Origin of the sequence: Streptomyces sp. SS1-1 (genome assembly GCF_008973465.1) — a bacterium.
In the GTDB taxonomy this organism is placed as follows: domain Bacteria; phylum Actinomycetota; class Actinomycetes; order Streptomycetales; family Streptomycetaceae; genus Streptomyces.
The window spans coordinates 5375146-5836518 of record NZ_WBXN01000004.1 but is presented as its reverse complement, the minus strand read 5'-3'; the positions used below and the strand labels follow the sequence as shown (position 1 = coordinate 5836518).

Annotated in this window: 394 protein-coding genes, 4 pseudogenes and 1 riboswitch (2 of these 399 cut by a window edge); of the genes and pseudogenes, 179 read left to right on the top strand and 219 right to left on the bottom strand. The window is 72.9% G+C overall.

Features of this window, described 5'->3' with window-relative positions; translation table 11 throughout:
- From uraH to F8R89_RS28070, 4 genes are all read right to left on the bottom strand, one after another.
- Window positions 1–21, bottom strand: partial view of a hydroxyisourate hydrolase gene (gene uraH / locus F8R89_RS28085; protein ID WP_151786565.1) — the beginning only. 372 nt of this gene lie to the left of the window's left edge; 21 of the gene's 393 nt are visible here — the first part of the coding sequence; its start codon is at window positions 19–21; its stop codon lies off the left edge, out of view.
- Window positions 18–545: a 2-oxo-4-hydroxy-4-carboxy-5-ureidoimidazoline decarboxylase gene (uraD, locus tag F8R89_RS28080; protein ID WP_151786564.1), complete on the bottom strand. Its 528-nt coding sequence runs from the start codon at window positions 543–545 to the stop codon at window positions 18–20. The genes uraH and uraD overlap by 4 nt, the downstream gene beginning before the upstream one ends.
- Before the next feature lie 123 nt (window positions 546–668).
- Complete coding sequence (locus F8R89_RS28075; RefSeq protein WP_151786563.1) at window positions 669–1037, bottom strand: helix-turn-helix domain-containing protein; 369 nt, start codon at window positions 1035–1037, stop codon at window positions 669–671.
- Window positions 1034–1285, bottom strand: a complete 252-nt coding sequence (locus tag F8R89_RS28070; RefSeq protein WP_151786562.1) for a hypothetical protein — start codon at window positions 1283–1285, stop codon at window positions 1034–1036. The genes F8R89_RS28075 and F8R89_RS28070 overlap by 4 nt, the downstream gene beginning before the upstream one ends.
- A gap of 136 nt (window positions 1286–1421) precedes the next feature.
- On the opposite strand from F8R89_RS28070, the gene F8R89_RS28065 reads away from it, so the two are divergent.
- The 3 genes from F8R89_RS28065 to F8R89_RS28055 all read left to right on the top strand — a co-directional run bounded on the left by F8R89_RS28065 (window position 1422) and on the right by F8R89_RS28055 (window position 3918).
- Complete coding sequence (locus tag F8R89_RS28065) at window positions 1422–2243, top strand: TIM barrel protein (RefSeq protein ID WP_151786561.1); 822 nt, start codon at window positions 1422–1424, stop codon at window positions 2241–2243.
- 25 nt (window positions 2244–2268) lie between these two features.
- Window positions 2269–3159 carry a 2-hydroxy-3-oxopropionate reductase gene (locus tag F8R89_RS28060; RefSeq protein WP_151786560.1) on the top strand — a complete coding sequence of 297 codons (891 nt, stop codon included), beginning with the start codon at window positions 2269–2271 and terminating at the stop codon, window positions 3157–3159.
- A gap of 516 nt (window positions 3160–3675) precedes the next feature.
- On the top strand, window positions 3676–3918 hold the full coding sequence (locus F8R89_RS28055; RefSeq protein ID WP_151786559.1) for a hypothetical protein: 243 nt from the start codon (window positions 3676–3678) through the stop codon (window positions 3916–3918).
- A 255-nt stretch (window positions 3919–4173) separates the two neighbouring features.
- Here the strand turns inward: F8R89_RS28055 and gcl are convergent, their stop codons facing one another.
- Window positions 4174–5958 carry a glyoxylate carboligase gene (gcl, locus tag F8R89_RS28050; protein WP_151786558.1) on the bottom strand — a complete coding sequence of 595 codons (1785 nt, stop codon included), beginning with the start codon at window positions 5956–5958 and terminating at the stop codon, window positions 4174–4176.
- Between the two features lie 225 nt (window positions 5959–6183).
- Between gcl and F8R89_RS28045 the strand changes: the two genes are divergently transcribed.
- Window positions 6184–6864 (top strand): hypothetical protein, encoded by a 681-nt coding sequence (locus tag F8R89_RS28045; RefSeq protein ID WP_151786557.1) that lies wholly within the window; start codon window positions 6184–6186, stop codon window positions 6862–6864.
- A gap of 47 nt (window positions 6865–6911) precedes the next feature.
- Window positions 6912–7415, top strand: a complete 504-nt coding sequence (locus F8R89_RS28040) for a GNAT family N-acetyltransferase (protein ID WP_151786556.1) — start codon at window positions 6912–6914, stop codon at window positions 7413–7415.
- On the opposite strand, the gene F8R89_RS28035 is transcribed toward F8R89_RS28040, so the two are convergent.
- Both F8R89_RS28035 and F8R89_RS28030 read right to left on the bottom strand, forming a co-directional pair.
- Window positions 7412–8995, bottom strand: coding sequence for an AMP-binding protein (locus tag F8R89_RS28035; RefSeq protein ID WP_151786555.1), 1584 nt, complete (start codon window positions 8993–8995; stop codon window positions 7412–7414). The genes F8R89_RS28040 and F8R89_RS28035 overlap by 4 nt on opposite strands.
- Window positions 8992–10662, bottom strand: a complete 1671-nt coding sequence (locus F8R89_RS28030; RefSeq protein ID WP_151786554.1) for an AMP-binding protein — start codon at window positions 10660–10662, stop codon at window positions 8992–8994. The genes F8R89_RS28035 and F8R89_RS28030 overlap by 4 nt, the downstream gene beginning before the upstream one ends.
- Window positions 10663–10809: 147 nt before the next feature.
- Here F8R89_RS28030 and F8R89_RS28025 point away from each other — a divergent pair, with 147 nt between their 5' ends.
- The 11 genes from F8R89_RS28025 to F8R89_RS27975 all read left to right on the top strand — a co-directional run bounded on the left by F8R89_RS28025 (window position 10810) and on the right by F8R89_RS27975 (window position 23563).
- A complete protein-coding gene (locus F8R89_RS28025) occupies window positions 10810–11619 on the top strand; it encodes a LuxR C-terminal-related transcriptional regulator (RefSeq protein WP_413251298.1) in 810 nt (269 codons plus the stop codon).
- Window positions 11620–11855: 236 nt separating this feature from the next.
- Entirely contained in the window at window positions 11856–14672 is a 2817-nt protein-coding gene (locus F8R89_RS28020) for a helix-turn-helix transcriptional regulator (protein ID WP_151786552.1), read from the top strand.
- A gap of 292 nt (window positions 14673–14964) precedes the next feature.
- Window positions 14965–15753, top strand: a complete 789-nt coding sequence (locus F8R89_RS28015) for a S1 family peptidase (protein ID WP_151786551.1) — start codon at window positions 14965–14967, stop codon at window positions 15751–15753.
- Window positions 15754–15908: 155 nt separating this feature from the next.
- Window positions 15909–16556, top strand: coding sequence for a LysE family translocator (locus F8R89_RS28010; RefSeq protein ID WP_151786550.1), 648 nt, complete (start codon window positions 15909–15911; stop codon window positions 16554–16556).
- Window positions 16557–17135: 579 nt separating this feature from the next.
- Entirely contained in the window at window positions 17136–18275 is a 1140-nt protein-coding gene (locus F8R89_RS28005; protein ID WP_192806254.1) for an ATP-binding protein, read from the top strand.
- Window positions 18272–19120, top strand: coding sequence for a roadblock/LC7 domain-containing protein (locus tag F8R89_RS28000; RefSeq protein WP_192806253.1), 849 nt, complete (start codon window positions 18272–18274; stop codon window positions 19118–19120). The genes F8R89_RS28005 and F8R89_RS28000 overlap by 4 nt, the downstream gene beginning before the upstream one ends.
- Window positions 19113–19499: a DUF742 domain-containing protein gene (locus tag F8R89_RS27995; RefSeq protein WP_151786549.1), complete on the top strand. Its 387-nt coding sequence runs from the start codon at window positions 19113–19115 to the stop codon at window positions 19497–19499. Before F8R89_RS28000 ends, F8R89_RS27995 begins: the two co-directional genes overlap by 8 nt.
- A 3-nt stretch (window positions 19500–19502) precedes the next feature.
- Window positions 19503–20063: a GTP-binding protein gene (locus F8R89_RS27990; protein WP_151786548.1), complete on the top strand. Its 561-nt coding sequence runs from the start codon at window positions 19503–19505 to the stop codon at window positions 20061–20063.
- Window positions 20064–20072: 9 nt separating this feature from the next.
- Window positions 20073–21440 (top strand): cytochrome P450, encoded by a 1368-nt coding sequence (locus tag F8R89_RS27985; protein ID WP_151786547.1) that lies wholly within the window; start codon window positions 20073–20075, stop codon window positions 21438–21440.
- A gap of 93 nt (window positions 21441–21533) precedes the next feature.
- A complete protein-coding gene (locus F8R89_RS27980; protein ID WP_225994513.1) occupies window positions 21534–22784 on the top strand; it encodes a cytochrome P450 in 1251 nt (416 codons plus the stop codon).
- Complete coding sequence (locus F8R89_RS27975; RefSeq protein WP_151786545.1) at window positions 22781–23563, top strand: enoyl-CoA hydratase/isomerase family protein; 783 nt, start codon at window positions 22781–22783, stop codon at window positions 23561–23563. Before F8R89_RS27980 ends, F8R89_RS27975 begins: the two co-directional genes overlap by 4 nt.
- 74 nt (window positions 23564–23637) lie before the next feature.
- On the opposite strand, the gene F8R89_RS27970 is transcribed toward F8R89_RS27975, so the two are convergent.
- Window positions 23638–24771: a winged helix DNA-binding domain-containing protein gene (locus F8R89_RS27970; protein ID WP_225994512.1), complete on the bottom strand. Its 1134-nt coding sequence runs from the start codon at window positions 24769–24771 to the stop codon at window positions 23638–23640.
- A gap of 211 nt (window positions 24772–24982) precedes the next feature.
- Here F8R89_RS27970 and F8R89_RS36895 point away from each other — a divergent pair, with 211 nt between their 5' ends.
- From F8R89_RS36895 to F8R89_RS27955, 3 genes are all read left to right on the top strand, one after another.
- The gene (locus F8R89_RS36895; protein WP_225994511.1) at window positions 24983–26071 is read left to right on the top strand and encodes a hypothetical protein; all 1089 of its coding nucleotides are present in this window, start codon (window positions 24983–24985) and stop codon (window positions 26069–26071) included.
- A gap of 186 nt (window positions 26072–26257) precedes the next feature.
- The gene (locus F8R89_RS27960) at window positions 26258–26740 is read left to right on the top strand and encodes a MarR family winged helix-turn-helix transcriptional regulator (RefSeq protein ID WP_151786543.1); all 483 of its coding nucleotides are present in this window, start codon (window positions 26258–26260) and stop codon (window positions 26738–26740) included.
- Window positions 26741–26795: 55 nt separating this feature from the next.
- Window positions 26796–28388 (top strand): MFS transporter, encoded by a 1593-nt coding sequence (locus F8R89_RS27955; RefSeq protein ID WP_151786542.1) that lies wholly within the window; start codon window positions 26796–26798, stop codon window positions 28386–28388.
- A gap of 9 nt (window positions 28389–28397) precedes the next feature.
- Here F8R89_RS27955 and F8R89_RS27950 read toward each other — a convergent pair whose 3' ends face one another.
- Window positions 28398–30845 (bottom strand): SpoIIE family protein phosphatase, encoded by a 2448-nt coding sequence (locus tag F8R89_RS27950; RefSeq protein WP_151786541.1) that lies wholly within the window; start codon window positions 30843–30845, stop codon window positions 28398–28400.
- Between the two features lie 196 nt (window positions 30846–31041).
- Between F8R89_RS27950 and F8R89_RS27945 the strand changes: the two genes are divergently transcribed.
- From F8R89_RS27945 to F8R89_RS27920, 6 genes are all read left to right on the top strand, one after another.
- On the top strand, window positions 31042–33108 hold the full coding sequence (locus F8R89_RS27945; RefSeq protein ID WP_151786540.1) for a SpoIIE family protein phosphatase: 2067 nt from the start codon (window positions 31042–31044) through the stop codon (window positions 33106–33108).
- 63 nt (window positions 33109–33171) lie between these two features.
- Window positions 33172–33936 carry an IclR family transcriptional regulator gene (locus tag F8R89_RS27940; RefSeq protein ID WP_151786539.1) on the top strand — a complete coding sequence of 255 codons (765 nt, stop codon included), beginning with the start codon at window positions 33172–33174 and terminating at the stop codon, window positions 33934–33936.
- Between the two features lie 111 nt (window positions 33937–34047).
- A complete protein-coding gene (locus tag F8R89_RS27935) occupies window positions 34048–35190 on the top strand; it encodes a PP2C family protein-serine/threonine phosphatase (RefSeq protein WP_192806251.1) in 1143 nt (380 codons plus the stop codon).
- 136 nt (window positions 35191–35326) lie between these two features.
- Window positions 35327–36082 carry a polysaccharide deacetylase family protein gene (locus F8R89_RS27930; RefSeq protein ID WP_225994510.1) on the top strand — a complete coding sequence of 252 codons (756 nt, stop codon included), beginning with the start codon at window positions 35327–35329 and terminating at the stop codon, window positions 36080–36082.
- Between the two features lie 51 nt (window positions 36083–36133).
- Window positions 36134–36574: an SRPBCC family protein gene (locus F8R89_RS27925; RefSeq protein ID WP_151786537.1), complete on the top strand. Its 441-nt coding sequence runs from the start codon at window positions 36134–36136 to the stop codon at window positions 36572–36574.
- A 70-nt stretch (window positions 36575–36644) separates the two neighbouring features.
- Window positions 36645–37964: a lanthionine synthetase LanC family protein gene (locus F8R89_RS27920; RefSeq protein ID WP_151786536.1), complete on the top strand. Its 1320-nt coding sequence runs from the start codon at window positions 36645–36647 to the stop codon at window positions 37962–37964.
- Here F8R89_RS27920 and F8R89_RS27915 read toward each other — a convergent pair.
- The 5 genes from F8R89_RS27915 to F8R89_RS27895 form a co-directional block, all read right to left on the bottom strand.
- On the bottom strand, window positions 37904–39067 hold the full coding sequence (locus F8R89_RS27915; protein WP_151786535.1) for an XdhC family protein: 1164 nt from the start codon (window positions 39065–39067) through the stop codon (window positions 37904–37906). The genes F8R89_RS27920 and F8R89_RS27915 overlap by 61 nt on opposite strands.
- Before the next feature lie 47 nt (window positions 39068–39114).
- The gene (locus F8R89_RS27910) at window positions 39115–40572 is read right to left on the bottom strand and encodes an NCS2 family permease (protein WP_151786534.1); all 1458 of its coding nucleotides are present in this window, start codon (window positions 40570–40572) and stop codon (window positions 39115–39117) included.
- A 165-nt stretch (window positions 40573–40737) separates the two neighbouring features.
- Window positions 40738–43122, bottom strand: a complete 2385-nt coding sequence (locus tag F8R89_RS27905) for a xanthine dehydrogenase family protein molybdopterin-binding subunit (protein ID WP_151786533.1) — start codon at window positions 43120–43122, stop codon at window positions 40738–40740.
- Window positions 43123–43124: 2 nt separating this feature from the next.
- Window positions 43125–43694, bottom strand: coding sequence for a (2Fe-2S)-binding protein (locus F8R89_RS27900; protein WP_151786532.1), 570 nt, complete (start codon window positions 43692–43694; stop codon window positions 43125–43127).
- Window positions 43694–44593 (bottom strand): FAD binding domain-containing protein, encoded by a 900-nt coding sequence (locus F8R89_RS27895; RefSeq protein ID WP_151786531.1) that lies wholly within the window; start codon window positions 44591–44593, stop codon window positions 43694–43696. Before F8R89_RS27895 ends, F8R89_RS27900 begins: the two co-directional genes overlap by 1 nt.
- A gap of 375 nt (window positions 44594–44968) precedes the next feature.
- On the opposite strand from F8R89_RS27895, the gene F8R89_RS27885 reads away from it, so the two are divergent.
- Both F8R89_RS27885 and F8R89_RS27880 read left to right on the top strand, forming a co-directional pair.
- Complete coding sequence (locus tag F8R89_RS27885) at window positions 44969–46633, top strand: PucR family transcriptional regulator (protein ID WP_151786529.1); 1665 nt, start codon at window positions 44969–44971, stop codon at window positions 46631–46633.
- 168 nt (window positions 46634–46801) lie between these two features.
- Window positions 46802–47566: a hypothetical protein gene (locus F8R89_RS27880; protein ID WP_413251271.1), complete on the top strand. Its 765-nt coding sequence runs from the start codon at window positions 46802–46804 to the stop codon at window positions 47564–47566.
- A gap of 580 nt (window positions 47567–48146) precedes the next feature.
- On the opposite strand, the gene F8R89_RS27875 is transcribed toward F8R89_RS27880, so the two are convergent.
- Window positions 48147–48947 carry a GntR family transcriptional regulator gene (locus tag F8R89_RS27875; RefSeq protein ID WP_151786527.1) on the bottom strand — a complete coding sequence of 267 codons (801 nt, stop codon included), beginning with the start codon at window positions 48945–48947 and terminating at the stop codon, window positions 48147–48149.
- A gap of 153 nt (window positions 48948–49100) precedes the next feature.
- Between F8R89_RS27875 and F8R89_RS27870 the strand changes: the two genes are divergently transcribed.
- Window positions 49101–49952, top strand: a complete 852-nt coding sequence (locus tag F8R89_RS27870) for a (2Fe-2S)-binding protein (protein ID WP_151786526.1) — start codon at window positions 49101–49103, stop codon at window positions 49950–49952.
- 329 nt (window positions 49953–50281) lie between these two features.
- Window positions 50282–51316, top strand: a complete 1035-nt coding sequence (locus tag F8R89_RS27865) for a DUF2637 domain-containing protein (RefSeq protein ID WP_151786525.1) — start codon at window positions 50282–50284, stop codon at window positions 51314–51316.
- 69 nt (window positions 51317–51385) lie between these two features.
- On the opposite strand, the gene F8R89_RS27860 is transcribed toward F8R89_RS27865, so the two are convergent.
- Together F8R89_RS27860 and F8R89_RS27855 are read right to left on the bottom strand one after the other, a co-directional pair.
- Window positions 51386–51865, bottom strand: a complete 480-nt coding sequence (locus F8R89_RS27860; RefSeq protein ID WP_151786524.1) for an ATP-binding protein — start codon at window positions 51863–51865, stop codon at window positions 51386–51388.
- Between the two features lie 557 nt (window positions 51866–52422).
- Complete coding sequence (locus F8R89_RS27855) at window positions 52423–53037, bottom strand: hypothetical protein (protein ID WP_151786523.1); 615 nt, start codon at window positions 53035–53037, stop codon at window positions 52423–52425.
- Between the two features lie 269 nt (window positions 53038–53306).
- Between F8R89_RS27855 and F8R89_RS27850 the strand changes: the two genes are divergently transcribed.
- Window positions 53307–54614 carry a helix-turn-helix domain-containing protein gene (locus F8R89_RS27850; RefSeq protein ID WP_225994509.1) on the top strand — a complete coding sequence of 436 codons (1308 nt, stop codon included), beginning with the start codon at window positions 53307–53309 and terminating at the stop codon, window positions 54612–54614.
- On the opposite strand, the gene F8R89_RS27845 is transcribed toward F8R89_RS27850, so the two are convergent.
- The gene (locus F8R89_RS27845) at window positions 54615–55958 is read right to left on the bottom strand and encodes a protein phosphatase 2C domain-containing protein (protein WP_151786521.1); all 1344 of its coding nucleotides are present in this window, start codon (window positions 55956–55958) and stop codon (window positions 54615–54617) included. It lies immediately after the preceding gene.
- Window positions 55959–56144: 186 nt separating this feature from the next.
- Here F8R89_RS27845 and F8R89_RS27840 point away from each other — a divergent pair, with 186 nt between their 5' ends.
- Window positions 56145–56627, top strand: a complete 483-nt coding sequence (locus tag F8R89_RS27840) for a DUF456 domain-containing protein (protein WP_151786520.1) — start codon at window positions 56145–56147, stop codon at window positions 56625–56627.
- 35 nt (window positions 56628–56662) lie between these two features.
- On the opposite strand, the gene F8R89_RS27835 is transcribed toward F8R89_RS27840, so the two are convergent.
- The 6 genes and pseudogenes from F8R89_RS27835 to F8R89_RS27810 form a co-directional block, all read right to left on the bottom strand.
- Complete coding sequence (locus tag F8R89_RS27835) at window positions 56663–57181, bottom strand: methylated-DNA--[protein]-cysteine S-methyltransferase (RefSeq protein WP_151786519.1); 519 nt, start codon at window positions 57179–57181, stop codon at window positions 56663–56665.
- Window positions 57178–58584 carry a DNA-3-methyladenine glycosylase 2 family protein gene (locus F8R89_RS27830; RefSeq protein WP_151786518.1) on the bottom strand — a complete coding sequence of 469 codons (1407 nt, stop codon included), beginning with the start codon at window positions 58582–58584 and terminating at the stop codon, window positions 57178–57180. The genes F8R89_RS27835 and F8R89_RS27830 overlap by 4 nt, the downstream gene beginning before the upstream one ends.
- Window positions 58585–58661: 77 nt before the next feature.
- Window positions 58662–59768 carry a ribosome small subunit-dependent GTPase A gene (gene rsgA, locus F8R89_RS27825; RefSeq protein WP_151786517.1) on the bottom strand — a complete coding sequence of 369 codons (1107 nt, stop codon included), beginning with the start codon at window positions 59766–59768 and terminating at the stop codon, window positions 58662–58664.
- Window positions 59769–59994: 226 nt separating this feature from the next.
- Entirely contained in the window at window positions 59995–61476 is a 1482-nt protein-coding gene (locus F8R89_RS27820; RefSeq protein WP_151786516.1) for a cellulose binding domain-containing protein, read from the bottom strand.
- 200 nt (window positions 61477–61676) lie between these two features.
- On the bottom strand, window positions 61677–62996 hold the full coding sequence (locus F8R89_RS27815; protein ID WP_151786515.1) for a radical SAM protein: 1320 nt from the start codon (window positions 62994–62996) through the stop codon (window positions 61677–61679).
- A gap of 108 nt (window positions 62997–63104) precedes the next feature.
- A pseudogene (locus F8R89_RS27810) lies at window positions 63105–64114 on the bottom strand (hydroxyacid dehydrogenase).
- 120 nt (window positions 64115–64234) lie between these two features.
- On the opposite strand from F8R89_RS27810, the gene F8R89_RS27805 reads away from it, so the two are divergent.
- The 4 genes from F8R89_RS27805 (at window position 64235) to F8R89_RS27790 (ending at window position 68608) form a co-directional block, all read left to right on the top strand.
- Window positions 64235–65488, top strand: a complete 1254-nt coding sequence (locus F8R89_RS27805; RefSeq protein WP_151786514.1) for an FAD-binding protein — start codon at window positions 64235–64237, stop codon at window positions 65486–65488.
- Window positions 65489–65772: 284 nt separating this feature from the next.
- Window positions 65773–66375, top strand: a complete 603-nt coding sequence (locus F8R89_RS27800; RefSeq protein WP_151786513.1) for a TetR/AcrR family transcriptional regulator — start codon at window positions 65773–65775, stop codon at window positions 66373–66375.
- A 61-nt stretch (window positions 66376–66436) separates the two neighbouring features.
- A complete protein-coding gene (locus F8R89_RS27795; protein WP_151786512.1) occupies window positions 66437–67852 on the top strand; it encodes a hypothetical protein in 1416 nt (471 codons plus the stop codon).
- Window positions 67853–67879: 27 nt separating this feature from the next.
- The gene (locus F8R89_RS27790) at window positions 67880–68608 is read left to right on the top strand and encodes a hypothetical protein (RefSeq protein WP_151786511.1); all 729 of its coding nucleotides are present in this window, start codon (window positions 67880–67882) and stop codon (window positions 68606–68608) included.
- Here the strand turns inward: F8R89_RS27790 and F8R89_RS27785 are convergent.
- The 3 genes from F8R89_RS27785 to F8R89_RS27775 all read right to left on the bottom strand — a co-directional run bounded on the left by F8R89_RS27785 (window position 68595) and on the right by F8R89_RS27775 (window position 71647).
- Window positions 68595–69020: an NUDIX hydrolase gene (locus tag F8R89_RS27785; protein ID WP_151786510.1), complete on the bottom strand. Its 426-nt coding sequence runs from the start codon at window positions 69018–69020 to the stop codon at window positions 68595–68597. The two genes, F8R89_RS27790 and F8R89_RS27785, sit on opposite strands and share 14 nt — an antisense overlap.
- 62 nt (window positions 69021–69082) lie before the next feature.
- Window positions 69083–69853, bottom strand: a complete 771-nt coding sequence (locus tag F8R89_RS27780) for an isocitrate lyase/PEP mutase family protein (protein ID WP_413251297.1) — start codon at window positions 69851–69853, stop codon at window positions 69083–69085.
- Between the two features lie 111 nt (window positions 69854–69964).
- On the bottom strand, window positions 69965–71647 hold the full coding sequence (locus F8R89_RS27775; RefSeq protein WP_151786508.1) for a DUF2264 domain-containing protein: 1683 nt from the start codon (window positions 71645–71647) through the stop codon (window positions 69965–69967).
- Between the two features lie 123 nt (window positions 71648–71770).
- Between F8R89_RS27775 and mmuM the strand changes: the two genes are divergently transcribed.
- The gene (gene mmuM, locus F8R89_RS27770) at window positions 71771–72694 is read left to right on the top strand and encodes a homocysteine S-methyltransferase (protein ID WP_151786507.1); all 924 of its coding nucleotides are present in this window, start codon (window positions 71771–71773) and stop codon (window positions 72692–72694) included.
- Between the two features lie 531 nt (window positions 72695–73225).
- On the opposite strand, the gene F8R89_RS27765 is transcribed toward mmuM, so the two are convergent.
- A complete protein-coding gene (locus F8R89_RS27765; RefSeq protein ID WP_151786506.1) occupies window positions 73226–74803 on the bottom strand; it encodes a carboxylesterase/lipase family protein in 1578 nt (525 codons plus the stop codon).
- 285 nt (window positions 74804–75088) lie between these two features.
- Here F8R89_RS27765 and F8R89_RS27760 point away from each other — a divergent pair, with 285 nt between their 5' ends.
- Window positions 75089–76240 (top strand): ferritin-like domain-containing protein, encoded by a 1152-nt coding sequence (locus tag F8R89_RS27760; RefSeq protein ID WP_151786505.1) that lies wholly within the window; start codon window positions 75089–75091, stop codon window positions 76238–76240.
- A gap of 7 nt (window positions 76241–76247) precedes the next feature.
- Here the strand turns inward: F8R89_RS27760 and F8R89_RS27755 are convergent, their stop codons facing one another.
- Window positions 76248–76889 (bottom strand): ThuA domain-containing protein, encoded by a 642-nt coding sequence (locus F8R89_RS27755; protein WP_151786504.1) that lies wholly within the window; start codon window positions 76887–76889, stop codon window positions 76248–76250.
- 105 nt (window positions 76890–76994) lie between these two features.
- Here F8R89_RS27755 and F8R89_RS27750 point away from each other — a divergent pair, with 105 nt between their 5' ends.
- Both F8R89_RS27750 and F8R89_RS27745 read left to right on the top strand, forming a co-directional pair.
- Window positions 76995–77627, top strand: a complete 633-nt coding sequence (locus tag F8R89_RS27750; protein ID WP_151786503.1) for a VOC family protein — start codon at window positions 76995–76997, stop codon at window positions 77625–77627.
- A gap of 75 nt (window positions 77628–77702) precedes the next feature.
- Window positions 77703–78101 carry a VOC family protein gene (locus F8R89_RS27745; protein WP_151786502.1) on the top strand — a complete coding sequence of 133 codons (399 nt, stop codon included), beginning with the start codon at window positions 77703–77705 and terminating at the stop codon, window positions 78099–78101.
- On the opposite strand, the gene F8R89_RS27740 is transcribed toward F8R89_RS27745, so the two are convergent.
- Window positions 78087–78770 carry a DUF6597 domain-containing transcriptional factor gene (locus F8R89_RS27740; protein ID WP_151786501.1) on the bottom strand — a complete coding sequence of 228 codons (684 nt, stop codon included), beginning with the start codon at window positions 78768–78770 and terminating at the stop codon, window positions 78087–78089. The genes F8R89_RS27745 and F8R89_RS27740 overlap by 15 nt on opposite strands.
- Window positions 78763–79722, bottom strand: coding sequence for an AraC family transcriptional regulator (locus F8R89_RS27735; protein WP_151786500.1), 960 nt, complete (start codon window positions 79720–79722; stop codon window positions 78763–78765). Before F8R89_RS27735 ends, F8R89_RS27740 begins: the two co-directional genes overlap by 8 nt.
- Before the next feature lie 80 nt (window positions 79723–79802).
- On the opposite strand from F8R89_RS27735, the gene F8R89_RS27730 reads away from it, so the two are divergent.
- Window positions 79803–80654, top strand: a complete 852-nt coding sequence (locus tag F8R89_RS27730; RefSeq protein ID WP_151786499.1) for an NmrA family NAD(P)-binding protein — start codon at window positions 79803–79805, stop codon at window positions 80652–80654.
- Between the two features lie 15 nt (window positions 80655–80669).
- Here the strand turns inward: F8R89_RS27730 and F8R89_RS27725 are convergent, their stop codons facing one another.
- Window positions 80670–81818: a YihY/virulence factor BrkB family protein gene (locus F8R89_RS27725; protein ID WP_151786498.1), complete on the bottom strand. Its 1149-nt coding sequence runs from the start codon at window positions 81816–81818 to the stop codon at window positions 80670–80672.
- Window positions 81819–81931: 113 nt separating this feature from the next.
- On the opposite strand from F8R89_RS27725, the gene F8R89_RS27720 reads away from it, so the two are divergent.
- From F8R89_RS27720 to F8R89_RS27655, 15 genes are all read left to right on the top strand, one after another.
- Window positions 81932–83566 carry an acyl-CoA dehydrogenase family protein gene (locus F8R89_RS27720; protein ID WP_151786497.1) on the top strand — a complete coding sequence of 545 codons (1635 nt, stop codon included), beginning with the start codon at window positions 81932–81934 and terminating at the stop codon, window positions 83564–83566.
- Between the two features lie 263 nt (window positions 83567–83829).
- Complete coding sequence (locus tag F8R89_RS27715; protein WP_151786496.1) at window positions 83830–85122, top strand: GAF domain-containing protein; 1293 nt, start codon at window positions 83830–83832, stop codon at window positions 85120–85122.
- 150 nt (window positions 85123–85272) lie between these two features.
- The gene (locus tag F8R89_RS27710; RefSeq protein WP_151786495.1) at window positions 85273–86553 is read left to right on the top strand and encodes a hypothetical protein; all 1281 of its coding nucleotides are present in this window, start codon (window positions 85273–85275) and stop codon (window positions 86551–86553) included.
- A 67-nt stretch (window positions 86554–86620) separates the two neighbouring features.
- Window positions 86621–87193, top strand: coding sequence for a GNAT family N-acetyltransferase (locus F8R89_RS27705; RefSeq protein WP_151786494.1), 573 nt, complete (start codon window positions 86621–86623; stop codon window positions 87191–87193).
- A gap of 126 nt (window positions 87194–87319) precedes the next feature.
- Window positions 87320–87403 (top strand): putative leader peptide, encoded by an 84-nt coding sequence (locus F8R89_RS37365; protein ID WP_351391960.1) that lies wholly within the window; start codon window positions 87320–87322, stop codon window positions 87401–87403.
- A gap of 129 nt (window positions 87404–87532) precedes the next feature.
- Complete coding sequence (locus tag F8R89_RS27700; protein WP_151786493.1) at window positions 87533–89233, top strand: nitrite/sulfite reductase; 1701 nt, start codon at window positions 87533–87535, stop codon at window positions 89231–89233.
- Entirely contained in the window at window positions 89230–89409 is a 180-nt protein-coding gene (locus F8R89_RS27695; RefSeq protein WP_151786492.1) for a hypothetical protein, read from the top strand. The genes F8R89_RS27700 and F8R89_RS27695 overlap by 4 nt, the downstream gene beginning before the upstream one ends.
- Entirely contained in the window at window positions 89406–90113 is a 708-nt protein-coding gene (locus tag F8R89_RS27690; RefSeq protein WP_151786491.1) for a phosphoadenylyl-sulfate reductase, read from the top strand. Before F8R89_RS27695 ends, F8R89_RS27690 begins: the two co-directional genes overlap by 4 nt.
- A 26-nt stretch (window positions 90114–90139) precedes the next feature.
- Entirely contained in the window at window positions 90140–90676 is a 537-nt protein-coding gene (cysC, locus tag F8R89_RS27685) for an adenylyl-sulfate kinase (protein WP_264158893.1), read from the top strand.
- Window positions 90673–91611 carry a sulfate adenylyltransferase subunit CysD gene (gene cysD / locus F8R89_RS27680; RefSeq protein WP_151786489.1) on the top strand — a complete coding sequence of 313 codons (939 nt, stop codon included), beginning with the start codon at window positions 90673–90675 and terminating at the stop codon, window positions 91609–91611. Before cysC ends, cysD begins: the two co-directional genes overlap by 4 nt.
- A gap of 2 nt (window positions 91612–91613) precedes the next feature.
- Window positions 91614–92948 (top strand): sulfate adenylyltransferase subunit 1, encoded by a 1335-nt coding sequence (locus tag F8R89_RS27675; RefSeq protein WP_151786488.1) that lies wholly within the window; start codon window positions 91614–91616, stop codon window positions 92946–92948.
- 1 nt (window position 92949) lies between these two features.
- Complete coding sequence (locus F8R89_RS27670; RefSeq protein WP_413251270.1) at window positions 92950–94062, top strand: aliphatic sulfonate ABC transporter substrate-binding protein; 1113 nt, start codon at window positions 92950–92952, stop codon at window positions 94060–94062.
- Window positions 94063–94112: 50 nt separating this feature from the next.
- The gene (locus tag F8R89_RS27665; protein ID WP_151786487.1) at window positions 94113–94901 is read left to right on the top strand and encodes an ABC transporter ATP-binding protein; all 789 of its coding nucleotides are present in this window, start codon (window positions 94113–94115) and stop codon (window positions 94899–94901) included.
- Window positions 94888–95787, top strand: coding sequence for an ABC transporter permease (locus tag F8R89_RS27660; RefSeq protein WP_151786486.1), 900 nt, complete (start codon window positions 94888–94890; stop codon window positions 95785–95787). The genes F8R89_RS27665 and F8R89_RS27660 overlap by 14 nt, the downstream gene beginning before the upstream one ends.
- 6 nt (window positions 95788–95793) lie before the next feature.
- A complete protein-coding gene (locus F8R89_RS27655) occupies window positions 95794–96531 on the top strand; it encodes a sirohydrochlorin chelatase (protein WP_151786485.1) in 738 nt (245 codons plus the stop codon).
- 479 nt (window positions 96532–97010) lie between these two features.
- Here F8R89_RS27655 and F8R89_RS27650 read toward each other — a convergent pair whose 3' ends face one another.
- The 3 genes from F8R89_RS27650 to F8R89_RS27640 are packed head-to-tail and all read right to left on the bottom strand — an operon-like array spanning window position 97011 to window position 98945.
- On the bottom strand, window positions 97011–98030 hold the full coding sequence (locus tag F8R89_RS27650; protein ID WP_151788309.1) for a ketopantoate reductase family protein: 1020 nt from the start codon (window positions 98028–98030) through the stop codon (window positions 97011–97013).
- Window positions 98031–98032: 2 nt separating this feature from the next.
- On the bottom strand, window positions 98033–98404 hold the full coding sequence (locus F8R89_RS27645) for a DUF4440 domain-containing protein (RefSeq protein WP_151786484.1): 372 nt from the start codon (window positions 98402–98404) through the stop codon (window positions 98033–98035).
- A complete protein-coding gene (locus tag F8R89_RS27640; RefSeq protein WP_151786483.1) occupies window positions 98397–98945 on the bottom strand; it encodes a DUF1697 domain-containing protein in 549 nt (182 codons plus the stop codon). The genes F8R89_RS27645 and F8R89_RS27640 overlap by 8 nt, the downstream gene beginning before the upstream one ends.
- A gap of 356 nt (window positions 98946–99301) precedes the next feature.
- On the opposite strand from F8R89_RS27640, the gene F8R89_RS27635 reads away from it, so the two are divergent.
- Entirely contained in the window at window positions 99302–101569 is a 2268-nt protein-coding gene (locus tag F8R89_RS27635; RefSeq protein WP_151786482.1) for an MMPL family transporter, read from the top strand.
- Window positions 101570–101633: 64 nt separating this feature from the next.
- Here the strand turns inward: F8R89_RS27635 and mgt are convergent, their stop codons facing one another.
- The 5 genes from mgt to F8R89_RS27610 all read right to left on the bottom strand — a co-directional run bounded on the left by mgt (window position 101634) and on the right by F8R89_RS27610 (window position 107001).
- A complete protein-coding gene (mgt, locus tag F8R89_RS27630; RefSeq protein ID WP_151786481.1) occupies window positions 101634–102842 on the bottom strand; it encodes a macrolide-inactivating glycosyltransferase in 1209 nt (402 codons plus the stop codon).
- A gap of 73 nt (window positions 102843–102915) precedes the next feature.
- Window positions 102916–103695 carry a 23S rRNA (adenine(2058)-N(6))-methyltransferase Erm(V) gene (gene erm(V) / locus F8R89_RS27625; RefSeq protein ID WP_151786480.1) on the bottom strand — a complete coding sequence of 260 codons (780 nt, stop codon included), beginning with the start codon at window positions 103693–103695 and terminating at the stop codon, window positions 102916–102918.
- Window positions 103696–103961: 266 nt separating this feature from the next.
- Window positions 103962–105236 (bottom strand): ABC transporter substrate-binding protein, encoded by a 1275-nt coding sequence (locus tag F8R89_RS27620; protein WP_151786479.1) that lies wholly within the window; start codon window positions 105234–105236, stop codon window positions 103962–103964.
- On the bottom strand, window positions 105236–106069 hold the full coding sequence (locus tag F8R89_RS27615; protein WP_151786478.1) for a carbohydrate ABC transporter permease: 834 nt from the start codon (window positions 106067–106069) through the stop codon (window positions 105236–105238). Before F8R89_RS27615 ends, F8R89_RS27620 begins: the two co-directional genes overlap by 1 nt.
- Complete coding sequence (locus F8R89_RS27610; RefSeq protein WP_151786477.1) at window positions 106066–107001, bottom strand: carbohydrate ABC transporter permease; 936 nt, start codon at window positions 106999–107001, stop codon at window positions 106066–106068. Before F8R89_RS27610 ends, F8R89_RS27615 begins: the two co-directional genes overlap by 4 nt.
- Window positions 107002–107169: 168 nt before the next feature.
- Here F8R89_RS27610 and F8R89_RS27605 point away from each other — a divergent pair, with 168 nt between their 5' ends.
- The gene (locus F8R89_RS27605) at window positions 107170–108033 is read left to right on the top strand and encodes a phosphotransferase enzyme family protein (RefSeq protein WP_151786476.1); all 864 of its coding nucleotides are present in this window, start codon (window positions 107170–107172) and stop codon (window positions 108031–108033) included.
- Window positions 108034–108040: 7 nt separating this feature from the next.
- Here F8R89_RS27605 and F8R89_RS27600 read toward each other — a convergent pair whose 3' ends face one another.
- Window positions 108041–108946 carry a LysR family transcriptional regulator gene (locus tag F8R89_RS27600; protein ID WP_151786475.1) on the bottom strand — a complete coding sequence of 302 codons (906 nt, stop codon included), beginning with the start codon at window positions 108944–108946 and terminating at the stop codon, window positions 108041–108043.
- An 81-nt stretch (window positions 108947–109027) separates the two neighbouring features.
- On the opposite strand from F8R89_RS27600, the gene F8R89_RS27595 reads away from it, so the two are divergent.
- Both F8R89_RS27595 and F8R89_RS27590 read left to right on the top strand, forming a co-directional pair.
- A complete protein-coding gene (locus F8R89_RS27595; protein WP_151786474.1) occupies window positions 109028–110011 on the top strand; it encodes a DMT family transporter in 984 nt (327 codons plus the stop codon).
- Window positions 109957–110478, top strand: a complete 522-nt coding sequence (locus F8R89_RS27590) for a YbaK/EbsC family protein (RefSeq protein WP_151786473.1) — start codon at window positions 109957–109959, stop codon at window positions 110476–110478. Before F8R89_RS27595 ends, F8R89_RS27590 begins: the two co-directional genes overlap by 55 nt.
- Before the next feature lie 15 nt (window positions 110479–110493).
- On the opposite strand, the gene F8R89_RS27585 is transcribed toward F8R89_RS27590, so the two are convergent.
- The 4 genes from F8R89_RS27585 to F8R89_RS27570 all read right to left on the bottom strand — a co-directional run bounded on the left by F8R89_RS27585 (window position 110494) and on the right by F8R89_RS27570 (window position 114972).
- A complete protein-coding gene (locus F8R89_RS27585) occupies window positions 110494–111264 on the bottom strand; it encodes a 3'-5' exonuclease (RefSeq protein ID WP_151786472.1) in 771 nt (256 codons plus the stop codon).
- Between the two features lie 118 nt (window positions 111265–111382).
- Window positions 111383–112621: an SAV2148 family HEPN domain-containing protein gene (locus F8R89_RS27580; protein ID WP_151786471.1), complete on the bottom strand. Its 1239-nt coding sequence runs from the start codon at window positions 112619–112621 to the stop codon at window positions 111383–111385.
- Between the two features lie 102 nt (window positions 112622–112723).
- A complete protein-coding gene (locus F8R89_RS27575) occupies window positions 112724–114070 on the bottom strand; it encodes a copper amine oxidase (RefSeq protein WP_151786470.1) in 1347 nt (448 codons plus the stop codon).
- Between the two features lie 80 nt (window positions 114071–114150).
- On the bottom strand, window positions 114151–114972 hold the full coding sequence (locus F8R89_RS27570) for a Tat pathway signal sequence domain protein (RefSeq protein ID WP_151786469.1): 822 nt from the start codon (window positions 114970–114972) through the stop codon (window positions 114151–114153).
- Window positions 114973–115154: 182 nt separating this feature from the next.
- On the opposite strand from F8R89_RS27570, the gene glgX reads away from it, so the two are divergent.
- From glgX to F8R89_RS27555, 3 genes are all read left to right on the top strand, one after another.
- Window positions 115155–117287 (top strand): glycogen debranching protein GlgX, encoded by a 2133-nt coding sequence (gene glgX, locus F8R89_RS27565; protein ID WP_151786468.1) that lies wholly within the window; start codon window positions 115155–115157, stop codon window positions 117285–117287.
- A gap of 104 nt (window positions 117288–117391) precedes the next feature.
- Window positions 117392–119743 carry a malto-oligosyltrehalose synthase gene (gene treY / locus F8R89_RS27560; RefSeq protein ID WP_151786467.1) on the top strand — a complete coding sequence of 784 codons (2352 nt, stop codon included), beginning with the start codon at window positions 117392–117394 and terminating at the stop codon, window positions 119741–119743.
- A 232-nt stretch (window positions 119744–119975) separates the two neighbouring features.
- Complete coding sequence (locus F8R89_RS27555) at window positions 119976–121226, top strand: M14 family zinc carboxypeptidase (protein ID WP_151786466.1); 1251 nt, start codon at window positions 119976–119978, stop codon at window positions 121224–121226.
- A gap of 36 nt (window positions 121227–121262) precedes the next feature.
- Here the strand turns inward: F8R89_RS27555 and F8R89_RS27550 are convergent, their stop codons facing one another.
- From F8R89_RS27550 to F8R89_RS27540, 3 genes are all read right to left on the bottom strand, one after another.
- Complete coding sequence (locus F8R89_RS27550) at window positions 121263–121676, bottom strand: SSI family serine proteinase inhibitor (protein ID WP_151786465.1); 414 nt, start codon at window positions 121674–121676, stop codon at window positions 121263–121265.
- Window positions 121673–123028, bottom strand: coding sequence for a M14 family zinc carboxypeptidase (locus tag F8R89_RS27545; protein ID WP_225994657.1), 1356 nt, complete (start codon window positions 123026–123028; stop codon window positions 121673–121675). The genes F8R89_RS27550 and F8R89_RS27545 overlap by 4 nt, the downstream gene beginning before the upstream one ends.
- A gap of 165 nt (window positions 123029–123193) precedes the next feature.
- Window positions 123194–123745, bottom strand: a complete 552-nt coding sequence (locus F8R89_RS27540) for a DUF1707 and FHA domain-containing protein (RefSeq protein WP_062668573.1) — start codon at window positions 123743–123745, stop codon at window positions 123194–123196.
- Window positions 123746–123927: 182 nt separating this feature from the next.
- Between F8R89_RS27540 and treZ the strand changes: the two genes are divergently transcribed.
- Window positions 123928–125673, top strand: a complete 1746-nt coding sequence (treZ, locus tag F8R89_RS27535; RefSeq protein WP_151786463.1) for a malto-oligosyltrehalose trehalohydrolase — start codon at window positions 123928–123930, stop codon at window positions 125671–125673.
- 39 nt (window positions 125674–125712) lie between these two features.
- Here the strand turns inward: treZ and F8R89_RS27530 are convergent, their stop codons facing one another.
- The 3 genes from F8R89_RS27530 to F8R89_RS27520 all read right to left on the bottom strand — a co-directional run bounded on the left by F8R89_RS27530 (window position 125713) and on the right by F8R89_RS27520 (window position 129238).
- Window positions 125713–126642, bottom strand: coding sequence for a phosphotransferase family protein (locus F8R89_RS27530; RefSeq protein WP_151786462.1), 930 nt, complete (start codon window positions 126640–126642; stop codon window positions 125713–125715).
- Between the two features lie 58 nt (window positions 126643–126700).
- Window positions 126701–127828 (bottom strand): aminopeptidase P family protein, encoded by a 1128-nt coding sequence (locus F8R89_RS27525; protein ID WP_151786461.1) that lies wholly within the window; start codon window positions 127826–127828, stop codon window positions 126701–126703.
- 849 nt (window positions 127829–128677) lie between these two features.
- Window positions 128678–129238, bottom strand: coding sequence for a PDZ domain-containing protein (locus tag F8R89_RS27520; protein ID WP_151786460.1), 561 nt, complete (start codon window positions 129236–129238; stop codon window positions 128678–128680).
- A 124-nt stretch (window positions 129239–129362) separates the two neighbouring features.
- On the opposite strand from F8R89_RS27520, the gene F8R89_RS27515 reads away from it, so the two are divergent.
- Window positions 129363–129815: a nucleoside deaminase gene (locus F8R89_RS27515; protein WP_151788308.1), complete on the top strand. Its 453-nt coding sequence runs from the start codon at window positions 129363–129365 to the stop codon at window positions 129813–129815.
- Between the two features lie 21 nt (window positions 129816–129836).
- On the opposite strand, the gene cyc2 is transcribed toward F8R89_RS27515, so the two are convergent.
- The 4 genes from cyc2 to F8R89_RS27495 form a co-directional block, all read right to left on the bottom strand.
- Window positions 129837–131999, bottom strand: a complete 2163-nt coding sequence (gene cyc2 / locus F8R89_RS27510; protein ID WP_151786459.1) for a germacradienol/geosmin synthase Cyc2 — start codon at window positions 131997–131999, stop codon at window positions 129837–129839.
- A gap of 163 nt (window positions 132000–132162) precedes the next feature.
- Complete coding sequence (locus F8R89_RS27505) at window positions 132163–133350, bottom strand: damage-control phosphatase ARMT1 family protein (protein WP_151786458.1); 1188 nt, start codon at window positions 133348–133350, stop codon at window positions 132163–132165.
- A 22-nt stretch (window positions 133351–133372) separates the two neighbouring features.
- Window positions 133373–134020 carry a ScbR family autoregulator-binding transcription factor gene (locus F8R89_RS27500; protein ID WP_151786457.1) on the bottom strand — a complete coding sequence of 216 codons (648 nt, stop codon included), beginning with the start codon at window positions 134018–134020 and terminating at the stop codon, window positions 133373–133375.
- 74 nt (window positions 134021–134094) lie between these two features.
- Window positions 134095–135036: a ScbA/BarX family gamma-butyrolactone biosynthesis protein gene (locus F8R89_RS27495; RefSeq protein ID WP_151786456.1), complete on the bottom strand. Its 942-nt coding sequence runs from the start codon at window positions 135034–135036 to the stop codon at window positions 134095–134097.
- A 189-nt stretch (window positions 135037–135225) separates the two neighbouring features.
- Between F8R89_RS27495 and F8R89_RS27490 the strand changes: the two genes are divergently transcribed.
- Together F8R89_RS27490 and F8R89_RS27485 are read left to right on the top strand one after the other, a co-directional pair.
- Window positions 135226–135906: a ScbR family autoregulator-binding transcription factor gene (locus tag F8R89_RS27490; protein ID WP_151786455.1), complete on the top strand. Its 681-nt coding sequence runs from the start codon at window positions 135226–135228 to the stop codon at window positions 135904–135906.
- A gap of 206 nt (window positions 135907–136112) precedes the next feature.
- Entirely contained in the window at window positions 136113–137081 is a 969-nt protein-coding gene (locus tag F8R89_RS27485) for a lytic polysaccharide monooxygenase (protein ID WP_225994508.1), read from the top strand.
- A gap of 18 nt (window positions 137082–137099) precedes the next feature.
- Here the strand turns inward: F8R89_RS27485 and F8R89_RS27480 are convergent, their stop codons facing one another.
- A complete protein-coding gene (locus F8R89_RS27480; RefSeq protein ID WP_151786454.1) occupies window positions 137100–137753 on the bottom strand; it encodes a Tat pathway signal sequence domain protein in 654 nt (217 codons plus the stop codon).
- Window positions 137754–138348: 595 nt separating this feature from the next.
- Between F8R89_RS27480 and F8R89_RS27475 the strand changes: the two genes are divergently transcribed.
- The 6 genes from F8R89_RS27475 to F8R89_RS27450 all read left to right on the top strand — a co-directional run bounded on the left by F8R89_RS27475 (window position 138349) and on the right by F8R89_RS27450 (window position 143982).
- Window positions 138349–139008 carry a DUF6230 family protein gene (locus F8R89_RS27475; RefSeq protein WP_151786453.1) on the top strand — a complete coding sequence of 220 codons (660 nt, stop codon included), beginning with the start codon at window positions 138349–138351 and terminating at the stop codon, window positions 139006–139008.
- Entirely contained in the window at window positions 139008–139418 is a 411-nt protein-coding gene (locus tag F8R89_RS27470) for a DUF6114 domain-containing protein (RefSeq protein ID WP_151786452.1), read from the top strand. Before F8R89_RS27475 ends, F8R89_RS27470 begins: the two co-directional genes overlap by 1 nt.
- Before the next feature lie 236 nt (window positions 139419–139654).
- Complete coding sequence (locus F8R89_RS27465; protein WP_151786451.1) at window positions 139655–140650, top strand: substrate-binding domain-containing protein; 996 nt, start codon at window positions 139655–139657, stop codon at window positions 140648–140650.
- 188 nt (window positions 140651–140838) lie between these two features.
- A complete protein-coding gene (locus F8R89_RS27460) occupies window positions 140839–143190 on the top strand; it encodes a nitrate- and nitrite sensing domain-containing protein (protein ID WP_151786450.1) in 2352 nt (783 codons plus the stop codon).
- Window positions 143191–143201: 11 nt separating this feature from the next.
- On the top strand, window positions 143202–143621 hold the full coding sequence (locus tag F8R89_RS27455) for a roadblock/LC7 domain-containing protein (protein ID WP_151786449.1): 420 nt from the start codon (window positions 143202–143204) through the stop codon (window positions 143619–143621).
- Window positions 143602–143982, top strand: coding sequence for a DUF742 domain-containing protein (locus tag F8R89_RS27450; protein WP_151786448.1), 381 nt, complete (start codon window positions 143602–143604; stop codon window positions 143980–143982). Before F8R89_RS27455 ends, F8R89_RS27450 begins: the two co-directional genes overlap by 20 nt.
- A gap of 73 nt (window positions 143983–144055) precedes the next feature.
- On the opposite strand, the gene F8R89_RS27445 is transcribed toward F8R89_RS27450, so the two are convergent.
- Complete coding sequence (locus F8R89_RS27445) at window positions 144056–145012, bottom strand: ABC transporter substrate-binding protein (RefSeq protein WP_151786447.1); 957 nt, start codon at window positions 145010–145012, stop codon at window positions 144056–144058.
- A 344-nt stretch (window positions 145013–145356) separates the two neighbouring features.
- Between F8R89_RS27445 and F8R89_RS27440 the strand changes: the two genes are divergently transcribed.
- Genes F8R89_RS27440 through F8R89_RS27425 form a run of 4 tightly spaced genes read left to right on the top strand, consistent with a single transcriptional unit; the run spans window position 145357 to window position 149251 of the window.
- Window positions 145357–147732: a sensor histidine kinase gene (locus tag F8R89_RS27440; RefSeq protein ID WP_151788306.1), complete on the top strand. Its 2376-nt coding sequence runs from the start codon at window positions 145357–145359 to the stop codon at window positions 147730–147732.
- Window positions 147729–148211, top strand: coding sequence for a roadblock/LC7 domain-containing protein (locus F8R89_RS27435; protein WP_062668590.1), 483 nt, complete (start codon window positions 147729–147731; stop codon window positions 148209–148211). Before F8R89_RS27440 ends, F8R89_RS27435 begins: the two co-directional genes overlap by 4 nt.
- A 25-nt stretch (window positions 148212–148236) precedes the next feature.
- Window positions 148237–148662 (top strand): DUF742 domain-containing protein, encoded by a 426-nt coding sequence (locus F8R89_RS27430; protein ID WP_151786446.1) that lies wholly within the window; start codon window positions 148237–148239, stop codon window positions 148660–148662.
- Window positions 148649–149251 carry a GTP-binding protein gene (locus tag F8R89_RS27425; RefSeq protein WP_151786445.1) on the top strand — a complete coding sequence of 201 codons (603 nt, stop codon included), beginning with the start codon at window positions 148649–148651 and terminating at the stop codon, window positions 149249–149251. Before F8R89_RS27430 ends, F8R89_RS27425 begins: the two co-directional genes overlap by 14 nt.
- A 34-nt stretch (window positions 149252–149285) precedes the next feature.
- Here F8R89_RS27425 and F8R89_RS27420 read toward each other — a convergent pair whose 3' ends face one another.
- From F8R89_RS27420 to F8R89_RS27390, 7 genes are all read right to left on the bottom strand, one after another.
- Entirely contained in the window at window positions 149286–149954 is a 669-nt protein-coding gene (locus F8R89_RS27420) for an ABC transporter permease (protein WP_151786444.1), read from the bottom strand.
- Entirely contained in the window at window positions 149951–150637 is a 687-nt protein-coding gene (locus F8R89_RS27415) for an ABC transporter permease (RefSeq protein WP_151786443.1), read from the bottom strand. The genes F8R89_RS27420 and F8R89_RS27415 overlap by 4 nt, the downstream gene beginning before the upstream one ends.
- Complete coding sequence (locus F8R89_RS27410) at window positions 150634–151773, bottom strand: ABC transporter ATP-binding protein (protein WP_192806249.1); 1140 nt, start codon at window positions 151771–151773, stop codon at window positions 150634–150636. Before F8R89_RS27410 ends, F8R89_RS27415 begins: the two co-directional genes overlap by 4 nt.
- Window positions 151774–151846: 73 nt before the next feature.
- On the bottom strand, window positions 151847–152566 hold the full coding sequence (locus F8R89_RS27405; protein WP_151786442.1) for a class I SAM-dependent methyltransferase: 720 nt from the start codon (window positions 152564–152566) through the stop codon (window positions 151847–151849).
- Window positions 152563–153174 (bottom strand): DUF2064 domain-containing protein, encoded by a 612-nt coding sequence (locus F8R89_RS27400; protein ID WP_151786441.1) that lies wholly within the window; start codon window positions 153172–153174, stop codon window positions 152563–152565. The genes F8R89_RS27405 and F8R89_RS27400 overlap by 4 nt, the downstream gene beginning before the upstream one ends.
- Window positions 153171–153356 carry a hypothetical protein gene (locus tag F8R89_RS27395; protein WP_151786440.1) on the bottom strand — a complete coding sequence of 62 codons (186 nt, stop codon included), beginning with the start codon at window positions 153354–153356 and terminating at the stop codon, window positions 153171–153173. Before F8R89_RS27395 ends, F8R89_RS27400 begins: the two co-directional genes overlap by 4 nt.
- Complete coding sequence (locus F8R89_RS27390; RefSeq protein ID WP_151786439.1) at window positions 153353–154093, bottom strand: glycosyltransferase family 2 protein; 741 nt, start codon at window positions 154091–154093, stop codon at window positions 153353–153355. The genes F8R89_RS27395 and F8R89_RS27390 overlap by 4 nt, the downstream gene beginning before the upstream one ends.
- A gap of 104 nt (window positions 154094–154197) precedes the next feature.
- On the opposite strand from F8R89_RS27390, the gene F8R89_RS27385 reads away from it, so the two are divergent.
- On the top strand, window positions 154198–154926 hold the full coding sequence (locus F8R89_RS27385; RefSeq protein WP_151786438.1) for a response regulator transcription factor: 729 nt from the start codon (window positions 154198–154200) through the stop codon (window positions 154924–154926).
- Window position 154927: 1 nt separating this feature from the next.
- Entirely contained in the window at window positions 154928–156040 is a 1113-nt protein-coding gene (locus F8R89_RS27380; RefSeq protein ID WP_151786437.1) for a sensor histidine kinase, read from the top strand.
- Between the two features lie 34 nt (window positions 156041–156074).
- On the opposite strand, the gene F8R89_RS27375 is transcribed toward F8R89_RS27380, so the two are convergent.
- From F8R89_RS27375 to F8R89_RS27350, 5 genes are all read right to left on the bottom strand, one after another.
- On the bottom strand, window positions 156075–157085 hold the full coding sequence (locus F8R89_RS27375) for an NAD-dependent epimerase/dehydratase family protein (protein ID WP_151786436.1): 1011 nt from the start codon (window positions 157083–157085) through the stop codon (window positions 156075–156077).
- A gap of 52 nt (window positions 157086–157137) precedes the next feature.
- Complete coding sequence (locus F8R89_RS27370; protein WP_151786435.1) at window positions 157138–158592, bottom strand: sensor histidine kinase; 1455 nt, start codon at window positions 158590–158592, stop codon at window positions 157138–157140.
- Entirely contained in the window at window positions 158589–159278 is a 690-nt protein-coding gene (locus tag F8R89_RS27365; protein WP_151786434.1) for a response regulator transcription factor, read from the bottom strand. Before F8R89_RS27365 ends, F8R89_RS27370 begins: the two co-directional genes overlap by 4 nt.
- Window positions 159279–159359: 81 nt before the next feature.
- The gene (locus F8R89_RS36320) at window positions 159360–159818 is read right to left on the bottom strand and encodes a hypothetical protein (RefSeq protein WP_192806248.1); all 459 of its coding nucleotides are present in this window, start codon (window positions 159816–159818) and stop codon (window positions 159360–159362) included.
- Window positions 159818–161053 carry a molybdopterin-dependent oxidoreductase gene (locus F8R89_RS27350; RefSeq protein WP_151786433.1) on the bottom strand — a complete coding sequence of 412 codons (1236 nt, stop codon included), beginning with the start codon at window positions 161051–161053 and terminating at the stop codon, window positions 159818–159820. The genes F8R89_RS36320 and F8R89_RS27350 overlap by 1 nt, the downstream gene beginning before the upstream one ends.
- 155 nt (window positions 161054–161208) lie before the next feature.
- On the opposite strand from F8R89_RS27350, the gene F8R89_RS27345 reads away from it, so the two are divergent.
- On the top strand, window positions 161209–162570 hold the full coding sequence (locus tag F8R89_RS27345; protein WP_151788304.1) for a hypothetical protein: 1362 nt from the start codon (window positions 161209–161211) through the stop codon (window positions 162568–162570).
- A 137-nt stretch (window positions 162571–162707) separates the two neighbouring features.
- Window positions 162708–163457 (top strand): DUF4142 domain-containing protein, encoded by a 750-nt coding sequence (locus F8R89_RS27340; RefSeq protein ID WP_151786432.1) that lies wholly within the window; start codon window positions 162708–162710, stop codon window positions 163455–163457.
- A 33-nt stretch (window positions 163458–163490) separates the two neighbouring features.
- Here F8R89_RS27340 and F8R89_RS27335 read toward each other — a convergent pair whose 3' ends face one another.
- The 8 genes from F8R89_RS27335 to F8R89_RS27300 form a co-directional block, all read right to left on the bottom strand.
- Complete coding sequence (locus tag F8R89_RS27335; RefSeq protein WP_151786431.1) at window positions 163491–164072, bottom strand: hypothetical protein; 582 nt, start codon at window positions 164070–164072, stop codon at window positions 163491–163493.
- A 113-nt stretch (window positions 164073–164185) separates the two neighbouring features.
- Entirely contained in the window at window positions 164186–164956 is a 771-nt protein-coding gene (locus F8R89_RS27330; protein WP_151786430.1) for a sugar isomerase domain-containing protein, read from the bottom strand.
- 145 nt (window positions 164957–165101) lie between these two features.
- A complete protein-coding gene (locus tag F8R89_RS27325; RefSeq protein WP_151786429.1) occupies window positions 165102–166121 on the bottom strand; it encodes an N-acetylglucosamine kinase in 1020 nt (339 codons plus the stop codon).
- A 50-nt stretch (window positions 166122–166171) separates the two neighbouring features.
- Window positions 166172–166918 carry a PP2C family protein-serine/threonine phosphatase gene (locus F8R89_RS27320; protein WP_151786428.1) on the bottom strand — a complete coding sequence of 249 codons (747 nt, stop codon included), beginning with the start codon at window positions 166916–166918 and terminating at the stop codon, window positions 166172–166174.
- 124 nt (window positions 166919–167042) lie between these two features.
- Window positions 167043–167450, bottom strand: coding sequence for a peptide-methionine (R)-S-oxide reductase MsrB (msrB, locus tag F8R89_RS27315; protein WP_151786427.1), 408 nt, complete (start codon window positions 167448–167450; stop codon window positions 167043–167045).
- A gap of 13 nt (window positions 167451–167463) precedes the next feature.
- Window positions 167464–168855, bottom strand: a complete 1392-nt coding sequence (gene murC, locus F8R89_RS27310; RefSeq protein WP_151786426.1) for a UDP-N-acetylmuramate--L-alanine ligase — start codon at window positions 168853–168855, stop codon at window positions 167464–167466.
- An 89-nt stretch (window positions 168856–168944) separates the two neighbouring features.
- Window positions 168945–169400 carry an indole-3-glycerol phosphate synthase gene (locus F8R89_RS27305; protein ID WP_151786425.1) on the bottom strand — a complete coding sequence of 152 codons (456 nt, stop codon included), beginning with the start codon at window positions 169398–169400 and terminating at the stop codon, window positions 168945–168947.
- A 159-nt stretch (window positions 169401–169559) separates the two neighbouring features.
- The gene (locus F8R89_RS27300; protein WP_151786424.1) at window positions 169560–170360 is read right to left on the bottom strand and encodes a pyrimidine reductase family protein; all 801 of its coding nucleotides are present in this window, start codon (window positions 170358–170360) and stop codon (window positions 169560–169562) included.
- Between the two features lie 128 nt (window positions 170361–170488).
- Here F8R89_RS27300 and zapE point away from each other — a divergent pair, with 128 nt between their 5' ends.
- The 11 genes from zapE to F8R89_RS27245 all read left to right on the top strand — a co-directional run bounded on the left by zapE (window position 170489) and on the right by F8R89_RS27245 (window position 183113).
- Window positions 170489–171598, top strand: coding sequence for a cell division protein ZapE (gene zapE / locus F8R89_RS27295; protein WP_151786423.1), 1110 nt, complete (start codon window positions 170489–170491; stop codon window positions 171596–171598).
- A gap of 453 nt (window positions 171599–172051) precedes the next feature.
- Window positions 172052–173518, top strand: coding sequence for a SulP family inorganic anion transporter (locus F8R89_RS27290; RefSeq protein ID WP_151786422.1), 1467 nt, complete (start codon window positions 172052–172054; stop codon window positions 173516–173518).
- Window positions 173519–173620: 102 nt separating this feature from the next.
- Window positions 173621–174556 carry a slipin family protein gene (locus F8R89_RS27285; RefSeq protein WP_151786421.1) on the top strand — a complete coding sequence of 312 codons (936 nt, stop codon included), beginning with the start codon at window positions 173621–173623 and terminating at the stop codon, window positions 174554–174556.
- 94 nt (window positions 174557–174650) lie between these two features.
- Window positions 174651–176048 carry a PhoX family protein gene (locus F8R89_RS27280; RefSeq protein ID WP_151786420.1) on the top strand — a complete coding sequence of 466 codons (1398 nt, stop codon included), beginning with the start codon at window positions 174651–174653 and terminating at the stop codon, window positions 176046–176048.
- A 130-nt stretch (window positions 176049–176178) separates the two neighbouring features.
- A complete protein-coding gene (locus tag F8R89_RS27275; RefSeq protein WP_151786419.1) occupies window positions 176179–177045 on the top strand; it encodes a polysaccharide deacetylase family protein in 867 nt (288 codons plus the stop codon).
- Between the two features lie 18 nt (window positions 177046–177063).
- Window positions 177064–177243 (top strand): hypothetical protein, encoded by a 180-nt coding sequence (locus tag F8R89_RS27270; protein ID WP_151786418.1) that lies wholly within the window; start codon window positions 177064–177066, stop codon window positions 177241–177243.
- Between the two features lie 42 nt (window positions 177244–177285).
- Window positions 177286–178017: a peptidyl-tRNA hydrolase gene (locus F8R89_RS27265; RefSeq protein WP_151786417.1), complete on the top strand. Its 732-nt coding sequence runs from the start codon at window positions 177286–177288 to the stop codon at window positions 178015–178017.
- Between the two features lie 168 nt (window positions 178018–178185).
- Window positions 178186–179493: a DUF692 domain-containing protein gene (locus F8R89_RS27260; RefSeq protein ID WP_151786416.1), complete on the top strand. Its 1308-nt coding sequence runs from the start codon at window positions 178186–178188 to the stop codon at window positions 179491–179493.
- 144 nt (window positions 179494–179637) lie between these two features.
- Window positions 179638–180447: a DUF4142 domain-containing protein gene (locus F8R89_RS27255; RefSeq protein WP_151786415.1), complete on the top strand. Its 810-nt coding sequence runs from the start codon at window positions 179638–179640 to the stop codon at window positions 180445–180447.
- A 102-nt stretch (window positions 180448–180549) separates the two neighbouring features.
- Window positions 180550–181365, top strand: a complete 816-nt coding sequence (locus F8R89_RS27250; protein WP_151786414.1) for a TIGR04222 domain-containing membrane protein — start codon at window positions 180550–180552, stop codon at window positions 181363–181365.
- 104 nt (window positions 181366–181469) lie between these two features.
- Window positions 181470–183113, top strand: a complete 1644-nt coding sequence (locus tag F8R89_RS27245; RefSeq protein ID WP_151786413.1) for an alpha/beta hydrolase — start codon at window positions 181470–181472, stop codon at window positions 183111–183113.
- A gap of 73 nt (window positions 183114–183186) precedes the next feature.
- Here the strand turns inward: F8R89_RS27245 and hemQ are convergent, their stop codons facing one another.
- Together hemQ and hemG are read right to left on the bottom strand one after the other, a co-directional pair.
- The gene (gene hemQ, locus F8R89_RS27240) at window positions 183187–183918 is read right to left on the bottom strand and encodes a hydrogen peroxide-dependent heme synthase (protein ID WP_151786412.1); all 732 of its coding nucleotides are present in this window, start codon (window positions 183916–183918) and stop codon (window positions 183187–183189) included.
- A gap of 4 nt (window positions 183919–183922) precedes the next feature.
- The gene (gene hemG / locus F8R89_RS27235; protein WP_151786411.1) at window positions 183923–185404 is read right to left on the bottom strand and encodes a protoporphyrinogen oxidase; all 1482 of its coding nucleotides are present in this window, start codon (window positions 185402–185404) and stop codon (window positions 183923–183925) included.
- A gap of 187 nt (window positions 185405–185591) precedes the next feature.
- On the opposite strand from hemG, the gene F8R89_RS27230 reads away from it, so the two are divergent.
- A complete protein-coding gene (locus F8R89_RS27230; RefSeq protein WP_151786410.1) occupies window positions 185592–186608 on the top strand; it encodes a DUF4349 domain-containing protein in 1017 nt (338 codons plus the stop codon).
- A gap of 27 nt (window positions 186609–186635) precedes the next feature.
- Window positions 186636–188033: an FAD-dependent oxidoreductase gene (locus F8R89_RS27225; RefSeq protein ID WP_151786409.1), complete on the top strand. Its 1398-nt coding sequence runs from the start codon at window positions 186636–186638 to the stop codon at window positions 188031–188033.
- A 23-nt stretch (window positions 188034–188056) separates the two neighbouring features.
- Here F8R89_RS27225 and F8R89_RS27220 read toward each other — a convergent pair whose 3' ends face one another.
- Window positions 188057–188380 carry a hypothetical protein gene (locus F8R89_RS27220; RefSeq protein WP_079034189.1) on the bottom strand — a complete coding sequence of 108 codons (324 nt, stop codon included), beginning with the start codon at window positions 188378–188380 and terminating at the stop codon, window positions 188057–188059.
- Window positions 188381–188505: 125 nt separating this feature from the next.
- Between F8R89_RS27220 and F8R89_RS27215 the strand changes: the two genes are divergently transcribed.
- Window positions 188506–189324, top strand: coding sequence for a rhomboid family intramembrane serine protease (locus F8R89_RS27215; protein WP_151786408.1), 819 nt, complete (start codon window positions 188506–188508; stop codon window positions 189322–189324).
- A 12-nt stretch (window positions 189325–189336) separates the two neighbouring features.
- Here the strand turns inward: F8R89_RS27215 and F8R89_RS27210 are convergent, their stop codons facing one another.
- Window positions 189337–190122 carry an MHYT domain-containing protein gene (locus tag F8R89_RS27210; protein WP_151786407.1) on the bottom strand — a complete coding sequence of 262 codons (786 nt, stop codon included), beginning with the start codon at window positions 190120–190122 and terminating at the stop codon, window positions 189337–189339.
- Between the two features lie 271 nt (window positions 190123–190393).
- Window positions 190394–191449, bottom strand: a complete 1056-nt coding sequence (gene hemE / locus F8R89_RS27205; RefSeq protein WP_151786406.1) for a uroporphyrinogen decarboxylase — start codon at window positions 191447–191449, stop codon at window positions 190394–190396.
- Between the two features lie 105 nt (window positions 191450–191554).
- Here hemE and F8R89_RS27200 point away from each other — a divergent pair, with 105 nt between their 5' ends.
- The 5 genes from F8R89_RS27200 (at window position 191555) to F8R89_RS27180 (ending at window position 198182) form a co-directional block, all read left to right on the top strand.
- Complete coding sequence (locus tag F8R89_RS27200; protein WP_151786405.1) at window positions 191555–192232, top strand: DUF3000 domain-containing protein; 678 nt, start codon at window positions 191555–191557, stop codon at window positions 192230–192232.
- A gap of 229 nt (window positions 192233–192461) precedes the next feature.
- A complete protein-coding gene (locus F8R89_RS27195) occupies window positions 192462–193124 on the top strand; it encodes a response regulator transcription factor (protein WP_055621971.1) in 663 nt (220 codons plus the stop codon).
- A 187-nt stretch (window positions 193125–193311) separates the two neighbouring features.
- Window positions 193312–194592 carry a ribonuclease D gene (locus F8R89_RS27190; protein WP_151786404.1) on the top strand — a complete coding sequence of 427 codons (1281 nt, stop codon included), beginning with the start codon at window positions 193312–193314 and terminating at the stop codon, window positions 194590–194592.
- A 222-nt stretch (window positions 194593–194814) separates the two neighbouring features.
- Window positions 194815–196032 carry a thiolase family protein gene (locus tag F8R89_RS27185; RefSeq protein WP_151786403.1) on the top strand — a complete coding sequence of 406 codons (1218 nt, stop codon included), beginning with the start codon at window positions 194815–194817 and terminating at the stop codon, window positions 196030–196032.
- A complete protein-coding gene (locus tag F8R89_RS27180) occupies window positions 196029–198182 on the top strand; it encodes a 3-hydroxyacyl-CoA dehydrogenase NAD-binding domain-containing protein (RefSeq protein ID WP_151786402.1) in 2154 nt (717 codons plus the stop codon). Before F8R89_RS27185 ends, F8R89_RS27180 begins: the two co-directional genes overlap by 4 nt.
- A gap of 180 nt (window positions 198183–198362) precedes the next feature.
- Here F8R89_RS27180 and F8R89_RS27170 read toward each other — a convergent pair whose 3' ends face one another.
- Window positions 198363–199379 (bottom strand): hypothetical protein, encoded by a 1017-nt coding sequence (locus tag F8R89_RS27170; RefSeq protein ID WP_151786400.1) that lies wholly within the window; start codon window positions 199377–199379, stop codon window positions 198363–198365.
- A gap of 94 nt (window positions 199380–199473) precedes the next feature.
- Between F8R89_RS27170 and F8R89_RS27165 the strand changes: the two genes are divergently transcribed.
- Window positions 199474–200364 carry an NAD(P)-dependent oxidoreductase gene (locus F8R89_RS27165; protein WP_151786399.1) on the top strand — a complete coding sequence of 297 codons (891 nt, stop codon included), beginning with the start codon at window positions 199474–199476 and terminating at the stop codon, window positions 200362–200364.
- A 29-nt stretch (window positions 200365–200393) separates the two neighbouring features.
- The gene (locus F8R89_RS27160; protein WP_151786398.1) at window positions 200394–200765 is read left to right on the top strand and encodes an NTP pyrophosphohydrolase; all 372 of its coding nucleotides are present in this window, start codon (window positions 200394–200396) and stop codon (window positions 200763–200765) included.
- Between the two features lie 56 nt (window positions 200766–200821).
- Here the strand turns inward: F8R89_RS27160 and F8R89_RS27155 are convergent, their stop codons facing one another.
- From F8R89_RS27155 to ngcE, 9 genes are all read right to left on the bottom strand, one after another.
- Window positions 200822–202318, bottom strand: a complete 1497-nt coding sequence (locus F8R89_RS27155; protein WP_151786397.1) for an amino acid permease — start codon at window positions 202316–202318, stop codon at window positions 200822–200824.
- Window positions 202319–202465: 147 nt separating this feature from the next.
- Entirely contained in the window at window positions 202466–204394 is a 1929-nt protein-coding gene (gene dxs, locus F8R89_RS27150; protein WP_151786396.1) for a 1-deoxy-D-xylulose-5-phosphate synthase, read from the bottom strand.
- A 220-nt stretch (window positions 204395–204614) separates the two neighbouring features.
- A complete protein-coding gene (locus tag F8R89_RS27145) occupies window positions 204615–205910 on the bottom strand; it encodes a sugar ABC transporter permease (protein WP_151786395.1) in 1296 nt (431 codons plus the stop codon).
- Window positions 205907–206698 carry an ATP-binding cassette domain-containing protein gene (locus tag F8R89_RS27140; RefSeq protein WP_192806246.1) on the bottom strand — a complete coding sequence of 264 codons (792 nt, stop codon included), beginning with the start codon at window positions 206696–206698 and terminating at the stop codon, window positions 205907–205909. The genes F8R89_RS27145 and F8R89_RS27140 overlap by 4 nt, the downstream gene beginning before the upstream one ends.
- A gap of 177 nt (window positions 206699–206875) precedes the next feature.
- A complete protein-coding gene (locus F8R89_RS27135; RefSeq protein ID WP_192806394.1) occupies window positions 206876–207973 on the bottom strand; it encodes a sugar ABC transporter substrate-binding protein in 1098 nt (365 codons plus the stop codon).
- Between the two features lie 133 nt (window positions 207974–208106).
- Entirely contained in the window at window positions 208107–209306 is a 1200-nt protein-coding gene (locus F8R89_RS27130) for an ROK family transcriptional regulator (RefSeq protein ID WP_151788303.1), read from the bottom strand.
- A 194-nt stretch (window positions 209307–209500) separates the two neighbouring features.
- Window positions 209501–210436 (bottom strand): carbohydrate ABC transporter permease, encoded by a 936-nt coding sequence (locus tag F8R89_RS27125; RefSeq protein ID WP_151786392.1) that lies wholly within the window; start codon window positions 210434–210436, stop codon window positions 209501–209503.
- An 18-nt stretch (window positions 210437–210454) separates the two neighbouring features.
- Window positions 210455–211384, bottom strand: a complete 930-nt coding sequence (locus F8R89_RS27120) for a carbohydrate ABC transporter permease (RefSeq protein ID WP_151786391.1) — start codon at window positions 211382–211384, stop codon at window positions 210455–210457.
- 99 nt (window positions 211385–211483) lie between these two features.
- The gene (gene ngcE, locus F8R89_RS27115; protein ID WP_151786390.1) at window positions 211484–212938 is read right to left on the bottom strand and encodes an N-acetylglucosamine/diacetylchitobiose ABC transporter substrate-binding protein; all 1455 of its coding nucleotides are present in this window, start codon (window positions 212936–212938) and stop codon (window positions 211484–211486) included.
- A gap of 423 nt (window positions 212939–213361) precedes the next feature.
- Here ngcE and F8R89_RS27110 point away from each other — a divergent pair, with 423 nt between their 5' ends.
- The 4 genes and pseudogenes from F8R89_RS27110 (at window position 213362) to F8R89_RS27095 (ending at window position 221435) form a co-directional block, all read left to right on the top strand.
- Window positions 213362–217096 (top strand): GH92 family glycosyl hydrolase, encoded by a 3735-nt coding sequence (locus F8R89_RS27110; protein ID WP_225994507.1) that lies wholly within the window; start codon window positions 213362–213364, stop codon window positions 217094–217096.
- Between the two features lie 176 nt (window positions 217097–217272).
- The gene (locus F8R89_RS27105; RefSeq protein ID WP_151786389.1) at window positions 217273–218688 is read left to right on the top strand and encodes a hypothetical protein; all 1416 of its coding nucleotides are present in this window, start codon (window positions 217273–217275) and stop codon (window positions 218686–218688) included.
- A 142-nt stretch (window positions 218689–218830) separates the two neighbouring features.
- Window positions 218831–220048: an AAA family ATPase gene (locus F8R89_RS27100; protein ID WP_413251269.1), complete on the top strand. Its 1218-nt coding sequence runs from the start codon at window positions 218831–218833 to the stop codon at window positions 220046–220048.
- A gap of 239 nt (window positions 220049–220287) precedes the next feature.
- A pseudogene (locus F8R89_RS27095) lies at window positions 220288–221435 on the top strand (DUF2201 family putative metallopeptidase).
- Between the two features lie 109 nt (window positions 221436–221544).
- Here the strand turns inward: F8R89_RS27095 and acnA are convergent.
- On the bottom strand, window positions 221545–224262 hold the full coding sequence (acnA, locus tag F8R89_RS27090; RefSeq protein ID WP_151786387.1) for an aconitate hydratase AcnA: 2718 nt from the start codon (window positions 224260–224262) through the stop codon (window positions 221545–221547).
- A 311-nt stretch (window positions 224263–224573) separates the two neighbouring features.
- Here acnA and argG point away from each other — a divergent pair, with 311 nt between their 5' ends.
- From argG to F8R89_RS36890, 5 genes are all read left to right on the top strand, one after another.
- The gene (gene argG, locus F8R89_RS27085; protein ID WP_151786386.1) at window positions 224574–226028 is read left to right on the top strand and encodes an argininosuccinate synthase; all 1455 of its coding nucleotides are present in this window, start codon (window positions 224574–224576) and stop codon (window positions 226026–226028) included.
- A gap of 170 nt (window positions 226029–226198) precedes the next feature.
- Window positions 226199–226396: a DUF4236 domain-containing protein gene (locus F8R89_RS27080; RefSeq protein WP_151786385.1), complete on the top strand. Its 198-nt coding sequence runs from the start codon at window positions 226199–226201 to the stop codon at window positions 226394–226396.
- 65 nt (window positions 226397–226461) lie between these two features.
- Complete coding sequence (locus F8R89_RS27075; protein ID WP_062670327.1) at window positions 226462–227991, top strand: helix-turn-helix domain-containing protein; 1530 nt, start codon at window positions 226462–226464, stop codon at window positions 227989–227991.
- A gap of 235 nt (window positions 227992–228226) precedes the next feature.
- A complete protein-coding gene (locus F8R89_RS27070; RefSeq protein WP_151786384.1) occupies window positions 228227–229066 on the top strand; it encodes a DUF4397 domain-containing protein in 840 nt (279 codons plus the stop codon).
- Complete coding sequence (locus F8R89_RS36890) at window positions 229059–229700, top strand: class F sortase (protein WP_225994505.1); 642 nt, start codon at window positions 229059–229061, stop codon at window positions 229698–229700. Before F8R89_RS27070 ends, F8R89_RS36890 begins: the two co-directional genes overlap by 8 nt.
- Before the next feature lie 49 nt (window positions 229701–229749).
- Here F8R89_RS36890 and F8R89_RS27060 read toward each other — a convergent pair whose 3' ends face one another.
- On the bottom strand, window positions 229750–231879 hold the full coding sequence (locus F8R89_RS27060) for a SpoIIE family protein phosphatase (RefSeq protein WP_151786383.1): 2130 nt from the start codon (window positions 231877–231879) through the stop codon (window positions 229750–229752).
- 238 nt (window positions 231880–232117) lie between these two features.
- Window positions 232118–232573, bottom strand: a complete 456-nt coding sequence (locus F8R89_RS27055) for a DUF6299 family protein (RefSeq protein WP_151786382.1) — start codon at window positions 232571–232573, stop codon at window positions 232118–232120.
- A gap of 237 nt (window positions 232574–232810) precedes the next feature.
- Between F8R89_RS27055 and F8R89_RS36315 the strand changes: the two genes are divergently transcribed.
- Window positions 232811–233035 carry a DUF5999 family protein gene (locus tag F8R89_RS36315; protein WP_192806245.1) on the top strand — a complete coding sequence of 75 codons (225 nt, stop codon included), beginning with the start codon at window positions 232811–232813 and terminating at the stop codon, window positions 233033–233035.
- Window positions 233036–233105: 70 nt separating this feature from the next.
- Here F8R89_RS36315 and F8R89_RS27050 read toward each other — a convergent pair whose 3' ends face one another.
- Together F8R89_RS27050 and F8R89_RS27045 are read right to left on the bottom strand one after the other, a co-directional pair.
- A complete protein-coding gene (locus tag F8R89_RS27050) occupies window positions 233106–233504 on the bottom strand; it encodes a RidA family protein (RefSeq protein WP_151786381.1) in 399 nt (132 codons plus the stop codon).
- Entirely contained in the window at window positions 233501–234658 is a 1158-nt protein-coding gene (locus tag F8R89_RS27045; RefSeq protein WP_151786380.1) for an acyl-CoA dehydrogenase family protein, read from the bottom strand. The genes F8R89_RS27050 and F8R89_RS27045 overlap by 4 nt, the downstream gene beginning before the upstream one ends.
- 167 nt (window positions 234659–234825) lie before the next feature.
- Here F8R89_RS27045 and F8R89_RS27040 point away from each other — a divergent pair, with 167 nt between their 5' ends.
- Both F8R89_RS27040 and F8R89_RS27035 read left to right on the top strand, forming a co-directional pair.
- Window positions 234826–236439: an AMP-binding protein gene (locus F8R89_RS27040; RefSeq protein WP_192806244.1), complete on the top strand. Its 1614-nt coding sequence runs from the start codon at window positions 234826–234828 to the stop codon at window positions 236437–236439.
- 15 nt (window positions 236440–236454) lie between these two features.
- Window positions 236455–237267, top strand: coding sequence for a PaaX family transcriptional regulator C-terminal domain-containing protein (locus F8R89_RS27035; protein WP_151786379.1), 813 nt, complete (start codon window positions 236455–236457; stop codon window positions 237265–237267).
- Between the two features lie 12 nt (window positions 237268–237279).
- Here the strand turns inward: F8R89_RS27035 and F8R89_RS27030 are convergent, their stop codons facing one another.
- A complete protein-coding gene (locus F8R89_RS27030) occupies window positions 237280–239577 on the bottom strand; it encodes a bifunctional salicylyl-CoA 5-hydroxylase/oxidoreductase (protein ID WP_225994504.1) in 2298 nt (765 codons plus the stop codon).
- A 2-nt stretch (window positions 239578–239579) separates the two neighbouring features.
- On the bottom strand, window positions 239580–240407 hold the full coding sequence (locus F8R89_RS27025; RefSeq protein WP_108709145.1) for an enoyl-CoA hydratase family protein: 828 nt from the start codon (window positions 240405–240407) through the stop codon (window positions 239580–239582).
- Between the two features lie 335 nt (window positions 240408–240742).
- Between F8R89_RS27025 and F8R89_RS27020 the strand changes: the two genes are divergently transcribed.
- Window positions 240743–241195, top strand: coding sequence for an ATP-binding protein (locus F8R89_RS27020; protein WP_151786378.1), 453 nt, complete (start codon window positions 240743–240745; stop codon window positions 241193–241195).
- A gap of 10 nt (window positions 241196–241205) precedes the next feature.
- On the opposite strand, the gene argF is transcribed toward F8R89_RS27020, so the two are convergent.
- Window positions 241206–242213, bottom strand: a complete 1008-nt coding sequence (gene argF / locus F8R89_RS27015; protein ID WP_151786377.1) for an ornithine carbamoyltransferase — start codon at window positions 242211–242213, stop codon at window positions 241206–241208.
- A gap of 110 nt (window positions 242214–242323) precedes the next feature.
- The gene (locus tag F8R89_RS27010; protein WP_151786376.1) at window positions 242324–243547 is read right to left on the bottom strand and encodes an arginine deiminase; all 1224 of its coding nucleotides are present in this window, start codon (window positions 243545–243547) and stop codon (window positions 242324–242326) included.
- Window positions 243548–243683: 136 nt separating this feature from the next.
- Between F8R89_RS27010 and F8R89_RS27005 the strand changes: the two genes are divergently transcribed.
- Window positions 243684–244748 carry an SPFH domain-containing protein gene (locus F8R89_RS27005; protein ID WP_151786375.1) on the top strand — a complete coding sequence of 355 codons (1065 nt, stop codon included), beginning with the start codon at window positions 243684–243686 and terminating at the stop codon, window positions 244746–244748.
- A pseudogene (locus F8R89_RS27000) lies at window positions 244745–245445 on the top strand (hypothetical protein). The gene F8R89_RS27005 and the pseudogene F8R89_RS27000 overlap by 4 nt, the downstream one beginning before the upstream one ends.
- Before the next feature lie 3 nt (window positions 245446–245448).
- Here F8R89_RS27000 and F8R89_RS26995 read toward each other — a convergent pair.
- From F8R89_RS26995 to F8R89_RS26985, 3 genes are all read right to left on the bottom strand, one after another.
- The gene (locus tag F8R89_RS26995) at window positions 245449–248016 is read right to left on the bottom strand and encodes a polynucleotide kinase-phosphatase (protein WP_151786374.1); all 2568 of its coding nucleotides are present in this window, start codon (window positions 248014–248016) and stop codon (window positions 245449–245451) included.
- Window positions 248013–249485, bottom strand: a complete 1473-nt coding sequence (locus F8R89_RS26990) for a 3' terminal RNA ribose 2'-O-methyltransferase Hen1 (protein WP_151786373.1) — start codon at window positions 249483–249485, stop codon at window positions 248013–248015. The genes F8R89_RS26995 and F8R89_RS26990 overlap by 4 nt, the downstream gene beginning before the upstream one ends.
- Window positions 249486–249634: 149 nt before the next feature.
- Window positions 249635–250558, bottom strand: a complete 924-nt coding sequence (locus F8R89_RS26985; RefSeq protein WP_151786372.1) for an LLM class F420-dependent oxidoreductase — start codon at window positions 250556–250558, stop codon at window positions 249635–249637.
- Between the two features lie 243 nt (window positions 250559–250801).
- On the opposite strand from F8R89_RS26985, the gene F8R89_RS36885 reads away from it, so the two are divergent.
- A complete protein-coding gene (locus F8R89_RS36885; protein ID WP_151786371.1) occupies window positions 250802–250990 on the top strand; it encodes a hypothetical protein in 189 nt (62 codons plus the stop codon).
- Between the two features lie 288 nt (window positions 250991–251278).
- On the opposite strand, the gene F8R89_RS26975 is transcribed toward F8R89_RS36885, so the two are convergent.
- The 4 genes from F8R89_RS26975 to F8R89_RS26960 all read right to left on the bottom strand — a co-directional run bounded on the left by F8R89_RS26975 (window position 251279) and on the right by F8R89_RS26960 (window position 253994).
- The gene (locus F8R89_RS26975; protein WP_151786370.1) at window positions 251279–251749 is read right to left on the bottom strand and encodes a DUF6099 family protein; all 471 of its coding nucleotides are present in this window, start codon (window positions 251747–251749) and stop codon (window positions 251279–251281) included.
- A gap of 176 nt (window positions 251750–251925) precedes the next feature.
- Complete coding sequence (locus F8R89_RS26970) at window positions 251926–252276, bottom strand: nucleotide pyrophosphohydrolase (protein ID WP_151786369.1); 351 nt, start codon at window positions 252274–252276, stop codon at window positions 251926–251928.
- Window positions 252273–253520: an ATP-binding protein gene (locus F8R89_RS26965; RefSeq protein WP_151786368.1), complete on the bottom strand. Its 1248-nt coding sequence runs from the start codon at window positions 253518–253520 to the stop codon at window positions 252273–252275. The genes F8R89_RS26970 and F8R89_RS26965 overlap by 4 nt, the downstream gene beginning before the upstream one ends.
- Window positions 253521–253604: 84 nt before the next feature.
- Window positions 253605–253994, bottom strand: coding sequence for a cell division protein SepF (locus F8R89_RS26960; protein WP_192806243.1), 390 nt, complete (start codon window positions 253992–253994; stop codon window positions 253605–253607).
- 359 nt (window positions 253995–254353) lie between these two features.
- On the opposite strand from F8R89_RS26960, the gene F8R89_RS26955 reads away from it, so the two are divergent.
- Together F8R89_RS26955 and F8R89_RS26950 are read left to right on the top strand one after the other, a co-directional pair.
- On the top strand, window positions 254354–255118 hold the full coding sequence (locus F8R89_RS26955; protein WP_151786367.1) for an SDR family oxidoreductase: 765 nt from the start codon (window positions 254354–254356) through the stop codon (window positions 255116–255118).
- An 84-nt stretch (window positions 255119–255202) separates the two neighbouring features.
- A complete protein-coding gene (locus F8R89_RS26950) occupies window positions 255203–255820 on the top strand; it encodes a VOC family protein (RefSeq protein ID WP_151786366.1) in 618 nt (205 codons plus the stop codon).
- A 9-nt stretch (window positions 255821–255829) separates the two neighbouring features.
- On the opposite strand, the gene F8R89_RS26945 is transcribed toward F8R89_RS26950, so the two are convergent.
- The 3 genes from F8R89_RS26945 to F8R89_RS26935 form a co-directional block, all read right to left on the bottom strand.
- Complete coding sequence (locus F8R89_RS26945) at window positions 255830–256840, bottom strand: HEAT repeat domain-containing protein (protein ID WP_151786365.1); 1011 nt, start codon at window positions 256838–256840, stop codon at window positions 255830–255832.
- The gene (locus F8R89_RS26940; RefSeq protein WP_151786364.1) at window positions 256834–257568 is read right to left on the bottom strand and encodes a HEAT repeat domain-containing protein; all 735 of its coding nucleotides are present in this window, start codon (window positions 257566–257568) and stop codon (window positions 256834–256836) included. The genes F8R89_RS26945 and F8R89_RS26940 overlap by 7 nt, the downstream gene beginning before the upstream one ends.
- Before the next feature lie 291 nt (window positions 257569–257859).
- Entirely contained in the window at window positions 257860–258786 is a 927-nt protein-coding gene (locus tag F8R89_RS26935; RefSeq protein WP_151786363.1) for a LysR family transcriptional regulator, read from the bottom strand.
- A 110-nt stretch (window positions 258787–258896) separates the two neighbouring features.
- Between F8R89_RS26935 and F8R89_RS26930 the strand changes: the two genes are divergently transcribed.
- The 6 genes from F8R89_RS26930 to F8R89_RS26905 all read left to right on the top strand — a co-directional run bounded on the left by F8R89_RS26930 (window position 258897) and on the right by F8R89_RS26905 (window position 264665).
- A complete protein-coding gene (locus F8R89_RS26930; protein ID WP_225994503.1) occupies window positions 258897–259562 on the top strand; it encodes an MSMEG_1061 family FMN-dependent PPOX-type flavoprotein in 666 nt (221 codons plus the stop codon).
- Window positions 259563–259574: 12 nt separating this feature from the next.
- Window positions 259575–260483, top strand: a complete 909-nt coding sequence (locus F8R89_RS26925; RefSeq protein ID WP_151786362.1) for a PDR/VanB family oxidoreductase — start codon at window positions 259575–259577, stop codon at window positions 260481–260483.
- 28 nt (window positions 260484–260511) lie between these two features.
- Window positions 260512–260787 (top strand): DUF3253 domain-containing protein, encoded by a 276-nt coding sequence (locus tag F8R89_RS26920; protein WP_151786361.1) that lies wholly within the window; start codon window positions 260512–260514, stop codon window positions 260785–260787.
- Window positions 260788–261025: 238 nt separating this feature from the next.
- A complete protein-coding gene (locus F8R89_RS26915) occupies window positions 261026–262162 on the top strand; it encodes a DUF3103 family protein (protein WP_225994502.1) in 1137 nt (378 codons plus the stop codon).
- A 232-nt stretch (window positions 262163–262394) separates the two neighbouring features.
- Window positions 262395–264092 (top strand): cytochrome c oxidase subunit I, encoded by a 1698-nt coding sequence (gene ctaD / locus F8R89_RS26910; RefSeq protein ID WP_151786359.1) that lies wholly within the window; start codon window positions 262395–262397, stop codon window positions 264090–264092.
- Between the two features lie 3 nt (window positions 264093–264095).
- Window positions 264096–264665: a hypothetical protein gene (locus F8R89_RS26905; RefSeq protein WP_192806242.1), complete on the top strand. Its 570-nt coding sequence runs from the start codon at window positions 264096–264098 to the stop codon at window positions 264663–264665.
- Here the strand turns inward: F8R89_RS26905 and F8R89_RS26900 are convergent.
- Window positions 264651–265793 (bottom strand): Gfo/Idh/MocA family protein, encoded by a 1143-nt coding sequence (locus F8R89_RS26900; protein ID WP_151786358.1) that lies wholly within the window; start codon window positions 265791–265793, stop codon window positions 264651–264653. The two genes, F8R89_RS26905 and F8R89_RS26900, sit on opposite strands and share 15 nt — an antisense overlap.
- Complete coding sequence (locus F8R89_RS26895; RefSeq protein WP_151786357.1) at window positions 265790–266824, bottom strand: aldo/keto reductase; 1035 nt, start codon at window positions 266822–266824, stop codon at window positions 265790–265792. The genes F8R89_RS26900 and F8R89_RS26895 overlap by 4 nt, the downstream gene beginning before the upstream one ends.
- 118 nt (window positions 266825–266942) lie before the next feature.
- On the opposite strand from F8R89_RS26895, the gene F8R89_RS26890 reads away from it, so the two are divergent.
- Window positions 266943–267386: a MarR family winged helix-turn-helix transcriptional regulator gene (locus F8R89_RS26890; protein WP_151786356.1), complete on the top strand. Its 444-nt coding sequence runs from the start codon at window positions 266943–266945 to the stop codon at window positions 267384–267386.
- Between the two features lie 77 nt (window positions 267387–267463).
- Here F8R89_RS26890 and F8R89_RS26885 read toward each other — a convergent pair whose 3' ends face one another.
- The 15 genes from F8R89_RS26885 to F8R89_RS26810 all read right to left on the bottom strand — a co-directional run bounded on the left by F8R89_RS26885 (window position 267464) and on the right by F8R89_RS26810 (window position 285192).
- Complete coding sequence (locus F8R89_RS26885) at window positions 267464–268321, bottom strand: aspartyl/asparaginyl beta-hydroxylase domain-containing protein (RefSeq protein ID WP_151786355.1); 858 nt, start codon at window positions 268319–268321, stop codon at window positions 267464–267466.
- Window positions 268322–268395: 74 nt separating this feature from the next.
- Window positions 268396–269271 carry an LLM class flavin-dependent oxidoreductase gene (locus F8R89_RS26880; protein ID WP_318841308.1) on the bottom strand — a complete coding sequence of 292 codons (876 nt, stop codon included), beginning with the start codon at window positions 269269–269271 and terminating at the stop codon, window positions 268396–268398.
- A gap of 11 nt (window positions 269272–269282) precedes the next feature.
- Entirely contained in the window at window positions 269283–270692 is a 1410-nt protein-coding gene (locus tag F8R89_RS26875) for an FAD-binding oxidoreductase (RefSeq protein ID WP_151786353.1), read from the bottom strand.
- A gap of 19 nt (window positions 270693–270711) precedes the next feature.
- Window positions 270712–272001, bottom strand: a complete 1290-nt coding sequence (locus F8R89_RS26870) for a non-ribosomal peptide synthetase (protein WP_151786352.1) — start codon at window positions 271999–272001, stop codon at window positions 270712–270714.
- A 678-nt stretch (window positions 272002–272679) separates the two neighbouring features.
- Window positions 272680–273612 carry a hypothetical protein gene (locus F8R89_RS26860; protein WP_151786350.1) on the bottom strand — a complete coding sequence of 311 codons (933 nt, stop codon included), beginning with the start codon at window positions 273610–273612 and terminating at the stop codon, window positions 272680–272682.
- 59 nt (window positions 273613–273671) lie between these two features.
- Window positions 273672–273953: a hypothetical protein gene (locus tag F8R89_RS26855; protein ID WP_151786349.1), complete on the bottom strand. Its 282-nt coding sequence runs from the start codon at window positions 273951–273953 to the stop codon at window positions 273672–273674.
- Window positions 273953–274870 carry a chlorinating enzyme gene (locus tag F8R89_RS26850; protein ID WP_192806241.1) on the bottom strand — a complete coding sequence of 306 codons (918 nt, stop codon included), beginning with the start codon at window positions 274868–274870 and terminating at the stop codon, window positions 273953–273955. Before F8R89_RS26850 ends, F8R89_RS26855 begins: the two co-directional genes overlap by 1 nt.
- A gap of 135 nt (window positions 274871–275005) precedes the next feature.
- Window positions 275006–276811 (bottom strand): ABC transporter ATP-binding protein, encoded by a 1806-nt coding sequence (locus F8R89_RS26845; RefSeq protein ID WP_151786347.1) that lies wholly within the window; start codon window positions 276809–276811, stop codon window positions 275006–275008.
- Window positions 276808–278598 (bottom strand): ABC transporter ATP-binding protein, encoded by a 1791-nt coding sequence (locus tag F8R89_RS26840; protein ID WP_151786346.1) that lies wholly within the window; start codon window positions 278596–278598, stop codon window positions 276808–276810. Before F8R89_RS26840 ends, F8R89_RS26845 begins: the two co-directional genes overlap by 4 nt.
- Before the next feature lie 55 nt (window positions 278599–278653).
- Window positions 278654–279736: an amidinotransferase gene (locus F8R89_RS26835; protein WP_151786345.1), complete on the bottom strand. Its 1083-nt coding sequence runs from the start codon at window positions 279734–279736 to the stop codon at window positions 278654–278656.
- Window positions 279729–281405 carry a carbamoyltransferase N-terminal domain-containing protein gene (locus F8R89_RS26830; protein ID WP_151786344.1) on the bottom strand — a complete coding sequence of 559 codons (1677 nt, stop codon included), beginning with the start codon at window positions 281403–281405 and terminating at the stop codon, window positions 279729–279731. The genes F8R89_RS26835 and F8R89_RS26830 overlap by 8 nt, the downstream gene beginning before the upstream one ends.
- Complete coding sequence (locus F8R89_RS26825; RefSeq protein WP_151786343.1) at window positions 281402–281620, bottom strand: MbtH family protein; 219 nt, start codon at window positions 281618–281620, stop codon at window positions 281402–281404. Before F8R89_RS26825 ends, F8R89_RS26830 begins: the two co-directional genes overlap by 4 nt.
- Window positions 281617–283374: a SidA/IucD/PvdA family monooxygenase gene (locus tag F8R89_RS26820; protein ID WP_192806240.1), complete on the bottom strand. Its 1758-nt coding sequence runs from the start codon at window positions 283372–283374 to the stop codon at window positions 281617–281619. The genes F8R89_RS26825 and F8R89_RS26820 overlap by 4 nt, the downstream gene beginning before the upstream one ends.
- Window positions 283371–284348, bottom strand: a complete 978-nt coding sequence (locus F8R89_RS26815; protein ID WP_151786341.1) for a fatty acid desaturase family protein — start codon at window positions 284346–284348, stop codon at window positions 283371–283373. Before F8R89_RS26815 ends, F8R89_RS26820 begins: the two co-directional genes overlap by 4 nt.
- Before the next feature lie 349 nt (window positions 284349–284697).
- Complete coding sequence (locus tag F8R89_RS26810) at window positions 284698–285192, bottom strand: GNAT family N-acetyltransferase (protein ID WP_225994501.1); 495 nt, start codon at window positions 285190–285192, stop codon at window positions 284698–284700.
- 207 nt (window positions 285193–285399) lie between these two features.
- Here F8R89_RS26810 and F8R89_RS26805 point away from each other — a divergent pair, with 207 nt between their 5' ends.
- From F8R89_RS26805 to F8R89_RS36310, 4 genes are all read left to right on the top strand, one after another.
- The gene (locus F8R89_RS26805) at window positions 285400–286434 is read left to right on the top strand and encodes an Inducer of phenazine A (RefSeq protein WP_225994500.1); all 1035 of its coding nucleotides are present in this window, start codon (window positions 285400–285402) and stop codon (window positions 286432–286434) included.
- 97 nt (window positions 286435–286531) lie between these two features.
- Window positions 286532–288679 carry an iron-containing redox enzyme family protein gene (locus F8R89_RS26800; RefSeq protein WP_151786339.1) on the top strand — a complete coding sequence of 716 codons (2148 nt, stop codon included), beginning with the start codon at window positions 286532–286534 and terminating at the stop codon, window positions 288677–288679.
- Window positions 288672–290507 (top strand): carbamoyltransferase, encoded by a 1836-nt coding sequence (locus F8R89_RS26795; protein WP_151786338.1) that lies wholly within the window; start codon window positions 288672–288674, stop codon window positions 290505–290507. The genes F8R89_RS26800 and F8R89_RS26795 overlap by 8 nt, the downstream gene beginning before the upstream one ends.
- Before the next feature lie 40 nt (window positions 290508–290547).
- A complete protein-coding gene (locus F8R89_RS36310) occupies window positions 290548–290691 on the top strand; it encodes a hypothetical protein (RefSeq protein ID WP_192806239.1) in 144 nt (47 codons plus the stop codon).
- Here the strand turns inward: F8R89_RS36310 and F8R89_RS26790 are convergent.
- The 3 genes from F8R89_RS26790 to F8R89_RS26780 are packed head-to-tail and all read right to left on the bottom strand — an operon-like array spanning window position 290678 to window position 293725.
- Window positions 290678–291910, bottom strand: coding sequence for an ATP-grasp domain-containing protein (locus F8R89_RS26790; protein ID WP_151786337.1), 1233 nt, complete (start codon window positions 291908–291910; stop codon window positions 290678–290680). The genes F8R89_RS36310 and F8R89_RS26790 overlap by 14 nt on opposite strands.
- Window positions 291907–292917, bottom strand: a complete 1011-nt coding sequence (locus F8R89_RS26785) for a fatty acid desaturase family protein (RefSeq protein ID WP_225994499.1) — start codon at window positions 292915–292917, stop codon at window positions 291907–291909. Before F8R89_RS26785 ends, F8R89_RS26790 begins: the two co-directional genes overlap by 4 nt.
- Before the next feature lie 16 nt (window positions 292918–292933).
- Complete coding sequence (locus F8R89_RS26780; protein ID WP_151786336.1) at window positions 292934–293725, bottom strand: thioesterase II family protein; 792 nt, start codon at window positions 293723–293725, stop codon at window positions 292934–292936.
- A gap of 83 nt (window positions 293726–293808) precedes the next feature.
- On the opposite strand from F8R89_RS26780, the gene F8R89_RS26775 reads away from it, so the two are divergent.
- Window positions 293809–294579, top strand: a complete 771-nt coding sequence (locus F8R89_RS26775; protein WP_151786335.1) for a leucyl/phenylalanyl-tRNA--protein transferase — start codon at window positions 293809–293811, stop codon at window positions 294577–294579.
- Between the two features lie 256 nt (window positions 294580–294835).
- On the top strand, window positions 294836–295720 hold the full coding sequence (locus F8R89_RS26770; protein WP_225994498.1) for a ParB/RepB/Spo0J family partition protein: 885 nt from the start codon (window positions 294836–294838) through the stop codon (window positions 295718–295720).
- 97 nt (window positions 295721–295817) lie between these two features.
- Here F8R89_RS26770 and F8R89_RS26765 read toward each other — a convergent pair whose 3' ends face one another.
- Genes F8R89_RS26765 through F8R89_RS26755 form a run of 3 tightly spaced genes read right to left on the bottom strand, consistent with a single transcriptional unit; the run spans window position 295818 to window position 300646 of the window.
- Entirely contained in the window at window positions 295818–299138 is a 3321-nt protein-coding gene (locus tag F8R89_RS26765; RefSeq protein ID WP_151786333.1) for a non-ribosomal peptide synthetase, read from the bottom strand.
- Window positions 299139–299162: 24 nt separating this feature from the next.
- Window positions 299163–299354 carry an MbtH family protein gene (locus tag F8R89_RS26760; protein ID WP_108709107.1) on the bottom strand — a complete coding sequence of 64 codons (192 nt, stop codon included), beginning with the start codon at window positions 299352–299354 and terminating at the stop codon, window positions 299163–299165.
- Window positions 299351–300646, bottom strand: coding sequence for a cation:proton antiporter (locus F8R89_RS26755; protein WP_151786332.1), 1296 nt, complete (start codon window positions 300644–300646; stop codon window positions 299351–299353). The genes F8R89_RS26760 and F8R89_RS26755 overlap by 4 nt, the downstream gene beginning before the upstream one ends.
- Before the next feature lie 379 nt (window positions 300647–301025).
- Between F8R89_RS26755 and F8R89_RS26750 the strand changes: the two genes are divergently transcribed.
- The 3 genes from F8R89_RS26750 to F8R89_RS26740 are packed head-to-tail and all read left to right on the top strand — an operon-like array spanning window position 301026 to window position 303922.
- Window positions 301026–301631: a response regulator transcription factor gene (locus F8R89_RS26750; protein WP_225994497.1), complete on the top strand. Its 606-nt coding sequence runs from the start codon at window positions 301026–301028 to the stop codon at window positions 301629–301631.
- A 32-nt stretch (window positions 301632–301663) separates the two neighbouring features.
- Window positions 301664–302071 carry a nuclear transport factor 2 family protein gene (locus F8R89_RS26745; RefSeq protein WP_225994496.1) on the top strand — a complete coding sequence of 136 codons (408 nt, stop codon included), beginning with the start codon at window positions 301664–301666 and terminating at the stop codon, window positions 302069–302071.
- Between the two features lie 48 nt (window positions 302072–302119).
- Entirely contained in the window at window positions 302120–303922 is a 1803-nt protein-coding gene (locus tag F8R89_RS26740) for a hypothetical protein (protein WP_151786330.1), read from the top strand.
- 68 nt (window positions 303923–303990) lie between these two features.
- Here F8R89_RS26740 and F8R89_RS26735 read toward each other — a convergent pair whose 3' ends face one another.
- Window positions 303991–304356 (bottom strand): VOC family protein, encoded by a 366-nt coding sequence (locus tag F8R89_RS26735; protein ID WP_151786329.1) that lies wholly within the window; start codon window positions 304354–304356, stop codon window positions 303991–303993.
- Between the two features lie 168 nt (window positions 304357–304524).
- Here F8R89_RS26735 and F8R89_RS26730 point away from each other — a divergent pair, with 168 nt between their 5' ends.
- The 4 genes from F8R89_RS26730 to F8R89_RS26715 all read left to right on the top strand — a co-directional run bounded on the left by F8R89_RS26730 (window position 304525) and on the right by F8R89_RS26715 (window position 315935).
- Window positions 304525–304935, top strand: a complete 411-nt coding sequence (locus tag F8R89_RS26730) for an MmcQ/YjbR family DNA-binding protein (RefSeq protein WP_151786328.1) — start codon at window positions 304525–304527, stop codon at window positions 304933–304935.
- A gap of 79 nt (window positions 304936–305014) precedes the next feature.
- Window positions 305015–306937 (top strand): Xaa-Pro dipeptidyl-peptidase, encoded by a 1923-nt coding sequence (locus tag F8R89_RS26725; RefSeq protein WP_225994495.1) that lies wholly within the window; start codon window positions 305015–305017, stop codon window positions 306935–306937.
- Between the two features lie 243 nt (window positions 306938–307180).
- Window positions 307181–312124, top strand: coding sequence for a non-ribosomal peptide synthetase (locus F8R89_RS26720; protein WP_151786327.1), 4944 nt, complete (start codon window positions 307181–307183; stop codon window positions 312122–312124).
- Between the two features lie 4 nt (window positions 312125–312128).
- Window positions 312129–315935 carry a non-ribosomal peptide synthetase gene (locus F8R89_RS26715; protein ID WP_151786326.1) on the top strand — a complete coding sequence of 1269 codons (3807 nt, stop codon included), beginning with the start codon at window positions 312129–312131 and terminating at the stop codon, window positions 315933–315935.
- Here F8R89_RS26715 and F8R89_RS26710 read toward each other — a convergent pair.
- The 7 genes from F8R89_RS26710 to F8R89_RS26680 all read right to left on the bottom strand — a co-directional run bounded on the left by F8R89_RS26710 (window position 315920) and on the right by F8R89_RS26680 (window position 324477).
- Window positions 315920–316609, bottom strand: a complete 690-nt coding sequence (locus tag F8R89_RS26710; protein ID WP_151786325.1) for a hypothetical protein — start codon at window positions 316607–316609, stop codon at window positions 315920–315922. The genes F8R89_RS26715 and F8R89_RS26710 overlap by 16 nt on opposite strands.
- A 64-nt stretch (window positions 316610–316673) precedes the next feature.
- Entirely contained in the window at window positions 316674–317375 is a 702-nt protein-coding gene (locus F8R89_RS26705) for an FMN-binding negative transcriptional regulator (protein WP_151786324.1), read from the bottom strand.
- A 24-nt stretch (window positions 317376–317399) separates the two neighbouring features.
- On the bottom strand, window positions 317400–319205 hold the full coding sequence (locus F8R89_RS26700) for a gamma-glutamyltransferase family protein (protein ID WP_151786323.1): 1806 nt from the start codon (window positions 319203–319205) through the stop codon (window positions 317400–317402).
- A gap of 4 nt (window positions 319206–319209) precedes the next feature.
- Window positions 319210–320169, bottom strand: a complete 960-nt coding sequence (locus tag F8R89_RS26695; RefSeq protein WP_151786322.1) for a hypothetical protein — start codon at window positions 320167–320169, stop codon at window positions 319210–319212.
- Entirely contained in the window at window positions 320166–320666 is a 501-nt protein-coding gene (locus tag F8R89_RS26690) for a VOC family protein (RefSeq protein ID WP_151786321.1), read from the bottom strand. The genes F8R89_RS26695 and F8R89_RS26690 overlap by 4 nt, the downstream gene beginning before the upstream one ends.
- Window positions 320667–320986: 320 nt before the next feature.
- Window positions 320987–322315: a class I SAM-dependent RNA methyltransferase gene (locus tag F8R89_RS26685; protein WP_151786320.1), complete on the bottom strand. Its 1329-nt coding sequence runs from the start codon at window positions 322313–322315 to the stop codon at window positions 320987–320989.
- A 113-nt stretch (window positions 322316–322428) separates the two neighbouring features.
- Window positions 322429–324477: an APC family permease gene (locus F8R89_RS26680; protein ID WP_151786319.1), complete on the bottom strand. Its 2049-nt coding sequence runs from the start codon at window positions 324475–324477 to the stop codon at window positions 322429–322431.
- 328 nt (window positions 324478–324805) lie between these two features.
- Between F8R89_RS26680 and F8R89_RS26675 the strand changes: the two genes are divergently transcribed.
- Complete coding sequence (locus F8R89_RS26675) at window positions 324806–325477, top strand: potassium channel family protein (RefSeq protein ID WP_151786318.1); 672 nt, start codon at window positions 324806–324808, stop codon at window positions 325475–325477.
- On the top strand, window positions 325477–326154 hold the full coding sequence (locus F8R89_RS26670; RefSeq protein WP_151786317.1) for a potassium channel family protein: 678 nt from the start codon (window positions 325477–325479) through the stop codon (window positions 326152–326154). The genes F8R89_RS26675 and F8R89_RS26670 overlap by 1 nt, the downstream gene beginning before the upstream one ends.
- Before the next feature lie 83 nt (window positions 326155–326237).
- Here F8R89_RS26670 and F8R89_RS26665 read toward each other — a convergent pair whose 3' ends face one another.
- From F8R89_RS26665 to F8R89_RS26640, 6 genes are all read right to left on the bottom strand, one after another.
- Complete coding sequence (locus F8R89_RS26665; RefSeq protein ID WP_151786316.1) at window positions 326238–327035, bottom strand: DUF3159 domain-containing protein; 798 nt, start codon at window positions 327033–327035, stop codon at window positions 326238–326240.
- Window positions 327036–327038: 3 nt separating this feature from the next.
- Entirely contained in the window at window positions 327039–327437 is a 399-nt protein-coding gene (locus F8R89_RS26660) for an OB-fold nucleic acid binding domain-containing protein (RefSeq protein ID WP_115504840.1), read from the bottom strand.
- A gap of 250 nt (window positions 327438–327687) precedes the next feature.
- A complete protein-coding gene (locus F8R89_RS26655) occupies window positions 327688–328854 on the bottom strand; it encodes an alginate lyase family protein (RefSeq protein ID WP_151786315.1) in 1167 nt (388 codons plus the stop codon).
- A 173-nt stretch (window positions 328855–329027) separates the two neighbouring features.
- Window positions 329028–329786, bottom strand: coding sequence for a DUF3710 domain-containing protein (locus F8R89_RS26650; protein WP_151786314.1), 759 nt, complete (start codon window positions 329784–329786; stop codon window positions 329028–329030).
- A 1-nt stretch (window position 329787) separates the two neighbouring features.
- Window positions 329788–330348 carry a dUTP diphosphatase gene (gene dut / locus F8R89_RS26645; RefSeq protein ID WP_151786313.1) on the bottom strand — a complete coding sequence of 187 codons (561 nt, stop codon included), beginning with the start codon at window positions 330346–330348 and terminating at the stop codon, window positions 329788–329790.
- Window positions 330345–330929, bottom strand: a complete 585-nt coding sequence (locus F8R89_RS26640) for a PaaI family thioesterase (RefSeq protein ID WP_151786312.1) — start codon at window positions 330927–330929, stop codon at window positions 330345–330347. Before F8R89_RS26640 ends, dut begins: the two co-directional genes overlap by 4 nt.
- 58 nt (window positions 330930–330987) lie before the next feature.
- Here F8R89_RS26640 and F8R89_RS26635 point away from each other — a divergent pair, with 58 nt between their 5' ends.
- Complete coding sequence (locus F8R89_RS26635; RefSeq protein WP_151786311.1) at window positions 330988–331449, top strand: DUF3093 domain-containing protein; 462 nt, start codon at window positions 330988–330990, stop codon at window positions 331447–331449.
- Between the two features lie 49 nt (window positions 331450–331498).
- On the opposite strand, the gene F8R89_RS26630 is transcribed toward F8R89_RS26635, so the two are convergent.
- The 4 genes from F8R89_RS26630 to F8R89_RS26615 all read right to left on the bottom strand — a co-directional run bounded on the left by F8R89_RS26630 (window position 331499) and on the right by F8R89_RS26615 (window position 335060).
- Window positions 331499–332416, bottom strand: a complete 918-nt coding sequence (locus F8R89_RS26630; protein ID WP_151786310.1) for a hypothetical protein — start codon at window positions 332414–332416, stop codon at window positions 331499–331501.
- 13 nt (window positions 332417–332429) lie between these two features.
- Complete coding sequence (locus F8R89_RS26625) at window positions 332430–332726, bottom strand: DUF4193 domain-containing protein (RefSeq protein WP_005481602.1); 297 nt, start codon at window positions 332724–332726, stop codon at window positions 332430–332432.
- Window positions 332727–333140: 414 nt separating this feature from the next.
- On the bottom strand, window positions 333141–334400 hold the full coding sequence (locus F8R89_RS26620) for a sensor histidine kinase (protein ID WP_151786309.1): 1260 nt from the start codon (window positions 334398–334400) through the stop codon (window positions 333141–333143).
- 6 nt (window positions 334401–334406) lie between these two features.
- Entirely contained in the window at window positions 334407–335060 is a 654-nt protein-coding gene (locus F8R89_RS26615; protein WP_003993508.1) for a response regulator transcription factor, read from the bottom strand.
- Between the two features lie 435 nt (window positions 335061–335495).
- On the opposite strand from F8R89_RS26615, the gene F8R89_RS36305 reads away from it, so the two are divergent.
- Entirely contained in the window at window positions 335496–335669 is a 174-nt protein-coding gene (locus tag F8R89_RS36305) for a hypothetical protein (protein ID WP_192806237.1), read from the top strand.
- Between the two features lie 69 nt (window positions 335670–335738).
- Here F8R89_RS36305 and F8R89_RS26610 read toward each other — a convergent pair whose 3' ends face one another.
- Both F8R89_RS26610 and F8R89_RS26605 read right to left on the bottom strand, forming a co-directional pair.
- The gene (locus F8R89_RS26610; protein ID WP_151786308.1) at window positions 335739–336554 is read right to left on the bottom strand and encodes an inositol monophosphatase family protein; all 816 of its coding nucleotides are present in this window, start codon (window positions 336552–336554) and stop codon (window positions 335739–335741) included.
- 8 nt (window positions 336555–336562) lie between these two features.
- A complete protein-coding gene (locus F8R89_RS26605) occupies window positions 336563–337690 on the bottom strand; it encodes a ferrochelatase (RefSeq protein ID WP_151786307.1) in 1128 nt (375 codons plus the stop codon).
- A gap of 179 nt (window positions 337691–337869) precedes the next feature.
- On the opposite strand from F8R89_RS26605, the gene F8R89_RS26600 reads away from it, so the two are divergent.
- From F8R89_RS26600 to sepH, 3 genes are all read left to right on the top strand, one after another.
- Window positions 337870–339108 (top strand): MFS transporter, encoded by a 1239-nt coding sequence (locus tag F8R89_RS26600; RefSeq protein ID WP_151786306.1) that lies wholly within the window; start codon window positions 337870–337872, stop codon window positions 339106–339108.
- Window positions 339068–340387 carry a D-arabinono-1,4-lactone oxidase gene (locus F8R89_RS26595; protein WP_151786305.1) on the top strand — a complete coding sequence of 440 codons (1320 nt, stop codon included), beginning with the start codon at window positions 339068–339070 and terminating at the stop codon, window positions 340385–340387. The genes F8R89_RS26600 and F8R89_RS26595 overlap by 41 nt, the downstream gene beginning before the upstream one ends.
- Before the next feature lie 426 nt (window positions 340388–340813).
- A complete protein-coding gene (sepH, locus tag F8R89_RS26590) occupies window positions 340814–341866 on the top strand; it encodes a septation protein SepH (RefSeq protein WP_151786304.1) in 1053 nt (350 codons plus the stop codon).
- 74 nt (window positions 341867–341940) lie between these two features.
- Here the strand turns inward: sepH and F8R89_RS26585 are convergent, their stop codons facing one another.
- Entirely contained in the window at window positions 341941–342792 is an 852-nt protein-coding gene (locus tag F8R89_RS26585; RefSeq protein ID WP_151786303.1) for a sulfurtransferase, read from the bottom strand.
- A 293-nt stretch (window positions 342793–343085) separates the two neighbouring features.
- On the opposite strand from F8R89_RS26585, the gene F8R89_RS26580 reads away from it, so the two are divergent.
- Window positions 343086–343910, top strand: a complete 825-nt coding sequence (locus tag F8R89_RS26580; RefSeq protein ID WP_151786302.1) for a VOC family protein — start codon at window positions 343086–343088, stop codon at window positions 343908–343910.
- Here F8R89_RS26580 and F8R89_RS26575 read toward each other — a convergent pair.
- Window positions 343894–345315: an MFS transporter gene (locus tag F8R89_RS26575; protein ID WP_225994494.1), complete on the bottom strand. Its 1422-nt coding sequence runs from the start codon at window positions 345313–345315 to the stop codon at window positions 343894–343896. The genes F8R89_RS26580 and F8R89_RS26575 overlap by 17 nt on opposite strands.
- Before the next feature lie 55 nt (window positions 345316–345370).
- On the opposite strand from F8R89_RS26575, the gene F8R89_RS26570 reads away from it, so the two are divergent.
- Together F8R89_RS26570 and F8R89_RS26565 are read left to right on the top strand one after the other, a co-directional pair.
- Window positions 345371–346123 (top strand): TetR/AcrR family transcriptional regulator, encoded by a 753-nt coding sequence (locus F8R89_RS26570; RefSeq protein WP_225994493.1) that lies wholly within the window; start codon window positions 345371–345373, stop codon window positions 346121–346123.
- Window positions 346124–346179: 56 nt separating this feature from the next.
- A complete protein-coding gene (locus tag F8R89_RS26565) occupies window positions 346180–348303 on the top strand; it encodes an SDR family NAD(P)-dependent oxidoreductase (RefSeq protein ID WP_151786301.1) in 2124 nt (707 codons plus the stop codon).
- Here the strand turns inward: F8R89_RS26565 and F8R89_RS26560 are convergent.
- Entirely contained in the window at window positions 348300–348698 is a 399-nt protein-coding gene (locus tag F8R89_RS26560; RefSeq protein ID WP_151786300.1) for a winged helix-turn-helix transcriptional regulator, read from the bottom strand. The genes F8R89_RS26565 and F8R89_RS26560 overlap by 4 nt on opposite strands.
- Window positions 348699–348849: 151 nt before the next feature.
- Between F8R89_RS26560 and F8R89_RS26555 the strand changes: the two genes are divergently transcribed.
- The gene (locus tag F8R89_RS26555; protein WP_151786299.1) at window positions 348850–349578 is read left to right on the top strand and encodes an alpha/beta fold hydrolase; all 729 of its coding nucleotides are present in this window, start codon (window positions 348850–348852) and stop codon (window positions 349576–349578) included.
- Here F8R89_RS26555 and F8R89_RS26550 read toward each other — a convergent pair.
- From F8R89_RS26550 to F8R89_RS26530, 5 genes are read right to left on the bottom strand one after another with little or no spacing between them, the layout of a single operon-like run.
- Window positions 349568–350047 carry a hypothetical protein gene (locus tag F8R89_RS26550; protein WP_151786298.1) on the bottom strand — a complete coding sequence of 160 codons (480 nt, stop codon included), beginning with the start codon at window positions 350045–350047 and terminating at the stop codon, window positions 349568–349570. The two genes, F8R89_RS26555 and F8R89_RS26550, sit on opposite strands and share 11 nt — an antisense overlap.
- Window positions 350048–350080: 33 nt before the next feature.
- Window positions 350081–350728, bottom strand: coding sequence for a thymidine kinase (locus F8R89_RS26545; protein ID WP_151786297.1), 648 nt, complete (start codon window positions 350726–350728; stop codon window positions 350081–350083).
- Window positions 350729–350777: 49 nt separating this feature from the next.
- A complete protein-coding gene (locus tag F8R89_RS26540; protein ID WP_151786296.1) occupies window positions 350778–351971 on the bottom strand; it encodes an alkaline phosphatase family protein in 1194 nt (397 codons plus the stop codon).
- Entirely contained in the window at window positions 351971–352558 is a 588-nt protein-coding gene (locus tag F8R89_RS26535) for a DUF5998 family protein (protein WP_055622092.1), read from the bottom strand. The genes F8R89_RS26540 and F8R89_RS26535 overlap by 1 nt, the downstream gene beginning before the upstream one ends.
- A gap of 51 nt (window positions 352559–352609) precedes the next feature.
- The gene (locus F8R89_RS26530; protein WP_151786295.1) at window positions 352610–355456 is read right to left on the bottom strand and encodes a bifunctional GNAT family N-acetyltransferase/acetate--CoA ligase family protein; all 2847 of its coding nucleotides are present in this window, start codon (window positions 355454–355456) and stop codon (window positions 352610–352612) included.
- Window positions 355457–355622: 166 nt separating this feature from the next.
- Between F8R89_RS26530 and F8R89_RS26520 the strand changes: the two genes are divergently transcribed.
- Entirely contained in the window at window positions 355623–355904 is a 282-nt protein-coding gene (locus F8R89_RS26520; RefSeq protein ID WP_029382363.1) for an HPr family phosphocarrier protein, read from the top strand.
- A gap of 201 nt (window positions 355905–356105) precedes the next feature.
- On the opposite strand, the gene F8R89_RS26515 is transcribed toward F8R89_RS26520, so the two are convergent.
- The 4 genes from F8R89_RS26515 to F8R89_RS26500 form a co-directional block, all read right to left on the bottom strand.
- The gene (locus tag F8R89_RS26515) at window positions 356106–356801 is read right to left on the bottom strand and encodes a GntR family transcriptional regulator (protein ID WP_151786294.1); all 696 of its coding nucleotides are present in this window, start codon (window positions 356799–356801) and stop codon (window positions 356106–356108) included.
- A 184-nt stretch (window positions 356802–356985) separates the two neighbouring features.
- The gene (locus tag F8R89_RS26510; RefSeq protein ID WP_151786293.1) at window positions 356986–357771 is read right to left on the bottom strand and encodes a M23 family metallopeptidase; all 786 of its coding nucleotides are present in this window, start codon (window positions 357769–357771) and stop codon (window positions 356986–356988) included.
- Between the two features lie 12 nt (window positions 357772–357783).
- Window positions 357784–357947, bottom strand: a riboswitch (cyclic di-AMP (ydaO/yuaA leader).
- 201 nt (window positions 357948–358148) lie between these two features.
- Window positions 358149–359537 (bottom strand): M16 family metallopeptidase, encoded by a 1389-nt coding sequence (locus F8R89_RS26505; RefSeq protein ID WP_151786292.1) that lies wholly within the window; start codon window positions 359535–359537, stop codon window positions 358149–358151.
- Window positions 359534–360877: a M16 family metallopeptidase gene (locus F8R89_RS26500; protein WP_151786291.1), complete on the bottom strand. Its 1344-nt coding sequence runs from the start codon at window positions 360875–360877 to the stop codon at window positions 359534–359536. The genes F8R89_RS26505 and F8R89_RS26500 overlap by 4 nt, the downstream gene beginning before the upstream one ends.
- A 506-nt stretch (window positions 360878–361383) precedes the next feature.
- On the opposite strand from F8R89_RS26500, the gene F8R89_RS26495 reads away from it, so the two are divergent.
- Entirely contained in the window at window positions 361384–363840 is a 2457-nt protein-coding gene (locus F8R89_RS26495; RefSeq protein ID WP_151786290.1) for a DNA topoisomerase (ATP-hydrolyzing) subunit A, read from the top strand.
- A 30-nt stretch (window positions 363841–363870) separates the two neighbouring features.
- Here the strand turns inward: F8R89_RS26495 and F8R89_RS26490 are convergent, their stop codons facing one another.
- Window positions 363871–364965 carry a CobW family GTP-binding protein gene (locus F8R89_RS26490; RefSeq protein ID WP_151786289.1) on the bottom strand — a complete coding sequence of 365 codons (1095 nt, stop codon included), beginning with the start codon at window positions 364963–364965 and terminating at the stop codon, window positions 363871–363873.
- Between the two features lie 377 nt (window positions 364966–365342).
- Here F8R89_RS26490 and F8R89_RS26485 point away from each other — a divergent pair, with 377 nt between their 5' ends.
- Together F8R89_RS26485 and F8R89_RS26480 are read left to right on the top strand one after the other, a co-directional pair.
- On the top strand, window positions 365343–365858 hold the full coding sequence (locus F8R89_RS26485; protein ID WP_264158892.1) for a DUF6082 family protein: 516 nt from the start codon (window positions 365343–365345) through the stop codon (window positions 365856–365858).
- 154 nt (window positions 365859–366012) lie between these two features.
- On the top strand, window positions 366013–366249 hold the full coding sequence (locus tag F8R89_RS26480; protein WP_128430880.1) for a hypothetical protein: 237 nt from the start codon (window positions 366013–366015) through the stop codon (window positions 366247–366249).
- Between the two features lie 194 nt (window positions 366250–366443).
- On the opposite strand, the gene F8R89_RS26475 is transcribed toward F8R89_RS26480, so the two are convergent.
- Window positions 366444–367610: a citrate synthase/methylcitrate synthase gene (locus F8R89_RS26475; protein ID WP_151786287.1), complete on the bottom strand. Its 1167-nt coding sequence runs from the start codon at window positions 367608–367610 to the stop codon at window positions 366444–366446.
- 119 nt (window positions 367611–367729) lie between these two features.
- Here F8R89_RS26475 and F8R89_RS26470 point away from each other — a divergent pair, with 119 nt between their 5' ends.
- The 4 genes from F8R89_RS26470 (at window position 367730) to F8R89_RS26455 (ending at window position 372473) form a co-directional block, all read left to right on the top strand.
- Window positions 367730–369004, top strand: coding sequence for a citrate synthase (locus F8R89_RS26470; protein ID WP_151786286.1), 1275 nt, complete (start codon window positions 367730–367732; stop codon window positions 369002–369004).
- A gap of 73 nt (window positions 369005–369077) precedes the next feature.
- Window positions 369078–370025, top strand: a complete 948-nt coding sequence (locus F8R89_RS26465; RefSeq protein WP_151786285.1) for a sucrase ferredoxin — start codon at window positions 369078–369080, stop codon at window positions 370023–370025.
- Between the two features lie 100 nt (window positions 370026–370125).
- Entirely contained in the window at window positions 370126–371796 is a 1671-nt protein-coding gene (locus F8R89_RS26460) for a sensor histidine kinase (RefSeq protein WP_151786284.1), read from the top strand.
- The gene (locus F8R89_RS26455) at window positions 371793–372473 is read left to right on the top strand and encodes a response regulator (RefSeq protein WP_151786283.1); all 681 of its coding nucleotides are present in this window, start codon (window positions 371793–371795) and stop codon (window positions 372471–372473) included. Before F8R89_RS26460 ends, F8R89_RS26455 begins: the two co-directional genes overlap by 4 nt.
- Window positions 372474–372600: 127 nt before the next feature.
- Here the strand turns inward: F8R89_RS26455 and F8R89_RS26450 are convergent, their stop codons facing one another.
- The 3 genes from F8R89_RS26450 to F8R89_RS26440 form a co-directional block, all read right to left on the bottom strand.
- A complete protein-coding gene (locus F8R89_RS26450; protein ID WP_151786282.1) occupies window positions 372601–374193 on the bottom strand; it encodes a cation acetate symporter in 1593 nt (530 codons plus the stop codon).
- A complete protein-coding gene (locus F8R89_RS26445; RefSeq protein ID WP_151786281.1) occupies window positions 374190–374651 on the bottom strand; it encodes a DUF485 domain-containing protein in 462 nt (153 codons plus the stop codon). Before F8R89_RS26445 ends, F8R89_RS26450 begins: the two co-directional genes overlap by 4 nt.
- A 195-nt stretch (window positions 374652–374846) precedes the next feature.
- A complete protein-coding gene (locus F8R89_RS26440; RefSeq protein ID WP_151786280.1) occupies window positions 374847–376970 on the bottom strand; it encodes a DNA gyrase/topoisomerase IV subunit B in 2124 nt (707 codons plus the stop codon).
- A gap of 444 nt (window positions 376971–377414) precedes the next feature.
- Here F8R89_RS26440 and F8R89_RS26435 point away from each other — a divergent pair, with 444 nt between their 5' ends.
- Window positions 377415–377645 (top strand): hypothetical protein, encoded by a 231-nt coding sequence (locus F8R89_RS26435; RefSeq protein WP_151786279.1) that lies wholly within the window; start codon window positions 377415–377417, stop codon window positions 377643–377645.
- Between the two features lie 101 nt (window positions 377646–377746).
- Here the strand turns inward: F8R89_RS26435 and F8R89_RS26430 are convergent, their stop codons facing one another.
- The 7 genes from F8R89_RS26430 to F8R89_RS26400 all read right to left on the bottom strand — a co-directional run bounded on the left by F8R89_RS26430 (window position 377747) and on the right by F8R89_RS26400 (window position 388953).
- Window positions 377747–378604: a serine protease gene (locus tag F8R89_RS26430; protein ID WP_151786278.1), complete on the bottom strand. Its 858-nt coding sequence runs from the start codon at window positions 378602–378604 to the stop codon at window positions 377747–377749.
- Between the two features lie 132 nt (window positions 378605–378736).
- Complete coding sequence (locus F8R89_RS26425) at window positions 378737–380272, bottom strand: RNA polymerase sigma factor (protein WP_151786277.1); 1536 nt, start codon at window positions 380270–380272, stop codon at window positions 378737–378739.
- A gap of 428 nt (window positions 380273–380700) precedes the next feature.
- On the bottom strand, window positions 380701–381588 hold the full coding sequence (locus F8R89_RS26420; protein ID WP_151786276.1) for a FadR/GntR family transcriptional regulator: 888 nt from the start codon (window positions 381586–381588) through the stop codon (window positions 380701–380703).
- Window positions 381589–381751: 163 nt separating this feature from the next.
- Window positions 381752–383800, bottom strand: a complete 2049-nt coding sequence (locus tag F8R89_RS26415) for an ABC transporter ATP-binding protein (protein ID WP_151786275.1) — start codon at window positions 383798–383800, stop codon at window positions 381752–381754.
- 140 nt (window positions 383801–383940) lie between these two features.
- Complete coding sequence (locus F8R89_RS26410; protein ID WP_151786274.1) at window positions 383941–384699, bottom strand: NUDIX hydrolase; 759 nt, start codon at window positions 384697–384699, stop codon at window positions 383941–383943.
- 95 nt (window positions 384700–384794) lie between these two features.
- Window positions 384795–386705 (bottom strand): DUF4192 family protein, encoded by a 1911-nt coding sequence (locus F8R89_RS26405; RefSeq protein WP_151786273.1) that lies wholly within the window; start codon window positions 386703–386705, stop codon window positions 384795–384797.
- 94 nt (window positions 386706–386799) lie between these two features.
- A complete protein-coding gene (locus F8R89_RS26400) occupies window positions 386800–388953 on the bottom strand; it encodes a RecQ family ATP-dependent DNA helicase (protein ID WP_151786272.1) in 2154 nt (717 codons plus the stop codon).
- Window positions 388954–389291: 338 nt separating this feature from the next.
- Here F8R89_RS26400 and F8R89_RS26395 point away from each other — a divergent pair, with 338 nt between their 5' ends.
- Window positions 389292–389924 carry a hypothetical protein gene (locus F8R89_RS26395; protein ID WP_151786271.1) on the top strand — a complete coding sequence of 211 codons (633 nt, stop codon included), beginning with the start codon at window positions 389292–389294 and terminating at the stop codon, window positions 389922–389924.
- A gap of 252 nt (window positions 389925–390176) precedes the next feature.
- On the opposite strand, the gene F8R89_RS26390 is transcribed toward F8R89_RS26395, so the two are convergent.
- The 3 genes from F8R89_RS26390 to F8R89_RS26380 form a co-directional block, all read right to left on the bottom strand.
- The gene (locus F8R89_RS26390) at window positions 390177–390818 is read right to left on the bottom strand and encodes a hypothetical protein (RefSeq protein ID WP_151786270.1); all 642 of its coding nucleotides are present in this window, start codon (window positions 390816–390818) and stop codon (window positions 390177–390179) included.
- A 68-nt stretch (window positions 390819–390886) separates the two neighbouring features.
- Window positions 390887–391588 (bottom strand): ribonuclease HII, encoded by a 702-nt coding sequence (locus F8R89_RS26385; protein ID WP_151786269.1) that lies wholly within the window; start codon window positions 391586–391588, stop codon window positions 390887–390889.
- 81 nt (window positions 391589–391669) lie between these two features.
- Window positions 391670–392293, bottom strand: coding sequence for a TetR/AcrR family transcriptional regulator (locus tag F8R89_RS26380; protein WP_151786268.1), 624 nt, complete (start codon window positions 392291–392293; stop codon window positions 391670–391672).
- A gap of 324 nt (window positions 392294–392617) precedes the next feature.
- Here F8R89_RS26380 and F8R89_RS26375 point away from each other — a divergent pair, with 324 nt between their 5' ends.
- On the top strand, window positions 392618–394177 hold the full coding sequence (locus F8R89_RS26375; protein WP_225994492.1) for an MFS transporter: 1560 nt from the start codon (window positions 392618–392620) through the stop codon (window positions 394175–394177).
- Window positions 394178–394292: 115 nt separating this feature from the next.
- On the opposite strand, the gene F8R89_RS26370 is transcribed toward F8R89_RS26375, so the two are convergent.
- From F8R89_RS26370 to F8R89_RS26360, 3 genes are all read right to left on the bottom strand, one after another.
- The gene (locus F8R89_RS26370; protein ID WP_151786267.1) at window positions 394293–395198 is read right to left on the bottom strand and encodes an ADP-ribosylglycohydrolase family protein; all 906 of its coding nucleotides are present in this window, start codon (window positions 395196–395198) and stop codon (window positions 394293–394295) included.
- A gap of 12 nt (window positions 395199–395210) precedes the next feature.
- Window positions 395211–395870: a histidine phosphatase family protein gene (locus tag F8R89_RS26365; protein ID WP_151786266.1), complete on the bottom strand. Its 660-nt coding sequence runs from the start codon at window positions 395868–395870 to the stop codon at window positions 395211–395213.
- A gap of 125 nt (window positions 395871–395995) precedes the next feature.
- Window positions 395996–396601, bottom strand: a complete 606-nt coding sequence (locus tag F8R89_RS26360; RefSeq protein WP_151786265.1) for a YdbC family protein — start codon at window positions 396599–396601, stop codon at window positions 395996–395998.
- Between the two features lie 155 nt (window positions 396602–396756).
- On the opposite strand from F8R89_RS26360, the gene F8R89_RS26355 reads away from it, so the two are divergent.
- A complete protein-coding gene (locus tag F8R89_RS26355; RefSeq protein ID WP_151786264.1) occupies window positions 396757–397287 on the top strand; it encodes a TerD family protein in 531 nt (176 codons plus the stop codon).
- 80 nt (window positions 397288–397367) lie between these two features.
- Here the strand turns inward: F8R89_RS26355 and F8R89_RS26350 are convergent, their stop codons facing one another.
- Together F8R89_RS26350 and nrdR are read right to left on the bottom strand one after the other, a co-directional pair.
- Window positions 397368–400262, bottom strand: a complete 2895-nt coding sequence (locus F8R89_RS26350; protein ID WP_151786263.1) for a vitamin B12-dependent ribonucleotide reductase — start codon at window positions 400260–400262, stop codon at window positions 397368–397370.
- Window positions 400263–400424: 162 nt separating this feature from the next.
- Complete coding sequence (gene nrdR, locus F8R89_RS26345) at window positions 400425–400991, bottom strand: transcriptional regulator NrdR (protein WP_151786262.1); 567 nt, start codon at window positions 400989–400991, stop codon at window positions 400425–400427.
- A gap of 603 nt (window positions 400992–401594) precedes the next feature.
- Between nrdR and lexA the strand changes: the two genes are divergently transcribed.
- Entirely contained in the window at window positions 401595–402374 is a 780-nt protein-coding gene (lexA, locus tag F8R89_RS26340) for a transcriptional repressor LexA (protein WP_151786261.1), read from the top strand.
- 118 nt (window positions 402375–402492) lie between these two features.
- On the opposite strand, the gene F8R89_RS26335 is transcribed toward lexA, so the two are convergent.
- From F8R89_RS26335 to F8R89_RS26320, 4 genes are all read right to left on the bottom strand, one after another.
- Window positions 402493–404544: an ATP-dependent DNA helicase gene (locus tag F8R89_RS26335; RefSeq protein ID WP_151786260.1), complete on the bottom strand. Its 2052-nt coding sequence runs from the start codon at window positions 404542–404544 to the stop codon at window positions 402493–402495.
- Between the two features lie 189 nt (window positions 404545–404733).
- Window positions 404734–405477, bottom strand: a complete 744-nt coding sequence (locus F8R89_RS26330) for a GNAT family N-acetyltransferase (protein WP_151786259.1) — start codon at window positions 405475–405477, stop codon at window positions 404734–404736.
- 38 nt (window positions 405478–405515) lie between these two features.
- A complete protein-coding gene (locus F8R89_RS26325; protein WP_413251268.1) occupies window positions 405516–407336 on the bottom strand; it encodes an IucA/IucC family protein in 1821 nt (606 codons plus the stop codon).
- A 236-nt stretch (window positions 407337–407572) separates the two neighbouring features.
- Window positions 407573–409042: a diaminobutyrate--2-oxoglutarate transaminase family protein gene (locus F8R89_RS26320; protein ID WP_151786258.1), complete on the bottom strand. Its 1470-nt coding sequence runs from the start codon at window positions 409040–409042 to the stop codon at window positions 407573–407575.
- Window positions 409043–409527: 485 nt separating this feature from the next.
- On the opposite strand from F8R89_RS26320, the gene F8R89_RS26315 reads away from it, so the two are divergent.
- Window positions 409528–410751 (top strand): trypsin-like serine peptidase, encoded by a 1224-nt coding sequence (locus F8R89_RS26315; RefSeq protein ID WP_151786257.1) that lies wholly within the window; start codon window positions 409528–409530, stop codon window positions 410749–410751.
- A gap of 80 nt (window positions 410752–410831) precedes the next feature.
- Here F8R89_RS26315 and hflX read toward each other — a convergent pair whose 3' ends face one another.
- From hflX to miaA, 6 genes are all read right to left on the bottom strand, one after another.
- On the bottom strand, window positions 410832–412325 hold the full coding sequence (gene hflX / locus F8R89_RS26310) for a GTPase HflX (protein WP_151786256.1): 1494 nt from the start codon (window positions 412323–412325) through the stop codon (window positions 410832–410834).
- A gap of 187 nt (window positions 412326–412512) precedes the next feature.
- Complete coding sequence (locus F8R89_RS26305; protein WP_151786255.1) at window positions 412513–414099, bottom strand: M1 family metallopeptidase; 1587 nt, start codon at window positions 414097–414099, stop codon at window positions 412513–412515.
- Between the two features lie 128 nt (window positions 414100–414227).
- Window positions 414228–416408, bottom strand: coding sequence for a RelA/SpoT family protein (locus tag F8R89_RS26300; protein WP_151786254.1), 2181 nt, complete (start codon window positions 416406–416408; stop codon window positions 414228–414230).
- 298 nt (window positions 416409–416706) lie between these two features.
- Window positions 416707–417576, bottom strand: coding sequence for a diaminopimelate epimerase (gene dapF, locus F8R89_RS26295; RefSeq protein WP_151786253.1), 870 nt, complete (start codon window positions 417574–417576; stop codon window positions 416707–416709).
- Between the two features lie 58 nt (window positions 417577–417634).
- The gene (locus F8R89_RS26290) at window positions 417635–418144 is read right to left on the bottom strand and encodes a hypothetical protein (RefSeq protein WP_151786252.1); all 510 of its coding nucleotides are present in this window, start codon (window positions 418142–418144) and stop codon (window positions 417635–417637) included.
- A gap of 108 nt (window positions 418145–418252) precedes the next feature.
- The gene (miaA, locus tag F8R89_RS26285) at window positions 418253–419191 is read right to left on the bottom strand and encodes a tRNA (adenosine(37)-N6)-dimethylallyltransferase MiaA (protein WP_151786251.1); all 939 of its coding nucleotides are present in this window, start codon (window positions 419189–419191) and stop codon (window positions 418253–418255) included.
- A 182-nt stretch (window positions 419192–419373) separates the two neighbouring features.
- Here miaA and F8R89_RS26280 point away from each other — a divergent pair, with 182 nt between their 5' ends.
- Entirely contained in the window at window positions 419374–419658 is a 285-nt protein-coding gene (locus tag F8R89_RS26280; protein ID WP_151786250.1) for a hypothetical protein, read from the top strand.
- A gap of 24 nt (window positions 419659–419682) precedes the next feature.
- Window positions 419683–419952 carry an antitoxin gene (locus F8R89_RS26275; protein ID WP_151786249.1) on the top strand — a complete coding sequence of 90 codons (270 nt, stop codon included), beginning with the start codon at window positions 419683–419685 and terminating at the stop codon, window positions 419950–419952.
- Window positions 419953–420022: 70 nt separating this feature from the next.
- Here the strand turns inward: F8R89_RS26275 and F8R89_RS26270 are convergent, their stop codons facing one another.
- From F8R89_RS26270 to F8R89_RS26260, 3 genes are read right to left on the bottom strand one after another with little or no spacing between them, the layout of a single operon-like run.
- Window positions 420023–420733, bottom strand: a complete 711-nt coding sequence (locus F8R89_RS26270; RefSeq protein WP_151786248.1) for a class III extradiol dioxygenase subunit B-like domain-containing protein — start codon at window positions 420731–420733, stop codon at window positions 420023–420025.
- A gap of 56 nt (window positions 420734–420789) precedes the next feature.
- Window positions 420790–422304: a tRNA (N6-isopentenyl adenosine(37)-C2)-methylthiotransferase MiaB gene (gene miaB, locus F8R89_RS26265; RefSeq protein ID WP_151786247.1), complete on the bottom strand. Its 1515-nt coding sequence runs from the start codon at window positions 422302–422304 to the stop codon at window positions 420790–420792.
- Between the two features lie 41 nt (window positions 422305–422345).
- Complete coding sequence (locus F8R89_RS26260; RefSeq protein ID WP_151786246.1) at window positions 422346–422750, bottom strand: MazG nucleotide pyrophosphohydrolase domain-containing protein; 405 nt, start codon at window positions 422748–422750, stop codon at window positions 422346–422348.
- 94 nt (window positions 422751–422844) lie between these two features.
- Here F8R89_RS26260 and F8R89_RS26255 point away from each other — a divergent pair, with 94 nt between their 5' ends.
- On the top strand, window positions 422845–423840 hold the full coding sequence (locus F8R89_RS26255; RefSeq protein ID WP_151786245.1) for a TAXI family TRAP transporter solute-binding subunit: 996 nt from the start codon (window positions 422845–422847) through the stop codon (window positions 423838–423840).
- 26 nt (window positions 423841–423866) lie between these two features.
- On the opposite strand, the gene F8R89_RS26250 is transcribed toward F8R89_RS26255, so the two are convergent.
- Both F8R89_RS26250 and F8R89_RS26245 read right to left on the bottom strand, forming a co-directional pair.
- The gene (locus F8R89_RS26250) at window positions 423867–425258 is read right to left on the bottom strand and encodes a sensor histidine kinase (protein ID WP_151786244.1); all 1392 of its coding nucleotides are present in this window, start codon (window positions 425256–425258) and stop codon (window positions 423867–423869) included.
- A gap of 9 nt (window positions 425259–425267) precedes the next feature.
- On the bottom strand, window positions 425268–425954 hold the full coding sequence (locus tag F8R89_RS26245) for a response regulator transcription factor (protein ID WP_151786243.1): 687 nt from the start codon (window positions 425952–425954) through the stop codon (window positions 425268–425270).
- Window positions 425955–426262: 308 nt separating this feature from the next.
- On the opposite strand from F8R89_RS26245, the gene F8R89_RS26240 reads away from it, so the two are divergent.
- The 8 genes from F8R89_RS26240 (at window position 426263) to F8R89_RS26210 (ending at window position 432832) form a co-directional block, all read left to right on the top strand.
- Window positions 426263–427039, top strand: coding sequence for an amino acid ABC transporter ATP-binding protein (locus tag F8R89_RS26240; RefSeq protein WP_055622141.1), 777 nt, complete (start codon window positions 426263–426265; stop codon window positions 427037–427039).
- 88 nt (window positions 427040–427127) lie between these two features.
- Window positions 427128–427970 (top strand): glutamate ABC transporter substrate-binding protein, encoded by an 843-nt coding sequence (locus tag F8R89_RS26235; protein WP_151786242.1) that lies wholly within the window; start codon window positions 427128–427130, stop codon window positions 427968–427970.
- Between the two features lie 66 nt (window positions 427971–428036).
- Window positions 428037–428702 (top strand): amino acid ABC transporter permease, encoded by a 666-nt coding sequence (locus tag F8R89_RS26230; RefSeq protein WP_151788290.1) that lies wholly within the window; start codon window positions 428037–428039, stop codon window positions 428700–428702.
- Entirely contained in the window at window positions 428699–429604 is a 906-nt protein-coding gene (locus F8R89_RS26225; RefSeq protein ID WP_151786241.1) for an amino acid ABC transporter permease, read from the top strand. The genes F8R89_RS26230 and F8R89_RS26225 overlap by 4 nt, the downstream gene beginning before the upstream one ends.
- 239 nt (window positions 429605–429843) lie before the next feature.
- Window positions 429844–431508: an FAD-dependent monooxygenase gene (locus F8R89_RS26220; protein WP_151786240.1), complete on the top strand. Its 1665-nt coding sequence runs from the start codon at window positions 429844–429846 to the stop codon at window positions 431506–431508.
- A gap of 162 nt (window positions 431509–431670) precedes the next feature.
- Window positions 431671–431718 (top strand): hypothetical protein, encoded by a 48-nt coding sequence (locus F8R89_RS37360; RefSeq protein WP_309506048.1) that lies wholly within the window; start codon window positions 431671–431673, stop codon window positions 431716–431718.
- Window positions 431719–431802: 84 nt separating this feature from the next.
- A complete protein-coding gene (locus F8R89_RS26215) occupies window positions 431803–432366 on the top strand; it encodes a cysteine dioxygenase (RefSeq protein ID WP_151786239.1) in 564 nt (187 codons plus the stop codon).
- A gap of 28 nt (window positions 432367–432394) precedes the next feature.
- Entirely contained in the window at window positions 432395–432832 is a 438-nt protein-coding gene (locus F8R89_RS26210; protein ID WP_151786238.1) for a rhodanese-like domain-containing protein, read from the top strand.
- A 197-nt stretch (window positions 432833–433029) separates the two neighbouring features.
- On the opposite strand, the gene recX is transcribed toward F8R89_RS26210, so the two are convergent.
- From recX to F8R89_RS26170, 8 genes are all read right to left on the bottom strand, one after another.
- On the bottom strand, window positions 433030–433842 hold the full coding sequence (gene recX, locus F8R89_RS26205; protein ID WP_151786237.1) for a recombination regulator RecX: 813 nt from the start codon (window positions 433840–433842) through the stop codon (window positions 433030–433032).
- 3 nt (window positions 433843–433845) lie between these two features.
- Entirely contained in the window at window positions 433846–434967 is a 1122-nt protein-coding gene (gene recA, locus F8R89_RS26200; protein ID WP_151786236.1) for a recombinase RecA, read from the bottom strand.
- Between the two features lie 217 nt (window positions 434968–435184).
- Window positions 435185–436531, bottom strand: coding sequence for an AI-2E family transporter (locus F8R89_RS26195; RefSeq protein WP_151786235.1), 1347 nt, complete (start codon window positions 436529–436531; stop codon window positions 435185–435187).
- Between the two features lie 60 nt (window positions 436532–436591).
- Window positions 436592–436786 (bottom strand): DUF3046 domain-containing protein, encoded by a 195-nt coding sequence (locus tag F8R89_RS26190; protein ID WP_151786234.1) that lies wholly within the window; start codon window positions 436784–436786, stop codon window positions 436592–436594.
- A 169-nt stretch (window positions 436787–436955) separates the two neighbouring features.
- Window positions 436956–438041, bottom strand: a complete 1086-nt coding sequence (locus F8R89_RS26185; RefSeq protein ID WP_151786233.1) for a lytic polysaccharide monooxygenase — start codon at window positions 438039–438041, stop codon at window positions 436956–436958.
- A 106-nt stretch (window positions 438042–438147) separates the two neighbouring features.
- On the bottom strand, window positions 438148–440361 hold the full coding sequence (locus F8R89_RS26180; RefSeq protein WP_151786232.1) for a glycoside hydrolase family 6 protein: 2214 nt from the start codon (window positions 440359–440361) through the stop codon (window positions 438148–438150).
- A gap of 389 nt (window positions 440362–440750) precedes the next feature.
- Window positions 440751–441884, bottom strand: a complete 1134-nt coding sequence (locus tag F8R89_RS26175; RefSeq protein ID WP_151786231.1) for a GH12 family glycosyl hydrolase domain-containing protein — start codon at window positions 441882–441884, stop codon at window positions 440751–440753.
- A gap of 279 nt (window positions 441885–442163) precedes the next feature.
- Window positions 442164–443186 carry a LacI family DNA-binding transcriptional regulator gene (locus F8R89_RS26170; protein ID WP_151786230.1) on the bottom strand — a complete coding sequence of 341 codons (1023 nt, stop codon included), beginning with the start codon at window positions 443184–443186 and terminating at the stop codon, window positions 442164–442166.
- 207 nt (window positions 443187–443393) lie between these two features.
- On the opposite strand from F8R89_RS26170, the gene F8R89_RS26165 reads away from it, so the two are divergent.
- Window positions 443394–444329: a hypothetical protein gene (locus F8R89_RS26165; protein ID WP_151786229.1), complete on the top strand. Its 936-nt coding sequence runs from the start codon at window positions 443394–443396 to the stop codon at window positions 444327–444329.
- 24 nt (window positions 444330–444353) lie between these two features.
- On the opposite strand, the gene F8R89_RS26160 is transcribed toward F8R89_RS26165, so the two are convergent.
- From F8R89_RS26160 to F8R89_RS26150, 3 genes are read right to left on the bottom strand one after another with little or no spacing between them, the layout of a single operon-like run.
- Window positions 444354–444662, bottom strand: coding sequence for an AzlD domain-containing protein (locus F8R89_RS26160; RefSeq protein WP_151786228.1), 309 nt, complete (start codon window positions 444660–444662; stop codon window positions 444354–444356).
- On the bottom strand, window positions 444659–445411 hold the full coding sequence (locus tag F8R89_RS26155; protein WP_151786227.1) for an AzlC family ABC transporter permease: 753 nt from the start codon (window positions 445409–445411) through the stop codon (window positions 444659–444661). Before F8R89_RS26155 ends, F8R89_RS26160 begins: the two co-directional genes overlap by 4 nt.
- A 10-nt stretch (window positions 445412–445421) precedes the next feature.
- Window positions 445422–446273, bottom strand: a complete 852-nt coding sequence (locus F8R89_RS26150; RefSeq protein ID WP_151786226.1) for an AraC family transcriptional regulator — start codon at window positions 446271–446273, stop codon at window positions 445422–445424.
- Window positions 446274–446422: 149 nt separating this feature from the next.
- On the opposite strand from F8R89_RS26150, the gene F8R89_RS26145 reads away from it, so the two are divergent.
- The 3 genes and pseudogenes from F8R89_RS26145 (at window position 446423) to F8R89_RS26135 (ending at window position 453074) form a co-directional block, all read left to right on the top strand.
- On the top strand, window positions 446423–451303 hold the full coding sequence (locus tag F8R89_RS26145) for an ATP-dependent helicase (protein WP_151786225.1): 4881 nt from the start codon (window positions 446423–446425) through the stop codon (window positions 451301–451303).
- 101 nt (window positions 451304–451404) lie between these two features.
- Window positions 451405–452280, top strand: a complete 876-nt coding sequence (locus F8R89_RS26140; protein ID WP_151786224.1) for a DNA-formamidopyrimidine glycosylase family protein — start codon at window positions 451405–451407, stop codon at window positions 452278–452280.
- A pseudogene (locus F8R89_RS26135) lies at window positions 452277–453074 on the top strand (SDR family NAD(P)-dependent oxidoreductase). The gene F8R89_RS26140 and the pseudogene F8R89_RS26135 overlap by 4 nt, the downstream one beginning before the upstream one ends.
- Window positions 453075–453570: 496 nt before the next feature.
- On the opposite strand, the gene F8R89_RS26125 reads toward F8R89_RS26135, so the two are convergent.
- The 7 genes from F8R89_RS26125 to F8R89_RS26095 form a co-directional block, all read right to left on the bottom strand.
- Window positions 453571–453951: a helix-turn-helix domain-containing protein gene (locus F8R89_RS26125; RefSeq protein ID WP_019756312.1), complete on the bottom strand. Its 381-nt coding sequence runs from the start codon at window positions 453949–453951 to the stop codon at window positions 453571–453573.
- Window positions 453952–454060: 109 nt separating this feature from the next.
- Complete coding sequence (locus F8R89_RS26120; protein ID WP_151786222.1) at window positions 454061–454606, bottom strand: CinA family protein; 546 nt, start codon at window positions 454604–454606, stop codon at window positions 454061–454063.
- Window positions 454603–455394 carry a CDP-diacylglycerol--glycerol-3-phosphate 3-phosphatidyltransferase gene (gene pgsA, locus F8R89_RS26115; protein ID WP_151786221.1) on the bottom strand — a complete coding sequence of 264 codons (792 nt, stop codon included), beginning with the start codon at window positions 455392–455394 and terminating at the stop codon, window positions 454603–454605. Before pgsA ends, F8R89_RS26120 begins: the two co-directional genes overlap by 4 nt.
- The gene (rimO, locus tag F8R89_RS26110; RefSeq protein WP_151786220.1) at window positions 455391–456860 is read right to left on the bottom strand and encodes a 30S ribosomal protein S12 methylthiotransferase RimO; all 1470 of its coding nucleotides are present in this window, start codon (window positions 456858–456860) and stop codon (window positions 455391–455393) included. The genes pgsA and rimO overlap by 4 nt, the downstream gene beginning before the upstream one ends.
- A gap of 94 nt (window positions 456861–456954) precedes the next feature.
- Window positions 456955–457794, bottom strand: a complete 840-nt coding sequence (locus F8R89_RS26105) for a helix-turn-helix domain-containing protein (RefSeq protein WP_151786219.1) — start codon at window positions 457792–457794, stop codon at window positions 456955–456957.
- Between the two features lie 276 nt (window positions 457795–458070).
- Complete coding sequence (locus F8R89_RS26100) at window positions 458071–460821, bottom strand: DNA translocase FtsK (protein ID WP_151786218.1); 2751 nt, start codon at window positions 460819–460821, stop codon at window positions 458071–458073.
- Window positions 460822–460968: 147 nt separating this feature from the next.
- Window positions 460969–461373 carry the 3' portion of a two-component system response regulator gene (locus F8R89_RS26095; protein WP_062673055.1) on the bottom strand. Its footprint extends 279 nt past the window's final position, so only the last 405 of its 684 coding nucleotides appear in the window; its start codon lies off the right edge, out of view; it ends in the stop codon at window positions 460969–460971.

Below are 461373 nucleotides of genomic sequence, written 5' to 3'. Positions count from 1 at the left end.
GGCGGTGGTGCTGGTGCTCATGGTCGGGGTCCTTGTCGGTCGTCGTCGACGAGCCGGGCGAGCCGGATACGGTTGATCTTTCCCAGCTCGGCGCGGACGATCTCGCGTTCCTGCTCGGGCGCGTTGCCGATCCGCTCCTTGACCGCGTCCCGCATCTGCTCGCCGGTCCGGCCGGTCGCGCAGATGAGGAAGACATGGCCGAACTTCTCCTGGTAGGCCAGGTTGAGTTCGAGCATCTCCGCCTTGAGGTCGTCGGACGCGCCGGCCATGCCGCGCTGCTCGCGGGCCGAGGCCGGGTCGCCCGGCCGGGGGCGGCCGATCGGCGGGTGCCCGGCCATGGCCTCGGCGAGGTCGCCGGCGGTCAGTCCGGCCATGGCGGAGTCGCCGGCCCGGTAGAGGTCGTCGGGGGTGGCGTAGGGGCGGGCGGCGAGCAGCCGGCGCACCCAGGCGGTGGAGGCGCACACCTCGTGGAGCGCGGCGTGGGCCGCCTGCTCCTCCAGGGCGTTGAACCGGGCCAGGCCCGGGGGCGTGGTATTCGGCGTCACGGGAGCCTCCGTGGCCGCGAACGGCCTTCGTGCTGAACGGGCGTGCCGTTAGCTAACGCCTTGCGGCGACAGCCCGTCAACACTTTGTTGAAAATTCCCGGTAACGAAACCGGGGAGCCGGGATCAGGGGTTCTTGTCCCGGTTCAGGTAGTTGTAGACGGTGAATCGGCTGACCCCGAGCGCGCTCGCGACGGTCTCCACGCCGTGCCGTACGGAGAAGGCGCCGCGCGCCTCCAGGGTGCGGACGACCTCCTGTTTGGCCTTGCGGTCCAGGTCGGCCAGGGGCCTGCCCATCCGGCGCTCCATGGCGGCCAGGATGTGGTCGAGGGAGTCGGCGAGCTGGGGCAGCCGTACGGCGACGACGTCGGCCCCGCGCCAGGAGAGCACGACGTCCTCGGCGCCGGCCTCGTCGGGCGGCAGCAGTTCGCCGCCCATGGCGTCGACCAGCGGCTTGACGGCCGCGATGAAGGTGTCGTCCCCCTCGCCGGTCACGCGCCGTCCTCCTCGATGACGTTGACCTGGAGCGAGATGCGGGTGGCGCCCGCGTCGAGGCTCCTGCGCAGCAGGGCGTCCACGGCGGCGAGCACCGCGTCCGAGCCGCCCTCCGCCGTGTTGCCGAACGGGCCGACGTCCACCGCGTCCAGGTCGGCGGCCTCGATGACCTCGCGGGCGGCCACGGCGTGCGCGGGTGCCTCGTCGAGGTCGAAGGGCTCGGTCGTGAACTCCACTCTCAATCGCACGCGCACAACCTAACGCGCGCCGCCGTCATCCGCCGAGCCCTCTTGACAACCTCCGGCACCCGACGGCAATCTTCCAATAAGCAGAAACAAACTTCCGTCATACGGAATATCGACCACGGAAGGGAGCGCCGGCCCCATGGGATTCGCAGAGCAGCGCTTCAACGTCAACCTGTCGATCCTCTTCACGGAACTCCCGCTCCTGGAGCGCCCCGCGGCCGCCGCCGCGGCCGGCTTCACCGCGGTCGAGCTGTGGTGGCCCTGGATCGACTCCCCCACCCCCGAGCGGTCCGAGCTCGACGCCCTGCGCAAGGCCGTCGAGGACGCGGGCGTACGGCTCACCGGGCTGAACTTCTACGCCGGGCGGCTGCCCGGCCCGGACCGCGGCGCCCTGTCGGTGCCCGGCGAGGAGTCGGAGCGGTTCCGCGCCAACGTGGAGGTCGCGGCGGAGTTCGCCGGCTCCCTCGGCTGCGGGGCCCTCAACGCCCTGTACGGCAACCGCGTCGACGGCGTGGACCCGGCCGAGCAGGACGCGCTCGCGCTGGAGAACCTGGTCCTCGCGGCCCGGGCGGCCGACCGGATCGGCGCGATCCTGCTGATCGAGGCGCTGAACAAACCGGAGTCACCGCTCTACCCGCTGGTCAGCGCGCCCGCCGCGGTGGGCGTCGTGGACAAGGTCAACGCGGCGACCGGACTGGGCAACGCGAAGTTCCTCATGGACCTCTACCACCTGTCCATGAACGGCGAGGACCTGCCGGCGGTGATCGATCGGTACGCGGCGAGGACCGGACACGTCCAGATCGCTGACAACCCGGGCCGCGGCGCCCCGGGCACCGGCTCGCTCCCCCTCGAGGACCTCCTCGACCAGTTGAGGAAGGCGGGCTACGACGGCTGGGTCGGCCTCGAGTACAAGCCGGGCGACCGCCCGAGCGCCGAGGCCTTCGACTGGCTGCCCCGCTGACCCCGTTACCGAAAGGCACCCCATCATGAGCACACTCCCCACGGTCGCCTGGATCGGCCTCGGCATCATGGGCTCCCCCATGTCCGAGAACCTGGTCAAGGCGGGTTACCAGGTCACCGGCTACACGCTGGAGCAGGACAAGCTGGACCGGCTCGCCGCGGCGGGCGGCACCGCGGCCTCCTCGATCGCCGAGGCGGTGAAGGACGCCGACGTGATCGTCACGATGGTCCCGGCCTCCCCGCAGGTCGAGGCGATCGCGTACGGCCCCGACGGCATCCTGGAGAACGCGCGCCCCGGCGCGCTGCTGATCGACATGTCCTCGATCACCCCGCAGACCTCGATCGACCTCGCGAAGGCCGCTGCCCAGAAGGGCATACGCGTGCTGGACGCCCCGGTGTCCGGCGGCGAGGCCGGCGCGATCGAGGCCGTCCTGTCGATCATGGTCGGCGGCGAGCAGGCGGACTTCGACGCCGCCAGGCCGCTTCTGGAGGCGCTGGGCAGGACCATCGTGCTGTGCGGTCCGCACGGCTCGGGCCAGACCGTGAAGGCAGCCAACCAGCTGATCGTCGCCGTGAACATCCAGGCGTGCGCCGAGGCCGTGGTCTTCCTGGAGAAGTCCGGCGTGGACCTGAAGGCGGCCCTGGACGTCCTGAACGGCGGCCTGGCGGGCTCGACCGTGCTGACCCGCAAGAAGGACAACTTCCTGAACCGGGACTTCAAGCCGGGCTTCCGTATCGACCTGCACCACAAGGACATGGGCATCGTCACGGACGCCGCCCGCAGCGTCGGCGCGGCCCTGCCGGTCGGCGCCGTGGTGGCCCAGCTCGTGGCGTCCCTGCGCGCCCAGGGCGACGGCGGCCTGGATCACTCGGCCCTGCTGCGGTCCGTGGAGCGCCTGTCCGGCGCCTCCGCCTGACCCCGCCTGAGACCTCCGGGCGGTGCCGGCGCCGACACATGTCCTGTCGCGCCCAGGCACCGGCACCGCCCGGACACTCGTCGGCCCCTGGCCGGCGTATGCGAAGACGGCGTCCGGCTCCTGACGGGAGGTCATGAGCCGGACGCACCGCCCGCGCCCCGTCGCCGGCCGGCCCGGATGAGGGGTGGCCGCCCGGAGGAGGGCGCGGGCCGCGTGTGGACCGCGGCGGCGAGCGAGCCAGTGCGGTGGTGAAGGTCCCGGCCGCCTCCTTCGACCTGAGGGGAGGCGGGCGCGGGTTCCGTCGCTCCCGCCGCGGTCCCGGCACGCACGGCGGACACGCCCCAGAACGCCGTCCGGCGGCGCGAACGTACTGTCGCGCCCAGCCTCGCGCCGTCGGACGGCCACCACCGGACAGCCTCGCGGCGCCCCGTACGGAGACTCCGTGCCCGGCGCCGCGCGCGTGCGCGGGTGCCCCGCCGGGGTGCGGATCCGGGCCTTTCGCAGCAGTCTGAAGGCATGACGGCACGACCGACCGAGCATCCGCGCGTCGTGGTGCACCCGCCCGGGCTGGACGGCTCCCGGCGGGTCACCGAGGGCGACGAGACGCTGGGCATCGCCACGCACGTGGACGACGTCAGCGAGATCCTGCGGCTCGCCGACCACTACGTCACGGACGTGGCGGAGAGCGACCTCATCGACTGGCAGGGCGGCGGTCCCGACGACTGGCCGGGGCTGTCGGAGCACCACGAGGAGGGCTGACCGGGCGCCTACAGCCGACGGCGTAGGGCGTCTACGTCATGCTCAAATCAAGCTCTGAACTTCGTTCAAGGGGCTTCGAACACCCCCGGGGCAGGGCAGATTGTCGTCACACGGGGCCCGCCGGCACGGGGGCAGCGGGTCCCGTGACACGGGGGTACGGGGGAGCACCACCACGGGGGAACACGAAGAGGGCGGTCCGGCTGTCGGCCGGACCGCCCTTCGCGGTCGCCGGGGGACGCGCCCCCGAGGCCGGGGTCAGACCTTGAGCGGCCTGATCGACGTCGGCGCGTGACCCGGCTCGGTCGCGATCTCCTCGAACTCCACGACGTTGCCGATGTCGTTGCTCGTCGACATGGAGATGTTGGTGACCCGTTCCAGGATGACCTCCACGACGACGGGCACCCGGTGCTCCGCCGCCAGCTTCCCTGCCTGCTCGAAGGCCGCGCCCAGCTCGGCCGGGTCGGTCACCCGGATCGCCTTGCAGCCGAGGCCCTCGGCGACCTTGACGTGGTCCACGCCGTAGACGCCGAGCTCCGGCGCGTTGACGTTCTCGAACTCCAGGTTGACCTGGAAGTCGATGTCGAAGGCCCGCTGCGCCTGGCGGATCAGGCCCAGATAGGCGTTGTTGACGAGCACATGGACGTACGGGATCTTGTGCTGCGCCCCGACGGCCAGCTCCTCGATCATGAACTGGAAGTCGTAGTCGCCGGACAGCGCGACGACCGGGGCGTCCGGGTCGGCCTTGGCGACGCCCAGCGCGGCCGGGACGGTCCAGCCGAGGGGGCCGGCCTGGCCGCAGTTGATCCAGTGCCGGGGGCGCTGGACGTGCAGCATCTGGGCGCCCGCGATCTGCGAGAGGCCGATCGTGGAGACGTACCGGGTCTCCGGGCCGAAGGCCCTGTTCATCTCCTCGTAGACACGCTGCGGCTTGATCGGGATGTCGTCGAAGTGCGTACGCCGCTGAAGGGTGGCCCGGCGCTCCTGGGTGGAGGCGGCCCAGGCGCGGCGGTCGGGCAGCCGGCCCTCGGCCTTCAGCTCCTTCGCCACCTCGACGAACAGCTCCAGGGCGGCCCCGGCGTCGGAGGCGATGCCGTAGTCCGGGGCGAAGATCCGGCCGATCTGGGTGGGCTCGATGTCGACGTGCACGAAGGTGCGGCCGGCCGTGTAGACGTCCAGTTTGCCGGTGTGGCGGTTGGCCCAGCGGTTGCCGATGCCGAGGACGAAGTCGGACTCCAGGAAGGTGGCGTTGCCGTAGCGGTGCGAGGTCTGCAGGCCCACCATGCCGGCGTTCAGCTCGTGGTCGTCGGGGAGCACGCCCCAGCCCATCAGGGTGGGGACGACCGGGGTGCCGGTCAGCTCGGCGAACTCGACGAGGAGATCGGCGGCGTCGGCGTTGACGACTCCGCCGCCCGCGACGATCAGCGGCCGCTCGGCGGCGTTCAGCATGCCGAGCGCCTTCTCGATCTGGGCGCGGGTGGCGGCGGGCTTGTAGACGGGCAGCGGGGCGTACGTCTCCGGGTCGAACTCGATCTCGGTGAGCTGGACGTCGATCGGCAGGTCGATGAGGACGGGGCCGGGGCGGCCGGAGCGCATCAGGTGGAAGGCCTGCTGGAAGACGCCGGGGACCTGCGCGGCCTCCAGGACGGTGACCGCCATCTTGGTGACCGGCCCCGCGATCGCGGCGATGTCGACCGCCTGGAAGTCCTCCTTGTGGATCACGGCGGTCGGCGCCTGGCCGGTGATGCACAGGATCGGGACGGAGTCGCCGGTCGCGGAGTAGAGACCGGTGATCATGTCGGTGCCGGCGGGGCCGGACGTGCCGATGCAGACGCCGATGTTGCCGGGGTACGCGCGGGTGTAGCCCTCGGCCATGTGCGAGGCGCCCTCGACATGGCGGGCGAGGGTGTGGTGGATGCCGCCGGACGCCTTGAGCGCCGCGTAGAAGGGGTTGATCGCCGCGCCGGGCACACCGAACGCGTCCCTGATGCCCTCGCGCTTGAGGATCTCGACTGCCGCGCGGGCAGCGGTCATACGAGCCATTGGGGTCTCCTGCTTCGGCCGTCGGATTCGCACTCCCGTCGCGCCCGCCGGTGAGCAAGTCCGTGTTGAGTCGCATCCGCCACGTTTTCCGCATGACGGAATTTAGTTTCTACTATCTGGAAGCAATGTAGGTGGGGCGCCGGAGACCGTCAAGAGGGGGACAACCGGCCCCCGGCAGGAGGACGATGGGGCCGCCGTCCGATGCGAACCGTCCGGGAGCGGGCCATGTCCGAGAGCGTGCCGGTGCGCTGCCCGGCCTGCCGGAGCGAGCACCACTACGAGGCACCCGTCTATCCGTGCGCGTGCGGGGCGCCTCTCGCGCCGCGGCTCGACCCGGACGGGACGGCCACCCCGGTCACCCACCGGGCCTGGGACGACGAGTGGATCACCGTGAGCTGCTCCGCGTGCGGCCGGGAGAGCGAGTGGCCCCGCCCCGAACTGGGCTGTCCCTGCGGCACGGTCCTGCGGATCCCCCCGTCCGGCCCCTCCACCGCCGACGAGCCCCGCCGGTCCCCCGCACCCCGCCGCGCCTTCCAGCCGGTGACGATCCGCACCGCGCGGGACGCCGTCACCGCGGCGGCCGTCTATCTGCGCTGGCTCGGCTACCGGGACATCCGCCGCGCCGACCAGCGCCCCACCTCCGGCATCGGCCTCGCCGCGCACGGTCTCCTCGCCCAGGTCGACCCGACGGTGAACCCGGCCTCGCGGCGGGACGTGGAGTGCCTGTGGCTGACGGCGATGACGGAGTCGGCGCACTGCGTCTACTTCTCCCTCGCCGGCTACACCCCGGACGCCCGCACCCGCGCCGACTCCCTGCACGTCCCCCTGTTCGTCCTCGACCTGACGGGCACCCCGCAGCCGGTCAACAGCCAGGCCGACGAACTGGACGCGTCGGGGGCGGGCTAGCCCTAAATCCGCTGGCGCCGGTCCCCCGCCGGGACGACACTCGCCCCATGCGCATCCGTCCCGTCCTGCCCGGTGAGCTCGGTGTCCTCCAGGAGATCGAGCGGGCCGCCGGGGAGGTCTTCCGTGACATCGGCATGGCGGAGATCGCCGACGACGAGCCGTTCCCGGTGGACGTGCTGGAGGCGTACCGGCGGGCCGGGCGGGCCTGGGCCGGCTGTGACGAGGCCGATCGGCCGGTGGGGTATCTGGTGGCCGAACCCGTCGACGGGTGGCTGCACGTCGAGCAGGTGTCCGTGCACCCCGACGCGGCGCGCCGGGGCGTGGGCCGCGCCCTCCTCGCCTGCGCCGGGGAACGCGCCCGGGAGGAGGGGCTGAGCGGCCTGACCCTGACCACGTTCACGCACGTGCCGTGGAACGCGCCCTACTACGAGCGGCTCGGGTTCCGGGTCGTACCGGTGGACCGGCTCACCCCCGGGCTGCGGGCGATCCGCGCCCGGGAGGCGGAACTCGGTCTCGACCGGTGGCCGCGCGTCTGCATGCGCCGCCGCTAGTCGGTGGCGTACCGCCGGCGCAGTTCCACCTTGCGGACCTTGCCGGACACCGTCATCGGGAACGCGTCGAGGAGGGTCAGGCGGCTCGGGATCTTGTAGTGGGCGAGCTGTCCGTCGCAGAAGGCGCGCAGTTCCTCCAGGGTCAGCGGATCGGCCGCGTCGCGCGGGATGACGCAGGCCAGCACCTCCTCGCCGTACCGCTCGTGCGGCACGCCGACCACCTGGACGTCGGCGATCTTGGGGTGGGCGTAGAGGAACTCCTCGATCTCACGCGGGTAGATGTTCTCACCGCCCCGGATGATCATGTCCTTGATCCGGCCGACGATCTCGACGTACCCGTCCTCGCGCATCATCGCGAGATCTCCGGTGTGCATCCAGCGGCCCCGGTCGATCGCCTCGGCGGTCTTCTCCGGCTCGTCCCAGTAGCCGAGCATCACGCTGTAGCCCCGGGTGCACAGTTCGCCCGAGGTGCCGCGCTCCACGGTGACGCCGGTCGCCGGATCGACGATCTTCACCTCGATGTGCGGCAGGACACGGCCGACGGTGCCGGTGCGGTGCTCCAGGTCGTCGTCCATACGGGTCTGGAGGGACACCGGGGAGGTCTCCGTCATGCCGTAGCAGATGGAGACCTGCTCCATGTGCATCTCCGCGACCACCCGCTTCATCACCTCCACCGGGCAGGGCGAGCCCGCCATGATGCCGGTGCGCAGGGTGGAGAGGTCGTAGCCGGCGAAGCCGGGGAGGTTCAGCTCGGCGATGAACATCGTCGGCACGCCGTACAGCGAGGTGCAGCGCTCCCGCTGCACGGCCTCCAGGGTGGCCTTCGGGTCGAAGGAGGGGGCGGGGACGACGATGCACGCGCCGTGCGAGGTGGCCGCCAGATTCCCCATCACCATGCCGAAGCAGTGGTAGAAGGGGACCGGGATGCACACCCGGTCCTGCTCGGTGTAGGCGATCAACTCCCCTACGAAGTAGCCGTTGTTCAGGATGTTGTGGTGGGACAGCGTGGCGCCCTTGGGGAAGCCGGTGGTGCCCGAGGTGTACTGGATGTTGATGGGGTCGTCGCAGGACAGCTCCGGGAACGGGGCCGGGGTGCCGCGCGCGATCAGCGCGTCCCAGCTCGGGTCGCCGATGTAGGCGGTCTCCCGCAGCGCCGGGCACCGGCCGCGCACCTCCTCGACCATCGCCCGGTAGTCGCTCGACTTGTGGCTGAGCGAGGCGAACAGGAGTGAGACACCGGCCTGGTTGAGGACGTACTCCAACTCGTGGGTGCGGTAAGCCGGGTTGATGTTCACCATGATGGCGCCGACGCGGGCCGTGGCGTACTGGACCAGCACCCACTCGGGGCAGTTGACGGCCCAGATGCCCACCCGGTCGCCCTTGGCGACACCGCTCGCCAGCAGCGCGTACGCCAGCCGGTCGACGTCGGCGGCGAACTCCGCGTACGTCCAGCGCCGCCCGGACGCCACGTCGACCAGCGCCTCCCGGTCCGGCCAGGCGGCGACGGCCCGGTCCAGGTTCGCCCCGATCGTGTCGCCCAGCAGGGGCGTGTCCCCGGTCCCGTGCGTGTAGGAGTTCACCGGAAGTCCTCCTCGCGGTACTCGGCGTCCGACCCCGCGGCGGTGGCCTCGCGCAGTTCGATACGGCGGATCTTGCCCGACACCGTCTTGGGCAGCGGCCCGAACTCCAGGCGGCGCAGCCGCTTGTAGGGCGCCAGGGTCTGCCGGGAGTGCTCGAAGAGCACCTTGGCCGTGTCGGGTCCGGGCTCCCAGCCCTTGGCGAGCACGATGTACGCCTTGGGCACCGCGAGCCGCAGTTCGTCGGGCGCGGGCACGACGGCCGCCTCGGCGACGGCCTCGTGCTCCAGCAGGGCGCTCTCCAGCTCGAACGGGCTGATCTTGTAGTCGCTGGCCTTGAAGACGTCGTCGGAGCGGCCCACGTAGGTGATGTAGCCGTCGGCGTCGCGGGAGCCGATGTCGCCGGTGCGGTAGTAGCCGCCCGCCATCGCCTCCGCCGTGCGGTCGGGGTCGCCGTGGTAGCCCGTCATCACGCCGACCGGCCGGGCGGAGAGGTCGAGGGCGATCTCCCCCTCGTCGGCGCCGGGGGCGCCGGTGACCGGGTCGAGCAGTTCGACGCGGTAGCCGGGGCTGGGCCGGCCCATGGAGCCCGTCTTCAGCGGCTGGCCGGGGCTGTTGGAGACCTGCACGGCCGTCTCGGTCTGCCCGAAGCCGTCCCGGATGGTCACGCCCCAGGCGCGCCGCACCTGCTCGATGACCTCGGGGTTGAGCGGTTCGCCGGCGGCGACGACCTCGCGGGGCGGGGTGCGCAGCGCGCCCAGGTCGGCCTGGATGAGCATGCGCCACACCGTCGGCGGGGCGCAGAAGGTGGTGACGCCGACCCGGTCCATCTCGGCCATCAGCCGGGCCGCGTCGAAGCGCGTGTAGTTGTGGATGAAGACGGTCGCCTCGGCGTTCCACGGGGCGAACAGGTTGGACCAGGCGTGCTTGGCCCAGCCGGGCGACGAGATGTTCAGGTGCACGTCCCCGGGCTTCAGGCCGATCCAGTACATGGTGGCCAGGTGCCCGACCGGGTACGAGGTGTGGGTGTGCTCGACGAGTTTGGGGCGGGCGGTCGTGCCGGACGTGAAGTAGAGCATCAGCGGGTCGTCGGCGCGGGTCGGCCCGTCGGGGGTGAAGGCGGCGGAGGCGTCGTAGGCGTCCTCGTAGGCCAGCCAGCCCGCGGGCGCGCCGCCGACGGCGATCCGGGTGTAGTCGCCGGGCACGTCGTCGAACTTGCCGGTGTCCTCCGAGCGGACCAGGACGTGCCGGACGTGTCCGCGTTCCACGCGGTCGCGCAGGTCGGCCGGGCCGAGCAGCGGGGTGGCGGGGATGACGACGGCGCGCAGCTTCATGGCGGCGAGGGCGGTCTCCCACAGTTCGGCTTGGTTGCCGAGCATGACGAGCACGCGGTCCCCGGCGCGTACGCCCTGCTCGCGCAGCCAGTTGGCGACGCGGGCGGAGCGTTCGGCCGTCTCGGCGAACGTCAGCCGTACCTCGCTGCCGTCCTCCTCCACGATGTGCAGCGCGATCCGGTCGTTGCCGGCCGCGATGGCGTCGAACCAGTCGAGCGCCCAGTTGAACCGCTCCGGCCGGGGCCAGCTGAAGCCCTCGTACGCCGTGGCGTAGTCCTCGCGGTGTTCGAGCAGGAAGTCCCGCGCCCCGCGGAACAGCTCCGTCCCCGTCTTCATGCGTCCTCCTGGTTACCGGACCTTGCCGGGCGGCCCTCTGCCATCGTGTAATCCGTGACGTGGGTCTCACTACCCCCGAACGGGGGTGTGCGCTCGGGACGCGCGGGTGAAGGGGCGAGCAGGGTGGCAGTGGAAGCGGCCGCGGCGATGGAGATCGGGCGTGGGCTGGCGCGTCTGCGCCGCTCGACCGGACTCCCGGTCGCCTTCGGCGGCCTGCTGGAGCCGGGCCGCCCGCGGGTGCGCATCAGCGAGCTGAACGGCACCGCCACGGACGCCCTGCGCCGGCTCGCGGTCGCCGCGGGCAACGGCCTCGGCGGCAAGGCCGTCGCGCTGGCCCGCCCCTGCGCGGTCACCGACTACTCGGCCTCCCGGCAGATCAGCCACGAGTACGACGCGGCCGTCGCCGCCGAGGGGCTGTGCGCGGTGGTGGCGGTCCCGGTGGTCGTACGGCGCCGGGTGCGCGGTGTCCTGTACGGCGCCCTGCGCACCGCTCAGCCGCTGGGCGACCGTGTCCTGACGGCCGCCGTGGACGCGGCGCGGGACGTGGAGCAGGCCCTGGTGGTGCGGGACGAGGTGCAGGGGCTGCTGGAGGCGGCCCGGCCGGGGACCGCCGCGCCGGCCGAGGGGGGTGCCGCCTGGGAGCAGGTCCGGGAGGCGCACGCGGCGCTGCGGGCGCTGGCGCCGCGCATCGGTGATCCGGCGCTGCGCGCGGAGTTGCTGGACGCGGCCGGTCTGCTGGCGGTCGGGCCGGACCCGCGGGCCGTGGAGCTGGCGCCGCGCGAGGTGGATGTGCTGGCGTGTGTGGCCGCGGGCGCCACGAACGCGGTGGCCGCCGGGCGGCTGGGGCTGCGCGCGGAGACGGTGAAGGGCTATCTGCGGTCGGCCATGCGCAAGCTGGGAGCCCACACGCGCGGGGAGGCCGTGGTGGCCGCGCGCCGGGCGGGGCTGCTGCCGTAGCCGTGAACACCGACCGGTGGGTGCGGCGGGCGGTCCCGGAGGGGGGTGGCCCCGGTCCCGCACGGCGGGGCCGCACGGGGGGTGGACGCGCGGTTCGGGACGGCCCACCATTCATTCACCGATGCTGTGAATTTCTCTATGCGGTCCGGCTGTTATTGGGGTCACCTCCCCGCGGCTCCGAATTTCAAAGAACCGTTGCCTAATATTGGCCCGAACACGACACATGGAGGGGAGCGGTGACCGTGCCACGGGACTTCAAGGAGCCTGCCGGCTGCCGCTCCGACCAGGTCATCGGGCGGGCCGAGCTGGTCACCTCGGCCCGCGAGCAGCTCGCGCGCGGCGGCAGCGTCCTGCTTCACGGTCCGGCCGGAATTGGCAAGTCGACGGTCCTGCGGGCTTTGGCCACGGAATACGGCCACGAGGCACGAACCGTCTTGCGCTGCTCCCCCACCGAGTCCGAATCCCACCTTCCCTTCCTGGCCCTGGCCGACCTCCTCGGCCTCGTCCTCGACGAGGTGTCCGGACGGCTGCCCGCCGCCCAACGCACCGCCCTGGAGGCGGCGCTCACCGGACGCGGCGAGTCCACGCTCCAGCGGGACGGGCTGGCCCTGCGGCTCGCCGTCCTGTCCGCGCTGCGCGCCCTGGCCGACGCCGGGCCCGTGCTGATCGTCGCGGACGACGCCCAGTGGCTGGATCCGGCCAGCGCCGAACTCCTCGGCTTCGCGGCCCGCCGGCTCGGCGAGACCCCGGTGCGGATGCTGTGCGCGGTGCGCACCGAGAGCGAGGAGTACGACCAGATCCTGCGGGCCTCCCCGCCGGACACCCTGGCGATACGCCTGGGCCCGCTGTCCCGGGCCCAGCTCTCCGTCCTCCTCGACCGCCGCGGCTACACCGGTCTGCCGCGCTCCACCGTCCGTGACATCCACCGCACCAGCGGCGGGAACGCCCTCTTCGCGCTCGAACTGAGCCGGGCCCTCGCCGAGAACGCCACCCCGCCGCGCCCCGGCGAGCCCCTTCCGGTGCCCACCTCGCTGCGCGCCCTCGTGCTGAACCGGCTGGAGATGCTGTCCGAGGAGGCCCGCCGCACCCTCCTCGTGGCCAGCGCGGGCGCCCGCCCCACCGTGGCCCTGCTGCACGCGGCCGGGCGGGCCAACGCCGAGGCCGAGACGGCCCAGGCCGCCGCCCTCGGGCTGCTGGCGACCGAGCCGGAGGGACCGGCCGTACGGTTCGCGCACCCCATGATCTCGGCCGCGCTGTACGCGGAGGCACCCGCGCAGGAACGCCGGGCCGTCCACGCCGCCCTGTCCACGGCCGCCTCCGACCCGATCGAACGCGCCCGGCACCTGGCCCTCGCCACGAGCGGCACCGACCCGGAGGTCGCCGCCCGGCTGGCGGAGGCCGCCGCGCTGGCCCGCGACCGGGGCGCCCCGTCGGTCGCCGCCCAGCTGTGCCTGCTCGCCGCCCGGCACACCCCGGCGGACGGCGACCCGAGTCCGGACGCGCTGCGGCTGAAGGCCACCGAGGACGCGATCACGGCGGGCGAGCTGGACCTCGCCCGGGACATCGCACGCGAGGTGCTGTCCCGTACGTCGGTGCCGGCGGAGCGGGTGCGGGCCTGGATCGCGGTGATCGAGACGGCGGGCCACGCCATGTCGGAGGTCGACGCGATCTTCCCGCAGGCCCTGGCCGACGCCGGTGACGACCCGCGGCTGCTCGCCCTGGTCCACTACCAGCTGACCTGGCGGGCCGTGCTGGTCAAGGGCGACTTCGACGAGGCGCGCGAGGAGGTCGCGTACGCCGCCGAGCTCGCGGCGCGGGCCGGCGACCGGTACACCGAGCTGATGGCGCTGGCCTTCCAGGCCCAGATCGAGACGCTGATGGGGCATCCGGACGCGCCCGCGACCATCAAGCGCGCCCTGGAGGAGCCGCAGGACCCGCGCGTCGCCTGCCACCACAACGGCGCCGGATACTCCCGCTTCCGCTGGCTGATCATGAGCGACCAGCTGCCGGAGGCCCGGTCGGCCGTCACCGGGCTGCTGCGCGAGGTGCGCCGGCACGGGTGGGTGGAGAGCGAGGTGCACTTCCTGCGCGGGGTGGCCGAGACGGAACTGCACTCCGGTCAGTGCGGACGCGCCCTGGACCTGGCCCGCGAGAGCCTGCGGCTGGCCCGGGACACCGGGATCGGCGAGGTGGCGTCGGCGGTGCTGACGTCCCTCGCGGAGGCGGCGGGCGGGCAGGTGGACCGGGCGCTGACCCTGGCCCGGGAGGCCGTGGAGCACGCCGAGGAGGACGGCGACCAGATGTACGTCTCCCGTGCGCTGGCCGCGCTGGGGCACGCCGAGCTGGTGGCGGGCGATCTGCCGGCGGCGGTGCGGTCGCTGCGCCGGGTGCGGGAGGTCGAGCAGGGGCTCGGGATCACGGACCCCGCGCGCGGACGGTGGCACGGCGACCTCGCCGAGGCGCTGGTGGGCACCGGCGAACTGGCGGAGGCACGGGACCTCATCGACGTCGCCCGGGGGCAGGCGCTGCGGCTGAACCGGGACAGCGTGCTGGGTGTGCTGGACCGGGCCGAGGCGGTGCTGCGTGCCGCGCGCGGCGACCGGGAGGGGGCGGTGGCGCGGCTGACGGCCGCTCAGGACCGGCTGGGGGCCCTGGGATACGGCCTGGAGGCGGCCCGCGCCGCGTTCGCGCTGGCCCTGCTGCGCCCCGAGGCGGGCCCGGCCGCCTACGAGGAGGCGGCCCGGCTGTTCCGCCGCTGCCGCGCGCTGCCGTGGCTGCGGAAGGTCGAGGCGGCCGCCGCGGAGCGCAGCGCGGCGGCGCTGCCCCCGCCCGAGCCGGCGCCGGGCGGCGCGGCGGGCCTGGACGGGCTGGCCTCGATGGAGCGTCAGGTCGCGGGCCTGGTCATGGAGGGCGCGACGAACCGGGAGATCGCCGCGCGCCTGTTCATCAGCGTCAAGACCGTGGAGGCGACGCTGACCCGGGTGTACCGCAAGCTCGGCATCCGGTCCCGGGTCGACATCGTCCGCCTGGCGGCGGGGCGCCGGGCACCGTGACCCAGGTCGTGACCAACCCGGCGAAGGGCCCCGTGCGTCGTACGGCGCGGGTTCGCCGGTGTGTTCGGGCGGAGTTCACCCCATTGCGTCGGCGCGGCCCGGTTTACCCGGCACGACCGAGGGTTTTCCCTGCCCAACTCCCTTAGGGGGTTCCCTCATTGGGAAGGGGATCAGCCGGGACCTACCTTGTGGGTGTGCCGCTCGCCGGGCACACGGGGTCGGTCCCCCGGCCCCACCGAGACCCGTGCCCGCGCGAACCCCCCACCGGCCATCCCCCCACCGAGGAGTCTCCTTGTCCGGGCTCACCCGTGCCAGAAGGACCGCCGTCGTCACGGCGGTGGCCGCCGCCGCGGCGGCCACTCTGCTCACCGCCCCCACCGCCGAGGCCGCGTCCACCCGCATCGTCGGCGGGACCACGACCACGACGTCCGCGTACCCGTTCATGATGCAGATCACGGACGCCTCACAGAACCAGTTCTGCGGCGGGACGCTGGTCTCCCCCACCAAGGTCGTCACGGCCGCCCACTGCATGGCCGGCGAGAGCCCCGGTGACGTGCGGGTCGTCGGCGGCCGCACCTATCTGAACGGCACCGACGGCACCGTCGCCAAGGTCAGCCGGATCTGGGTGCACCCCGACTACACCACGGCCACCAGGGGCGACGACGTGGCCGTGCTGACCCTGTCGACGTCGATGCCGTACGCCACCGCCGGGTACGTCGGCTCCTCGGACACGGGGGTGTACGCGGCCGGCACCAGCGCCCGCATCCTCGGCTGGGGCACCACGTCGTCGGGCGGCAGTTCCTCCAACCCGTTGCGGACGGCCACCGTGCCCACGGTGTCCGACTCGAGTTGCGCCGGCTCGTACGGCTCGGACTATGTCGCCTCCGACATGGTCTGCGCCGGGAAGACGTCCGGCGGCGTCGACTCCTGCCAGGGCGACAGCGGCGGTCCCCTGCTCATCGGGGGCGTCCTGGCAGGGATAACGTCCTGGGGCGAGGGCTGCGCCCAGGCGGGGTACCCGGGTGTGTACACCCGGCTGACCACGTTCTCGGGCGAGGTGACCGACCAGGTCCGGTCCTAGCCGGGAACCACAGACCAGGGGGCGTTGCGGGCCTCCACGAGCGGCCCGCAACGCCCCCTGTCCATGCCGTTCTCCCGGCCGGCGTTCCGCCCCCCTGTCCGTTGTCGGTGGCTCCTGTTTGAATGAGCCACCGGCAGGGATGTGGGGGTGAGGTCATGGTGTCCACCGACCGGATGCTGGCGTTCGCGGCGATGTCGCTGCTGGTGATCGTGATTCCGGGGCCCAGCGTCCTGTTCGTCATCGGCCGCGCCCTGGCGCACGGGCGCCGCACCGCCGTGGCGACCGCGCTCGGCAACGTCGTCGGCTCCTATCTGCTGGTGATCGCCGTCGCGGTCGGGATCGGCTCCCTCGTGGAGCGGTCCGTGACCGTCTATCTCACCGTGAAGCTGGCCGGTGCCGCCTATCTGGTCTGGCTCGGGGTCCAGGCGTTCCGGCACCGCGGGGAGCTGAAGGCGTCGGCGATCGGCACCGCGGCACGGGAGCCGGCGCGCGGTGATCTGCGCACCCTGCTGGACGGCGTGCTCGTCGGCGTCACCAACCCCAAGGGGGTGGTGTTCTTCGCCGCGGTGCTCCCCCAGTTCGTGGACCACTCGGCGGGTCGGGTGCCGTTGCAGATGCTGGTGCTCGGTCTCGTCCCCATCACCATCGGCCTGGTCACGGACACCCTGTGGGGCCTGACGGCCTCCGCCGCCCGCACCTGGTTCGCCCGCTCCGACCGCCGGCTGTCCCTGATAGGCGGCGCGGGCGGCTGCACGATGATCGGCCTCGGCGTCACGGTCGCGGTGACGGGCCGCGCGGACTGAGCCCGGCGGGGCGAACTCCCGTCCCCCGGTGGGCTTTCATGCACCTGTGCCCGCGTCCGTACACAGGGTGAAACCTGTTACGATCATCTTACTTTCGGCAGACTGACGCGGCGTCATGCCGCGCGCGGGGGGACAGTCGCCTCAGGACCCCATCGCGAAGGAGTCGCTGTGGACCCGTGCACCCGGCCCGACGGGCGGGCGAGCCGACGGCCCCGGAAGGAACCGGGCTGCCGGGCCGTCGCCGCCCCGGGGGCCGGCGCCCTCCACCACCGATGAACCCGCCTCGCTGAACGGCAGGCAACATCCGTCCACAGAAGGCGTGTTGGCCTTGCGGAGGAACGGTGGCGCGCTCTCGGGCGCCGTCACGCCGGTGATAGCATCCCCGCATCTGCGACCTTGATCCACTTACTTCAAGCGTTGACTTGGGGTCCGCACGCTCAGCAGCCACAGAGCTCGGGTAGGCGGCATGGTTTGTCGTGGGTGCGTACTCGCGGGGGAGTTATCCGTCTACGTCCGCATTTTCATGCGCCGGGAAAGGTTTCCATGTCTCGAGACGCGCTTGCGTGGTGCCTGGTTGCGATGACGGCCATAGCCGTCGCAGCGATCGTGGCACTCGTCGTCCGCAACAGAGCCCTGGGGAGGAGAAAGCAGCTGGCCGAGCAGGCGCTGAAGGCGGAGCTCGCTCAGGCACAGGGCCACCTCACCTCGGTGCAGGCCGAATTGGCCCGGTACAAGCACCAGTTCGACACCACCATCCGGCAGGCGGAGGAGGCGGCCGAGGACAGCACCAAGGCGGTCCTCAAGGGTTCCGCCCGCTTCCTGCAGAGCCTGGCCGCCGAGCAGATGACCGTCCTGGAGGGAATCCAGGGCAAGTACGGCAACCACCCGGTCCTCGCCGAACTCCTCGAGGTCACGCACGCCAACGCGCAGATGCAGCGCAAGGCCCAGGGCATCGCCGTGCTCTGCGGCGCGCCGGCCGGCCGCCGCAACCGGCCGGGCAGCGTGTACGACGTGGTGCGCAACGCACAGGGGCAGATCCGCAACTTCCGCCGGGTCGAGATTATGCAGCAGACCGGTTTCGCCCTGAAGGCGTCGGCCGTCTCCCCGGTCGCGCTCGCCGTGGCGGAGCTGCTCGACAACGCTGCCAGCTTCTCCCAGCAGGACGCGCCGATCGAGGTGACGTTCCAGCGGATCCAGAAGAACCTGTGCATCGTCATCGACGACGCCGGTGTCGGCATGAACGACGAGGAGCGCCAGCGGGCCACCGCCCTGCTGTCCGGCGACTTCGTCCCCCGGCTCTCCCAGCTCGGCAACCAGCCGAAGTTCGGCTTCCCGCTGATCGGCCTGCTCGCCCGCCAGTACGGCTTCCGGGTCGACGTCACGGGCATCTCCCGGTACGGCGGCGTCCGTGCCGTGGTGCTGCTGCCCGAGGAACTGTGGACGGAGGAGCAGCCGGCCCCCGTGGAGGAGGCTCCGGCCCCGGTGAGCATCGTGCGTGACGACCAGTCCGCGCCGAGCCGGCCGCGCACCGTGCACGGTCTGCCCAAACGCGTGTCCCGGGCGGCCTCCCCGGACGACCAGCGGCAGCCGTCCCGGACGGCCCAGGACACCGGTCGCGTCTCCGGACGCAGCCGGGGCGCCCTGGGCGCCCTGCAACGAGGCACCATCTCGGGCCGCACGTTCGATTCCGCAGCCACTGAAGGGCCCCAAGACGCATGACCACCGACCTGTCGTGGATGCTCGAAGACATCGTGACCAACGTGCCCAAGGCACGGCACGCCGTCTTGCTCTCCGCTGACGGCATCTCGCGGGGGGCCACCCAGGGTCTCGTCGACGACGACCTGAGGACCATCTCGGCCGCCATGGCCGGCATGCAGGCACTGAGCCGTGCCGCGGCCCGCTTCATCGAACCGGTGCAGGACCCGCAGTGGCACCAGACGATCATCGAGTTCTCGCACGGGTGGATCTTCCTCATCGGGGCCGGCCAGGGGGCCTATCTGGCCGCCGCGGCGGAACTCGACGTCGACATCCAGCAGATCTCCTTCCGGATGCACCGGCTCGTGGCGCGTCTGGGCAACAACCTGACGACCCCGCCCCGGGTCGACGCCGAGGAACCGTCACTGCACGGGGCGGGCGCCTCCAACGGGGCGGAGGCGGGCGGCCGTTCCGGCTCGGTGCTCGCCGACCTCGACGAGGTGATCTCCGGCGTGCACGGTGCCCGGCACGCCGTGCTGCTCGGCGCGGAGGGCCTGCCCCTGGGCGCGACCAGCGGGATCGACCGGGACCTGGTCGACACCATCTCCGCCGCCATGATGGGCATCCACGCCTACAGCCGGGTCACCTCGCAGTTCGCCGGGGTGCAGCCGGGCGCGGAGTGGCGGCAGACCGTCATCGAGTTCCAGCACGGCTGGATCTTCCTGATCGCCGGTGACCACGGCCGCCTGCTCGCCGCGGCGGCCGAACACGACACCGACATCGAGGAGTTCACCACGCGCCTCGGCGAGGTGGTGCCCCGGCTGACCGAGGAGCGCGTACCGCGACAGGAGGCGCCGAGCGATGTCTGACGCACACGACTCCGACCCGGAAGTGGAACTGACGTCCGCGTTAGTCCCGTTCTTCGTGATCACCAACGGCCGCGCCCTGCCGCCCGACCAGCAGTACGAGCGCACCGCCCTGGTGACCGCGCACAAGGACACCGCCGCCACGGCCCGCACCCTCGCCCCGGAGGAGAAGGCGATCATGGATCTGGTCGCCAACCGCATGCTGGCCGTGGCCGAGATCGCCGGCCGTACGCACCTGCCGCTCGGCATCGTGCGCATCCTCCTGTCACAGCTGGAGGAGAGCGGTCTGGTCCTCGTCCGCAAGCCCGCCCCCCGGGCCGACAGCAAAGACCGAGAACTGCTCAGTGCCGTCCTCGAAGGCCTGAAGAACATCGGAGCGTAACCCGTGTACCTGGACGCAGACGACGTGCGCTCGGTGAAAGTCCTCGTCGTAGGGCCCTTCGGAGTCGGCAAGACCACCTACATCGGCAACATCTCAGAGATCGAGCCCCTGCAGACCGAGGAGGAGATCACCGAGGCGAGTGTGGGCTACGACGACCTGTCGCGCACACCCGACAAGACGACCACCACGGTCGCCATGGACTTCGGCCGGATCACGCTCAGCGACGAACTGGTCCTCTACGTCTTCGGAACGCCCGGTCAGGAGCGTTTCAAGGAGATGTGGGAGGAGCTGTCCCGGGGGGCGCTCGGCGCGCTCCTCATCGTCGACCCGCAGCGGCTCGACGAGTCCTTCCCGGTCCTGGACCTGGTCGAGCGCTTCGGCCTGACCTACGCGATCGGCGTGAACCACTTCGAGGGGGCCACCACCTACCCCCTCGACGAAGTCCGCGAGGCGCTGAACCTGCACCCCGACACCCCCGTCGTGGCCTGTGACGTACGCGACCAGAAGTCGGCGCTCCAGGCCCTGATCGCCCTCGTGCAGCACCTCATGTCCCTGCTCGACTAGGAGCTCGCCATGCAAGAACCCCACTCCACGCGGGGCATACCCGCCGGGTGCCCCGCGCACGGCAACGCGCAGCTGTACGGCCCCGGGTTCGCCGCCGACCCCGAGGCCACGTACGGCCATCTGCGCTCCCTCGGCCCGAGCGCGCCGGTCGACATCGCGCCCGGCGTCGAGGTCGAGCTGGTCACCAGCTACGACGCCGCGCTGTTCATCCTGCAGAACCCGGCGTCGTTCGTCCGTGACTCGCGCCGCTGGAACGCGCTCAACGAGGGGCGGGTGCCCGCGGACAGCCCGGCGCTGCCCATGATGGGCTACCGCCCGAACGCCCTGTTCAGCGACGGGGCGGCGCACGCGCGGCTGCGGCAGGCGGTCGTCGACAGCCTCGCCACCGTCAACGAGCTGCATCTGCGCCGCAAGGTGCAGCAGTCGGCGGACTACCTGGTCAGCCAGTTCGGCTCGGACGCGTTCGGGCACGCCGAGCTGATGGCCGCGTACGCCATGCCGCTGCCGCTGCTGGTCTTCAGCGAGCTGTTCGGCTGCCCGCCCGAGCTCGGTGACCGGGTCATCGCCGGCATCAGCGGCATCTTCCAGGGCACTCCGGGTGCCGACGAGGTGCTGGGGACGGCGCTGGCCGAGCTGATCGCCCTCAAGCACCGCCGGCCCGGCGAGGACCTGACGACGAAGCTGATGCAGCACGCGGCGCGGCTCAGCGACGAGGAGGTCCTGCACCAGCTGGTCACCCTGCTGTCCGGCGGCACCGCCCCGCTGGCCGCGGCCATCGGCACCAGCACGGCCCTGTATCTCAGCGAGGACGCGCAGGCCGCGCTGCCCGTCGAGGACGCGGTCGCGCAGACGCTGTGGAACTTCGCGCCGATCGCCAACTACGCCGGCCACTACCCCACGCACGACGTGCAGTTGGGCGGCAGGATCCTGCGGGCGGGCGACCCCGTCCTGATCTCGTTCGCGGCGGCGAACACCGATCCGAAGCTGGCGCAGCACCGTGAACAGCTCAGCGCCAAGGCTCACCTGGCGTTCGGTGCCGGTCCGCACGCGTGCCCCGCCAAGGACCCGGCGTTCATGATCGCGGTGAGTGCCGTCGAGTGCCTGCTCAACGGGCTGCCCGACCTCGAGATGCGCGTCCCCTTCAAGGACCTCAGCTGGGGAGAGGGGCCGTGGAGCCGTTCGCTGGCGTCGCTGCCCGTCCGGTTCACCCCGCGCCCGGCCGGCCCGTCCCCGGCCGAATCCGCTCGCTCGGCGGCGCCGCAGCCGGCCGTTTCGGTGCCGCAGCACACGACGACCGCGCATTCTCAGCCAACCGCCCAACACGCTCACCCGCGTGGCCTGTTCTCCCGCTTCCGGGCCTGGCTCGGCGGCGAGTGACGAAGGTAACCCTCACCTGACCTCCACAAGTGGATGCTTCAATCACCGCATGGGTACGTATGGCGGCTGATCTCCCAGGAAGGAGCCGCCATCGTGGTGGTGGACGCTCGCCCGTCGCACGACCGTCGTTCAGCTGTCAGCCTCTTCGCCCGTCTGCGGACGGCGGAGGGGCAGGCCGATCCTTTTCCCTACTACGCCCGGCTCAGGGCCATGGGCCCTGTCACACCCGCCCCATGGGGCAATGTGCTCGTCACGGGTTTCGACCTGTGCGACCAGATACTGCGCTCCCGTGACTGGCTCGAACCGGACAAGCGCTGGCGTGCCCAGCAGGGCGCGGGCACCCGCTGGAACGCTCCCTCCTCCCAGGAGATGAGCAATACGCTGCCCGCGCTCAACCCACCGGACCACACCCGAATACGCAGGGCGGCAGGAACGTTCGGCCGCAAGACCCTGGAGCGGATCGGACGCACGGTCGGGCGTACCACCGACCGCCTCCTGCTGTCCCTCACCGAGCAACTGCGCCACGGTACCGCCGACTTCGTGCCGCTCGTCAGCGAGGAACTGCCCGTCGCCACGATCGGCGACTGGCTCGGCCTGCCCGCGGCCGACTGGCCCCGGCTGCGCGAACTCACCCACGAGCAGGTGTTCACCCAGGAACTCCTGCCGACGGCCAGCCAGTTGGCCCGCTCGGACGCGGCCACGGCCGAACTGCGCGCGTACTTCATGGACCTGGTCCGCCGGCGCCGCGCACAACCCGGCGACGACCCGGTGTCCCTGTGGATCCACACCTTCGACACCCTGGAACCCGACCGGGACCAGGCCGACGAATCCGTGTACTTCCTCGCCCTCTTCGTGCTGCTGGCGGCGCTGGAGACGACGTCCACCTTACTGTCGACCATGGCCCTGCGGTTGCTGGAGCAACCGCTGCGCTGGGATCTGCTCGCCGCCGACCCGACCCTGGTGCCCGCCTTCGTCGAGGAGACGCTGCGCCACGACCCGCCCACCCATGTGATCAGCCGTGTCGCGGCCGACGACACCGTTGTCGGGGGGATCGAGGTCCCCAAGGACGCCATGGTCCACCTGATGGTGGGCGCCGCGCACCGCGATCCGGCCCGGCACGCCGACCCCGACCGCTTCGACCCCGAGCGGTCCCGCTCCGACCACCTGGCCTTCAGCAACGGCATCCACTACTGCCTCGGCGCACCGCTCGCCCGGCTGGAGGCCCAGACCCTTCTCCACCACATGATCAGCCGTCTGCCCCGCCTCACGCTCGCCCAGCGCCCCACGTGGGAGCCCCGGGTGGCCTTCAGGCGCCTGTCGAACCTGGACGTCGCCCTCGCATGACCGAGACCCCCTCTCCCCTCACCCACCGCGCGCTCAAGGCCGTGGCCGTCGACGAGGACGGCCCGGTCCTGCACGTACGCCTCAACCCCGAGCAGGGTGACGACACGCTCGGTGTCGCCGCCCTGGACGATCTCCTGGCCGTCCTCGACGGCCTGCACGAACGGCCCGACCTGCGCGTCCTCATCCTGTCGTCCGACGGCGAGGACTTCTGCCTGGGCGCCGACCGCACGGAGTACCAGGAGTCCCTCGCCGCCGATCCCTCCGGCGGCGACCTGCGGCGCGTCGCGGACAAGGCGCAGCGGCTCTGCCAGGCGCTGGAGACGACCCACGTCGTCACCGTCGCCCGGCTGCACGGCAAGGTCGTCGGCGCGGGCCTCGCCCTCGCCTCGTACTGCGATCTGCGAGCCGCCGCCGACACCACCCGGTTCCGGATGCCCGAGGTGGGGCTGGGCCTGCCGCCCGCCTGGGGCGGGGCCATGGGCCGCCTCGTCGCCGAGGCCGGCGCGGCCCGGATCCGTGAACTGATGCTCACCTGCGAGGTGTTCGACGCGGCCACCGCCCAGCGGCTCGGCCTCGTGCACCGGACGGCCCCCGCCGAGGGGCTCGACCAGGTCGTCGGCTCCTGGGTGAGACCCCTCCTGCGCAGACATCCGGAGGCGCTCGTCCTGACCAAGCGGATGCTCGCCGGCTACGCCCGCGCCGACCGCACCGCCGATCTGTCCCTGCTCGACTCGCACCTGCTCACGGCGCGGCTGACCGCCCCCGCCGCGCGCCCCTGACCGGAGCCTTCACGCCCTCGGTGTTCCCGCCCCGCCCCGTCGGGTGGGAGGACCGGGGGTGTCCGCGTGCCCGGTCAGGCGATGACGGTGCCGAAGCGGACGTCGTAGGAGTCCCGCGGGTGCAGTACGCCGAGCACGCGCTCCGCCTCCTCGGTCACCTCGGCGCGCTCGGCCCGGCCGAGGTCGGAGAACGGTTCGATGACGAGGGCGTCGCCGATGAGGCGCCACACGCCCGCGAGGAAACCGTCGACGAGCAACGGGCAGTAGAAGGTGTTCGCCTGCCAGGTACGGCCCCGGTTCGCGGGCGGGACGACCCGGGCGCGGTCGGCGTGGGAGAGCAGGAGGTTGTCGAACTCGGGCAGCAGGCGCGGCGGCGCCGGGGTGTCCGGGTCGGGGCGCGGGGCGTCGGGCAGGTCGAACAGCTCGACGCCGTTCTCGTCCCGGAAGGTGACCAGCTCGGGCCGCAGCCGCTCGAAGACGGCGCGCATCCGGGTGAGGCCGGCCCAGGTCTGCAGGTCCTTCACGGACGCCGGACCGAAGGCGGCCAGATAGCGCAGGACCGTGTCGTCGGCGGGCGCCGCCGGCTCGGCCGGGCGTCCCAGCCAGTGTTCGAGGGTCGTCAGGGTCACCTGGGCTCTGCGGCCCCACTGGCCGCGCGGGGTGATCTGCACCAGCGGGAGCCGGCAGCGGGCGGCCACGGCCAGCGACTGCGGGTCGGCGTCCGGCCACTCGGCGCTGAGGGCCTCACGCAGCTCCTTCATCGTGCGGGGCGACTCCTCGACGAGCTCGCGGGCGAGCGCGGCGAGGCGGTCCAGGTCGACGCCCACGAGGCCCTTGCGGAAGTAGGTGATCTCGCGCTCGCGGGCGGGCTGCACGAGCGGACGCAGCGTCAGGGCGTCGTCGGCGGTGTGCAGATGGATGGTGGAGCGCATGGTGACCATGCGGACGAGCGACCGGTCGCCGAGCGGGGCGGACAGCGCCTCGGGCGTGAACCCGTCGAGGCGTGCGGCGAGCGCGTAGTACGGCGGCTTCACCTCCTGCGCCTGGAGGCCGACGAGGTGGGTGACCGCCTCCGGGGCGGTGAGGGGTGAGCGGCGCAGCAGCAACTGCCGTTCCAGCGTGGCGCGGTTGAGGGCGCGGGTGCTCAGGACCGGTTCCGTGCCGCTCATCGCCCTCGCCGCCTTCGTCGTGGTGGAGGTCCGCTTCATGCTCCGCAGGGTACGGAGGATCGAGGACGGATCGTGTCCTATTTCGGCGGCTCGGGGCCGGGCCGACTGGCGGTGCCGGGCTACGTCATTCGGTGGCCTTTGATCGTCCCGGCGTTATTCATATCAGCCGATTTCCTATTCATTCCACTATCCGGCTCTTGGTGCTGACCCGCCGTCACGAGGCCCTGAACCCAGTCGAGGAGAGTGGAAGATGAGGACACCGCCGAGATGGCGATCCGTCCTGGCGCCCGCCGCCATGGCAGCCGCGCTCGCCGCAGCCGCCCTGGCGAGCACGGGCTCCGCCCTTGCCGATGACCACGCCCCGCCGCACGCGCCGTCCCCGGCCCACCCGGCCCCGGCCCACGGACCCCAGCCCGCGCACCCGGCGAAGCCGGATCATCCGGCGAAGCCGGGCCAGCCGGTTCAGCCCGCCAAGCCGGAGTACCCCGGGAAGCCGGACCAGCCGGAGCAGCCGGCGCACCCGGCGAAGCCCGAGCACCCGGTCAAGCCGGAGCAACCGGTCAAGCCCGAGTACCCGGCGAAGCCCGCCCAGCCGGAGAAGCCGGCCTACCCGGCCAAGCCCGAGCAGCCCGCGAAGCCGGCGTACCCGGAGAAGCCTGCGAAGCCCGCGTACCCGGCGAAGCCCGCGTACTCCGCCAAGCCCGCGACGCCAGAGCAGCCCTCCAAGCCCGCGTACCCGGCGAAGCCTGCCAAGCCCGAGTACCCGAGCAAGCCTGCATATCCGGCGAAGCCCGCCAAGCCCGAACAGCCCTCCAAGCCGGCGTACCCGGCAAAGCCCGAGCAGCCCTCCAAGCCTGCATACCCGGCGAAGCCCGCCAAGCCGGAGCAGCCCTCCAAGCCTGCATACCCGGCGAAGCCCGCCAAGCCGGAGCAGCCCTCCAAGCCCGCCTACCCGGCCAAGCCGAGCAAGCCCGAGCAGCCCAGCAAGCCGGCGTACCCGGCGAAGCCCGCCAAGCCAGAGCAGCCCTCCAAGCCGGCCTACCCGGCCAAGCCGAGCAAGCCCGAGCAGCCCAGCAAGCCGGCGTACCCGGCCAAGCCGAGCAAGCCTGAGCAGCCGGCCAAGCCCGCCTACCCCAGCAAGCCCGCCAAGCCCGCCAAGCCGGACCACCCCACCAAGCCCGCCAAGCCCGAGCACCCCACCAAGCCGGTGAAGCCCGAGCACCCCTCCAAGCCCGCCCACCCCTCGAAGCCCGAGCACCCCTCCAAGCCCGCCCACCCCGACAAGCCCAGCAAGGGTGAGCACAAGGGCAAGGGAGGGCACGACGGGCATGACGAGTGACGCAGGGCTGATGTCCTGAGTCGTGCTCGATGAACGGCCGGTCCCGGATCACCGGGGCCGGCCGTTCCGCGTACCCGTCGGCCCGTCGGCCCGTCTCCCCGGCGGCCCCGCGACCCCGCGACCCCGCGGCCGCCCCCGGAAAAACCTCCGTTGACATAGCTATCTCTTCATACATACGCTTCCGGTATGCCCGCCCCCAGCGCGTCCGTCCAGGACATCGACGAGGTGGCCGCCGCACTCGTGGCGTGCCTGCCCGCGCTGCACCGGGCCCTCGACCGGCAGGTCGGTCAGGAGTACCCGCACCCCAAGCCCCCCGAGGCGCAGCTCGCCCTGCTGCGGCATGTCGAGGCCCACGACGGGGTCACCGTGCGGGAGGCGGCCGAGGCGCTGCGCATGAAGCCGAACAACGTCAGCGCGCTGGTGACCCAGATGACCGAGCAGGGGATGCTGGAGCGCCGTCAGGACCCGGCCGACAAGCGGATCGCGCATCTGCACCTGACGCCGACCTCCCGGGAGCGGCTGGCCGAGGTCACGGGCCTGATGGGCCGGCACCTCGCGCGGGCGATGCGTGCGCTGACCGACGGCCAGCGGGACGCCCTCGGTTCGGCGCTCGGCGCCTTCGCGGCACTCACCGAACTCACCGAGCGGGCCCACGGCGCCACGCGCTGACCTCAGCCCCTTCCCGCCCCGTCGTATCCCTCATCTCGCAAGGACCCGTACCCTCATGCCCTCCGTGGCCACCGACGCCTCCGCCCTGCCCGCCCCCGGGCTCCCCGCCGACCCGCCGCGCGGCCGGCGGGCCAACCCCTGGCTGACGCTCCTCGCCGTCGCCTTCGGCCTGTTCATGGTCGCGCTCGACGGCTCGGTCGTCTCCATCGCCAACCCGGAGATCGGCCGGGACCTGAACGCCTCCACGGCCGACCTCCAGTGGGTGACCAACTCGTATCTGCTGGCGCTGGCCGCCGCGCTGATCCTGGGCGGCAAGCTCGGTGACCGGTTCGGGCGCCGCACCTTCTACCTGGCCGGCGTCGCCGGCTTCACCCTCGCGTCCGTCGCCATCGGGCTCGCCGGGTCCATCGAGGGCGTCATCGCCTTCCGTGCGGCGCAGGGCTTCTTCGGCGCCCTGCTGCTGCCCAACACGCTCGGCATGCTGCGGGCGGTCTTCCCGCCCCGGAAGTTCGGCATGGCGGTCGGCATCTGGGCCATGATCTCCTCGGTGTCCACGGCCCTCGGCCCCATCGTCGGCGGGCTGCTGGTGGAGCACGTCGGCTGGGAGTCGGTGTTCTACATCAACGCGCCCATCGGGGTCGCCGCGCTCGTCTTCAGCGCCCTCGTGCTGCCGCAGACCCGCAACGCCGCCGCCGCGCACGACAGGTTCGACATCGGTGGCGTGGTCCTGCTGGCCGCGGGTCTGCTCGCCGTGGTGTTCGGCGTCGTCAAGGGCGACTCGTGGGGCTGGGCCTCGGCCGGCACGCTCGGCTCGATCGGGGCCGGTGTGGTCGTCCTGGTGGTCTTCGGTCTGTACGAGACCCGGAGGGCCGCCCCGCTGCTGCCGATGCGGCTGTTCCGCAGCCCGGCGCTCACCATCGGCACCGTCATCACCGCGCTGAACTTCTTCGTGCTGCTCGGTGTGATCTTCTTCGTCATGCTGTACCTGCAGAACGTGCGCGGCTTCTCCCCCGTTGAGGCCGGTGTGCGGACCCTGCCGCTGAGCCTGGCCTCGGTCGTCGCCTCGCCGCTGGGCGCGGCGCTCACCGGCCGGTTCGGGCCCCGGTTCACGATGCCGCTCGGCATGGCGCTCCAGGGCGCGGCCTGCTTCACGATGCTGAGCTGGAGCGCGGAGTCGTCGTACGCCACGATGTGGCCGCCGTTCGCCGCGCTCGGCCTGGGGGTCGGCATGGTGATGGCCTCCTCGTCGGACGCCATCGTCGGCAACGCGCCCGTCCAGGACGGCGGGGTCGCCGGTGGTCTGCAGGGGACCGCCCTGCAGATCGGCGGCGCGCTCGGCACGTCGGTGCTGGTGTCCCTGATCAGCAGCCGGGTCGGGGCCACCCTGACCGGCGAGCTGACCTCGGCCGGGGTGCCCGCGGCGGCGGCCGAGGGCCTGGGCGGCGCCAAGGACGCGGTGGCCATGGGGGTCGCCCCGGTCACCGCCGGGATGCCGGAGCAGCTCCGGGCGGCCGTCACCGAGGGGAGCCGGGCGGCGTTCATGAACGGTGTGCACACCTCGGTCCTGGTCGCCGGGACGCTGTGTGTGGTCGGCGCGCTGGTCTCGGTGGCCTGGGTGCGCGGCACGCCGGTGGCGGACCGCGCCTGAGCGCGGCGGTCAGGGAAGTTCCAGCTCGGCCCAGATGATCTTCCCGCCGGAGGTGTAGCGGACGCCCCAGCGGTGCGCGAGCTGCGCCACCAGGAACAGGCCCCGGCCGCCCTCGTCCGTGCTGCGGGCGTGGCGCAGCCGGGGCGCGGTGCTGCTGGCGTCGGCGACCTCGCAGGTCAGCCGGGAGTCGCGCAGGAGCCGTAGGCGCACCGGGGGTTCGGCGTAGCGGATCGCGTTGGTGACCAGCTCGCTGACGATCAGTTCGGTGGTCATGGTGAGGTCGTCGAGGTGCCAGGCGGCCATCTGCCGGGTGGCGCGGGCGCGTGCCTCGGCGACGGCGGCCGGGTCGACGGGCACGTCCCAGGAGACGACGTCGCCGGGGTCGAGGGCCCGGGTGCGGGTCAGCAGCAGGGCGACGTCGTCGGGCTGCTGCTCGGGCACGAGGTCGCGCACCGCGGACGCGCAGAGCGTGTCGAGGTCGAGGTCGCGCCGGGAGAGCAGGTCGCCCAGCCGGGCCATGCCGCTGTCGACGTCGGCGGTCTCGCTCTCGACGAGGCCGTTGGTGTAGAGCCCGAGCAGGCTGTGCTCGGCGAGTTCGATCTCGGCGGACTCGAAGGCCAGGCCGCCGAGGCCGAGCGGCGGTCCGGCGGGCGGCTCGGGGTAGGACACCTGGCCGTCGGGGGTGACGACGACGGGCGGCGGGTGTCCGGCGCGGGCCATCGTGCAGAGCCGGGTGACGGGGTCGTAGACGGCGTACAGGCAGGTCGCGCCGAGGAAGCCGGCCCCGCCCGCGTCGGGCTGCTCCTCGCTGAGCCGCAGGACCAGGTCGTCGAGGTGGGCGAGGAGTTCGTCGGGCGGCAGTTCCATGTCGGCGAGGGTCTGCACAGCGGTGCGGAGCCGTCCCATGGCGGCCGCGGCGGCGATGCCGTGCCCGACGACGTCGCCGATGACGAGCCCGACCCGGGCGCCCGACAGCGGGATGACGTCGAACCAGTCGCCGCCGACGCCGTCCGTGGGGTCGGCCGGGCGGTAGGCGGAGGCGACCTCCAGGGCGGTGCCGCCGGTGAGCGCCTGCGGCAGCAGACTGCGCTGGAGGGTGACGGCGGCGGTGTGCTCCCGGGTGTAGCGGCGGGCGTTGTCGACGCAGAGCGCCGCGCGGGCGACCAGCTCCTGGGCGACGAGGACGTCGTCGGGCCGGAAGGAGGCGGGGTTGCGTGAGCGGATGAACGTGGTGAGGCCGAGCGCGGTGTCGCGGGCCCGCATGGGCACGCAGATCATCGAGTGCAGCCCGTAGGCGCGCATGCTGGCCGCCCGGCGGGGCTGTTCGGCGGCCCACCGGGAGTCGAACGGGTCGAGGACCGGGATGAGGACGGGGCCGCCCTCGCCGAGCAGGTGCTCGTCGTGCGGCGGCGGGACGAAGTCGACCGGGTCGCCCACGTGCGCGACGGCCTCCGGGCAGCCGTCGCGGACCGACCGCAGACCGGCCCGGCGCATCACCGCGCCGACGAGGGCCGGGCCTGCGTCGGTGAGCCAGGCGCCGTGCCCCTCGGTACTGAGGACCGGTTCCAGCAGGTCCACGGCGACGAAGTCCGCGAAGGCGGGCACGGCGAAGTCGGCGAGTTCCTGCGCGGTCGACAGCACGTCGAGGGTGGTGCCGATCCGGGTGCCGGCCTCGTTGACGAGGGTCAGCAGCCGGTGGGCGGTCCACCGCTCGGTGATGTCGAGGACCATGTAGCAGACGCCGCTGACCGTGTCGTCGGGGTCGATGAGCGGGAAGAACGACGTCGAGTAGGCGCGCTGGCGGTGCGGGTCGGACCAGCTCCAGCCGACGTACTCGTAGTCGGTGACCGGGACGCGGGTCTCCAGGACCTTGCTCATCAGGCCCTCGATGGTCTCCGCCTCGAGACCGGGCAGCAGATCGCCGAGGCGGCGGCCGAGCCGCTGGCCGCGCGGGACTCCGCCGAGGCGCTCCAGGGTGTCGTTCAGCCAGACGTAGCGCAGCCGCCGGTCCACGACGGCCATGCCGACCGGTGAGCGGGTCAGGAAGCCGTTGAGGACGGACTCGCCGACGATCCACGGCGGGGGGCGATCCCGGGCGGAGACCAGGTAGCACTCCTCGTGGCCGACGCGGAAGCCCGGGGAGACCCGTACGTCGACGTCGACGGTGTGCCCGTCGCGGCGCCGGACCGTGAACCGGCCGCTCCAGCCCGCGCCGGACCGGCAGCGTTCGGCGACGGCGACCGCCCGCGCGCGGTCGCCGGGCGTCTCGAGCAGGTCCAGTCCCCGGGTGCCGACGACGTCGGCCGCCGGCAGCCCGAGGAGGTCCTCGGCGGCCCGGGTCCAGGCGAGCACCCGCCCGCCCGCGGAGACGACGGCCGCGGCGTCGCCGGCGGCGTCGAGGGGCTCCCGCCGGGCCTCGGCTCCGGGGGTGTCCGGGGTGTCTCGCGGGGCGTCCATGGCTCCTCACGCAGCGTCCGTGCTTCCCGTCCTCACAGGACCCATGTTCCTGCTTGCGTCTCCGGCGCGCACGGGACGGCCCGCCCGGTGCGCGCGGGGCGCAGTGGAGAGAGCATGGAGGTGCCGGCCCCGCCGTCGCCGTGTCCGGGAGCGTCCGCGGCCGGTCAGCCCACCCGGGGGTGGAGGAGGCGCCGCGATGACAGCCGGATCCCGGGAGTCCGACGCGGGTGGCCCCGGTGCCGAGCCGCCCCGGCCGACCGGGCTGCTCGACGTGCTGAGCGTGGCCGCGGTGGTGCTGGACGCGGACGGGCGCATCGTCTTCTGGACCCCGCAGGCGGAGGAGCTGTTCGGGTACTCCTCGGAGGAGGCGCTGGGCACGCACGCGGCCCGGCTGTTCATCCACCCCGAGCATCTGCCGTCGGTGACGAAGCTGTTCGCGGAGGTGCTGCGAACCGGCCAGAGCTGGGCCGGCACGTTCCCGGTGCGGCACAAGGACGGCAGTACGCGGATGACGGAGTTCCGCAACATGCGGCTGCTGGACGACCTCGGGGACGTGTACGCCCTCGGCATCGCGGCCGACCACTCGCTGCTCCAGCGGGTCGAGACGGATCTGGCGCTGTGCGAGCGGCTGATCAACCAGTCCCCCATCGGGATCGCGCTGGTCGGCCCGGATCTGCGGTTCCTGCTGGTCAACCCGGCGCTGGAGCGGGTCGACAGCACCCCGGCCGGCGAGCATGTGGGCCGCCCTCTGCGGGAGACGCTGCCGCTGTCCGACCTGGACACCATCGAGGCGTGCGTACGTCAGGTGATCACCACCGGGACGCCGCTGCTGGACCAGTACCACGTGGGCCGTCCGCCGGACGAGCCGGACCGTGAGCGGGCCTGGTCGCTGTCGTTCTACCGGCTGGAGGACTCCGGCGGGCGGGTGCTGGGCGCCGCCATCTCGTTCGTCGACGTCACCGAGCGGCACCGGGCCGCCGCCGCGGCCGACCGGGCCCGGCGGCGGCTCGCGCTGATCGCGGAGGCGTCCACGCGGGTCGGCACCTCGCTGGAGGTGGAGCGGACCGCCGACGAGCTGGCGGATGTGGCCACACCTGAGCTGGCCGACGTAGTCGCCGTGGACGTGCTGGACTCGGCGCTGGCGTGCCGGCGCACCCGCAGGCCGGAGAAGGGCCCCGAGCTGTTCCGCGCCCTCGCGCTGAAGTCGGCGTATCCGAGCACGGCGCTGCGGGCCGCCGACCCGCCCGGTGATCTCGCCGCGTACGAGGGGGACCGGTTGGTCACGCTGTGCGTGCATACGGCGCGGCCGGTGCTGGTGCGGCACGTGGGCGAGGCGGATCTGCCGCGGATCGGCCGGGACGCGCAGGCGACGGAGCTGCTGGCGCGGGCGGGCGTGCACTCGTACCTGGCGGTGCCGCTGATCGCGCACGGCGAGGTGCTGGGGGCGCTCGACCTGAAGCGGACGCGCAACCCGGTGCCGTTCGACGAGGACGACGTGGTGCTCGCCGGGGAGCTGGCGGGGCGGGCCGCCGTGGCCATCGACAACGCGCGCTGGTTCCAGAGCGTGCGCAACACGGCGCTGACCCTGCAGCGCAGCCTGCTGCCCGACCACGCGCCGCACCACACGGGTCTGGAGCTGGCCTCCCGCTACCAGCCGGCGCAGGCGACCAGCGAGGTCGGCGGCGACTGGTACGACGTGCTGCCGCTGGAGGACGACAAGACCGCGCTGGTCGTCGGGGACGTGATGGGCAACGGCATCGACGCGGCCGCCACGATGGGCCGGCTGCGCACGGCGACCTGCGCCTACGCCGACCTCGACCTCGATCCCGGGGCGGTGCTCCAGCATCTGGACAAGATCACCTGCGATCTGGAGCACTACATCGTGACCTGCCTGTACGCGGTCTACGACCCGCGCACCCGGCGGTTCCAGGTCGCGAACGCCGGGCACATGCCGCCCGCGCTGTCGCGTCCGGGCCAGGACCCGCGGCTGCTTCGGCTGCCGTCGGGCGCGCCGCTGGGGGTGGGGGGTGTGCCGTTCGAGACGACCACGCTCGACCTCGTGCCGGGCGATCTGCTGGTCCTCTACACGGACGGGCTGGTGGAGACACGGCACCACTCCATCGACGACCGGCTGGACGTGATGCTCGGCTTCCTGGACGAGCCGCGCCGGCCCCTGGAGGAGACCTGCGACCTGCTCCTGTACGGCCTGCGCCATCCCGACGACCACGACGACGTGGCGCTGCTGGTGGCGCGGATGGTGTGACCGGTGGGCCCCGGACCCGGACCCGCCTTGCCCGGGGCCGTGGCGGGGCGCACCCTGGTTCGTATGGGTGACGCTCCGAACGGTCCCACCCTCATCGGCTCCGTCCAGCGGGCCTTCCGGCTGCTGGAGGCGATGAGCGCGCACGACAACGGCGCGCCCGCCAAGCAGCTGGCGCGGGAGACGGAGCTGCCGCTGGCGACGACCTACCACCTGCTGCGGACGCTGGTGCACGACGGCTATGTGCGCAAGCTCGACGACGGCGCCTTCGTGCTGGGCGACCGGCTGGGGACGCTGCGGACGTCCTCGGGCCGGGCGCAGACGCTGCTCAGCCGGGTGCGTCCGGCGCTCGCCGCGCTGCGGGACGAGCTGTCGAGCGCCGCCTATCTGACGTTCTACGAGGACGGGGAGATCCGGGTCGCGGAGATCGTCGACGGTCCACGGGCGCCGCGCGTCGACCTGTGGGTGGGGTTCGAGGACGCCGGGCACGCGACGGCGCTCGGCAAGGCGGTGCTGCGGGAGCTGGACGAGGAGGCGCGCCGGGAGTACCTGTCGCGGCACCACCTGGCCGATCTGACGCCGAGGACGATCACGGACCCGCCCGAGCTGCTGCGCAGGCTGGACACCTCGCCGCTGGCCCCGGCGGTCACGGACATGGAGGAGTACGCGCTCGGCACGGTGTGTGTCGCGGTGCCCGTGTACAGCGGCGGCACGCTGGGCTCGCTGGGGGTGTCGCTGCGGGCGGACCGGCGCGGGGGGCTGGAGGAGGTCACCGCGCTGCTGCTGCCGACGGCGGACCGGGTGACGCGGAGCCTGTCGCTCACTATCTGAAATCCCGCCGCTTGCCCGGACCCACCCCGCACCGGTTTCCTCATAAGTAGGACATATCCGGTTTCCGGGGTGAGTCTCCCCCGGGCACACAGACGAGGACAGCGGACAAGGATGAGCCGGGCCCCCGAATTCGGACCTGACCACTGGTCGCGGCGATGGGTCGTCGCCGTGGCCGTACTGCTGATACTGATCGTCACCGGGCTCGCGCTCGCCGACCTGCTCGGCGGCTCCAGGGCGGCCTGGGTGCCCCTGCTCGCCACGGTGCCGGCGCTCGCCGCCACCGCCGGTGGTCCCCGCACGGTCCTGTGCGCGGGGCTGTTCGCCGGCGCTCTCGGGGTGGCCCTCGGCCTCCATCACGGCGCCCCGGGCCGCGTCCTGGGCACGACGCTGGTCTCCCTCGCGGTCGTCACCCTGGCCTGCGGGCTGACCACCGTGCTGGGCGGGCGCCGGGAGCGGGTGCTGGAGGCGGTGCGCTCCGTCGCCGAGGCCGCGCAGCACGCCCTGCTCCAGCCGGTCCCGTCGACCGTCGGCCCGTTCCAGGTGGCGGTGCGCTACAGCGCCGCGGCGGCGGAGGCGCGGATCGGCGGCGACCTCTACGCCCTGGTGCCGACACCGCACGGGGTCCGGATGATCGTCGGCGACGTCCGCGGCAAGGGGCTGCCGGCCGTGGGCATGGCGGCCCTGGTCGTCGGGGTGTTCCGGGAGGCCGCGCACGACGAGCCCGACCTGCTCGACGTGGTCGCCCGTATCGAGCGCAGCCTGGCCAGGAACCTGGGACCCGACGACTTCGTCACCGCCGTGGTGGCCGGACATCCCCGGCCCGGCGAGCTGGAAGTGGTCAACTGCGGACACGCCCCGCCGCTGCTGGTGCGGGACTCTGAGGTCATACCGGTCGAGCCGGAGCAGCCGGCCCCGCCCCTCGGACTGCGCGCCCTGTCCGGCGAGACGCCCGGGCTGCACGTCCTGCCCTTCACCGACGGCGACCAGTTGCTGCTCTACACCGACGGGGTCACCGAGGCACGCGACCACGACCGCGCGTTCTATCCGCTGGCCGAGGGCCTCGCCCGGCACGTCTGCGACGACCCGGCGCGGACCGTCACCGCGCTGCACGGCGAGCTGCTGCACCACGTCGGCGGGCATCTCCACGACGACGCGGCCCTGCTGCTCCTGCGCAAGCCGGTCCCGGCCGGGCAGAACGCCCCCGCGCCCGCCGCGCCGCGGGACGCCGGGCGCGTCACCAGCATGTCCGCCTGAGCGGACTCCCGCCCTCTCGCCGCCGCCCCGCTCCGGGACGGCGGCGAAAAGCCTGTTCAGGGACTGGGGACCCCCGCTATACACTCCGCGTATACACGCTATGTATAGTTCGGGCATGCGCCTACTGCCCCGGAAGATGAAAAAAACCTGGATCTGGTTGTCCGCCGCCGTCGTCGTGACGGCGGCGGCCGGTCTCGTGGCCTTCGACCAGTACGTACGCCTGGACACCACGTCGCCCGCCACCGTCCGCGCCCGGAGCGCCGCCCACGCCCCCTCCGGCAGCGTCGACTGCCGGGAGGCCAAATGCGTCGCGCTGACCTTCGACGCCGGACCCAGCGAGCACTCCGCGAAGCTGCTGGACGTCCTCAAGGAGGAGAAGGTCCCGGCGACCTTCTTCCTCCTCGGCAAGCGCCACATCGAGAAGTACCCGGACCTGGTCCGGCGGATGGCGGACGAGGGCCACGAGATCGCCAACCACACCTGGGACCACAAACGGCTCACGGATCTCGGAGCGGACGGGATACGCGAGGAGATAGAGCGGCCCAACAAGGAGATAGCGGCCCTCATCGGGCGGCGCCCCACCCTGATGCGCCCACCGCAGGGACGCACGAACGACACGGTCCACGACATCTGCCGCGAGCTCGGGATGTCGGAGGTCCTGTGGAGCGTGACGGCCAAGGACTACAGCACCGACGACTCCGCCCTGATCCGCGAGCGCGTCCTCGAGCAGACCGAACGCGACGGCATCATCCTGCTGCACGACCTCTACGACGGCACCGTGCCGGCGGTCCCGGGGATCATCGAGGGCCTGAAGAAGCGCGGGTACGTGTTCGTGACGGTCCCCCAACTGCTCGCGCCGGGAAAGGCCGAGCCGGGCGAGGTGTACCGGTGAGCCGGGCGTGACCAGCGCCGATCGGGCGAGCGCGTTCCGTAGGATCGCCCCGTGGCCACCTTTCTTCTCCAGCGCACGGTCCCGCTCCCCCTCGACGAGGCGTGGCGCCGCCTGACGGAGTGGCACCGCCACGGCGACGTCGTCCCCTTCACCCGGATCCGTGTCGTCACCGCGGGGCCCACCCGGGAGGGCACGCGCTTCGTCGCCCGCACCGGGCTCGGCCCGCTCGGCTTCGACGACCCGATGGACGTCACGCGCTGGGAGCCGCCCGGAGCCACCACGCCGGGCCGGTGCCGGCTGGAGAAGCGGGGCCGGGTGATGACCGGCTGGGCGGAGATCGAGGTGGGCCCGGGCCCCGGCGGCCGGACCCGGGCGGTGTGGCACGAGGAGGTGCGTGTCCGGTTCGTGCCGCGCTTCCTGGACGGTCTGGTCGGGCCGGCGGGCCGGTACCTGTTCGGACGGGCGATGAACCGGTTGCTGCGCACCCCCTGACCGCCCCGGCCGAACGTCCGTGCCGTTGCGTAGGGTTGGCGTCCGGCAGAGACGACGGGGGGACGACGGCATGACCATCGCGGACGCGGAGCCGGCGACGGCCGACGAGGCCGAGGCGCTGGCCGTGGACGGGCTGCGCTGGCTGATCGGCACCGGGCGGAAGACCGGCGACGGCGACGGGCTGGGGTGGCCGGTCCGGCCGTCCGACGACGCGATCGACCCGATGCTCTACAACGGCACGGCCGGGGCCGTCCCCACCCTGCTGGAGGCGTGGCGGCACTTCGGTGACGACGTCTACGCGGACACCGCCGTGCGCGCGGCCCGCGCCCTGGAGGAGTTCGCCGGGTCGTGGGAGGACCACTCCCTGTACTTCGGCCGCACCGGCATCGCACTCGCCCTGCGGGCCGTCCACGAGCAGCTGGGCGACGCCCGGGCGGGGGCCGCCGCCGAACGGGCCCTGGAGGGGGTGCGGGCCGCCTTCGTCGGGGAGCGCTGGGGCGAGCTGTACGAACTGATGGGCGGCAACGCGGGCATCGGCCTCGGCGCCCTGCTCGCCGGGCAGGACGACCTCGCCGTGCTCGCGGTGGAGCCGTACGCGCGTACGGCCGAGCCGACGGCGGCCGGTGTGCGGTGGCCGTTCCGTCCCGGCGTCGAGGGCCGGATGCACCACGTCTCGCACGGGACCCTGGGTGTCGTGTACGGACTGGCCGCGGTCGGCGGGGCGACCGGGCGCTCCGACCTGCTCGACCTCGCGCTCGCCGGAGCCGCCGACGTGGTCGCCCGCGACGAGGACGGCCCCGAGGGCTTCCTCGTCCCCCACTCCGACCCGCCCCACTTCCCCGACGTCACCCCGCGGTACAGCTACGGCTGGTGCCATGGGCCGGCGGGCGACGCGCAGGTCTTCCGGCTGCTGCGGGACGTCACCGGCGACCCCGCGTGGACGGCGCTGGCCGACCGCTGCTGGCACACCGTCACCCGCTCCGGACTGCCCCGCCGGCTGCGGCCCGGCTTCTGGGACAACGACGGGCGCTGCTGCGGCACGGCGGGCGTCCTGGCCCTCGCCGGCGACCGGATCGCCGAGCGGGGCGACTCCCCCGCCTTCGCCCGCACGCTCGTGGCCGCGCTCGTCGACCGCGCCGTGCGGGACGCCGACGGGGCCCGCTGGTCCCACGTCGAGCACCGCGCCACGCCCAGCGACCTGGAACCGGAGTGCGGCTGGGCGGGCGGCAACGCCGGCATCGTGCGGGAACTGCTGCGCCACGTGAGGATCGTGCGCGGCGGCGACCCGGCGTACGCCGTCGCCTGGCCCGACCAGCCGGTGCCCCGGACTCAGGCCACGGACCCGATCCGCCCGGCCGGCGCGGCCGTGGACGCGGACGCGGTGTCGTGATGGATCGGCGTGTGCGCGCCGGTCAGTGACACCCCGCTGCCGCCGCGCCGGTTCGCGACGATCTCCGCCGCGATCGACAGGGCCGTCTCCTCGGGGGTGCGCGCGCCGAGGTCCAGGCCGATCGGGGAGCGCAGCCGGGTCAGTTCGAGTTCGGTGACGCCGACCTCGCGCAGGCGTTCGTTGCGGTCCAGGTGGGTGCGGCGCGAGCCCATCGCGCCGACGTAGGCGACCGGCAGGCGCAGGGCGAGCCGCAGCAGGGGCACGTCGAACTTGGCGTCGTGGGTCAGCACGCACAGGACGGTGCGCGCGTCGGTCTCCGTGCGCTCCAGGTACCGGTGCGGCCACTCCACGACGACCTCGTCGGCCTCCGGGAAGCGGGCCTTCGTCGCGAAGACCGGGCGGGCGTCGCACACGGTGACGCGGTAGCCGAGGAACGCGCCGACCCGGACCAGCGCCGAGGCGAAGTCGATCGCGCCGAAGACGATCATCCGGGGCGGTGGCACCGAGGACTCCACGAGCACCGTCAGCGGCTCCCCGCAGCGCGAGCCCCGCTCGCCGATCTCCAGGGTGCCGGTGCGCCCGGCGTCGAGGAACGCGGCCGCCTCGGCCGCCACCGTGCGGTCCAGCTCGGGATGGCCGCCGTAGCCGCCCTCGTGGCCGCCGTCGGGACGGACCAGCAGCGCGCGGCCCACCAGGCCGGCGGGGCCGGACACGATCCGGGCGACGGCGGCGGCCTCGCCGGCCGCGGCGGCGGCCAGCGCCGCCGCCACCACCGGACGGACCGGGTCCTGGGCCCGGACCGGGGTGACCAGGATGTCGATGACGCCGCCGCAGGTCAGGCCGACCGCGAAGGCGTCGTCGTCGCTGTAGCCGAAGCGCTCCAGGACGGTCTCGCCGTCCCGCAGCGCCTGTTCGCACAGCTCGTACACCGCGCCCTCCACGCAGCCGCCGGAGACCGAGCCGATCGCCGTGCCCTCGGCGTCCACCGCGAGCGCGGCGCCGGGCTGACGGGGCGCGCTGCCGCCGACCGCCACCACGGTGGCCACGGCGAAGTCACGTCCCTGCTCGACCCACCGGTGCAGTTCCTCCGCGATGTCCAGCATCTGTCGGTCTCCTTACGGCGGTTGCGGGAGGGCGGTGCGGGCGCCGGCTAGTGGACGCCCATCCAGCTCTCGATGGGGTTGAGGGCGAAATAGACCAGGAAGACGGCGGTCAGGCCCCACATGAAGGCGCCGATCTCACGGGCCTTGCCCTGGGCGACGCGGATGGCGGCGTACGAGATGACGCCGGCGGCGACACCGGCCGTGATCGAGTAGGTGAACGGCATGATCACGACGGTGAGGAAGACCGGGATCGCGGTGGCCCGGTCGGACCAGTCGACGTGCCGGGCGTTCATCATCATCATGGCGCCGATGACGACCAGGGCGGCCGCCGCCACCTCGCCCGGCACGATCGCCGTGAGCGGGGTGAAGAACAGGCAGGCGGCGAAGAACAGCCCGGTGACCACGGAGGACAGGCCCGTGCGGGCGCCCTCCCCGACGCCGGTCGCCGACTCGACGAACACGGTCTGGCCCGAGGCGCCGGCCGCCCCGCCGATCGCGCCGCCCGCGCCGTCGATGAACAGCGCCTTGGACAGCCCCGGCATCCTGCCCTTGTCGTCGGCGAGCTTCGCCTCGGTGCCCACGCCGATGATGGTGGCCATCGCGTCGAAGAACCCGGCGAGCACCAGCGTGAACACGATCATGCCGACGGTCATCGCGCCGACCTCGCCCCAGCCGCCGAACTCGACGTGACCGAAGAGGGAGAAGTCCGGCATGGACACCGCGCCGCCGTGCAGTTCGGGGGCGCCGCCCGCCCACTGCTTCGGGTCGACGACGTCCAGCGCGTTCAGGACGACGGCGAGGACCGTGCCGCCGACGATGCCGATGAGGATGGCGCCCGGGACGCCGCGCGCCTGGAGCATGAAGATGGCGAGGAGGGTGACGGCGAACAGCAGCACCGGCCAGCCGGCCAGCTCACCGGCGGGGCCGAGGGTGACCGGGGTGGCCTCGCCCTGGTGCACGAAGCCGGCCTTGTAGAAGCCGATCAGGGCGACGAACAGGCCGATGCCCATGGTGATGGCGTGTTTCAGGGCGAGTGGGATCGCGTTCATGATCAGCTCGCGCAGGCCGGTGACGACCAGCAGCATGATGACGACGCCGTACATCACGCACATGCCCATGGCCTGCGGCCAGGTCATCCGCGGGACGACCTGCGAGGCGAGCACGCCCGAGACGGAGAGGCCGGCGGCGAGGGCGAGCGGCACCTTGCCGAAGAAGCCCATCAGCAGCGTGGAGAAGGCCGCCGCGAACGCGGTCGCGGTGATGAGGGCCTGCTGCGCGAGGGTGTCCCCCGCCGCGTCCTTGCCGGACAGGATCAGGGGGTTGAGCAGGAGGATGTACGCCATCGCCATGAAGGTCGTGACGCCACCGCGCACCTCGCGCGCGACCGTGGATCCTCGGTGGGATATGTGGAAGTACCGGTCGAGCCACGACCGGCCGGCCGGGACGCGGGTTCCTTCTCCCGCGTCGTCGGCGGTGACCGTGGGCTTGAGGGACTGCTGGGTCATGTGGGCCTGCTCCCAAGGTTCAAAGGGGCACCCGCGTGTGCCGTCGGAGGCTCTGTGCGGGATTTGGGGAGGTGCACGACCCGGGGGACGGCCCGAGACGAACATGTGGGGTGGTCCTGGGGGGACGGGGTCCCCCCAGGAGACAGCCGGTTCGACCCCGGAGGATCAGGTGCCGGTGAGGTGTTCCGGACGGACCGGCGTGCGGTCGAGTTCCAGCCCCGTCGCGTCCCGGATCGCCGCGAGGACGGCCGGGGTGGACGACAGGGTGGGGGCCTCGCCGATGCCGCGCAGCCCGTACGGCGCGTGGTCGTCGGCGAGTTCGAGCACGTCGACGGGGATGGTCGGCGTGTCGAGGATCGTGGGGATCAGGTAGTCCGTGAAGGAGGGGTTCTTCACCTTCGCCGTCTTCGGGTCGACGATGATCTCCTCCATGACGGCCACGCCCAGTCCCTGGGTGGTGCCGCCCTGGATCTGGCCGACGACGGACAGCGGGTTGAGCGCCTTGCCGACGTCCTGGGCGCAGGCGAGTTCGATCACCTTGACCAGGCCGAGCTCGGTGTCGACCTCGACGACGGCGCGGTGCGCGGCGAACGAGTACTGGACGTGGCCGTTGCCCTGCCCGGTGCGCAGGTCGAAGGGCTCGGTGGGGCGGTGCCGCCACTCGGCCTCGACCTCGACGCTCTCGTCCTCCAGGACGTCCACGAGGTCGGCGAGGACCTCGCCGCCGTCGGTGACGACCTTGCCGCCCTCCAGGAGGAGTTCGGCGGTGGCCCAGGCCGGGTGGCAGGAGCCGAACTTGCGCCTGCCGATCTCCAGCACCTTCTCCCGGACCAGTTCGCAGGAGTTCTTCACGGCGCCGCCGGTGACGTACGTCTGCCGGGAGGCCGAGGTGGAGCCGGCCGAGCCGACCTGGGTGTCCGCCGGGTGGATGGTCACCTGGGCGACGCCGAGCTCGGAGCGGGCGATCTGCGCGTGGACGGTGACGCCGCCCTGGCCGACCTCCGCCATCGCGGTGTGCACGGTGGCGACGGGCTCGCCGCCGACGACCTCCATGCGCACCTTGGCCGTCGAGTAGTCGTCGAAGCCCTCGGAGAAGCCGACGTTCTTGATGCCGACGGCGTAGCCGATGCCCCGGACGACGCCCTCGCCGTGCGTGGTGTTGGACAGGCCGCCGGGCAGCTGCCGTACGTCGGCGCCCTCGCTGGACTCCCACTGGCGCTCCGGCGGCAGGGGCATCGCCTTGACCCGGCGCAGGAGTTCGGCGACGGGGGCCGGCGAGTCGACGGGCTGGCCCGTCGGCATGATCGTGCCCTGCTCCATGGCGTTGCGCTGCCGGAACTCGACCGGGTCCAGGCCGAGTTCCTTCGCGAGCTTGTCCATCTGCGCCTCGTAGGCGAAGCACGCCTGGACCGCGCCGAAGCCGCGCATGGCGCCGCAGGGCGGGTTGTTGGTGTAGAGCGCGATGGCCTCGATGTCGACGTCGTCGACCACGTAGGGGCCGATGGACAGCGAGGAGGCGTTGCCGACGACGGCCGGGGAGGCGGAGGCGTACGCGCCGCCGTCGAGCACGATCCGGCACTTGACGTGGGTCAGCCTGCCGTCGCGGGTCGCGCCGTGCTCGTAGTACAGCTTGGCGGGGTGGCGGTGGACGTGACCGAAGAAGGACTCGAACCGGTTGTAGACCATCTTGACGGGCTTGCCGGTGCGCAGCGCGAGCAGGCAGGCGTGGATCTGCATGGACAGGTCCTCGCGTCCCCCGAAGGCCCCGCCGACGCCGGACAGCGTCATGCGGACCTTGCTCTCGGGCAGGCCGAGGACGGGGGCGATCTGGCGCAGGTCGCTGTGCAGCCACTGGGTGGCGATGTAGAGGTGGACGCCGCCGTCCTCGTCGGGCACGGCGAGGCCGGACTCGGGGCCGAGGAACGCCTGGTCCTGCATGCCGAAGGTGTACTCGCCGGTGACGATCACGTCGGCCCGTTCGGCGGCGCGGGCCGCGTCGCCGCGGACGATCGGCTGCCGGTGCACGATGTTCGGGTGCGGGACGTGCCCGGCGTGGTGGTCGTCGCGGTTCTCGTGGACGAGGATCGCGTCGGGGGCGGTCGCGGACGCCTCGTCGGTGATGACGGGCAGCTCCCGGTACTCGACCTTGATCTTGGCGGCGGCGCGGCGCGCGGTCTCCGGGTGGTCGGCGGCGACGAGGGCGACGGGCTCGCCATGGTGGCGGACCTTGCCGTGCGCGAGGACCGGGGTGTCCTGGATCTCCAGGCCGTAGTTGCGCACCTCGGTCGGCAGGTCGTCGTAGGTCAGGACGGCGTACACGCCCGGGGTGGCCAGGGCCTCGGCGGTGTCGAGGGACACGATCTCGGCGTGGGCGACGGTGGAGCGCAGGATCTGGCCCCAGAGCATGTCCTCGTGCCACATGTCGGACGAGTAGGCGAACTCGCCGGTGACCTTGAGGGTGCCGTCGGGGCGGAGCGTGGACTCGCCGATGCCGCCCCGGGTCTGCGCGCCCTGGGTGATCTTCGTGGGGGTTCCGCTGGGGGACGCCATCGTCAGACCGCCTCTCCCTGCCGGGCGGCCGCCAGGCGGACCGCGTCCATGATCTTCTCGTAGCCGGTGCAGCGGCACAGGTTGCCCGACAGGGCCTCGCGGATGTCCGCGTCGCTCGGGTTGGGGTTGCGTTCCAGCATCTCGTCGGCGGCGACCAGCAGGCCAGGGGTGCAGAAGCCGCACTGGACGGCGCCTGCGTCGATGAACGCCTGCTGGATCGGGGCGAGTTCGGTGCCCTCGCCGGTCTGGGAGTCGGTGCCCTTGGCCTGCCAGCCCTTGGCCTCGTCCAGCGAGACGCCGGAGGAGCCGCCGCAGGAGCGCTGCCGGGCGTGGTCGGCGAGGCCCTCGACGGTCACGACGTCCCGGCCCTCGGCCTGCCCGGCCGCGACCAGGCACGAGCACACCGGGACGCCGTCCAGGCGGACCGTGCAGGAGCCGCACTCGCCCTGCTCGCAGGCGTTCTTGGAGCCGGGCAGGCCGAGCCGCTCACGCAGGACGTACAGCAGGGACTCGCCCTCCCACACGTCGTCGGCTTCCTGCGGGCGTCCGTTGACGGTGAAGTTGACGCGCATCAGGCGACACTCCCTTCCTGCTCGGTCGTGCCGTCGGTGCGGCGGTAGGACTCCCAGGTCCAGGTCAGGGTGCGGCGGGCCATGACGCCGACCGCGTGCCGGCGGTAGCTCGCGGTGCCGCGGACGTCGTCGATCGGGTTGCACGCGGCGGCGCACAGATCCGCGAACCGCTTCGCGACGGACGGGGTGATGATCTTGCCGTTGTCCCAGAAGCCGCCCTCCTCGAGCGCGGCGTTCAGGAACTCCTCGGCGGCCTTCGCCCGGATGGGGGTCGGGGCGGCGGAGCCGATGCCGGTGCGCACGGTCCGGGTGGCGGGGTGCAGGGCGAGGCCGAAGGCGCACACGGCGATGACCATGGCGTTGCGGGTGCCGACCTTGGAGTACTGCTGGGGTCCGTCGGCCTTCTTGATGTGGACGGCGCGGATCAGCTCGTCGGGCGCGAGCGCGTTGCGCTTCACGCCGGTGTAGAAGTCGTCGATCGGGATACGGCGGCTGCCGCGCACCGACTCGGCCTCGACCTCGGCGCCGGCGGCGAGGAGGGCGGGGTGGGCGTCACCGGCCGGGGAGGCGGTGCCGAGGTTGCCGCCGACGCCGCCGCGGTTGCGGATCTGCGGGGAGGCCACGGTGTGCGAGGCCAGGGCGAGGCCGGGCAGCTCGGCCCGCAGGTCCTCCATGATCCTGGTGTACGGCACCGAGGCGCCGAGCCGCACGCTGTCCTCGCCGACCTCCCATGCGGAGAGGTCCTCGATCCGGTTCAGGTCGAGGAGGTACTCGGGCCGGCGGTGGTCGAAGTTGATCTCGACCATCACATCGGTGCCGCCCGCAATCGGCACAGCGGTGGGGTGCTCGGCCTTAGCGGCGAGCGCCTCCTCCCAGCTGGCGGGGCGAAGGAAGTCCATGACCGGCTCTCTTCTTCGTCTCGTGGGTCGTCCGGATCGAGCCAGATCGGGTGCGGCGGGCCCGGCTCGTTCATGTGCTGTTCACGCGGAATGACGTCAGTACACAGGCCCGTGCTCCACCGGGGTCAGTCACGGAAACCATGAAGGAGTTGGCTGGCCACGACGGGCATCTTGTAGATTCGTATGAACGGAGGACACCCGTAACCTCCCTGCTTCCCCGGGGAAACATCCGGCACGGCTCTGTGACCTGGGACACCGTCCGAAAGACGACGAGCGTGCCGCCCGTGGGGGCCGCTCGCCGGCCCGTGACCGGGCCTGCCACGGACCCCTCAAGATCCATCGTAGTTATCGAGACAAGGAACGGCGGCGACGAGAATGCGGCTGCGCGCACTGCTGGACACCGACGCGCTGGGCCTCAAGCTGCTCGGCGGCGAGGACGAGCTCGACCGCACGGTGCGCGGTGTGATGACGACGGATCTGAGGGACCCCAGCCGCTATCTCTCGGGCGGGGAGCTGGTGCTCACCGGGCTGGCGTGGCGCCGGGACGCCGCGGACTCGGACCCTTTCGTGCGCATCCTCGTGCAGGCCGGTGTGGCGGCCCTGGCGGCCGGTGAGGCGGAGCTCGGGGAGGTCCCGGAGGATCTGGTGGTGGCCTGCGCCCGGCACCGGCTGCCGCTGTTCGCGGTGCACGAGTCGGTGGCGTTCGCGACGGTCACCGAGCATGTCGTCCGGCAGGTCAGCGGCGAGCGGGCCGGGGACCTGGCGGCTGTCGTGGACCGGCACCGGCGGCTGATGACGTCGGGTCCGGCGGGCGGCGGCCCGGACGTGGTCCTGGACCTGCTCGGCTCCGACCTGGACCTGCGGGCGTGGGTGCTGTCGCCGGCGGGACGGCTGATCGCCGGCTCGAAGGCGTCGGGCCCGGCCCTGCCCCCCGACCTGTGCGCGCGGCTGGCGGCCGGTCATCTGGCGGCCGCCCGCTCGGGGCGGCGAGGACCGCACCGGGTGACGCTGGGCACCACGGTGTACTCGCTCTTCCCGATCCGCAGCGGCGGGCGGCCCGCCGGGGACGCCCGGGAGACGGTGCTGTCCGAGTGGCTGCTGGCCGTGGAGGCGGACGCCGGTGACTGGCCCGCGGAGCGGCTGGACCTGCTGCAGGGCGTCACCCAGCTGATCGCGGTGGAGCGCGACCGCCGGGACGCCGCCCGCACCGTGCGGCGCCGGCTCGCACAGGAGGTCCTGGAGCTGGTCCAGACGGGCGCGGCGCCCGCCGAGATCGCCGCCCGGCTGCGGGTGGCGGCCCCGGTGCTGCTGCCCGGCCTCGGGGCGGCCCCGCACTGGCAGGTGGTGGTCGCCCGGGTCGAGTGGGCGGACGGCGGCATCGAGCCGGGTCCGGCCGCGCAGGCCCTGCTGGAGGAGATCCTGGTCGATCCGCGGGCGACCGGCCCGGAGCCCTCGGACCGCATAGCGGTGGCGCACACCGGCGAGGAGGCGATCGCGCTGGTGCCGCTGCCCGCGGTCTCCGCCGAGCACGACGGCTCCGAGGCCGGCGTCCTCGCCGACGCGCTGCTGGACGCCGTGGGGGAGCCGCTGTCGGCGGGGCTGGACGACGACGGCCGGATCACGCTCGGGGTGAGCGCGGCGGTGCACTCCGCGGAGGGGCTGCGCGGCGCCCTGGAGGAGGCCCGGCACGCGCGCCGGGTCGCCGCGGCCCGGGCGGGGCGGGTCTGCGCGGCGGGCCATCAGGAGCTGGCCTCGCACGTCCTGCTGCTGCCGTTCGTGCCGGACGACGTCCGGCGGGCGTTCACGGCCCGGCTGCTGGACCCGCTGCGGGACTACGACCGCCGGCACCGCGCGGAGCTGATCCCCACGCTGGAGGCGTTCCTCGACTGCGACGGGTCCTGGACGCGGTGCGCGACCCGGCTGCACCTGCACGTCAACACGCTGCGCTATCGCGTGGGCAGAATCGAGCAGTTGACGGGCCGGGACCTGTCCCGGCTGGAGGACAAGCTCGATTTCTTCCTGGCGTTGCGGATGAGCTGAACCCGGCGCGGGGGCGCACGGGGTGGCACCAAGTGCCGTCCGTGTCCCACGACTTTGTGAAATCCTTCACCCACCCTCTTGGCCGGGCGCGATGATTCGTGCTGAGATGCCGCCACCACTCAACAGCTCGATGGCGTGCTCGGGGAGGGCGAGGTGGCGTATACCGCCATGTCTGGTAACGGAACGACCGCAGGCGACGATCCACTCCAGACCGCGGTATGGCGGCTGCGCTCCCGCGCGTGCTGGGCGGACGCGGCGGCCCTGCTCCAGCCGGTCACCGCACCGGCCGCGCTGCAGCGCGCGGCCCTGCTGGTGGAACGGTGTCTGTACACCGAGCGGGGCTGGGAGGAGGCCGAGGACGCGCTCCGTACGGCCGAGGCGCTGGCCCACACCGACGACGAGCGCGGCGCGGCCGCTTGTGAAAGAGGGCAACTTGCGTACGCGGCGACGCTGCACTCCGTGCGCGACCGGGCCGACGAGGCGCGGGCGGCGCTGGGCCGGGCGGCGGCGCTGATCGCGCCGGGGGCGCCGGCGCGGGCCCTGCTGGACTTCCGGCGCGGCCTCCTCGCGGAGAACCTGGCGCGCTCGCCCCAGGCGGCCCGCGCGGCCTACCGCCGGGCGCACGCGGGCGCCACGGCACAAGCGGACCCGCTGCTGCTGTCGTTCACCTGGCGGCACCTGGCCGGCCTCGCGCTGCGCGACGGTGAACTGGCCGAGGCCCGGCACGGCTTCGCCGAGTCCCTGCGCATCCGCGAGGAACTGGGCTACCTGGTCGGCACCGCCCCGGCCCTGGTCTCCCTGGCCGACACGGAGACCGAACCGGAGGCCTCCCGCCTCCGGGAGGAGGCCCGCCGCCTCTTCCGCCTCCTCGGCGGGGTCCCCACCTGGCTGGAGGACCAACTGACCCCGGCACCACCGGCGGCTACGGCCTGAGAGGGCGGGGCGGCCGCGATGGCGGGGCGGGTGAGCCGAGCCGGCCATCCCACCGATGCCCCAGTCGACGCGGACTGCCAGGCGTGCGGCGGCCGTCCGGTTGCTCGCCGGCCCCCATGGGCGGAGCATCCGGCCCGGTACCGTCGGCTGCGAAGGGCTCGGGCGGCTGCGGCGGGGCGGGGCGGGCGTAGGTGAGCCGAGGCGCCCCGATCGACGCGGGGTGCCGGCCGTCTGGCGGCTGTTCCCGTGCACGGCGGGGCAGCGGGCCTCGGCGTGCCGGGGACGACGGCATCCGGGGCGGAAGCGGGCGCGGCAGGGCGCAGGGAGGCGGCGCCGGCCCCCAGCGCCGCGGACTGGCCGGCGTACGGCGGCCGTTCGGTGGCGCGACGGGTCTCTCCCCGGCGAAGCTCCGGCACCGGTACAGCCGGCGGCGACGGCTCCGGCGTCGAAGCGGACGCGGCCGGGCGGAGCACAGGTGAGCCGGGACGGCCCGCGCGGCGGCCGTTCCAGGGTGCGCGGCCCCTCCCGGGCGAAGCTCCGGTCCCGGTACCGCCGGCGGTGACGGCCGTGAAGAACAGCCCTAGTGGGCGCTCGCGAAGTGTTCGTCGACCAGGGCACGGACGACCTCCAGGTCGCGGGCGACCAGGGCGTCGAGGAGCGCCGTGTGTTCGGCCGCGTCGGCCAGGAGGTCGGCGTGGCCGCGGCCCGGGGGGCGGGACGGGCCGGTCAGGGGCCACTGGGCGCGGCGGTGCAGGTCGTCGGCGATGCGGACGAGCTGGGCGTTGCCGGCGAGGGAGAGCACCGCGCGGTGGAAGGTGCGGTCGGACTCCGCGTAGGTGGCCCGGCATCCGGTGGCCGCCGCGCGGACGGTCGCCTCAGCCAGCGGGCGCATCTCGGCCCAGCGTTCGGCGGGCACGGCGCGGGCGAGCCGGAGCATGACGGGGACCTCGACGAGGGCCCGGACCTCGGCGAGTTCGGCCAGGTCGCGGGCGCCGCGTTCGACGACCCGGAACCCCCGGTTGGGGACCACCTCGACGGCGCCCTCCTGGGCCAGCTGCTGCATGGCCTCCCGGACGGGGGTCGCCGAGACGCCGAAGCGCTCGCCGAGGGCGGGGGCCGAGTAGACGGCGCCGGGCGCCAGCTCGCCGGTGACGAGCGCGGTGCGCAGCGCGTCGAGGATCTGCCCGCGCACCGAGGCGCGCTGCACGACCGGGCGCGGCGCGGGGATGGGCGGCTCGCTGTGGGTGTGCTCGCCGCGCGCGGCGGCGGACGGGGTGCCCTGCGCCGGGACCCTGGGTTCCGGCGCGGCCGCCGCGGCCTCCCGGACCTGTGGCGTCCCCGGCGTCCCCGTCGTCGCGGAGCTTCGCGCGCCCTGCTTCACGGGTCCTCCTCCGGGACGGTCGGTACGTGGGGTATTACGGCGGCTTGTTACTCACCCGTCAAGCACCTTAGGCGCAGAACGCGACAGTTCAAACCTCACCCAGCTCGGGGTAAGGTAAGGCTTACCTTCAGCGCCTCGCGGATTGGCGGTCCGATGCCCGTGCCCTCCTCAGCCCTCGCGCACGCCTACGCCCGTCTCGCCGAGGTCCTCCCGGGGCTCGACATCACCCAGCCCGTCACCGACGCGGCGCTGCCCCGGCACGGCGGCTGGGTCACCGCGAGCGCGCTGGCGGAGGGCGGCACCGGGCTGGACGCGTTCCTCGCCTGGGACGACGCCCAGGTGCTGCGCGACTACGGGCGGTCCGCCCGCCCTGACGTCGTCGCCAGTTTCGGGCTGCACCGCTACGCCTGGCCGGCGTGCCTGCTGATCACCGTGCCGTGGTTCCTGCTCCGCCGCGTCCCCCGCTTCCCCGTGACGCATGTCTCGTACGACCGCACCGACCCCGGCGCTCCCCTGGGCCGCCTGGCCGCACGTCCCGCCTCCTTCGCCTGCCTGCCCGGCGACCCGGCGGCCGGTCTGCCCGGCGCGCGCCTGGTCGCCGACGAGGAGGCCCTGCGGGCCGAGGTGCGCGAGGCCGTCGCCGAGCACCTGGAGCCGGTCCTCGGCGGCTTCGGCCCCCGGATGCGGCGCCGCGGACGCGCCCTGTGGGGCATGGCGACCGACGAGGTCGTCGAGGGCCTGTGGTACGTGGCGCACCTGTTCGGGGACGGCGAGCAGGAGCGGGCCCGCCACGAGCTGGAGCTGCTGCTGCCGGGCGCGACACGGCCGTACGTGGGTTCGGCCGCGTTCCGTGAGCTGACCGGTCCGGACGGCGAGTCCCTGCCCACCCGCGACCGGGCGAGCTGCTGCATGTTCTACACCGTGCGCCCCGAGGACACGTGTGCGACCTGCCCGCGCACCTGCGACGCCGACCGCCTCGCCAAGCTCCTGGGCGCGGCGGCCTGAACAGGTCCCCGGGGCAGGCGAACTGACGCCCCCTCGGGAGCGGTCCCACCCCCGCGTGCCTTAAGATCACCGACGAACGGCACCCCGTCTCGGTTACACCCGTTTCACAACTTCCTCACTTCGCGCGGGAACTTTCCGTGGAACCACCCGCACGGGTAGTGTTGTTCGAACTCAACTCCCGCCCCTCAAGCGGCAGTTCGAGCAGAACGCCGCCCTGGGCATCCCCTTGCACCTCCTTGGCGGCCTCTTGCCCCGAAACCCCCTGAGGGCCAGCGGGATTGGGCCACTATGGCGGGCGTTACGCCCTATCCCAATGCAAGGGACCCCAGATGAGATTGACCGACATATCGCTGAACTGGCTGCTTCCGGGCGCCGTGCTGCTCCTGGGCATGCTGGCGGCGGTGGCGGTGCTCGCGCGCGGGAAGCGGTCCGGGGAGCACGCGGCCGAGGACTCCTGGGAGCGCAGCGAGGAGCGCCGCAGGCGCAAGGAGGCCATCTACGGCACGGCCTCCTACGTGCTGCTCTTCTGCTGTGCCGCCGTGGCCGCCGCGCTCTCCTTCAAGGGCCTGGTCGGCTTCGGTGAGCAGAACCTGGGCCTCAGCGACGGCTGGCAGTACCTCGTGCCGTTCGGTCTCGACGGCGCGGCGATGTTCTGTTCCGTGCTCGCCGTGCGCGAGGCCAGCCACGGCGACGCGGCGCTCGGCTCGCGCATACTCGTGTGGACGTTCGCTGGTGCCGCGGCCTGGTTCAACTGGGTCCACGCGCCCCGCGGCCTGAGCCACGCCGGCGCCCCGCACTTCTTCGCCGGCATGTCCCTGTCGGCGGCCGTGCTGTTCGACCGCGCCCTGAAGCAGACCCGCCGGGCGGCGCTGCGCGAGCAGGGCCTGGTGCCGCGTCCGCTGCCCCAGATCCGCATCGTGCGCTGGCTCCGCGCCCCCCGCGAGACCTACAAGGCGTGGTCGCTCATGCTGCTGGAGAACGTCCGCAGCCTGGACGAGGCGGTCGACGAGGTCCGCGAGGACAAGCGGCAGAAGGAGGCGGCCCGCCTGCGCCGCCGGGACAAGGAGCGCATGGAGCGCGCCCAGCTCAAGGCCATCAGCCGCGGCCACCGCGGCTTCATCGGCCGCGGCACCGGCCGGCAGGGCGAGCCGCAGGCCCTGGAGCCGGCCCCGTCCCAGGTCACCGCGGAGCCTGCCATATCGGCGCCGGAGCTGCCCGTGCGCAAGCGCCCTTCCCTTGAGCCCGTACGCACCGGTTCGGACCCGGTGACCGTGGACCTCACCGCGGAGGACGACACAATGGCGCTCCCGCGGCTCGACTCGCTGGAGCGCAAGCTCAAGGACCTGGAGCAGCAGTTCGGCTGAGCCGGTCCTGACCACGGGAAGGGGCGCGACCCACGGCACGGGTCGCGCCCCTTCCCGTCGCCCCGGGCGTCACACGTCCGCCCCGAGCTCGAACCACACCACCTTGCCCACGCCGTGCACGCACACCCCCCAGGCGTCCGCCAGGGACTGGACGAGCAGCAGGCCCCGGCCGTTCGTACCGGTGTCGGCGTCCGGTACGCGCATCCTGGGCCGCCGGGACGTGAAGTCCCGTACCTCCACGCGCAGTCCGGCCGGTCCCACGGTCGCGGTCAGGACCGCGTCCCGGTCGGTGTGCACGAGTGCGTTGGTGACGAGTTCGCTGGTGAGCAGTTCGGCGGTGTCGGAGCCGCCGGCCCTGCCGCACTGCCGCAGCAGTTCGCGCAGCGCCCTGCGCGCCTCCGGTACCGCCCGCAGATCGGCCCGGCCGAGTCTGCGCCTGAGCTGGGAGGTCCGCGTGTGTTCCCCGGCGCCCGCGGTCCCGTCCTCCACCGTCTTCGCCGAGGAGGCCCCGTACGCCGTGGGACCGCCTCCCCGTGCCTGCCTCTTCATGACCCCCGCCTGCGTGCCGATGTCGGTTCCCCTCCTGGCTCGAACACGTTCACGGGAACCATTCCCCGGTCACGGCGGCGAACAGTCATGTCCCGCCACCGACGACCAGGTGTTCGGCCATCGGCGGCCGGTCCTCACCGGTGGGTGAACGGCGGAACACCGCCCGGCGCCCGCCCGGCGCGACGGGCGGGACACGGCCGTCACCCGCCGCACGCCCAGGACGGGACGTGACGGGGTTTGCGACGGCATGAGGCGGTACCGTCCGCCGGTGCGGGCAGGAGAGGGCCGTACGGCGCCCGGCACACGGCCGCCGCGCCGACCCGCGCGAGGGTGCCGGAACCGGACGGGATCACGCGGAACGCCGACCCCGCCCTGCCGAAGACGGCGTACCCGGTGCGGACACACGAGTGGACGGGGGTGTCGGCGGCCGAGCCCCCTCGGCGCCGACGCCCCCGTCCCGGGAAAGTGGCTGAAACCGGACGTCGTCCCGCGCCCGCCGGGGCCGCCCGCCCGACCCCCGTACGGGAGGGCGGCCCCGTGCCGGGCCGGCCGTGCGGTCAGTACAGCTTGTCGACCGCGGTGGTGGTCGTCTTCTTGAACGCCGTCACCGGCGCGTCCGCGAAGCCCCCCATCTGCCCCCACCGGACGAGCGTGACCGTGCCGCCGTCCCGGCCGACCGACGTCAGGTCGATGTCCGTCGCACCCCACGCCGTGCTGGTGTGCACCCCGTGCACCCGCGCCCCCTCCTCCACCGGCAGCGTGCCGTACGCCCGGTACTCGGCCTTGATCTCCGGATCGGCGTCGGCCCGCAGCGCGCAGCGCCGGACCTCCTGGTCGAGCCGCTGGGCGAGGGCCTTCGCCTTGGCGCCGTCGCCGACCACGACGACGATCTGCTGGGCGTTGGTCTCCAGGTCGGTGCGGAAGTCGCGGTGGCGGATGTCGTAGGCGAGAAGGGCCTCACCGAAGCAGAACTCCAGCTCCTCCGGCACCCCGTCGGAGACCGGGCCCGCGGTCCAGCCGGTGGGGTGCGGCGGAAGCTGGGACGCGGACAGGAACTTCGGCGCGGGCTTCTTCGGCGCGGCGCCGGCCGGTGCGGCCGTGACCGCGAAGCCGGCGGTGAGTGCCGCGACGGCGAGCGCGGCGAGCACGCCGGTGCGCATGGTCCTGGACATGGGTGTCCCCCCGTGGGATGAGTCGGTGCGTGACGACCGCGGAAAAAGGCCGGAGAAGGCCGAAGAAGGCCGGGTCGCCCCGACGCCTTGCGGTCGTCGCGGCCCGGTCGGTGCGGCACCAGAAGCATCAGCCGTCACAACGGGCCGCGGCAAGCGCCGGGCGCCGATCCGCGACGGTGGAACCATCCCAGCCCCTGTGACGTGCACCTATGGGGAGTGCCTGGGATGCCGTCCCGGGACGGACAGGACACGGGGGAACGGTGTCGGAAGTGCGGGACGACGTCCAGGAGTTCGCGGCGCTGCTCAGACGGCTCAAGGAGCGCACCGACCGCAGCTACGGGCAGCTGGCCCGCCGGCTCGCGATGAACACCTCCACGCTGCACCGCTACTGCGCCGGTGAGGCCGTCCCGCTCGACTTCGCCCCCGTGGAGCGCTTCGCGGCGCTGTGCGCGGCGACCCCCGAGGAACGGCTGGAGCTGCACCGGCTGTGGATCCTCGCGGTGGCGGCCCGTCAGCGGGCCCGCACGCAGGGCGCGAAGCCGGCCACCGAGGCACCGGAACCGGCTCGGGACGGGAGCGCCGAGGCACCGGACGAGCCCGCAGCGACACCGGCCGAGCCCACCCCCGACGTCACTGCGTCCTCCCCCGCGTCCGCCCGCCCCCGCTCCCGCCGTCGCAGGCTCCTCGCGCTGACGGCGGCGGCCACCGCGCTCCTCGCCGGTCTCGGCACGCTCGCCGCCCTCCCGGACGACCGGCCCGGCCGCGGCGCGGACCGCGTCGAGGCCGCCGATCCGACCCGTACGGCACAGGCGCCCACGTCCCGCCCGTCCCCGCCCCGCTCCCCCACACCCACCACGGCGAAGGCGTCCCCCTCCGCCGCCCGCCCGACGAAGCCGGCGTCGCGCGAGGCGGGCGGCAAGGAGGCGCCGAAGGGGACCGGGCGGCCCGAGCCCGGCGCGGGCACGCCCCTGACCTGGAGCGTCGACTCGCATGTCTGGCAGGCCGGATGCGGCCACGACTACGTCCTCACCCGGCCGCCGCAGCAGGTGCCGCCGCCGCCCCCGCCGCAGGACGCCCGCACCTGGGCGACCTCGCTGGGCGCCGTGCACGGGCGGCAGACCATGGTCCGGGTGTCGGTGCAGGGCCGCAGTGCCACAGCCGTCGTGCTGGAGGCGCTGCGGGTCCGCGTCGTGAGCCGCGCGACGCCACTGAAGGGCACGGTGTACGCGATGGACCGGGGCTGCGGCGGAGCGCTGACACCGCGCTTCTTCGACGTCGACCTGGACAGGGACCGGCCCGTCGCCCGCCCCCAGGACGGCAACGACACGGGCACCCCGATCCCGGCGATGCGGCTGCCCTACCGGGTGTCCGCCACGGACCCGGAGGTACTGCTGGTCACCGCGGAGACCCGCGCCTGCGACTGCTCCTGGTACCTGGAGCTCGACTGGTCCTCGCAGGGCCGCACCGGCACCGTCCGCGTCGACGACGCGGGCCGCCCGTTCCGTACGACGGGCATCGGGTCGCTGCCGCGCTACGTGTACGAGACGTCCGACCGGGCCTGGGTGCCGTACAGCTGATCACGTCTCCCAGACGGCGGCGGCCGTACGGTCGTCGGCGTATCCCTTGACCCGGACCTGGGTGTCGGCGAGGAAGTCGGCGAGGCCGGGCGGCCCGGAGCCGGACCAGCGCCGCCGGAGGTGGGCCGCGAGTTCGGGTTCGCCGCGCAGGGGGTCGGCGAGGCCGCTCGTGCACAGCAGCAGGGTGTCGCCGGGGCGGGCCACGGAGGCGCGGAAGCGGAAGGGCTCGCGAGGCGGCTCGGGCGCCGGCTCGTAGGGGCTCGGCGGGGTCGGGATGCCGAGGTCCATGGTGAGCCGGTCGCCGTCGGGGGTCTCGGCGGGCGGCGAGCCGAAGCCGACGACGGGTTCGCCGGCGGTGTCGGTCACCCGCGGCTCGATGTCCTGCCACTCCCCGTCCCGCAGCCGGAACAGCCCTCCGGCGCCCGCCCCGAAGAAGACCCGCGTCCGGCACTCGGGGTCGGCGGGCAGCAGCAGGCAGCGCAGGACGGCCGCGTACTCCTCCGGGTCGACGCCCTGTTCGACGGCGCTCGCGCGGAGCCGGCCGAGGCTGCGGCCGGTGAGGCGGTGCAGCCCGGACTTCAGATCGCCGCGCCGGCCGGCCCGCATGTCGGCCGCGAGCTGTTCGTGGCTGCGGCCGACGGCCCGGCCGATCCACCGGCACGCCTCGGCGGCGGCCCGGTGGGCGCCGGGGGTGGCGCGGGCGCCGGTGGCCATGGCGACCAGGAGCAGGGCGTGGTCGCCGGTGCCGAAGCGGGCGGTGAGCAGGGAGTCGCGGCGGGGCTCGCCCCGGTAGCGGGCGGAGTCGCCGCGCAGGGACACGGCCCGCACGGTGGCGGTGCCGTAGCGGGCGCCGTCGAGGACGGTGTCGGCCACCAGGTCGCCGAGGTCGTCCGGGTCGGCCGGGGGCAGTGCGGTCGGCTCGGGGTCGTAGGTGGGCGGTCCGGCGCCCACGTAGTCGAGCGCGCGGGCCGGCCGGTCTCCGGCGGGCGGAGGGGGCGGCTCCTCACCCGCCGGAACGGGAGCCGGGACCGGAGCCGGAGCCGAGCCTGGAGCCGGAGCCGAGCCTGGAGCCGGAGCCTCGACCGGAACCGGCGCCGGTTCCACCGTGAAGCCGGGCGGCCGGGGCAGACCGGCCGGGAACGCCGGCGCCTCCCGCGCGGGAGCGTCCGGGTCGGAGCGCGGTGCCGGGACGGTGTCCGGCCGGTTCACGGCGTCCGCGGCCGAGGCGTACCGGTCGTCGAGCGAGTCGGGTGCCGTGGACGGGCCGGCGTCCTCGGCGTCGCCGTACAGCTGGCCCCACCAGTCGTCCTCGTGACCGGTGGGCTTGCCCCCCTGCTGATTCATGCACCCGATTCTTCCCCGCGGGGCCCGGATGGGAACGGGGCATCGGGAAATCCGGCCGCGTACGGCACCGAGAGGGACACGTCGGGTGACAGGACGAACGGGCGTACGACCGTGTGTTGCGCGCCGTGGCGCCCGGGCGGCAGCTCCTGATCTGCGCGTCCTCGCGGGCTCCTGCACTCTGGTCAGATGGGAGTCTGGGACCTCGTACTGGTGGGCCTGGTCCTCCTGCTCGGCCTGTGCGGGGTGATGGTGCCCGGTGTGCCGGGGTCGTTGCTCGTGTGGGCCGCCGTCCTGTGGTGGGCGCTGGAGGACGTTCAGCCGGTCACGTGGTGGGTGCTCGTCGGGGCCACCCTCGCGCTGTTCGTCTCCCAGGTGGTGCGCTGGGCGCTCCCGCCCCGGCGTCTGCGCCCCGGCTGGGCCGGGCGCCGCATGGCGGCGTACGCGGCGGCGGGCTCGTTCCTGGGGTTCTTCCTGATCCCCGTGATCGGCTCGGTGCCCGGGTTCCTGGCCGGTGCCTACGTGGAGGCCCGGCGCCGCCTCGGCCGGCACGGCGAGGCACGGGCCGCGGTGCGCACGGCGATGCGCTCGGGCGGCTCCAGCGTGCTGGCGGAGCTGTTCACCTGCCAGCTGATCGCCGGGGCCTGGCTGGGCGCGGTGATCTGGGGCTGACCCGCCCCCCCGGACCCGCCCCGCCGAACCGGACCCTACGGCAGCGTGCCCTCCAGGGTGAGCAGCCGGACCTTGCGCTCGAGTCCCCCCGCGTACCCGGTCAGCGAGCCGTCCGCGCCGATCACCCGGTGGCAGGGGCGGACGACGAGCAGCGGGTTGGCGCCGATCGCGCCGCCGACGGCCCGGACGGCGGGCCGGGAGGCGCCGATGCGCGCGGCGATCTCGCCGTAGGTCGTGGTGGCCCCGTACGGGACGTCGTCCAGGGCGGCCCAGACGCGCTCCCGGAACGCGCTGCCGTGCGTGCTCAGCTCCAGGTGGAACTCCTTCAGCTCCCCGGCGAAGTAGGCGGCGAGCTGCTCCCCGGCGGCGCGGAAGGGCCCCGGGTCGTGCCGCCAGTCCGCCAGGACCGTCCGGCCGCCCTTCTGACCCGGCACGGACACGGAGGTCAGCGCGCCGGTGGCGGGGTCGGCGGTGAGCAGGAGGGGGCCGAGGGGGCTGTCGACCTCGGTCCAGGGGATACGGGGGGCCATGGCGGTCCTCTCGGTCGTGGTCATCGGGGGTCGGGCTCGCCGGCGGCGCGCAGGTGGCGCAGTGCGTAGGAGCGCCAGGGGCGCCAGGCGTCGGGCGACTCGGTACCGGGCGGCGGCACGTCCGGGTCGCCGAGGGCGCGGGTGCGGATCACGGCGACGGTACGGGCGTCCAGGCCGGGCAGGTCCCGCAGGGCACGGTACGCCTCGTCCCGGTCGGCGCCCGCGTCCAGCCGTACGGCTCCGTCGGCGAGGGCGGCGGTCAGCGCGCCCAGCGGCCCGGCGGGTTCGGCGCCGGCGAGCACGGCGGGCTCCGGGAACAGATGGGTGAGGCCGCCGCTGGGCGCGTCGAGCGCCTTGCCGTACCGGCGGACCAGTTCGGCGCTCCTTCGGGCCCCGGCGACGGCGCGTACGGCCAGTTCGTCGGGGTCGGCGGCGCCGGGTGAGCGCAGTCCCGGCCGGGCGGCGACGAGCGGGGCGAGCCGGGCGTCGGCGCCGAGCCGCGCGTCGACGGCGTACGGGTCGGCGTCCAGGTCGAACAGGCGCCTCAGCCGCTGCACGGCGGTGGTCAGGTCGCGGAGGTCGGTGAGATGGAGCCGGGCGTCGAGCCAGCCGCCGGGGTGGGTGGCCCCGCCCCTTCCGGGCGCCGGTGTGCTCTCCGCGACGGCGGCGACGGCGCTGCCGTGCGGGAGGCGCAGGGTGCGGCGGTAGAGGCGGGCGCCGGGCGGGCCGGTGACCTCCTCGACGCCGGGCACGGCCTCCTCGGCGAGCAGGTCGAAGACGGTTCCGGCGTGGTAGGGGCCCCGGTGGGCGAGGCGCAGCGGGATGCCGCCGGACGGGACGGCCGTACGCCCGTCGGGGCGGCCGCCGCGGGGTGCGGCGGCGCGCAGCTCGGTCGGGGTGCGGGCGTGGACGGCCCGGATGGTGTCGTTGAACTGCCGGACGCTGGCGAATCCGGCGGCGAAGGCGATCCGGGTGATCGGCAGGCCGGTGGTCTGCAGCAGTATCCGTGCGGTGTGGGCCCGCTGGGCGCGGGCCAGCGCGACGGGTCCCGCGCCGAGTTCGGCGGTGAGCTGCCGCTGCACCTGCCGGGTGCTGTAGCCGAGCCGGGCGGCGAGCCCGGCGACGCCCTCCCGGTCGACGATTCCGTCGCCGATCAGCCGCATCGCCCGGCCCACCACGTCCGCCCGTACGTTCCAGGCGGCGGAGCCGGGCACGGCGTCCGGACGGCACCGCCGGCAGGCCCGGAACCCCGAGCCCTGCGCGGCGGCGGCCGTCGCGAAGAACCGCACGTTCCGCCGCTTCGGCGTGACCGCCGGGCAGCTGGGGCGGCAGTAGACGCCGGTGGTCTCGACGGCGAAGAAGAACTCGCCGTCGAACCGGGCGTCGCGGCTGCGCACCGCCTCGTACCTGCTGTCCTCGTCCTTCACGCTGTCCAGTGTCCGTCGTGCCGGGGTGCGGCGCTGGCGGGAATCGGACACCGAGAACGCGGTCCGGCGGGCCCGCGTCAGCGCAGCCGGCCGCGCTTGGCCTCCATCGCGGCCCGGCCCTGCGCGCCCCTGCGCTTCCACTCCCGGCGCATCTCGGCGCGCAGCCGTGCGTCAGTCTTGGCGACGATGTACTGGTTCTCCCGCTTGAGTTTGCGGTAGCTCTCCAGCCGGCGCACCGGCAGTTCGCCGGAGTCGATCGCGGCCAGCACGGCGCAGCCCGGCTCCGCCTCGTGGGCGCAGTCGTGGAAGCGGCACCGCTCGGCGAGTGCCTCGATCTCGGAGAAGACCTGGCCGACGCCGGTCTCGGCGTCCCAGAGGCCGACGCCGCGCAGGCCCGGTGTGTCGATGAGGACGCCGCCGCCGGGCAGGGCGAGGAGGTTGCGGGTGGTGGTCGTGTGGCGGCCCTTGCCGTCCACGTCACGGGTGGCCCGCACCTCCATGACGTCCTCGCCGAGCAGGGCGTTGGCGAGGGTGGACTTGCCCGCGCCGGACTGCCCGAGAAGCACGCTCGTGCCACCGCCGACCAGGGCGGTGAGCACGTCGAGTCCGTCCCCGTCCACGCTGCTGACGGGGAGCACGGGCACGCCGGGTGCCGTGGTCTCCACGTCCCGCACGAGGTACGAGAGCGTCACCGCGTCCGGCACGAGGTCGGCCTTGGTGAGGACGACGATCGGCTGGGCGCCCGACTCCCAGGCCAGTGCGAGGAACCGCTCGATCCGGCCGAGGTCGAGTTCGGCGGCGAGCGACACGGCGACGATGGCGTGGTCGACGTTGGCGGCGAGGATCTGCCCCTCGGACCGCTTGGAGGAGGTGGACCGCACGAACGCGGTGCGGCGCGGGAGATACGCCTGGACGTAGCGCGGGTGGGCGCCCGCGGGGTCGACGGCGGCCCAGTCGCCCGTGCACACGACCTTCATGGGGTCGTGGGGGGTGACGAAGGCCGTGTCGGCGCGTACGACGCCGTCGGCGGTGACGACGTCGCACTGGCCCCGGTCGACGCGGACGACGCGTCCCGGGAGGAGTCCTTCGGCCGCGTGCGGGGCGAAGGCGTCCGCCCATGCCGCGTCCCAGCCGTAGGGGGCGAGCGCGGTGTGGACGGAGGAGGAAGCGGAGCTGGAAGTCAACGGGTGACCCTTCACAAGGGGGCCCCGGCCGGCGCGCGTGAGAGCGCGGCGAAGTGTGGTGTCAGCCGGTGGCCACGGAGGTGGACGGGATGGATCGCTTGCGGGCAGCGCTCGTCGCAATGACAGCCATCGGTCGGCACCTCCTCGTCACTTCCGTCGTACGGCGGCGGCCATGGGCCTCCGCTGTGGGAACGCCGTCACTCTAACCGGGCCCCGCGCACCGCCGTCAACCGGTTTTCAGGGTGCAGGGCCGCCCGTCGAGAGTGAGGTCGCGGGCCGGGGAGTTGGCGCCCCGCCAGGAGCCCAGGAAACCGAAGGTGATCTTTCCGCCGGCCGCGACGGACTGGTTGTAGTCGGCGGCGGAGGCGGTGACGCTGGGGCCGTTCTGGACGTAGTCGGCGTCCCACATCTGGCCGACCCGCTGGCCGTCCCGGAAGGACCAGGCGACGCTCCAGCCGTCCAGGGGGCGGTCGGTGGTGACGGTGACGATGGCCTGGAAGCCGTCGGTCCACTCGTTGACGAGGTCGTACACGGCCGTGCAGGACGGGGTCGCGGACGCCGGGGGCCGGGGGGTGTCCGGGCGGGCCGTCGGGGAGGTGGTGCCCTGCGGCTCGGGGTCGGGGTCGCGCGGGGCGGGGTCCGTGGAGCGCGAGGCGCCGGCGGACGGTCGCGGGGCCTCGCGGGCCGGCCGGGTGGCGGCCGTGACCGGCAGGGAGACCGTGGGGTCCACGGCCGGGCGGCGCTCGGTGAGGTCGCCGTCGGCCGCGCGGGCGCCGGCGGAGGAGCCTCCCTGGGTCATCGACACCGCGAGGGCGAGCCCGGAGACGAGGACGGCGGTGACGAGCAGGGCACCGCGCACCATCCGCGCCTTCTGCGCGCCGGGGCGGACCGGACCGGTGTCCGTGTCCGCGTCGGGGTGGGCGGCGAGACGGGCCTCGGCGGCACGGCGGCGGCGCTCCAGGTAGGCGAGGCCGCCCCAGCCGAGCACGCCCCCGGCGAGGGCGGCGGGCAGACCGCCGCCGTGCGGCCGCAGACAGGCGGCGGCCTCGGCGCACGGCACACAGGTGGCGAGGTGCCGGGAGAGGTCGCCGGGCATGTCGGCGGCGGGCGAGCGGTGCACCGCGTCGAGGAGGCGGGCGTAGCTGCGGCAGCGCGCGTCCATCGGGGTGTCGAGGTGGTTGCGCCGGCAGCGGTCCCGGAACAGGGCCCGCACCTGGGCGAGTTCGTCGGAGACGGTGGCCGGGTCGAGGCCCAGTTTGCGGGCGACGACGTGCGGCGGCAGCGCCTCGACCTCGGTGAGCCACAGCAGGGCCGCGTCCGGTTCCTGCATGTCCCGCAGTCCGCGCAGCGCGACGGGGCGTCCGAGCGGGGGGCCGGAATAGCGGGCGGCGTGCTCGGAGTTGAGCCACAGCCGCAGGTCGGGGTCGAGGCCGTCGCCCCGGCCGGCCTCCTCCCAGGCGGCCGCCGTGGTACGCACGGCGACCAGCAGCAGGGGGACGCGGGGCAGCCGCGTGGGACGGCGGGCCGCACCCGGTCCCGTCCCGGCATCGCGGGCCTCGCGCAGTCCGGCCGCGAAGGCCTCCGAGGCCAGATGGCCCGCCGACTCCGGGCCCACGGTGCACAGGTCGGCGTACGACAGCACGGCGTCCCAGCACTCGGCGAACAGGGCCGCCTCGGTGGCGTCCTGAGGGGTCGGCAGGTCCGGCATGAGTCTCCTGCATCCACGTCCGAGGACAACTCACCCCGGGAAAAGGGGAGTTGTGGGGTACCTCGCGGCAGGGCAGGAGCTTTTCACGTCCCCGTCACAACTGACAAGCGCTCTGTTCGGACGCCATGACGGACCGTGGCGCCCCCGCCCGTGCCCTGAGGTACGGATGCGGACCCCGTCCGGCTCATCCGTGACACCACCTATACCGTGGTGGACTCCTCGGCCGGAAGGCTGTCCATGAAGGAGCTCACGGAGAACACCGCCCGGCCGGGGCCGGGCTCGCCGTAGCCGGGGGGCGAGGACAGACCGAACTCCTCCATGGTCTGCCGGTACGCCTGGAGCAGCCGGATGTGGTATTCCAGCGGCGCGCCCTGCGGGTTGGCCTTGCCGAGCGGGGTCGTCGGCTCGGGGCACCAGGTGGTGAAGCGGGGCGTGATGCCCTTCGACATGAAGAAGCGCAGGCCCTCCGTGGTGGACGCGATCGCCTCGTCGACGGTCTTGAAGCCGAACGGCTCGGCCATCTCCACGCCCGCCACGAAGTTGGGGATCACGTTGCGGGCGCAGAAGATCTCCGCGGAGTCCAGGATGCGGCGGTGCCACTCGTCGCGGCCGACGTACCGCTCCTTGCCCGGGCAGTACATCTTGAACAGGTACTCGTCCCACACCTCGTAGTTGGGGTGGTAGATCTGCACGCCGTAGTCCTTGAAGCGCTGCACGTCGTCCTTGGGCAGCGCCTGGGCGACGACCTTGCCGATCCAGCGGCCGGGGAAGCGCTCCTCGATGGCCTTGGCGTAGTGGCCGTAGAAGTCGGCCTCGTCCCGGCCGGAGACGGTCTTGGTGATGGCGCCGCCGGTGAGGGTGTAGGCGGTGGACGCCTTCGCCGTGTCGTACCGGTCGATGATCTCCAGCGCCTCGAGGACCTCCTCGACGTCCTTCACACCGGTGTAGGGCCGCCCGGCCGCCTTGTGCTGGCGCCAGTTGTGGTTGATGTCGCAGTACTGGCACTCCTCCTTGGCGCCGAAGTACTGGCAGACCCGGAAGACGGTCAGGTAGATCAGGTAGCCCCACTGGATGGTGGGGGCGACCTCCATCACGGACTTCCCGTTGGACAGCTTGTGCTTGTAGTACTCCGGCATCGGCGGCACGCCGACGTCGGAGATGCGCTTGCCGTCCAGGTAGAGGCCGAGCATGCCGTGCTCGTCGGCGGCGACCCGGTACGGGGACGCCGGGTTCACCCGGACCGACACGACCGTGCGGCGCAGGTCGTAGGGGCCCCCGGTGAGGATGATCTCCTCGGGCGGGCGGCGCAGGGCGGCCTCGCCGAGCTCGGGTAGGGTGCCGTGGTCGAACGAGAAGATGAAGTACGACTTCGGTTTGACCTCACCGCCCTCGTTGTCGCTCAGGGCGGACGGGTCGAAGGCGACCCCGCCCCGGAGCAGATCCTCCTTGAAGACGGCTTCCCGCGGAACGTGCGGGAATCGCTCCATCAGATCCTCGACCAGTGCGGTGCGGCTGCCCATCCGTAATCTCCTCCCGGCTCAGGCGTACGACTCCTCACGGTATGCCCCCGCCCGATCGCGAGCCGCGCCGGGGCCCCTTCCGGCAGGTCGTGGCGTCCCGCGGGGCCTTTATGCCTCGCGTTCCAGCGCCGCCGGGTCGACCGCGTGAGCCAGGGGCAGACCGGCGGCGAGACGGGCCGCCTCCTCGGCGACGACGAGGCCGAGGCGGGCCGTCTCGTTGCCCTGGGAACCCGCCCGGTGCGGGGTGAGGACGGCGTTCGGCAGGTCGTAGAGCGGCGAGGAGGCGGGCAGCGGCTCGGGGTCGGTGACGTCGAGGATCGCGGAGAGCCGGCCGGTGCGCAGCTCGGCGACGAGGGCGTCGTGGTCGAGCAGCGAGCCGCGCGCGGTGTTGATCAGGACGGCGCCGTCGGGCATGAGGGCGAGCTCGCGGGCGCCGATCAGATGCCGGGTCTCGGGGGTGGCGGGGGCGTGGACGGTCACGACGTCCGAGGTGCGCAGCAGCTCGTCCAGCGGCAGCAGCGGTACGCCGAGGGCGGTGGCCGTCTCCTCGTCGACGTACGGGTCGGACAGGGCGGGCACCAGGTCGAAGGGGCGCAGCAGCTCGATGAGGCGGCGGCCGATGCGGGAGGCGCCGATGACACCGACCCGGCGGCCGAGGTTGCCGATGCCGGGCAGCAGGCCCCAGCCCCCGAAGGCGTCCCGCTCGGCGCGCAGCCGGTCGCGGACGGCGAAGAGGTCCTTGCCGGAGAGCAGGATCATGGCGAGCGTGTACTCGGCCACGGGCAGCGCGTTGGCGGCCGCCGCCGAGCCGACGGTGATGCCCCGGCACCACAGCTCGGGTGTGACGACGCCCTTGACCGAACCGGCCGCGTGCAGCACGGCCCGCAGCTCCGGGACGGCATCCAGGGCGGCAGCGTCCAGCCGGGGCGATCCCCATCCGGTGATCAGGATCTCGGCGCGGGCCAGGGCGTCCTTCACGCGCGGGTCCGTGAGGTCCTCGGCGACGAGGCCGGCGTCGATGTCCACCGCCTCGCGCAGCCGCGCCAGCACCGGGGCGGGAAGACCAGCGGGACGTTCTCCGCGGACAGGGCGAATACGGCGTACGGGCGCTGGGTCAACGCGTGGCCTCCGGCTCGGTGGGACGGGCCCGGACGTCGGTCGTGGAAAACGGTCTCTACCGTAGGCATCCGCGGATGAGAGGGTCAACGCGACAGACACGCACCGTGAAGGGCGACAGGATGACCGGGACGATCACCAACTGGGCGGGCAACATCACGTACGGCGCCGGGGAGCTGCACCGCCCCGTGTCGCTCGACGAGGTCGCCGCCCTCGTGGCCGCGAGCCCCCGCGTGCGGGTGCTGGGCAGCGGGCACTCCTTCAACGAGATCGCCGAGCCCGGACCCGAGGGCGTCCTGCTGTCGATCGCCGCCCTGCCCCCGCTGGTCGACGTGGACGGCGCCGCGCGCACGGTCCGCGTCGCGGGCGGCATCCGGTACGCCGAGCTGGCCCGCGAGGTGCACGCGCACGGTCTGGCGCTGCCCAACATGGCGTCGCTGCCGCACATCTCGGTGGCCGGATCCGTCGCCACCGGCACCCATGGCTCCGGGGTCGGCAACGGCTCGCTGGCGTCGGCGGTGCGCGAGGTGGAGCTGGTCACCGCCGACGGATCGGTGGTGCGGATCGGCCGGGACGACCCGCGGTTCGGGGGTGCCGTCACCTCGCTGGGCGCCCTCGGTGTCGTCACCGCGCTCACCCTCGACCTGGAGCCGGCCTTCGAGGTCGAGCAGCACGTGTTCACCGAGCTGCCGCTGGAGGGCCTGGACGCGGCGGCGTTCGAGGCGGTGATGTCGGCGGCGTACAGCGTCAGCCTGTTCACCGACTGGCGTACGCCGGGCTTCCGGCAGGTGTGGCTGAAGCGGCGCACCGACCAGCCGCTCGCCGGGGTGCCGGGGGCGGCGCCCGCCACCGAGAAGATGCACCCGGTGCCGGGGATGCCCGCCGAGAACTGCACCGAGCAGTTCGGGGTGCCGGGGCCCTGGCACGAGCGACTGCCGCACTTCCGGGCCGAGTTCACGCCGAGCAGCGGTGCCGAACTCCAGTCGGAGTACCTGCTGCCGCGCGAGCGTGCCCTGGAGGCGCTGCACGCGGTCGACGCGATCCGGGACACCGTCGCCCCGGTACTGCAGACATGCGAGGTGCGCACGGTCGCCGCCGACGGGCAGTGGCTCAGCCCGTCGTACGGCCGGGACACCGTGGCCCTGCACTTCACCTGGATCGAGGACACGGCGACGGTGCTGCCGGTCGTGCGGCGGCTGGAGGCGGCGCTGGAGGCGTTCGGGCCGCGACCGCACTGGGGGAAGGTGTTCACGACGCCCGCCCGGGAGCTGCGCGACCGCTATCCGCGGCTCGACGACTTCCGGGCGCTCGCCCGTGACCTGGACCCGAAGGGCACGTTCGCCAACGGGTTCGTCCGGGACGTGCTGGGCGACTGAGCCGGCGCCGGGGGCGCCGCCGCCCGCGAGCGGAGGCTCCCCCGGCGGCGGTCCGGGCGACTTCGTACAGCCCGTTCCTGAGCCCTTGCCGGACGACGGCGGCACGCGGCGGCGGGGTGACGCCGGGACCGGCGTACGGCGGGTGGCCGCGGGTGCCGTCCGCGGTCACTCGCCGCGCAGCACCTCGGCGATGGTCAGACGGCCGGCCCGGCGGGCGGCCGGGAGGACGCCCGGCGGGGCATTAGCATCTGGGCCTGTCACCTCCCCTTTCCCGAAGGACCCCCATGGCCCGCGCAGGACTGACCGCCGACCGCCTCGCCGCGGCGGCGGCCGAGCTCGCCGACGAGGTGGGGTTCGAGAACGTCAGCCTGTCCGCGCTGGCCCGGCACTTCGGGGTGAAGGACGCGAGCCTCTACTCGCACGTCAGGAACCTCCAGGACCTGCGGACCCGGGTGGCGCTGCTGGCCGGCGGCGAGCTGATCGACCGGATCGCGGCGGCCGTGGCGGGCCGCGCCGGCAAGGACGCGCTCGTCGCCTTCGCGGCGGCCTACCGGGCGTACGCCCTGGAGCACCCCGGCCGGTACGCGGCGACCCAGATGCCGATCGACCAGGAGCTGATCGCCGACTCCCCCGCGCTGCGCCGCACCGCCGAGATCACCTACGGCGTGCTGCGCGCCTACGGCCTGGACGAGCCCGACCTCACGGACGCGGTCCGGCTGCTGCGCAGCACGTTCCACGGCTACTGCTCGCTGGAGTCCACCGGGGCGTTCGGCGCCCCCCGGGACGTGGAGGAGTCCTGGGGCCGGGCCGTCGACGCCCTGCACGTGGCCCTCACGCACTGGCCGCGCGGCGGGCCCGGACGACCGCAGCCCCAGGCGCCCCGCTGACCACTTAGACTGGAAGCTTCGCGGTGGCCGCACGCTGCCGCCACGGGGGAGGGAGCGCGTCTTGTCCCAACAGCAGTTAGGACGCGGCCCGTCGAGATCCCGCCGCCCCCAGCCCTCGCCTCCCGCTCCGGACGGGGAGCCCGCGGCCGGTTCGCCGCCGGCCCGATTCGTCGGCTGGCTGGGCGGACTCGGCGCGGCGGCCGCCGGATACGCCGTCTTCCAGGCCCTGTTCGGGATCCTGCCCGACTCGCTCGACGGGTCGGCCGCCCGGTATCTGATCTCCGGCGTCAGCGGGCTCGGCACCTTCGTCGCGGTCTGGCTGGCGGCCGCCCTGCTGCGCGCCCGGGCGGCGGCGGGGAACCAGGCCGCCGGGGGCCGCGAGACGCGGGGCACGGGCGCGTCCGGCCCGCTCCCGCTGGTCTTCGCCTCCGCCCACGACGCCCTCGTCGGCCAGGTGTCCGTCGTGGACGACCCGGTGCGCGGGCGCCTCACCGGCTGGCCGCACTCCCTCGGCGAGAGCAACCCGCGACCGACCTCCGTGGGCACCGCGTACGGCCTGCACATGATGCTCGACCTGGGCGTGCCCGACGGCCGGCTCGGCACCGGCGCCCTGGTGGACACGCTGTGGCGGCTGCGGCTCCCCGAGGGCGGCTGGTCGGCGCGGTCCCAGGGGGCCCAGGCGCGTCCCGAGGTGACCGCGCTGGTCCTGGGCGCGCTGGCCCGCGCGGGCGTGCCGGCCGACCGGCTGGGCGACGAGGTGGAGCGCTGCGCGGCCGGGTTCACCCGGGACGGCGACCGCGCGGGCTGGGAGTCGACGCATGTGGTGACGACCGTGCTGCGCGGGCTGCTGCGGGCCGCGCCCGGCTCCCCGCTGCCGTCGCTGCTGCGCGAGGCCCTCGCGGACGGCGCGATCAGCGACGGGCGCCGGGACCATCTGCGCTGCTGGGGCTACCGGCTCCAGCCGCCGTACGGCAGGCCGTCGCCGCTGCACACCGCGCAGGCCGTGGTCGCCCTGGACCGGGCGGCGCGGGTGCTCGGCGAGGACGGCGACGCGCGCGGCGAGCGGGCCCGCACCGCGCGCGAGGACGGCATCCGCTGGCTGCTGGCCTGCCCGGACGCCCCGCACGACACCTGCCCGGACCTGGAGAACCTGCACGAGGAGGTGCGCCGCCCCCGCGGCGACGACCCGTCCCGGCACGAGGTGCTGAGCGTGCGGCACTTCACCGCGTCCTGGCTGGTGCGGGCCCTGCTCACACCGGGCGCGGTGGCCGTCGCCCGCGCCGAGGGCCTGGAGGACGAGTGGCGGGTCCGGCTGGACGGGGCGCTCGCCGCGGTGTGGGCGGGGCAGCGGGACGGCATCTGGGTCTGGGGGCGGGGTAGCGACGGCACCGAGCTGCACCGGCCCATGTGGATGACCTATCAGGGCCTTTCGGCGCTGCGCGCCCATGCCGTATGGATGTATCAGCCACGCGGATGAGCCGCTGCGGTACGGGAGGACGGGTGCATGGGTGACCGGCGGGTTCGTGCGGCACGGCGGCTTCTGGCCGAGGCGCTGGACGGTGAACTGCCCGAGCACGAACGGACGGCGGCCGCCCGCCGGGTCGTCGGCGAACTCGGCGCCGACGGCGCGCTGCCGGCGCTCGTCGCCGAACTGGCCTCCGGCGCGGGCGATCCCGAGGGCACGGCCCGGCTGTCGTACCGGCATGTGCTGGGCTTCGACAAGCTGCTGCTGATCGACGCGGGGCCGCGGCACATGCTGCGCGCGCATGTGTGGCATCCGGACGCGGGCGCGATCGGCGAGGAGGACATCCACAACCACCGTTCCCCGCTGGCCTCCTACGTCGTGCGGGGCCGGCTCGCCATGGAGCTGTACGAGGTGTCCGGCGACGGTGACGGTGTCGCGGCGGCCCGCTACGAGGAGTCGCTGGCGCGGGGGTCGGCGGACTGGACGCTCACGCGGGCCGGCGAGGCCCGGCTGCGGCTGACGCACACCGGCCAGTACGCGGCGGGCAGTTCGTACGCGCTGCCCGCGCACACCCTGCACCGGGCGTGGTGCGACACGGACGAGCCGACGGTGACGCTGTTCCTGGAGACGGGGGCCGGACGGCGGCCGCGCACCGACGTGTTCACGGCGGCGGGCCCGCATCCGGGGGCGGTGGCGAAGGTGCCGCTCGCGGTGCCGGAGTACCTGGCGGCGCTGCGGGACCTCGGGGACCGTCTCAGGTCCGGCTGAAGGCCTGCCGGACGACGTCCAGGTTGTACGCGTCGACGTCGACCGTCGTCAGCTCGGACCGGCTCAGCCAGACGGAGTCCTGGTCGGGCTCGGGCAGGGTGATCGCCGAAGTCAGCGGGCGGACCAGGAAGTTGTCCTGCCAGTTCTTGATCTCGTGGCCCCGGTAGTCGCTGACGAACGACGACTCGCCGACCTTGCGGACGACCTCGCCGAGCAGGCCGGTCTCCTCCTTCAGCTCCCGCAGCGCGCCGTCCTCGGGGCGCTCGCCGGGCTCCAGTTTGCCGCAGGGGACGCCCCACACCCGGGGCAGGAAGCGCTCCTTGACGCTGCGGCGGACCAGGAGGACCCGCCGGTCCTCGTCCATCACGACGGCGGCCGCCAGTCGCCTGTCGCCGGGGATGTCCATGGCCATGGTTCCTCGGTCCCTCGCCGGTGATGAGTCCAAAGGGTCTGATACCCGCGGACGGCTCCAGGCTAACAGTGCCGCAGGGGGTCCCGCCGGGCCAGCGCGTCGACCTCGCCGTACGTCGGGACGGTCCCCGACGGGGCCCTCCCCGCGGCGATCCCGTCGGCCGTGTCGAGGGCGGCTCCCAGGGCCACGCGGTAGAGCAGGGAGCCGAGGCTGACGCGGCGGACGCCGAGTTCGGCGAGCCGGGGGACGCCGGGACCGGCCGGGCTGTGGAGGACGTTGAGGGGGACGTCGAGGTCCTTCACCAGGGCCTCGATCTCCCGGGCGCCGGTGAGGCCGGGCACGAAGACCCCGTCGGCGCCCGCCTCCTGGTAGGCGTCGAGGCGGCGCCTCGGGTCCTCGCCGCCGTCGCCGAGCCAGTGGGTGTCGGTCCGGGCGTTCACGAACAGGCCCGGGACGGCCGCCTTGACCGCCGCGATCTTCGCCGCGTGGCGCACGGGGTCGCCCAGGCGGTCCTCCAGGTTGACGCCGACGGCTCCGACGGCCGCGAGCTGCCGGGCGAACGCGGCCACCTCCTCCGGGTCGTCGCTGTAGCCGTCCTCCGCGTCGACGGAGAGCAGCCCCGGACCGGAGCCCAGCACGAGGGCGAGGCGGAGGGTCTCCTCACGGGTGGCGGAGTCGCCGTCGGGCAGCCCGGCCGCCGCAGCGACGCCCAGACTGGTCGTGCCGACCGCAGGGAAGCCCCGGGCCACGAGCGCGGCCGCGGAGGCGTGGTCCCAGGCGTTGGGGAGGAGCAGGGGCGCGGCGCCGTGGTGGAGCGCGGCGAACGGGGTCATCGGCGTCATACGGGGAACGCTAGGGCCCGGTCCGTTCGGCCCCGGCCGAAGTGTCGGCGTGGGGTGCCGGCGTGAGGTACCGCCGTGAGATGCCGGGGTGAGGTGCCCGGGTCAGGTATCGGAGTCCGTGACCGGGCACTCCCCGGACGGCTGGATCCGTACCCGCCGTCCGCCGCCGAAGCGCACGTCCACCGCGCCGTCGCCGGACGGCCGTACGGTCACGAGGTCCGCGAGCGGTGCCGGGTCGGGGTCGGCGGTGAGGCGGGCGACGACGGCGAACAGGGTGGGTCCGGCGGACGTCGTCCCGGCAGGCTCGCCTTCCCCGGACAGGCCGACGGCGGGCAGCAGTTCGGCCCGCAGCCCCTCGGACGGCGCCCACCCGGTCACCCTCACCTCCGTGCCGGGCGGTGCGCCCGCGACCTCGTGGACCCGCACCTCCACCGCGCCCTCGGCCAGCACCACGCTGGTGACGCGGACGCCGTCCCTGACGGAGTGCCGGGACGCCGCCCAGCCGTCGCCGACACCGAGCGGCACGATGTCCGTACGGCTCGGATCGCCGCCGACGAGCACGGAGTTGTCGTACGGGGGCGAGGCCGAGGGTGCCGTCGCCGTGGAGTAGGCGAGCCGTGTGTAGTACGGGTCGTAACGGACGTCCTCGCTGCCGTGGTTGTGCAGCCGGACGAGTCCGTCCGAACGGGTGGACTGCAGCAGCCAGTTGGGGGCGGCTAGGGCGGTGACGGCGTCCTCGCGCTCGACGGGAGCGGGCTCCTCCGTCGCCGTCCACACCGGGTGCCCGGCCGGGAGCAGCAGCCCCAGGAACCCCTTGCTCGCCCAGTACGGGGACGCGGGCCCCGAGTAGCCCTGGAGCACCGAGGGGTCGGGGCCGTGCCAGTCGAGCGTCAGCAGACCGTTCGCGTCCACGGCCCCGCGGTCCAGGAAGTACGACAGGGCGCCGGACGCCAGCCGCCGGGTGACGCCGGGCGCGAGCGGGGTGTGCCCGGTGAGCGCGCCCAGCCACAGGGGGGCCGCCGTGGCGAACCGGTAGGTCAGGGAGCGGCCCTGGCGCATCGGGGCGCCGTCGCCGCCGAACATCCGGGCGTAGTCCGCCAGATGGCGCGACAGCCGGCCGCCGTACAGCTCCAGGAGCCGTTCGTCGTCGGCGAGCCAGGCGTGCAGCACCGGGTAGAGGTGCATCGCCCAGCCGTTGTAGTGGTCGAACTTGCGGCCGTCGCCGTCGGTGTACCAGCCGTCGCCTGCGTACCAGTCCTCGATGCGCGCGAGGCCACGGTCGATCGCCTCGCGGGACGCCTCGGGCCGGTACCCGATCTCCTGGAGGAAGCCGCCGACCGTCACCGGGAACAACTGCCAGTTGCAGGGCCAGGGTTCGGCGTGCAGCGCGTCGCCGAGCCAGGCCGCCGCGCGCTGCCGCACCGCGTCCGGCAGCCGGTCCCAGAGGAGGGGCCGGGTGAGCCGCAGCGCGAGCGCGATCGACGCCGCCTCGACCAGCGGCTGGGCGCGGTCCTCGATCCGGGGCCACACCCCGGACACCCCGGCCGCCAGTCCGTCGGCGTAGCGCTCCAGCACGGCCTCGTCCCGGCGGAACGCGGCGAGCAGCAGGGTGCGGGCGTAGCCCTCCAGGCCGTCGCAGAGCCGGCCGGACCAGCTCTCATGGTCGCCGGGCAGGTGGTAGAGGGCCCGGTCGCCGGTGGCGTACGGCTCGACGGCGGCGAGCAGGGCGTCGGCCGCCGCCTCCCAGTGCGCGCGGGTGAGGCCGGTGTACGGGCTGAGGGGCATGGCTCTCCCGGGTCGTGACGGCTCCTGGACGGCTCTTCGCGGTGCGCCACCCCCATCCCACCCGCCCCATGCCCCACCGCGCCAGACCGCCTGCGGGCGGCTCACCGGGTTACCGTCGCGGACATGAACGGCACGCCTCCCCTCGCCGACGCCCTCGCCTCGTCCACCGTCGTCCTCGACGGCGGCCTGTCCAACCAGCTGGAGACCATGGGCCACGACCTGAGCGACGACCTGTGGTCGGCCCGACTACTGGCGGAGGAGCCCGAGGCGATCGTGGAGGCGCACCTCGCCTACTTCGAGGCGGGGGCGGACGTGGCGATCACGGCAAGCTACCAGGCCACGTTCGAGGGCTTCGCGCGGCGCGGGCTGGACCGTGCGCGGGCCGCCGAGCTGATCGCGTCGAGCGTGGACCTGGCGCGCGAGGCGGCACGGCGGGCGCGGGCCCGCGGGGCCGGCCGCCCGCTGTGGGTGGCGGCGTCCGCCGGGCCGTACGGGGCGATGCTGGCGGACGGCTCCGAGTACCGGGGGCGGTACGGGCTGAGCGTGGCGGAGCTGGAGCGGTTCCACCGGCCCCGGCTGGAGGTCCTGGCGGCGGCCCGGCCCGACGTCCTCGCCCTGGAGACGGTCCCGGACGCCGACGAGGCCGAGGCGCTGCTGCGGGCGGTCCGCGGGCTGGGCGTCCCCGCCTGGTTGTCGTACTCGATCGACGGCGACCGCACCCGCGCCGGGCAGCCGCTGGAGGAGGCGTTCGGCCTCGCCGCCGACGCCGAGGAGGTGATCGCGGTGGGTGTGAACTGCTGCGCCCCCGAGGACGTCGAGGGCGCCGTCGAGATCGCCGCCCGGGTGACGGGCCGGCCGGTGGTGGCCTACCCCAACAGCGGCGAGTCCTGGAACGCGACGTCCCGCTCCTGGGACGGCCACATCACCCTCGCCCCCGCCCTGGCCCGCACCTGGCAGTCATCGGGCGCCCACCTGATCGGCGGCTGCTGCCGCGTCGGCCCCCCGACGATCACCGCCCTCGCACAGACGCTGACGCCCGGGGGGTGACGCCCGCGCGCGGCTCCGGGTGGGCGGCGGGGAATAGCGCCGAGCGCGGAGGACCGGACGGACGCCGCCGGACCGCCCCCGCCGCATCGGGTCGCACCCGCCGTCCGGGGCACGACGCCTGAGCGACGCGGCGAACGACCACACCGCCCGACGCGTACGGCCACGGGACCCGTCCCACACCATCCGGTGCACGCCCCCGGGCCACCGGCCCCGACCGGTACGGGGCCCTCCCCCGGCGGGTCACCGCCCGAGACGGCGTCGCCGACGGGCCGACATCCGGTGCGTGCACCACTCCGACTGCCGGCCCCGACCCGGAAGCCCTGCGCGACAACCGGTCACACCCGACGGCCGGGCGGTGGCCCCCCACGGCCCCCCACGGCCCCCACGGCCCGGCACGACGCCTCAGCGGCGCGGCAAGCGGGCGCAGCGCCCGCGCATGCCTCATCCGCGTGTCGCGCACGGGCCGTGGCACCGGAACCACCCCGCCGGAGGCGAGGGCGCACCCCGGGGACCGTCCCCGCCGCGCAGCCCTCAGTGGCGGCGGACCGCTCCCGGTAGGCGGAGGCGGCGGACCACCGCGCGCATGTCCGTGGTGCGGGGTGTGGGGTCGGAGGGCAGGGCGGGGACGGGGCGGGGGGCGGTCCACAGGGCCACTTCCGCGTCGCGGGGGCCGAGGTCCGTGCGGGGCTCGCCGTCGCCGAAGATCCGGACCGGGTGGGTGGGGTCCCAGGGGCGCCAGCCGGGGTCGCCGTCCGTCGCGAAGCGCACCCACGCGCCGTGCATCTCGTCCGCCAGTTCCTGCGGGGCGCCCTCGCCGGCCAGCTTGCGGGACTCCGGGGAGTCGCCGGTGTCGAAGACGAAGCCCAGTTCCAGGGCGTGGCAGGAGCCAAGGTCGGGCAGGTTGGACGGCCAGGCGAACTCGTACAGGTAGGACGATCCGGGGCGGGCGTCGGCCAGGCGGTGCAGGGGGACGCGCAGCAGGTGGTCGGTGACCATCTGGCCGACGATCTCGGCGGCGCCGGCCTCCGGGTGCAGCGCGCGGTAGCCGCGGGGGACGTCGGCGCCGGCGTGGCAGCGGGCCATGGCTCCGGCGAGGGCGACGGCGCCGAGCCGGTCGACCCGCTCGAGGAGGCCGCCGGGCACCAGCCACAGCCGGTACTCGTCCCTGGTCCAGCCCATCATCAGCTCGACGCCCGCCGCGGCGCCGTCGGTCAGCGCCTCCAGCGGGTCGCGGGGCACCAGGTCGCCGTCGACGACGATCCCGAACGCGGGTCCGCCCAGCACGGGCGAGCTGAGCCTGCCCACCTCGCCCTGGGTGCGCAGCAGCAGCTCGCGGTCGACCTCGGCGAACGCGGCGGCGGTGGCGGGGATCTTCAGCCGGGCCGCCATGCGGCGCACCATGCGGCGCACCTTGTCCCGTTCGCCGGCCTCGGGCGGCCCGCTCTGCAGGATCGCCCGCCGCACCAGCCCCTGGGCCTGCGGCGCGGCGATCAGCGCGCCGGTGCTGATGGCTCCGGCGGACTGCCCGAACAGGGTGACGCGGCCGGGGTCGCCGCCGAACGCGGCTATGGACGCGTGCACCCACTCCAGTGCGGCGAGCTGGTCGCGCAGGCCCGGGTTGGCGGGGGCGTCCGGGAAGTAGCCGTAGCCCTCGACGCCGAGCCGGTAGTTCACCGAGACGAGGACGACCCCGTCGCGGGCGAAGGCGTGCCCGTCGTACACGGGCACCCCGGAGGAGCCGCGGGTGAGGGCGCCGCCGTGCAGGAAGACCATGACGGGCAGCCGGGCGCCGGGCGCGGGGTCGGGCGTCCATACGTTGAGGTTGAGGCAGTCGTCGCCGGGCACGGACGGGTCGGAGAGGTACTGCGCGAACGCCTCGGAGTACGGCGGCTTCGGCGCGGTCGGCCCGAACGCGAGGGCGTCGCGCACGCCGTCCCAGGGCTCGGGCGGCTCCGGCGGCCGGAACCGGCGCGGGCCGAAGGGGGGCGCCGCGTAGGGGATGCCCTTGAACACGGCGACGCCGTGCTCGTATCTGCCGCGTACCGCACCGTGGGGTGTGCTCACCACGGGATCGGCGGGGTCCACAGGGTCCGTCCGGAGTGCCGTCATACGTCCGTCAGCCTCCTCCACCGCGCTCATGCACCGTGAAGATCACAGCACCTCATTCTGGCCGGATATTCCACCGGACGGGGGGTGGATGCGGCCGTTCGGCGTACGGGACGGAGGTGCGGCGCGGCGTTGGACCGGCCGGGTGGTCGCGGCGCCGCTCGGCACGTGTGCCCTGGTGGCGGCCGTGATCGCTGCTAGCTTCGCGAGCTGTCGAAGGGGCCCCGCGAGTCTGCGCCGAGCAGCGGGCGGGGCCCCGTCCCATGAGCCGAGGCGAGGTAGGCGGGTATGAGCGTAGAGCCGGACGAGCCGGCGGTTGCCCCGTTCAAGCGCAGGAGTTTCCTGGCGTCGGCCGCGTTGGCGGCCGGAGCGCCGGCCGCGGTCGCCGGCACCGCGCAGACCGCGCAGGCCGCTCCCCTGGCGGGCGCGCCGGCCGCCGCGGCCCGGCTCGGGTCGGTGGCCCGCCTGATGGCGGTCCCGGCGGACGCCCGCGGGGTCGCCTGGCTGCGGTCGGCGCTCCAGGTCGCCGTGGGCCTGGAGCTCGCCACGATCCCGCCCTATCTGTGCGGCTGGTGGTCGGTGAAGGACCAGCGCAGCGAGGTCGCGCGGATGATCCGGCGCATCGTCGGCGACGAGATGTACCACCTGGGCATCGTCTGCAACCTGCTGGTCGCCATCGGTGGCCGGCCGCAGGTCAAGGCCGCCGCGCCCGTCTACCCGGGGCCACTGCCCGGCGGGGTGCGGGCGGGCGTGAACGTCTATCTGTCGGGGCTGACCAAGTCCTTCGTCCGGGACGTGATGATGGCGATCGAGGCTCCCGAGGAGTCGCTGGTGCGCAGCGCGCAGGCGTCCCCGACGGTCGGCGAGTTCTACGAGGGCATGCTGAACGCGTTCCGGGCGGTGCGCCCGGAGCTGTCGACGCGGGGGCAGGTGAGCCAGCGCATCGACTCCGACGAGCTGCGCCCGGTGCGGACCCTGGACGACGTCGAGCACGACATCGAGGTCATCCGGGAGCAGGGCGAGGGCACGGCGTCCTCGCCGAACGACTCGTTCTCGCACGACGCGCCCGCGCACTACTACGCGTTCGGGGAGATCTACCACGGCCGGGAGCTGCGGCAGACCGACGAGGGCTGGCGGTACGTCGGCCCGCCCGTGCCGTTCCCGGAGGTGCGGCCCATGGCGCCGGTCCCGGTGGGCGGCTGGCCGCGCGCGTCGGTGCACGTCGGAGGGGTGCTGTACCGCTTCGACGCCATGTACAGCACGGTGCTGGACTCCCTGGACGACGCCTGGGCGGGCGGTGGGCACCGCAGTCTGGGGGCCGGCATCCACACCATGCGCGGTCTGGCGGACCCGGCCGTGGAGCTGATGGAGACCCCGCTGCCGGACCGCCGGGGCACCTACGGCCCCCAGTTCCACGCCCTGCCCCGGCCGAACAAGTAGAGCCGCCTCAGCCCGCCGCCCAGCCGATCCCGCCCCGCAGATGCGCGCGGAAGGCGGGGTCGTCGTACAGCTCGGCGGCGTGGCCGAGGGCCGTGTAGAAGACGCGTCCGGCGCCGTGCTCGTGGCACCACGCCAGCGGGTGGTCGTCGCCCATGCCGCCCCCGTCGTACGACGACTCGTCGGCGGAGACCAGCACCCGGACGGCGCCCCGGGGGCTGCGGCGGAAGTCGTACCACTCGTCGGTGAGTTCCCACACGGGCGGCAGGTGCCGGGTGGCGGGGTGGTCGTGGTCCTCGACGACGGCCTTGCCGGGCTGGAGGTCGGGGTGCCGGTCGAAGCGGGCGCCGAGCAGGTCGCCGTAGGCGGGCCAGCCGTACTCGGTGCAGGCGGCGGCGTGGATCCCGGCGAAGCCGCCGCCGGATCGGACGTGGGCGAGGAGCCGGTCGCGGCCGGCCTGGGTGAGCACGTCGCCGCTGGTGGAGAGGAAGACGACGGCCGCGTAGCCGTCGAGGGGGCGTTCGAGGGCCGCGGGGTCCTCGGTGTGGTCCACCTCGAAGCCGCCGAGCGTGCGCAGCGCCTCCACCCCGGCCGGGATGGACGCGTGCCGGTAGTCGGTGGTGCGGGTGAACACGAGGAGTCGTACGGCCATGCGGTCCAGCGTAGACGACGGGTCCCGCCGGGCCGCCCCGCTGTGAACTGCCGTCCGTCGTCGGGGTGTTCCATCGGAGCGGGGTACTGCGTAGCCTCGGCCGGGATGAATGGCCTTCCCGCGTACCTGGATCATCTCGTGCTGGCGACGCCCGATCTCGCCGCCACCCTCGCCGAGTTCACCCGCCGTACGGGGGTGGAACCGGCCCCGGGCGGCGTGCATGTCGGGCGTGGCACCCGCAACCATCTGGTGGCGCTGGGCGGCGCCGGCTATCTGGAGATCATCGGCCCGGACCCGGACCAGGCCGCTCCGGGGCGGCCGAAGCCCTTCGCGTCCCTCGGGCTCACGACCGCGCGCATCCTGACCTGGGCGATCGCCCCGCCGGACCTGGACGCGGCGATCGCGGCCGCGCGGGCGCAGGGGTACGACCCGGGTCCGGCGAAGCCGATGAGCAGGCGCCGGCCCGACGGCACCCTGCTGCGGTGGCGGCTCACCGACGGCGACGACGCGCATCCGTCCGGTCTGGTGCCCTTCCTGATCGACTGGGGCGGCTCGCCCCATCCCACGGACGCGGGGCTGCCCCTCACTCCCCTGCTGGCGATGTCGGGCAGCGCGCCCGACCCGGACGCCGTCCGGCCCCTGGTGCGGTCGCTCGGCACCCAACTGGCCCTGACGGAGGGCCCGGTCGGTCTGTCGTGCACGCTGGACACGCCCAAGGGCCCGGTGACCCTCCACTGAGGCGGGTGGGCCGGCCCCGCCACGGTGTCCGTTTCCTTCAAGACGGGCCCCTCCCCCGGCTCCTACGGTGACGGCATGACTCCACGATTCGATGCCGTCGGCCTGGTGGTCTCCGACATGGCCGCCTCCGTCGCCTTCTACCGGCGTCTCGGGTTCCCGTTCCCCGAGGGCTCCGAGAGCGAGCCGCACGCCGAGGCCGCGCCGCCCGGCGGGGTACGGCTGCTGCTCGACACCGAGGACACGATCCGGTCGTTCCACCCGGGGTGGCGGCCGCCGGCCGGCGGCGGCCGGGCGGCGCTGGCCCTGCGCTGCGACGGCCCGGACGAGGTCGACGCGGTGTACGAGGACCTGGTGGCCGCCGGACACCACGGCGAACTCAAGCCCTGGGACGCCTTCTGGGGGCAGCGCTACGCCGTCGTCCACGACCCGGACGGCAACGGCGTGGACCTGTTCGCGCCGCTAGCGGCGGAGTAGCACGCCGAGCGGCACGCCCGCCAAGTCCTTGACGTCACGGGCGAGATGGGCCTGGTCGGCGAAGCCGGCGCGGGCGGCCGTCTCCGCGAAGGGCACGCCGGCGCGGGCCAGCCGCAGGGCGCGCTGGAGACGGAGGACGCGGGCCAGCGTCTTGGGGCCGTATCCGAAGGCGGTCAGGGAGCGGCGGTGCAACTGACGTGCGCCGAGCCCCAGTTCACCGGCGACGGCGGCGACGGGGCGGCCGGCGTCGAGGGCGGTGACGAGGTGCCGCAGCAGCGGGTCGGGGGGCTGTGCGCGGGCGGCCAGGGCGAGGGCGGTGTCCTCCAGGGCGGTCCGGGGGTCGGTGGCGGCCCCGACGCGGGCGCCGAGCCGGCGTGCCCGGGGTGCCGGCCACACGTCGGTCAGGTCGACGCGCCGGTCGCGCAGTTCGTGCGCGGGGACGCCCAGGAGGGCGGGCGCGGTGCCGGGGAAGAACCGGACGCCGATCCAGACGCCCGCCGTGCCGTCGGTGACCTGGGCGCGGGTGTCGGGCCCGGCGACCAGCAGCCGTCCCTCGTGCCACAGCAGGTCCATGCAGCCGTCGGGCAGGACCCGGCCGCTGTCGGACGCGTCCGGGGTGTTCGTCCAGACGACGGCGCCCGGCAGCCGGGCCGGCCGCTCCTCATACACGGGCGTCCTCCGGGGCCGTGTCCGGGCGCCGCCGGTGCTCCTGTGGGCTCACCCCGTACACCCGTTTGAAGGCGCTGGACAGCGCGAAGGGGCTGCCGTAGCCGACGCGCCGGGCGATGGCCTCCAGGGTGTCGTCGGTGTCGCGCAGGGCGTCCGCCGCGAGCGCCAGCCGCCATTTTGTGAGGTACGTCATCGGCGCCTCCCCCACCAGGTCGGTGAACCGCCGTGCCAGCGCGGCCCGGGACACCCCGGCCTTCGCGGCCAGCGAGGCGACGGTCCACGGGTGGGCGGGGTCGTCCTGGAGGAGCCGCAGCGCCCGTCCGACGACCGGGTCGGCCAGCGCCCGGTACCAGGCGGGGGGTTCGGCCTCGGGGCGGGCGAACCAGGTGCGGAGCGCGGCGATGACGAGCAGGTCGAGGAGCCGGTCCAGGACGACCTCCTGGCCGGGTGCGTCCCGGACGATCTCCGTCATCAGGTAGGGGGTGAGCGGGTGGTCCCACCCGTCGGCCGGCAGGGACAGCAGCGGGGGCAGGCAGTTCAGCAGCCGCCCGCTGATCTCGCCCTGCCGGAGATAGGTGCCGATCAGCAGGACGGCGGAGCCGTCGGGCCGGTCGCCCCAGGTGCGCACCCCCAGGTCCATCGAGCCGTTGAGGGACCGCCCGTCGGGGTAGCGGCACTCGGCGCCGGGCAGGATCAGCGCCTGCGGTGCGGTGTCCGGGGCGTCGGCGCAGGTGTAGGGGTCCGGGCCGCGGGCGATGGCGAGGTCCCCGGCGCGCAGCCGGACCGGCTCGCCCCGCTCGGGCGTCACCCACGCCTCACCGCGCACCATGACCATGACGGTGAGCGGGGCGCGGTCCTCGACGCGCACGGACCAGGGCGGGTCGAAACACGCGCGGATCAGGAAGGCACCGCGTGCGCGCGGGCCGTCGAGCAGACCGGCGAGGGCGTCCATGCCGTCAGGGTAGACGCCCGCGTATGCGAGGGAGCCGTTCGGCGATGGGCGGCCGGACCGTCCCGCCGTTGACTGGGGGTATGACACGGACTGAGCGCGACACGACCGGTGGGAACGGGACGACGGTGGTGGTGACCGGGGCGTCGGGGCGCACCGGGAGCCGGGTGGCCCGCGCGGCGGGCGCGGCGGGGTTCACCGTGCGGGCGGCGTCCCGCGCGACGGGCTTCGACTGGGCGGACCCCTCGACGTGGGAGGGGACCCTGCGGGGCGCGGACGCGGCGTATCTGGTGTACCCGACCGACATCGGCGACCCGGCGGCGGCCGAGGGGATCGGGGCGCTGGCACGGGAGGCGGTGGGACTCGGCGTGCGGCGGCTGGTGCTGCTGTCGGCCCGCGGTGAGGACCAGGCGCTGCCGGCGGAGGAGGCGCTGAAGGCGTCCGGCGCGGACTGGACGGTGGTCCGGGCCGCGTGGTTCGCGCAGAACTTCAGCGAGGGGCCGCTGGCGGAGGGCATCGCCCACGGGGAGCTGGTGTTCCCCGCCGGTGAGGTGCGGGAGCCGTTCGTCGACGTCCGGGACATCGCGGACGTGGTGACGGCGGTGCTGGCGGACGGTGACCGGTACGCGGGGCGGACGCTGCGGCTGACCGGGCCGCGGCTGCTCGCCTGGCGGGAGGCGGTCGCGGAGATCTCCGCGGCGACGGGCCGCCCGGTCGTGTACACGCCGGTGCCCGCGCCGGCCTACGGGGAGGCGCTGACCGGGTTCGGGGTGCCGGCCGAGGAGGCGGCGCTCCTGGTGGACGTCTTCGAGACGCTGCTGGACGGCCGCAACGCGCGTCTCACGGACGAGGTGCGCGAGGCGCTGGGGCGTGCCCCGCGCGACTTCTCCGCGTTCGTGCGGGAGGCCGCGGCGGCGGGGGCGTGGAGCGTCTGACGCCGCCTTTGGGCGTCAGGAGTCGCCGTTCCTCTTGTGCGGGTGGTGAGGGTGGTGCGGGTTCTTGACGTGGGTCCGCAGGCGTGACGTGACGTCCTCCGGGGGCAGGAAGCGGGACCAGCGTTCGGGGAACTCGGACGGCATGTCCGGGTCGTCGGGGTCCGGCTCCAGACCGGCGGCGGCGCGCGCCACGTACTCGGCGACCTGGGCCTCGCGCACCCGCTCGTTGGCCTCGCGGGCCGCGGCGGTCGCGGCGGCCGGCCAGACCCGGTCGATCGCGGCGTTGACCGCGGCCCCCACGAGCACCGCGAACGCGGACACGCCGATCCACAGCAGGACGGCGACGGCCGCCGCGAGGGAGCCGTAGATCGTGGCGCCCTCGATGGTGCTGGTGAGGTAGATGCGCAGCAGGAAGCTGCCGAGCACCCACATGGCGAGGGCGACCAGGGCGCCGGGCACGTCCTCGATCCAGGGGGAGCGCACCGGCACGGACACGTGGTACAGCGTCGTCAGGAACGCCACCGACAGGACGATGACGACGGGCCAGTACAGCACCTGCACCACGGTCTCCGACCAGGGCAGGATCCGTACGACGGCGTCCGGGCCCGCCACCATCAGCGGCAGCGCCACCGAGCCGATGAGCAGGGCGGCGAGGAACAGCGTGAACGCCACGAGGCGGGTCTTGACGATGCCGCGCACCCCGTCGAGGCCGTACATGACGGTGATCGTGTCTATGAAGACGTTCACCGCGCGCGACCCGGACCACAGGGCGAACAGGAAGCCGACCGAGATCACGTCGGGCCGGCCACCCTTCATCACGTCGTCCAGGATCGGCTGGGCGATCTCGCGCACGCCCTTGTCGGACAGGACGGTGCGGGAGGCCTCCAGGAGGTTGGACTCCAGGCTGGTGATGGTGTCGGTGCCGGTCCAGTCGTCGACGTAGCCGAGGAGGCCGATGAGGCTGAGCAGCAGCGGCGGGACGGACAGCAGCGTGAAGAACGCCGCCTCCGCCGCGAGGCCCAGGATGCGGTACTCGATGCACGAGTTGACCGTGTCCTTCAGCAGCAGCCAGGCGGTCCTGCGCTTCGAGACGTTCCGGTAGAGGGCACGCGCCCGGTGGAGACGGCCGGAGGGCTGCTCGGGGGATTCACTTGCTGGCTGCACGAACCAAAGGTATCCGCCGCGCGCGGGCGCTCTCATCGGGGCGCCCGCCACGGGCCGCGGCCGGCCGTGTCAGGCTGGGGAGCACGGCGCCTGGGAGGGATAGGTTCACCGGCATGGCAGGCAGCACTCACAGCGTGACCAACCAGCCCCCGCCCCTGACCGGGTACGACGCCTACACCACCGACCGGGCCCTGGTGTCGGCCGTCGAACGGCACCTTCCGGCCGCCCTGCGCGAGGAGGTCGCCGGGGAGCTGTCGGCGCTCGGACGGACGTGCGGGTCGGCGCAGGTGCAGGAGTGGGGGGTGCTGGCGAACGAGAACCCCCCGCGGCTGCGGACCCACGACCGCTACGGCCATCGCGTCGACGAGGTCGACTTCCACCCGTCCTGGCACCGGCTGCTCGGCAAGGGCGTCTCCGCCGGTCTGACGGCGGCGTGGACGCGGCCCGGCGGGCATGTGCGGCGGGCGGCGGCGTTCGTGCTGTGGACGCAGGTCGAGGCGGGCAACACCTGTCCGCTGTCCATGACCCACGCGGCGGTCCCCGCCCTGCGCACCGACCCCGGGCTGGCCGCCGAGTGGGAGCCGCGGCTGACGTCCGTGGTGTACGACCGCGGGCTGCGGCCGGCGGCGGACAAGGCGGGCGTGCTGTTCGGGATGGGCATGACGGAGAAGCAGGGCGGCAGCGACGTCCGCGCCAACACGACGCGGGCGGTGCCGCTCGCCGAGTCCGGCACGTACGCGCTGACCGGGCACAAGTGGTTCTGCTCGGCGCCGATGTCCGACGCGTTCCTGGTGCTGGCGCAGGCTCCCGGCGGGCTGACGTGCTTCCTGGTGCCCAGAATGCTGGAGGACGGCGGCCGCAACGTGTTCCTCCTCCAGCGGCTCAAGGACAAGCTGGGCAACCGGTCCAACGCGTCCGCCGAGGTCGAGTTCGACGGGACGTGGGCGCGCCGGGTCGGCGAGGAGGGGCGCGGGGTGCGGACCATCATCGGGATGGTCGCGGCGACCCGCCTGGACTGTGTGCTCGGCTCGGCCGGTCTGATGCGGCAGGCGGTGGCTCAGGCGGTCCACCACTGCGCCCACCGCGAGGCGTTCGGCGCGAAGCTGGCCGACCAGCCGCTCATGCGCAACGTCCTGGCCGACCTGGCCGTCGAGTCGGAGGCGGCGACCACGCTCGCGCTGCGGCTGGCCGCCGCGTACGACGACGGGGACGAGCAGGAGCGGGCGCTGCTGCGGATCGCCGTGCCGGCCGCCAAGTACTGGGTGACCAAGCGGTGCGCGCCGGTGGCCGTGGAGGCGGCGGAGTGCCTGGGCGGCAACGGGTACGTCGAGGAGTCGCAGATGCCGCGGCTGGTGCGCGAGTCGCCGCTGAACTCGATCTGGGAGGGCGCGGGCAACGTCCAGGCGCTGGACGTGCTGCGGGTGCTGCGGCGGGAGCCGGCTGCGCTGGACGCGTATCTGCGGGAGGTCGGCCTGGCCCGGGGCGCCGATCACCGGCTGGACGCGGCGATCAGGGGGCTGTTGACGGAACTGGCCGATCTGGAGGGCGTCGAGGCGCGTGCCCGGCGCGTGACCGAGCGGCTCGCGCTGGTGCTCCAGGGGTCGCTGCTGGTGCGTTTCGCGCCATCGGACGTCGCCGACGCGTTCTGCGCGTCGCGGCTCGGCGGCGACGCGGGCGCCGCGTTCGGGACGCTGCCGCACAGCCTGGCGCGGGCCGCGCTCGTGGAGCGGGCGCGGCCAACCTCCTGACCTGCGGGGACGGGAAGCGGGGGTGGTGCTGCGCCGACACGGCACCACCCCCGCGGCCGACCCGTGCGAGGCGGCGGACGCCGCTCGGGACGGCGTCGCTCAAGTCTCGATCAGGCCAGAGCCGTCCACCAGGGTTGCAAGGGGTTGCAACTTGTTGGCGTCTGTGTGCGGACTGTGTCCCTCCGTGTGTGCCGGAGCGGCACTATGAGACGCACACAATGAGACGCACAGTCAGGTTGAGACCTCTTCTGCCGGGAGGACCCTTGGCGCTCTCGCCGACGGACGTGACGCAGCTGGCAGCCGTGGACTCGGCACGCGCCGCGCGCGTGCTCAGCGACGTCCGCGCCGCCACGCTCTCCGGGCAGCGCGCGCCCGTGGCGCCGCGCCCGGTGATCGAGCAGTCCTGGGAACGCCTGCTGCGCAGCGGTGTGGACCCGGACCACGACGTCCGCGCGGGCCTGCTGTCCCGGGAGGAGGTGCAGCGGCGCCGGGAGGAGACCGCGCTGCGGCATGTGCTGCCGGTGCTGCGCGAGGGCCTGCTGTCGGTCGCGGACGTCGCCCACCACATCATGGTCGTCGCCGACGACGAGGGCCGGGTGCTGTGGCGGGAGGGCAGCCCCTCGGTGCTGCGCAAGGCCGACGGCCTCGGCTTCGAACTCGGCGCGGACTGGCGGGAGAGCGTCGTCGGCACGAACGGCGTGGGCACCCCGGCGGTGGTGCGCCGGCCCGTGCAGGTCTTCGCCGCCGAGCACTTCCAGCGCTCGCAGACCTCGTGGACGTGCACGGGCGCGCCGATCACGGACCCGCGGGACGGCCGGCTGATCGGTGTGGTGGACGTCAGCGGGCCGCTGGAGACGATGCATCCGGCGACGCTCGCCTGGGTCGGCTCGGTGGCCAAGCTGGCCGAGGCCCGGCTGCGGGAGCTGCACACGGCCTCGCTGGAGCGGCTGCGGGCGGTGGCGGCGCCGGCGCTGGCCCGGCTGACCGGGCGGGCCGTCGTCGTGGACCGGGACGGCTGGACGGCGGCGGTGACCGGGATGCCGTACCTGCACCGGGTCGCGCTGCCCAAGTCGCCCGTGCCGGGCCGCAGATGGCTGCCGCCGCTCGGGCTGTGCACGATGGAGCCGCTGGCCGGGGGCTGGCTGCTGCGGGCCTGCGACGAACCCGGGGCGCCCGCCGCCACCCGGATCACGCTGGATCTGGGCGAGCCGCGCCGCTGGTCGGTGACGGTGTCCGGCGGCGCCGGGACCTGGAGTCACGAACTGAGTCCCCGGCACGCCGAGTTGCTGTGCCTGCTGGCGATGGACCGGGGCGGGCGCAGCGCGGCGCGCCTGGCGGAGGACATGTTCGGGGACGCGCGGCGCACGGTGACGGTGCGTGCCGAGATGTCGCGGGTGCGCCGCTATCTCGGGGCGCATCTGGAGCACCGGCCGTACCGCTTCCGGGAGGACGCCGAGGTCGAGGTGGTGCTGCCGCGCGATCCGGGCGCCCTGCTGCCGCACTCGACGGCGCCGGGGATCGCACGGGTGCGCGAGTCCGGATCACGGCCGGGATGACCCGGACGGCAACCTTCTTCCGCATATTTGCAGGGTCTTCGTCCGCGAGGGGGCCTTCCTGCCGTAGCATCCCTGGTACGGGCCGCCCCACCTGCTCCTTTGGTCAACGCTCGGACCGATGGGCGCAGTTGGCTCGCCTCGGGAGGTTTGATGAAGCACCGCGGCAGACACCGTCGACGCAAGCAGGGCCGTGCGCTGCGCGCGTTCCTCGCCGGAACCGCCCTGGCGCTCACCGCCGCCGCCACGATGATCAGCGCCTCGCAGGCCACGGTGGGTGACGATCCGGGGGCGTTGAAGCCGCTCGCGGGAGCCGCCGGGACGGAGGCGCTGCGGCTGCATGAGCGGCTCGTCCCCGAGGAGACGCTGGACAGACTGTCCTCCGCGATGGGCAAGCCGGTCGGGGTGGGCGCCGTCCTGGAGGGCGCCGAGCACACGCTGCGGGACGCGGACGGGTGCACGGAGGCGGAGCGTACGGGGCTGCCGGTCGCCCCGGCGGCCACCCGCGCGTACTGCTGGGACGCCGGGGACACCCGGTCCTGGCGGGCGGGAGCGGTGACCACCTCGGGAGACGCCGACGACGACGGCTGGTGGAACGACCACCGGGTGATCCTGTCCGGCTGGAGCCAGGACGGCGGTTCGCTGGCCAGGGTGTCGTTCGTGGACGCCACCGACATGGACCAGCTGCTGTACACGTCGGCGCTGCTCGTCGTCCCGGTGGACGGCGGACGGGACTACCGCCCGATGACGTCCCGGCTGACGGGCATGGTCTGGTACCAGGACAAGCTGCTGGTCACCGCGGGCGACGGGCTGTACGTGTACGACCTGGACCGCGTCCAGCGCACGACGGTCGACAGTGCCGCCGTGGGCCGGACCGGCTCCGGCTGGTCGGCGCACGGCCTCGACTTCGTGCTGCCGGCCGTCGGCTCGTACCGGCTGACCGGCCGGGACGCGCCCCGGCTGGGGGCGGTGTCACTGGACCGCAGCACGGCGCCGGACAGCCTGGTCGCGAGCGAGTGGACCGCGCCGGACGGCGACGGGCACGCCCGGCTGTGGCGGTACGCGTTCAGCAAGGACCCGGCCCGCACCGGCCTGCTGGCCACGGACGGCGCCGGGGCGGTCCGGGCCGTCGAGGCGTACGAGACGGAGGCGTCCGGCGTCGAGGGTGTGCTGTCGCGCCGGGCACCGGGGTCGGACCGGTCCGGCTGGTACGTGGGGCGCGCCCCGGCCCGTACCGACCGGCACGGCAGCCTGTGGCGCCAGGACACCGACGGCGCGGAGGCGACGCGGTGCGGCACGGAGGGCGCCCCGAGGTGCTGGGGCATGGGTGCCGGTTCCCTGTCGTACTGGGAGGCGACCGGCGAGGTGTGGTCCCAGTCCGGACGGACGCTGTTCGCGGTGCCGCTGCGGTCGATCGACGCCGCCCTGGACTGAGGCGGCGCCGGTCCGGGAGCGGGGGGGCCGATCGACAGATCCGCCGTCGGGATGATTGCCTGACGGCATGCCGAGCATCACCGTGACCACCTGGTCCCTGGAACAGACCGCCCCCACCGACCTCCTCCCGGCCGAAGCGCCGGACGGGGACGTGCGGGTCGTCCGCGCCGAGGTCCCCTCGCCCGAGTTCAGCCGTTTCCTGTACGCGTCCGTCGGCGGGGACATCCGCTGGGTGGACCGGCTCGGCTGGAGCTACGCCCGCTGGCAGGAGCAGCTGGCGCGTCCGGGCGTCGAGACGTGGGTGGCGTACGACCGCGGGACGCCGGCGGGCTATGTGGAGCTCGAGGCGCAGGACGGCGGGGTCGTGGAGATCGTCTACTTCGGCCTGATCCCGGCGTTCCGGGGGCGGCGGATCGGCGGCCATCTGCTGTCGTACGGCACCGCCCGCGCCTGGGACCTGGCGGAGCGGTGGCCGGAGCTGCCGCCGACCAAGCGGGTGTGGCTGCACACCTGCAGCAAGGACGGGGAGCACGCGATGGCCAACTACCAGCGCCGGGGCTTCACGCTGTTCGACACGAAGGTCGAGGAGGAGGCCGAGGTGGCGACGCCCGGCCCGTGGCCCGGGGCGTACGCCGGCTGACCTGGCCGGAAACGGTCCCCACGGGCCTTGTGACCCACGACACCCTTGTCTCATTCTACGGGACAAGGGTGTCCGCATCTCGGACGAAGCTGGACTGGTCTCAGATCGCCGTGACACGCTTCCGTCATGCCTGGAACTGGAATTGCCTTGGTGAGTCGGCGGCACGTCGACCTGGGCCGCATGTCCAGCGCCATCTGTCCGGTGCGCTGACCTCCCTTCAGCGCCCGACACCTCTCTTCTTCACGCTTCCACCCCGCGCGATGCCGCGCACCTCTGCCCGTGCGCCCGTATGCGCAGGTCAAAGCCGCATTCCCGCCTGTCCCGAAGGACGTATCAACCATGGCCGCCACCCCGCAGAAGCCTGCCGCCGCGACTCCGCGCCGCAAGGTGAGCCGTCACCGCGGTGAGGGTCAGTGGGCCGTGGGCCACCACACCCCGCTGAACGGCAACGAGCAGTTCAAGAAGGACGACGACGGTCTCAATGTGCGGACACGCATTGAGACGATCTACTCCAAGCGCGGCTTCGACTCCATCGACCCGAACGATCTGCGCGGCCGGATGCGCTGGTGGGGGCTGTACACCCAGCGCAAGCCCGGGATCGACGGCGGCAAGACGGCCGTCCTGGAGCCGGAGGAGCTGGACGACTCCTACTTCATGCTGCGCGTCCGCATCGACGGCGGCGCGCTGACCACGCGGCAGCTGCGGGTGATCGGCGAGGTCTCGCAGGAGTACGCGCGCGGGACCGCCGACATCACCGACCGGCAGAACGTCCAGTACCACTGGATCCGGATCGAGGACGTGCCCGCGATCTGGGAGCGGCTGGAGGGTGTGGGCCTGTCCACGGTCACGGCCTGCGGCGACACCCCGCGTGTGATGATCGGCTCGCCGGTCGCCGGGATCGCCGAGGACGAGATCATCGACGCCACCCCCGCGCTGGAGGAGATGAAGCGCCGGGTCCTGAACAACCCGGCCTACTCCAACCTCCCCCGCAAGTTCAAGACGGCCATCTCGGGATCGCCGCTCCTCGACGTGGTGCACGAGATCAACGACGTCGCGTTCGTCGGCGTGGTGCACCCCGAGCACGGCCCCGGCTTCGACCTCTGGGTCGGCGGCGGTCTGTCCACCAACCCCAAGCTGGGCGTGCGGCTCGGCGCCTGGGTGCCGATCGACGAGGTGCCGGACGTCTACGAGGGCGTCATCTCGATCTTCCGTGACTACGGCTACCGGCGGCTGCGCAACCGGGCCCGGCTGAAGTTCCTCGTCGCCGACTGGGGCGCGGAGAAGTTCCGCCAGGTCCTCGAGGACGAGTACCTGGGCGGGCGCAAGCTCATCGACGGGCCCGCCCCCGAGCAGCCCGTCCAGCAGTGGCGCGACCACATCGGCGTGCACCGGCAGCAGGACGGCCGCTTCTACGTCGGCTTCGCCCCGCGCGTGGGACGCGTCGACGGCGCCACGCTCACGAAGATCGCCGACCTGGCCGAGGCCCATGGCTCGGGCCGGGTGCGCACCACCGTCGAGCAGAAGATGATCGTGCTGGACGTCGAGCAGGACCAGGTCGACTCGCTGGTCGAGGGCCTGGAGGCGCTCGATCTGACCGCGCGGCCGTCCACCTTCCGGCGCGGCACGATGGCCTGCACCGGCATCGAGTTCTGCAAGCTCGCGATCGTCGAGACCAAGCAGCGCGGCTCCCAGCTGATCGACGAACTGGAGCGCCGCCTGCCGGACTTCGCGGAGCCGCTGACCATCAACCTCAACGGCTGCCCGAACGCCTGCGCCCGTATCCAGGTGGCGGACATCGGTCTCAAGGGGCAGCTGGTCCTCAACGACCGGGGCGAGCAGGTCGAGGGCTACCAGGTGCACCTCGGCGGCGCGCTCGGCCTGGAGGCCGGGTTCGGCCGCAAGGTCCGCGGTCTGAAGGTCACCTCGGAGGAGCTGCCCGACTACATCGAGCGGGTCCTCAAGCGGTTCCAGGCGGAGCGCGAGGACGGCGAGCGGTTCGCGTCCTGGGCCGCGCGGGCCTCGGAGGAGGCCCTGTCATGAGCGAGCGGGCCGCGCCCTTCTACTGCCCCTACTGCGGCGACGAGGACCTGCGCCCGAGCGAGGAGGGCCACGGCGCCTGGGAGTGCGCCGCGTGCAACCGCGCCTTCCGGCTGAAGTTCCTCGGCCTGCTCGCACAGGGCCTTCGGCACAACGACACGGGGGGAGACGAGATATGACGGTGACTCAGGCACGCACGGCGGACGAGCTGCGCGCGCTCGCCGAGCAGGCGGGCCGGGACCTGGAGGACGCCTCCGCGCTGGAGATCCTCCAGTGGGCGGCCGGCACCTTCGGCGCGCGGTTCTGCGTGACCTCCTCGATGGAGGACGCGGTCGTCGCCCACCTCGCCTCCCGTGCGATGCCCGGCGTCGACGTGGTCTTCCTGGACACCGGCTACCACTTCGAGGAGACCATCGGCACCCGGGACGCCGTCGAGGCCGTGATGGACGTCGACGTCATCACGCTCACCCCCCGGCAGACGGTCGCCGAGCAGGACGCCGAGTACGGCCCGAAGCTGCACGACCGCGACCCCGACCTGTGCTGCAGGCTGCGCAAGGTCGAGCCGCTGGAGCGGGGCCTCACGAAGTACGTGGCCTGGGCTACCGGGCTGCGCCGCGACGAGTCCCCGACCCGGGCGAACACCCCGGTGGTCGGCTGGGACGAGAAGCAGCGGAAGGTGAAGGTCTCCCCCATCGCCCGCTGGACCCAGGACGACGTGGACGCCTACGTCGCCGAGCACGGCGTACTGACCAACCCGCTGCTGACGGACGGCTACGCCTCCGTGGGCTGCGCCCCGTGCACCCGCCGGGTCCTCGAGGGCGAGGACGCGCGCGCCGGCCGCTGGGCGGGCCGCGCCAAGACCGAGTGCGGACTGCACGGATGACGACCCCCCAGACTCAGGAGAACCACGTGACGACCGGAGCCACCGTCTGGCTCACGGGTCTGCCGAGCGCCGGCAAGACCACCATCGCCCATGAACTGGCCGGCCGGCTGCGCGCCGAGGGCCACCGGGTCGAGGTCCTCGACGGCGACGAGATCCGCGAGTTCATCTCGGCGGGCCTCGGCTTCAGCCGCGAGGACCGGCACACCAACGTGCAGCGCATCGGCTTCGTCGCCGAACTGCTCGCCCGCAACGGCGTCACGACGCTCGTCCCGGTGATCGCGCCCTACGCCGACAGCCGCGAGGCGGTCCGCAAGCGCCACCAGGAGAGCGGGGCGCCCTATCTGGAGGTGCACGTGGCCACACCGGTCGACGTGTGCTCCGTCCGCGATGTGAAGGGGCTGTACGCCAAGCAGGCCGCCGGTGAGCTGAGCGGGCTCACCGGGGTCGACGACCCTTACGAGGAGCCCGAGTCGCCGGATCTTCGGATCGAGTCGCAGCACCAGACCGTGCAGGAGTCCGCGGCGTCCGTGTACGCCCTGCTCACCGAAAGGGGACTGGCATGACGACGACCGTCGCGACGCAGCGGGAGGGCACGGACAGCCCGTACGCCCTGTCGCACCTGGACGCCCTGGAGTCCGAGGCCGTCCACATCTTCCGTGAGGTGGCGGGCGAGTTCGAGCGGCCGGTGATCCTGTTCTCCGGCGGCAAGGACTCCATCGTCATGCTGCATCTGGCGCTGAAGGCGTTCGCGCCCGCGCCGGTGCCGTTCTCGCTGCTGCACGTGGACACGGGCCACAACTTCCCCGAGGTCATCGAGTACCGGGACCGCACGGTCGAGCGGCACCGGCTGCGGCTGCACGTCGCCTCCGTGCAGGACTACATCGACCGCGGAGTGCTCAAGGAGCGCCCGGACGGCACCCGCAACCCGCTGCAGACGCTGCCGCTGACGGAGAAGATCCAGGCGGAGAAGTTCGACGCGGTCTTCGGCGGCGGACGCCGCGACGAGGAGAAGGCCCGCGCCAAGGAACGGGTGTTCAGCCTGCGCGACGAGTTCTCCCAGTGGGACCCGCGCCGCCAGCGCCCCGAGCTGTGGAACCTGTACAACGGCCGGCACGCGCCCGGTGAGCACGTCCGGGTCTTCCCGCTGTCCAACTGGACCGAGCTGGACGTCTGGCAGTACATCGCCCGCGAGGGCATCGAGCTGCCGCAGATCTACTTCGCGCACGAGCGCGAGGTGTTCAAGCGCTCCGGGATGTGGCTGACGGCCGGTGAGTGGGGCGGCCCGAAGGACGACGAGACCGTCGAGAAGCGCCTCGTGCGCTACCGCACCGTCGGCGACATGTCCTGCACCGGGGCCGTGGAGTCCGACGCGGTGAGCCTGGAGCAGGTCATCACCGAGATCGCCGCGTCCCGGCTCACCGAGCGCGGCGCCACCCGCGCCGACGACAAGCTCTCCGAGGCCGCGATGGAAGACCGTAAGCGCGAGGGGTACTTCTAAGCATGAGCACCACGACGACCGAGGAACTCTCGGCCACCACCCTGCTGCGGTTCGCCACCGCGGGCTCCGTCGACGACGGCAAGTCCACCCTGGTCGGGCGGCTCCTGCACGACTCCAAGTCGGTGCTCGCCGACCAGCTGGAGGCCGTCGAGCGCGCCTCCTTGAGCCGTGGCCAGGACGCGCCCGACCTCGCGCTGCTCACCGACGGCCTGCGCGCCGAGCGTGAGCAGGGCATCACGATCGACGTGGCGTACCGTTACTTCGCCACGCCCCGGCGCCGGTTCATCCTGGCCGACACCCCGGGCCATGTGCAGTACACGCGGAACATGGTGACCGGCGCGTCCACCGCCGAGCTGACGGTGATTCTCGTCGACGCCCGCAACGGCGTGGTCGAGCAGACCCGCCGGCACGCGGCCATCGCCGCCCTGCTGCGCGTCCCGCACGTGGTGCTCGCCGTGAACAAGATGGACCTGGTGGACTACCAGGAGTCCGTGTTCGCCGCGATCGCCGAGGAGTTCACGGCGTACGCGCTGGAGCTGGGCGTCCCGGAGATCACCGCCATCCCGATCTCGGCGCTGGCCGGCGACAACGTGGTGGACCCGTCCGCGCACATGGACTGGTACGGCGGGCCGACGTTCCTGGAGCACCTGGAGACGGTCCCGGTCAGCCACGACCTGAGCCACTGCCACGCCCGGCTGCCCGTGCAGTACGTGATCCGGCCGCAGAGCTCCGAGCACCCCGACTACCGGGGCTACGCCGGGCAGATCGCCGCCGGTTCGTTCCGGGTCGGCGAGTCCGTGACCGTGCTGCCGTCGGGCCGTACCTCGAAGATCTCCGGGATCGACCTGCTGGGCGAGCCCGTCGACGTCGCCTGGACCACGCAGTCGGTGACCGTCCTCCTGGAGGACGACATCGACGTCTCGCGCGGCGACCTGATCGTGCCGTCCGCGGACGCGCCCCCGACCTCGCAGGACATCGAGGCCACGGTCTGCCATGTCGCCGACGCCCCGCTGACCGTCGGGCACCGGGTGCTGCTCAAGCACGGCACCCGGACCGTCAAGGCGATCGTCAAGGACATCCCGTCCCGGCTCACGCTCTCCGACCTGTCCCTGCACCCGCACCCCGGGCAGCTCGTCGCCAACGACATCGGCCGCGTCAAGGTGCGCACCGCCGAGCCGCTGCCGGTCGACTCCTACGCCGACTCCCGCCGCACGGGCTCCTTCATCCTGATCGACCCCAGCGACGGCACCACGCTCACCGCGGGCATGGTCGGCGAGTCCTTCGCCTCCCCGGAGCCCGTCAAGGAGGAGCCCGAGGACGACGGGTGGGACTTCTGACGTGACACGTTCCGTGTCCGCCCGCCGCGCCCCGCGCCGGACGCTCGCCGTCCTGGCCGCGCTGCCGCTGCTCGCCCTCGCGGCGTGCGGCTACGGCTCGCGGGCCGAGGACTCCGGCGAGCACGCCGTCGCCGGGGCGCCCAAGGTGGACGGCCTGGACTCGGTGCGCATCGGGTACTTCGGGAACCTGACCCACGCCACGGCCCTGGTCGGCCGGCACGAGGGCCTGTTCCAGCAGGAGCTGGGCGGCACCCGGGCGGAGTACGCCACGTTCAACGCCGGTCCGTCGGAGATCGAGGCGCTGAACTCCGGCTCGATCGACATCGGCTGGATCGGCCCCTCCCCCGCCGTCAACGGGTACGTCAAGGCGCGGGGCAAGAACCTGCGGATCGTGTCCGGTTCGGCGTCGGGCGGCGTCAAGCTCGTCGTGGACCCGGAGAAGATCACGTCGTTGAAGGACGTCAAGGGCAAGCGGATCGCCACCCCGCAGCTCGGCAACACCCAGGACGTCGCGTTCCTCAACTGGGCCAAGGACCAGGGCTGGAAGGTCGACGCCGAGAGCGGCAAGGGTGACGTGTCCGTCGTCCGCACCGACAACAAGATCACCCCGGACGCCTACAGGTCCGGTTCGATCGACGGGGCGTGGGTGCCCGAGCCGACCGCCTCCAAGCTGGTCGCCGAGGGCGGCAAGGTGCTGCTCGACGAGTCGAGCCTGTGGCCCGGCGAGAAGTTCGTGATCACGAACGTCGTCGTCTCGCAGCGCTTCCTGAAGGAGCACCCGAAGGCCGTCGAGGCGGTCCTGCGCGGCTCCGTGAAGGCGAACCGCTGGATCACCGCCCACGAGGGACGGGCGAAGGCCGCCGCCAACGCCCAGCTGGAGGCCGACACCGGCAAGCCGCTGCCCGCCGCCGTCCTCGACCCGGCGTGGCGGTCCCTCGCGGTCACCGACGACCCGCTGGCGGCCACCCTGCGCACCCAGGCCGGTCACGCGGTCCAGGCGGGCCTGCTCGGGTCGCCCGACCTGACCGGCATCTACGACCTGGGCCCGCTGAACAAGGTCCTCAAGGCCGAGGGCGCACCCGCGGTCGACGACGCCGGTCTCGGCGCCGAGTAGCCCCATCCGCCGAGCAAGCCCATCCATCGACTTCCCAGGAGGTGACGACCATGGCCACCGCCCTCGCCACGGCCGCCGGCACGGACGCGTCCGTCGAGCACGCCGCACGGATCGAGCACGTCTCGAAGTCCTTCGCCGGCCCGGCCGGGCAGCAGCTCGTCCTCGACGACATCACCCTCGACGTCGCCCCCGGCGAGTTCGTCACGCTTCTCGGAGCCTCCGGCTGCGGCAAGTCGACCCTGCTCAACCTGGTCGCCGGCCTCGACCGGCCCAGCGCGGGCACCATCACCACCGACGGCCGCCCCGCCCTCATGTTCCAGGAACACGCCCTGTTCCCCTGGCTGACGGCGGGCAAGAACATCGAACTCGCGCTGAAGCTGCGGGGCGTGGGCAAGGCCCAGCGGCGTGAACGCGCCGAGGAACTGCTCGAACTGGTCCGTCTGAAGGGCGCGTACGGCAAGCGGGTGCACGAGCTGTCCGGCGGTATGCGTCAGCGCGTCGCCATGGCGCGGGCGCTCGCGCAGGACAGCCGGCTGCTGCTGATGGACGAGCCGTTCGCCGCCCTGGACGCCATCACGCGGGACGTGCTGCACGACGAACTGACCCGTATCTGGCGGGAGACCGGCGTGTCCGTGCTCTTCGTGACGCACAACGTCCGGGAGGCCGTGCGGCTGGCCCAGCGGGTCGTGCTGCTGTCCTCGCGTCCGGGCCGGGTGGCCCGGGAGTGGACGGTCGGCATCCCGCAGCCGCGCCGCATCGAGGACACCGAGGTCGCCGAGCTGTCCCGGGAGATCACCGAAGAACTGCGTGGGGAGATCCGCCGCCATGGCCAGCACTGAGACGACCGCCGCCAAGGACGGCACCGATCTCGCCGGACTCGAGGCGGGCCTGGACGCCCTGGAGACGGCGGACGGCGGCGGTGGCCGTACGCCGTTCCGCAGGACGCTGACACAGAAGGTGCTGCCGCCGGCCGTCGCCGTCGTGCTGGTGCTCGCGCTCTGGCAGTTCCTGGTGTCGTCCGGGATCGCCGACGACCCGACCAAGCTGCCGCCGCCGGCCGCCGTGTGGGACGAGCTGCGCGAGTCGTGGCTGGAGGGCACCCTCCACCAGTACATCTGGACGTCGGTCTCGCGCGGTCTGCTCGGCTTCCTGCTGGCGCTCGCCATCGGCACCCCGCTCGGGCTGATCGTCGCCCGGGTGCGGTTCGTGCGCGCGGCGATCGGGCCGATCCTGTCCGGGCTGCAGTCGCTGCCGTCCGTGGCGTGGGTGCCGCCCGCCGTGATCTGGCTCGGCCTGAACGACCGCATGATGTTCGCGGTGATCCTGCTGGGCGCGGTGCCCTCGATCGCCAACGGGCTGGTGTCGGGCGTCGACCAGGTGCCGCCGCTGTTCTTGCGGGCCGGCCGCACGCTGGGTGCGACGGGCCTGAAGGGCACCTGGCACGTGGTGATGCCGGCCGCGCTGCCCGGCTACCTCGCCGGTCTGAAGCAGGGCTGGGCGTTCTCCTGGCGGTCGCTGATGGCCGCGGAGATCATCGCGTCCTCCCCCGACCTGGGCGTGGGCCTCGGCCAGCTCCTGGAGAATGGCCGCAACACCAGTTCCATGCCCATGGTCTTCTTCGCCATCCTGCTCATCCTGGTCGTCGGCATCGCCATCGACCTGCTGATCTTCAGTCCGCTGGAGCGCCGGGTGCTGCGCGGCCGCGGTCTGCTGGCAAGGAGCTGAACTCCCGTGTCCCAGCCGGTCCTCCTCGTCGTCGCGCACGGCAGCCGTGACCCACGGCATGCCGCGACCGTGCACGCCCTCGTCCGGCGGGTGCGCGCGCTGCGTCCCGGTCTGCGCGTGGAGACCGGGTTCCTGGACTTCAACGTGCCGTCCGTGGGGGGCGTGCTGGAGTCGCTGGCCGCCGAGGGCGTCCGGGACGTCGTGGCGCTGCCGCTGCTGCTGACGCGCGCCTTCCACGCGAAGGCCGACATCCCGGCGGTGCTGCGGGAGGCGCCGGCGAGGCTGCGGATCCGGCAGGCGGAGGTCCTCGGCCCGTCGCCGCTGCTCCTCTCCGCCCTGGAACGGCGGCTGTACGAGGCGGGCCTGACGCCCGCCGACAAGTCCTCGACCGGGGTCGTGCTGGCCTCGGCGGGGTCCACCGACCCGGAGGCGATCGCAGTGATCGCAGAAATCGCGCGGGAGTGGCGGCACACCGGTTGGTGCGCCGTGCGGCCTGCGTTCGCCTCCGCCGCCCTTCCCCGCACCGAGGACGCGGTCCGCGAACTGCGCGCCCTCGGCTGCGCACGGGTGGCCGTGGCACCGTACGTCCTGGCACCGGGCCGCCTCCCGGACCGCATCGCGCGGGGCGCGACGGACGCGGACGTCCTCGCGGACGTGCTGGGAGCGGCCCCCGAGGTGGCCCACCTGCTGCTGCACCGCTACGACGCGGCGCGAAGGCCGGTACTGACGGCGCTGGGCGCCTGAGCCCTGCGGGGGCGGCCGGCCTCGTCCGCACGCACCCGTGGCACCGTACGTCCTGGCACCGGGTCGACTGCCGGACCGGATCACGCGGGGCCCGGCCGACGCGGGCGTGCTCGGGGTGGCGCGGCTCCTGCTGGACCGGTACGCCCCGGCCTCAGCCCGGCCAGTCCGCGCCGTGGCGCCGCACGTGCCGACGCCGGGCCAAATCGCGCGGCGCGGCGGGCGCGGTCATGCTCGAGGTGGTGCGCCTGCTTCTGCACCGCTACGACGCGGCCCGCAGACCGGTCTTGACGGCTGCCGCCTCGTTCGCGCCACCCGACGACGCCGGACATCCTGTCACCGGGCCGGCACCTCAGCCCGGCCAGCCCGCGCCTTGGCGCCGTACATGCCGACGCCGGGCAGGGTCGTGCGGCGCGCGGCAGAGGCGGACGCATCTCGGGGTGGCATGCCCTTACGGGCGGCGCTCGGCGCCGGAGGCCGGGTCAGCCGGCCGTGTGGGCGGTCGCCTCGTCCGCGCGCCGTACCAGTTCCGCCACCGGCATCGACCCCGGCTCCCGGTGTTCGCGCGCGAAGGTGGCGGCGAGGTGCTGGAGGAGTTCGTTCAGGGGGGTGGGGACGCCGTGCAGGCGGCCCAGGAGGGTGATCTCGCCGTTGAGGTAGTCGGACTCGATCGTGCCGGTGCCCCGGGCGAGGGACTGCCAGGAGGAGCCGCCGCCGCGTGGGACGCCGTCGAGGGGGACGAGGGTGACCTTGTCGCCGCGGACGGCCCGCTGCTCCTCGGGGGTGGCGTACGCGATCCCGGCGGCCTCCAGGGCGGCCCTGCCCTCCTCCTGCACCCGCCCCAGCAGGGCCATGGCCTCGTCGCCGGCGACGGGCCCGGTCAGTGCCTCCACGGCGTTGCCGAGGTTGGCCAGCAGTTTGGCGTACTGCCAGCGCCCCACGTCGGGCACGACCGGTGCCTCGAAGTGGGACTTCTCCAGGTCGGCGGCGATGCGCCGGGCGGTCTCGTCGGTGCCGTGCGGATGGCGGCCGAGGTGGAGGATGCCGGTCAGGGGCGCGCCGGCGGCGGAGACCACGCCCGGTTCGACGTAGGTGCAGGGCAGCCAGACGCAGACGCCGTACACCCGCCGGAACAGCCGCAGGGCCAGTCGCTGGCTCTCGACGCCGTTCTGCGCGCAGACCAGGGGCAGCCGTTCGGCGGCCGTACCGCCGCCCGCGACCGGTGCCGGGCCCCAGGCGCGCACCGCCGCCTCGGTGTCCTGGGTCTTCACGGCGAGGACGAGGACGTCGTCGGGGCGCAGTTCCCCGAGGGCGTCCGGGCCGTCGACGACGGGTATGCGCAGGATCAGCTCCCCCTCGGGGACCCTGAGCCGCAGACCGTGGTCCCGTAGGGCGTCGTGGTGGGCGCCGCGCGCCACGAGGACGACCTCGTGCCCGGCTTCCGCGAGCCGTCCGCCGACGACGCCTCCGACGGCTCCGGCCCCGATGATGACGTAGCGCACGCTCATGCCTCTTCCCCGCCGTACGGCGTTCCTTGGTGGAAGTACATCTGCCACCCCGCGTCCGTCCGCCGCCACAGCGAGCTGCGGTGGACGCGGAGCCCGTCGCGTTCGGTGTCGAAGACGAGGTGGACGACGTCGGGGGCGAGCCGGGCGCCCCGGAGGGGCGAGGTGACGACGTACCGGTGCGGGTCGGTGTCCAGGGGCAGCCGGGCCATCGTCGACGCCCGGTCCCAGAGCCGGCCGGAGGAGCCCACCTCGTGGAACTCCGGGTGCAGCAGGGCCCCGAGGAGTTCCGGGGAGCGGCGGACCTCGGGGTCCAGCAGTCTCAACTCGCCCTCGACGGCCGCCTGAACGGCGGGGTCACGGTCAGGCACCGGTCATCTCCACGAGTTTCACGACGGTGTTCCAGTTGCGGCTGGTCGCGATCAGGCCCTTGGTGAGCCGGGGGCGCGCCAGGGCCTCGGCGAGCTTGGAGCGGCCGAGGCCGTCCGGGGCGTACAGGTACAGCGCGCGGTCGCCGAGCCGGAACTCCTCCGGCAGATACGCCGCCGGGTCGATCTCGGCGAAGCGCGCGGCGTCCACCGGCGCGGAGAAGTAGGTGACGTGGAGCTGCCTGCCCTCCAGGGTGTCCGCGGGGAACGGGCAGGCGTCGGCGACGGTCTTCAGATAGGCGTGGTCGCGGACGATCACGTCCACGGGGAAGCCGAAGCGCTTCTCGATCGCCGCGGTGATGTCGGCGGCGAGGGAGTCCTCGTCGCCGTGCGCGGCCGTGAACACGGCCTGCCCGCTCTGGAGGTGGGTGCGGACGCCGTCGAGTCCGAGGCCGGTCAGCAGGGCGCGCAGGTCGGCCATGGGGACCTTCCGGCTGCCGCCCACGTTGATGCCGCGCAGCAGCGCCGCGTACGTCGTCGTCATCCGGCCACCTTATGGCGGTGCGCGGGCGTTCGTACGGCCGTCGTGCCCCGTGGGGGTGGGCACGACGGCCGCAACCGTAAGTTACTTACCGGTCAGCACGAAGCACAAGCGCCGGCGTCCCGGTCGTCCCCACTCGTCCCGGAAGTCGATCCCTGATCGATGTCCCCGACCGCCCGGGATAGATGTAAGGGGCCGCCGTCCTCCCCTGAGCGGAGCTCCCGGCGTACGAGGGGATGAGGTCCGCCCGCCGCACTTCACCGGGCAGCACGACGAGACCGTTCCGCCCCGGCCATAGCGTCGAGAGACGAAAGGTGACGGCAGGGGGTCGTCGCCGCGACCACAGGGGGCAGGCCCTCATGGGGAACACGAAGACGCGAGTGCGGGGGCTCGCCGCTCGCGCCGGCGGCTGGAGCGCCCGGCATCGATGGACCGCCGTCGGGATCTGGGTGCTGTTCGTCGCCCTGGCGATGGGCCTCGGTTCCGCGGCGGGCCGGGTCGACGTGACGGACAGCGACCAGCTCAAGGGGGAGACCCACACCGCCGCCCGGATCATCGAGGACGCGGGCATCGAGGAGCCGGCCGGTGAGACCGTCCTGATCCAGGCGAAGGACAAGTCCCTCAAGGCCACCGACCCGGCGTTCCGCGACGCGGTCGACGCGGTCGTGAAGGCGGTGCAGGGCACCGGCGAGGTCCGGGACGTGACGTCCCCGTACGACACGAAGACCATCTCCGAGGACGGCCGCAGCGCCCTGGTGCAGTTCGACATGCGCGGCGACTCCGACACCGCCGGCGAGCGGGTCGAGCCCGTGCTGAAGGCCGTCGAGGAGGTCCAGAAGGACCACGGCTCGCTGCGGATCGAGGAGATCGGCGGCGCCAGCATGATGAAGACGTTCGACGACGCGTTCGGGGACGACTTCCAGAAGGCCGAGTACTCCGCGGTTCCGGTGGCCCTCGGCATTCTGCTCATCGCCTTCGGCGCGCTGGTGGCGGCGCTGCTGCCGGTGCTGCTGGCCATCACCGCGATCATGGCGACGATGGGCCTGATGGGCATCGTCAGCCACGTCATGCCGATGTCCGACACCGCGAACTCCGTGATGCTGCTGGTGGGTCTGGCCGTCGGCGTCGACTACTGCCTGTTCTACCTGCGCCGCGAGCGCGAGGAGCGCGAGGCCGGCCGGGACGCGCAGACGGCCCTGCGGGTCGCCGCCGCCACCAGCGGCCGCGCGATCATCGTCTCGGGTGTCACGGTGTGCGTGGCGATGGCGGGCATGCTGTTCACCGGTCTCGCCGAGTTCGAGGCGATGGGCCTGGCCTCGCTGATGGTCGTCGCGGTCGCCATGGTCGGTTCGGTCACCGTGCTGCCGGCGCTGCTGTCCCTGCTGGGTGAGCGCGTCGAGAAGGGCAGGATCCCGTTCCTGCACCCGCAGAGCCGGTTGCGCCGTGACAAGGGCCGGGCGAACCGGGAGAGCCGTTTCTGGTCGGCCGTGCTCAAGGCGGTGCTGGCCCGTCCCGTCGTCTCGGTCGTGGTGGCCGCCGGCGCGCTGCTCGCCGTCGCCGCGCCCGCGGTCGGCATGAAGACCCAGAACCTCACGCTGGACCAGGAGTTCGGCGACTCGCTGCCGATCGTGCAGACGTACAACCGGGTCAACGAGGCGTTCCCGGGCGGCTCCGAGCCGGCCGAGGTCGTCGTCAAGGCGGACGACATCAACGCGCCCGAGGTGAAGTCGGCGCTCGCCGCCTTCCGTGAGCAGGCGGTCGGTTCGGGTGCCTCGCGCGGCCCGGTCGACATCAGGCTGCACGACGCGCAGAACGTCGCCTTCGTCTACGTCCCGCTGGTGGGCGGCTCCGACCTGGACAAGGCGGGCGCGAGCCTCGACAAGCTCCGTGACGAGGTCCGCCCGGCCACCCTCGGCAAGGTCGACGGCCTGGAGGCGCCGATCACCGGTCAGGTCGCGGGGTCGAAGGACTTCAACGACCAGCTGGCCGGAGCGGTCGTCCCGGTCTTCGCGTTCGTCGTGGTCTTCGCCTTCGGTCTGATGCTGCTGTCCTTCCGGTCCCTGACGATCGCCGCCACGTCGATCGTGCTCAACCTGCTGTCGGTGGGCGCGGCGTACGGCATCCTGGTCGCCGTCTTCCAGCACGGCTGGGGCGCCTCCCTGGTGGGCGCGGAGGGCGTGGGCGCCATCATCACCTGGCTGCCGCTGTTCCTCTTCGTGATCCTGTTCGGCCTGTCGATGGACTACCACGTGTTCGTGGTCTCGCGGATCCGTGAGGCGCGGCTGCGCGGCCGCACGACGAAGGACGCCATCCAGCACGGCGTGGTCACCACGGCCGGCGTCGTCACCAGCGCCGCCGTCATCATGGTCGCCGTCTTCGCGATCTTCGGCACCCTGTCGATGCAGTCCATGAAGCAGATGGGCGTGGGCCTGGCGGCGGCGGTCCTGATCGACGCCACGATCATCCGGGGCGTCCTGCTCCCGGCGGTGATGGCACTGCTGGGCGAGCGCAACTGGTACCTGCCGAAGTGGCTGCACCGCCTCCCGGACCTGACCCACGACGAGTCCCCGGAGGCCGTGGCCCAGCCCCCGGCCCGGGACGACGAGGGCGAGCGCGTGCCGGTCTGACCCGCCCGGCCGTCCGGACACCGGGGCCCGCCGACTCCTCAGGGAGCCGGCGGGTTCCGCCGTGTCATGCCCAGGCGCGGGCGGCGTCCAGCTCCGCCTCGATCAGGTCGGCGGCCCGTCGGGTGCCGCCCTCCTGGGCCATCTCCGTCTGGATGTCCTTCAGGCTGCGGGCGACCTCGGGGTCGGCGGTGAGGGCGAGGGCCGTCTCGCGCAGGACCTCCGCGGTGGCCTCCTCGGTCGGGATGTGCCGGGCGACGCCGAGGGCCTGGAGCATGTCGGCGTTGCCGAACTGGTCGACGGCCTGCGGTACGGCGATCATCGGGGTGGCCGTGGCCAGGCCCTCCTGGCTGCCGCCCGCGCCGGCGTGGGTGACGAACAGGTCGGCCTGCCGGAGGATCGCCAGCTGCGGGACCCAGTCGCGCACCTCGACGTTCGCCGGGATCTCCCCGAGCTCGGCGGGGTCGACGTGCCGGCCGACCTGGAGCACGAGGTGCCAGCCGGGCAGTCCGGCGAAGGCCCGCACGCACTCCCGGTAGAACGCCGGCTGCTTGGTGAACGACGAGCCGAGGGAGACGAGCGCGACCTTCTCGGCGCCGGCCGGCCGCCGCCAGTCGCCCTCGGCGGTGCGGTCGCCCTGGCAGGCGCCGACGAAGGAGTACACGCGCTCGTCGACCCGGTCGGCGTTCGGCTGGAGGGCGCGCGGGATGAGGACGATCGAGCGGTCGGGGCGGCCGGCGAACGGGTCGGGGTGCAGATCGACGCCGTTCTCCTTCAGCCAGTTCTCGAAGCGCCGGTAGTACGCCTGCCCGCGCTCCGTCTTCTTCGGTTCCGCCCACATGGGCTCGGCGATCTCCTCCTCGTAGCCCTCCCAGGCGACGAGGTTCGGGGACAGCGAGACGGCGGGCACGCCCCAGCGGTGGGCGAGGACACGGGCCGGGTAGGAGGTGATGTCGTGCAGGACGAGGTCGGGCTCGTCGCCCTCGTACGCCTCGGTCAGCTGCGGGAGGGCCTGGATCGCGTCGGCCAGGAACGGCTCGACGTTGTCCAGCAGGGTGCTCCCCCACGCCTCCGGGTCGGCGTCGGGGCCGGGCAGCGTGGAGTTCCAGAGCTTCGGCTCGGCGCCGGTCGCGGCGACCTTCTCGGCGAGGGCCGGCGGGATGGCGTAGGTGACGCGGTGCCCGCGCGCCACGAGTTCGCGGATCACCTCGAGGCTGGGGTTCACGTGGCCGTGGGCGGCGATGGAGAACATGGCGATGTGCGCGGGACTGGTCATGGGCAAGACCCTAGCGAGACGATACGTCTCGTGCAATCTGAATTCATGACGTCGGCGGCTCCGTGAACCGCGTTCACGAGCTCAGCACCTCGTGCAGCCTCAGCCAGGTCCACGGCGGCACCTCCCCCACCAGGACGTCCCGGTCGAGCCCCGCCGCGCGGAACGCCGCGTCCACGCGCCGCCTCGGCCGGGCCCGCCGCAGCGAGGCGTGCAGGGAGCCGCCGACCCCGGAGAAGCCGAGCTCGACCAGTTCCCGCCAGCCCGCGTACGCGCCGGGCGCGAGCAGCGGGGTGCGGCGCCGCTCGATACGGACGATCCCGCCGTCCACCCGGGGCACGGGCCGGAAGCTGCGGCGCCCGACCCGTCCGGCCAGCCGCCACTCGTGCCGGGGCCAGGTCAGCACGGTCAGCCGAGTCCAGCCGCCGTAGTCGCCGGTGCGCTTGCGGGCGTACTCCAGCTGGGTGAGCAGGGTGGCGTCGGTGAGGTGCGGGGCCCGCAGACACCACTCGACGACGTCGGCGGTACGCGAGAAGGGCACGTTCCCGGCGACGGAGAACGGTGTGTGCGGCGCCCTCGCCCGCAGGAAGTCCTCACCGAGGACGCGGACGTGCGGGGTGCCCGCGAACCGCGCGCGCAGGCCGGGGACGAGCCGCGGGTCGATCTCGTAGGCGAGGAGGCTGCGGCAGCGCGGTGCGAGCAGCTCGGTCAACGCGCCGTGCCCGGCGCCCACTTCGAGCAGCAGCGGGACGGGGCGGTCGTGGGGCGCGGCGAGCCGGGCGAGCTGTGCGGCGGCGGCGCGGTCGGCGAGGAAGTTCTGCGAGAGCGCGCGGGAAACGCGACGGGGGCGGGCCATGGCCTGCGGTCCTTGTCTTCCGTGGAGAGGGAGAAGGGCAGCCGAACGCCCTGACCGGAAGACAGGAGAGAGAAGGAGGGGACAGCGGGTCCGCGCGCGATCAGCGGGCGGTGCGGCTCCCCGGGCCGGTCAGGGCTCCGGGGCCACGGCGCCTCCGTACGGAGTGCGCACAGCCCCGGCCGTGACCGGTGCGGGTGATCGCGTTGTTCGCTGCCATGGACCGCACGCTAGGCAGGTGCGCGGCCCGTGCGCAAAGGGATTTCCCGTCAGCGCTGGTAGCGGGCGAGGACCAGGTTGCCGTCGCGTTCCAGGCGGGTGCGCAGCTCGGCGAGGCCGATGGCGCCGCTGTAGTACTCCTGGAAGGCCGGGGTGGCGACCTTGTCCTTGAACTCGGGGTAGCCGCGCACGGACTGGGCGGGCGCCGGGCGCAGCCGGCTTGCGAGGGCCGTACCGGTGGCCCAGTCGTGCTCGGTGGTGTGCAGGGCCGGGTCCTTCAGGGCCTCGGTGCCGGTCGGCAGCATCCAGTCGCCGAGCGCAAGCCGCACCATGTTCCGCGGGCGCAGCAGGAAGTCGATGAACGCGGCGGCCTCCTCGCGGTGCGGGCTGTCCTCGGCGATGGACAGGGTCTGCGGGCTGACGCCCTGGGTGAGGCCGTCGGCGCCGGCCGGGGCGGGCAGCACCCGCCAGTGGAAGCCCTCGGGGGCCTGCTGCACGATCTGCTGCCGGTAGGAGAAGCCCAGCGGCACCATCGCGTAGCGGCCGCCGAAGAAGCCGGGCAGGGTGTCGGAGCCGCCGCTGCCGAGGGTGCTCGGGGAGGCGCTGCGGTCGGTGGCGACCTGGTCGTGGACGGTGCGCGGCATCACCGCGTCGCCCTCCTCGAAGCGCACGGTCACCTTGCCGTCCGGGCCCCGGTGGAAGAGCTTTCCGCCCGCGGACAGCGACAGGTTGAGGCTGACGGAGACGGGTTCCTTCAGCGGCCAGGCGACCCCGTACCGGCCGTCGCCGCTCAGCCGGTCGGTGACCTCCCGGAACTCCCGCCACGTCCACGGGTGTTCGGGGGTGGGGATGCGCACACCCGCCTCGTCGAGCCGGTCGGCGTTCGCGATGAGCACGCGCGGTTCCTGGAGGAACGGCACGCCGTAGACGCCGTCGCCGAAGGTCGTCGTCTCCCAGCTGTGTGGGGGGATGTCCTTCGTGAGCCGCTCGGGCAGGAGGCCGGACAGGTCGGCGAGGTAGCCGCCGTAGGCGAAGTCGGCGAGGTCGTCGGAGGCGTCGTGGATGATGTCCGGTGCCTCGCCGCCCTCGAAGGAGGTGAGGAGCTGGTCGTGGACGCTGTCCCAACTTCCCTGTACGTACTCGACCTTGACGTCCGGGTGGGTGGCGTTCCACTCCGCCACCAGCTCCTTGTTGACCTGGACGGACTCCTCCTGCCAGGCCAGTGACTGGAAGCGCAGGGTGATCGGCCCGTCCGGGTCGGCGTCCCCGGCGCAGCCGGCGGCCAGCAGGGCGAGGACGAGCACCCACAGCAGTCGCGCGCGCATCAGCTCTTCACCGCCCCGGTGAGCATGCCGCCGGTGATCCGGCGCTGGATGAGCGCGAACACCACCAGGGACGGCAGCGTCGCGAGGAACGCGGCGGCGGCCAGCGGCCCGAGGTCCGCGACGCCCTCCGCGCCGATGAAGTGGGTGAGGACGACCGGGAGGGTCTGCTTCTCCGGGGTCTTCAGCAGCACCAGCGCGAAGAAGAACTCGTTCCACGCGGTGACGAACGCGAACAGGGCCGTCGCCACCAGGCCGGGCGCGAGCAGGGGCGCGGTCACCGAGACCAGCGTCCGCAGCCGCCCGGCGCCGTCGACCGCCGCCGCCTCCTCCAGTTCGCGCGGCACCGCGCGGACGTAGCCGACGAGCATCCAGAGCGCGAACGGCAGCGCCCACACCACGTAGACCATGACCAGCCCCGTCATGGAGTCGATCAGCCGCAGGTTCTTCAGCACCAGGAACAGCGGGATGATCACCAGGACGAGCGGGAACGCCTGGCTGACGACGACCCAGCCGGTCGCGGCCCGCGCGAGCCGGGTCCGCCGGCGTGCCATGACGTACGCCATCGGGGTCGCGAGGAGCACGGCGATCACGGCGGTGCCGAGGGCGGCGGCCAGGGAGTTCAGGGCGGCGTCCAGGAGGGGCTGTTCGTCGAACGCCTGCCGGAAGTTGGCGAGCGTCGGGTCCTCGGGGATCCAGGTGGGGTGCAGACGGGCCAGTTCCCGTGGGGGTTTGAAGGCGGTGGAGACCAGCCACAGGAAGGGGAACGCCAGGAAGACGAGATAGGCGAGCAGGGCGGCGTACTGTCCGGCGCGGCCGGTCCGGCTGGTCCTCATGCCGCCTCACCGCCCCGGAGCCGGCCCGCCAGGAGGACCGCGAGCAGCACCGAGACCGCCGCGACCATCACGCATCCCATCGCCGCCGCGTAGCCGAACTGCCCGTACCGGAACGCCTCTTCGTAGGCGAAGAGCATCGGCAGCCGGGTGCGGCCGCCCGGGCCTCCGCTGGTGAGGACGTACACCAGGGCGAAGGAGTTGAAGTTCCAGATGAGGTTGAGCGCGGTGATGGACAGGGCCACCGGTCTGAGCGCGGGCCAGGTGACCGTGCGGAAGCGGCGCCAGGCTCCGGCGCCGTCGACGGCGGCCGCCTCGTGCAGTTCGCGCGGGGTGTTCTGCAGGCCGGCGAGCAGGGCGACCGTGGTGGTGGGCATCCCGGCCCAGACGCCGACGACGACCACCGCGGGCAGGGCCGTGCCGAGTCCGCTCAGCCAGTCCCGGCCGTCGCCGAGGCCCAGGTCGCGCAGGGTCTCGTTGAGGATGCCGGCATCGGGGGCGTAGACCAGCCGCCACATGACGCCGACGACGACCTCGGGCATGGCCCACGGGACGATGGCGAGGGCGCGGGCCAGCCAGCGCAGCCGCAGGTCCTGGTTGAGCAGCAGGGCGAGGCCGAGGGCCAGCAGGAACTGCGGCACGGTGACGGCGACGGCCCAGACCAGGCCGATACGGAAGGACTCCCAGAACAGCGTGTCGTGCAGCAGGTCCTGGAAGTTGAGCCCGCCGATCCACCGGGTGGCCTCGGTGCGTCCGGACTGGGCGTCGGTGAAGGACAGCAGGATGCCGTACAGCAGCGGGCCGACGCTGAGGATCAGGATGGGCAGGAGCGCGGGCAGCACCAGGAACCAGGCGCCGCGGTCCGTGACCCGCCGTTCCCCGCCGGGGCGGGGCGCGCGGGCGGCCGGCCTCTCGGCCTCGGTCACCGAGGTCACGGCATCAGCCCCTTCGCACGGCTCGGACGGCCTCGTCATGGTCGTGAACGCGCCGTACCCCGTCAAGACCGCTCGCACGCGGCCGACCTGTGGAAATGCGAGACTGGGCGCGAATGGCGGGAATGCGTCCGCCGTTCACGAAGGCGTACGACCCCACGGAGGCGGGCGATGGACGAGGCACGGGCGCGCGAGGTACTGGCGGCGGCGGGGGTCCTGTCCGTCCCGGCCGGGGACGCGCGGCTGCTGTCCCTCGGGGAGAACGCTGTGTTCGCCGCCGGCGACCTGGTCGTCAAGGTGGGCCGGGACGCCGAGCTGCTGGAGCGGGCGCGGCGGGAGTTGCGGGTCGCGGTGTGGCTGGCGGAGGAAGGGGTTCCCGCCGTCCGGGCCGCCGCCTCCGAGGCGCTGTTGGTGGACGGGCACCCGGTGACGGTGTGGCACCGGCTGCCGGACGCCGTACGGCCCGCCGAACCCCGGGACCTGGCCGCGCTGCTGCGGATCGTGCACGCCCTGCCCGCGCCGCCGTTCGCCCTGCCGCCGCGTGAGCTGCTGGGCGGCGTGGAGCGCTGGCTGCGGCTGGCGGGCGACGCGATCGACCCGGCGGACGCCGCCTATCTGCGGGAGCGCCGGGACGGCTTCGCGGAGGCCGCCGCGCGTCTGACGCCCCGTCTGACGCCGGGCCCGATCCACGGGGACGCGCTGCCCCGCAATGTGCACGTCGGCCCGGACGGGCCGGTGCTGGTCGACCTGGAGACCTTCTCCGCGGATCTGCGCGAGCACGACCTGGTGGTCATGGCGCTCTCCCGCGACCGGTACGGACTGCCCGGGGCGGCCTACGAGGAGTTCACGGACACGTACGGCTGGGACGTGCGCGAGTGGGACGGCTGCGCGGTGCTGCGCGGCGCCCGCGAGACGGCGAGCTGCGCCTGGGTGGCCCAGCACGCCCCGGGCAACCCGAAGGCGCTGGAGGAGTTCCGGCGGCGGGTGGCGTCCCTCCGGGAGGGCGACGAGACGGTGCGCTGGTACCCGTTCTGACGCGGTCTCAGGCGGTCCGCTCCTGGATCGAGCGGGCCGCGCCCACGAGTTCGGCGAGGACGGTGCGGACCGCCTTCCGGGCCAGCCGCTCCGGGCGGTGGAGGGCGTCGATGTGCCGTCGCGCCTGGACCCCGCTCAGGGGGCGCAGGGTCAGGGCGGGGTGGGGGCGCACGGTCCAGCGGGGCATCAGGGCGATGCCGCCTCCGGCGGCGACGGCCTCCGCCACCACCGCGAACTCGTTGATGCGATGGGCCAGGTGGAGCCTGCGTCCGGCGGCCGCCGCGATGGCGTCGATCGTCGCCATCACCGGGAAGCCGTCGTGCACGGTGATCCACGGCTCACCGGCCACGTCGTGCGGGGTGACCCGACGTTTCGCGGCCAGCGGATGCTCCTTGGGCATGGCCACGTCCAGCGGTTCGCGCAGCAGGGTGGTCACCGTGACGGTGTCCGGCCAGGGCGGGGCGTGGTCGAGGCGGTGCCCGAGGACGATGTCGTACTCCCGCGTCAGGCGCGGGAAGTCCTCCTGCGGCACGTCCTGGTCGGCGAGTCTCGGCACCGGCCGCCCGGGGGCGGCGAGGGCCCGCAGCAGGAGCGGGAAGAAGGCTCCGGCCGCGCTGTGGAAGGCGGCGACCGACACCTCCCCGCCGGGGCGTTCCACGAACTCCTCGACGCTGCCCCGGGCACGCGCCAGCGCCGTCTCCACCTCCACGGCCGCGCCCGCCAGCGTCTGCCCGGCGTCGGTCAGCACCAGCCGCCGGCCCTGCCGCTCGGTGAGTGGCACCGGGACCGCACGCTGGAGCAGCCGGAGCTGCTGGGAGATCGCCGACGGGGTCACCAGCAGGGCCTCGGCGACGGCCGTGACGCTGCCCAGCTCTCCGAGCTCGCGAAGGATCCTCAGCTGCCGTTCGTCCATGGCCTCAGTGTAGGAGTGCTAAAAGATCGCTGAAGAAACTGATACTGGGCTTCATGGACGTTCCGGTGCACGGTGGGGTGCATGTCCGACGTCCGCCGCACCGACGCGGTACTCCTTCTCGTCGCGCTGGTCTGGGGCTCCAGTTATCTGTCCGCCCAGACGGCCACCGCCGCGCTGCCCGTCCTGCTCGTGCTGTTCGTCCGCTACGCCCTGTCCGCCGTCACCTGCCTGGGGCTGGCCGCGGGGAGCCGGCGGGGGCCTCGGCTGTGGACCCGCGCCGAACTGCGCGCCGGGCTGCCCCTGGGGCTGACCCAGGCCGCCGTCCTCGTCGTCGAGACGTACGGCGTCGCGCACACGAGCGCCGCCAACGCCGGGCTCATCATCAGCCTGACCATCGTCCTCACCCCGCTCCTCGACCGCGGCGGCCGGCGCGGCCCGCTGCCCGGCGCGTTCTTCGCGGCGACCGGCGTCTGCGTCGTCGCCATCGCCCTGCTGATGTCCGGCAACGGCTTCCACGCGCCGCGCTCCGGCGATCTGCTGATGCTCGGCGCCGCGCTGATCCGGGCCGGACACGTCGTGCTCGTCGGGCGGCTGACCTCGGGACGGGCCATCCGGCCGCTGCATCTGACGACCGTGCAGACCCTCGTCGGCACCGCGCTGTTCCTGCCGGTCGCGGTTCCCGAGTTGCCCGAGCTGGGCGGCGCGGACGCCGCGACCTGGGCGCAGCTCGCGTATCTGGCCCTGTTCTGCTCGGTGTTCGCCTTCCTCACCCAGACCTGGGCCGTGCAGCGCACGTCCGCGAGCCGGGCGAGCCTGCTGCTGGGCACCGAACCGGTGTGGGCGGTCGCCGTGGGCGTGGCGCTCGGCGGCGAGCGGCTCACCGCGCTCACCGGTCTCGGGGCGGCCCTGATGGTCGCCGGCACCTACTGGGGGCAGGCGGTGGAGCGCGAGCACCGCCGCGCCCCGGAACCCCCGCCGTCCCTCCCCCACCCCGTCAGCGAGGACCCCGTATGCCCGAGCACGACCTCGACCTCTCCTCCGTCCACGGCACGTACGAGCGCCTGATCGCGCTGCTCGACTCCGCCGGGGTCCCGTACCGGCTCGTGGACCACGAGCCGGAGGGCGCGACCGAGGCAGTCTGCGCCCTGCGCGGGCACCCGGCGTCCGAGGCCGCGAAGTGCCTCGTGCTGCGGGTCAAGGTGGACCGGCGCACGACCCGGCATGTCCTCGCCGTGGTCCCCGGGGACCGGCGGGTGGACCTGGACGCCGTCCGGACGCTGTACGGGGCCCGCTACGCCGGGTTCTGCGACTCGGCGACCGCGCAGCGGCTGGCCCGCGCCCTTCCCGGCACGGTCCTGCCGTTCAGCTTCGACCCGGATCTGGAGCTCGTCGCGGACCCGGAGGTCGTCGCCCGGCCGAGGCTGTACTTCAACGCGGCCCGGCTGGACCGCTCGCTGTGCCTCTCGGGCGCGGACTACGGGCGGCTGGCCGAGCCCCGCGTCGAGCGGATCGCGACACCGGAGGCGGGCTAGGGGGTGTCTTGCCGATCAGGCCGGGCTCCCGGCGCCGGGCACCGAGCGCCCGACCACGGCCGGTCCCGCCGCCGGGGCTTCCGGCTCGCGGACCGGCCAGGTGCCGTCGACGACCGCCGTCGGGTCGCCCTTGCCGCGCAGGAAGGTCTGGAAGTCCGCCGCCCACTCGGCGTACCACTCGATCTGGCGGCGGTGCAGCTCCGCCGGGCCGAGGGTCGCGACCTTGGGGTGGCGGGCGGCTATCGCGCCGGCCAGACGGGCGGCGGCGAGCGCGTCGGCGAAGGCGTCGTGGGCGGAGGCGAGCTCCACGCCGTACTCCCGGCAGACCGCTTCGAGGTTGCGCTTGCCGCGGCGGTAGCGGTCGACCCGGCGGTCGATGGTGTACGGGTCGACGACCGGCGCCGGGTCGACTCCGCCGAGGCGCTCGCGCAGGGACGGCAGGCCGTACCGGCGCAGCTCGGCGGAGAGCAGGCTCAGGTCGAACGCGGCGTTGTAGGCGACGACCGGGACGCCCGTCTTCCAGTACGCGACGAGGACGTCGGCGACGGCGTCGGCGACCTGGTCGGCGGGGCGGCCCTCGGCGGCCGCGCGCTCGTTGCTGACGCCGTGGACGGCGACCGCCTCCGCCGGGATCGGGACTCCGGGGTCGGCCAGCCACTGCCGGTGTCCCAGGAGCTCGCCGTCCCTGACCTCGACGACGGCGGCCGTGACGATGCGCGCCTCGCGCGGATCGGTCCCGGTCGTCTCCAGGTCGAAGCCGATCAGCAGCTCACGGTGCCAGCCCATGGCGGTCCCCCTTCTTGTGGTGCGTCCCCCAGTGGTCTCCACCTTCCCATGGGCCACTGACAATCCGAGGACCGCGTTCCGCTTGCCCGAAGGGACACTCCTCGCCCCGCGGGACACTTCAGGACACGGGGCGCGAATCCGCCCACATGACCTCGAACTCCTCGCGATACGTGGGGAAGAGCCCGCCCTCGTCGATCTCGTCGGACTTGACGACCCTGCTGCCGTTGCGCAGCACGAGGACCGGCGCCTCCATGCCGCGGGTGCGCCGCAGGTAGTTCTGCACGACCGCCATGCCGTCGGCGCCGTCCCCGTCCACGAGGTAGGCCGTGAAGCGGGGCGTCTCGTCGAAGACCTGGATCTCGAAGGCGCCCGGGTCGCGCAGCCGCGACCGCACCCGGCGCATGTGCAGGATGTTCATCTCCACGGCGCGGCTCAGCTCGCCCCGCTTGATGCCCAGTTCCCGCTCGCGCCGCTTGACCGCGCTGGAGGCCGGGTTGAGGAACAGCAGCCGCACCCGGCAGCCCGCCTCCGCGAGCCGGACCAGCCGCCGCCCGGAGAAGTTCTGCACGAGCAGGTTGAGGCCGATGCCGATGGCGTCGAGGCGGCGGGCTCCGCCGAAGATGTCCTCGGCGGGGAACCGGCGCAGCAGCCGCACCCGGTCGGAGTGCACGGCGACGACGTCGGAGTAGCGGTCTCCGACCAGGTCCTCGACGGCGTCGACGGGCAGCCGGCGGGCCGAGGGCACGTCCCCGCCCGTGCCGAGCGCCTCCAGCAGGCGGGCGGAGGCCCGCTCGGCCTGGTTGAGGACGGCCTCGGACAGGGCGCGGTTGCGCGAGACCACGTTCCGGGTCACCTCGAGCTCGTCCAGGGCGAGTTCGACGTCCCGGCGGTCGTCGAGGTACGGCTCGAAGCACGGCCAGTGCTGCACCATCAGCTCGCGCAGCTGGGGCAGCGTGAGGAAGCTGAGGACGTTGTCGTCGGCCGGGTCGAGCAGATAGCCCTTGCGGCGGCTGACCTCGCGTACGGCGACCGCGCGCTGGACCCACTCCTGACCGGCCGGTCCGGCGGCGGCCACCACCCAGTCGTCCCCGTGGACGGGTTCGTAGACGGGCCGCAGCACGGCGGCCACGACGGCCCGCAGCCGCTGCTCGACGAGGTTCAGCCAGATGTAGGCGCGTCCGGCCCGCTGGGCGCGGGTGCGCACCTCGCGCCAGGCCCCGGGGTCCCAGTCCAGCTCCGGACCGATGGAGCTGGTCTCCATCGGCCGGGCCAGGGACACCGTGCCGGGCGGGACGTCCGGGGAGTTCCCCTCGTGACCCTCGTCACCAGGGGGCAACTCCAGCCCTCCCGAGCCCACCCGCGCACCGCCTTCCGCTCCCCCGAGCACTCCCCGTCCCAACGATCAAGGAAGGGTACTCCGGGAGCGGCGGGCGGTGCAGCCGGATGGACAGGTCGTTTCTCAACTGCGCGGCTGCCAGTGGCCGTTCTGCCACGCCAGCTCGCTCGGCGTGAGCGGGTTCATGGCCGTCACATCGCGCGGCACGATGGAGAATCCCTGCCAGTGGACCGGCATGGGCTGCTGGTCCTCGTCGCGGGCGATGTGGTGGAAGCCGACGTTCATCCAGGTGATCGGGTGCTTGAGTGTCTGCCCGCCCACCCACTTGTCGACCGACTTTGGGGCCCCGTTGCCGCAACCGGGGTTGTGGGTCGCGAACTTCTCGCACGCGGCGTACTCGGTGACGTACAGGTCGTGCTTGGTGTAGGAGCGCCCCGGGTACTTGGTGCTGACGCCGGGGACGATCTCGTACGAACGGGCGTGGCCGTCCTTGTTCTTGCCGGTCGCGCTGACCATCCGCCACCAGCGGTACGCCTTGGCGTCGCCGGCGAGCTCCTTGGTGACCTTGGTGACGCTCGTCTTCGTCTTCGGCGCGCGGTCACCGGAGGCGGGCGCCGTCACCGTCGAGTCGTACTGCTCGACGCGGTTCTTGGTGGAGCCGTCCAGGGCGAAGTCCAGCCGCCAGAACACGTTGTGGCTGTGGCTGGTGGCCTTGGCGCGGTTCCCCTTGCCGATGGGCCAGCCGCGGCCGTCCCCGGCGTCGTAGTCGTCGTACGACAGGCTGCCGGTGGCGCCGACGTTCATGGTGACCGTGCCGTCGTCCTGGAAGCGCCACTCGGTCATGTACTCGTACCAGCCGACCTGGTTGACGGTGTACACGAGGAGGTCCTTGCCCTGCGCCTGGTAGACCTTGTTCGCGGTGTCGCCCTGCATCCGGTAGGCGTGGCCCCGTGAACGGGTCGTGGTGCACAGGCCCTTGACGTTCGGGTTCTGCGGGTCCCACGCCTCGGGGACCTTGACGGACTTGATCGTGCCGCCGGGGCACTCGGTGGCCTTCAGGGGCATCAGGCCCTGGGCGAAGCCGAAGCCCGTCAGGTCGTCGTACTCGACGCTGCCGTCGTCGTACGGGACGTGGATCTGCCCGAGGCGGGCGCTGTTGAGGACCTTGATGGGCTTGGTCTCGCCCTTGGGCTGGTAGGAGATCTTCTCCAGGACCAGCCCGGCCTTGCCGTCGTAGCGCCAGCACATGCGCCAGGTGGTGCCGCTGCCGAGCTTCTGCTCGATGCGGTAGGCGGCGCTGCAGTCGGCGGCGGCCGCGGCGGCGGCCCGCGGCTGGGCGGCGGTGGCGGTGGACGCGCCGGTCGTGGCGCCGGTGGCCAGGGCGGCCAGGGACACGCCGACGGCGGCGCTCCTGCGGGCCCGGATCCTTCTTCTCGGGCGGGAACCGCTGGTGGAACTGTTTGCACGCATGACGAGGTGACTCCTCTTGCGGAAGATGCGAGTACGTGGTGTCCGGGCGGGTCGGGCCCGGTGGAGCGGCGGAGCGGGCCTCAGCGGGTGCCGAGACGGGCGACCTGGCGGGCGCTCAGGTCGATCACGAAGGACCGGGCGTCGATCCAGGGCCCGTTCTTCACCTTCGGGAACAGCCGCACGCAGCGGTGCTCGCCGCACCGGCCGAGCGCGGCGGGCTGACCGCCCGGCGTGGCCCGGTACACGGCGCCGTTGAGCAGCAGCTGGTCCGGTGAGGTGAGCGCCTTGCCGGTGGCGTCCTTGTAGTCCGCCTTGAGGCCCGCGCCCAGCGGGTGGGCGATGAGCAGCTTCGCGGCCTCGGCGTACTCGGCCCGGCTCAGGGGCGGCTGGACGCCCTTCTCGGTGACGGTCCGCTCGACCTTGCCGGTGTCCAGGTCGACGGTCCGGGTGACGAGGGCGTCGGTCTTGTAGTCGTAGAACGTCACCTCGGCCCGGCGTGGCCCGCCCGCGCGGTCCGCCGTGGCGCCGTCCGGCTCGGCCAGCTCGACGCCGAGGCGCTGGGCGCCGCGGTCCCCGGCCACGTTCTCCCCGGCGGTGCGCAGCCGCGCGCTCGCCGCGAGCTGGGCGGCGCGCTCGGTCTCGTCGTCGGTCAGCGGGTCGTCGCCGACGCCCTTGGCGCCCTCTTCCGGAGCCTCCTCCAGGACGCCGGGCGCCACCGCGCCGGCGCCCTGTCCCGCGGCCCCCTGCTGCCCGGCCGCGGCCTGCCCCTTGGTGTTCGTCCCCTGTTCTCCGGCCCCCGCCGTACCCGGCAGGGTGATCCCGACCATCACGGCGGTCCCCGCCACCGCGACGGCCGTACCGGCCACCACCTTCCCCAGATGGCGGCGCACTGTGTCGCGCACGTCTTTCCCCCTACTCCCCCAGGTCATCGGGAGTATGTGTTTGCCCCACACTTTCGGCATACGGGTGTATGCACTGGTCGACCGGTAAGAGGGATGTAAGTCGGGGGTGGTTCCCTCACTTTCGGGGAGACTCGACGTCAAGGCGCCCCCGACGGCGGGGTCGAGCTGAAAGAGTCGTGTCCATGCAGGTCTGGCCTGGAGAGGCATATCCACTCGGCGCCACGTACGACGGCGCCGGGACCAATTTCGCGGTCTTCACGGAGGCCGCGGACCGAGTAGAGCTGTGTCTGCTGCACGACGACGGCTCGGAGACGGCGGTGGAACTGCGGGAGAGCGACGCCTTCGTACGCCACGCGTACGTGCCGGGCGTCATGCCGGGGCAGCGGTACGGGTTCCGGGTGCACGGCCCGTACGCCCCGGAGCGGGGGCTGCGCTGCAACTCCGCCAAGCTGCTCCTCGACCCGTACGCGAAGGCGGTCAGCGGCTCGGTCCAGTGGGGCGAGGAGGTCTACGGCTACCACTTCGGCGAACCCGACCGGCGCAACGACCTCGACTCGGCGCCGCACACGATGTCGTCCGTCGTGGTGAACCCGTACTTCGACTGGGGCGACGACCGGCGCCCGCGCACCGAGTACCACCACACGGTGATCTACGAGGCCCATGTGAAGGGCCTGACGATGCGCCATCCGGGGCTGCCGGAGGAGCTGCGCGGCACCTACGCGGGCCTCGCGCACCCGGCGCTGATCGAGCACCTGACCGAGCTGGGCGTGACGGCGCTGGAGCTGATGCCGGTCCACCAGTTCGTGAACGACCACCGGCTGGTCGACATGGGGCTGAACAACTACTGGGGCTACAACACGATCGGCTTCTTCGCCCCGCACAACGCGTACGCCTCCTGGGGGGACCGCGGCCAGCAGGTCCTGGAGTTCAAGTCGGCGGTGCGGGCGCTGCACGAGGCCGGTATCGAGGTCATCCTCGACGTGGTCTACAACCACACGGCCGAGGGGAACCACCTCGGGCCGACGCTGTCGTTCCGGGGCCTGGACAACCCCCAGTACTACCGGCTGACGGACGACCCCCGGTACTACATGGACACCACCGGCACCGGGAACTCGCTGCTCATGCGGTCCCCGCACGTGCTCCAGCTGATCATGGACTCGCTGCGGTACTGGGTCACCGAGATGCACGTCGACGGATTCCGCTTCGACCTGGCGGCGACGCTCGCACGCCAGTTCCACGAGGTGGACCGGCTGTCGTCGTTCTTCGACCTGGTGCAGCAGGACCCGGTGGTCTCCCAGGTGAAGCTGATCGCGGAGCCCTGGGACGTCGGCGAGGGCGGCTACCAGGTGGGCAACTTCCCGCCGCTGTGGACCGAGTGGAACGGCAAGTACCGCGACACCGTGCGGGACCTGTGGCGGGGCGAGCCGCGCACGCTCGCGGAGTTCGCCTCCCGGCTGACCGGCTCCTCCGACCTGTACCAGGACGACGGGCGCCGCCCGCTGGCCTCCATCAACTTCGTGACCTGCCACGACGGCTTCACGCTGCACGACCTCGTGGCGTACAACGAGAAGCACAACGACGCCAACGGCGAGGACAACCGCGACGGCGAGAGCCACAACCGGTCCTGGAACTGCGGCGCCGAGGGCGACACCGACGATCCGGACGTGCTGGCGCTACGGGCCCGGCAGATGCGCAACTTCATCGCCACGCTCATGCTGTCCCAGGGCGTGCCGATGATCAGCCACGGCGACGAGTTCGCCCGCACCCAGCACGGCAACAACAACGCCTACTGCCAGGACAGCGAGCTGTCGTGGGTGCGGTGGCCGGGGCCCGGGGCGGAAGAGGAGGACGGCCCGGCGCGGGAGCTGCTCGCCTTCACGCGCGCGATGGTGGGCATGCGCCGCGACCACCCGGTGTTCCGCAGGCGCCGCTTCTTCCACGGGCGTCCCGTGGAGGGCACCCACGACGACCTGTCGGACATCGCCTGGTTCACTCCGGAGGGCAAGGAGATGACCCAGCGGGACTGGGACCGGGCGCAGGCGTCGGCGCTGACGGTGTTCCTCAACGGCAACGCGATCTCCGAGCCCGGACCGCGCGGGGAGCGGATCGCGGACGACTCGTTCCTGCTGATGTTCAACGCCTCGCCGAAGACGCTGGACTTCGTCGTGCCGGTCGACCACGGCCGGCAGTGGCAGGTCGTGGTCGACACCGCCCGCCCGGACGGGGTGCCGCCCGGCACGGGCCCGAAGGTGCAGGCCGGCGAGCGGCTGACGCTCGTGGACCGCAGCCTGACGGTGCTGCAGCGGCCCGTGTAGGCGTGGCGCGGGTGCGGTCCGGGCGGCCGGGCCGCACCCGCGCGTGGGCCCACGTGGCGGCGGGTGATGACACGAAGGGCCGCCAGAGGGGTACGTAGCTCTGCATGACACCTGAGCGACCCGACCCGATGGTGCCGACCGCCACCTACCGGCTGCAGCTGCAGCCCTCGTTCCCGTTCCCGGCCGCGGCCGAGGCCGTGCCGTACCTGTCCTCGCTCGGCGTCTCGCATCTGCACCTGTCCCCCGTCCTGGAGGCGGTTCCGGGGTCGGGGCACGGCTACGACGTCGTGGACCACGCGCGCGTGCGCGAGGAGCTGGGCGGCGAGGACGGGCTGCGCGCCCTGTCGCGCACCGCCCGGGACCACGGGCTGGGCCTGGTGGTGGACATCGTGCCGAACCACATGGCGATGGCCCCGCGCCACAATCACGCCCTGTGGGAGGTGCTGCGCGAGGGCTCCACGTCCCGGTACGCGCGCTGGTTCGACATCGACTGGGAGGCGCAGGACGGCCGGGTGCTGCTCCCGGTCCTCGGCGGCCCGCTCGGCGAGGTGCTGGACGATCTGGTGGTGGACGGCGACGTCCTGCGCTACCACGACCATGTGTTCCCGCTCCGCGAGGGCACCGGGGACCTGCCGCTGCCCCGGCTGCTCGACGCGCAGTGGTACCGGCTGGCGTGGTGGCGGCTGGCCCGGACCGAGCTGAACTACCGGCGGTTCTTCTCCATCTCGGAGCTGATCGGGGTGCGGGTCGAGGACCCCGAGGTGTTCGAGGCCACCCACGGCAAGATCCTCCAGCTGCTGCACGAGGGCGTGGTGGACGGGCTGCGCGTCGACCACCCCGACGGCCTCGCCGACCCGGACGGGTATCTGCGGCGGCTGCACGAGGCGACCGGCGGGCGCTGGACCGTCGTGGAGAAGATCCTGTCCGACCGGGAGCATCTGCCGGCCGCCTGGCCTGTCGCCGGCACCACCGGCTACGACGCCCTGCGGCACATCGACGGCCTGTTCACCGACCCCGCCGGGTACGGGGAACTGCTAGGCGCGTACCGGCGGTTCGCGGCCCCGCAGACCGACCGGGGCGGCGACTGGGACGCCACGGTGCGGCGGGCCGGGTACAAGGTGCTCACCCATGAGCTGGCCGCGGAGGTCGACCGGCTGACGCGGGTGGCCCACCGGGTCTGCGACACCTCCCCGGACCCCGCGCTGCGCGACCGGGCGCCCTGGGCGCTGCGCACCGCCCTCCAGGAACTGCTGGTCCGGATGGAGGTCTACCGGCCGTACGCCTCGACGGACGCCTCCCTCGTGGTCACCGAGGAGGCCGCCGCCGAGGCGCGACTGGCTTTCGCGGTGCCCGAGGATGCGGGTGCCGTGGACGTCGTACGCGACCTGGTGCTCGGGCGGGCCGGGGACGGGCCGGCCGCCGAGGAGTTCCGGACGCGGTTCGCGCAGACGTCGTCGGCGCTGCGGGCCAAGGCGGTGGAGGACACGGCGTTCTACCGGCACGTGGCGCTGCTGTCGGCGACGGAGGTGGGCGGCGACCCGGGCAGCCCTTCCGTGTCGCCGGACCGGTTCCACGCGTACTGTGCGCGCGTGCAGCGCGACTGGCCGCTGACCGGGACGGTCGTGTCGACGCACGACACCAAGCGCAGCGCCGACGTACGGGCCGCGCTGGCCGTGCTCACCGAGTGCCCGCGGGACTGGGCGGACCTCGTGGCGGAGGTGACCCTGGAGGGCGAGGGCGTCCCGGACGCGCAGCTGGCGTGGGCCGCCTGGCAGACGGTCTTCGGGCTGGGCGAGGCTGACGCCGACCGCGTCCAGGGGGCCCTGCTGAAGCACGTCCGGGAGGCGGGCCTGTTCACCAGCTGGACGGAGCAGGAGCCGCCGTACGAGGAGGCGGTGGCCGCGTTCGTGGCCGCGGGGCCGTGCGGAGTGCCGGGAGAGCGGGTGACGGCGTTCCGGCGCGGCCTGGAGCCGCACATCCGGGCCAACGTGCTCGGCATGGCCCTGACGCAGCTGACGATGCCGGGCGTGCCGGACGTCTACCAGGGCACCGAGGGCGAGTACCGGGCGCTGGTGGACCCGGACAACCGCCGGGCCGTGACGTTCCCTCCCGCCGACCCGGGCGACAAGGGCACGCTGACGGCGGCGGCGCTGCGGCTGCGCCGGCGGCGCCCCGAGGTGTTCGGCGACGCGGCGTCGTACGAACCGCTCGCCGCGGAGGGCCCGGCGGCCGGGCACTGCGTGGCGTTCGTCCGGTCGGGCGAGGTGCTGACCGTCGTCACCCGGCTGTCGCTGCGCCTGGCCCAGGACGGCGGCTGGCGGGACACCAAGCTCCCCCTGCCACCGGGCCGCTGGGTCGACGTACTGGACCCGGAGCGTGAGTACACCGGCCACGCGCGCGTGGAACAACTCCTGGAGCGAATGCCGGTGGCGCTGCTGGAACGGGCTGGGGACTGACGGGCGGGCCCGAGGCCCCGGCCGATGGTGGTCCTCCGGGCGCCCCCGGCGGGCTCGCGGCCCCGCGCTCGTGGAACGGCACCTCGAACGGCTGGGAAGCGACGCGCGGGCCCCAGGCCCCGGCCCACGGTGGTACCTCCGGGCGCCCCCGTCGGGCTCCCCGTGTGCTTCTTGACAGCTCAACGAGTCCGTGGGGTACTGCGGGTGGCGACGCCGGGCGGACGTGACGGGGGTGAGTTCCCTGACGGAGCTGCGCTACCCCACACCTGCCGAGCTGGCGCGGTCGGCCCGCTCGCTGGCCGCCCACCGCCCCGCGCTGTGCGCGCTGCGGCAGGTGGGGGTCTCCCGGGCGGGCAGGCCCCTGCACCTGCTGTCGATCGGCCACGCGGCCCGGGCCGTCCTGGTGGTCGCGGGCGCCCACGCCAACGAGCCCTCCGGCGGACCCGCGCTGCTCGCCGTGGCCGAACGGGTGTTGCTGGAGCGCGAGTTGCGGACGGACGTCTCCTGGCACTTCATGCTGTGCGCGGACCCCGACGGGGCGAGCCTGCACGTCACCCCGGCGCCGCGCAGCCTGTACGACTACCACCGCGGGTTCTTCCGGCCCGCGGCCCCGGAGCAGCCGGAGTGGGCGCCGGCGACGCTGCCTCCCGGCCTGCTGCCGCCCGAGACCCGCGCGCTGACGGCGGTCATCGACGAGCTGCGGCCCTACCTCCAGGTGACCCTGCACGGCACCGACCTGGGCGGCAGCTGGGTGCAGCTGACCCGGGACGTCCCCGGGCTCGCCGAGCCGTTCGCGAAGTCGGCGGCCCAGCTGCACATCCCGGTGGAGACCGGCGCGTCGGACGCGGTGGGCTGGCCGGCGTCCGGTCCGGGGGTGCATGTGATGCCGGCGCCGGACGTGCGGGCCGCGTACCCGAGCATGCCGGACGACGCGCGCAGCAGCACCTGGTACCACGTGCACCGCTACGGCGGCCTGACCGCGGTGGTGGAGGTGCCGATGTGGGCCAGCGACCTGGTGGACGACCCGGCCCCGCACCCGGCGCCGGACCGGGCGATGCGGCGGCTGGCGGCCCGGCTGCTGCGCGACGCGCTGGAGGTGGAGCGGGTGCTGGCCCAGGCCCGCCCCCGGCTGGCGGGCGTCGACGGGCCGCTGCTGCGGGCGGCGCGGTGGGCGCTGGAGCTGGTGCCGGGGCTGGCCGCGGACTGGACGCGCACCCCGCCCGCCGACGGCACGATGGCGTACATCGGGAGCGTGGACGCGTTCGGGCGCCGGCTGCCGCTGCGGGCGGCGGCGATGCTGCTGCGGGTGCTGCGGGAGGCCGACGACCGGGGGGCGCAGCGTCTGGACCAGCTGGTGGCGGCCTGGAGCGAGGCGTTCGCCGAGCGGTTCCGGGCCCGCTGGGTGCCGTTGGAGCACCAGGTCGAGCACCAGTCCCGCACGGTGCTCGCGGCGGCGCTGCACGCGCGCGACCGGCCGGGCTGAGCCGCCGGTACGCGCGCGTGCAGCCCGGCGGTCCGGTCAGTCCTCGACGGCGAAGACCGCGCCGGTGCGTGCCTTCAGGCCGCAGCCGTTGGCGAAGGTCTCGCGGTAGTCGACCGGGTGGCCGTTCCACTCCCCGCGCGCGTGGGCGGTGACGGGCGCGTAGACCATCGGGCAGTAGGTGTCACGCCGTTCGAGCCGGCGGATGTCGCCGTCCACCGCGTCGAGCTGCGCGCAGGCCTCGGCGGCCTCGGCGTGGCCCTGGGGCGGGTCGCAGAGCAGGAGCCGGCCGGGGCGTTCGCCGTGCCGGCCGTCGCCCTGGGTGACGGTGACGAAGAGCCAGTTGCCGGAGTCCGCCCGCTGGGCCGCCGCGTGGGGTGCGGCGGCGCCGAGGAGCAGGGCGGCGGCGGCCGCGAGGAGGCCGCCTCGTGCGAGTGTGGTGCGTCGGGTCATTCCCGATGCATCGGCACGGCGGCCCCGGTGTTCCAGCCCGACTCACCCGAACGGGATCGTCCGGACGCGTGCCGGTGGGCGAGTTCGAACGCGGAGAGCACCACGCGCGACTGGTACTCGACCTGCCGGGCGACCGGGATCCAGCGGGCCCCGCACCCGTCGCGGTAGTCGTCGCACCAGGTGTCGAGCCACCGTTCCAGCTCGGGCAGGACGCCCGCCGGGTCGTGGCCGGCGCCCGTGACGAGCTGGTGCAGCAGTCCGGCGGTGCGCAGGGCGAGCCGCCGTCCGGCGATGCGCAGGGCGGCCAGATGGGCGGTGCTGAGCAGCGGCAGCGGATGGGTGCCGACGGGGTCCGGGACGTCGGGGTCCCAGGTGTCGGCGAGGCCCGGGCAGACCAGTAAATAGTCGTCGACCGGGGCCAGCAGCCGGGCCGTCTCGGTTCCGGCCGGCAGATGCGGGCGCAGGCGCTCCAGCAGCCGTCGCAGGACGAGGGTGTCGTCGCGCAGGGTGTGGCTCACTCTGCGCAGAACCGTTTCCTCGTCGGTGGGCGGTGCCCCGTCCTCGACCGCCGCCACGCCCCACATGGGGGCCTCGACGACCGCGGTGACGGTGCCGTACCGGTGCGGGTGGAACCAGGTCGACTCCACGGCCGCCTCGGTGATGGCGGCGGCCAGATCGCCGCGCCGGGGCCGCGGGATCCGGTACACGGCGGGGCCCAGCTCCGGCCAGTACAGGGTGTCGTACGGGCCGAGCTCGCGCGGGATGCCGAGCCGGGCGGCGCTGTGCGCGACGCGCTGGGCGAGGCCGGGCAGGTCGTGGGTCAGCTCGACGAAGCCGCCGCCGACGTCGACGCCGTGCAGCGAGCACTGCAGGAAGGGCCGCAGCTCGTCCTGGAGCGCGAGCAGGGTGCGGGTCTCGGGCAGCGTCACGGCGTCCGCGCCGTCGGGCAGCCACTCGGGCTGCTCCAGGAAGCCGGGCCGGAAGAACCGCCGGAAGTAGTCGCCGAGGGCGTACGGGCCGCGCAGCCAGCCCTCGTTGCGGCGCAGGCCGTCGGGGTCGAGGCAGAGCAGCAGGTTCCACGTGGCGTCGGCGTCCTCGTGCAGAGCGGGGTCGGCCAGGACGCGCTCGGCGAGCCGCAGGACGGTGGCGCCGCCCACCGGCTCGTTGGCGTGCGGCCCGGCCACGACGAGGGCCTGGCGGCCGCCGTGGCCGACGGACAGCAGCCACAGGGGCGTGCCGGCCCGTGAGGTCCCGACCCGGCGCAACCGCGCCTGCCGGGGATGGCGGGCGACGAGCGAGGCCGCTCGCGCCCCGAGCTCGTCGACGGTCGGATAACGCAGGAGGGGCGGCAGGGCACACCTCCACGAATGTGGTGCCGTCGGTTCACCTGGTGTGCATGGTGTACGCACAGTCAGTCACGACTTGGGCAGTACGTCAACACCACGGCGGGCAAAGCGACTTGGGTCACCCCGCGGGGTCGCGGCCGGCCCGCCGTCAGTGCCGTGGGCGGTTCGCCGTCAGTGCGCGGCGAGGCGGAACGCCATCCGCCCGAAGCCGATCTGGTCGCCCTCCCGGACGACGACGGCCCCGATGACACGACGGCCGTTGACCGTGGTGCCGTTGGTGGAGCCGAGGTCGCGCAGCACCCACAGACCGGCCTGGTGACTGAGTTCGGCGTGCACGCGGGACACCGTCTCGTGCGTGAGCCGCAGCCCGTTGGCCGGGTCGCGGCCTATCCGCAGCGGATGCCCGGTCGCGGGATGGGGCAGCAGCAGCTTGGGCAGCCGCTCGGCCTGCCAGGCGCGGCGCAGCCGTACGGTGAAGCCGGAGACCGCCTCGACGGTGCCGAACACCATGCGGGACAGCCGTCCCTGCGAGGGCAGATCCGCGGTGAGCGCGAGGAGTTCGTCCGAGCGGCGGGCGGCCAGGGCCAGCTCCATGCGCCGGACGAACGTGTCGTGCGACAGCCGGCCCATCGCGACGCCGTCGCGGAGCACCTTCAGCGCCTTGTCGCGCTCCGCGTCGGACAACCGCGCGGGGTACGTGTGGAACTCGAAGGACGACGTCACGGTGCCGATTGTCGGTCAGCGCGTCCCGGCTGTCCAGAAAACGGGGAAAGGGCGGCCGGGGCGGACGGCGGGCCGCGCGGCACGAGAACCGCCGCGAAAGGGTGGATCCCACAGCGGATCGATCTCCGGTGGAGCACCATGGACGGGCTACGTCACCGTGAGCAGACGAAGGGGAACCGTCCGTGCAGTTCGAGGTGTGGGCACCACAGGCCGACCGGGTCACGCTCCATTGCGACGGCGCCACGCGCGCGTTGGAGCCCGACCCGGAGCGTGCGGGATGGTGGCGGGGGGAGGCGGACGCGCGGGACGGCAGCCGGTACGGCTTCGCGCTGGACGACGGGCCGGTGCTGCCCGATCCGCGGTCGCTCCGGCAGCCGGACGGCCCGGACGGGCTGAGCGCGGTCGTCGACCACGGGCGGTTCGCGTGGGGCGCCGAGTGGGCGGGCCGGCCGCTGCCCGGCGCGGTCCTGTACGAGCTGCACGTCGGCACGTACACGCGCGAGGGCACCCTGGACGCCGCCGCCGACCGGCTCGACCATCTCGCGGAACTGGGCGTCACACACGTCGAGTTGATGCCGCTGACCCCCTTCCCCGGCCGGCACGGCTGGGGGTACGAGGGGGTCTCGCTGTGGGCGGTGCACGAGCCGTACGGCGGACCCGAGGCGCTGAAACGCTTCGTCGACCGGGCGCACGCGCTGGGGCTCGGCGTGGTGCTGGACGTCGTCCACAACCACTTCGGCCCGTCCGGCAACCACCTGCCCGCCTTCGGGCCGTATCTGACCGACCGGCACCAGACGCCCTGGGGCGCCGCGGTGAACCTGGACGCGCCCGGCTCGGACGAGGTGCGCGCCTTCCTCGTCGGCAGCGCCCTGGCCTGGCTGCGGGACTACCGCATCGACGGGCTGCGCCTCGACGCGGTGCACGCGCTGGTGGACACGCGCGCGTGCCACTTCCTGGAGGAGCTGTCCACGGCCGTCGACGGTCTCGCCGCCGAGCTGGGCCGGCCGCTGTCGCTGATCGCGGAGACCGACCTGAACGACCCGCGGCTGATCACCGCGCGCGAGAACGGCGGGCTCGGACTGCACGCCCAGTGGAACGACGACTTCCACCACGCCCTGCACACGGCCCTGACCGGCGAGTCCCAGGGCTACTACGCCGACTTCGCGCGGGCGCCGCTGGCCGCCGTGGCCAAGACCCTGACCTGCGGCTACTTCCACGACGGCACCTACTCCAGCTTCCGGGGGCGCCGTCACGGACGCCCGCTGGACCGTACGCGGGTCGGCGGGCACCGGCTGCTCGGCTACACCCAGACCCACGACCAGGTCGGCAACCGCGCCCAGGGCGACCGGCTCGCCGCCTCCCTCTCCCCCGGGCTGCTGGCCTGCGCGGCCACGCTGACGCTGACGGCGCCGTTCACGCCGATGCTGTTCCAGGGAGAGGAGTGGGCGGCGGGCACGCCCTGGCAGTTCTTCACCGACCACACCGACCCCGAGCTCGCCGAGGCCGTACGGCGGGGCAGGCGGCGGGAGTTCGCCGCGCACGGCTGGGCCGAGGAGGACGTGCCGGACCCGCAGGACCCGGCGACCCGGGAGCGCTCCTGCCTGGACTGGTCCGAGCCCGGCCGCGAGCCGCACGCGCGCGTGCTCGCCTGGTACCGGCGCCTGATCGCGCTGCGCCACGAACAGCCCGACCTCACCGACCCCGACCTCGCCGACACCAAGGTCGCCTACGACGAGCAGGCCCGCTGGCTCGCCTTCCGGCGCGGTGACGTCCGGGTGGCCGTGAACCTCTCCGACCGCCCGGCGGCGATCCCGCTGGGCCCGCGCAAGGCGGAGGTCCTGGCCGCGTGGGAGCCGGTGGAGTCACCGGGGGCGGACGGCGTACTGCACGTGCCGGGCGAGTCGGGAGTGGTCCTGCTCCAGTCCTGACCGGGTCTCAGGGAGCCGAGGCTTGTGGACTCGGGCGTCTCAGGGCTCGGGGTCGCCGTCCGAGACCCGCTCCAGCAGGATCGCCTCCCAGGCGTTGCGCAGCCAGGTGCGCAGGACGGGCAGGGGGGTCGTGCCCTGCCCGTCCAGGCGGGCCGCGAGGCGCGTGATCGCGTCGCAGCGGGCCAGCCAGAGGCCGCGCAGACAGGGGCGGGCGCCGTACCCGGCGAGGGTGGCGGCGCGGACGGCGGCCGGTGAGCCCACGGCGAGCGCGAGGCCCGCGATGTCCTCGGCGGGGTCGCCGACGACGGTGCCGTCCCAGCCGAGGACGCCCCGCACCCGGCCGTCGGCGCTGACGACGAGGTGGTCGCCGGTGAGGGCGTGGTGCACGAGGACGGGAGCACTCGGCTGCGCCCCGAGCTGCACGGCCGCGGGCCGGGTCAGCTGGCGCAGGCGCTCGGCGTCGAACTCGTCGGCGGCGGCCAGCCGGGCCGCGGCGCCCTCGGCGGTGCGGCGCAGGGACTCCAGCGAGCGCGGGGCGGCACGCGGCACGCCGAGCGTCTCGGCCTGCCGTACGGAGATCTGGTGCAGGCCGGTGAGCAGCCCGGACAGGTCGGCCTCGCCGATGGCGGACACCTTGTTCTCGGTGCCCGGGGCGCCGGGCATCCGGGTGTCGAGGGTGTACGTCAGGCCGGGCGCCCACTCGCCGTGGGCGACGCTCGTCGGCACGGCGACGGGCACGTGCGGGCGGACCAGCTCGCGCAGCCGCAGTTCGCGGCGCTGGCGGACGGCGGCCTCCCGGTCGGGGGCGAGGCGCAGCACATGGCGGGTGCCGACCAGCCAGGTGGTGGGGTCGGCGCCCGGGGAGGCGGGGCGGATCTCGGGGCCGGCCGAACCGCCGGCGCCGTCCTCGATCAGGGAACGGACCAGCCGGCGGACGGTGTCCGCGGTGGGTGTCGGTGCCTGGGTCATGGTCGCGCCGTTGTCGCTCGGGGGTGGACGGGGGCTCCTTGCTCCGGGGCGGTGCCGGTCAGTCGACCATCACCATCTCCCGGGTGGTGTCGTTCAGGCGCCGGGCGCCGTCCTCGGTGACGGTGACGATGTCCTCGATGCGCACGCCGAAGCGGCCGGGCAGGTAGACGCCCGGCTCGACGGAGAAGCACATGCCGGGCACCAGGGGCTGTTCCTCGCCCTCGATCATGTACGGCGGCTCGTGCGTGGTGACGCCGATGCCGTGACCGGTGCGGTGGATGAAGTACGGCCCGTAGCCGGCCTCGTCGATGACGGCGCGGGCGGCCCGGTCGACGTCCTGGCAGGCCGCGCCCGGCCGGACGGCCCGGTACCCGGCCTCCTGGGCGGCGCGCACCAGGTCGTGGACGCGGCGCTCCTCGTCGGTGGGCGGTCCGACGTGGACCGTGCGGGAGGTGTCGGAGCCGTAGCCGTCCTTCAGGCCGCCGAAGTCGAGGACGACCATGTCGCCGCGCTCGATCGTCCGGTCGCCGGCCTCGTGGTGCGGGTCGGCGCCGTTCGGTCCTGAGGCGACGATGGTGAAGTCGACCTGGGAGTGCCCGAAGCGTCGCAGCAGTCCGGCGAGGTCGGCGGCCACCTCGGACTCCCGGCGCCCGCCGAAGGGGACCGTGCGGATCTCCTCGAACGCGGCGTCGGCGGCGGCGCCCGCGGCGGCCAGCAGCTCCAGCTCGGCCGCGTCCTTGACCGCCCGCAGCATCGGCAGGGCGTCGGTGAGGGAGGCGTACGAGGTGCCGGGCAGGGTCCGCTGGAGGGCGAGCAGATGCATCGCCCAGGCGTTGTCGCTGATCCCGAACCGGCCGCTCGCGTCCAGGAGGGCGGCGGTGGCGGCGTAGGGGTCCTGGCCGTCGGTCCAGTCGCGCAGGGTCATGACGGGCGCGCCGGCGGCCTTCGCGGCGTCCGGGGCCTCCAGGGCGGGGACGACGAGGACGGGCCCGTGGTCGGCGGTCAGGACCAGCAGGGTGAGCCGTTCGGTGTCGGCGGGCGGGGAGTACCCGGTGAGCCACACCATGTCGGGTCCGGGCGCCACCAGCAGCCCGGCGAGCCCGGCCCCCGCGGCGGCCCCGACGGCACGCTCCATCCGGGCCCGGTAGTCGTCGGCGGTGAAGGGCGCGGGCGCGGTCCCACTCATCCGGGCCTCCCAGGTCACGTGAAAGGAGTACGGGCAGCATCCTGCCCGCCCGGGCCAACCCACGCGAGCCGGTCGGGGGAACCGCGGCCGCGGGTTCCGCCGGGGGCGGGCGTGACAGGGGCCGCGTGCGGGGCCTGGCTCCGACGCGTGGACGGACATGCGTGCGGCGCCACTCCGTCACTCCGCCACGCGGCCGACGCTGCCACGCGGGGCCGGCGCCGGGGCCGGCGGGCTCGGACGGCCGGCCCGCACGGCCGTCGGCAGGGCTGCCCTGCCCCCCGGCAAGGGCGACTCGGGCCGCTCGACGCCCCGTAGCCGGCTGTACCGCGTGGGCGTTGCCGGGGGGCGGACAGCGGGCGCGGGTAGTCGAAGCGTGCGGCCCGTAGGGCAGTCGGCCAGGCGTCTGCCCGACCGGGTGGGTGGCCTCGGTCGCGGACCGCTGCCGCAGGGCGTCCGCCGCCGACCCCGAAGGCGCCCAGCAGAGGCCGTACGGCGGTGGACCCCACCCGCGCGGACGGCCGCGGCGTGATGTCCGGGCAGCGGGGGCCGGGCGACCGCGCGACCGGCGGAGGCGGCGCGGGACGGTGGGTGCTCCCGTGATCCGGGGTACGGCGCCGGGGCCGGGCCGCGTGCCGGGCGGGCCGGGGTGTCGGGCTCGGCCCGCCCCGTCGCAGGGTCGGCGGTGACGGGTGATCGGCCGTGCGGGGAGTGCGGGGCTCGGCCGTGCGGGGAGGTGCGGGGCTCGGCCCGCCATGTGACCGGCGGTGGCGGCGGATCCGCCGTGCGTGGGGTGCGGGGCTGGGCCCGTCACGTCACCGGCCGTGGCGGGGTGATCCGCCGTCCGGGTGGTCATGTCGTGATGCCCGGGACCGCCGTCAGGTGCTGGCGGGTGCCGTTGGTGTGGCGGACCGTCAGGGTGATGCCGTGGCCGGGGCGGGTGCGGGAGACCGCTCGGGCGAGGGACGCCGCGTCGTCGACGCGGGAGCGGCCGAGGGCGAGGACGACGTCCCCGCGGACCAGTCCGGCCGTGTAGCCGGGGCCGGGGACATGGACGGCGACCACCAGGGCACCCGGCCCGCGTGTGTCGACGGCCTCCACCCCGAGCGTCGCGCCGGTCGTGGCCGGTGCGGGCGACGTCGTGACCGGCGCCGGGGCGGTGGGGGCGGGCGCGCTCCGGTGCTGGAGTGCGGCGAGTTCCCTCATGCCGATCACCGTGCTGCCGAGCGTGCCGAGGCCGACGCCGGCCAGGACGAGCACCAGGGCCGCGAGGACCGCGCCGGCCAGGTTCGCCAGGCGCCGCCCGCGCCGGCGGGGCGCGGCGTGCGGGCGGCGGGCGCCCCCGTCCGCCGGGTCCTTGTCGGTGGGCCCCTGACCAGGCATGGGCTTGGGTCGCAACGCGGTCTGTTCCATCGGATCGCCTCCGGCAGGTGACTACCCTGCGCACCGGCGCACGACGAGCCACGATCGAGTGAGACTGACCTGCCGTTCCCCACCCCGAGGAGTGACCGTGCCGACCCGAGCCGAGCGTGCGTGGATGCGGCGGGCCGTCGCGCTGGCCACGGAGAGCGTGGCCGAGGGCGGCGGCCCGTTCGGCGCGCTGGTCGTCCGGGACGGCGAGGTGATCGCCACCGGCACCAACCGTGTCACCGCCGCCCACGACCCCACCGCGCACGCCGAGGTGTGCGCGGTGCGGGCCGCGTGCGCGGAGCTGGGCGGTCCGTCGCTGGAGGGCTGTGCGCTGATCGTGTCGTGCGAGCCCTGCCCGATGTGCCTGACCGCGGCCCTGTGGGCGCGCCTGGACCGGGTCGTGTACGGCGCCGACCGGCACGACGCGGCGGCGGCCGGCTTCGACGACGCGGCCCTGCACGAACTGTTCGCCCGGCGGGACGACGTGTCCTGGCCGCTGTCGCTGGAGCGGCTGGAGGTGCCCGGCCGGACCGAGCCGTTCGACGCGTGGCGGGCCCTTCCCGACCGCGAGGAGTATTGAGAACGGGACGGCCCGCCCGGGTCAGCCCAGGGCGGGGACGGCTGGCGGCCGGTCCGGCAGGAAGCCGTGGGCGCGCCGGGCCAGGTAGTCGGCCTTGTAACGGTCCACGGCGCGATGCCAGTTGAGGATGCCCGCCATCCAGTTCTGCAGGTCGGTCACATACGTCGCCATGGCGTCCCGTGCCTCCTCCGACAGCTGGAAGTCGTCGTAGACGATCGGCAGTTCGTGCGCGATGACATGCTCGAACTGCCGCATCCGCTGGTTCATCAGGTCCTGCACCACGGTCAGCGCGGCCGGGTAGTCGCAGCCGAAGAAGTTCTGCACGACCAGGATGGAGTTGTGGACCTCGCCCTCGTACTCGATCTCCTTCTGGTACGAGAAGACGTCGTTGAGCAGGCAGGCGTAGTCCATGGCGGCGTTCTCCAGGGAGCGCACCGGTCCGCTGCGGTACACCTCCGGGGGGACCGCGGGGCCGTGGCCCATGCGGCACATCGCCATGGTGAGGTCGGAGCCGAAGGTGGACCGGCGCATCTCCAGGTAGTCGACCGGGTCCGGGACGCGGTGCAGGAGCTGGTTGTGCAGCTCCCACAGCCAGCTCTCCGTCATGGAGTTGACGGCGTTCTTGAAGGTGCGCCGCTGCTCGGACGTCATGTCCGCCGTCGTCCGGGTCCACAGGTCGATCAGCGCGCGTTCCATCGCGTTGGACGGGACGAGCGGCACCTCCCCGCCGTCGACGGGCATGCAGGCGGCCAGGCGCTCGGTGGTGAGCCGGGCGGCGGCCAGGTCACGGCGGTTGCCGAAGACGAGGGGGTAGTAGTCGTCGCCGTAGGTGCCCCAGGCCAGCCAGTGGGCGCTGAGGTCGAGGGCCTCCTCGGTGGCGTCGGGGTCCAGGCCCGCCGAGCACAGGGCCAGGTCGGCGGCGGCGAGCCGGTCCTCGTCCCAGACGCCCTCCTGGAGGATGCCCATGCGGTGCGACCACTCCACGAGCCGCTGCCGGGCGCCCGGCAGATGCGGGCACAGCTCCACCTGGTACGGCATGTGGAACTCGGGGATCAGGGACGGTCCCACCCGCTGGTAGGGCACATGGGTGTGGGCGCGCGCCCGCTCCGCCCCGGCCGAGGCGAGCAGGGCGCCGACGTCGGCGGCGGAGGTGCCGGGGCCGGTGAGCCCGTGCCAGGGCCGGGTGGTGCGGGCGCGCCCGTTCATGTACCGGCTGGAGCGCATGTGCCATTCGTGGCCGCCGGACTGCCAGTCCTGAAGGCCCAGGGTGTAGGCGGCGACGGCGGCGATCTCGTCGGGTGTGAGCCCCTTCTCCAGGGCGACCGCGGGCACTTCGGTGAGGGCGGTGTGCTCGAACTGGTGGAGCCGTGAGGTGAGGACGTCGTTCACCATGTCGGCCGCCTCCTGGGTGGTGCAGCCGAAGAAGGTCTCCAGGACCAGGACGCCGTTGCTGAGTTCGCCCTCGTCCTCGACCTCGCGCTGGTAGGAGAACAGGTCGTTGCGCAGGTGCACGGCGTCGGAGAACGTCTCCATCAGCACCCGCATGGGCCGCGAGTCGGCGACGGCGGCGGGCACCTCGGCCCGCGCGTACTCCACCAGGCCGGCGGACCAGGGGGCGCCGCCCACCTTGCGGCGCATCTCGATGTACTCGACGGGGTTGGCGATCCGCCCCTCGTTGATGTTGGACAGCTCCCACATGGACTCGTTGAGCAGGTGCTCGGTGGCGACGGCGAAGCGGCGGCGCCAGTTCGCGGACATGGCCGGGACGGTGCGCGTCCACAGGTCGGCGAGTCCGGCCTCCACCGGGTTCTCCGGCGCCGGCATGGGCGTGGCGGGGTCCATCGGCATGAACAGGGCGAGCCGGTCGAGGTGGGCCTTGCCGGCGGCGCGGTCCTGGGTCCGCTTGTACATGTCCAGGAAGTGGTCGTCGAAGAAGAAGACCCACACGTACCAGTCCGTGATGAGGGACAGCGCGGGTCCGTCGCACTCGGGGTGGGTGTAGGCGCAGAGCAGGCCGTAGTCATGCGCGTCGAGGTCGGACTGCTCCCAGATCCCGGAGCCCTCCAGCATGCCCATCTCGCGTGCCCAGGCCGTCGAGTGGGCGCGGGCCTCGTCGACGTGCGGATTGAGCCGCGCGGGATACGGCATGTAGAAGTGCGGGAGTTCGAAGGGCTGCTGCGTCATGGCCCGGCCCTACCCAGGGCTTTCGGTGGGCATCCTCCGGGCCGCACATGATCACACCATCGCGTGAAACAGGGGCGAAAGCGGGCGTCCCGGGCGGGGGTTGTGGCGCCCGGGGGCGATCACCGGCGCGCGCACGCCCCCGCTGCCGGTGCCGCTGTCCCGGTCAGGCCCGCACCTGGATCAGCGCGTGCGTCCCGGACGTCCGCCACTTCTCTCCCTCGGCGGTCACCAGCGCGGCCTCCGTGCCGGCGTCCAGGCCGGTGACCACGTCCGACTTCAGGGTCCGCAGGGCCGCGACCGGGCTCGGGAAGTGGGCGGTCACCTCGGCGAACGGGGTGGTGGGCGGCCAGCGCCGGTCCCCCACGAGACGGCGGTAGTTGAGGTCGCCCTTGAGGATGGTCAGGGTCACGGACGCCAGCTCCGCGCGGAGGTCGGCGGGCATGTCCGCGTACGGCAGCGGGGCGCACGAGAAGGGGTGGGCGCGCACGGTCAGCCGGCCGTCGGTGAGCGCCTCCCACAGGACGCGCCCGAACCCGGCGGCGGCTCCCGGCGCGGCGACGAGCCGGCGCAGGGCGTCGAGCACGTCGGCGTGCGTGGCGTCGGAGACGTAGTACGGCTGTGGTTTGACGTGCAGCAGGACCCGGGCGGCACGCCGCTCGGTGAGGAGCCGGGCGATGAGCATCAGGTCGGGGACGAGTTCACGGCCGGCGTTGTCGGCGATCAGGCAGACGGTGGCCGTGCCGGACGGCGGGAGCAGCGACCAGAGGGCGTCGCTGTCGTCGGCCACCAGGGGCGGGGTGCCGGAGGCGGAGGGGCCGCCCGAGGCGCCCAGCCGGAAGCTGAGGTCGGCCCGGTTGCCCCACAGGGAGCCGTGCAGCAGGGCGCGGTCCTGTTCGGCCGGGGGCAGATCGGCGAGGGCGTCGAGGGCGGCCAGTTCCTCGTCGGTCTCGGGCGAGTCGAGTTCGGCCGTCTTCGACGGGCGGAACGGGTCGATGCCCTGCCAGGGGCCGGGGGCGAAGTAGCCGACGGCGTCGAGGAGGCGGCGGTGGAAGAAGCTCTCGGACCACAGCCACGGCACGTCGAACCAGGACCGGCCGGTGTGGACGTCGGCGCCCCAGGCGGTCCAGCGGTCCCGGTCGTGGGCGTCGGCGGGCAGCGGTTCGATCACGCCGTGGAGGCAGTTGGCGAGCAGGGCGTCCAGGGCGCGGCGCTGCTCGGGGCCGTAGGGGGACGCGTCCCGGACCTGGCGGATGATCGCCGGGTGCCGTTCGGCGAGGACGCCGTGCGGGAAGGAGCCCGGCTCGTCGGCGAGGAGGACGGGCGGGAGCGGGGCGTCGGACCGTGCGGGCATACGCCTCACCGTACCGCCCGGGTCATACGGCTCTGAGTTCCCGTTCGAGCTGTGTCGCGAGGGTGAGGTAGCGGGCGCGGCGGGGCACCGGGACCAGTCCCCGGATCATCAGGTGCCACATCTCGGCGACCCGGCGGGGCTGGCGGGCGACGCTCTCCGTGGAGCGGCCGACGACCCGGGTGCCGACGAAGAAGCAGACCAGGGCGTGTGCGGCGGCCTCGGCGTCGACATCGGGGTGCAGGTCGGACTCCTGGGCGGCGCACAGGAGCCGGCGGGTGGTGATGTCCAGCAGCTCGGTGAACGGGTGCCGCAGGGGCGGGCGGATCACCACTCCCCCGGTGGCCAGACGCAGCCCCGCGCGCGGGATGGGCCCTTCGACGGACAGGCGGGTGATGCCGAACGTCGTGCGTATCAGGGCTTCGAGGGAGGAGTAGCCGCGGCCCTCCATCTCGGCGGCGACCTGCCGGGACGCCCGCGACTGGAGCTCCATGATGGCCTGCGCGAGATCCTCCTTCGCCGCGAAGTGGAAGTACAGGGCCCCCTTGGTGACCTGGGCCTGTTCGACGATGTCGCTCAGACTGGTGGATTCATAGCCATGACGGTCGAACAGTTCCGCGGCGGCTGTGAGGATCGTCGTGCGGGTCTGTTCGGCGCGTAGCTGCCTCGCCATCGGGGGGACACTCCTGAAGGGGGCGGAAAAGAACGGGACATGCCGTTTGTTTCTTACTCCCTGCACACGATATCTCAGCGCTCCTCGGTGCCCACCCCACACTCGAATACCGCCCCATCTTTCTGACGGGCCGTGACACGGACGCCCTCGCGGCCCCCGACGGTCGCCTCGGTCCGCTCGATCCAGGTGGGCAGGTCGAGTTCGGCGTACCGGTGGAAGACGCAGGAGTAGGAGACCGGGGTCCGTCCGCGGCTCGCGGGGTCCGCGGCGAGCGTCTGGCAGGCGGCCTCCAGCAGGAGCATTCCGGGGATGTGGTCGAGGGGATGATCGAAGAAAACAGCATGACCGGTATCGACGCGCAGCTGCCGGCGACCCGGAGCGGTGGCCGGGGCCAGGACGACGTCGGCGGCCGAGGCGCGGCCCACGGCGGCGGGCGGCAGGCCCGGCGGGAGGGGCAGGACGGGGACGGTGGAGGCGGAACGACCGCCGCGCAGCCGCCGGTAGACGGCCTCGCTGGTCCAGGTCGCCGCCACCCGTGCGGTCGCGACGCTCGTGGAGCCGAGCAGGACATCGGCCTCGTAGCGGAACCCGGCGGGCCGGCCGCCGCGGCGGGTGACGTCGGTGACGGTGATGCGCAGCAGGGGTTCGGCGGGTGAGGGGCCGACGGCGAGGTGCTCGGGGCGGGTGGTGATCGCCAACTCCCGCAGCACGAAGTGGTGTCCGAGCGGGACGTCGTAGGCGGTGTGGGCGAGGAGGGTGCCGGCCTGGCGGACGGTCTCGGCGACGAGCAGCGGCTGGTACGCCGACCGGTCGGGCGTGACCAGCAGCTGATGGGTGCGCGGCCACTCGGCGAAGACGTCGAAGGAGTCGGTGCCGGTGCCGGCCGCCCCGGTGAGAAACGTTTCGGCTACGGAAGCCCGGTGGACGAGCTGGCGGGGTACCGTGGCCGTCAATCCGTCGGGCGCCGCGGGGAGTCCGGCGAGCGGGGTCGTGGCGAGTGGCCGCGAAGGTGGCATGTCCCCTCCTTGGGTCCCCCGTGTGTGCCCGTACGTGCGCTGAACAGGCGGCGAGGTGCCCGTGCCGCGAGCGTTAGAGTACGAGGCGACCGGTTTGTTTTCAATGCGGCCGCGGGTCGCTCGCCCGTGCCCCACCGCTCCGGCGCACGCGGGGCGCACCGGCCGACTCGCGGTGATGAAGGGGCTGTTATGGCGAGGCAGGAGCGCGCCATCAGAACGCGGCAGGTCATTCTGGAGGCGGCCGGGGCGGTCTTCGACGAGCACGGGTACGCCGCCACGACCATCTCGATGGTCCTGGAGCGGGCCTCGGTGACCAAGGGCGCCCTGTACTTCCACTTCCCCTCCAAGGAGTCGCTCGCGCAGGCCGTGCTGGACGAGCAGATCTCGTTCGGGACGGTGCCGCCGCAGCCCTGCAAGTTGCAGGAAGTCGTCGACATGACCTTCGTGTTCGCGCAGCGGCTGCGGCACAACGCGCTGCTCAAGGGGAGCGTGCGGCTCGCCGTGGACCAGAGCGCGCCGTCCTTCGTCGACCACTCCGGGGCGTTCCGGCAGTGGGCGGACCTGCTGGTCGTCGTCCTTGAACAGGCTCTGGCGCGCGGTGAGTTGCTGCCCACCGTGCGGCCGCGGCAGACGGTGGAGCTGCTGGTCGGCTCGTTCGCCGGCATCCAGTTGATGTCCCGGGCGCTGACCGACCGGGAGGATCTGGCGGAGCGTGTCTCGCAGTTGTGGGGGCATCTGCTGCCGGGCATCGCGGTGCCGGGCCTGCTGACCGGCATCGACCGGGAGCCCGACCGTGGACTGCGGGTGCTGTCCGCCCTCGACACGACGGACCCGGCGGACACGACGGCTGCCGGCGTGGGCCACGCCTGACACGGACGGTGACCGCTTCGGACCGGAGTGACGGTTTCCGAGCGGGGGTCCGGCGGCGGTGAGAAGGACGGCGGGCCGTGTCACGGACCCGCAGCCTCCAGGTGCCGTCGGGGACTCGACCGCCGGGCTCGTCGCGCACTGAACGCGCCGGGCCGGATTCCCGTACTCCACGAGGACCGTTGCCGTCGGCCGAGGAGTCGTTCCGGATGTCCCGGATGCCCTGGATCAGTTCGCATCGTGCCGCCCTGGCGGCCGCCGTCGCCGTGCCGTCGCTGCTCACGGTGTGGGCGGCGGGGCCCGCTCACGCGCACGGGGCGCCGACGGATCCGGTGAGCCGGGCCTACGCCTGCTCCCCCGAGGGCGGTGCCGCGTCCCGGTCGGCGGCGTGCCGGGCGGCCGTCGCGGCCAACGGGGCGCCCTTCACGGCCTGGGACAACCTGCGGATCGCGAACGTGAACGGGCGGGACCGGCAGGTCGTGCCCGACGGCGGACTGTGCAGCGGGGGGCTGCCCGCCTACCGGGGCCTCGACCTCGCGCGGTCCGACTGGCCGTCGACCCGGCTCACCCCCGGCGCCACGCTGACGATGCGGTACTCCTCGACGATCCCGCACACCGGCACGTTCGAGCTCTATCTCACCAAGGCAGGCTACGACCCGTCGAAGCCGCTGACCTGGTCGGATCTGACGGACCGGCCGTTCACCTCGGTCAAGGACCCGGCGCTGACGAACGGGGCGTACCGGATCACGGCGAAGCTGCCCTCCGACCGTTCGGGCCGCCATGTGCTGTACACGGTGTGGCGCAACACGAGTACGCCGGACACCTACTACTCGTGCTCCGACGTGGTGTTCCCGGCCGCGACGGGCGGCGGAACGGGCGGCGCGGGCGCGGCGACGGTCAGCGCGGGATCGGGGCAGAGCGCGAAGCCCACCCCGGTCGGCGGCGCGAAGCCCACGAAGAAGGCGCCGTCCTCCGCCTCCCCCACGAAGGCCACCGAGGCCGTCGAGAAGGCCGCCTCCGGTGCCCCGCGCGCCGCCGAGGCCCCCGCCGGCACTCCGGTGGCGTCCACCGGCACGTCCGGTACGGGGGCCTCGGCGCCGCTCGTCGCGGGCGGCGCCGCCACGGTGCTGCTGCTCAGCGGGGGCGCCGCACTGGCCCTGCGTCTGCGCCGGAGGTGATCTCCGGCCCGAAAGGCCCTAGTTGACGTACACCACTTCGCCGTCGGCGTTCACGGGCGCGTACTTGGCGGTGAAGTAGCCGTTGGCGAAGCACAGGGACGAGCCGGAGACCTTGCTGAACTGCTGGCGGTTGAAGGTGATGGTGTGGTCGTCGTTGCTGGCCGTGCCTGTCAGCCCCGGTGCCTGGTAGACGCAGTTGACGCTGCCCAGCAGGGTGCGCAGCACGACGGTGGTGCGCACGGTGGAGCCGGCGGGCGGGGTGACGGTGACCGTGCCGTCCGAGGCGACGGTGGAGTCGTACGGCAGGTTGTTGACGGTGATGCTGGTGACGCCGAGGACGCCCACGACGTTCGTGGAGCAGCTGGCGGCGTCGAAGGTGTGCGCGGTGACCTGCTCGGTGGCGGTGCCGGGCGCGGCCGGGTTGTCGGTCACGGCGGCGGTGAACTGGGACGAGGTGCAGGTCAGACCGCTGGTGCCGGTGGCGCTGGAGTAGAACGTCGCGTTGGTGCCGGTGGCCAGCGGGGCGGTGAGGACGTCACCGGCGGCGACCGCCGCGCCGTCGGGGGATCCGACGGTGAGCACGGCGCCGTCGGCCGCGGAGGCGGGGACGGCGAACGGCAGGGTGAGCGCGGCGACGGCGCCGGCGAGGGTCGTGAGGGTGCGGGTGCGCATGCGGCTGTACCTCGACTTTCGTAGGGGGAGCCCTGGGCGGTTCAGGTCGCCCAGGGAGTCGGGGAGCCCTGTGGGGGGCCGTGGGGGAAGTGCTGCGTGCGCCGCCGCCGGCCCATGGCGCCTTCTCCGTACGTCAGGGACCGGCAGCGGCGGCCCGGCACGGGTCGAGGGGGGAGCGACCGTGACGGTGATCTCGCGAAGGCGGCTCGTGAAGGAGATGCGTTCCGGGAGCGCGGGCAAGGGCCACGCGACGGGGATCCGGCGCCACGGATCCAGGGGGAACCTTGATGAGTTGTAGACCTGAGTGACCGTCAACGTCAAGCGTTCGTACGGGAGTTGTGGTGCTGTCGCGAGCTTCGTGAGGTCGCGGGCGGCCCGCCGGGCACGGGCGGCACGTCATCGGCACCGTTTTTCCACAACTGCCTTGACCCTCAGGTGTAACCACCGGTAACTTCCGGCTTTGGCTACCGCGGAGTACGTGAAAGCCCTTGCACTCGCCGGGAGGTGCGAGGAGACGTACGGCCGCGGGCGCTGTCCGCGCCAGGACAACGTGCCGCTGATGCCCTACCCGTGTCCTTCGCACCTGGGAGCAGTCATGGCCTCGTCCTCCGACGTCACCTCGTCCTCCGGTGACACCCCCGAGCAGCCGGAAAGCGGTTCCGTACGCCGCGGCCGCGTCCGGGCCCGCCGGGCCGCCGTGATGGCGGTGCCGGCCACCCTCGTCGCCGCCGGCCTCGCGGTGCTCACCGCCGAGGGGGCGCTGGGTGTGCAGTTCGCCATCTCCGGCATGCCGTTCACGGTCACCGCGACCGAGCTGAACGGCACCGGCTTCGAGCAGTTCGGCGGTCTCGACGAGATGGCACCGGGCAGCCCCAACGAGGGCGACACCGGCGGCCAGGTCCTGATCGTCACCTCGGCCATCAAGAACGCCACGCTCACCAAGCTGTGCCAGAGCGTCGACCTCGGCGGCACGAACCTGCTCATCACCGCGGGCAGCGGCGCCGAGAAGGTCACCGCCAGCGATCTGACCACCGACTCCACCGAGCTGTCCGGCGACGCGGCGTTCAACAACATCGAGATCGGCAACGACGCCAGCACCCTGACCAAGGCCAATGCGAAGGGTCCGATCGGCGTCTTCAGCCAGCAGGCCGACACCGTGCGGATCGCCAACCTGCGGCAGACCAACTACGCCACCACCGCGGGCGTGTTCAAGCTGCCCGGGCTGAAGCTGCGGTTCAGCGGCTCGGGGTGCTGATGGAAGGGCGAGCGGGCGCGCGGGCCGCCTTCCGCCGGTGGCGGTACCGCCGGCCCTTCTGGGGCGGGCTGCTGCTGGCGCTGGGCGGCGGCTGGATCCTGCTCACCATGAAGGCCTCGCTGAAGGTCGTCCTGCACATCGGCATGCAGGGGCTGGCCGGGTATCTGCTGCCCGTCCTGATGGTGCTGCTGGGCCTGCTGACCCTGTTCAACCCGGCCCAGCGGCTCTTCTACTCGATCACCGGTGTCCTGGTCTCCCTCGGGACCTGGATCACCTCCAACCTCGGCGGCTTCATGGTCGGGCTGCTCCTCGGGGTGGTCGGGAGCTGCCTGGTGTTCGGCTGGCTGCCGGACCAGGAGCCCCGCAGGAGCCGGCGGGAGCGCCGGCGCGCCGCCGCGGAGGCGGCCTGAGCGACGCGGGCACGCCGGGAGGAACCAGGGTCCCGGGCGTGTCCGCGCGGGCGGTTCATCACGATGTGGCAGCGGCGGCTCACCCCTGGTGGTGACGCACTTGACGACTGGTGGCCGCACGCGATTGGCTCCGCCCCAGCGGGAGTTCAGCAGACCGGCGGATCCCAGCCGTGCGACGCCGGCCGTGCTCCCGTCCGTTCCTCCTGCTCGGCCGCACAGCGAGGTGCCGCACCACCATGAACACCCCACGCCCGTCCTCCGCCTCCCTCCGGGTCGCGATATGGACGGCCACCGTCTGTCTGGTGCTGGCCGGGTGCTCCGGCGGCGGGACCGGTGACGAGAAGGGCACGGACGCGGCGGACCGCCCCTCCGGGCCGAGGATCGCCCTCGTCACCCACGGCGGGGAGGGCGACGCCTTCTGGGACCTGGTGCGCAGGGGCGCCGAGGCGGCCGCCGCGAAGGACGGCGTCGCGTTGACGTACGCCAGTGACGACGACCCGGCCGGTCAGGCCGCGCTGATGCGGGACGCGGTCCGGCAGCGGGTCGACGGCATCGCGGTGACCCTGGCGAAGCCGGGGGCGATGGCACGGGCCGTCGCCGAGGCGCGGGCGGCCGGCATCCCGGTCGTCGGACTCAACTCCGGTATCGACTCGTGGCGTTCGGCGGGCCTGCTCGGCTTCTTCGGCCAGGACGAGAGCGTCGCGGGCCGGGCCGTCGGCGACAGGCTGGACGACCTCGGGGCGCGGCACGCCCTGTGTGTCGTCCACGAGCGCGGCAACGTGTCCCTGGAGGCGCGCTGCGCGGGCGTGAAGAAGGCGTTCGGCGGAGAGAGCGAGAACCTGTACGTGGACGGCACCGATCTGGACGCCGTCACCGCGGCCGTCGCGGCCCGGCTCGTCCAGGACCCGACGATCGACGAAGTCGTCACCAACGGCGCCCAGTTCGCGCTGGCCGCGGTGCGCTCGGTACGGGACGCCGGCAGCAGGGCGCGGGTCGCGACCTTCGACCTCAGCAAGGACCTCGTCCCGGCCGTCCAGTCCGGCGACGTGGGGTTCGCCGTGGACCAGCAGCCCTATCTGCAGGGCTATCTCGCCGTCGACGCGCTGTGGCTGTACCGGACCAACGGCAACACGCTCGGGGGCGGGGAGAAACCGGTGCTCACCGGTCCGGCCTTCGTCACCGGCAAGAACGTGGCCGCGGTCGCCCGGTTCGCCGGCGCCGGGACCCGCTGAACCGGACACGTCGCGCGGTGGTGCCACAGTTTCGTCACGTGTGACACGGACGGTCACATGTGCGGATAGCATCCTGCGCACCCCCCGCGCCGTACCGGCCGCGCCGTCACCCCCGGCGCCGGTCCCCCGTACGATCCACACCCCCGCGCTGCCCGCCTCCGCCCTCCGCTGAACGCCCAAGGACGACGATGTCTCCACGGACAGGTCCCCGGCGCCGCCTCGGCTCCATCCGCCTCTCCCTGCTTCTGCTGGCCCTGGTGCCCGGGGTGACGCTCGCCGCCGTGTGGAGCGTCACGACGGTCCAGATGTTCTCCGAGGGGCTGCGGCTGCGGGCGCAGACCCAGCTGAGCGAGTCGACCGGGGCCATGGGCACCGAGGCCACCCTCGCCCTGCAGCGGGAGCGCAGCTACTCGGCGGTGTGGCTGGCCTCGCGGCAGAAGGCGGCCCGTGACGCGCTCGACGACCAGCGCGTCCGTACCGACGAGGCCGTCGCCGAACTCCTCGACCGGTCGGACGACATCAAGCGGGCACCCGAACGGATCAAGGCCCGGCTGTACTCGGTCGTCGGGTCCGCGGGCAGCCTGGAGTACTACCGGGGCCAGGTGGACCACCCCACCGACATCACCGCCGCGCAGGCGCTGGGCCAGTACACGTCGATCATCGACGACCAGATCCATGTCTTCCGGGAGCTGTCGCGGGTCGACGACGGCGAGCTGACCTCGCAGGCCGCGCCGCTCGTCTCGCTGGAGCACGCGGCGGAGCTGATGTCCCAGGAGGACGCGCTGCTGACCCTGGCGGGTCCCTCGGGGCGGATGGGCGCCACGACGTGGACGGAGTTCGGGAAGCTGGTCGGAACCCGGCGCTGGCTCGTCGGCGACCAGATCCTCCCCTCGCTGACCGGTGACGCGAAGGCGCGGACCGAGCGGATCCTGCGCAGCCCGCAGTGGCACACCCTGGAGTCCATCGAGGACCGGGTGCTCGCGGCCCGCCCGACCGGGGACGGCGGCGCGGTCGCGATCCCGGAGGTGCGTAAGGAGTGGCGGGCCGCGCTGCTCCAGGTGTCCGACGCGTACACGGATCTCATCCGCGGGCAGACGTCCGCCCTGCTGGACCGCAGCGCGGACGACGCCCGCGATCTGCTGGTCACGGCCGCGCTGCTGAGCGCGGGCGGTCTGGTGGCGGTGCTGCTGTGCCTCGCGGTGTCGTGGCGGATCACCCGCTCGCTGTCGCGGCGGCTGCGCGGCCTGCGCGAGGCCACCCTGGCGCTCGCCGAGGAGCGGCTGCCCGACGTGGTGGCCCGGCTGGAGCGGGGCGAGAAGGTCGACGTGGAGCTGGCGACGCCGCCGCTGGACTACGGCCGCGACGAACTCGGCGAGGTGGCCCAGGCGTTCAACGCCGCGCAGCGCACCGCCGTGCACACCGCCGTCGAACTGGCCGACACGCGGCGGGGGTTCCAGAAGGTGATCCTGGGCATCGCCCGGCAGAGCCAGAATCTGGTCAATCTGCAGCTGACCGAACTCGACGCGCTGGAGCGGGCGCACGAGGACCCCGACGTGCTGAAGGGGCTGTACGCCCTGGACTCCACGGCCAGCCAGCTGCGCCGCTACCAGGAGAACCTGGTGATCATCAGCGGTGAGCGGCCCGGCCGCAGCTGGAGCGAGCCGGTCGCGCTGATCGACATCCTGCGCAGCGCGGTCGGGGAGGTCGCCGAGTACCGGCGGGTCCAGGTGCACACCGAGGAGGAGGTGCACATCGCGCCGCCCGCGGTCGCCGACCTCATCCACCTGCTGGCCGAGCTGATCGAGAACGCGACGCTGTACTCGCCGGCGCCCGCGCCGGTCGCGGTGCGGGCCGCCATGGTCGTCAAGGGGCTGGCCGTGGAGGTCGAGGACCGGGGTCTCGGGCTGTCCGAGGAGGACTACACGGCGTTCAACGACCAGTTGGCCGAGGCGCCGAAGTTCGACGTGGTGGCGCTCGCCGACGATCTGCGGCTCGGCATGTTCGTGATCGCGCGGCTCGCCCGGCGGCACGGGATCACGGTCACCCTGCGTCCCTCGCCGTACGGCGGCACGACGGCGATCGTGCTCGTCCCGCACGAGGTCGTGGTGACGGACGTGCCGGACGAGGACCCCGAGAAGGACGAGGGCCCCGGCGAGGAGGGCCTCGACGCGCGGACCTCCGACGCGCGGACCTCCGGCGCGGAGGACCCCGCCGGGGACGGGCGACCCGAGGTGCCCGCCGCCCGCCGGCCGGACCCGGAGGAGGAGCTGACGCCGCTGCCGCGCCGGGTGCGGCGGGCCGCTCCCGCTCCGGGGCCGCGCGACGAGGCCCCGCCCGCCGGCGAGGACGGGTGCGCGGACGACGACTTCACCGCCGAGCGGGCCGCCTCCTCCCTCGGCGGCTTCCAGCGCGGCACGCTCCGGGCCCGGGCCGAGGACGGCTCCGATCCCGAGGACCCCTCCGACCCGCCGGAGCGCGACCCCGCCCCGTCCGGCGCCTGCTCCTCCCCCACGCCCGCCCGCCCGTCCGACCGCTCATGAAGGACTCCGCCATGACACGCCCCTCTCCCGCCACCGACACCCAGCTCGACCAGTTGCTCACCGGACTCGTCGAGCGGGTCGCCGGCGTCAACCACGCCGTCGTGCTCTCCGAGGACGGGCTGGTGGTGAGCAAGTCGACGGGCTTCCTGCGCGACGACGCCGAGCGGCTGGCGGCGACCGCGTCCGGCCTGATGAGTCTGAGCAAGGGCGTCAGCATGGACTTCCGGGGCGGTCCGGTGCGCCAGGCGCTGATCGAGATGGCCCAGAGCTATCTCATCCTGACCACGGCGGGTCCGGGCGCCCATCTGGTCGTCCTGACCACCCAGGGCGCCGACGTCGGTGTGGTGGCGTACCAGATGAACATGCTGGTGAAGAAGATCGGCGAGCATCTGTCGGCGGCACCGCGGGCCCATGTCGGCCCGGGTGCGTGAGGTGGGCCCAGAGCATACGGCGGGCCGGCTGGTACGTCCCTTCACCCTCACGGGCGGCCGGACCCGGCCCAGCCGTGGCGACTTCACCCTGATCACGCGGGTGTCGGCGGTCGATCCGCCGCCGGAGCGGGCGCCGCGCCCGCAGCCCGAGCAGCTGCGCATCCTGCGGCGCTGTGTCCGCCCGGTCGCCGTCGCGGAGCTCGCGGCCCGGCTCGACCTGCCGGTGAGCGTCGTCGCGATCATGCTGTGCGATCTGCTGGAGGCCGGTCTGATCACCGTGCACCGTCCGCGGCCGGTGACGCCCGGCACGGCCGAACCGGGACTGCTGGAGAAGCTGCGGGACGGTCTCGACCGGCTCTGAGGGCGCGGGCGGTCCGGACACGCGGACGCGCCGGTGGGGGCTCTCGCCCGTCACCGGCGCGCCGGGAGCGCCGTCAGGCCAGGCCGGCCGACTTCAGCCAGGCCTTGGCGACGTCGAGCGGGTCCTTGTTCTCGAGCTGGACCTGGGAGTCCAGGTCGAGGAGCGTCTTGGTGTCCAGCTTGGCGGAGACGGCGTTGAGCGCCGCGACGCCCTCCTCGGACAGGCCGCTCTTGTACACGAGCGGGGTCACGTTGGCGAAACCGAAGAGGTTCTTCGGGTCCTTGAGGACGACGAAGCCCTCCTTGGTGATGGTGGGGTCCGTGGTGAAGATGTCCGCGGCCTGCACGGTGTTCTTCGTCAGGGCCGCCTGGGTCAGCGGGCCGCCCGCGTCCAGCGCCTTGAAGGACTTGAACTTCAGGCCGTACTCGGCCTCCAGGCCCTTCAGGCCCTGGTGGCGGGTCTGGAACTCGGGCGAGCCGCCGATCAGCAGCTCGGGCGCCGCGTCCTTGAGGTCCGCGAGAGTGGAGTCGGCGGTCAGGTCGTACTTCTTCGCCGTCTCGGCGTTGACGCTGACGGAGTCCTTGTCCTCGGCCGGGGAGGAGTCCAGCAGGGTGAGCTTGGCGTCCAGCTTGCTCTTGACCGCGCTGTTGACGGCCTCGGCGGACTCCTGCGGCGCCTTCGGGTCGAGGTAGGCGAGCAGCGAGCCGTTGTACTCCGGCAGGACCGTGACGGAACCGTTCTTGAGCAGGCCGTACGTGGTCTCGCGGCTGCCGATGTTGGGCTTGTAGCTGACCTTGATGCCCTTGGCCTTGAGGGCCTCGCCGTAGATGTCGGCGATCAGGACGCTCTCGGCGAAGTTGTTCGAGCCGACGACGACGGTGTCGCCGCTCGCCTTGTCCTCGGCGAGCGGGTCGGACTTGTCGTCGGAGGAGGAACATCCCGTCAGCAGCGCCGCGGCGGCCGCGAGCGCGAGGGCGGCCGCGCCGGGATGGTTCCTGAGGGAGCTGCTGCGCAGGGCGGTGAAAGTCACGATTCCCGTTCCGGTCCGTGGGGTTGGGAGAGCTTTTCCACTGATCCAATCCACCGGGTTCTCGGTCAGTCAAGGGCTGCCAGGTCACCGATCGGACTCAAAATCCGCAATGTGTCGGGGAGTTGTCGGCGGTGTGAAGGCGTGACGATCGGGGCGCTCGGGTCGTGTAACGGAATCTTGACGTACAGTTCCGGTCACAGCGCCGAAGGGACGGTACTGTCCCGCACAGAATCGATCGGAAGTCAGCAACAGCGGTCACGTGAGGCGTGCGCACCCGGTGCGGCGCCCACGAAGGAGGAATCCCGGTGTCCACGAGCGAGGCAGGCGGACCCCGCCCCCGCCGGATGCGCGGTCACCCCGACCGCTGGCCCTTCCGGCACAAGCTGAACCTCCTGGTGGGCGTGCCGCTGACGGTCGTCGCGGCCCTGCTGGCCTACCTCATCGCCGAGCAGACCGCGCAGTCGCGCGAGGCGGCGAACGCCGCCCGGCTGGTCCGCGAGAGCGTCGAGGTCGCGAAGCTCGTCGACCGGCTGGCCGCCGAGCACCAGCAGGCCGTACTGCTGTCCGTACGGCACGAGGCCGCGGTCGGCGGCGAGCCCTCGACGTCCGCCTACCGCACCGCCCAGGAGCAGGTGGACACCCAGGTCGGGCGGGTGCGCGAGGCGTTCGGCGAGCGGCTGCCGGAGACCGAGGCCCAGGCCCTGAAGAACGTCGAGGGCCTCGCCGGGCTGCGGGACACCGTCGAGGACGGCTACCTGCCGGCCAACAACATCGACCCGGCGTACACCGACGCCGCGAGCCAGCTGATCGACGGCCTCGCCCTGGACCGCAACCCGGAGCTCGCCACCACCTTCACCGGCAACCTGCTGGACTCCCTGCTGCGGTCGGCCGCCGCGCACAGCGAGTTCGAGACGGCCGTCTTCTCCGCGTCGACCGGTGACTCCAACGCGCTGATCGAGGTCATCGGCGCGATCGGCGCCTACGACGAGTTCACGCACCAGTCCGAGCGGTTCACCCGCTTCGCCACCGAGGCGCAGGCCGACACCTTCGCCGGGATCCGGTACACCCCCGCGCAGTCCGTCATCAGCCGGCAGTTCGCCGAGCTGCAGATCGACCCGGGCGCGGCGCAGGCCGGCTCCCCCGCCGAGGTCGCCGAGTCCCTCGACCGCGCCCTGGACTCGTACGACTCCTACCGCGACCAGGCGAAGACCCGGCTGTCGATCACGACCTCGCTGATCGACCAGATCGCCGACCGGGCGGAGGACGCGTCCGACACGGCCGCGTGGCGGGCGCTGCTGCTCCTCGGCGCCGCGCTGCTGGGCTTCGCGCTGTGGCTGGTCCTGGCCGTGCTCGTCCGGCGTTCCGTGGTGCGGCCGGTGGTCGCGCTCACCGGCGCCGCGCGGCAGGTCGCCGACGTGGCCCGGCGCGAGCTGGCGCGGGTCGCCGACGACGACGCCGAGGACGAGGGGCCGCCCCGGCTGCGCGAGATGCCGGTCACCGCGCGGGACGAGATCGGTGAGCTCGCCGAGTCCTTCAACGAGGTGCAGACGACGGCGGCGGCGCTGCTGGAGCGGCAGGTGCTGAGCCGGCGCAACGTCGCCGAGATGTTCGGCAACGTCGGCCGCCGCGTCAGCAACCTGACGTCCCGTCAGCTCATGTTGATCGACGCGGTGGAGCGCGGCGAGACCGACCCCGCGCTGCTCGAACGCCTCTACTCCATCGACCACATCGCGGTCCGTCTGCGGCGCAACGCCGACAGCCTGATGCTGCTGGCCGGCATCCACGAGGCCGCCCTGGACGCCGGTCCCACCTCGCTCACCAACGTCGTACGGGCGGCGCTCGGCCAGATCGAGGGCTTCCAGCGGGTGGAGCTGCGGGCACGCTCCGAGGCCGTCCTGGAGCCGGAGGTCATCGGCGACCTCACGCTGATGGTGGCCGAACTCCTGGAGAACGCCGTGTCGTTCTCGCCGGCCGACAGCCCCGTCGAGGTGACGGTGGCGGCGGACGGCGACGACGCGGTGGTCGTGGTGAGCGACCACGGCCTGGGCATGAGCGCCGAGCGCCTGGCGGAGGAGAACGCCCGCCTGATCCGCCGCGAACGCCTCGACCTCGTCCCGACGAAGGTGCTCGGCCTGTTCGTGGTCGGCACGCTCGCCCGCCGCTGGAAGATCGCCGTCACCCTGTCCCGCACCCCGGGCGGCGGTGTCACGGCCGAGGTGACGATCCCCTCGGCCCGCCTGGTGACCGGCAGCACGACGGCGACGACGTCCACCCCGGCCCTCACGGCCCTGGCCGGCACCGCGAAGCCCGCCCCGGAGCCGTCGGGCGCCCCGGCCACCGGCCCGGTGCCCGCGGACGCCGTACCGGCGGACCCGGACGCCTCCGGCCCCCTCCCCCGCCGTGCCAGGCGCCCCGCGGCGACCGTGCCCGCGCCCCGCTCCGGAGAGGCCCCCGCCGGTCCCGGCGCCCCGTCCTCCGCCCGTCCGCTGCGGCGCCGGGTCCGGGGCGCGACCCTGCGCAAGGGCGGGGCGGGCGACGACCGGGCGGCCGTGGTGCCGGACCGGCCCCGGGTCGTCGACGCCGACGCCGTACGCGACGAACTCGACGCGTTCGAGGCCGCCGTGGAGCGCGCGCACCGCGAGAGCGGGGCCGTCCCGGTCCCGGCCCAGAACCCCCCAGCGCAGGACCAGAACGACCCCCCGGAAGGAGCGGAGCAGTGAGCACGTCGACAGGTGGCACCCCGGCAGGAGGCACGGATGCCTCGTCAGCCGAACTGGCGGCCGCCGCGGCCGACTTCACCTGGTTGCTGAATCGCTTCGCGACCGAGACGGCGGGTGTCGTGGACGCCATCGCCGTCTCCTCGGACGGGCTGCTGATCGCCGTGTCGGAGCTGCGGCAGCAGGCCGACTCCGAGCGGCTCGCGGCGATCGTCTCGGGGATCACCAGCCTGGCCGCGGGCGCGTCCGGCAACTACGGTCTCGGAGCGCTCAACAAGGTCATCATCGATCTGGACGGCGGCCATGTGCTGGTCTCCGCGATCGGCAGCGGCGCCGTCCTCGGCGTGGTCACCGACAAGGAGGCCAAGCTCGGCAACATCGCCTACGAGATGACGGTGTTCGCCAACCGGGCCGGAGCCGCCCTGAGCCCGCAGCTCGTCCTGGAGCTGAAGAACAGCGTCGGCGCGGCCTCGGCCCGCTGACCGGGCCGGAAGGAGCGGACACCCCATGGCGGACGACATCCCACCGCCGGAGCCGAGCGGCCCGGAACCGGTCGGGCAGGCGTCCGCCGTCCGGCCGTTCCTGCTCACCGCCGGCCGGGTCGCGGACATCACCGGCGAGCGGGCGATGCCCGTCGAGACCCAGGTGGTGGCCACCGCCGAGGGCCTGGACGGGCTGGACCGGCTGGCCTTCGAGCGGCGCGACATCGTCGCCGTGTGCCGGCTGCCGCAGTCCCTCGCGGAGATCGCGGCCCGGCTGCGGCTGCATCTGAACGTGGTGCGGGTCCTCGCCGAGGACCTGCGCGACGAGGGCCGGCTGACGGTGCACGTGCCCGACTCCGGCGTCGTCCACGACGCCTCCGTCCTGCGCAGGGTCATCGAGGGCCTGCGCGCCATCCCCGACGCACGAGGGGTCCTCAGTGACAGCGACTGAAACGGCCGCCGGCGCCACGGCCGGAACGTCGGCGACGGCACGGCCGCCGCTGCCGGTCAAGATGGTGATCGCGGGCGGCTTCGGCGTGGGCAAGACCACCGCCGTGGGGGCGATATCCGAGATCGAGCCGCTCACCACGGAGGCGGCCATCACGGAGGTCGCGGCGGGCGTCGACGACCTCACGCACACCCCGCAGAAGTCCACGACGACGGTCGCCATGGACTTCGGCTGCATCACCATCGACCCGACCCTGAAGCTGTACCTGTTCGGCACGCCCGGGCAGGAGCGGTTCGGATTCATGTGGGACGACCTGATCGAGGGCGCGGTCGGCGCCCTCGTCATCGTCGACACCCGGCGCCTGGACGACTGCTTCGCCGCCGTCGACTACTTCGAGCACAAGGGCATCCCGTTCACCGTCGCCGTCAACGCGTTCGACGGGCGGGTCGAGCACACCCTGGACGAGGTCCGCTGGGCGCTCGACGTCAGCGAGGGCGTCCCCGTCGTCGTGTTCGACGCCCGGGAGACCGGCTCCGTGCGGGACGCCCTGCTCGTCGTCCTGGAACTGGCCCTGGCGCGCACGGAGGGCTGACGGTGGTGCCGGGCGGCCGGCACCACCGTCACGGTCAGGTGGGCCTGCGCACGCCCCGGGAGACCGCGAGCCGGGCCACCGCCCAGAACACCAGCAGGGTGGCCACGGCGAGCCCGGCCACCAGCGTGGCGCCGCCCACGACCTTCTCGTAGTCCCGCTGGTAGAGGCCGTCCACGATGTAGCGGCCGAGGCCGCCGAAGCTGACGTACGCGGCGATCGTGGCCGTCGAGACGATCTGGATGGCGGCGGAGCGCAGCCCGCTGAGGATCAGCGGGAGCGCCGTGGGCAGTTCGACCCGGAACAGCACCTGCGCCTCGCCCATGCCCATGCCGCGCGCCGCGTCCACGGGCGCCGGGTCCAGGGACCGCATCGCCTCGTTGGTGGTGACCAGGATCGGCGGCACGGCGAGCACCACCAGCGGGATCATCACCGGGGCCATGCCGAGACCCAGCAGGATGAACATGAGCACCATCAGGCCGAAGCTGGGCAGCGCCCGGCCGGAGGTGGCGATGAGGGCGAGCACGTTGCCGCCGCGCCCGGTGTGCCCGGTGAGCAGCCCGACGGGCAGTCCGATGGCGGCGGCGATGCCGAGGGCCATCAGCGTGTACTGGACGTGCTCGCCGAGCCGGACCGGGATGCCGTCGTAGCCGTGCCAGTGGGCGCTGTCGCTGAAGAACGCGTCGGCGAAGTTCAGGATGTTCACCGGGCGGCTCCCTTCGCGAGGACGGTCCGGGCGCCCCGGCCGCCGCCGCGCGGCATCCAGGGCGTCACCCACACCCGCAGGACGATCAGCAGGGCGTCGACGAGGATGGCGAGGACGGCGGTGGAGATCACGGACAGCCAGACCAGCCGGGGCTGGTTGTACTTCAGTCCGGCGTCGAGCATGTTGCCGAGGGCGCCCTCGTTGCCGATGAGCATGCCGACGCTGACGAGGGAGATGCTGGAGACGGCCGCGACCCGCAGTCCGGCGAGGATGGCGGGCGCGGCGATGGGCAACTGCACCTGGAGGTAGCGGCGTACGGGTCCGAGGCCCATCGCGGTGGCCGCGGCCAGGGTCTCCTGCGGCACCGAGCGCACGCCGTCCACGATGGCCGGGACGAGCACGACCAGGCTGTAGACGGCCAGCGGGATCATCACCGTCAGCTCGCTCAGCCCGGTGTAGTCGATGAGGACGACGAAGAACGCCAGCGACGGGATGGCGTAGAGGACGGTCGTCACCCACAGCACCGGCGGGTACAGCCAGCGGAAGCGCACGCACAGCTGGGCGAGCGGCAGCGCCAGGACGAGTCCGGCCAGCACCGGCACCAGCGCCTCGCGCAGATGCAGCCCCACGAGGCCGAGGAAGCTGTGCTCCAGATAGCTCGGCATGTCGAAGAGGTCGTTCACGGGGCGACCTTCTGGGCCGTGCCGGCGGCGGCGCGGCCGGCGTGGGCGCCGCGGATGGCCTCGCCGATGGACGTCTGCGAGACGACGCCGGTGGCCCGTCCCTCGCCGTCCACGGCGACGGCCCAGCCGGTCGGCGAGAGCACCGCGCAGTCCAGGGCGGCCCGCAGGGAGTCGCCGCCGGCGGTGAACGGCCGTCCGTGCGACAGGAGTCGGCCGGTGTCGATGGACCCGGCCGTCAGCTCGGCGGGGTCGCCCCAGCCGACGGGCCGGCCGTCGGTGTCGACGACGAGGAGGTGGGGGGCGCCCGCGCGGGAGGCGGCGGCGAGTTGCTCGGCGGAGGCGTCGACGGCGACGATCGGCCCGGTGAGCAGGTCGAGTCCGGCCGAGGAGAAGAAGGACAGCCGGCGGATGCCCCGGTCGGCGCCGAGGAAGTCCTCGACGAACGCGTCGGCGGGGTCGGTGAGCAGGTCGGCGGGTGGGGCGAACTGGGCCAGATGACCGCCGGTGCGCATCACGGCGACCATGGTGCCGAGCTTGACGGCCTCGTCGATGTCGTGGGTGACGAAGACGATGGTCTTGCCCAGCTCCTCCTGGATGCGCAGGAGTTCGTCCTGGAGTCCCTTGCGCACCACGGGGTCGACGGCCGAGAACGGCTCGTCCATCAGCAGCACCGGCGGGTCGGCGGCGAGCGCGCGGGCGACGCCGACGCGCTGCTGCTGGCCGCCGGAGAGCTGGTACGGGTAGCGCTTGGCGAGGGAGCCGTCGAGGCCGACCCGTTCCATCAGTTCCCGGGCGCGGGCGCGGGACTTCTCCTTGCCCCAGCCGAGGAGGCGGGGCACGGTCGCGATGTTGTCGAGGATCGTGCGGTGCTGGAAGAGGCCCGCGTTCTGGATGACGTACCCCATGGACCGGCGCAGGGTGTTGACCGGCTGCTGCTGGATGTCCACGCCGTCGAGGAGGATGGTGCCCTCGCTGGGCTCGACCATCCGGTTGATCATCCGCAGTGTGGTCGTCTTGCCGCAGCCGGACGGTCCCACGAGGACGGTGATCGAGCGGTCGGGTATCTCCAGCGACAGCCGGTCGACCGCCACCGTGCCGTCCGGGTATCGCTTGGTGACTGCATCTATCCGTATCAAAACGCCGAATACCCTTCGGGTCTGGCAGGTTTCGCCCGCGTGCGACCCACGGGCCGGCCGATGGGGCCCGAGTCTAGACGTCTTGTGTTGCGGCACCTTTGCGCTGGTCCGGTATCGGGCGGGCACGCAGCGCGGCGAAGGCCCGTCCGTCCACCGTCCACTGTCCGGCGGGGCTCCATCCGGTCCGTGCCGCGTGCCGGAGCAGGGCGGGGGTGCCGAGGCGGGCCCAGGGGAAGAGGGGGCCCTCGGCGCCCCGCGCGTCGGTGACATGGACCTCGACGCGCTCGTCGAGATCGACGCCGGGCACGGTCTCGGCGAGCAACAGGCCGCCGGGGCGGACGAGTCGGGCGAGGCGCTCCAGCAGGGCCGCCGGGTCGCCGCCGATGCCGATGTTGCCGTCGAGGAGCAGGGCGGTGCCCCAACGGCCCTCGCCGGGCAGCGGATCGAACACGGAGCGGCGCAGCGCGGGGCCGCCGAGCCGCGCGGTGCGGGCGACGGCGGCGTCGCTGACGTCGATGCCGAGGACCGTACGGCCCTGCCGGGCCAGGGCCGCGACCAGGCGTCCGGGGCCGCAGCCGACGTCGAGGACCGCGCCCTCGCAGCGCCGCAGCACCTCTCGGTCCACCGCGTCGGCGTCGGCGCACCAGCGCTCCACGTCCAGCGGCAGCAGCCAGCCGTCGGCGCGCCGCAGGAAGAGGGGGCCGCGGCCGCTGCCGAGGGCACGCGCGTAGGGGTCGGCGGACCAGGAAGCGACCGGGTCCGCGGGGGTGGCGGTCTCCGTCAGCCCGCTCATCGGCGGGCCGCCGGGGCGAGCCGGGCCAGGGCCGTGGCGAACCGTCCGCCGGGGGCCGCGGCGGCGACCAGTCCGGCGTCGTGCGCGGTGTCGACGTCCCGGAGGCTCGGCAGGTCCCGGACCCGCAGTCCGGCGAGCCGGGCGCGCTGGGCGGCGCCGGTGTACGGCTGCGACATGGGCACCCCCCGCAGCCGGTCCGGGTCGGGTTCGGCGAGGCCGAGCGCCCAGAAGCCACCGTCCCGTGCCCGGCCGAAGTACGCGTCGCAGTCCGCCCAGTCGACGGTGAGCAGGTCGGGGGTGACCTGCGGGGTGTCCATCCCGATGAGCAGAGCCGGGCCGTCGCAGGCGGCGAACGCGTCGGCGAGCCGTTCGTCGAGGCCGCCCGTGGTCTGCGGGACGACGTCGAAGCCGGGCGGCAGCCAGGGGCCGGGCGTGCCGTCGAGGACGAGGACGCGACGCCGGGCGGGCGTGCGCGCGACAGCGTCCAGGGTGTCCGCGAGGGCGGCCTCGGCGAGCGCGGCGGCCTCCTCGGGGGTGAAGGGCGGGGTGAGCCGGGTCTTGACGCGGCCCGGGCGAGGCTCCTTGGCGATGACGACGAGGGTGGTCACGGGCGGGCCCCTTCCCGGACGGCGGGCGCGGCTGCGGGTTCCTCGGAGAGCACGCGGCTCATGTCGCGGACATCGGAGGCACCGGTGAACGGAAGGGCCTCCTCGGGGGCGCAAGGCCGGATGAGCCGCGTCTCGATCCGACCCGGGCGCGGCCCGTTGGCGATGACGACGAGGGTGGTCACGGGCGGGCCCCTTCCCGGACGGCGGGCGCGACTGCGGGTTCCTCGGAGAGCACGCGGCTCATGTCGCGGACCGCGTGCCAGGTGCCGCGCCAGGTGCCGGTGACCTTGGAGGCGCCGGTGCGGGGGCGGTAGGGCACGTCGTCCTCGGTGATGCGCCAGCCGGCGTCGGCGGCCCGGACCACCATCTGCAGGGGGTAGCCGCTGCGCCGGTCCGTCAGGTCCAGGGCGAGCAGGTCCTCCCGGCGGGCGGCGCGCAGCGGGCCGAGGTCGCGCAGTCGCAGCCCGGTGCGGCGGCGCAGGAGCCGGGTGAGGGCGAGGTTGGCGGCGCGGGCGTGCGGGGGCCAGGCGCCCCGCCGCTCGGGCCGGCGGCGGCCGAGGACCAGGTCGGCCTCGCCGGCCACGACGCGTTCCACGAACGGCACCAGGTCGCCGGGGTCGAGGGAGGCGTCGCAGTCGCAGAAGCAGACGACGGGGGCGGTGGCGGCGGTCAGGCCCGCGTGGCAGGCGGCGCCGAAGCCGCGCCGCGTCTCGTGGATGACCGTGGCGCCGAGGCGGGCCGCGAGGTCCGCGGAGCCGTCGGTGGAGCCGTTGTCCACGACGAGCGCCCGCCAGCCGGGCGGGACGCGTTCCAGGACCCAGGGCAGCGCCTCGGCCTCGTCGAGGCAGGGCAGTACGACGTCGACGGGTGCCGGGTCCGCGGGGGTGGCTCGGGGTGAGGAGATCGTCACGGCTTTCACCCTACGAGCACGAACCGGGCATACCGGACGACGGCTCCTTACGGAACGCGGACGTCGCCGTCCGGGCGGCGCCTCGCGCGCGCGGAGGGTGCGAGGCTGGCCGTATGAAGCAGCAAGAGCCGAGCGGCGGGGCCGGGGCACGGGTCCTCGTCGTGGACGACGACCCCACCGTGGCCGAGATCGTCTCCGGGTACCTGGACCGCGCCGGGTACGTGGTGGACCGGGCCGGTGACGGGCCCTCCGCCCTCGCCGCGGCGGCGGCGCGCCGCCCCGACCTCGTCGTCCTCGACCTGATGCTGCCCGGCATGGACGGCCTGGAGGTGTGCCGCCGGATGCGCGGTCAGGGCCCGGTGCCGGTCATCATGCTGACCGCGCGCGGCGACGAGGACGACCGCATCCTCGGCCTGGAGGTCGGCGCGGACGACTACGTCACCAAGCCGTTCAGTCCCCGGGAGCTCGTGCTGCGGGTCGGGTCGGTGCTGCGCCGCGCCCGCCCCGCGCAGCCGTCCGGCGTCCTCGGCGGCGGGGGCCTGTCGGTGGACCCGGCGGCCCGCCGCGCGACCAAGAACGGGGCCGAACTCGCCCTCACCATCAGGGAGTTCGACCTGCTGACGTTCTTCCTGCGCCATCGCGGCAAGGTGTTCAGCCGTGAGGACCTGATGCGCGAGGTGTGGGGCTGGGACTTCGGCGACCTGTCGACCGTGACCGTCCATGTGCGCCGGCTGCGCGGCAAGGTCGAGGACGACCCGGCCCGGCCGCGCCTCATCCAGACCGTGTGGGGCGTCGGCTACCGCTTCGACACCGACGGCGCCGCCCCCGCCGAGGAGGGCTGACGTGCGCGACACCCTGCTCATCGCCCTGTTCGCGTTCCTGGGCGCCGCCGCGGCGGGCGTCCTGGGCGCCTGTGTGCTGCTGCTGATCCGGCGGCGCTCGCTGATCACGCACCTCGCCGTCGTCGCGGGCGTCGGCGTCACCGCGATGCTGGCGGGCACGCTCGCCGTGGCGCAGGCGATGTTCCTGTCCGGGCACGACCTGAGCGTCGTCACGACCGTCGTCGCGATGGCCGCGGTGGTCTCCCTTGCGACCGCGCTGCTGCTGGGCCGCTGGGTCGCCGCCCGCAGCCGCGCCCTGGCGCTCGCCGCCCGCTCCTTCGGCGACGGCGGTGCGTTCACCTCCCCCGACGGGCCCGCCACGGCGGAACTCGCCGCGCTGAGCCGGGAACTGGAGGCGACCAGCGCCCGGCTCGCGGAGTCCCGGGAGCGGGAACGCGCCCTGGAGTCCTCGCGCCGCGAACTGGTCGCCTGGATCTCCCACGACCTGCGCACCCCGCTGGCCGGGCTGCGCGCGATGGCGGAGGCCCTGGAGGACGGGGTGGCCGCCGACCCGGACCGCTATCTGAAGCAGATCCGCATGGAGGTCGAGCGGCTGGACGGCATGGTGGGCGACCTGTTCGAGCTGTCCCGGATCCACGCCGGCACGCTGAAGCTGTCGTTCGCCCGGATGTCCCTGTACGACCTGGTGGGCGACGCCCTCGCGGGCGCGGACGCGCTGGCCCGGGAGCACGGCGTACGGCTGGTCGGCGACCGGGTGGAGGCGCTGCCGGTGCAGGTGGACGGCCGGGAGATGAGCCGGGTGCTGGGCAATCTGCTGGTCAACGCGATCCGCCGGACCCCGGCGGACGGCACGGTCGCGGTCGCCGCCGAACGCTCCCCCGACGGTGTGGTGCTGTCGGTGACCGACGGCTGCGGCGGCATCCCGGAGGAGGACCTGCCGCGTGTCTTCGACACGGGCTGGCGCGGCACGCACGCCCGGACGCCCCCGGCCGGCGCCGGACTCGGACTCGCCATCGTGCGGGGCATCGTGGAGGCGCACGAGGGCCGGGCGGCCGTACGCAACGTGCCAGGCGGCTGCCGCTTCGAGGTGGTGCTGCCCGCCGCCGCTTCCTGAACGCGGGCAGCACCACCGGCCGGTGCGGGGGCGGTCACCCGTCGCGCGGGTCCGCCCCGGCGAACTCCGCCATTCCCTCGGCGAAGGACACCTGCGCCTTCCAGCCCAGTTCGGCACGCAGCCGCGCGGAGTCGGCCGTGATGTGCCGGACGTCCCCGAGACGGTACTCCCCCGTCACCACCGGCCGGGGCCCGCCGTGGGCGGTCGCGAGGGCGTGGGCCATCTCGCCGACGGTGTGCGGCTCGCCGCTCCCGGTGTTGTACGCGGTCAGGGCGCCCGGCGTCAGGTCCCCGCCGGTCGCCTCCAGCGCGGCCACGTTCGCGGCGGCCACGTCGCGCACATGGACGAAGTCCCGCCGCTGGCGCCCGTCCTCGAAGACGCGGGGTGCCTCCCCGCGCGCGAGGGAGGAGCGGAAGAAGGACGCGACCCCGGCGTAGGGGGTGTCGCGGGGCATGCCCGGCCCGTAGACGTTGTGGTAGCGCAGCGACACCGCGGTGCCGCCGGTCGCGCGGGCCCAGGACGCCGCCAGGTGTTCCTGGGCGAGCTTGGTCGTCGCGTACACGTTGCGCGGGTCGGCCGGGGCGTCCTCCCCCACCAGCCCCGGCGTCAGATCGGCGCCGCAGACCGGGCAGGGCGGTTCGAAGCGGCCCGCGTCCAGGGCGGCGACGGTGCGCGGGCCGGGCCGGACGACCCCGTGCCGGGGGCAGGTGTAGCGGCCCTCGCCGTACACGACCATCGACCCGGCCAGCACCAGCCGGCGCACCCCGGCCCCGGCCATCTCCGTGAGCAGCACGGCCGTGCCGAGGTCGTTGCGGGAGACGTACTCCGGGGCGTCCGCGAAGCCGGTGCCGAGGCCGACCATGGCCGCCTGGTGGCAGACGGCGTCGACGCCGGCGAGGGCGTGCCGTACGGCGCCGGGGTCGCGCACGTCGGCCGCGGGATCGGTGCGGACGTCGTACACGACGGGTTCGTGCCCGTGGGCGGCGAGCGCCCGGACGAGGGAGGACCCGATGAATCCGGCGCCGCCGGTGACCAGTACACGCATGCGTCCACGCTAGGGCGCCACCGCTCACCGGGGCCGTCACGCGGCCCCCATGTCATGGGTTCGTAAGGGCCGGGGCGGTCAGCGGGAGCGTCACTGTGAACCGGGTCCGCCCCGGCCGCCCGGAGACGCTGATACGGCCGCCGTGGGCCTCCACCAGGGACCGGGCGACGGCGAGCCCGAGGCCGCTGCCGCCCCGGTCGCGGCTGCGGGCCTTGTCGACACGGTAGAAGCGGTCGAAGACGCGTTCGGCGTCGGCGGGCGGTATGCCGGGCCCGGCGTCGGTGACGGCGACCCGCGCGGTGCCGTCACCGACGGACACGGCGAGGGACACCGGGGTACCGGGCGGGGTGTGCACGGCCGCGTTGGTGAGGAGGTTGTCCAGGACCTGGCGGATGCGCTGCGGGTCGAGGCGCAGCGGCACCTCGCCGGGGCCGGGGTGGACCGTCAGCGGGTGGCCGGGGCGGGTGGCGCGGAAGGCGTCCGCCGCCTGTGCCACCAGCTCCACCAGGTCGGCCTCGACCGGGCGCAGCGGCGTCTCCACGTCGGCGGCGTCGAGGCGGGCGAGCAGCAGCAGGTCGTCGAGGAGGACCCCCATCCGGGCGGCCTCGGCGCGCAGCCGCGCGAGATGCCGCTCGCGCTCCTCGGGGGCGTTGGCGGCGGCGTACTGGAACAGGTCGGCGTATCCGCGCACCGACATCAGGGGTGTGCGCAGTTCGTGCGAGGCGTCCGCGACGAACCGGCGCAGCCGCCGCTCCGCCTCCGCCCGTACGGCCAGCGCGTCGTCGATGTGCTCCAGCATCGTGTTGAACGCGGTGCGCAGTTCCTCCACCTCGGGTCCGCCACCGCGCCGGTCGTGCCGCACCGGAAGCCGCGCGGAGTCGGTCAGGTCGTGCGAGGTGATGTCCCGCGCGGTGTGCGCCATGTCGCTCAACGGCTTGAGGCCGCGGCGCAGCATGCCCCGGCCGAGGACCACCAGGGCGACCAGCGCCAGCCCGAAGGTGACGGCCTGGACGGTGATCAGCCGGCCGACGGTGTCCTCGATGCCGTCCAGGGGCGCGGCGCTGACCAGGACCACGCCGGGCTCGACCTCGCAGGCCCGCAGCCGGTACTCGCCCTCGCCCGGCAGCCGCGCGGTGCGCAGCACCTCCCGGTGGGCGCGGGACTGGGCGCGGGCCAGCGCGGTGAAGTCGCCGACGTCGTCGGGGAGATCGGCCGGGTCCTCCGGGGTGCGCAGAACGGCCCTGCCGTCCGTCACGTCGTACACGGCGTAGAACCAGCTGTAGTACTTCTTGCCGCCGAGCGTGCCGTGGTCGGCGAGGGACTTGGACTGGGCGATCTGCCCGTGCGCCAGCTGGGTGTCGAGCTGCGCGGCCAGGTAGTCGCGCATGGACGTGGTCAGCGCGGTGCCGACCACCGCGAACACCGTCAGCGACAGCACGGCGAGACCGAGCGCGAGCCGGGTCCCGAGGCGCATCGCGCGGTACGCCCGGCGCAGCCGCGCGATCACCCCGACGCCTCCCGGACGACGTAGCCGAAGCCGCGCACGGTGTGGATCAGCGGGGCGCCGGTGTCGTCCAGCTTGCGGCGCAGCCTGCTGACGACGAGTTCGACGACGTTGGAGCGGCCGCCGAAGCCGTACTCCCAGACGTGGTCGAGGATCTGGGCCTTGGTGAGCACGGCGGGCGACCTGCGCATCAGATAGCGCAGCACCTCGTACTCGGTCGGGGTGAGGGTGAGCAGCCGGTCGCCGCGCCGGACCTCGCGGGTGTCCTCGTCCATCGTCAGATCGGCGACCCGCAGCACCGAGCGCGGGAAGCCGGGGCCGGTGCTGCGCCGGAGCACGGTGCGCAGCCGGGCCATCAGCTCCTCCACGGCGAACGGTTTGACCAGGTAGTCGTCGCCGCCGCGGGTGAGCCCGGCGACGCGGTCGGCGACGCCGTCGCGGGCGGTCAGGAACACCACGGGCACCATCCGCCCGCCGGCCCGCAGCCGGTCCAGGACCCCGAAGCCGTCGACGTCGGGCAGCATCAGGTCGAGCACCACGATGTCCGGGTGGAACTCGGCGGCCCTGCGCAGCGCCTCCGCGCCGGTGTGGGCGGTGACGGCCTCCCAGCCCTCGTAGCGGGCGACGGTCGCGACGAGGTCGGCGATGGGCGGGTCGTCGTCCACGACGAGCAGGCGTACGTTCTCCACCCGTTCATAGTGCGGCACTTGGCGCGGCAGGCCGAGGGGCGGGCACGCTGCGGAACCGGATCGACAGGTGGCCGACAGCTTTCAGGCGCCGGGCGGCGCCTCCCCGCGCGGCCGGCGGTGGCGCAGTGCGTACACGGCCGCCGAACCCCCGCACAGTACGGCCGTGATGAGGAGCCAGCGGGCGAGGAAGCCGTCCGGGGGCAGGCCCGTGGCGCGCGCGTAGCGGTCCGCGACCCGGCCCGTGATCAGCGGGAACCACACCAGCAGGAGCAGCAGCGACAGGGCGGCGGGCACCCGGACGTACATCGTGCGGGCGCGGTGGCCGGAGCGTTCCATGCCGCGCAGCAGCGCGCGGTCCGCCGCCCCGTACAGCGGCACGAGGACGAGGTCGTGGAGGACGGCCGCGCCCACGAACCACAGCGCGACCGCGAACGGGTCGTCCTCGAGCAGCCGCACGCCCGCGTACGCCGTGAGCGCGAAGGAGCAGGCGAGCAGGAGCAGGTGCAGGGGGCTGCCGAGGGGCGGGCGCCGCCGGCGCATCACAGGTCCCCGAAGGTCAGCCGCGCCACCCACTTGGTGTTCAGGACACCGGGCGCGGCGGGCACGATGACGCGGGCCGGATAGCCGTGGTCGAGGGTGAGTCCGGCGCCGTTGACGGCGAGGGCGAGCAGGCTGTCCGGGTCGGCGACCTGGTCGGCGCGCAGGGCCGCCCGCCGGAAGGCGCCGTGCCGCTGGAGGGACTCCACGAGGACGTCGGACGGGTCCCCCACGTCGCCCGAGTCGCCGGCGAGCGCCGCCAGGTCCCGCAGCCGTACCCCGCGCCAGCGCTGGTCGGAGGTGGACCAGCCCTCCACGCAGGCGATCGGCAGGGCCGCCTCGTGCTGCGGCAGCGCGAGCAGGTCGGCGCGGGAGAGGCGGACGGTGCGCCCGGCGCGGCCCGTCACCACGAGCCGCCACGCCTCCTCGGACGTCTCGGCCGCGCGGATCCCGGCGTACCGGGCCGTCTTGTTGATCTGGAAGGCGCCCGGGCCGCTGCCCGGTTCGGGGCCGCCGTGCGGGGCGAGCAGGGCGGTGCGGCGCGGCACCCCGTCGAAGTTCTGCCCGACGGTGGTGGCGAACAGCAGCAGGGAGCCGCCCCCGACGAAGGCGAGGGCGCCGCGCCGCGAGACGGTCGGCTCGGCGGGCTCCGGCGCCACCAGCCCGCCGGACTCCTCCCGCAGCCCCCGCAGTCCGCGCCGGGCCGCGGGCGCCCTGAGCAGCACATGGACGACGAACGCGGCGAAGAAGACCCATGCCCCGTAGAAGTGCAGCGGGTAGAAGGACCCCGGGAAGACGTAGTCCAGCTGGATGTTGAGCACGCCCGTCACGAACTCGAACAGCGCGCCGCCGACCAGGAACAGCAGCGAGAGGCGTTCCAGCGCGTGCGCGACGGACCGGGCGGGCGGCAGCCGGAACAACAGCGGGGCGACCGACCACAGCTTGGCCAGCAGCACCGGGATCAGGGTGAGGCCGAGGGTGACGTGGACGCCCTGGTTCAGCCGGTACAGCCAGCGCGGTCCGGTCGGCCAGGGGAAGAGGTACAAGCCGAGGACGCCCTTGCCGGGGGTCTTGTCGTTCACCGGCGACAGGTCCGGGTTGTAGGCGGCGTACGACAGCAGCCCGGTCACGAACAGGACCGTGATCCCGCCGAGCAGAACGACACCGAGCACCGAGGTCAGCCAGGGTCCGCGCAGCGGACTGCGCCAGAACGAGGGGGCGAAGGGGGACCGTGCCATGTGCCGACCGTAGGCGGGGCCGGCCCCGCCGGGCGTGAGGCGAACCATGACGGATCGCTGACGTCTCCGCTTGTCACACGGGGGGCGGACCCCGGGCGTCCTAGCGTGCTGACGTGACCCGTGATCTCCTCCCCGAGACCCCCGAGACCCCCGAGATGCCCGAGACCCCCGAGGCCCACCCGGACGCCCGTCCCGGGGACGCCCGCCGCGCGCTGCGCCGCGACCTGTACGCGGCCGGCGCCGCCGTCCTGCTGTTCGCGGTGGCGGCGGTGGCCGGGACCGTCGTGGAGCGCCGCGACGCCACCCTCCACGTCAAATGGCCTCCGCTGCTCGCGACCTGGCATCCGCACATCGGTCCCGGCACCCCGGCCGCGCTCCTCGTCGCGGTCGCCGTGGTGGCGTACGGCCCCGCCCTGGCCGCCCGGCTGCCCTGGCGCCGGCTGCTCGCGGCCGTATGGGGGGCCGCACTGGCCTGGACCTGGTCGCTGGCGCTGGTCGACGGCTGGCAGCGGGGGGTCGCCGGCCGGCTGACGACACGGCACGAGTACCTCCGGGCCGTCGACCGCTTCCAGGACATCCCCGCCACGCTGCGGGACTTCACCGGGCACATCCTGCTCGGCACCCCGGACCACTGGCCCGCGCATGTCGCCGGGCACCCGCCGGCGGCCACCCTCACCTTCGTGTACCTGGACCGGGCCGGTCTGGGCGGCGGGGCCTGGGCGGCTGCCTGGTGCATCACCCTCGGCGGCACGGCGGCGGTCGCCGTCCTCGTCGCCGTCCGGGCGCTCGCCTCCGAGCGGCACGCCCGGCGCGCCGCTCCATTCCTCGTCCTGCTGCCGGGCGCCGTGTGGCTGGGCACCTCGGCCGACGCGTACTTCGCGGCGGTCGCGGCGTGGGCGGTGGCGTTCCTCGCGCTGGCGGTGACGGGGCACCGGCCCCGCTCGGCGGGTCTGGCCGCCGGGCTCCTGGCGGGCCTCGCCGTCTACCTGTCGTACGGGCTGACGCTGCTCGTGGTGATCGGCGCGGCCGTGCTGTGGCTGGGGTCGGCGCGGCTGCGGGCGCTGCCGTTCGTCCTGGCGGGGTGCGCGGTGGTGCCGCTGGTGTTCACGGCGTTCGGCTTCTACTGGTGGGACGCCTACGACGTGCTCGTCACCCGCTACCACCAGGGCGTCGGCGGCGAGCGGCCGCAACCGTACTGGGTGTGGGCGAACCTGGCGTGCCTGGTGGCGGTGGTGGGGACGGCGACGGTGGCGGGCCTGCGGCGGGCCGGGGCCGTGCTCGGGCGCCGGGAGCGCACCGCCGGCGGGCGGCTCACGGTGCTCGTCCTGGCCGCGCTGGCCGCACTGCTCGTCGCCGACCTGTCCGGGATGAGCAAGGCGGAGACGGAGCGGATCTGGCTGCCGTTCGCCGTGTGGCTGCTGCCCGCGACGGCGTTCCTGACCGGGGTCCGGGGCTGGCTGGCGGCCCAGGCGCTGGTGGCCCTGCTCGTCAACCATCTGCTGCTGACGGGCTGGTGAGGGGGCCGGGACGGCGCGGGCGGGGGCCGTGTGACGCACGCCGCACAGCGGATCGTAAGTTTTTCCCGCAGCGGTGATTGTTCTCGCCGTCCCGTCCGTACCTCTGGGGGTACGAGTCGTTCACGTCTGGAGGCACGATGCCCGTCTCGCGCCGCATGGTTGGCACCGTCTTCGTGGGAGGCGCCCTGGTCCTGACCCTGTCCGCCCTCGCCTATCCCGCCATGCTGGGTGTGCAGACCACCTCCGTCAGCCAGGACCGCGTCATCGCCAACACGCAGTGGGGGCCGCTGACCGAGGCGGACCGTGACTTCGTGGTCAAGGTGCGGGCGGCGGGGCTCTGGGAGCACCCGCTGGGCATGATGGCGATGCAGCGGGGCACGACACCGGCGATGAAGGAGGCCGGCAAGCACCTGGTGGTCGGTCACGCCCGCCTCGACCTGGCCTGCCGCAAGATCGCGTCGCAGCTGAACATCACGCTGCCGAACCAGGCGAGCCCCCAGCAGCAGCAGTTCGTCGCGACGGTGGACTCCAAGACGGGCAAGGAGTTCGACTCGACCGGCGTGGCGATCATGCGGGTGACCCACGGTCAGATCTTCCCGGTCATCGCGAAGATCCGGGCGAACACGCAGAACACCATGGTGCGCCAGCTGGCCGACCTCGCGAACGACACCGTGCTCGACCACATCACGGTCCTGGAGAAGACCGGGCTGGTCAACTTCGACCAGAACAACTTCCAGCAGACCACGCCGCCGAAGCTGCCCCAGGACCAGCTGACCCCGCCCCCGCCGCAGCCGGGCGCTCCGGTCCTCACGCTCGCCATCCCGAAGGGCCTGGAGAACCTGGACACCAAGTCCCCGACGGCGCTGCCCAGCGCGGACGTCAGGTGATCCGGTGCCCCCGTCCTCCGGGGGCACCGCCGCTCAGCCGGTCTTCCAGCCCCGGTGCGTGTCCAGCCGCTCCCATTCGGCGGCCCACTGCTCCAGCCGCCGCCGGTCCATCATCAGGCGGACCACCCAGCCGGCGCCGAGGACGACACCGGCCGCGCCCGCTCCGGCGAGCAGGCCGCCGGAGACCGCGTGCAGGGTCGTCTCGGCGACGGACAGCGGTTCGTTGACGACCCGGCCGTGCCGGTCGGTCCACACCTGTACCTTGCCGCCGGCCTTGGCCTTCGGCGGGACCCGCGCCTCGTCGGTGCGGGTCGTTCCGTCCGGGTCGCTCCAGCGGACCGGGGCCCACACCAGGTGGTCGGTGCTCACGCGGGCGGGCCCGGGCTCCTCGGCGTCCCGCACCAGGACGGCGGTCACCCGGCGGGTCTCGGCGCGGACGCGCTCGGCGGAGCCGACCACGGCGTCCGCCGCCGCGAAGCCGGCGAAGACGCCGCCCAGTACCGCGAGCAGCCACGCGCACAGGACCACCCACGCCTCGATGACGTCGCTGCGCCGCTTCAGCGGGTTGGACCGCCACCGCCACAGCCGGACCTTCGTGCACTCGGACGCCGCCATGCCGACACCCCCTTGAGCACCGACAGCACCCCTCCAGTGTGCGCCCATTCGAGGGGCTCCGCATGTACCCGGACGGCCCTCACCGGCCCCCTCGGGTGGGACCTTCGGGGCAGTCAGCCGGCGGTGCGGCGGATGCGTCCGGCGTACCGCTTCTCCAGCTCCAGGTTGCCCTCGTAGCCGCCCGGCACATTGGCCGAGACATACACGGGCGGGCGTTCCCCGGCCGCGAGGAGCAGCGCGGACGCCTCGGCCACGGCCATCTGCACGAGCAGGACGCCGGTGAGCGTGGACAGGGCGCCCACGGCGCCGCCGCCGGGCAGCTCCAGCAGGGCGTCCCCGCGCGGGGCCGCGTTGTCGAGGACGACGTCGGCGATGTCGGCGAGCTTGCGGCCACTGGCGTGCCCGGCCGGGACGGCGCGGGTGTGGGCGAGGGAGGTCAGGGCGAGGACGTCGTGCCCACGCTCCTTGGCGTGCAGGGCCATCTCCACGACGGCGTTGTTGACACCGGAGTTCGAGATCACGACGAACAGGTCCTGGGGGCGCGGGGCGGCCAGGTCGTAGACGCGGGCGGCGACCCCCGCCCGGCGCTCCAGGAGCGGGTCGTCGAGGACGTCCGGGGACGCGCCGCCGTACAGGACGAGGTCGGCGATGCTGAGCCGGTTGGTGGGCACCAGTCCCCCGGCGCGTCCGGCGATCTCGAGGACGACGGCCTGGGAGTGGCCGGTGCCGAACGCCTGGACGACGCCGTCGGCGCGGACGCATCCGGCGATGAGTTCGGCGGCGCGGGCCACGTCCTCCCGCACGGACGCGGAGCCGGTGAGGCGGTCGAGGACGGCTCTGCTCTCCTGCACGAAACGCTCGGCGCTCACGGACGCGTCGGACATGAACCCTCCCGCGATGAATGCATCCACCAAGTTGCGGCCCACCCATGAATCGATGCACCGCACGCTACCGCCGACCGCCCCCGCGGCCGACCCCCCGGACGCCCCGGCGTACGCAGCCGCCGCGTCGCCACCCGCCCGCGCCCGCTCACCGGCGGCTCAGGCCGCGCGCCGCCAGCCGCGCCAGCGTCACCGCCCCCCGGCAGCCGTCCGGTACCAGGGCGGGGGTGAGGTCCAGGGGGCCGAGCCGGGACAGGAGCGGAGGGGTCAGGGGGCCCGTCGGGCCGAGGAGGCCGCCGGTGAGGACGATCCGTTCGCCGGGCCGGGGGGCGAGGGCGTGGACGAGGTCCGTCAGGTGGTCCGCCGCCGTCGCCAGGACGGCACCGGCCACCGCGTCGCCGTCGACCGCGGCCGTGGCCACCAGCGGCGCGAGTTCGGCGAGCCCCACCGGGTGCCGCCCCATCACGGCGGGCAGCAGCCGCATCCGGTACGCCTCCCGGCGTTCGCGGTCCCAGCCGGTGCCGTCGTACGGGACGGGCGGCAGCACGTCCGGGGGGACGCCGAGGGCGTGCCCGACCGACCGGGTCAGGGTCGTCGGCCCGCCCCGGCCGTCCGCCGCCCGCAGGGCCGCCCGCACCGCCTCGCGCCCCATCCAGAAGCCGGAGCCGTCGTCGCCGAGCAGCCATCCGTCGCCGCCCGCGGTGGCGCCGCACACCCGCCCGGTGACGCGGACGGCGACGGCGCCCGTGCCGGCGATGACGGCGATGCCGTCGGCGGGGCCGCCCGGCGCGGAGGCGAACGCGACCTCGGCGTCGCCGTGCACCTCGACGGCCCCGGCGCCGATCCCCGTCCGGCGCAGCGCGGCGGTGAGGGCGGCGTGCGCGCGCAGGTGCCCGGGTTCGTCGGCCGGCGGCCGGGAGGCACCGGCGAAGCCGCCCGCGACGGCCACCACCCGGCCGCGCAGCTCCGGCGGGACGGCGGCGGCCAGCGCGGCGGCGAGATGGCGGGTGAGGTCGGCCTCGGACACGCTCAGCGCGTTCCCCGGCCCGCCCCGCCCCTCGCCGAGGGGTGGGCCGCCGGACAGGGGCGCCAGGACGGCCCGGGTGCGGGTGCCCCCGGCGTCGACGCCGACGACGTACGCGGGCGCACCGGCATGGTCGGCGGTCATGGCCGTCCATCGTGCGGGACCGGTGGACACCGGGACAAGGAGCGTGCGCGCTACTCGTCGCCGAAGCGCAGCACCGCGACGGTGATGTTGTCGGGCCCGCCCGCCTCGATCGCGGCCCGCCACAGTTCGAAGGCGGCCCGGCCGTCGTCGTGCTCGCGCAGGATCGCGTGCACCGTGTCGGGGGGCACCGGGTCCGTCAGGCCGTCCGAGCACACGACGTACCGCGTGCCGGGCACGAGGGGTTCGGTGCTGACGTGCGGATGGACCTCGCGGAAGGTGGGTGAGCCGCCGAGGCACTGGGTGACCAGGGACGTCGTACGGCCGGGCGGGTGCGGCGGGTTGTCGTCGACGCTGACCTGCCGCAGGCCGTCGCCGTCGGCCGCGAGGACCTGGCTGTCGCCCACGTTGAAGACGAGCACGCTGTCCTCGCCCACGACCACGCCGGCGACCGTCGTCCCCATGGCGGTCAGTTCGGTCCGCTCGTCGCCGCCGGCGGCCTGGTACACGGCCCGGTTGCAGGCGTTCAGGGCGTCGCGGACGGCGACCTCGCTGCCGAGGGCGGGGCCGAGCATCGCGATCCGGCGCACGACCAGCGAGCTGGCCAGGTCACCGCCGGGATGTCCGCCGAGCCCGTCGGCGACGGCCACGACGAGGGGGGTGCCGAGCGGGAAGACGAGGGTCTGGGGGCTCTCGGTGACCGTGGCGCAGAGCGTCCACGGTCCGACGGCCAGACTGTCCTCGTTGCGCTCGCGCAGCAGTCCGGGATGGGTGATCGCGCTCACCGCGGCGTACGGCATGCGGCGCCACCGCCTTCCGTACCGGGCGCACCGCCGACAAAGGGGCCTGTAACGAGTCTAGGAACACGCACGGCCCGGACGCACGCGCGGCCGGGGTCGGGCCCCGGCCGCGCGTGTCCGGCTGTCAGCCCTCGGCGGGCGTCAGCCGCAGCGAGATGCTGTTGATGCAGTACCGCTGGTCGGTCGGCGTCGGATACCCCTCGCCCTCGAAGACGTGCCCGAGGTGGGACCCGCACCGGGCGCACCGCACCTCGGTGCGCACCATCCCGTGCGAGCGGTCCTCGATCAGCTCCACCGCGTCGGTGTCCTTCGGGTCGTAGAAGGACGGCCAGCCGCAGTGCGACTCGAACTTGGTGGCGGACGTGAACAGCTCCGCCCCGCAGGCGCGGCAGGAGTACACGCCCTCGGTCTTGGTGTCGGTGTACTCACCGGTGAAGGCGGGTTCCGTACCGGCCTGGCGCAGCACGGCGTACTCGGCCGGGCTGAGTTCCGCGCGCCACTCCTCGTCCGGCTTCTCTACGTCGTACGACATGGGTGTGTGCCCCTCACTTCGACAGGCGGTCCAGGATGAGCGGGCCGAGGTCGGTGACATCGCCCGCGCCCATGGTGAGAACGAGATCACCGGGCTTCGTCATTCCCGCGACCAGCGAGGGCACCTCGCCCTTGTCGTGCACGGGGGTCACGTCGGCCCCGGCCGCGCGGGCGGCGTCGACGACGAGCGCGCTGGTGATGCCCGGGATCGGGTCCTCGCGAGCCGGGTAGATGTCCAGGACCAGCGAGGCGTCGGCGAGGGCCAGGGCCTCGCCCATCTCCTTGCCGAGCTCCTGGGTGCGGGAGAAGAGGTGGGGCTGGTAGACGACCAGGATGCGGGCGTCGCCGGCGGCGGCCCGCATGGCCTGGAGGTCGGCCGTCATCTCGGTCGGGTGGTGGGCGTAGGAGTCGATGACCTGCGCGCCGGCGGCCTCGCCCTTGAGCTGGAGCCGCCGCTTCACACCGGTGTACGCGGCGATCGCGGGGGCCAGCTCGGCGGCCGGGATGCCGAGCGCCGCGCCCGCCGCGAGGGCGGCGACGGCGTTCAGGGCGTAGTGGCGGCCGGGGACGGAGACCGTGAAGGTGAGCTCCTGGCCGTCCAGGAGGACGGTGACCTCGCTCTTGAGGCCCTGCGGCACCACGGACAGGACCCGCACGTCGGCGTCGGGCGCCTCGCCGTACGTCACGACGCGCGGCCCGCGCCCGGCGACCCGGCGGGTCAGTTCCCGGGCGCCGTCCTGGTCGGCGGAGATCACCAGGGTGCCGCCCTCGGTGATCCGGTCGGCGAACGTCACGAAGGACTCGTAGATCTCCTCCAGCGACGCGTAGTTCGCGTGGTGGTCGAGCTCGACGTTGAGGACGATCGCGACATCGGGGGCGTACTTGTGGAAGCTGCGGTCCGACTCGTCCGCCTCGGCGACGAAGATGTCGCCGTCGCCGTGCAGCGCGTTGGAGCCGGGCGCGTCCAGGTCGCCGCCGATGGCGTACGAGGGGCGCAGGCCCAGCTCGGTGAGGGAGACGGCCAGCATGGAGGTGGTGGTCGTCTTGCCGTGGGTGCCGGCGACGGCGATCGGGCGCAGTCCGTCCATCAGCGCGGCGAGCGCGTCGGAGCGGTGCACCACGGGGACGCCCAGCTCGGCGGCGCGTGCCAGCTCGGGGTTGTCCTGCCGGATCGCCGACGACACCACGACGCAGCTGGCGTCGTCGGCGAGGTGCTCGGTGGCGTGCCCGATGTGCACGGTGACGCCGAGCGCCCGCAGCGCCTCGGCGGTCGCGGACTCCTTGGCGTCGCTGCCGGCCACCGCGGCCCCGCGCTGCGCGAGGATCTTCGCGATGCCCGACATGCCGGCCCCGCCGATGCCGATGAAGTGCGGTCGGTCCATGGCGGGGGGAAGGCCGGGTGCCATGCGTGTCTCCCAGGAGTGCGATACGACGGTGAGGCCCCAGCCTATTAGCAGGCGGCGGGCCCACCGCCCGGGGGCGCTCCCGGCCCTCCTCAGGCCTTGCTGTGCGAGAACAGCTTCAGCACCGGCACGCCCACCTTGTGCCGGGCCCGCGAGGCCCAGTCCCGGTGGAAGAACTCCTCCACGTAGTGCGGGTCGGTCAGCACGATGACCTCGTCGGCCCCGACCTCGCGGACGACGTCCTTGAGCGCGTCCAGCGGATGGTCCTCCAGGAGCCGGCCCTCGGCCTGGGCCCCGGCGGTGCGCAGGGCGGTGAGCGACACCTCCAGGGCGCGTTCGCCGGTGGTCAGCGCCTCCTCGCCCTCGGGGGTCTCGCCCTCGCGCACCGCCTCGTCCAGCTCGCCGAGCGCGATGTCGTCGATGGCGCGCAGCAGCCGGTCGGCCTGCTCGCCGCGCGGCTGGAGCAGTACGTGGAAGGCGACCTCCTCGTCGCCGTGCAAGGTGGTGACGAACTCCACGTCGGCGGACGTCAGGGCCTTCTCGATCATCAAAACGCTTGTGAACACCGGCGCCCCTTCTGCGGAAACCATCCTGCCCCGTGCGGACACGGGGACTGCGAAATGTAGTCTGCCCGGCCGAAGCCAAGCGGAACGGCCTATTCCGCCGTTTCCCGGGTCATGGCTCTGAGAACCCCTCCACGGCCCCCGCTAACCTCGCGGCCGCCGGTACCGGCCGAACAGGAAGCCGTCCTCCTCCAGCAGGGACGCCAGCTCGAACCGCAGCGGCACCGCCACCGAGGGCCCCCCGGCGATCCGCTGGGCGTCCCCTGCGGTCAGCATCGGCGAGATCGTCAGGCACAGCTCGTCGAGCACCCCGGCCGCCACGAACTGCCCGAGCAGCCGGGGGCCGCCCTCGGTCAGCAGCCGGGTGTGGCCGAGCCCGGCGAGGGCGGCCACGGCACGGGCGGGGTCGACACCGGCGCCCTCACCGGCGACCACCACCCGCGCGCCCGACCGCTCCGCCTCCGCCACCCGGTCCGCGGGCGCGGCGGCGCCGGTCAGCACCAGGGTCGGCACGAGGGGCGTGGTGAACAGCGGCAGAGCGAAGTCCAGGTCGAGGCTCGCGCTGATCACCGCGAGGGCGGGGGCGGGCCCCTGCCCGGCGGCGGCGCGCGCGTCCGCGAACTCGGCCCGCGCCCGAGCCGGGCGGTACCCCTCCTGGCGGACCGTTTCAGCACCGACGACCACGACGTCCGCGAGCGCCCGCAGCGTGCCGAAGATCCGCATGTCGGCCGCGCAGGAGATGGGCTGCGACCGCCCCTCGTGCTGGGCGGCGCCGTCGAGGGTGGACACCATGTTGCCCCGCAGCCAGGGGGTGCCCTCGCCGGGTCCGGCGTCCGGGTAGGCGTACACGGCGGCGAGCTCGGCCAGGCTCCACTCCCGGCCGGATCCGCTCCCCCCGGAAGCGCTCGGCGTCGTCTCGTCGGTCACAGGGAACAGGCGTCGCATGGCAAGGAGTGTGGCACGGCGCCCGGTCACCGCCCCGCCCTCCTGACGCACGCTCGCGCACGTCACCGGCGTGGACGCCGTCCGGGCGGGCGCCGGGGCGCGCCGGGCAGGCCCTACCATGGTGAACCGTGTCGTCCTCCTCCGCCGCGTCCCAGCCGAGCCCGATAGCCGAAGCGAGCCCGCTCTCCCTGTGCGCCCGCGAGCCGCGTGTACCGGCGGACCGGCTGGTCGCCGAGATGGTGCCGCCGCCGCGCTTCGACTCGGTCCGCTTCGGCACGTACATCCCGGACCCGAACCAGCCCAGCCAGACCGAGGCGGTGCAGGTCCTGGAGTCGTTCGCCGGCGGACTCGGCGGTGCCCACGCGAGCGGCGGCGGCAAGCCCCGGCGCGGTCTGCTCGGCTTCGGCCGGGCGAAGGCGCCGAAGGCCCCGGCGGGACCGCGCGGCGTCTACCTCGACGGCGGCTACGGCGTCGGCAAGACCCATCTGCTCGCCTCCCTGTGGCACGCCACCCCGGCCGAGCCGTCCCTGAAGGCGTTCGGCACCTTCGTGGAGTTGACGAACCTGGTCGGCGCGCTCGGCTTCCAGCAGACCGCGCAGACCCTCTCCGGGCACCGTCTGCTCTGCATCGACGAGTTCGAGCTGGACGACCCGGGCGACACCGTCCTCGTCTCCACCCTGCTCGGCAAGCTGGTCGACGCGGGCGTCGCGCTCGCCGCCACCTCCAACACCCTGCCCGGCAAGCTCGGCGAGGGCCGCTTCGCGGCGGCCGACTTCCTGCGCGAGATCCAGGGCCTGTCGGCCCACTTCCGCGCGCTGCGCATCGACGGCGAGGACTACCGCCACCGCGGTCTGCCGCAGGCCCCGGCCCCGTTCTCCGACGAGCAGGTGACCCGGGCGGCGTACGCGACCGAGGGCGCCTCGCTCGACGACTTCCCCGGGCTGCTGGAGCATCTGGCGCGGGTCCACCCGAGCCGCTACGGCGCGCTGACGGACGGCCTGAAGGCGGTCTGCCTCACCGGGGTGCGGCCGGTCCCAGACCAGTCCACCGCCCTGCGCCTGGTGGTGCTCGCCGACCGGCTCTACGACCGTGAGGTCCCGGTCCTGGCCTCGGGGCTGCCCTTCGACCGGCTGTTCAGCGAGGAGATGCTGAACGGCGGCTACCGCAAGAAGTACTTCCGTGCCATCTCCCGGCTGACGGCGCTGGCCCGCGACGCGCGGGGGCTCGTGGCCGGCTGACGGCCGCCTCGGCGCAACCCTCCGGCGCACAGCGGGAGTTCAGGCCATATCACCCTCTCCTTTGAGGCGCTTCACGGCGTGGAGCGTCCGGTTGAGCATGCAAACAACCTCGCCGGGTTACCTTCATCCTTGACCAACGGTTGACCAGCCGTTGGCCGGTACATGAGGTGCGTACGGGCCGAAGGGGGGCGCATGTTCCGAGGTGGGACGACCAGAACCGGTTTCCCTCTCCCCGCCCCCCATCGGTTCGCACCCTCTCTCCTCGCACCCTCCGCCTTCTTCGCATCCGCGTATACGACCCGTGAAGCAAAGGCCAAGGCTCACCCCGGAGGAGTCACCCCCCATGCAGCCCCTCGTCGACCATGCCCGTACGGGCGGACAGCGCCCTGAGGAGTTCACCCCGCCGGCCGCGGGACCGTCACACCGGGTCCCCTCCATCAACGTCGAGGCGCCGTGACCGCCCGGCGCGCCGCGTTCCCCCACATACGGCGGGACCTCGCCGCCTCCCTGGTGGTGTTCCTGGTCGCGCTGCCGCTGTGCGCCGGGGTGGCCGTCGCCTCCGGGGTCCCCGCCGAGCTGGGGCTCGTCACCGGCATCGTGGGCGGCGTCGTCACCGGCCTGCTGCGCGGCAGCACCCTGCAGGTCTCCGGTCCCGCCGCAGGTCTGACCGTGCTGGTGCTGGAGGCGGTGCGGGAGTTCGGGCTGACGGCCCTCGGCGTCCTGGTGCTCGCCACCGGCCTGCTCCAGATCCTCATGGGCGCCCTGCGGCTGGGCCGCTGGTTCCGGGCCATCTCGGTCTCCGTCGTCGAGGGCATGCTGGCCGGGATCGGCCTGGTGCTGATCGCCGGGCAGCTCTACTCGGTCGCCGACACCGAGGCGCCCGCCTCGGGCACCGAGCGGCTGGCCGGGCTGCCCGGCACGCTCGCCCGGGCCGCCGGGGACCCGGAGACGCTGGCCGCGATCGGGCTGGGCGCCGGCACGGTCGCCGTCCTGGTGCTCTGGCCGCGGATGCCGCGCCGGGTGCGCGCGCTCCCCGGCCCGCTCGCGGCCGTCGCGCTGGCCACGGCGGCCACGGCCGCGTTCTCGCTGCCGGTCGCCACCGTCGAGGTCGAGGGCCTGCTGGGCGCCGTCCAGCCGCCCGGCGCGGACGCCCTCGGCATCCTGGCCGACCCGGCGGCCTACGCCACGATCATCGCCTTCACGCTGATCGCCTCCGCCGAGTCGCTGTTCAGCGCCGCGGCCGTGGACCGGATGCACGACGGCCCCCGTACCCGCTACGACCAGGAGCTGATGGCGCAGGGCACGGGCAACGCCGTCTGCGGCCTGCTGGGCGCCCTGCCGATGACGGCGGTCATCGTGCGCAGCGCGGCGAACGTGCGGGCGGGGGCGCGGACCCGGGCGGCCCGCGTCCTGCACGGCGTCTGGCTGCTGGTGTTCGCGGCGCTGCTGCCGGCCACGCTCGGACTGCTGCCGCTGCCCGCGCTGGCCGGGGTCCTGCTGCACGCGGGCTGGAAGCTGATCCCGTTCCGGGGGCTGCTGACGCTGTGGCGGGGCGAGCGGGGCGAGGCGCTGATCCTCGTCGCCACGGCGGTGTCGATCGTCGCGCTGAACATGTTCGAGGGCGTGCTGATCGGTCTCGCCCTGTCGGTGGCCAAGGCCGCCTGGGGCGCCTCGCACGTCCGGCTGGAGATCCGGGACCTGGGCGCCGGGCCGGTCCGGGCGCGACTGTCGGGCAACGCGACCTTCCTGCGGCTGCCGAAGATCCTCGACAGTCTGGAGGCCCTGCCGCAGGACCGCCCGGTGGAGCTCGACCTGTCCGGCCTGCACCACCTCGACCACGCCTGCCGCACGGCCCTGGAGAACTGGGCCGAGCGGCACAGCGCGGCGGGCACCCCGCCCGTACGCCTCACCGCCCGCTGACCCGGCCCGCCCGCCCGTCCGGTGGCCTTGTGGCCCCACGACAGCGGGCGGGCATATCGTTGCAGGGACGTAGGAATCGGGCCTCTCCGCGAGGAGGTCGACATGGTCGAGGAGCTGCTGGGCGCCGCCGCCGGAGTGGCCGCCGTCGGGGTCGTCTACGTGGCCGCGGCGGCCCGTGTGGTCAAGCAGTACGAGCGCGGGGTGGTGCTGCGGCTCGGGCGGCTCGCCGGGGAGGTGCGCCCGCCGGGGTTCACGATGATCGTTCCGTTCGTGGACCGGCTGCACAAGGTCAACATGCAGATCGTGACGCTGCCGGTGCCGGGCCAGGAGGGCATCACCCGCGACAACGTGACCGTGCGGGTGGACGCGGTCGTGTACTTCAAGGTGGTCGACGCCGCGAGCGCCCTGATCACGGTCGAGGACTACAAGTACGCGGTCTCGCAGATGGCGCAGACGTCGCTGCGCTCCATCATCGGCAAGAGCGACCTGGACGACCTGCTCTCCAACCGGGAGAAGCTGAACCAGGGCCTGGAGCTGATGATCGACAGCCCGGCGATCGGCTGGGGCGTGCAGGTGGACCGCGTCGAGATCAAGGACGTGTCCCTGCCGGAGTCGATGAAGCGCTCGATGGCCCGCCAGGCCGAGGCGGACCGCGAGCGGCGGGCCCGGATCATCAACGCGGACGCCGAGCTCCAGGCCTCCCGCAAACTCGCCGACGCCGCCCGGCAGATGGCCGAGACGCCCTCCGCGCTCCAGCTGCGGCTGCTGCAGACGGTGATGGCGGTGGCCGCGGAGAAGAACTCCACGCTCGTCCTGCCGATCCCGGTGGAGCTGCTGCGCTTCCTGGAGCGGGGCGAGGACCACGTGGCCCACGCGGAGCGCCAGGCGCCCGCGCCCGCCGCCCGCCCGGCCGGGGACCCGCCGGAGGCGGCCGGGGACGCGTCGGCCGAGGACGCGCCGAAGGCCGTCGAACCGCCCCCGGAGCGCACGGTCGAACGGACGATCGACGACATCATCGGTGACGCGCAAGGGAAGTGACACGAGCTACAGGCGTGGTTCCCGCGAGTCCCGCCAGGTGATAGACACGGCTGGGTCACATCTCCTGTCCGCCAGCAGGAAGGTTGTTCCCCCCATGTCCGCAACCGCATCCGCACCCGGCGGCTCCGGCTCGACCCGCCGTCAGCTCCTGGCCCGTACCGGCGCGTTGGGCGTCTCCATCGCCTTCGCCGGGAACGTCACCGAACTCTTCACCGGCACCGCCGCCGCCCAGAACCTGGGTCACTCCGGCTACGGCCCGCTGGTCCCCGACCCCAAGGGTCTGCTCGACCTGCCAAAAGGTTTCTCTTACCGGGTGCTCTCCCGTGAGGGCGACCAGCTCCGCTCCGGTGAGGGCAAGGTGCCCTCCCACTGCGACGGCATGTCCGCCTTCGGCGCCCGCTCCGGCCGCGTCCACCTGGTCCGCAACCACGAGAACCGCTCGGACGCCGCGATCCCCGTCCCCACCGTCAAGGGCCTGACCTACGACCCGGAGGGCAAGGGCGGCTGTACGGCGCTGACCCTGGACGGGCGCGACCACGTGCTGTCCGAGCGGGTCGCCATCGCCGGCACCGCCGTCAACTGCGCGGGCGGCCCGACCCCTTGGGGCACCTGGCTGACCTGCGAGGAGACCGAGGACAAGGCCGGCACCAACGGCTACACCAAGGACCACGGCTTCATCTTCGAGGTCGATCCCGACAACCCGCACCGCTCGGGCGCGGTCCCGCTCACCGCCATGGGCCGCTTCCAGCACGAGGCCATCGCGGTCGACCCGAAGCGCGGGATCGTCTACGAGACCGAGGACGCGTTCGAGCGGCCGTTCGGGCTGTTCTACCGCTTCCTGCCCGAACGGCCGCGGGGCGGCCTCGGCTCGCTGCGCGCCGGCGGGCGCCTGCAGGCCATGCGGGTGCCGGGCGTGCCCGACCTGTCCACGATCCAGGAGACGGGCACCACGTTCGACCGCGTCGAGTGGGTGGACGTGCCCGACCCGCTCGCCGCCGAGACCGCGATCCGCTTCCAGGACTTCGGCCCGAAGGGCATCACCCACGCGCAGAAGCTCGAGGGCTGTTACTGGGGCGGGCGGTCGGTGTACTTCGTGTCGTCCTTCGCCCGCCGTTCCGACGGCTCGGCGGCCGACCACTACGGGCAGATCTGGCGCTACGACCCCGACGAGCGCCGGCTCACCCTGGTGATCGTCTTCGGCCCCGACACCGACGTCCAGCTCCCCGGCGAGTCCCCGGACAACATCTGCCTCGCCCCCAGCGGCGGCCTGATGGTGTGCGAGGACGGCAACGGCGCCCAGCACGTCTTCGGTGTGACCCGGCGCGGGGAGGTGTACGCGATGGCGCGCAACGCCCAGAACATCAACACCCCGGAGGAGCCGGAGTGGGGTGAGTTCGCCGGTGTCACCTTCTCCCCCGACGGCGGCACGATGTACGTCAACTGCTACGACCCCGGGACCACCTTCGCGGTGACGGGACCCTGGCGCCGCTGACCCGGCGTACCTGACCGGCCGGCCGGTGGGGGCGCCACCCGGCACCCCTCCACCGACCGGCCGGGTGACTCCGGCCCGGCGCCCCCGCCGGCGCACCGGAATGTCCATCTGATCCTCATATGGTCGAGCGGTGATCATTCGCGTCCGGCGCATCGCCGCCGTCTGCGCCCTCGGCACGGCGCTCACCGCACTCGCCGCGTGCTCGGCACCGCAGCCGGTCCGCGCCCCGCGCGCCATCCCCGGCTCCGCCGTCGCCTCGGCCTCGGCCTCGCCCGCGGCGGGCCCGCCGACCCTCGCCCCCGGTCCCGTGGGCCTGACCCCGGTCTTCGAGCACGGCCCCCGCACCGGTGACCGGGCGATCGCCCTGACCTTCGACGCCGACATGACCGCCGACCAGGGGCCGCGCGCGGAACAGGGCGAGCGGTTCGACAACCCGGGGCTGATCGCGGCCCTGCGGGAGCTGAAGGTGCCGGCCACCGTGTTCATGACGGGCCGGTGGGCCGAGCAGTACCCGCGGCAGGCCCGCTCCCTCGGCCGCGACCCCCTCTTCGAGATCGCCAACCACTCCTACAGCCACTACGCCTTCACCGAGGACTGCTACGGCCTGCCGACCGTGGACGAGGAGCGGATGCGCGCCGACGTGGAGCGGGCCTACGCGGCCTTCCGCGCGGCCGGTGTGCGCGACGCGATGCCGTACTTCCGCTTCCCCGGCGGCTGTCACGACACCCGGGCGCTGCGGGCCCTGACCCCGGCCGGTGTCACGGCCGTGCAGTGGGACGTGGTGAGCGGGGACGCCTTCGCCACGGACGCCGGCGCGGTCGCCCGGGACGTCCTGGACGGGGTGCGGCCCGGATCGGTGGTGGTGCTGCACTGCACGCTGAGCGCGGCCCCGACGACGGAGCGCGTGGTGCGCGAGGTGGTGCCGGAGCTGCGCGGGAAGGGCTACCGGTTCGTGAAGGTGTCCGAGCTGATCGGCGCCTCGGGCGATCGCCGCTGACCGTTCTACGCTGGAGGCATGAGCGAGGACTACTGCACGATCGTCGACGTGGTGAAGCCGCCGAAGGCGGACGGGCCGCCGTACGCGGAGTGCGTGCTGTGCCGGGAGCCGACGGAGTACCCGGAGTCGTACAAGGGCATCACGCTCTGCCCGGTCTGCGAGTGGCAGGAGGCGCAGCGCACGGCCTGCTCCGGCTGACCGCGTCGTCGGGCCGCCCGCCGGGTTGGCAGACTGGGACGTGTGAACAGTGAGCCCACGCCCGCCGGTGACAGCCCCTTCCGCTCCGAGTCGGAGGCGCGCGACAGCGCCCCGCAGTTCGTCCTGCCCCTGGTCGTACGGATCGAGCGTGCCGCTCCCCCGGCCCGCACCGACGCGCTGGAGACGTCGGCGCGGGCCGTCCTGGTGTTCCTGAGCGACGAGCGCTCCGTCGGCGAGGGCGAGTGGGCCCGGGCCGTCCGCGACTGGGAGGACGCGCGCATCCGCAAGGTCGTGCGGCGGGCGCGGGGCGCCGAGTGGCGGCGCGCCCAGGAGCTGCCCGGCATCACCGTCACCGGCAAGTCCGCGGAGGTGCGGGTGTTCCCGCCGGTCCCGCTGGACGGCTGGCCCAGGGACCTGGCGAAGCTCCAGGTGTCCGGCACCGACCTCGACGACCCGGAGCCGCCCGTGGCCGCCGGTCCCGGCGAGCCGGTGCTGTGGCTCAACCCGGACCTCGGCATGTCGGCCGGCAAGGCGATGGCGCAGACCGGGCACGCGGCGCAGCTCGCCTGGTGGGAGCTGCCGGACGCGGACCGGGACGCCTGGCGCGCGGCCGGGTTCCCGCTGGCCGTGCGGACCGCGGACCCGGTGCGCTGGCGGGAGCTGACGGAGTCCGGTCTGCCGCTGGTGCGGGACGCCGGGTTCACGGAGATCGCGCCGGGCTCCTGCACCGTCGTCGCCGACCACCCCGCGCTGCGCCGGGCGCCCGGCGCCTGAACGTTCCGGGCGTCCCCCGCGTACGGGACGGGGGCGGCGAACCTCAAATGTTGCTCTGAAGCCGGCACCCCGAGGGTTGGGGCGGGGCCGCGCGGGGCCATACCCCCGTCACGTCCGGCACGCCCGGGGAGGCGGACGGCGGACCGGCGCGAGGTGGAGGTGGGGACGATGGTGCGGCTGGGGACCGGGATCGGATGGCGTCCGGAGATCGCGGACGCCGTGGAGCGCATGCCGGGCATCGACTGGGTCGAGACGGTCGCCGAGAACGTCTGCCCCGGGCACCTCCCGGAGTCCCTGCTGCGGTTGCGGGAGCGCGGGGTGACCGTGGTCCCGCACGGTGTCTCCCTCGGCCTGGGCGGCGCCGAACGGCCCGACGAGGGGCGGCTGACCGCGCTCGCCGAGCGTGCGACGGCACTGGGCTCGCCGCTGGTCACCGAGCACATCGCGTTCGTGCGGGCGGGCGGGGCGCTCACCGCGTCCCCGCGTCTGGAGGCGGGGCACCTCCTGCCGGTGCCGCGCACCCGGGACGCCCTGGACGTGCTGTGCGAGAACGTGCGGATCGCGCAGGACGCGCTCCCGGTGCCGCTCGCCGTGGAGAACATCGCGGCCCTGTTCTCCTGGCCGGGCGAGGAGATGACGGAGGGCCAGTTCCTGTACGAACTGGCCGACCGCACGGGCGTACGGCTGCTGATCGACGTGGCCAACCTGCACACCAACCACGTCAACCGGGGCGAGGACCCCGCCAAGGCGCTCGCGGAACTGCCGCTGGAGGCCCTGGCGTACGTACATGTGGCGGGCGGCTTCGAGCGCGAGGGGGTGTGGCACGACAGCCACGCCCACCCGGTGCCCCGGCCGGTCCTCGACATCCTCACGGACCTCGCGTCCCGGGTGTCCCCGCCGGGGGTGCTGCTGGAGCGCGACGAGAACTTCCCCGCGCCGGCGGAGCTGGAGCGGGAGCTGGACACGATCCGGGAGGCGCTGGCGACCGGCGGGTCCCGGCGGGAAGCGGCCCCCGTGGAGCCGGCGCGGACGGGGGCTCCCGTGGTCGCCGGGGCACCCGCGCCGGTCCGGGAGCGCCTCGCACTGGCCCAGACGGCGCTGCTGTCCGCCCTCGTCGCGGGGACCCCGGCGCCGGAGGGCTTCGACCGGGTGCGGCTCGGGGTGCAGACGCGGGCGCTCGCCGGGAAGCGGGCGGACGTGGTGGCCAAGGTGGCGCCCGAGCTGCCGGTGATCCTCGGGGACGGCTACCGGCCGGCGTTCCTCGCCTACGCGCAGCGCAACCCGATGACCGGCGGCTACCGGCGGGACGCGCTGGACTTCGCCGGGCACCTCCTGGACGAGGGGCGGCCGGCGGACACGGGCGCCCGGGCGGAGCTGCGGGAGTGGTGGCGGGAGCGGTCGGGTCCGAGGCCGCGCTCGCGCCGCCCGGCGGTCCGGCTGGCGCGGGCCACGCGCCGGGTGCTGCTGCGCCGCTGACGGCCGTACCGCCCGAGTCCGGGCGTTTCCTCCCTGTACGTCGGATTCCGTGACGGCCGGCGGGCGTTGGCGTGGGCTCGAAGTAATATGCCCCTCCCATCCCCGAAGCGCACTGACGTGCGGTGCCGCGACAGGAGGCACCTCATGCGACCACGCCCTCCCCTCAAGGGCCAAGGCATCCTCAGCGGCACCGGTCTCATCGTCACGGGCCTGGTGGCCACCCTCGCGGCGATGATCTTCCCGGTCTGGTCGTACGCCGACCGGTCGGGGACCGGTCTCTCCGTGCTCAACGCCCAGAGCGTCACGACCGGCTACGGCCCCCTGTCGGCCCTCGACCGCGACTTCATCACGAAGGTCCGGCTCGCGGGCCTGTGGGAGCTGCCCGCCGGCCGGCTCGCCCAGCAGAAGGGCTCCACGGACGCCGTACGGACCGCCGGGCGGCACCTCGTCGAGGGACACACGTTCCTCGACGACCGGGTGCGCGAGGTGGCCGCCGCGCTCAGCCTCCAGCTGCCGGACGAGCCGACGGAGCAGCAGCGTGGGTGGCTGATGGAGCTGAGCGCGGCCGAAGGCGCCGACTTCGACCAGAAGTTCGCGAACATCCTGCGGCTGGCGCACGGCAAGGTGTTCCCGGTCGTCGCCGAGGTGCGCGCCGGCACCCGCAACGCGCTGGTCCGCAAGCTGGCCGACGACGCCAACACGACCGTCCTGGACCACATCACGGTCCTGGAGGCCACCGGCCAGGTCGACTACGAGGCGCTGGCCCGGGACCTGGCCGCCGACAGCACCCCTCCGCTCGTCCCCTCCCCGGCGCCGCCCGGCCCGGTCGCCGACCCGCCCCCGGCGGTGCCGGCGAACCCGGACCCGTCGCCGTCGTACGCGCTGCCGCCGGCGGCCAGCAGTCCGCGCCCGTCCACCTCCCAGGAGCCGCAGGGCGGTTCGGGAACCTCCTGATCGCCGTCCGTCCCGATCCGGAACGTCACAACCTCGCACATCCGTGTCCGGATGGTGAACAAACCATGGCGCCACGCCGTGCTTCTGGCATAGAAAAACGGCATGTTCTGGGTCCTTCTCCTGCTGCTGGCCTGGGCCGTCGCCGGTACGGCCTGCACCCGGCTGTGCCTCGCCGCCGTACGCGCCGCGGCCGCGGACGTGAACGGCGCGCCCGCCGCCCGGCGGCACGATCTGACCCTGTACGAGGCCGCGTTCCTGTCCGGCGGGCCTCGCCGGGTCGCCGACCTGACCCTCGTCTCGATGGCCCGGCAGCGCCGGCTGCTGCTCGCGCACACCGGGTGGGCGACCGTGGTCGATCCGCGCGGCCGCGACGACATGGAGCGTTCGGTGATCGGGGCCATCGGACCCGAGGGCCAGTCGCGGATAGCGCCCGTGCGGGACCTGGCTGCCGCCGCCGACGCCGTCGGCAGCCTCGCCGACCGGCTGGTGGGCGCGGGCCTCGCCGTCCCCGACGGGCCGCGCCGCGACATCTCGGCGGCGATCCGTCAGGTGCGGTTCGCCGCTCTGACCGTGCCGCTCCTCGGCGCCATAGCGCTGCTGACGCCCGGCCGCGAGGACATGCCGGGGCAGCTGGTCGCCCTCTGGTTCGCGCTCCCCCTGGTCCTCACCGTGAGCTGCCTGGCCATCGCCCGCGTCGAGATCTCCCCGTACGCCCAGTGGGCCTCCCCGGCCGGGCAGCGGCTGCTGAGCTCCCTCGCCCGGCGCTCCCGGGGCGCCGACGACCGCACCTTCCTCACCGCCGTCGCCGTGCGCGGGGTGCGGGCCGTCGGCGAGCCGGAGCTGCGGGCGGCCTTCGCCCACCGCGACCCGGCCCCGGTGACCGACCGGCACCGCGACGGCACGTCCGGGATCGCGTGACGCATAGGGGGCATTGACGCCGACACCGGCGGGCGGTGCTTTACTTCCTCAACCGGCGAACGAAATATCCCTTCTGTTGCTGCCGTGCACCGAAGGGATACGCGATGCGAGCTGCCGCCCTCTACTCGGCCGCGGGGGCACTGCTCCTGACGACCCTGTCCGCCGCACCGGCGGGAGCCACCGGGGCCGCCCCCGGCTGGAGCGAGAGACACGGCACCGCGGTCGCCGCCCTGCGCGCCGAGACCGCCGGCATCGACTTCGGCGCCTGCCCCAAGAGCCAGGGCCTCCCGGAGAACGTGAAGTGCGGGACGGTGTCCGTCCCCCTCGACTACGCGCGCCCCTACGGCGAGCAGATCCGGCTCACCGTCAGCCGGGTGCGCGCCACCCACCGGGACCCGGGCAACAGCAAGCACCGGGTGCCGCGCAAGGGCGCCCTGGTCTACAACCCGGGCGGTCCGGGCGCCTCGGGACTGCACTTCCCGCTGATCGGGGTGCTGCCCGCGTGGAAGCGCCTGGCGGCCGCCTACGACCTGGTGGGCTACGCCCCGCGCGGGGTCGGGCCGTCCGCGAAACTGTCCTGCCAGGACCCGAAGCAGTACCTGAAGGCGCCGACCCTGGCGCCGGTCCACCCGACCGAGGCGGACAAGAAGGAGCGGATCGCGCGGGCCAAGGCGTACGCGAACGGCTGCGCCCGGCGGGCGGGCGGCGCGCTGCGGCACTACAACTCCCTGAACAACGCCCGCGACCTGGACGTCCTGCGCGCCGCGCTGGGCGAGCCGAAGCTGAACTTCATGGGCGCCTCGTACGGCACCTACTTCGGGGCTCTGTACGCGCACCTCTTCCCCACGCACGTACGGCGCATGGTGTTCGACTCGGCGGTGAACCCGGACCCCGCGCAGATCTGGTACCACAACAACCTCGCCCAGTCGGTGGCGTTCGAGAGCCGCTGGGCGGACTTCCGGGAGTGGGTGGCCCGGCACCACGCCGACTACGGACTCGGCCGCACCGCGGAGGCCGTGCAGCGCGGCTACGACAAGGCGCGGGCCCGGCTGGCGGCGAAGCCGGCCGGCGGGCGGGTCGGTCCGGGCCAGTTGCAGGAGGCGTTCCTGCAGGCCGGTTACTACGACGACTACTGGCCCTCGCGGGCGCGGGCGCTGTCGGCGTATCTGAAGGGCGACCCCAAGCCGCTGGTGGAGCTGGCGTCACCGGTGACGGAGGCCGCGGCCGAGGAGGAGAACACGAACGCCGTCTACACGGCCGTGGAGTGCAACGACGCGCCCTGGCCGACGGACTGGCGGGTGTGGGACCGGGACAACACGCGGCTCGCGCGGGTGGCGCCCTTCGAGACCTGGGACAACGCGTGGATGAACCTGCCGTGCGCGTTCTGGAAGGCGCCCCGGCAGCAGCCGGTGGACGTGCGGACCGGGCCGGGCGAGCTGCCGCCGGTCCTGATCCTGGCGGCGGAGCGGGACGCGGCCACCCCGTACGACGGGGCGCTGGAGATGCACCGCCGGCTGGCCGGTTCGGTGCTGGTGACCGAGCGCAACGCGGGGACGCACGGCATCGCGTACGGGCCCAACGCCTGCGTCAACGCGCACGTCGACGCCTATCTGCTGGAAGGGCGGCTCCCGGCGCGCCGGGCGTCCTGCGAGGGGCGCCCGCTGCCCGAACCGCAGCGCGCGGACGCGCGTACGGCGAAGCGGCCGGCCGCGACGAAGCCGGGTGAGCGGCCGAAGGCCGCCGGCTGAGCGACACGGCAGCACCGCACACGCGCGGAGGCCCGGGGGTTCACCCCGGGCCTCCGCGTGTGTGCGTCGCGGGTCAGGCCAGTCCGGCGACCAGGTCCGCCACCGACTTGCGGCGGCCGGTGTAGAAGGGGACCTCCTCGCGGACGTGCCGCCGCGCCTCCGAGGCGCGCAGGTGCCGCATCAGGTCGACGATGCGGTACAGCTCGTCGGCCTCGAAGGCGAGGATCCACTCGTAGTCGCCGAGGGAGAACGAGGCGACCGTGTTGGCGCGGACGTCGGGGTAGCCGCGGGCCATCTTGCCGTGGTCGGCGAGCATGCGGCGGCGGTCCTCGTCGGGCAGCAGGTACCAGTCGTAGGAGCGCACGAACGGGTAGACGCTGACGTAGTCGCGGGGCGTCTCGTCGGCGAGGAACGCCGGGATGTGCGAGCGGTTGAACTCGGCGGGGCGGTGCAGCGCCATGTTCGACCAGACGGGCTCCAGGGCGCGGCCCAGCCGGGTGCGGCGGAAGAGGTTGTACGCCTCCTGGAGCTGGTCGCTGGTCTCGGCGTGCCACCAGATCATGACGTCGGCGTCGGCGCGCAGACCGGAGACGTCGTAGGTGCCGCGGATGGTCACGTCCTTGGCGGCGAGCTGGTCGAACAGCTCCTGGACCTCGTCGGCGTAGCCCGAGCGGTCCTCCGGGAGCACGTCCTTCAGCTTGAAGACCGACCAGAGGGTGTAGCGGATGACCTCGTTGAGGTCCTTGGCCAGCTTGCCCTTGTTCGGGATCCTGCCGGTCTCGGGGGTGGAGGCGTCGTCACTCATGTCCTCATTCTCCTGCTCCTCCGTGCAGACTCTGCACCGGGTGGGCGGTGAGCTGCTGCACACCGCTCAGGTCTCCGGCCAGCTGGTCGACCGCCGCGTGGGCGCTCGCGACGCAGGCCGGGATGCCCACGCCGTCGTAGGGGGCGCCGCACACGGCCAGGCCGGGGAGTTCGGCGACGCGCGCGCGGATGCGGGCCACGCGCGCGTGGTGGCCGACGGGGTACTGGGGCAGTCCGCCGGTCCAGCGGGTGACGCGGGTCTCCAGCGGCGTGGCGTCCAGGCCGGTCGCCTCCCGGAGGTCGCGCCGGGAGACGGCGACGAGCTCGGCGTCGTCACAGGACAGGATCTCCGTCTCGCCGTACCGGCCGACGGAGGTGCGCAGCACCATCACGTCCGGGTCCTCGTCGGCGATCCAGCCCCATTTGCGGGACGCGAACGTCGACGCCTTGATGGTGCGGCCGTCGACGGGCGGCACGAGGAAGCCGCTGCCGTCGGGCAGGGCGGCGGCGTCGGAGTGCCGGTAGGCCAGGGTGACCAGGGCCATCGAGGCGTACTCGACGGTGTCGAGCTCGGCGGCGGCCGTGGGGGCCTCGGCCCGCAGCAGGGCGGCGGCGGCCGGGGCGGGTACGGCGACGACGACGGCGTCGGCGCGCAGCACCCGGTCGCCGGCGACGACACGCCATCCGGTGGGCCCCTCGCGGCGCAGTTCGGTGACCGGCGCGCCGGTGACGATCTCGCCGCCGCGCGCGCGGACGGACGCGGCGACGGCGAGGGGGAGCTGTCCGACGCCGCCCTCGACGCCCATGAACACCGGGCCGGTCTGCTGCCGGGCGGCGGCCGCGGCCTGGATCCCGCGCACCGCCTCGGTGAGCGAGTCGTGGGTGCGGGCGGCCTGGTAGAGCTGGGGGACGGCGGAGCGCAGCGAGATGCGGTAGGCGTCGCCCGCGTACACGCCGCCCAGCAGGGGTTCGACGAGGCGGTCGACGACCTCGCGGCCGAGGCGCTCCGCGACGTACGCGCCGACGGCGACGTCGTCGCCGACCTCGGTGCGCGGCAGGTCGGCGTCGCGCTCGATCCGGGCGAGGCCCTCCGGCGAGAGCAGGCCGGACAGGGCGGCGGCGGTGCCGGGGACGCCCATCACATGGCCCTTGGGCATGGGGCGCAGGGCGCCGCGCGTCCAGATCGACGCGGTCGTGGTGGCGGGCGGCTGCAGCCGGCCGGCGAGGCCCACCTCGCGGGCGAGGGCGACGGCCTCGGGGCGGCGGGCGAGCATCGACTCGGCTCCGAGGTCCACCCGCACCCCGGCGATCTCGCCGGGCAGCAGCTTGCCGCCGACACGGTCCGACGCCTCCAGGACGGTGACGTCGCTGCCGCCGGCCAGCAGCCGGTGGGCGGCCGCCAGTCCGGCGATGCCGCCGCCGATGACGACGACCCGGCCGCCGGGTCCCGTGCGGGTCTCCTCGTGCTCCTCGGTGTGCTCGCGCATGATCCCACTCTCTCAAACGGCACCGGCCGCGCCGCCAGGGCCGTCCGGCCCATCCCCGCCGGGCCCGGTGTGCCCGTGCCGAGTCCCGACCGTGACCTCATCGGGACCGTCCGCCGCCAACGTTCCGGCGGGGCCGGGCGTCGAAGATGCGTCAGTCGTCCACGACGAGCCCCCGGGGGTACCCGCCATGCGCGCACGCCGTTCCGCACGATCCGTCCAGGCCCTCGCCGGCCTCCTGCTGGCCGGCGCGCTCGCGCTCACCGGGTGCAGCGGCGCCGGCGACGGCGCCTCCTCCGATTCCGCGGCCGATTCCGCGGCCGGGGGCGAGGCCGCCAAGTCGGACGCCCGGGGGGCCGCGCCGGGTGCCGCCGCCGACTCCGGTACGGGCGGCGCGGCCCGCAGGCAGCCGTCCACGGCGCCCGAGGCCGCCGCCACCCACATCATCCGCACCGCCTCGCTGACCGTGCGGGTGAAGGACGTGCCCGAGGCGCTGGACGAGGCCCGCACCGCGGTGGAGAACGCGGGCGGGTTCGTCGGCGACGAGGCCACCCGCCAAGACGGGGACGGCCACGAACGCACCCGCGTGGTGCTGCGGGTGCCGGTCGGGAAGTACGCCGAGGTCCTCAAGGACCTGGAGGGCACGGGCCGGCTCGTCGAGCGCAGCGCCAAGGCGCAGGACGTCACCGACCAGGTCGTCGACGTGGAGAGCCGCATCACCTCGCAGCGGGCCAGCGTGGCCCGGATCCGGGAGCTGATGGACCGGGCGACGAAGCTGAGCGACGTGGTGACGCTGGAGGGCGAGCTGAGCAGCCGGCAGGCCGACCTGGAGGCGCTGCTCGCCCAGCAGGCGTCCCTGAAGGACCGCACGAGCCTCGCGACCATCACCCTGTCCCTGTCGGAGACCCCGGCGAAGAAGAAGGCGGCTCCCGAGGACGGCGACCCGGGCTTCCTGGACGCGCTCGCGGGCGGCTGGGACGCGTTCGTGACGATGCTGCGCTGGCTGGCCGTGGTGTTCGGGGCCGTACTGCCGTTCCTGACGGTGGCGGCGCTGCTCGTGTGGCTGTGGGTGAAGGTCCTGCGGCCCCGCAGGCCCGCCCGGTCCGCCGCGCCGGACCCGCTGGGCACGCTCGGGCCGCTGCCGGAGGCGCGCCAGGCGCCGGACGCCACGCGCTCGGGCGGCGAACAGGGTGGCGAGCGGCCCTGAAATGCCGGACGCCCGTAGCGTGTTCGCATGGACATGAGCGCTGAGCGGGGTGTGCGGGAACGGCTGGTCGTGATCGGTGGCGACGCCGCGGGGATGTCCGCGGCGTCGCAGGCACGGCGGCTCAGGGACGCCGGGGAGCTGGAGATCGTGGCCTTCGAACGCGGCCACTTCACCTCCTACTCGGCCTGCGGCATCCCGTACTGGGTGGGCGGTGACGTCGGGCGACGCGAGCAGCTGATCGCGCGGACGGCCGAGGAGCACCGCGCGCGGGACATCGATCTGCGGCTGCGGACCGAGGTCACCGAGATCGACGTGGCCGGGCGGCGGGTACGCGCGCGTGACGTCGACTCGGGGGAGGAGTCCTGGACGTCGTACGACAAGCTCGTGATCGCGACCGGGGCGCGGCCGATCCGGCCCGACATGCCGGGGGCCGACGCGCCCGGTGTGCACGGGGTGCAGACCCTGGACGACGGGCAGGCCCTGATCGACACGCTGTCGCGCACGCGGGGCCGGCGCGCGGTGGTGGTCGGCGCGGGGTACATCGGCGTGGAGATGGCCGAGGCCCTGATCAACCGCGGCTACGAGGTGACGGTCGTCAACCGGGGCAGCGAGCCCATGGCGACGCTGGACCCCGACATGGGCCGTCTGGTGCGCGAGGCCATGGAGGGGCTCGGCATCACCATGGTGAGCGACGCCGAGGTCACCAAGATCCTCACCGGTGACGACGGGCACGTGCGCGCCGTGGCCACCGAGGACGCCGAGTACCCGGCGGACGTGGTCGTCCTGGGCATCGGCGTCCGCCCGGAGACCACCCTGGCGCGCGCGGCTGGGCTGCCGCTGGGCGAGCACGGCGGACTCCTCACCGACCGGTCCCTGCGGGTGCGCGGCCAGGCGGACGTCTACGCGGGCGGCGACTGCGTGGAGGTCCTCGACCTGGTCTCCGGCCAGGAGCGCCACGTTCCGCTGGGCACCCACGCCAACAAGCACGGCCAGGTCGTCGGCACCAACGTGGGCGGCGGGTACGCCACGTTCCCCGGGGTGGTCGGCACGGCCGTCAGCAAGGTGTGCGACCTGGAGATCGCGCGTACGGGCCTGCGCGAGAAGGACGCGCGCAGGGCGGGCCTGCGGTACGTCACCGCCACCATCGAGTCGACGAGCCGCGCCGGGTACTACCCGGGCGCCTCCCCGATGACGGTCAAGATGCTTGCCGAGCTGCGTACGGGACGGCTGCTCGGCGTGCAGATCGTCGGCCGGGAGGGCGCGGCGAAGCGGGTCGACGTCGCGGCGGTGGCGCTGACCGCCGGGATGACGGTGGAGCAGATGACGTCACTGGACCTGGGGTACGCGCCGCCGTTCTCGCCGGTGTGGGACCCGGTCCTGGTGGCGGCCCGCAAGGCGTCCAAGGCGGTGCACGGCGTCTTCTGAGCCGGCGGCCGGGCGGTGGCCGCTCACGCGCTGCCGTTGATCCTCTCGATGGCCTGCCGCGCCTGCTCGGCGGGCGGGCGCGAGGGCAGCGAGGACACGGACGCGCTGCTCGGCATGGCGGCGGGCTGCTCCCCCGCGGGCTTGGCGTGCGCGGCGGCGGGCCGCGTGGACCGCAGCCGGTGGCTGACGGCCTCGTCCAGGGTCACCGGCCGCTGCATCTGCGTGGCGAGCCGCCCGGCGTCCTGGCCGAGGCGGGCCACGTCCTCCCACGGCAGCCGCAGCACCACGGCGATCTCGGCCTCCCCGTCGGGCAGTGCGTGTATCGCAGGAGTAACTCGGTCGCTCATCGCCTGTTCCTCACGTCGTCCCCACGGCCCGCCTTCCCCGTGCCGCGGGCGGTTGCCGAGACATACGCGGCGGGACACGCCGGTGTTCACCGATTCGACGGACCGATCGGGGGCACATATGTGTCGTGGTCATCCCCGTCCATGACGTCAACCCCGTGAGCCGTACGCCCTATGTGACCTACGCGCTGATCATCGCGAACGTCCTGGTCTTCCTCTTCATGCCCGGCGGCGCGGGCTCCGTGGCCGGGGAGAGCAGCCTGGCGCAGCTGTGCCATCTGCAGGCGTTCCTGGAGCAGTACGCGGCCGTTCCTCGGGAGCTGATCCACGGTCAGCTGCCCGGCATGGTCCCCACGGGCCAGGTCGCCGTCGGGCCGCACGGCCCGGGCTGTGTGATCGGCCCGCCGGGCTACGACAAGTCCCCGGCGCTGTCGGTGTTCACCGCGCTGTTCCTGCACGGCGGCTGGCTGCATCTGCTGGGCAACATGCTGTTCCTGCTGATCTTCGGCAACAACATCGAGGACCGCATGGGCCATGTGCGGTTCCTGCTGTTCTATGTGGTCTGCGGCTATGTGGCCTCGTACGGCTTCGCGTTGCTCAACGACGACTCGGCGGAACCGCTGATCGGCGCGTCCGGGGCCATCGCGGGGGTGCTGGGCGCCTATCTGGTGCTGTATCCGAGGGCCCGGGTGTGGGTCCTCGTGCCGTTCCTCGTCTTCCTGCCGCTGCGGCTGCCCGCGTGGCTGGTGCTGGGCTTCTGGTTCGTGCTCCAGGCGGTGTACTCGCACGGCGAGGGCGTCTCGGACGCGGGCACGGTGGCGTACGCGGCGCATGTGGTGGGCTTCCTGGCGGGCATGGTCATCGCGTGGCCGCTGCGCCCGGGGACTCCCCCTCCCCCGGAGCCGCGCGGCCTGCTGTTCGGCAGGCGGGCGCGGCCCGGGTGGTGAGGGGGTCTCCCGCTACTCGGCCAGGGCGCGCCGGCGGCCGCGGCGCACGGGAGCGTCGGCCCGGTCGTCGGCCAGCATCATCTCCGGGTCGAACATGACGACGACGGCGGCCGCCAGCAGCGCGACGAGCGGGCCGGCCAGCATCAGCAGCAGGAACGACAGGAGTTCCACGGACGACTGGGCCGGCGCCGACCCGGCGGTGACGTCGACGGAGACGGCGGCCATGCCGACGTAGTGCATGCCGGTCACGGCCACGCCCATGACGAGGCTGGCGCCCAGACTGGCCCAGAGCCTGCGCACACTGACGGCCGCCCAGAGGGCCGCGGTGGCGGCGACCACGGCGATCACCACGGAGACGACCACGATGGGCGTGGAGTAGCGCAGGGTGCCGTGGACCCGCATGGCGGCCATGCCGAGGTAGTGCATGGCGGCGACCCCGAGGCCGGTGATGACACCGGCCACGGCGAGGTTGGCGGGCGCGGCGCCCCGGTAGCCGACGATGAAGACGCCGAGGGCGACGACGACGATGGCCACGGCGAGGCTCGCCAGGGTCAGGCCGGTGTCGTAGCTGACCAGCGCGCCCTGGATGTTGAAGCCGATCATGCCGACGAAGTGCATGGTCCAGATGCCGCAGCCGATGGAGACGGCGCCGAGGGCGAGCCAGCCCGCCCTGCGCTCGCGCCGGCGCAGCGAGCGGGTGGTGCATCGCAACCCGAGCGCCGCTCCCAGACAGGCCATCAGATAGGCCGCTATGGGAGTCGTCGCTCCGTAGTAGAAGTTCGAGACGGTGGCTGACACGGAGTGTTCCTTCGAGGACCGGACGGCAGGCGGCCGTGGCATCCGTGCGGGGTCGCGGAAGTACGCGCCGGATGCGCCGCCTGGGGGGGATTGAACACGATTCAACCACACGGAGATCATCACATCACCACAACTAGGTGATCAGGTTCCGTTTTTTCAGCATGTGGACAGCACGGGGGCATTCGGACAGCGCGAAGCCGCCCGCCGTCCGGGATGCGGACGACGGGCGGCGTACGGAGGGATGCGGGGCGCGGCCCCGGGGCGGGACGGGTCAGACGGCCGTCTGCGTGTGGACGTACTCCACGAGCCGGGTCAGGGCGTCCGGGTCGGTGGACGGCATCACGCCGTGGCCGAGGTTGAAGACGTGGCCCTCCAGACCGGCGGCGGCGTCGAGGACCTCGCGGGCCTTCGTCTCGACGGCCCCGGTCCCGGCGAACAGCACGGTCGGGTCGAGGTTGCCCTGCAGCGCCTTGCCGGGGCCGACCCGGCGGACGGCCTCGTCGAGCGGGACGCGCCAGTCGACGCCGACGACGTCCGCGCCGGCCTCGCCCATGAGGCCCAGCAGCTCGCCGGTGCCGACGCCGAAGTGGATGCGCGGGACGCCGTAGCCGGCGACCGCGTCGAAGACCTTCGCGGAGGCGGGCAGCACCGAGCGCCGGTAGTCGGCGGGGGCAAGCGCGCCGGCCCAGGAGTCGAAGAGCTGCACGGCGGAGGCGCCGGCCTCGATCTGCACCTTGAGGAAGGCGGCCGTGATCTCCGCGAGCCGGTCGAGCAGATCGGCCCAGAGCTCCGGGTCGCCGTACATCATCGCCTTGGCGTTCTCGTACGTGCGGGACGGACCGCCCTCGACGAGGTAGCTCGCGAGGGTGAACGGGGCGCCGGCGAAACCGATGAGCGGGGTGGCGCCGAGCTCGGCCGTCAGCAGGCCGATGGCCTCGGTGACGTAGGAGACGTCCTCGGGGGTCAGGTCGCGCAGCCGGGCCAGGTCGGCGCGGGTGCGCACGGGCTGCTCCACGACGGGGCCGACGCCGGGCTTGATGTCGAGGTCGACGCCGATCGCCTTGAGCGGGACGACGATGTCGCTGAAGTAGATCGCCGCGTCGACGCCGTGCCGGCGCACCGGCTGCAGGGTGATCTCGGCGACCAGGTCGGGCCGCATGCAGGAGTCGAGCATCCCGATGCCCTGGCGTACCTTGCGGTACTCCGGCAGTGAGCGCCCGGCCTGCCGCATGAACCACACCGGTGTGTGCGGCACCGGCTCGCGCCGGCACGCCTTGAGGAAGGCGGAGTCGTACGGGGCGGAAGGCGGCGTCTGGTTGGCACTCACGGGCCCAAGTCTCGCACGGCCGGGGAGGCCGGGACGCCGGGGGCGGCGGTGATGTCCGGGTGTCCCTCCCTGCACGCGGCCCCGGTTCCCCTTAATCTTCCCGGCATGGCTGCGGCTCAGGGAAGACTGTCGGACGGCACTGGCGGAGCGGATGACGCGAAGGGCGGCGGAGAGGCGGAGCGCAATGCGCGGAGTACGGCCCCGCCGGCCTTCCGAGCCGCGGTGGAGGCCCTGCGCGGCAGCCGGCTGCGCCCGCAGATCGAGGTGGAGCAGACCAAGGCGCCCCAGCGTCTCGCCCCGTACGCGTACGCCCTGGAGGCGACCGTCGTCGACGGCGACCAGGACCTGGCCGACGGCCGGCTCGTGCTGCTGCACGACCCAGACGGGCACGACGCCTGGCGGGGGACGTTCCGGCTGGTGACGCTGGTGCGCGCGGAGCTGGAGCCGGAGATGGCCGCCGATCCGCTGCTGCCCGAGGTGTGCTGGTCCTGGCTGACCGGCGCGCTCCAGGCACGCGGGCTGTCGTACGGGGAGCCGAGCGGCACCGTGACCCGGGCGAGCTCTCACTACTTCGGGGGGCTGTCGGAGCGGCCGGCGGCGTCGCAGATCGAGATCCGCGCCTCGTGGACGCCGCGCGAGGGCCTGGGCGGAGTCCCGGACACCGCGTCCCATCTGACGTCGTGGTGCGATCTGCTCGCACAGGTCGCGGGGCTGCCGCCGGCGGGCCCCGGGGACGCCTCGGTGGTGACGCTGCCGCAGCGCCGCGACCCGCAGGCACGCTGACGCGGGGGCGGACCGAGAGGTCCGCCCTGCTCGTCACTTTGTCGACACGGCCACTTTCGGTCAGGAAACCGTCGCCGATCGAACCGATACCGGTCTCGAACGATCGACCACCTGTCCGAATTGCCCCAATTGTTACTCACTAAATCGTGATCTTTCCCTAAAGGGCCAGAGGTTTGGTGCCGAAGACGACTGTGACCTTGAAAGCCGTCCCCGCACCCCAGGAGGCCCGGTGTCCGTTCTCCTCGAGCAGCCCGCAAGCCTGGTCGCCTACCGCCCGAACAAGCCGACCGCCATGGTGGTCGTGGCCGACCCCCGCGTCCGCTCCACCGTCACCCGCCACCTCTGGGCGCTCGGTGTGCGCGACGTCATCGAAGCCTCGTCCGTCGCGGAGGCTCGTCCCCGCATCGGCAACCCCCGCGACATCTGCGTCGCCGACGTCCACCTCCCCGACGGCTCCGGTCTCACCCTGCTGTCCGAGACCCGTGCCGCGGGCTGGCCCAACGGCCTCGCCCTCTCCGCCGCCGACGACATCGGCGCCGTACGCAACGCCCTCGCGGGCGGTGTGAAGGGCTACGTCGTCACCGGCACCCGCACCAACGTCGGGCTCCCCACCCGCCCCGGTGCCGCCCCCATCGGCTCCGCCGCCGCCCGTATGCACCGCCGCCACCCGGGTGCCCCGAGCCACCCGGGCGGCTACCGCGAACTGTCCGGCCGTGAGGTCGAGGTCCTGCGGCTGGTGGCGGAGGGCCAGTCGAACAAGGCCATCGGCGTCTCGATGGGCCTGTCCGCCCTGACCGTCAAGAGCCACCTCGCCCGTATCGCCCGCAAGCTCGGCACCGGTGACCGCGCCGGCATGGTCGCCGTGGCCCTGCGGACCGGCATCATCCACTGAGCCCTCACCCGTCCGGCCGACCCGCCCGCCGTCCACCGAGGTGAACGGCCCCTTCCCCCCCTCCGCCCGTCCCCACCCTCGTCGTGAGCCCGCTCCCCCAGCGGACTGACTGGTTTACGACCCCCCGGCGCCTGCCGACGGAACGTTCCGTCGGCAGGCGCCGTCCACACACGGATACCCTTGACAGGTGACCGACGCCCAAGAGACCGCAGCAGACACTCCACTGCGAACCACCGGAGGCGGCCCTCCGGACGACGGCGGAGCCTCCGCAGCGAAGGCGCCGATCCCTCTGCTCGAGCCCCGCGAGGGCATTCCGCCCGTGATCGCCGACGAAGCGGCGCTCGCCGAGGTGGTCGCCGCCTTCGCCGCCGGCTCAGGACCCGTCGCCGTCGACGCCGAGCGCGCGTCCGGCTACCGCTACGGCCAGCGCGCCTATCTCGTGCAGCTGCGCCGCGCGGGCGCGGGTACCGCGCTGATCGACCCCGTCGCCTGTCCGGACCTGTCCGGTCTCGGCGCGGCCCTCGCGGACGTCGAGTGGGTGCTGCACGCGGCCACCCAGGACCTGCCGTGCCTGCGGGAGATAGGCATGGTGCCGACCCGGCTGTTCGACACCGAGCTCGCCGGGCGGCTCGCCGGCTTCCCGCGCGTGGGCCTGGGCGCCATGGTCGAGAGCGTGCTCGGCTTCGTCCTGGAGAAGGGCCACTCGGCCGTCGACTGGTCCACCCGCCCGCTGCCCGAGCCCTGGCTGCGCTACGCGACGCTCGACGTCGAACTGCTCGTGGACCTGCGGGACGCCCTGGAGAAGGAGCTGGACCGGCAGGGCAAGCTGGAGTGGGCGCTGCAGGAGTTCGACGCGATCGCGTCGGCGCCGCCCGCCGAGCCGCGCAAGGACCCCTGGCGGCGGACGTCCGGGATGCACAAGGTGCGCCGGCGCCGGCAGCTGGCCGTGGTGCGGGAGCTGTGGCAGACCCGGGACAGGATCGCGCAGCGGCGTGACGTGTCGCCGGGCAAGGTGCTGTCGGACGCGGCGATCGTGGAGGCCGCGCTGTCCATGCCGGCCAACGTGCACGCGCTGTCCGCGCTGAGCGGCTTCGGGCACCGGATGGGGCGGCGGCAGCTGGAGCAGTGGCAGTCCGCGGTCGACCGGGCCAAGGAGCTCAGCGAGGGGCAGTTGCCCGCGCCGGGCCAGCCCGTGACCGGGCCCCCGCCGCCGCGCGCCTGGGCGGACAAGGACCCGGCGGCCGCCGCCCGTCTCGCGACGGCCCGCGCCGCGGTGTCGGCGCTGGCCGAGCGACTGAGCATGCCCCAGGAGAACCTGATCACGCCGGACACCGTGCGGCGCGTGTGCTGGGAGCCGCCGCAGTCGGTGAGCGCCGAGTCGGTGGCGGAGGCGCTGTCCGGGCACGGGGCCAGGCCCTGGCAGGTCGAGCTGGTCACGCCGGTGCTGGTCGCCGCGCTGTCGGCCTGAGGCGGGCTCCTTCGGGGAGGCGTGGCGGCCGGGAGGTACGGCGAGATCACGCCAAGATCTACGGATGCGGCCGGAGTGCGGGCCGGGTCGGCGGTGTGACCTTCGCCGCTCCCCACGCCAGGACTGTGCAGCTACGTTACTCATAAGTAGCATGAGTCCTGAGCGCGCGCTCAGCGCGTCGCGCAGCAGTAGTGCCATCCCGCACCCTGGAGGAGAGCCATCGTGCCTCGTACCGTCAGGGACGTCGTCTTCGTCGACGGCGTCCGCACCCCGTTCGGCAAGGCGGGCCCGAAGGGCATCTACCACGAGACCCGCGCCGACGACCTCGTCGTGAAGGCGATCCGGGAGCTGCTGCGCCGCAACCCCGGTCTCGACCCGAAGAAGATCGACGAGGTCGCCATCGCCGCGACCACGCAGATCGGCGACCAGGGCCTGACCATCGGCCGCACGGCCGGCATCCTCGCGGGCCTGCCGCAGTCGGTGCCCGGCTACTCCATCGACCGTATGTGCGCCGGTGCCCTGACCGCCGTCACCACGGTCGCCGGTTCGGTCGCCTTCGGTGCCTACGACATCGCCATCGCCGGTGGTGTCGAGCACATGGGCCGCCACCCCATGGGTGAGGGCGTCGACCCCAACCCGCGCTTCGTCAGCGAGAAGCTGGTCGACGAGTCCGCCCTGTTCATGGGCATGACCGCCGAGAACCTGCACGACCGCTACCCGAGCATCACCAAGCAGCGCGCCGACGAGTACGCCGTGCGCTCCCAGGAGAAGGCCGCCAAGGCGTACGCCGACGGCAAGATCCAGGCCGACCTGGTGCCGATCTCGGTGCGCCGCACCAACGCCGAGGCCGGCGAGACCGGCTGGGGCCTGGTCACCGCCGACGAGCCGATGCGCCCGGGCACCACCCTGGAGAACCTGGCGGGTCTGAAGACCCCGTTCCGCGTGCACGGCCGGGTCACCGCCGGCAACGCGGCCGGTCTGAACGACGGCGCCACCGCGTCCCTCATCGCCTCCGAGGACTTCGCCCGCGAGCACGACCTGCCGGTGAAGATGCGGCTCGTCTCCTACTCCTTCGCGGGTGTGGAGCCGGAGGTCATGGGCTACGGCCCGATCCCGGCCACCGAGAAGGCCCTCGCCCAGGCCGGCCTGTCCATCGACGACATCGGCCTGTTCGAGATCAACGAGGCCTTCGCCGTGCAGGTGCTGGCCTTCCTGGAGCACTACGGCATCGCCGACGACGACGCCCGCGTCAACCAGTACGGCGGCGCCATCGCGTTCGGCCACCCGCTGGCCTCCTCCGGCGTCCGCCTCATGACGCAGCTGGCCCGCCAGTTCGAGGAGCAGCCGCACGTCCGCTACGGCCTGACCACCATGTGCGTCGGCTTCGGCATGGGCGCGACGGTCATCTGGGAGAACCCGCACTTCGAGGGGGACAAGTGAGCACCACCGCTGAGCTTTTGAAGGGTGCGGCCGAGCTGTTCCCGGGTGAGGTCGTCACCCAGGCGCACGTACGCCACTTCGACCTGCCGCTGACCGGGTCCGACAGCGGCTCCGCCGCGGGCGGGCGCTTCGCCCTGATCACCCTGGACAACGGCCACGACCACACCAAGCCGACCACGCTCGGCCCGCAGTCGCTGGCGAACATCGACGCCGCGATCGACCAGGTCGAGAAGGAGGCCGCGGACGGCGACATCGTCGGCGTCGGCGTCACCGGCAAGCCGTTCATCTTCGCGGTCGGCGCCGACCTCAAGGGCGTCGAGCTGCTGAAGGAGCACAAGGACGCGCTGGCCATCGGCAAGGGCGGCCACGACGTCTTCAAGCGCCTGTCGCAGCTGGCCGTGCCGACCTTCGCGTACTACAACGGCGCCGCCATGGGCGGTGGCGTGGAGATCGGTCTGCACTGCACCTACCGCACGGTGTCCGCGGCGCTGCCCGCGTTCTCCCTGCCCGAGGTCTTCCTCGGCCTGGTGCCCGGCTGGGGCGGCTGCACCCTGCTGCCGAACCTGATCGGCGCCGAGAAGGCCGTCTCGGTGATCATCGAGAACAGCCTCAACCAGAACCGGCAGCTCAAGGGCAAGCAGGTCTACGAACTCGGCATCGCGGACGCGCTGTTCGAGGGCGCGGACTTCCTGGAGCAGTCGCTGATCTGGACCGCGTCCGTCCTCAAGGGCGAGATCACGGTCGAGCGTCCGGCGATCGACCGCGGCGAGGCCTGGGACCAGGCCGTCGCCAAGGGCCGGTTCGTGGCGGACTCCAAGGTGCACGGCGCGGCCCCGGCCGCCTACCGCGCCCTGGACATCATCGCCGCCGCCAAGGACGGCGACCTGCAGAAGGGCTACGACGCCGAGGACCAGGCGCTCGCCGACCTGATCATGGGCGGCGAGCTGCGCTCCGGCATCTACGCCTTCAACCTGGTGCAGAAGCGCGGCAAGCGCCCCGCCGGCGCGCCGGACAAGAACCTGGCCCGCCCGGTCACCAAGGTCGGTGTCGTCGGCGCCGGTCTGATGGCCTCCCAGCTCGCGCTGCTGTTCCTGCGCCGCCTCGAGGTCCCGGTCGTCCTCACGGACATCGACCAGGAGCGCGTCGACAAGGGTGTGGGCTACGTCCACGCCGAGATCGACAAGCTGCTCGGCAAGGGCCGGATCAACCAGGACAAGGCCAACCGCCTCAAGGCGCTGGTGACGGGTGTCCTGGACAAGGCGGAGGGCTTCGCGGACGCGGACTTCATCATCGAAGCCGTGTTCGAGGAGATCGGTGTCAAGCAGCAGGTGTTCGCGGAGGTCGAGGCGGTCGCCCCGGCGCACGCGATCCTCGCCACCAACACCTCCTCCCTCTCCGTCTCGGAGATGGCCTCGAAGCTGAAGCACCCCGAGCGGGTCGTCGGCTTCCACTTCTTCAACCCGGTGGCCGTCCTCCCGCTGCTGGAGATCGTCCGCGGCGAGAAGACCGACGACGCCTCGCTGGCCACGGCGTTCGCCGTCGCCAAGAAGCTGAAGAAGACCGCGGTGCTGACGAAGGACGCCCCGGCGTTCGTCGTGAACCGCATCCTCACCCGCTTCATGGGCGAGATCCAGAACGTCATCGACGAGGGCACGCCGGTCGAGGTCGCCGAGAAGGCCGTCGAGCCGCTCGGTCTGCCGATGTCCCCGCTGGTGCTCCTGGAGCTGGTCGGTCCCGCGATCGGTCTGCACGTCTCGGAGACCCTCAACCGGGCCTTCCCCGACCGCTTCACGGTCTCCCCGAACCTGGCGGCCGTCGTCAAGGCGGGCAAGCGCGGCTTCTACGTCTACGACTCCGGCAAGCCGGAGCTGGACCCGGAGGTCGCCGCGCTGCTGAAGCAGGGCGATGTCGTCCTGACGGAGGAGCAGGTCCGCGACCGCGTCCTGGACGCCGTCGCCCAGGAGATCGGCATCATGCTCGACGAGGGCGTCGTCGCCGAGGCCCAGGACATCGACCTGTGCCTGATCACGGGCGCCGGCTGGCCCTTCCACCTGGGCGGCATCACGCCGTACCTGGACCGCGAGGGCGTCTCGGAGCGCGTGAACGGCAAGAGGTTCCTGGAGCCGGGCGTGGCCAGCGTCCCCGCGTAGGCGCTTCGCTGTGAACGCCGGTGCTCTGCACGCCTGTCAGGTGTGCAGGGCACCGGCGTTTCTGCGCGCGTCGCCTCTGGGGGCTCCGCCCGCCCCAGACCCCCGTGTCGGCCTGAACGGCCTCGTCCTCAAACGCCGGACGGGCTGAAGGCCGGCACCGGCGCCCTCGAAGCAGCCGCCTCAGACCTCCCGCCACGCCTCCAGGGCCAGCCCCGGCTCGTCCTTGCGCCGCGTCAGCAGAAGGCGGCCCGTCGACGGTGACACCGTCGCCGCCACGATCCGCTCCTCCTCGTCCAGGGCCAGCGCCACCACCGCGTCCGCCGGCAGCTGCGGCCCCGACTCCGTCCACCAGGCCCCCGCGGACTCCTGTTCCGTCGGGTACGCGGCGAAGGCGACGCGGCCGCTCGCCGAGCGCTGGGCCAGGACCGTGCAGTCGTGGCCGTCGAGCGCGCAGCGCACCGCGGACACCGGGCCGGGTCCGGCCGAGGGCAGGACGGTGACCGGTCTGGCGCCGGGGCGCCAGGCGCACAGGTCGCCGGAGTCCTCGGCGTAGTAGAGCGTGGTGCGCTCCGCCGAGGTCGCCAGGGCGTACAGGGTGCCGGGCCGGACGGGCGTCTCCAGCGCCTCCTGGAGGACGGGGACGGCACCCGGCTCCTCCTGCCGCCAGTACAGCAGGGCCCCGGGGACCGCCGCGTACAGCTCGACCAGCCCGGACTCCCCCACCACGGCGGCCAGTTGCTCGTGGACGTCCCGGCCCTTGAGGTCGTGCCAGGCGCCCCAGCCGCCCGTCTGCTTCTGCGCGCGCATGCCGACTCCGCCCGCCTTGTCGCGGACGAACACATGGGCGCGGCCCTGCGCGTCGACGGTGACGGCGGGCAGGCCCGTACGGTCGCCGCTGCCGTCCGGGTGGCCGACGGGGACCCAGTCGAGCGCGGCCAGCCGGGCCCTGAAGTGCGTGGAGTGCACGAGGCCCGACTCCCCCGGCTTGGTGGGACGCCAGGCGGCCAGATGGGTGTAGGCGTCGGGGCCGTGCCCGAGGGCGGGTCCTGGGTGGAGTCCCTGCTCGCCGCCGATCCGGCGTGGAGGGCCCCAGGGCCCGCCGGGCCCCAGTTCCGCCCGGCACAGGACGGCCTCGTCGGTCGGCAGATAGACACCGAGGCGGCCGTCACGGCCGCGGATGAGCCAGTCGCCGTTCACCGTTTCACCCTATGCGGGGCCGGCGCGGCGGAACGCGCCGCCCCCGGGCAAGCTGGATCACGGCACCTCAATACCGAGACAGGAAGTCGACGTCATGACCGACAAGTTCACCGTGAGCGTCCTGGGCACCGGGATCATGGGGGCCGCCATGGCCCGCAATCTCGTCAAGGCCGGGCACACCGTGCGCGTCTGGAACCGTACCCGGGCCAAGGCCGAGCCGCTGGCCGCCGACGGGGCCCTGGTGACCGGGACGCCCGCCGAGGCGGTCCAGGACGCCGATGTCGTCCTCACCATGCTGTACGACGGTCCCGCGACGCTGGAGGTCATGCGGGAGGCGGCGCCGGCCCTGCGCACGGGGGCGGTGTGGGTGCAGTCGACGACCGCCGGTCTGGAGGGGATCGCCGAGCTGGCCGGCTTCGCCCGCGAGCACGGCCTCGTCTTCTACGACGCCCCGGTGCTCGGCACCCGGCAGCCCGCCGAGGCGGGCACGCTCACCGTGCTGGCGGCGGGCCCGAACGACAGCCGGCCGGTGGTGCAGCCCGTGTTCGACGCCGTGGGGTCCAGGACGGTGTGGACCGGGGAGGACGGCGCGGCGGGCACCGCGACCCGGCTGAAGCTGGTCGCCAACAGCTGGGTGCTGGCGGTGACGAACGCCGCCGGGGAGGTGCTGGCGCTGGCCGAGGCCCTCGGGGTGGACCCGCAGCGGTTCTTCGAGGTGATCGACGGCGGCCCGCTCGACATGGGGTACCTGCGCGCGAAGGCGGGGCTGGTGCTGGACGGCAACCTGTCCCCGGCCGCCTTCGCGGTCCGTACGGCGGCGAAGGACGCGCGGCTCATCGTGGAGGCGGGCGAGCACCACGGCGCCCGGCTGGACGTGGCCGCGGCGAGCGCGGAACGGTTCGCCCGGGCGGAGGCGCAGGGGCACGGGGACGAGGACATGGCGGCGGCGTACTTCGCGAGCTTCCCGGGCGAGGAGGGCGAGTAGCGGCCGGGTGCCGTGCGACCCTGGGCGGCATGGACGAAGACGCTCCCCTGCTCGTGATCGTCGATGCCGCGAACGTCGTCGGGTCGGTGCCCGACGGCTGGTGGCGGGACCGCCGCGGTGCCGCGGAACGCCTGCGGGACCGGCTGGCGGCGGACGGCGTGCCGGGGCACGCCGGGCCGGTGGAGATCGTGCTGGTGGTGGAGGGGGCCGCCCGGGGCGTGGAGAGCGTCCCGGGGGTACGGGTGGAGTCCGCCCCCGGCAGCGGCGACGACCACATCGTCGCGCTGGTGGAGCAGGTGGCCGGACGGCCCGTGCTGGTCGTGACCGCCGACCGGGAACTGCGGCAGCGGGTGCGGAGGTTGGGCGCCGACGTGACGGGGCCGCGTACGGTGTTGCCGTAACCGGCCTGCCGTACGCGGCCCCGGGCGGGCACCGCCCGCTCCTTCACGTCCGCCTGCTACTTCACCTCCGCGGGTTCCTCCTCGCCGCGGGCGAGACGGCTGTGGGTTCGGCCGTAGAGGAAGTACACGGCGAAGCCGACGACCATCCAGATGGCGAACCGGACCCAGGTCTCGGAGGGCAGGTTGATCATCAGCCACAGCGAGGCGCACACCGACACGATCGGCAGGACCGGCACCCAGGGGGTGCGGAAGGACCGGGGCAGGTCGGGGCGGGTCTTGCGGAGGATGATCACGCCGATGGCCACGACGACGAAGGCGAACAGCGTGCCGATGTTCACCAGCGCGGCCAGTTCCGTCAGCGGCGTGAAGCCCGCGAGGATCGCGATGAGCACGCCCAGCAGGATCGTCGGGCGGTGCGGGGTCTTGAAGCGCGGGTGGACGTGCGAGAAGAACCGGGGCAGCAGTCCGTCGCGGCTCATGGCGAAGAAGACCCGGGTCTGGCCGAGCAGCAGGATCATGCAGACCGTCGTCAGGCCGACCGCGGCGCCGAAGCTGATGAAGCCCGCGTACCAGGGGTGCCCGGTGTCCTTGAACGCGTCGGCGAGCGGCGCGTCCACGGAGAGCTTGGTGTAGTGCTGCATGCCGGTGACGACGATCGACACGAGGACGTACAGGGTGGTGCAGATGACGAGGGAGCCGAGGATGCCGCGCGGCATGTCACGCTGAGGGTTCTTGGTCTCCTCGGCGGCCGTGGCGACGACGTCGAAGCCGATGAAGGCGAAGAAGACGACGGAGGCCGCGGTGAAGATGCCCATGACGCCGAAGTTGGACGGCGCCCAGCCGAACATGAGCTGGATGAGTGGTGCCTGGAGACTGCCCTCGGCCTCCACGGTCTGGCTCTTCGGGATGAACGGGTCGTAGTTGTCGGAGTTGATCAGGAACGCGCCCGCGATGATCACCGTCAGGACGACGGCCAGCTTGATGGCCACGACCAGGGACGTGATCCGCGCCGACAGCTTCATGCCGAGGACGAGGACGAAGGTCAGGACGAGGACGAGCGCGGCCGCCAGGATGTCGAAGCCGAAGCCGTCGGCGCCCTCCCGGCTGGCGAGCGCCGCCGGCATCTCCCAGCCCGCGTTGTCCATCAGGGACTGGATGTAGCCCGACCAGCCGACGGCCACCACCGCCGTGCCCAGCGCGAACTCCAGGACCAGGTCCCAGCCGATGATCCAGGCGGGCAACTCCCCCAGCGAGGCGTACGAGAAGGTGTACGCCGAACCGGCGACGGGGAGCGTGGACGCGAACTCGGCGTAGCACAGGGCGGCCAGCGCGCAGACGATGCCGGCGACGACGAACGCCAGGGCCACCGCGGGTCCGGCGTTGTCCTTGGCGACGGTGCCGGTGAGCACGAAGATGCCCGTACCGATGATGACGCCGACACCGAAGACGGTCAGGTCCAGCGCGGACAAGGACTTCTTGAGCGCGTGCTCGGGTTCCTCGGTGTCGCGGATGGACTGCTCGACTCTCTTCGTCCGGAAGAGTGTGCTGCTCACGGTCTTACCTCCCACGCTTGTCGTCCCCGACATGATCGAGAGGGGGCGTGGTACGCCTGCCCCGGCGCGAGCAATTTCACACAGATGGGCCGGTTTCACCACTCGTGTCGGCGGCGAAACCGGCCCGTTCGGACCTGTGAGGACCCGTCAGTCGCGCGCGGGCTCCACGGCGTCGGCCTCGGCCGCGGCGCGGTCGAACCGGCCGTCGAGCTTGGAGACCAGACCGGTGACCTGGCGGGCGATGTCGGGGGCGGTCAGCCCGATCTCCGCCATGACCTCGGCGCGCGAGGCGTGGTCGAGGAAGCGCGGCGGGATGCCGAAGTCGCGCAGCGGGACGTCGACGCCCGCGTCCCGCAGGGCCTGGGCGACGGCCGAGCCGACCCCGCCGACGCGGCTGTTGTCCTCGACGGTGACGACCACGCGGTGCCGCTCGGCGAGCGGGGCCATGGCCTCGTCGACGGGCTTGACCCAGCGCGGGTCGACGACGGTGGTGGAGATGCCCTGCCTGTCGAGCAGGCCGGCGATCTCCAGGCACATCGGCGCGAGGGCGCCCACGGAGACCAGCAGGACGTCCGGGCGGTCGGTGCCGGGCTCACGCAGCACGTCCATGCCGCCGACGCGCCCGACGGCGGGCACGGCGGGGCCGACGGCGCCCTTGGAGAAGCGGACGACGGTCGGGGCGTCCTCGACCTGGACGGCCTCGCGCAACTGTGCGCGCACCTGGTCGGCGTCGCGCGGGGCGGCGAGCCTCAGGCCCGGGACGACCTGGAGAATCGACATGTCCCACATGCCGTTGTGGGAGGCGCCGTCGGTGCCGGTGACGCCGGCCCGGTCGAGCACGAAGGTGACCCCGCACCTGTGCAGGGCGACGTCCATGAGGACCTGGTCGAAGGCGCGGTTGAGGAAGGTGGCGTAGACGGCGAAGACCGGGTGCACCCCGCCGGTGGCGAGGCCGGCCGCGGAGACCGCGCCGTGCTGCTCGGCGATGCCGACGTCGTAGACCCGTTCGGGGAACCTCTTGGCGAACTTGTCCAGGCCGACCGGCTGGAGCATGGCGGCGGTGATGGCGACGATGTCGTCGCGCTCCTCGCCGAGCTTCACCATCTCCTCGCCGAAGACGGACGTCCAGTCGGCGCCGGAGGAGGCGATCGGCAGTCCGGTGTCGGGGTGGATCTTGCCGACGGCGTGGAAGCGGTCGGCCTCGTCCTGGAGGGCGGGCTGGTAGCCGCGGCCCTTCTCGGTGAGGCAGTGCACGATGACCGGGCCGCCGAAGCGCTTGGCGCGGGCGAGGGCGGACTCCAGGGCCTCGATGTCATGGCCGTCGATCGGGCCGACGTACTTCAGGCCGAGGTCCTCGAACATGCCCTGCGGGGCGATGAAGTCCTTCAGGCCCTTCTTGGCGCCGTGCAGGGTCTCGTAGAGCGGCCTGCCGACGACCGGGGTGCGGTCGAGGATCTCCTTGGTGCGGGTCAGGAAGCGCTCGTAGCCGTCGGTGGTGCGCAGCGTCGCGAGGTGGTTGGCGAGGCCGCCGATGGTGGGCGCGTAGGAGCGCTCGTTGTCGTTGACGACGATGACGAGGGGGCGGTCCTTGGCCTCGGCGATGTTGTTCAGCGCCTCCCAGGCCATGCCGCCGGTCAGGGCGCCGTCGCCGATGACGGCGACGACGTGGTCGTCGCGCTTCCTGAGCTGGTTGGCCTTGGCGAGGCCGTCGGCCCAGCCGAGGACGGTCGAGGCGTGCGAGTTCTCGATGACGTCGTGCTCGGACTCGGCCTGCGAGGGGTAGCCGGACAGGCCGCCCTTCATCTTCAGCCGGCTGAAGTCCTGGCGGCCGGTGAGCAGCTTGTGCACGTAGGACTGGTGGCCGGTGTCCCAGAGGACCTTGTCCTTCGGCGACTCGAACACCCGGTGCAGGGCGATGGTCAGCTCGACCACGCCGAGGTTGGGGCCGAGGTGGCCGCCGGTCTTGGAAACGGCCTCGACGAGGAAGGTCCGGATCTCCTCTGCCAGCTGGACCAGCTGCTCAGGGGTGAGCCGGTCCAGATCGCGCGGTCCCGTGATGCGGGTCAGCAGCGGCACCCGTGCCTCCTTGCTGTAGAGCTGTCGAGCTGTTGCCGGGCTTGTCGAGTCTAATGTTCCGCTCCGGCGGAAGGTTCCCGGCCCGGGAGTCGTACGTCACGCGATCGGCTCTGCCGGTGTCACGGCACGCCGAAGGGGGCGCGGGGAACGGCGCGACCAGCCACAACGGACCGGTACCCGCCAGTTCACCCGCGCCCCCTGGGCGCTACCGCGCTCCGCGCTACGCGCGACCCGCGGTCTTCTGCGTCTTGCGGGTGATCGAGTCGATCACGACCGTGGTGAGCAGAACGCCGGCGGTGATCATGTACTTCACCGGCTCGGCGATGGACTCCAGCTGGAGGCCGTACTGGATCGAGACGATGACCAGGACACCCAGGAGGGCGTTCCAGGTGCGGCCACGGCCACCGAAGAGGGACGTGCCACCGATGACGGCCGCCGCGATGGCGTTCATCAGCAGGTCACCGGTACCGGCGCTCTGGTTGGCGGAGGCGATCTTGGAGGCCAGGAAGAGGCCGCCGATCGCCGCGAAGCCACCGGAGATCGCGAACACCGAGATACGCACCGCGGTGACGTTGATACCGGCACGGCGGGACGCCTCGACGCTGCCACCGAGGGCGAACACCTTGCGGCCGTACGAGGTGCGGCGGAGCAGGAAGTCCGTGCCGACCAGGAACACCAGGAAGATGACCGTGGCCAGCGGCAGGCCCTTGTACTGGTTGTACATGATCGCCGCGGCGAAGGAGACGATGCCCAGCAGGGCGGTCCGCAGGATCGTGTCGCTCAGCGGGCGGAACGGGATGCCCGCGGCCTCGCGGCGGCGGTTGCCGAGGAAGGAGCTGAGGAAGAACAGCGCCGTCACGACCGCCGCCAGACCGTAGGCGGCCGCCACGTCCGAGAAGAAGTACGTGGTGAGCTTGCCGATCAGGCCGTCGCTGTCGAGGTTGATCGTGCCGTTCTCGCCCAGCGTCTGGAGCATGAAGCCGAGCCAGAAGAGCAGACCGGCCAGGGTCACGGCGAAGGCGGGGGCGCCCAGCACCGCGAAGAAGAAGCCGTGCAGGGCGCCGATGGCGGCACCGCACGCGATCGCGAAGAGCACGGCCGCCCACTCGGGCCAGCCCTGGTTCACCGCGAGGACGGCGGCGATGGCGCTGGAGGCACCGCTGACGGAGCCGACGGACAGGTCGATCTCACCGAGCAGCAGCACGAAGACGATGCCGACCGAGATCATGCCGGTGCCGACCATCGTGACGGTGATGTCGTTGATGTTCTGCGCGGACAGGAACGCGGAGTTCAGGCTCTGGAAGATGACGCAGATGGCGACCAGGCCGAGGATGACCGGCAGGGAGCCGAGCTCACCGGCCTTTATCTTGCGCCGGAACTCGCCGATGTAGCCGGCGAGGCCCTGCTCCTGGACGAGCAGGCGGGGGTCGACCGCGGTCACCGCGGCAGCGGCGGCCTCGGGGTTGACGACCTCGTGCTCGTCGGTGGCAGCGGTGGAGGTCTTGTCGGTGCTCACTTGGAAACCTCCCCGTTGGTGCGCGCCGCACGGCGGGTCACGGCGTTGTCGGTGGCGCCGGTGATGGCGGAGATGATCTCCTCCTGCGAGGTCGTCTTGACCTCGAAGACGCCGTTGTTCTGACCGAGCCGCAGCACGGCGACCTTGTCCGCGACGGCCTTGACATCGGCCATGTTGTGGCTGATGAGGATGACGGCGTGGCCGCGCTCGCGGAGCCGCTCGACCAGGTCGAGGACCTGGGCGGTCTGCTCGACACCGAGGGCCGCGGTGGGCTCGTCGAGGATGACCAGCTTGGGCTCGCCGAGCATGGAGCGGGCGATGGCCACGGTCTGGCGCTGACCGCCGGAGAGCGAGGCGATCGGGATGCGCACGCTGGGGATGCGGATCGAGAGGGTCTGGAGCAGCTCGCGGGAGCGGCGCTCCATCTCGACCTCGTCGAGGATGCCGCGCTTCTTCAGCTCGCGGCCCAGGAAGAGGTTGCCTACGACGTCGATGTTGTCGCACAGCGCGAGGTCCTGGTACACCGTCGCGATGCCGAGGGCCTGGGCGTCGTGCGGCCGGTTGATCGACACGGCCTTGCCTTCCCATTCGATGACGCCTTCATCGATGGGGTGCACGCCGGCGATCGTCTTGACCAGCGTGGACTTTCCGGCGCCGTTGTCGCCCACCAGGGCGACCACTTCACCGGCGTGGACCTCAAGCTCTACGTCGGTGAGCGCCTGAACGGCACCGAACCGCTTGGAGACCCCGCGCAACGCCAGCACGGGCGTAGCGGACACGTGAACCATCTCCTTCGCCGCCTGACCCGGCGGAAGGGTTGTGCAGAGAGAGTTGGGGGGATCCGTCCGGCGCCCCGCGCCGAGCTTGCGGGGCTGAATGACGCGCGGGGCGCCGGAGGAGTCGAGAGCAGTCATGCCCCGTGCGGGAATCCGGTGACGAACTCCCGCACACGCGAGGGGACTCGACTAGCCGATCTTGAGCTCGGTGCAGGCGGCCTTGAACTTGCCGGTGCAGATCTCGTCGGCGGTGTAGACGCCGTCCTTGATGACGGTGTCGTTGACGTTGGCCTTCGTCAGCGAGGTGACCGGGACGAGGACGGACGGGACGGCCTTCTGGCTGTCGCTGTCGACCTTGTCCTTGGCGATGGAGTCGAGCGACTTGCCCTGGGCGAGCGCGACGGCCATCTCGGCGGCGGCGCCGGCCTCGGGGGCGTACGGCTTGTAGACGCTCATGAACTGCTCACCGGCGATGATGCGCTGCACGGCGGCGAGTTCGGCGTCCTGGCCGGTGACCGGGACGTCGATGCCGGCGGCCTTCAGGGCGGTGATGATGCCGCCCGCCATGCCGTCGTTGGCGGAGTAGACGCCGACGATCTTCTTCTTGCCGAGGGCCGAGATCGCCGCCTCCATGTTGGCGTTGGCGTTCTCCGGCTTCCACTCCTTGGTGTCGTACTCCTTGCCGACCTTGACCTTGCCGTCCAGGGCCTCGTGGGCGCCCTTCTTGAACATGGCGGCGTTCGGGTCGGTGACGGAGCCGTTCATCATGACGATCTGGCCGTCCTTGGCCTTGTCGCCAAGGGCCTCGAGGAGGGCCGCGCCCTGGGTCTTGCCGACCTCGACGTTGTCGAACGAGGTGTAGGCGCTGATCGGGCCCTCGGCCAGGCGGTCGTACGCGACGACCTTGATGCCGGCGTCCACGGCCTTCTGGACCGAGTTCTTGATCGCCTTGGCGTCGACGGCGTCCAGGATGAGGACGTCCACCTTGTTGGTGATCATGGTGTCGACCTGCTGCGCCTGCAGGTTCGCGTCCTGCTTGGCGTTGTTGTAGTCGACCTTGGCCTTGCCGTTCGTCAGCTCCTTGATCTTCTGCTCGATCAGCGGGCGGTCGAACTTCTCGTAACGAGCGGTCTGGTTCTCGGGGAGCAGCAGACCGACCTTGATGTCGTCGCCCTTCTTGGCGGACGAGGCGGTGTCCTTGCCGCCGCCGGCCTCCTCGGCGCTGCCACAGGCAGCCAGCGAGACGGCCATCGCACCAGCGGCGATGGCAACAGCGGCGCGACGCATACGCGTGTTCACTTCAGAAACCTCCCTGACGAGGCCGCGACGTTGCGGCCGAGGTGGCTGGAAGTCAACTCGGCCACACGTGCGACGTCAAGAAGTAAATCCTTAACGGGTTGGCAACGGTGCCATCCGTTCTCTAAGTGAAGACGGGGGCAGCCGCGTGCAGAGTGCTGTCCAAAAGGGTCGAATCGCCCATCTCGCTGAGCGCGAGAGCGAGGGCGCCGAGCACCTCGGCACGGCCTCCAAGGGCCCCAGGAAGCACGCTCAGTTGGCGGGCGGCACTGGGGATGGCATAGCGCCCCACGGACTCCCTGATGGGCCCCAGGACCAGCTCACCGGCCTCCGCGAGATCGCCCCCGAGGACCACCCGGCTCGGGTTCAGGAGGTTGCAGAGCTGGGCGACGCCGCTGCCGATGTGCCGGCCGACGTCGGCGACGACACGGCGGCAGCCCGGATCCCCGTCCCTGGCCAGGCGTACGACGCCCTCCATGGTCAGATCCGTGCCGTGACTGCCCTGCAGCAGCGGCAGCACGTAGCGCGCCGCCGCGAAGGTCTCCAGGCAGCCGCGGTTGCCGCAGCGGCACACCGGGCCGGACTCGTCCAGGGTGATGTGCCCGATCTCCCCCGCGGTGCCGCCGGGCCCCCGGTAGATCTTGCCGTCGATGACCAGGCCGGCCCCGACGCCGCTGGCGACCTTGATGTACGCCAGGTCCCGCACCCCGCGCCCGCTGCCCCAGACCAGCTCGCCCAGGGCGCCCAGGTTGGCGTCGTTGTCGACGTGCACGGGCACGCCGAGCCGCTCGCGCAGCTCCTCGGCGGGTTTGGTGCCGGTCCAGCCCGGCAGGATGGCCGTCGAGCCCAGGGTGCCGGACTCGACGTCGATCGGGCCGGGCACGCCGAGGCCCACCCCGGCGACCTTGGAACGATCGACGCCGGTCGCCGCGATCAGCCGGTTGACCAGCTCTTCCGCGCGGTCGAAGCCCTGGGCGGAGGAGGCGTCCACGTCCAGCGGCTCGGACTCCTCGGCCAGCACCTGGTGGGCGAGGTTGCCCACCGCCACCCGCAGGTGCGCGTGGCCGAAGTCGACGCCGATGACGATGCCGGCGTCCCCGCTCAGGGAGACGCTGCGGGCCCGGCGCCCGCCCGCCGACGTGGGCGTGACCTCGACCGTTCCGCCGTCCTTGAGCTCCCGGACGATATTGGAGACCGTCGCCGCGGACAGACCCGTGGTCCTCGCGATCTCGGCCTGGGTGAGTGATCCGGCCAGCCGAACGGCCCGGACCACCCGTTCCAGGTTGGCTCGGTGCAGCGACGACTGCGACCCCGGAGTCTCCACGACGACCTCCTGCGCGCGGGACCGCTTCGGTGAGGCCCCGTTCGTGTCCAACTAGTGAACTCTAAGCTGAGCCGTTCGGGTCGCCTCCCGTCAAGAGGTTGAACCGGATCCGGGTACGTGCACACAGCGGCGCACGCCGCTCCCTGGGCGGGGAACGGCGTGCGCACGCTCGGCTGCGGAGCGCTACCCGTGGTTCATTTCAGAGTCGCGGACGTGAGACCCGCCTGGACCTGCCGCTGGAAGGACAGGTACACGACCAGCATCGGGATCATCGCGATGGTCACGCCGGCGAAGAGGACCGGGAGGTCGGAGGCGTAGCCCTGCTGCTGCTGGAGCTGGATGAGCCCCTGGGTGAGGACGTAGCGCTCGGGATCGTCGCCGCTCTGCGGCTGCATGAGGACCGTCGGCAGGATGAACTGGTTCCACTGGCCCAGCGTGTTGAAGATGCCGACGCTCAGCAGACCCGGCTTCGCCATCGGCAGCATCACCTGGAAGAAGGTCCGGCTGTGCGAGGCCCCGTCCAGGATCGCCGCCTCGAAGACGGCCGTGGGCAGCGTCCGGAAGAAGGAGTGCATGAAGAACACGGTGAACGGCATCGAGTAGGCGACGTACACCAGGATCAGCCCCTGGTACGTGTTCAGCATGTCCAGGCGCCGCACCATGAAGAACAGCGGCACCAGCGCCAGGAACACCGGGAACATGGCGCCCGCGACGAAGAAGAAGTACAGGAACCGGTTGCCCCAGAACTCGTAGCGGGCCAGCACGTACGCCGCCATCGAGCCGAACAGCATCGTCAGCGGCACCGAGAAGACCAGCACGATGACGGTGTTCAGGAAGTAGTCGCCGATGCCCTTCTCCCAGGCGCGGGAGAAGACGTCCAGCGACCAGTTCTGCGGCCAGCCGAAGGCCGAGCCGCCGATCTGGGCGTCGGTCTTGAAGGAGCTGAGCACCAGCCACAGCAGCGGCAGCACGATCAGCAGCGCCCACAGGGCGAGGAAGCCGTGCGAGAAGACGTTCAGTACGACGCCTTCGCTGCGCTGGTCGCCGGGGCGGGGCGGGCTCTTGCGGACCGAGGACTGGGCCGGGACCGTGCCGCTCGCCGCGGGGGTCTCCTTGAGGGGTGCGCTCATCGTCGTCTTCTCTCCCGCTCAGAACTCGATGCGCTCGCGGCGGGTGGCACGCAGCGTGAACACGGACACGATCAGGGTGAGGACAAGCATCACCACGCCCATCGCACAGGCGTAGCCGCTCCTCCCGTACAGCTGGAAGTTCCGCATCATCACGGTCGCCATGACCTCGCTGTGGTGGTCGGGGCCGCCGCCGAAGTCCCCGGACGTCATCGTGGAGACCAGGATGAACATGTCCATCGCGGCGATTCCGAGATAGACCCACGCGGTCTGCACGGAATCCCACAGCAGGGGCAGCGTGATGCGGAAGAAGGACTGCGCACGGCCGGCGCCGTCGATGAGCGCCGCCTCGTAGATGTCCTTCGGAATGGACTGCATGGCGGCGGAGAACAGCACGAGATAGAAGCCCACGCCGTGCCAGACGACGACCACCAGAAGGGCCCACAGGACGATGTTCGGCTCGTTGAGCCATTCCACCGGGCTGTTCTCGGAGACCAGTCCGAGTTTGATCAGGAGACCGTTGAGCATTCCGCCGCCGTCACTGCGGTAGACGGCCCCGAAGAGCACCGCCATGATCGCCAGTGAGAGGACCTGCGGAAAGAAGTAGACGACGCGGTAGTACTTGGAGCCCGCGACCCCGGACACCCCTCCCGACCTGCTGCGTCCGCCGGCGTTCAGCATGAACGCGAAGAACAGCGCGATCAGGATCGTGCTCACCGGGATGAAGATCAGGAACAGGATGTTGTGCCAGATGGCTCCCATGAAGACGTCGTCCTGGAACAACGCCTTGTAGTTGTCGAGCCCGACGAAACTGAAGGTCTGCGACTGCCCCTTCCAGTCGGTCAGGGAGTACCCGAACGTCTGGATGTACGGCCAGATCACGAAGGTCACGTAGATGGCCACGGGAGCGAACAGAAATCCCGCGACGAACCGGTACTGCCCTTTACGCATTGGCGTCTTCCTGCCCTGTGTTCCCGACGGCGCTGCGGCGACGCCCCGGCGGGGTGCGGGTGACGTACACGTCATCCGCACCCCGCGGGGCCGGTGGAACTAGTCCCGGTGGTTCTTCTTGGACTCCGGGTCCTTGGCCTGCTTGTCGACGGCCGCCTGGGCCCGCTTCAGCCACTCCTTGGGCTGGATGCGCTTGGCCATCAGCTCGTTGGAGGCGTTCTCGATGGCCGTGCCCATCTCGCTGTACCACTCGGTGTAGAGGTACCGGAAGGTGTTGGTGCCCGCCGCCTTGGACGCCTCGACGGTGGACTGGGTGCCGGGGCGCAGCTGGACGCCGGAGTCGACGCCGTCCTTGAGGATGGTGAGGGAGTTCGCCTCCTTGGCGAACAGCGTCGACCACTCCTTGGACAGCATCATCCGCATGAACTCCTTGGCCCCCGCGAGGTTCTTGGCCTTGGACGGGATGATGAAGGGCTCGCCGGAGCCGGCGCGGATCGCCTCGAAGGGCAGCTTGCTGTCGGGCAGCAGCGGCATCGGCAGGAACTTCATGTCGAAGTCGTCCGGCGTCGTCTTCAGCTGCTCGTTCTCCAGCCAGGAGCCGCTGGTGATGAAGGCGGCCTTGTACTGGTTCCAGCGGGTCTGGGACTCGGTGTGGGTCAGGCCGTTCGTGCCGGGCATCAGATAGCCCTTCTCGACGACCTCGTAGATGGCCTCGACGGCGGCGGTCGCCGCGTCCGAGCCCACGAACGCGTTGGGTTCGAGGTTGTCGATCGCCTTCATGGCGTCCAGACCGCCGGTCTTGGCGATGAGGTCCATGATGGCCACGTTGATGTAGTACGGGTACTTGCCCTGGTGCGCGAGGCCGCCGATGCCGTCGGCCTTGGCCTCCTTGCAGATGGCGAGGAACTCGTCCCAGGTCTTCGGCGCCGTCCAGCCCTTCTCCTTGAAGAGCTTGCCGGAGTACCACAGGCCCCACACCGTGTAGATGTAGTTCAGCGCGACGACCTTGCCGCCCTGCATGCCGGCGTCGAGCGTGCCCGGGATCAGGGTGTCGCGGACCTTCTTGCCCGGGTCGTCGACGGACGGGGCGTCCAGGACCTCGGCGAGGTCCACGAGTTGCCCGTTCTTGTACAGCACGTCGATCGGGATCTGCTGGGCGCCGGAGTCGTCGACGATGTCCGGCGGGTTGCCGGCGTTGAAGCGGGGCTGGAGCTTGCCGGTGATCTCCTGGGTGCCGGTGTGGACCGAGGTGACGCCCCACTTCTTCTTGAAGCTGGCCTCCCAGGCCTTGGCGTAGTCGTCGCCGTAACCGCCCTTGAAGATGACGACGTCGAGCTTGCTGCCGTCCTTCACCCCGAACGGGTTCGACTTGGAGGTCTTGCCCTCGGAGTCATTGCTGGAATCGTCCCCGCCGCCGCTCGCACACGCGGACAGGAAGCTCATGGTCGGAACGGAGATCAGACCCAGTGCGGCGGACCGCTTGATCAGATCGCGCCGGCCGACTCCCGCGGTGGTACCGCCGTTCTCGGGATTCTGGGCAGAAGTGGATCCCATGCTCAAGTCCTCGCCTTCTCCAGGACTCAGGCGGTGAACCGGATCCTCCCCGGCACCGCGATCGGGTCAAGCTGGGGTCGTGCAGGAAGTGCGGAATCTTGTGGTGAAGTGCCGACAGGTATAGTCCACTTCCCGCCAGCGGAGCAAGATCGAATGCAAGGTTCACCGATGGTCTTTTCCGAGTTGAGACCTCACGGAAATATGCGGGGCCTGTGCGAGGCTTGCCGGAAAAATCCACGCCATAAGCCCCGAACGGCACACTCAACACCCTTGACAATGCCCTGCACTTGAGCCACTACTGTTCCTTGCGCAGCGAATTTGACAACGTTGTCCCGCGCGCAGGGAGGGTACCTGTTGAAGCAGCAGAGAGCTCGTCACCGATGGGGTACGGCGGTCGTGTCGGCGACCGCCTTCGCTTTGACCATGGGCTCGCAGGGCGCGGCGGTGGCCCTGCCGCAGGCGCCCGCGGCGGCCGACCGGGAGTTCGTGTCCTCGTTCGAGGCGGACGACCCGGCTCCCGACTGGCTCAATACCGTCGACACCGGTCCCGGGGGCGCGAAACGCGCCTCGGGCGTGGACGGCGGCTACAGCAGCGGCATCCCGGGCAACGTGACGGACCATGTCACGGACGTACGGGCGAACGGGGAGAACTCCGGCGCCGGTGAGGTGAAGGAGAACCTCGCCGACGGGGAGCCCAGCAGCAAGTGGCTGGTCTTCGAGGCCACCGGCTGGGCGGAGTTCGACCTCGACAAGCCGGCGAGGATCACCAAGTACGCGCTCACGTCGGCGAACGACTTCGCCGAGCGCGACCCGCGGGACTGGACCCTGAAGGGCTCCTCCGACGGCAAGGAGTGGACGACGGTCGACACCCGCTCGGGCCAGACCTTCGCCGAGCGGTTCCAGACCAAGACGTTCGACCTCGCCGAGCCGGCCGAGTACCAGCACTTCCGGCTGGAGATCACCAAGAACAACGGCGCCTCCGGTGTTCTGCAGCTGGCCGACGTCCAGTTCTCCACGGGCGGCGACGACGGCCCGGTGCCGCAGGACATGCTCTCCCTCGTCGACCGCGGCCCGAGCGGCTCGCCGACCGCCAAGGCGGGCGCCGGCTTCACCGGCAAGCGGGCCCTGCGCTACGCGGGCCGGCACACGGCGGACGGGCGCGGCTACTCGTACAACAAGGTCTACGACGTGAACGTGGCCGTCGGCCGGGACACCCAGCTGTCCTACCGGGTCTTCCCGTCGATGGCGGACGGCGACCGGGACTACGACGCCACGAACGTCTCCGTCGACCTGGCCTTCACCGACGGCACCTACCTCAGCGACCTCGGCGCCGCCGACCAGCACGGCTTCCCCCTCTCGCCGCGCGGTCAGGGCGCGTCGAAGGTGCTGTACGTCAACCAGTGGAACAACGTCGTCTCCCGGATCGGCTCGGTCGCGCACGGCAAGACCGTCGACCGCATCCTGGTGGCGTACGACTCCCCCAAGGGCCCGGCGAAGTTCCGGGGCTGGCTGGACGACGTGGCGCTGAAGGAGGTCGCGCCCGAGAAGCCGAAGGCGCACCTGTCCGACTACGCGCTCACCACCCGCGGCACCCTGTCCAGCGGCGGCTTCTCGCGCGGCAACAACTTCCCGGCGACGGCCGTGCCGCACGGCTTCAACTTCTGGACCCCGGTGACCAACGCGGGCTCGCTGAGCTGGCTGTACGACTACGCCCGCGCGAACAACGCGGACAACCTGCCGACGATCCAGGCGTTCAGCGCCAGCCATGAGCCCAGCCCGTGGATGGGTGACCGGCAGACGTTCCAGGTGATGCCGTCGGCCGCCTCCGGCACCCCCGACACCGGGCGTTCGGCGCGCGCGCTCGCGTTCAAGCACGAGAACGAGACCGCGCGGCCGTACTACTACGGGGTGCGGTTCGAGAACGGGCTGAAGGCGGAGATGGCGCCGACGGACCACGCGGCGGTGCTGCGCTTCACCTACCCCGGTGACGACGCGAGCGTCCTGTTCGACAACGTCACCGACCAGGCGGGGCTGACCCTCGACAAGGAGAACGGGATCGTCACCGGCTACTCGGACGTGAAGTCCGGGCTGTCGACGGGCGCGACCCGCCTCTTCGTCTACGGCACCTTCGACAAGCCGGTGACCGGCGGGTCCGCCAGCGGGGTGAAGGGGCATCTGCGCTTCGACGCCGGGGCCGACCGCACCGTGACGCTGCGGCTCGCCACGTCCCTCATCAGCATCGACCAGGCCAAGGACAACCTGCGCCAGGAGATCGACGGCGCCTCCTTCGACGCCGTGAAGACGCGGGCCCAGCGGCAGTGGGACAAGCTGCTCGGCAAGGTGACCGTCGAGGGCGCGACGCCGGACCAGCTGACCACGCTGTACTCCAGCCTGTACCGGCTGTACCTGTACCCGAACTCCGGCTTCGAGAAGGTCGGTTCGAAGTACCAGTACGCGTCGCCGTTCTCGAAGATGCCGAACCCGGACACCCCGACGCACACCGGCGCGAAGATCGTCGACGGCAAGGTGTACGTCAACAACGGCTTCTGGGACACCTACCGCACCACCTGGCCGGCGTACTCGCTGCTCACACCGGGGCAGGCGGGCGAGATGGTCGACGGGTTCGTGCAGCAGTACAAGGACGGCGGCTGGACCTCCCGCTGGTCCTCGCCGGGCTACGCGGACCTGATGACGGGCACCTCCTCGGACGTGGCGTTCGCGGACGCGTACGTCAAGGGCGTCGGCTTCGACGCGAAGTCGGCGTACGACGCGGCCGTGAAGAACGCGACCGTGGTGCCGCCGTCGTCCGGTGTGGGCCGCAAGGGCATGGCGACGTCGCCGTTCCTCGGCTACACCGGCACCGAGACGCACGAGGGCCTGTCGTGGGCGCTGGAGGGCTACCTCAACGACTACGGCATCGCGAAGATGGGCCAGGCGCTCTACAAGAAGACGGGCGACAAGCGGTACAAGGAGGAGTCCGCGTACTTCCTGAACCGCGCCCAGGACTACGTCAACCTCTTCGACACGAAGGCCGGCTTCTTCCAGGGCCGGGACGCGAAGGGCGACTGGCGGGTCGAGTCCTCGAAGTACGACCCGCGCGTGTGGGGCCACGACTACACGGAGACCAATGGCTGGGGCTACGCGTTCACCGCGCCCCAGGACAGCCGCGGCCTCGCGAACCTGTACGGCGGCCGCAGCGGTCTCGCGGACAAGCTCGACGAGTACTTCGCCACCCCGGAGACGGCCTCCCCCGACTTCGTCGGCTCCTACGGCGGTGTCATCCACGAGATGACGGAGGCGCGGGACGTCCGGATGGGCATGTACGGGCACTCCAACCAGGTCGCGCACCATGTGAACTACATGTACAACGCGGCCGGTCAGCCGTGGAAGACGCAGAAGAACGTCCGTGAGGTGCTGTCCCGGCTGTACGTCGGCAGCGAGATCGGGCAGGGCTACCACGGTGACGAGGACAACGGCGAGCAGTCGGCCTGGTACCTGTTCTCCGCGCTGGGCTTCTACCCGCTGGTGATGGGCAGCGGCGAGTACGCGATCGGCTCGCCCCTGTTCACGAAGGCGACGATCCACCTGGAGAACGGCCGCACGCTGGTCGTGAAGGCGCCGAAGAACAGCGCCCGCAACGTGTACGTCCAGGGGCTGAGGGTCAACGGCGTGCCGTGGAAGGCGACGTCGCTGCCCCACTCGGTGATCGCGAAGGGCGGTGTCCTGGAGTTCGACATGGGCGCCAAGCCGTCCTCGTGGGGCACCGGGAAGAACGCGGCACCGGTCTCCATCACCCAGGACGACAAGGTGCCCACGCCCCGCGCCGACCTGGTGAAGGGCGAGGGCGCGCTGTTCGACGACACGTCCGCCACCCAGGCGGCCGTCACCTCGGTGGACCTGCCGGTGGCGAAGGCCGCCAAGGCCGTGCAGTACACGCTGACGTCACCGTCGGACCGTACGAAGGCACCGGCGGGCTGGAAGCTCCAGGCGTCGAAGGACGGCTCCAAGTGGAAGACCCTGGACGAGCGCTCCGGGGAGACCTTCACCTGGGACCGGCAGACCCGCGCCTTCTCCGTGAAGTCACCGGGCTCGTACGCGAAGTACCGCCTGGTCCTCACGGGTGAGGCGACCCTGGCGGAGGTCGAACTGCTGGGCTGAGCAGGCTGGTTGATGTACGTGCGGGGTGCCGGTCCGTGGGGGCCGGCACCCTGTGCGTGTCCTCGGCCCGGCCCATATCGCTGGTGACAGATCGTGAACGGCGTGCCTATGATGCGCGCGATGAAGAACTTCTCCTCTCGTGGATTGGGGGAATCGTCCGCGCAAGGTGAGTGCTGATGGCATCTCACTTCGCGCCCGCGATTCCTACCCGCCTGTCGATGTGGCAGCGCGTACGCGAGTACGCCGTGCCACCGTCCATGATCGAGACCGCGACCGCCCGGCGTCTCGCCGGTGACTGGACCGGGGCCTGTGCCGCCGCCCGCGTCGATGTCGATCTCGATCTGCGCGCCGTGCGCACCCGCCACGGCACCGACCTCGCCGCCCGTCTCCGCGCGGACCTGCGCCGGCTCGCGCCGGACCTGCTGCGCTGGCACATGCCCCGGATCGCCCCCGACGGACGGCTCCGCCCCGGCCTCACCCTCTCCCTGGCCCGTTACCCGGGCTCCCTGCACCTCGTGGTGCGTACACCGCCCGCCTGGGCGGACGCCGGGCAGCGGATGTCGCTGGCCCTGTGGGACGAGTCCGGCGACGGGCGCTCCCGGGGGCACCATCCGCACCCGTACCCGGACCGGCGGTTCCGGCTCGATCTGCACCGGCATCTGTGGGACGCCGGGCGCAGCGGCGAGCTGACCGGCCGATGCGGCCTGAGGGACGACCCCGACTCCGCCTGGGCCACGAGCAGTTGGGCCGCCAGGGAAGCCCCCGACTCCCCCTGGGCCACGAGCAGTTGGGCCGCCGAGGCCGAGCTGTTGCTGCGGGCCGAGGGGCTTGGCCCGCGGGGGGCGTTCACCGTGCGGCTCGGCACCCGCGACCGGGCCATACTGGAACTCGTCGCGCCCGACGACGGTCACGCGCCCGGCGTACGGCCCCTCGCGCTGCCCGCGGGGGACGTGGCCACGCTGCCGGTACTGCCGGAGGTAGCGGCACGGGTCCTGCCCGATCTGGAGCTGCTGCGGGCCGGGTTGATCACGGCCGACCGGCTGCATCCGCTGGTCGCCGCCGCGCTTCCGCCGTTCGGTACGGCACCCGGGAGCGGCCCGGCTGTCGAGGCCGCCGATCCGCATCGGGTGGAGTGCCGCGGCGAGGTGCACCGCATCGCACTGCGCGACGGAGTGCTGACCGCCGTCGACCACGACCCCGTCGAAGTGCGCCGGGAGGAACTGCTGGTCGCGCTCGGCGGGCCCGCGCTGCCCTGTCTGCGGGCCATCGACGCCGTGCACCGCAGCCCCGAGCAACTGCCCGCGGTGCGGATGCGGTTGCGGCATGGTGATGTCACCGGGGCGCTGGCCGTCGTCGAGGAGCTGCTCGGCCCCGGTGCCGTCCTGCGGGACGGGCCGCTCCGGGACGAGCTGGAGTCGGCCCTGGCCCGCCGGGTCGCACACGGGCTGTTCCGCTCCGGGCTCGTCCCCGAGCACCCTGCCGCAGGTGGCGGGGCGGAGGCGCGCCCGCCTCGGCTCGACCGGCGGACACCTCCCGTCTGGCGCGAGAAGCGCGGCAACAGGGCGCGCCCGCGCACGGGCCTGGCGGCCTGACCTCTCCTCCCCCCCCTTCAGCCCACACGGCTCCCCCTCTCTCTCTTTCGCTCCCCCTTCGCTCTCCTTCGCTTTCCCTCGCTCTCCCTCGCTCTCCTTCGACTCGACTCACCTGGTGATGCTCATGACTTCCCCTGCCCTCATGCCTGCCGTCGACCGTCAACTCGCCGTGGCCGGCGATCTTCTGTCGCTCCTGCGGACCACGACCACCGAACCGCGCCCCGACGAGCAGCTCGAAGCGCTCACCCTCGCCGTCGCGGCCGATCTGCCGGTCCTGCTCTGGGGCGAACCGGGCATCGGCAAGACCGCGGCCCTCACCCAGCTCGCCGCGTCCCTCGATCTTCCGCTGACCACCGTGATCGCCAGCGTCCACGAGCCGACCGACTTCTCCGGGCTGCCGATCGTGGGTGACGACCCGGCGGTGCGCGGGGTGCCGATGGCTCCGCCGCAGTGGGCCGTGGAGCTGGTCCGGGCCGGGCGCGGCCTGCTCTTCCTGGACGAGCTGTCCACCGCGACCCCGGCCGTGCAGGCCGCGCTGCTGAGGGTCGTCCTGGAGCGGAAGGTCGGTGCCCTGCAACTTCCGCACGGCGTGCGGATCGTGGCGGCCGCCAACCCACGTGCGTCGGCGGCGGACGGGTGGGAGCTGAGCCCGCCGCTCGCCAACCGGTTCGTCCACCTGTACTGGGTGCACGACAAGGACGTGGTGGTGCGCGGCCTGGGCGGGGTCTGGCCCCGCGCCGAGCTGCCCCGGCTGGACCCGGAACGGCTGGCGGAGGCGGTGGCGCTCGCCCGGCGCGCGGTGTGCGGCTTCCTCGAGGCGCGGCCCACGCTGATCCACCGCCTGCCGAGCAGCGAGACGCGGCGCGGCGGGGCCTGGCCGTCGCCCCGGAGCTGGGAGGCCGCGCTGACCCTGCTGGCCTTCGGCACGGCGGCCGGGGTGTCCCGGGACGTGCTGGCACTGCTGGTACGGGGCGCGGTGGGAGACGGCCCGGGTCTGGAACTCCTCGCCCACCTCGACCGGATGGACCTGCCGGACCCGGAACTCCTGCTGGCCGACCCCGAGAACGCCGAGCTGCCCGAGCGCGGCGACCTTCGGCAGGCCGCGCTGGAGGCGGTGGTGGCCGCCGTGGGGGCCCGCCCGGAGCGGGAACGCTGGGCGGCGGGCTGGGCGGTGCTGGTCCGCGCCCTGGAGACGGGGGCACCGGACCTGCTGGTGGCTCCGGCCAAGGCGCTGGCCGCGGTGCGGCGCGACGACTGGGAGGTCCCGGCGACGGTGGAACGTCTGGCGTCGATCGTCGGCCTGTCCGAACGGGCGGAACGGTCGGTGGGGGTCGCGCGGGCGGCGCAGGTGCGGCGGTGAGCGGGGGTGTGGGGGCGCGGGGGCTGCGGGCGACCGGAGGGGCGGGCGGCGCGGCGTCTGGAGGCGCAGGCACCGCACGCGCGGCGACGGCCGGAGGCTCGGGCGGTGCGCGGCCCGTGCCGCGGCCGATGGTGCCGCCTTCGCCGCCGCGCCCGGTGGGGGTCACCGTCCCCACGGTGCCGGCCGGGCCTCGTCCCGGGGGCGGTCCTCCCGGGCTGCCGTTGGACCGGGAGAAGCTGATGGCGGCCCGGCTGCACGCGGTGGCGGTGCGGCCCTATCTGGCCGCCGCGCTCTTCGCGCTCCACGTGGTGGAGGACCGGTCGGTGCCGACGATGGCGGTCGACGCGTACTGGCGCTGCTACGTCTCCCCCGGCTTCGTGGCCCGCACGCCGGTGGAGGATCTGGCGGGCGTCTGGGTGCACGAGGTGTCCCATCTCCTGCGGGACCACCATGAGCGCGGTCTGCGGTACGCGCGCGAGAACGAGGCGTACGGTCCGGGCGAGCGGTTGCGCCGGAACATCGCCGCCGACTTCGAGATCAACGACGACATCTACGGCGACGGTCTGCTCCGGCCGGCCGGGGCGGTGCTGCCGTCGCTGCTGGGGCTGCCCGACGGGCTGCTGATGGAGGAGTACCTGCGGACGTCCTCGATGACCGGGCTCGCCTCGGACCTGTCCTGGCTGGACTGCGGCGGCGGCTCCGACGGCGAGGCACGGCCCTGGGAGCTGGGGCCCGAGGGCGCGAACGGGCTGACGCGGCAGCAGCGGGACGCGGTGCGCTTCCGGGTGGCCGAGGGCATCAAGGGCCGCCCGGGCGAGGCTCCGGAGGGCTGGCGGCGGTGGGCGGACGAGGCGTTCCGTCCGCCGCAGCCGTGGCGGCAGTTGCTGGGCTCCGCCGTGCGGTCGGCGGCCGGGGCGCCCGGGGTGGGCGAGAACCACAGCTACCGGCGTCCGTCCCGCCGCTCGACCGCCGTCCCCGGGGCGGTGCTGCCGAGTCTGCGCCGTACTCCGCCCCGGGTGTGCGTGGTGATCGACACCTCGGGTTCGGTGAGCGACGCCGAACTGGGCGGCGCGATCTGGTGTCGGTGATCTCCTGCGACGCGGCGGCCGGGATCGCCGTGGCGATCTGCCGTGCCGAGGCCCTGGAGCTGATCGGCGGCGGGGGCACGGATCTGCGCTCCGGTTTCGCGCGGGCGCTGCGCTCCCGGCCCCGCCCGGACGTGATCGTCGCGCTGACGGACGGCCAGACGCCCTGGCCGTCCGCGCAACCGCCGTGCCGTACGGTCGTGGGGCTCTTCCCGCGTCCGGCCCGCGCGGTGAACGAGAACGACCCGGAGTACGTGCCGGACGCCCCGCCGCCGTGGGCGCGGGTCGTCACCATCGGCTGAGGCCGGCCGGGTGGGGTGGCCGGGGGTACGGCGGAGGGCCGCACCCCCGTCCTCCGGGGATGCGGCCCTCGACTGCCGTGCCGTACCTGCTCCTTGCGGAGCGGACCGCCTACTTGCGGATCAGGCTGCGCAGGACGTACTGCATGATGCCGCCGTTGCGGTAGTAGTCGGCCTCACCGGGGGTGTCGATGCGGACGACCGCGTCGAACTCGACGCCCGTGTCGGTGGTGACCTTGACCGTGCTCGGCGTGGTGCCGTTGTTCAGCTCCTCGACACCGGTGAAGGAGAAGGTCTCCTCGCCGGTCAGGCCGAGGGTCGAGGCGGTCTGGCCCTCGGGGAACTGGAGCGGCAGGACGCCCATGCCGATGAGGTTCGAGCGGTGGATGCGCTCGTACGACTCGGCGATGACGGCCTTGACGCCGAGGAGCGCGGTGCCCTTGGCGGCCCAGTCGCGGGACGAGCCGGAGCCGTACTCCTTGCCGGCCAGGACGACCAGCGGGATGCCCTGCTCGATGTAGTTGCGCGAGGCGTCGTAGATGAACGACACCGGCGCGTCGGCCTGGGTGAAGTCGCGGGTGTAGCCGCCCTCGGTGCCCGGCGCGATCTGGTTGCGCAGGCGGATGTTGGCGAACGTGCCGCGGATCATGACCTCGTGGTTGCCGCGGCGGGAGCCGTAGCTGTTGAAGTCGCGGCGCTCGACGCCGTGCTCCGTGAGGTACTTGCCGGCCGGGGTGTCGGCCTTGATGGCGCCGGCCGGGGAGATGTGGTCGGTGGTGACCGAGTCGCCCAGCTTGGCCAGCACACGGGCACCGGTGATGTCGGTGACCGGGGCGGGCTCCATCTGCATGCCCTCGAAGTAGGGGGGCTTGCGGACGTAGGTGGACTCCGGGTCCCACTCGAAGGTGTCGCCGGTCGGGATCGACAGGGCCTGCCACTGGGCGTCGCCCGCGAAGACGTCCTGGTAGGACTTGGAGAACATGTCCTCGCCGATGGCGTTGGCGACGACGTCGTTGACCTCGGCCTCGGAGGGCCAGATGTCCTTCAGGTAGACCGGGTTGCCGTCCTGGTCGACACCCAGGGCCTCCTTGGTGATGTCCACCTTCATGGAGCCGGCGAGGGCGTACGCGACGACCAGCGGCGGGGACGCCAGGTAGTTCATCTTGACGTCGGGGTTGATCCGGCCCTCGAAGTTACGGTTGCCGGAGAGGACCGAGGTGACCGCGAGGTCGTGGTCGTTGACCGCCTTGGAGACCTCCTCCGGCAGCGGGCCGGAGTTGCCGATGCAGGTGGTGCAGCCGTAGCCGACCAGGTTGAAGCCGACCTTGTCGAGGTACGGGGTGAGGCCCGCCTTGTCGAAGTAGTCGGTGACGACCTTCGAACCCGGGGCGAGGGTGGTCTTGACCCACGGCTTGCGGGTCAGGCCCTTCTCCACGGCCTTCTTCGCGACCAGCGCGGCGGCGACCATGACGTAGGGGTTGGAGGTGTTGGTGCAGGAGGTGATGGCCGCGACCGTCACCGCGCCGTGGTCCAGCTCGTAGGTGGTGCCGTCGGGGGCGGTCACCGGGACCGGGTTGGACGGGGCGCCGTTCGGGGTGACGGCCGGGGCGTCGGAGGCCGGGAAGGACTCCTTGCCCGCCTCGTCCACGACGTCGACGTAGTTGAGGACGTCCTGCTTGAACTGCTCGGCGGCGTTCGCGAGGACGATGCGGTCCTGCGGGCGCTTCGGGCCGGCGATGGACGGGACGACCGTGGAGAGGTCGAGCTCCAGCTTCTCGGAGAAGTCCGGCTCGGCCTTCGGGTCCAGCCAGAGGCCCTGCTCCTTGGCGTAGGCCTCGACGAGCGCCAGCTGCTGCTCGGAGCGGCCGGTCAGCTTCAGGTAGTTGATGGTCTCGGCGTCGATCGGGAAGATCGCGGCGGTGGAGCCGAACTCCGGCGACATGTTGCCGATGGTGGCGCGGTTCGCCAGGGAGGTGGCGGCGACGCCCTCGCCGTAGAACTCGACGAACTTGCCGACCACACCGTGCTTGCGGAGCATCTCGGTGATGGTGAGCACGAGGTCCGTGGCGGTGGTGCCGGGCTGCAGCTCACCGGTCAGCTTGAAGCCGACGACGCGCGGGATCAGCATGGAGACCGGCTGGCCGAGCATCGCGGCCTCGGCCTCGATGCCGCCGACGCCCCAGCCGAGGACGCCGAGGCCGTTGACCATGGTGGTGTGCGAGTCGGTGCCGACGAGGGTGTCGGGGTACGCCTGGCCGTTGCGCACCATGACCGTACGGGCCAGGTGCTCGATGTTCACCTGGTGGACGATGCCGGTGCCCGGCGGGACGACCTTGAAGTCGTCGAAGGCGGTCTGGCCCCAGCGCAGGAACTGGTAGCGCTCCTTGTTGCGGCCGTACTCCAGGTCGACGTTCTGCTTGAAGGCGTCCGACGTGCCGAACTTGTCCGCGATGACGGAGTGGTCGATGACCATCTCGGCCGGCGAGAGCGGGTTGACCTTCGACGGGTCGCCACCGAGGGCCTTGACGGCCTCACGCATGGTCGCGAGGTCCACGACACAGGGCACGCCGGTGAAGTCCTGCATGATCACGCGGGCCGGCGTGAACTGGATCTCCTGCGACGGCTGGGCCTGGGAGTCCCAGCCGCCCAGGGCGCGGATGTGGTCGGCGGTGATGTTCGCGCCGTCCTCGGTGCGGAGGAGGTTCTCCAGCAGCACCTTCAGGCTGTAAGGGAGGCGCGCGGAGCCCTCGACCTTGTCCAGCCGGAAGATCTCGTACGACTCGTCGCCCACCTGCAGCGTGCTGCGGGCGTCGAAGCTGTTCGCCGACACGACAGTCTCCTTCATTTTTGTGCGCTTACCACCGCATCCTGCCGCCACGCCGTCCAGGCCGATCCGCTAAGGTAAGGCTAAGTTAGGTACGCCTTACTGCCAGACCCAGCGAAAGCGTGCGACTGCGGTACGCCTCGGCAGATATCTCGATGTCGAGATAACTCTAGTACATGAGGCTCCGATGGTCATGCCCGGGGCGCGCCATGCCCCGCTATCGGCACTTCACCCCTCTTACCCCACCCGGCCGGGACCAGACGGGGCCCATGCCGGCCCGCATTGCATGACCATGCGAGATGATGCATACTCTTCCTATGTCCAAGGTCCTCACCTCCCTGCCCACCGGCGAACGGGTCGGCATCGCCTTCTCCGGCGGTCTCGACACCTCGGTCGCGGTCGCCTGGATGCGCGACAAGGGCGCCGTCCCGTGCACCTACACCGCCGACATCGGCCAGTACGACGAGCCCGACATCGCGTCGGTGCCCGGCCGCGCCAAGACCTACGGCGCCGAGGTCGCGCGCCTGGTCGACTGCCGCGCCGCCCTCGTCGAGGAGGGGCTGGCCGCGCTCACCTGCGGCGCGTTCCACATCCGCTCCGGCGGGCGCGCGTACTTCAACACGACGCCGCTGGGCCGTGCCGTCACCGGCACCCTGCTGGTGCGGGCGATGCTGGAGGACGACGTCCAGATCTGGGGCGACGGCTCGACCTACAAGGGCAACGACATCGAGCGGTTCTACCGCTACGGCCTGCTCGCCAACCCGCACCTGCGGATCTACAAGCCCTGGCTGGACGCCCACTTCGTGACGGAGCTCGGCGGCCGCAAGGAGATGTCGGAGTGGCTGGTCGCCCACGGCCTGCCGTACCGGGACGCGACCGAGAAGGCGTACTCCACCGACGCCAACATCTGGGGCGCCACCCACGAGGCCAAGACCCTGGAGCACCTGGACACCGGCATCGAGACGGTCGAGCCGATCATGGGCGTCCGGTTCTGGGACCCGTCCGTCGACATCGCCCCCGAGGACGTGACGATCGGCTTCGAGCAGGGCCGCCCCGTCACCATCAACGGCAAGGAGTTCGCCTCCGCCGTCGACCTGGTGATGGAGGCCAACGCCATCGGCGGCCGGCACGGCCTGGGCATGTCCGACCAGATCGAGAACCGGATCATCGAGGCCAAGAGCCGCGGCATCTACGAGGCGCCGGGCATGGCCCTGCTGCACGCCGCGTACGAGCGCCTGGTCAACGCGATCCACAACGAGGACACCCTCGCCCAGTACCACAACGAGGGCCGGCGCCTCGGCCGGCTGATGTACGAGGGCCGCTGGCTGGACCCGCAGGCGCTGATGATCCGCGAGTCGCTCCAGCGCTGGGTCGGCGCCGCGATCACCGGCGAGGTGACGCTGCGGCTGCGGCGCGGCGAGGACTACTCGATCCTCGACACCACGGGCCCGGCGTTCTCCTACCACCCGGACAAGCTCTCCATGGAGCGCACCGAGGACTCGGCCTTCGGTCCCGTCGACCGCATCGGCCAGCTGACCATGCGCAACCTGGACATCGCCGACTCCCGCGCCAAGCTGGAGCAGTACGTCGGCCTCGGCCTGATCGGCACCGGCAGCCCCACCATCGGCGCCTCCCAGGCCGCCGCGACCGGCCTCATCGGCACCATGCCGGAGCTGCCCGAGGGCGGCGCCGAGGCGATCGCCTCGCGCGGCGAGGTGTCCGAGGAGGACGCGCTGCTGGACCGCGCCGCGATGGAGTCCGGCACGGACTGACGGCGGCACCGGAGGACGGACCTCGAAGGGGCCCGGTACGACGCACTGCGCGTCGTACCGGGCCCCTTCGCGTGCGCGTCCGCCGGCAGTTGACAGGCCTCAGCGCGCGGAGCCGGGGTAAGCGGGTGAGCACCTGACCGACTGGAGACCGACTGGAGAGGGAGGCGCGCATGCCCCTCACGTTCCGCAAGAGCTTCCGGATCCTTCCGGGCGTACGGCTGAACATCAACCGCCGCTCCTGGTCCATCACGACGGGCGGCAAGAACGGTCCGCGACACACCCGCAGCAGCACCGGACGTCGTACGACATCGATGGATTTGCCCGGACCTTTCGGGTGGCGGCGCACCCGTACCAGCAGGGGGCGTTGACAGCCCGTCACCCGAATGGACCCCCCTGAGAGGTGCCATCTCATATGTGAGATAGCCTCGGCCACATGGCAGACGACTACCTCGTACGCATCGGCAGGCTCATCCGTGACGCCCGGCAACACCGTGGCTGGACACAGACGCAGCTCGCCGAGGCGCTCGGCACCTCCCAGAGCGCCGTCAATCGCATCGAGCGCGGCAACCAGAACATCAGCCTTGAGATGATCGCCCGTATCGGCGAGGCCCTGGACAGCGAGATCGTGTCCCTGGGTTACGCCGGTCCGATGCATCTCCGGGTCGTCGGCGGACGTCGGCTGTCGGGTTCCATCGACGTCAAGACGAGCAAGAACGCCTGTGTGGCGCTGCTGTGCGCCTCTCTGCTCAACAAGGGGCGCACAGTGCTGCGCCGGGTCGCCCGGATCGAGGAGGTCTACCGCCTCCTCGAGGTCCTCAACTCCATCGGCGTCCGCACCCGTTGGATCAACGGCGGGGTCGACCTCGAACTCGTGCCGCCCGCCGAGCTGGACATGGGCGCGATCGACGCCGAGGCCGCCGTGCGCACCCGGTCGATCATCATGTTCCTCGGCCCGCTGCTGCACCGCATGAACCACTTCAAGCTGCCCTACGCGGGCGGTTGCGACCTCGGTACGCGCACCATCGAGCCGCACATGATCGCGCTGCGCCGCTTCGGCCTGGACGTGGCGGCGACCGAGGGCCAGTACCACGCCATGGTCGACCGGTCCGTACGGCCCGACCGGCCGATCGTGCTGACCGAGCGCGGCGACACCGTGACGGAGAACGCGCTGCTGGCCGCCGCGCGGCACGACGGCGTCACCGTCATCCGCAACGCCTCCTCCAACTACATGGTCCAGGACCTCTGTTTCTTCCTGGAGGCGCTCGGCGTCCGGGTCGAGGGCATCGGCACCACGACCCTGACCGTGCACGGCGTGCCGACGATCGACGTCGACGTCGACTACTCCCCCTCCGAGGACCCGGTCGAGGCGATGAGCCTGCTGGCCGCCGCCGTCGTCACCGAGTCCGAACTGACGGTCCGCCGGGTGCCGATCGAGTTCCTGGAGATCGAGCTCGCGGTCCTGGAGGAGATGGGCCTCGACCACGACCGCACGCCCGAGTACTTCGCCGACAACGGCCGTACCCGGCTGATCGACCTGACGGTCCGCCCCTCCAAGCTGGAGGCGCCGATCGACAAGATCCACCCGATGCCGTTCCCCGGCCTGAACATCGACAACGTGCCGTTCTTCGCGGCCATCGCGGCGGCGGCGTCCGGCAAGACCCTCATCCACGACTGGGTCTACGACAACCGCGCCATCTACCTGACCGACCTCAACCGCCTCGGCGGCCGCCTCCAGCTCCTGGACCCGCACCGCGTCCTGGTGGAGGGCCCGACCCGCTGGCGCGCCGCCGAGATGATGTGCCCGCCGGCCCTGCGCCCCGCCGTGGTCGTCCTGCTGGCGATGATGGCGGCGGACGGCACGTCCGTGCTGCGCAACGTGTATGTCATCAACCGCGGATACGAGGACCTGGCGGAGCGGCTGAACTCGATCGGGGCGCAGATCGAGATCTTCCGGGACATCTGAGAGCGGACAGCGGTTCGGTCCGCGCCGCTCACCGCACGGGACGGAGGCGAGGTTGCCGCCGGTCACCGTGGCGGCGAGCGGCGCGGACCAGTGACGGCGGCGATGGCGCCCCGGGCGACGCCGGTGGTTCCGGCCGACGAGAAATGGCCGCGCCGGCGCATCCGCGGCACCACCCGGCGACGAAACCCCTTCGAGACTCACCAGCACACATGAGCCCTCGAAGGGATGATCCCCCATGACCTCCCGGACCACCATCGCCGTCGCCGCTTCGGCCGGGGCCTGCGCTCTGGCCTTCGGCGTGACCGCACCCGCCGCCATGGCTGCTCCCCGGCAGGCGCAGGACACCGGCATGGTGTCCGTCTTCCACGGCATACCCGGCATGACGGTCGACGTCTACGCCAACGGCGACAAGCTGCTCGGCGACTTCAAGCCCGGCACGGTGACCGATCCGCAGTCCCTGAAGGCGGGGACCTATGACATCAAGATCTTCGAAGCGGGTCAGAGCCCCGACGGCACCCCCGCCCTGGAGAAGCAGGTGAAGGTGTCCGAGGGTGGCAACGCCACGGTCGCGGCGCACCTCTCCTCCGACGGCAAGCCGCAGTTGACGGCGTTCGTCAACGACGTCTCGAAGGTGGACGCGGGCAAGGCGCGCCTGACGGTTCGCCATGTCGCGGCCGCCCCCGCCGTCGACGTACGGGCCGGAGGACAGCCCGTCTTCACCGACCTGACCAATCCGGACGAGGACAGCGCGGCCGTCGACGCGGGCACCGTGAACGCCGACGTCGTCCTCGCCGGCACGGACACCGTCGCCATCGGCCCGGCCGACCTCGACCTCAAGGAGGGCACGAGCAACGTCGTCTACGCCTGGGGCAGCGCCGAGGACAAGAACCTGGCCCTGGCGACCCAGACCTTCAGCGGCATGGAGACGATGCCCAACGCGGCGCATGCCGGCGTCAGCGGTGCCGCCGTCACACCGAACTCCTCCGACCAGTGGCTCGCCTGGGCCGCGGCCGCCGGAGCGATCACACTGACGGGCGTCATGGTGGCCCGCCGGGTCGCCGGCCGGCGTGGCTGACGCCCCGCGACGGCTGACCGCACTGACGATGGCCGCCGCCGCCACGGCAGCCGTCCTCGCCGTATCGGCCACGCCGTCGGAGCAGGCGGCCGCACCGTCCGACTTCGGGTCGTCACCCACGGGGCAGCGGGCGGTGACGGCCCCGGCGCCCCGCGGCACCGAGTCACCGCCCGGCACGGCCGCGGCCGCGCCGCCCGAGCGCGTCCGAGTTCGCGACGCGGGCCTCGACGCCCGCGTCCAGCCGGTCGGTGTGACCGGGCGCGGAGACATGGCCGTCCCGGACGACCCCTCCGTGGCCGGGTGGTACCGCTTCGGCCCGGCGCCCGGCAGCCCCGAGGGGTCGGCCGTGCTCGTCGGGCACGTGGACGGCGAGACGGGCGCCCTCGGCGAGTTCGCCGCGCTCTACGACGTACGGCGCGGCGATCGCGTCGAGGTCCGGCGAGCGAAGGCCGCACCGGTCGTCTACCGGGTCGTCTCGCGCACCACCGTGCCCAAGGGCGCGTTGCCGGCCTCGGCGTTCCGCCGGACGGGCGATCCCGTCCTCACACTGATCACCTGTGCACCGCCCTTCGAACCCGAGCGCGGAGGCTACCTGGCCAACCTCGTCGTCACGGCGGAGCCGGTGCGCGAGTGACCCTGTGCCCGGTGCGAGCCCCGCCGCTCGCCTGACACCGCCGGTTCGACTACAGGATCGGCAGCGGCAGTTCCGCTGTTTCGCTGAGCTGGGCCCAGACCGTCTTGCCGCGGCGGGCGTGGCGGGTGCCCCACTGTTCGGCCAGTTGGGCGACGAGGAGGAGGCCGCGGCCGCCCTCGTCGAAGACGCGGGCGCGGCGCAGGTGCGGGGTGGTGCTGCTGGCGTCGGAGACCTCGAGCAGCAGGGCGCGGTCGTGGATGAGGCGCAGGCTGATCGGGGGGCGGCCGTAGCGGATGGCGTTGGTGACCAGTTCGCTGACGACCAGTTCGGCGATGAAGTCCATGTCGCCCAGTCCCCAGGCCGCGAGTTGGCGTGACACCTCTCCGCGTACGCGGCCGACCTCCGCGGGGTCGGGTTCCAGGTCCCAGGTGGCGACGCGGTCGGCGCCGAGGGCGCGGGTGCGGGCGAGGAGCAGGGCGATGTCGTCGTCCGGCTTCGTGGAGGGGAGGAGAGCCTCGAGGACCGTGTCGCAGGCCGCGTCCAGGCTCGGCGCGGGCCGGGCGAGGACCTCCTGCAGAGTGGTGAGCCCGCCCTCGATGTCGTGGGCGCGGGCCTCGATCAGGCCGTCGGTGTAGAGGGCGATGAGGCTGCCCTCCGGCAGGTCGACCTCGACCGTCTCGAACGGCAGGCCGCCGAGGCCCAGCGGCGGGCCGGGCGGCAGGTCGAGCAGCTCGGCGCGGCCGTCGCGGACCACGACGGCCGGGGGCACATGGCCGGCCCGGGCCAGGGTGCAGTGGCGGGAGATGGGGTCGTACACCGCGTACAGGCAGGTGGCACCGATGTCGCCGTCGCCCGGGCCGTCCTGGTCGCCGGACTCCTCGGCGGACAGGCGCAGCACGACGTCGTCCAGATGGGTGAGGAGTTCGTCGGGCGGCAGGTCGATGTCGGCCAGGGTGCGTACGGCGGTGCGCAGCCGGCCCATGGTGGCGGCGGCGCGGATGCCGTGGCCGACCACGTCCCCGACGACGAGGGCCACCCGCGCGCCGGACAGCGGGATGACGTCGTACCAGTCGCCGCCGACCCCGGCGTCCGAGCCGGCCGGCAGATAGCGGTAGGCGACGTCCACGGCCGACTGCAGGGGTGCGTTGCGCGGGAGGAGGCTGCGCTGGAGGGTGAGGGCGGTGGCGCGGGCGTGGGTGTAGCGGCGGGCGTTGTCGACGGCGACGGCGGCCCGGGCGGCGATCTCCTCGGCGAGGAGGAGGTCCTCGTCGTCGTAGCGGGCGGGGGTGCCGCAGCGGTGGAATTCGGCGAGACCCAGCGTGGTGCCGCGGGCGCGCAGCGGCACCACCATCGTGGAGTGGATGCTCCGCGGGTTCTCGGACCGGTCGTGCTGGTGCCGGGAGGGCCGCCCGGTGATCAGGGCGCGCTCGGTGGCCGAGCCGTCGTGGCAGCGGTGGACCTCCTGCGGCCGGACGGACGGTTCCGGAGCCTCGGCGTCCGCGGGGCCCTGGGCCATCCGGCGGAGCACGAAGGGCGTCTCCACGGCGGAGTCGTCGCCGCGCAGCAGCGGGTCGAGGAGGTCCACGGTGACGAAGTCGGCGAAGCGTTCGGCGGCGAGGTCGGCCAGTTCCTGCGCGGTGCGGTCGATGTCGAGGGTGGTGCCGATGCGCATGCTCGCCTCGTTCACCATCCGCGCCCGCCAGCGCAGCCTGCGGTCGCGCTCCTCCTGGAACGCCTCCACGCCCTGTTCGGAGACGCGGTCCACATAGGTCGTCGACATGACGGTCAGGGCCCGGGCCGCCGCGCTGACCTGCTGCGCGTCGTCGCTGAGCCGGGGCAGCTCCTCCAGGAGACGGTCGTTGACGATGCCCTGGGCCAGGCGGAACGCGCGCAGGACGGCGCTCAGCGGTGTGCCGTGACGGGCCAGCCCGAGGGAGCGTGCGGTGTCCGCGGCAGGCAGCTCGATCCGGCTCGCATCGATCTCGTGTTCGAGGCCGGAGAGGGCGGTGGAGATGTGGTCGATGACGTTCTGGGAGACGGCGCGGGCGATGTCGGGCGCTTCGTAGAGGGCGGGGAGTTCGCGCCGCAGGCACTGTTCCACCTCGGCGGAGAGCTCGCCGGCGCGCCGCCTGAGCTCCTGTGCCGCGTGCGCGAGAAGTCGGCCGGCCGAGGAATCCACACTGACGACGGTACGCCGCTCGGGCCGCCGCCTCAGACCGGGGGTGGCGCGGGGGCGGTCCGGTCGCCGGACCGGGCGCGCCCGAGCGGTCGTAGGGGCCTTCCGGGATGGGCCGGGGAACGCTGGGCTCCGGTCCTGACCTCGCGCCTCGCGGCCCGCGCCGCGCCCCCCGGGGTGGCGGGGCGCGGCGCGGTGGGCCGGACATGGTGTGCGGCCGGGCCTCAGGCCTTGCCGGGCCTCAGGCCTTCACGAGGGTCGCGTTCTTCTTCAGCTTCGCGTGGAAGTACGGCAGGGGCAGCCCGCCCAGCACGTCCACGGGCCGCAGCTCGACGAGGGTGGCCTCGACGTCCGCCTTGCCGGCCTTGAGCGTGGTCGGGGTGGGGGTGCCCTCGTTCACCCAGCGGTGCTTCTCGCCGTCGCACTCGGCGAGCGTGCCGCCGACGGGGTGGCGGGTCTCGGACTTCCGCCGGGCCACGGAGGCGCTGACGAAGACGGGGCCCTCCGCGTCGGCGCAGCGGTAGGTACCGGACACCGTGACGGTGCCGTCGGAGGCCAGGCGGATCTTCTTGTCGACGGTCACGGACTCCTTCACCTCGGCCGTGGAGTCGGTGTCGGCGGCGGGAGCCGAGGGTGCGGCGGCCAGCAGGAGCAGGACGGCGCCGGCGGTGGCGGCGAGCACGGGGCGCAGGGGCATGGGATGACCTCCCGGTGGGCGGAGTGGGGCGCTCCACTCGTACCCGGCGGGCGGGTCCGGGGCCGTGATCGTCACCCCTTCGGTGGCGAGTCCGCCCCGACCGTCGCGGGGCGGTCAGGGAGTTGTCCGCGGGGTGTCACGGTTCGCTACGGGCCGTTCCGGCGTGGGCGCGACGGGAGCATGGTCGAACCACACGGACGGCCGGCACGGCTCGTCCGGTCCATGTGGAGGTGCGCCATGTGTTCTCACCGATCCTCGTGCCCGTCCGCCCAGGCCGGCACCGCACATATGGTCACGGCACACGTGCCGGCCGCACATGTGGTCTCGGCACACCCCGAGCAGGGCTGGAGCCTGCTGTGCGACGGCTCCATCGTGTTCGACGACAGCGGCGCCCTGCTGCCCGACGGCAGTGTGGTGGCACCACACCGGGCACCGGCCGCCCGCCTCGCACAGGCGGCGTGACCCGGCCCTCCCGTGTGGTCCGGGACCACGACCGCTACGGCGGCCACGGGGGCTGCACCCGCTCCACCCGCTACGGCAGCACCGCGAACCCGTCCAGCTCCACCAGCGCCCGCTCGTCCCACAGCCGGACGACCTGGACGACCGCCATCGCCGGGTAGTCGCGTCCGGCCAGGCGCCGCCAGACGCGGCCCAGTTCGGGGGCCTGGTCGCGGTAGTCCGCCACGTCGGTGGCGTACACGGTGACGCGGGCGAGGTCGGCCGGGGTGCCGCCGGACGCCGTGAGGGCCGTCAGGAGATTGGTGAGCGCCCGCTCGAACTGCTGGGGCAGGGTCTCGCCGGTCACCTTGCCGTCGCCGTCGAGCGCGGTCTGGCCGGCCAGGAACACCACCCGTGAGCCGGTGGCGACGACCGCGTGCGAGAAGCCCGTGGGCGGGGACAGGTCGGGCGGGTTCACGCGCTCCGCGGTCACTGGGCGGCCTCCCTGCCGGCGTAGAGCTCCTTGGCGATGATCCCGCGTTGCACCTCGCTGGCGCCCTCGTAGACGCGCGGGGCGCGCACCTCGCGGTAGAGGTGTTCGAGCAGATGGCCGCGGCGCAGGGCGCGGGCGCCGTGCAGCTGGACGGCTTGGTCGACGACGTACTGCGCGGTCTCGGTGGCGAGGAGTTTCGCCATCGCCGCCCGCTTCGGGACGTCCTCGGCCCCCTCGTCGTAGGCCGTGGCCGCCGCGTACACCATGAGGCGGGCCGCCTCGGTGCGCAGGGCCATCTCGGCGACCTGGTGGGCGACGGTCTGGAGGTCCTTCAACTTGCCGCCGAAGGCGTCCCGTTCGGCGGTGTGGGCCAGCGTCGCGTCCAGGGCCGCGCGGGCCATGCCGACGGCGAAGGCGCCGACGCTGGGCCGGAACAGGTTGAGGGTGCCCATGGCGACCCGGAAGCCGCGGTCGACCTCGCCGAGCACGTCGTCGGCGGTGACGGGCACGGCGTCGAAGGTGAGGGCGCCGATGGGGTGCGGGGACAGCATGTCGAGGCTGGTCCCGCCCAGGCCGGGGCGGTCGGCGGGGACCAGGAACGCGGTGACGCCGCGGGCGCCCGCGCCGGGCGTGGTGCGGGCGAAGACGGTGTAGAAGTCGGCCTCGGGGGCGTTGGAGATCCAGCACTTCTCACCGGTGAGCCGCCAGCGGGCGGCGCCGTCGGGTTCGGCGGCCGGCTCCGACGCCCCCGCGTCCGCCCTCAGTTCCAGGGCCGCCGCGTCCGAGCCGGCCGCCGGCTCGCTCAGGGCGAAGGCGGCGATCGCGGTGCCGTCGGCCACCCTGGGGAGCCAGCGGTCGCGCTGGGCCGGGGTGCCGTGGGCGTGCACGGGGTGGGCGCCCAGGCCCTGGAGGGCGAGCGCGGTCTCGGCCTCGGTGCAGGCGTAGGCGAGGGACTCGCGCATCAGGCACAGGTCGACGGCGCCCGAGGTGAACAGCCGCTCCAACAGCCCGAGCTGCCCGAGTTCGGCGACCAGTGCGCGGTTGACGTGCCCGGGTTCACCCTTCTCCGCGAGCGGGCGCAGCCGTTCGGCGGCCAGGGTGCGCAGTTCGGCGCACCAGGCGGTCTGGGGTGGATCGAGCGAGAATGCGGGCATTGCCGACCTCCTGCGGGCCGCCCCCGGCGGACCCTTCTCGACGGGCCCGGCGAACCCTCTCGACGGGCCCCTCGACGATATCGCGCCCCATTGACTGCCGTCACCAACACGATACGCTCCTGGTGCGAGCCCACACGAAGCCCACGAGGCAAGGGGGCGAAACCGCCATGGCCGGTCTGAACCGCTCCGCGCACGTCGACACCTTCGCCAGGGACCATCTGCCCCCGCCCGACCAGTGGCCGGAGCTCGTCTTCGACCTGCCGGAGCTGCACTACCCGGACCGGCTCAACGCCGCCGCGGAACTGCTGGCGGGACCCGACGGCGACCGGCCCGTGTTCCACACCCCGGCCGGTGCCACATGGACGTACGCCACACTGCGCGCCCATGTCGACCGGCTGGCCCATGTGCTCACCGGTGACCTGGGGGTCGTCCCCGGCAACCGGGTCCTGTTGCGCGGCCCCACCACTCCCTGGCTGGCGGCGTGCTGGCTGGCGGTGCTGAAGGCGGGCGCGGTGGCCGTCACGGTGCTGGCCCAGCAGCGGCCGCACGAGCTGCGGACCATGTGCGAGATAGCCGAGGTCCGGCACGCGCTGTGCGACGTCCGGGCCGTGGACGACCTCGCCAAGGCCGAGGTGCCGGGGCTGCGCATCACGACGTACGGCGGTGACGGCCCCGACGACCTGCTGCACCGGCCCGCGCCCGACACGCCGTTCCGGGCGGCGGACACCGCCGCCGACGACGTGGCGCTCATCGCCTTCACCTCGGGGACCACCGGGCGGCCCAAGGGCTGTCTGCACTTCCACCGGGATGTGCTCGCGATCTCCGACACCTTCTCCGCACATGTGCTGCGGCCCCATGAGGACGACGTCTTCGCGGGCAGTCCCCCGCTGGGGTTCACGTTCGGGCTGGGCGGGCTCGTGGTCGTCCCGCTGCGGGCGGGCGCCAGCGCCCTGCTGCTGGAACAGGCGGGGCCCAAGCAGTTGTTGCCGGCGATCGCCGAGCACCGGGTGTCCGTGCTGTTCACCGCGCCGACGGCGTACCGGGCGATGCTGGACGCGCTCGACGGGCACGACGTCTCGTCGCTGCGGCGCTGCGTGTCGGCGGGCGAGAACCTGCCCGCCGCGACCTGGCGGGCCTGGCACGAGCGGACCGGGCTGCGGGTCATCAACGGCATCGGCGCCACCGAGCTGCTGCACATCTTCATCTCGGCGGCCGACGAGCGGATCAGGCCCGGGACGACCGGGGTGGCCGTGCCCGGCTGGCAGGCGCGGGTCGTCGACGCCGAGGGCCGGGAGGTGCCGGACGGGGAGCCGGGGCTGCTGGCGGTGCGCGGGCCGGTGGGGTGCCGCTATCTCGGCGACCCGCGTCAGCGGGACTATGTGCGCCACGGCTGGAACATCACGGGCGACACATATGTCCGCGACACCGACGGCTACTTCCGGTACGTCGCCCGCGCCGACGACATGATCATCTCGGCCGGGTACAACATCGCGGGTCCGGAGGTCGAGGAGGCCCTGCTGCGGCACCCGGACGTGCTGGAGACGGCCGTCGTGGGGCGCGCCGACGAGGCACGCGGCCAGGTCGTCGTGGCGTACGCGGTGCTGCGGGAGGGGGCGCGCCGGGACGCGGAGGCGCTGCGCGCGTTCGTCAAGGCGGAGCTGGCGCCGTACAAGTGTCCTCGGGAGATCGTCTTCCTGGACGCGCTGCCGCGTACCGCGACCGGCAAGCTCCAGAGGTTCCGGCTGCGCGGTGCCGGTGACCTGCCCGGCGACCGGCAGTGATCCGCACGACCTAAGATGATCAACGTGTCCGACCAGCATGCACCACGGTCTCTCATCGTCACGCTCTACGGCGCCTACGGCCGCCATATGCCCGGCCCCGTACCGGTGGCCGAGCTGATCAGACTGCTGGCGGCGGTGGGCGTCGACGCGCCCTCCGTCCGCTCGTCGGTGTCCCGGCTGAAGCGGCGCGGCCTGCTGCTGCCGGCCCGGACGGACCGGGGCGCGGCGGGCTACGAACTGTCGTCCGAGGCCCGCCAGTTGCTCGACGACGGTGACCGCCGTATCTACGCGACCGCGCCGCCGGAGGACGAGGGCTGGGTGCTCGCGGTGTTCTCGGTGCCGGAGTCGGAGCGGCAGAAGCGGCATGTCCTGCGCTCGCGGCTGGCCGGGCTCGGCTTCGGGACGGCGGCGCCGGGTGTGTGGATCGCGCCCGCCCGGTTGCACGAGGAGGCGCGGCACAGCCTGGAGCGGCTGCGGCTCGACGCGTACGTGGACTTCTTCCGCGGGGAGCATCTCGGTTTCGCGCCGACCGCCGAGGCCGTCGCCCGCTGGTGGGACCTGGCCGCGATCGCGAAGGAGCACGAGGCGTTCCTCGACCGGCACGCGCGCGTGCTGCGCGCCTGGGAGCGGCGGGCGGACACCGATCCGGAGGAGGCGTACCGCGACTATCTGCTCGCGCTGGACTCCTGGAGGCATCTGCCGTACGTCGATCCGGGGCTGCCCGCGCGGCTGCTGCCGCCGCACTGGCCGGGCGCGCGGTCGGCCGCCGTCTTCCGCGGGCTGCACGAGCGGCTGCGGGACGCGGGGGCCGTGTTCGCCGGTCTGTGAGCCTTCCGCGGGTCAGCCGCCGAGGGTGAGGCGGGGTTTCGGGGCGTCGGTGCGGCCGGTCTGCGGGCGGCGGCTGCCCGCCCGGTAGGGGGCCGGCCAGACGGCGCCCGGACCGGTGTACCCCTGTTCGGCGGCCGCGTGCAGGGTCCAGTGCGGGTCGTAGAGGTGGGGCCGGGCGAGGGCGCACAGGTCGGTGCGGCCCGCGAGGATCAGCGAGTTGACGTCGTCCCAGGAGGAGATGGCGCCGACGGCGATCACCGGGCGACCGGTGGCGTGCCGGATCCGGTCGGCGTACGGCGTCTGGTAGGACCGCCCGAACTCGGGCCGTTCGTCGGCGACGACCTGCCCGGTGGAGACGTCGATGGCGTCGGCGCCATGGGCGGCGAAGGTGCGGGCGATGTCCACGGCGTCGTCGGCGCTGGTGCCGCCCTCGGCCCAGTCGGTGGCGGAGATGCGGACGGTCATGGGCCGTTCCTCGGGCCAGACGGCGCGGACGGCGTCGAAGACCTCCAGCGGGAAGCGGAGCCGCCGGTCGAGGGAGCCGCCGTAGGCGTCGGTGCGCCGGTTGGTGAGCGGGGAGAGGAAGCCGGAGAGAAGATAGCCGTGGGCGCAGTGCAGTTCGAGGAGGTCGAAGCCGGCGCGGGCGGCCCGCCAGGCGGCGGCCGTGAACTGCTCGCGGATGTCGGTGAGCTGGGAGCGGGTGAGTTCGCGTGGGGTCGGGGAGTCGGGCCGGTACGGGATCGGGGAGGCCGCGACGAGGGGCCAGCCGCCTTCCTCCAGCGGCTCGTCCATGCCCTCCCACATCAGTTTGGTGGAGCCCTTGCGGCCGCTGTGGCCGAGTTGGACGCCGATGGCGGTGCCGGGGGCCTGGGTGTGCACGAAGCGGACGACGCGTTTCCACGCCTCGGCCTGCCGGCCGGTGTAGAGGCCCGCGCAGCCGGGGGTGATGCGGCCCTCGGGGCTGACGCACACCATCTCGGTCATGACCAGTCCGGCGCCGCCGAGGGCGCGGGCGCCGAGGTGGACGAGGTGGAAGTCGCCGGGGACGCCGTCGGTGGCGGAGTACATGTCCATCGGGGACACCACGACGCGGTTGCGCAGGGTCAGTCCGCGCAGCCGGAACGGGGTGAACATGGGGGGTGTGCCGGGCGGGCAGCCGAAGTCGCGTTCCACGGCCTCGGTGAAGGAGGCGTCGCGCAGCCGCAGGTTGTCGTGGGTGACGCGGCGGCTGCGGGTGAGCAGGTTGAACGCGAACTGGCGGGGCGGCTGGTCGAGGTAGAGGCCGATGTTCTCGAACCATTCGAGGCTGGCGCGGGCGGCGCGCTGCGTGGAGGCGACGACGGGTCTGCGTTCGGCTTCGTAGGCGGCGAGCGCGGCGGGGACGTCGGGCTGTTCGGTCAGGCAGGCGGCGAGCGCGAGGGCGTCCTCGACGGCGAGTTTGGTGCCGGAGCCGATGGAGAAGTGGGCGGTGTGGGCGGCGTCCCCGAGGAGGACGACGTTGCCGTGCGACCAGTGCTCGTTGACGACCGTGCGGAAGCTGGTCCAGGCCGACTTGTTGGACGTCAGGGGGCGCCCGCCGAGGGCGTCGGCGAAGATCTTGGCGCAGCGCGCGAGGGACTCCTGCTCGTCGAGTTCGTCGAACCCGGCGGCCCGCCACACCTCTTCGCGCATCTCCACGATCACGGTGGAGGCGTCGGTGGCATAGGGATAGCCGTGCAGTTGCATCACGCCGTGCTCGGTCTCGGCGATCTCGAAGCGGAAGGCGTCGAAGGCGAAGTCGGCGGCGAGCCAGATGTAGCGGCAGCGGTGGGTGGCCACATGGGGGCGGAACACATGGCTGTAGGTGTCGCGGGTGGTGCTGTGCACACCGTCGGCGGCGACGACGAGGTCATGGGTGGCGGCCAGCCGGTCCACGTCCGGGGCCTCGGAGCGGAACCGGAGTTCGACGCCGAGGTCGTGGCACCGGTCGTGGAGGATCTGCAGGAGGCGTTTGCGGCCGAGGGCGGCGAAGCCGTGGCCGCCGGAGGTCTGGCGGGTGCCGGCGTGCACGATGTCGATGTCGTCCCAGCGGACGAAGTGCCGCTGGAGCGCGGCGTACACGACGGGGTCGGCGTGCTCGATGCCGCCGAGGGTCTCGTCGGAGAGGACGACGCCGAAGCCGAAGGTGTCGTCGGGGGCGTTGCGCTCCCAGACGGTCACCTGGCGGGCGGGGTCGAGGCGCTTGAGGAGCGCCGCCGCGTAGAGGCCGCCGGGGCCGCCGCCGACGACGGCGACGCGCAGGGGGCTGTCGGGGCTGTCCTGGGCGGCCATGGTCACCGCCCCCGCCACTTGGGGGGCCGCTTCTCGGTGAAGGCGGCGTGGAACTCGGCGTAGTCCTCGCCGTTCATGAGGAGGGCCTGGGTGGAGGCGTCCATCTCGACGGCCGCCGCGAGCGGCATGTCGAGTTCGGCGGTGAGGAGCGCCTTGGTCTGGGCGTACGCGAGGGCGGGGCCGTCGGCCAGGCGGCGGGCCAGGGCCTGGGCGGCCTCGTCGGCCCGTCCCTCCTCGGTCAGCTCGCTGATCAGGCCGATCCGCTCGGCCTCGGGGGCGCGGACCGTGTCACCGAGCATCAGCAGGCGGGTGGCGTGGCCGAGGCCGACGACGCGGGGCAGCAGATAGGCGGCGCCCATGTCGCCGCCGGAGAGGCCGACCCGGGTGAAGAGGAAGGCGAACCGGGCGGTGGGGTCGGCGACCCGGAAGTCGGCGGCGAGGGCGAGGACGGCACCGGCTCCGGCGGCCACGCCGTGCAGGGCGGCGATCACCGGGAACGGGCACTCCCGTACGGCCCGGACGACCTGGCCGGTCATCCGGTTGAAGTCGAGGAGCTGGGCGGTGTCCATGGACAGGGTCGCGCCGATGATGTCGTCGACGTCGCCGCCGGAGCAGAAGCCGCGGCCCTCGCCGGCCAGGACGAGGGCGCGGACCGCCCGCTCCCGGGAGAGTTCGGCGAGCAGGTCGCGCAGGTCGGCGTAGGCGCCGAAGGTGAGCGCGTTCAGCTTGTCGGGGCGGGCCAGGGTGACGGTGGCGACTCCGTCGGCGTGCTCGACCCGCAGATGCTCCCAGTCGGGGGTGCGGGCGGCGGAGCCGGTGAAGGGACTCATGACGTGCGGCCTCCCCAGGGCGGACGGCGGGCACTGCCTCGGTGAGCTCACCCCTTCGAGCTCACTCCCGAAGTTATCACTCATCTTTGACTGTCGTCACGACCGCGCGATAAGCCGTTCGGGCGCGCTCGACGGCGACGGGGCGTGACCTGCGGCTGTCACATCCGTCACGACTCGTCGACGCGCGTGTAACGGCAAGGCTCCGGCGGGCGGGCCGGGTGCCGGCGTGGGTATGCCGCCCAGCAGCCGGGGCGATGGCCCCGGGCGGTGCCCGCCGGTCGTTCGGACGGACGGCGCCGTACCATTCATAAGGTTGAAAGCAGGACAGCCTGCTCATGAACGGACCCGCCTTGCACGATCGCCCTCTGTCCTCCGCCTCCTGGCGCGTCGCGCTGCCGCACACCGCCGCGGCCGTGCCGGTCGCGCGCGCCCTGGTCCGTACGGCGCTGGCGGAGCTGGAGCACGCCGCGGACTGCGACACCGCGGAGCTGCTGACGGCGGAGCTGGTCGCGAACGCCGTGGAGCACACGCCGGGCGACGGCCCGATCGAGCTGGTGGTGGCCCTGCACCCGTCGGGCTGCCAGGTCGAGGTCCACGACCCGGACCCGGCGCCGCCGGGGCATCTGACGCGGCCCGTGGTGGAGGAGCCCGACCCGTGGCAGGAGCACGGCCGGGGCCTGCTGCTGATCCGGGCGCTCAGCTCGTCGTGCGGCCACCGCCCGACGGAGTCCGGCAAGGCGGTCTGGTTCCGCCTGCCGGCCGTGCCCGCCCAGCGCCGGCCGCACTGACCAGGGGCGCTCAGCCCATGGTCGCCACCAGGACCGCCTTGATCGTGTGCAGGCGGTTCTCCGCCTCGTCGAAGACCACCGAGTGCTCCGACTCGAAGACCTCGTCGGTGACCTCCAGGGAGGTCAGGCCGTGGGAGGCGTGGATCTCCTGGCCGACCTTCGTGCCGAGGTCGTGGAAGGCCGGCAGGCAGTGCAGGAACTTGACGTCCGGGTTGCCGGTGGCCCGCAGGACGTCCATGGTCACGGCGTAGGGGCCGAGGGCGGCGATCCGCTCGTCCCAGACCTCCTTGGGCTCGCCCATGGACACCCAGACGTCGGTGGCGACGAAGTCGGCGCCGAGGACGCCCTCGTCGGCCTTCTCGGTGAGGGTGACGCGGGCGCCGCTGACGGCGGCGAGCTCCTGCGCGCGCTCGACGACCGACGCGGCCGGCCAGTACGCCTGCGGGGCGACGATCCTGACGTCCATGCCCAGCAGGGCGCCGGTGATCAGGTAGGAGTTGCCCATGTTGAAGCGGGCGTCGCCCAGGTAGGCGAAGGAGATGTCCGTGACGGGCTTGGCGGAGTGCTCGGTCATGGTGAGCACGTCGGCCAGCATCTGGGTGGGGTGCCAGTCGTCGGTGAGGCCGTTGAAGACGGGCACGCCCGCGAAGGCGGCCAGCTTCTCGACCTTGGCCTGGCTGTCCCCCCGGTACTCGATCCCGTCGTACATCCGTCCGAGGACCCGGGCGGTGTCCTTCACGGACTCCTTGTGGCCGATCTGGGAGCCCGCAGGGTCCAGGTAGGTCGTGGAGGCGCCCTGGTCGGCGGCGGCGACCTCGAAGGCGCAGCGGGTGCGCGTCGAGGTCTTCTCGAAGATCAGGGCGATGTTCCGGCCGCGCAGATACTGGGTCTCGTCCCCGGCCTTCTTGGCCGCCTTCAGCTCGGCGGCCAGCTCGACGAGCCCGAGGAACTCCTCCCGGGTGAAGTCGAGCTCCTTGAGGAAGGGGCGGCCGGCGAGGGCGGTCGGGACAGTCGCCATGGGGGCGCTCCAGGGATGCGGGGGACTAGGACGGTGGAAGTCTATACGAACTTCAGAATTTATATACGGTACCCTCCGCCACGACCTTCCCGCTCACCTGCCCGTCCCGTCTAGACGGGGTCGCGCTCGATCGGGCAGCTCATGCAGCGCGGTCCACCCCTCCCCCGGCCCAGTTCGCTGCCCGGGATCTCTATCACCTCGACGCCCTGCTTGCGCAGATGCGTGTTGGTGGTGGCGTTGCGCTCGTAGGCGACGACGACGCCGGGCTCGACGGCGAGGACGTTGCAGCCGTCGTCCCACTGCTCGCGTTCGGCGGAGTGGACGTCCTGGGTGGCGGTCAGCACACGGATCTCGCTGAGGCCGAGGGCGGCGGCGATCGCGCGGTGCATGTGCTCGGGCGGATGGTCGGTGACCTTCAGCTCCTTGTCGCCGGCGCCCGGTTCGATCGTGTAGGAGCGGAGCATGCCGAGCCCGGCGTACTGGGTGAAGACGTCGCCGTCGACCTGGGTCATCACGGTGTCGAGGTGCATCAGGGCCCGCCGCTTGGGCATGTCGAGGGCGACGATCGTACGGGCCGATCCGGCGGCGAACAGCTTGTGGGCGAGCATCTCGACGGCCTGCGGGGTGGTGCGCTCGCTCATGCCGATGAGGACGGCGCCCCTGCCGATCACCAGGACGTCGCCGCCCTCGATGGTGGACGGGTAGTCGGCCTGCCCCTCGGACCAGACGTGGAAGTCCTCGTCACGGAAGAGGGGGTGGTGCCGGTAGATCGCCTCGAAGTGCACGGTCTCGCGCTGCCGGGCCGGCCAGCGCATCGCGTTGACGGAGACGCCGTCGTAGATCCAGGCGGAGGTGTCCCGGGTGAAGAGGTGGTTGGGCAGCGGTGCGAGGAGGAAGTCGTCGAGCTCCATGACGTGGAAGCGCACCGAGATCGGCTCGGTGTGCGCGTCCAGGAACTCGCGCTTGGTCATGCCGCCGACCAGCGCCTCGGCGAGCTCGGGCGCGGGCAGCCCCTCGAAGGCGGCACGGAGGTGGTCGGTGGCGAGCACCCCGTACTCCTTCTCGTCGAAGACCCGGTCGAGGACGAGCTTCCGGGCCGCCGGGATGTCCAGGGCCTCGGTGAGCAGGTCGCCGAAGAGATGGACCTCGACCCCGCGGTCACGCAGCACGTCCGCGAACCCGTCGTGCTCGGCGCGCGCCCGGCGCACCCAGAGCACGTCGTCGAAGAGCAGGGCGTCCTTGTTGCTGGGGGTGAGCCTTTTGAGCTCCAGATCGGGCCGGTGAAGGATGACGCGGCGCAGCCGCCCGGCCTCGGAGTCGACATGCAGTCCCATGACTCCATCCTGACCAAAGGGGGGCGCGTTCACCCCCTCCTTGCCGACGACAGCCCGACGACTTCTTTTCGTCCTCTTGACGACAAGTGGCGCGAGCCGTTATCGTCGTCATGACGAGAAAGAGGGGGCAGGCTCCATGGCCGACATCACCCGGCGCCTCGGCTGGCGCCATCTGCGCGGTGCGCCCACCGCGCACATCCGCCACCACCGCGGCGGACAGCTGCTGCACGACGGCCCCGGCCTCAGCTTCTGGTACCGGGCGCTGACCGCCGCGCTCTCCGAGGTCCCCGTCGACGACCGGGAGCTGGCGATGACGTTCCACGCCCGCACCGCCGACTTCCAGGACGTGGCCGTGCAGGCGACCGTCACCTACCGCATCAGCGACCCCGCGGTCGCCGCGGCCCGCCTGGACTTCTCCATCGACCCGGACACCGGCGTCTGGCGGGGCGCCCCGCTGGAGCAGCTCGGAACGCTCCTGACGGAGACGGCCCAGCAGCACGCCCTGGACGTCCTGGCCCGTACGCCGCTGGCGGCGGCCCTGGCCGACGGGGTCACCGCGGTACGGGAGCGGGTCGCGGCCGGCCTGGCCGGGGAGCCCCGGCTGCCGGGGACCGGCATCGAGGTCGTCGCCGTCCGGGTGGTGGCCCTGCGCCCCGAGCCCGAGGTGGAGCGGGCGCTGCGCACCCCGGCCCGGGAGCAGATCCAGCAGGAGGCCGACCGGGCGACGTACGAACGGCGGGCGGTGGCCGTCGAGCGGGAGCGGGCGATCGCCGAGAACGAGCTGGCCAGCCAGATCGAACTCGCCCGCCGCGAGGAGCGGCTGGTCGACCAGCGCGGCACCAACGCGCGCCGCGAGGCCGAGGAGGGCGCCGCCGCGGACGCCGTGCGCGCCGAGGCGGAGGCCGCCCGCACGGTACGGCTCGCGGAGGCGGAGGCGGCCCGGACCGTACGGCTCGCCGAGGCGGAGGCCACCCGGTCCGTACGGCTCGCGCGGGCCGAGGCCGAGGGGGCGCGCGAGGTCGGCGAGGCGAAGGCGCAGGCCCAGGCGGCCTGGCTGCGGGTGCACGCCGATGTGGACGTGGCAACCCTGCACGCGCTCACCGGGACCCGGCTGGCGGAGAACCTGCCGCGCATCGACAGCGTCACCGTGACGCCGGACGTGCTGACCGGACTGCTCAGCCGGCTGGGAGCGCGGGAGTGAGCCTCGCCCCGCGGGTGGTCCTCGTGCACCGCACCACCGAGTACCAGGAGCTGGTGGCCCGGCACGGCACCCACGGCCAGGCCGCCTTCTTCCTCTCCTCCCGGGGCCGGGACATCGAGGAGATCGCGGACCGGCACCACCGCACCCGCCGGGCGCTGGCCAAGGTCGCCGCGGCGGTCCCGCTGACCTGGCGGCAGGCCCGGGTGGAACGCGCCGACCTGGACCGCTTCCTGTTCGCGCCGGAGGACGTGGTGGTCGTCGTCGGGCAGGACGGGCTCGTCGCGAACGTCGCCAAGTACCTGGCCGGGCAGCCCGTGGTGGGCATCGACACCTGGGTCTGGAGGACGACGGGGGTGTCGTCGAGGCCCAGGCCTCGTCCGGGGTGATCGTCGGGACCGGCACGGGGGCGACCGGCTGGCTGCGGTCGGTGTGGCAGGAGCGGGGAGGGCGGCCCGCGCTGCCCTCCCCCACGGAGGAGCGCCTGCTGTGGTTCGTGCGGGAGGCCTGGCCGTCCCCCGCCACCGGGACGTCCCTGGTGGCAGGGGAACTGGCCGCCGCCGGGCGGCTCACCCTGACCGTCGAGTCCGAACGGCTGGTGGCGTTCGGGGACGGCATGGAGTCGGACGCCGTGGAGCTGACGTGGGGGCAGACGGTCCGGGTCGGGGTGTGCCCGGACCGGCTGCGCCTCGCCGGCTGAGCGTCACAACCGCGGGTCGACCGGCTCCGACTCCAGCGCCAGCACCCCGAACACCGCCTCGTGGACCCGCCACAGCGGCTCGCCCCCGGCCAGCCGGTCCAGGGCCTCCAGACCGAGCGCGTACTCGCGCAGGGCCAGGGAGCGCTTGTGGTTCAGGAACCGCTTGCGCAGCCGCTCCAGGTTCTCCGGGCGCGTGTACTCCGGGCCGTAGATGATCCGCAGGTACTCGCGTCCCCGGCACTTGATGCCGGGCTGCACCAGCCGGCCCCGCCCGTCGCGCACCACCGCGCCGAGCGGCTTGACGACCATGCCCTCGCCGCCGCGCCCGGTCATCTCCAGCCACCAGTCGACGCCCGCCCGGACCGACTCCGGGTCACCGGTGTCGACGTACAGGCGCCGGGTGGTGCCCAGCAGACCGCTGCCGTCGTGCTCCACGAGCCGGTCGAGGAGCGCGAGCTGCTCGTCGTGCGGGAGCCCGGCGAGGCTGCGGCCCTGGACGGCCAGGAGCTGGAAGGGCGCGAGGCGTACGCCGTCCAGGCCGTCCGTCGTCCAGCAGTAACGGCGGTACGCCTCGGTGAACGCGGCCGCGTCCGACGCCCGTTCCCGCTGGCGCGCCAGCAGCGCCGACACGTCGACGCCCCGTCCTGCGGCGCCCTCCAGCGCGGCGAGGGCAGCGGGGAACACCGCTCCGGCCGCGGCACCGACCGCCGCGTACTGCGAGCGCAGCAGCCCGGCGGCCTTCAGCGACCACGGCATCAGCTCGGCGTCGAGCAGCAGCCAGTCGGTCTCCAGCTCGGCCCACAGACCGGCCTCGCCGGCCGCCGTGCGCAGCCGGTCCAGGATCGCCTCCGTGACCGCCGGGTCGTCGAAGAACGGACGGCCCGTGCGGGTGTAGAGGGAGCCGGTCACGCCGTCCGCCACGCCGAAGTGCCGGCGCGCCGCCTCGGCGTCGCGGCACACCAGGGCCACGGCCCGCGAGCCCATGTGCTTCTCCTCGCACACGACCCGCTCGACGCCGTCCGCCGCGTACTGCGCGAACGCCTCCACGGGGTGCTCGAGGTAGCCGTCGACCGCCGAGGTCGCCGTCGGCGCCATGGTCGGCGGCAGATACGGCAGCAGCCGCGGGTCGACCGCGAAACGGCTCATGACCTCCAGGGCCGCCGCCGCGTTCTCCTCGCGGATCGCGACCCGACCGTGGTGACGGGTCTCCACCACACGGCGTCCGTGCACGTCGGCCAGGTCCAGCGGCCGGCCGTCCTGCCCGCCCGGGGCCTCCGTGCGCAGCGGCCGGGCCGGCTCGTACCAGACCTGCTCGGCGGGCACGTCGACCAGCTCGCGCTCCGGCCAGCGCAGCGCGGTCAGCTTGCCGCCGAAGACGGCACCGGTGTCCAGGCAGATGGTGTTGTTCAGCCACGTGGCCTCGGGGACCGGGGTGTGGCCGTACACCACGGCCGCGCGGCCCCGGTAGTCCTCCGCCCACGGGTAGCGCACCGGCAGCCCGAACTCGTCGGTCTCGCCGGTGGTGTCGCCGTACAGGGCGTGGCTGCGGACCCGGCCGGAGGTACGGCCGTGGTACTTCTCGGGCAGACCGGCGTGGCAGACGACCAGCCTGCCGCCGTCGAGCACATAGTGGCTGACGAGCCCGTCGATGAACTCCCGCACCTCGGCGCGGAACTCCTCGCTCTCCCCCTCCATCTGCTCGATGGTCTCGGCGAGTCCGTGCGTGTGCTGGACGTTGCGGCCCTTGAGGAAACGCCCGTACTTGTTCTCGTGGTTGCCGGGCACGCACAGCGCCTGACCCGACTTGACCATGCCCATCACGCGCCGCAGGACGCCCGGGCTGTCCGGGCCGCGGTCGACGAGGTCGCCGACGAAGACCGCGGTACGGCCCTCGGGGTGCACGCCGTCCACGTAGCCCAGCTTGCCGAGCAGCGCGTCCAGTTCGGACGCGCAGCCGTGCACGTCACCGATGATGTCGAACGGCCCGGTGAGGTGGGTGAGGTCGTTGAAGCGCTTCTCGGTGACGACGGACGCGTGCTCCACCTCGTCGGCGCCGCGCAGGACGTGCACCTTGCGGAAGCCCTCGCGCTCCAGGTGCCGCAGGGAGCGGCGCAGTTCGCGGATGTGCCGCTGGATGACGCGGCGCGGCATGTCGGCGCGGTCCGTGCGGGCCGCGTTGCGCTCGGCGCACACGTCCTCGGGCACGTCGAGCACGATGGCTATGGGCAGCACGTCGTACCGCTTGGCGAGCTCGATGAGCTGCCGACGCGCGTCCTGCTGCACGTTGGTGGCGTCGACGACGGTGCGGCGGCCGGCCGCCAGGCGCTTGCCCGCGATGTAGTGCAGGACGTCGAAGGCGTCGCGGCTGGCGCTCTGGTCGTTCTCGTCGTCGGCGACCAGGCCCCGGCAGAAGTCGGAGGAGATCACCTCGGTGGGCTTGAAGTGCCAGCGGGCGAACGTCGACTTGCCGGAGCCGGAGGCGCCGACGAGGACGACGAGGGAGAGGTCGGTGACGGGCAGGACCCGCCCGTTCGCGGTCCCGGTCCGGTTCTCGGTCCGGTTCTCGGTCATGCGGCCTTCGCCTCCTTCTTCCCGTCGGTCACGTCACGTGCGAACACGGCCATCTGCGTCGGCGGCCCCACCTCGGGATCGTCGGGTCCCACCGGTACGAACTCCACGCCGTAGCCGTGCCGTTCGGCGACAGCCATGGCCCAGGCGCGGAACTCCTCGCGCGTCCACTCGAAGCGGTGGTCGCCGTGCCGGACGTGCCCGGCGGGCAGGCTCTCCCAGCGGACGTTGTACTCGACGTTCGGCGTGGTCACGAGGACGGTGCGGGGGCGGGCCGCGCCGAACACCGCGTACTCCAGGGCGGGCAGCCGGGGCGGGTCGACGTGCTCGACGACCTCGCTGAGCACGGCCGCGTCGTACCCCTTGAGCCGGCTGTCGGTGTAGGCGAGGGAGCCCTGGAGGAGCTTCACGCGCGCGGCCTGCCGCTCCCCCATCCGGTCCAGCTTCAGCCGCCGCCCGGCGATCGTGAGCGCCCGCACCGACACGTCGACGCCGACGATCTCGGTGTACGCCGGGTCCTTGAGCAGCGCCTGCACCAACTGGCCCTGGCCGCACCCGAGGTCGAGCACACGGGTGGCACCGGCCGCCCGCAGCGCGGTGAGGATGGCCTCGCGGCGCCGCACGGCGAGCGGGGCCGGCTTCTCCTCGGTCTCCGTCTCCTCGGCGACCGCGTTGTCGATCTCCTCGACCTCGCTGTCGTCGGTCTCGGCGAGCCGGACCAGCTCCAGCCGCTCCATCGCGGCCCGCGTCAGCGACCAGCGGCGCGCGAGGTAGCGGCTGGTGATCAGCTTCTGCTCGGGGTGGTCCGGCAGCCAGCCCTCACCGGCGCGCAGCAGCTTGTCGACCTCGTCGGGGGCGACCCAGTAGTGCTTGGCGTCGTCGAGGACGGGGAGCAGCACGTACAGGTGCCGCAGGGCCTCGGCGAGGGTCAGGGTCGCCGACTCCAGGACGAGCCGGACGTAGCGCGAGTCGCCCCACTCGGGGAACCGCTCGTCCAGCGGCACCGGTTCGGCGGTGACGTCCCAGCCGAGCGGCTCGAACAGACGCCGTACGAGCGCGACGCCGCCCCGCGCCGGCAGCGACGGCACCTCGACGCGCAGCGGAAGCGGACGCGCGGCCAGCTCCGGGCGGGCCGTGCACACGCCCCGCATCGCGCTGGAGAACACCGCGCTCAGCGCCACGGCCAGCAGCGAAGAGGCCGCGTACGGACGGTCGTTGACGTACTGGGCGAGCGCCGCGTCGGGGGCGCCGCCCCGTCCCTTGCCCTTGCCGCGCCGGACCAGCGCCACCGCGTCGACCTCCAGCAGCAGCGCCGCCGTGCAGCGTTCGGCATCCGCCTCGGGGTACAGGACGTGGGCCGTGCCGAAGGAGGTGGAGAACGCCTGCGATTTCTCGGGATGCTTGTGCAGCAGGTAACCGAGATCGGTGGCCGGGCGCTCCGGGGTGCCGGTGGTGGTGAGGGTCAGGAACACGGTGGAAGACCTTGACGTAGTGGTCTGAACTGCGGATACGCACACCGTATCGAGCGGGCGCCGACGGCACCCGGGAATTTCGGGCGCACGACGACGCCCCGGGGACCCGTTCCTCCCCGGGGCGTGCGGACGCGAGGGTCCGGTGGGTGTTACGACAGCTGCGACTGGACCTGGGCGGAGATCAGCTCCAGGTGGTCGAGGTCGTGCAGGTCGAGCATCTGCAGGTAGATCCGCTGCGAACCGGCCTCCTGGTAGCGGCCGATCTTCTCCACGACCTCGGCGGGCGAACCGGCCAGCCCGTTCTCCTTCAGCTCGTCGACCTCGCGGCCGATGGCGGCGGCGCGGCGGGCGACCTCCTGGTCGTCCTTGCCGACGCAGACGACGAGGGCGTTCGAGTAGACGAGGTCCTCGGGGCGGCGGCCGGCCGCGCGGACGGCTTCGCGGACCCGGCCGAACTGCCGCTCGGAGTCCTCGATGGAGGCGAACGGCATGTTGAACTCGTCGGCGTACCGGCCCGCGAGGCGAGGCGTGCGGGTGGCGCCGTGGCCGCCGATGAGCACCGGGATCCGGTCCTGGGCAGGCTTGGGCAGGGCCGGCGAGTCGGTGAGCGTGTAGTACTCGCCCTGGAAGTCGAAGGTCTCGCCGAGCTTGGTCTCCCACAGCCCCGTGACGATGGCGAGCTGCTCCTCCAGACGCCCGAACTTCTCCTTCGGGAAGGGGATGCCGTACGCCTTGTGCTCCTCCTCGTACCAGCCCGCGCCGAGGCCGAGTTCGACGCGTCCGCCGGACATCTGGTCGACCTGCGCGACCTGGATGGCGAGCACACCGGGCAGCCGGAAGGTGGCGGCGGTCATCAGGGTGCCGAGGCGGATGCGCCGGGTCTCGCGGGCGAGGGCGGCGAGCGTGATCCAGGCGTCGGTGGGGCCGGGCAGGCCGTCCACGTCACCCATCTTCAGATAGTGGTCGGAGCGGAAGAAGGCGTCGAACCCGAGGTCCTCGGTGGCCTTCGCCACGGTGAGCAGCGTCTCGTAGGTCGCCCCCTGCTGGGGCTCGGTGAAGATACGGAGATCCATGCCTCCATCCTGCACGCCCGCGCGCACTCCGGCCGCCCGGGGCCCCGCGCGCTCCCCTGCCACGGTCGGGTGAATCCCGCCGGTGCCGTGGCCGTCCGCCGCGCGGCCGGTGACCGGCCCGGACGATGATCGTTGGCCCGGACGGAGCCGGACCACCCGGCTCTCTCCCCGGCCGGTCGACGCCGGGGTGTCCTGTGCCGGCCCACTGCCGTTGGGGGGGGCCGCGGGTCGGAGGAGGCCGTCGTGTCCGAGGAGTTCGAGCCACCGGCGGGTGGCGGGGGGACCGGTCGCCCGAAGGGGCTGCTGGAGCAGATGGAGGAACTGATGGCGGCCCTGAACGCCGACTTGTCGGCGCTGGACGCCGATCTCCAGTCATCGGGGGGCGGGGGCGGCTTACGGGGTGCGGGGCCAGGGGCGGAGGGGGCTGGCTGACGACGCGGGCGGCGGGCCGGGGGGGGCGGTGTGAGGGGCTGGCGTGAGGGGCTGGCGTGAGGGCCGGCGCCGGGGGCCCGGCGTGAGGGGCCGGGCCGGTCGGTCCGAGGGAGCCGGTCCCGGTGGCCGGACCGAGGGGCGGACCCAGGGGCGGACCGATGAGGTCGGTCCCAGACGGGCGGCCCGATGAGGTCGGTCCCAGACGGGCGGACCGAGGGGTGCGGTCCGGTTCGAGCCCCGTCGGGGGACGGCCCGGCGCCGTGCCGGGGCCGAAGGGGGTGCAAGGAGTCAGCCCGCCTCCCGGTCCGCCAGGACCTCGTCTCGGTCCGCCAGTCTGCGGAGCATCTCCAGGACGCGGTCGCGGGACTCGTCGGCGGCGTCGATGGCCTCCATGCAGCGCCAGTACGTCGTCTCGTCGTCGGCGGAGCTGGCCACGCCGACCAGGGCGATCCCGGCCTCGCCCAGAAGGCTGCCCAGGTTCATCAGGGCCTGCCGCGCGTCGCCCAGCTCGGTGAGCTGGGCGGCGCGTAACGCGCCCTCCGCGAGGTCCGGGATCTCCAGGACGCCGCAGCCGCGTCCCGCGAGCTCGGTCAACCCGATGGCCTCACCGCGCAGTTCGGGCGGTCCGTAGACGGCGAGCCGGCTGCCGATGGCCTGCGCGAGTGCCTGGGCCTGCCACACCTCGGTCATGATGTCCGGCGCGCCGCCGCTGCCGGCCAGCGCTCGCCTGCTGTTCACGATCAGCCGCACCGCGTCCATCGCAGTCCCCGTCCGTCTGGACGCGCTGCCCACACGTCCACCTGAACCCCGAACTCCCTGCTTCATTACCCAGAGTGAAGGGAGTTGAGACGAAAAGCCAGAGGAAGACGGAAATCTGCGGACAACTTTTCGGATACGGGCCGCCGATCCGCCACGGAGAGTGAAAGTGGAACTATTCACTCAGCGGGTGGAGGACGCTCGCCGGGACGCGGGAACCTCCGCTCGTTCCGGTCGATCTTCGCGTCCAGCGCGGCCAGCGGGTCGACGCCGAGCACCTCGCACAGCTGGAGCAGATACGCCAGGACGTCCGCGACCTCGTCCCGCACCCGGGCCGCCGTATCGGCGTCGTCCATGACGCGGGCGGACTCCTCCGGGGTCAGCCACTGGAAGATCTCCTGGAGTTCGGCGGCCTCCACACCGAGCGCGGAGACGAGGTTCTTCGGCGTGTGGTACGGCTGCCAGTCGCGCGCGGCGGCGAACTCCGCGAGCCTGCGCTGGAGTCCGGCCACATCGAGGGGTTCGGTCACGCCTTCAGGTGTACCACCGTCACGCCGTCCGTCTCCGCCAGGCCCGAGGGGTCGCTGACCGACCCGACCAGCCGGATGTGCCCCCGTGCCCCCATGCGCGCCGCGAGCCCCGTCAACTCGGATCGCTGCACGGGGTCCAGGCCCCGGTCGAGGCCGTCCGCGAGGACGCCCAGCGTCTGCAGGGCGGCGGGCACCTCGCGGACCGGGTCGACCTCCAGGACACCGGGTCCGGTCAGCAGCACCAGCGACAGCGCCAGATAGCGCAGTTCGCCGTATCCGAGCCGGCCGAGCGCGGTGCGGACGCCGTCGCCCCGGTCGAGCAGGGCGCGGACGGTCCCGTCCGGCAGCAGTTCGGCGGCGACGTCCGTCACCGGGCCGGTGCATCCCGCGCGGGCGGCGGCGACGAGCCGGGCGTGCCGTCGTGTGCACTCGGAGCGCGTGCGCCACAGCACGTCGGCGAGGTTGTCGCAGCCGCCGAGCAGCCGTCCGGAGCCGACCGGGACCTCGGCCCGCATCCGTTCGGGCACGGGATCGCAGACGAACACCGAGCGCAGCGCCACCACCAGTTGCTCGGCCGCCGCGAGGACCCGCCGCTGCCCGTCCGTCGTCCCGGCCACCCGCAGCGGCAGCAGCGCGGTGCCGAGCCGGTCGTCGGGGAGCGGGGCCCGTGTCACCGGGGTCTGCCCGGCCGTGTGCCAGGCGGCCTGCACACTGCGCCGGCCCGGGTCGCGCAGGGCCGTCTCCAGGAGGACGACACCGCCCGCCGTCAACCGCTCCCCCACGATCCGCAGTTCGGGCTCCGCCTGCACGGCCACGTCGAGCCGCACCGGGCCCTCCGGGCCGTCGGCGGTGCAGCCGATACGGAAGCCCCGCCGCCGCTGGGCGTCCGGGCGCGCCCGCTCCGGGACGCAGGCCGCGGGGTCGGGGAACGCCTCCCCGACGGTCCGGCCGCCGGCGAGCCCGGCGAGTGCCTCGTACGCCCGCAGCGCGGTCGTCTTGCCGGAGCCGCTGGGTCCCGCGAGGAACGTGCACGGGCCGAGCGGGAACACGGCACGGCGGTGCCCGGCGAACGCGGACAGCCGCAGTTCGACGACGTGGGGCCGGGGCGGGTCGGGCGGGCCTTCGCCCGGACGCTCCTCGGCGGGTTCGTCCGCCGGGGCGGGGCTGGGCGGGTGTGCCGCCACCCCCGTCCGACGGCCCTGGGGCGGCACGGACACGGCACCGGAGACAGAGGAAAGGCCCATGCCGGGGACCGTAGAGCCGCCGTCCTCAGGCGAACCGTTCCACCCTCGCGGGCTTCCTACGAACGGGGTACACCGGGAGGTGCCTCAGGCGCCGGGGACGCCGGCCGTCTCCATCAGCCCGCTCACCTCGGTGCCGGGCGGTGTCAGCAGGAACACGTTCCGGTCGACGCGGTGCATCCCGCTGCCCAGGCCGAAGACCACGCCGGTGCTGAAGTCGAGCACCCGCTTGGCGACCTCGTTCTCCGCGCCCGTCAGGTCCAGCAGCACCGGGATGCCCGCCATCAGGGTCTCGGCGACCTCGCGGGCGTCCCCGAAGACGTTGACCCGCAGGACGACGAAACGCCGGCGCGGCTCGGTCACCGCCTCTGGCATCGCACGGTGGTCCACCGCCGACGGCCAGGCGTCACGCCCCCTCAAAGGCACGACCTGGGCGAGCCCCTCCCACTGTTCATCGGTGACGTCGTAGCTGTTCACCGGCTCACCCCGACCTGACTCGCCCTCAATGCCTGCACCAGCCAATTCTTACGCCAAGTCACCCGTTCGGCCCAACACCGACACGGCCCGCGACCGCATCGGGCGCGTCGTCGCCGGACGCGGACGGCGTCGGCGGCGGTGCCGGGACGGCTCGCCGGGCACGGGTACCCGGACCGCCCGGACCCTTGCCCGGCCCGCGTGCGACTCCGCCGGACGGGTGACAGACTGATGGCTCGGGCCGGGCAGTCCGTGGCGAAGAGCCCGGATACGGGCGGAAAAGTCCAGGGCACACAGGAACGGCCCTGGTACGCCCCCAGCCCCGGGCTCATGGTCGGACGTGCGGACGGCGGTGACTTCTGGTGACAGCGAGCGACGAGGCGGAGGCGGTTGCCCCGGTGCCGGGCGGGCCCGCCGGGCAGACGGTCGTGGTCGTGGGCGGCAGTTCGGGCATCGGCCTGGAGACCGCCCGGCAGGTGCGGGCGGCCGGCGGCGACGTGATCCTCACGGCCCGCGACCCCGGGCGTCTGGAGCGGGCCGCCGAGGAGCTGAAGCCGTTGAGCACCGCCGCGTTCGACGCCATGGAGGCCGACCGTCTGGAGGGATTCCTGCGGGAGCTGCCCGGTCAGGTCGACCACGTGATGGTGACGGCGGGCAGCCCCTCGTACACCCCGCTCGCCGACCTCGATCTGACCGCGGGCGGCCGGGACTTCGGCGCGCGGCTCGCGATGCTGCTCGCGGCGGGACGGGCCTGCCGGGACAAGGTCAGGCCCGGCGGGACGCTGCTGTTCATCGGCGGGACCGGTGCGCGCCGCCCCGCCCCCGGCATGGCGGTGATCGGCGCGCTCACCGCGGCCCTGCCCGCGCTGGCCGCGAACCTGGCCGTGGAGATCGCCCCGGTGCGGGTGAACCTCCTCGCCGCGGGCTTCGTGGACACGCCCCTGTCGGCGTCCCTCCTCGGGGAGCGACTTGAGGAGCGCCGCGAGGAGTTGCGCCGCACACTGCCCATCGGGCGGGTCGTCGGACCGGGCGACGTCGCCTCCCTCGCGCTGCACATCATGGCCAACGGCGCCCTCACCGGCGCCACCTACGACATCGACGGCGGCCAGCAGCTCGTCGCGCACTGAGCGCCCGACGTGCCGGCGTACGGCCGCACCCAGCCGTCGTCCGCCCCGCGCCCCGCCGCCCTCCGAGACGGGAGCCCCACAACCATGGACATGAAACTCGAGGTCGTCGTGGTGCCGGTGTCCGACGTCGACCGGGCGAAGGACTTCTACACGGCGCTGGGCTGGCGGCTCGACGCGGACGTCCCCACGGACGACTCGTTCCGGGTCGTTCAGATGACCCCTCCGGGCTCACCGGCGTCGGTCATCTTCGGAACCAACGTGACCGAGCAAGCGCCGGGCACGGCACGGGGTCTGCACCTGGTGGTCGACGACATCGAGGCGGCCCACAGCGAGCTGAAACGGAACGGCGCCGAACCGAGCGAGATCTTCCACGACGCCGGGGGCGTCTTCCACCACGGCGGCACGGACGCGCGGGTGCCGGGCCCCGACCCGCAGCGCGGCAGCTACGGCTCGTTCCTGTCGTTCAGCGACCCGGACGGCAACGGGTACGTGCTCCAGGAGATCACCACCCGGCTGCCGGGCCGACTGGACCCCTCGACGACGGCGTTCGCGTCGGCCGACGACCTGGCGGGCGCCCTGCGCCGGGCCGCCGCCGCGCACGGCGAGCACGAGGCCCGTACCGGCGCGGAGGACCCCGACTGGCCGGACTGGTACGCCCGGTACATGGTCGCCGAGCAGTCGGGGGCGGAGCTGCCGGACTAGAGGCGCACCTCACGGACGTTCTTCGAGCAGTTTGGCGAAGGCCGCGGCGACCCTGGCGACGGCGGGGTCGCCGTCCCGGGACAGCCGGTCCAGCACCTCGCGCCCGCCGGGACCGGGCAGTTCGACCAGCGCCTGCGTGAGACGGATACGGGTCGCGGAGTCGGCGCCGGGGGCGGCGAGTTCGCCGGTCAGGGCGGCCAGGACGCGGTCGGCGCAGGCCGGGTCCTCGGACAGCGCGCCGAGGACGTCCGCCGCGTCGACGTCGTTGACGCCGTCGACCACCATGCCGACGAGCACGGGTACGGCCGCGGTCGTGCCCCGGCGGCCCAGCGTGAGGGCGGCCGGGCGGCGGACCGCCGGGTCCGGGTCCGCGAGCGCGTCCTCCAGCGCGGCCGCCGCCTGGGGGACCTCGGCCAGGTCTGTGAGCGCCCGCACGGCCCGCAGCCGGACGGCGGGGTCGTCGTCGTGCAACGCGGCGGCCAGGGCGGTCACCCCGGCGTCCCCGGCCCGCGCGAGCGCCCAGCGCAGGGCGCCCGACACGACCGGGTCGGGCTCGGCCAGGACGGCTTTGGCCAGCAGCTCGGCGGGGACGGGGACGTCGTCCTGCCGGGCGAGGACGGCCTGTTGCCGGCGCGCGGCATGGGGTGAGTCCAGGCCCTGCATGAGGGCGACGACCCGCAGGACGTCCTGCCAGTCGGCGGGGGCCGACGCGTCGATGGCATGGAGCCGTTCGAGCAGTTCCCGTTCCCGGTCCAGCCGCTCCCGGGTCCACCGGATGAGGTCGCCGACCAGGGCGTCCGGGGTGAAGGCCGGGTCGCCCAGCGCCTGCGCGACCTGGTGGAGGGAGAGGCCGAGGGACCGCAGGCTCTCCACGTGGAAGATCCGGCGCACGTCCTCGGCGGAGTACTCGCGGTACCCGCCGACGGTCCGCCCGGTGGGCCGCACCAGGCCGAGGGCGTCGTAGTGCCGGAGCATCCGGGCACTGACCCCGGAGCGCCGGGCGACCTCACCGATCAGCATGGGGCGGTCCCCTGGGCGGCCGTCGGGTCCGGGGCGGGCCGGGCGGCCCTCTCCGGGCCGAGGGCGACGATCCGTTTGGCCTCGTCCACCACCGCGTCGAAACCGGTCTCCGGGCGCTCGCGGAGCAGTTCGGTGGCGGCGGCGTGCGTGGCCACCGCCGGGTCGGGGCCGGCGGCGGCCCGCTCCAGGGCCGGCCGGGTCACCTCCCCGAGGTCGATGAGCGCCCGGCTCAGGCTCAGCCGTACGGCCCGGTCGCCGCGGCCCAGCTGCCGGACCAGTTCACCGGCCAGGTCCACGCGGGTCTCCTCGTCGTCCGGTGCGAGGGCGACCGTGACACGCCAGGCCGTCCGGGCCACCTCGTCGTCCCGGTCGTGCAGCAGCGCGCGCGGGATCCATGTCCACGCGGTCCTGTCGCCGATCTTGGAGAGCGTGTGCAGGGCCTGGGCGCGCGCCTGGGCACGGTCGGCGTCGAGTTCCCGCCGGACCCTGGCCAGGGTCGGACCGGACGGCAGGCGGGTCAGGGCCCAGGACAGCATGTCCCGTACGAAGAAGTCCGGTTCGACCGCGCAGCGCTCGACCAGGGCGTCCAGCAGGCCGGGGTCGGCGGACGAGCCGGCCGCCAGGGCCGCCTTGAGCCGGACCGACGGGTCGTCGGCGCCCAGGGCAGCGCTCAGGCGGGCGGTGTGCGGGGTCGTGTGTGTCGGGTCGATCGGGACCACCTCCTGCACCCAGGGGACACCTTGCCACCGTGTGAAGGTCAAGGCGCGCGGTGCTCCCGGCGGGGTGGAGGCCGACGGGGTGGGGGCCGACGGGGTGGGGGCCGATCGCGGTCGTCGCGACGGGGTGGGGTGGATCGCGGTCCTCGCGGCGAGGCGGTCGCCGGATCGCAGTCCTCGCGGCGCGTGGTGGCCGGCTCTCAGGGCCCACGCGGCGGGGTGGAGGCAGGCTCACGGCCCACGCGACGGTCCTAGCTCACCCCCGGCTCGCGCGGCGAGGTCGTGACCGGCTCGCGCCACCGTTCAGGGCCCGACGCCCCCCGCCCCGTCCGGCGCCGTCGTCATGATGTGGCGGGTGCGGGCGCGGAGCAGCTGGTGGGTGCGGTCGTGGTCGTTGCGGGGGTGCCACGCCATGCCCACGGTCAGGGGCGGCAGTTCGAGCGGGATCGGGAAGGTGTGCAGCCCGAGCGTGCGCAGCATGGACCGTCCGAGTCCGGCCGGGGCGACGCCGACGACGTCGGTCTCGCGGGTCAGGAAGAGGGCGGTCGCCACGCTGGGGACCACGGCGACCACGCGCCGGCTCAGCCCGGCCTCGGCGAGCCGTTCGTCGATGGGGCCGTGCGCCCGGCCGCGCCGGGACACCACGACGTGGTCGGCGGCGGCGAAGCGTCGCGGTGTCACCGTCCGCGCCTTCGCGAGGGGGTGGTCCGGGCGGACGACGCCGGTCAGCGTCTCCGTGAGCAGCGTCTCGGAGCGGATCTCCGGGTGCCCCTGCCGGACGATCCCGACCTCCAGGTCCACCAGGCCCTCGCGCAGCGCCGGGGTGTCCTCCAGGCTCTCCGGGCGCAGCCGCAGGGAGATGCCGGGCGCCTCGGCCCGCAGGTCGTCGAGGAGGCGCGGGATGAACGTCGTGGACAGCATGTCGCCGACCTGCAGGTCGAACGTGCGGACGGCGGTGCGCGGGTCGGCGGTGCCCGACGGCGCGAACAGGGCGCGGGCACGGCTGGTGACCGCCTGCACCTCGCCGCGCAGTTCCAGCGCCCTGGGCGTCGGTACGAGGTCGCGTCCGGCCCGTACGAGGAGCGGGTCGCCGAAGGCACGCCGCAGCCGGGCCAGGGCGCGGCTCATGGCCGGGGGCGAGGTGTGCAGCCGTTCCGCCGCCCTGGTCACGCTGTTCTCGGCGAGCAGGGCGTCCAGGGCCTCGATGAGGTTCAGGTCGACGTGGTCCACCCGTCGATTATCAGGATCGGAAAGAGTCTGTATCAAGGTTGCACTGGTCGGAATCGGTGTCCGTTCCTACGGTCGGTCGTGGACACCCCAGCGACTGGAAGGCGGACCTGATGATCACTCGTGACGTCCCGGCGGCGGACGGAGACTCCGTCGCCCGGGAGCGCCGCCCGCGGCGCATGACCTTCGCGGAGGTGCGGGCCCGGATCGGCGAGCCCGGGGACCTGGTGAAGCGCAAGAACCACGACCGGCTCGGCCATCACGCGCGCCGTTTCATCGCCCACTCCCCCTTCGCGGCCCTGGCCACGTCGGACGCGGCCGGGCTGCCGGACAGTTCACCGCGCGGCGACCACCCGGGGTTCGTCAAGGTGCTGGACGAGCGCACGCTCGCGATCCCCGACCGGCCGGGCAACAACCTCGCCGACTCGTTCCGCAACCTCGCCGAGAACGACGGGATCGGACTGATGTTCATCGTCCCCGGCGTGCGGGAGGTGCTGCGGGTCAACGGCCGCGCCTACCCCACCGACGACCCGGAGGTCCTCGCCCGGATGCGCGTCGACGGGAAGGAGGCGCGGCTGGCGATCGTGGTGGACGTGGAGGAGGTCTTCTTCCACTGCGGCCGGGCGCTGATCCGCTCCCGGATGTGGGATCCGGCGAGCCAGGCCCTGGCGGACGAGCTGCCGTCGATCGGGGAGATCGCCGCCGACCAGATGCGGGTCGACGCCGATCCGGCCGTGCTGACCGAGATGCTCGAACACGACTACCGGCGTCTGTACTAGGGGGGTCCGACCATGCAACGCACGGTCCTCGAGAAGGCCGAGCCCGTCGCACGGGGCGTCGTGTCCCTGCGTCTGCGGGGCGCCGACGGCCCGCTGGCCCCCTGGGAGCCCGGCGCGCACGTCGACCTGTCCCTGCCGAACTGGCTGACCCGGCAGTACTCGCTCTGCGGGGACCCGGACGACGAGGAGACGTACCGGGTCGCCGTCCGGCACGACCGGCTCAGCCGGGGCGGCTCGGAGTACATCCACCTGTACCTCGGCGAGGGGCACCCGGTCGACGTCTCCCTGCCCCGGAACACCTTCCCCCTGCTGCCCGCGCCGGAGTACCTGTTCGTGGCGGGCGGCATCGGCGTCACACCGCTCATGCCCATGCTGAGGGCGGCCGTCGCGTCGGGGGCCTCGGCGCGGCTGCTGTACGTGGGCCGGTCGCGGGACAGCATGCCGTTCGCCGGCGAGCTGCGGGCGGCGCACGGCGACCGGGTCCGCGTCCATGCCACGGAGGAGCTCGGCCGGCCCGACCTCGCCGCGGAGGCGGCGGCGCTGGGCCCGGGGGCCCTCGTGTACTGCTGCGGCCCGGCGCCGATGCTCGACGCGGCGGAAGCGGTGTTCCCGCCGGAGCGCCTGTACGTGGAGCGGTTCCGGCCGGCGCGGAGGGGGTTCGCGCCGGACGAGCCGTTCGACGTGCGCTGCGCCCGCTCCGGCCGCGACGTCCGCGTCGAGGCGGAGGACTCCCTGCTGGACGCGCTGCGGCACGCGGGGTTCCCGGTGCCGTCCGGGTGCCGTGAGGGGGTGTGCGGCAGTTGCGAGGTCGTGCTCCTGGACGGCGAACCGGAGCACCGGGACGACATCGGCGCACCGCCCGGCCGGATGTACGCCTGCGTCTCGCGGGCGCGCTCGGCCAGGCTCACCCTGGACCTGTGACGGGCGGGACGGTGCCACACTGGAGGGCGTGACGGAGACGGACCGGCAGCTCGACCGGCGCATGGAGCGGGCCATCATCGGCCTGCTGGAGCGCCGCGCGGCCACGTCGTCGATCTGCCCGTCCGACGCCGCGCGTGCCGTGTACGACGGGGACGACGACGGCTGGCGGGCCCTGATGGAACCGGCCCGCCGGGCGGCCTGGCGGCTGGTGGCGGAGGGCAGGGTCGAGGTCACCCAGGGCGGCCGGCCCGTCGCGGAGGACGAGGCCCGCGGCCCCCTCCGCATCCGCCGCGCGGGCTGGTGACGATCTCCCCCGCACCCCTGCCCCCGCTCCTGCCCCCGCTCCTGTCCGCAACCTGTCACGCGGAATCTTCCCGGCACTCGGCCACCTTTGGCCATGAACCGCCCCCCGGCCATCTATCCGCGTAGACGAACAGCCGCCACACTGAAGCCGCACTCGCACGAGCACGGCCGTCGTGCGCCGCACGGCGGTACTTCCGGCATGCCCCCCACTCGGGCAACGCCCATGCATGGAGGACAAGTTGTTCGCTGAGAGACGGCTCCGCGCGGCTCTGACCGCGCTCGCGCTGAGCGGCCTGGCCCTGACCACCCTTCAGGGAACCGCGGGGGCGGCCGACGCCCCCACGGCACCGGCCTCCGCCCCCGCCAAGAGTTCGCCCGTCGCCGGGATCGAGGCCACGACGGCCCGCGCGTTCGCCCGCACGCTCGCCGAGCCCGCCTGGCGCAAGCAGGTCGCGGCGGCGACGCTGGCCGACGAGGACGTGGACCTGCTGGCCCTGACGGCGAAGTCCCGTACCGCGTCCGTGAAGACGTTCCGGAGCACCCTCGCCGGCGCCGAGTCGGACGTGGCCCGCGCGAAGGGCCTCGGCACGGAGGCGCCGCCCCTGCTCCGGGTGAGCCTCGCCGGCCCGTCGGCGAAGGCGGCCGACCTCGCCCGCACCACCCCGCTGGTCGCGTCGGCACCGTCCGAGGACGCCCGGGTCGTCGTGGCGTACGACAGCGCGGGCAAGGCGCACGAACTGGACGCGACGAAGGCGCCGGACCGGCCCGTCTACGTCGTCGGCGTCGACGGGCAGACGGCGCTGGAGGCCGGCCTGAAGGTCATCGACAGGCAACTGGCCGCCCGGGGCCTGTCCAGCCCAGGCCTCAGCACATCCGCGGCCGCCTCCGGCTTCTGGACGACCCGGATCAAGTCGATCAGCGTGGCGGACGTCAAGGAGCCGTGGTTCAAGGGCGACGCGGAGATGTTCGGCCTCGTCACCGGCTTCGGCACGGACGGGAAGGTCCGCGTCGACACGGTCACGATGCCGTACCTCGACGACGAGGGCACGACGTACTACCCGGGCCAGATCCTGGTCAACTGGTCGAACTACAAGTACAACCTGGCCGACGTCGTCCTCATGGAGGACGACGGCGACACCAACTACTCGTCCCTGGCCAAGGCACTCGCCGCGGTCCTGCTGACGATCACCGACCAGGGCGCGTACATCCCGCTGGTCGACGCCATCATCGACGCCATGCCCGCGTCCTGGTGGACCGACGACCCGGACTACGTCGACGCGTTCTACACCCTGGCCCGCGAGACCACCGGCACCCGCACGGGCGCCTCGGCGAACGCGCGGATGACGGTGGAGCGGTACTTCGTGTCCGAACTCTGACCCTCCGAAGCGCCACCCGGCCCCGCGCGGGCCGGGTGGCGGCCGGCTCCGCGGGGGCAGGGGCCGCACGTCGGCCCCCACCCGGCCCCCCGAACAGGGCCGTTGGGCCCTACCGGCCCCCCGCCCCCCTCCGCCGATCATGAAGCGCGGCCGGGAAGGGCCCGCTCAGACCCGCATCGAGCACTTCCCGGCCGTGCCCGTGACGCGAGCACAGTGGGAGGGACGTCGTCCGGTGGACGAGGCACAGATACGACAGGTGGGGACCCGGCGTCCGCAGACCGCGGCCCCGGCGGCCGGACGGGTGGAGGGGGCGCCGGCCAGGCCGACGTGGGTGGAGTGGCTGACGACCACCGACCACAAGAGGATCGGGACGCTGTACCTGGTCACCGCGTTCGCGTTCTTCGTCGTCGGCGGTGTCCTGGCGCTGCTGATGCGCGCCGAACTCGCCCGTCCAGGGCTGCAGATCATGTCGAACGAGCAGTTCAACCAGGCGTTCACGATGCACGGCTCGATCATGCTGCTGATGTTCGCGATGCCGCTGTTCACCGGCTTCGCCAACTGGATCATGCCGTTGCAGATCGGCGCGCCCGACGTGGCGTTCCCCCGGCTGAACATGCTGGCCTACTGGCTGTTCCTGTTCGGGTCGCTGATCGCCGCGTTCGGGTTCCTGACGCCGGGCGGCGCCGCCGACTTCGGGTGGTTCCTGTACGCGCCGCTGTCCGACGCCGTGCACTCGCCGGGGCTCGGCGCCGACCTGTGGATCATGGGCGTCGCCCTGTCCGGCTTCGGCTCGATCGCGGGTGCCATCAACTTCATCACGACCATCATCTGTATGCGCGCCCCCGGCATGACCATGTTCCGGATGCCGATCTTCACGTGGAACGTGCTGCTCACCGCCGTACTGATCCTGATCGTCTTCCCGGTCCTCGCGGCCGCGCTGTTCGCGCTGGAGTGCGACCGCAAGTTCGGCTCGCACGTCTTCGACTCGGCCAACGGCGGGGCCCTGCTGTGGCAGCACCTCTTCTGGTTCTTCGGCCACCCGGAGGTGTACATCCTGGCGTTGCCGTTCTTCGGGATCGTCTCGGAGGTCGTCCCGGTCTTCTCGCGCAAGCCGATGTTCGGCTACATGGGTCTGATCGCGGCGACCATCGCGATCGCGGGCCTCAGCGTGACCGTGTGGGCGCACCACATGTACACCACGGGCGGGGTGCTGCTGCCGTTCTTCTCCTTCATGACGTTCCTGATCGCGGTGCCGACCGGCGTGAAGTTCTTCAACTGGATCGGCACGATGTGGAAGGGCAGCCTGTCCTTCGAGACGCCGATGCTGTGGACGACCGGCTTCCTGGTCACGTTCGTCTTCGGCGGCCTGACGGGCGTCATCCTGGCCTCGCCGCCGATGGACTTCCATCTCTCCGACTCGTACTTCGTCGTGGCGCACTTCCACTACACGGTCTTCGGCACGGTCGTGTACGCGATGTTCGCCGGGTTCCACTTCTGGTGGCCGAAGTTCACCGGCAGGATGCTCGACGAACGACTCGGGAAGATCACGTTCTGGACGCTGACGGTCGGCTTCCACGCCACCTTCCTGGTCCAGCACTGGCTGGGCGCCGAGGGCATGCCCCGCCGCTACGCCGACTACCTCGCGGCCGACGGCTTCACCCTCCTCAACACCCTCTCCAGCATCGGGTCGTTCCTCCTCGGCCTCTCCCTCCTGCCGTTCCTCTACAACGTCTGGAAGACCGCGAAGTACGGCGAGCCGGTCACGGCCGACGACCCCTGGGGCTACGGCCGTTCCCTGGAGTGGGCCACCTCCTGCCCGCCGCCCCGGCACAACTTCCGCACCCTGCCCCGGATCCGCTCCGAGTCCCCGGCGTTCGACCTGCACCACCCGGAGATCGCCGCGCTCGGACTCGGCCAGGCGGCGAGGTAGGCCGTGCCGCACGCCGTTCTCGCCCTGGGGACCGCGACGGTGACCGCGGCCGGCTGGGTCTGGTACGTCCCGGCGTTCGCCGATCTGCGGGCGGGCGCCGACCGGCCCCGCTCGCGCCGCACCGCGGCGGCGTCCTGCGTCAGCGGCTGGAGCACGGCCGCGATCACCGCCGTACTGCTGCTCCTGACCGAGGCGTGGTGGATCCCGTGCGGCGCCGCCGTCGCCGGCCTGCTGGTCACGGCCGTCCTGCGGACAGTCGCGATGGTGACCCGGCGGAGGGAGGTCCGGGAAGCCGCCTGCCGGTGGCGGGAGTTGGGCGGTTCGGGCCTGCCGCTGCCGCCGGCCGACCGATCCCGGTACGCCGTCGCCGTCCTCGTCGGCACAGGGCTGGCGGCGGCCGCCGTCACGGCGGCGGTCCGGCTGGCCGTGGGTCTCGACGACACCTCGGACCGGCTCGCGGCGGTCACGGCGCCGGCCGCCGTCTTCACCCTCTTCCTCACCCTGGCCGTGGCCCACACCCGCACGACCCGCCGCCGGGCCCGCTTCCCGGCAGAACGCTCACGCCTCCGGTGACACCTCCATGACGGCGGCTGCGATGCCGCGGTGCCGGGCGGCACCATGCGCGAAGTCGGGGACGCGGGACGTGCCTTCCCGCAGGTCGTCCAGGAACTGCCGGTAGGCGTGGGCGACCGCGTACGCCGCCGCGTCGGCCCGGGCGTCCAGCCCCGCGACGCGGACGTACCGCTCCGGCACCGCCAGGGGCTCCAGTGCGGTGGACGAGCCGCGTCCGCCCTCCAGGGTGAGCGGGCTGAGCTGCGGATGGCCGACCGGGGCCGTGACGACGAGGTCGCCTTCGGTGCCGTTGATCTCCCAGCGGAAGGGGGTGGCCCGGGACAGGCCGCCGCGGTAGTGGACGGTGACCACCGCGCCGCCCGGCAGCCTTCCTTCGGCCACCACCTGGTCCGGGGCGGTCATCGGCACGGGCCGTCCGGTCGCGGTGTCGACGGCCGCCGTACGCCGTGACACCTGCCGGACGCGCAGTTCCCCGGGCTCCCCCAGGACCGACGCGAGGCCGTCGAGGGCGTGGCTGAAGGGAATCGTCAGCAGGGTGGCGCCGTTCGCGGCGTCGAGCACATAGTGGTCACCGGGCCCGACAGAGCCGCCCCAGGCGCCTCCCGAGCCGACCATCGTCGTGGACAGCACCTCCCCCACATAGCCGTCGGCCACGAGATCCCGCAGGTGGGCGAGGGCGGGGTGCGACCGTGCCTGCAGGCCGACGACCGTCGGGACGCCGCGGGCGCGGGCCCACCGCTCCATCTCCTCGGCCTCCGCGAGCCCGTTGCCGAGCGGCCACTCGCACAGCACACTCTTGCCGGCGTCCAGCGCCGTCCGCACCAGCTCCCGGTGGTACGGCACCTTCACCGCCACGACGACCAGGTCCACCTCGTCACAGGCCACCAGCTCGGCGGCCGTCCCGAACGTACGGGCCACCCCGTGCCGCACCCCGGAGCGCTCCGCCGACCGCGCGGAACTGGTACTGAGGGCCCTCACCTCGTAGCCGGGTACGGCGCGCAGGGCGGGCAGATGGGACCGCTCCGCCCAACTCCCCCGCGCTCCCAGCCCGATGATCCCTACGCCGATCGGCTTCCCGGCCCGGGCCTGCTCGGCGAGCGGGGAGTCGGCCGCGGTTCCTCCGGTCATGATGCGTCACCTGTCTTCATCGGGTGGGCCGGGCGTTCGCTGTCCAGCAGGGCCATGAGGGGTGCGGCGTAACGGCTTCCGGCCGCCGCGCCCGCCGGGACGGCCTGGTCGATCCGGTCGAGGTCGGCCTGGGTCAGCGTGACGTCGACGGCCGCCAGGGCCTCCTCGACGCGGTGCGGCCGGCGGGCGCCCAGGACGGCCACGACCGTGAGGTCGCCCTGGCTCCGCGTGAGCACCCAGGCGGTCGCGAGCTGCGCGACGCCGATGCCGTGGGCGTCGGCGAGCGGCCGCAGCCGGTCGACCAGGGCGAGGTTGGCGGCGAGGTGGCCGGGCCGGAGACGGGGCAGCCATGAGCTGCGCGGGTCGCCTCCGGCGGGCGGCCGGTAGGTGCCGGTGAGCAGGCCGTGGCCGAGGACGCCGTAGGCGGTGACGCCGATGCCCAGCTCACGGCAGGTGTCGAGGATGCCGTTGGTCTCGGGGTCCCGGCTGAACAGGGAGTACTCGATCTGTACGTCGTGGATCGGGTGCACGGCGTGGGCGCGGCGGATGGTCCCGGGCCCCACCTCGGAGAGGCCGATGTGGCGGATGTGCCCGGCCTGGACGAGGTCGGCGAGGGCACCGACCGTGTCCTCGATCGGGGTGTCGGGGTCGAGCCGGGCCGGGCGGTAGATGTCGATGTGGTCGGTGCCGAGGCGCCGGAGCGAGTAGGCGAGGGCGTTCTTCACATGGGCGGGGCGGCCCTCGACGCCGACGATGTGCCCGTCGGGGTCGCGCAGAGCGCCGAACTTGACGCTGAGGACCGCCTTTTCGCGGTCGGCGGCGCTCAATGCGCGGCGGATGAGGTCCTCGTTGTGGCCCATGCCGTAGAAGTCGGCGGTGTCGAGGAGGGTGACGCCGGCGTCGAGGGCGGCGCGCAGGGTGGCGAGGGCGTCGGTCTCGTCGGCGGGGCCGGTGTGGTCGGACATGCCGGCGCAGCCGAGCGCGAGGGGGGCGACCTGGGGGCCGCCGGTTCCTAGGGGTCGGGTTCGCATGGGTCCTTCCGGCGGGATGAGGTGACGAGAGTGGCGAGCGTGGCCGTCAGGGGACGGCGCCGCGGCGGGCACCGCCTGCTAGCGTTGACATCTCAACACTAGAAAGGGGTTCGTTGACATGTCAACACCGGACGCCGAGACCCCCGGCCCGGACGCGGCCGTACCGGATCCCGTCGCCCTGTGGTCCGCCTTCAAGCGCGCGCACGAACTCGTCCGGGCTCGCGTGATCGCGGACGCCGCCGACGCGGCCGGCCTCTCCGAACCGGACCTGACGATCCTCGCCGAGCTGAACAAGGCGGGCGGCTCCCTGCGCCAGAGCGAACTGGCCACGGCCCTCGGCTGGGACCGCACCCGCGTCTCCCACCAGCTCACCCGGATGGGCAAGCGCGACCTCGTCGCCCGCGAACGCGCCGGCGGCGTCACCGTCACCCTCACCGCCACCGGCCGCGAGGCCATCACGGCCGTGCACCCCGGCCTGGAGGCGGCGGTCCGCCGCCACTTCACGGACCGGCTGTCGGCAAAGGAGGTCGGGGTGCTGGAGTCGATCCTGGGCAGGCTGTAGGGCCGCCGGGACGACACGACAGCGCGAAGCCCCGCGCCGGACAGACGCGGCGCGGGGCGGGACGGTACCGGAAGACGTCAGGCCGTGCGTTCCAGGGTGTAGTGCCGCCGCAGCTCCTCGACGTGCGCGAGGACGGCCGGGTCGGCCGCGGCGCGGGCGATGTCGGTCATCGTCCGCCACACGAAGTTCTCCCCGCCGTCGGAGCGGAAGTGCCGCTTGATGACGATGCTGAAGACCTCGTTGACCGTCTCCGGCGTGAGGATGTCGGCGAGGGCCATCAGACCGGCGTGCTCGGCGTCGGTGAGCGGCGGGCGCTTCACCGTACGGTCGTCGGGGATCCCGGCGTCGGGGCCCGCTCCCCGGACCGTGGTCAGCGGCTTGGAGGACGGCACGTCCACGAAGTCGAACATCAGGTGCACGCGCTCCTGGGAGGAGAGCACGGCCACGGAGTGGATCTCCGAGGCGTCGAGGAACCACACCTCGCCCCGGCGCATGCGGTAGACGGTGTCGCCCTCGTTGAAGAAGCAGTCCTCGTTGGTGACGAGGGGGATGTGCATCCGGTGGGCGTTGCGGGTCTCGTCGGCGAGTTCGGACAGTTCGAGCAGGTCACGGTGCGGGATGATCACGCTGTTCTGCACCTTGGCCAGGCGCACGAAGTTGAGCCGGTCCAGGTCGGCGACGTCCTCGATGAGTTCCCGGAGATAGGGCAGGCGGTCGGCGAACGGGGTGAAGGCCGCGGGCCGTTCGTGGTCGTAGTGCGTGACCACACCGTCACCGGCGTCTCCGCCGCGGGCGAAGAGCATGCAGCTCTTCCAGGCACCGCCGAAGACGTAGTCGCTGTACGCCTCCGACCACGTCAGGGAGTCGGTCTGTGCCAGGTCCTCGGTGAGCCGGGCGTCGTCGAGGGGGGTGTCCCCCACGTAGTGGGTGCGCATCGGATCAGGCAGTCCTTCTGTGTCGGAACCGGTTGTCTCCTGGTACGGCCGTCGGGTCCTCCCCACCGGCCCGGTCAGGCGCCGCGATGCCTGTCGAGGTCCTCGGCGACCTTGTCCAGCACGTCCTCGCTGCCCTTGAAGGGCTCGTCGGGCCGGGGCCACTGCACGACGAGGTCGGTGATGCCGGCCTCGGCGAAGCGGCCGGCCGCGTCGAAGAACGCCGCGGGAGAGTCGAGGACGCCGCCGACGGTGGGTCCGGCGACGAGCAGCCGGGACACGGTGGACGGGTCGCGGCCGACCTCCCCGCAGGCCTTCTCCAGTTCCTCCACCTGCCGGCGCAGCACGGGCAGGGCCTCTTCGTAGGGTGCGTCGGCGAACCGGTTGGGCTCGCCGGTGGTGACCCAGTACGAGGCGTGCCGGGCTGCCAGGCGCATGCCGCGCGGGCCGGACGCGGCGACCGCGAACGGGACGCGGGGCTGCTGCCGGCACAGCGGCTGGGAGTGCACCTCGTCGGCCAGGTAGTAGCGGCCGTCGAACGTGGTCACCGGCTGTGTGAGAAGCCGGTCGGTCAGCTCCACGTACTCCGCGAACCGTTCGGTGCGCTCGCGCCGGCTCCACGCGGTGCGGCGGGTCATGCGGGAGTCGAAGCCCTCGGCGCCGGCGCCCAGGCCGAGGATGATGCGGCCGTCGGAGATGTCGTCGAGTCCGGTGACGTCCTTGGCGAGGTGCACCGGGTGACGCAGGTTGGGCGAGGCGACCAGCACGCCGAGGCCGATGCGCTCGGTCGCCACGGCCGCCGCGGTCAGCGTCGGGACCATGGTGAACCACTCCTTGGCGCGGAACGCCCGCCAGTTGAGGTGGTCGTAGGTCCAGGCGTGGTCGAAGCCCATCTCCTCGGCCCTGACCCACTTGTGGCGCGCCGTGCGCCAGCGGTCCTCAGGGACGATCATGACGCCGAATCTCATCGGTCCCCCTCGTCGGACAGGCCCGGGTCGATGTTGAAGTTGAAGCGGAAGAGGTTCTGCGGGTCCAGGCGCCGTTTGAGATCGACGAGGCGCCGCCACCGCCGGCCGTACGCCGCGCGGACGCCGTCGCTGCCCTCGTCGTTGAGGAAGTTGACGTACTGGCCGACCGCGTGGGGCGCCATGGCGTCGCTGAAGTCCCGCACCCAGCCGACGTGCCGGTCCCGGTCGCCGCGGCCGGGCTCCCACGCGCCGAACATGTTGATGTTGTGGCCGGCGTGCCGGGGGCCGAAGGCCGTGCCGGTGTCGGACACCCGGCCGATCGCCCCGCCGAGGTGGTAGATCGGTACGGCCGACAGCGGCGAGGTGATCCGCGACGCGTGGTCCACGACGGTGTCGATGACCTGGTCGTCGAGCGTCCCGAAGTCCACCGACCGCCAGTAGTACTCCTTGCCCGGCGGTGAGGTGCGGTCGACCATCCGCTGCAGGTCCACGTACGGCATGGGCGCGACCGAGTCGAGCAGCGCGGACCCGAACGCCCGCAGCGGACGCAGGAACCTCTCCCCCTCCTCCGGGTCGGCGCCGGACCAGCACACGTTGAGGGCCACGACCGGCGAGCCGTGCAGGTGCCGGGGGACGGCGGGCACCGGCGGGCACAGCCGGAGGTTGAGGATCGTGCCGAGTTCGTCGGGGGCGTCCGCGATGAGGTCGCGGTAGAGGGTGAGGAACCGGGGCGCGACATCGAGCGGGTGGATGATCATGCCGCCGAGGACGGTCGGCCCGGCCTCGTGCAGCCGGAAGCCGAACCTGACCACGACCCCGAAGTTGCCGCCGCCGCCGCGAAGGCCCCACAGCAGCTCCGGGTCGGTGGTCTCGTCGACCCGCAGGAGACCGCCGTCGGCGGTGACCACGTCGGCTTCCACCAGGTTGTCCACGGTGAGCCCGCAGCGGCGCATGAGGTGGCCGATGCCGCCGCCGAGGGCGAGTCCGCCGACGCCGGTCTCGCTGACGATGCCGCCCGTGGTCGCCAGTCCGTGTGCCTGGGTGGCCCCGTCGACGTCCTGCCACAGCGCTCCGCCCTGCACGTGCGCCAGCCGGCGGTCGAGGTCGATCTCGACGGACCGCATCGCGCGCAGGTCGACGACCAGTCCGCCGTCGCAGGTCCCGTGGCCGGCGACGCTGTGGCCGCCGCCGCGCACCGCGACGGGCAGTCCGCGCTCGGCGGCGAAGACGACGGCGGCCCGCACGTCCGTCACGTCGGCGCAGCGCGCGATCAGCAGGGGGCGCCGGTCGATGTCGGCGTTCCAGACCTGCCGTGCCTCGTCGTAGCGCGGGTCTTCGGGGGTGATGAGTTCGCCGTGCAAGGCGCCGGCGAGTTTGTCCGTGTCGCCGGTCGTCAGGGTGTCCAAAGCCGTCGTCCCTCCGGTCCTAGTCGCGCGGTGACGGGATCGTCGTCCGGCGGATCGTCGCGGCCACGTCCCGCAGGGTGTCGTGCATCAGCCGGGCCGCGTCGGGTTCGACGCCGAGGGCCGCCCTGCATTCGTCACGCAGCCGGAAGGTGAGCAGCGAGTGGCCGCCCAGCTCGACGAACGTGTCCAGCACGCTGATGGAGGACCGGCCGAGGACCCGGTGGTAGATCCGGACGAGCGCCGCTTCGAGTTCGTCGGCGGGCGGCTCGACGGGCCGCTCCCGCTCGGTGAGTTCCTGCCAGATCTTGATCAGTTCGCCCTGGTCGATCTTGCCGTTGACCGTCGCCGGCAGGTAGTCGACCGGCACCACCCGGTCCGGGCGCATCTGTGCGGGCAGGACTTCCGCGGCGTGGGCGAGCACCGCCGCCGGGTCCAGCTCCGCGGCGGTGCCCTGCCCGGCGGGCACGACGAAGGCGAGCAGGCGCAGCGGCTGCCCGTGGGCGAGTACGGCGCAGTCGGCGACGGCGGGGTGCGCGGCGAGCACCGACTCGACCTCGCCCGGCTCGATGCGCAGCCCCCGGATCTTGACCTGCCGGTCGATCCGGCCGAGGTGCTCCAGCGCGCCGTCCGGCCGCTGGCGGACGAGGTCGCCGGTGCGGTACATCCGTGAGCCGGGCGGGCCGTAGGGGTCGGCGACGAACCGCTCCGAGGTCTGGGCGGCCTGCCCCCAGTAGCCGTCGGCGAGTCCGACCCGTCCGCTGATGTACGCCTCGCCGGGCGTGCCGACGGGGACGAGGTCGAGGTTGGAGTCGAGGACGGTCACCCGGAAGTTGTCGGCGGGGCGGCCCACGGGAACGGTGCCCTCGACCGAGCCGACGTCGACGATGTTGTCGGTGACCGGCCCGGCCTCGGTCGGGCCGAAGGCGTTGACGAGCTGGCTGCCGGGCAGGACGGCGGCGAAGGACTCGGGGATGCGGGGGCTCATCGGTTCGCCTCCGCACACCACCCACTTGAGCGCCTTCGGCGCGGCCACGGCCAGTTCCTCCAGGTAGGCCGTCATCATCGTCGGCACCAGGAAGACCAGTGACACGTCGTGGTCGCGGGTGAGCCGGGCCAGATGGCGCGGGTCCCGTTCACCGCCGGGACGGCAGATGACGAGCCGGGCGCCGTGGTAGAGCGGCCAGAACAGTTCCCAGATGGAGATGTCGAACCCGGGGGACGCCTTGAACAGCGCCGTGTCGCCCGGCTGGTACGGGTACTGCTGCTGCATCCAGAGGATGTTGGCGAGCGCGGCCTCGGTGCGGGACACGACACCCTTGGGCCAGCCGGTTGGCCCGCTCGTTGAGTTCCCGGTAGCTGACGGTCGTGCCGTCCTCGTCCTGGAGGGCGACGGCGTCCGGGGTGCGCTCGGCCTGCTCCTCGAAGGGGCCGGCCATCGTGCGGTACCGGATCACCGGCTCGCGGTGCGGGTTGAGGCCGTGCAGGATGCGGTCGCGTTCCTCCGGCCCCACCAGGGGATGGCTGAGCATCGGCGCGTCCGGATCGTCCGTCAGGCCGGTGAGCAGCGTGCGGAAGGCGTGGGCCCAGGCCTGCGGGGTGGGCACGTCGGACGCGTCGGTGAGGGACTCGACGTACAGGTTCCGGCCGGTGGCGCCGATGAGCAGGCTCACGGCGACCGGGGGCTCCTCGGCGGGGTCCGCGGCGGGCGGTGCCTCGGTCCGGGCGGCCTGCCGCAGGGCGTCGCGGAAGGTCGTCTCGACGTCCGGTGTGCCGGGGCCGGGCACGACCGCGTCGGCCTCCTGCCGGGTGATGCGGACCCGGCACGCCGTGCCGGGGTGCGGCAGCCGGGTGGCGAGGACACCCGCGCACAGGGAGAGCGCGGTGAACTCGTCGACGCCGGCCGCCGCGGCGAGGGAGCGCAGGCCGTCCAGCGCGTCGGCCGGCAGGGGGATCGGCCCGATGCAGTCGGTCCTGGCGAGCAGCCCCTTCACGACGCGGCCCCTTCCAGGAGGACGCAGGCGTAGAAGCCCGGCGCGAGGGACTGCGCGAGGTACGTCCGCCCGGCGCGGATGCCGACGCGCTCGTGGTGATCGGCCAGGTTGATCATCCAGTCGGCGTTGCCGCAGTGCCCGTAGGCGGCGAGTGTCTCGGTGAAGTGCAGCCGGTCCGGCGGCAGTCCGGCCGAGGAGGCGTTGAAGAGTGTCAGCGGTTTGTACAGGTTGGCGGCGAACACCCGTTCCAGTTGCCCGCGTTGCCGTCGGCCGGCGCGCAGGGCGGCGGCCAGGGCGCGGTCGGCGACGGTCTTGCGGGACGCGAACGTGTCCTGGCCGCGCAGCCCCTCCGGGTCCGCCTTGACGGCGGACGAGACGAGCCGGACCAGGCCGGGCTCGTGCCGGGTGAGCGTGCAGGCGACGGCGGCGTCCCCGAACAGGGCGTAGGGGCGCACCCGGTCACGGTCGTCCGGCACGAAGTCCAGGGCGACCATGACCACATGGGTGACGTCCGGATCCGTGAACAGGTCCCGCGCGTGCCGCAGGGCGGTGAGCGAGCTGCAGCACCGCTGGTAGGACACCAGGTGCGGTACGCAGTCGTCCAGGCCGCAGGCGAGCAGCACCTGTTCGGCGAAGTCGGACGGCAGCAGGGCGAGCGTCGGGTCACTGGTGGCGAGGACGAGGTGACCGACGTCCGAGGGGCGCGCCCCCGAGCCGCCCATGCTGCGGCGCACGGCGTCGACGACGTGGTCGAGCACCGGCCGGTTCATCTTCCGGTAGGTGCCGCACCCCATGTCGCCGAAGTCCGTGCCGAACGATGCGGTCTGCCACAGGGCGTCGAAGCCCGGGATGTTCTCCGGCTTGTTCTCCAGGTCGCCGAAGACGCATGCGAACGACCCGATGCCGATGGTTTCGAGATCCGAGATCATGGTTCCTTCGATCGGCCGAGCGGACGGGACTGCCGACGCCGGGCTCCGCGACAGCGGGGTCAGGTCCGGGGCGCCACCGCCGCGCTCGCGTCGATCTCGCGGAGCACGGAGAGGATGCCCTCGACGTCGCCCAGCCGGGAGACCCATTCCGGCTGCATGGTCACGGAGTTGCCCGTGTACTCCTCGATGTACCTCACGAGGATCAGGACCATGTTGAGCGAGCTGATGCCCAGATCGGCGCGGGTCGTCGCGCCTTCCACCTGCTCGGGGGTGAGGTCGGCGGTCATGGGCTGCTTGGCGAGGAAGTCGGCGAACTTGCGCCGGTAGTCGTCGGTGGTCATCAGTCCACCTTCGGGAACGGGAACCCGTTCAGGTTCTCGGTGTGGATGCGGTTGTGGCCCCACCGGTCCTCGCCGGAGACCAGGACGCTGCCGTGGTAGTCGAGGCTGATGGCGTCACCGAACCCGCTGAGGCTGTCGATGTTCTCGTAGACCCGCACCGACGGCGAGACGTACCGGGTGGCGAGGCCGAGCCGCTTGGTGTCGCTGACGTTCGGCAGGGAGCCGTGGATGCACTTGGCCAGGAAGATCACGAACTGGCCGGGCTTCATGGGCATGGTGACGATCTCGCCGGCGTCCGGGTCCCAGTCGGGGTCGAGCTGCAACTCCGAGTAGTCGTAGCCGAAGAAGTCGTGGGACTTGCTCTCCACGTTCCGCGACATGGGCTTGGTCTCGTCGTAGTACCACTTCTTGTGGCTGCCGGGGATGAACCGGAGGCAGCCGTGCTCCTCGTCCGCGTCCGAGAACGCCGTCCACACCGTCAGCTCCTGCGTGGCGGCGGTGCTCTCCTCGGTGTAGCGCAGCGAGGGGTAGGCGACCGACTCCGACTCGAAGACCGTGAAGGCCTCCACCTGGTGCCAGCCCGTGCCGGCCTCGCCCGGCTGCTTCTCGAAGATGTTCGTCTTCCAGCAGATGATGTCGTCCCCCATCAGGCTGCGCAGCTTGTGCACGACCGTGGGGTGGGCGATGTGCCGGGAGAGGGTGTCGCAGTCCAGATGGCGGTCGTAGTTGATGATGGTCGACTCGTGCGGCTTGTTGCGCGAGGTCACCATCTCGATCATGGCCTGGTTCCAGTGCAGCCGGGCCTCGTCCTCCGAGTAGAGGTCGAACGGCCCGATGAAGCCGTTCTCCTGGAAGGACTTCACCTGCTCGGGTGTCAGTCCTTGAGCCGCCGTCTTGCTGATGCCTTCAGCCACCATGTCTTCCTTTCGCGAAAGGCGCCCACGGGTTTGAGCCACCTGGAATGAGGGAGGAACGGGGCCGATCAGGCTCACCATATGAGGGCCCGAGCGGCGCGTCTTGTCACCGGAACCAGGGTCCGGGAGGGGCGGGGGTCAAGGGTGCGCGGTGCCTGCGGTGGCCCGCCTCCAGTCGTCGTAGAGGCCCGCGTACACGCCGTCCGCCGCGAGCAGCCGGTCGTGCGGGCCGCGCTCCACCAGCCTCCCCTCCTCCAGGACCATGACCTCGTCGGCGCGTTGCGCCACGGCCAGCCGGTGCGCCACGGTCACCGAGGTGCGTCCCGCGGTCAGCCGGCGCAGCGCCTCGATGAGGGTCAGCTCGATCTCGGGGTCCACGGCCGAGGTCGCCTCGTCGAGGATCAGGCAGGCCGGGTCGGCCACATGGGCGCGGGCCAGGGCGACCAGTTGCCGCTCCCCCGCCGACAGGCTCTCCCCGCGTTGTCCGACGGGGGTGTCGAGGCCGAGCGGCAGGCCGGCGAGGAACGTCTCGGCGCCGAGGTCGCGGAAGGCCAGCTCGATCTCGTCACGGGTGGCGGACGGGCGGCCGTACCGTACGTTCTCCTCGATCGTGGTGTCGAAGAGGAACGGCTCCTGGGGGACCACCACGAGCCGTGAGCGCAGCGAGTCCGTGGCGATCTCGCGGACGTCGACGCCGCCGATCAGTATGCGGCCGCTGTCGGGGTCGGCGAGCCGCGCGATGAGTTTCGTCAGGGTGGTCTTGCCGGAGCCGGTGGCGCCCACCAGGACGACCTGGTGGCCGGCCGGAACCTCGAACGACACGTCGCGCAGCGTCGCGTCGGCGCCGGGATAGCTGAATCCCACGTGCTCGACGACCACGCCGGGCGGTCCGGGCGGCAGCCGGTGGCCGTCGGCCGGCTCGGGGACGTCCTCGGTGATGTCGAGCAGTGCCAGCACCCGCCGCCAGCCGGCGACCGCGTTCTGGGTGAAGTCGATGACCTGGGTGAACTCGGTGATCGGCGCCAGGAACAGCGTCACCAGCAGGATGAACGCGACGAGTTCACCGGCGCTGTGGCCGGTCGACGGCCCGATCGCGAGCCCCACCGCGACGACGGCGACCACGATCACCACGGCGAACAGGTCGGCCAGCGAGAACAGCACTCCGCCGAGCACTCCGGCGCGGGCCTTGGCGTCCCGCCACCGGTGGATGCTGTCCGAGGTCCGGCGCAGACTCGGCTCCTCCACGCCGTACGCCCGGATGACGGCGGCGCCCTGGATGGTCTCCGAGATGACGGTCAGCAGGTCGGCGACGCGGACCCGGACGGCGGTGTGCGCGGGTCCGAGACGGGCGACGACCGTCCGCACCAGAAGCAGCAGGGGCACGGTCAGCGCCACCGTGACCAGGGTCAGCCAGATGTCGTAGTAGGCCATGCCCGCGACGGCGGCCAGCATGATGGCGCCGTTCACCAGCCAGGCGATGCCGCCCCACTGGAGGAACATGCTGAGGGTCTCCACGTCGGAGGTGACCCGGGACACCAGCTTCCCGCGCGCCTCCGCGGAGTGGTACGCCACACTCAGCCGGTGCACATGGGTGAAGGCCTGGACCCGCAGGTCGTACAGGGCGCGTTCGCTGGCGATGGCGAGCCGTGCGAGACCCGCCCAGTTGACGACCGCGGTCAGCACGACCACCAGCCCCGCGACGACGCCGAGTCCCGCCAGCCGGCGGCCGCTGATGTGCCCGGAGACGAGTCCGCGGTCGATCACCTGCTGGATCAGCACGGGGACGGCGAGCCGGCCGGCCCCTCCGAGCAGGGCGAGGACGACCGTCACCGCGAGGCCCCGGCGGATCGCGGGGACGGCCGCCAGCCCGCGCCGGATCACGGCGGTCGTCGACCCGGTGACGCTCTCCGGGTCCGCCGGGCCTGCCGGATCGGGCGTGCTCATGTCTGCACCTGCTCTCGCTCGTACGCGCGGATCAGCCGGTCGTAGCCGTCGAGCCGCAGCAGGTCGGTGTGCGGTCCGACGCCGGCGACGCGGCCCTGGTCGAGGTAGACGACGGCGTCGGCGAGGGCCAGGGTCACGGCACTGGTGGTGACGACGATCGTCGTGGTCGAGGTCAGGCCGTCGGCGAGGCCGGTCATGATCTCCTGCCGGGTCGTGGCGTCGACGGCGGAGGTCGCCTCGTCGAGCAGGAGCAGGCGCGGCCGGCGGGCCAGGGCCCGGGCGAGCGCGATGCGCTGGCGTTCGCCACCGGACAGGGTGACGCCCCGCTCCCCGACGGGTGTGTCGGCCCCCTCGGGCCGGCCGTCCACCAGGCCGGTCGCACGGGCCAGGCGCAGCGCCTCGTGCAGGCGGGGGTCGTCGGCGGCGCGAGGACCGTCGAAGTCGAGGAGGACGTTCTCGGCCAGCGACGCGGCGAACAGGAACGGCTCCTGGAAGGCGGCCGCGACGGCCGTCGCCCGGTCGGCGGCGCTGATCCGGGCGAGGTCGGCGCCGCCCACCAGCACGGTGCCGTCCGGCACCGGCAGCAGGCCGGCCAGCGCCAGCAGCAGCGTCGTCTTCCCCGAGCCGGTACCGCCGGTGACGGCCACCGTGGCGCCGGGCGGGACGTGGAAGCTGACGTCGGACAGCGCGGTGGAGCCGCCCTGGTAGCGGTAGGACAGGCCGCTGACCCGCACGTCGAGCGGGCCGTCGGGCAGCGGCCGGGGATGCGGCTCCGCCGGGGGCAGCGGCTCGTCGAGCACGGACCGGACGCGGGCGTACCCGGCCAGCATGCGCGGTACGTCGCCGAGCACGTTGCCGATGGTGCGCACCGGTACCACCAGCATCGCGAACACGTTGACGAAGCTGACCAGGGTGCCGACGGTGATGTCCCCGCTGTTCACCCGCAGGGCGCCGACGATCACCATGGCCAGGGAGGTGAGCGACGGGATCGACTCGATCAGCGAGTCCAGCAGCCAGTCCCGCAGGGCCAGCCTGATCTTCGCGTCGCGCAGCGCGGCCGCCTCCGTGGCGAACCGCTCCCGCTCGACGCCCTCCCGGCCGAGCGTCTTGACGAGGGCGGCGCCGTCGAAGCTCTCGTGGGCGACCTCGGTCACCCGGCCCAGGCGCTCCTGGACGGCCCGCGCCGGCGCCTCGACCTGTCTCTGGTAGACGGAGTTGACCAGCAGCAGCGCCGGCACCATGGCCCCGCCGATCAGGGCGAGCACCGGGTCGACGGCGGTCGCCCAGCTCGCGGTGACCAGGAACAGCACGAACATGCCGAGGACGTCGGGCAGCCGGGCCGGGAGTTCGGCGGCGGCCTCCGCGTCGGTCGTCACGTGCGCCAGCTTCTGGCCGGTGGGACGGGCCTGATGGAACGTCATGGGCAGCCGGTGGTAGTGCCGGACGACGGCCTCGCGCAGGGTGGCGTCGTAACGGGCACGGGTTACCACGAGCGTCCAGCGCCGCAGCAGTCCCGCGGCGCCCTGCACCACTCCGATCGCGGCGACCGCCAGCAGCACGGCGACGATCGTGCCGGCCGCGATCCGGTCGTCCTCGAACCGGGGGATCACCACATGGTTGACCAGTTCGCCGAGTGCCACCGACCAGGCGACCAGACCGGTGCCGTACAGCAGCGAGCCGACGAGTCCCCAGATGACCGGGCCCGGGTGGGCGCGGAGGGCGTCGAGCAGCAGCGCCCCCGCCCGCCGGACCCGGGTGAACCGCCCGGCCGTCGTCCGTTTCGCCATCGTGCCTTCCCTGTCGTCCCTCGGTCCGTGCCGCTCCCCGTCGCTCCCGGAGGGCTCAGAGGTAGGACCGCAGCTCGCCGCGCCGGCGTACGTCCGTGGTGGCGCAGTGGAAGGAGCCGCCGAAGCTGTTGAAGGCGCGGAACGGGCAGGGGACCGGTGTGATGTCCCAGCTCTCGGCGAGTTCCTGCATGGGCCGGTCCTCGGCCTCGACCAGCATGTGCGTCTCGTCCAGCATCAGGACGTTCATGTTGATCCACTTGCTGGTCATGTAGAGCGGGTGCCCGTCGGGTATGACGGGGCTCGGCGCCCTTCGCACCTCCCAGTCCTTGAACTGGCTCGGCACCTCGGGCACCCGGTCGGGGTGGATGAGCAGCTTGCCGGGCGCGAGCGGCATCAGGCTCGCGTCGATGTGCATGGGGTGGTCGTCGGCGAGCTCCACCACGTGGACCTGGTAGTCGTCGCCGATCAGCCGGCGCACCCAGTCGATGCCCATCATGTTGGTGACGTGGCTGCGCTGCGCGAAGATGTCCCGGCCGCAGCGGATGAAGTCGGCCGCGTCGAAGGTCGGTTCGAACTCGGTGATCACCGAGCGGAACGGCTCGCCCTCCGGCTGATCGGTCCAGTCCTCGACGTAGAGCTCGTCGCTCAGTTCCGGGCGCGGGGCGGCGGTCCACCGGGCGCCCGCGCGGAAGTACTCCTTGAGCAGCGGGCGGTAGGCGGAGCTGGCGAAGTACCGGGACCGCCAGGCCATGGGGGCCTCGATGATGTGCTCGCCGACGACCAGCAGGAGGTCGCGCGGCATCGCGTCGTACAGGCCGGTGCTGGTCCAGCCGGGCGCTCCGAAGGCCCGTCCGTGGTCGCGCGGGTCGGGCCTGCGCACGCGCACGCCGTGGTTCTTGAGGATCTCGACGAGCTGGTCGAGTTCGTCGCGGGCGGCGGCGACCTCGTCCGCCGGGAAGGGCTGTCCGGCCCGCTCGCGGAACACCGCGCGTTGCTCCGGTGAGAGTGGAGCGGCCGTCACGGCGTCGTACGGCGGGAAGTGGGCGCCGTCGACGGTGCCGACGATGACCTCCTCCAGCGGGTCCCACTCGTTGTAGGCGCTGACCGGCGACCCGGTCCCCTGTGCTGAGTCAGGCACGGTTCGTCCTCCGCTCGTCGGTGTACAGGGTGCCGCCGGACCACACGTACGCGGTGCCGGCCCACTCGGTGGCGGTGGCGACGTCGGGGAAGAACCCGTGTCCCGCCAGGTTGGCGCTCGTGTTGCACAGCAGGGGGATGCCGCTGAGGCGGTGGTACTCCTCGAGCACGCGGCCGACCCGGGTGTGCGGTGTGCCGGGCCGGACGGTCTGCAGCCGGGCCGTCCCGTCGAGGTGCAGCACGGCCGGCACCCGGTCCGCCCAGCCGTCCCGCAGCCGGTGGTCGAAGAGCATGTACGGGTCGGCTCCGCCGGGCGAGAAGACCTCGGAGGCCGCGGACTCCAGGCAGATCGGCGCGACCGGCCGGTACGGCTCGCGGTGCTTGATGCGGTTCAGCTCGTCCTTCATGGCCGGTGAGACCGCGGGGGCCAGGATGCTGCGGTTGCCGAGCGCCCGTGGGCCCAGTTCCGCCCGTCCGTCGACCACGACCACCGGCTCGCCCGTGGTGTGCAGCAGCGCGGCGAGTCCCGCCTCGTCGCAGTCCCGCGCCGACCAGCCCGCGGCGGGACGGCTCGGGGTGACGTCGGGACCGCTGTACACGTCCCACTCCAGGACGGGGTCGCCGCCGTCGTGCAGCACCTCGCACAGGGCGGTGCCGAGTGCGGCGCCCGAGTCGTTGGTGAACGGCGGGACCCAGACACCGTCGAACAGCCCGCTGGAGCGGATCATGCTGTTCCACTTGATGTTGAGGGCACATCCCCCGGCGAGGCAGATCGGCAGCGGCTCGGACAGCTCGAGCCGGGCCACGGCGTCGGTGAGCGCGGAGACCAGGGTGCGGCCGACGAACTCCTGGAAGGAGGCGATGAGGTCGGCGCTGGAGTGCGTGGGGAACAGGGCGGCGCAGCGTTCGGCGAGCCGTGTGCCGGCCACCGGTCCCAGCGAGTCGAGGCCCAGGTCGGCGACGAGCTTGTCGAGCGCGGCGAGCACGTCGTCGTCGGCGGCGCCGAGACCCGCGTACGCCATCGCCTTGCCCGCGGTGCCGAGGTGGTGCTCGACGACCTGGACCTCGCTGAGCCCGTCCAGCGGCTTGCGGAACGGCTCCAGGGCCAGGCAGAAGTACGTGAACGCGTCGCCGACCAGCCCGAACAGCGGCCCCTGGTAGTCACCGGTCACCTGACGCCCGGGGCGCAGCACGTACAGGCGGGGCAGCGTGCCGCCGTCCCAGACGAGGCCCAGCGCGGTCCGTCCGGCGAACGGGCCGGTGCAGTAGCTGGCGTAGAGGTGGTGGGTCGCGTGCGGGTAGCTGCTGTAGCCCCCGGCCAGCGGGCTGCCCGCGACGCCGTCGAAGGTGAAGCGAGAGGGCGGGGCGGGGGCGAACGGGTCCGCGACGTACGGCGCGGTGGCGACGCTGACCGGCCGTCCGGCCGACAGGGTGTCGATCCGCGGCGGCCCGTCGTCCTCCGACCACCAGCCGTCGACGACGAAGCGGTCCACGTCGGCGACGGCCAGCCCGTGGTCGGCGAGGACGGCGGTGATCCGGTCGAGGTCGCCGAGCGCGCTGTAGCGCCGGCCGTTGCCGAGTTTCTCCATCTCGGCGCTGAAGACGAGGCGCTGCCCGTCGAGGACGGCGACGGCGCCGTCGTGGGAGACCTTGACGCCGCAGACGATCATCGGGCGGTCCCGCTCATGGCCGCGCGGAGACTGGCGGGGCGCATGTCGGTCCACAGTTCGCCGATCCGGGCCAGGCACGCCTCGCGGGCGGCGGGCTCACCGACCGTCGTCCACCCGGCCGGCACCTCGCGGTCGGCACGCCAGATGGAGTACTGCTCCTCCGCGTTGCGCACGATCACGTACATCTCGCCGGTCGTCTCGTCGGTGTCGCTCATGACTGCCCCTCGGTCTCGGTCCGGACGGTGCGCTGCTCCCCGCCCGCGTGGACGCGGCCGGACAGGCTTTCGATCTCGATCTCGACGCCGGCCCTGGCGCCGGGCGGGTCGACGGGACCGGCGGGTTCGACGCGGGCCAGGTGGGCGGTGATCCGGTCTCCCTCGCTCACCGGCCGGAGGTGTCCGCGCACGTCGACGGAGACGGGCCGGCCGGGTGCCGCCGGGTCCGGGTCGAAGACCGCGAGCACCTTGGCGCCCTCCGTGTACGGCGCCGGGTCGGCGCGGTCCAGCACACCGAAGAGGACGCCGTGCCGGCCGCGGGTGCGGTCCAGGGTCAGCGGCAGCCGGGTCACGATCGGGAAGTCGTCGGTCCCGGCGCCGACCAGGGTGGCGGTTCCGCTCCGCTCGATCCGCGCGACGAGCGCCTCCACGTCGTCCCCTTCGGCCGGGAACGCCCGGGACATCGAGCCCCCGTCCTTCACGATGGCCGTGATGATCTGCTTGGACCTGAACGGCAGGAGCGACAGCAGCGTCTCGCCGAGTCCGTGGGACGCCTCCGCGAGCCCCTGGAGGTACAGCCCGCAGGTCAGTTCCTCGCTGGTGCGCGCCCGGTGGTCCTGGGAGACCACGGGCCGGCCGTCCTCACCGAGGTCGAGGTGGGGCAGGACGTCGCGGTAGATCTCCGCGTCGAGCTCGCGCCGGTATCCGGTGGCCAGCACGAGCGCGTCCGCGCGCAGTTCGCGGGACCCGGCGCCGAAGCGGCTGTGCACGCCGACGCGCACGCCCGTGCCGTCGTGGTCGGCCGAGGTCAGACGGGATCCGTCGTGGATGACGAGCCGGGTTCGGCCGCGCACCTCGTCCGCGTAGACGAGCCGGTACAGGTCGTCGAGGAAGCCGGCCTCCACCACGCCGTAGTTGGTGTTGCGCAGGCGGGCGGCGTAGTCGCGCCGGTTCTCCTCGCTGAGGAAGGTGAACCGTTCGGCGTTGGCCTCGAAGAACTGCTCGTTGGCGAACGGGTTGTTGTCGGTGGCGCTCAGCGAGTACCCGGGCAGCACCAGGTGGACGCGGGCGTTGCGGTAGTGCTCCAGCAGGTACCGGGTGATCTCCCCGGCGCTCTGCCCGTCACCGGCGACGGCGAACTCCCAGTCCCGGTCGTGGTCGGTGAACGTGCCGGGGAAGCGGGACAGGAAGGCGCTGGAGTGCAGTACGGCGGGCCCGGTCGACACACCGTCGGGCACGGCGGGCCGGCCGCCGAGGGCGTGGACCACGTTGCGGGCGTGGAACTCGACGACCTCGTCGGTGGCGGTGTCGATGGCGGTCACCCGCCACAGCGACAGGCTGCCGTCGTCGGCACGCACCGGCGACACCGAGGTGACCGCCGATCGGTAGCGCACCACGTCGGCGAACTGCCCGCTCACCCAGCGCAGATAGTCCTGGAACTCCAGCCGGGTCGGCCGGAACTCGGAGAGGTTCACGAACTTCTCCAGCCGCCCCTTCGCCTTCTGGTACGCGAGGAACGTGAACGGGCTGGCGAGGTTGCGCAGCGACACCAGGTCCTTCAGGAAGGAGATCTGCATACGGGCGCCGTCGATGAGCATGCCCTCGTGCCAGCGGACCTCCGGCGAGCGTTCCAGGAACAGGACGCTGCGGTCGGGGGCGATCTCCTGCGCGGCGATGGCCAGCGCGATGTTCGACGGTCCGAAGCCCAGACCGATCAGGTCGTACGGGTCGTCCGTCGTGCCGAGTTCCTTCACGTACCGCTCCTTCCTCGACGGCTGGCCGGCCGGCTCGTCCGGGCGGCGCGCCCCGTGTCCAGGAAGCCGACGAGGGCGGGCACCGGGGAGACCACACGTCCGGCCTCCTCGAACCGCTCCTGGTACTCCTCGGCGACCTCGGGCAGCCGGCTCCAGTGCGTCGCGGGCCGCAGGTGGTGCTCCTGGTGGTAGCCGTCGTTGAAGGTCAGCAGGTTGTACAGCCGGCCGTAGTGGCTCACCGAGTTGGCGTACCGGCTCTCGGGCTCGGCGCCGAAGTGCCGGTAGTAGTTCTGGATGTTGACCAGGGTGAACGCGAGGGCCACCGAGGGCAGATAGCACAGCACGGTCCACTGCCAGGACAGGATTGCGAGGAGCGCCGTGAACGCGAGGAGCGCGAGCCGGTCCCAGCGGATCTGCCGCAGCTCGGCGGCGCGGCGCTCGGGGTGGCGGGCCGCCAGGCTCAGCAGCGTGGTCTCACGGCGGCCGACCGCGCAGCCCCGGCCGAGCGCCACCCAGGTCAGGGCCCACTCCTGGGCGGAGCCGGCGAGTCCGCGCACGAGGTACCACCACAGACGGGCGTGCTCCCCCTCGCGGCCGTGCCGGAAGGTGGAGGTGATGTCGGCGGTGGTCCCGTCGCGCTTGCGGTCGTTGTTGTAGCGATGGTGGTTGCGTACGTGGGTGAGGTGGTAGGCCTGCACGGACTGCGCGATGTTCGCCGAACTGATCCCCGACAGCAGGCTGTTGAGACGGCTGTCGGTGAACCAGGGCTGATGAACGAACAGATGCGTCACCACGATGATCGAGTACGTCATCATGGCCGTGACCAGCGCCGCGGACGCGAGCCGGGGCCACAGGCCGTCCGGGGTCAGCGCGGCGAGCAGGATCGTGCCGGTGAACTGCGTCAGTGTGATGGCCAGCAGGATCGCGTCCGCCGGGCTGTTGCGCCAGAACCGTCGCGGCTTGGCATCGACCATTTCACCAGCACCTTTCGTACGCATGGCGGACCGTCCGGTGATTCACCGCAGTGGTGATTCCCGGCACCTGTGCGCGGGCGCCGGGAAGGGCCGTCGCGGATGTCGGGAATCGGGAAATGGGCGCCATGGATGACGGAGCCCGGGATTCGGCGACGACGCTATCCGCGGGCGTGACTGTCAACGATGTGCCGGCGGTGGCGCGGCCGGTGTCCAACTGTTTCTTTTCGGCACTTGGAATGCGAACGGAAAGGACGGGCACGGGAAGAGGGCACCGGGCGCGGGCACGCCGAAGCGGCGCGGGGTGGACGAACCCCGCGCCGCTCGCGTCGTCCCTGGATCCGGGGCCGGGTCAGCCGGCCAGCATGAAGATCAGCTCGGTGACGGTGGCCTGGCGGCCGGGCGCGAAGGAGTCCTCGCTGCCGACGCGCACGAAACCGTTGCGCTCCAGGACCCGCACGGAGCCGGTGTTGTCCTCCACGACCCGGGCGTGGATCGGCCGGTGCTTCACCTCGGCGAGCAGCCCCGCGACGGCCGCGGAGGCGACTCCCCTGCCCCACCAGTCCTTGCGGATCCAGTAGGTGAGTTCGGTGTCGCCCTCCATCGGGAACGTGGCGACGCTCCCGACGATCTCACCGTCCACCTCCACGACCCGGTTGACGATCTCCTCGTCGGCGAGGATCTTGCGGTACTTCCGCTCGAAGGCGGCGGCGTCGCGGGCGGCTTCGGCGTCGGTGAAGGCGGCCAGCCACTGGGCGTCCTCGTCGAGCTGGATCTCGAAGAGGACGGGGATGTCGTCCTCGGTCAGCGGCCGCAGCGAGATGTCCCTGGCCCCGTTCTCGGTCATCACGCCTCCGCGTGGTCGGCGACGACGGTCGTTCCCCCGTCGGAATCGCGCCGAGGCTAACACGCGCGCACGCGCGCCGGGGTGGGTTCTCCGGGAGCCGGCCGGGAGCCCTTTTACGGGACACGCAGCGCCGGCGGGCGGGCATTAGGTTGCGGGCAGGGTTTCCGGCCGGAGGGCCGCCTGCTGGCGAATGGAGGTCGTCCTTTGGTGCGGCAGACCGAGCTGTTGACGCCCCAGCTGTCCGACTATCTCGATTTCCTGGACCGCGGGGAGATGCGGTACCTGCCGTATCTGATGTATTTCAACCGCCCGAACTTCCGGTCCGCGGCGATCAACACGGACCGGCTCGGGTTCCGGATCTCGCACGGCCCGGACGGCACCGGCTCCGTCGGCGGCGAACGGCTCGAGGGACCCGTGCGGCTGCTCGTCGGCGGCTCGGTCTCCCTGGGGTACGGCGCGACGAGCGACGCGACGACCATCGCCTCCCGGTTGTGGACGAAGCACGCCTCGAGCCGCCCCTGGTTCACCTTCGGCGCCCCGTACCTCAACTCCACCCAGGAACTGCTGCTGTTCATGCTGCACCGGCACCTGCTGCCGCCGGTCGACGAGATCGTCGTGGTCAGCGGCTTCAACACGCTGGTCATGGGGCAGCTGACCGGCGCGGACGTCGGCGAGCAGGAGCCGTTCTTCTTCTGCAACGAGTACTTCGAGAAGATGCAGGAGCTCCGTGCGCGCCACACCGACACGGCCAGGCCCCGGCGGTGGCGGGCCGGGCCCCGGCCCGCCTCGCAGTCGGTCGCGCCGGCGCCGGGCCGGCCGACGACGGCGGGCATGATCCGGACGGCCGTCGACGTGACCCTGCGCAACCTCGACAACTGGCTCGTGATGGCCGCCGCGACCGGCGCCCGGGTCAGCTTCGCCCTCCAGCCGCTCGCCACCTGGGTGCGCGAGACACCGGCACCTCAGGAGAAGCTCCTGTTCGACGAGTTCGACACCGTCTCCGACTACGGCACGTGGGAGGAACGGTACGGCGACGTCGGCAGCATGGAGACGGGAGCCGCCTACGCCGCCGCGCTCGGCGAGGCCTGCGCGCGCAAGGGCGTCCCGTTCGTCGACACACCCGCCCGGCTCGCCGCGACGGCCGGCCCCTCGGACTGGCTCTTCGTCGACCGGGGCCACTACACCGACGACGGCAACGACCTCGTGGCCCAGGTACTGGCGGACGACCTCGGACTGACGTGAGGCCCCGCCCCGACGCGAACTGAGGTGATTTCCATGGCTTTCCTGCGGTCGCTGATCGCCAGGCTGTTCGGCCGTCGCAAGAAGAAGGCGAAGGGCGATGCCTCCATCTACCCCATGTTCTGACCGGGCGGAGCACGACGGGACTGCGGCCCTGCCGGCCCGGACGGTGTTCGCGCGGGTCTGCGAACCCGAGGACACCCCGTTCCCCGACACCCTGCGCTCCGCGCTCGCCGGTGAACTGGACGCCGCCCCTCACGCCGACGCGCTCGGCGGCGGTCCCGCGGCGGTCACGGCGTGGGCCGACGCTCAACGGGACCGGTTCACGGCCCTCTTCGCCGAAGCCGGGCGCGAGGGCTGCGAGGACGTCCTGGTGCGCCGGGCGGTGCTCGCCAGCGCGCCGCTGGCCCTGGTCTCGGGAGCCTGGCTGCAGTGGCTGAGCGAACCCGGCAACGCGGAGGAGCCCGTCACCCTGCGTCTGCTCGCCCAGTTCGCGTCCGATGTCGGCGCCGGGCATCCGGGCGCGTCCCGCGGCGACGCGCACCTGGCGCTGATGCGGCACGTCCGGGTCGCGGCGCACGCGCGTCCGGCCGCCGCGCTGGCCCGTGACCGCCGCGTCGCGGACACCTCCTTCCATCTGCCGGCCCTCGCACTGACGATGAGCCGCCGTCCGGGCCGGTACCGGGGAGAGATCATCGGCCTCGACCTGTGCCTGCGGGCCGCCGGACTGCCGCCCCCGCTCGCGGGGGTGCGGGAGCTGTTCCCGGACGTGGCGGACTGGGCCGCGCTGGACCCGGGCCGGGCCCGGACACCGGGACGGCCCCCCGCTGTGGACGACGCACGCGAGATCGCGGCCGCGTTCACCGACGCGACCGGCCCGGCCGGCGCCGCCTCGGTCGAGCGGGGCTTCGCATGGGCGTTCGCCGCCCTGCGCCGCTGGAGCGAGGAGGCGTACCGGGAGCTGGACGCGGCCCGTGACCCGGCCTTCGAGATGGCCGAGCTGATGCGCGCGCGGGCCCGTGAGGCGTCGGCGTACCACGACCGTTTCGTGCTGCGCGGGCGTCCCCTCAAGGAGTGGCTCATCGAGGCGCGCACCGACCCGGAACCGTTCCTGGCCGCGCTCGCCGGAAGCCGCCTGGTGCGGCCGGGCCGGTCGGGGGCGAGCCGCCTCACCGGCGAACTGGTGTCGGAGAACGGCCGGATGTTCCGGGTCTTCCCCGACGAGGACCTGGCCGTGATCAGACGGTGGATCGACGCGCTGCCGACGGAGCCGGCCGAGCGCGCGCGGCCCCGGCCCGCCGCGTACCGGCCTCCCACCCTCGCCCTGCGTACGGCACCCACCGCGCCGGACGAGGACGGCGGCGCCCCGGCCGGCCCCCGGGAGGCGTACCCGCGCCTGCTGCGCCGCACGCTCACGCCCGCCACCCGGCACTACGCCCTGCGCTACGTCGAGGGATGGCTGGCACGCTCCCGGTACGGCATGGGCAGGACGGACCCGCCGCTGCCCGCGGCACCCCCGGCGGACGGTCTGCGCCCCTGGCTGCTCGACCAGCACGACCTGCACAACAGCGAGTTCCAGGAGGGCACGGACGCGCCGCTGCCGGACCGCGCCTCCCTCATCGACTCGACGCTGCAACTCGCCCCGCTCACCCTCATCGACGGCGCCTGGCTGGCCGGCCACACCGACTACCAGCTCGCGGCCACCGAGCGCGGCCAGTTCCTGTTCGCCACCTACTGGGACGAACTGGGCAACGGCGAGCCGGAGTTGAACCACCCGCTGATCTACCGTGCGGTGCTGCGGGAGATGGGCGTCGATCTGCCGCCGACCCGTTCACCCGAGTTCGCCGCCTGGCCCGCCTTCCGGGACCGGTCGTTCGAACTGCCGGTGTACTGGCTGGCGATCGGCCGCTTCCCGCGCACGTACGAACCGGAGATCCTCGGCCTGAACCTGGCCATGGAACTCTCCGGTGTCGGCGGCAGCTACCGCCGCGCCCGGCAGGCGCTCGCGCACCACGGTTTCAGCACCATGTTCGTGGACGTCCACAACACCATCGACAACGTCGCGACCGGGCACTCCGCGTGGGCCGCCGACGCCGTCGACAGCTATCTCACCCAGCTGCCGCCGACGGCTCGCGCCGACGCGTGGGACCGGATCCGGACCGGTTACCGCTCGCTGAACCCGCCGTCCGGACTGCGGGCCCGCAACGCGGCCCGTCGCGCCCGAGTGGAGGCCTCCGCCCATGTCTGATCTGGTTCTCGGCATCTCCGCCTACTACCACGACAGCGCCGCCGCGCTGGTCTCCGACGGCCGGCCCGTGGCGGCCGCGCAGGAGGAGCGCTTCACCCGCCGCCGCCACGACCCCGGCTTCCCGGCCGAGGCGGTCGCGTACTGCCTGCGGGAGGCCGGCGTCACCCTGGCCGACGTGTCGAAGGTCGCCTACTACGAGGATCCGGCGCTCAAGTTCCGCCGCGTCCTCGCGACCTACCTGGGCGCGGTCCCGTACGGACTCGCGTCGTTCCGTGACACGCTGCCCGGCTGGTGGTCGTGGAAACGGCGGGCCGACGACGTGGTCCGCCGCGAACTGGAGGCCCTGGACCGGGGCCCGGTGCCGCCCGTCGAGGTCCGGCGCCACCACGAGTCGCACGCCGCGTCGGCGTTCCTCGCGAGCCCGTACGAGTCGGCGGCGGTGCTGTGCGTCGACGGCGTCGGCGAGTGGGCGACCACCACGCTCTGGCACGGGCGCGGCACCCGCCTCGAACCGCTGGCGGAGATCCGCTTCCCGCACTCGCTCGGCCTGCTGTACTCGGCCTTCACGTACTTCTGCGGATTCAAGGTGGACTCCGGGGAGTACAAGCTGATGGGCCTCGCGCCCTACGGCGAGCCGCGGTACGCCGACCTGATCCGGGAACGGCTCATCGACGTCAAGGCGGACGGGTCGTTCCGGCTGAACATGCGCTACTTCGAGTTCCTGAGCGGCCAGGTGATGACCGGCGCCGGGTTCGAGAGGCTGTTCGGCGGGCCGCGCCGTGAACCCGAGGGGGAGCTGACACGGCGGGAGTTCGACCTGGCCGCCTCGGTGCAGCAGGTGACGGAGGAGGTCGTGCTCCGGCTCGCGCGGACGGCGCGGGAGCTGACCGGCGAGTCACGTCTGTGCATGGCCGGCGGCGTGGCGCTGAACTGCGTGGCGAACGGGAAGATCGTCGCGGGGTCGCTGTTCGACGAGGTGTGGGTGCAGCCGGCGGCAGGTGACGCCGGAGGGGCCCTGGGCGCGGCGCTGGCGGTCGCGGTGGACCGGGGCGCGGGACGGCCCCATGTGGCCGCCGGACACGACGCGATGTCCGGGGCGCTGCTCGGCCCCTCCTACGACGACGACGGCATCGCGGCCTATCTGACCTCGGCCGGCATCCCCCACCACCGTCTGGACGAGGACGAGCTGACCGCCGAGGTCGCCCGGTCGATCGCCGCCGGCATGGTCGTGGGCTGGTTCCAGGGCCGGATGGAGTTCGGTCCGCGGGCGCTCGGGTCGCGGTCGATCCTGGGGGACGCGCGCGACCCGCGGACCCAGTCGGTGATGAACCTGAAGATCAAGTTCCGGGAGTCGTTCCGGCCGTTCGCCCCCTCTGTGCGGGCCGAGGACGCCAAGGACTTCTTCGATCTGCCGCAGGAGAGCCCGTACATGCTCGTCGTCGCGCCGGTCGCGCAGGCGGCACGCCTGACCACCGAGGCGGCTCCCGGTCTGACGGGCATCGACCTGCTGAAGGTGGTCCGGTCGGTGATACCCGCGGTCACGCACGTGGACCACTCGGCGCGGGTGCAGACCGTGGGGCCCCGGGACAACCCCGGCTATCACCGGCTGCTGACGGCCGTCGAGCGGGAGACGGGCAGCAGCGTCGTGGTGAACACGTCCTTCAACGTGCGGGGTGAACCGATCGTGAACACCCCCCAGGAGGCCTACACCTGCTTCATGCGCACCGACATCGACGTGCTGGCGCTGGGCGGGTTCCTGCTGCGCAAGTCCGAACAGCCCGAGTGGCGCGAGGACGTGGACTGGCGCGCCGAGGTCCCCCTCGACTGACCCCGTCTTTGCCCCGCCGACCCGAACGGAAGGGTTCCCGATGCGCAACGTGCTGCTGACCGTCGTGTACGTCCTGATCGTCGTCCCCGTGGGCCTGGTGCTGCGCGTGGTGCGCGACCCGATGCGCCGCTCGTGGTCGCGGCGCCGGGAGAGCTACTGGCACAAGCCCCTCACGCGGGGCTGAAGACGACCTGTTCGGCGAGGGCGCGCTCGATGGCGCGCACGGCGGTCAGCACGTCCTCGGGGCGCTCGGTGACGCCCTCCACCACGCCGAGCGTGCCGAGGCTGCCCAGCCGCCAGTCGACGCGGTCGCCGGGCTCCGCCGTCAGGACGACCGAGAGGACGTCCGGGCGCTCGGTGAGGCCGGCGAACCCGCCCCACGAGGTCAGCCGCGAGGCCCCCACCGGCGGCAGGATCTGGTAGCAGTAGGCGGCCGCCGAGGGCTCTCCGAGGGGCGCCGAGGGCTCGCGGCCGACGGCCACCTCGAACGCCAGCCGGACCGCCTCCAGGCCGTACGACCGGTGCAGGAGGGTGGCGACGTACCCGCCGAGGCGGGCGTTCACCTCGATCACCACGGGCCCGTCGGCGGTCAGCTTCAGCTCGACGTCCGCCCATCCGTCCTCGATGCCGAGGGCGTGGCAGGCGTCGGCGCTGACGCGGTGCGCCTCCGCCTCGACGTCCGCGGGGAGCAGCCCGGGCATGAGGAAGCCCTGCTCCCGGAAGGGCTCCAGCAGCGGCAGCCGTGAGTTGAGGACCTGGCACACGACCGTGCCCCGCCACAGCAGCACCTCGACCGACACGTAGTCGCCGAGGCCGGGGCCGGCCACCGAGGGGGAGCCCACCAGCATCTCCTCGATGACGAAGGGGTCGGTGGCCCCGGAGGCGAAGACGTGGGAGGCGTGCCGCAGGGCGTCGTCCGGGCCGTCGAGGCGGTAGGTCTGGCGGCTGGCCGCGCCCCTGACGGGCTTGAGCACCGCCGGGGCGCCCACCTCGGCGAGCGCCCGCGTGGCCTCCCGCGGTCCCGTCAGCAGTCTGAAGCGCGGTACGCGCAGGCCGGCGTCGCGCAGCCGCTGCCGCTGGAGGTGCTTGTCGGTGGCGGCGTCCACCGTGTCCTGGGCGTGGTAGCGCAGTCCGAGCCGCCGGGCCAGCCGTGCCGCGAGCGGCAGGTCCTGGTCGGAGAAGGCGACGATGCCGCCCGGGCCCCGGGCGGCGAGCGCCACCGCGCCCGCCGCCTCGTCGGTCACGTCGACGACCTCCCCGACGGCACCCAGCACGTCCACGAGCGCGTCCGGCACCGTGTCGACGGGTACGGCGAACAGCAGGTCGAACCCGTCGGCGTCGGCGGCCAGTTCGAGCGGCGAGGCGGAGCCGGACGTGTAGACGACGATCACCGGCTCGCTCATGCGGCGGCCCGCAGCGCGTCGCCCTGCTCGCGGCGCACGGGCAGGGACCGGTAGATCTCCCCGAGCCCGCCGAGCGCCCCGCCGAGCCGCGGCAGCGCCGCGTACACCGGGTCCCGCCGGAGGATCGCGTCGACCTCGCGCAGCCGCCACATGGGCGTGCGGGGGAAGAGGTGGTGGACCAGGTGGAAGCCCTCGCCGTCGATCTCCCCGAGCAGGAAGCGGGTGCCCCGGCCGTAGACCCGGTTCCAGGACATGTAGATGTCGACGCGGGGCGCGGTCTCGATGAGCGGGAAGTGCTCCATCAGCTCGGCGACCGCGCCGATCCAGACCTGCGTGGTGACGAGCGGGACGAACCAGAGCAGCACCAGCCACGGCCACCAGCCGCCGATCACCGCCCACGCGATGACGGCCGCCAGCAGCACCACGCGCAGGGCCCGTTCGGCCGGCCGCTCCCCCGCCGCCACGATGCGGTGCCGCAGCAGGTACAGCACGTACGAGGCGGTCGCCTTCGGGGTGACGATCCGGTACAGGTACCGGCGCAGCGCCCTGCGGTTGAGGTCGTCCCCGCACAGCGCGTTGTCCTGGTACTGCCGGTAGTCGGGGTCGCGGTCGGGGTCGCCCAGACGTCCGTGGTGCTCGCCGAGGTGGGAGGCCCGGTAGCCGGTGAAGCTCTGCAGCACGGGGTAGCCGCCGAGGGCCGCCCCGATGACGCTGCCGATCCGGTGGTCGGCCATGAAGACGCGGTGGGTGGCCATGTGCAGCATCCCGGCGATGCCGCGCTGCCGCCCGCCGATGAAGAACACCGCCACGAGGTACACGGGCAGCGCCAGCCACCAGGGCGTGTGCTGCCACGACAGCACCGAGGCGGTGCACCAGAACGCGATCCACGCCCAGTGCGTGACGGCCTCCAGCGGGCCGTGCCAGTTGTCCGGTCTGGACACTGCCCGGACAGCGGCCACGATGTCCGGCGCGAAGCGGTACCGCTCGGCTACATCAGATTCGGCCACGAGTCCGTCTCCCCACTCAGCGATGTCCAACTGGTGCCTCTCCCCAGTCAGACATCCGCGCGACGATGTCGGCAACCAGCTCGGCCTCCTGGGCGCGGAGGTAGAAGTGGTCGCCCTCGAAGACCCGCCACACGGCGCGGCCGGAGGTCAGCTCCCCCCAGGCGGCCAGCTCAGCGGGCACGTCCTCGGCGTCGCCGCGTCCGCCGTAGGCGGCGATCGGGGCGCGCAGCCGCACCGGGTCGGCCGGGTGGTAGGTCATCGACGCCCGTACGTCGGCGAGCAGCGCGGGCAGCACCAGCTCGCGCAGTTCGGGGTGGTCGAACACGGCCGGATCGGTCCACCCGGACGCGCGCGCCTCCCGTTCGACGGTGGCGTCGTCGAGCGTCTCCTCGGGCGGTGCGCAGCGGTGGGGGGCGTACTGGCCGGAGACGAAGAGTCCGGCCGGTCCGGGGCCGGGGGCGGCCTCCAGGCGGACGGCGAGCTCGTAGGCGACGAGGCTGCCCATGCTGTGCCCGAACAGGAACATCGGCCGGTCGGTGTAGGGGGCGAGAGCCGGGGCCACCGCGTCGGCGATCTCCACGACGGACGTCATCAGCGGCTCCGCCAGACGGTCGTGGCGGCCGGGGTACTGCACGCCGATCAGCTCGGCGCCGGTCGGCAGCCGGGCGATCCAGGGGGCGTAGGCGCTGGCGGTGCCGCCGGCGTGCGGCAGACAGACCAGCCGGACGGACGGGTCCCGGCGCGGCCGGGGCCGGCGCAGCCAGCGCGCGGCCGCGCCGGTGGTGTCCGATGTCGTGGGTGTGGTCATCGTGGGACTCCCGTCGCTCGCGCGTCTGAGGCCAGAATCCGGGTGTGCTTCTTTGCGAGGGATGTATCTGGGACGGACTTGCGATGGATAGTGCCCCGGCCGACGTGCCCGTCGCGATCGGCGGGCGCCTCGATGCGGCCACCGTCCTCGGTGGCTACCGGCACGGGCTCTTCCCGATGCACGCGGCGACGCCCGCGCACATCGAGGCGAACCACGCGCTGTACGAGGAGTCCGTCGACGCCGGGGCCACCGTGGTGCTGGACTCCCCCCTGCCCGATCCGTACGAGCTGGTCTGGTGGTCGCCCGACCCGCGTCCGGTCATCCCGTACGGCGGGTTGACCAAGCAGCGCAGCCTCATGAGGCTGTTGCGCAACCGGCTGGCGTGGACGACCACCGCGAACCAGGAGTTCGCCCGGGTGCTCGCCGAGTGCCGCCGGGACCGCACCCCCGAGTGGCTGACCACCGAGCTGTGCGCGTGCATGGTGGCCCTGCACGAGCAGGGGTGGGCGCACAGCGTCGAGGTGTGGGAGGGCGAGGAGCTGGTGGGGGGTGCCATCGGCATCGGTACCGGGGAGGTGTTCGTCCTGGACACCTGTTTCCACCGGCGCGACAACGCCTCGAAGGTGGCGCTGCTCGACATGGAGCACCGGCTCACCGGTGCGGGCGTGACCATGCTGGACGTCGAGTGGGACAGCGAGCGCAGCCGGCGGCTGGGTGCGCGGCCGGTGCCCCGCCGCACGTTCCTCGCGGCGCTCGCCGCGGGCGGTGACCGCGTGCCGCTGGCCCGCGGTGTCCAGCCGGCGCGGCGGCTGGGATTCCTCCGTACGTCCGATGCGGCGGGCGTTGCCCCCTAAACAAGTGAGTGCCGCGCGTCCGGCCCGGTGTCCAGGATGACCGGAGACCGTGTGTCTTCGTTCGACCATCGAGGCCGTGACAAGAAACGGAGTTGAGCCAGTGCCGGTCAACACCTCCAGAACCTCACTCGACGCCGGGTCCGCAACCGGTGCGCAGCCGTGCACGCCGACGCTCTCGGACCCTGAAGACGCTGTCGTGTCCCTGCCCCTGTCGGCGATCCGCGAAGGTGACTCGCCGCGATCGGCGGGGGTGGACATGGCACACGCGAGAGCGATGGCGGACGTGGAGGCGGAGCTGCCGCCGATCGTGGTGCACCGCGCGACGATGCGGGTCGTCGACGGGATGCACCGGGTCACCGCCGCCCGGCTGCGCGGGGACCGGGAGATCCAGGCGCGGCTGTTCGACGGGGACGACCACGAGGCCTTTCTGCTCGCCGTCCGGCTGAACGTCTCGCACGGCATGCCGCTGACGCTCGCGGACCGGCGGGCCGCCGCGATGCGCATCATCCGCAGCCATCCGCAGCTGTCCGACCGGTCGATCGCGTTCACGTCCGGGCTCGCCGCGAAGACCGTCGGCTCGTTGCGCCGTGGGATGGGCAGCCCTCAGGTGGAGGCGCGCATCGGCCGGGACGGGCGGCTGCGGCCGATCAACGGGGCCGCGGGCCGGCGGGCCGCCGCGCAGCTGATCGCGGAGCATCCGGACGCGACCCTGCGCCGCATCGCGCAGGAGGCCGGCATCTCGGTGGAGACGGCGCGCAGTGTGCGGGCGCGGCTGCGGGCCGGCGAGGACCCGGTGCTGGACCGGCGCACCCGTCCGGACCGGGGCGAGCGGGAGGCGGAGCGGCAGATGACGGTGAAGCTGCCGGAGGCGGACCCGTCGGCCGAGCTGCGTGCGCTGCTGGACACCATCCAGCGCGATCCGTCGCTGCGGTACACCGAGTCGGGCCGGATGCTGCTGCGCTGGCTCGGCCCGCGGGTGCTGGTGCCCGACGAGATACCGCTGTCGCTCAGTCACATCCCGCCGCACTCCCGGCTCAACCTCGGGTCGCTGGCACGGTCGTGCGCGGCGGCGTGGATCCAGCTGGCGATGGGGCTGGAGGACGAGTACGGCAGCACGGCCGCCGGCGGGATGTCCGGCTGAGGGCGCGGCACACGCTCAGGGGCCGGTGTCCGTCGGGCACCGGCCCCTCACCGTGCGCGGGCCGCCGTGGCGGCCCACGAGACCCCCTGGGGGCCGGTCAGGCTCCTTCCGGTGCGTCGAGGCGGGCGGCGAGGCCCGCCACGGTCGGGGCCTCGAAGAGCGTGCGCAGCGGGACCGTGCGTCCGAGCCCGTCCGCGATCCTGTTGACGATCGCGACGGCCAGCAGCGAGTGGCCGCCCAGTTCGAAGAAGTTGTCCCGCACGCCGACCCTGGGCACGCCGAGCACCTCGGTCCAGATGGCGGCGATCCGCTCCTCCAGCGGGGTGCCGGGGGGTTCGTACGCGGTGGTGCCCGCCCATTCCGTCGCGTCGTCCGGCCGGGGCAACAGGGCCCGGCTCAGCTTCCCGCTCGGCGTGTGCGGCAGTTCGTCCAGGGTCTGGTAGACCGGCGGGACCATGTAGTCGGGCAGCCGGTCGGCCAGGAAGGCGCGCAGGTCGGCGGCGGCGGGCGGGTGGTCCGGGTCGGACACGACGTAGGCGACCAGCCGGCGGTCCCCGTCGCCGTACCGGTGGGCGGCCACGGCGCACTCCAGCACCTGGGGGTGGCCGGCGAGGACGCTCTCGATCTCGGCGACCTCGACGCGGAACCCGCGGATCTTCACCTGGTCGTCGAACCGCCCGACGAACTCCAGTTGCCCGGCGGCGTTCCAGCGGACCTGGTCGCCGGTGCGGTACATCCGGGCGCCGTCGCCGAACGGGTCGGGCAGGAACCGCTCCGCCGTCAGCTCGGGCCGGCCCAGATAGCCGCGTGCGAGGGCGGCGCCGCCCACGAACAGTTCCCCGGTCACTCCCGGAGGCACCGGGCGCAGGCCGGAGTCGAGCACATAGGCCCGTACGTTGTCGAAGGGCCGTCCGATCGGGGGCAGGGCCGGCCATCGCGCGGGGTCGTCGCCGAGCCGGTGGGAGGTGGCCAGGTGGACCTCGATCGGCCCGTACTGGTTGAACAGGGCGCACTCGGGCAGCCGGGTGAAGAACTCCCGGATCGCCGGCGTCGTCTGCAACTGCTCGCCGGCGGTGAGCACCGCCCGCAGGGAACGGGGGAACCGGTCCAGGCGCACGGCCAGCTCGGCCATGCCCCGCAGGGCGACGAAGGGCATGAAGATCCGCTCGACGCGCTCGGTGTCGACGACGTCGAGCAGCCGCTCGAAGTCGTGCCGCACCTCTTCCTCCACCAGCACGAGGGTGTCGCCCGCGGCCAGCGTGGTCAGCATCTCCTGGTAGAAGATGTCGAAGCTGAGCGCCGCCCACTGGAGGGTGCGTCCGCGCCCGCCCGGGCCCTGGCGTAGCTGCCAGCGCACCTGGTTCAGCAGGGCCCGGTGGGACATGGCGACGCCCTTGGGTCGTCCGGTGGACCCGGACGTGTACAGCACCCAGGCGATGTGGGCGGGGTCGGTCAGGTCCTCGGGGCCCTCGGCCGCGGTCTCGGGTCCCACCTCCAGCTCCGGTGCGTCGCCGTCGGCGCCGGGTTCGCCGCCGGGCGGGCGGATCAGCAGGCGCAGCCGCGCGTCCTCGGCGATGAGCCGCCGCCGTGCGGCGGGATAGGTGGGGTCGATGGGCACACAGGCGCCGCCCGCCTTCAGCACGGCGAGGTTGGCCACCAGGACGTCGAGGGAGCGGGGCAGGGCGATGCCGACCCGCTCGTCGGGCCCCACACCGTGCTCGCGCAGGCGGTGGGCCAACGCGTTCGCCCGCCCGTCGAGTTGACGGTACGTCAGCTGTTGATCCCCGAAGACAGCGGCGACGGCGTCCGGGACCGCGGCCGCCTGGCGTTCGACCATCTGGTGCAGACAGAGGTCCTCGTGCGCGGCGCGCGGGCCGTTCCAGTCCTCCAGGACCTCCTTCCACTGGCCGTCGGACATCAGCGGCAGATCGTCGATCGGCGTGTCCGGGGTGCGGGCCACCGCGCCGAGCAGGGTGACCAGATAGCCGGCCACGCGCCGCACGGTCGCCCGGTCGAACAGGGCGGTCCGGTACTCGAGGCCGACGCTCAGCCGGCCGCTCTCCTCGTCGGTGGCGAAGAGGGTGAGGTCGAACATGGCCTTGCGCTCGTCGGGTTCGATCGGGGTGACGGTCAGCCCGTCGAGCATGTCGAACGGTTCGGCCCGCAGGTAGGTGAACAGGACCTGGAAGAGGGGCTGCACGGAAAGGTCGCGCTGCGGCCGGAGTTCGGCCACCAGGCGGTCGAACGGCGCGTGCCGGTGTTCGTAGGCCTCCAGGAGCCTCGGGCGCAGACGGCCGAGCAGTTCGGTGAAGGTGGGCCGGCCGGCGAGGTCGGCCCGGAGCACGACGGGGTTGACGAAGTGGCCGATGTTCGCCTCGATGTCCGGGCGCTCCCGTCCGTCGAGGATCATCCCCACGCTGACATCGCTCTGCCCGCTCCAGCGGTGGAGCAGGGTGTGGAAGGCGGCCAGCAGCACCATGAAGAGGGTGGCGCCCTCCCGGCTCGCGAGCCGGCGCAGCCCGTCGGCCACGTCGGCGGGGACGGGCACCTCGACGGTGTCGCCGTCGAGTTCGGCGGTGGCCGGGCGGGGCCGGTCGGTGGGCAGGTCGAGGGTGTGCGGGGCGTCGGCCAGGCGCCGTGTCCAGTAGTCCATGTGCCGTTGTGTCTCGGCGCCGTCCCGCTGGTGCTGCCACAGCGCGTAGTCGGCGTACTGGAGCGGGAGTTCGGGCAGCCCGGCGTCGGTGCCCGTGCGGTGCGCGCGGTAGAGGGCGCGCAGTTCCCGGTAGAGGTTGGCGTGCGACGGCCCGTCGAGGACGAGGTGGTACGAGCGGAAGACCAGGATGTGCTCGGCCGGCGAGAGCCGGATCAGCTCGGTGCGGAAGTTCCGCGCGACGGAGATGTCGAACCGGTGCTCGGCGTAGAGCCGCTTGCGTTCCTCCAGCCAGGTCCGCTGCTCGGGCCCGGGCAGGTCGGACACGTCCAGGAAGGTGAAGCGGGGGTCGCCGGGCGGGTCCACGACCTGGACGCCGGCCCCGTCGCGGGCGGGGAACGCGGTCCGCAGGATCTCGTGCCGCCGCATGATGTCGGCGACGGCGGAGCGCAGCGCCGTCACGTCGAGGTCGCCGGATATGCGGTGCAGCGCCGTCTGGTTGTAGGCCGCGCCGAGCAGACCCATCTGCTCCAGGAACCACATCCCCTTCTGCTGGTCGGAGAGCGGGACGGCGTCGGGGCGGGTGGCCGGGGCCGGGGGCTGTTCGCCGAGCATCGTGGCGATCACCTCGTCGCGCCGCTCCCGGAGCACGGCGAGGTGTTCCTTGCCGAGCGCGCCGGCCGGCCGGTAACGCAACGTGCCGTTCTGGAGCCAGAGTTGTACGCCGGCCGCGCGCAGCTCTTCCAGGAAGTCGGAGATCGCGATCACGTGCTGCCCCTTCTCGGCGGACCGTCAACGAGTGCTGAGCGGGCGCAGGTCGGTCCAGTGCCGCGCGACGTGGTCGAGGCACGCCTGACGGCTGTCCTCGCCGTGGACGAGCCGCCACCCGGGCGGCACGGGCAGGCGGCTGGGCCACAGGGAGTGCTGTTCCTCGTCGTTGACGAGGACAAGGAAACGGCCTTCCGGGTCGTCGAAGGGGTTCATCTCGACTCCTCACTCATCAGGGGGGTGGACGTTCCGGCCGGGCCGGCCGCGTGGCCGTCCCCGGTGTGTCCGCGGGGGTGGACGAAGGGCAGCAGCAGGCCGGCCATCGCCGTGGTGATCAGCGCCATCAGGACCAGGAGGGCGTACAGGCGCTGGTCGAGCAGGCCGGTCTGGAGACCGATGGCCAGGACCACGAGTTCGGTCAGGCCGCGGGTGTTGACGAGCAGGGCCAGGGCGGTGCTGGGCCGCCGGGCCACGCGGGCGAGCCGGGCGGCCGTGTAGGTGCCCGCCATCTTGCCGCCGACCGCGACGAGCAGGATCAGGAGCAGCAGGCCGAACTCCTGTGCGTCCAGGCCCGACAGGTCCACCGCGAATCCGGCCACCACGAAGAAGGGCGGCAGAAGCACGGTGCGGTCCACGCGCTCGACCCAGGGCAGCACGCGTTCGCGCAGGTCGGAGGCGCCCGCTGCGGGCATCACCGCGCCGAGCAGGAACGCGCCGAAGATCTGGTGCAGCCCCATCCAGGAGGTCGCGGCCGACGACAGCCACAGGGCGCCGGCGAGTGCCGCGGTCAGCCCGGCGGCCGTGGCGATCCGGGCCGCTCCCCCGCGCTCGCGTGCGGCCGGGCGGCGGGCCGCGAGCCGGGCCAGCGCCGGGCGCACCACGCCGACGAGCAGGGCCACATAGGGCACGACGAGCAGCATCCGCAGCGGCGGGGCGTCGCCGTGGGACAGGGCGACCAGCACCGAGAGCACGGACCAGGCCACGACGTCGCCGACGGCCGCGACGGCCAGCGCCAGACCGCCGATCGGCGTGTCGATGAGCCGGCGGTCCGTCAGGATGCGGGCCAGCACGGGGAAGGCGGTGACCGACATGGCCGTGCCGACGAACAGGCAGAACAGCACCGCCTCCCGTCCGGCGCGATCGGCGACGAGTGTGATCGCGAAGAGACTGCCGAGGACGAACGGCACGAGGACGGAGCCGACGGACAGCGGGAGCACGATCCGGCTCCGCCCGCCCAGCGGGCTGTCGGCCAGGTGCAGTCCGACCAGGAACATGAAGACGCAGACGCCGACCTGGGCGAGCGACGAGAGGGCCGGGCGGATGTCGTCCGGGAACAGGGCGCGGGTCAGCGCCCCGTCGAAGAGGGTCGGCCCGAGCAGAATGCCGCCGGCGATCTCGCCGATCACCTGGGGCTGCCCGAACCGCCGGCACAGCCGGCCGAGGGCCCGGGCGACGGCGGTCGTCACCACCAGTGCGAGGAGCAGTTCCGCAGCCGTGCCGACAGCCACCGGTCCGTCCCTCCGCTCGGCCTTCGTGTGAGCGACAGTAGGCAGGACGCCGACGGCGGCGCAGTCACGTGAACCGGCGACAGATTCACGAGGTGGTTCGAAACTCAACCGTTTTCCCGGCCCGGGCGTCACGCGTACTCCCGGAGAAACGCGAGAGGCGAAGCAGGCGATCCTAAGGTCGTCCTGAAGTGGGGGTCCATGTCCCCGATTGGGGCGACGCGCGTACCGGCCTGAAGGATCTGATAATCGCAAGCAGCCGTCGATCACGGCACCTTGTTCGATAAGTTAGACCTTCCGGAGGCCGGTCTTGGGCGGGACCTAGCTCCGCCCTTGCTGGCTGCACGATGGAGAACACCATCCAGGTATCTACGGGGGAACATTGCTTCGCGTCGATGCGCTGATCAGCAGCCCGGTCTATCTCGTCGGCCTCATCCAGATCCTTTCGTCCGAGGGGATCAGAATCGTCTCCACCCGCCGGTCCTCGGCCGAGCAGATCTCCTGGCTCGCCGACGCGGCCCTGATCGACGAGGACGCCCTCGACGGGCCGGGCGGGCTGGACGACATCGCCGAAGCCGCCCGCACGACCGCGGTCCTCGTCCTCCTGAACAGCTGGTCCCTGCCGGCGGAGGAGTACCTGCGGGCCGGAGCGATCGGTGTGATCCACAAGAGCCAGTCGGGCGAGAGCCTGGTGTCGGCCGTGCGCACGGTGACCGCGGGCGATCAGGTGCTGCCCGAGGGACATGCCGCGAACTGCCCCTCCGAGCGCCCCGACCCGCTCACCCTGAACCTGTCGGCGCGCGAGGAGCAGGTGCTCAGCCAGATCTCCCGGGGCCTGACCCACGGGCAGATCGCGACCAGGCTCGGCATCAGCCCGCACACCGTCGACACGTACGTCAAACGCATCCGCGCCAAGCTCGGCGTCGGCAACAAGGCCGAGCTCACCCGCGTCGCGCTGCTCAGTCAGCTGGCGAGTCCGGTGGCCTGACCACCGACCGAGACGATCGCCCCGGAGGCAGCGTGCACCCCCACATCCACACGCCCGACCCACCGACGCTGGCCGCCCTGCACGCCGTCGAGCACCGCAGGCAGCGCGCTCTCGTCGAAGCCGATCTGGCCACGCTGGACGAGATCTTCGACGACACCCTCGTGCACACGCACGCGCACGGCATCACGCACACCAAGGCGCAGCTCCTCGCGCACACCGCCGCCCGGCGGCCCTATCTCGGCATCAGCCGCGGCGAGCTGCTCGTGCGGCTGGTCGGTGACGTGGCCGTCATGACCGGAGCGCAGACCAACCGGCTGCGCACACCGGACGGCGGGGCGCGCACGCTCACCGGCGTCGCCACCCAGATCCTGCACCGCCACGACGGTGGCGACTGGCGGTTCATCAGTTTCCAGATGACCCCCTCCACCGCGCAGAAGTGACGTTTCGTCCCCCGCGCTCCCGACGGCGGGCCCACTCAGGAGGTACGCATGTCCGACACCGGCACGGCTCCCGGTGACCACCCGCCGGACCGAGGCCATCTGCCACCCGTCACGTACGGGGTGCGGCTCGTGGGCAGGACCGGGGTCACCAACCCGTCCGGTGCGGGCCTGGAGCGGCACATCTGCGACGTGGCCGCCCACGGCGACCGCGCCTTCCTGACGGCCTACCGCGAGCCGACCTGCGAGCGCACCGGCGCCTACGTCATCGACATCTCCGACCCCGGGGCGCCCGCCGAGATCCCGGACGCCTTCCTGGAGACGACGCGGGGCAACTACGTGGGCGAGGGCCCGGGCGTCATCGAGATGGACAACGAGCACTTCAGCGGCGTGCTGTTCATCCACGGCAACGAGATCTACGCGCAGGCCCACGCCCCGGACCCGACCGGACCGCGCCAGCGCGGGGGCATCAACATCTGGGACATCACCGACCCGGAGAACGCGCGGCTGCTGACCGCCCACGCCGGCGACTACACGGAGGTCGACGGCTCCCCGCTCGACCAGGCCGTCGAGGTGTACTACGTCTTCCCGTGGACGAACGACCTCACGGGGCGCACGTACGTCGCCGCGGTCACCGTGAAGGTCACCACGGACATCTGCATCATGGACATCACCGACCCGCGCGAGCCCAGGGTGGTCAACCTCCTCGACCTGAGGGTGCCGCCCTTCGGCGTGGCGCAGGAGTCCCCTGCGGGCCTCGACTCGGTGTTCGCCCACGCCGTCGAGGTGCGGCGCAGGGGGGACCGCTACATCATGGGCGCGACCTACTGGGACGGCGGGTACGTGCTGCTCGACGTGACCGACCCGACGCCGGGCAACGTGTCGATGATCGCCCAGTCCGTGTACGCCGACGTCGACGAGGAGCGCGCCAAGCAGGGGGAGCGGGTTCCGCCGGAGGGCAACGCCGAGCACTGCGCGCTCTCGCCCGACACGCGTTTCCTGGTGGGTGCCGACGAGAACTACGAGGCGGTGCGCCTGGTCGGCAGGATCACCTCGGGGCCGCACGCCGGCCTGGAGTTCAGCGCCGCGTGGAGCCCGGACACCGCGCCGGTCGACGAGGTGCACGGCATCTCGGGCACCCCGACCTTCGTCGGCGGCGGGTGTCCGGGCACCGTTCCGGCCGGGCGGGGCATCGCCCTCATGGAGCGGGAGGCCTCCCTGCTGACGGCGGGTTCGAACCCCGGGTGCTCGTTCCAGGAGAAGCTGGACTCGATCGCCGCGGCCGGTTACTCGGCCGGCATCGTCTTCAACCGTCAGGGGCCGGACGCGCTCCACCAGTACCCGACGTCGGCCAAGGGCCCGATCCCGCTCATCTTCGTCAACCGGCTGACCGGCCTGCGCCTGCTCGGCGTCACCGACGTGACCGAGGAGACCGCCGGTTCGACGGCGACGCCGGCCGAACCGGAGGTCGCCTCGATCGACCTGCGGCCGGTGTTCAACGGGTGGGGCTATCTGCGGCTGTTCAGGACGGACGTCCCGGCCGGCGGTCCCGCCGTCCTCCGGCAGATCGACACGTACGCCATCCCCGAGTCACAGGACCCCAAGTACGCGACCGGGTTCGGCGACCTGTCGGCCTCGCACGTCGCGATCGACCCGGACCGGCCCCTGGTGTACGCCACCTTCTACTCCGGAGGGCTGCGGGTGCTGAGCTACGGCGACGACGGCCTGCGCGAGGTCGGCTCCTACTGCGAGCCCGGCGTCGACTTCCTGGGCGTCGTGGTCCACAAGATCGCCGGGAAGACATACGCCCTGGTCACCGACCGGAACTACGGGCTCTACGTCTTCGAGGTGTGACAACGGCACGAGGGGGCGGGTCCCGGCCGGGACCCGCCCCCTCGTGTGCCTGTGCCCGGACCCGGGGTCTACGGCCAGGCGAGGCAGAAGGGGTGGCCGGCCGGATCGGTGTAGACCCGGAACCCGGTGCGGGCGCCGGGATCGTCGGCCGACTTCACCAGTTTTCCGCCCAGCTCCAGCACCCTGGCGTGCGCTGCTTCGAGATCGTCCAGATAGAAGTCGAGATGGACCTGTTGCGAAGAGGCGTCATCCGGCCACACCGGCGGCACATGATGTGGCGCGAATTGAACGGCCAAATGCCAGTCACCGTCGACCCAGATGTTGTGCCAGGTGTCCTTCGCCTCGACCGTGCCCTCGAGAAGTCCCGCCCAAAAGGCGCTTTCCGCGTCAAGATCCGCTGTCTCGAAAACGATGGTCCGGCGTCTGAATTCCACGACCCACTCCCTTTCCGGCCGAGCGATGATCGAGCGGGCATCATTCTGGCGTCCCCGTCCCGTGAATTGCAGCCGTCCCGGTGCCCCACATTCTGGGGAGCCCCGGCGGCGGGCACGGCCCGGGTGATCTCCGGGACGCCGGACGCGGCGGGCCGTTAGGGTCGGCCCATGTCCAGCCCTGGAGACGTACCCGCCGGCATCCTGGACCGGCTCCGCCCCCTGTGCCGGGCCCTGCCCGAGTCGTACGAGGAACCGGCCTGGATCGGCGTGCGCTGGCGCATCCGCGCCCGCACCTTCGCGCACGTCTACAGCCCGGACACCGACCGCTACCCGGTCTACGCGCCGTACGCGGGCCCGGACGAGGCCCCGGTCGTGATGACGTTCCGCGTTCCCGTCGACGACCTGCTCGGGCTGACCGCGCCCGGGTTCCCGTACTTCCGGGCGGACTGGGGACACAACGTGGTGGTCGCCGTGCTCGACGAGCGCACCGACTGGACCGAGGTGACCGAACTGGTCACCGACAGCTACCGGTTGATGGCGCCCAAGTTCCTCGCGGCCCGTCTGCCCCCGCTTCCCTGACCGGCGACGGGCGCGGTGTCCCAGGTTCACGGGGCGCAGCGCGCCTTCCCTTTCGGCCAGGGTTTCCTAGGATCCGATCATGCCTCGACTCCTCGTGCGTTCCCTCGCGTCGATCGCGGTGCTCGGGCTGACCGCGGTCGCCGGCGCCACCGCCCCCGAGGCGTCCGCGGCGCCCCGCGCGCCCCACGTCCGCGGAGTGGGCACGGTGCCGGTCTACTCGTACGCGGACGCGGTGCGGGAGAGCGTCTGGGTGACCACGCCGCTGGACAACGACGAGGACGGCGTGCCCGACAGGATCGCGGTGGACGTGGTCCGCCCCCGGACCGGCGGGACGCGGGTTCCGGTCATCATGCAGGCGTCGCCGTACTACAGCTGCTGCGGCCGCGGCCCGGAGAAGCAGGTCAAGAAGTACGACGCGGACGGCACGATCGCCGGTCAACCCCTGTTCTACGACAACTACTTCGTGCCGCGCGGATACGCCGTGATCGCCGTGGACATGGCCGGGACCGGGCGGTCGACGGGATGTACGGACACCGACGGACGCGAGGACACCCTCGGCACCAAGGCCGTGATCGACTGGCTCAACGGCCGGGCGGAGGCGGTCCACGCCGACGGGTCACCGGCCGACGCGACGGCCTGGACGAACGGCCGGGTCGGGATGGTCGGCCGGTCGGCGGACGGAACGATCGCCAACGAGGTGGCGGCGACCGGTGTCGAGGGCCTGAAGACCGTCGTGCCGATCTCGGCCACCTCCAGCGGGTACGACTACACGCGGCACAACGGCGTGGTGGTCGCGCCGGACTCCAATGAGGAGCTGTTCCACATGGTCAGCTCCCGGCCCGCCGAGGCCTGTGAGCAGGTCCTGCGCTCGCTCGACGCCGGCAGCGACGACGCCACCGGCGACTACAACGCCTACTGGGCCGAGCGCGACGTGCGCCCCCTCGCATCCAAGGTGCGGGCGTCGGTGTTCCTGGTGCACGGGCTCAACGACGGCAATGTGATGACGGATCACTTCGCACGGTGGTGGGTGGGGCTGAAGGTCCCCCGCAAGCTGTGGCTCACCCAGGCGGGGCATGTCGACCCCTTCGACTACCGGCGGGCCGCGTGGGTGCCCACGCTCCACCGGTGGTTCGACTTCTACCTGCAGGGACTGCCCAACGGCATCGACCGGGAGCCACCGGTGAGCAGGGAGACGTCGCCGGGCACCTGGGTCGACGGGCCGTCCTGGCCGGCTCCGGGGACGCGCGAGGTCACGGTCCCGCTCGGCGACGGCGACGGCTCCACCGGTACCCTCGGTGGCCGCTCCGGCGGCGAGCGCGTGTGGACGGACGACCCCGACCTGTTCGAGGACGCGGCGACGGCGGACCCGAACCGCCCGGTGGCCGGCCGTGCCGTCTTCCTGTCCGCGCCGCTGTCCCACGACATGCGGCTGTCGGGACACCCGTCCGTGACCCTGCGGGTGAAGGTGGACCGGCCGACGACCGAACTGACCGCCCGGCTCGTGGACTACGGGACGGCCGCGCGCGTCAACACCGTCTATCCCGCCGAGGGGGTGCGCACCCTGGACACCCGCTCGTGCTGGGGCGCCTCCACACGGGACGACAGCGCGTGCTACCTCGACAGCGCGCAGGACGTGGTGACCAGCGACCGGGGCATCCTCACGCGGGGCTGGCAGGACGCCGCGCACCGGGTCTCCCTGCGCTTCCGGGTGCCGCTGCGGCCGGACCGCTGGTACACGATCACGGTGCCGATGCAGGCCACCGACCAGATCGTCCGGGCCGGGCACGTCCTGGGGCTGGTCCTGCAGCAGAGCGACCTGGAGTACACGACCCCGGCGACCACCGGGGCCACCGTCCGCCTCGACCTGGGCGCCAGTTCGCTGAGCCTGCCCGTGGTGGGGGCCGCACGCCTGCCACAGCCCGGGGCGAAGGCGCCACGGGTCACGGCGAGCGACACCACCGGCCGCCACGACGCCCCGCGGCGGATCCGGCCGGCTCCCTGACACGAACGGCGTTCCCGGGGCGGCCCGCGCGGTGGTGCGGGGAAGGGTGCCCCGGCGCCGCCGTGCCCGGACCCGTGCGGCGTCGTGGCAGGTCATTCCCCCACCCCCGGCGTCCGGGTCTAGCCTGCTGAAGCACTGCTCCAGACACTGTCTGACCGCGCATTCGACACAGTTGGACACGGTGGCGCCGCCCCGTTCCCCGCGCGCGATCCCCGCCCTTTCGGATACGGAGGCAGGCGATTCATGACCCATCCATGCGTACACCGGCTGATCGAGGCGCAGGTGGCACGGACACCGGATGCGCCCGCGGTCGTGTCCCGTGCCGGAGTGCTCAGTTACGCGGGACTCGACGAGCGGGCCACGCGGCTGGCCGGACGACTCACGGCGCGGGGGATCCGCCCGGAGACACGGGTCGCGCTCGCCGTCGAGCAGTCGGAGCGCTGGCTCGTCACGCTGCTCGCCCTGTGGAAGGCCGGCGGGGTCTACGTCCCGCTCGACGGCGCGCTGCCCGCCGCTCCCGCGGCCGCGATGCTCGCCGACGCGGGCGTGGAGCTGCTGCTGCGCTCCGGGGACGGTCCCGTCCCGGCCTCGTCCGGCGTCCCGGTCGTGGAACTGGCCGAGCTCGACGGCGCGGAACCCGCCGCGCCGGCGCCGCCGGAGATCCGGCCGGACAACCTCGCCTACTGCATGTTCACGTCCGGTTCCACCGGCAGGCCGAAGCCCGTCGGGGTCCCGCACTCCGCGCTGGCCGCCCACGCCGTCGCGATCCGGGCCGAACTGGATCTGGGGCCGGCGGACCGCGTCCTGCAGTTCACGTCGATGGTCATCGACGCCTCCCTGGAGGAGGTCCTGCCGGTCTGGCTCGCGGGCGGCGCCGTCGTGCTGCCGGACGGGCCGAGGCCGACGAGCGTCGAGCTGACCGCGCTGATCGAGAGGCGCGGGGTGACGGTGGTGAGCCTGCCGACCGCCTACTGGCACCAGTGGACGGACGACCTGCGGGACGGCGTCGTGACGCTCCCCGCGTCCCTGCGGACGGTCTTCGTCGGCGGTGACAAGATCCGGATGGACAAGTTCGCCGCGTGGACGGACGCCGTCGGCTCCCACCCGGTGCGCTTCGTCGCCGACTACGGCCCCACCGAGACCACGATCAGCTGCACCACGTACTGGCCCGACCCGGACGACCTGCCCGACGGCGTCTCGGCCATGCCCATCGGACGGCCCCTGCCCGGCATGGACGTCCGCCTGCTCGACGAGAACCTGGAACCGGTGACCGGCGAGGAGCCCGGGGACGTCTGGATCGCCGGGGCCGGCCTGGCCCGCGGCTACCTCGGTGCCCCCGCCGCGACCGCCGACCGGTTCTGCCCGGACCCGTTCGGACCCCCCGGCACCCGTATGTACCGCACCGGTGACCGGGCCGCGCGTCTGCCCGACGGGAACCTCCAGTTCCTCGGCAGGTCCGACCGCCAGGTGAAGATCCGCGGGTACCGGATCGAGCCGGGACAGGTGGAGAACGCGCTGCGGGCGTGCCCCGGGGTCCGGGACGCCTTCGTGGTCGCGGCCGACGACCCGGTCGCCGGGGCCCGGCTGATCGCCTACGTGGAGACGGACCCGGCGCCGGGTGCCCGGGACGCCCTGCGCGCCGAACTGGCGGACCGGCTGCCGGCCGTGATGGTGCCGGGCACCCTGGTGCTCCTGGACCGCATCCCCCGCTCCCCGCTGAGCGGCAAGGTGATCCCGGCCCAGCTCCCCGAGGCCCCGGCGGACATCACGGCGGAGCCCGGTCCCGCGACCGTGACGGCCCAGGAGGAGCTCGTCGCGAACCTGTTCGCCGACGTCCTCGGGCGGGCTCCGGGCGTCGGCGAGGACTTCTTCGCGGCGGGCGGCGACTCCCTGCGCGGACTGCAACTCCTCAGCCGTGTCGCGCAGGCCACCGGGGCGGCGCTCACCTTCGACCAGCTGCGCTCGGCGCCGACGGTGGCGGAGCTGGCCGCGCTGGTGGGCGAGGCCCGGGGGCACGCACCGGGAACCGGGGCCGTCACCCCGTCCGGGGAGCACGGCGAGTGGCGGCCGGCGTCCCGCGGCCAGGCGGCGCTGTGGTACCTGGACAAGCTCCACCAGGGCGCGGCCTCCTACTCCGTCCCGCTCGGGTACTGGATCTCCGGTCCGCTCGACGTGGACCGCATGGACGCCGCGCTGACCGAGCTGATGACCCGTCATGAGGCCCTGCGGACCGTGCTGGTGGAACGCGAGGGGCGGGTCCTGGCCCGGCTGCTGCCGCCGGCGCCGGTCCGCACCCGGGTGACGGAGGTTCCCGACCGCGCCACCGCCACGCGCCGGGCGGAGTCGGACGCGGCCCGGCCCTTCGACCTGTCCGCCGGCCCCCTGCTGCGCTCCTCGTGCTACCGCGTCGACGAGGACCGTCACCTGTGGCTGCTGAACGTGCACCACAGCGCCTTCGACGCCTGGTCCCTCGGTGTGTTCTGGCGCGAGTTCGCCGCGCTGTACGAGGGGCGCCGGCTGCCGGAGCCCACCGTCCGGTACGCCGACCACGTGGCCTGGCAGGAGACCTGGCTGGCGTCCGAGGAGGCGGCGGAACAACGACGGTACTGGTCGGAACGGCTGTCGGGGGACGCTCCGCCGCTGGAGCCGGGGCGGCCGACCGGGGCGCCCGGCCCGGCGGGGTTCTCCCTGCCGCTGCGGCTCGGCGGAACGGGTCCGGTCCGGGTGGAGGACGTGGCCCGGGCCTGCGGCTCGACCCCCTTCGGCGTGCTGCTCGCCGCCTTCTTCGCCACGCTGCACCGGATGAGCGGCGGCGCCGACGACATCGTGGTCGGGGTCCCGATGGCGTGCCGGGGCCGGGCGGGCACCGAGGATCTGATCGGGTACCTGGTGAACACCGTCCCCGTCCGCGTCGGCTTCACGCCCGGGATGAGCTTCCGGGACCTGGTGGAGCGCACCGGCACGGCGCTCACGGAGGCGCTGTCGCGCCAGGAGCTGCCGTTCTCCGAGATGACCGACGGCATCACCCAGGGCGGGGACGGCGCGGAGAACCCGGTCTTCCAGACCATGTTCGTGCTCCAGTCCACCCCGGTGGACGACGGCGGCGTGATCGACGGCCTGGAGGTCACCGAGCAGCTCGTCCACTCGGGCACCGCCAAGATGGCGCTGACCTGCACACTGCGGCTGGACGGCGACGGCGTCACCGGTGAGGTCGAGTACGCGGCGCGCCGCTTCGACCGGCCGTCCGCCGAACGCTGGACGGACGCCCTGACGACGCTGCTGGAGTCGGCGCTCGCCCGGCCGTCGACGCGGCTGGCCGAACTGCCCCTGCTGCCGCCCGCCGCCGCGACCGCGCAGCTCACCGCGATCAACGCCGACCACGAGGAGCGCGGCGCCGCCGCGACCCTGCTGCACGACGGTTTCCGCGCGCAGGTGGCCCGCGACCCGTCCGCCGTCGCCGTGCTGGCCGGTGACCGGGCCGTCGGCTACGCCGAACTGGACGCCAGGTCACGGGCGGTGGCAGCCGCTCTGCACGATGCCGGCGCCGGTCCCGAGTCGCTGGTGGGGATCTGCGTGGACCGCTCCGTCGAGTCGGTCGCCGCCGTGCTCGGCGTGCTGCGCGCGGGGGCCGGGTTCGTGCCGCTGGACGCCGGCTTCCCCGCCGAACGGCTGCGCTGGATCGCCCAGGACTGCGCGATGGCCGCGGTCGTCGCCTCCCGGGTGCCGGCCGGGCTGGAGGGCGTGCCGGTGGTCGATCCGGCCACGGCCGCGCGGGCGGACCTCGAGGAGCCCGGACTCCACCCCCGGAACACGGCGTTCGTCTACTACACGTCCGGGTCGACGGGCCGCCCCAAGGGCGTGGTCATCGATCACGGCTGTGCGGCGTCGCGGGTGGAGTGGATCGCGCGGCACTACGCGCTCGGGCCGGGTCACCGGGTGGTGCACAAGACTCCGCTGATCTTCGACGTGGCGATCTGGGAGATCTTCGCGACGCTGGGGGCCGGTGCGACGATCCTGGCCGCCGAGGCCGGCACGGAGACGGACGTGCCGTATCTGGCCGGGCTGCTGGCCGCCCCGGACACCGTCCTGGCGCACTTCGTGCCCTCGATGCTGGACATGTACCTGGCCACGGCCTCCGCGGCCAAGTACCCCTCCCTCGACCGTGTGCAGACGTCCGGCGAGGCCGTGCCCGCCGCGTTGCTGCGCCGCTTCGCCGCCCACTTCGACGTTCCGCTGGACAACGCGTACGGCCAGACGGAGACGTCGGAGGTCGCGCTGTGGAGCGGCCGGGAACGGCCGGACGGCGGCGGCGTCCCGATGGGCCGGGCCGTCAACGGCTACCGGCTGTTCGTGCTCGACGAGGCCCTGCGGCCGGTGCCCCCGGGCGTGGTCGGCGAGCTGCACGTCGCGGGCGTGGACGGTCTGGCGCGGGGCTACCTCGGCAAGCCCGGCCTGACCGCCGAGCGGTTCGTCCCCCACCCCTGGCCGGTGACGCCCGGCGAGCGCCTGTACCGCACCGGTGACCTGGCCGTCCGCGACGAGGACGGCCTGCTGCACTACGCCGGGCGGGCCGACGGCCAGGCCAAGGTGGGGGGCGTACGGGTGGAGCCGGGCGAGATCGAGGAGGTCCTGCGCACCCACCCGGCCGTCGAGCAGGCGGCCGTACGCATCCGCGAGGACCGGCCCGGCGCCAAGGAGATCGTCGCCTATCTGGTGGGACCGGACGCCGAGGTGCCCGCCGTGGCCGAGCACGCCGCCGACTACCTGTCCAGGTATCTCCTGCCGACGGCGTACGTGAAGCTGGCCGCGCTGCCGCTCACCCCGTCCGGGAAGGTCGACCGGCAGGCGCTGCCCGCGCCGACGGCCGAGGACCGGGCGGCCCGCGCCGGCGTCTCGGAGGCGACCTCGCTGATCGAGTCGCAGCTCGCCGAGGTCTGGTGCGAGCTGCTGGGCGTCGAACAGGTCGGCAGGCGACAGAACTTCTTCGAGGCGGGCGGCAGTTCGCTGTCGGCCCTGCAGATGCTGCACCGGGTGAAGACCCGCTTCCGGGTGACGGTCACCGTACGGCAGTTCTTCGGCGACCCGACGATCGCGGGAGTGGCCGAGCACGTGGAGAAGGCACTGGTGGCCGAGTTGGCCGCGCTGTCCGACGAACCCGCCGCGCACCGCGGCGACCAGGAGGAGTGAGCCGATGACCACACTGGACGCGGAGAAGCAGCGAAAGCTCCTGCGGCTGCTGCGCGAGCGCGGCGACGAGCACGGCGGCCCGCACATCCCGCCGGTCCCGCGGGGCACCCCGGTGCCCCTCAACCCGCCCCAGGCGCGGATCTGGTTCTCCTGCCGCCAGTACCCGGACACCAGTGAGTACAGCCTGCCGGAGATGCGGACCGTCGACCGGGCACTCGACCTGCCGGCGCTGCGCGCGGTCGCCGCGGAGCTGATGAACCGTCACCACGCCCTGCGGGTCCGGATGTTCGAGCTGGACGGCGTACCGATGCAGCAGGACGACGGCCCGATCGAGCCGCCGGTGACCTGGCACGACCTGCGGCACCTGCCCGCCGACGAGGCGCAGGCGCGCGCCACGGCCGCCGGCAACGAGGCGGCCCGGCGCCCGTTCGCGCTCGACGGCCCGTGCTTCTTCCAGATCATCGGGTTCGCGCTGCCGGGCGACCGGACCATGCTGGCGCTCAACTTCCACCACATCGTCATCGACGGGCTGTCCCGGGCGATGGTCGTCGCCGAGCTGGACGCGCTGCTCGCCGGCCTGCCGCTCGGCCCCGCCCCGTCCGTCGGCTTCCTCGACTACGTGGCCTGGGAGCAGCGGCAGAACGACGAGGCGGCGGTCGCGGGCGACCTGGCGTACTGGACCGGCAAACTCGCCGGGGACCTGCCGGTCCTGGACCTGCCGAAGGACCGGCCCCGTCCGGCGGTGTCGAAGCGGACCGGGGGCACGGTGCCCCTCTCGGTCACGGCTCCGGTGCTGTCCCGTCTGCGGCGGCTGGCGGCGGACGAGGGCGTCACCCTGTTCGTCGTCGTCATGGCCGCGTACAAGGTCTTCCTCGCCCGGATGAGCGGGCAGCGCGACGTCATCGTCGGCGCCCCGCTCGCCGGCCGGGACCACGAGGTCGCCGAGTCGATCGTGGGGTGCTTCGTGAAGTCGGCGCCGCTGCGGACGGACCTGAGCGGTGACCCCACGTTCCGCGAGGTCGTCCGTCAGGTCCACGAGACCGTCCTGGAGGCCCACGACCACCAGGCGGTGCCCTTCGACCGGGTGGTGGCGGAGCTGGCGCTGCCGAGGCTTCCCGGAGTGCAGGCGGTGTTCCAGACCATGGTGAACGTGCAGTCGGCCGGAGCGGCCGACAGCGGCCTCGGCAGCGAGCTGGACACGAACGCCGCGATGTGGGACCTGGCCGTCAGCCTGTTCACCGACCAGGAGGAGATGAGCGGCGTCCTGGTCTACGACGCGGATCTGTTCGACACGTCGACCGCGGTGCGCTTCGCCGCCCATCTGGAGACGCTGCTGGCCGAGGGCGCCGAGCACCCCGACGCGCGGGCGTTCGAACTGCCCCTGCTGACCCCGTCCGAGCGCGAGAGCCTCCTGCGCGCGTCGGCGGCGTCCGGCGGGCCGGACCTGTGCCACCGGTCGATGGCCGAGCCCTTCGAGGAGCAGGCCCGCTCCACCCCGGACGCCGTGGCCGTGCGCGCCGGCGAGGAGGCCCTCAGCTACGCGCAGCTGGACGCGCGCGCCGACCTGCTGGCGTCCGCCCTGCACCGTGAGGGGGTCCGCCCCGGCGACGTCGTGGCGCTGTGCCTGGCCCACGGCACCGGCGAGATCGTGGCCCGGATCGCCGCGGCCAAGCTCCACGCCCCCTACACGGCCGTCGTGCCGGAGCTTGTGGCGGAGGCGGAGCCCCGGGTGGTGGTCACCGACGGGGTGACGGCGGACCAACTGCCCCCGGGGCCGTGGGGCGTGGTCTCCCTCGCGGACGCCGGGCGGTGGGCCGCGACGGAACCCGGCGGGCGCCCGGTCGTGGACGGAGCCCCCGATCTGCTACGGCTGGTCCGCTCCCCCGGCCTGCCCGGGCCGGTCGCCCAGCCGGTGTCGATGGCGCTCGCCGACGTCGAGGAACTGCGGCGGCGACACCCTTTGGAGGCCGGGGAGACGGTGCTCGTGGACTCCCCCGAGCGGGCGTGGTGGCCGCTGTCGGCCGGTGGCACGGTCATGCTCTGCCCGCCCCTCGTGCACAAGCGACCCCGGCCCGTCGAGGCGCACCTCCCCGCCGACGGCGTCACCACCGTGTGGACGACGCCGTCGGTGCCGTCCACCGATCCGGGCACCGCTGCGCGCCGGGTCCTGTGCGACGGCGAGCCGGTGACCGTCGCCGGGGTCCCGGGCGAGGTCGTCGCCCGGCGCGAGAGGCCGGAGACCGGCGCGCTCGCCCAGGGGGGCCGCCACGCCCTGTACGTGCTGGACGAGTCTCTGGAGCCGGTTCCCCTCGGCGTGGTCGGCGAGTTGTACGTCGGCGGCGGGGAGGAGTGCCTGGCGCGCGGCTACCACGGGCTGCCGGCCGCGACCGCGGAACGGTTCGTCGCCGACCCTTTCGGCGTGCCCGGCGCCCGCATGGTGCGCACCGGCGAACTCGCCCGGCGCCGGGAGAACGGTGTGGTGGAACAGCTCGGACCGGCCGGCCGGCAGATCGGCGTGCACGGCATGCGCGTCGACCGGGCGCTGGTCGAGTCGGCCCTGGCCGACCAGGGGGGCGTGGCGCTGTGCACGGTCACGGCGACCGCGCAGGGCTCCCTCGCCGCGTTCGTCGTGCCCACGGGCGACCGTGAGCTCTCGGCCCGGCGGCTCACCGAGGGCGCCGCCCGGCGCCTGCCCGACTACCTGGTGCCGGACAGCGTCACCGTGGTGGACGCGATCCCCCGCACGGACGACGGGGGCGTCGACGTCGACGCGCTGCTCGCCCTGCGCACCGAGGACGCGCCCGCCGAGGAGGAGGAGTTCACCGCCCCGGCGAACGAGCTGGAGGCCCGGCTCGCCGCGATCTACGCGCGGCTGCTGCGCCGGGACGCCGTGAGTGTCACCGACAGCTTCTTCGACCTGGGCGGCCACTCGCTGCTGGTGTTCAAGCTGATCGAGGAGTGCGCGGCCGAGTTCGGTGTGCAGCCGTCGGTCCAGGACGTCTTCACGAACCCCAGGATCCGCGATCTGGCGGCGACGCTGAGCGCCGCGCAGGCGGCCCCGGTGCCCCGGGACAACCTGGTCGGCCTGGCGGAGAGCCCCGGCGCGCCGCTGATCGTGTTCGTGCACGCGGCCAGTGGGTCCGTGCTGCCGTTCCACGAGGTGGCGCAGCGGCTGCGGGGCGAGTTCTCGGTGTACGCGCTCCAGTCGCTGGCGGACGACCCGGCGGCGACCGTCGAGGAGATGGCCGCGCGGTACGTGGCCGCCGTCGACGCGGTGCGCGGTGTCGCCCCCGTCGTCCTCGCCGGCTGGTCGATGGGCGGCTGTGTGGCGGTCGAGATGGCCCGGATCTGGCTGCTGCGCGGGGAGCCGGTCGCGGCGACGCTGCTGCTCGACACCTGGGCGCCGCCCTCGTTCATGTCCTCGGAACGGGAGGCCGCCCAGGTGCGGAACGCCTGCCTGGCGCTGGACGTGCTGCGGCTGGAGGGCGCGGACGAGGGCGCCGCCGAGGCCCTGGCCGGGCTGACGGACATGGTCGAGCGCAACCGGGCCGCGTTCCTCGACTACTGGCCGGAGTTCTTCCCGGGCGAGGTCGACCTGCTGCGCGCGTGCGACCCGCTGCCCGCGGGTGCGCCCGCCTTCCCGGCGGGCTACATGGACGACGACCGCGGCTGGCGCGCCTTCGTCGCCGGGCTGGACACCACCGAGGTCGAAGGCGGCCACCTGAGCCTGTTCGACACCGAGCACGTGGACGGCCTGACGGCGGCCATCCAGGGCGCCGTCGGCCGCCGTCTCGGCTACGAGGAGATCTGAGACGCGGCTCCGGCCCGCAGCTCGGGGTACATCGAGCCGTCGTACGCGGCGGCGACCTGCTTCATCGGCTCGGCGGCGATGTCGCCGGGCTGGTAGGTCCACCAGTTCACGAGGACCGTCAGCCGTTCCCGGGGTTCGGGAGCGGCCGGCGCCTCCCGGGGCAGTCCGACATCGGCGCGGCTTCCCACGGCGTGCCACAGGTGCCCGGGGAAGGTGACGTACAGGTTCTCGGCGGGCAGGACGAACTCCCGGTCGTCGGCGTCCGGTGAGGGCTCGCTCCCGAAGACGAGCAGCGGCCCGTCCGCCACGTCGTTCAGGTACATGACGCTGGACAGGGTCGGGGACACCAGCTCCCCCGTGCCCGGGTCCTCCCCGATGTCCCGGTGCAGCCCGAACTCGAAGTTCGACGCGTACGGCGACGTGAGCCGCCCGAGCCACCACTCGACCCCCGCGGCCGCCTCCCGCACGCGCGCGGGGATGTGCCGCACGAGGTGATCGCGCACCGCCGTCTCTACCAGGTTGCGCGGCGGGGTCCCGAGCGCGTACCAGAAGGTGTAGTGGTAGGGGTTGCGGCCGCCGAGCCGGTCGGGTCGGGTGGCCATCGCGACGGCCGAACGCAGCTGGTCCAGCGTCTCGTCGGGGAGCGCCTGCGCGGTGTGAGCGATGAGTGCCATGGTCCGCACGTTACGAGGCGGTCCGGGCTGTGGTCGATCAGCCCGGACCGCTATCCCCGACCGGTCAGAAGGGGCAGACCCCGCGGGCGCCGTCCGCCGTCGCACCGGCCGGTGCGGCCTCGGAGGCCCGTCCCATCCCGGCCTCGCGCATCAGGTCGGCCAGGGGCCGGCCGGCACCGCTCTCGTCGGCCTCGTAGCGCCGGATCACCGACTCCTGGACGTCGGCCGGCTTCTCCTGGCTGAACTTGAACAGGCCCTCCACCTCCTCGACGCGGAGGCGGAACGCCCCCACTCCGGGCAGGATCTGGCGGAAGTAGCCGACCGAGGAGGTCTGGTCCCAGCCGGCGCCGAAGCGCTCCTCGAGGCACTGGGCGGTCCAGCGGACGACCTGGAGCGTCTCCTCCGGGTCGTCGATCAGCCGCAGCGGCCCGCACACGTGGACGGCCGCGAAGTTCCAGGTCGGGGCGGACGGGTCGCCGGGGTAGACGGCCGGGGTCACGAACCCGCCCGGCCCGTCGAACATCAGCCGGGCGTGGCCGCCGTCGGTGAGCGCCTTCCAGTGCGGATTGGCGCGGTTGAGATGCCCGTACAGCTCCGTGCCGGCGAGCGGGCCGGTCCGGGGCTCGCCGGGCGCGACGAGGGCGGGCAGCCGCGACGCCCACGGCACCGTGGGTCCGTTGGTGGTGAGCGTCGCCAGCGGATGGCCGTCGATGATCCGCCGGTGCCAGTTCTCGTCCTGGATCCGGTAATGGCTGGGCACGAACATGGAAACCGCCTCAGACGATCGGGGTCAACGGCACACCGCGTACGCCTGGCGGCCGCGCGGGCCGGCCGAGGCCCGCAGGAAACCGGTGGCCGGGTCGACACCGGCGGAACAGACCTTGCCGAGCGTGGAGCGCGGCACCACGTCCAGCCGGTGGCCCCTGCGTTCCAGCTCCGCCAGCACCTCGGCGTCGAACGAGCCCTCCACGACGACCACCCCGGGCCGCGCCAGGCGCGGCGCGAACGACTGGGCGAAGTGGTCGATGTGCCAGGCGGGGAGTTCGGCCGCCGCCTGCGGCTCGAGGCCGAACTCGGCGACCGCGAGGAACGCGTGGAGCGTCCACTGGTCCTGCTGGTCGCCGCCGGGGGTGCCGAAGGCGAGGAACGGGGCGCCGTCGCGCAGCACGATGGTGGGGCTCAGGGTGGTGCGCGGACGGCGCCCGGGGGCCAGCGAGTTGGGGTGCCCCTCGCTGAGCCAGGCCGTCTGGCCGCGGGTGCCCAGCGCGAAACCGAGGCCGGGGATCACCGGTGAGCTCTTGAGCCAGCCCCCGCTGGGCACGGCGACGACCAGGTTGCCCCAGGCGTCGGCGACCGCGACCGTGCAGGTGTTCCCGGCGCCGGCCCGGGGCCCGGCCGGGGTGACCGTGGGCAGGCCGCTGCGCAGGTGGGCCATCCACTCCGGCTCGTTCACGCCGGGCTCCTGCGGTTCCGGCTGCGGGATCCACGGCTCGGCGCCGCCCGGCCGGCCCGGTTGCGGGTCGAGGTCGGCCTCCTCGCCGATGAGGGCACGCCGCCGCGCGGTGTATCCGGGCGCCAGCAGGTCGTCCAGCGGCACCGGGGTGTGGTCCGGGTCGCCGTACCACGCCTCCCGGTCGGCGAAGGCCAGCTTGGCCGCCTCGGCGACGGTGTGGACGTACGCGCCGCTGCCCAGGCCCATGCCCCGCAGGTCGCAGCCTTCCAGCAGCGCCAACTGCTGCAGGAACACCGGGCCCTGGGACCACGGCCCGGGCTTGTGGACGGTGAAGTCGCCGTACGGCAGCGCGCACGCCTCCTCGACGGGCGGCCGCCAGGTGGCGAGGTCGTCGCCGGTCAGCAGGCCGCGGTGCGGGCTTCCCGTCGAGTCGAACACGTCGGTCGTGCGGGCGAAGCGGTCGATGGCCTCGGCGACGAAGCCCTGGTAGAAGGCGGTGTGCGCGGCCTCGATCTGCGCCTCGCGGCCGGCCGACGCCCCCTTCGCCTCGCGCACGATCCGGCGGTAGGTCTCGGCCAGCTCCTCGTTGCGCATCCGCGTCCCGGGCGCGGGTGCCGCCCCGCCGGGCAGGTAGACGCGGGCGGACTCGCTCCAATGGCCGCGGAAGAGCCCGGACATGGCGTCGATGGTCGTCGCGGCGGCGGGCAGCAGCGGATATCCGCGCGAGGCGTAGCCGATGGCCGGTTCCAGGACCGACTCCAGCGGCAGCGTGCCGTATTCGCCGAGCAGGCGCATCCACGCCCCGAAGGCGCCGGGCACCGTCGCCGGGAGCAGACCGCCGGCGGGTATCTGCTTGATGCCCCGGGCGGCGAACGCGTCGATCGTGGCCGCCCGCGGCATCGGGCCCTGTCCGCAGATGACGCGGACCGTGCCGGTCGCGCGGGAGTAGACGGCGATGACGACGTCGCCGCCCGGCCCGTTGGAGTGGGGTTCGACGATCTGGAGGGCGAACCCGGCGGCGGCCGCCGCGTCGAAGGCGTTGCCGCCGCGTTCCAGGACGCCCATGCCGACGGCGGACGCGAGCCAGTGCGTGGCGGCGACGCCGCCGAGGGTTCCGGTCAGCTCCGGTCGCAGGACGGTCATCGGCTCACTCCTCCGTCGTGCCGGGGCGTGGGGCCGGCAGCACCTGGGACGGCAGGTCGGACGCCTGCTGGGCGACTCCGTGCAGGATGTCGACCAGCCCGTTCTCGCACTTGATCACTTCGGCCGTCCGCAGCTCGGCGGGCCGGACGGTGTCGTCGGCCGCGTACAGGTCGTTCGCGGCGACGTCCTGGGCGATGGCCACGAGCCGGCGCAGGAGCTGGGCCACGACCTCGTGCCGGGTGACCGGGGCGCGCAGCGTCGTGAAGTACGCGTCGTAGATGAGCCCGGCGGGCCGGTGCCCGGGGCCGCGGACGGCCGCCTCGCGCAGCAGCGACCTGCCGTTGGCGACGAGCCGCGCGGCGACGCCGTCATGGACGAGGTGCAACAGGCTGATGGACTCGCGCAGTTCACCGGCGTCCGCGTCGGCGGCACCCGGCAGCCGGCGGCGGCGGAACAGATCGCGGATGGGCCAGTAGTCCGGCGCCCAGGCGCCGCTGAAGGCCCGGTGCCGCCTGCGCATGCTCGGCCGGATCAGGGTGTTGTAGAGGTCGGGCGGGCAGGACCCGGTGTACAGCAGCATCGCCGAGTAGCCGTCCACGTAACGGCTGATCAGGGGCAGCGCCTCGGCGGCCGGGCGACGCCCCTCGGCGAGGTCGTCGACGAGCTGGGCGATCAGACGCCACACGATGAAGCAGACCTGATGCCCGGTCAGCCAGCGGAACCAGAACAGTTCCTCCGGCGACTCGCAGGGCGCGACCTCGGGGATGAGCAGCCCCCGCTGCCCGAGCGCGGCCAGATGCCGGCAGCTCCCGGCGTAGTCCGCCGCGGGACCGTCACCGGCCGGGCCGTCGGGTTCGCCCACGCCCGGCAGGACCAGGGGCTCGGTGGCGTAGGCGAAGCCACCGAAGTCCCAGCGCCCCACGGACGGCAGATCGCACAACGCGCCGCTGGTGGTGGCTTTCATGACTGGCCGTCCGGCACGTGGGTGAACTCGAACTCCAGGCCGTTCACGTCGTACGCGTAGAAGCTCCGCACCCCGTCGGCGTCGACGACGATGTCGGTCGGCGGCTCGTCGAGCGCGAACGTGTAACGGCCTGAGCCGTGCAGTTCGATCCAGCGCTCGCGCAGCCGCACCAGGTCCTCGGGAGCGTCCACGCTGAAGCAGAAGTGCTGGAACTGCACGGCGCTCTCGGACGGGTCACTGCTCCGTCCGGGCCGGTCGAAGAGGTGGATCCGGATGTCGCCGAGGACCATCTCGGTCAGCTCGCGGATGCCCGGCAGGCGGCTGCGGGTCAGTTCCGAGAACCGGTCGAGCGACCAGGCCTGCCGGCAGCCGAGGAAGTCCTCGTACCAGCGGACGCTGTTCGCGAGGTCGGTCGTCTGCACTCCGACGTGATGAAACCGCGGTCTGGGAGATCGGACGGGGGCCGCCACGGTGACGGCCGATGGCGTCTCGTTCATGTCTCATCACTCCAGCGGAGGGAAGCACAACCGGACACTTCTGTCGCCCAGTCATGATGGCCGCCGCCGCCGATCCGGAGACTTCCCCGCTTTATGGGACACCTACCTGCGACAACGCCTTCGCCGTACCCGGAGGGCGTGTGCCACGGTGGACGGGGGTGCGCACTGCGCGATGGCTCTCACCACGACGATCAGCCTCCCCGGCCCGATCGCCGGAGCCGGCGGTTCCGGAGACAGCGTGCGACGCGTTCGACGTGCTGCACTTCGGTGAGCAGGTCGACCGATTCCCGGAGCGTACGAGAGTGAGGCGAGACCCCGGGTCAGGAGCGCTTCCCAGCCGGCTCCAGGATCGCCACGCACTCCACGTGATGCGTCATCGGAAACAGATCGAACACCCGCAGCGACCGCACCCGGTACCCCCCGTCCCGGAAGTACGCCAGGTCACGGGCCAGGGCCGCCGGGTCGCAGGCCACGTAGGCGATACGGCGGGCGCCCAGGGACGACAGGTGCTCGACCGTCCTGCGGCCGGCGCCCGCGCGCGGCGGGTCCAGGACGATGAGGTCGACCTCGGTGATGCCGGTGCGCGGCAGGACCGACTCGACCTTGCCCTGCTCGATGCGGACCCGCTCGAACTCGGCCAGGTTGTGCCGGGCGTCCTCCACCGCGCGCTTGCCGGACTCGATGCCGAGGACCGCGCCCTTGTCGCCGAGGCGGTCGGCGAGGGCGCCCGCGAAGAGGCCCACGCCGCAGTACAGGTCCAGGGCCATCTCGCCCTTGCGGGGCAGCAGGCCCTGCATGACGGCCGTCACCAGAGTGTCGGCGGCCTTCGGGTGGACCTGCCAGAAGCCGCCGCTGCCGACGCGGTGCGTCCGGCCGTCGGCGCGCTCGCGGACGAAGGGGCGGCCGTGCACCCGGTGCGTGCCGCCGTCCTTCTCGCCGACGCGCATCACCGAGACCGGGCGGTCGAGCTCGACGATCGGGAGGCGCGCTCCCGGCCGGGGCGTCAGGATGACCTGCCGGTCCTGGGAGCCGGTCGCCGCGATGGCCTCCACCGACGCCATGCCGGACCAGTCCCGCTTCTCGATGCCCAGCTCGCTGACGCCCTCGGCGGCGATCATGCAGTAGTCGATCCGCTCGACCTCGTGCGAGCGGTGCCGGCGCAGTCCGGCGTGCCCGTCGGCGTCGACGGCGTACTGCACGCGGGTGCGCCACTGGGGCACCTGTCCGGCGGGCAGCTTGTCGCCCTCGGCCGGCATCACCGTGCCGTCCCAGCCGACGTCCTCCGGGGACAGCCCGGCGAGCCGCTGGAGCTGCTCGGCGACGACCTCGCCCTTGAGGCGGCGCTGGGCGCCGGGCTTGGCGTGCTGCCAGTCGCAGCCGCCGCAGCGGCCGGGGCCGGCGAACGGGCAGGGCGCCTCGATGCGGTCCTTGGACGCGGTGAGGATCTCCACGGCGTCCGCGCGCAGGAAGCGGTCGCCCTCCTCGCCCTCGGTCACTCGGGCCACGACGCGCTCGCCGGGCAGGGTGTGCCGGACGAACAGGACCTGGCCGGCGTCGGTGCGGGCGATGCAGTGCCCGCCGTGGGCGACGGGGCCGATCTCGACCTCGTACTCCTCCCCCACCAGCGACTTCTTCTCTTCTGCCTGCATGGTGGGGTGACTCCAGATCGAGTGGGGGTGAGGGCCCGGGCACGCGGCTCCCGGTGGGCCCGACAACAGCCCACCAGTCTACGTGCGTCCCGGGGCACCTCGTCCCGGCCCGGTCACTTCCGGGTCTCGGGCTCCTTCGGCCGCTCCTGCGCCGGTCCGCGCCGCACCGAACCGGGGGCGTTCCACTCACCGCGCCGGCGGGCGCGCAGCTTGGCCGCCTCGGAGGACTGCAGCTGGTAGGGCACCGAGGTGACCATGACGCCGGGGGTGAACAGCAGCCGCCCCTTCAGGCGCAGCGCGCTCTGGTTGTGCAGCAGGTGCTCGTACCAGTGGCCGACGACGTACTCGGGGATGATCACGGACACCGCGTCGCGCGGGGACTCCTTGCGCAGCCCCTTCACGTACTCGATGATCGGCCGCGTGATCTCGCGGTAGGGCGAGTCGAGGACCTTCAGCGGTACGTCGATGCCGCGCCGCTCCCACTCCTCGCGCAGCGCCTTGGTCTCGGCCGGGTCGACGTTGACGCTGAGCGCCTCCAGGGTGTCCGAGCGCAGCAGCTTGGCGTAGGCCAGGGCGCGCAGCGCGGGACGGTGGATCTTGGAGACCAGGACGATCGAGTGCACCCGGGACGGCCGTGCGCTGTCGTCGCCGGGCTCCTCGGGGGCGGCGAGCTCGTCGGAGACCCGGTCGTAGTGGCGCCGGATCGCGGTCATCGTGCCGTAGAAGATGACCATGCCGAGCAGGGCCACCCAGGCGCCGTGGGTGAACTTGGTGAGGAGGACGACGATGAGGACGAGGCCGGTGAAGAAGGCGCCGAAGGTGTTGATCGCGCGGGAGCGGATCATGTGGCGCCGCTTGGCCTGGTCCTTCTCCGTGGCGAGCAGCCGGTTCCAGTGCCGGACCATGCCGATCTGGCTGAGCGTGAACGACACGAAGACGCCGACGATGTACAGCTGGATGAGGCGGGTGGAGTCGGCCCCGTAGATCCAGACGAGGAGGGCGGCGGCGCCGGCGAGGAGGACGATGCCGTTGGAGAAGGCGAGCCGGTCGCCGCGGGTGTGCAGCTGGCGCGGCAGGTAGCGGTCCTGGGCGAGGATCGAGCCGAGCACCGGGAAGCCGTTGTAGGCGGTGTTGGCGGCGAGGAACAGCACGAGGGCGGTGGCGGCGGCGAGCACCACGAAGAGGAAGGTGCCCTTGCCGAAGACCGCCTCGGCGACCTGTGTGATGACCGGGTTCTGGACGTAGCCGGAGCCGACCGCGGCGCCGTCCTTGACCAGGTCGACGGCCGGGTTCTCGGCCATGCGGACCTTGGTGACCATGGCGAGCGCGATGATGCCGCAGAACATGGTGACGGCGAGCAGGCCCATCATCGCGAGCGTGGTCGCGGCGTTCTTCGACTTGGGCTTGCGGAAGGCCGGGACGCCGTTGGAGATCGCCTCGACGCCGGTGAGCGCGGCGCAGCCGGAGGAGAAGGCGCGCAGCAGCAGGAAGACGAGCGCGAAGCCCGCGAGTCCCTGGTGCTCGGGTTTGATCTCGAACGACGAGGTGGGTGCCCGCATGGTGTCGCCGAGGACGATCCCGCGGAACGCGCCCCACGCGATCATGACGAAGACGCCGGCGACGAACACGTACGTCGGGATGGCGAACAGCCCGCCGGACTCCTTGACGCCACGCAGGTTCATGACGGTGAGCAGCAGGATCACGGCGACCGCGCACTCGACCTTGTGCTCGACGACGAACGGGATCGCGGAGCCCAGGTTCTCGATGCCGGAGGCGATGGACACGGCCACGGTGAGGACGTAGTCGACGAGCAGCGCGCTCGCGACCGTGAGCCCGGCCTTCGGCCCGAGGTTGGTGGTGGCCACCTCGTAGTCGCCGCCGCCGCTCGGGTAGGCGTGGACGTTCTGCCGGTAGGAGGCGACCACCGTGAACATCAGCACGACGACCGCGGCGGCGATCCAGGGGCTGAAGTGGTAGGCCGACACACCCGCGATGGAGAGGACCAGCAGCACCTCGCCGGGCGCGTACGCCACCGAGGACAGCGGGTCGGACGCGAACACGGGCAGGGCGATGCGCTTCGGCAGGAGCGTTTCCGCCAGCCGGTCGCTGCGCAGGGCGCGCCCGATGAGGATCCGCTTGGGCACGTCGGTCAGTTTGGACACAACAGAGAATCGTATGCCCACGGCCAGGGGCGAAGCACATCCGGGGGATCGCCGTGCGCGGCGCACCGCCGTGACCTGCGTCCGCGCCGTCGGCCGGGGCGGCGGGGCCCGGACGTTACCTTGGACCGTGGGTGCGCGCGGGACCCCGGCGCGGGGACCGCCGGGCCCACGATGCGAACCGCGGGGGATCATCGGCGGGAAAGCCCGGCATGATGTTGCCCAGCGGTCTGCGACCGGACCGCGCCTGTTGCCCGGCGATTCGAGAGAAGAGTTATGAGCGCCACGTTCACGCAAGTCGGACGCCTATCGAGGAGTGCGGGGTAGGACCGTGCACATCGTCATCATGGGTTGCGGCAGGGTGGGCTCCGCTCTGGCGCAGACCCTGGAGCAGCAAGGGCACACGGTCGCAGTGATCGACCAGGACCCCACCGCGTTCCGCCGGCTGGGCCCGGGCTTCGGAGGCCGCCGGGTCACCGGTGTCGGCTTCGACCAGGACACGCTGCGCGAGGCCGGCATCGAGGAGGCGGGCGCCTTCGCGGCCGTCTCCAGCGGGGACAACTCCAACATCATCTCCGCGCGCGTGGCCCGCGAGATGTTCGGCGTGGAGAACGTCGCGGCGCGGATCTACGACCCGCGGCGCGCCGAGGTCTACCAGCGCCTCGGCATCCCAACCGTGGCGACGGTCCGCTGGACGGCCGACCAGATGCTGCGGCGGCTGCTGCCCTCGGGCGCCGAGCCGCTGTGGCGGGACCCCACCGGCGGGGTGCAGCTCGCCGAGGTGCACACCTCCGCGGAGTGGGTGGGCCACAAGATCAGCAGGCTCCAGGAGGAGACGGGCGTGCGGGTGGCGTTCCTGACCCGCCTCGGTGAGGCGATCCTGCCCACCTCGCAGACGGTGCTGCAGGACGGCGACCTGGTGCACGTGATGATGCGCACCGACGAGATCGACAAGGTCGAGGCGGCGTTCGCCAAGGGCCCTGATGAGGAGGGCGGTCACTGATGAGGGTCGCCATTGCCGGTGCCGGCGCGGTGGGCCGCTCGATCGCGGGCGAGCTGCTGGAGAACGGGCACGAGGTCCTGCTCGTCGACAAGGCGCCGACCGCCATCTCGGTCGAGCGCGTCCCGCAGGCGGAGTGGCTGCTGGCCGACGCCTGCGAGATCACGTCGCTGGACGAGGCGGCGCTGCAGCGCTGCAACGTGGTGATCGCCGCGACGGGCGACGACAAGGTCAACCTGGTCGTCTCCCTGCTGGCGAAGACGGAGTACGGCGTCCCGCGGGTCGTCGCCCGGGTGAACAACCCGAAGAACGAGTGGCTGTTCAACGAGGCCTGGGGCGTGGACGTGGCGGTCTCCACGCCGCGTCTGATGTCGGCCCTGGTCGAGGAGGCGGTGAGCGTCGGCGACCTGGTGCGTCTGCTGCGCTTCAGCCACGGCGACGCCAACCTCGTGGAGCTGACGCTGCCGGAGGAGTCGGCCCTGGCCGGCACGCAGGTCGGCGACGTGGAGTGGCCCCAGGACACGTCCCTGGTCACGATCATCCGCGGCACCCGCGTGCTGACCCCGTCCCGGGAGGACTCCCTGGAGGCGGGCGACGAGCTCCTCTTCGTGGCCGCGCAGGCGCGTGAGGAGCAGTTGGAGGACCTGCTGTCGGTCCGCCGTGAGGACACGGCCGGCTGATCCCGCGACTCCTACGGCGACGGAGGGCGCCCCGCGTGTGCGGGGCGCCCTCCGTCGTCTCGGTCCCAGGAATCCCGGGTGTCTCAGGCGTCGCGGCGGTGCCGCCCGCCGGTGGCGGTCCCCCCGGCCTCCCCGGCCGCCCCGGTCCCCCCGGTCTCGGCGGCCGTCGCGGCCAGGCGCTCCTCCTCGGCCTTCTCGGCCGCCTCCATCTCCGCGAAGACGTCGATCGGCGCCGGGGCCTTCGCCAGGAACACCCAGGTCAGCCAGACGGCCAGCAGGAACGGCGGGATCTTCAGGGCGACCAGCACCCAGCCCAGCTGGGTGGTGTCGGCCCACCAGTACAGCGGGAAGAGGATCGCGCACTTGGCGAGCAGGATCGTGCCCCAGGCGTAACTGGCCTTGGCGTACGCCTTCTTGCGGCCGGGGTTGCGGGTGCGCCAGGAGAGGTTCTCCTTGAACACCGGCCCGAAGATCAGCCCGATCAGGGGGACGCCGCACAGCGTCGTGATGATGTAGGCGAGGGCGAGGCCCAGCGTGTAGAGCATGCCGGGCAGGTAGAAGTCCTTGGCGTTGCCGGTCATCATCGCGAAGACGACACCGAAGGCCACGCCGAAGACACCGCTGAAGGCGTGCTTGACCGTGTCCCGCTTCACCAGGCGCACCACGACGAGCACGACGGACACCGCGAGGGCCGCGAGGGCCGACATGTGCAGGTTCTTGTCGATCGTGTAGATCGTGACGAAGAGCAGGCCCGGCAGGACCGTCTCGATCATGCCGCGCATGCCGCCGAAGGCCTCGAACAGCGCGGCCTCCGTCACCGCGCGGGAGTCGTGCCCGGCGTCTGCGGTGGTGTCTTCGGTCGGCTTGTCGAGCGACGTCACCGGCTACTCCCGTCCGAGGGGTCTCAGTTCGTATTTCGGGTTGAACAGCACCCGGCGGCCCCGGCTCATGGCGATCCTGCCGGATGCGATCAGCTTGCGTCCGGGCTCTATGCCGACTATGGAGCGCCTGCCGAGCCACACCACGTCCAGCGCGGCGGTGCCGTCGAACAGCTCGGCCTCCAGGGCCGGGACTCCGGCGCGCGGCCGCAGGGTGACCGTGCGCAAGGTACCAGTAACCGTCACGATCTGACGGTCCCGGCAGTCACCGATCTTGGTGCATCCGGCGGTCTCGGCGTCCTCACGCAGCTCCTCGGACTCCAGGTCCTCCTGCGACGAGGAGAGCCGGTCGAGCATGCGCCGGAACCGGCCCACCGCCTTTTCCGAACGAGGAACAGCAGTCATGTCTTGAAGCGTACCGGGCCCGGCCTCCCGAACCGACAGCCCGCCCCCGGCTCGGTGACGATGCTCACGGGGGTGCCGCCGTACCGCTGGAAGGGCCCGGCGGCGCGCTCCTTCGCCGCGTCAGGGACTCCCGGCCCGCGGGCGGCCGACTGTGCCCCCGCCGGCCGGCGGGGGCGCTGTGGGGCGGGTGAAGCGGCGGCGGCGCCCTTGACGCGGTCCCGGCGCCACCGCCGCCACCCGTGGGGGGTGGTCAGGCCGGGTTGTCGCCGTGGGTGAGGGTCTCCCAGGCGACGAAGAGGTTGTTGGTGCCGGAGGGACGGTTGCGCTGGTTCAGCGCCTCGGTGTTGGTCATGGCGTGGCCGAGCCGGTTGGCCAGGGCGTTGTGCCCGACCTCGGTGACGGGGCCGAGGCCGAGGTGGAGCGATCCGCCGCAGAGCCAGGAGGGCACGGCGGCGCCGAGCTCGTACTTGGCCTGGAAGCCGAGCGCGTGCCGCAGCCGCTCGCCGACGTCGGTGCCGTAGAGGTCCTGGCCCTGGATCCGGCTGGTCTCGGCGACGTGGGAGATCGCGGAGATGCCGTATCCGGTGTGGGTGAGGTCGCGGCAGGTCTCCTGGGTGAGGCCGTTCACGAAGGTGCCCTGTCCCTGCCAGTAGTTGACGATCTTCTGCCGGGTGTCGAGGTTCTGGCTGGGCACCGTCTTCGGCAGGGCGCCGTCGGAGTCGAGGTAGACGTAGGCGGCGGTCCGGGTGCGGAACTTCGCCATGGCCTTGTCGTAGGACGCCTTGTCCTCCAGGAAGACGGAGATGCCGACGGCGGCCTCCATCATCGACAGCTCCCAGTTCCCGTTGGAGTTCGAGCCGTTGATGATCTCGGGCAGGTAGACGGTGCGCAGCATCGTGGCGAACCGGCCGGAGTTCGCCCAGTTCCCGCCGTAGGTGTACTTGATGATCTCGGCGGCCTTGGGCCAGGAGGAGCCGGCCCAGCCGGTCTGCAGGGGCGCGTTGCTGTTGGTGTGGTCCCTGATCACGGCGGACCAGGCGTCCATGAGCTCGATGGCCTTGCGGGCGTGCCGTTCGTCGCGGGTGACGTACCAGGCGAGGGCCTGGGTGTAGGCGGCGATCGCGTCCTCGCGCTCGTCGGTGCAGCCGTTGTTGGGGTTGGAGTACGAGCCGCACTCGACGACGGCACGGGGCTTGGGGGCGCGGTTCAGGTCGGCGTACTTGCTCGCCATCATCCGGTCGTAGGCGCCCTTCCAGGGCTGGGCGCCGGCCTGGACCCGGGAGCGGGCGAAGTCCAACTGGGCCTTGGAGACGGTGACTCCGGGGTGGGTGAAGGTCGTGGGGGCGGCGCCGGCGGGCCGGACGAGGGCGGTGGCGAGGAGGGCGGCGGCGACGGCGAGGAGAGCGGTTCTGCGCATGCGTGGGGGGCCTTCCGTTCTCGTATGTGAACGTGAAGCGCCTTTATGAACAGGCGCGCTGAGCCGAGACGGTAGGTACAGACCATTGGGCCGTCAAGGGTTCACGCATGAGAAGGAGTGCGGGCATGCGAAAGGGCCGCACCCCCGACGGGGTACGGCCCTCGGCCTCCGGCTCAGCGGACCTCGGTGATCTCCGGTCCGCGCTGGAGCTGGCCCATGCCGCCGGAGAAGCGGGAACCCGCCTCCTCCTGCTGGACGCCCTCGGCGACCATCTGCGCGTCGTCGGGCAGCTTGAGGACGATCGGGTCGCGCGGGGCCATCGGGCCCTCGCCACGGACCACGACCGTGTCCCGGAAGATCTGCTCGAGCAGACCGGCCGCCTGCGGCTGCACCGCGCCCTGGCCCGAGATCACCCCGCGCAGGAACCAGCGGGGGCCGTCCACACCGACGAACCGCACGACCTGGAAACCGCCCGTGCCGTCCGGCAGCTGCACCGGCACCTGGGCCCGCAGCTCCCAGCCGAGCGGGCCCTCGACCTCGTCGACGATGCCACCCTGCTGGGTGATGCCCGAGCCGATCTCCTCGCGCACCTCGCCCCAGATGCCCTCGCGCTTGGGGGCGGCGAAGGCCTGGAGCTGGATGGCGCTGTCGCGCAGCACGACGGTCGCCGCGACGATGGCGTCGCCCGCGACCTCCACCCGCAGCTCCATGCCGTCGACGCCCGGTACGAACAGGCCGCCCAGGTCCACCCGGCCCTCGCCGGGGTCCCTCACCTCGGAGCTGTCCCACGGCCCGTCGGGACGCGGTCCCGGCTCGAGCCGTACGCGCTCGCGCGTGCCGTCGTCGTCCGCCTCAGTGTCGATGTCGACGACCTGCTCGGGCTCGCCGGCCGCGTCCTCGGCGGCACCCTTCTTCTTGCGACGTCCGAACACGTCACTGTCCTTCCCGGTCGGATACGACCGAAGCGTATCGATTCCCACCCGTAGCGCCGCCAACGGCGGCCCCATCGCCTGTATCGCTTGTGGCGCTTTCGCCGCCCACCTCGGCATGACCGCCGGTGGACCCGAAGCCCCCCTCGGCCCGTGCCGAGTCGGGAAGCTCCGCGACCTCCTGGAAGCGAACCCTCTCGACCTGCTGGACAACCAGTTGGGCAATCCGGTCGAAGCGCTCGAACCGCACGGACTCGCGCGGGTCGAGATTCACCACGATCACCTTGATCTCCCCACGGTACCCGGCATCAACCGTCCCCGGGGCATTCACGAGGGCGACACCGAGGCGGGCGGCCAGCCCGGAGCGGGGGTGCACGAACGCCGCGTACCCCTCGGGCAGGGCGATGGACACCCCGGTGGGCAGCACGGCCCGCTCCCCCGGCTCCAGCTCGGCGCTCTCGGTGGTCCGCAGGTCGGCGCCCGCGTCCCCGGGGTGCGCATACGCCGGAAGCGGTACGTCCGGATCGACGCGCCGGATGAGGACGTCCAGGGGGGCGCGGCTCACGGGTTCACCTCGAAGGCGCGGGCCCGGCGCACCGTGTCCGGGTCGTTCATGGCCGCCTGGATCTCCTCCGGGCGGCCGTTGTCGATGAAGTGGTCGACCTTCACCTCGATGAAGAGGGCGTCGGCCCGGACCGCCACGGGGCCGTCGGGCCCGCCGATCCGCCCGGTGGCGGTGGAGTAGATCTTGCGGCCCGCGACCGCCGTCACCTCCGCCTCCAGGTGCAGGACCGTGCCGACCGGGACGGGCCGCACGAAGTCGGTCTCCAGGCGTCCGGTCACGGCGATCGTGCGCAGCAGCCAGTTCAGCGAGCCGAGGGTCTCGTCGAGGGCGGTGGCGAGCACGCCGCCGTGCGCGAGGCCGGGGGCGCCCTGGTGGGCGGGCCGCACGGTGAACTCGGCGGTGACGCTGACGCCGTCCCCCGCCCGGGCCTGCAGATGCAGCCCGTGCGGCTGCTCGTCGCCGCAGCCGAAACACTCGCCGTAGTGCGCGCCCAGGAGCTCGCCGGGCGCGGGAGCCTCCGGGTGCCGTACGGGTTCCACGGCGTCGGCCGGAGGCTGAAGAGCTGGGGAAGTACCTCTCACAGGCGCAGACCTTACCCGCGCGTCGGCCGAGTCCCGACACCGTGCCAAGCTTGGATCCATGCAGCTCTCCGCCGCCCCGTACGAAGAACGTCTCACCGCCCCGCGCTCGTGGTGGCTGGTCTCGTTCCTGGTGGGGCTCTCCCTGGCCCTGGTCCTGCTGCCGTTCGGCACCCTGCCGATGCTCGCCGGTCTGGTCGGCGGCACCGCCGCGGCGGCGGTCGTCGCCAGCTCCTACGGCTCGGTCCGCATCCGTGTGGTGGGCGACGCGCTGATCGCGGGCGACGCCCGGATCCCGGTGCGGGCGCTGGGCGAGGCGTGGATCCTGGACCGTGAGGAGGCGCGCGCCTGGCGGACGTACAAGGCCGACACCCGCGCCTTCCTGCTGCTGCGGGCCTACATCCCGACGGCCCTGCGCGTGGAGGTCACCGACCCCGAGGACCCGACGCCGTACCTGTATCTGTCGACGCGGGAGCCGGAGCGGCTGGCGGAAGCGATCCGGACGGCCCGGTCGGCGGCGTAATTCTCGCTTCCCCGAGGCGGGAGTTCGACCGGCCGGTCGCGTTGACGGCTCAGGCCGGACCGCCCAGCCCCCTGTGGCCGCGCTCGGGCAGGATCTCGTCCAGGTCCAGGGGCTGCTCCGGCCGCTCCAGCGGCGGCAGCTGCGGCAACTCCTCCCAGGGCACGCGCACCTTGCGCAGGTCCGCGCGGATGCGCGCCGCGAGCTTTCTGGTGTCCCGGCGGTTCATGACCGCGCCCACGGCGGCGCCGACCATGAAGGGCATCAGGTTCGGCAGGTTGCGCACCATGCGCTTCATGATCTGCTGGCGCAGTTCGCGTTTCATCTGGCCGCCCAGCGCCGCGTTGATCGTGACGGGCTTGAGGGGGTCGATGCCGCGTTCCTCGGTCCACGAGGACAGATAGGCGGTGCTGCGCTCCCGGAGGTTGCCGGGCGGGCGTACGCCGTACACCTCGTGCAGTTCGGCGATCAGCTTCAGCTCGATCGCGGCCACGCCGGTGATCTCGGCGGCCAGTTCGGTGGGCATCGCGGGCGGCACCGGGAGCATCGCCGCGGCTCCGACGCCCGCCCCGACCGTGGAGCTGGCGTTCGCGGCGCCCGCCACGAGCTTGTCCGCGATCTCCTCGGGCCCGAGGCCCGGGAACTGGCGGCGCAGCGTCGCGAGGTCGCGTACGGGGATGCGCGGGGCGTACTCGATGAGGCGGTCGGCGAGGTAGCCGAGGCCGGCTCTGGCGCGGCTGCCGCCCTTGCGGACGCCTTGCGCGGCCCTTTCCCGCATCACCGCCGCCCGGCGCCGGGTCGCGGGAGCCTGCGCCGGGGCGGGCACAGCCAGGGCGGACGCCGGATCGAGCGAGGCTCCCTCGTCGGGTGAGCCCCGCTCGTCGTCACGCGCGCCGTGCGGGCCGTCGGACGGCCCGGGGTCCGCTCCCCGCAGGAAGCGGCGCTTCCGAGGAGGGGTCGAGCCGGTCATGCCCGACCCGTCCTCAGTCGCAGTCGCGGCAGATCGGCTGGCCGTTCTTCTCGCGGGCCAGCTGGCTGCGGTGGTGCACCAGGAAGCAGCTCATGCAGGTGAACTCGTCCTGCTGCTTGGGCAGCACCCGGACGGCCAGCTCCTCGTTCGAGAGGTCCGCGCCGGGCAGTTCGAGGCCTTCCGCGGCCTCGAACTCGTCGACGTCCACTGCGGAGGTCGACTTGTCGTTACGCCTGGCCTTGAGCTCCTCAAGGCTGTCCGAATCGACGTCGTCGTCGGTCTTGCGTGGGGTGTCGTAATCCGTTGCCATGTCGCTCTCCCCCTCTGGGTGTCTGCGGTGTCTCCAGCGCACGTAACGCGTGAGAGGCCGGACTTGTGCCCGACCCGAGGCGGAGATTTTGCCTCACATCAAGGTCTGTTACTCAATCGACACCCAACCGGACTCCTCAAGAGTGATCGGCTTGGATGGCGAACGGGACCGTACACGGTCCTAATGCCGCTGTTCAAAGGCATCTCACCGTGTACTTCCCGTGATCAGGACCCCCGAAAACCCGGATTTTCCCGGCTTTCCGACCGGTCACATGATCACGCACAGTAGATGGCCGGAAAACCGTCCTTGTGATCGATCACACACGGGTTCCCTTCCGGGGCGGTGTGAAAATTCCGCGCAAAGCGAACAAGCCCACGGAGTGCCGTGTGTCGGTCCGTGTCGGTGCACATGCTCTCAGACCGGGAACGTCACCCGCATCACGAGACCACCTCCCTCGCGCGGCTCCGCCGCGATGTGCCCGCCGTGGGCCCGGGCCACGGACCGCACGATGGACAGCCCGAGGCCCACGCCCTTGTCGCTGCCGGTGCGCTCGGTACGCAGCCGCCGGAAGGGCTCGAAGAGGTTGTCGATCTCGTACGCCGGCACCACCGGCCCGGTGTTCGTCACGACGAGCACCGCCTGCCCGTGCCGGACCTCGGTGGTGACCTCGACCCAGCCGTCCTCCGGCACGTTGTACCGGACGGCGTTCTGCACGAGGTTCAGCGCGATCCGCTCCAGCAGCACGCCGTTGCCCTGTATGACCGCTGGTCTGTGCTCGCCGCGGATCGTCACGCCCTTGGCGTCGGCCTCCGCGCGGACCTGGTCGACGGCCTGCTCGGCCACCTCCGCGAGGTCCACCGGCTTGCGCTCGATGATCTGGTTCTCGCTGCGGGCGAGCAGCAGCAGGCCCTCCACGAGCTGTTCGCTGCGCTCGTTGGTGGCCAGCATCGTCTTGCCGAGCTGCTGGAGCTCCACGGGCGCGCCCGGGTCGGAGAGGTGGACCTCCAGGAGGGTCCGGTTGATCGCGAGCGGGGTGCGCAGCTCGTGCGAGGCGTTGCCGACGAAGCGCTGCTGGGCCGTGAAGGCCCGCTGGAGCCGCTCCAGCATCTCGTCGAAGGTGTCGGCGAGCTCCTTCAGCTCGTCGTCCGGTCCGTCCAGCTCGATACGGCGGGACAGGTCCGAGCCGGCCACCGCGCGGGCGGTGCGGGTGATCCGGCCGAGCGGCGAGAGCACACGGCCGGCCATGGCGTAGCCGAACGCGAAGGCGATCACGGCGAGGCCGAGCAGGGCCAGCAGCGAGCGGCTGAGGAGGTTGTCCAGGGCAGCCTTGCGCTCGTGGTCCATGCACGCGTTGATCGCGTCGTTGAACTCGGCGAGCGACAGGTCGCCCGCCGAGTTGAGCGACGAGATCCCCGGGCAGTTGTTGCTGGTGATCTTGAGGCTCTGGAACTGGACGATCTTGAACAGCGGTTCGTTGCCCGTGCGCAGCGCCTGTGCGGCCAGCAGATAGATGATCGACAGCAGCAGGATGCCGGCGATCAGGAACATGCCGCCGTACAGCAGGGTGAGCCGTATGCGGATCGTCGGGCGCAGCCAGGGGAAGGGCTGGTCCGGCTTGCGCGGGTCCCACGTCGGCTTGGGCGGCGTGGCGGGCGGTGCGGGTGTCGCTGCCATCGCCGGTCAGATCCGGTAACCGGAGCCGGGCACGGTGACGATCACCGGCGGCTCACCGAGTTTGCGGCGCAGGGTCATGACGGTCACCCGCACCACGTTCGTGAACGGGTCGGTGTTCTCGTCCCACGCCTTCTCCAGCAGTTGCTCGGCGGAGACGACGGCTCCCTCGCTGCGCATCAGCACCTCCAGGACGGCGAACTCCTTCGGGGCGAGCTGCACCTCCTTGCCGTCGCGGAAGACCTCGCGGCGGTTGGGGTCCAGCTTGATGCCGGCGCGCTCCAGGACGGGCGGCAGCGGCACGCTGGTGCGGCGGCCGAGGGCCCGGACGCGCGCGATCAGCTCGCTGAAGGCGAAGGGCTTCGGAAGGTAGTCGTCGGCGCCGATCTCCAAGCCCTCGACGCGGTCGCTGACGTCGCCGGAGGCCGTGAGCATCAGCACGCGCGTGGGCATGCCGAGTTCGACGATCTTGCGGCAGACGTCGTCGCCGTGCACCAGGGGGAGGTCGCGGTCGAGGACGACCACGTCGTAGTCGTTGACGCCGATGCGCTCCAGGGCGGCCGCACCGTCGTACACGACGTCGACGGCCATGGCCTCCCGGCGCAGTCCGGTGGCCACCGCATCGGCGAGCAGTTGCTCGTCCTCGACGACGAGTACGCGCACGTCGCTTGTCCTTCCTGTGTCCACCCGCGTAGCGCGCGGCGGCGCGCGCGGGCAGGGGTGTGGGTCGGGTCCGTAGGGCTCCATCCTGCCCTTTTCGGCCATAAGTCGGCGGTAAGACGGGGGGACGGCGACGGGGACCGGCGCGAAACCCGGGAAGACGGGGCGGCCGCTCGGGAATGCCAGATTTTTCGCGCGGGTTGAGGTTTCCGAGGAAGACGGCAGGGGGAGGACGGCATGTACACCCCGCGATCACGCTCTGCTTGTGCCGCACCACGTGCGGTACGGGATGATCCGCTTCCGCAGAGTGGTGGTGGGTGTCCGGCACCGTCGCCGCCCGGCTCGGGCAGCGCTGGGCATCCACTGGAGACGTGATCGTCCCTTCCGACGGCACACCCCCGTGCCACCGACCCACGACCCAGGACGAGGGGGCGCAGCATGGACGCTTTCACCGCAGGACTTCTGCAGCGCATAAAGGCGACCGAGTCCGACCTGACGCGGGCCCGCGACGAGGGCGACGAGTTCCTCGTCGAGGTCGAGCAGGGAGAGCTCGACGACCTGCGCCGCCTCGCCGCCGAGCACGGCGTGGAGGTCGGCGCGACCACCGTCTGACCGCCGCAGCGCACACACGAGGGCCCCGGTGAATCCAGCACCGGGGCCCTCGCGCGTGCGGACGGCGGCTCAGTCGTGCCAGGCGCCGAAGTCCTCCAGGAGCCGCTGGAGGGGTTCGAAGACGCCGGGGGTGGCCGCCACCGTCAGATCGCGTGAGGGGCGCTCACCGGGGCGGCCACCGGTCACCGCGCCCGCCTCCCGCGCGATGAGGTCGCCCGCCGCGACGTCCCAGGCGTTCAGCCCGCGCTCGTAGTAGCCGTCCAGGCGGCCCGCCGCGAGATCGCACAGGTCGATCGCGGCCGAGCCCGAGCGCCGGATGTCCCGCAGCAGCGGGATGAGCCGCCGGGCCACCTCGGCCTGGTGGGTGCGGACCTCGCTCACGTAGTTGAAGCCGGTCGACACCAGCGCCTGGTCCAGGGGGGCCGTGGGACGGCAGGTGAGCCGGCGCTCGCGCTCCCACGGGCCGGTCGCCCACGCTCCCCCGCCGCGCACCGCGTGGTACGTCTCGCCGCGCATGGGCGCCGCGACCACCCCGGCGACCGTCTCGCCGTCCTGCTCGGCGGCGATGGAGACGGACCAGGTCGGCAGGCCGTAGAGGTAGTTGACCGTGCCGTCCAGGGGGTCGATCACCCAGCGGACGCCGCTGGTGCCCTCGGTGGCGGCGCCCTCCTCGCCGAGGAAGCCGTCCTGCGGGCGGCGGGCGGAGATCACGTCGGTGATCAGCTTCTCCGCCGCGATGTCCATCTCGGTGACCACGTCGATCGGGCTGGACTTCGTCGCCGCGACGGCCAGGTCGGCCGGGCGCCCGTCACGCAGCAGGTCGCCGGCGCGGCGGGCGGCCTCGCGGGCCAGGGCGAGCAGGTCCGAGGGCTGGGCGTCGGTCACGGGACTCCTCACGCGTAGGGGCTGTCGGCGCCGGCCGCGGCGGGCCTGGGGGTGCGGGCGGGGCAGCAGCCCACCGGGCACAGCTGGTGGCTCGGGCCGAGAGCGCCGAGCGCGCAGGGCCTGACCTCCTCGCCCCGCTCGACCGCGGCCCGCTCCAGGACGAGGTCGCGGACGGCGGCGGCGAAGCGCGGGTCGTCGCCGACGGTGGCGGAACGGCGCATCGGCAGGCCCAGCTCCTCCGCCTTCGCCCTGGCCTCCGTGTCGAGGTCGTAGAGGACCTCCATGTGGTCGGAGACGAAGCCGATGGGGGCGATCACGACCGCGGGGACGCCGGCCGCGTGCCGCTCCTCCAGGTGGTCGCAGATGTCCGGCTCCAGCCACGGGATGTGCGGGGCGCCGGAGCGGGACTGGTAGACGAGCTGCCAGGGGTGGTCCTCGCCGGTGCGCTCCCGGACCGCCTCGGCGATCGTGCGGGCCACGTCCAGGTGCTGCGTGACGTACGCGCCGCCGTCGCCGTGGGACTCGACCGGGCCGGAGGTGTCGGCCGCGGACAGCGGGATCGAGTGGGTCGAGAAGGCGATGTGGGCGCCCGCGCGGACCTCCTCGGGCAGGTCGGCGAGGGACTCGACCACGCCGTCGATCATCGGCTCCAGGAAGCCGGGGTGGTTGAAGTAGTGCCGCAGCTTGTCGATCCGCGGCAGTTCCAGGCCCTCCGCCTCCAGGGCGGCCAGCGCGTCGGCGAGGTTCTCGCGGTACTGGCGGCAGCCCGAGTAGGAGGCGTAGGCGCTGGTGGCGAGGACCAGGATCCGGCGGCGGCCGTCGGCGACCATCTCGCGCAGGGTGTCCGTCAGGTACGGCGCCCAGTTGCGGTTGCCCCAGTAGACCGGCAGGTCCACCCCGTGGTCGGCGAAGTCCTTGCGCAGGGCGTCCAGCAGGGCGCGGTTCTGGGCGTTGATGGGGCTCACACCGCCGAACCCGAAGTAGTGCTCGCCGACCTCCTTCAGACGTTCCCTCGGGATGCCCCGGCCACGGGTGACGTTCTCCAGGAAGGGGATCACGTCGTCCGGGCCCTCGGGGCCGCCGAAGGAGAGCAGGAGCAGGGCGTCGTAGGGGCTGGCATCTCGCGGATCTGGCATGGGTCGATCCTGTCATCCGGCACGGACAGCGGGGCGACCGACCGGGTGCCCCGCTCAGCCGGACGAGTACATTAGGTTTACCTAACTCGTACGTCGTGCCGGACATCCGTGCAGCGTGCCGAGCCTTTCCGTCCGCCGAGCCGCCGCTGTGCGCCGCTCCCGCCCGCCCGGAGTCCGCCGTGCCGAGCCCTTATCGCGCCCTGTTCGCCGCTCCCGGCAGCAAGCGCTTCACCAGCGCGGGCCTCCTCGGGCGGATGCCGCTGTCGATGATGGGCATCGGCGTGGTGACGATGGTCTCGCAGCTGACCGGGCGCTACGGCCTCGCCGGCGCCCTGTCGGCGACCATCGCGCTCTCCGCCGCCGTGGCCGGACCCCAGGTCTCCCGGCTGGTCGACCGGCACGGGCAGCGGCGGGTGCTGCGCCCTGCCACGCTGCTCTCGCTCGCCGCGGCCGCCCTGCTGCTGGTCGCCGCCCACTTCGCGTGGCCGGACTGGGTGCTGTTCGCGGCCTGCGTCGGCATCGGCTGCGTGCCCAGCGTCGGGGCCATGGTCCGGGCCCGCTGGGCCGCGCTGTACGGGGGCACGGAGAAGCTGCACACCGCGTACTCGTTCGAGTCGGTGATCGACGAGGTCTGCTTCATCTTCGGGCCGATCCTCTCCATCGGGCTGTCCACGGCGTGGTTCCCGGAGGCCGGGCCGCTGCTGGCCGGATGCTTCCTGGCGGCCGGCGTCTTCTGGCTGACCGCGCAGCGGGCCACCGAGCCGGCCCCGCACCCCCGGGAGCGCCAGGGCGGCCGCACCGCGCTCGCCGCACCCGGACTCCAGGTGCTCGTGGCCACCTTCGTGGCGACGGGCGCGATCTTCGGGGCCGTCGACGTGGTCACCGTCGCCTTCGCCGAGGAGCAGGGGCACAAGGGCGCGGCGAGCGTGGTGCTCGCGCTGTACGCGGCCGGTTCCTGCGCGGCGGGCCTCGTCTTCGGGCTGCTGCGCTTCGCGGGGGCGCCCGAACCTCGCTGGCTGCTGGGCATATGCGCGATGGCCGTGAGTATGATCCCCCTCCTACTGGTCGGGAACCTGCCGTTTCTGGCCGTGGCGCTGTTCGTCGCCGGCATGGCCGTCGCTCCCACGATGATCACGACCATGTCGCTGATCGAGCAGCACGTACCACGCGCGCAACTGACCGAGGGCATGACCTGGGTGAGCACCGGGCTCGCGGTCGGGGTCGCGCTCGGCTCGTCCGTGGCCGGCTGGGTGATCGACGCGGCCGGAGCGGACGCCGGGTACGTGGTCCCGGCGGTGTCCGGGGCCGCCGCGGTCGCGGTCGGTTTCCTGGGGTACCGCCGGCTCAGCAGGCCGGCGCCACGTCGGGGAGGCACCGTTGGGCAGCACGGCGAGCGCGAAGAACGGCACGTGGCGTAACTGGGGCGGCAATGTGGCGGCGCGCCCCGCGCGGGAGGTCTCCCCGGCGTCGGTGGAGGAGCTGGCCGGGGCGATACGCCGGGCCGCCGAGGACGGCCTGAAGGTGAAGGCGGTCGGCAGCGGCCACTCCTTCACGTCCATCGCGGCCACCGACGGCGTCCTGGTGCGCCCGCAGCTGCTGACCGGCATCCGGAGCGTCGACCGGGAGGCCATGACCGTCACGGTGGAGGCCGGCACCCCGCTGAAGCGGCTCAACATGGCGCTGGCGCGCGAGGGTCTGTCCCTCACCAACATGGGCGACATCATGGAGCAGACGGTCTCCGGCGCCACCAGCACCGGCACGCACGGCACCGGCCGCGAGTCCGGTTCGATCGCCGCGCAGATCAAGGGCCTGGAGCTGGTCACGGCGGACGGCTCGGTCCTCAGCTGCTCCGCCGAGGAGAACCCCGAGGTGTTCGCGGCGGCCCGGATCGGCCTGGGCGCGCTCGGGATCGTCACCGCGATCACTTTCGCCGTGGAGCCGGTCTTCCTGCTCCAGGCCCGCGAGGAACCGATGCCGTTCGACCGGGTGCTCGCCGAGTTCGACGAACTGTGGGCCGAGAACGAGCACTTCGAGTTCTACTGGTTCCCTCACACCGGCAACACCAACACCAAGCGCAACAACCGCAGCGCGGGCCCCGAGCAGCCGGTGTCCCGGCTGAAGGGCTGGTTCGAGGACGAGTTCCTCTCCAACGGCGTCTTCCAGGTGGCCCAGTGGACCGGCCGCGCGGCACCCGCCGCGATCCCGGCGATCGCCCGGATCTCCAGCACGGCGCTGTCGGCGCGGACGTACACGGACATTCCCTACAAGGTCTTCACATCGCCGCGCCGGGTCCGGTTCGTGGAGATGGAGTACGCCGTCCCGCGCGCGGCCGTCGTGGACGCGTTGCGCGAACTGAAGGCCATGGTCGACGGGTCGGGGCTGCGGATCAGCTTCCCCGTCGAGGTGCGCACGGCACCCGCCGACGACATCGCGCTGTCCACCGCGTCCGGCCGCGACAGCGCGTACATCGCGGTCCACATGGCCAAGGGCACGCCGTACCAGCGGTACTTCACCGCCGCCGAGCGCATTTTCACCGCGCACGAGGGACGCCCGCACTGGGGCAAGGTGCACACACGGGACGCCGAGTACCTCGCGAAGGTCTACCCGCGCTTCGGCGAGTTCACCGCGCTGCGGGACCGCCTGGACCCCGACCGCCTCTTCCAGAACGACTACCTGCGCCGGGTGTTGGGAGCCTGATCGGGGGCACCCACCCTCACGGAAACCATTCGCTCCGTTTCTGCGCATCGCGTGAAGTGCGCCACGTCCAAGATCCTCGGAGGGCTCAACGGACGGCCGAGTCACGCTTCTTGCCAGAACTTGGGCGGCGTGCCAATCCCCGCACGTGGCCCAAATGGGCTAGTGTTGCGAGCCCTGGGTCCGGTCTCCCGCCTGGGCGTCCGTGGCCACCAAGGACCGCCGGGAGGGGGCTAGTTGCACAGGGTGACGGAGTTCGTCACTTAGCGTTGCGAATAGGTAACCGTGCCATAACGGCGATCCAGGGCCCTGGCCCGACACGCCGGGCAACTCGGCAAGGTTGTGGCAGGCTGCACCCGGGCAGGCCACACTCGACTAGCGGAAGCAGCGACGCACGTGACGTCGGCAGGCACCACCCGGGAGGTCCCCATGCCCGAACTGCGTGTCGTGGCCGTCTCCAATGACGGCACACGGCTGGTGCTGAAGGCTGCCGACGCGACGGAGTACACCCTTCCGATCGACGAACGGCTGCGCGCCGCCGTGCGCGGCGACCGTCCCCGCCTCGGCCAGATCGAGATCGAGGTGGAGAGCCATCTCCGCCCCCGCGACATCCAGGCGCGTATACGAGCCGGTGCGACCGCGGAAGAGGTCGCGCAGCTCGCCGGCATCCCCGTCGACCGTGTCCGGCGCTTCGAGGGCCCCGTGCTCGCCGAGCGCGCCTTCATGGCCGAGCGCGCCCGCAAGACCCCGGTCCGCCGCCCCGGCGAGAACGCGGCGGGGCCGCAGCTCGGCGAGGCCGTCCAGGAGCGGCTGCTGCTGCGCGGCGCCGACAAGGACACCGTGCAGTGGGACTCGTGGCGCCGCGACGACGGCACCTGGGAAGTGCTGCTGGTCTACATGGTGGCGGGCGAACCGCACTCGGCGAGCTGGACGTACGACCCGCCGCGGCGGCTCGTCCAGGCCGTCGACGACGAGGCGCGCTCGCTGATCGGCGAGTCCGACGACCTCGCCGCGCCCGAGCCGAGCTTCCCGTTCGTGCCCCGGATCGCCCGGCTGCCGCGTGAGCGCACGGAGCGCACGATGGACCGCGCGCTGGACCGTGCGCTGGAGCGGCCGAGCCTGCCCGCGCAGGCGTCCGAGCCGGCCGAGGAGATGACGGAGGAACGGGACTCGCTGACCAGCCTGCTGGAGGCGGTGCCGAGCTTCCGCGGCGACCTGGTGGTCCCGGAGCGGCCCACCGAGCCCGACCCGGAGGAGCCCGCGGCCGAGCCGGAGGCCGAGGAGCCCCCGGCGCCCGCCGCGTCGGCCGGGTCCGCGTACGCGGACGTCCTGATGCCGCGTTCCGTCGGCAGCCACCGCGACCGGCTCATCGGTGCCACGGACCGTCAGGCCGAGGCGGACGGCGTCCGCCCGGGCCGCCGGGCCGCCGTGCCGAGCTGGGACGAGATCGTGTTCGGCACGCGGCGGAAGAAGCAGGAGTAGCGGGCGGGCGGGACGCGTTCACTCGTCGAACGTCTTTGTGTGAGGGCCGCGTCGGACGACGCGGCCCTCGCTCGTCACTGCGGGTCCGGGCCGACCGCCACGGGGCGGGCCGGATCCGCGGACCACTCCGACCACGACCCCACGTACAGGGCCGCCGGGACGCCGGCCACCGCGAGCGCCAGCGCCTCGTGGGCCGCCGACACACCCGAGCCGCAGTACACACCGACGTCCCGGCCCTCGACGGCGCCCAGTTCCTTGAAACGGGCGGCGAGTTCACCGGCGGGCAGGAAGCGGCCGTCCGGGCCCACGTTCTCGTTCGTCGGCGCCGACACGGCACCCGGGATGTGCCCGCCGACCGGGTCGATCGGCTCGACCTCACCGCGGTACCGCTCCCCCGCCCGCGCGTCCAGCAGCACACCGGACCGCGCGAGGGCCGCGGCGCCGTCCGCGTCGAGCAGCCCCGTCGCCGACGGCACCGGCTCGAAGTCGCCCTCCGCCGGGGCCGGTACGGCCGTCTCCAGCGGCCCCTCCCAGGCGGGCAGCCCGCCGTCCAGGACGCGGACGTCGGGGTGCCCGGTCCAGCGCAGGAGCCACCAGGCACGGGCCGCCGCCCAGCCCTGCCCGCCGTCGTACACCACCACGGGACGGGTCGAGGACACGCCCGCCCGCCGCATCGCCCGGCCGAACACGGCCAGGTCCGGCAGCGGATGACGGCCGCGCGGGCCCGGCTCGGACGCCAGCTCCCGGTCCAGGTCGACGTAGACCGCACCGGGGACGTGCCCGGCCGCGTGCGCCGCGCGGCCGTCGAACGGCGGTTCACCGGACGCCGTGGCGAGCGTCAACTGCCAGCGGACGTCGAGCAGCACCGGCGGGTGGTCGCCCGCAAGGGCGGTGGCCAGTTCTGATGCGGAGATGATGGCGTTCATGGTCCCCATCCTCGCGCACAGGGTGGCCGCGACGGCTCGCGCCGGTTAATCTGCCCGCCGGACAGGCCCGATCACGAGGCGTATGGGATCGGGCACAAGCTGTACAGCCGATCGAGATCCGTCGTCCGTCGCACGGGAACGGGCGGTATCGCGCACACAGGCGTCCACGTCTGCCGGCCGCCGTGCGGCGGCGCGCCCGCGTCACGCGCGGCCACGGTGGTGCGAGCATCGGCTCGGGGGTCCGGACAGCGGAAGCGACACGGCCGGCGCCAGCGGCCGAGGAGAGAGTGACGATGACCGAGGCACGGGGGTCGACCGGCCCGCACGGCGCGACACACGCCCGGCACGCGCCCGGCACACCCTGCTGGGTGAGCCTGATGGTGCACGCACCGGACGCCACCCAGGAGTTCTACGGAGCCTTGTTCGGCTGGGAGTTCCAGCCCGGCCCCCGGCAACTCGGGCCCTATGCGCGCGCGCTGCTCGACGGACGTGAGGTGGCCGGAATCGGCCAACTGCCGCCCGATCTCCATCTCCCCGTCGCCTGGACGCCGTACCTCGCCTCGCGGGACGTCGACGCGACCGCCGAGACGGTACGGCTGTGCGGCGGCACGGTCGGGGTGGGGCCGCTGGACGCCGGTGAGGCCGGCCGTATGGCGATTTGCTCCGACCCCGCCGGCGCCGTCTTCGGCATCTGGCAGGCCGCCGCCCACCTCGGCACGGCCGTCTCCGGCGTACCCGGCGCCCCCGCCTGGAACGAACTGTGGACCTACGAGGCCGAGAACATCGCCAAGTTCTACGCCACGGTGTTCGGTTACGAGGAGGAGATGACCGGAGCCGACCACGTCACCCTGCGCGTCGACGGCCGTCCCGTCGCGGACGTCCACGGCCTCGGCACCGCGCTCCCCCGGGACCGGGGCCCCCACTGGCTGACGTACTTCACCGTGCCGGACACCGACGCGGCGGTGGACCGGGTCGTCGCACTCGGGGGGCGGTCGCTGATCCCGTCCCATGACACCGGGCACGGGCGGGTCGCGACGGTGGCCGACCCGGAGGGGGCGCGGTTCGCGCTGGTGCAGGCCGGGCCCCGCGACGGGCGCACCCTCAACGGAGCGCCGTGAAGCGGGCGTCGAGCCGGTAGCGGGACTGCACCGCGAGGGCCGCCGTCATGAGGAGCGCGGGCAGGAGCGTGAAGCCGAGCAGGATGGCCGTGTGCGCGCCGCCGGACTGGGTGACCTCCTCGCCGGCCCGCGCCGCCGCGTAGCCGCCGACGGCGAGAGCGGCCGAGTAGAGGTACGGGCCGGCCGCGGCGCCCGTCGCCTCCGTCGCCGTCCACACTCCCGTGTAGGCGCCGGTCCGTTCGGACTCGCCGCCGACCGCGCGGACGGTGTCCGGGACCATCGAGAACGGGAAGAGCTGGAGGCCCGCGAAGCACACCCCGAGCACCAGGGTGCACAGGACGGGGACGACGGGACCGGCCGCCTTCCCCACCGCGAGACCGAGCGCCCCGGCGACGAAGAAGCCCTGGCACAGCAGCAGACAGCGCTGCTTGCCCCAGCTCCGGGAGAGCCGGAACCACAGGGGCGTGGTGAGCAGGGCGGGGGCGACGAACGCGGCCATGAGGACGGTGGTGAAGCCGGGGCGGCCCAGCTCGTGGCGGGCGTAGTACGGCAGTCCGGCGAGGACGAGGTGGGTCGTGGTGGACACCAGGAGGTAGCAGGAGACCAGGACGCGGAAGGGGCGGTTGCCGCGCAGGACGTCCCGGACCTGGGCGAGGGCGGGGCCGTGCCGGTCCCCCGCCTCCTTCGCCGGGCCCGGCGCGGGCAGCAGGTCGCGGACGCCGCCGATGCCGACGTACTGGAAGACGACGGTGAAGACGCCGAGGACCAGGGCCATGGCCACGTACCGGCCGACCGAGTCGCCCTCCCCCGCGAGCAGCGGGGCGAGCGCGCCGCCGACGAGGATGCCGACGGTGAGGACCACCATCCGGAAGGACAGCACCCGGGTCCGGCCGTGGTAGCCGACCGCCATGTCGGTGGGGGTGGCGAGGTAGGGCACCTGGTACGCGGCGAACAGGGCGTTGGCGACGACGAACCAGGCGGCGACCCACAGGGCCGCGGCCCAGGGGCGGTCGGCCACGGGACCGGGGACGGTGAACAGGGCGACGAACGCGGGCGCGAGGGCGCAGCCCGCCGTCAGCAGCCGCAGTCGGGTCCCCCGGCGGGCGCGTTCCCGGTCGGAGAGGGAGCCGACGAACGGGTGCAGGACGATGTCCACGGCCTTCGGGACGAGCAGCGCCAGACCGGCCAGCCAGGGGGTGACCCCGAGGGTGTCGGTGAGGAAGTACAGGAGCAGTAGGCCGGGGACGGTGACGTAGACGCCCATGCCGGCCGAGCCGAGCGCGTAGCGCACGAGGGCGGGGCGGGGCACGTCCGCGCCGTCCCCGGCGTCCGTCGCCGGGTCCGTGTGTGCGGCGCGGGGGCGGTCGTCGGGGAGAGGGGCTTCGGATCCTGTGGCGGCGTTCATGAATCCCTCAGGTGTTGGATTGCGAGGTCTGCGGATCCTAGCCAGACTGTGCCGGATGAGGAAGAGCAGCGAGACACCCCCCGATCAGCGGCCCGCCCGGCGCGGACCCGGCCGGCCCCGCCGCGCGGAGCGCGACGGTCCCTCCACCCGCGAGGTGATCCTGCGGGAGGCGACGGAACTGTTCGCCGCGCGCGGCCCGGAGGGGACCTCGCTGCGCGACATCGCGGCACGCGTCGGCATCGACGTGTCGAGCCTGCACCACCACTTCCCGGCCAAGGAGGCGCTGTACGACGCCTGTTTCGAGCGGGTGCACGCGGCGGAGCGAGCGGCGCTGGCCCCGCTGGTGGCCGATCTGGAGCGGGCGGCGGCGACCGGCGGCGAGCCTCTCGCCACGGCGCTCCGCGCGCTCGCGGAGGGTTTCGTGGACTTCCTGGAGGAGCATCCGCACACCACGTTCCTGTGGCTGCGCCGGTGGCTCGACCCGACGCGCGGCGCCGGCCTGGACCGGGCGTACGCGCTGCCGTTGTACGGCGAGGTGGAGCGGGCGCTGCTGGAGGCCGCGCAGGCGGGGACGGTGCGCGAGACGACCCCGCATGTGACGGTGCGCAGCCTGGTGTGGGCGGCGCACGGGCATGTCACCGCGCTGGCCGCCGCCTCCCCCGCCGAACGGGAGCGGGAGCGCTACGAGTTCCGCCTGTGGGTCCGCCGCTTCCTCGACGCCCTGTACGGCCCGGGGCGGGCGGAGGCCGGGACGGGGTCTGGTGCCCGCGAGGGAAGTGACGTAATAATCCATCGCACGTTGGAATAACTCCACGGGACAGCCGCGCGGGGCGGCTGGACGGCTCGGGGAAGGGCGCGGACGCGATGGGCGCAGGGCGGGGCACGACGGAACCGGGACGGGTGGCCGTCGTCGGCGGCGGGATCGCGGGCATCGCGGCCGTGAAGGCGCTGCTGCAGGCGGGCGTCGAGGTGTTCGGCGTGGAACGCGCCGGCGAGCTGGGCGGACTGTGGCGGCTGACGCCGGACACGGCCGCGTACGAGGGGCTGCGCCTCAACACGTCGAAGCCCCGCACCGAGTTCGGCGACCACCCGATGCCCGCCGACTGGCCGGACTACCCCTCACGGGGTCAACTCCTCGCCTACGTGCAGGAGTACGCGGACCACTTCGGGGTGACGGGACGCTTCCGCACGGGCACGGAACTGGTCGCCGCCCACCGCACCGGGGACGGCTGGCTGCTCGAACTGACCGGCCCCGAGGGCGCGTACGAGGAGACGGTCGCGCATCTGGTGGTCGCCAACGGGCACAACCACACCCCACGCCTGCCCGAGCCGCCCTACCCCGGCACCTTCGAGGGCACCACCTCGCACGCGCACACCTACCGCGAGCCGTCCGAGTTCGCGGGCCGGCGGGTGCTGGTCGTGGGCACGGGCAACTCCGCGATGGACATCGCGACGGAGCTGGCGGGGCAGGCGGACGAGGTGCTGATCTCGGCTCGGCGCGGTGTGTGGGTGCTGCCGAAGCGGCTGTTCGGCCGCCCGACCGACCAGTGGAACGGCGCGCTCGCGGCCGTCCTGCCGTGGCGGCTGCGCCAGCGGATGTCCCAGACGATGCTGCGACTCGCCGCCCGGGGCGAGGAGGGCCCGGCGCTGCCGCCGTCGCCCGAGGGCGTGCTCCAGGACCATCCGACGCTGAGCGACACCGTCCCCGCGCTGGTGCGGGCCGGGAAGATCGGCGTGCGGGCGGGCATCGAGCGTTTCGAGGGGCGCCGGGTGCGTTTCACGGACGGGCGCGAGGACGAGGTGGACCATGTGCTGTGGTGCACCGGGTACCGGGCCACGGTGCCGTTCCTGGACCCGGCGCTGGTCCCGGACCCGGCCCGCCTTCCGCTCTACCGCCATGTGTTCTCACTGGACGACGACGCCCTGTCCTTCGTGGGCCTGATGCAGTCGACGGGTTCGGCGCTCCCGGTGGTGGAGGCGCAGAGCCGGCTGCTCGCCGCCCATCTGACCGGACGGCTGCCCCGGCCGTCGCGGGACCGGATGCTGGCGTCGGTCGGCGGTGAGCTGCAGTCGGCGCGGGAACGCTGGGGCGACAAGCGCCCGCACATGCGGATCGACGTGGACCGGTATCTGCGCGAGGTGGCGCGGGACCTGGAAGGCGTGCGGAGGGCGACCCCGCTGGCGGGCCGACGCGTGATCGTCACGGGCGCGGCGGGCACCTTCGGGCGGGCCCTCGGGGAACGCTTCACCGAACTCGGCGCCCAGGTCGTCGGATTGGACCTGCACGGCGACGCGTCGGCGCCGGTGCCCGTCGTGGGCTGCGACCTGACCGACCCCGAGTCGGTGACCAAGGGCGTCGAGGAGGCCGTGCGACTCCTCGGCGGAGGCCTGGACGTCCTGGTGAACAACGCGGGTCGGGGCGGACCGGCACCGGCCGAGCTGCGGCCGTCCGAGGAGGTGCACGCACAGCTGAACCTGAACCTGCTGGGTGCCTGGGACGTGACGGCGGCGGCCCTCCCCCATCTCGAACGGGCGCGCGGCCGGGTGGTGTTCATCGCCTCGCGCATGGCGGTGCTGCCGCTGCCCCTGGCCGCCGCGTACGGCGTCTCGAAGCGGGCCCTGGCCGCCTACGCGGACACACTGCGCCTGGAGGTCGGCACGCACGTCGGGGTGACGACGGTGTACCCGAGCATGGTGCGCAGCCCGATCCACGACAGCACGCGGGAGGCGGGCCTCTCCCTGGACGGGGTGTCGCGTCCGGAGCCGCTGGAGGGCGTGGTGGCCGCGGTGGTCTCGTCGGTCACGGCCCGCCGGGCCCCGCGCGACGTGGCGACGACACGGCGCGGCCGGGCGGAGATGGCCCTGGCCCGTCACGCCCCCGCCCTGACCGACCGCATCGTCCGCCGCACGATCGCGACCCGCGTGGCGACGGGCGCCTTCGCGAAGGCCCCCCTGGCTGAGGGACTGCGCCGCCGGCACGGGGGCTAGGAGTCGGTCTCGGACGACGTCGAACTCGTCGCCCGGGCCGAAGGCGCCTCGTCACGGCTGTCGTACGTGGCGCGGGCGGCCTCGATGTCGTCCAGGTAGCGGATGCTCCACTCCAGCAGGGGTGCGGTGGCCTCGCGCAGGGTGGCTCCCATGGGGGTGAGCTCGTAACTGACGTGCGGGGGCATGACGTTGTGGACCGTGCGGGTGAGGATGCCGTCGCGTTCCAGGCTGCGCAGGGTGACGGTGAGCATGCGCTGGCTGATGCCGGTGGTGGCGCGTTTGAGCTCGGTGAAGCGGCGCGGCCCCTGGCTGAGATTGCGGACGACCAGCAGGGACCACTTGTCGCCGACGATGCCGAGCACCTCACGGGTGCGGCAGGGGTCTTCCGCGCGCATGGTTACCTCCAGAGAACCGGGTCACCGAAATGTGCCTTATTGCCCATGGTCGGGGGCGTGCACCACGATGAAAGGGCGGTTCCCGAAGCGTACCGAGGCACGAAAGGGAACCGCTCCCCCCCTGCGTTCTCCCTTCCCGAAAGGCTCCCCTGTGTCGACCTACCTGCTTGTCCACGGCGCCTGGCACGACGGCCGGTGCTGGAACCGGCTGACCCCGCTGCTGGAGGCGGCCGGTCACCGCGTCCTGCACCCCTCCCTCACCGGCTACGGCGACAAGGCGCACCTGCTCGCACCCGACGTCGGCCTGGAGACGCACGTCGAGGACGTCGTACGGCTGATCAAGGACGAGGACCTGACCGACGTGGTGCTGGTCGGCCACAGTTACGCCGGCCTGGTCGTCTCCTCGGCGGCCAACGAGGTGCCGGAGCGCATCGCGCACCTGGTGTACCTGGACGCGATGGTCCCGGAACACGGGGAGTCCGCCGTCGACGTCCAGCCGATCACGCAGCAGCTGATCGACCTGGCCGCCTCGTCGGACACCCCGTGGCGCATCCCCCCGTTGCCGGAACTGCCGCCGCCCTTCGGCCTGTTCGGCGTCACGGACCCGGCGGACGTGGCGTGGCTGCGCGCCACGCTCTCCGACCAGCCCGTGCTCTGCCTCCAGCAGCCGGCCCGCCTCGACAACCCGGCCGTGCGAGCCGTCCCCCGCACCCACATCCACTGCGTCGGCCCGGCCCCGGAGGGCATCACCCGCCGCCCGGTCCCCGCGACCCAGCCGAACGGCTCCCCGTCCCGGGTGCGGGAACTTCCCACTGGACACGACTGCATGATCACCATGCCGGAGGAGCTGAGCGAGTTGCTGCTGGATCTCAGGAGGTAGGTCTCCCGGTGGCCGCGGTCTCCTTGCCGGGCTCCCCCGGCTGATGTGTGAAGACCACGAGATGCCAGGCGCCCTTGTCGCGGGTCACGGTGAAGGTGTCCTGCCAGGCCTCCCCCGCCTTGTCCATGGCCTTGAGCCGAGCCGAACCGGTGTCCGGTCCCATGTCGTGCTCGATCCGGACGTCCTCGATCCGCCAGCCTCGGCCGCCCCTCTCCGCGAGGATCCGCGCGGCCTCCTGCCTCGACCACTTCTCGTCCTCCACACCCCCGACGGCGATCAGCCGGGAGGCGCTGCGCGAGTTCAGGGCTTCCACGTACGCCGCCACCGCCTGGCGCGCCCCGTCCGGGGAGGCCGAAGAGGCCGGACGGCCGGGCGACTCGCTCGCGTCGTCGCCGGACGCGCAGCCGGAGACGAGGGCCAGTGCGGCGGCCAGAGCGGCCGGGGCGGTCAGAAGATGTCGACGTTCCACAGCTCGCTCCTCAGAGGTTCTGCGTTCCCTCGGTCAGGTGGTCGTGACCGGCAACACGTCCGGTGACAACGCCGCCGCCCGCGCCGTCGCCGCTGTCATGCGGCGGCGGTGGTGGCGGCGGCACAGGACCTCGTAGCCGATCGTGTCGGACTGGTCGACGTCGCCGATGACGACCTGGGCGCCCTCGACGACCATCTCGCCGCCTATCGTGCGGGCGTTGTGGGTGGCGCGGGCGCCGCACCAGCACAGGGCCTCGACCTGGAGGACCTCGACGCGGTCGGCCAGCTCCACCAGGCGCTGGGAGCCGGGGAAGAGCTTGGTGCGGAAGTCGGTGGTGATGCCGAAGGCGAAGACGTCGAGGCTCAGGTCGTCGACGACGCGGGCGAGTTGGTCGATCTGTTCCGGGGCGAGGAACTGCGCCTCGTCGGCGATGACGTAGTCCGCGCGACCGCCCCGGGAGAGGTGGTCGACCACGTAGGCGTACAGGTCGGCGCCGTCCTCGACCTCCACCGCGTCGGTGACGAGGCCGAGCCGGCTGGACAGCTTGCCCTCGCCCGCGCGGTCGTCGCGCGTGAAGATGATGCCGGCCAGGCCGCGCGCCGAACGGTTGTGCTCGATCTGGAGAGCCAGCGTCGACTTCCCGCAGTCCATGGTTCCGGAGAAGAACACCAGCTCGGGCATGGGGGGTCGAGCGCCTTTCGGTGAGGGGAAGCGGAGCGTACGAGGAGCGTCAGGAGCGTACTTCGAGCAACGGGACCAGTTGCTCGGCGGGGGTCATCGAGCCGTGGTTGCCGACCATCGCCGACTCCTTCGGCTCCCGTTCGGACGCGATGATCAGGACGTCGTCCCGCGCGGCCGCGATCACGTCGCCGAGGCGGCCGTAGACCCGCTCGTCGATGTGCGGGCCGAACCAGCCCGCCTCGATCGCCTCGTCCCGCGACGCCACCCAGAACTGCTCGCCCAGCACCTCGCGCCAGCAGGTCAGGACGTCCTGCGCGGCACCGGGAACCGCGTAGACGTGCCGGGCGCGGCCCTCGCCGCCCAGCAGGGCGACCCCGGCGCGCAGCTCCCAGTCCGCGTCGAAGTCGATGCGGTGCTCCTCGTCGAAGGGCACGTCGATCATGCCGTGGTCGGCGGTGACGTAGAGCGCGGTGCGCGGCGGGAGCTGTTCGGCGAGGCGCTGGACGAGCCGGTCGACGTACATCAGCTGCCCGCGCCAGGTGTCGGAGTCGACGCCGTAGCGGTGTCCGGCGCCGTCCAGCTCGGCGTAGTACGTGTAGACGAGGGCGCGGTCGCCCGCCGCGAGCTGCTCGGCGGCCAGGTCGACGCGCTCCTCTCCGGCCAGCCGCCCGAGGAAGCTGCCGCCGCTGAGGGCGACCTTGGTGAGCGGGGTGTTCTGGAAGGTGGGGGACGAGACCTGCGCGGCGTGCACGCCCGCGCGGTGCGCCAGCTCGAAGACGGTGGGGTACGGCTGCCAGACGTGCGGCGGGGTCCACGGGTTCCAGCGGAGCTGGTTCATCAGCTCGCCGGTGTCGGGGTTGCGCACGGTGTAGCCGGGCAGGCCGTGCGCGCCGGGCGGCCGGCCGGTGCCGACGGAGGCGAGGGAGGTCGCCGTGGTGGCCGGGAAGCCCGCGGTGATGGGGTGCCCGCTGCCGCCGCGTGAGCCGGCGAGGAGCGACGTCATGAACGGCGCCTCGTCGGGGTGGGCCCGCAGCTGCTCCCAGCCGAGGCCGTCGATCAGGAACACGCAGTTGCGGTCGGCGGCGGACAGCTCGGTGATCACGGCCGTCATGTCCGGTACGCCCATGCCCGCGGCCAGCGTGGGCAGCAGGTCGGCGAGGGATCCGCCGCCGTACTGGGGGACGGGGGCGGAGGCGACGGCGAGGGGTTCCGGGTGGGCGTCCCAGGCGGCGGTCTGGACCATCAGCGGGCGACGTCCGCGGTCGCCTCGGAGAGGGACTGGGCGAAGAGGAGGGCCTGGCGGACGGTCTCCGGGCCGTCACCGGCCTCGCTGACGCGCAGGCTGAGGTCGTCGGCCGTGGAGCTGCCCGTGTAGCCGTGGTCGGCCTCGCAGTTGGGGTCGCCGCAGGCGGCGGGCTCCAGGTCGATGCGGGAGACGGCGCCCCAGCCGATGGTGAGGACGATCTCGCGGGGCAGGGTGCCCGGGGTGTACTGCTCGGGGTTGGCGACGACGCGGCTGACGACGACCGACGAGATCCGGCCGAGCTTGACCGACTCGGTGGACGTCGTGGCGTACGGCGTCGGGGAGGTGCTGTCGGCGGCCTGCTCGTCGGTGTGGCTGACGATGAAGCGGTTGTGGGTGAGGACCAGCACGGTCACGTGCCGGCGCACCTCGTTCTGGTCGAACGTCGTCTCCTGGTGGACCAGGTACGACCGGATGGGCTCGCCGCCCACGGCGGCCTCCACCGCCTCGGCCACGAGGGCCGGGTAGTAGCCGCTGCGCTCGATCGCCGCACGCAGCCCCTGGGTCGTCGTACTGGTCTTGGCCATGACGCCATCCTACGGGGGTGCACCGACTGCGAGGCACCGGTCACCGTCGTCTCAGTAGGCAGGCAGGGTCCGGGGCCCGAGGTCGTCGCGGGCGGGCGGCGGCGCGAGCCGCACGGAGGCCCCGAGGACGCTCAGCCCGTGCGCGGCGACGACCACCGGCTCCAGGGTGACGGCGACGACCTCGGGGTGGTCGTGGACGAGGCGGGACACCCGCAGCAGCAGCTCCTCCAGGGCCGGGGTGTCCACGGGCGCGGAGCCCCGCCAGCCGAACAGCAGCGGGGCGGTGCGGATGGCGCGGACGAGCGAGGCGGCGTCGCGGTCGGTGACCGGGACCAGGCGGTGCGCCATGTCGCCGAGCAGCTGGGAGGCGGCGCCGGCGAGCCCGAAGGACAGCACGGCACCGGCCGCCGGGTCGATGACGGCCCGAACGACGGTGTCCACGCCGCGCGGCGCCATGCGCTGCACGACCGGCCTGAGCTCCTCCGGCTTGCCGAACAGCTCGGCCAACTCGGTGTACGCCCGTCGCAGTTGCTCCTCGTCCGCGAGGTCGAGGCGGACTCCGCCGAGGTCGGCGCGGTGCCGCAGATGGGGCGCGGTGGCCTTGAGGGCGACGGGGTAGCCGAGCGTCCCGGCGGCTTCCACGGCCGCGTCGGCGGTGGGTGCGTGCAGGGCGCGGTGCACATGGACGCCGTACCGGCCGAGCAGCTCGCAGGTGTCGTCGGTGCCGAGCGTGAGGCCCTGGCCGCGCGCGAGCAGCCGGTCGATCAGCTGTGCGGCGCCCTTCTCGTCGATGTCGTCGTACTCGGGGACACGGCCGGGCTCAGCGGCCTCGCGCCGCCACTGGGCGTACTTGACGGCCTCGCCGAGCGCGCGGACGGCCCGTTCGGCGGCCGGGTAGGCGGGGATCAGCCGCGGTGAGCCGCCGGGGTCGCCGTCCGGTCCGGGCGGCGCTTCCGCCGGGAAGTCCAGGGGGCGGACGGGGTGCGGGCGGGGCACGGAGCCTCGGAGCGTGGTGCCGGTCTGGGGCGCGGTGCTGGCCGCCGCCGACAGGGCCTCTGCCAGTCCGCCCAGCTCCACGTGGACGACTAGGACCGGCTTGCCCGGCACCCGCTCGGCCGCCGACCGCAGGGCCTCGGCGAGCTCGGCGTCCCCGGTGGAGGCGTCTCCGATGGCCGGGATCGCCGTGACGACGACGGCGTCGCAGGTGTCGTCGGCGAGCGCGTGCGACAGGGCGGCGTGGAAGTCGGCGGCCGACGCCTGGGTCGTGAGGTCGAGCGGTGGCAGGGGGCGCAGGCCCTCGGCGAGGCAGGCGTCGTAGGTGAGCAGGCCGAGCGACTCCGAGTTGCCGAGGATGGCCACGCGGGGTCCGGCGGGCAGCGGCTGGCGGGCGAGCAGCAGTCCGGCGTCGACCAGCTCGGTGATGGTGTCGACGCGGATCACGCCGGCCTGGCGGAGCAGCGCGGACACGGTGGCGTGCGGCAGGCGGGTGACGCGGACCGTGTGGCCCTGCGGGGCGGCGCCGCCGTGCCGGGCGCCCTGGACCACGACGAGGGGTTTGGCCGCCGCCGTGCGCCGGGCGAGGCGGGTGAACTTGCGGGGGTTGCCGATGGACTCCAGGTACATGAGGGCGACGTCGGTGTCGGGGTCGTCGTACCAGTACTGCAGGACGTCGTTGCCGCTGACGTCGGCGCGGTTGCCGGAGGAGACGAACGTGGACACGCCGGTGACGCCGGTGACGCCGCCGCCGCGGCGGTGCAGTCGGGAGAGCAGGGCGATGCCGATGGCGCCGGACTGGGCGAACAGCCCGATCCGGCCGGGGCGGGGCGTCTCGGGGGCGAGGGAGGCGTTCAGCCGGACCCGGTCGGAGGTGTTGATGACGCCGAAGGCGTTGGGGCCGATGATCCGCATGCCGTAGCTGCGGGCCTGCCGTACGAGCGCGCGCTGCCGCTCGCGCCCCTCGGGGCCGCTCTCGGCGTATCCGGCGGCGAGGACGACCAGTCCCTGGACGCCGTGGGCGCCGCACTCGGCGACGACCTCGGGCACCTGCTCGGCGGGGACGGCGACGACCGCGAGGTCGACCTGCTCCTCGATCTCGCGCACGGACCGGTGCGCGGGCACCCCGTCGATCTCCTCCAGGTCCTTCGGGAACGCCTTGTTCACCGCGTACACCCGGCCGGTGAACCCGGCGTCCGTGATGTTGCCGAGGACGCCTCGGCCGACGCCGCCGGGGGTGCGGCCGACGCCGACGACGGCGACGGAGCCGGGCACGAGGAGGCGCTGCACGGACCGGGCCTCGGCGCGCTGCTCGCGCGCGTACTGCACGGCGAGCGAGCGGTCGGTGGGCTCCAGGTCGAACTCCAGGCGGACGACGCCGTCCTCGAAGCTGCGCTTCTGGGTGTACCCGGCGTCCGTGAACACCTTGATCATCTTGGTGTTGGCGGGCAGCACCTCGGCGGCGAACCGGCGTATGCCGCGCTCCCGGGCGACCGCCGCGATGTGTTCGAGCAGGGCGGAGGCGACGCCGCGTCCCTGGTGGGCGTCCTGGACGAGGAAGGCGACCTCGGCCTCGTCGGCGGGGGCGGACGCGGGCGCCCCGTCGGCGCCGATGCGGTCGTACCGCACGGTGGCGATGAAGTCGCCGCCGATCGTGGCCGCGAGTCCCACCCGGTCCACGAAGTCGTGGTGGGTGAAGCGGCGGACGTCCTTGGCGGACAGGCGCGGGTAGGGCGCGAAGAAGCGGTAGTACTTCGATTCGTCGGACACCTGTTCGTAGAAGCTGACCAGGCGCTCGGCGTCGTCGACGGTGATGGGCCGGATGCGCGCGGTGCCGCCGTCGCGCAGCACCACGTCGGCTTCCCAGTGGGCGGGGTACACGTGCCGGTCCGAGGCGCTCTGCATGGGGCCAGGTTACGGCTCGCGTACGACACCGGCGCGAGGCAGGCTGTTCCCGACGTCCGGCGGGGTGCGGCGGTCGTCGAGGCAGGGGCGCGCGGGCCGTTCCATCGGGCGCCCCCAATGTGTGAAACTGGTCTAGACAACCCTGAACACCGAAGGGCAGCAACACATGGCTGAGCGCCGCGTCAACGTCGGCTGGGCCGAGGGTCTCCACGCCCGCCCCGCCTCCATCTTCGTCCGGGCCGCCACGGCCACAGGCGTCCCGGTGACCATCGCCAAGGCCGACGGCAACCCCGTCAACGCGGCCTCGATGCTGGCGGTCCTGGGCCTGGGCGCCCAGGGCGGCGAGGAGATCGTCCTCGCCTCCGACGCCGAGGGTGCGGACGCCGCCCTCGACCGTCTGGCCAAGCTGGTCGCCGAGGGCCTCGAGGAACTGCCCGAGACGGTCTGAGTGGCCCGAGCGGGTCTCCCGCACGGCACGGAAGCCGCGTCCGCCTTTCCGGCGGGCGCGGCTTCGTCTTTCCGGGCCGGGCTCGCGTGGAATTTCACGGCGGCGGCGCCACGACGGCACCTGAATTACCCCGGACAGTCAAAAAAGGGCAGCATGAATGCGCCGCCCCGGAATTGCTCTTCTTTGTATACGGCGCCTGTGTTAATTCCGCAGGCTCGGCATGTTTACGGCATGTTGCGAATTCCTCACACGCTCCGCGCGCTCGCCCCCGGAGCCGAAGCGCAGCCGGTGCGCGGACAGCCCGCGCTCGGTGTGCAGGGCGGTGAGCGCGCGGGCGCGTTCGCCGTCGCCGCGCGCCACCGCGTCCACGATCGCGCCGTGCTCCGCCCAGGACTCCACGGGGTCGGCGGACGCCTCCACGGCGTACATCCAGGCGATCTTGTGCCGCAGCTGGGTCAGCGTCGAGGTGAGCGCGGTGCTGCCCGAGGCCTGGGCCAGCGTCTCGTGGAACCAGCCGCCCAGCGAGCGCAGATCCTCGCTGTTGCCCCGCCTGGCCCGCTCCTGACCCAGCCTGACCAGGCCCCGCAGCACCTTCAGATGGGCCTCGGTGCGCCGCTGGGCGGCCCGTGCGGCGCCGAGCGGCTCCAGCAGGGTGCGCATCTCCAGGACGTCGGCCGCCTCCTGCTCGGTGGGCTCGGCCACGCACGCGCCCGCGTGCCGTCGGGTCACGACGAAGCCCTCCGCCTCCAGGGTGCGCAGCGCCTCGCGCACGGGGACACGGGAGACGCCGTAGCGGCGGGCGAGGACCTCCTCCGTGAGCCGGCCGCCGCGCTCCAGGACACCGGCGACGATGTCGTCCCGGATCGCGGTGCACACCGAGTGCGCCGGAATACGCATGCCGACCTCCGCCTTAATCCCCGTGAAACGTCGACGAATGACGTGTGTTCAGCGACTCTATGGCAAGAAGCGTGAATTTCCGACGGCGGGCCGGAATCCATGGATATTTTTTGGACAGTCCTTGTCCAGAAAGACCGAAAGCCCCGGCTCGGGAGCCGGGGCCACGTTAAGGCGGACGGGCGCGTCAGAGCGCGACGCCGTGCGAGCGCAGATAGCCGACCGGGTCGATGTCGGAGCCGTACTCGGCGGTGGTGCGCGCCTCGAAGTGCAGATGCGGGCCCGTGACGTTGCCGGTGGCGCCGGACAGGCCGATCTGCTGGCCGGGGGTGACCGTCTGGCCCACCGAGACGCCGATCGACGACAGGTGCCCGTACTGGGTGTAGGTGCCGTCGTTCATCTTGATCACGACGTTGTTGCCGTAGGCCCCGCCCCAGCCGGCCTCGACGACGGTGCCGGCGCCGACCGCGTGCACCGAGGTGCCGCTGGCGGCGTGGAAGTCGATGCCGGTGTGGCTGCCGGAGGACCAGAGGCCACCGCCGGACTGGTAGGAGGTCGACACGTACGACCCGGCGATCGGGGCGACGTAGGACAGCAGGCGCTTGCGCTCGGCCTCCCGCGCGGCGCGCTCCTTGGCCTCCCGCTCCTGCTTGGCCTTCTCGGCGGCCTTGTGGCGCGCGGCCTCCTGGGCGGCCTGCTTGAGGGCCGCGGCCTCGGCGGCGGCCCGCTCCTGGGCGGCGGCCTGCGCGTCGATCTGGGTGGCGATGGAGTCCTCGACGGCGACGACCGGGATGAGACCGGTCTGCTCCGCGGCGGGCTCGGCGGCCAGCGCGGGGGCGGCGAGGGTGCCCACGACGCCGGTGGCGGTGAGGGCGGCGACACCGGCCGCACGGGCCGTGGTGCGCTCGAACCGGCCGGGCTTGCGGTGCTTCCCGGAGGGGCGGTTCTTCCCCGTGGCGCAGCTGAACGCCATGTGGTGGCTGGTCCTTTCCTTCCCTCTCGCCTACCGGGTTAGCTGACGGGTTCGGAGCAGGAAGGTCTCCTACGGACCCCCTCGCGGCTGCGCGGGCGTCCGATTCACCCCAGGGACTGCGGTGGGTCCCCGGCTCCCCTGGCTCGCGCCATACGGGGACTCGGCGATGACTGTCCGGTGCCGCGGGCGCGGCGCACTGCCTGACGAACAGCCCGGAAGACGCTAAGCGGGACAGTGTTCAATTCCCAAACGGAACGCGGCTTTTGTAGCGCATCCCACAGGGCAGACAGGCCGCCTCCGCCCCAATTCGGGCATAAGGGAGCCCTGGTGACGTTGCCGTCACCAGGGCTCCCCCGCGCGCGGGACGGGCCGGTGCTCTAGTCGGCCGTCACGACGGTGACTTCGCCGATGCCGAGGGCCTCGACGGGCTCCCGGATCGCCGACGCGTCGCCGACGAGGACCGTGACGAGACGGTCCGCCGGGAAGGCGCTGACGACCGCGGCGGTGGCCTCGACGGTGCCGGTGGCGGCGAGCTGCTGGTACAGCGTCGCCTGGAAGTCGTCGGGGAGGTGCTGCTCCACCTGGTCGGCCAGCGTGCTCGCCACGGCGGCGGCCGTCTCGTACTTCAGCGGCGCCACCCCGACCAGGTTCTGCACGGCGAAGTCCCGCTCGGCGTCGGTGAGTCCGTCGGCGGCGATCCCGCGCAGGACGGTCCACAGGTCGTCCAGGGCGGGGCCGGTGTTGGGCGTGTCGACGGAGCCGGTGATGGCGAGCATCGAGGCGCCGGTGCCGTCCGGCGCGGAGCGCAGGACCTGCCCGAACGCCCGCACGCCGTAGGTATAGCCCTTCTCCTCGCGCAGGACCTTGTCCAGCCGGGAGGTGAGCGTGCCGCCGAGGCAGTACGTGCCGAGGACCTGCGCCGGCCACACGCGGTCGTGCCGGTCGGGGCCGATCCGGCCGATCAGCAGCTGCGTCTGCACGGCTCCGGGGCGGTCCACGATGACGACCCGCCCGGTGTCGTCCGCGGTGACCGGCGGGACGGGCCGCGGCTCGGCCTGCGAACCGGTCCAGGCGCCCAGGCTGTCGCCCAGCAGGGCGTCCAGGTCGACGCCGGTCAGGTCGCCGACGACCACGACCGTGGAGGTGGCGGGGCGCACATGCCGCTCGAAGAACGCGCGTACGGCCGCGGAGTCGATGCCGGCGACGGTCTCCTCGGTGCCCTGGCGGGGGCGGGACATGCGCGAGGACGCCGGGAACAGCTGCCGGGACAGCTCCTTGGCCGCCCGGCGCGACGGGTTCGCCAGCTCGTGCGGGATCTCGTCGAGGCGGTTGCGCACCAGGCGCTCCACCTCGGCGTCGGCGAACAGCGGCGCCCTGAGCGCGTCGGCGAGCAGGTCCAGCGCCTTCGGCAGCCGGGAGACCGGCACCTCCAGGCTGACCCGGACGCCGGGGTGGTCGGCGTACGCGTCGAGGGTGGCGCCGCAGCGCTCCAGCTCGGCCGCGTACTCCTCGGCGGTGTGCTTGTCGGTGCCCTCGGACAGGGCGCGCGCCATGATCGTGGCGATGCCGTCCAGGCCCGCGGGCTCGGCGTCGAGCGGCGTGTCGAGGAGGACCTCGACGGCGACGACCTGCTGGCCGGGGCGGTGGCAGCGCAGGACCGTCAGGCCGTTGTCCAGGGTGCCGCGCTCGGGGGCCGGGAACGCCCAGGGCCGGGGCGCGCCGGCCTGGGGCTGCGGGTGGAACTCCATGCTCGCGAGTTCGGTCACTGCGCCGACTCCTCGTTCTCGTCGGTGGTCTCGTCGGCCTCGGCGGCGGTCGGCTCGTACACGAGCACCGCGCGGTTGTCCGGGCGCAGCCGGGCCTGGGCGACCGCCTGCACCTCCTCGGCGGTGACGTCGAGCACGCGCTGCACGGCGGTGAAGGCGAGCTGCGGGTCGCCGAACAGGACGGCGTACCGGCACAGTTCGTCGGCGCGGCCGGCGCAGGTGCCGAGCCGGTCCAGCCACTCGCGCTCCAGCTGGGCCTGCGCGCGTTCCATCTCCTCGGCGGTGGGGCCCTCCGCGGCGAAGCGGGCGAGCTCCTCGTCGACGGCGGCCTCGATCACCGGCACCTCGACGTCACCGGAGGTCTTCACGTCCAGCCAGCCGAGGGAGGGCGCGCCCGCCAGGCGCAGCAGGCCGAAACCGGCCGCCACGGCCGTACGGTCGCGCCGCACGAGCCGGTTGTAGAGGCGGGAGGACTCGCCGCCGCCGAGGACCGTCAGCGCCAGGTCGGCGGCGTCGCACTCGCGCGTGCCGTCGCTCGGCAGGCGGTAGGCGGCCATCATCGCGCGCGCGGGGACGTTCTCCTCGACGACCTCGCGCAGCTCCTCGCCGATGACGTCGGGCAGCGAGCCGTCCCGCGGGGCCGGCTTGCCGTCGTGCGCCGGGATGGAGCCGAAGTACTTCTCGACCCAGGCCAGCGTCTGCTCCGGGTCGATGTCGCCGACGATCGACAGCACGGCGTTGTTCGGCGCGTAGTAGGTGCGGAAGAACGCGCGCGCGTCCTCCAGGCTCGCCGCGTCGAGGTCGGCCATGGAGCCGATCGGCGTGTGGTGGTAGGGGTGCCCGTCGGGGTACGACATCGCGGTCAGGCGCTCGAAGGCGGTGCCGTACGGGACGTTGTCGTAGCGCTGGCGCCGCTCGTTCTTCACGACGTCGCGCTGGTTCTCCAGGCCCTCCTCGTCGAGCGCCACCAGGAGGCTGCCCATGCGGTCGGCCTCCAGCCAGAGCGCGAGCTCCAGCTGGTGGGCGGGCATGGTCTCGAAGTAGTTGGTGCGCTCGAAGCTGGTGGTGCCGTTCGGTGAGCCGCCCGCGCCCTGGACGAGTTCGAAGTGGCCCGTGCCCTTCACGCTGTTCGACCCCTGGAACATCAGGTGCTCGAAGAGGTGGGCGAGTCCGGTACGGCCCTTGACCTCGTGGCGGGAGCCGACGTCGTACCAGAGGCAGACCGCGGCGACCGGCGTGAGGTGGTCCTCGGAGAGCACCACGCGCAGGCCGTTGGCCAGGCGGTGCTCGGTCGCGGTGAGGCCGCCGGATTGTGCCTCCGGTGTGGCCGTGTGACCCATGGGCAAGGTGTCCTTCCGGTCGCGTGCGCTGCGTTGTGTCGAGCGGATCCTGCTCAGCTCCTGCCACTGTATGCAGCGTCCGGAGGCTCGGCGAAGTTCCCGGTCGGGACGCCGGGCCGGTCCGGGGCCGGCCGCGGCCTCCGGCGGCCTCCCCCAGGGCCCTCCGCGCCCCTTCGCCCGGCCTCACCGGGCGGATGCGGCGGAGGCGGGCCGTCCGGGCCCCGGCCCGGCACCGTTCGGCTCGACCTGGCATGCTTCCCGTCGATCACCCCTGAGGGTGAACGGTCGCGCGGCACCGGCTTGCCGCCGGCGCCGTGCGCGGTCCCGAGGCCGTCCTTCACGCCACCGCGGTCGCGGGAGGAGACCGGAGTCGGCGACACTTCACCTCGCCGGGCGGGAGCCCAACATCGGGTCCTGGTCGGTGGTTGTCAGTGCCGCGGTCCACAATGGTCCGCGTCAGACCCGTCACACGCTTGCGCCACAGCACACAGAAGGAGCCGGCAGCGATGGCCCGCCGCAGCACGAAGACCCCGCCGCCCGACGACTCGTTCGAGGAGCGGATCCTCGACATCGACGTCGTCGACGAGATGCAGGGCTCCTTCCTCGAGTACGCCTACTCGGTCATCTACTCGCGTGCCCTGCCGGACGCCCGTGACGGCCTGAAGCCGGTGCACCGCCGGATCGTCTACCAGATGAACGAGATGGGCCTGCGCCCCGACCGCGGCTATGTGAAGTGCGCCCGTGTCGTCGGCGAGGTCATGGGCAAGCTGCACCCGCACGGCGACGCGTCGATCTACGACGCCCTCGTGCGCATGGCGCAGCCCTTCTCGATGCGCGTGCCCCTGGTCGACGGCCACGGCAACTTCGGCTCCCTGGGCAACGACGACCCGCCGGCCGCCATGCGGTACACCGAGTGCCGGCAGGCGCAGGCGACGAGCCTGATGACGGAGTCGATCGACGAGGACACCGTCGACTTCGCCCCGAACTACGACGGCCAGGAGCAGGAGCCGGTCGCCCTGCCGGCCGCCTTCCCGAACCTGCTGGTCAACGGCGCGTCCGGCATCGCCGTCGGCATGGCGACGAACATGCCGCCGCACAACCTCTCCGAGGTCATCGCGGCCGCCCGGCACCTGATCCGCCACCCGAACGCGGATCTGGACACGCTGATGAAGCACGTCCCCGGCCCCGACCTGCCGACCGGCGGCCGGATCGTCGGCCTCTCCGGCATCCGGGACGCCTACGCGACGGGCCGCGGCACCTTCAAGATCCGTGCGACGGTCGAGATCGAGACGGTCACCGCCCGCCGCAAGGGCCTCGTCGTCACCGAGCTGCCGTTCGCGGTCGGCCCGGAGAAGGTCATCGCGAAGATCAAGGACCTGGTCGGCTCGAAGAAGCTCCAGGGCATCGCGGACGTCAAGGACCTCACCGACCGCGAGCACGGCCTGCGGCTGGTCATCGAGATCAAGAACGGCTTCGTGCCGGAGGCGGTCCTGGAGCAGCTGTACAAGCTGACGCCCATGGAGGAGTCCTTCGGCATCAACAATGTGGCGCTGGTCGACGGGCAGCCTCTCACCCTGGGCCTGAAAGAGCTGCTGGAGGTCTACCTCGACCACCGCTTCGAGGTCGTACGGCGCCGCAGCGAGTTCCGGCGCGGCAAGCGGCGGGACCGGCTGCACCTCGTCGAGGGCCTGCTCACGGCGCTCATCGACATCGACGAGGTCATCCGCCTGATCCGCTCCAGCGAGAACGGCGCGCAGGCCAAGGAGCGCCTGATGGAGCGCTTCTCGCTGTCCGACGTGCAGACGCAGTACATCCTCGACACGCCGCTGCGCCGGCTCACCAAGTTCGACCGCATCGAGCTGGAGGCGGAGAAGGACCGGCTGGGCCGGGAGATCGACGAGCTGACCCGGATCCTGGAGTCCGACGCGGAGCTGCGCAAGCTGGTCTCGACCGAACTGGCGGCGGTGGCGAAGAAGTTCGGCACCGAGCGGCGCACGGTCCTGCTGGAGTCGTCCGGCACCCAGGTGTCCGCCGTGCCGCTGCAGGTCGCGGACGACCCGTGCCGGGTGCTGCTGTCCTCGACGGGTCTGCTGGCCCGCACGGCGAACGGCGACCCCTTCGCGGACGGCGGCGACGCCAAGCGCTCCAAGCACGACGTGATCGTCTCGGCGGTGCCGGCCACGGCACGCGGCGAGGTGGGCGCGGTGACCTCGGCGGGCCGGCTGCTGCGGATCAGCGTGGTCGATCTGCCGCAGCTCCCGGAGACCGCGTCGCGGCCCAACCTGGCGGGCGGCGCGCCGCTGTCGGAGTTCCTCTCCCTGGAGGACGGCGAGCGGGTGGTCTGCCTGACGACGCTCGACGAGTCCTCCCCCGGCCTCGCGCTGGGCACCGAGCAGGGCGTGGTCAAGCGGGTCGTGCCCGACTACCCGTCCAACAAGGAGGAGCTGGAGGTCATCACCCTGAAGGAGGGTGACCGGATCGTCGGCGCGGTCGAGCTGCGCACCGGCGAGGAGGACCTCGTCTTCATCACGGACGACGCCCAGCTGCTGCGCTACCAGGCGTCCGCGGTCCGCCCGCAGGGCCGTCCGGCGGGCGGTGTGACCGGCATCAAGCTCGCCGAGGGCGCGAAGGTCATCTCCTTCACGGCGGTGGACCCGGCGTCCGACGCGGTGGTCTTCACGGTCGCGGGCTCGCGCGGCACCTTGGACGACTCGGTCCAGACGACGGCCAAGATGACCCCGTTCGACCAGTACCCGCGCAAGGGCCGCGCCACAGGCGGCGTGCGCTGCCAGCGGTTCCTGAAGGGCGAGGACTGCCTGTCCCTGGCCTGGGCGGGCCCCGCCCCGGCACGGGCCGCCCAGAAGAACGGCACCCCGGCCGAGCTGCCCGAGATCGACCCGCGCCGCGACGGCTCGGGCGTGTCCCTGCCGAAGACGGTCGCGGTGGTGGCGGGGCCGTTCTAGGAGCCGCCGGAGCCGAGGAGGCCGCGCGCGTCAGGCGGCCTCTTCGGGCTCGGGGTCGCTGCCCCGCCCCTGCCTTTCCTCGTCCGGGTCCCGGACATAGCGGAGGACGCCCCACATGCCGTGCTCGTCCGCGGTGTGCGGGGCGTCGCTCGCGCACGCCCGCAGGTCCTTCTCCAGGGCGGCCGTGTCGATGCCGGAGCCGATGAGGACGAGCTGGGTGCGGTGGGGCGTCCCGGCGGGCCACCGCTCCGGGTAGAAGCGCAGGAACGGCCCGACGGCGTGCACGGCGTACCGGTTCGCGGGGTCGTACGCCCCGAAGTCCACGTGCCCCTTGATCCGGTACAGCCCCTCGGACCTGCCGTCGAGGAAGCCGATCAGCCGGCGCGGATCGAGGGGGACGTCGGAGGTGAACGACAGGCTGTCGTAGCCGGTGTGCAGATGCCCGTCGTGGTCCTGGCCCTGTCCGGCGTGCTGGTGCAGATCGTCGAACGACAGCTGCCCGACGCGCTCCTCACTGGGACGGCAGTCGAAGAGGAAGCCGGGGTCGATCCGGCCGTAGGTGGCCGGGACGACGGCGGCGTGTTCGGCGAGCTCACGCACGAGACCGAGCACGCGCTCGCGGTCCGCGGCCCGGTCCAGCTTGTTGACGACGACGAGGTCGGCGAGGGCGAGATGCCGGTCGATCTCGGGGTGCCTGCTCCGGGTGGCGTCGAACTCGGCGGCGTCGACGACCTCGACGAGCCCGCCGTACACGATGCCCGGCAGCTCGCTGGCGAGCAGCATCCGGACGAGTTCCTGCGGTTCGGCGAGGCCGCTGGCCTCGATCACGATGACGTCGATCCCGGTGCCGGGCCGGGCGAGCCGCTCCAGATAGCCGTCGAGCTCACTGGAGTCGACCGCGCAGCACAGGCAGCCGTTGCCCAGGGACACGGTGGAGTCGCCGAGCGCCCCGGCGACGGCGAGCGCGTCGATCTCGATGGCGCCGAAGTCGTTGACGATCGCGCCGATCCGGGTGCCTCCGCTGTGATGGAGGAGGTGGTTGAGCAGAGTCGTCTTGCCGGAACCGAGGAATCCGGCGAGGACGACGACCGGAATCTGGTGCTGGCCCTGGCCCGGCTGAGTCACCGTGCGACCTCTCTCGCGCCGACGGGTGCACCGGCTCGTGGCCCGGCGCACGGATGAGAAATGAATGCCGGACCAGGATACGAGCGGTGAGAATCGCCGCGAAGTGAACGATTGTTAGCAGCACTTGCCGGGCAGACGTCTGGCATGGCGCTGGAGTGTGCGACCCTCGCTTCCCTCCGTGCGCCTCCTCTCCGCCTCCCCGCCGATCAGAGCCGCTCGGCACTCTGGGAGACGGCAAGCGCCGCCCACCGCTCGCCGGTCCCCTCCAGTCGACCCACATCCCGACGACCGGCGGACGGCCGCCGCCTGATTCGGGGGTTGACATGGTCACACGGAAACGTTCCACAAGGAGGCTGGGTGCCGCCACGGTCGCGGTCATGACTGCCACCACCGCGACACTGGCGGCACGCCAGTGGCGGACGGAGAAGACGCGTCAGCACGAACGCCGGCTGGAGCTCGAGGTGCGCCGGCTGGAGCTCGAGGAGTTGGCGATCCGCAGGACCGCGCTGGCCCACCAGCAGCGGATGCACTGGGAGTTGCTGTCGAGGGCGATCGACGACCCCTCGCTGGCCGAGGTGATCGACACCTACGACCAGAGCATCCCGCCGGAGAGGCGCCGGCAGTTCTTCTACGCCAACGCCTGGTACGTCCACCTGTACCACCTCTACCAGGCGGAGCTTTACAACCGGGAGGAGCTGTACACCCGCCTACGAGAGTTCTTCCAGAGTCCGGTGTTCCGCGAGTACTGGGAGGCGTCGCGGCACAACCGCGCGAGTCTGGAGGACTCGTCGGAGGAGGCTCAGGTGGGGCGCATGGTCGACGGACTGGTCAAGGAGCTCGACGAGGCCGACACCGACGAGTGGTGGGTGGTCGGCGATCCACCGACCGACTGAGCGCTGAACGCCCGCGGTGCGTCAACAGCACCGCGATCAGGAGGCGTCCGAGTGACTTTTTCGCGGTCCGGCCACAAGAGCCTCAGGAGCACCAGTAACGTGCTGCCCACCACTCTGTCCACCTAGGCTTTTGTTCGCGTAAGGACCCGTACCTTTGAAGATCGTGCGCCGCATCGGTGTGCCTCCAAGCGCCCGAGGCAGTAGTTCAGGAGCTACCTGCCCCGACGTGTTCGAGCTCAGCGACGGCAATTTCGCCGTCATCGGCACCGAGGCCACCGAGGCGCTTGACCCGGAGCTGCCCGCCGATGCCGCCCGCGCCGACTACGAGCGCATCGTCATCGTCAGCCGCGAGACCCTCATCCGCGCCAAGGCAGACATCCCGGACGCCTGAGGCACCTCGCACCGGCACGCGCCCACCCGGACCCGTGCCGTCACGCCCCGGCCGCCGCAACAGTCGAGCGAGCCAGGCATCCGACCCGGCGAGCAGCCCGTACCCCGCCCCTGCTCGATCTTCACCGATGAGGCCTGGAGCCAGAACGGCACCAGGCCACTCGTATGTCAGGACCCCGCCTCGGACGGCGGGGTTCAAGCCGCCACCGGCACCTCGACCGGCGCCCCCGGTCCCACATACCGCGCCGCCGGGCGGATGATCTTCGAGTCCTCCGCCTGTTCCAGCAGGTTGGCGCTCCAGCCGACGACGCGGGCCGCCGCGAAGGTCGGGGTGAACATCTCGCGGGGCAGACCGCACCGCTCCATGACCACGCCCGCGTAGAACTCGACGTTCGTGTGCAGTTCGCGGCCCGGCTTCAGTTCGGCCAGGATCGCCTCCACCCGCCGTTCGACCTCCACCGCGAAGTCCACGCGCGGGCCGCCGAAGGACAGGGCGATCTGCCGGAGCATCCGGGACCGGGGGTCCTCCGTGCGGTAGACCGGGTGCCCGAAGCCCATGATGCGGTCACCGGCGAGGACGCGTTCACGGATCCACGGGTCGATACGGTCCGGCGTCCCGATGGCGTCCAGCGTGTCCAGCGCACGGCTCGGCGCACCCCCGTGCAGCGGCCCGGACAGCGCGCCCACGGCCCCCACCAGGCAGGCCGCGACGTCAGCCCCCGTGGAGGCGATGACCCGCGCCGTGAAGGTGGACGCATTGAATCCATGGTCAATGGTGGAGATCAAGTATTGCTCGACGGCCCGCGCCCGCTCCGGCCCGGGCTCCTCCCCCGTCACCATGTACAGGTAGTTCGCCGCGTAGGACAGGTCGTCACGCGGCTCCATGGGGTCGAGCCCGCTCCCCAGCCGGTGCAGCGCGGCCAGCAGCGTCGGTACGGCCGCCGCGGCGACCAGCGTGTCCCGTCGGCGCCGGCCCGCGTCGAGGTCGTACACCGGCCGGAACCCCTTCGCCGCGCCCAGCAGGGACAGCGCGGTGCGCAGCCCGGCCAGCGGGCCGGAGCGACCGCTGCCCGCGGCGATCGCCGGCAGCACCGCCCGCACCTCCTCCGGAAGCCGTCTCAGCGCGACGGTCTCGGCACGGAACGCGGCGGACCGCGCGGCATCCGGCAGCTCGCCGTGCACGAGGAGGTGCCAGACGTCCTCGAAGGGCCGGGTCCGGGCCAGCTCGACGGCGGAGTACTGACGGTAGTGGTAGAAGCCCTCGCGCCCCCGGACGTCGCCGACCTCGGTGTCGGTCACGACGACTCCCGCGAGCCCGCGCGGGACGTCGACGAGTGTGGCTGCTGACCTGTTGACGGACATGGTTGCCTCCCTGGACTTGATTCGACTGTCCATGCTTGACTGTTTGTCTGTCAATGTTGATTGAGTCAAGTTGGGTCAATGCGAGGATCCAGGTACTGCCGGCTGGATACGGTGACCCCATGCGCGATCAAGAACCCGGCCCGGAGGGGCGGCGGCTCACCACCCAGGAGGCCGCCGAACTGCTCGGCGTGAAGCCCGAGACCGTCTACGCGTACGTCAGCCGCGGCCACCTCAGCAGCCGCCGCGTGCCCGGCGGACGGGGCAGCACCTTCGACGCGAAGGAGGTCGAGACGCTCGCCCGGCGCAACAGACGGGAGGGCACGGCCGGTTCGGGTTCCGCCGCCGACCTGTCGGTGCGGACGGGGCTCACGCTCATCGACGCCGACCGCTACTACTTCCGCGGCGTGGACGCGACCGAGCTGGCCGCACGGCACTCCTACGAGGAGGTCGCCGAGTGGCTGTGGACGGGACGGCTGCGCCCCGGCGTGACCTTCACCGCGCCCGCGGCCTCCGTCGCAGCCGCCCGCCGCGCCGCCGGCGCCCTGCCCGAACACGCCGGCCCGGTCGACCGCCTGCGCGTCGCCGCGGTCGCCGCCGCGGTCGCCGACCCCTTGCGCTTCGACCTGTCGGAGGAGGCCGTGCTCGCCACCGCGCGCAGCCTGATCCCGACGCTCGTGGCGGCTCTCGGCCCCGCCGACCCCGCCGACCGCGAGGAGGGCCCGCTGGCCCGCCGGCTGTGGGGACGGCTCAGCGGGCGCCCCGCCGACGAGGCCACGCTGAACGTGCTGGACACGGCGCTCGCCCTCCTCGTCGATCACGACCTGGCCGCCTCGACCCTGGCCGTCCGGGTCGCCGCGTCGGCCCGCGCGCACGCCTACGCGGCCGTCTCCGCGGGTCTCGGCGTCCTCGAGGGCCCGCTGCACGGCGCGGCCAGCGGCCTCGCCCACCGGCTCCTCGTGGAGGTGCTCGACCGCGGCGACGCCGGACCCGTCATCGCGGAGGAACTCCGGGCGGGCCGGCGCATCCCCGGCCTCGGGCACCGGCTCTACACCGGCGAGGACCCCCGGGCGCGGCTGCTGTTCACGCTGCTCGCGGACCTGCCGCGCTGCGAACCCGCCCTCGCCGCCGCCCACGACATCGTCGCGACGGCCGCCCGCCACACCCCGCTGCACGCCAACGTCGACCTGGCGCTGGCCGTGTTCACGGCGTCCCACGCGATGCCCGCGACGGCGGGCGAGACGATCTTCGCGGTGGGACGGACGGCGGGCTGGATCGCCCACGCCCTGGAGGAGTACGGCGAACGACCGCTGCGGATGCGGCCGACGGGGCAGTACACCGGTCCCAAGCCGCCGCAGCCGCTGCCACAACCACCGTCGCAGCCGCTGCCCGAGTAGGCCCGGCCCGCGGCCGCCGTGTCGTGCGGGCCTGGGAGAGCCGCCCGCGCCGGCCCAGGTTAGGCTCACCTCTGTGAGTACGTGCACGACCGTCTCGCAGGACCTCGACGAGCCCGTCGCGGGAACCGCGGCGACCGCGACGACCTGGCTGCTGCTGGAGCAGCCCGGTCCGTGGGGTGCCAAGGCACTCACCCAGAGCCACCTGGATCCCGCGCTCGGCCGCGCGCTGGAGACCGCCGCGCAGGGCACGGGCGTCCGGATCGCGCTGATCCGCCGGCCCGGCCGGCACGCCGACAGCGGACTCCCCACCGAGCGCCGGGTCTACGCCGCCCACACGGTGCCCGGCGCCGTATGGCTGCGCACCGCCACCGTCCGCGACCCGCGTCAGCTGCTCGACCTGGACCTCGCCGCCCTCGGCCGGGGTGATCACCGCACCTTCGACAGCGCGCTCGGCGGCCGGGCCCACACCGGGGACCCGCTGGCGCTGGTGTGCACCAACGGCAAGCGCGACCGCTGCTGCGCCCTGCTCGGCCGGCCACTCGCCGCCGAACTGGCGGCCTCCGGCGTGGACGGCGTCTGGGAGGTCACGCACCTCGGCGGCCACCGTTTCTCACCGACGCTGCTCGTGCTGCCGTACGGCTACGCCTACGGGCGGGCCGAGGCGGATGTGGTGCGCAGGGTCCTGGACGGGGTCAGGGAGGGCCGCATCATCGGCGAGGGCTGCCGGGGCAACTCGGCGTGGGAGCGGCCCGGCCAGGCCGCCGAGCTGGCGGTGCGCAGGACCACCGGGGAGACGGCCGCCGAGGCGCTGAGCGTCGTACGGACGGAGGGCGCCGCTCCGCGCTGGGCGGTGACCGTGGCCCATGCGGACGGGCGGCGCTGGCGGGTCGACGTGGCCCAGGGTGCCGCCCAGCCGCCGCGCCCCGAGAAGTGCGGCACGTCGGTGCTGGGCTCGCCCGCGCGTATGGACGTCCTCGCCGTACGGGAATTCAGGATGACGGCCACGGCGCTCGCGGGCTGACCCCGCCCCCGGCGCCCCGCCGCTGCACCCTGCACCCTGCACGAGATCCCCGCCACATCCCCCTACGGTCCGCCCCGCACCGCCGCGTACGGTCTGGGGCATGAGCCCCGCCTCCCTCACCCGTCGCCTGCGCCTGGGTCTGCCCCGGCGCATGTTCGCGCAGGTGCTGCTGATGCAGGTGGCGATCGCCGCGGGCGTGGCGGTGCTGGCCACCGGGCTGTTCCTGGCGCCGCTCAGCGACCAGCTCGACGACCAGGCGATGCGCCGTGCGCTGTCCATCGCCCAGACCACGGCCGCGCAGCCGCGGATCGCCGAGGACCTGGTCCGGACCCCGGCGACGGCCGACGGCCCGGTGCAGCGGGAGGCGGAGCGGATCCGCGCGGCGACCCGGGCCGAGTACGTCGTCGTGATGGACCGGCGGGGCGTGCGCTGGTCCCATCCGACCGCGCGCGAGATCGGGCGGCCGGTCTCGACCGACCCGGGGCGGGCGCTGGCGGGCCACGAGGTCATGCAGATCGACGACGGCACGCTGGGCCGCACCGCGCGCGGCAAGGTGCCGTTGCGCGACGGCGACGGCCGGATCGTCGGCGCGGTCTCGGTCGGCATCGCCTACGACAACGTGCGGGCCAGGCTGCTGCACGCCATCCCGGGGCTGTTCGCGTACGCGGGCGGCGCCCTGGCGGTGGGGGCGCTGGCGGCCTGGCTGATCTCCCGGCGGCTCCAGCGGCAGACCCGTGACCTGGCGTTCTCCGACATCTCGGCGCTGCTGGCGGAGCGCGAGGCGATGCTGCACGGCATCCGGGAGGGCGTCGTCGCGCTGGACCGCACGGGGCGTATCCGCCTCCTCAACGACGAGGCGCGGCGGCTGCTCGGCCTCGGGGACGAGGCTGTCGGCCGCTCCCTCGACGAGGCGCTCGGCACCGGCCGGACCGCCGATGTGCTGGCCGGACGGGTCACCGGCACCGACCTGCTGACCGTGCGCGGACAGCGCGTCCTCGTCGCCAACCGCATGCCCACCGACGACGGCGGCGCCGTCGCCACCCTGCGCGACCGCACGGAGCTGGAACAGCTCGGCCGGGAGCTCGACTCGACCCACGGCCTGATCGACGCCCTGCGCGCCCAGGACCACGAGCACGCCAACCGCATGCACACGCTCCTCGGGCTGCTGGAGCTGGAGATGTACGACGACGCCGTGGAGTACGTCGGGGAGGTCGTCGGTGATCACCGGTCGACCGCGGAGGAGGTCGCCGGGAAGATCCAGGACCCGCTGCTGGCGGCCCTGCTGGTCGGCAAGGCGACCGTGGCGGCCGAACGCGGCGTCGCGCTGCGCCTGTCGGAGCGCACCGGGCTCCCGGACCGGCTGGTCGATCCGCAGGGACTGGTGACCGTCGTGGGGAACCTGGTGGACAACGCCGTGGACGCCGTCGCCGGCACCGCGCACGCGCGCGTGGAGGTCGAACTGCGCGCCGAGGGACGCGCGGCGACCCTGACGGTCCGCGACACCGGGCCGGGAATCCCGGTGGAACAGCGCGAGTTGATCTTCACCGAGGGCTGGTCGACCAAGCGGCGCCCGGCCCATCGGGAGCGCGGGATCGGGCTGTCGCTGGTGCGGCGCCTGGCCGAACGGCAGGGTGGTACGGCCCGGGTGGGCGAGGCCGCCGGGGGCGGCGCCGAGTTCACGGTCGTCCTGCCCGAGGCGCTGACCGGGCCGGAACCGGCTCTCAGTACACAGGGTGACGCGCGCACCGGCGCCGAGGAGGAGTCGCGATGATCGAGGTCCTGGTCGTGGACGACGACACGCGCGTGGCGCGCGTCAACGCCGCCTACGTCGAGAAGGTGCCCGGCTTCCATGTGGCCGGTGAGGCGCACACGGCCGCCGAGGCGCTGCGGCAGGTGACCGGACTGCCGCGCCTCGACCTGGTCCTCATGGATCACTACCTGCCGGACGACACGGGGCTGGCGGTGGTCCGGGAGATGCGCCGGCGCGGCCACCAGACCGACGTGATCATGGTGACGGCGGCCCGGGACGTGACGACCGTACAGGCGGCGATGCGGCTCGGGGCGCTCCAGTACCTGGTGAAGCCGTTCGCCTTCGCGGGACTGCGCGCCAAGCTGGAGGCGTACGCGGAGCTGCGTCGCACCCTCGACGGCGGCGGCGAGGCGGAGCAGGCCGAGGTGGACCGCATCTTCGGTGCGCTGTCCGCGCCGTCGGAGCCGCATCTGCCCAAGGGGCACTCCCCCACCACCGCCGAGTCGGTGCGCCGGGCCCTGATGAACGCCTCGGGGCCGCTGTCGGCCCAGGAGATCGCCGAACGGACTGGGGTGAGCCGGCAGACCGCCCAGCGCTATCTGAAGCTCCTGGAGCGCACCGGGCGGGCCCGCCTGACCCTCAAGTACGGGGACGCGGGCCGCCCTGAGCACCGGTATGTGTGGGCGACCCGCGCCTGAGGCACGGCCCCGTGGGGGCGGGGGAAGGAACCGTGCCGCCCTCTCTTACGGACGGAACGTGCCCTGACTCTCAAGGCGACGATGGTCCTGGACCGCCCGTGATGGGCCTGGACAGTCCGTGACGGTCCTAGACCGCCCCCGCCCCGGTCAGCGACCGGACCTCCGTCTCGGCGTGCTTGGCCTCGTCGGGGGCCTCGGGCGAGGTGACCGTGCCCAGCCAGCCGGCGACGAAGCCCAGCGGGATCGAGACGATGCCGGGATTGTCCAGCGGGAAGTACTGGAAGTCGACGCCGGGGAACAGCGACTGCGGACCGCCCGACACCACGGGTGACAGGGCGACGAGCACCATGGCCGGGATCAGGCCGCCGTACACGGACCAGACGGCGCCCCGGGTGGTGAAGTCGCGCCAGAACAGGGAGTAGAGCAGCACGGGCAGGTTCGCGGAGGCGGCGACGGCGAACGCGAGGCCCACGAGGAAGGCGACGTTCAGGTCGCGGGCGAGCAGCCCGAGGGCGATGGCGACGACACCGATGCCCACGGCGGCGAGGCGGGCGACGGTGACCTCGCTGCGGGCCTTGCCGCCCCGGCGGCGCAGGGACGCGTACAGGTCGTGGGCGACGGAGGCCGAGGAGGCGAGGGTGATGCCGGCGACGACGGCGAGGATCGTGGCGAAGGCGACGGCCGCCACGACCGCGAACAGCACCGTGCCGCCGGTGGAGTCGGCACCGCCGCCCAGGTCGAGGGCGAGCAGCGGTACGGCCGTGTTGCCGGCGGCGTTCGAGGCGCGCACCTCCGCGGTCCCCACGATCGCGGCGGCGCCGAAGCCGAGGACGATGGTCATCAGGTAGAAGCCGCCGATGAGGCCGATCGCCCAGACCACCGAGCGGCGTGCGGCGCGCGCGGTGGGCACGGTGTAGAAGCGCGACAGGATGTGCGGCAGCCCGGCGGTGCCGAGGACCAGGGCGAGGCCGAGGCTGATGAAGTCGAACCGGGACGTCCAGTCCCCGCCGTACCGGAGGCCGGGCGCCAGGAACGCCTGCCCGTGGCCGCTGTGCTCGGCGGCGCCGAGCAGCAGCCGGTCGATGTCGCCGTGGAAGCGGAGCAGGACGAGGACCGTCAGCGCGATGGTGCCGCCGAGCAGCAGGACCGACTTGACGATCTGGATCCAGGTGGTGGCCCGCATCCCTCCGAACGACACGTAGATCACCATGAGCGCGCCGACGCCGATGACGGTCCAGGCCTGCGCCGCCCCGCCGTCACCGCCGAGCAGCAACGCGACGAGGGTGCCGGCGCCCACCATCTGCGCCACCAGGTACAGGACGGAGACGGTGACCGAGGACGTCCCGACCGCGATACGGACGGGGCGCTCCCGCATGCGTGCCGCGACGACGTCGGCGAGGGTGAACCGCCCGCAGTTGCGGACGAGTTCCGCGACCAGGAAGAGCACGACCAGCCAGGCCACGAGGAAGCCCACCGAGTACAGCATCCCGTCGTAGCCGAACAGGGCGATCAGCCCGGAGATGCCGAGGAAGGACGCGGCGGACATGTAGTCGCCCGCGATGGCGAATCCATTCTCCATCGGCGAGAAGAGCCGGCCGCCGGCGTAGAACTCCTCCGCCGAGCCACGGCGGTTGCGGCCCGCCCAGGTGGTGATCGCCAGCGTGATGGCGATGAACACGCTGAACAGCAGCAGGGCCAGCGCGCGATGATCCTGTGTCATGCCACGCCCCCCTTGGTGCCCCGCGTCAGCTCCTGGGTGTCCCAGCGCAGTTCGAGCGCGGCGCGGTCGCGGCGCAGGCGCGCGTGGCGGGCGTAGGCCCAGGTGAGCAGGAACGTGCTGAGGAACTGCCCGAGCCCGGCGAGCATCGCGACGTTCACGGCGCCGGCCACGGGCCGGGCCATCAGGTCGGGCGCGGAGGTGGCGGCCACGACGTAGGCGACGTACCAGGACAGGAACCCGGCGGCGGCCGGCACGACGAACCTCCGGTAGCGGCTGCGCACTTCCTGGAAGGCGGCGCTGCGCTGCACCTCGAGGTACACGTCGGCGGCGGCCGGCGGAGCGGTGTCAGGGGCCTCCGTGACGTCCGACTCGCCCCATCCGGCGGCGAGGGCGTCGTACCAGGGATCGTCGTACCGCGGGGTTCTGGCGTCGCGGGGACGACCGTCGCTTGAGCACATGCCCCAGCATGGACAGAACGGAAAGACCGCCGACCGGGCTTCTCGGAGCGTTTCACCCCATCAGGTGATTCAGCAGGCAAAGCCGCATACCAGCAGGGCACGGCAGGAGTCGCGTCCACCGCGGGAAGGGCCCGGAACGACAGGACCGGCCGGGACTCACGCGCCCCGGCCGGTCCCCCGTACAGCGGTCTGCTTCTAGGTGTCGATGCGCGACCGGTCGAGCGTCGCGGCCGAGCTGGAGATGAACTCCTTGCGCGGCGCCACGTCGTTGCCCATCAGGAGGTCGAAGACCCGCTCGGCCGCCTCGAGGTCGGTGAGGCTGATCCGCCGCAGGGTGCGGTGGCGCGGGTCCATGGTCGTCTCCGCGAGCTGGTCGGCGTCCATCTCACCGAGGCCCTTGTAGCGCTGGATCGAGTCCTTGTAGCGCACGCCCTTGCTCTCGAACTCCATGAGCTTGTCGCGCAGCTCGCGGTCCGAGTACGTGTACACGTACTTGTCCTGGCCCTTCTTGGGCTGGACCAGCTCGATCCGGTGCAGCGGGGGCACGGCGGCGAACACCCGGCCCGCCTCGATCATCGGGCGCATGTACCGCTGGAACAGCGTCAGCAGCAGCGTGCGGATGTGGGAGCCGTCGACGTCGGCGTCGGTCATCATGATGATCTTGCCGTAGCGCGCCGCGTCGATGTCGAAGGTGCGCCCCGACCCCGCCCCTATGACCTGGATGATCGCCCCGCACTCGGCGTTCTTGAGCATGTCGGTCACGGACGACTTCTGGACGTTGAGGATCTTGCCGCGGATGGGCAGCAGCGCCTGGAACTCGGAGTTCCGGGCGAGCTTGGCGGTGCCCAGCGCGGAGTCTCCCTCGACGATGAAGAGCTCGCTGCGGTCGACGTCGTCGCTGCGGCAGTCCGCGAGCTTCGCGGGCAGCGAGGAGGACTCCAGGGCCGTCTTGCGGCGCTGCGCGTCCTTGTGCTGGCGGGCCGCGATACGGGTCCGGGCGGCGGCGACGGCCTTCTCGAGGACCACGCGCGCCTGTGCCGCCGCGTCCCGCTTGGTGGACGTCAGGAACGCCTTGAGCTCCTTGGCGATCACGGCGTTCACGATGCGGCGGGCCGCCGAGGTGCCGAGGACCTCCTTGGTCTGCCCCTCGAACTGCGGCTCGGCGAGACGGACGGTGACGACCGCGGTCAGGCCCTCGAGGGCGTCGTCCTTGACGATGTCGTCCTCGGCGACGCGGAGCATCTTCTTGGCGCGCAGCACCTCGTTGATGGTGCTCGCCACGGCGGTCTCGAAGCCCGCGACATGGGTGCCGCCCTTGGGGGTGGCGATGATGTTCACGAACGACTTCAGGGTCGTGTCGTAGCCGGTGCCCCAGCGCATGGCGACGTCGACGCCGAGTTCGCGGGTGACCTGGGTGGGGGTCATCTGGCCGTGCTCGTCCAGGACCGGGACGGTCTCCCTGAAGGTGCCCTGGCCGGTGAAACGGAGGACGTCGCAGACCGGCTTGTCGGTGGCCAGGTACTCGCAGAACTCGCTGATGCCGCCGTCGAAGCGGAAGGACTCCTCGCCCTTGCTGCCGCCCGCGCCGAGACCGACCTCGTCCCGGACGACGATGGTCAGGCCGGGCACCAGGAAGGCGGTCTGGCGGGCGCGCTGGTGCAGCGTCTCCAGGTCGAGCTTGGCGTCCTTGAGGAAGATCTGGCGGTCGGCCCAGTACCGCACGCGCGTGCCCTCACGCGCCTTGGGGATCTTCTTCGTCTTGCGCAGCCCGCTCTTGGCCTCGAACTTCGCCGTCGGGCCGTCGCCGGTGAAGGCACCGGGGACACCGCGCCGGAAGCTGATCGCGTGGGTGTGGCCGCCCCGGTCGACCTCGACGTCCAGGCGGGCGGACAGGGCGTTCACCACGGAGGCGCCGACGCCGTGCAGACCGCCGGAGGCGGCGTACGAGCCACCGCCGAACTTTCCGCCGGCGTGCAGCTTGGTCATGACGACCTCGACGCCGGAGAGGCCGGTCTTGGGCTCGACGTCGACCGGGATGCCCCGGCCGTTGTCCCGGACCTCGACGGAGCCGTCGTCGTGGAGGATCACCTCGATGTGGTCGCAGTAGCCGCCGAGGGCCTCGTCCACCGAGTTGTCGATGATCTCCCAGAGGCAGTGCATCAGACCGCGGCTGTCGGTCGACCCGATGTACATGCCGGGACGCTTGCGCACGGCTTCGAGGCCCTCGAGGACGAGCAGGTGCCGCGCGGTGTAGTTGGAACCGTCCCGGTCTGCTCCTGCCAGCAGCGCTGTGGACGGCACGGACGTATCGGCGGTCACGCGGTTCGCTCCTCGCTGAATTTCACTGGGCGCCCTAGTGGGTACGGGCGTGGCTTCGGTTGCCGCTCAGAGGGTACCGAGGCCTGGTAGAGCCGTTGTAACGCCACCCTCGTCGGAAGTCACCCTAGTCCAGACTCGTATGGATGTTCGATCCCTCGGAGGAGTGAAGCACATATCACGTTCCCTTCCAGGCATGAACCATTTAGGCTCCGGGCACGTCCTCATGAACAAACCGGCAACCCGGCCGGGGAGGACCGACCATGACCGAGAGCGCGAAACCGTAAGCACGACAGCACGCAATACGGCACATTCGCCGCCACACCGGCAGCAGCCCACCACACCCGAAAAAATTTCTCTCTGGGAGAAGCCACGAGCGGGAACGTTTTGGGGCTGGTTGGATGTTGACCCTGGTACGACAGCTCGTCGAGCTAGAGAAGAGGCGACGTGACTACTGTTCTGACCCCCGCGAGCCCCCTGACGGCCGCTGACCGCTGCGACCGTTGCGGCGCCCAGGCGTACGTGCGCGTCGTCCTGCTCAGCGGCGGAGAACTGCTCTTCTGCGCCCACCACGGTCGCAAGTTCGAGCCGGAACTCAAGAAGATCGCCGCCGAGATACAGGATGAGACGGAGCGTCTCACGGCTGCTCCCGGTACGGCGACCGACGAAGAGCGCTGACACCTCGCATCACGACGAGCCAGCATCGGCACAGGCCGACAGACGGGCGGTCCCCCCTGTAAATACTCAGGGGGGACCGCCCGCGCTCTTCTCAGCGGCGCTCAGCCGCTTCCCGCACCCTCCCGCGCCGCGGAGCGCCACCCCGCGGCCCGGATGACGTCGGACACCCGCGTGTAGACGCCGGGGCTCCCCGCACGGCCGCAGCCGTTGCCCCACGACACCAGTCCGATCAGCTTCCCCTGCGCGACCAGGGGCCCTCCGCTGTCCCCCTGACAGGCGTCCCGGCCTCCCTCGCGCTCCCCCGCGCACACCATGCTGTCCGCCAGATACCGCCCCTCACCACCGCCCGGATACGCCTCCTCGCAGAGCGCGTCCGGCAGCACCTGCACCCGCGCGGCCCGCAGCCCCCGCGGATAGTCCCCCGCTCCCGTGACATCACCCCAGCCGTAGACCAGGGCCGGGGTCCCCGGCACATAGGCGGGGTCGCCGGCGCCCGCCATCCGGATCACCGAGGCGGCGGGCAGGGCCTCGGCGAGGGAGACCACGGCGAAGTCACCGTCATTGGTGTCGCCGTCGTAGTCCGGGTTCACCCAGGCGCCCCTGACGGGGATCTCCTTGCCGTGCGTGGACGTCAGATCGGTCCGCCCCGCGATCACTCTGAGGTCGCCCACCTGCTCCGGCGGGGAGCCGAGCACCTCCGGGCTGAGGCAGTGGGCGGCCGTGAGCACGGTGGAGCGCCCCACGGCGACACCCACGCAGAACTGTCCCGCCCGGGTACCCCCGAACCGGTCACGACTGGACAGCGCCACCGTCCAGGGACTCTGGGACACATCGACGGGGAACCCGCCCACGACGACACGGTCGGCGGCCGCCGGGGCGGCCGTGACCAGCGGTATGGCGGCCGCCGCGGCCGCCAGAACCAGCGGCCGGGCCAGCGCCCGGACAAAGGTACGACGCATGACGCTCCTCACTCTCGGGTGGTCATGGCACACCCAGAGTGATTCAGCCGGTCCGGCCCCGCACCCGCGCGAACGACGAGAAGGCCCGGCGCCCCTGAGGGGTGCCGGGCCTTCCCTATGCCTCGGGGCGACCTAGTCGAGGTAGTCGCGCAGGACCTGCGAGCGCGACGGGTGGCGCAGCTTCGACATCGTCTTCGACTCGATCTGGCGGATGCGCTCACGCGTCACGCCGTAGACCTTGCCGATCTCGTCGAGGGTCTTCGGCTGCCCGTCGGTGAGACCGAAGCGCATGGAGACGACGCCGGCCTCGCGCTCGGACAGGGTGTCGAGCACGGAGTGCAGCTGCTCCTGCAGGAGCGTGAAGCTGACCGCGTCGGCCGGGACGACGGCCTCGGAGTCCTCGATGAGGTCACCGAACTCGCTGTCGCCGTCCTCGCCCAGCGGGGTGTGCAGGGAGATGGGCTCACGGCCGTACTTCTGGACCTCGATGACCTTCTCGGGGGTCATGTCGAGCTCCTTGGCCAGCTCCTCCGGGGTGGGCTCACGGCCCAGGTCCTGGAGCATCTGGCGCTGCACACGCGCGAGCTTGTTGATGACCTCGACCATGTGCACCGGGATACGGATGGTGCGGGCCTGGTCGGCCATCGCGCGGGTGATCGCCTGACGGATCCACCAGGTGGCGTACGTGGAGAACTTGTAGCCCTTGGTGTAGTCGAACTTCTCGACCGCGCGGATCAGACCGAGGTTGCCCTCCTGGATCAGGTCCAGGAAGAGCATGCCGCGGCCGGTGTAGCGCTTGGCCAGGGAGACCACGAGGCGGAGGTTGGCCTCCAGCAGGTGGTTCTTGGCGCGGCGGCCGTCCTCGGCGATGATCTCCAGCTCACGCTTGAGCTTGGGGGCCAGCTTGTCGGCGTTGGCCAGCTTGTCCTCGGCGAACAGACCGGCCTCGATGCGCTTGGCGAGCTCGACCTCCTGCTCGGCGTTGAGGAGGGGGACCTTGCCGATCTGCTTCAGGTAGTCCTTGACGGGGTCGGCGGTGGCGCCGGCCGCGGCGACCTGCTGCGCGGGCGCGTCGTCCTCGTCCTCGTCGGAGAGCACGAAACCGGCGGCCTCGGTGCCCTCGGGCTCGTCACCGGGCTTCGCCTCTTCGATGACCTCGTCCTCGACGAGCTCGGCGTCGTCCTTCTTGGCGGAGGTCTTCTTCGCCGCCGTCTTCTTGGTGGCGGCGGTCGTCTTCTTCGCCGCGGCCTTCTTGGCCGTCGTCTTCTTGGCGGCCGCCTTCTTCGCGGGGGCCTCGTCCTCGACGGCGGGTTCCGCGGAGGGTGCCGCGGGCGTGGCGGTGGCGGTGGCCTTCTTGGCGGTCACCGTCTTGGCGGCGACCGTCTTGGTGGCGGTGCGCTTGGCCGGACTCTTCGCTGCGACGCTCTTTCGGGTGCGCTTGGGCTCCGCGGCACTGACCATCAGCGTCACACCCTCTTCCTCGAGGATCTGGTTGAGGCTGCGCAGTACGTTCTTCCACTGAGTGGCCGGGATCTGGTCAGCTTCGAAGGCCCGACGCACATCGTCGCCGGCGATCTGCCCCTCAGCCTTTCCCCGCTCGATGAGAGCCATGACAGAGACGGACTCGGCGATCTCCGGCGGGAGCGTACGGGATGTGCTGGCCGACACGAACAACCTCTCGGAACGTTGGAAAGCGGCTTCCGGCCCCGTCCGGTGCGGACAGGAGCCGACCACCGGTCTGGGGATTGGACCGACGGTGCGGGCGGGGGCCGGGAAGATACACAGCGCCTCTTACGGCGTCCGTATTCCCTTCCTCGGCTGTCACCTCTTAGGTCATCGCGCTGTTTCCCCGAGCGTTACGCCCATTCTGCGTGGCCCGAGTCACATCCCGTAACCGATCAAAGTAAGACATAGCCCGACATAAGCGGTCAGCCTGGGGCCCGATCCGGCACGGTCACGGTGGTCGAGTCCCCTCTTCGCGCCGTCGGACCCGCAGGATCCGTCGTGGATCCTGCGGGTCCGACGGGGAAGGGTGCGCGGACGGGGGATGCCCAGGAGGGGGAGGCATCGCCCGAGCGCGGCACCCGGGGGTGAAGTCAGTGCTCGCGGGGCGCGGGCACCACGCGCTCCACCTCGGGGTGGACGGTGAGCAGCTGGCGCATGGCCGACTCGGCGGCCGCGCCGTCGCCGGCCGCGAGGGCGTCGACGATCCTGCCGTGCTGGGCGAGCGACGCCTCGTTCGGCCGGTCACAGCCGGTCACCGGGCCGCCGGAGACCTGGAGAGCGGCCGAGACGATGCCGGAGAGGTGTTCGAGCATGCGGTTGCCCGCCATCTGGATGAGCAGCGAGTGGAACTCGGAGTCGGCGCGGGAGAAGGTCAGGACGTCGCCCTGTCCCATCGCGTGCCCCATGATCTCGACCATGTCGGCGAGGCGCTGCTGGACGTCGTCGCGCCCGTGCCCGGCGGCAAGACGGGCGGCGAGGGGCTCGATCGTCCAGCGCAGCTCGCTCAGCTCCCGGCGCTGGTCGTCGCGCTGCGGCCCGAAGGCCCGCCATTCGATGATGTCCGGGTCGAGGAGGTTCCAGTCACTGACGGGGCGCACCCGCGTACCGACGTTCGGACGGGCACTGACCAGGCCCTTCGCCTCCAGGACGCGGAGCGACTCCCGCACGACGGTCCGGGAGACCTCGAAGCGCTGGCCGATCTCCTCGGGCACGAGCGGACGGTCGGCGCCCAGGTCTCCGGAGACGATCATCTGTCCGAGCTGCTGAACGAGTTGGCCGTGCAGCCCGCGTCCGCGGCTGCCCGCCGCACGGCGGCCGACGCGGCCGAGTTCGGGATCCGCGCTCTCCCAGGCGGAGGTTCCGACGCGGTCGGCGACGGAAGCCTCGGCGTAGGGGTAGCGGTCGAGTTCGCCCGGGCCGACGAGTCCGGAGTCGGCGGCGCGGGCGGCGGTCATCATGGTGTGCGCAAGGGTACTCACGCATCCTTTGTCGGCGTCGTTTCCAACTCCCTTGAGGTCTTTGGTGAAAAGCACACGAAAGGGTGATCGCTCACCCCGTCGCAATTGACGCCTTATCGGAAAGAAATGAGCTATCCCCGGGGAGTTGCGTTCAACGCCATTCAGAAAAGGGCGAGAAGAGTCGTCATCGGACCTTTCCGCGTAGGGTCGTGAAGAGGAAAGCGCCGAGCAGAGCTGCGAGGGACAACGTCAGCGCGCCACCCACGGGTTGGGCGACCAGGCGGGCCACGGCCTCCACGTACCGCTCCCCGCCGAACGGCCACTGGTTCAGCAGCAGCTCCCGCATCCGCAGCGGAAATCCGGCCGCGGTCCGCACGGACGGTCCCTCCACGACCTTCTGTACGACGGGTACGACGGCCACCGGCACGGCGACCACCGCCGCCAGCCCCGCCGTGGTGGACCGGAACAGCCCGGCCGCGAGCACCCCGGCCCACGCGCAGCCCACCACGAGCCCGAACCAACTGGCGCTCAGCGAAAGCCAGTCCGAGGGCACCTCCGCGAGCTCCCGGCCGAAGACGAGATAGAGCATCTCGATGTCGCAGCCCAGGGTGAGCACCGCGAGCAGCAGGGCGGTGCCGGTGGTGACGAGGAGCTTCGCGGCGAGCAGCCCCAGCCGGCGCGGGACGGTGCCGCGGTCGGTGGCGAGCGCGGGATGGCGGAACTCGTCGCCGAAGGCGAGCGCGCCGAGCAGCCCGGCCCCGAGCGCCGCGGGCGGCAGCGGCAACTGCTGGGGCCATCCGGCCATCAGCCGGGGCCGGGGGGTGTGACCGATCCGCGCGAGGACGACGGCGGTGACGGCGGAGACCAGGAGCACGACCCCGCAGGTGACGAACCCGGTGCCGACCCCGGCCGCGCGCCGCAGCTCGTAGCGCAGGGGGCGGAGGGGGCTGGGTGCGGTGCGCACGGAGATGGGGGGCGGGAGCTCGGGCAGCGCGCCGGGACCCGGACCGGCCTCGGGTACCTCGGCGGCCCGCCGGCGGGGAGCGCCCTCCGGTGCCTCGGTCTTGGGCTCGGCCTCCGTCCGCCGCCGGCCGCCGGAGCGGGCCTGCGGGGTGCGGGCCGCGGTGTCCTGTGCCGCGGCGGACCGCTCACGGCGCTTGCGCGTCGGTGCGGACGCAGGCGCGTCCGGCCCGGCGGACTCCGTCCCCGAGGAGGGCTCGGCGCCGGTCGGACCGCCGGCGCGGGCACGGGCCGCCGTCTGCTCACGGGACCCGGCGGAGCGCGTGGCGGCGGCCTTACGCTGCGGCGCGACATCGGCCCGCGCCGCCTCGCCCGAGGACCGGTCCGCCGCGGCGGCCGGTCCCATGTCGCCGATCTCGTCGGCGAGTTGGTGGACCGGGATGCCGTGCCGGAACGCCGTCTCCCCCACGTCGGCGCACGTACTGCCGTACACCGACAGCCGGTTGCCGCTCTCGCGCACGACCTCGACCGAGCGGTGCGTGGTGCGGGCCTCCTTGGTGAGCAGGGTGGCGAGGCGGGGGGCGTGGGGGGTGCGGACGGCGACCCGGGGGCGCAGCCGGGTGCGGGCGAAGTCGGCGGCCTCCTGGTCGGCGACGATCCGTCCCCGCTCGAGGGTGACGACCTGGTCGGCGGTGCGGGCTGCTTCCTTGGGGTCCGCCGTGGTGAGCAGGACGGTGCCGCCCTGGGCGACGTGTGCCCGCAGCATGCCGTGCAGCCAGCGCTTCTCGCGCGTCGAGAGCCCACCGGCGGGGTCGTCGAGGACGAGGGTGTGCGGATCGGTCAGCAGGGCGCAGGCCAGTCCGAGACGGCGGTCCATGCCGCGCGAGAGCGTGGAGAGCCGTTCGTCGCGCAGACTGACGAGGCCGACCACCTCCAGCACCTCGTCCGCGCGCCGCGCGGGGACGCCGGCCGCCGCGCAGAGCATGCGCAGATGACCGCGGACCGTGCGGGACGGATGCCCCGGCACATCGCCGAGAACCACACCCACCTCGCGTGAGGGATGGGCGATGCGGTGCAGGGGGCGTCCCCTGAAGTAGGTGACGCCTCGGCCCCGTTGGAGTTCGAGCATCAGTCTGAGCACCGTGGTCTTGCCCGCACCCGGGCCCCCGAGCAACGCGGTGACGCGCCCCGCACGCGCCTCGAACGAGACGTCGTCGACGGCGGGGGGAAGGTCCTTGCGAGGGTCGCTGGTCAATCCGATGGCCTGGATCACCCGCAGCAAGATAGCGCGCTATGTCCGTTTTTTCGGGTAGGGCAAGGCCCGCCGGCGGGACCCCTTCCCCGCGATCGGGCCGGGCCCGGCTCCCCGTCTTCGGTCACGCCCCCGACCGGAGCGCCGTGCGGGCCGCCGCGTCAGACCTCGGGGCGCAGCATCGGGGGGTTGAGCAGTGTGGCGCCGCCGGCCCGGAAGAGCTGCGCCGGGCGCCCTCCTTGGCGGGTGGTGGTGCCGCCGGTCGGGACGAGGAACCCGGGTGTCCCCGTCACCTTGCGGTGGAAGTTGCGCGGGTCGAGCGCCACGCCCCACACCGCCTCGTACACGCGCCGCAACTCCCCCACGGTGAACTCGGCGGGGCAGAACGCCGTCGCCAGCGACGAGTATTCGATCTTGGACCGGGCGCGTTCCACTCCGTCGGAGAGGATCTGGGCGTGGTCGAAGGCGAGCGGTGCGACGGGCTCGCCGTCCCGGCCGTAGCCGCCCTGCTGCAGCAGTTCGTCGACCGGGGCCCAGCGCGCGTTGCTCGCGTCGCCCCCCGCCGTCGGCGCGGGCAGGTCGGGGGCGAGCGCCAGGTGGGCCACGCTGACCACCCGCATCCGGGGGTCCCGGTCGGGGTCGCCGTAGGTCGCCAACTGCTCCAGGTGCGCCCCGTAGTCCTGGGCCGGGGCGCCCGGATCGTGGGCCTGCAGACCGGTCTCCTCGGCCAACTCCCGTGCCGCCGCCTGTGCCAGATCCTCGTCGGCCCGCACGAACCCGCCGGGAAGCGCCCAGCGCCCCTGGAAGGGGGGCTCTCCCCTGCGGACCGCCAGCGCGCACAAGGCGTGACGGCGCACGGTCAGCACGACCAGGTCCACGGTGACGGCGAAGGGCGGAAAGGCTGACGGGTCGTAGGGCATGCGGCGATCATAGTCGTCTGCCTGACGATAAACACTCCCTTCTGTGGTCGGGGTGATCGCGGACCGGAGTCACGTCGGGATGCGCGGGCGCCGTCTCACGCGGCCGCACCCCCACCTCCGTCACGCCTTCCGTCGGTCCGGACCGTGGCCCCACGAGCCGGCTTCCTGCGGGGCGCGCGGTCGGCCGCGCCCTTCCTGCCGTTGCCGTTGCCGTTGCGCTTGGGGTCGGGGTTGGGAGAGGACGTGGCCGGGCGCGTGGGTCCGGGGTGCGTGCCGGTGGCCGTACGCGGGCGGGGAACCCTGGCCCGGCGCTCCCGTGCGGGGCTCTTGGTCGCGCGGGAGTCGCCGCGGCGGGCGGCCGAGGGGTGGCGGGACCGGGCGAGGCGGCGGGCTTCAGCGTCGCCCGGCGCTTCTACGGAGGACTCCGCGCCGCTCGGTCCCTCGCCGGGCGCCCCCGCCCTGTCCGGTCCCTCGCCGGACGGCCCCTCCCCTGACGACGACTCCGCTACGTCCGGCTCCTCCCCGGACGACTTCACCCCGTCTGACACCTCTCCGGACGGCTCCGACTCGCCGGGTCCCTCCCCGGATGTCTCCGCCCTGTCCAGCCCCTCCCCGGACGTCTCCACCCCGTCCGGCCCCTCCCCTGACGTCTCCACCCCGTCCAGTCCCTCCCCGGACGTCTCCACCCCGTCCAGTCCCTCCCCAGAGGAGCCCTTCTCGCCCGGCCCCTCCCCCGACGGCTCCTCCCCGGACGGCTCCGCCGCCTCCGCGCTCCTCCGGCCGCGTCCGGTGCGTTCCGCCCGGAGGCAGCGGCGGATCGACTCCGGGTCCAGTCCCTCGTTGCAGGCCTGGTGGAGCAGGCGGGCGAAGAGGTAGTCGGGGTCGGCCGCGAGGGCCATGGCGAAGGCCTCGCGGGCCTCCAGGTCGTCGCCGCTCGACCAGGCGACCCAGCCGGCCAGCGTCAGGGGCGCCGCCGCGTGCTCGTGGTACGGCCGTACACAGCGGCGGGCGAGCGCCCGCCACAGCCGGAGCGCGGGAGCGGCCTCGCCGTCCTCCATCCACTCGGCCACGCGGTCCCGGGTCGCGCGGTCCTGAAGGCCGAGGATGAGCCGCGCCGCCTCGTCGTGGGCGAGCAGTTCGTCGTCGCGGAGGTCCGCGATGAGCGTCCCGGACACGACCGGGGCCTCGGCGAACCGGCGCAGCAGCCGCTCGGCCAGCTGCAGTGTCTCCACCGCGACGCCCGCCCGCGTGGCCACGTCGAGGACCCTGGGGACCAGCTCCAGGGCCACGGTGTCGAGGGCGACCTCCTGCTCCAGTGCCGCACCGGTCTCCAGCGGCTGGAGCCGCGCCCTCAGCTGCCGGAGGGAGCCGCGCACCTGGACCCCCGCGTAGGCGGCGGCCGCCGCCAGGACGGACGTGCCCGGCAGGCCCATGGGCCGGCCCTCGGGCGGGCAGCACTCGTCCCGGTCGCAGCAGTACGACCAGAAGCGACCGTCGGAGATGCACAGCGCCTCCACGACGGGGACGTCCAGGCTGCCGCAGGCGAGGCGGGTCTTCTGGGCGAGGGGGCGAAGGCGCTCCATGACCTGGCGGCCCGTCTCGCCCTTCGCCGGTTCCTGGCAGAGGAAGGCGACCATCTGCTCCGGCCTGGCTCCCCTGCGCTCGCTGCCGGTCACGAGGCCGTGGGCCAGCTGCCCGGCGGCGGACTCCCAGTCGTCGGCGCTCGCGGGGATGCCGAGGCGGGCCCGGCCGCCGAACCGGCCCCGGCCGTCGGCGTCGTGCAGCGCGACCAGCACGATGCTGTCCTCCGGGCGGTACCCCAGCAGATACGGCAGGGCGTCGGCCAGCTCGTCGGGGGTGCGCAGGGTGACCTGGTGCTCGGGCAGGGGGTGCTCCCGCACCGCCGGGACGCGGTCGAGGTCGCCGACCCGCCGGGCGCGCTGCCGCTCGCCGCCCACGGTGTCGTCGTTGTCGGGGGTTCCGGTCGTTCCGCTGTGGTTCGTCATGCGCCGACGATCTCGCGGAACTAAAAACTCCGCTTGGGCCTGTGGATAAGTCCGACCAGGGACACGACAACAGCCGCCGACAGAACCCGCCGGCTCACCCCGTGGCCGCCAGCACCAGCGGAAGCACCTCCCCGCTCCCTGCCCTCCGCAGCAGCCGCGCCGCGACCGCCAGCGTCCACCCGGTGTCGGTGCGGTCGTCCACCAGCAGCACCGGACCGGGCGTGGCGGCCAGTGCCTCGGCCAGGTCCGCCGGGACCGTGAACGCCTGGGACAGCCCCTTGAGGCGCTGCGCGGAGTTGCTGCGCCGGGCCAGGTGCGCGCCGTCCTCCCCGGCGTACGTCAGCGCGCCGAGGAACGGCAGCCGGCCGATGGAGGCGACCCCGCGCGCGAGGGAGCCCACCAGCTCGGGACGCGTCAGCGACGGCACGGCGACGACGCCCACGGGCCGGTCCACGGCGTCGGGGACGTCCGGGGCCCAGCCGCCCGGGGAGCGCGCCCAGTCGGCGAGGACGGCCACCACGGCCTTCAGGACGTCGTCCGGGACCGGGCCGTCGGGCGCGTTGTCGGCGAGCAGCGGGCGCAGCCGGTTGCCCCAGCCGATGTCCGAGAGCCGCCCCAGGGCGCGTCCCGTCGAGCACTGCTCACCGGCCGGGATGCGGCCCTTGAGTTCTACGCCCAGCGCGGGCATCCCGGTCGGCCACATGCGGCGCGGTTCGATCTCCACGCCGGGGCGGTCCAGCTCCTTGGCCGCGCCGGTCAGCGTCTCCGGGGAGACGGACGCGTCGGCCCAGGGTCCCGCGCAGTTGTCGCAGCGGCCGCACGGGGTGGCCCCCTCGTCGTCCAGCTGCTCGCGCAGGAACTCCATCCGGCACCGGGACGTGCCGACGTAGTCGCGCATCGCCTGCTGCTCGGCCGCCCTCTGACGCGCCACGCGCGCGTAGCGCTCGGCGTCGTACACCCACTCGGCGCCGGTCGCCGTCCAGCCGCCCTTGACCCGCTTGACCGCGCCGTCGACGTCCAGGACCTTCAGCATCGTCTCCAGCCTGGTGCGGCGCAGGTCGACCGTCGCCTCCAGGGCGGGCACGGACAGGGGCCGTCCCGCGTCCGCGAGCGCGGCGAGGGTCTGGCGGACCTGCGACTCGGGCGGGAAGGCGGTGTCCGCGAAGTAGCGCCAGATCGCCTCGTCCTCCTGGCCCGGCAGCAGCAGGACGTCGGCGTGCTCGACGCCGCGGCCGGCCCGTCCGACCTGCTGGTAGTAGGCGATCGGCGAGGAGGGCGAGCCGAGGTGCACCACGAAGCCCAGGTCGGGCTTGTCGAAGCCCATGCCCAGGGCGGAGGTCGCGACCAGCGCCTTGACCCGGTTCGCCAGGAGGTCGTTCTCCGCCTGCAACCGGTCGGCGTTCTCCGTGCGGCCCGTGTAGGACGCGACGGCAAAGCCCCGCTGCCGCAGGAACGCGGTGGCCTCCTCGGCCGCGGCGACCGTGAGCGCGTAGACGATGCCCGAGCCCGGCAGCTCGTCCAGGTGTTCCGCGAGCCAGGCGAGGCGGTGCGCGGCGTCCGGCAGCCGGACCACGCCCAGCCGCAGGCTCTCGCGCTCCAGCGGCCCGCGCAGCACCAGGGCCTCTCCGGCGCCGGTGCCCAGCTGCTCGGCCACGTCGGCGGTCACGCGCGCGTTGGCCGTCGCCGTCGTGGCCAGCACGGGCACACCGGGTGACAGCTCGGCGAGCATGGCGCGCAGCCGCCGGTAGTCGGGGCGGAAGTCATGGCCCCAGTCGGAGATGCAGTGCGCCTCGTCGACCACGAGCAAGCCGGTCGTGGCCGCGAGCTTGGGCAGCATCTGGTCGCGGAAGTCGACGGAGTTGAGGCGCTCGGGGCTGACGAGGAGCACGTCGGTCTCGCCGCGCTCGATCTCGCCGTGGATGGTCTCCCACTCCTCGGGGTTGGCCGAGTTGATGGTCCGCGCGCGGATGCCGGCCCGTGCCGCCGACTCGACCTGGTTGCGCATCAGCGCGAGCAGCGGCGAGACGATCACCGTCGGTCCCGCGCCCCGCCGGCGCAGCAGCGCCGTCGCGACGAAGTACACCGCCGACTTCCCCCAGCCGGTCCGCTGGACCACCAGGGCCCGCCGGCGCTCGCGCACCAGCGCCGCCACCGCCTGCCACTGGTCCTCCCGCAGGCGTGCCCCGGGGTCGCCCACGAGCTCGGCGAGGATGGCGTCGGCTTCGGTGTGCAGCTCCTGGTCGTCCATGTCTCCATGCAACCCGATGACCGGGCAGGTCAGCCACTCACAGCAGGTGACAGCCCTTTCACGTGCGGTTTCCTTCGCCGCCCCCGGTCACCGCCGGCTGTCTCCCGACCGCCCGCCGATGCGTCACGGACGGCGTTTCCGGGTAGGGATATAACCCTCGAGCCATCAGATAACGGTCGGCGACGCCAATTGCTCGTTGCCGCAACCAGGTTCGCCAGGAAGAATTGAAGTCCGCTCCCCGCACGGCTCGTCCGTGGTCCGGTAGGGCTCCGCTGCGGTGCGCGCTCCCCCGAATCCGACCTCGCCCTCAGTGTGGGCGCGTAGCCGAAGGGAGGACCGTGACCTTCGGATTCGCTCCGTCCTCCGCGGCATCCACGTCGACGTCAGCCGACCTGCCCGCCGCATCCAACTCCCTGGCCCGCATGCTCGAACCCGCCGAATGGGCCGCCGCGGGAATCCCGCTGCTGCGCAATCCCCGCGAGGTCGTCAGCGGGCTCCACTCCCGGCATCGCCCCAAGCCGTCGACCGCGATCGTGGCCGTCCTCGACGCGGACGAACGGCTGCGGGCGAGCGCGTCGTTCGTCCGCCGCTCGGCGCCCGCCGACGGCTGGATGTTCCGCAACGCCCTGCTGTCCCAGCTCCGTCGCGTCATCCCGCACGACCTGCGCCGCCGCACCCCGGTGCGTACCGCGGTCCTGCTCTACTGCCGCGAGGGCGACGGGCGTTGGACGGAGGAGGACGGCGCGTGGATGTGGGGGCTGCGGGACGCCTGCACCCTGCACGGCCTGCGCTGCGGGGCGTACATCACGCTGACCCGCGACGGCTGGCAGGTCCTCGGGGAGGGCCGTGGCGGCCGCCGCCCGAACACCGACTCGGCGCCGGAGCCGTTCGCCACGTCCGAGTCCCCGCTGCCGATGCCCCGCACAGGTGGCGCGGCGTCGGAGGTGCTGCGGCGCGCGGCGGCCCGCTGAGGCCGGGTCCGAGGCTGCCGACGGTCCCGGTGCGTGGTTCCGGCCACCACCGGGCGCCGTGAGCCCACGCGAAGAACCACCCGGCATCACGATCACCCACGCGCACGACGGTCTCGGCACCGCGGCGGGAACAAGGACCGTCCCGGCACTCGGCACCGCGCCCGCACCCACGCGCGCGAGGAGGCCGGCCCGCCCGGAGGCACACCGGCGTCGCACACCGCGCGATACGGCACCGACGGAGCCGGTGACGTCTCAGACGCCCGCGCCCAGCACCGAGTTGATGCGCTGCGGGTCGCCGCAGACGATCAGCAGGGCACCGGCACGGCCGAGGGCCAGCGGCAGCGCCGTGGCGGCCACGGCGTCGGTCCCGCCGTTCAGCGCCACGACGACGACCTGGCGGGGCGCGGCACGGCCGGCCACGGAGGCGTCGGCGTAGAAGACGTCGTCTCCCGCGTCGTGCTGCGCCCAGTAGGCGGCCTCGCCGAACGACAGCTCGTGGGCGGCCCACGGGTGCTGTTCGCCGGTCGTGATCACCAGCACCTCGCCAGGGGCGCGCCCCGAGTCGAGGAGCAGGTCGACGGCTTCCTCGGCGGCGTCGAGGGCACCCTCGGGCGACGCCGGGATCAGCTGGATCTGCGGGGCGGCCGGAGCCGGGGCGGCGGTGGCGGTCGCGGCCGGAGCCGACGGGCCGGGCTTGGCGGCGGCCACGTCACGCGGGGTGCGTTGCGCCGGCGGCGTGGGCCGCAGGGGCCCGGGGCGGCCGGGGCGCGGCGGAGCCGCGGGGCGGGGGCCGGGGACGGGGCGGGGGGTCGGCGCGGTGCGGCCACTGGCCGGAGTGGCGCGGGGACCCTGGGCACTCTCGTGAATCTGAGGCTCCTCGGGAATGAGAGGCATGAGCTGATTTTTATCAAACGCTGGTCCGGTCGGCGCCAGCGGGTGGCACACAAGTGCGAGCGAAGACGTCAGAAATCGAAGCCGAGCTGGCCCTCGATCGCCGGAACGCTTTCCTCCACCCACGTGCGGACCTTCTTGAGGTGCCGCCACTGGGGCAGCGCATCAAGATACGCCCACGACAACCGGTGGTACGGGGTGGGTCCCCGCTCCGCCAGTGCGGCCTTGTGCACGGGCGACGGATACCCGGCGTTGTCCGCGAAACCGAAGTCTGCATGGTCGACACCCAGTTCGGCCATCATTTTGTCGCGCTGGACCTTGGCGATCACCGAGGCCGCCGCCACCGCCACGCACGACTGGTCGCCCTTGATCACCGTACGGACCCGCCAGGGGGTGCCGAGGTAGTCGTGCTTGCCGTCGAGGATGACGGCGTCGGGGCGGACCGGCAGGGCCTCCAGGGCGCGCACGGCGGCCAGGCGCAGCGCGGCCGTCATCCCCCGCTCGTCGATCTCCTCCGGGGACGCGTGCCCGAGGGCGTAGGACGTCACCCAGGTCCGCAGTGTCTCGGCGAGTTCGGTGCGGCGTCTGACGGTGAGCAGCTTGGAGTCGGTGAGGCCCTCCGGGGGCCTGCGCAGACCGGTGATCGCGGCACAGACGGTGACGGGACCGGCCCAGGCACCACGCCCGACCTCGTCGACACCGGCAATGATCTTCGCTCCGGTCGTGGCTCGGAGGGAGCGCTCGACGGTGTGGGTAGGCGGTTCGTACGGCATGGCGCCCTTAGCCTACGCCGCCCGGAAGCGGCTCCGACACCCGGTTCGCCTCGGCCGGCACACGCCCGGACGAGCGTCCGATCAGGCCTCCGTCTTCCGCAGCAGCGGCATCATGAACTGGTCGATCATCTCCTCCAGATCCCCGTCGCCCCATTCGCTGCCGCACATCTTCGAGCGGTACATCATCATCGCCGGGATGGCGTCGTAGACGTAACCATTGGCCGCGTCCTCCCGCACCTCTCCCCGCTCGATTCCCCGGACGACGACCTCCCGCAGCAGCCTGATGGTCGGCTCGACCAGCCCCTCGAAGATCACGGTGTGGAAGCACTCGGCCTGGATGTCTTCACATTCGTGAATCACCGCACGCAACGCGTGACCGGGGCGCGAGAACATCGCGTCGCGCGCCAGCCGGCACAGGGCGAGCAGGTCCTCGCGCACGGATCCGAGGTCGGGAGCGGACTCCAGCGGGGGCAGCCCGGCCCGCAGCGCGTCGGCGACGAGGTCCTCCTTGGAGGGCCAGCGGCGGTAGACGGCGGCCTTCCCGGTCTGCGCGGAGGCGGCGACGCCCTCCATCGTCAGGCCCTTCCAGCCCACGGTGCTGAGCTGCTCCAACGCGGCGTCCAGGATCGCCCGTTCGAGCACCGCGCCGCGCCGGCGCGGGGAGGCCGGCCGAGCGGGGGCGGCCGTCCAGCGCGAGGTAACCATCTGAGCGTCTCCAACGAACGAGCGAAGCGGGGTACGGGAGGCGCGAGCGCCACGCGGCGACCGAAGGGGGACGCGCCGCGCGACCACGCCCTCCACCAGCATGTCAGGAGAAGGCCGCTCTTTCGATGCCCCAAGCACCGAAACGGCCGGAACCGGCGAGGGAGCCCGCGACGAATCCGACCGGCCCGCACGCCCCTGACCAGCACAGGGACCCATACGCCGGACCACCCCCTTAGAGAACGCTTGTGTTCACTAAGCAGGACTCGCTATCGTCCCGACTAGTGAACGCACACGTTCACTACTTCGTCTTTGGGGGACGTTCTCGTGACGCACGATCAGATACAGGCCCACTCACCCGCGCCCGCTCCACCGGGCCCGGCCTCCCGCCCGTCGCATCCGGGCATCGCTCTCGCGGTCATCGCCGCCTGTCAGCTGATGGTGGTCCTCGACGCCACCATCGTCAACATCGCCCTGCCCGACATCCAGAACGCGCTCAACTTCTCCACCACCGACCTGACCTGGGTCGTCAGCGCCTACACGCTCACCTTCGGCGGCCTGCTGCTGCTCGGCGGGCGGGCCGGGGACATCCTCGGGCGCCGCCGGGTCTTCATCACCGGCATCCTGCTGTTCACCTTCGCCTCGCTGCTCGGCGGACTCGCCCAGGAGCCCTGGCAGTTGCTGGCCGCGCGCGTCCTGCAGGGCATGGGCGGCGCCATCGCCTCACCCACCTCGCTCGCGCTGATCACCACGACGTTCCCCGAAGGCCCCGAACGCAACCGGGCATTCGGGATCTTCGCCGCCGTCTCCGCGGGCGGCGGCGCCATCGGACTGCTGGCCGGCGGACTGCTCACCGACTGGCTCGACTGGCGCTGGGTGCTCTTCGTGAACGTGCCCATCGGCGTCCTCATCGCGGCCATGGCACCCCGCTACATCAACGAGTCCGAGCGCCACCCCGGCCGCTTCGACCTGACCGGCGCGCTCACCTCCACGCTGGGCATGGTCGCCCTGGTCTACGGCTTCATCCGGGCCGCGTCCGACGGCTGGCGGGACTCCCTGACGCTCGGCGCGTTCGGCGCGGCCGTGGTGCTGCTCGCCGGCTTCCTCTTCATCGAGAGCCGCGCCAAGGAACCGATCACGCCGCTGCGGATGTTCGCCGACCGCAACCGCTCGGGCGCGTACCTGATCATGATCAGCCTCGCCGCCGCGATGTTCGGCATGTTCTTCTACATCGTGCTGTTCGTGCAGAACGTGCTGGGCTACTCCCCGATCCGGGCCGGCCTGGCCTTCCTGCCGGTCACCGCGGTGATCGCGGTGGGCGCCGGGGTCTCGCAACGGCTGCTGCCGGTGCTCGGTCCCAAGCCGTTCCTGATGGCCGGGACCACGCTCGCGGCCATCGGTCTGGCCTGGCAGTCCCTGGTCGACTCGGGCAGCTCGTACGTCGGCGGGGTGCTCGGCCCGATGCTGCTCTTCGGCCTCGGCATGGGCCTGAACTTCGTGACGCTCACCGTGACCGCCGTGTCCGGTGTCGCCCCGCGCGAGGCGGGCGCCGCCTCCGCCCTGCTCAACACCATGCAGCAGGTGGGCGGCGCGCTGGGCCTGTCCATCCTCACGACGGTCTTCGGCACCGCCAGCCGTAACGAGGCGACCGACCAGGTCGCGTCGTTCATGACCCAGGCCACCCCGGAACAGAAGGCCGCGTTCGCCGAGTCCGGTCAGCTGCCGGCGCCCTGGAGCCACGAGATCCTGTCGCACGGCATCTCCACGGCGTTCATCCCGGCCGCCGCGATGGCCGTCCTGGCGTTCGTCGTCGCCGCGGTCGTGGTGCGGGTCCGCAAGAGCGACCTGGACGCCCTCTCCGGAACGGCGGGCCCCCTGGCGGGGTGACGCACGGGCCCCTCACCGGGCAGCGGACGACCGGCTCCGGTCCACCAGGACCCGGGCCGGTCATCCGTACGCATCCAGCCGGTCATCCAGGCCCCGGCCCGGTGAGCCGTCCCCGCTACACCGAGGCGTGCACCCACTCCGGAAGCGCCTCGGTCCGGCGCAGCCACTCGGCCGGGACCGGCCCCGCCGTGCCGGAGGCGATCACGCCGCCCACGATGGCGCAGGTCGTGTCCATGTCGCCGCCGACCTGGGCGGTCGTCCAGAACGCCTCCTCGTAGTCACCGAGGGCCCGGGCGGCCGACCAGAGCGCGAACGGCACCGTGTCATGGGCGGTCGTCCGCCGGCCGCAGCCCAGGACGGCCGCCACGGTGGCCGCGTCGCCGTAGTCGAGCATGTCCCGGGCGCGCCGCAGGCCCGCGGCGACCGCGCTCTTGGGGACGAGGGCGACGACGTCGTCGAGGAGCTTCTCGGGGCTGGGCGGTCCGCCCGGAGCCGCGGCCAGCGCCGCCGCGGCGGCGACCGCCATGGCCCCGACGACCGCCTCCCGGTGCTGGTGCGTGGGGTAGGCCGAGATCTCGGCCTGGTGCGTGGCCTGCTCGGGGTCGTCGGCGTACCAGGCGCCGAGGGGGGCGATCCGCATCGCCGCGCCGTTCCCCCACGAACCCTGCCCGTTGAACAGGGCGGCGGACAGCTCGCGCCAGTCGCCGCCCTCCCGGACCAGGCGCAGCAGCCGGTTGACGGCGGGACCGTAGCCCCGGTCGAAGTCGTGGTGCTCGGCGAAGGAGCGGGCGAGGGCGTCCTGGTCGATGCGGTGGTGGGCGCTCAGCACGGCCACCACGGAACCGGCCATCTCGGTGTCGTCCGTCCACTGCCAGGGGCCCTCGGGCAGCTCGCGGCGCTTGAGCAGCGGGTAGTTCACCGGGACGAAGAACTGCGAGCCCAGCGCGTCCCCGACCGCCAGTCCGCGGAGGCTGGCGAGGGCGCGCTCCAGGCGCTCGGCGGAGGAGGAGTCAGCGGTCATCGCCCTGCCACTCTATCCGGTGATCCCGTACGGCTCCGGGTCACGCCAGCGGTCGAACGGCCGGTCCAGGGTGTACTTGCCGTCGTCCCCGAGAACGAGCATCCGCATCTCGGCGTTCCCCGGATTGGACAGGGATTCGAATTCCGCGACCGTCCAGTGGAACCAGCGCATGCAGAACAGCCGCATGGCCAGCCCATGGGTCACGAGCAGCACGTTCGGCGGGTGGTCGGGGGCCTCGAAGCTGCGGAAGAGGCTCTCCAGGAAGCCGCCGACCCGGTCGTAGACGTCGGCGCCGGACTCGCCCTGCGCGAAGCGGTAGAAGAAGTGCCCGTAGGCGTCCCGGTACGCCTTCTGGAGGCGGACGTCGTCGCAGTCCTGCCAGTTCCCCCAGTCCTGCTCCCGCAGCCGGGGCTCCTCGCGGACCCGTATGAGCTCGGGGTCGAGGTGGAAGGCACGCAGGGTCTCGTGCGTGCGGCGGTAGGGGGAGACGTACACGCTGACGCGTTCGCGGCCGAAGACCTCGCGCAGCCGTTTGCCGGTCTCCTCCGCCTGCTGCCGGCCCCGCTCGGTGAGGGCCAGAGCATGGTCGGGTTCACGCTCGTACACGGTGTCATCAACATTGCCGGTTGACTCGCCGTGCCGGACAAGGACGATGCGCCGTGGTCGTGCCATGCCAAAACCCTAGATCGGGTGACCGCTGATCGAGCACTCCTGGGGGCTCCATACGGCGTAGGTCACACATTTCCCGCCCCACGGGTCACATCGGGACGCGTGAAACGCGAACGGGGAGGGTGCCGTCAGACCGTCCAGGTGGGCTCCAGTTCCACGATGTCACCGGTGAGGGCGGCGATGTCGGCCTCCGTCTGGGCCCGCAGGGCCAGCCGCTCCACCCGTTCGGTGCGGTACTTCCCGTGCTCGGCGGCCGAGCGCCACATGGACAGGATCAGGAACTCGGGGCCCGGCGCCTCGCCGAACAGCCCGCGGATCATGCCCGGGGAGCCCGCCATCGCGGGGTTCCAGACCTTCTCCTGCATGAGCGTGAAGTGCTCGGCCCGCTCCTCGTGGACCCGGCAGTGCGCGACCCGGACGAGGTCCGCGTCGGTGAAGCGCGGCTCGAAGCCCGTCTTCACGTCGAAGCGGTAGTCGAACAGCTTGACCTGCGCGTCCTTGAAGGTGCCCGACTGGGTCGCGGCCAGCCGGTCGTGCGAACGGGCCATGAAGGAGTCGTAGAAGGAACGACTCTCCCAGAACGAGAAGACGTGCGCGACCCCCTGCCGTCCCCGGCTCCACCCACCGCCTTGTCCCCTGAACCCCGGCTCCCCCAGAAGCCCCGCCCATTTCCGCTGCCCCCGCTCAAAACCGCGGCGGTCCACCACGGTGCAGCGAATCCACTTGACCAGCACCGCGCCATCGTAAGGCCAGGGGGCGTGGCGCCGGTCACGGTCGGCACAGGTGCTTGGCGGCACGGGCTCCGCTTCGCGTGGCAGGATGGACAACCGGCCTTGTCCGCAGGGCAGTTCGGGTCGAGGCAGTCGCGGTACGGGGAAGGGGAAACCTGGTGAACGCCATCAGCAAGAGCTTCCGGAAGGTCGAGATCTCGGTCAAGTGGGATCCGAGTCCCACCGGGCAGCCACCCACCGACCTGGACATAGTGGCCGCCACCTACACGGCGGACGATCCCTACGGCGATCCCGCCTACGTCGTCCACTTCGACAGCCGCTCCCCCGACGGCACGATCCATCTGAACCGCGACAGCAAGGACGGCCAGGGCTTCGGCTGGGACGAGGTGCTGACCGTGGAGCTCGAGCGGCTCGACGCCCGGTACGCGCGCGTGGTGGTCGGCGTGGTCATCCAGCAGCACCCGGCGCAGCGGACCTTCGTGAGTGTCGTCAATCCGGCCCTGCGCATCCGCGAGGGCTACACGGTCCTGGCCGAGAACGACTTCGGCGGGGTCCTCGGCGCGACGGCGGCGACGATCGCGGAGTTCGTCCGGGAGGGCTCGACGACGTGGGACTTCCGTCCCGGCGTGCACGGCTTCGAGGACGATCCGGCGGCCTTCACCCGGACGATGGGTCACCGCCGCGCCTGAGGCGGGCGGCGGACGGACACGGGAGAGGGGCGCCGGCACGAAGCCGGCGCCCCTCTCGTCACGCGTCAGTCGTCAGCGGGTCAGCTGCAGCCGCTGGTCGAGCCGCAGCCCTCGCAGATGTAGCAGGAACCGGCCCGCTGCATCTTCGTGCCGCAGGAGAAGCACAGCGGGGCGTCGGCCTGGATGCCCAGCTGCATCTCCACCAGCTCGGCGCTGGTGTGGGCCTGCTTCGGGGCGGGCTTGGCCGCCTCGACCTCGGCCTTCGGCGTGGCGACGGCCTTCAGCTCCTGGGCGCGCGGCGCCGACTGGGCCAGGCCCTCGACGTCGACCTCGTCCTCGGAGGGCTCGTACGAGCCGGTCTCCAGGTGGCGCTGACGCTCCTCGGCGGAGTGGATGCCGAGCGCGGAGCGCGTCTCGAAGGGCAGGAAGTCCAGCGCCAGGCGGCGGAAGATGTAGTCGACGATCGACTGCGCCATCCGCACGTCCGGGTCGTCCGTCATACCGGCCGGCTCGAAGCGCATGTTGGTGAACTTCGAGACGTACGTCTCCAGCGGCACGCCGTACTGGAGGCCGACGGAGACCGCGATGGAGAAGGCGTCCATCATGCCGGCGAGGGTCGAACCCTGCTTGGACATCTTCAGGAAGACCTCGCCGAGACCGTCGTCCGGGTAGGAGTTGGCGGTCATGTAGCCCTCGGCGCCGCCGACGGTGAAGGACGTCGTGATCCCGGGACGGCCCTTGGGCAGGCGCTTGCGGACCGGGCGGTACTCGACGACCTTCTCGACCGTCTCACGGATGGTGGCCTCGGCCTTCTCCGTGATCTCGGTCTTCTCCTTCTCCTTGGTCTTGGCGGAGAGGGGCTGGCCGACCTTGCAGTTGTCGCGGTAGATGGCGAGCGCCTTGACGCCCATCTTCCAGGCCTCGAAGTAGACCTCCTCGACGTCCTCGACCGTCGCCGTCTCCGGCAGGTTGACGGTCTTGGAGAGGGCGCCGGAGATCCAGGGCTGGATCGCGGCCATCATGCGGACGTGGCCCATCGCGGAGATGGAGCGCTCGCCCATGGCGCAGTCGAACACCTCGTAGTGCTCCTGCTTGAGGCCGGGGGCGTCGATCACATTGCCGTGCTCGGCGATGTGGGCGACGATCGCCTCGATCTGCTCCTCCTGGTAGCCCAGGCGGCGCAGGGCCTGCGGGACGGTGCCGTTGACGATCTGCATCGAGCCGCCGCCGACCAGCTTCTTGAACTTGACCAGCGCGAGGTCGGGCTCCAGGCCGGTGGTGTCGCAGGACATCGCGAGACCGATGGTGCCGGTCGGGGCGATGACGGACGCCTGCGAGTTGCGGAAGCCGTTCTTCTCGCCGAGGCGCTGCACGTCCTGCCAGGCCTCCGTGGCGGCGGCCCAGATCGGCGTGTCCAGGTCGTCCATGCGGACGGCCGCGGCGTTGGCGTCGGCGTGCTGCTTCATGACGCGCAGGTGCGGCTGGGCGTTGCGGGCGTAGCCGTCGTACGGGCCGACGACCGCGGCGAGCTCGGCGGAGCGCTTGTACGAGGTGCCGGTCATCAGGGAGGTGATGGCACCGGCGAGGGCGCGGCCGCCGTCGGAGTCGTAGGCGTGGCCGGTCGCCATCAGCAGGGCGCCGAGGTTGGCGTAGCCGATGCCGAGCTGGCGGAACGCGCGCGTGTTCTCACCGATCTTCTCCGTCGGGAAGTCGGCGAAGCAGATGGAGATGTCCATCGCGGTGATGACGAGCTCGACGACCTTGGCGAAGCGCTCGATCTCGAAGGACTGGTGGCCCTTGCCGTCGTCCTTGAGGAACTTCATCAGGTTCAGCGAGGCGAGGTTGCAGGACGTGTTGTCCAGGTGCATGTACTCGCTGCACGGGTTCGAGCCGTTGATCCGGCCGGACTCCGGGCACGTGTGCCAGTGGTTGATGGTGTCGTCGTACTGGATGCCGGGGTCGGCACAGGCCCAGGCGGCCTCGGCCATCTTGCGGAAGAGCGACTTGGCGTCGACCTCCTCGATGACCTCGCCGGTCATGCGGGCGCGCAGGCCGAACTTCCCGCCCTGCTCGACGGCCTTCATGAACTCGTCGTTCACACGGACCGAGTTGTTGGCGTTCTGGTACTGGACGGACGTGATGTCGTCGCCGCCCAGGTCCATGTCGAAGCCCGCGTCGCGCAGGGCGCGGATCTTCTCCTCCTCCTTCACCTTGGTCTCGATGAAGTCCTCGATGTCGGGGTGGTCGACGTCGAGGATGACCATCTTGGCGGCGCGGCGGGTGGCGCCGCCCGACTTGATGGTGCCCGCGGAGGCGTCGGCACCGCGCATGAAGGAGACCGGACCCGAGGCGTTGCCGCCGGAGGACAGCAGCTCCTTGGAGGAGCGGATGCGGGAGAGGTTCAGGCCGGCGCCGGAGCCGCCCTTGAAGATCATGCCCTCTTCCTTGTACCAGTCGAGGATCGACTCCATGGAGTCGTCGACGGACAGGATGAAGCAGGCGGAGACCTGCTGGGGCTGCGGCGTGCCCACGTTGAACCACACGGGGCTGTTGAAGCTGAAGATCTGGTGGAGCAGGGCGTAGGCGAGCTCGTGCTCGAAGATCTCGGCGTCGGCGGGCGACGCGAAGTACTTGTGGTCCTCGCCGGCCTTCCGGTACGTCTTCACGATGCGGTCGATGAGCTGCTTCAGGCTCACCTCGCGCTGCGGGGTGCCGACGGCGCCCCGGAAGTACTTGCTGGTGACGATGTTGACCGCGTTCACCGACCAGAAGTCGGGGAACTCGACGCCGCGCTGCTCGAAGTTGACCGAGCCGTCGCGCCAGTTGGTCATGACGACGTCACGGCGCTCCCAGGCCACCTCGTCGTACGGGTGCACGCCGGGGGTGGTGTGGATGCGCTCGATACGCAGCCCCTTGGCCGTCTTGCCGCCCTTGGCGCGGGAACTCCGTGCCGGACCGCTCGCCGTCTCTGTCATGCCGCCTCCCTGTACGGGCGAAAACGCCCTGAAGTGCCCCGATGTTCCCCGTGGCACGTGTTCTGTCCTTCGCCGCGGGCACCCTCTGGTGCCGCCCGCGACACGTCTTTCTTCGCCGCCTCCCGGCCGGATCCGGTCTCTCGACGCCGGTCCGGCCGGCCCTCAGTCGGCGGCTTCGGCGGGCACGGGCACCGGTACGGCCCCCGCGGTCCCGCCGTCGTCCTCCTGGCCCCCCGTGTCCGCGCGCGCCTCGCCGGCGCGGTCGTCGTCCGTGGCGCGGTGGCCCGTCGTCTCCCTCAGCTCCACGATCGCGGCCTCGAAATCCTCGAGCGAGTCGAACGCCCGGTACACGGAGGCGAACCGCAGATAGGCGACGAGGTCGAGCTCCTGCAGCGGGCCGAGTATGGCCAGGCCCACGTCGTGGGTGGTCAGCTCGGCGCTCCCGGTGGCGCGCACCGCCTCCTCGACCCGCTGGCCGAGCTGGGCGAGGGCGTCCTCGGTGACAGGCCGTCCCTGGCACGCCTTGCGCACACCGTTGATGACCTTGGTACGGCTGAACGGTTCGGTGACTCCGGACCGCTTGATCACCATCAGTGAGCACGTCTCCACGGTCGTGAAACGACGGGAGCAGTCGGGACACTGACGGCGCCTGCGGATCGACGTGCCGTCGTCGGTCGTACGGCTGTCGACCACGCGGCTGTCGGGGTGCCTGCAGAAGGGGCAGTGCATGGCTCCGAACCCTCCCTCACAGCAGACTCAACAGCCTCGCCGGGCCACATCGGCCCCGCGAAGCAGCCCCCAGCATAGGCGATCTCCGAGCGTTCGAAGACCGGGGTCGCCACAACTTCTGGGCCGCTGCCGCAATCCAACCACTACATGTGGGGGTTGGCCCATACATCCACGCCGTAGCGCGTGTCGGGCGTGTGTCGTGCCGGACGCGGTGCGCGAGAGGGTCGCGGCCCCCGGGCCGTGTGCCCCGCGGCGGCGCTTTCACGCCGCACATTCGGGCGCACGGCCGTATCGCCCCGGGACATACGGAGATAGCGTGAGCGCCGCACGGAGGGGAGGTGGGACTCCCGGGCAGATGGGGGTCGGTCCACGAGACGGGCGGTCCCGGATGGCAGACTGGGGCAACCACCTACGAGGCCGTGGCCCCGGCGGTGAAGAGTACAACAAGGGGCCCCTTCGCCCGCCGGGAAAACTTGCCAGCCATACACCCCACCCTGTGATCACGTAAGACGATCCGCGATTTTTCACTCGAACGTGTGTTTGGCGCAACCTTTCGAAAGCAACTACCGTTGTGCAGCAGGGAGACCATCGAGAGGGGCCGACGTGACCACCACCGCAGACAGCGCCACCATCACTGCCCAGGACCGCTCCCAGGGCCGACTCGAGCCGGTGCATGCGATGAACGAAACCGTGAATCCCGAGGCGCAGAAGCGCTCGCTCCCGGGCCGACCTCCCGGCATCCGGGCCGACAGCTCGGGACTCACGGACCGCCAGCGCCGAGTGATCGAGGTCATCAGGGATTCCGTGCAGCGGCGGGGATACCCGCCATCGATGCGCGAGATCGGTCAGGCGGTCGGCCTGTCGAGCACGTCCTCGGTCGCCCATCAGCTGATGGCGCTCGAGCGCAAGGGCTTCCTCCGCCGCGACCCGCACCGCCCGCGCGCGTACGAGGTCCGCGGCTCCGACCAGGCCGCCTCGGTGCAGCCCACCGACACCGCCGGCAAGCCCGCCGCCTCCTACGTGCCCCTGGTGGGCCGGATCGCCGCCGGTGGCCCGATCCTGGCCGAGGAGTCCGTCGAGGACGTCTTCCCCCTCCCCCGGCAGCTCGTCGGCGACGGTGAGCTGTTCGTCCTCAAGGTCGTCGGCGACTCGATGATCGAGGCCGCGATCTGTGACGGCGACTGGGTCACGGTCCGCCGTCAGCCGGTCGCCGAGAACGGCGACATCGTGGCCGCCATGCTGGACGGCGAGGCCACCGTCAAGCGCTTCAAGCGCGAGGACGGACACGTCTGGCTCCTCCCGCACAACTCCGCGTACGAGCCGATCCCCGGTGACGACGCGACCATCCTGGGCAAGGTGGTGGCGGTGCTGCGGCGCGTGTGACGGCCGCGGCGGGCACAGCCGACAGCGGCGGCCCCCCTGACCGGGCCCCGGAACCTCTGCGCCGGTTCCGGGGCCCTGTGCTGTCCGCTGCCGAGCCGTCGGAAGGCCCCGGCGCGGATCACTCCGTTCCGTCGGCGTCCACCGGCTCCGCGTCGGCCCCGCCCGCCTCGGCCGCACCCGCCGCCTCGACCGCCTCCGCCGCCTCCGTCTGCCGCGCGGACGCGTCGATCGCCGACAGCGACCGGCGGACCTGGTTGCGGTCCGTCGTGTACCAGAAGTCGGGCAGGGACGCCTTGAGATAGCTCCCGTAGCGCGCGGTGGCCAGCCTCGGGTCCAGGACCGCGACGACCCCGCGGTCGCCGGTGGCCCGGACGAGACGGCCGGCGCCCTGCGCCATGAGCAGCGCGGCGTGCGTGGCGGCCACCGCCATGAAGCCGTTGCCCCCGGCGTCCTCCACGGCCTTCTGGCGGGCGCTCATCAGCGGGTCGTCCGGCCGGGGGAACGGGATCTTGTCCATGACGACCAGCTGGCAGCTGGGGCCGGGGACGTCCACGCCCTGCCAGAGCGACAGCGTGCCGAACAGACAGGTCTTCGGGTCGGCCGCGAAGTTCTTGATCAGCTCGCCGAGCGTCTCCTCGCCCTGGAGGAGGATCGGGAACTCGGGGATCCGGGAGCGCAGCTCCTCTGCGGCCAGCTGCGCGGCCCGCATCGAGGAGAACAGCCCGAGCGTACGGCCGCCGGCCGCCTGGATCAGCTCCGTCAGCTCGTCCAGCATGTCCGCGCGGTCGCCGTCACGCGCGGGGCGCGACAGATGCTTGGCGACGTAGAGGATGCCCTGCTTGCGGTAGTCGAACGGGGAGCCGACGTCCACGCCCTTCCACTCCGGCACGTCGTCGCCCTGGGTGCCCTCGGGGGCGAGGCCGAGGGAGGCGCCGACGCCGTTGAAGTCCCCGCCCAGCTTCAGCGTCGCCGACGTGAGGACGACCGAGCGGTCGGTGAAGAGCTTCTCGCGCAGCAGACCCGACACCGACATGGGGGCCACGCGCAGCGACGCGCCGAACCGGTCGTGCCGCTCGTACCAGACGACGTCCCACTCGGAGCCGTTCGTGATCCGCTCGGCCACGTCGTGCACGGACTCCACCGAGGCCAGGGCCTGCTTGCGGACCGCGTCCTCGTCCTGGACGGACTTGTCACGGGTGGCGCCGATCGCCGAGATGACCGTGCGGCAGGCGTCGCGCAGGGCCATGAGCGCGTAGCCGAGGTCCTCGGGGATCTCCTCCAGGCGTCCCGGGAGGGCGAGCTCCATCAGCCGCTCGAAGCCCTCGGCGGCGGTCTGGAGCTGGTCGGCGGCCTTCTCGTTGACGAGCTTCGCCGCGCGGCGCACCGCCCGGTTGACCTGTCCGGGGGTGAGCTCGCCGGTGGCGACGCCGGTGACGCGGGAGACGAGCTCATGCGCCTCGTCGACGATCAGCACCTCGTGCTGCGGGAGCACGGGGGCGCCCTCGATGGCGTCGATCGCGAGGAGGGCGTGGTTGGTGACGACGACCTCGGCGAGTTTGGCCCGCTCCCTGGCCGCCTCGGCGAAGCACTCGGCGCCGTAGGCGCACTTGCTCGCGCCCAGGCACTCCCGCGACGACACCGACACCTGGGCCCAGGCGCGGTCCGACACACCTGGCGTCAGGTCGTCCCGGTCGCCGGTCTCGGTGTCGTCCGACCAGTCGCGCAGCCGCAGGAGGTCCTGTCCGAGCCGGCTGGTGGGCGCGGCCGCCTCGAACTGGTCGAACAGGCCCTCCTCCTCGTCCTGCGGGACGCCCTCGTGCAGGCGGTGCAGACAGAGGTAGTTCGACCGGCCCTTGAGCATGGCGAACTCGGGGCGCCGGCGCAGCAGCGGATGCAGGGCGTCCACGGTGCGCGGGAGGTCCCGCTCGACGAGCTGCCGCTGCAGGGCCAGGGTGGCCGTGGCCACGACGACCCGCTCCCCGTGGGCGAGCGCGGGCACCAGATAGCCGAGCGACTTACCGGTGCCGGTGCCGGCCTGGACCAGCAGATGGGAATTGCCGTCGATCGCCTCGGCGACCGATTCGGCCATGGTCACCTGGCCGGGGCGCTCCGTGCCGCCGACGGCGGTGACGGCGGCATGCAGGAGTTCGGGGAGTGAGGGCTTCGTCATAGCGCGACCACCCTACGGCCCGGCACTGACAACCGGGCGATCACGGTCGGGGGGAGGGACGGGATCAGGACCGGGGCCGCCTCCGCTCCCGATCGGTCGTGACCGGATGGGGCCGGGGTGACGCACCGAACGGTCCGGGTGTGCCCGGAAGGCGGTCGGAGCCGGCCGGGAAGCAACCGATTCTGTCCGTCACAGCAGGTGCCGCAGATTCCGGTCCCTCACCATGAGGGCGGCCCGCTTGTCCGGCAGGTCGACCTCCGAGGAGAAGCGGAAGCCGGCGCCGAGGAAGGCCGCGACGGACGGCGTGTTGCGCAGGTCGGGCTCCGCCACGATCCGGCCGCACACCGGACGCCTGGCGAGCGCGAGGTCCGCGACCGCGCGCAGCAGCGTCCGGCCCAGCCCCCGCCCGCGGTCGCCGGGCCCGCCGATCAGGAGGTGGACCCCGGTGTCGTGGGGCCGGGCGGGGTAGTATCGGGCCAGCGGGTCGAGGTCGGCCCGGTAGACCTCCCAGTAGCTCATCGGTGTGCCGTCCAGCAGTCCGACGCACGGGACGCTCCGCCCGTCCCCCGTGAGCTGGGCCCGCAGATGTCCCTCCGTGCGGTCCTCGGGTCCGGCGAGCTGCCAGAACTCGGCGACGGCCGGATCGTTCATCCAGCGGCTGATGAGCGTCAGGTCGCGTTCGATCCGGACCGGGACCAGGTGGAACACGCCGGCGGGGGTGCTGACCGGTCCCCAGTCGGCCACCTGGTCGAGGAGGTCGGGCATCCCGCCGGGCGGGGACCCCGGGCCCGCGTCCCCGGCCTCGGCGCTCTTGGGGGCCGAGGCGATGAGGGCGACCAGTTCCTCGGGGAGTTCCAGGTCCAGGGTGTCCTCGGCGTCCGTGTCGGGCGGCGGGGCGGGCTCGGCGTTGGCGCTCGTGTCGGTGGGGGGCACGACGGGGTCCTCTCGGGAGGTGGGGCGGTTCGTCGCCGTCAGAGGTGCAGGGGGTTGGGGATGGCGACGTACACGGACTGGGTGTCGACCGGGCCGACGAGTTCGTCCAGGCCGTGCAGCCGGGTCAGCAGGTTGGCCTTGCAGCGCAGCACCGGGGAGTCGAGCAGCCGCCGGGGGAACGGGCTGCGCAGCCGGGCGGGGCCGGAGGCGACCTCGCCGAGGAAGCGGCGGAGCGCGGCGAGCAGCAACCGCTCGTCGGCCAGTCCCTGCGAGCCGAACGCGCCGACGAGCCCGAGGATGTTGTTGATCCCCAGGTAGTAGGCGAACCGCTCGTCGGTGACCTCGTCCGGGACGAAGGTGTCGCTGAGCGCGCCGATGCCGGGGAGCCGGGCGTCGAGTTCCGCGCGCCGGGAGGCGCGGAAGTAGTAGCCCTGGTTGTCGCGGTACCGGCCGCCCACGGGCCAGCCGTCGGCGTCCAGCAGGACCAGCGTGTTCTGCTGGTGGGCCTCCAGGGCGATCCCCGCCTCCGAGTCCAGCCACAGCACGGGCCGCACGACCTGGTCGAGGTAGCGCAGGAACCACTCGGCGGCGACCGCGTCCCGCGACCGGCCGGTCCGGGCGGCGAGCCGGGTGACGATCGCGGCCAGCCGGGACGGCGCCGGAGGCCGCGTGTCCGGGTGCGCCGGGCCGTGCGGCCGGGGCGAGACGAGACCGGCCACGCAGGTCACGTCGTCCGAGGGCGCGAAGGGGTTGTGCCGGATCATCACGTCGAGCCCGGCCACCGGGGTGCCGTCCGGTGCGTCGACGGCGAGCCACGCCGGGTCGCGCACGATGTCGAAGCCCGGATGCGCGGCCTGCCAGCGCGTTCCGAGGCCGCCGCGCAGCAGCCGGTGCACCTCCACGCCCCGGTGCAGTTCCTTGCGGAGGTTCTCGCGGCGGGAGTTGGTGATGCGCAGGCCGAGGGAGAGCTTGAGCATGGCCGGGGCGCCGGTGCGGTGGACGGTGCGGACGGACGACGTGGGGTGCCACGCGGGTCCGTGGGTGCCGAGGTCGTGGAGCAGCCCGGCGTCGAAGAGGGCCGCCGTGTCGGGGCGCTGCCGGATCGCGCGCAGCTGCCAGGGGTGCAGCGGCAGCGCGGCGCAGCCGTCGGGCAGCGGCAGCCCGGGGCCGGCGAGCCGGGCCGTGAGCTGTGGCGCGGTGACGGGGCGTCCCGCCTCCGTCCAGGCCGAGTCGGCGGCGACGACGTCGGGCGCGACGGCCAGCCAGGCGAGCGGGAAGGAGCCGCGCGTCTCCGGTGAGTAGAGGGCGGCCTCCGCCTCCGACAGCCCCTCACGGCTCTTGGGGGTGGGGTGGAACGGGTGTCCCAGGACGAGGGCCTGCTCGGCGGCCAGGAAGCGGTCGGGCACGTCGGCCGGGTGGGCGCGGCGGTCCTGGATGAACACGGCCGTGCGGCGGACGGAGTCGGCGACACGGCCGACGAGGTCGCCGGCGCTGTCGTCCGCCGAGGGGCGGGCCGCCGCGGCCTCCCGGGCGAGCAGGGCGGCGACGGTGACCGCGTCGAGCGGTGGGGTTCCCTCCGGGGCATCGGCCGGGCGGGGCGGGCCGAAGCGGTGCCATCCCGTCGGCGACCAGTGGTGGACCGGGACCAGCAGGGCGGTGCCGGTGGCGGGCAGCGGGACGCGCAGGACGCCGTCCTGGGGCGCCGGAAGCCGGGTCTCGCGGACGTGGCAGCGGAGCAGGTTCTCCACGGTGGCGGCCTCGGCCGCCTGGCGCGGGTCGGGGTGGTGCAGGGGGTCCGGCGGGGCGGTGTCCTGGCCCGGGGCTCGCGTCTCGGGGAGGGCGGTGGGGGTGGTCGTCACGATGGGTCCTCTGCGGGGGCTCAGGAGTGCGAGGGGGCGCCTTGGAGTGGCCCGAGGCGCGGGGTGCGACTGCGGTGGTGCGGGAGGCGGGGGTGAGCCGTGCCGCGTGACGTGGCTTGGGGCGGCCCTGTGGTGGGGGCCGCCGCCGGGTGGTGGGTGCCGTGTGAGGTGGGGGCCGGTGTGCCGGTGGCCTGTCACGGCGAGGCGAGGGTGCTACGGGGTGCGGGCGGGCGTCCTCAGTCGGTGTGCGCGGACCGGTCGCCCTGCCGTCCTGGAGCGAGAGGCCGCCGGTCCGCCCGGTCGCCGGACACGGCGTCCACGGCGTCGGCGAGCCGGTCCAGCACCGCCGCCGCCTGCTCGTCGGTGACGGTCAGGGGCGGCAGCAGCCGTACGACGCTGGCGTGGCGGCCGCCGAGTTCGACGATCAGCCCGCGGCGCAGGCACTCCCGCTGGACGGCGGCGGCGAGGGCGGGGGCGGCGGGCCGGGGCTGTTCCTCGGGCGGGCGGGCGGTCGCCGCGAGGGTGACGGTCCGCTCGCCGCCGCTCACGGCCGGGGCCCGCGGATCCACCACCTCGACGCCCAGCATCAGCCCCCTCCCCCGTACGTCCCCGAGGCACGCGTGCTCGCCCGCCAGCCGGCGCAGCTGACGCAGCATGTGCGCGCCCAGGTCGGCGGCCCGCTCGGCGAGCCGGTTCTCCCGGACGTACGCGAGGGTCGCCGTACCGGCGGCCATGGCGAGCTGGTTCCCGCGGAACGTTCCGGCGTGGGCGCCCGGCTGCCAGGCGTCGAGCTCCTCGCGGTAGACGATCACCGCCAGGGGCAGGCTGCCGCCGATGGCCTTGGACAGGACCATGACGTCGGGGGTGACCCCGCTGTGCTCGACGGCCCAGAAGGCGCCGGTGCGTCCGACGCCGGTCTGCACCTCGTCGGCGATCAGCGGGATGGAACGGTCGGCGGTGATCCGGCGCATGCGCCGCAGCCAGGCGTCCGGCGCGGGAAGGACACCGCCCTCCCCCTGGACGGGTTCGAGGATCATCCCGGCCGGGTCGGGCACGCCCGACTTGGGGTCGTCGAGGACGGACTCGGTCCAGCGGGCGGCGAGTTCGGCGCCGTGCTCCCCGCCGACACCGAACGGGCAGCGGTAGTCCTGCGGGAAGGGCAGGCGCGCGACCCGTACGTCGGGGGCGCCCCCGGAGGCGGCGAGCGCCCCGCTGGTCATCCCGTGGTAGGCGCCGCTGAAGGCGAGGATGCCGTCGCGTCCGGTGGCGGCCCGGACGAGCGTGAAGGCGGCCTCGACCGCGTCGGTGCCGGCCGGTCCGCAGAACTGCACGCGCGCGCGGCCCGCGAGTCCGGGCGGCAGCGTCTGGAACAGCTCGGTGACGAAGGCGTCCTTGACCGGGGTGGCGAGGTCGAGGACGTGCAGGGGCGCCCCGGAGTCCAGGACCCCGCGGATGGCCTCCAGGACCACGGGGTGGTTGTGGCCGAGGGCGAGCGTGCCGGCGCCGGACAGGCAGTCGAGGTAACGGCGGCCGTCCGCGCCCTCGATGGTCATGCCCCGGGCCCGGACCGGCACGATCGGCAGGGCGCGGGCGTAGGTGCGGGCCGCGGACTCGCGGGCCGACTGCCGTCGCAGGATCCCCTCGTGCGCGCTGCGCGCGTCCTCGGTCCCGGGCGATCCCCCGCACACGGATTCGGTTACGGCCATGGCTCCCTGTCCTCCCGCTGTCCAGGGGCGAGCGGGTCTCGTGTGTCCTCGCCCGTCCCGACATACGCAGCCCCGCGAGCGTCCACTCGAAACTGCGGGGAACCGGGGACCGGGGACCGCGCACGCACGGCCGGCCCCCACCGCTAAAAAGAGCGGGACACGCACCGGGTTACGGGTTGCCGCACAATCTCCGCCCGGCGGAGCCCAGAAGAGGCGTTCCCCGCGGGCGGCGGCGACGGCCCCGACGCCGTTCCGGCTCTGTGACCTGGCCCGGGTCGGCGGGCTGTGGCTGAACCGTTGCCGTTCCGTCAGAACTCGCCCACAGCGACCGCATAGTGTGTGGTGCCGTTCCACCGAGCCGCGAGCCGTACGCGCACGCCGTGTGGCGGACGATCGGCCCGCTGGCCGGACGAGTTGATCGGACAGCGGCCGGCGCACGTATGCGACAGCGGCACAAGTACCGTCACCTCAGGGGGAGTCACACCATGCGATCCATACGGCCGTCGTTCACCGCCCGCAGGGAGAAGAGCGCGCGCCGCGGTGTCTCCCCGCTCTCGGTGGCGGCGCTCGCCGCCGCCCTGGCCCTCACCGCCACCGCCTGCGAGTCCGGGGACGCCGACGCCGGGGGCGCCGCGACCGCCTCCGCGGCGGCCGGAGCCGGCGGCGAAGGAAAGATCACGATCCCGGACGACATCAAGGACAAGCTCCGCGAGCACGGGATCGACATCGACAAGTGGCGGGACGGCGACTGGAAGAACTGGGACCGGGACGACTGGCTGCGCGAGGCCAAGGACTACATCAACCCGATCATCAAGGACCTCTGGGACCCGGACCGGATGCGGGACGCCGAGGACCCGGACCGGGGGGTCGACGAGAACGACCTGTCGGGCGACCAGGGCGTGACCGATCCGACGCCGGACCCGGTGGATGCGCGGGCCGTGGCACCCCGCTACCACGCGAGCGTGCCGGAGGCGGGCAAGGTCTTCTTCGACTCCCCCGAGGGCACGATGGTGTGCTCGGCGACCGTCGTGAAGGACCCCGCGCACCCCGGGAAGTCCAACATGGTGTGGACGGCGGGCCATTGTGTGCACGCGGGCAAGAGCGGCGGCTGGTACCGGAACATCGCGTTCGTGCCGTCGTACAACGACGCGGGCCGCAGCGAGGCCGAGTTGAAGGGCGTCCCCAAGGAGGAGGTCGCTCCCTACGGCATCTGGTGGGCCGACTGGGCGGGGACCTCGAACCAGTGGATCGCGCAGGGCGGCGCGACCGGCGGTGACGGCGCCCCGTACGACTTCGCCGTGCTGCATGTGAAGCCGGAGAACGGGGGCGGCAAGTCCCTGGAGGAGACGGTCGGTTCCGCTCTGCCGGTGGAGTTCGACGCCCCCGCCGTACCGCGGGTGAAGAGCATCAGGGCGATCGGCTACCCGGCCGCGGCTCCGTACGACGGGCAGAAGCTGTACCAGTGCCAGGACCGGCCGGGCCGGCTGTCGCTGCGGGCGTCGGACCCGACGATGTACCGGATCGGCTGCACCATGACGGGCGGTTCGTCGGGCGGCGGCTGGGTCGCCACCGGCAACGACGGCAAGCCGGCGCTGGTGTCCAACACCTCGATCGGCCCGGTGGAGTCGGGCTGGCTCGCCGGTCCGCGGCTGGGCAAGGAGGCCAAGACCGTCTTCGACACAGTCAGCGGCAAGTTCGCCGGGCGCTGACCGGCACGCTCCCGGCACAACGGGAAGGCCCGCTCCCCTCGGGGGGAGCGGGCCTTCCCGTCTGTCCGGTGCCGGACGGCTCAGCCGGCCGGGGTGGGCAGGTACGGCGCGAGATCCGCCGCCAGTTCCTCGTGCACCCGCACCTTGAGCAGCGTGCCCTCCGGGGTGTGCTCCTCGGAGATCACCTCGCCCTCGGTGTGGGCGCGGGCGACGAGCTTGCCGTGGGTGTACGGCACGAGTGCCTCGACCTCGACGGACGGGCGGGGCAGCTCGTTGTCGATCAGGGCGAGCAGCTCGGCGATGCCCTGGCCGGTGCGGGCCGAGACGGCGATGGACCGCTTCTCGATCCGCAGCAGCCGCTGGAGCGTCAGCGGGTCGGCCGCGTCGGCCTTGTTGATCACGACGATCTCGGGCACGCCGGTGGCGCCGACGTCCCTGATCACCTCGCGCACGGCGGCCAGCTGCTCCTCCGGGTTCGGATGCGAGCCGTCGACCACGTGCAGGATGAGGTCGGAGTCGCCGACCTCCTCCATCGTGGAGCGGAACGCCTCGACCAGGTGGTGCGGCAGGTGCCGGACGAAGCCGACGGTGTCCGCCAGCGTGTACAGCCGTCCGCTCGGGGTCTCGGCCCGGCGCACGGTCGGGTCCAGGGTCGCGAACAGGGCGTTCTCGACCAGGACGCCCGCGCCGGTGAGGCGGTTGAGCAGGGAGGACTTGCCGGCGTTGGTGTAGCCAGCGATCGCGACCGAGGGCACCTTGTTGCGTCGTCGTGACTGGCGCTGGATGTCGCGGCCGGTCTTCATCTCCGCGATCTCCCGGCGCATCTTCGCCATCTTCTCGCGGATCCGACGCCGGTCGGTCTCGATCTTGGTCTCACCGGGACCACGGGTGGCGAGGCCGCCGCCCTTGCCGCCGCCCATCTGCCGGGACAGCGACTGACCCCAGCCGCGCAGCCTCGGCAGCATGTACTGCATCTGCGCGAGCGCGACCTGCGCCTTGCCCTCACGGGACTTGGCGTGCTGGGCGAAGATGTCGAGGATCAGGGCCGTACGGTCGATGACCTTGACCTTGACGACGTCCTCGAGGTGGATGAGCTGGCCCGGGCTGAGCTCACCGTCGCAGATGACGGTGTCGGCGCCGGTGTCCAGGACGATGTCCCGCAGCTCCTGCGCCTTGCCGGAGCCGATGTAGGTGGCCGCGTCGGGCTTGTCGCGGCGCTGGATCACGCCGTCGAGCACGAGGGCGCCCGCGGTCTCCGCGAGGGCGGCGAGCTCCGCGAGGGAGTTCTCCGCGTCCTGCACGGTGCCCGAGGTCCAGACGCCCACGAGGACGACGCGCTCCAGGCGGAGCTGGCGGTATTCGACCTCGGTGACGTCCTCGAGCTCGGTGGAGAGGCCCGCGACACGGCGCAGGGCCGCGCGGTCGGAGCGGTCGAACTGGTCGCCGTCCCGGTCTCCGTCGATCTCGTGGCTCCAGGCGACGTCCTCTTCCATCAGGGCATCGGCCCGCAGACCGTCGGGGTGAGTGTGCGCGAAGCGCTTCGAGTCCTGGGAAAAGGAAGAAGAGGAGGTCATTGGGTCCTTACGTCGTTGGGGATTCCGTGGTGCGGCGACGAGGCCGCGGCCTGGACGGCCCGCTCGGTGGTGCGTCGAGAGCTGTTCCGTCACTGGTCACAACGCACGGGTACCCCGGGAGATTCCCGTGGCCCGTGCCGCGCCGACCGGACGATGGTCGCACGGCACGGGCCGTCTCGTCACCGGCTTATCGCACGCCCGGTTTCCCGGCCCGCGCGTGGGCTCCCGTCCCCTGTCCGGCGGCCCGCTTGCCCTTGGCCGCCGGCTTGGCGGGGTCGGCGGCCTTCCAGTCGGGCCGGCCGGGCATCGGCGGGGTCTTCTCGCCGTACAGCCAGGCGTGCAGGAAGCCCTTCAGGTGCCGTCCGGAGACCTCCTCGGCGAGGGCGACGAAGTCGGCGGTGGAGGCGGAACCGTCGCGGTTGCGGCTCACCCAGGCGCGCTCCAGCCGGTCGAACGCGGGGGCGCCGATCTCCTCGCGCAGCGCGAACAGGACGAGGGCGGCGCCGTCGTACACGTTGGGGCGGAAGATGCTGATCTTCTTGCCCGGGTCGGGTGCCTTCGGGGCCGCGGGCGGTCCGCCCGCCGCGCGCCAGCGGTCGGAGGCCGTGTAGGCGGCCTTCATCCGCGCCTCCATCGGGCGGTCCGCCTTCTCGGCCGCGTACAGGGCCTCGTACCAGGTGGCGTGGCCCTCGCTGAGCCACAGGTCGGACCAGGTGCGCGGGCTGACGCTGTCGCCGAACCACTGGTGCGCCAGCTCGTGCACCATGATCGACTCGACGTACCACTCGGGGAACGCGGGCTGGGTGAACAGGTCCCGCTCGAACAGGGACAACGTCTGTGTCTCCAGTTCGAAGCCGGTGGTGGCGTGCGCCATGAGCAGGCCGTACGTCTCGAACGGGTAGCGGCCGACCTTGCCCTCCAGCCAGCTGATCTGGCCGGGTGTCTTCTTCAGCCAGGGTTCGAGCAGCTTCGTGTCCTTCGCGGGCACGACGTCCCGGACGGGCAGGCCGTGCGGGCCGGTGCGGTGCAGGACCTTGGAGCGGCCGATGGAGACCTGGGCGAGCTCGGTGGCCATGGGGTGCCGGGTGCGGTACGTCCAGGTGGTCGACTTCGCCGCCCGGTCGACGTCGGTCCGCAGACCGTTGGCCACGGCGGTGTAGCCGTTGGGCGCGGTGACCCGGATGGTGAAGATCGCCTTGTCGGAGGGGTGATCGTTGCACGGGAAGACGACGTGCGCGGCGTCGGCCTGGTTGGCCATGGCGAGGCCGTCGGCGGTGCGTACCCAGCCGCCCTCGCGCTTCTGCCCGTACACGGGGTCGCTGCTGTGCCGCACGGTGATGCGCATCCAGCTGCCCTCGGGCACCTCCTCGGCGGGGGTGACCACGAGGTCCTCGCCCGCGTTCCGGAAGGTGGCGGGCTCGCCGTCGACGACGACCGAGTCGACCTTGCCGTGCGCGAAGTCCAGGTTGACGCGCTTCAGGTCGGCGGTCGTCCAGGCGTCGATGGTGGTGACGGCCTTGAGGGGCTTGTCGTTGGCTCCGGAGTAGGTGAAGGAGAGGTCGTACGACGCCACGTCGTAGCCGGGGTTGCCCAGGTGGGGGTAGAGCCGGTCGCCGACGCCGAGCGGGGTGGCGGGGGCGCTCGCGGCGAGCAGGCAGAGGGAGACGGCGGGGATGAGCAGGGCGGGCACCTTCAGGCGCCGACGGGGTCCGGATCGGGGGCGAGGAGCGCCAGGGGCCGGTCGCTGAGCCTCGCTGCGGGAGGAGAGCAGCATGGACCACGGCTATCAGCGCGCGGCGACGGGACGTGGACGGCGCGCGACCGCCCCACTCGAACGGGTGGCCCGCGCTGTCCTCGCGCCCGCCGCCCCTTTGCTGGGCCGCCCCTCGGTCCGCTGTCTCCTCAGGCCCGCTGGGCCGGGGCATGCGCCCGGCTGACGTCGTACACGCCGGCGACCTCGCGCATGGCGCGCATCAGACCGGGGAGCCGGCCCGCGTCGGGCAGCTCGACGGTGTAGGTGTGGCGGACGCGCTGCTGGGTCGGCGGCTCCACGGTCGCCGAGACGATCTCCGCGCCCTCCTGCGCCATCACCTCGGTGAGGTCCGCCAGCAGATGCGGACGGACGAACGATTCGGCGACCAGGGTGACCCGGCACTCGGCGGTGTCCCCCCAGCGCACGCCGACCTCCGCGCGCCCGGCGCCCCGCATCCGCGCCACGGCGGAGCACCCGGCGCGGTGGACGGTGACCGCTCCCCCGCGCACGGCGAACCCGGTGATCTCGTCGGGCGGCACGGGCGTACAGCACCCGGCGAGGCGTACGGCGGCACCGGGCCGGTCGGCCAGGACACCGGCGGCGGGACGGCCACCCGGCCCCTCGGTACCGGGCCGGAACGCGGGGCCGCCCTGGCTCCCGGCTCCTTCGGCGGGCTGCCGGAAGGGCGCGCCCCGCCCCTCGTCCTCGGGAGCGGACTCGCCCGGCGCGGGATGGGAGGCGAGCCACCGCTGGATGGCGATACGGGCGCCGGGCGTGTGCGCGTGCTCCAGCCACTCGCGGGACGGCTCGGAGGCCGGGTCCTGCCCCATGAGGAGCTGCACGCTGTCGCCGTCGCGCAGGACGGTGCTGAGGGTGGCCAGCCGGCCGTTGACGCGGGCGCCGATGCACGCGTGCGCGTCCTCGCCGTACTGGGCGTAGGCGGCATCCACGCAGGTGGCGCCCTCGGGCAGGCCCAGGGTGCCGCCGTCGGGGCGGAAGACGGTGATCTCGCGGTCCTGGGCGAGGTCCTCCCGCAGCGTCGACCAGAACGTGTCGGGGTCGGGGGCGGCCTCCTGCCAGTCCAGCAGCCGGGAGAGCCAACCGGGGCGGGTCGGGTCGGCGCGCTCGCCGTCGCCGGCCGCGGTCTGCTCCTCCGCGGGACCGGCGTAGGGGTTGCCGAGCGCGACCACTCCGGCCTCGGCGACCTTGTGCATCTGGTGGGTGCGGATGAGGACCTCGGCGACCTGTCCGTCCTCGCGGGCCACGGCGGTGTGCAGCGACTGGTACAGGTTGAACTTGGGGACGGCGATGAAGTCCTTGAACTCCGAGACCACCGGGGTCATACAGGTGTGCAGTTCACCGAGGACGCCGTAGCAGTCGGCGTCCTCGTTCACCAGGATCAGCAGCCGTCCGAAGTCGGCGCCGCGCAGCCGGCCGCGTTTGCGGGAGACGCGGTGCACGGAGACGAAGTGCCGGGGCCTGATGAGGACTTCGGCCTGGATGCCGGCCTCGCGCAGGACCGTGCGCATCTCGTCGGCCATCTCGGTCAGCGGGTCGTCGGAGCGGGCGGCGTTGCCGGCGATCAGCTCCCGGGTGTGCTCGTACTCCTCGGGGTGCAGGATCGCGAAGACCAGGTCCTCCAGCTCGGTCTTGAGCGCCTGGACGCCGAGCCGTTCGGCGAGCGGGATGAGGACGTCCCGGGTGACCTTGGCGATGCGGGCCTGTTTCTCGGGGCGCATCACGCCGAGGGTGCGCATGTTGTGCAGCCGGTCGGCGAGTTTGATCGACATCACACGGACGTCGTTGCCGGTGGCGACGAGCATCTTGCGGAAGGTCTCGGGCTCGGCGGCGGCGCCGTAGTCGACCTTCTCGAGTTTGGTGACGCCGTCGACGAGGAAGCGGACCTCCTCGCCGAACTGCTCGCCGACCTGGTCGAGCGTCACGTCGGTGTCCTCGACGGTGTCGTGGAGGAGGGAGGCGGTCAACGTCGTGGTCTCGGCGCCGAGTTCGGCGAGGATGAGGGTCACCGCGAGCGGGTGGGTGATGTACGGCTCGCCGCTCTTGCGCATCTGGCCGCGGTGCGAGGACTCGGCGAGCACATAGGCGCGGCGCAGCGGTTCGAGATCGGCGTCGGGGTGGTGGGCCCGGTGCGCGTCGACGACGTGGCCGATGGCGTCGGGCAGCCGGCCGCGCGCGGTGGGGCCGAGCAGCGCGGCCCTGCCGAGGCGGCGCAGGTCGATGCGGGCGCGGGACTTCCTGCGGGGCACGGCGGGCGTCACGGCGCCCGATACCGGGCCGGGCGTCGCGGAATTCGTGGCCTCCGCACTCATGGGCACCTCCGGCTGCGTGGACCGGCGGACGGGGTTCCCCATGACGGACTCGGCACAGGGGATGGCGACTTCTCCCCGTCCGGGCCGGTGCTTGATGCTACCGAGCCCATCACGCGCTTCCGACCGCCTCCGCCCCAGCGTGAAACGGATCACCCATTCGAGCGAGGCTTCGCATGTTTACGGTTTGCGCCAACCTGAAGGGGCGGATGCGCGCCGTCGAACGCGGCGGAACGGCGCTTCCCCGGGAACGGCGGGGGCGCGGGCCGCCCGGACCGGACACCGGAGCGACCGGAACGCCTCAGCGAGCGATCGATTCCAGCCATTCCGCGTCGATTTCGCCCTCGGCCACGATCACCGCGGGGCCGGTCATCTCGATCTCGCCGTCCGGACGCTCGGTGATGACCAGGGTGCCGCCGGGGACGTCGACGGTGTACGTCGCCGGGGCGCCGGTGACGGCCGGGTCGGCGCCGTCGCGGCGGGCGGTGGCCACGGCGACCGCGCAGGCGCCGGTGCCGCAGGAGCGGGTCTCGCCGGAGCCGCGCTCGTGGACGCGCATCGCCACGTGCCGGGGGCCGCGGTCCACGACGAACTCGACGTTGACGCCGTCGGGGTAGGCGGCGGCCGGGCTGAAGGGCGGCGCCTCGAGCAGCGGACCGGCGTCCGCGAGGTCGTCGACGAAGGCCACGGCGTGCGGGTTGCCCATGTTCACGTTGCGGGCGGGCCAGCTGCGGTCGCCGACACCGACGGTGACGTCGCCCTCGGGGAGGCGGGCCCTGCCCATGCCGACGGTGATGCCGCCGTCCTTGTCGATGTGCACGGTCTTCACGCCGCCGCGGGTGGCCACCGCGAGGTCGCCCTCGCCGGTGCGGCCGGCGCGCTGGAGGTAGCGGGCGAAGACCCGTACGCCGTTGCCGCACATCTCGGCGACCGAGCCGTCGGCGTTGCGGTAGTCCATGAACCACTCGGCCTCGGCCGCCAGGTGCCGGGCCTCGGGGTGGGCCGCGGAGCGCACGACGTGCAGCAGGCCGTCGCCGCCGATGCCCGCGCGGCGGTCGCACAGGGCGGCGACGGCGGCCGGGGGCAGCTCGATGACGTTCTCCGGGTCGGGGACGATCACGAAGTCGTTCTCGGTGCCGTGGCCCTTGAGGAAGGCGATCCGCGTGCTCATTCCTCGATCGTACGGTGCGGGTCCGACATCCCGTACGGCGGCGGCGCGGGGGCCCCGGTCAGCGCAGGCGTGCCACGCGCCACACGGCGAGCGCGACGACCGCCGCGAGCAGCAGGCAGTACGCCCCGACGACCCGCCAGTCCGGACGGCGGCCGGAGCCGCGCGGCGGCAGGCCGGGCCAGGTGTAGCCCACGCGGCGGGCGGCCATCATGCCCCAGCCGCCCGCGCAGAGGCAGATGAGCAGGCCCAGCATGGCGATCACGGCACCGCTGTCGCCGAAGTCGAAGGCGAGCGGGAAGGCGAACATCAGGGAGCCGAGCGCGCCCAGGCCGACGATGGGCGCGAGCTGCCACAGGCGGAGCCTGCGCTGCGGGCGGAGCTCGACCTCGACCTCGGGGCCGCCGGTGTACATCTCCTCGGGCGTGGGACCGTCGTCGGTCACGCCACCGTCGGCGTCGGCGTCGTCGGTCACGTCCGGGTCCAGCCGCGCGGCGTCGGGCTCCCGCTCACCGGTGCCGGTGGTGCGGTTCCCCGTGCCGTGTGCGGTGTCGCGAGGGCCGGCCTCCATCGCCACGCGCCCTCCCAACTCGGACTCCACTTGGTCGATCGAAGCTCGATGATGGCACGGTGACGCAGGCCCGGATGACGACCGGAGCGTCCCGATGCCATCACGTGATCAGGCTGTGACCGGTCGTTCGACCAACGCCAGGGCCAGCTGCGGAAGTTCTGTGACATCTGCCGCAGCCCCACTGAGCCAGTGCACCCGCGGGTCGCGTCTGAACCATGAATCCTGACGGCGCGCGAAGCGTTTGGTGGCCCGGACGGTCTCCGCGCGGGCCTCGTCGAGGGTGCACTCCCCGGCGAGCGCGGCGAGCACCTGCTGGTAGCCGAGCGCGCGCGAGGCCGTACGCCCCTCGCGCAACCCTTTCGCCTCCAGTGCGCGCACCTCGTCGACGAGCCCGGCGTCCCACATCCGGTCGACGCGGCGGGCGATGCGCTCGTCGAGCTCGGGGCGGGCGACGTCGACGCCGATCTGGACGGTGTCGTACACGGAGTCGTGGCCGGGCAGGTTGGCGGTGAAGGGCCGGCCGGTGATCTCGATGACCTCCAGGGCCCGGACGATCCGCCGGCCGTTGCTGGGGAGGATCGCCTGGGCGGCGTCGGGGTCGGCGGCGGCCAGGCGCGCGTGGAGCGCCCCGGAGCCGCGCAGGGCCAGCTCCTCCTCCAGCCGGGCCCGGACCTCGGGGTCGGTGCCGGGGAACTCGAGGTGGTCGACGGCGCCCCGGACGTACAGTCCCGATCCACCGACCAGGACGGGCCAGCGCCCCTCGGCGAGCAGGGCGTCGATGCGCGCGCGGGCGAGGCGCTGGTACTCGGCGACGGAGGCGGTGACCGTGACGTCCCAGATGTCCAGCAGGTGGTGCGGGACCCCTTGGCGCTCCTCGGGCGTCAGCTTGGCGGTGCCGATGTCCATCCCCCGGTAGAGCTGCATGGAGTCGGCGTTGACGACTTCGCCGCCGAGTCGCTGCGCCAGGAAGACGCCCAGATCGGACTTTCCGGCCGCGGTGGGTCCGACGACGGCGATGACGCGCGGGGAGAGGGGTGCACTGCTCACCGCCCCAGTCTCGCAAACCCCGAGGGGTGGTCTCGAACGAGTTACGTGACGGCCCGTGTGCGGGGTCGTTGCCTGTTGCGAGGTTTTCGCCGCCGATTCGGTGGGGGCGGCCACCCGGGGGCGCAAACGGACGCACCGGACGACGCGGGATTTCGCCCGCACGAGTACCGTATGGAGTGGATATGGGCGTTTTCGCACGGATTTTTGGCAGGTCGAAGGTCTCGGAGGAGGCGTCGTCCGCCGAGGCCGGGGCTGAGGCCGACACGGAGACGGCCGAGCCCGCGGCTGAGGCGGCGGCTGAGACGGCGGAGCCCTCGGGTCCGTCGGGCGCCGAGGCGGAGGAGACGGCCCCCGCGGCGGCCGCCGGGACCGACGGGAACGGCACCGACGACGGCGTCGAGATCCCCAAGCAGCAGTCCGCCGACGAGGCCGCCGACAGCGAGGCCGGTGAGGGCGCCCGCAGGTAACTGCCCCGCGCGGGAAGGTGAAGCATGGGTCTGATGGACAATCTGAAGGCCAGGATCGCCCCGGCCAAGGACAAGGTGTCCGACTTCGCACAGCGGCACGAGGACAAGGTGCACCACGGCCTCGACAAAGCCGCCAAGGTCGTCGACGAGCGGACCAAGGGCAAGTACACCGACAAGATCCACTCGGGGACGGGCAAGGCACACGGAGCCATGGGCCGCCTCGCGCACAAGGGCGACGACCCGGCGGCGGGCGGAGGCACGCCACCGCCGGACGCACCGCCGCCGACCACCTGACCGGCACGTCACGGACGGCCGCGCAGCCCCCGGGCGCGCGGCCGTCCGCCGTGTCCGGCCGGACCGGGCTCTACGACCAGGTGGCGACCAGGTAGCCGACCCCGTAGGGCGCGTCCTCGTACAGCAGGGCGCCCGCCAGATCGGCGTCCTCGGCGGCTCCCGCCAGGACCTGCCACGGGGCCCGCCCCGACACCTGCAGCTCCCGGGCGAGCGCGACGTCCAGCTCCTTCAAAGCTGGCACGTCGGCCGAACCCAGCGCCCGCGCGACGGACGCGTCGAACGGCTCCGCCCGCTCGTCGAGATAGCCGGGCGCCTTCAGCGTGCGGCAGGCGCTGGCGTCACCCATCACCAGCAGCGCCACCCGGCCGGCCCGGGCGGCGATCTCCCTTCCCGTCTGGATACACCGCTCGGCGGTCGTCGGTTCCCCCACGCCGAGTCCCTCGATCGGGGCGTCCGACCAGCCGGTGCGCTCCAGCAGCCAGGCGGCGACGGCCAGGGACGGCGGCAGGACGCCCTGCGGCTCCGCTCCCGCGGCTCCCGCGCCCAGGCGTACGGCTGCGTCCACCCCGAAGCCCCGGAAGTCGCCCGGCGTGCCCTCCGGGCTCGTCCCGGTCCGATCCGCGGGCCCGACGACCAGCAGCAGGTCGGGCCGGGCGGCGGCGAGCACCCCGAGCGCGTCGGCGCACGCGGCACGCGCGGCGTCCAGCTCGGGGGCGGCGCCCGCCGCGACCTCGGGCACGAGGAGGGGCGGGCACGGGCAGACTGCGGCGGCGACAAGCATGATCGGCAGCCTACTGCGGCGCCGCACGGCGGCCCGGGACGGCTCCCGCGGTGCCGTCAGTCGATCGCGCAGCCCGAGGTGGCGACCGGCAGCGGCTCGGGCACGCCCACCTTGGGCAGGCCCAGCAGCACGCCCGCCGGCTTGGCCTGCGCAGCGGCGTCGCGCTTCTCCCAGGCGTCGCCCGCGCGCGTGCGGCGTACGTCGAGGACGGGGCCCTCGGCGAGGAGGTGGTGCGGGGCGGCGTAGGTGATCTCGACGGTCACCACGTCACCGGGGCGGACCTCCTGGTCCGGCTTGGTGAAGTGGACCAGGCGGTTGTCGGGGGCACGGCCGGAGAGACGGTGCGTGGCGTCGTCCTTGCGGCCCTCGCCCTCGGCGACCATCAGCTCCAGGGTGCGGCCGACCTGCTTCTTGTTCTCCTCCCAGGAGATCTCCTCCTGGAGGGCGACCAGCCGCTCGTAGCGCTCCTGGACGACCTTCTTCGGGATCTGGCCGTCCATCGTGGCCGCCGGGGTGCCGGGGCGCTTGGAGTACTGGAACGTGAACGCCTGCGCGAAGCGCGCCTCGCGCACCACGTGCAGCGTCTGCTCGAAGTCCTCCTCGGTCTCGCCGGGGAAGCCCACGATGATGTCGGTGGTGATCGCGGCGTGCGGGATGGCGGCGCGGACCTTCTCGATGATCCCGAGGTAGCGCTCCTGGCGGTAGGAGCGGCGCATCGCCTTCAGGACGGTGTCCGAGCCGGACTGGAGCGGCATGTGCAGCTGCGGCATCACGTTCGGCGTCTCGGCCATGGCGGCGATCACGTCGTCGGTGAAGTCGCGCGGGTGCGGGGAGGTGAAGCGGACGCGCTCAAGGCCCTCGATGTTCCCGCAGGCCCGCAGCAGCTTGCTGAACGCCTCGCGGTCGCCGATGTCCGAGCCGTACGCGTTGACGTTCTGCCCGAGCAGGGTGATCTCGCTGACGCCCTCGGCGACCAGCGCCTCGACCTCGGCGAGGATGTCGCCGGGGCGGCGGTCCTTCTCCTTGCCGCGGAGGGCCGGGACGATGCAGAAGGTGCAGGTGTTGTTGCAGCCGACGGAGATCGAGACCCAGGCCGCGTAGGCGCTCTCGCGCCGGGTGGGCAGCGTGGAGGGGAACTCCTCCAGCGACTCGGCGATCTCGACCTGCGCCTCCTCCTGCACGCGCGCGCGTTCCAGCAGGACGGGCAGCTTGCCGATGTTGTGCGTGCCGAAGACCACGTCGACCCAGGGGGCCCGCTTGACGATGGTGTCGCGGTCCTTCTGGGCGAGGCAGCCGCCGACGGCGATCTGCATGCCGGGCCGGCTCGCCTTCTTCGGCGCGAGGTGCCCGAGGTTGCCGTACAGCTTGTTGTCGGCGTTCTCCCGGACCGCGCAGGTGTTGAAGACGACGACGTCGGCGTCGCCGTCGGAGCCCTCGGGCGCGCGGACGTACCCGGCGTCCTCCAGCAGACCGGACAATCGCTCGGAATCGTGGACGTTCATCTGGCACCCGTAGGTGCGTACCTCGTATGTCCTGACGCCCACTGCCTGGCTCCGGTCGCTGCTGCTCATGGGACAAGGGTATGCGGTCCCACGGACACCCCAGCCACCCTTCACGAGGGGCCCGGCGCCCACCCCTGGCGGCGCAGTACGGCGCCCACGTCCGGCGCCTCGTAGTGGTCGCCCTTGAGGACCTTGCCGTCGGCCCGGCGGGTGACCTGGCCGTCCGGGCCGATCTTGGTCATGTTGGAGCGGTGGATCTCGGCCAGGACGGCGTCCAGGTCGATGCCGTGCACGAGGGCGGTGCCGTAGGCCACGTACACGACGTCCGCCAGTTCGTGCGCGAGCCGGTCGAGGGGGCCGGTGACGGAGACCTCGGCGACCTCCGCGGCCTCCTCGGCGAGCAGCTCTGCCCGGTGGGCGGCGAGCTCGGGCGCCACCTCCGTCGGGGTGGTGCGGGCGTCGAGCCCGAAGGCCAGGTGGAACCGGCGGACCAGGTCGGCGGGAGAGGCACTCATGCGGCCGACTGTAGCGAGCGGGCGGCGCCGGTCCGGGCCCGGCCTGTGACCCCGGCCCTGGTCAGCGGGTGCGGCGGCTGGCAGGATCGCGGCCATGTCCACAGCTCTCACCCGCATCAGCAGGCGCCGGGCCCTCCAGGGCGGGGCCGCCGGCGTCGTGGCCCTCGGGCTGCTGCTGTGGTGGATGCTGCCCCTGGGCGAGGAGCCGCCGAGCGGGACGATCACGTTCAGCACCGGCACGCGCGCGGGGGTGTACCAGGAGTACGGCGAGCTGCTGCGCGAGGAGCTGGCCAAGGACATGCCGCAGCTGAAGGTGCGGCTGCTGACGAGCGACGGCTCGCAGGAGAACGTGCAGCGGGTGGCGACCGGCCGGGCCGACTTCACGATCGCCGCCGCCGACGCCGTGGACACCTACCGGATCGGCGGCAAGCCGGTCATGGACCGGCTCCGCGGGGTGGCCCGCCTCTACGACGACTACGTCCAGCTCGTCGTGCCGCCCGACTCGGACATCCGCTCCGTCGCCGACCTCAAGGGCAAGCGGGTGGCCATAGGGCTGCCGGACTCCGGGGTCCGGCTGATCGCCACCCGGGTGCTGGAGGCGGCCGGCATCGACCCGGAGAAGGACATCACGCCCCGCTCGGACGGCATCGACACCGGCCCCGAGCGGCTCGGGAACGAGCTCGACGCGTTCTTCTGGTCGAGCGGGGTGCCCACGAACGGCCTGAAGAAGATCGCGGAGACCACCTCGTTCCGGTTCGTGCCGATCGACGCCGACCTGGTCGCCAAGGTGCACGCCCAGGGCGACGCGGCCCACTTCTACCGGGCGACGAACATGCCGGAGTCGGCCTACCCCACCGTCCAGAACGGCAGCACGGTACCCACCATCGCCGTCTCGAACCTGCTGATCACCCGCGAGGACATGGACCCCCGGCTCACCGAATGGCTGACCCGGACGGTGATCAAGAGCCGCGACGGCATCGGCGCGCACGTGCACTCCGCGCAACTGGTGGACCTGCGCACGGCGATCTACACGGACCCGCTGGGCCTGCACGATGGCGCCCGGCGGTACTACCGGTCGGTGAAGCCCTAGGTGGATCGACCCGCAGGGATGTCCCGTCAGGTGACCGGGCCGGTCCTCGGCAGGGTCACCGTCACCCGCAGGCCGTGCGGCTCGTGGTGGGCGTACGCGATCGTGCCGCCGCCCGCCGCGAGCAGGGCCCGCGAGATCGACAGGCCGAGACCGGAGCCCTTGACGTTCTGGTGACGTCCGCTGCGCCAGAAGCGGTCGCCGATACGGGCAAGCTCCTCGTCGGTGAGGCCGGGGCCGCGGTCGGCCACCTCGATCGTCGACATGTCGCCGTCGGACGCGACGGTCACCTCGACGCCCTCGTCCCGCGGGGTGAACTTCACCGCGTTGTCGATCACGGCGTCCAGCGCGCTGGACAGGGCCACCGGGTCGGCCCAGGCGGTGGTGGCCGGGCAGGTCCCGCGCAGCCGTACCCCCTTCGCCTCGGCCGTCGGCGCCCAGGCGGCGACGCGCTCGGCGGTGAGGGCGCCGATGTCGGTCAGCCGGACGTCGGCCTCGGTGTGCTCGGCGAGGGCCAGGTCGAGCAGGTCGTCGAGGACCTGGGCCAGCCGCCGGCCCTCGGCCTGGACGGAGGCGATCTCCTCGTTGCCCTCGGGCAGTTCGAAGGCGAGCAGTTCGATGCGCAGCAGCAGGGCGGCGAGCGGGTTGCGCAGTTGGTGGGAGGCGTCGGCGACGAAGGCCCGCTGCTGTTCGAGGACGTCCTCGACGTTGTCGGCCATCTCGTTGAACGACCGTGCCAGGCGCCGCAGTTCCGGCGGTCCGCTGGCCACCGCGACCCGGGACTTCAGGCGTCCGCTCGCGATCTCGTGCGTGGTGACGTCCAGGACCCGTACCGGTCGCAGCACCCAGCCGGTCAGCCGGAGGGCGGCACCGACGGCCACCAGCATGGCGGCGGTCAGACCGGCGCCGATGATCAGCCAGCCGTCCAGGATCCGGGACCGCATCGGCCCGGTGGGCGAGTCCGTGACCACGACGGCGACGACGTCACCGTCCCGGATCACCGGTGAGGCGACGACCAGCCGGCCGCGCTGCCAGGGCCAGACCTGCTGCGGGTCGTGGCTGCGCCGGCTGAGCAGGGACTCCTTGAAGGCGTCGCGCACCTCGCCGGTCCCGGGCAGGAACCAGGTGCTCGGCCCGCTGGCCAACGGGGTGTCGTTGGGCAGGAAGACTCCGGCGCGGATGCCGTAGACCTCGTGGTAGTTCTCCAGTTCCCGGCTGAGGACGCGCAGGACGTCACGGGAACCGGCGGTGGCCTCGGTGGCGGGCCGCGCGATGGCCGCGAAGTACGCCGTGTCGTCGATCCGGTCGACGACGACCTTCTGTTGCTGGGCGGCGGCCAGGCTCACCGCGAGCGGCACGCCGAGCGCGAGCAGCACGGCCGCCATGAGGACGATGAGCAGCGGGAGAAGCCGAGTGCGCACCCTGGCCCGCTACGCCGCCGGGGCCACGAGCCGGTACCCGACCCCGCGCACGGTCTCGATCAGCGCCGGCATCCGCAACTTGGCGCGCAGGGACGCCACATGCACCTCCAGGGTGCGGCCGGTCCCCTCCCAGCTCGTGCGCCAGACCTCGCTGATGATCTGTTCCCGGCGGAAGACCACACCGGGACGCTGCGCGAGGAGGGCGAGCAGGTCGAACTCCTTGCGCGTGAGCTGAACGGCCGCACCGTCCACGCTGACCTGCCGGGTGGGCAGCTCTATGTGCACGGAGCCCAGCCGCAGCACGCCCTCGCCGCCCGTCGCCGCGTCCTCGGGCACGCTGCGCCGGCTGACGGCGTGGATCCGGGCGAGCAGTTCCCCGGTGTCGTACGGCTTCACGACGTAGTCGTCGGCGCCGAGGTTCAGCCCGTGGATGCGGGAGCGGACGTCGGAACGAGCGGTCACCATGATCACCGGGGTGCTGGTGCGTTTGCGGATCTTGCCGCAGACCTCGTAGCCGTCCTGGTCGGGCAGGCCGAGGTCGAGCAGGACGACGCCGAAGCCGTTGCCCTCCGGGACCAGCGCCTGCAGGGCCTCCTCGCCGCTGCGGGCGTGCGTGACGTCGAAGCCGTGCCGGGCGAGGACCGCGGACAGCGCGGCGGCGACGTGGTTGTCGTCCTCGACGAGAAGCAGTCTCATCCGTGCCTCCTTCGGTTCACCGGGCGTACGGTTCGGACGGGTGCGGGTGCGGTGCGGATGCCGGTTCGGGTCCGGGAGGACCCGAGCGTGCACATGGCAGTCACGCTGATGGACGAGGACGGCGTCAAGAGGGTTCCGGTTGCTCGCTGTTTCCGTTATGCAGCCGGTACGCGCACGTTCGCCGGTACTACGACACGTGTCCGATTGCTATCGGATCGTGATGCTCAGATTCACCTCAGAAGTAATGACGCAGGTCGGGAACGGTCACTACTGTCCTCCGAAACCGAGGAGGACGGAGCCTGAGAGCGATGACCGAAGTATCGGTGGCCAAGGACGACGTGGCCGCGTCCGGCGACCTTGTGGTCCTGAAAGATGTGAACAAGCACTTCGGCGCGTTGCACGTGCTCCAGGACATCGATCTGACGATCGCCCGCGGCGAGGTCGTCGTCGTCATCGGGCCCTCCGGGTCCGGCAAGTCCACCCTGTGCCGCACCATCAACCGCCTCGAGACGATCGACTCCGGCTCGATCACCATCGACGGCAAGCCGCTGCCCCAGGAGGGCAAGGAGCTGGCCCGGCTGCGCGCCGACGTCGGCATGGTCTTCCAGAGCTTCAACCTGTTCGCGCACAAGACCGTGCTCGAGAACGTGATGCTGGGGCAGATCAAGGTCCGCAAGGCGGACAAGAAGAAGGCCGAGGAGAAGGCCCGGCAGCTGCTGGACCGCGTGGGCGTGGGGACCCAGGCGGACAAGTACCCCGCGCAGCTCTCCGGCGGGCAGCAGCAGCGTGTCGCCATCGCCCGGGCCCTGGCCATGGACCCCAAGGTCATGCTCTTCGACGAGCCCACGTCGGCGCTCGACCCGGAGATGATCAACGAGGTCCTGGAGGTCATGCAGCAGCTGGCCCGCGACGGCATGACCATGATCGTGGTCACCCACGAGATGGGCTTCGCGCGTTCGGCGGCGAACCGGGTGGTCTTCATGGCCGACGGCAAGATCGTCGAGGAGGCCGTGCCCGACCAGTTCTTCAGCGCCCCGCGCAGCGACCGCGCGAAGGACTTCCTGTCCAAGATCCTGCACCACTGACGGACTGCGCCCCGCAGCCGACGCCCTGCGTCACCCGCCGGCCCGTCTTCAGGGCACGTGTCTCTTCATCACACAAAGGATGTTCACCATGAAGCTCCGCAAGGTCTCCGCCGCGGCCGCCACGGCCCTCGTCCTCACCCTCACCGCCACCGCGTGCGGCGGCGACAGCGACAGTGAGGGCGGGTCGGGTTCCGGTGGGGGCGGCAAGAAGATCACCGTCGGCATCAAGTTCGACCAGCCGGGCATCGGCCAGAAGACGCCGCAGGGCTACTCCGGCTTCGACGTCGACGTCGCCACGTACGTCGCGAAGAAGCTCGGTTACAGCGAGGACCAGATCGAGTGGAAGGAAGCGAAGAGCGCCGACCGCGAGACCATGCTCCAGCGCGGTGACGTCGACTTCATCGCCGCCTCCTACTCCATCACCCCGGAGCGTCAGGAGAAGGTCGACTTCGCCGGCCCGTACCTGCTGGCCCACCAGGACGTGCTGGTCCGTGCCGACGACTCCTCGATCAAGGCCCCCGCGGACCTCAACAGCAAGAAGCTGTGCTCCGTGACGGGTTCGACGTCCGCCCAGAACGTCAAGGACAAGCTGGCCCCCAAGGCCGACCTGCAGCAGTACCCGACGTACTCCGCGTGCCTGACCGGTCTGCAGAACAAGGCCATCGACGCCCTGACCACGGACGACTCGATCCTCGCCGGCTACGCCTCGCAGGACCAGTTCAAGGGCAAGTTCAAGCTCGGTGGCTTCAAGATGACCAACGAGAACTACGGCATCGGCGTGAAGAAGGGCAGCGACCTCAAGGCCAAGATCAACAAGGCCCTTGAGGACATGGTCTCCGACAAGTCCTGGGACGCGGCCGTGAAGAAGAACTTCGGCCCCGCGAACTACCAGAACGAGCCTGCGCCGGCGATCGGCGACATCAAGAGCTGATGACGTGTGCGCCGCCCGCGAGGGCGGCGCATCGGTCCCAGTCCACACGCGGAAGCGCGGGAGATCGTGTTCGACTTTCTTGAAGGTTATGACCTGCTGGGGGCCTTCTGGGTGACGGTGCAGCTCACCCTGCTCTCCGCCGCCGGCTCCCTGGTTTGGGGAACTGTTCTGGCCGCCATGCGTGTCGGCCCAGTCCCTCTGATGCGGGGCTTCGGCACCGCGTACGTGAACGTGGTACGGAACATCCCGCTGACGGTGATCATCCTGTTCACCTCACTGGGACTCAACCAGACCCTGCAGATCGACCTGGGCGCGCACAATTTCGAGAGCATCAACTTCCGGCTCGCGGTGCTCGGTCTGATCGCCTACACCTCGGCGTTCGTCTGTGAGGCGATCCGCTCCGGGATCAACACCGTCCCCGTCGGCCAGGCGGAGGCGGCCCGCGCCATCGGTCTGAACTTCGTGCAGGTCCTGACGCTCATCGTGCTGCCGCAGGCGTTCCGCTCGGTCGTCGGTCCGCTGGCCAACGTCCTGATCGCGCTGACCAAGAACACGACGGTCGCCGCCGCGATCGGTGTGGCCGAGGCCGCGCTGCTGATGAAGAAGATGATCGAGAACGAGGCACAACTCCTGGCGATCTCCGCGGTCTTCGCCTTCGGCTTCCTGTGCCTGACCCTGCCGACCGGCCTGATCCTCGGCTGGGTGGGCAAGAAGGTGGCGGTGAAGCGATGAGCTCCGTCCTGTACGACGCCCAGGGGCCCCGCGCCAAGCGGCGCAACGTCCTCTTCACGGTGCTGTTCATAGTCGCCCTCGCCGCGATCGTGTGGTGGGTCTACACGAACCTCGCCGAGAAGGAACAGCTCGACTGGGAGAAGTGGAAGCCCTTCTTCCACACCGAGGCATGGACCACGTACATCCTGCCCGGCCTGAAGAACACGGTGATCGCGGCCGCCCTGTCCATGATCATCGCGCTCCCGCTCGGCGCCGTCCTCGGGATCGCCCGCCTCTCGGACCACGCCTGGATCCGCGTCCCCGCCGGAGTGATCGTCGAGTTTTTCAGGGCCCTCCCCGTCCTGATCCTCATGATCTTCGGGCTGGCCCTGTACTCCGAGTACACCAACGTCAACTCCGACGACCGCCCGCTCTACGCGGTGATCACCGGCCTGGTGCTCTACAACGCCTCGGTGCTGGCCGAGATCGTCCGGGCCGGCATCCTGGCCCTCCCCAAGGGCCAGACGGAGGCCGCGCACGCCATCGGTCTGCGCAAGACCCAGACGATGACGTCCATCCTGCTCCCGCAGGCCGTCACCGCGATGCTGCCGGCGATCGTCAGCCAGCTCGTCGTGATCGTGAAGGACACCGCGCTCGGCGGCGCCGTCCTCACCTTCCCGGATCTGATCGCGGCCGTGAGCCCGATGAGCTCCTACTACGGCGCGAACACCATCGCGAGCTTCACCGTGGTGGCCCTGATCTTCATCGCCATCAACTTCGCCCTGACGACGTTCGCGAGCTGGCTGGAGCGCAGGCTCCGGCGCAGCAAGAAGAGCACGGGCGCCGTGCTCAGCGCGGACGACATGGAGGAGCTGAACCCGGCCGGCACGGGTGGGACCTTCGGGACCGGGGCCGAGCACTAAACGGCTGACGGCGTATCGGAGAGGGCAGTGGCTTGATGGCCACTGCCCTCTTTGCTCGCCGGCACCCTTCAGGCGCAGCCGCCCCACCCCGTACGCGATGACATGATCGCCACAGCCTTCCGTCACTTGACGCAAACACTGGCAATGGGTTGCATACGTTCTGTGATCGTGCACCCTGCTCCATCTTCTTGTTCACTCGCGTCCCTCGGGACACCGTTGCGGGCAGGGGGCGCCGCGCCGTGGACCCGGTGATCATCGTCGGCGCGGGGCCCGTCGGGCTCACCCTCGCCCTGGCACTGGCCCGTCAGGAGGTGCCCTGCGTCGTCCTCGACGAGGGCACCGGCAAGGACGAACCCCGTCTCGCCCGCACCGTCGTCCTGCGGGAGGACACCACCGCCCTCGTGGAACGCCTCACCGGCGCCCCCCTCGGCGCGCTCGGCACCCGCTGGGCCGGATGGCGGTCGATGCGGCGCAAGCAGGTGACGCGCGAGGTCTCGTTCGAGGACGCCGCCGCACGGTCCGAGGGCCACCCGGACCCGGCCCCGCTGCACATCGCCCAGCACGTCCTCACCGGCGCCCTGCGCACCGCCCTCGCGAACGAACCGCTCGTCAAGCTCGCCGTGGACAGCCGCCTGGACGCGATGGAGCAGGAGCCCTCCGGCGTCACCGTGCACACCCGCGGCCCCCAGGGCACCTGGTGGCGCGGCAGTTACGTGGTCGGCTGCGACGGCCCCCGCTCGACCGTCCGCAAGCTCCAGGACATCCGCTTCCCCGGCCGCACCGCCGTCGAACGGCACGCCGTGGCCGCACTCCGCGTGGAACTCCCCTGGAAGGGCCACGCGTTGCTCCACCGCATGCCACCGTGGCGGATGTCCGCCCCGTCGGCAGGCGAGATCACCGGACGCCCGCTCCCCGACGGCGTCTGGCGTCTGGACTGGCTGCTGCCGCCGGGCAAGGACCTCGTCACCCCCGAACTGCTGGTCACCCACATCCGGGAGACCCTCGCCGGCTGGTGCGACGGCGCGACACCGCCGTACGACCTGCTCGACACCGGGGTACACACGGTCCACCACCGGCTCGCCCGCCGCTGGCGGGCCGGCCGCGTCTTCCTCGCGGGCGACGCCGCCCACTGCCTCGGCACCCTCGGCACCCACGGCCTCGACGAGGGGCTGCGCGACGCCGACAACCTCGCCTGGAAGCTGGCCCCCGCCTGGCACCACGGTACGCACGAGGCGCTGCTCGACTCCTACCAGACCGAGCGGCGCGCGGCCGTCGCCGCCCGGCTGCGGGCCGCCGACCAGGCGCTTCCGCTGCTGCGCGCGGGCGGCGGGTTGCGGACGCTCGTGCCCGGTTCGGCGCGGGGACACGAGGCCCTGCTGATGGACGGGCATCTGGGTCAGGGCCCTGTCGGAGCGCCGGGGACGTACGCCGACTCCCCGCTCGCCCCGGGCCCGCTCGAGGGCGAGGTCCCCGTCGACACCCCGCGGGGCGCACCCGTCGCGGACGTCCGGGTCACCGCCGAGGACGGCTCCTTCGCCCGGCTCCGGGACCGGCTCGGGCGCGGTGCGCTGCTCGTCGTCCTCATCGCGCCGGGCACCGGTGTGTGGGACCGCAAGCACTGGGCGACCGCCGGCATCATGCCCCGCCTGGCGGCGGCGGTGACGGCGTTGCCGTACCGGGCCGAACTGCTGGTCGCGGAGAGCTACCCGGGCGCGGCCGCGCACTCGGTCCTGCTGGTGCGCCCCGACGGGCACCTCGTGACCGCCCTCGGCGGGGTGCGGCCCGCGGATCTCTACGCGGCGGCCGAGGCAGCCCTCGGCGGACCGGCCGCATCCCAGGCCCGGTCACAGACAGAGGCGCAGGCACAGACGGGTGCGGAGCGGGCCGGAGCCGCTTCCCGCTGAGCCTCGCCGCGTCGCCCGCCGCCATGGCTGCTTCGTACACGGGAGCGACACTCACCGTCACTGTGGGGTCCGCATAGTGACGGTGAGTTGACCGGCCCCGACCGGCGTGGTGTACTCCCGAGCGTGACCGACACCTGTGTGCGCCTGTGGCGGAGGGTCCATATGGACCTCGTCCGCTATGCGGGCTGCGTGTGTCGTCCGTCCTGCTGACTTCGCCTCTTCTCCTTCCGCGCGCCGCGACCTTCGTTCGCGCTGCCGCGCGCTCTTCGCGAACTTCCTTCAGGACGGTGCCCCTTGTCTGTCTCCCCTGCCGCCGTTGCCTCCTCGCCGCAGGACTCCACGGCCGACGTCACCTCCCCGGCCTCCGCGCCGACGCAGGCCGACCTGCTCGACTTCGTCCGGCGCGCCGCCGCCGACGCCGAGTTGATCGCCTCGCTCCCGCTCGACCCCGAGGGCCGTACCTGGGTACGGCTCGAAGGTCCCGGCGGCAGCGAGGCCTGGCTGATCGGCTGGCCTCCCGGCACCGGAACCGGCTGGCACGACCACGCCGAGTCGGTCGGGGCGTTCGTCACGGCCTCCGGTGAACTCACCGAGCACTCCCTGGCCGTCCGGCTCCCGGCCGGCGGCTGGAAGACCCTGGAACTGGCCGACGACGTGGACCGCTCACGCCGGCTGCCCGCAGGCAAGGGCCGCGCCTTCGGCCGTCACCATGTGCACGAGGTCCTCAACGAGTCGACCGAGCGGCACGCGATCTCCGTGCACGCCTACTACCCGCCTCTCCCGCTCATCCGCCGGTTCAGCCGCGGCGGACCGGTGCTGCGCCTGGAACAGGTCGAGCAGCCCGAGGACTGGCAGTAGAGCGAGCGCCGAGCGGAGGGGAACGACGATGAGCGGTACGCGGAGCAGGGGCGAACGGCCCGTCGGGATCGACGCGTTGCTGGAGCGGGTGCGCGCCGGCTACGAGCGGATCGAGCCGCGGGACGCCTACACGGCCGCCGAGGACGGTGCGGCCGTACTGGTCGACATCCGGTACGCGGCCCTGCGTGAGCGGGACGGGCTGATCCCGGGCGCGCTGGTCGTCGAGCGCAACGAGCTGGAGTGGCGGCTCGACCCCCAGGGCAGCCACCGCCTTCCCGAGGCCACGAGCCACGACCTGCGGATCGTGGTGCTCTGTAACGAGGGGTACGCGTCGAGCCTGGCGGCCGAGTCGCTGCACCGCCTGGGACTGCACCGGGCCACCGACCTGGTCGGCGGCTTCCAGGCATGGCGCGCGGCGGGGCTGCCGGTGACACCGGGCGAGGCGGCGGACCAGGGCACCTCCTGAGCCCCCGGCCGGCCCCGGCCGACTCCCCCGCCGATCCCGACGCTGAACGCGAGCCCGTACGCGTCCCCGAAGCCGAACACGAGCCCGTACGCGATGGGCGCCCCCGCGCGTCCACCGTGTGTGGCATGTGTGGCGTGTGCGGCATGTGCGGCGTGCTCAGCACCCCACCGGACATCAGCCCCTCAGCCCCCCGGACGTCAGCCCCCCTCATCCCCCAGAAACTCCGTGTCCTCGCCCTCCTCCTCCAAGGCCTGCCGGACCACCCGCAGGGCCATGCCCTCGGGGTAGCCCTTGCGGGCGAGCATGCCCGCGAGGCGGCGCAGGCGCTTGTCGCGGTCGAGTCCGCGGGTGGAACGCAGCTTGCGCGCGACGAGTTCGCGGGCAGTCGCCTCCTCCTGCTCGGAGTCGAGCTGGGAGACGGCCTCGTCGATCAGCGCGGAGTCCACGCCCTTGGTGCGCAGCTCCCTGGCGAGTGCCCGTCGTGCCAGCCCCCGGCCATGGTGCCGGGACTCCACCCAGGCGTCCGCGAACGCGCTGTCGTTGATCAGCCCGACCTCCTCGAACCGCGACAGCACCTCCTCGGCGGCGTCGTCCGGGATCTCCCGCTTGCGCAGGGCGTCGGCGAGCTGCTTGCGCGTGCGCGGGGTCCCGGTGAGCAGGCGCAGGCAGATCGCCCGTGCCCGCTCGACCGGGTCACCCGGAGGCGTCCCCTCCTCGGCCCTCGACGAGGAAGTGGCGCCACCGTCCTCGCCGGGCGGCTCCGTACGTCCGCGCCGGCGTCGCCCGCGCGGGCCTTCCGGGCCGTCCGCACCCCATGCCCCGCCGCGGTTACGCCCGCGGCGGGCGCCTCCGCGGGAGGCGGCGGCACCGTCGTACGCCGGGCCGCCCTCTTCCTGGGCCCCGCCGTCGAACCCCCCGCCGTCGAACCCCCCGTCCGCGTCAAGGGCCGGGTCCCCGTGCGGGGCCTCCGGGTGGTCGGTGTACTCGGCCCAGTCCGTTCGCCGTGTCACGGATCAGCTCTTGGCAGCCGCGGCCTTGGTCTTGGCTGCCTTGGCCGCCGGTGCGGGCACCGACTTCGCGGCGTCGTCCGAGGTGGCGGCAGCGGCGTCCGCGCCGGGCTCGGCCGCGGGCTCCGCCGGACGCACACCGACGCCCAGCTTCTCCTTGATCTTCTTCTCGATCTCGTTGGCGAGGTCGGGGTTGTCCTTCAGGAAGTTGCGGGCGTTCTCCTTGCCCTGGCCGAGCTGGTCGCCCTCGTACGTGTACCAGGCGCCGGCCTTGCGGACGAAGCCGTGCTCCACGCCCATGTCGATCAGGCCGCCCTCGCGGGAGATGCCCTGGCCGTAGAGGATGTCGAACTCGGCCTGCTTGAAGGGCGGCGCGACCTTGTTCTTGACGACCTTGCAGCGGGTGCGGTTGCCGACCGCCTCCGTGCCGTCCTTCAGGGTCTCGATGCGGCGGATGTCGATGCGCACCGAGGCGTAGAACTTCAGCGCCCGGCCACCGGTCGTGGTCTCCGGGGAGCCGAACATCACGCCGATCTTCTCGCGGAGCTGGTTGATGAAGATCGCCGTGGTCTTGGACTGGTTGAGCGCGCTGGTGATCTTCCGCAGGGCCTGGCTCATCAGACGGGCCTGGAGACCGACGTGGCTGTCGCCCATCTCGCCCTCGATCTCCGCGCGCGGGACGAGCGCGGCGACGGAGTCGATGACGATGAGGTCGAGGGCGCCGGAGCGGACCAGCATGTCCACGATCTCGAGCGCCTGCTCACCGTTGTCCGGCTGGGACAGGATCAGGTTGTCGATGTCGACGCCGAGCTTCTTCGCGTACTCGGGGTCGAGCGCGTGCTCCGCGTCCACGAAGGCGACCTGGCCGCCGGCCTTCTGCGCGTTGGCGACGGCGTGCAGGGTCAGGGTCGTCTTACCGGAGGACTCCGGTCCGTAGATCTCCACCACACGGCCGCGCGGCAGGCCGCCGACGCCGAGGGCGACGTCGAGCGCGGTCGACCCGGTCGGGATGACCTCGATGGGCTCGTTCGTCCGGTCACCCATGCGCATGACCGCGCCCTTGCCGAATTGCCGTTCAATCTGTGCGAGAGCGGCATCCAGGGCCTTCTCGCGGTCGGTTCCTGCCATGGGTTCCACCCGATTTGCTTGAGTCGATCGCTTCACGTCAAAGACGCTAACGCCTGCCACTGACAACGCGCCCCGACGCCCGTCCAGCCTGTGGATAACTCGGGGACATCTCCCACCGAACCGTGGTGAAACGCCCACCGAGTGGCCTGCCGGAGCCTCCATAAGAATGGATGTTCGATTTTCGTGTCAAGCGCGCCACGCCCTCCCCGGGCGCCCCTCAGGAAGCCCCCGGCCCCGGTCCTCCGGGGTTCTCCCCGTCCCCGGAGTCCCCCGAGTCCCCCGAGTCCGAGCCCGACCCCGGCTCCTCCCCCGACTCCGGCCCGGACTGTGCCGCCGAGCCCCCGGTCTGCCGGCTCCACGCCTCGCGCATCCGCCCGAGGAGCCCGCGCCCGGCGCCCCGGTCCCGGTGCCCGTGGACACGCGGGTCGTCCGTGACGTCGTACCGCTTCACATAGGCACCCAGGAACGCCTGCAGCGTGGCGACCGCCGGAATGGCAATCAGGGCGCCCACCGCACCGAGCAGGGCGGTGCCCGCGATCACCGAGCCGAAGGCGACGGCGGGGTGGATGTCGACGGTCTTGGAGGTCAGCTTGGGCTGCAGGACGTAGTTCTCGAACTGCTGGTAGACCACGACGAAGATCAGCACCCAGAGCGCGTACCAGGGATCGACGGTGAACGCGATCAGCATGGGCAGGGCGCCCGCGAGATAGGTGCCGATGGTGGGGATGAACTGCGAGACGAGGCCCACCCACACGGCGAGCACGGGCGCGTACGGCACGTCCAGTCCGGCCAGCAGGACGTAGTGGGCTATGCCCGAGATCAGCGCCATCAGGCCGCGCGAGTACAGATAGCCGCCGGTCTTGTTGACGGCGATCTCCCAGGCGCGCAGCACCTCGGCCTGCCGGGCCGGCGGCAGCACGGAGCACAGGGCCCGGCGCAGGCGCGGGCCGTCCGCGGCGAAGTAGAACGAGAACAGCGTGATCGTCAGCAGCTGGAACAGGCCGCCGAGCACCTGCGCGGAGACGTCCAGGACGCCGCTCGCGCTGTTCTGCACGTAGTTGCGCAGCCAGTCGGAGCGCAGCAGCCCCTCCTGGACGTCCACCCGCCGCAGATCGGTGTTGAAGTGCGTGTTGATCCAGTTGATGACGGAGTCGAGGTACTCCGGGAAGTCCTCGACGATCTTGATGATCTGCCCGGCGAGCATCGACCCCAGCAGGGTCACGAACCCGGCGGAGGCGATCATCACGGCGAGGAAGACGATGCCGGTGGCCAGTCCCCTGCGCATGCCGCGCGACGCCATCCAGCTCACCGCGGGCTCGATGGCGAGCGCCAGGAAGAACGCGATGAGGATGTTGATCAGCAGCCCGGTGAGCTGGTGGAAGGCCCAGCTGCCGAGCTGGAACACACCGACGAGGGTCAGCGTCAGCACCAGGGCGCGCGGCAGCCAGCGCGGCATGCGCGCGTCCGCCCCGCCACCGGCCTCGCCGGGGGGCGGGGTGGGCGGGGTCGTGCCGAACGGGGGGTCCTGCCGGGTGAGCTGCCCGGTCTCGTCAGTGCGTGCCACGGAGCAAGTCTCGCCCACCGCGGTGACAATCGGACCCGGGTCAGCGATCTCTGTGACAGGTCAGCGCTTCTCCGCCGGGACGTCCATGACCTCGCAGACCACGCGCCACACGTCCTTGGCGTCCCAGCCGGCCCCCAGCGCCTCGTTCACGGTGCGCCCGCCGAGTTCCGTCATCACATGGTCACGCGCGAACATCTCGGCGTACCCCGCACCGAAGTGCTCCGCCATCCGCTGCCAGAAGACCGTCAACCGCATGCGTTCTCACTCCATACCCGCCATGAACGGCAAGTTTCCCATGCTCCCCGGCCCCCGCGCGTACCCACGGCAGACCCTGGCTCTCATCGCCACTCCGCCGCCGGTGAAGCCCTCGGTGAACGGGTGCGCCGGCCCCCGATGACGGGAGCCGGCGCCGGAAGAGAACCCGTTACGGGCTGACGCAGCCGATCGAGCCGGCGGGCAGATCGTTGCCGGTGGAGGTGGCGGTGAAGCCGAAGGTGACGCTGCCGTCCGGCGGGATGCTCCGGTTGTGGTCGACGTTCCTGACCGTGACCGTGCCGTCGGTTCCGGTGCTCAGGGTGCCGTTCCACACACTGCTCAGCCGGGTTCCGGTGCCCGGCCGCCATTGCACGGCCCAGCCGTTGAGCGCGGCCGTGTTGTGGTTCATGACCTCGACGGAGCCCTGGAAGCCACCGCTCCAGGAGTTCGTCACGGAGTAGACGGCCATGCAGCCGGTGTGCGGGTCGGTCGGGTCGGTCGGGGTGGGCGTCGGGGTCGGCGTGGGCGTCTCGCCGGAGCCGCGGATGCCCGTCACCTCACCGTTGCCGCCGTCGAAGACGATGTCGGAGCAGGAGAAGAAGTTCTCCTGGCTGTCCGAGCGCACCCACTGGATGAACAGCACCGCGTCACCCGAGCGGCCCGAGGGCAGGTTCAGGTTCCAGTAGTAGTGACCGGACTCGCTGCCCGGCGAGCCCGACTGGGCGGGGTTGGTGACGGTCTGGATCAGCTCCAGGTCGTCCCAGCCCAGCGCGGTGCTGGGCGAGTAGCCGGGCTTGGACAGATAGACCCGGAAGTCGCCCGGGTGCGCCGCCCAGTTGCTGTACCGGACCTGCATGCTCTTCCCGGAGGTCAGATGCGTGCGGGGCCAGTCGGAGCGGGCGGCGTTGTAGCCGGTGAAGTTGTACGGGGAGCGGTCACCGGCGCTGCACAGCTTGCCGTCGGGCACATAGCCCGCGCCGCGCCCACCCGCGTTGGAGTCGAGCACGGCGAACCAGTTGTAGAGCGCCGTCGATCCGCTCTCCGCCAGCGCCGCCTTGCACGCCGCGTTCGTCGGGTCCAGGGCGCCGCTGCCGGTCTTGGCGTCCAGATAGCAGAGATAGGTCCGCGATCCGGGCATCATCGCCACCCCGTGCGCCTGCGCGCTGCCCTGCCCGAGCAGGGCCAGGCCGAGTCCGCTCAGCAGGGTGGCGAGCACCGCCGCCCAGGAGAGGAGCCGGTTTCTGCTTCGAACCATGGTGCCTCCTGTCGTTCCGTGGCTGTCCGCTGTGGGGCCCCCGCCCGCCCGGGGACGCGGTCGCTCGCTCCGGGCGGGCAGGGGAGTCGTGGGGGAGGTACGCGGATCAGGCGGGCGGTGCGCCCCAGGCCAGGGCGCTGCCGAGGTAGCCGGGGATGGCCGGGGCGTCGGTGTAGGTCGTGGCGGTGCCGCGGCTGTGGTCGTCGGTCTCGTCGAACGGAGACCAGTCGGACTTGGCCATCCGGAGCTGGAGGTCACCGGTGTCGCGGCCCGCGGCGAGGGAGCCGGACGTGAAGCCGACCTCCAGGTAGGCGTCCGCGCCCGCGACCGGGGAGCTCAGCGGGACGACCCTCAGCTTGAGGGTGGAGCAGCCGACCGCGGCGTAGTCGCACCAGGCGTTGACCGTGGCCGAACCGTCCCGGGTGAAGTAGTAGCGGGCGGTGACCTGGGTGAGGTCGAGCGCGGTGCTGCCGGTGTTGGTGATCCGCAGGCCGGGGCGGATGGCGTTGTCGGTGGCCGAGGAGTCGTTGTTCTTGTACGCGACCTTCAGCCCGCCGGACGGGTCGGGGTTGCCGCCGCCCGACTCGGTGGTGACGCTCAGCGCTGCGGAGGCGGCGGAGACGTTCCCGGCCGCGTCACGGGCCCGCACGGTGTAGCTGTAGGCCGTGGCGGCGCTCAGACCGGTGTCCGTGTACGTGGTGCCGGTGGCCGTGCCGACCCGGGTGCCGTTGCGGTACACGTCGTACCCGGTCACGCCCACGTCGTCGGTGGCCGCGGTCCAGGCCAGGGAGACGCTGCTCGCGGTCTTGGCGGTGGCGCGCAGGCCGGTCGGGGTGGTGGGTGCGGTGGTGTCACCCGGGTCGCCCGGGTCGGTGCCGCCCGTCGGCACGGCGGGGTAGGCGTTGCGCACCAGCATCAGGAACTGGTTGTGGAACCAGTGGCCGGCCAGTGGTGCGTCGGGCAGCGCACCGGTCTTGTTGTTGCCGGCGTTGGAGGCGGTGTAGTCGGGGTCGCACATCGGGTCCGCGTGCTTGCCCTCCTCGTTGGGGATGTCCTTGCTGGCCCCGTCGGACTCCCCCGGCGGCTTGACCCACAGGAAGGCGTCGAGGTGCGAGTCGGAGTGTCCCGAGGGCGCGGCCTGCGGCGGCTCTCCGAGTCCGGCTCCGCTGGTGTTGCACCACAGTCCGCGGTGGGCGCGGCGGTCGGCCTTGGACTCGCTGACGTAGGTGTCGAGGTTGGTGCTGGTGCTCACCGCGGTGGGCCGCGCGGCGCCGCCCCAGCCGTTGCGGGACGTGTCGATCACCAGGCCGGTGGAGGCGGGCCAGCCCGCCGAGACCAGCGCCCGGTGCACGTTCCTGGTGAAGTCCACCTCGTCGAAGTTCGGGTTCCACTCGTAGAACTTGCCGGACTTGACCGGGTTGCCGCCGACCGACTTGTCGGGGTCGGTCAGGAACGGCTCCTCGAGCGGCGTGTAGTTGGCGACGTTCGTGATCAGCCCGTCGACGCTGCTCAGCCCGGCCGAGGTGCCCCGGGCCACCTCGGTGTACTGCTGCACCGTCTGGGTGAGGTTGTTGTCCCAGCCGAGCCAGCCGGAGTGCGCGTAGTCCAGGTACGTGTACACGTTCGGGATCGCGTGCAGCTTGTCCAGGGCGTACTGGACGCCCTTGACGTACAGGCCGCTGCTCTTGGCCTGGGCGCACTCGGGGTCGGAGGTGTTGGTCACCAGGTTGGGGAGGCTGTCGGGCTCGATGACCGTGGTGATGCGGATGTCCTGGTACTTGGGGTCCTTCATGACGTTCGCGATGACGTCGATGTACTCGCTCTTGTAGCGGTCCAGACCCGCCTGGGTGAGCGGGAGTTCGCCGCTGGAGGCGAGGGCGGCGCAGTCCCGTCCCGGCAGGTCGTACACCACGAAGGTGGCGGTGATCGGCTGTCCGGGCTTCTTCTGGGCGAGCGCCAGGTCGAGGTGGTCGGCCAGGCTCTTGCGTCCCGCGTTGTCCTCACCGCCGTGGACGGCCGCGATCCGGTCCATCCAGACGGCGGTCGGATAGCTCTTGACCTTCTCCATCTTCGCCTTGAGCGTGGCGTCGGAGGTCTGCGCGATGGACGTGTCCACGAGCTCGGCGTAGTCGGGGTTGACGTAGAAGGTCGCTCCCGCGAACGGGTTGTCGACGTGGGCTTCCGCCGCTGCCGCGGGCTGCCCCGCCAACTGGCCCGCCACCCCGAGCATCAGGGTGGCCAGGGCGGTGGCCAGGGCTGCCGGCCCTCGTCGGCGCGTGCGCGGTAACCAGGTGCGGTCGGCTCTGGTCGGTTCGGTCATCGTGCCCTCCTCGGTGGTGGGTGCGGGTGCGGGTGTGCCGGTCGTGCGTCAGGACCCGGTGCACTGCGGAGCGGGGGTGCCCCCGGTCCCGCTCGCGGTGCTGCCGGACGAGGCGGTGGCGCCCGGCGGGACGCCGTCGTGGGCCGCGGGCAGCGGGGGCGCGCTGCCCGGAGCGCGCGAAGGGCGGCGGCCGTCGGGGCCTCACCGGTCGGCGCGCGGGCCGCGGCGCGTGGCGCCGCGACGGCCGGGGGGCCGCGTAACGGGCTCGGGCTCATGAAGGGCGGGCCTTTCCGGGTGCGGGCCGGAGGGGCGGTGGAGGGAGCCTGTCCCGTCGGTGCGGGAGGGCGGGACAGGCCCCGGGGACGGCCGGTGCCGGGCACCGGCGTCGGTCACGCGGTGGTGCAGGCGGTGCCGTTCAGGCGGAATGCGGTGGGCTTGGTGAACGTGCCGCTGTAGGTGCCCTGGAAGCCGAAGGTCTGGGTGCCGCCGGCGGCGATCCGCGCGTTGTGCGCCGCGGGGCTCGCCGTCACCGCGCCCGTGGAGCCGGACAGGTCGGCGTTCCAGGAGCCGGTGACGCGCTGCCCGGAGGGCAGGGTGAAGCCGAGCTGCCAGTTGTCCACGACGGCGGAACCGGTGTTCTTCACGGTGACGTCCGCGGTGAAGCCGCCCTGCCAGACGTTGGTCGCGTAGGTCACCTGGCAGGCCGTGGCGGGCTCGCCGGGGCCACCCGGGTCACCGCCGCCGCCGAGGTTGACGCTGGAGGAGAAGGAGTTCACGGCCAGACCGGCGCCGTTCTGCCAGGGCTCGAACCCGGCCTGCACACTGGTCAGGTACCAGTTGCTCTGCGCCATGCCCCGGGCGACGGCCTGGTCGACGAAGTCCATGACGTCGAAGCTCCAGGAGCTGATCGCCGAGGGGGCGACGAAGGAGATCACGTCGTTGGAGCCGTTGCTCCCGGTCCACACCTCCCAGGAGCGCCCGCCCACGGAGGCGGTTCCGACCGGCGAGCCGATCGGCTGGATCGACCCGACGCGGTTGAACCAGATCATGATCTCGGTCCGGTTGACGCCGTCGGTGCGGGGCGTCGGGTCCAGCCAGATGTCGTACGAGGCGTTGTAGACGGCGTTCGACACGAAGCCGTACGAGATGCTGCTCGGCGCGCTGGAGATGCCGCTGACCTGCGCCGGGAGGGCGGTCCCCGGCGAACAGTTCGTGTAGTGGCAGCCGTTGAACACCGACGGGTACGACTTCGGGGCGCCGTTGGTCGGGACCGAGCCGTCCGCCTGGGTCACCCGGAAACCGGTGTCGGTGTCGGTGACGCACTGGGTGGCGCTGGTGCCCCAGCGGTTGTTCTGGACGACGTAGCGTCCCTGGATGACGGTCGATCCGAACTCCTCGCAGACCTCGGTGTCGGCCTGGGCCGGCTGTGTCGTCACGAGGAGCGCCGCGACGGCGGCGAGAGCGGTGAGCAGGGCGGCCAGCAGGCCGCGCGCGGTGCGAGAGTTGTGGGGTGACGGTCGCATGCGGGTGCCTCTCGGAGGGAGTTCCGGACAGGTCGCGCCTCGGGGAAGGTTCCGGTGGTTCCCGACCGGTGATTCGGGAGCGCTCCCATCGTCCACGTGATGGGAGCGCTCCCACTCACCAGGTCGAGTCCGGACTGTAGGGGCCTCCCATGTCCCTGACAACCCTGTGCGCAAGGACTGGTCGGTGGATTTTTCGAAGCCGCACGTCAGCCTGAGGGTGCGTCAGAGGCTGTCCATATTTTGGGAGCGCTCCCGAAATGTTGCGGACGTCGACCGGCCTCAGGCGGAGCCGCGCACCACCAACCGGGTGCGGAGAATGACGTGCCGCCACGCCACCTCGGGCCGCTCCATCTCCTCCAGCAACAGCCGCACCATGGTCCGCCCGATCTCCTCCATCGGCTGGCGGACCGTCGTCAGCGGCGGGTCGGTGTGCTGGGCGAGCGGGAAGTCGTCGTAGCCGATCACCGCGACGTCCTCGGGCACCCGGCGCCCGGCGGCCCGCAGCACGCCCAGCGCTCCGGCGGCCATGGTGTCCGAGGCGGCGAACACGGCGTCGAGGTCCGGGTGCCGCTCCAGCAGTTCGGCCGTCGCCCGGCGCCCGCTGCTCTCGGCGAAGTCGCCCTCCACGACCAGCGAGGGCAGCGGCTCCAGACCCGCGTCCGCCAGGGCTTCCCGGTAGCCGCGCAGCCGGCACTGGGTGACGTACATGTCGAGCGGGCCGGTGATCGCGGCGATCCGGGTGCGACCGCCCCGCACCAGGTACGTCACCGCGTCACGGGCGCCGCCCACGTTGTCCGCGTCCACGTAGGTGACGTTCTCGTCGCCCGAACGGCGCCCGAGCAGCACCGTGGGCAGCCCGGCCTCGGCGAGCATGTCCGGCAACCGGTCCTCGCTGCGTACGGACATCAGCAGGACCCCGTCCACGCGTCCCCCGCGCGCGTACTCCACGAGGCGCCGCCGCTCGGCGTGGGTGCGGACCAGGGTGAGCAGCAACTGGACGGAGGCGTCGGCGAGGGCGTCGCCGACCGACTGGACGATCTCCGCGAAGAAGGGTTCCCCGAACAGCCGCCAGTCCCGCTCGGTCATGGCCAGCGTCACGGCGTCCGCCCGCCGCCCGGCCAGGGAGCGGGCCGCCAGGTTGGGGACATAGCCCAGTTCGGCGATGGCCCGCTCGACGGTCCGGCGCGTCGAATCCTTCACGCCCGCCGCGTTGTTGATGACCCGCGAGACGGTCCCCCGTCCGACACCGGCCAGGGCCGCGACCTCTTCCAGTGTCGGCGAACCAGGGCGCTGCCTGCCCATAACCACCCCCCAGGGCACCCGATCCTACGGCCCGCCCGCGCGCGTGATCGAGAGCCGGGCGGACCCCGGGTCCGGGCGAGGGGCCGCGGTCCACGGGCGGGCATCCCGTCGCGACCGTCAACCGCGTGCGTCGGGAATCCCGCCCCTGAGAGTGGGCCTGGGCCGGGACCCCTTGCCGAGACCGCTTTCCGCCCTACGGTCTGTCGCATGCCCGAACCAGGAGCCTCCCCGCTCAGCAAGGCGCCTCCCCCGGCGCGCTCGCCGCTGTTCCACGCCGAGCAGTTCGTCTGGCTGACCGCGCGCGTGCTGGAACAACGCCTCTTCGCGTACCACTTCCTGCACGGCTCCGCCGACCCGGTGGAGACCGCGCTGGACGCCTACCGCAACGACGACGGCGGCTACGGCCACGCTCTGGACCCGGATCTGCGGGGCCCGGTCAGCCAGCCGCTGCACGCCCGCCGCGCGCTCCAGGTGCTGGACGCGATCGGCCGGTGCGGCGGACAGCGGGTGGACCGCGTCTGCCGGTACCTCACCTCGGTCTCGGCCCCGGACGGCGCCCTGCCGGCCGTCCATCCCAGCCTGCGCGGCTATCCGGCGGCGCCGTCCCTGCCGGTCGTGGAACCGGCGCCCAGCTCGCTGCTGGCCACGGGGCCGGTGGTCGGGCTGCTGCACCGCAACGAGGTCTGGCACGCGTGGCTGTTCCGGGCCACGGACTCCTGCTGGCAGGTCGTCGAGTCCCTGGAGAAGCCGGATCCGTACGAGGTGGAGGCGGCGGTGGCCTTCCTGGACCGGGTCCCCGACCGCCCGCGCGCGGAGGCGGCCGCCGACCGGCTGGGCCGGCTGGTGCGCAGGCAGCGCCTGGTGAACGGGGGGCCGGGCGGCACCGACGGCTCCCCGCTCGCGGAGGACACGTCCCGCTTCCCGCACGTGTACGCGCCCCGTCCGGACTCCCTCGCACGCGCGTGGTTCACGGACGAGGAGATGAACCGCTCCCTCGACAGGCTCACCGCCGAGCAGCAGGAGGACGGCGGCTGGCCGACCCGCCACCCCGCATGGGCGCCCTGTACCGCCCTGGAAACCCGCCCCACGGCCACGATCGAAGCCCTGCTCACCCTCAGGGCATACGGCCGCCACATCGGCTGACCGGACCGGCGCCCGCGGCCATCGTCAGCCCCCGAGGGCCCGCACCCCCGCCGTCACCAGGACGGCCGCCGCGACGACGAGCAGGAAGGGGGCCCGCAGGATCAGCATGACGGCGGCCGCGGCGAGCCCGCCCACGCGCGCGTCCAGGACGAGTTCCCGCCCGTCGGCGAACGTCTGCTGGGCGGTGAGCGCGGCCAGGAGGGCGACCGGCAGCAGGGCGGCGAGCCGTCGCACCAGAGGCCGCTCGAGGGCGCCCGCGGGCACGAGGAGCCCGATCAGCTTGACGGCGTAGCAGCCGAGCGCGGTGACGGCGATCGCGATCCAGACGTTCATCGTCCCTCCTCCGGCACGTCGCCCCGGCGGCCCCGCGCCCACAGCACGACCGGTGCCGCCAGCGCCGCCACGAGGACCGGCACCCCGGCGGGCAGGACGGGCAGCAGCCCGAGGCCCAGCACCACGGCCAGACCGGCCACCGCGCGCTCGGTCGTGGACTTCAGCATCGGCGCGAGCAGGGCGAGGAAGACCGCGGGTCCCGCCGCGTCGAGGCCCCAGGCGTCGGTGTCCCCGATGGCCTCGGCGCCCAGGGCGCCCAGCAGGGTCGTCAGGTTCCACAGCACGTACAGGCTCAGCCCGGTCACCAGGAACCCGATCCGGGCGCCGCGCCGGGTCGGCTGCGCCAGGGTGACGGCGGTCGTCTCGTCGATCACCCACTGGGCGGCGAACGGCCGTATCGCGCGCGTGAGGCGCAGTACCTGCGACAGGCGCAGCCCGTAGAAGGCGTTGCGCACCCCGAGGAAGAAGGCGCCGGCGGCCGCGGTCAGCGGGCTGCCGCCCGCAGCGAGCGCCCCGACGAGGGCGAACTGGGAGGCCCCCGTGAAGACCAGCAGGCTGAGCGCGCAGGTCTGCGCGAGGGTGAGTCCGCTGCCGGCGGACGTCACCCCGAAGGCGAAGCCGGACAGGCCGACGGCGACGCCCACACCGAGGGCGTCGCGCACCACGGCGGCGTCGGGCTTGCCCCGGCCGTCGTCGGGGTCCGTCTCAAGATCTGTGCTGGGTGCTGCGAGGGCTTTCCGTTCTGACACGTCCGCCACGCTAGGACGGCTCCCGCCAGGCGTCTTGTACGTTCTTGCGCTCGCGCTGGTAGGCGCCGGGCGGCACGCCGACGATACGGCTGAAGTGCCGGTTGAGGTGGGGCTGGTCGGTGAAGCCCACGGCGAGCGCGGCCTCGGCGGGTGAGACGCCCGCGTCCAGCATCCGGCGGGCGCGCCGCACGCGCGCGTCGGTCAGCCAGGTGTGCGGCGGCATCCCGTAGGTGTCCCGGAACGCCCGCAGCAAGGCGAAGGGGCTGGTGCCCAGGTCGGCGGCGAGCTTCTCCAGGCTGGGCGGCCCGGCCATGCGGCGTTCGAGCACCTCACGCGCGCGTGCCGCGACGCGGGCACCGGCCGACCGCACCTCGCGCTGCGGCAGCGCGCCGCCGTTCAGCCGCAGCAGCCGGGTCACGGCGACCCGCAGCAGGGTGTCGGCGGCCAGCGCGTTGCCCTCGTCGGCGGCCCGCAGGACCTGGTGGACCAGGGACACGGCGTACGGGTCGTCCAGCACCGGCCGTACGAACCCGGGCGTCCCCTTGATCGACGTCGTCTCGGCGGCGATCTCCGCGACGACCTGCGGGGAGGGGTAGACCGCCCCGTACCGCCAGCCCTCGGGGACTCCGGCCCGCCCGGTGTGGGGCGTGTCCGGGTTGACCAGCGCGAGCGCCCCGGCTCCGGCGTACTGGTCGGCGCCCCGGTGGTGGAAGACCTCCACGCCGTCGGCGATCGCGGCGATCACGAAGTGCTCGTGGGTGTGCCGTACGAACGCCTTGCGGATGTAGTGGGCGCGCAGCAGGTCGACGTCGGGCAGCTCGGCGTACCGCCAATGCCGTGCCTTCTCACCGTGCCCTGCCATGCCCCCATTGTCCGCGACCCTCGCCCCTCCCTCGTCCGCGCCCGTCCCACCCGTTCGCCGAACGGTGCGAGGGAGCCGCCCGCGGCACCGGCTCGACGGCATCGACGCAGGTCAGCCGTATTGTCAGTCCCCGGGTGCAGGATGGATGCATGGTCAGCGATCCGCAGCGAGCCCTGGACGGCTTCTCCCCCGCGACCCGTGGCTGGTTCACGGGTGCCTTCTCCGCGCCCACCGCGGCGCAGGCGGGCGCGTGGCAGGCCATCCACGAGGGCTCGGACGTGCTGGTCGTGGCCCCCACCGGTTCCGGCAAGACGCTGGCCGCGTTCCTCGCCGCCCTGGACCAGCTGGCCTCGACGCCCCCGCCGGCCGACCCGAAGAAGCGCTGCCGGGTCCTGTACGTCTCCCCGCTGAAGGCCCTCGCCGTGGACGTGGAGCGCAATCTGCGCAGCCCGCTGACCGGCATCCGCCAGGAGTCCGTCCGGCTGGGCCTGCCCGAGCCGGAGATCAAGGTCGGCATCCGTTCCGGTGACACCCCGGCGGCGGAGCGGCGGGCGCTGTCGACGCGGCCCCCGGACATCCTGATCACCACGCCCGAGTCCCTGTTCCTCATGCTGACGTCGTCGACCCGCGACGCGCTGACCGGCATCGACACGGTGATCCTGGACGAGGTGCACGCGGTGGCGGGCACCAAGCGCGGCGCCCATCTCGCGCTGAGCCTGGAGCGCCTGGACGAGCTCCTGCCGAAGCCGGCGCGGCGGATCGGCCTGTCCGCGACCGTCCGCCCGGTCGACGAGATCGCCCGCTATCTCTCGCCGCGCCGGAAGGTGGAGATCGTCCAGCCGGCGTCGGGCAAGGAGTTCGACCTGTCCGTCGTCGTCCCGGTGGAGGACCTGGGCGAGCTGGGCGGCTCCCCGGTGGCCGACGGCTCCGAAGGCAAGGAGCGCCCCTCGATCTGGCCGCATGTCGAGGAGCGGATCACCGACCTCGTCCAGTCGCACCGCTCCACGATCGTCTTCGCCAACTCCCGCAGGCTCGCGGAGCGGCTGTGCAACCGCCTGAACGAGATCGCCTACGAGCGGGCCACCGGCGAGCCCCTGGACGAGCACCACTCCCCGGCGGAGCTGATGGGCGGTTCCGGCGCCGCCCAGGGCGCGCCCGCGGTCATCGCCCGCGCCCATCACGGCTCGGTCTCCAAGGAGCAGCGCGCCCTGGTGGAGGAGGACCTCAAGGCGGGCCGGCTCCCCGCGGTCGTCGCCACCTCCAGCCTCGAGCTGGGCATCGACATGGGCGCGGTGGACCTCGTCGTCCAGGTCGAGTCGCCGCCGTCCGTGGCGTCGGGCCTGCAGCGCGTGGGCCGCGCGGGACACCAGGTCGGGGCCGTCTCCACGGGCGTGGTCTTCCCGAAGTACCGGGGCGACCTCGTGCAGGCCGCCGTGGTCACCGAGCGCATGCGCACGGGCGCCATCGAGTCGCTGCGCGTCCCGGCGAACCCGCTGGACGTCCTGGCGCAGCAGCTGGTCGCCATGACGGCGATGGACACCTGGCAGTTCGACGACCTCCTCGCGCTGGCCCGCCGGGCCGCCCCCTTCGCGTCGCTGCCGGAGTCGGCGTTCACGGCGGTCCTCGACATGCTCGCGGGCCGCTATCCGTCGGACGCCTTCGCGGAGCTGCGCCCGCGCGTGGTGTGGGACCGGGTCGCCGGGACCGTCACCGGCCGGCCGGGCGCCCAGCGCCTCGCGGTCACCTCGGGCGGCACGATCCCCGACCGGGGCCTGTTCGGGGTGTTCCTCGCCGGTTCCGACCCGAAGAAGGGCGGCGGCCGGGTCGGCGAGCTGGACGAGGAGATGGTCTACGAGTCCCGTGTCGGCGACGTCTTCACGCTGGGTACCAGCTCGTGGCGCATCGAGGACATCACGCGTGACCGGGTGCTGGTCTCCCCCGCTCCGGGTGTGCCGGGCCGCCTGCCCTTCTGGAAGGGCGACCAGCTGGGCCGTCCGCTGGAGCTGGGCCGCGCGGTGGGCGCGTTCCTGCGCGAGGTCGGGTCGCTGTCGAAGGAGGACGCCCGGCTCCGCCTGGTCACCGCGGGCCTGGACGCCTGGGCCGCGGACAACGTGCTGTCGTACCTGGACGAGCAGCGCGAGGCGTGCGGTCACATCCCGGACGACCGCACGATCGTCGTCGAGCGCTTCCGGGACGAGCTGGGCGACTGGCGGGTGGTCGTGCACTCCCCCTTCGGCGCCCAGGTGCACGCTCCCTGGGCGCTCGCCCTGGGCGCGAAGCTGTCCGAGCGCTACGGCATGGACGCGCAGGTCATGCATGCCGACGACGGCATCGTGCTGCGCCTGCCGGACGCCGACCTCATGGGCCTCGACCTGCTGGACCAGGAGCCCCGCAAGGCCGGCACGGAGTACGACGGCGACCAGGCGCCCGTCGGCGCGGCGGACGTCGTCTTCGACAAGGGTGACGTCGACCAGGTCGTCACCGACCAGGTCGGCGGCTCGGCGCTGTTCGCGTCCCGCTTCCGCGAGTGCGCCGCGCGGGCCCTGCTGCTGCCGCGCCGCAACCCCGGCAAGCGCACCCCGTTGTGGCAGCAGCGTCAGCGTGCCGCGCAACTGCTGGAGGTGGCCAGCGAGTTCGGTTCGTTCCCGATCGTCCTGGAGGCGGTCCGCGAGTGCCTGCAGGACGTCTTCGACGTCCCCGGGCTCGTGGAGCTGATGGGCGACCTGGAGTCCCGCAAGGTGCGGCTCGTCGAGGTCACCACGCCCGAGCCGTCCCCCTTCGCGCGTTCCCTCCTCTTCGGGTACGTCGCCCAGTTCCTGTACGAGGGGGACTCGCCGCTCGCCGAGCGCCGCGCCGCCGCCCTGTCGCTCGACTCACGGCTGCTGGCCGAGCTGCTCGGGCAGGCGGAGCTGCGGGAGCTGCTGGACGCCGAGGTGCTGACCGAGCTGGAGCGCGAGCTGCAGTGGCTCACCGAAGACCGCCGGATCAAGGACGTCGAGGGCGTCGCGGACCTTCTGCGCCTCCTCGGCCCGCTCACGGACGCCGAGCTGGCCGAGCGCGGCGCGGACCCGGCGTGGGCGCGGGAGCTGGCCGGTGCCCGCCGCGCGATCAAGGTGCGCATCGGCGGCGCCGACCACTGGGCGGCCATCGAGGACGCGGGCCGCCTGCGCGACGCGCTGGGCACGGCGCTGCCCGTCGGTGTCCCGGAGGCCTTCACCGAGCCGGTCAAGGACCCCCTCGGCGACCTCCTCGCGCGGTACGCCCGCACCCACGGCCCGTTCACGTCGGCGACGGCCGCGGCCCGCTTCGGGCTGGGCGTGGCGGTCACCGAGGGCGCGCTGCAGCGGCTGGCGGCGAGCGGGCGCGTGGTGCAGGGCGAGTTCCATCCGGCCGGCATCGGTCAGGAATGGTGCGACGCCACGGTTCTGCGACGCCTGCGCCGCCGCTCCCTCGCCGCGCTGCGGCACGAGCTGGAGCCGGTGCCGCCGGGCGCGCTCGCCCAGTTCCTGCCGCAGTGGCAGCACATCGGCAAGGGCCACGGCCTGCGCGGGATCGACGGACTGGTCCGTGCCATCGAGCAGTTGCAGGGCGCCTCCGTGCCCGCGTCCGCGCTGGAGAAGCTGGTCCTGCCGTCGCGGGTCGCCGGGTACCAGCCGGCCATGCTCGACGAGCTGACGGCCGCCGGTGAGGTCGTCTGGGCGGGCGCGGGCTCGCTGCCGGGCAAGGACGGCTGGGTCTCCCTCTACATGGCGGACACGGCGCCCCTGCTGCTGCCGCAGCCCCACCCCCTGGAGCTGACGCCGCTCCACCAGTCGGTCCTGGACACCCTGTCCGGCGGCTACGGCCTGTTCTTCCGTCAGATCGCCGACCAGGTCCGCGCCACCACCCACCCGGAAGCGACCGACCCGCAGCTCGCGGACGCCCTCTGGGAGCTGGCCTGGTCGGGCCGGCTGACCAACGACACGCTCGCGCCGATGCGTTCACTGCTGGGCTCGGGCCGCACCGCGGGCTCCACGGCCCACCGCGCCAAGCGCACGGTCCCGCGCGGGCGGTACGGCTCACTGACCGCCGCTGCCCGCACGGCCTCCCGTACCGGCCCGCCGACCGTCGCCGGCCGCTGGTCCCTGCTGCCCCCGCTCGAACCGGACCCGACCGTCCGGGCCCACGCCCTGGCCCGCACCCTGCTGGACCGGCACGGCGTGGTGACGCGCGGCGCGGTCGCCGCCGAGGGGGTCGAGGGCGGCTTCTCGGCGGTGTACCGCATCCTGGCCGCCTTCGAGGAGAGCGGCCAGGCCCGGCGCGGTTATGTGGTGGAGGGGCTGGGCGCCGCCCAGTTCGCGATGGACGGCGCGGTGGACCGGCTGCGCGCGGTGTCCAACGCCCGCGACCGCGGGGAGGGCCTGCCCGGCCCGCCCGCGCCGGGCACCGACGGCTTCGGCGGCCCCCCGGCCGGCCCGGACGCCCCGGACGGCGACCCGTCCTACGACATCCCCGACCTCGACCACGACTTCCTCGACGCGCACCTGGACCGGCTCAAGCCGGACGAGTACGTCTCGCCCCTGGACCGCGCCGCCGGCGACCGCCGGGGACCGAACGCCCCGTGGCGGAACGGCGCCCGCCGCAACCGCCCCGCCCCGGACACCCGGGCCGTCGTCCTCGCGGCGGCCGACCCGGCGAACGCGTACGGTGCGGCCCTCCCCTGGCCCGAGCCGCCCACCGGCGCCGGGCACAAGCCGGGCCGCAAGGCGGGCTCGCTCGTGGTCCTGGTCGACGGGGAGCTCACGCTCTACATGGAGCGCGGCGGGAAGACCCTGCTCGCCTGGCCGTCGGCCCCGGAGACCGAGCCTTCCGACGACCCCCGGCTGCGGGCCGCCGCCGAAGCCCTGGCGGCCGCCGCCTCGGCGGGTTCCCTCGGCACGGTCACGGTGGAGCGGGTGAACGGCGCCCAGGCCCTGACGTCCCCCGTGGGCACGCTCCTGGAGGCGGCGGGCTTCATCGCGACCCCGCGAGGGCTCCGCCTCCGTGCCTGACCACCCGGCCACCCCAGGCACCGCCGGCACCGCAACGACCACAGGCACCGCGGGACCGGCTCCCCGGCATGCTCCCCGCCCCCTCGTGTCACCCTTGAGTCATGCCCGAGGGTGACACGGTCTGGCAGGCGGCGAAGCGGCTCCACGCCGCCCTCGCGGGCCGTGTGCTGGCCCTCAGCGACTTCCGGGTGCCGAAGTTCGCCCTGGTCGACCTGTCGGGCCGTACCGTCCTGGACGTCACCGCGCGGGGCAAGCACCTCCTCACCCGGGTCGAGGGGGGCGTGACGATCCACTCGCACCTCGGCATGGAGGGGTCCTGGCGGATCTTCGCCGACGGGGAGCGCTGGACGGGCGGTCCCGTGCACCAGATCCGGGCGGTCCTGACCACCGCTCCCGCCCCGGACGCGGCCACCGCCGAGGCACGCCCGGCCCGTACGGCCGTCGGCTACCGCCTGCCCGTCCTGGAGGTGCTGCGCACCGCCGAGGAGGACACGGTGGTCGGGCACCTCGGCCCGGACCTGCTGGGCCCGGACTGGGACCCGGACCGCGCCCTGGCCAACCTGCTCGCCGACCCGGACCGAGCGCTCGGCGAGGCCCTGCTGGACCAGCGCAATCTCGCCGGGGTCGGCAATGTCTACAAGAGCGAGATCTGCTTCCTGCTGCGGGTCACCCCCTGGCTGCCGGTCGGCGCGCTCCCCGCCGAGCACACCGCCCAACTGCCTCTGCTCACCAAGAAACTGCTGGAGGCAAACCGCGACCGCCCGGTCCGCAAGACCACGGGCCTGCGCGGCCAGGACCTCTTCGTGTACGGCCGCGCGCGGCGTCCCTGTGTGCGCTGCGGCACCCGGATCCGGGTGGCGCAGCAGGGCGACGGCTCCCGTGACCGCCCCACCTACTGGTGCCCTCACTGCCAGGCGGGCCCGGCCCCGGCCGGCACACCCCGGCGCCCCGGAGACCGCGACCGCACGCGTAGTTGACGACCCGTCAGATACGTCTCATCGGTCCCCTCTTGTCCGTCACGGCGTACGACCTCACCGGCCGCACCGCGTTCGTCACCGGTGCCGCCGGGGGCATCGGCCGCGCCTCGGCCGTCCTGCTCTCCCGGGCCGGTGCCACCGTGCACCGCGCCGACCGCGATGCCCGCGGCCTGCGCGAGACGGCGGACCTGATCGAGGCGGCCGGCGGCAGCGCCCGCATCCACCCCTTGGACGTCACCGACCGCGCGCGGCTCCACGATGCCGTCGCCTCCTGCGAACGGCTGGACGTGCCGGCGGCATTCGCCGGGATCATGCAGCAGCCCCATCCTGGACACCCGTGACGAGGACCTGGACCGGGTGCTGGACGTCGATTCCATGGGCGTGCTGTACGCCTGCCAGGAGGCCTCCCTCGCCATGCCCGATCGGGGCGCCGGCGGCAGCTCGTCACGATGGCCTCGGGCGCCGTGGACACCGGGGCGCCCGGCCCGCTCGCGTACGGCGCGGCCAAGGCGGCCGTGGTCCAGCTGACGAAGACCCTCGCGGCGGAGCCGGGCCCGCACGGCATCCGTGTGAACGCGCTCGCCCCGGGCTGGATCCGCACCCCCATGACCGACCGGCACGACGACGCCGTCCAGGCGCGGACGGAGTCGTCCATGGCGTGGCTGTCCCCGCTGGGCCGCGTCGGGCAACCGGAGGTCGTCGCGCACACGGTGCTTCATCTGGCGTCCGACGCCTCGTCGTTCACGACGGGGCAGATCCTGCGCCCGAACGGTGGTGTGGCGATGCCGTGGTAGCGCGGCCCACCCGCCAGGCCCGCACCCACCGCTTGGCGTCGACGGCGCCGTCCGCCTGGTCCTTCGGCTCGCAGTGCACCGGCAGCACGCTCAGACCCCAGCCACCGGCGGCGACGGCCGCCTCCAGCGCTCCCGCGCCCGGTACGCACACGAGCCGCACCACGGCCCACCACCACAGCGCCGAGCCCCCCAGAGCCACCCCCCAGCGCGCTATGGGCCGTGCCATCCGCTCACCTCCAGCCCGGCGCCGGACCGCGCCTCGCGCCACCAGGGGGCGTACACGGCGCGGGCGACCTCGTCACCGCGCGTCGATGCGCCGTCACACGTCCACCCTGACCGGCGCACGGCACCTCGGCAAGCGCGCCCCGGCGGCGCACGGGAGCCCGGACAGCACGAAACCCCGACCCGCACTCTCCAGATCCGACTGGAGGAGCCCTGGCCGGGGCCTCACACCACACCTCAGCGCATGGTCAGTTCACACGCACGAGTGGCACCGTCACGCGGCGACCACGTCCACCGCTTCGGACGGCGCCTTGATGGTCACCCGTTCCGGTGGCACACCGGTCACCGATACGGAACCCAGCATCGGACGGACCGACGTGGGAACAGGTTCGCTGGGGGTGGCCGCAGCAGACTGGGCCAGCTCGGCGAGGGCGAGCTCGTCGCTCACTTCCCGCATGAGCTCGGACATCCGTACGTCCAGCGCGTCGCAGATCGCGGCGAGCAGCTCGGAGGAAGCCTCCTTCTGCCCCCGCTCCACCTCGGAGAGATAGCCGAGCGAGACTCGGGCGGACGAGGAGACTTCGCGCAGAGTACGGCCCTGGCGCTGGCGCTGCCGACGCAGCACGTCACCCAGCAGGCGACGGAGCAGAATCATCGGTGGCTCCCTCCTCGGACCGCGTAGCCGCATCCTTCACGCCCCACCGTACCGCCTCGCGCCGCGGCCGTGCGGGGAGCGATGTCGTGTTCACTCAGGGCTGCAAACATCAAAACCCCCCGTTCCGTTCCGTATCCTGTGTCCGCTCATTCCCACTGTGTTCGCCCGCCAGCTCCCTCAGAAGCAGTGCGAGCACGCTCCGTACACTCTCCATACGAATTTCCGCCCGGCCGCCGTTCAACCGCAGGGCCTCCACTTTTCCGCCACCGGCGGAACCGGAACCCGGACGGACGGGGCCGTCCACGGCCACGAAGACGGTGCCCACGGGCTGTCCGTCCTGCGGATCGGGCCCGGCCACACCCGTCGTGGCGATGCCCCAGTCGGCTCCCAGCGCCTCGCGCACGCCGGCCGCCATCTCCGCCGCGACCTGCGCGTCCACCGCTCCGCGCCGCTCCAGCAGGCCGGCGTCCACGCCGAGCAGCCGGTGCTTGAGCTCGGTGGCGTAGGCGGTCACCGAGCCGCGGAAGACCTTGGACGCTCCCGGAACGCCGGTGATGTCCGCCGCGACCAGGCCGCCGGTCAGCGACTCGGCGACGGCAAGGGTCTCGCCCTTCACCGTGAGTAGTCGCACGACGTCCGCGGCGCGAGAGTTCACGCTTCGGTCTCCTCCAACGCCGCCCTGCGCTCAGCGATTCCCTGCCGCCTCAGCACAATGGCCTGTCTCACATAGTCGAGTCCGGTCACCACCGTCAGCACGACGGCGGCGGCCATCACCCACCAGCGCAGCGTCGCCAGCCACCCCGTCAGCGCCAGGATGTACATGCCGACGGCCACGCCCTGGGTGAGCGTCTTCAGCTTGCCACCGCGGCTCGCCGGGATGACGCCGTACCGGATGACGATGAAACGCAGCAGGGTGATCCCGAGTTCCCGGCCGAGGATGACGCCGGTGACCCACCACGGCAGATCGCCGAGGCCGGACAGGCAGATGAGGGCGGCCCCCATGATCGCCTTGTCCGCGATGGGGTCGGCGATCTTGCCGAAGTCCGTGACCAGGTCGTACGCCCGGGCCAGATGCCCGTCGAACAGGTCGGTGATCATGGCGATGGCGAAGGCGGCCCAGGCGAACGAGCGCCAGGCGGGGTCGTAGCCGCCGTCGGCCAGCATCAGCGCGACGAACGCCGGCACGAGGACCAGCCGGAGCATGGTCAGCAGATTGGCGATGTTCCAGATGCTCGCCTGGTTGACGGCCGCGGCCGCGATCTTGGCGCCCCGCGGGGTCCTGCCGTCGCCCTCGGCACCCTGGTCGGCGCCCGCGGGCCGGGGCGCACCGGCCTGGGACGCACCCGTCGGGTTCGCCTTCCCCGTCGTACCCACCGCGCTCACCTTGCCCGTCGCACCCGCCGGGGAGGGGCCGCCCGCGGCGGACGCCGGTACTCCGGTCATCTGCCCGACTCCTCACTACACGCGAGCGTGCCCGGGAGCGGTTCGGCCACCAGATCGACACCTTCGGTGCCGACCACCTTCGCCTCGACCATACGACCGATGCTCAGACCCGCGCCGCTCGTGAGCAGCACCTGGCCGTCCGTCTCCGGCGCCTGGTGCGCACCGCGCCCGTGCACGCCGTCCTCGTCGATGGACTCGACGAGCACCTGCACGGTCTCGCCGAGGCGCTCCTCGGCGCGCTGCGACACCAGTTCCTCGGCCAGCCGGGACACCCGGGCCAGCCGCTCGGCGACGACGTCCTCGGGCAGCTTGCCGTCGTAGGTGGCGGCCTCGGTGCCCTCCTCGTCGGAGTAGCCGAAGACGCCGATCGCGTCGAGGCGGGCCCCGGTCAGGAAGCGCTCCAGCTCGGCGAGGTCGGCCTCGGTCTCGCCGGGGAAGCCCACGATGAAGTTGGAGCGCACTCCGGCCTGGGGCGCCTTGCCGCGGATGGTGTCGAGCAGTTCCAGGAAGCGGTCGGTGTCGCCGAAGCGGCGCATCGCGCGCAGCACGTCGGGCGCGGAGTGCTGGAAGGACAGGTCGAAGTAGGGGGCGACCTTCGGCGTCGACGTCAGGACGTCGATCAGACCGGGCCGCATCTCGGCCGGCTGGAGGTAGCTGACGCGGACCCGCTCGAGGCCGTCGACCTCGGCGAGCTCGGGCAGCAGGGACTCCAGCAGCCGGATGTCCCCCAGGTCCTTGCCGTACGAGGTGTTGTTCTCGGAGACCAGCATGATCTCCTTGACGCCCTGCTCGGCGAGCCACCGCGTCTCGTTCAGCACGTCGCTCGGGCGGCGCGAGATGAAGGAGCCGCGGAAGGACGGGATGGCGCAGAAGGAGCAGCGCCGGTCGCAGCCGGAGGCGAGCTTCACGGAGGCGACGGGGGCACCGTCGAGGCGGCGGCGCAGGGGCGCGCGCGGACCGGAGGCCGGGGCGAGCCCGTCCGGAAGGTCGGCGGGCGCGTGTCCGGGCAGCGCGACGCCGGCCGCGGACTCCTGCCGCTCGGCGGGGCTGATGGGCAGCAGCTTGCGCCGGTCGCGCGGGGTGTGCGCGGCGTGGATGCCGCCGGACAGGATGGTCTGGAGGCGGTCGGAGATGTCGGCGTAGTCGTCGAAGCCGAGCACGCCGTCGGCCTCGGGAAGGGCCTCGGCGAGGTCCTTCCCGTAGCGCTCGGCCATGCAGCCCACCGCCACGACGGCCTGGGTTCTCCCGTGGCCCTTGAGATCGTTGGCCTCCAGGAGGGCGTCGACGGAGTCCTTCTTGGCGGCGTCGACGAAGCCGCAGGTGTTGACGACGGCGACGTCCGCGTCGGCGGCGTCCTCCACGAGGTCCCAGCCGTCCGCCTCCAAACGGCCTGCGAGCTCCTCCGAGTCCACCTCGTTGCGGGCGCAGCCAAGAGTGACGAGTGCGACGGTACGGCGTTCAGGCATGGGCTCAAGACTACTTCGTCCCACTGACGGCCCACGTCGACGGGGTTGGCCGATCCCGGCCAACCCCGTCCACGGCTCACCCTGTCGTCCGTATCTATCCGGCCTGCGGGTCGCCCTTGGTGTAGGTCAGGCGCTCCACGGCGCCCGGCTGCCAGTCGTCCTCGATCTTCTTGCCGTTGACGTACAGGTCGATCGCGCCGGCGTCACCGAGGACCAGGTTGATCTTCTCGCTGTCCTGGAAGGTCTTGCTGTCGCCCCGCTTGAGGAGGCCGTCGAAGAGCAGCCGCCCGTTGTGGTCCTTGGCGGCCACCCAGCTGCGTCCGTCGGCGGCGCTGACCTGCACGGTCACCTTGTCCTGCGGGACGGCGGCGATGGCGCTGTCGGAGGGCTCGGGCTTGGGGTCCTTCGGCTTGTCGGCCTTCGGGGTCGGCGTGCTCTTGTCGGCCGACGGCGTCGAGCCGCCCTCGGCGACGGCGGACTTCCCGCCCTCGTCCTCGCCGCCCTTGAAGGCGGTGAAGCCGACGAACCCGACGACGGCGACGATCGCGGCGACCATGGCCGCGGTCCAGTTCGGCCCGCGCCGCTCGGGACGGATGCGCTCCGCCTCGAACAGGGGGGCCGCCGGGGTGGGCGCCGGCCGTCCGCCGTGGGAGGCGTCGTACTGCGCGAGCAGCGGGGCCGGATCGAGGTGGACGGCCTTGGCCAGGGTCCGGATGTGGCCACGGGCGTACACGTCGCCACCACAGGGGGCGAAGTTGTCCGCCTCGATGGCCTGCACGATGGCGATGCGGACCCGGGTGGCGGTGCTGACGTCGTCGACGGTCAGCCCGGCGTCGAGACGGGCCTGCCGCAGGGCATGCCCGATCGAGGGCCGGGAGTCGTCGGACTCGTCGTCGAACGGACGCTCGTCTTCAGGGGAGTTGCCGATGGACACGGGGGCGCCTTTCGAGCGTTGAGCCACCTGTGCTGGAGGTTCAGTCTAGGGGGGCGACAAAAGGGTGGGGCAAGCGGGCGGTGGGACTTTGTACGCCATCGGAAGGGCCGGACACGCCGATGGCGGCCAAGAGTTTGTCGTTTCGCTCAACTTGACGTACGTCGAAGGGAAACGGTTGCTCAATGATCCCCTACGGGTGAGTCACGATCAGGCATCGACTCATCGCCTACCCGGCCCGCTCGCCACCAAGGGTCCGCTTTTCCCCGGGGGACACATTCAAGCCTCCCCGCGGATCACCGCGAGCACGCCGTCCAGCTCGTCGGCCTTCACGAGGACGTCCCGTGCCTTCGACCCCTCGCTCGGCCCCACGATGCCGCGCGACTCCATGAGGTCCATCAGGCGCCCCGCCTTGGCGAACCCGACCCGCAGCTTGCGCTGGAGCATGGACGTCGAGCCGAACTGCGTGGACACGACCAGCTCGGCGGCCTGACAGAGCAGGTCGAGGTCGTCGCCGATCTCCTCGTCGATCTCCTTCTTCTGCTTGGTCCCGACGACCACGTCGTCCCGGAAGACGGGCGCCATCTGGTCCTTGCAGTGCTGGACGACGGCCGCGACCTCCTCCTCGGTCACGAACGCGCCCTGCATACGGGTCGGCTTGTTCGCGCCCATGGGCAGGAACAGGCCGTCGCCCTTGCCGATCAGCTTCTCGGCGCCCGGCTGGTCGAGGATGACCCGGGAGTCGGCGAGCGAGGAGGTGGCGAACGCGAGCCGCGAGGGCACGTTCGCCTTGATCAGTCCGGTGACGACGTCGACCGAGGGCCGCTGGGTGGCGAGCACCAGGTGGATGCCGGCCGCGCGCGCGAGCTGCGTGATGCGCACGATGGCGTCCTCCACGTCCCGCGGCGCGACCATCATCAGGTCGGCGAGCTCGTCCACGATGACCAGCAGGTACGGGTAGGGCTGGAGCTCGCGCTCGCTGCCCTCCGGGGCCTTCACCTTGCCGCTGCGGACGGCCTGGTTGAAGTCGTCGATGTGCCGGTAGCCGTAGGCCGCCAGGTCGTCGTACCGCAGGTCCATCTCGCGGACGACCCACTGCAGGGCCTCGGCGGCCCGCTTCGGATTGGTGATGATCGGCGTGATCAGGTGCGGGATGCCCTCGTAGGCGGTCAGCTCGACGCGCTTGGGGTCGACCAGGACCATGCGGACGTCCTCCGGGGTCGCCCGCATCATGACCGAGGTGATCAGGCAGTTGATGCAGGACGACTTTCCGGAACCGGTCGCACCGGCGACCAGGACATGCGGCATCTTGGCGATGTTCGCCATGACGTAGCCGCCCTCGACGTCCTTGCCGAGCGCGACCAGCATCGGGTGGTCGTCCTCGGCGGCCGCGGCGAGCCGCAGCACGTCACCGAGGTTGACCATCTCGCGGTCGGTGTTGGGGATCTCGATGCCGACGGCGGACTTCCCGGGGATCGGGCTGATGATCCGCACGTCGGGGCTGGCGACGGCGTACGCGATGTTCTTGGTGAGCGCGGTGATGCGCTCGACCTTGACGGCCGGCCCCAGCTCGACCTCGTAGCGCGTGACCGTCGGCCCGCGCGTGAAGCCGGTGACGCGGGCGTCGACCTTGAACTCGGTGAAGACGGTCGTGAGCGACGCGACGACGGCGTCATTGGCGGCGCTGCGCGACTTCCCCGGACCGCCGCGCTCGAGCAGGTCGAGGGACGGCAGCGCGTAGGTGATGTCCCCGGACAGCTGCAGCTGCTCCGCGCGCGGGGGCAGATCGCGGATCTCGTCGGGTACGGGCGCGGCCTTGGTGAGGTCGGGGACCTCGGTCCTGGTGACGTCGGCGGCGGGCTTCGTCCTGGGCAGCCGGTCCTGCTCGGGCCGGGCCGCCGGGACCGGCGTCGGCACGGGCGTGGTCTCCTCGCGGTCGCCCGCGCTGACGCCCTGGGTGAGGTCGGCGACGATCGGCGAGGGCGGCATGCCGTGCATCACGGCGCCGTCGAGCGCGGCCGCCGCGGCGGCGGCGACGTCCACGGCGTCCATGGGACGGTCCATCTCGGGCTGGGGCACCGCGGAGCGCCTGGGACGCCCGCGACGCCGCGAGAGGGCCTCCTGCTCGGCGCCCTCGGGGTCGTACGCCTCAGGGGCGCGGCCCCTCCTGCGCCCGCGCGCGGCGGGCAGCGCCTCGCGCCACTGCTCGTCGTAGCGCTCGTCGTCCTCGGTGTAGTCCTCGTCGTCCTCGGGGTCGGGCAGCAGGCCCAGCTTCACACCGAGCAGCCGCAGCCGCTGCGGGATCGCGTTGACCGGGGTGGCCGTGACGACCAGCAGACCGAACACCGTCAGCAGCACGAGCAGCGGTACGGCCAGGACCTCGCCCATGGCGTACGTCAGCGGGGTCGCCGCACCCCAGCCGATGAGCCCGCCGGCGTCCCTTATGGCCTGCATGCCGGCGCTGCGGGCGGGCGAGCCGACCGCGATGTGGACCTGGCCGAGCACGCCGATGACGAGCGCGGACAGGCCGATGACGATACGGCCGTTGGCCTCGGGCTTCTCGGGGTGCCGGATGAACCGCACGGCGACGACCGCGAGCAGGATCGGCACCAGCAGGTCGAGCCGGCCGAAGGCGCCGGTCACGATGATCTCGACGAGGTCCCCGACGGGGCCCCGCAGATTGGACCAGGTCCCGGCGGCGACGATCAGGGACAGGCCGAGCAGCAGGAGGGCGACGCCGTCCTTGCGGTGGGCGGGGTCGAGGTTCTTCGCGCCCTGCCCTATCCCGCGGAACACGGCGCCGACGGCGTGGGCGAGCCCGAGCCAGATCGCGCGCACGAACCGGTACACGCCCCCGGTGGGGCTGGGCGCCGGCTTGGGCGGGGGCGCGGCTTTGCGGGCCGCTACCTTCTTCGCCGGCGCCTTCTTCGCGGGGGCTTTCCTGGCGGCGGCCTTCTTCGCCGGAGCCTTCGCCGAAGCGGCCGCCTTCTTCGCGGGCGGCTTCTTGGCTGCGGAGGAACGTGAGGCCATGGAGGTGAGGTTACCGGTGGAGGAGACAGTGGACACGTGTGCCCACTGCTTCACCCGTTCGTGTCGCCCGTGCGGAGGCGGCGAACTGACGCCTATTCACACATCGGGACATAGCGCCGCCCGTCATCAACCAGGGCCGCCCCACGGTCAGTTCTGCGACGACACCGACGACGCGTTGCCGGCGCCCGGCTCCAGCGCGTCCAGCGCCCGCCGCAGACCCGTGAGTTTGCGTTCGAGATGGGCCGCCGTGGCCACCGCGGCCGCGTCGGCCGAGTCGTCGTCGAGCTGCTTCGAGAGCGCCTCGGCCTGCTCCTCGACGGCCGCGAGGCGCGCCGACAGCTCGGCGAGCAGCCCGGCGGGCTCCTTGGACTCGGCGCCGGCCGCTTTCCCGCCGTTGCCCTCCAACTGGAGCCGGAGCAGTGCCGCCTGCTCGCGCAGCTGGCAGTTCTTCATGTACAGCTCGACGAACACCGAGACCTTCGCCCGCAGCACCCAGGGGTCGAACGGCTTCGAGATGTAGTCCACCGCGCCCGCCGCGTATCCGCGGAAGGT

Coding starts and splice junctions, on each gene's coding strand:
- F8R89_RS28065 (WP_151786561.1), top strand. CDS start 1,422: ATGGGATTCGCAGAGCAGCGCTTCAACGTCAACCTGTCGATCCTCTTC.
- F8R89_RS28060 (WP_151786560.1), top strand. CDS start 2,269: ATGAGCACACTCCCCACGGTCGCCTGGATCGGCCTCGGCATCATGGGC.
- F8R89_RS28055 (WP_151786559.1), top strand. CDS start 3,676: ATGACGGCACGACCGACCGAGCATCCGCGCGTCGTGGTGCACCCGCCC.
- gcl (WP_151786558.1), bottom strand. CDS start 5,958: ATGGCTCGTATGACCGCTGCCCGCGCGGCAGTCGAGATCCTCAAGCGC.
- F8R89_RS28045 (WP_151786557.1), top strand. CDS start 6,184: ATGTCCGAGAGCGTGCCGGTGCGCTGCCCGGCCTGCCGGAGCGAGCAC.
- F8R89_RS28040 (WP_151786556.1), top strand. CDS start 6,912: ATGCGCATCCGTCCCGTCCTGCCCGGTGAGCTCGGTGTCCTCCAGGAG.
- F8R89_RS28030 (WP_151786554.1), bottom strand. CDS start 10,662: ATGAAGACGGGGACGGAGCTGTTCCGCGGGGCGCGGGACTTCCTGCTC.
- F8R89_RS28025 (WP_413251298.1), top strand. CDS start 10,810: ATGGAGATCGGGCGTGGGCTGGCGCGTCTGCGCCGCTCGACCGGACTC.
- F8R89_RS28010 (WP_151786550.1), top strand. CDS start 15,909: ATGGTGTCCACCGACCGGATGCTGGCGTTCGCGGCGATGTCGCTGCTG.
- F8R89_RS28005 (WP_192806254.1), top strand. CDS start 17,136: ATGACGGCCATAGCCGTCGCAGCGATCGTGGCACTCGTCGTCCGCAAC.
- F8R89_RS28000 (WP_192806253.1), top strand. CDS start 18,272: ATGACCACCGACCTGTCGTGGATGCTCGAAGACATCGTGACCAACGTG.
- F8R89_RS27995 (WP_151786549.1), top strand. CDS start 19,113: ATGTCTGACGCACACGACTCCGACCCGGAAGTGGAACTGACGTCCGCG.
- F8R89_RS27985 (WP_151786547.1), top strand. CDS start 20,073: ATGCAAGAACCCCACTCCACGCGGGGCATACCCGCCGGGTGCCCCGCG.
- F8R89_RS27975 (WP_151786545.1), top strand. CDS start 22,781: ATGACCGAGACCCCCTCTCCCCTCACCCACCGCGCGCTCAAGGCCGTG.
- F8R89_RS27970 (WP_225994512.1), bottom strand. CDS start 24,771: ATGAAGCGGACCTCCACCACGACGAAGGCGGCGAGGGCGATGAGCGGC.
- F8R89_RS36895 (WP_225994511.1), top strand. CDS start 24,983: ATGAGGACACCGCCGAGATGGCGATCCGTCCTGGCGCCCGCCGCCATG.
- F8R89_RS27960 (WP_151786543.1), top strand. CDS start 26,258: ATGCCCGCCCCCAGCGCGTCCGTCCAGGACATCGACGAGGTGGCCGCC.
- F8R89_RS27955 (WP_151786542.1), top strand. CDS start 26,796: ATGCCCTCCGTGGCCACCGACGCCTCCGCCCTGCCCGCCCCCGGGCTC.
- F8R89_RS27950 (WP_151786541.1), bottom strand. CDS start 30,845: ATGGACGCCCCGCGAGACACCCCGGACACCCCCGGAGCCGAGGCCCGG.
- F8R89_RS27945 (WP_151786540.1), top strand. CDS start 31,042: ATGACAGCCGGATCCCGGGAGTCCGACGCGGGTGGCCCCGGTGCCGAG.
- F8R89_RS27940 (WP_151786539.1), top strand. CDS start 33,172: ATGGGTGACGCTCCGAACGGTCCCACCCTCATCGGCTCCGTCCAGCGG.
- F8R89_RS27935 (WP_192806251.1), top strand. CDS start 34,048: ATGAGCCGGGCCCCCGAATTCGGACCTGACCACTGGTCGCGGCGATGG.
- F8R89_RS27930 (WP_225994510.1), top strand. CDS start 35,327: ATGAAAAAAACCTGGATCTGGTTGTCCGCCGCCGTCGTCGTGACGGCG.
- F8R89_RS27920 (WP_151786536.1), top strand. CDS start 36,645: ATGACCATCGCGGACGCGGAGCCGGCGACGGCCGACGAGGCCGAGGCG.
- F8R89_RS27915 (WP_151786535.1), bottom strand. CDS start 39,067: ATGCTGGACATCGCGGAGGAACTGCACCGGTGGGTCGAGCAGGGACGT.
- F8R89_RS27910 (WP_151786534.1), bottom strand. CDS start 40,572: ATGACCCAGCAGTCCCTCAAGCCCACGGTCACCGCCGACGACGCGGGA.
- F8R89_RS27905 (WP_151786533.1), bottom strand. CDS start 43,122: ATGGCGTCCCCCAGCGGAACCCCCACGAAGATCACCCAGGGCGCGCAG.
- F8R89_RS27900 (WP_151786532.1), bottom strand. CDS start 43,694: ATGCGCGTCAACTTCACCGTCAACGGACGCCCGCAGGAAGCCGACGAC.
- F8R89_RS27895 (WP_151786531.1), bottom strand. CDS start 44,593: ATGGACTTCCTTCGCCCCGCCAGCTGGGAGGAGGCGCTCGCCGCTAAG.
- F8R89_RS27885 (WP_151786529.1), top strand. CDS start 44,969: ATGCGGCTGCGCGCACTGCTGGACACCGACGCGCTGGGCCTCAAGCTG.
- F8R89_RS27880 (WP_413251271.1), top strand. CDS start 46,802: ATGTCTGGTAACGGAACGACCGCAGGCGACGATCCACTCCAGACCGCG.
- F8R89_RS27870 (WP_151786526.1), top strand. CDS start 49,101: ATGCCCGTGCCCTCCTCAGCCCTCGCGCACGCCTACGCCCGTCTCGCC.
- F8R89_RS27865 (WP_151786525.1), top strand. CDS start 50,282: ATGAGATTGACCGACATATCGCTGAACTGGCTGCTTCCGGGCGCCGTG.
- F8R89_RS27860 (WP_151786524.1), bottom strand. CDS start 51,865: ATGAAGAGGCAGGCACGGGGAGGCGGTCCCACGGCGTACGGGGCCTCC.
- F8R89_RS27855 (WP_151786523.1), bottom strand. CDS start 53,037: ATGTCCAGGACCATGCGCACCGGCGTGCTCGCCGCGCTCGCCGTCGCG.
- F8R89_RS27845 (WP_151786521.1), bottom strand. CDS start 55,958: ATGAATCAGCAGGGGGGCAAGCCCACCGGTCACGAGGACGACTGGTGG.
- F8R89_RS27840 (WP_151786520.1), top strand. CDS start 56,145: ATGGGAGTCTGGGACCTCGTACTGGTGGGCCTGGTCCTCCTGCTCGGC.
- F8R89_RS27835 (WP_151786519.1), bottom strand. CDS start 57,181: ATGACCACGACCGAGAGGACCGCCATGGCCCCCCGTATCCCCTGGACC.
- F8R89_RS27820 (WP_151786516.1), bottom strand. CDS start 61,476: ATGCCGGACCTGCCGACCCCTCAGGACGCCACCGAGGCGGCCCTGTTC.
- F8R89_RS27815 (WP_151786515.1), bottom strand. CDS start 62,996: ATGGGCAGCCGCACCGCACTGGTCGAGGATCTGATGGAGCGATTCCCG.
- F8R89_RS27805 (WP_151786514.1), top strand. CDS start 64,235: ATGACCGGGACGATCACCAACTGGGCGGGCAACATCACGTACGGCGCC.
- F8R89_RS27800 (WP_151786513.1), top strand. CDS start 65,773: ATGGCCCGCGCAGGACTGACCGCCGACCGCCTCGCCGCGGCGGCGGCC.
- F8R89_RS27790 (WP_151786511.1), top strand. CDS start 67,880: ATGGGTGACCGGCGGGTTCGTGCGGCACGGCGGCTTCTGGCCGAGGCG.
- F8R89_RS27785 (WP_151786510.1), bottom strand. CDS start 69,020: ATGGCCATGGACATCCCCGGCGACAGGCGACTGGCGGCCGCCGTCGTG.
- F8R89_RS27780 (WP_413251297.1), bottom strand. CDS start 69,853: ATGACCCCGTTCGCCGCGCTCCACCACGGCGCCGCGCCCCTGCTCCTC.
- F8R89_RS27775 (WP_151786508.1), bottom strand. CDS start 71,647: ATGCCCCTCAGCCCGTACACCGGCCTCACCCGCGCGCACTGGGAGGCG.
- mmuM (WP_151786507.1), top strand. CDS start 71,771: ATGAACGGCACGCCTCCCCTCGCCGACGCCCTCGCCTCGTCCACCGTC.
- F8R89_RS27765 (WP_151786506.1), bottom strand. CDS start 74,803: ATGACGGCACTCCGGACGGACCCTGTGGACCCCGCCGATCCCGTGGTG.
- F8R89_RS27760 (WP_151786505.1), top strand. CDS start 75,089: ATGAGCGTAGAGCCGGACGAGCCGGCGGTTGCCCCGTTCAAGCGCAGG.
- F8R89_RS27755 (WP_151786504.1), bottom strand. CDS start 76,889: ATGGCCGTACGACTCCTCGTGTTCACCCGCACCACCGACTACCGGCAC.
- F8R89_RS27750 (WP_151786503.1), top strand. CDS start 76,995: ATGAATGGCCTTCCCGCGTACCTGGATCATCTCGTGCTGGCGACGCCC.
- F8R89_RS27745 (WP_151786502.1), top strand. CDS start 77,703: ATGACTCCACGATTCGATGCCGTCGGCCTGGTGGTCTCCGACATGGCC.
- F8R89_RS27735 (WP_151786500.1), bottom strand. CDS start 79,722: ATGGACGCCCTCGCCGGTCTGCTCGACGGCCCGCGCGCACGCGGTGCC.
- F8R89_RS27730 (WP_151786499.1), top strand. CDS start 79,803: ATGACACGGACTGAGCGCGACACGACCGGTGGGAACGGGACGACGGTG.
- F8R89_RS27720 (WP_151786497.1), top strand. CDS start 81,932: ATGGCAGGCAGCACTCACAGCGTGACCAACCAGCCCCCGCCCCTGACC.
- F8R89_RS27710 (WP_151786495.1), top strand. CDS start 85,273: ATGAAGCACCGCGGCAGACACCGTCGACGCAAGCAGGGCCGTGCGCTG.
- F8R89_RS27705 (WP_151786494.1), top strand. CDS start 86,621: ATGCCGAGCATCACCGTGACCACCTGGTCCCTGGAACAGACCGCCCCC.
- F8R89_RS37365 (WP_351391960.1), top strand. CDS start 87,320: ATGCCTGGAACTGGAATTGCCTTGGTGAGTCGGCGGCACGTCGACCTG.
- F8R89_RS27700 (WP_151786493.1), top strand. CDS start 87,533: ATGGCCGCCACCCCGCAGAAGCCTGCCGCCGCGACTCCGCGCCGCAAG.
- F8R89_RS27695 (WP_151786492.1), top strand. CDS start 89,230: ATGAGCGAGCGGGCCGCGCCCTTCTACTGCCCCTACTGCGGCGACGAG.
- F8R89_RS27690 (WP_151786491.1), top strand. CDS start 89,406: ATGACGGTGACTCAGGCACGCACGGCGGACGAGCTGCGCGCGCTCGCC.
- cysD (WP_151786489.1), top strand. CDS start 90,673: ATGACGACGACCGTCGCGACGCAGCGGGAGGGCACGGACAGCCCGTAC.
- F8R89_RS27675 (WP_151786488.1), top strand. CDS start 91,614: ATGAGCACCACGACGACCGAGGAACTCTCGGCCACCACCCTGCTGCGG.
- F8R89_RS27665 (WP_151786487.1), top strand. CDS start 94,113: ATGGCCACCGCCCTCGCCACGGCCGCCGGCACGGACGCGTCCGTCGAG.
- F8R89_RS27660 (WP_151786486.1), top strand. CDS start 94,888: ATGGCCAGCACTGAGACGACCGCCGCCAAGGACGGCACCGATCTCGCC.
- F8R89_RS27640 (WP_151786483.1), bottom strand. CDS start 98,945: ATGACGACGACGTACGCGGCGCTGCTGCGCGGCATCAACGTGGGCGGC.
- F8R89_RS27635 (WP_151786482.1), top strand. CDS start 99,302: ATGGGGAACACGAAGACGCGAGTGCGGGGGCTCGCCGCTCGCGCCGGC.
- mgt (WP_151786481.1), bottom strand. CDS start 102,842: ATGACCAGTCCCGCGCACATCGCCATGTTCTCCATCGCCGCCCACGGC.
- F8R89_RS27620 (WP_151786479.1), bottom strand. CDS start 105,236: ATGCGCGCGCGACTGCTGTGGGTGCTCGTCCTCGCCCTGCTGGCCGCC.
- F8R89_RS27615 (WP_151786478.1), bottom strand. CDS start 106,069: ATGAGGACCAGCCGGACCGGCCGCGCCGGACAGTACGCCGCCCTGCTC.
- F8R89_RS27605 (WP_151786476.1), top strand. CDS start 107,170: ATGGACGAGGCACGGGCGCGCGAGGTACTGGCGGCGGCGGGGGTCCTG.
- F8R89_RS27600 (WP_151786475.1), bottom strand. CDS start 108,946: ATGGACGAACGGCAGCTGAGGATCCTTCGCGAGCTCGGAGAGCTGGGC.
- F8R89_RS27595 (WP_151786474.1), top strand. CDS start 109,028: ATGTCCGACGTCCGCCGCACCGACGCGGTACTCCTTCTCGTCGCGCTG.
- F8R89_RS27590 (WP_151786473.1), top strand. CDS start 109,957: ATGCCCGAGCACGACCTCGACCTCTCCTCCGTCCACGGCACGTACGAG.
- F8R89_RS27585 (WP_151786472.1), bottom strand. CDS start 111,264: ATGGGCTGGCACCGTGAGCTGCTGATCGGCTTCGACCTGGAGACGACC.
- F8R89_RS27575 (WP_151786470.1), bottom strand. CDS start 114,070: ATGCGTGCAAACAGTTCCACCAGCGGTTCCCGCCCGAGAAGAAGGATC.
- glgX (WP_151786468.1), top strand. CDS start 115,155: ATGCAGGTCTGGCCTGGAGAGGCATATCCACTCGGCGCCACGTACGAC.
- treY (WP_151786467.1), top strand. CDS start 117,392: ATGACACCTGAGCGACCCGACCCGATGGTGCCGACCGCCACCTACCGG.
- F8R89_RS27550 (WP_151786465.1), bottom strand. CDS start 121,676: ATGACCCGACGCACCACACTCGCACGAGGCGGCCTCCTCGCGGCCGCC.
- F8R89_RS27530 (WP_151786462.1), bottom strand. CDS start 126,642: ATGACCCAGGCACCGACACCCACCGCGGACACCGTCCGCCGGCTGGTC.
- F8R89_RS27525 (WP_151786461.1), bottom strand. CDS start 127,828: ATGAGTGGGACCGCGCCCGCGCCCTTCACCGCCGACGACTACCGGGCC.
- F8R89_RS27520 (WP_151786460.1), bottom strand. CDS start 129,238: ATGGAACAGACCGCGTTGCGACCCAAGCCCATGCCTGGTCAGGGGCCC.
- F8R89_RS27515 (WP_151788308.1), top strand. CDS start 129,363: ATGCGGCGGGCCGTCGCGCTGGCCACGGAGAGCGTGGCCGAGGGCGGC.
- cyc2 (WP_151786459.1), bottom strand. CDS start 131,999: ATGACGCAGCAGCCCTTCGAACTCCCGCACTTCTACATGCCGTATCCC.
- F8R89_RS27505 (WP_151786458.1), bottom strand. CDS start 133,350: ATGCCCGCACGGTCCGACGCCCCGCTCCCGCCCGTCCTCCTCGCCGAC.
- F8R89_RS27500 (WP_151786457.1), bottom strand. CDS start 134,020: ATGGCGAGGCAGCTACGCGCCGAACAGACCCGCACGACGATCCTCACA.
- F8R89_RS27495 (WP_151786456.1), bottom strand. CDS start 135,036: ATGCCACCTTCGCGGCCACTCGCCACGACCCCGCTCGCCGGACTCCCC.
- F8R89_RS27490 (WP_151786455.1), top strand. CDS start 135,226: ATGGCGAGGCAGGAGCGCGCCATCAGAACGCGGCAGGTCATTCTGGAG.
- F8R89_RS27485 (WP_225994508.1), top strand. CDS start 136,113: ATGTCCCGGATGCCCTGGATCAGTTCGCATCGTGCCGCCCTGGCGGCC.
- F8R89_RS27480 (WP_151786454.1), bottom strand. CDS start 137,753: ATGCGCACCCGCACCCTCACGACCCTCGCCGGCGCCGTCGCCGCGCTC.
- F8R89_RS27475 (WP_151786453.1), top strand. CDS start 138,349: ATGGCCTCGTCCTCCGACGTCACCTCGTCCTCCGGTGACACCCCCGAG.
- F8R89_RS27470 (WP_151786452.1), top strand. CDS start 139,008: ATGGAAGGGCGAGCGGGCGCGCGGGCCGCCTTCCGCCGGTGGCGGTAC.
- F8R89_RS27465 (WP_151786451.1), top strand. CDS start 139,655: ATGAACACCCCACGCCCGTCCTCCGCCTCCCTCCGGGTCGCGATATGG.
- F8R89_RS27460 (WP_151786450.1), top strand. CDS start 140,839: ATGTCTCCACGGACAGGTCCCCGGCGCCGCCTCGGCTCCATCCGCCTC.
- F8R89_RS27455 (WP_151786449.1), top strand. CDS start 143,202: ATGACACGCCCCTCTCCCGCCACCGACACCCAGCTCGACCAGTTGCTC.
- F8R89_RS27450 (WP_151786448.1), top strand. CDS start 143,602: ATGTCGGCCCGGGTGCGTGAGGTGGGCCCAGAGCATACGGCGGGCCGG.
- F8R89_RS27440 (WP_151788306.1), top strand. CDS start 145,357: ATGCGCGGTCACCCCGACCGCTGGCCCTTCCGGCACAAGCTGAACCTC.
- F8R89_RS27430 (WP_151786446.1), top strand. CDS start 148,237: ATGGCGGACGACATCCCACCGCCGGAGCCGAGCGGCCCGGAACCGGTC.
- F8R89_RS27405 (WP_151786442.1), bottom strand. CDS start 152,566: ATGAGCGGGCTGACGGAGACCGCCACCCCCGCGGACCCGGTCGCTTCC.
- F8R89_RS27385 (WP_151786438.1), top strand. CDS start 154,198: ATGAAGCAGCAAGAGCCGAGCGGCGGGGCCGGGGCACGGGTCCTCGTC.
- F8R89_RS27375 (WP_151786436.1), bottom strand. CDS start 157,085: ATGCGTGTACTGGTCACCGGCGGCGCCGGATTCATCGGGTCCTCCCTC.
- F8R89_RS36320 (WP_192806248.1), bottom strand. CDS start 159,818: ATGCGCCGGCGGCGCCCGCCCCTCGGCAGCCCCCTGCACCTGCTCCTG.
- F8R89_RS27350 (WP_151786433.1), bottom strand. CDS start 161,053: ATGGCACGGTCCCCCTTCGCCCCCTCGTTCTGGCGCAGTCCGCTGCGC.
- F8R89_RS27345 (WP_151788304.1), top strand. CDS start 161,209: ATGCCCGAGACCCCCGAGGCCCACCCGGACGCCCGTCCCGGGGACGCC.
- F8R89_RS27340 (WP_151786432.1), top strand. CDS start 162,708: ATGCCCGTCTCGCGCCGCATGGTTGGCACCGTCTTCGTGGGAGGCGCC.
- F8R89_RS27335 (WP_151786431.1), bottom strand. CDS start 164,072: ATGGCGGCGTCCGAGTGCACGAAGGTCCGGCTGTGGCGGTGGCGGTCC.
- F8R89_RS27330 (WP_151786430.1), bottom strand. CDS start 164,956: ATGTCCGACGCGTCCGTGAGCGCCGAGCGTTTCGTGCAGGAGAGCAGA.
- F8R89_RS27325 (WP_151786429.1), bottom strand. CDS start 166,121: ATGACCGCCGACCATGCCGGTGCGCCCGCGTACGTCGTCGGCGTCGAC.
- F8R89_RS27320 (WP_151786428.1), bottom strand. CDS start 166,918: ATGCCGTACGCCGCGGTGAGCGCGATCACCCATCCCGGACTGCTGCGC.
- msrB (WP_151786427.1), bottom strand. CDS start 167,450: ATGTCGTACGACGTAGAGAAGCCGGACGAGGAGTGGCGCGCGGAACTC.
- murC (WP_151786426.1), bottom strand. CDS start 168,855: ATGGCACCCGGCCTTCCCCCCGCCATGGACCGACCGCACTTCATCGGC.
- F8R89_RS27305 (WP_151786425.1), bottom strand. CDS start 169,400: ATGATCGAGAAGGCCCTGACGTCCGCCGACGTGGAGTTCGTCACCACC.
- F8R89_RS27300 (WP_151786424.1), bottom strand. CDS start 170,360: ATGCGACGCCTGTTCCCTGTGACCGACGAGACGACGCCGAGCGCTTCC.
- F8R89_RS27285 (WP_151786421.1), top strand. CDS start 173,621: ATGGTCGAGGAGCTGCTGGGCGCCGCCGCCGGAGTGGCCGCCGTCGGG.
- F8R89_RS27280 (WP_151786420.1), top strand. CDS start 174,651: ATGTCCGCAACCGCATCCGCACCCGGCGGCTCCGGCTCGACCCGCCGT.
- F8R89_RS27270 (WP_151786418.1), top strand. CDS start 177,064: ATGAGCGAGGACTACTGCACGATCGTCGACGTGGTGAAGCCGCCGAAG.
- F8R89_RS27260 (WP_151786416.1), top strand. CDS start 178,186: ATGGTGCGGCTGGGGACCGGGATCGGATGGCGTCCGGAGATCGCGGAC.
- F8R89_RS27255 (WP_151786415.1), top strand. CDS start 179,638: ATGCGACCACGCCCTCCCCTCAAGGGCCAAGGCATCCTCAGCGGCACC.
- F8R89_RS27250 (WP_151786414.1), top strand. CDS start 180,550: ATGTTCTGGGTCCTTCTCCTGCTGCTGGCCTGGGCCGTCGCCGGTACG.
- F8R89_RS27245 (WP_151786413.1), top strand. CDS start 181,470: ATGCGAGCTGCCGCCCTCTACTCGGCCGCGGGGGCACTGCTCCTGACG.
- hemQ (WP_151786412.1), bottom strand. CDS start 183,918: ATGAGTGACGACGCCTCCACCCCCGAGACCGGCAGGATCCCGAACAAG.
- hemG (WP_151786411.1), bottom strand. CDS start 185,404: ATGCGCGAGCACACCGAGGAGCACGAGGAGACCCGCACGGGACCCGGC.
- F8R89_RS27230 (WP_151786410.1), top strand. CDS start 185,592: ATGCGCGCACGCCGTTCCGCACGATCCGTCCAGGCCCTCGCCGGCCTC.
- F8R89_RS27225 (WP_151786409.1), top strand. CDS start 186,636: ATGGACATGAGCGCTGAGCGGGGTGTGCGGGAACGGCTGGTCGTGATC.
- F8R89_RS27220 (WP_079034189.1), bottom strand. CDS start 188,380: ATGAGCGACCGAGTTACTCCTGCGATACACGCACTGCCCGACGGGGAG.
- F8R89_RS27200 (WP_151786405.1), top strand. CDS start 191,555: ATGGCTGCGGCTCAGGGAAGACTGTCGGACGGCACTGGCGGAGCGGAT.
- F8R89_RS27165 (WP_151786399.1), top strand. CDS start 199,474: ATGACCGACAAGTTCACCGTGAGCGTCCTGGGCACCGGGATCATGGGG.
- F8R89_RS27160 (WP_151786398.1), top strand. CDS start 200,394: ATGGACGAAGACGCTCCCCTGCTCGTGATCGTCGATGCCGCGAACGTC.
- F8R89_RS27140 (WP_192806246.1), bottom strand. CDS start 206,698: ATGGTTCACGTGTCCGCTACGCCCGTGCTGGCGTTGCGCGGGGTCTCC.
- F8R89_RS27135 (WP_192806394.1), bottom strand. CDS start 207,973: ATGCGTCGCGCCGCTGTTGCCATCGCCGCTGGTGCGATGGCCGTCTCG.
- F8R89_RS27125 (WP_151786392.1), bottom strand. CDS start 210,436: ATGAGCGCACCCCTCAAGGAGACCCCCGCGGCGAGCGGCACGGTCCCG.
- F8R89_RS27120 (WP_151786391.1), bottom strand. CDS start 211,384: ATGCGTAAAGGGCAGTACCGGTTCGTCGCGGGATTTCTGTTCGCTCCC.
- ngcE (WP_151786390.1), bottom strand. CDS start 212,938: ATGGGATCCACTTCTGCCCAGAATCCCGAGAACGGCGGTACCACCGCG.
- F8R89_RS27110 (WP_225994507.1), top strand. CDS start 213,362: ATGGGCTCGCAGGGCGCGGCGGTGGCCCTGCCGCAGGCGCCCGCGGCG.
- F8R89_RS27105 (WP_151786389.1), top strand. CDS start 217,273: ATGGCATCTCACTTCGCGCCCGCGATTCCTACCCGCCTGTCGATGTGG.
- F8R89_RS27100 (WP_413251269.1), top strand. CDS start 218,831: ATGCCTGCCGTCGACCGTCAACTCGCCGTGGCCGGCGATCTTCTGTCG.
- argG (WP_151786386.1), top strand. CDS start 224,574: ATGTCCAAGGTCCTCACCTCCCTGCCCACCGGCGAACGGGTCGGCATC.
- F8R89_RS27080 (WP_151786385.1), top strand. CDS start 226,199: ATGCCCCTCACGTTCCGCAAGAGCTTCCGGATCCTTCCGGGCGTACGG.
- F8R89_RS27075 (WP_062670327.1), top strand. CDS start 226,462: ATGGCAGACGACTACCTCGTACGCATCGGCAGGCTCATCCGTGACGCC.
- F8R89_RS27070 (WP_151786384.1), top strand. CDS start 228,227: ATGACCTCCCGGACCACCATCGCCGTCGCCGCTTCGGCCGGGGCCTGC.
- F8R89_RS27055 (WP_151786382.1), bottom strand. CDS start 232,573: ATGCCCCTGCGCCCCGTGCTCGCCGCCACCGCCGGCGCCGTCCTGCTC.
- F8R89_RS36315 (WP_192806245.1), top strand. CDS start 232,811: ATGTGTTCTCACCGATCCTCGTGCCCGTCCGCCCAGGCCGGCACCGCA.
- F8R89_RS27045 (WP_151786380.1), bottom strand. CDS start 234,658: ATGCCCGCATTCTCGCTCGATCCACCCCAGACCGCCTGGTGCGCCGAA.
- F8R89_RS27040 (WP_192806244.1), top strand. CDS start 234,826: ATGGCCGGTCTGAACCGCTCCGCGCACGTCGACACCTTCGCCAGGGAC.
- F8R89_RS27035 (WP_151786379.1), top strand. CDS start 236,455: ATGATCAACGTGTCCGACCAGCATGCACCACGGTCTCTCATCGTCACG.
- F8R89_RS27030 (WP_225994504.1), bottom strand. CDS start 239,577: ATGGCCGCCCAGGACAGCCCCGACAGCCCCCTGCGCGTCGCCGTCGTC.
- F8R89_RS27025 (WP_108709145.1), bottom strand. CDS start 240,407: ATGAGTCCCTTCACCGGCTCCGCCGCCCGCACCCCCGACTGGGAGCAT.
- F8R89_RS27020 (WP_151786378.1), top strand. CDS start 240,743: ATGAACGGACCCGCCTTGCACGATCGCCCTCTGTCCTCCGCCTCCTGG.
- argF (WP_151786377.1), bottom strand. CDS start 242,213: ATGGCGACTGTCCCGACCGCCCTCGCCGGCCGCCCCTTCCTCAAGGAG.
- F8R89_RS27010 (WP_151786376.1), bottom strand. CDS start 243,547: ATGGGACTGCATGTCGACTCCGAGGCCGGGCGGCTGCGCCGCGTCATC.
- F8R89_RS27005 (WP_151786375.1), top strand. CDS start 243,684: ATGGCCGACATCACCCGGCGCCTCGGCTGGCGCCATCTGCGCGGTGCG.
- F8R89_RS26995 (WP_151786374.1), bottom strand. CDS start 248,016: ATGACCGAGAACCGGACCGAGAACCGGACCGGGACCGCGAACGGGCGG.
- F8R89_RS26985 (WP_151786372.1), bottom strand. CDS start 250,558: ATGGATCTCCGTATCTTCACCGAGCCCCAGCAGGGGGCGACCTACGAG.
- F8R89_RS26975 (WP_151786370.1), bottom strand. CDS start 251,749: ATGGACGCGGTGCGGCTGATCGTGAACAGCAGGCGAGCGCTGGCCGGC.
- F8R89_RS26965 (WP_151786368.1), bottom strand. CDS start 253,520: ATGGGCCTTTCCTCTGTCTCCGGTGCCGTGTCCGTGCCGCCCCAGGGC.
- F8R89_RS26950 (WP_151786366.1), top strand. CDS start 255,203: ATGGACATGAAACTCGAGGTCGTCGTGGTGCCGGTGTCCGACGTCGAC.
- F8R89_RS26945 (WP_151786365.1), bottom strand. CDS start 256,840: ATGCTGATCGGTGAGGTCGCCCGGCGCTCCGGGGTCAGTGCCCGGATG.
- F8R89_RS26930 (WP_225994503.1), top strand. CDS start 258,897: ATGATCACTCGTGACGTCCCGGCGGCGGACGGAGACTCCGTCGCCCGG.
- F8R89_RS26925 (WP_151786362.1), top strand. CDS start 259,575: ATGCAACGCACGGTCCTCGAGAAGGCCGAGCCCGTCGCACGGGGCGTC.
- F8R89_RS26900 (WP_151786358.1), bottom strand. CDS start 265,793: ATGACCGGAGGAACCGCGGCCGACTCCCCGCTCGCCGAGCAGGCCCGG.
- F8R89_RS26895 (WP_151786357.1), bottom strand. CDS start 266,824: ATGCGAACCCGACCCCTAGGAACCGGCGGCCCCCAGGTCGCCCCCCTC.
- F8R89_RS26890 (WP_151786356.1), top strand. CDS start 266,943: ATGTCAACACCGGACGCCGAGACCCCCGGCCCGGACGCGGCCGTACCG.
- F8R89_RS26885 (WP_151786355.1), bottom strand. CDS start 268,321: ATGCGCACCCACTACGTGGGGGACACCCCCCTCGACGACGCCCGGCTC.
- F8R89_RS26880 (WP_318841308.1), bottom strand. CDS start 269,271: ATGATCGTCCCTGAGGACCGCTGGCGCACGGCGCGCCACAAGTGGGTC.
- F8R89_RS26860 (WP_151786350.1), bottom strand. CDS start 273,612: ATGATCTCGGATCTCGAAACCATCGGCATCGGGTCGTTCGCATGCGTC.
- F8R89_RS26855 (WP_151786349.1), bottom strand. CDS start 273,953: ATGACCACCGACGACTACCGGCGCAAGTTCGCCGACTTCCTCGCCAAG.
- F8R89_RS26850 (WP_192806241.1), bottom strand. CDS start 274,870: ATGGTGGCTGAAGGCATCAGCAAGACGGCGGCTCAAGGACTGACACCC.
- F8R89_RS26845 (WP_151786347.1), bottom strand. CDS start 276,811: ATGAGCACGCCCGATCCGGCAGGCCCGGCGGACCCGGAGAGCGTCACC.
- F8R89_RS26840 (WP_151786346.1), bottom strand. CDS start 278,598: ATGGCGAAACGGACGACGGCCGGGCGGTTCACCCGGGTCCGGCGGGCG.
- F8R89_RS26830 (WP_151786344.1), bottom strand. CDS start 281,405: ATGATCGTCTGCGGCGTCAAGGTCTCCCACGACGGCGCCGTCGCCGTC.
- F8R89_RS26825 (WP_151786343.1), bottom strand. CDS start 281,620: ATGAGCGACACCGACGAGACGACCGGCGAGATGTACGTGATCGTGCGC.
- F8R89_RS26815 (WP_151786341.1), bottom strand. CDS start 284,348: ATGGTCGATGCCAAGCCGCGACGGTTCTGGCGCAACAGCCCGGCGGAC.
- F8R89_RS26810 (WP_225994501.1), bottom strand. CDS start 285,192: ATGACCGAGAACGGGGCCAGGGACATCTCGCTGCGGCCGCTGACCGAG.
- F8R89_RS26800 (WP_151786339.1), top strand. CDS start 286,532: ATGCCTCCATCTACCCCATGTTCTGACCGGGCGGAGCACGACGGGACT.
- F8R89_RS26795 (WP_151786338.1), top strand. CDS start 288,672: ATGTCTGATCTGGTTCTCGGCATCTCCGCCTACTACCACGACAGCGCC.
- F8R89_RS36310 (WP_192806239.1), top strand. CDS start 290,548: ATGCGCAACGTGCTGCTGACCGTCGTGTACGTCCTGATCGTCGTCCCC.
- F8R89_RS26790 (WP_151786337.1), bottom strand. CDS start 291,910: ATGAGCGAGCCGGTGATCGTCGTCTACACGTCCGGCTCCGCCTCGCCG.
- F8R89_RS26780 (WP_151786336.1), bottom strand. CDS start 293,725: ATGACCACACCCACGACATCGGACACCACCGGCGCGGCCGCGCGCTGG.
- F8R89_RS26775 (WP_151786335.1), top strand. CDS start 293,809: ATGGATAGTGCCCCGGCCGACGTGCCCGTCGCGATCGGCGGGCGCCTC.
- F8R89_RS26770 (WP_225994498.1), top strand. CDS start 294,836: ATGGCACACGCGAGAGCGATGGCGGACGTGGAGGCGGAGCTGCCGCCG.
- F8R89_RS26760 (WP_108709107.1), bottom strand. CDS start 299,354: ATGAACCCCTTCGACGACCCGGAAGGCCGTTTCCTTGTCCTCGTCAAC.
- F8R89_RS26740 (WP_151786330.1), top strand. CDS start 302,120: ATGTCCGACACCGGCACGGCTCCCGGTGACCACCCGCCGGACCGAGGC.
- F8R89_RS26730 (WP_151786328.1), top strand. CDS start 304,525: ATGTCCAGCCCTGGAGACGTACCCGCCGGCATCCTGGACCGGCTCCGC.
- F8R89_RS26725 (WP_225994495.1), top strand. CDS start 305,015: ATGCCTCGACTCCTCGTGCGTTCCCTCGCGTCGATCGCGGTGCTCGGG.
- F8R89_RS26720 (WP_151786327.1), top strand. CDS start 307,181: ATGACCCATCCATGCGTACACCGGCTGATCGAGGCGCAGGTGGCACGG.
- F8R89_RS26715 (WP_151786326.1), top strand. CDS start 312,129: ATGACCACACTGGACGCGGAGAAGCAGCGAAAGCTCCTGCGGCTGCTG.
- F8R89_RS26710 (WP_151786325.1), bottom strand. CDS start 316,609: ATGGCACTCATCGCTCACACCGCGCAGGCGCTCCCCGACGAGACGCTG.
- F8R89_RS26705 (WP_151786324.1), bottom strand. CDS start 317,375: ATGTTCGTGCCCAGCCATTACCGGATCCAGGACGAGAACTGGCACCGG.
- F8R89_RS26700 (WP_151786323.1), bottom strand. CDS start 319,205: ATGACCGTCCTGCGACCGGAGCTGACCGGAACCCTCGGCGGCGTCGCC.
- F8R89_RS26695 (WP_151786322.1), bottom strand. CDS start 320,169: ATGAAAGCCACCACCAGCGGCGCGTTGTGCGATCTGCCGTCCGTGGGG.
- F8R89_RS26690 (WP_151786321.1), bottom strand. CDS start 320,666: ATGAACGAGACGCCATCGGCCGTCACCGTGGCGGCCCCCGTCCGATCT.
- F8R89_RS26685 (WP_151786320.1), bottom strand. CDS start 322,315: ATGCAGGCAGAAGAGAAGAAGTCGCTGGTGGGGGAGGAGTACGAGGTC.
- F8R89_RS26670 (WP_151786317.1), top strand. CDS start 325,477: ATGAGGGTCGCCATTGCCGGTGCCGGCGCGGTGGGCCGCTCGATCGCG.
- F8R89_RS26660 (WP_115504840.1), bottom strand. CDS start 327,437: ATGACTGCTGTTCCTCGTTCGGAAAAGGCGGTGGGCCGGTTCCGGCGC.
- F8R89_RS26655 (WP_151786315.1), bottom strand. CDS start 328,854: ATGCGCAGAACCGCTCTCCTCGCCGTCGCCGCCGCCCTCCTCGCCACC.
- F8R89_RS26635 (WP_151786311.1), top strand. CDS start 330,988: ATGCAGCTCTCCGCCGCCCCGTACGAAGAACGTCTCACCGCCCCGCGC.
- F8R89_RS26630 (WP_151786310.1), bottom strand. CDS start 332,416: ATGACCGGCTCGACCCCTCCTCGGAAGCGCCGCTTCCTGCGGGGAGCG.
- F8R89_RS26625 (WP_005481602.1), bottom strand. CDS start 332,726: ATGGCAACGGATTACGACACCCCACGCAAGACCGACGACGACGTCGAT.
- F8R89_RS26620 (WP_151786309.1), bottom strand. CDS start 334,400: ATGGCAGCGACACCCGCACCGCCCGCCACGCCGCCCAAGCCGACGTGG.
- F8R89_RS36305 (WP_192806237.1), top strand. CDS start 335,496: ATGGACGCTTTCACCGCAGGACTTCTGCAGCGCATAAAGGCGACCGAG.
- F8R89_RS26605 (WP_151786307.1), bottom strand. CDS start 337,690: ATGCCAGATCCGCGAGATGCCAGCCCCTACGACGCCCTGCTCCTGCTC.
- sepH (WP_151786304.1), top strand. CDS start 340,814: ATGCCCGAACTGCGTGTCGTGGCCGTCTCCAATGACGGCACACGGCTG.
- F8R89_RS26585 (WP_151786303.1), bottom strand. CDS start 342,792: ATGAACGCCATCATCTCCGCATCAGAACTGGCCACCGCCCTTGCGGGC.
- F8R89_RS26580 (WP_151786302.1), top strand. CDS start 343,086: ATGACCGAGGCACGGGGGTCGACCGGCCCGCACGGCGCGACACACGCC.
- F8R89_RS26575 (WP_225994494.1), bottom strand. CDS start 345,315: ATGAACGCCGCCACAGGATCCGAAGCCCCTCTCCCCGACGACCGCCCC.
- F8R89_RS26570 (WP_225994493.1), top strand. CDS start 345,371: ATGAGGAAGAGCAGCGAGACACCCCCCGATCAGCGGCCCGCCCGGCGC.
- F8R89_RS26565 (WP_151786301.1), top strand. CDS start 346,180: ATGGGCGCAGGGCGGGGCACGACGGAACCGGGACGGGTGGCCGTCGTC.
- F8R89_RS26560 (WP_151786300.1), bottom strand. CDS start 348,698: ATGCGCGCGGAAGACCCCTGCCGCACCCGTGAGGTGCTCGGCATCGTC.
- F8R89_RS26545 (WP_151786297.1), bottom strand. CDS start 350,728: ATGCCCGAGCTGGTGTTCTTCTCCGGAACCATGGACTGCGGGAAGTCG.
- F8R89_RS26540 (WP_151786296.1), bottom strand. CDS start 351,971: ATGGTCCAGACCGCCGCCTGGGACGCCCACCCGGAACCCCTCGCCGTC.
- F8R89_RS26535 (WP_055622092.1), bottom strand. CDS start 352,558: ATGGCCAAGACCAGTACGACGACCCAGGGGCTGCGTGCGGCGATCGAG.
- F8R89_RS26530 (WP_151786295.1), bottom strand. CDS start 355,456: ATGCAGAGCGCCTCGGACCGGCACGTGTACCCCGCCCACTGGGAAGCC.
- F8R89_RS26520 (WP_029382363.1), top strand. CDS start 355,623: ATGGCTGAGCGCCGCGTCAACGTCGGCTGGGCCGAGGGTCTCCACGCC.
- F8R89_RS26515 (WP_151786294.1), bottom strand. CDS start 356,801: ATGCGTATTCCGGCGCACTCGGTGTGCACCGCGATCCGGGACGACATC.
- F8R89_RS26510 (WP_151786293.1), bottom strand. CDS start 357,771: ATGGCGTTCAGCTGCGCCACGGGGAAGAACCGCCCCTCCGGGAAGCAC.
- F8R89_RS26500 (WP_151786291.1), bottom strand. CDS start 360,877: ATGGGTCACACGGCCACACCGGAGGCACAATCCGGCGGCCTCACCGCG.
- F8R89_RS26495 (WP_151786290.1), top strand. CDS start 361,384: ATGGCCCGCCGCAGCACGAAGACCCCGCCGCCCGACGACTCGTTCGAG.
- F8R89_RS26485 (WP_264158892.1), top strand. CDS start 365,343: ATGACTGCCACCACCGCGACACTGGCGGCACGCCAGTGGCGGACGGAG.
- F8R89_RS26475 (WP_151786287.1), bottom strand. CDS start 367,610: ATGTCCGTCAACAGGTCAGCAGCCACACTCGTCGACGTCCCGCGCGGG.
- F8R89_RS26470 (WP_151786286.1), top strand. CDS start 367,730: ATGCGCGATCAAGAACCCGGCCCGGAGGGGCGGCGGCTCACCACCCAG.
- F8R89_RS26460 (WP_151786284.1), top strand. CDS start 370,126: ATGAGCCCCGCCTCCCTCACCCGTCGCCTGCGCCTGGGTCTGCCCCGG.
- F8R89_RS26455 (WP_151786283.1), top strand. CDS start 371,793: ATGATCGAGGTCCTGGTCGTGGACGACGACACGCGCGTGGCGCGCGTC.
- F8R89_RS26450 (WP_151786282.1), bottom strand. CDS start 374,193: ATGACACAGGATCATCGCGCGCTGGCCCTGCTGCTGTTCAGCGTGTTC.
- F8R89_RS26445 (WP_151786281.1), bottom strand. CDS start 374,651: ATGTGCTCAAGCGACGGTCGTCCCCGCGACGCCAGAACCCCGCGGTAC.
- F8R89_RS26430 (WP_151786278.1), bottom strand. CDS start 378,604: ATGCGTCGTACCTTTGTCCGGGCGCTGGCCCGGCCGCTGGTTCTGGCG.
- F8R89_RS26410 (WP_151786274.1), bottom strand. CDS start 384,699: ATGCCCTACGACCCGTCAGCCTTTCCGCCCTTCGCCGTCACCGTGGAC.
- F8R89_RS26405 (WP_151786273.1), bottom strand. CDS start 386,705: ATGACGAACCACAGCGGAACGACCGGAACCCCCGACAACGACGACACC.
- F8R89_RS26400 (WP_151786272.1), bottom strand. CDS start 388,953: ATGGACGACCAGGAGCTGCACACCGAAGCCGACGCCATCCTCGCCGAG.
- F8R89_RS26390 (WP_151786270.1), bottom strand. CDS start 390,818: ATGCCTCTCATTCCCGAGGAGCCTCAGATTCACGAGAGTGCCCAGGGT.
- F8R89_RS26385 (WP_151786269.1), bottom strand. CDS start 391,588: ATGCCGTACGAACCGCCTACCCACACCGTCGAGCGCTCCCTCCGAGCC.
- F8R89_RS26380 (WP_151786268.1), bottom strand. CDS start 392,293: ATGGTTACCTCGCGCTGGACGGCCGCCCCCGCTCGGCCGGCCTCCCCG.
- F8R89_RS26370 (WP_151786267.1), bottom strand. CDS start 395,198: ATGACCGCTGACTCCTCCTCCGCCGAGCGCCTGGAGCGCGCCCTCGCC.
- F8R89_RS26365 (WP_151786266.1), bottom strand. CDS start 395,870: ATGGCACGACCACGGCGCATCGTCCTTGTCCGGCACGGCGAGTCAACC.
- F8R89_RS26350 (WP_151786263.1), bottom strand. CDS start 400,262: ATGACAGAGACGGCGAGCGGTCCGGCACGGAGTTCCCGCGCCAAGGGC.
- nrdR (WP_151786262.1), bottom strand. CDS start 400,991: ATGCACTGCCCCTTCTGCAGGCACCCCGACAGCCGCGTGGTCGACAGC.
- F8R89_RS26335 (WP_151786260.1), bottom strand. CDS start 404,544: ATGACGAAGCCCTCACTCCCCGAACTCCTGCATGCCGCCGTCACCGCC.
- F8R89_RS26320 (WP_151786258.1), bottom strand. CDS start 409,042: ATGGCCGTAACCGAATCCGTGTGCGGGGGATCGCCCGGGACCGAGGAC.
- F8R89_RS26315 (WP_151786257.1), top strand. CDS start 409,528: ATGCGATCCATACGGCCGTCGTTCACCGCCCGCAGGGAGAAGAGCGCG.
- hflX (WP_151786256.1), bottom strand. CDS start 412,325: ATGACCTCCTCTTCTTCCTTTTCCCAGGACTCGAAGCGCTTCGCGCAC.
- F8R89_RS26305 (WP_151786255.1), bottom strand. CDS start 414,099: ATGCTGCTCTCCTCCCGCAGCGAGGCTCAGCGACCGGCCCCTGGCGCT.
- F8R89_RS26300 (WP_151786254.1), bottom strand. CDS start 416,408: ATGAGTGCGGAGGCCACGAATTCCGCGACGCCCGGCCCGGTATCGGGC.
- dapF (WP_151786253.1), bottom strand. CDS start 417,576: ATGAGCACGCGGATCGCCTTCCTCAAGGGCCACGGCACCGAGAACGAC.
- F8R89_RS26290 (WP_151786252.1), bottom strand. CDS start 418,144: ATGGAGGCCGGCCCTCGCGACACCGCACACGGCACGGGGAACCGCACC.
- F8R89_RS26280 (WP_151786250.1), top strand. CDS start 419,374: ATGGGCGTTTTCGCACGGATTTTTGGCAGGTCGAAGGTCTCGGAGGAG.
- F8R89_RS26275 (WP_151786249.1), top strand. CDS start 419,683: ATGGGTCTGATGGACAATCTGAAGGCCAGGATCGCCCCGGCCAAGGAC.
- F8R89_RS26270 (WP_151786248.1), bottom strand. CDS start 420,733: ATGCTTGTCGCCGCCGCAGTCTGCCCGTGCCCGCCCCTCCTCGTGCCC.
- miaB (WP_151786247.1), bottom strand. CDS start 422,304: ATGAGCAGCAGCGACCGGAGCCAGGCAGTGGGCGTCAGGACATACGAG.
- F8R89_RS26260 (WP_151786246.1), bottom strand. CDS start 422,750: ATGAGTGCCTCTCCCGCCGACCTGGTCCGCCGGTTCCACCTGGCCTTC.
- F8R89_RS26255 (WP_151786245.1), top strand. CDS start 422,845: ATGTCCACAGCTCTCACCCGCATCAGCAGGCGCCGGGCCCTCCAGGGC.
- F8R89_RS26245 (WP_151786243.1), bottom strand. CDS start 425,954: ATGAGACTGCTTCTCGTCGAGGACGACAACCACGTCGCCGCCGCGCTG.
- F8R89_RS26240 (WP_055622141.1), top strand. CDS start 426,263: ATGACCGAAGTATCGGTGGCCAAGGACGACGTGGCCGCGTCCGGCGAC.
- F8R89_RS26235 (WP_151786242.1), top strand. CDS start 427,128: ATGAAGCTCCGCAAGGTCTCCGCCGCGGCCGCCACGGCCCTCGTCCTC.
- F8R89_RS26225 (WP_151786241.1), top strand. CDS start 428,699: ATGAGCTCCGTCCTGTACGACGCCCAGGGGCCCCGCGCCAAGCGGCGC.
- F8R89_RS26210 (WP_151786238.1), top strand. CDS start 432,395: ATGAGCGGTACGCGGAGCAGGGGCGAACGGCCCGTCGGGATCGACGCG.
- recA (WP_151786236.1), bottom strand. CDS start 434,967: ATGGCAGGAACCGACCGCGAGAAGGCCCTGGATGCCGCTCTCGCACAG.
- F8R89_RS26190 (WP_151786234.1), bottom strand. CDS start 436,786: ATGCGGTTGACGGTCTTCTGGCAGCGGATGGCGGAGCACTTCGGTGCG.
- F8R89_RS26185 (WP_151786233.1), bottom strand. CDS start 438,041: ATGGTTCGAAGCAGAAACCGGCTCCTCTCCTGGGCGGCGGTGCTCGCC.
- F8R89_RS26180 (WP_151786232.1), bottom strand. CDS start 440,361: ATGACCGAACCGACCAGAGCCGACCGCACCTGGTTACCGCGCACGCGC.
- F8R89_RS26175 (WP_151786231.1), bottom strand. CDS start 441,884: ATGCGACCGTCACCCCACAACTCTCGCACCGCGCGCGGCCTGCTGGCC.
- F8R89_RS26170 (WP_151786230.1), bottom strand. CDS start 443,186: ATGGGCAGGCAGCGCCCTGGTTCGCCGACACTGGAAGAGGTCGCGGCC.
- F8R89_RS26165 (WP_151786229.1), top strand. CDS start 443,394: ATGCCCGAACCAGGAGCCTCCCCGCTCAGCAAGGCGCCTCCCCCGGCG.
- F8R89_RS26160 (WP_151786228.1), bottom strand. CDS start 444,662: ATGAACGTCTGGATCGCGATCGCCGTCACCGCGCTCGGCTGCTACGCC.
- F8R89_RS26150 (WP_151786226.1), bottom strand. CDS start 446,273: ATGGCAGGGCACGGTGAGAAGGCACGGCATTGGCGGTACGCCGAGCTG.
- F8R89_RS26145 (WP_151786225.1), top strand. CDS start 446,423: ATGGTCAGCGATCCGCAGCGAGCCCTGGACGGCTTCTCCCCCGCGACC.
- F8R89_RS26140 (WP_151786224.1), top strand. CDS start 451,405: ATGCCCGAGGGTGACACGGTCTGGCAGGCGGCGAAGCGGCTCCACGCC.
- F8R89_RS26125 (WP_019756312.1), bottom strand. CDS start 453,951: ATGATTCTGCTCCGTCGCCTGCTGGGTGACGTGCTGCGTCGGCAGCGC.
- pgsA (WP_151786221.1), bottom strand. CDS start 455,394: ATGACCGGAGTACCGGCGTCCGCCGCGGGCGGCCCCTCCCCGGCGGGT.
- rimO (WP_151786220.1), bottom strand. CDS start 456,860: ATGCCTGAACGCCGTACCGTCGCACTCGTCACTCTTGGCTGCGCCCGC.
- F8R89_RS26100 (WP_151786218.1), bottom strand. CDS start 460,821: ATGGCCTCACGTTCCTCCGCAGCCAAGAAGCCGCCCGCGAAGAAGGCG.